The 455140-nt window shown below is 59.0% G+C and carries 430 protein-coding genes, 6 tRNA genes, 1 pseudogene and 2 riboswitches (2 of these 439 running past the window's edge); of the genes and pseudogenes, 226 read left to right on the forward strand and 211 right to left on the reverse strand.

What is annotated here, in order from left to right; all coding sequences use genetic code 11:
* From ACYBHZ_RS03115 to ACYBHZ_RS03135, 5 genes are all read right to left on the reverse strand, one after another.
* Positions 1-481, reverse strand: the 5' portion of a protein-coding gene (locus ACYBHZ_RS03115; protein WP_460272717.1) for a LysR family transcriptional regulator. The gene continues 425 nt to the left of window position 1, outside the view; the window shows 481 of its 906 coding nt (coding positions 1-481); its start codon is at positions 479-481; its stop codon lies beyond the left edge, outside the window.
* A gap of 196 nt (positions 482-677) precedes the next feature.
* A complete protein-coding gene (locus ACYBHZ_RS03120; RefSeq protein ID WP_460272718.1) occupies positions 678-2696 on the reverse strand; it encodes an oxidoreductase in 2019 nt (672 codons plus the stop codon).
* A gap of 111 nt (positions 2697-2807) precedes the next feature.
* A complete protein-coding gene (locus tag ACYBHZ_RS03125) occupies positions 2808-3194 on the reverse strand; it encodes a hypothetical protein (protein WP_460272719.1) in 387 nt (128 codons plus the stop codon).
* Positions 3195-3206: 12 nt separating this feature from the next.
* Positions 3207-3980, reverse strand: a complete 774-nt coding sequence (locus tag ACYBHZ_RS03130; RefSeq protein ID WP_460272720.1) for a DUF6478 family protein — start codon at positions 3978-3980, stop codon at positions 3207-3209.
* Positions 3981-4225: 245 nt separating this feature from the next.
* Positions 4226-4858, reverse strand: coding sequence for a hypothetical protein (locus ACYBHZ_RS03135; protein WP_460272721.1), 633 nt, complete (start codon positions 4856-4858; stop codon positions 4226-4228).
* 156 nt (positions 4859-5014) lie between these two features.
* On the opposite strand from ACYBHZ_RS03135, the gene ACYBHZ_RS03140 reads away from it, so the two are divergent.
* The 4 genes from ACYBHZ_RS03140 to ACYBHZ_RS03155 all read left to right on the forward strand — a co-directional run bounded on the left by ACYBHZ_RS03140 (position 5015) and on the right by ACYBHZ_RS03155 (position 9306).
* Positions 5015-5911, forward strand: coding sequence for a lysostaphin resistance A-like protein (locus ACYBHZ_RS03140; RefSeq protein ID WP_460272722.1), 897 nt, complete (start codon positions 5015-5017; stop codon positions 5909-5911).
* Between the two features lie 65 nt (positions 5912-5976).
* A complete protein-coding gene (gene accD, locus ACYBHZ_RS03145) occupies positions 5977-6918 on the forward strand; it encodes an acetyl-CoA carboxylase, carboxyltransferase subunit beta (protein ID WP_460272723.1) in 942 nt (313 codons plus the stop codon).
* Positions 6915-8189 (forward strand): bifunctional folylpolyglutamate synthase/dihydrofolate synthase, encoded by a 1275-nt coding sequence (locus ACYBHZ_RS03150; RefSeq protein ID WP_460272724.1) that lies wholly within the window; start codon positions 6915-6917, stop codon positions 8187-8189. Before accD ends, ACYBHZ_RS03150 begins: the two co-directional genes overlap by 4 nt.
* Before the next feature lie 88 nt (positions 8190-8277).
* Complete coding sequence (locus tag ACYBHZ_RS03155; RefSeq protein WP_460272725.1) at positions 8278-9306, forward strand: LLM class flavin-dependent oxidoreductase; 1029 nt, start codon at positions 8278-8280, stop codon at positions 9304-9306.
* Between the two features lie 73 nt (positions 9307-9379).
* Here ACYBHZ_RS03155 and zapE read toward each other — a convergent pair whose 3' ends face one another.
* Positions 9380-10462: a cell division protein ZapE gene (zapE, locus tag ACYBHZ_RS03160; protein ID WP_460272726.1), complete on the reverse strand. Its 1083-nt coding sequence runs from the start codon at positions 10460-10462 to the stop codon at positions 9380-9382.
* Positions 10463-10573: 111 nt separating this feature from the next.
* Between zapE and ACYBHZ_RS03165 the strand changes: the two genes are divergently transcribed.
* On the forward strand, positions 10574-11818 hold the full coding sequence (locus ACYBHZ_RS03165; RefSeq protein WP_460272727.1) for an MFS transporter: 1245 nt from the start codon (positions 10574-10576) through the stop codon (positions 11816-11818).
* On the opposite strand, the gene ACYBHZ_RS03170 is transcribed toward ACYBHZ_RS03165, so the two are convergent.
* Genes ACYBHZ_RS03170 through mbfA form a run of 3 tightly spaced genes read right to left on the reverse strand, consistent with a single transcriptional unit; the run spans position 11810 to position 13899 of the window.
* Entirely contained in the window at positions 11810-12433 is a 624-nt protein-coding gene (locus ACYBHZ_RS03170; RefSeq protein WP_460272728.1) for an HAD family hydrolase, read from the reverse strand. The genes ACYBHZ_RS03165 and ACYBHZ_RS03170 overlap by 9 nt on opposite strands.
* Positions 12430-12888 carry a YaiI/YqxD family protein gene (locus ACYBHZ_RS03175; protein ID WP_460272729.1) on the reverse strand — a complete coding sequence of 153 codons (459 nt, stop codon included), beginning with the start codon at positions 12886-12888 and terminating at the stop codon, positions 12430-12432. The genes ACYBHZ_RS03170 and ACYBHZ_RS03175 overlap by 4 nt, the downstream gene beginning before the upstream one ends.
* A gap of 33 nt (positions 12889-12921) precedes the next feature.
* Positions 12922-13899 carry an iron exporter MbfA gene (mbfA, locus tag ACYBHZ_RS03180; protein ID WP_460272730.1) on the reverse strand — a complete coding sequence of 326 codons (978 nt, stop codon included), beginning with the start codon at positions 13897-13899 and terminating at the stop codon, positions 12922-12924.
* A 261-nt stretch (positions 13900-14160) separates the two neighbouring features.
* Between mbfA and ACYBHZ_RS03185 the strand changes: the two genes are divergently transcribed.
* From ACYBHZ_RS03185 to ACYBHZ_RS03195, 3 genes are all read left to right on the forward strand, one after another.
* Positions 14161-14784 carry a TetR/AcrR family transcriptional regulator gene (locus tag ACYBHZ_RS03185; protein WP_460272731.1) on the forward strand — a complete coding sequence of 208 codons (624 nt, stop codon included), beginning with the start codon at positions 14161-14163 and terminating at the stop codon, positions 14782-14784.
* Positions 14781-15074 (forward strand): I78 family peptidase inhibitor, encoded by a 294-nt coding sequence (locus ACYBHZ_RS03190; protein WP_460272733.1) that lies wholly within the window; start codon positions 14781-14783, stop codon positions 15072-15074. Before ACYBHZ_RS03185 ends, ACYBHZ_RS03190 begins: the two co-directional genes overlap by 4 nt.
* 288 nt (positions 15075-15362) lie before the next feature.
* Complete coding sequence (locus ACYBHZ_RS03195; RefSeq protein ID WP_460272734.1) at positions 15363-15722, forward strand: DUF2794 domain-containing protein; 360 nt, start codon at positions 15363-15365, stop codon at positions 15720-15722.
* A gap of 12 nt (positions 15723-15734) precedes the next feature.
* Here the strand turns inward: ACYBHZ_RS03195 and ACYBHZ_RS03200 are convergent, their stop codons facing one another.
* From ACYBHZ_RS03200 to ACYBHZ_RS03210, 3 genes are all read right to left on the reverse strand, one after another.
* Entirely contained in the window at positions 15735-16547 is an 813-nt protein-coding gene (locus ACYBHZ_RS03200; protein ID WP_460272735.1) for a C40 family peptidase, read from the reverse strand.
* The gene (locus ACYBHZ_RS03205) at positions 16544-17926 is read right to left on the reverse strand and encodes a leucyl aminopeptidase family protein (RefSeq protein WP_460272736.1); all 1383 of its coding nucleotides are present in this window, start codon (positions 17924-17926) and stop codon (positions 16544-16546) included. Before ACYBHZ_RS03205 ends, ACYBHZ_RS03200 begins: the two co-directional genes overlap by 4 nt.
* 124 nt (positions 17927-18050) lie before the next feature.
* Positions 18051-18314: a hypothetical protein gene (locus ACYBHZ_RS03210; RefSeq protein ID WP_460272737.1), complete on the reverse strand. Its 264-nt coding sequence runs from the start codon at positions 18312-18314 to the stop codon at positions 18051-18053.
* A 281-nt stretch (positions 18315-18595) separates the two neighbouring features.
* On the opposite strand from ACYBHZ_RS03210, the gene ACYBHZ_RS03215 reads away from it, so the two are divergent.
* Positions 18596-19243 carry a carbonic anhydrase gene (locus tag ACYBHZ_RS03215; RefSeq protein ID WP_460272738.1) on the forward strand — a complete coding sequence of 216 codons (648 nt, stop codon included), beginning with the start codon at positions 18596-18598 and terminating at the stop codon, positions 19241-19243.
* Here ACYBHZ_RS03215 and ACYBHZ_RS03220 read toward each other — a convergent pair whose 3' ends face one another.
* From ACYBHZ_RS03220 to ACYBHZ_RS03300, 17 genes are all read right to left on the reverse strand, one after another.
* Positions 19244-19531, reverse strand: a complete 288-nt coding sequence (locus ACYBHZ_RS03220) for a hypothetical protein (protein WP_460272739.1) — start codon at positions 19529-19531, stop codon at positions 19244-19246.
* Positions 19532-19558: 27 nt separating this feature from the next.
* Positions 19559-19774 (reverse strand): hypothetical protein, encoded by a 216-nt coding sequence (locus ACYBHZ_RS03225; protein WP_460272740.1) that lies wholly within the window; start codon positions 19772-19774, stop codon positions 19559-19561.
* 354 nt (positions 19775-20128) lie between these two features.
* Positions 20129-21781: a mucoidy inhibitor MuiA family protein gene (locus tag ACYBHZ_RS03230; protein WP_460272741.1), complete on the reverse strand. Its 1653-nt coding sequence runs from the start codon at positions 21779-21781 to the stop codon at positions 20129-20131.
* Between the two features lie 123 nt (positions 21782-21904).
* Entirely contained in the window at positions 21905-22120 is a 216-nt protein-coding gene (locus ACYBHZ_RS03235) for a hypothetical protein (RefSeq protein WP_460272742.1), read from the reverse strand.
* A 342-nt stretch (positions 22121-22462) separates the two neighbouring features.
* The gene (locus ACYBHZ_RS03240; RefSeq protein ID WP_460272743.1) at positions 22463-23485 is read right to left on the reverse strand and encodes an aspartate-semialdehyde dehydrogenase; all 1023 of its coding nucleotides are present in this window, start codon (positions 23483-23485) and stop codon (positions 22463-22465) included.
* Positions 23486-23557: 72 nt separating this feature from the next.
* On the reverse strand, positions 23558-24697 hold the full coding sequence (locus ACYBHZ_RS03245; protein ID WP_460272745.1) for a capsular polysaccharide export protein, LipB/KpsS family: 1140 nt from the start codon (positions 24695-24697) through the stop codon (positions 23558-23560).
* An 83-nt stretch (positions 24698-24780) separates the two neighbouring features.
* Complete coding sequence (locus tag ACYBHZ_RS03250; protein ID WP_460272746.1) at positions 24781-25881, reverse strand: UDP-N-acetylglucosamine 4,6-dehydratase family protein; 1101 nt, start codon at positions 25879-25881, stop codon at positions 24781-24783.
* A gap of 169 nt (positions 25882-26050) precedes the next feature.
* Complete coding sequence (locus ACYBHZ_RS03255; protein WP_460272747.1) at positions 26051-26656, reverse strand: sugar transferase; 606 nt, start codon at positions 26654-26656, stop codon at positions 26051-26053.
* On the reverse strand, positions 26653-27534 hold the full coding sequence (locus tag ACYBHZ_RS03260; protein ID WP_460272748.1) for an NAD-dependent epimerase/dehydratase family protein: 882 nt from the start codon (positions 27532-27534) through the stop codon (positions 26653-26655). The genes ACYBHZ_RS03255 and ACYBHZ_RS03260 overlap by 4 nt, the downstream gene beginning before the upstream one ends.
* A gap of 70 nt (positions 27535-27604) precedes the next feature.
* The gene (locus ACYBHZ_RS03265) at positions 27605-28480 is read right to left on the reverse strand and encodes an energy transducer TonB family protein (RefSeq protein ID WP_460272749.1); all 876 of its coding nucleotides are present in this window, start codon (positions 28478-28480) and stop codon (positions 27605-27607) included.
* Entirely contained in the window at positions 28477-28905 is a 429-nt protein-coding gene (locus tag ACYBHZ_RS03270) for an ExbD/TolR family protein (RefSeq protein WP_460272750.1), read from the reverse strand. The genes ACYBHZ_RS03265 and ACYBHZ_RS03270 overlap by 4 nt, the downstream gene beginning before the upstream one ends.
* 3 nt (positions 28906-28908) lie before the next feature.
* Positions 28909-29289: an ExbD/TolR family protein gene (locus tag ACYBHZ_RS03275; RefSeq protein WP_460272751.1), complete on the reverse strand. Its 381-nt coding sequence runs from the start codon at positions 29287-29289 to the stop codon at positions 28909-28911.
* Positions 29290-29292: 3 nt separating this feature from the next.
* Positions 29293-29973, reverse strand: a complete 681-nt coding sequence (locus tag ACYBHZ_RS03280; RefSeq protein WP_460272752.1) for a MotA/TolQ/ExbB proton channel family protein — start codon at positions 29971-29973, stop codon at positions 29293-29295.
* 95 nt (positions 29974-30068) lie between these two features.
* Positions 30069-32015 (reverse strand): MacB family efflux pump subunit, encoded by a 1947-nt coding sequence (locus ACYBHZ_RS03285; RefSeq protein WP_460272753.1) that lies wholly within the window; start codon positions 32013-32015, stop codon positions 30069-30071.
* Positions 32016-32028: 13 nt separating this feature from the next.
* Positions 32029-33207 carry an efflux RND transporter periplasmic adaptor subunit gene (locus ACYBHZ_RS03290; RefSeq protein ID WP_460272755.1) on the reverse strand — a complete coding sequence of 393 codons (1179 nt, stop codon included), beginning with the start codon at positions 33205-33207 and terminating at the stop codon, positions 32029-32031.
* A gap of 150 nt (positions 33208-33357) precedes the next feature.
* On the reverse strand, positions 33358-35274 hold the full coding sequence (locus tag ACYBHZ_RS03295; protein WP_460272756.1) for an elongation factor G: 1917 nt from the start codon (positions 35272-35274) through the stop codon (positions 33358-33360).
* Between the two features lie 122 nt (positions 35275-35396).
* The gene (locus tag ACYBHZ_RS03300; RefSeq protein WP_460272757.1) at positions 35397-36293 is read right to left on the reverse strand and encodes a LysR family transcriptional regulator; all 897 of its coding nucleotides are present in this window, start codon (positions 36291-36293) and stop codon (positions 35397-35399) included.
* 163 nt (positions 36294-36456) lie between these two features.
* Between ACYBHZ_RS03300 and ACYBHZ_RS03305 the strand changes: the two genes are divergently transcribed.
* The 3 genes from ACYBHZ_RS03305 (at position 36457) to ACYBHZ_RS03315 (ending at position 38761) form a co-directional block, all read left to right on the forward strand.
* Complete coding sequence (locus tag ACYBHZ_RS03305; protein WP_460272758.1) at positions 36457-36891, forward strand: DoxX family protein; 435 nt, start codon at positions 36457-36459, stop codon at positions 36889-36891.
* Positions 36892-36969: 78 nt separating this feature from the next.
* Positions 36970-37788, forward strand: coding sequence for a 4,5-DOPA-extradiol-dioxygenase (ygiD, locus tag ACYBHZ_RS03310; RefSeq protein ID WP_460272760.1), 819 nt, complete (start codon positions 36970-36972; stop codon positions 37786-37788).
* Between the two features lie 10 nt (positions 37789-37798).
* Complete coding sequence (locus tag ACYBHZ_RS03315) at positions 37799-38761, forward strand: glutathione S-transferase family protein (protein ID WP_460272761.1); 963 nt, start codon at positions 37799-37801, stop codon at positions 38759-38761.
* Here the strand turns inward: ACYBHZ_RS03315 and ACYBHZ_RS03320 are convergent.
* The 5 genes from ACYBHZ_RS03320 to ACYBHZ_RS03340 form a co-directional block, all read right to left on the reverse strand.
* The gene (locus tag ACYBHZ_RS03320; RefSeq protein WP_460272762.1) at positions 38758-39648 is read right to left on the reverse strand and encodes a transglutaminase family protein; all 891 of its coding nucleotides are present in this window, start codon (positions 39646-39648) and stop codon (positions 38758-38760) included. The two genes, ACYBHZ_RS03315 and ACYBHZ_RS03320, sit on opposite strands and share 4 nt — an antisense overlap.
* A gap of 3 nt (positions 39649-39651) precedes the next feature.
* Positions 39652-42084 carry a circularly permuted type 2 ATP-grasp protein gene (locus ACYBHZ_RS03325; RefSeq protein ID WP_460272763.1) on the reverse strand — a complete coding sequence of 811 codons (2433 nt, stop codon included), beginning with the start codon at positions 42082-42084 and terminating at the stop codon, positions 39652-39654.
* Between the two features lie 29 nt (positions 42085-42113).
* Positions 42114-45569, reverse strand: coding sequence for a transglutaminase family protein (locus ACYBHZ_RS03330; RefSeq protein WP_460272764.1), 3456 nt, complete (start codon positions 45567-45569; stop codon positions 42114-42116).
* 141 nt (positions 45570-45710) lie between these two features.
* Positions 45711-47090, reverse strand: coding sequence for an MBL fold metallo-hydrolase (locus ACYBHZ_RS03335; RefSeq protein ID WP_460272765.1), 1380 nt, complete (start codon positions 47088-47090; stop codon positions 45711-45713).
* The gene (locus ACYBHZ_RS03340) at positions 47087-48058 is read right to left on the reverse strand and encodes an LOG family protein (protein WP_460272766.1); all 972 of its coding nucleotides are present in this window, start codon (positions 48056-48058) and stop codon (positions 47087-47089) included. The genes ACYBHZ_RS03335 and ACYBHZ_RS03340 overlap by 4 nt, the downstream gene beginning before the upstream one ends.
* Positions 48059-48255: 197 nt before the next feature.
* On the opposite strand from ACYBHZ_RS03340, the gene ppsA reads away from it, so the two are divergent.
* Positions 48256-50655, forward strand: a complete 2400-nt coding sequence (ppsA, locus tag ACYBHZ_RS03345; protein WP_460272767.1) for a phosphoenolpyruvate synthase — start codon at positions 48256-48258, stop codon at positions 50653-50655.
* 86 nt (positions 50656-50741) lie between these two features.
* On the opposite strand, the gene ACYBHZ_RS03350 is transcribed toward ppsA, so the two are convergent.
* From ACYBHZ_RS03350 to ACYBHZ_RS03395, 10 genes are all read right to left on the reverse strand, one after another.
* Positions 50742-53834 carry an efflux RND transporter permease subunit gene (locus tag ACYBHZ_RS03350; protein ID WP_460272768.1) on the reverse strand — a complete coding sequence of 1031 codons (3093 nt, stop codon included), beginning with the start codon at positions 53832-53834 and terminating at the stop codon, positions 50742-50744.
* A 3-nt stretch (positions 53835-53837) separates the two neighbouring features.
* Positions 53838-55061, reverse strand: a complete 1224-nt coding sequence (locus ACYBHZ_RS03355) for an efflux RND transporter periplasmic adaptor subunit (protein ID WP_460272769.1) — start codon at positions 55059-55061, stop codon at positions 53838-53840.
* 169 nt (positions 55062-55230) lie between these two features.
* The gene (locus tag ACYBHZ_RS03360; protein WP_460272770.1) at positions 55231-58020 is read right to left on the reverse strand and encodes a bifunctional aconitate hydratase 2/2-methylisocitrate dehydratase; all 2790 of its coding nucleotides are present in this window, start codon (positions 58018-58020) and stop codon (positions 55231-55233) included.
* A gap of 180 nt (positions 58021-58200) precedes the next feature.
* Positions 58201-59283, reverse strand: a complete 1083-nt coding sequence (locus tag ACYBHZ_RS03365; RefSeq protein ID WP_460272771.1) for a Fic family protein — start codon at positions 59281-59283, stop codon at positions 58201-58203.
* Positions 59284-59394: 111 nt separating this feature from the next.
* Positions 59395-59811: an alternative ribosome rescue aminoacyl-tRNA hydrolase ArfB gene (gene arfB / locus ACYBHZ_RS03370; protein WP_460272772.1), complete on the reverse strand. Its 417-nt coding sequence runs from the start codon at positions 59809-59811 to the stop codon at positions 59395-59397.
* A gap of 328 nt (positions 59812-60139) precedes the next feature.
* On the reverse strand, positions 60140-60781 hold the full coding sequence (locus ACYBHZ_RS03375; protein WP_460272773.1) for a queuosine precursor transporter: 642 nt from the start codon (positions 60779-60781) through the stop codon (positions 60140-60142).
* A gap of 92 nt (positions 60782-60873) precedes the next feature.
* A complete protein-coding gene (locus ACYBHZ_RS03380) occupies positions 60874-61755 on the reverse strand; it encodes an esterase-like activity of phytase family protein (RefSeq protein WP_460272774.1) in 882 nt (293 codons plus the stop codon).
* The gene (mepA, locus tag ACYBHZ_RS03385; protein WP_460272775.1) at positions 61728-62636 is read right to left on the reverse strand and encodes a penicillin-insensitive murein endopeptidase; all 909 of its coding nucleotides are present in this window, start codon (positions 62634-62636) and stop codon (positions 61728-61730) included. The genes ACYBHZ_RS03380 and mepA overlap by 28 nt, the downstream gene beginning before the upstream one ends.
* A complete protein-coding gene (locus tag ACYBHZ_RS03390; protein ID WP_460272776.1) occupies positions 62633-64009 on the reverse strand; it encodes an MFS transporter in 1377 nt (458 codons plus the stop codon). Before ACYBHZ_RS03390 ends, mepA begins: the two co-directional genes overlap by 4 nt.
* 74 nt (positions 64010-64083) lie before the next feature.
* Positions 64084-64617 (reverse strand): acyl-CoA thioesterase, encoded by a 534-nt coding sequence (locus ACYBHZ_RS03395; protein ID WP_460272777.1) that lies wholly within the window; start codon positions 64615-64617, stop codon positions 64084-64086.
* A gap of 155 nt (positions 64618-64772) precedes the next feature.
* On the opposite strand from ACYBHZ_RS03395, the gene ACYBHZ_RS03400 reads away from it, so the two are divergent.
* Entirely contained in the window at positions 64773-65060 is a 288-nt protein-coding gene (locus ACYBHZ_RS03400; protein WP_460272778.1) for a YggT family protein, read from the forward strand.
* 106 nt (positions 65061-65166) lie between these two features.
* On the forward strand, positions 65167-67206 hold the full coding sequence (gene recQ, locus ACYBHZ_RS03405) for a DNA helicase RecQ (protein ID WP_460272779.1): 2040 nt from the start codon (positions 65167-65169) through the stop codon (positions 67204-67206).
* Positions 67207-67212: 6 nt separating this feature from the next.
* Here the strand turns inward: recQ and ACYBHZ_RS03410 are convergent, their stop codons facing one another.
* From ACYBHZ_RS03410 to ACYBHZ_RS03440, 7 genes are all read right to left on the reverse strand, one after another.
* Positions 67213-69363: an ATP-binding protein gene (locus ACYBHZ_RS03410; protein ID WP_460272780.1), complete on the reverse strand. Its 2151-nt coding sequence runs from the start codon at positions 69361-69363 to the stop codon at positions 67213-67215.
* A 111-nt stretch (positions 69364-69474) separates the two neighbouring features.
* Entirely contained in the window at positions 69475-70650 is a 1176-nt protein-coding gene (locus ACYBHZ_RS03415) for an acetyl-CoA C-acyltransferase family protein (protein WP_460272781.1), read from the reverse strand.
* Positions 70651-70727: 77 nt separating this feature from the next.
* The gene (locus tag ACYBHZ_RS03420; protein WP_460272782.1) at positions 70728-71471 is read right to left on the reverse strand and encodes a metallophosphoesterase family protein; all 744 of its coding nucleotides are present in this window, start codon (positions 71469-71471) and stop codon (positions 70728-70730) included.
* A gap of 60 nt (positions 71472-71531) precedes the next feature.
* Positions 71532-72371, reverse strand: coding sequence for an S-formylglutathione hydrolase (gene fghA, locus ACYBHZ_RS03425; protein ID WP_460272784.1), 840 nt, complete (start codon positions 72369-72371; stop codon positions 71532-71534).
* Positions 72372-72380: 9 nt separating this feature from the next.
* Entirely contained in the window at positions 72381-73511 is a 1131-nt protein-coding gene (locus ACYBHZ_RS03430) for an S-(hydroxymethyl)glutathione dehydrogenase/class III alcohol dehydrogenase (protein ID WP_460272785.1), read from the reverse strand.
* A gap of 143 nt (positions 73512-73654) precedes the next feature.
* Positions 73655-75247: a phosphoglycerate dehydrogenase gene (serA, locus tag ACYBHZ_RS03435; RefSeq protein WP_460272786.1), complete on the reverse strand. Its 1593-nt coding sequence runs from the start codon at positions 75245-75247 to the stop codon at positions 73655-73657.
* A gap of 151 nt (positions 75248-75398) precedes the next feature.
* Entirely contained in the window at positions 75399-76541 is a 1143-nt protein-coding gene (locus tag ACYBHZ_RS03440; RefSeq protein WP_460272787.1) for a phosphoserine transaminase, read from the reverse strand.
* 225 nt (positions 76542-76766) lie between these two features.
* Between ACYBHZ_RS03440 and serB the strand changes: the two genes are divergently transcribed.
* The 6 genes from serB to ACYBHZ_RS03470 all read left to right on the forward strand — a co-directional run bounded on the left by serB (position 76767) and on the right by ACYBHZ_RS03470 (position 81196).
* A complete protein-coding gene (serB, locus tag ACYBHZ_RS03445) occupies positions 76767-77645 on the forward strand; it encodes a phosphoserine phosphatase SerB (protein ID WP_460272788.1) in 879 nt (292 codons plus the stop codon).
* A complete protein-coding gene (locus ACYBHZ_RS03450) occupies positions 77638-78396 on the forward strand; it encodes a TSUP family transporter (protein WP_460272789.1) in 759 nt (252 codons plus the stop codon). The genes serB and ACYBHZ_RS03450 overlap by 8 nt, the downstream gene beginning before the upstream one ends.
* 279 nt (positions 78397-78675) lie before the next feature.
* Positions 78676-79215 carry an invasion associated locus B family protein gene (locus ACYBHZ_RS03455; protein WP_460272790.1) on the forward strand — a complete coding sequence of 180 codons (540 nt, stop codon included), beginning with the start codon at positions 78676-78678 and terminating at the stop codon, positions 79213-79215.
* A gap of 125 nt (positions 79216-79340) precedes the next feature.
* Positions 79341-80528 carry a dual-specificity RNA methyltransferase RlmN gene (rlmN, locus tag ACYBHZ_RS03460; RefSeq protein ID WP_460272792.1) on the forward strand — a complete coding sequence of 396 codons (1188 nt, stop codon included), beginning with the start codon at positions 79341-79343 and terminating at the stop codon, positions 80526-80528.
* 35 nt (positions 80529-80563) lie between these two features.
* Complete coding sequence (locus ACYBHZ_RS03465) at positions 80564-80995, forward strand: hypothetical protein (protein ID WP_460272793.1); 432 nt, start codon at positions 80564-80566, stop codon at positions 80993-80995.
* A 12-nt stretch (positions 80996-81007) separates the two neighbouring features.
* Positions 81008-81196, forward strand: coding sequence for a hypothetical protein (locus tag ACYBHZ_RS03470; protein WP_460272794.1), 189 nt, complete (start codon positions 81008-81010; stop codon positions 81194-81196).
* Between the two features lie 3 nt (positions 81197-81199).
* Here ACYBHZ_RS03470 and ACYBHZ_RS03475 read toward each other — a convergent pair whose 3' ends face one another.
* Positions 81200-82048, reverse strand: coding sequence for an LOG family protein (locus tag ACYBHZ_RS03475; protein ID WP_460272795.1), 849 nt, complete (start codon positions 82046-82048; stop codon positions 81200-81202).
* Between the two features lie 126 nt (positions 82049-82174).
* Here ACYBHZ_RS03475 and dapD point away from each other — a divergent pair, with 126 nt between their 5' ends.
* Complete coding sequence (dapD, locus tag ACYBHZ_RS03480; protein ID WP_460272796.1) at positions 82175-83002, forward strand: 2,3,4,5-tetrahydropyridine-2,6-dicarboxylate N-succinyltransferase; 828 nt, start codon at positions 82175-82177, stop codon at positions 83000-83002.
* Positions 83003-83095: 93 nt separating this feature from the next.
* Entirely contained in the window at positions 83096-83338 is a 243-nt protein-coding gene (locus tag ACYBHZ_RS03485) for a GlsB/YeaQ/YmgE family stress response membrane protein (RefSeq protein ID WP_460272797.1), read from the forward strand.
* Positions 83339-83361: 23 nt separating this feature from the next.
* On the opposite strand, the gene ACYBHZ_RS03490 is transcribed toward ACYBHZ_RS03485, so the two are convergent.
* Both ACYBHZ_RS03490 and ACYBHZ_RS03495 read right to left on the reverse strand, forming a co-directional pair.
* Positions 83362-83631, reverse strand: a complete 270-nt coding sequence (locus ACYBHZ_RS03490; RefSeq protein WP_460272799.1) for a DUF6525 family protein — start codon at positions 83629-83631, stop codon at positions 83362-83364.
* The gene (locus ACYBHZ_RS03495) at positions 83628-84833 is read right to left on the reverse strand and encodes a GTP-binding protein (RefSeq protein ID WP_460272800.1); all 1206 of its coding nucleotides are present in this window, start codon (positions 84831-84833) and stop codon (positions 83628-83630) included. The genes ACYBHZ_RS03490 and ACYBHZ_RS03495 overlap by 4 nt, the downstream gene beginning before the upstream one ends.
* Positions 84834-84970: 137 nt before the next feature.
* On the opposite strand from ACYBHZ_RS03495, the gene ACYBHZ_RS03500 reads away from it, so the two are divergent.
* On the forward strand, positions 84971-85321 hold the full coding sequence (locus tag ACYBHZ_RS03500) for a hypothetical protein (protein ID WP_460272801.1): 351 nt from the start codon (positions 84971-84973) through the stop codon (positions 85319-85321).
* A gap of 24 nt (positions 85322-85345) precedes the next feature.
* Here the strand turns inward: ACYBHZ_RS03500 and ACYBHZ_RS03505 are convergent, their stop codons facing one another.
* Positions 85346-86398: a transporter substrate-binding domain-containing protein gene (locus tag ACYBHZ_RS03505; protein WP_460272802.1), complete on the reverse strand. Its 1053-nt coding sequence runs from the start codon at positions 86396-86398 to the stop codon at positions 85346-85348.
* Between the two features lie 217 nt (positions 86399-86615).
* Between ACYBHZ_RS03505 and dapE the strand changes: the two genes are divergently transcribed.
* The 5 genes from dapE (at position 86616) to ACYBHZ_RS03530 (ending at position 92445) form a co-directional block, all read left to right on the forward strand.
* Positions 86616-87761, forward strand: coding sequence for a succinyl-diaminopimelate desuccinylase (dapE, locus tag ACYBHZ_RS03510; RefSeq protein ID WP_460272803.1), 1146 nt, complete (start codon positions 86616-86618; stop codon positions 87759-87761).
* On the forward strand, positions 87758-88183 hold the full coding sequence (locus ACYBHZ_RS03515) for a GNAT family N-acetyltransferase (protein WP_460272804.1): 426 nt from the start codon (positions 87758-87760) through the stop codon (positions 88181-88183). Before dapE ends, ACYBHZ_RS03515 begins: the two co-directional genes overlap by 4 nt.
* Positions 88180-88770, forward strand: coding sequence for a TIGR04282 family arsenosugar biosynthesis glycosyltransferase (locus ACYBHZ_RS03520; RefSeq protein WP_460272805.1), 591 nt, complete (start codon positions 88180-88182; stop codon positions 88768-88770). The genes ACYBHZ_RS03515 and ACYBHZ_RS03520 overlap by 4 nt, the downstream gene beginning before the upstream one ends.
* Positions 88771-88832: 62 nt before the next feature.
* Positions 88833-91088, forward strand: coding sequence for a ribonuclease R (gene rnr / locus ACYBHZ_RS03525; RefSeq protein WP_460272806.1), 2256 nt, complete (start codon positions 88833-88835; stop codon positions 91086-91088).
* Between the two features lie 100 nt (positions 91089-91188).
* Positions 91189-92445 (forward strand): lytic murein transglycosylase, encoded by a 1257-nt coding sequence (locus ACYBHZ_RS03530; protein WP_460272807.1) that lies wholly within the window; start codon positions 91189-91191, stop codon positions 92443-92445.
* A gap of 17 nt (positions 92446-92462) precedes the next feature.
* Here the strand turns inward: ACYBHZ_RS03530 and ACYBHZ_RS03535 are convergent, their stop codons facing one another.
* The 7 genes from ACYBHZ_RS03535 to ACYBHZ_RS03565 all read right to left on the reverse strand — a co-directional run bounded on the left by ACYBHZ_RS03535 (position 92463) and on the right by ACYBHZ_RS03565 (position 99514).
* Positions 92463-92942: an RNA pyrophosphohydrolase gene (locus tag ACYBHZ_RS03535; protein ID WP_460272809.1), complete on the reverse strand. Its 480-nt coding sequence runs from the start codon at positions 92940-92942 to the stop codon at positions 92463-92465.
* 50 nt (positions 92943-92992) lie between these two features.
* The gene (locus tag ACYBHZ_RS03540; protein ID WP_460272810.1) at positions 92993-94321 is read right to left on the reverse strand and encodes a S41 family peptidase; all 1329 of its coding nucleotides are present in this window, start codon (positions 94319-94321) and stop codon (positions 92993-92995) included.
* Between the two features lie 45 nt (positions 94322-94366).
* Positions 94367-95500 (reverse strand): murein hydrolase activator EnvC family protein, encoded by a 1134-nt coding sequence (locus tag ACYBHZ_RS03545; RefSeq protein WP_460272811.1) that lies wholly within the window; start codon positions 95498-95500, stop codon positions 94367-94369.
* Positions 95497-97023 carry a 2,3-bisphosphoglycerate-independent phosphoglycerate mutase gene (gene gpmI / locus ACYBHZ_RS03550; protein ID WP_460272812.1) on the reverse strand — a complete coding sequence of 509 codons (1527 nt, stop codon included), beginning with the start codon at positions 97021-97023 and terminating at the stop codon, positions 95497-95499. Before gpmI ends, ACYBHZ_RS03545 begins: the two co-directional genes overlap by 4 nt.
* 102 nt (positions 97024-97125) lie before the next feature.
* On the reverse strand, positions 97126-97596 hold the full coding sequence (rlmH, locus tag ACYBHZ_RS03555) for a 23S rRNA (pseudouridine(1915)-N(3))-methyltransferase RlmH (protein WP_460272814.1): 471 nt from the start codon (positions 97594-97596) through the stop codon (positions 97126-97128).
* Positions 97597-97615: 19 nt separating this feature from the next.
* Positions 97616-98005: a ribosome silencing factor gene (rsfS, locus tag ACYBHZ_RS03560; protein ID WP_460272815.1), complete on the reverse strand. Its 390-nt coding sequence runs from the start codon at positions 98003-98005 to the stop codon at positions 97616-97618.
* A 153-nt stretch (positions 98006-98158) separates the two neighbouring features.
* Positions 98159-99514 (reverse strand): mechanosensitive ion channel family protein, encoded by a 1356-nt coding sequence (locus tag ACYBHZ_RS03565; protein ID WP_460273179.1) that lies wholly within the window; start codon positions 99512-99514, stop codon positions 98159-98161.
* A gap of 219 nt (positions 99515-99733) precedes the next feature.
* On the opposite strand from ACYBHZ_RS03565, the gene leuC reads away from it, so the two are divergent.
* The 6 genes from leuC (at position 99734) to leuB (ending at position 105857) form a co-directional block, all read left to right on the forward strand.
* Positions 99734-101161 (forward strand): 3-isopropylmalate dehydratase large subunit, encoded by a 1428-nt coding sequence (gene leuC / locus ACYBHZ_RS03570; RefSeq protein ID WP_460272816.1) that lies wholly within the window; start codon positions 99734-99736, stop codon positions 101159-101161.
* A gap of 12 nt (positions 101162-101173) precedes the next feature.
* Positions 101174-101779 carry a 3-isopropylmalate dehydratase small subunit gene (gene leuD / locus ACYBHZ_RS03575; RefSeq protein ID WP_460272817.1) on the forward strand — a complete coding sequence of 202 codons (606 nt, stop codon included), beginning with the start codon at positions 101174-101176 and terminating at the stop codon, positions 101777-101779.
* Positions 101780-101902: 123 nt separating this feature from the next.
* Entirely contained in the window at positions 101903-102418 is a 516-nt protein-coding gene (locus tag ACYBHZ_RS03580; RefSeq protein ID WP_460272818.1) for an HdeD family acid-resistance protein, read from the forward strand.
* A gap of 437 nt (positions 102419-102855) precedes the next feature.
* Complete coding sequence (locus tag ACYBHZ_RS03585; protein WP_460272819.1) at positions 102856-103656, forward strand: hypothetical protein; 801 nt, start codon at positions 102856-102858, stop codon at positions 103654-103656.
* A 23-nt stretch (positions 103657-103679) separates the two neighbouring features.
* Complete coding sequence (locus ACYBHZ_RS03590; protein WP_460272820.1) at positions 103680-104693, forward strand: endonuclease/exonuclease/phosphatase family protein; 1014 nt, start codon at positions 103680-103682, stop codon at positions 104691-104693.
* A gap of 60 nt (positions 104694-104753) precedes the next feature.
* Positions 104754-105857, forward strand: coding sequence for a 3-isopropylmalate dehydrogenase (gene leuB, locus ACYBHZ_RS03595; protein WP_460272821.1), 1104 nt, complete (start codon positions 104754-104756; stop codon positions 105855-105857).
* Positions 105858-105928: 71 nt separating this feature from the next.
* Here the strand turns inward: leuB and ACYBHZ_RS03600 are convergent, their stop codons facing one another.
* Positions 105929-106102: a hypothetical protein gene (locus ACYBHZ_RS03600; RefSeq protein WP_460272822.1), complete on the reverse strand. Its 174-nt coding sequence runs from the start codon at positions 106100-106102 to the stop codon at positions 105929-105931.
* Between the two features lie 228 nt (positions 106103-106330).
* Between ACYBHZ_RS03600 and ACYBHZ_RS03605 the strand changes: the two genes are divergently transcribed.
* Entirely contained in the window at positions 106331-107275 is a 945-nt protein-coding gene (locus tag ACYBHZ_RS03605; RefSeq protein WP_460272823.1) for a DMT family transporter, read from the forward strand.
* Between the two features lie 58 nt (positions 107276-107333).
* A tRNA-Pro gene (locus ACYBHZ_RS03610) sits at positions 107334-107410 on the forward strand.
* A gap of 398 nt (positions 107411-107808) precedes the next feature.
* On the opposite strand, the gene ACYBHZ_RS03615 is transcribed toward ACYBHZ_RS03610, so the two are convergent.
* The gene (locus ACYBHZ_RS03615; RefSeq protein WP_460272824.1) at positions 107809-109194 is read right to left on the reverse strand and encodes an IS1182 family transposase; all 1386 of its coding nucleotides are present in this window, start codon (positions 109192-109194) and stop codon (positions 107809-107811) included.
* 308 nt (positions 109195-109502) lie between these two features.
* Between ACYBHZ_RS03615 and ACYBHZ_RS03620 the strand changes: the two genes are divergently transcribed.
* On the forward strand, positions 109503-112052 hold the full coding sequence (locus ACYBHZ_RS03620) for a DEAD/DEAH box helicase family protein (RefSeq protein WP_460272825.1): 2550 nt from the start codon (positions 109503-109505) through the stop codon (positions 112050-112052).
* Between the two features lie 437 nt (positions 112053-112489).
* Positions 112490-113902 (forward strand): caspase family protein, encoded by a 1413-nt coding sequence (locus ACYBHZ_RS03625; RefSeq protein ID WP_460272826.1) that lies wholly within the window; start codon positions 112490-112492, stop codon positions 113900-113902.
* 130 nt (positions 113903-114032) lie between these two features.
* On the opposite strand, the gene ACYBHZ_RS03630 is transcribed toward ACYBHZ_RS03625, so the two are convergent.
* From ACYBHZ_RS03630 to ACYBHZ_RS03640, 3 genes are read right to left on the reverse strand one after another with little or no spacing between them, the layout of a single operon-like run.
* Positions 114033-117380 (reverse strand): error-prone DNA polymerase, encoded by a 3348-nt coding sequence (locus ACYBHZ_RS03630; RefSeq protein ID WP_460272828.1) that lies wholly within the window; start codon positions 117378-117380, stop codon positions 114033-114035.
* Entirely contained in the window at positions 117377-118831 is a 1455-nt protein-coding gene (locus ACYBHZ_RS03635) for a Y-family DNA polymerase (protein ID WP_460272829.1), read from the reverse strand. The genes ACYBHZ_RS03630 and ACYBHZ_RS03635 overlap by 4 nt, the downstream gene beginning before the upstream one ends.
* The gene (locus ACYBHZ_RS03640; protein ID WP_460272830.1) at positions 118746-119324 is read right to left on the reverse strand and encodes an ImuA family protein; all 579 of its coding nucleotides are present in this window, start codon (positions 119322-119324) and stop codon (positions 118746-118748) included. The genes ACYBHZ_RS03635 and ACYBHZ_RS03640 overlap by 86 nt, the downstream gene beginning before the upstream one ends.
* Before the next feature lie 205 nt (positions 119325-119529).
* Here ACYBHZ_RS03640 and ACYBHZ_RS03645 point away from each other — a divergent pair, with 205 nt between their 5' ends.
* The gene (locus ACYBHZ_RS03645; protein WP_460272832.1) at positions 119530-119814 is read left to right on the forward strand and encodes a hypothetical protein; all 285 of its coding nucleotides are present in this window, start codon (positions 119530-119532) and stop codon (positions 119812-119814) included.
* Positions 119815-119882: 68 nt separating this feature from the next.
* On the opposite strand, the gene ACYBHZ_RS03650 is transcribed toward ACYBHZ_RS03645, so the two are convergent.
* From ACYBHZ_RS03650 to ACYBHZ_RS03660, 3 genes are all read right to left on the reverse strand, one after another.
* Positions 119883-120767 (reverse strand): hypothetical protein, encoded by an 885-nt coding sequence (locus tag ACYBHZ_RS03650; protein WP_460272833.1) that lies wholly within the window; start codon positions 120765-120767, stop codon positions 119883-119885.
* Positions 120768-120839: 72 nt separating this feature from the next.
* The gene (locus tag ACYBHZ_RS03655) at positions 120840-121139 is read right to left on the reverse strand and encodes a nucleotidyltransferase family protein (protein WP_460272834.1); all 300 of its coding nucleotides are present in this window, start codon (positions 121137-121139) and stop codon (positions 120840-120842) included.
* 897 nt (positions 121140-122036) lie between these two features.
* On the reverse strand, positions 122037-123515 hold the full coding sequence (locus tag ACYBHZ_RS03660; RefSeq protein ID WP_460272835.1) for a DUF2971 domain-containing protein: 1479 nt from the start codon (positions 123513-123515) through the stop codon (positions 122037-122039).
* A 726-nt stretch (positions 123516-124241) separates the two neighbouring features.
* On the opposite strand from ACYBHZ_RS03660, the gene ACYBHZ_RS03665 reads away from it, so the two are divergent.
* From ACYBHZ_RS03665 to pcaD, 6 genes are all read left to right on the forward strand, one after another.
* Positions 124242-124928, forward strand: a complete 687-nt coding sequence (locus ACYBHZ_RS03665; protein WP_460272836.1) for a hypothetical protein — start codon at positions 124242-124244, stop codon at positions 124926-124928.
* The gene (locus tag ACYBHZ_RS03670) at positions 124925-127063 is read left to right on the forward strand and encodes a transposase (protein WP_460272837.1); all 2139 of its coding nucleotides are present in this window, start codon (positions 124925-124927) and stop codon (positions 127061-127063) included. The genes ACYBHZ_RS03665 and ACYBHZ_RS03670 overlap by 4 nt, the downstream gene beginning before the upstream one ends.
* A complete protein-coding gene (locus tag ACYBHZ_RS03675) occupies positions 127063-128043 on the forward strand; it encodes an ATP-binding protein (RefSeq protein WP_460272838.1) in 981 nt (326 codons plus the stop codon). The genes ACYBHZ_RS03670 and ACYBHZ_RS03675 overlap by 1 nt, the downstream gene beginning before the upstream one ends.
* Positions 128040-129884 (forward strand): TniQ family protein, encoded by a 1845-nt coding sequence (locus ACYBHZ_RS03680; RefSeq protein ID WP_460272839.1) that lies wholly within the window; start codon positions 128040-128042, stop codon positions 129882-129884. The genes ACYBHZ_RS03675 and ACYBHZ_RS03680 overlap by 4 nt, the downstream gene beginning before the upstream one ends.
* Before the next feature lie 772 nt (positions 129885-130656).
* Positions 130657-131553 (forward strand): LysR substrate-binding domain-containing protein, encoded by an 897-nt coding sequence (locus tag ACYBHZ_RS03685; protein ID WP_460272840.1) that lies wholly within the window; start codon positions 130657-130659, stop codon positions 131551-131553.
* 11 nt (positions 131554-131564) lie between these two features.
* Positions 131565-132344: a 3-oxoadipate enol-lactonase gene (gene pcaD, locus ACYBHZ_RS03690; protein ID WP_460272841.1), complete on the forward strand. Its 780-nt coding sequence runs from the start codon at positions 131565-131567 to the stop codon at positions 132342-132344.
* A 73-nt stretch (positions 132345-132417) separates the two neighbouring features.
* Here pcaD and ACYBHZ_RS03695 read toward each other — a convergent pair whose 3' ends face one another.
* Genes ACYBHZ_RS03695 through ACYBHZ_RS03710 form a run of 4 tightly spaced genes read right to left on the reverse strand, consistent with a single transcriptional unit; the run spans position 132418 to position 135129 of the window.
* On the reverse strand, positions 132418-133134 hold the full coding sequence (locus ACYBHZ_RS03695; protein WP_460272842.1) for an SDR family NAD(P)-dependent oxidoreductase: 717 nt from the start codon (positions 133132-133134) through the stop codon (positions 132418-132420).
* Complete coding sequence (gene catC, locus ACYBHZ_RS03700) at positions 133131-133421, reverse strand: muconolactone Delta-isomerase (RefSeq protein WP_460272843.1); 291 nt, start codon at positions 133419-133421, stop codon at positions 133131-133133. Before catC ends, ACYBHZ_RS03695 begins: the two co-directional genes overlap by 4 nt.
* Positions 133422-133727: a YciI family protein gene (locus ACYBHZ_RS03705; RefSeq protein WP_460272844.1), complete on the reverse strand. Its 306-nt coding sequence runs from the start codon at positions 133725-133727 to the stop codon at positions 133422-133424.
* 4 nt (positions 133728-133731) lie between these two features.
* Positions 133732-135129, reverse strand: a complete 1398-nt coding sequence (locus ACYBHZ_RS03710) for a short-chain fatty acid transporter (RefSeq protein WP_460272846.1) — start codon at positions 135127-135129, stop codon at positions 133732-133734.
* A 45-nt stretch (positions 135130-135174) separates the two neighbouring features.
* On the opposite strand from ACYBHZ_RS03710, the gene ACYBHZ_RS03715 reads away from it, so the two are divergent.
* Positions 135175-136092, forward strand: a complete 918-nt coding sequence (locus ACYBHZ_RS03715) for a 3-hydroxyacyl-CoA dehydrogenase NAD-binding domain-containing protein (protein WP_460272847.1) — start codon at positions 135175-135177, stop codon at positions 136090-136092.
* Between the two features lie 3 nt (positions 136093-136095).
* Positions 136096-137109, forward strand: a complete 1014-nt coding sequence (locus ACYBHZ_RS03720) for a cyclase family protein (RefSeq protein WP_460272849.1) — start codon at positions 136096-136098, stop codon at positions 137107-137109.
* Positions 137110-137869: 760 nt separating this feature from the next.
* Here the strand turns inward: ACYBHZ_RS03720 and ACYBHZ_RS03725 are convergent.
* From ACYBHZ_RS03725 to ACYBHZ_RS03770, 10 genes and pseudogenes are all read right to left on the reverse strand, one after another.
* Positions 137870-138766, reverse strand: a complete 897-nt coding sequence (locus tag ACYBHZ_RS03725; RefSeq protein WP_460272850.1) for a LysR family transcriptional regulator — start codon at positions 138764-138766, stop codon at positions 137870-137872.
* A 22-nt stretch (positions 138767-138788) separates the two neighbouring features.
* Entirely contained in the window at positions 138789-139637 is an 849-nt protein-coding gene (locus ACYBHZ_RS03730; protein WP_460272851.1) for an alpha/beta fold hydrolase, read from the reverse strand.
* Positions 139634-140023: a hypothetical protein gene (locus ACYBHZ_RS03735; RefSeq protein ID WP_460272852.1), complete on the reverse strand. Its 390-nt coding sequence runs from the start codon at positions 140021-140023 to the stop codon at positions 139634-139636. The genes ACYBHZ_RS03730 and ACYBHZ_RS03735 overlap by 4 nt, the downstream gene beginning before the upstream one ends.
* A 9-nt stretch (positions 140024-140032) precedes the next feature.
* Positions 140033-141214, reverse strand: a complete 1182-nt coding sequence (locus tag ACYBHZ_RS03740) for a muconate/chloromuconate family cycloisomerase (RefSeq protein WP_460272853.1) — start codon at positions 141212-141214, stop codon at positions 140033-140035.
* Positions 141215-141300: 86 nt separating this feature from the next.
* A complete protein-coding gene (locus tag ACYBHZ_RS03745; protein WP_460272855.1) occupies positions 141301-142170 on the reverse strand; it encodes a dioxygenase family protein in 870 nt (289 codons plus the stop codon).
* 263 nt (positions 142171-142433) lie between these two features.
* Positions 142434-143475, reverse strand: a pseudogene (locus ACYBHZ_RS03750) (IS3 family transposase).
* Positions 143476-143531: 56 nt separating this feature from the next.
* Positions 143532-144104, reverse strand: a complete 573-nt coding sequence (locus ACYBHZ_RS03755; protein ID WP_460272856.1) for a DoxX family protein — start codon at positions 144102-144104, stop codon at positions 143532-143534.
* 3 nt (positions 144105-144107) lie between these two features.
* Positions 144108-144833 carry an HvfC/BufC N-terminal domain-containing protein gene (locus ACYBHZ_RS03760; RefSeq protein ID WP_460272857.1) on the reverse strand — a complete coding sequence of 242 codons (726 nt, stop codon included), beginning with the start codon at positions 144831-144833 and terminating at the stop codon, positions 144108-144110.
* Positions 144830-145672 (reverse strand): MNIO family bufferin maturase, encoded by an 843-nt coding sequence (bufB, locus tag ACYBHZ_RS03765; RefSeq protein WP_460272858.1) that lies wholly within the window; start codon positions 145670-145672, stop codon positions 144830-144832. Before bufB ends, ACYBHZ_RS03760 begins: the two co-directional genes overlap by 4 nt.
* A 92-nt stretch (positions 145673-145764) precedes the next feature.
* The gene (locus ACYBHZ_RS03770; protein WP_460272859.1) at positions 145765-146070 is read right to left on the reverse strand and encodes a BufA1 family periplasmic bufferin-type metallophore; all 306 of its coding nucleotides are present in this window, start codon (positions 146068-146070) and stop codon (positions 145765-145767) included.
* Positions 146071-146235: 165 nt separating this feature from the next.
* Between ACYBHZ_RS03770 and ACYBHZ_RS03775 the strand changes: the two genes are divergently transcribed.
* Both ACYBHZ_RS03775 and ACYBHZ_RS03780 read left to right on the forward strand, forming a co-directional pair.
* Positions 146236-146793 carry a sigma-70 family RNA polymerase sigma factor gene (locus ACYBHZ_RS03775; RefSeq protein WP_460272860.1) on the forward strand — a complete coding sequence of 186 codons (558 nt, stop codon included), beginning with the start codon at positions 146236-146238 and terminating at the stop codon, positions 146791-146793.
* Positions 146775-147377 carry an NrsF family protein gene (locus tag ACYBHZ_RS03780; RefSeq protein WP_460272861.1) on the forward strand — a complete coding sequence of 201 codons (603 nt, stop codon included), beginning with the start codon at positions 146775-146777 and terminating at the stop codon, positions 147375-147377. Before ACYBHZ_RS03775 ends, ACYBHZ_RS03780 begins: the two co-directional genes overlap by 19 nt.
* Positions 147378-147460: 83 nt before the next feature.
* On the opposite strand, the gene ACYBHZ_RS03785 is transcribed toward ACYBHZ_RS03780, so the two are convergent.
* The 9 genes from ACYBHZ_RS03785 to ACYBHZ_RS03825 form a co-directional block, all read right to left on the reverse strand.
* Entirely contained in the window at positions 147461-147778 is a 318-nt protein-coding gene (locus ACYBHZ_RS03785) for a hypothetical protein (RefSeq protein WP_460272862.1), read from the reverse strand.
* A 15-nt stretch (positions 147779-147793) separates the two neighbouring features.
* Positions 147794-148504, reverse strand: a complete 711-nt coding sequence (locus ACYBHZ_RS03790) for an orotate phosphoribosyltransferase (protein WP_460272863.1) — start codon at positions 148502-148504, stop codon at positions 147794-147796.
* Positions 148501-149781 (reverse strand): hydantoinase/carbamoylase family amidase, encoded by a 1281-nt coding sequence (locus ACYBHZ_RS03795; RefSeq protein WP_460272864.1) that lies wholly within the window; start codon positions 149779-149781, stop codon positions 148501-148503. Before ACYBHZ_RS03795 ends, ACYBHZ_RS03790 begins: the two co-directional genes overlap by 4 nt.
* On the reverse strand, positions 149778-150716 hold the full coding sequence (locus tag ACYBHZ_RS03800) for a dihydroorotate dehydrogenase (protein WP_460272865.1): 939 nt from the start codon (positions 150714-150716) through the stop codon (positions 149778-149780). Before ACYBHZ_RS03800 ends, ACYBHZ_RS03795 begins: the two co-directional genes overlap by 4 nt.
* On the reverse strand, positions 150716-151558 hold the full coding sequence (locus ACYBHZ_RS03805) for a dihydroorotate dehydrogenase electron transfer subunit (protein WP_460272866.1): 843 nt from the start codon (positions 151556-151558) through the stop codon (positions 150716-150718). The genes ACYBHZ_RS03800 and ACYBHZ_RS03805 overlap by 1 nt, the downstream gene beginning before the upstream one ends.
* A 14-nt stretch (positions 151559-151572) precedes the next feature.
* On the reverse strand, positions 151573-152856 hold the full coding sequence (locus ACYBHZ_RS03810; protein ID WP_460272867.1) for a TRAP transporter large permease: 1284 nt from the start codon (positions 152854-152856) through the stop codon (positions 151573-151575).
* Positions 152853-153344, reverse strand: coding sequence for a TRAP transporter small permease (locus ACYBHZ_RS03815; protein WP_460272868.1), 492 nt, complete (start codon positions 153342-153344; stop codon positions 152853-152855). The genes ACYBHZ_RS03810 and ACYBHZ_RS03815 overlap by 4 nt, the downstream gene beginning before the upstream one ends.
* 104 nt (positions 153345-153448) lie before the next feature.
* The gene (locus tag ACYBHZ_RS03820) at positions 153449-154456 is read right to left on the reverse strand and encodes a TRAP transporter substrate-binding protein (protein WP_460272869.1); all 1008 of its coding nucleotides are present in this window, start codon (positions 154454-154456) and stop codon (positions 153449-153451) included.
* A 143-nt stretch (positions 154457-154599) separates the two neighbouring features.
* Positions 154600-155547, reverse strand: coding sequence for a helix-turn-helix domain-containing protein (locus tag ACYBHZ_RS03825; RefSeq protein WP_460272870.1), 948 nt, complete (start codon positions 155545-155547; stop codon positions 154600-154602).
* Positions 155548-155742: 195 nt separating this feature from the next.
* Here ACYBHZ_RS03825 and ACYBHZ_RS03830 point away from each other — a divergent pair, with 195 nt between their 5' ends.
* Together ACYBHZ_RS03830 and ACYBHZ_RS03835 are read left to right on the forward strand one after the other, a co-directional pair.
* Positions 155743-156582 carry a flagellar motor protein MotB gene (locus ACYBHZ_RS03830; protein WP_460272871.1) on the forward strand — a complete coding sequence of 280 codons (840 nt, stop codon included), beginning with the start codon at positions 155743-155745 and terminating at the stop codon, positions 156580-156582.
* 89 nt (positions 156583-156671) lie between these two features.
* Complete coding sequence (locus ACYBHZ_RS03835) at positions 156672-158066, forward strand: flagellar hook protein FlgE (RefSeq protein ID WP_460272872.1); 1395 nt, start codon at positions 156672-156674, stop codon at positions 158064-158066.
* A gap of 221 nt (positions 158067-158287) precedes the next feature.
* On the opposite strand, the gene ACYBHZ_RS03840 is transcribed toward ACYBHZ_RS03835, so the two are convergent.
* Positions 158288-158641, reverse strand: a complete 354-nt coding sequence (locus ACYBHZ_RS03840; protein WP_460272873.1) for a hypothetical protein — start codon at positions 158639-158641, stop codon at positions 158288-158290.
* A complete protein-coding gene (locus tag ACYBHZ_RS03845) occupies positions 158628-158927 on the reverse strand; it encodes a rod-binding protein (RefSeq protein WP_460272874.1) in 300 nt (99 codons plus the stop codon). The genes ACYBHZ_RS03840 and ACYBHZ_RS03845 overlap by 14 nt, the downstream gene beginning before the upstream one ends.
* 1131 nt (positions 158928-160058) lie before the next feature.
* Here ACYBHZ_RS03845 and ACYBHZ_RS03850 point away from each other — a divergent pair.
* The 3 genes from ACYBHZ_RS03850 (at position 160059) to ACYBHZ_RS03860 (ending at position 162457) form a co-directional block, all read left to right on the forward strand.
* Positions 160059-160847: a flagellar hook-length control protein FliK gene (locus ACYBHZ_RS03850; RefSeq protein WP_460272875.1), complete on the forward strand. Its 789-nt coding sequence runs from the start codon at positions 160059-160061 to the stop codon at positions 160845-160847.
* A gap of 12 nt (positions 160848-160859) precedes the next feature.
* A complete protein-coding gene (locus tag ACYBHZ_RS03855; RefSeq protein ID WP_460272876.1) occupies positions 160860-161525 on the forward strand; it encodes a flagellar hook capping FlgD N-terminal domain-containing protein in 666 nt (221 codons plus the stop codon).
* Positions 161526-161590: 65 nt separating this feature from the next.
* Entirely contained in the window at positions 161591-162457 is an 867-nt protein-coding gene (locus tag ACYBHZ_RS03860; protein ID WP_460272877.1) for a phosphotransferase, read from the forward strand.
* On the opposite strand, the gene ubiB is transcribed toward ACYBHZ_RS03860, so the two are convergent.
* Both ubiB and ubiE read right to left on the reverse strand, forming a co-directional pair.
* Positions 162446-163981: a 2-polyprenylphenol 6-hydroxylase gene (gene ubiB / locus ACYBHZ_RS03865; protein ID WP_460272878.1), complete on the reverse strand. Its 1536-nt coding sequence runs from the start codon at positions 163979-163981 to the stop codon at positions 162446-162448. The two genes, ACYBHZ_RS03860 and ubiB, sit on opposite strands and share 12 nt — an antisense overlap.
* The gene (gene ubiE, locus ACYBHZ_RS03870) at positions 163981-164730 is read right to left on the reverse strand and encodes a bifunctional demethylmenaquinone methyltransferase/2-methoxy-6-polyprenyl-1,4-benzoquinol methylase UbiE (protein WP_460272879.1); all 750 of its coding nucleotides are present in this window, start codon (positions 164728-164730) and stop codon (positions 163981-163983) included. The genes ubiB and ubiE overlap by 1 nt, the downstream gene beginning before the upstream one ends.
* A gap of 87 nt (positions 164731-164817) precedes the next feature.
* Between ubiE and mutM the strand changes: the two genes are divergently transcribed.
* The 8 genes from mutM (at position 164818) to gyrB (ending at position 174746) form a co-directional block, all read left to right on the forward strand.
* Positions 164818-165669 (forward strand): bifunctional DNA-formamidopyrimidine glycosylase/DNA-(apurinic or apyrimidinic site) lyase, encoded by an 852-nt coding sequence (mutM, locus tag ACYBHZ_RS03875; RefSeq protein ID WP_460272880.1) that lies wholly within the window; start codon positions 164818-164820, stop codon positions 165667-165669.
* Between the two features lie 59 nt (positions 165670-165728).
* Entirely contained in the window at positions 165729-166505 is a 777-nt protein-coding gene (locus ACYBHZ_RS03880; RefSeq protein ID WP_460272881.1) for an enoyl-CoA hydratase, read from the forward strand.
* A gap of 184 nt (positions 166506-166689) precedes the next feature.
* Complete coding sequence (gene rpsT, locus ACYBHZ_RS03885) at positions 166690-166953, forward strand: 30S ribosomal protein S20 (protein WP_460272882.1); 264 nt, start codon at positions 166690-166692, stop codon at positions 166951-166953.
* Between the two features lie 794 nt (positions 166954-167747).
* Positions 167748-169154 carry a chromosomal replication initiator protein DnaA gene (gene dnaA / locus ACYBHZ_RS03890; RefSeq protein WP_460272883.1) on the forward strand — a complete coding sequence of 469 codons (1407 nt, stop codon included), beginning with the start codon at positions 167748-167750 and terminating at the stop codon, positions 169152-169154.
* Between the two features lie 174 nt (positions 169155-169328).
* Entirely contained in the window at positions 169329-170447 is a 1119-nt protein-coding gene (gene dnaN, locus ACYBHZ_RS03895) for a DNA polymerase III subunit beta (protein WP_460272885.1), read from the forward strand.
* A 34-nt stretch (positions 170448-170481) separates the two neighbouring features.
* On the forward strand, positions 170482-171588 hold the full coding sequence (gene recF / locus ACYBHZ_RS03900) for a DNA replication/repair protein RecF (protein WP_460272886.1): 1107 nt from the start codon (positions 170482-170484) through the stop codon (positions 171586-171588).
* Positions 171589-172209 carry a LysE family translocator gene (locus ACYBHZ_RS03905; RefSeq protein WP_460272887.1) on the forward strand — a complete coding sequence of 207 codons (621 nt, stop codon included), beginning with the start codon at positions 171589-171591 and terminating at the stop codon, positions 172207-172209.
* A 101-nt stretch (positions 172210-172310) separates the two neighbouring features.
* On the forward strand, positions 172311-174746 hold the full coding sequence (gene gyrB / locus ACYBHZ_RS03910) for a DNA topoisomerase (ATP-hydrolyzing) subunit B (protein WP_460272888.1): 2436 nt from the start codon (positions 172311-172313) through the stop codon (positions 174744-174746).
* A 57-nt stretch (positions 174747-174803) separates the two neighbouring features.
* Here the strand turns inward: gyrB and ACYBHZ_RS03915 are convergent, their stop codons facing one another.
* From ACYBHZ_RS03915 to ACYBHZ_RS03940, 6 genes are read right to left on the reverse strand one after another with little or no spacing between them, the layout of a single operon-like run.
* Positions 174804-175679: a class I SAM-dependent methyltransferase gene (locus ACYBHZ_RS03915; protein WP_460272889.1), complete on the reverse strand. Its 876-nt coding sequence runs from the start codon at positions 175677-175679 to the stop codon at positions 174804-174806.
* Between the two features lie 42 nt (positions 175680-175721).
* Entirely contained in the window at positions 175722-176390 is a 669-nt protein-coding gene (locus ACYBHZ_RS03920; RefSeq protein WP_460272890.1) for an ABC transporter ATP-binding protein, read from the reverse strand.
* Between the two features lie 3 nt (positions 176391-176393).
* Positions 176394-177602 carry a sugar transporter gene (locus ACYBHZ_RS03925; RefSeq protein ID WP_460272891.1) on the reverse strand — a complete coding sequence of 403 codons (1209 nt, stop codon included), beginning with the start codon at positions 177600-177602 and terminating at the stop codon, positions 176394-176396.
* A gap of 25 nt (positions 177603-177627) precedes the next feature.
* A complete protein-coding gene (locus tag ACYBHZ_RS03930) occupies positions 177628-178632 on the reverse strand; it encodes a glycosyltransferase (RefSeq protein WP_460272892.1) in 1005 nt (334 codons plus the stop codon).
* Complete coding sequence (locus ACYBHZ_RS03935; RefSeq protein WP_460272893.1) at positions 178632-179795, reverse strand: UDP-galactopyranose/dTDP-fucopyranose mutase family protein; 1164 nt, start codon at positions 179793-179795, stop codon at positions 178632-178634. Before ACYBHZ_RS03935 ends, ACYBHZ_RS03930 begins: the two co-directional genes overlap by 1 nt.
* A gap of 18 nt (positions 179796-179813) precedes the next feature.
* Positions 179814-180929 (reverse strand): hypothetical protein, encoded by a 1116-nt coding sequence (locus tag ACYBHZ_RS03940; RefSeq protein ID WP_460272894.1) that lies wholly within the window; start codon positions 180927-180929, stop codon positions 179814-179816.
* A gap of 161 nt (positions 180930-181090) precedes the next feature.
* On the opposite strand from ACYBHZ_RS03940, the gene ACYBHZ_RS03945 reads away from it, so the two are divergent.
* The 5 genes from ACYBHZ_RS03945 (at position 181091) to ACYBHZ_RS03965 (ending at position 187372) form a co-directional block, all read left to right on the forward strand.
* Positions 181091-181876, forward strand: a complete 786-nt coding sequence (locus tag ACYBHZ_RS03945) for an ABC transporter permease (protein ID WP_460272895.1) — start codon at positions 181091-181093, stop codon at positions 181874-181876.
* Complete coding sequence (locus ACYBHZ_RS03950) at positions 181873-183549, forward strand: hypothetical protein (protein ID WP_460272896.1); 1677 nt, start codon at positions 181873-181875, stop codon at positions 183547-183549. The genes ACYBHZ_RS03945 and ACYBHZ_RS03950 overlap by 4 nt, the downstream gene beginning before the upstream one ends.
* Positions 183546-184118, forward strand: coding sequence for a hypothetical protein (locus ACYBHZ_RS03955; RefSeq protein WP_460272897.1), 573 nt, complete (start codon positions 183546-183548; stop codon positions 184116-184118). The genes ACYBHZ_RS03950 and ACYBHZ_RS03955 overlap by 4 nt, the downstream gene beginning before the upstream one ends.
* Positions 184115-184978 (forward strand): glycosyltransferase family 2 protein, encoded by an 864-nt coding sequence (locus ACYBHZ_RS03960; protein WP_460272898.1) that lies wholly within the window; start codon positions 184115-184117, stop codon positions 184976-184978. Before ACYBHZ_RS03955 ends, ACYBHZ_RS03960 begins: the two co-directional genes overlap by 4 nt.
* A 132-nt stretch (positions 184979-185110) precedes the next feature.
* Positions 185111-187372: a calcium-binding protein gene (locus tag ACYBHZ_RS03965; RefSeq protein WP_460272899.1), complete on the forward strand. Its 2262-nt coding sequence runs from the start codon at positions 185111-185113 to the stop codon at positions 187370-187372.
* Positions 187373-187381: 9 nt separating this feature from the next.
* Here the strand turns inward: ACYBHZ_RS03965 and ACYBHZ_RS03970 are convergent, their stop codons facing one another.
* The 7 genes from ACYBHZ_RS03970 to trhO all read right to left on the reverse strand — a co-directional run bounded on the left by ACYBHZ_RS03970 (position 187382) and on the right by trhO (position 195676).
* Positions 187382-189808, reverse strand: coding sequence for a glycosyltransferase family protein (locus ACYBHZ_RS03970; RefSeq protein WP_460272900.1), 2427 nt, complete (start codon positions 189806-189808; stop codon positions 187382-187384).
* A 13-nt stretch (positions 189809-189821) separates the two neighbouring features.
* On the reverse strand, positions 189822-190451 hold the full coding sequence (locus ACYBHZ_RS03975; RefSeq protein WP_460272901.1) for a class I SAM-dependent methyltransferase: 630 nt from the start codon (positions 190449-190451) through the stop codon (positions 189822-189824).
* Between the two features lie 11 nt (positions 190452-190462).
* The gene (locus ACYBHZ_RS03980) at positions 190463-190675 is read right to left on the reverse strand and encodes a hypothetical protein (RefSeq protein ID WP_460272902.1); all 213 of its coding nucleotides are present in this window, start codon (positions 190673-190675) and stop codon (positions 190463-190465) included.
* Positions 190662-192215, reverse strand: coding sequence for a glycosyltransferase family 4 protein (locus tag ACYBHZ_RS03985; protein ID WP_460272903.1), 1554 nt, complete (start codon positions 192213-192215; stop codon positions 190662-190664). Before ACYBHZ_RS03985 ends, ACYBHZ_RS03980 begins: the two co-directional genes overlap by 14 nt.
* Positions 192216-192229: 14 nt before the next feature.
* Positions 192230-193510: a UDP-N-acetyl-D-mannosamine dehydrogenase gene (gene wecC, locus ACYBHZ_RS03990; protein WP_460272905.1), complete on the reverse strand. Its 1281-nt coding sequence runs from the start codon at positions 193508-193510 to the stop codon at positions 192230-192232.
* On the reverse strand, positions 193491-194666 hold the full coding sequence (wecB, locus tag ACYBHZ_RS03995) for a non-hydrolyzing UDP-N-acetylglucosamine 2-epimerase (RefSeq protein WP_460272906.1): 1176 nt from the start codon (positions 194664-194666) through the stop codon (positions 193491-193493). The genes wecC and wecB overlap by 20 nt, the downstream gene beginning before the upstream one ends.
* 86 nt (positions 194667-194752) lie before the next feature.
* A complete protein-coding gene (gene trhO, locus ACYBHZ_RS04000) occupies positions 194753-195676 on the reverse strand; it encodes an oxygen-dependent tRNA uridine(34) hydroxylase TrhO (RefSeq protein ID WP_460272907.1) in 924 nt (307 codons plus the stop codon).
* Positions 195677-195777: 101 nt separating this feature from the next.
* On the opposite strand from trhO, the gene ACYBHZ_RS04005 reads away from it, so the two are divergent.
* The 6 genes from ACYBHZ_RS04005 to ACYBHZ_RS04030 all read left to right on the forward strand — a co-directional run bounded on the left by ACYBHZ_RS04005 (position 195778) and on the right by ACYBHZ_RS04030 (position 201594).
* A complete protein-coding gene (locus tag ACYBHZ_RS04005) occupies positions 195778-197172 on the forward strand; it encodes a Do family serine endopeptidase (RefSeq protein ID WP_460272908.1) in 1395 nt (464 codons plus the stop codon).
* A 146-nt stretch (positions 197173-197318) separates the two neighbouring features.
* Positions 197319-197918 carry a bifunctional nicotinamidase/pyrazinamidase gene (pncA, locus tag ACYBHZ_RS04010; RefSeq protein WP_460272909.1) on the forward strand — a complete coding sequence of 200 codons (600 nt, stop codon included), beginning with the start codon at positions 197319-197321 and terminating at the stop codon, positions 197916-197918.
* Positions 197919-197922: 4 nt separating this feature from the next.
* A complete protein-coding gene (locus tag ACYBHZ_RS04015) occupies positions 197923-199182 on the forward strand; it encodes a SulP family inorganic anion transporter (protein WP_460272910.1) in 1260 nt (419 codons plus the stop codon).
* A gap of 108 nt (positions 199183-199290) precedes the next feature.
* A complete protein-coding gene (gene pncB, locus ACYBHZ_RS04020) occupies positions 199291-200583 on the forward strand; it encodes a nicotinate phosphoribosyltransferase (RefSeq protein WP_460272911.1) in 1293 nt (430 codons plus the stop codon).
* A gap of 139 nt (positions 200584-200722) precedes the next feature.
* Positions 200723-201097 (forward strand): alpha/beta fold hydrolase, encoded by a 375-nt coding sequence (locus ACYBHZ_RS04025; protein WP_460272912.1) that lies wholly within the window; start codon positions 200723-200725, stop codon positions 201095-201097.
* Positions 201079-201594, forward strand: a complete 516-nt coding sequence (locus ACYBHZ_RS04030) for an alpha/beta hydrolase (RefSeq protein ID WP_460273180.1) — start codon at positions 201079-201081, stop codon at positions 201592-201594. The genes ACYBHZ_RS04025 and ACYBHZ_RS04030 overlap by 19 nt, the downstream gene beginning before the upstream one ends.
* A gap of 112 nt (positions 201595-201706) precedes the next feature.
* Here ACYBHZ_RS04030 and ACYBHZ_RS04035 read toward each other — a convergent pair.
* The 4 genes from ACYBHZ_RS04035 to ACYBHZ_RS04050 all read right to left on the reverse strand — a co-directional run bounded on the left by ACYBHZ_RS04035 (position 201707) and on the right by ACYBHZ_RS04050 (position 205304).
* A tRNA-Thr gene (locus ACYBHZ_RS04035) sits at positions 201707-201782 on the reverse strand.
* A gap of 79 nt (positions 201783-201861) precedes the next feature.
* The gene (locus tag ACYBHZ_RS04040) at positions 201862-203346 is read right to left on the reverse strand and encodes a heme biosynthesis HemY N-terminal domain-containing protein (RefSeq protein WP_460272913.1); all 1485 of its coding nucleotides are present in this window, start codon (positions 203344-203346) and stop codon (positions 201862-201864) included.
* Positions 203347-203358: 12 nt separating this feature from the next.
* Positions 203359-204537: a COG4223 family protein gene (locus ACYBHZ_RS04045; protein ID WP_460272914.1), complete on the reverse strand. Its 1179-nt coding sequence runs from the start codon at positions 204535-204537 to the stop codon at positions 203359-203361.
* A gap of 83 nt (positions 204538-204620) precedes the next feature.
* Positions 204621-205304: a uroporphyrinogen-III synthase gene (locus ACYBHZ_RS04050; RefSeq protein ID WP_460272915.1), complete on the reverse strand. Its 684-nt coding sequence runs from the start codon at positions 205302-205304 to the stop codon at positions 204621-204623.
* Positions 205305-205377: 73 nt separating this feature from the next.
* On the opposite strand from ACYBHZ_RS04050, the gene ACYBHZ_RS04055 reads away from it, so the two are divergent.
* Genes ACYBHZ_RS04055 through ACYBHZ_RS04065 form a run of 3 tightly spaced genes read left to right on the forward strand, consistent with a single transcriptional unit; the run spans position 205378 to position 207068 of the window.
* Positions 205378-206370 (forward strand): NAD(P)H-dependent glycerol-3-phosphate dehydrogenase, encoded by a 993-nt coding sequence (locus ACYBHZ_RS04055; protein ID WP_460272916.1) that lies wholly within the window; start codon positions 205378-205380, stop codon positions 206368-206370.
* A gap of 3 nt (positions 206371-206373) precedes the next feature.
* A complete protein-coding gene (locus ACYBHZ_RS04060; RefSeq protein ID WP_460272917.1) occupies positions 206374-206646 on the forward strand; it encodes a YciI family protein in 273 nt (90 codons plus the stop codon).
* The gene (locus ACYBHZ_RS04065) at positions 206646-207068 is read left to right on the forward strand and encodes an EVE domain-containing protein (protein ID WP_460272918.1); all 423 of its coding nucleotides are present in this window, start codon (positions 206646-206648) and stop codon (positions 207066-207068) included. The genes ACYBHZ_RS04060 and ACYBHZ_RS04065 overlap by 1 nt, the downstream gene beginning before the upstream one ends.
* A 295-nt stretch (positions 207069-207363) precedes the next feature.
* Here the strand turns inward: ACYBHZ_RS04065 and ACYBHZ_RS04070 are convergent, their stop codons facing one another.
* Complete coding sequence (locus tag ACYBHZ_RS04070) at positions 207364-207705, reverse strand: DUF2853 family protein (protein WP_460272919.1); 342 nt, start codon at positions 207703-207705, stop codon at positions 207364-207366.
* 160 nt (positions 207706-207865) lie between these two features.
* On the reverse strand, positions 207866-209254 hold the full coding sequence (gene ahcY / locus ACYBHZ_RS04075; protein WP_460272920.1) for an adenosylhomocysteinase: 1389 nt from the start codon (positions 209252-209254) through the stop codon (positions 207866-207868).
* A gap of 190 nt (positions 209255-209444) precedes the next feature.
* On the opposite strand from ahcY, the gene ACYBHZ_RS04080 reads away from it, so the two are divergent.
* Entirely contained in the window at positions 209445-210035 is a 591-nt protein-coding gene (locus tag ACYBHZ_RS04080; protein WP_460272921.1) for an HD domain-containing protein, read from the forward strand.
* A 303-nt stretch (positions 210036-210338) separates the two neighbouring features.
* Entirely contained in the window at positions 210339-211232 is an 894-nt protein-coding gene (locus ACYBHZ_RS04085; RefSeq protein WP_460272922.1) for a LysR family transcriptional regulator, read from the forward strand.
* 3 nt (positions 211233-211235) lie between these two features.
* On the opposite strand, the gene ACYBHZ_RS04090 is transcribed toward ACYBHZ_RS04085, so the two are convergent.
* Complete coding sequence (locus ACYBHZ_RS04090) at positions 211236-211790, reverse strand: ActR/PrrA/RegA family redox response regulator transcription factor (protein WP_460272923.1); 555 nt, start codon at positions 211788-211790, stop codon at positions 211236-211238.
* Between the two features lie 88 nt (positions 211791-211878).
* Complete coding sequence (locus ACYBHZ_RS04095) at positions 211879-212508, reverse strand: SCO family protein (RefSeq protein WP_460272924.1); 630 nt, start codon at positions 212506-212508, stop codon at positions 211879-211881.
* Between the two features lie 90 nt (positions 212509-212598).
* Between ACYBHZ_RS04095 and regB the strand changes: the two genes are divergently transcribed.
* From regB to hslU, 9 genes are all read left to right on the forward strand, one after another.
* On the forward strand, positions 212599-214029 hold the full coding sequence (gene regB / locus ACYBHZ_RS04100; protein WP_460272925.1) for a sensor histidine kinase RegB: 1431 nt from the start codon (positions 212599-212601) through the stop codon (positions 214027-214029).
* Positions 214030-214107: 78 nt separating this feature from the next.
* Positions 214108-215697, forward strand: a complete 1590-nt coding sequence (locus ACYBHZ_RS04105) for a PAS-domain containing protein (protein WP_460272926.1) — start codon at positions 214108-214110, stop codon at positions 215695-215697.
* Between the two features lie 74 nt (positions 215698-215771).
* Positions 215772-216806 (forward strand): aminoglycoside phosphotransferase family protein, encoded by a 1035-nt coding sequence (locus ACYBHZ_RS04110; protein ID WP_460272927.1) that lies wholly within the window; start codon positions 215772-215774, stop codon positions 216804-216806.
* A 26-nt stretch (positions 216807-216832) separates the two neighbouring features.
* A complete protein-coding gene (locus tag ACYBHZ_RS04115; protein WP_460272928.1) occupies positions 216833-217456 on the forward strand; it encodes a nucleotidyltransferase family protein in 624 nt (207 codons plus the stop codon).
* Positions 217456-220425 carry a double-strand break repair protein AddB gene (gene addB, locus ACYBHZ_RS04120; protein WP_460272929.1) on the forward strand — a complete coding sequence of 990 codons (2970 nt, stop codon included), beginning with the start codon at positions 217456-217458 and terminating at the stop codon, positions 220423-220425. The genes ACYBHZ_RS04115 and addB overlap by 1 nt, the downstream gene beginning before the upstream one ends.
* Positions 220422-223802: a double-strand break repair helicase AddA gene (gene addA, locus ACYBHZ_RS04125; protein ID WP_460272930.1), complete on the forward strand. Its 3381-nt coding sequence runs from the start codon at positions 220422-220424 to the stop codon at positions 223800-223802. Before addB ends, addA begins: the two co-directional genes overlap by 4 nt.
* 58 nt (positions 223803-223860) lie before the next feature.
* Positions 223861-224181 carry a thioredoxin gene (trxA, locus tag ACYBHZ_RS04130; protein ID WP_460272932.1) on the forward strand — a complete coding sequence of 107 codons (321 nt, stop codon included), beginning with the start codon at positions 223861-223863 and terminating at the stop codon, positions 224179-224181.
* A gap of 125 nt (positions 224182-224306) precedes the next feature.
* Positions 224307-224864 (forward strand): ATP-dependent protease subunit HslV, encoded by a 558-nt coding sequence (gene hslV / locus ACYBHZ_RS04135; protein ID WP_460272933.1) that lies wholly within the window; start codon positions 224307-224309, stop codon positions 224862-224864.
* A complete protein-coding gene (gene hslU, locus ACYBHZ_RS04140) occupies positions 224861-226162 on the forward strand; it encodes an ATP-dependent protease ATPase subunit HslU (RefSeq protein WP_460272934.1) in 1302 nt (433 codons plus the stop codon). The genes hslV and hslU overlap by 4 nt, the downstream gene beginning before the upstream one ends.
* A gap of 12 nt (positions 226163-226174) precedes the next feature.
* Here the strand turns inward: hslU and ACYBHZ_RS04145 are convergent, their stop codons facing one another.
* The 3 genes from ACYBHZ_RS04145 to ACYBHZ_RS04155 all read right to left on the reverse strand — a co-directional run bounded on the left by ACYBHZ_RS04145 (position 226175) and on the right by ACYBHZ_RS04155 (position 228476).
* Entirely contained in the window at positions 226175-226774 is a 600-nt protein-coding gene (locus ACYBHZ_RS04145) for a Smr/MutS family protein (protein WP_460272935.1), read from the reverse strand.
* Positions 226771-227733 (reverse strand): murein transglycosylase A, encoded by a 963-nt coding sequence (gene mltA / locus ACYBHZ_RS04150; protein ID WP_460272936.1) that lies wholly within the window; start codon positions 227731-227733, stop codon positions 226771-226773. The genes ACYBHZ_RS04145 and mltA overlap by 4 nt, the downstream gene beginning before the upstream one ends.
* 77 nt (positions 227734-227810) lie before the next feature.
* Positions 227811-228476: a Tim44/TimA family putative adaptor protein gene (locus ACYBHZ_RS04155; RefSeq protein ID WP_460272937.1), complete on the reverse strand. Its 666-nt coding sequence runs from the start codon at positions 228474-228476 to the stop codon at positions 227811-227813.
* 107 nt (positions 228477-228583) lie between these two features.
* Between ACYBHZ_RS04155 and ACYBHZ_RS04160 the strand changes: the two genes are divergently transcribed.
* The gene (locus tag ACYBHZ_RS04160) at positions 228584-229090 is read left to right on the forward strand and encodes an FxsA family protein (RefSeq protein ID WP_460272938.1); all 507 of its coding nucleotides are present in this window, start codon (positions 228584-228586) and stop codon (positions 229088-229090) included.
* 57 nt (positions 229091-229147) lie between these two features.
* Positions 229148-229657, forward strand: a complete 510-nt coding sequence (secB, locus tag ACYBHZ_RS04165; protein ID WP_460272939.1) for a protein-export chaperone SecB — start codon at positions 229148-229150, stop codon at positions 229655-229657.
* Positions 229658-229665: 8 nt separating this feature from the next.
* Here secB and dnaQ read toward each other — a convergent pair whose 3' ends face one another.
* From dnaQ to ACYBHZ_RS04185, 4 genes are read right to left on the reverse strand one after another with little or no spacing between them, the layout of a single operon-like run.
* On the reverse strand, positions 229666-230406 hold the full coding sequence (gene dnaQ / locus ACYBHZ_RS04170; protein ID WP_460272940.1) for a DNA polymerase III subunit epsilon: 741 nt from the start codon (positions 230404-230406) through the stop codon (positions 229666-229668).
* Entirely contained in the window at positions 230399-230998 is a 600-nt protein-coding gene (coaE, locus tag ACYBHZ_RS04175) for a dephospho-CoA kinase (protein ID WP_460272941.1), read from the reverse strand. The genes dnaQ and coaE overlap by 8 nt, the downstream gene beginning before the upstream one ends.
* The gene (locus ACYBHZ_RS04180) at positions 230995-231825 is read right to left on the reverse strand and encodes a shikimate dehydrogenase (protein ID WP_460272942.1); all 831 of its coding nucleotides are present in this window, start codon (positions 231823-231825) and stop codon (positions 230995-230997) included. The genes coaE and ACYBHZ_RS04180 overlap by 4 nt, the downstream gene beginning before the upstream one ends.
* Positions 231822-232427, reverse strand: coding sequence for a Maf family protein (locus tag ACYBHZ_RS04185; protein ID WP_460272943.1), 606 nt, complete (start codon positions 232425-232427; stop codon positions 231822-231824). Before ACYBHZ_RS04185 ends, ACYBHZ_RS04180 begins: the two co-directional genes overlap by 4 nt.
* 395 nt (positions 232428-232822) lie before the next feature.
* Between ACYBHZ_RS04185 and hemJ the strand changes: the two genes are divergently transcribed.
* The 7 genes from hemJ (at position 232823) to ACYBHZ_RS04220 (ending at position 240204) form a co-directional block, all read left to right on the forward strand.
* On the forward strand, positions 232823-233275 hold the full coding sequence (gene hemJ, locus ACYBHZ_RS04190; RefSeq protein WP_460272944.1) for a protoporphyrinogen oxidase HemJ: 453 nt from the start codon (positions 232823-232825) through the stop codon (positions 233273-233275).
* 127 nt (positions 233276-233402) lie between these two features.
* A complete protein-coding gene (gene rho, locus ACYBHZ_RS04195) occupies positions 233403-234674 on the forward strand; it encodes a transcription termination factor Rho (protein WP_460272945.1) in 1272 nt (423 codons plus the stop codon).
* 27 nt (positions 234675-234701) lie between these two features.
* Positions 234702-235997 (forward strand): tRNA uridine-5-carboxymethylaminomethyl(34) synthesis GTPase MnmE, encoded by a 1296-nt coding sequence (gene mnmE / locus ACYBHZ_RS04200; protein WP_460272946.1) that lies wholly within the window; start codon positions 234702-234704, stop codon positions 235995-235997.
* Between the two features lie 16 nt (positions 235998-236013).
* On the forward strand, positions 236014-237882 hold the full coding sequence (mnmG, locus tag ACYBHZ_RS04205; RefSeq protein ID WP_460272947.1) for a tRNA uridine-5-carboxymethylaminomethyl(34) synthesis enzyme MnmG: 1869 nt from the start codon (positions 236014-236016) through the stop codon (positions 237880-237882).
* Entirely contained in the window at positions 237882-238499 is a 618-nt protein-coding gene (gene rsmG, locus ACYBHZ_RS04210) for a 16S rRNA (guanine(527)-N(7))-methyltransferase RsmG (protein ID WP_460272948.1), read from the forward strand. The genes mnmG and rsmG overlap by 1 nt, the downstream gene beginning before the upstream one ends.
* Positions 238492-239292, forward strand: coding sequence for a ParA family protein (locus ACYBHZ_RS04215; RefSeq protein ID WP_460273181.1), 801 nt, complete (start codon positions 238492-238494; stop codon positions 239290-239292). Before rsmG ends, ACYBHZ_RS04215 begins: the two co-directional genes overlap by 8 nt.
* A gap of 3 nt (positions 239293-239295) precedes the next feature.
* Positions 239296-240204: a ParB/RepB/Spo0J family partition protein gene (locus ACYBHZ_RS04220; RefSeq protein ID WP_460272949.1), complete on the forward strand. Its 909-nt coding sequence runs from the start codon at positions 239296-239298 to the stop codon at positions 240202-240204.
* On the opposite strand, the gene hemW is transcribed toward ACYBHZ_RS04220, so the two are convergent.
* The 4 genes from hemW to rph are packed head-to-tail and all read right to left on the reverse strand — an operon-like array spanning position 240201 to position 243074.
* Positions 240201-241358 carry a radical SAM family heme chaperone HemW gene (gene hemW, locus ACYBHZ_RS04225; RefSeq protein WP_460273182.1) on the reverse strand — a complete coding sequence of 386 codons (1158 nt, stop codon included), beginning with the start codon at positions 241356-241358 and terminating at the stop codon, positions 240201-240203. The two genes, ACYBHZ_RS04220 and hemW, sit on opposite strands and share 4 nt — an antisense overlap.
* Positions 241359-241360: 2 nt before the next feature.
* Positions 241361-241744, reverse strand: a complete 384-nt coding sequence (locus ACYBHZ_RS04230; RefSeq protein ID WP_460272950.1) for a RidA family protein — start codon at positions 241742-241744, stop codon at positions 241361-241363.
* Positions 241741-242361, reverse strand: a complete 621-nt coding sequence (gene rdgB, locus ACYBHZ_RS04235) for an RdgB/HAM1 family non-canonical purine NTP pyrophosphatase (RefSeq protein ID WP_460272951.1) — start codon at positions 242359-242361, stop codon at positions 241741-241743. Before rdgB ends, ACYBHZ_RS04230 begins: the two co-directional genes overlap by 4 nt.
* Positions 242361-243074 (reverse strand): ribonuclease PH, encoded by a 714-nt coding sequence (gene rph, locus ACYBHZ_RS04240; protein ID WP_460272952.1) that lies wholly within the window; start codon positions 243072-243074, stop codon positions 242361-242363. The genes rdgB and rph overlap by 1 nt, the downstream gene beginning before the upstream one ends.
* Before the next feature lie 121 nt (positions 243075-243195).
* Here rph and hrcA point away from each other — a divergent pair, with 121 nt between their 5' ends.
* Together hrcA and ACYBHZ_RS04250 are read left to right on the forward strand one after the other, a co-directional pair.
* Positions 243196-244260 carry a heat-inducible transcriptional repressor HrcA gene (gene hrcA / locus ACYBHZ_RS04245; protein WP_460272953.1) on the forward strand — a complete coding sequence of 355 codons (1065 nt, stop codon included), beginning with the start codon at positions 243196-243198 and terminating at the stop codon, positions 244258-244260.
* A gap of 11 nt (positions 244261-244271) precedes the next feature.
* Positions 244272-244847: a nucleotide exchange factor GrpE gene (locus tag ACYBHZ_RS04250; RefSeq protein ID WP_460272954.1), complete on the forward strand. Its 576-nt coding sequence runs from the start codon at positions 244272-244274 to the stop codon at positions 244845-244847.
* Between the two features lie 70 nt (positions 244848-244917).
* On the opposite strand, the gene mutS is transcribed toward ACYBHZ_RS04250, so the two are convergent.
* Complete coding sequence (gene mutS, locus ACYBHZ_RS04255; protein WP_460273183.1) at positions 244918-247539, reverse strand: DNA mismatch repair protein MutS; 2622 nt, start codon at positions 247537-247539, stop codon at positions 244918-244920.
* 168 nt (positions 247540-247707) lie between these two features.
* Here mutS and ACYBHZ_RS04260 point away from each other — a divergent pair, with 168 nt between their 5' ends.
* Both ACYBHZ_RS04260 and ACYBHZ_RS04265 read left to right on the forward strand, forming a co-directional pair.
* A complete protein-coding gene (locus ACYBHZ_RS04260; protein WP_460272955.1) occupies positions 247708-249972 on the forward strand; it encodes an NADP-dependent malic enzyme in 2265 nt (754 codons plus the stop codon).
* 19 nt (positions 249973-249991) lie between these two features.
* Positions 249992-250867 (forward strand): ribokinase, encoded by an 876-nt coding sequence (locus ACYBHZ_RS04265; RefSeq protein ID WP_460272956.1) that lies wholly within the window; start codon positions 249992-249994, stop codon positions 250865-250867.
* 86 nt (positions 250868-250953) lie between these two features.
* Here the strand turns inward: ACYBHZ_RS04265 and ACYBHZ_RS04270 are convergent, their stop codons facing one another.
* Complete coding sequence (locus ACYBHZ_RS04270) at positions 250954-251475, reverse strand: CBS domain-containing protein (protein WP_460272958.1); 522 nt, start codon at positions 251473-251475, stop codon at positions 250954-250956.
* Between the two features lie 91 nt (positions 251476-251566).
* On the opposite strand from ACYBHZ_RS04270, the gene ACYBHZ_RS04275 reads away from it, so the two are divergent.
* Positions 251567-251746 carry a hypothetical protein gene (locus tag ACYBHZ_RS04275; protein ID WP_460273184.1) on the forward strand — a complete coding sequence of 60 codons (180 nt, stop codon included), beginning with the start codon at positions 251567-251569 and terminating at the stop codon, positions 251744-251746.
* A gap of 19 nt (positions 251747-251765) precedes the next feature.
* On the opposite strand, the gene nqrM is transcribed toward ACYBHZ_RS04275, so the two are convergent.
* On the reverse strand, positions 251766-252005 hold the full coding sequence (gene nqrM, locus ACYBHZ_RS04280) for a (Na+)-NQR maturation NqrM (RefSeq protein ID WP_460272959.1): 240 nt from the start codon (positions 252003-252005) through the stop codon (positions 251766-251768).
* Between the two features lie 37 nt (positions 252006-252042).
* Positions 252043-253074 (reverse strand): FAD:protein FMN transferase, encoded by a 1032-nt coding sequence (locus tag ACYBHZ_RS04285; RefSeq protein ID WP_460272960.1) that lies wholly within the window; start codon positions 253072-253074, stop codon positions 252043-252045.
* Positions 253075-253245: 171 nt separating this feature from the next.
* Between ACYBHZ_RS04285 and ACYBHZ_RS04290 the strand changes: the two genes are divergently transcribed.
* Genes ACYBHZ_RS04290 through nqrF form a run of 6 tightly spaced genes read left to right on the forward strand, consistent with a single transcriptional unit; the run spans position 253246 to position 259098 of the window.
* On the forward strand, positions 253246-254589 hold the full coding sequence (locus ACYBHZ_RS04290; RefSeq protein ID WP_460272962.1) for a Na(+)-translocating NADH-quinone reductase subunit A: 1344 nt from the start codon (positions 253246-253248) through the stop codon (positions 254587-254589).
* Positions 254590-254593: 4 nt separating this feature from the next.
* The gene (locus ACYBHZ_RS04295; RefSeq protein WP_460272963.1) at positions 254594-255793 is read left to right on the forward strand and encodes an NADH:ubiquinone reductase (Na(+)-transporting) subunit B; all 1200 of its coding nucleotides are present in this window, start codon (positions 254594-254596) and stop codon (positions 255791-255793) included.
* Positions 255786-256598, forward strand: coding sequence for a Na(+)-translocating NADH-quinone reductase subunit C (locus ACYBHZ_RS04300; RefSeq protein WP_460272964.1), 813 nt, complete (start codon positions 255786-255788; stop codon positions 256596-256598). Before ACYBHZ_RS04295 ends, ACYBHZ_RS04300 begins: the two co-directional genes overlap by 8 nt.
* On the forward strand, positions 256598-257251 hold the full coding sequence (locus ACYBHZ_RS04305) for an NADH:ubiquinone reductase (Na(+)-transporting) subunit D (protein WP_460272965.1): 654 nt from the start codon (positions 256598-256600) through the stop codon (positions 257249-257251). Before ACYBHZ_RS04300 ends, ACYBHZ_RS04305 begins: the two co-directional genes overlap by 1 nt.
* Positions 257251-257859 (forward strand): NADH:ubiquinone reductase (Na(+)-transporting) subunit E, encoded by a 609-nt coding sequence (nqrE, locus tag ACYBHZ_RS04310; protein ID WP_460272966.1) that lies wholly within the window; start codon positions 257251-257253, stop codon positions 257857-257859. The genes ACYBHZ_RS04305 and nqrE overlap by 1 nt, the downstream gene beginning before the upstream one ends.
* Positions 257860-257874: 15 nt before the next feature.
* Entirely contained in the window at positions 257875-259098 is a 1224-nt protein-coding gene (nqrF, locus tag ACYBHZ_RS04315) for an NADH:ubiquinone reductase (Na(+)-transporting) subunit F (protein WP_460272967.1), read from the forward strand.
* 78 nt (positions 259099-259176) lie between these two features.
* Here nqrF and ACYBHZ_RS04320 read toward each other — a convergent pair whose 3' ends face one another.
* Positions 259177-259758: a cupin domain-containing protein gene (locus ACYBHZ_RS04320; RefSeq protein WP_460272968.1), complete on the reverse strand. Its 582-nt coding sequence runs from the start codon at positions 259756-259758 to the stop codon at positions 259177-259179.
* Positions 259759-259906: 148 nt separating this feature from the next.
* On the opposite strand from ACYBHZ_RS04320, the gene ACYBHZ_RS04325 reads away from it, so the two are divergent.
* Both ACYBHZ_RS04325 and ACYBHZ_RS04330 read left to right on the forward strand, forming a co-directional pair.
* Positions 259907-261196: a 4-aminobutyrate--2-oxoglutarate transaminase gene (locus ACYBHZ_RS04325; protein WP_460272969.1), complete on the forward strand. Its 1290-nt coding sequence runs from the start codon at positions 259907-259909 to the stop codon at positions 261194-261196.
* A 1-nt stretch (position 261197) separates the two neighbouring features.
* Positions 261198-262652, forward strand: a complete 1455-nt coding sequence (locus ACYBHZ_RS04330) for an NAD-dependent succinate-semialdehyde dehydrogenase (RefSeq protein ID WP_460272970.1) — start codon at positions 261198-261200, stop codon at positions 262650-262652.
* A gap of 116 nt (positions 262653-262768) precedes the next feature.
* Here ACYBHZ_RS04330 and ACYBHZ_RS04335 read toward each other — a convergent pair whose 3' ends face one another.
* Positions 262769-263992, reverse strand: a complete 1224-nt coding sequence (locus tag ACYBHZ_RS04335; RefSeq protein ID WP_460272971.1) for an argininosuccinate synthase — start codon at positions 263990-263992, stop codon at positions 262769-262771.
* Positions 263993-264129: 137 nt separating this feature from the next.
* Here ACYBHZ_RS04335 and ACYBHZ_RS04340 point away from each other — a divergent pair, with 137 nt between their 5' ends.
* Positions 264130-264882 carry a hypothetical protein gene (locus tag ACYBHZ_RS04340; RefSeq protein ID WP_460272972.1) on the forward strand — a complete coding sequence of 251 codons (753 nt, stop codon included), beginning with the start codon at positions 264130-264132 and terminating at the stop codon, positions 264880-264882.
* Positions 264875-266125, forward strand: a complete 1251-nt coding sequence (gene ilvA / locus ACYBHZ_RS04345) for a threonine ammonia-lyase IlvA (protein WP_460272973.1) — start codon at positions 264875-264877, stop codon at positions 266123-266125. The genes ACYBHZ_RS04340 and ilvA overlap by 8 nt, the downstream gene beginning before the upstream one ends.
* Here the strand turns inward: ilvA and ACYBHZ_RS04350 are convergent, their stop codons facing one another.
* On the reverse strand, positions 266126-266455 hold the full coding sequence (locus ACYBHZ_RS04350) for an Hpt domain-containing protein (protein ID WP_460272974.1): 330 nt from the start codon (positions 266453-266455) through the stop codon (positions 266126-266128).
* Between the two features lie 157 nt (positions 266456-266612).
* Between ACYBHZ_RS04350 and ACYBHZ_RS04355 the strand changes: the two genes are divergently transcribed.
* On the forward strand, positions 266613-267884 hold the full coding sequence (locus ACYBHZ_RS04355; RefSeq protein ID WP_460273185.1) for a PP2C family protein-serine/threonine phosphatase: 1272 nt from the start codon (positions 266613-266615) through the stop codon (positions 267882-267884).
* Here ACYBHZ_RS04355 and ACYBHZ_RS04360 read toward each other — a convergent pair.
* Positions 267869-268300, reverse strand: coding sequence for an NUDIX hydrolase (locus ACYBHZ_RS04360; protein ID WP_460272975.1), 432 nt, complete (start codon positions 268298-268300; stop codon positions 267869-267871). The genes ACYBHZ_RS04355 and ACYBHZ_RS04360 overlap by 16 nt on opposite strands.
* Positions 268301-268379: 79 nt before the next feature.
* On the opposite strand from ACYBHZ_RS04360, the gene hslO reads away from it, so the two are divergent.
* The 5 genes from hslO to ACYBHZ_RS04385 all read left to right on the forward strand — a co-directional run bounded on the left by hslO (position 268380) and on the right by ACYBHZ_RS04385 (position 272914).
* Positions 268380-269387, forward strand: a complete 1008-nt coding sequence (gene hslO / locus ACYBHZ_RS04365) for an Hsp33 family molecular chaperone HslO (protein WP_460272976.1) — start codon at positions 268380-268382, stop codon at positions 269385-269387.
* Positions 269371-269976, forward strand: coding sequence for a CoA pyrophosphatase (locus ACYBHZ_RS04370; protein WP_460272977.1), 606 nt, complete (start codon positions 269371-269373; stop codon positions 269974-269976). The genes hslO and ACYBHZ_RS04370 overlap by 17 nt, the downstream gene beginning before the upstream one ends.
* Positions 269973-271124: a CCA tRNA nucleotidyltransferase gene (locus ACYBHZ_RS04375; RefSeq protein WP_460272978.1), complete on the forward strand. Its 1152-nt coding sequence runs from the start codon at positions 269973-269975 to the stop codon at positions 271122-271124. Before ACYBHZ_RS04370 ends, ACYBHZ_RS04375 begins: the two co-directional genes overlap by 4 nt.
* Positions 271124-272341 (forward strand): class I SAM-dependent RNA methyltransferase, encoded by a 1218-nt coding sequence (locus ACYBHZ_RS04380; protein WP_460272979.1) that lies wholly within the window; start codon positions 271124-271126, stop codon positions 272339-272341. The genes ACYBHZ_RS04375 and ACYBHZ_RS04380 overlap by 1 nt, the downstream gene beginning before the upstream one ends.
* Before the next feature lie 72 nt (positions 272342-272413).
* Entirely contained in the window at positions 272414-272914 is a 501-nt protein-coding gene (locus ACYBHZ_RS04385; RefSeq protein ID WP_460272980.1) for a L,D-transpeptidase family protein, read from the forward strand.
* 9 nt (positions 272915-272923) lie between these two features.
* Here ACYBHZ_RS04385 and dalA read toward each other — a convergent pair whose 3' ends face one another.
* Positions 272924-273466 carry a divisome-associated lipoprotein DalA gene (dalA, locus tag ACYBHZ_RS04390; RefSeq protein ID WP_460272981.1) on the reverse strand — a complete coding sequence of 181 codons (543 nt, stop codon included), beginning with the start codon at positions 273464-273466 and terminating at the stop codon, positions 272924-272926.
* 165 nt (positions 273467-273631) lie between these two features.
* Here dalA and ACYBHZ_RS04395 point away from each other — a divergent pair, with 165 nt between their 5' ends.
* A complete protein-coding gene (locus tag ACYBHZ_RS04395) occupies positions 273632-274225 on the forward strand; it encodes a L,D-transpeptidase (protein WP_460272982.1) in 594 nt (197 codons plus the stop codon).
* A gap of 123 nt (positions 274226-274348) precedes the next feature.
* Positions 274349-274534 (forward strand): hypothetical protein, encoded by a 186-nt coding sequence (locus ACYBHZ_RS04400; protein ID WP_460272983.1) that lies wholly within the window; start codon positions 274349-274351, stop codon positions 274532-274534.
* A 90-nt stretch (positions 274535-274624) separates the two neighbouring features.
* Here ACYBHZ_RS04400 and hemH read toward each other — a convergent pair whose 3' ends face one another.
* Both hemH and ACYBHZ_RS04410 read right to left on the reverse strand, forming a co-directional pair.
* Entirely contained in the window at positions 274625-275710 is a 1086-nt protein-coding gene (gene hemH, locus ACYBHZ_RS04405; RefSeq protein WP_460272984.1) for a ferrochelatase, read from the reverse strand.
* 60 nt (positions 275711-275770) lie between these two features.
* Positions 275771-276595, reverse strand: a complete 825-nt coding sequence (locus ACYBHZ_RS04410; RefSeq protein WP_460272985.1) for a methyltransferase domain-containing protein — start codon at positions 276593-276595, stop codon at positions 275771-275773.
* A gap of 53 nt (positions 276596-276648) precedes the next feature.
* Between ACYBHZ_RS04410 and ACYBHZ_RS04415 the strand changes: the two genes are divergently transcribed.
* The 4 genes from ACYBHZ_RS04415 to ACYBHZ_RS04430 are packed head-to-tail and all read left to right on the forward strand — an operon-like array spanning position 276649 to position 278940.
* Positions 276649-277362, forward strand: coding sequence for a double zinc ribbon domain-containing protein (locus ACYBHZ_RS04415; RefSeq protein ID WP_460272986.1), 714 nt, complete (start codon positions 276649-276651; stop codon positions 277360-277362).
* Between the two features lie 37 nt (positions 277363-277399).
* Positions 277400-277657 (forward strand): glutaredoxin 3, encoded by a 258-nt coding sequence (grxC, locus tag ACYBHZ_RS04420; RefSeq protein ID WP_460272987.1) that lies wholly within the window; start codon positions 277400-277402, stop codon positions 277655-277657.
* Positions 277658-277663: 6 nt separating this feature from the next.
* The gene (locus ACYBHZ_RS04425) at positions 277664-278497 is read left to right on the forward strand and encodes a carbon-nitrogen hydrolase family protein (protein WP_460273186.1); all 834 of its coding nucleotides are present in this window, start codon (positions 277664-277666) and stop codon (positions 278495-278497) included.
* The gene (locus ACYBHZ_RS04430) at positions 278494-278940 is read left to right on the forward strand and encodes a MarR family winged helix-turn-helix transcriptional regulator (protein WP_460272988.1); all 447 of its coding nucleotides are present in this window, start codon (positions 278494-278496) and stop codon (positions 278938-278940) included. The genes ACYBHZ_RS04425 and ACYBHZ_RS04430 overlap by 4 nt, the downstream gene beginning before the upstream one ends.
* Positions 278941-278985: 45 nt before the next feature.
* Here ACYBHZ_RS04430 and ubiG read toward each other — a convergent pair whose 3' ends face one another.
* Entirely contained in the window at positions 278986-279723 is a 738-nt protein-coding gene (gene ubiG / locus ACYBHZ_RS04435; RefSeq protein ID WP_460272989.1) for a bifunctional 2-polyprenyl-6-hydroxyphenol methylase/3-demethylubiquinol 3-O-methyltransferase UbiG, read from the reverse strand.
* Between the two features lie 69 nt (positions 279724-279792).
* On the opposite strand from ubiG, the gene pip reads away from it, so the two are divergent.
* The 5 genes from pip to infB all read left to right on the forward strand — a co-directional run bounded on the left by pip (position 279793) and on the right by infB (position 286343).
* Positions 279793-280761: a prolyl aminopeptidase gene (pip, locus tag ACYBHZ_RS04440; RefSeq protein WP_460272990.1), complete on the forward strand. Its 969-nt coding sequence runs from the start codon at positions 279793-279795 to the stop codon at positions 280759-280761.
* 171 nt (positions 280762-280932) lie between these two features.
* Positions 280933-281520 (forward strand): ribosome maturation factor RimP, encoded by a 588-nt coding sequence (gene rimP / locus ACYBHZ_RS04445; RefSeq protein ID WP_460272991.1) that lies wholly within the window; start codon positions 280933-280935, stop codon positions 281518-281520.
* Between the two features lie 14 nt (positions 281521-281534).
* On the forward strand, positions 281535-283148 hold the full coding sequence (nusA, locus tag ACYBHZ_RS04450; protein ID WP_460272992.1) for a transcription termination factor NusA: 1614 nt from the start codon (positions 281535-281537) through the stop codon (positions 283146-283148).
* 28 nt (positions 283149-283176) lie between these two features.
* Positions 283177-283809 carry an RNA-binding protein gene (locus ACYBHZ_RS04455; protein ID WP_460272993.1) on the forward strand — a complete coding sequence of 211 codons (633 nt, stop codon included), beginning with the start codon at positions 283177-283179 and terminating at the stop codon, positions 283807-283809.
* The gene (infB, locus tag ACYBHZ_RS04460; RefSeq protein WP_460272994.1) at positions 283806-286343 is read left to right on the forward strand and encodes a translation initiation factor IF-2; all 2538 of its coding nucleotides are present in this window, start codon (positions 283806-283808) and stop codon (positions 286341-286343) included. Before ACYBHZ_RS04455 ends, infB begins: the two co-directional genes overlap by 4 nt.
* Positions 286344-286421: 78 nt before the next feature.
* On the opposite strand, the gene ACYBHZ_RS04465 is transcribed toward infB, so the two are convergent.
* From ACYBHZ_RS04465 to ACYBHZ_RS04480, 4 genes are all read right to left on the reverse strand, one after another.
* Entirely contained in the window at positions 286422-286562 is a 141-nt protein-coding gene (locus ACYBHZ_RS04465; RefSeq protein WP_460272995.1) for a hypothetical protein, read from the reverse strand.
* Positions 286563-286720: 158 nt separating this feature from the next.
* The gene (mutT, locus tag ACYBHZ_RS04470) at positions 286721-287119 is read right to left on the reverse strand and encodes an 8-oxo-dGTP diphosphatase MutT (RefSeq protein ID WP_460272996.1); all 399 of its coding nucleotides are present in this window, start codon (positions 287117-287119) and stop codon (positions 286721-286723) included.
* The gene (gene argJ / locus ACYBHZ_RS04475; RefSeq protein ID WP_460272997.1) at positions 287116-288363 is read right to left on the reverse strand and encodes a bifunctional glutamate N-acetyltransferase/amino-acid acetyltransferase ArgJ; all 1248 of its coding nucleotides are present in this window, start codon (positions 288361-288363) and stop codon (positions 287116-287118) included. The genes mutT and argJ overlap by 4 nt, the downstream gene beginning before the upstream one ends.
* Positions 288364-288391: 28 nt before the next feature.
* Positions 288392-289234 carry a peptidylprolyl isomerase gene (locus ACYBHZ_RS04480; protein ID WP_460272998.1) on the reverse strand — a complete coding sequence of 281 codons (843 nt, stop codon included), beginning with the start codon at positions 289232-289234 and terminating at the stop codon, positions 288392-288394.
* Positions 289235-289413: 179 nt separating this feature from the next.
* On the opposite strand from ACYBHZ_RS04480, the gene secA reads away from it, so the two are divergent.
* Together secA and ACYBHZ_RS04490 are read left to right on the forward strand one after the other, a co-directional pair.
* On the forward strand, positions 289414-292116 hold the full coding sequence (gene secA / locus ACYBHZ_RS04485; protein ID WP_460272999.1) for a preprotein translocase subunit SecA: 2703 nt from the start codon (positions 289414-289416) through the stop codon (positions 292114-292116).
* 107 nt (positions 292117-292223) lie between these two features.
* Positions 292224-293795, forward strand: a complete 1572-nt coding sequence (locus tag ACYBHZ_RS04490) for a phosphate ABC transporter substrate-binding/OmpA family protein (RefSeq protein WP_460273000.1) — start codon at positions 292224-292226, stop codon at positions 293793-293795.
* On the opposite strand, the gene radC is transcribed toward ACYBHZ_RS04490, so the two are convergent.
* From radC to dnaK, 3 genes are all read right to left on the reverse strand, one after another.
* The gene (radC, locus tag ACYBHZ_RS04495) at positions 293786-294553 is read right to left on the reverse strand and encodes a RadC family protein (protein WP_460273001.1); all 768 of its coding nucleotides are present in this window, start codon (positions 294551-294553) and stop codon (positions 293786-293788) included. The two genes, ACYBHZ_RS04490 and radC, sit on opposite strands and share 10 nt — an antisense overlap.
* 94 nt (positions 294554-294647) lie before the next feature.
* Entirely contained in the window at positions 294648-295802 is a 1155-nt protein-coding gene (gene dnaJ, locus ACYBHZ_RS04500; RefSeq protein WP_460273002.1) for a molecular chaperone DnaJ, read from the reverse strand.
* A gap of 73 nt (positions 295803-295875) precedes the next feature.
* Positions 295876-297801 carry a molecular chaperone DnaK gene (dnaK, locus tag ACYBHZ_RS04505; RefSeq protein ID WP_460273003.1) on the reverse strand — a complete coding sequence of 642 codons (1926 nt, stop codon included), beginning with the start codon at positions 297799-297801 and terminating at the stop codon, positions 295876-295878.
* A 244-nt stretch (positions 297802-298045) separates the two neighbouring features.
* On the opposite strand from dnaK, the gene ACYBHZ_RS04510 reads away from it, so the two are divergent.
* Positions 298046-298624, forward strand: a complete 579-nt coding sequence (locus ACYBHZ_RS04510) for an alpha-ketoglutarate-dependent dioxygenase AlkB family protein (RefSeq protein ID WP_460273187.1) — start codon at positions 298046-298048, stop codon at positions 298622-298624.
* Positions 298625-298629: 5 nt separating this feature from the next.
* Here ACYBHZ_RS04510 and ACYBHZ_RS04515 read toward each other — a convergent pair whose 3' ends face one another.
* Entirely contained in the window at positions 298630-299445 is an 816-nt protein-coding gene (locus tag ACYBHZ_RS04515; RefSeq protein ID WP_460273004.1) for an ABC transporter permease, read from the reverse strand.
* Positions 299446-299574: 129 nt separating this feature from the next.
* Between ACYBHZ_RS04515 and cysQ the strand changes: the two genes are divergently transcribed.
* The 8 genes from cysQ to ACYBHZ_RS04555 all read left to right on the forward strand — a co-directional run bounded on the left by cysQ (position 299575) and on the right by ACYBHZ_RS04555 (position 308727).
* The gene (gene cysQ, locus ACYBHZ_RS04520) at positions 299575-300372 is read left to right on the forward strand and encodes a 3'(2'),5'-bisphosphate nucleotidase CysQ (protein ID WP_460273005.1); all 798 of its coding nucleotides are present in this window, start codon (positions 299575-299577) and stop codon (positions 300370-300372) included.
* Positions 300372-301172 carry a 3-deoxy-manno-octulosonate cytidylyltransferase gene (locus tag ACYBHZ_RS04525; RefSeq protein ID WP_460273006.1) on the forward strand — a complete coding sequence of 267 codons (801 nt, stop codon included), beginning with the start codon at positions 300372-300374 and terminating at the stop codon, positions 301170-301172. Before cysQ ends, ACYBHZ_RS04525 begins: the two co-directional genes overlap by 1 nt.
* Before the next feature lie 187 nt (positions 301173-301359).
* Positions 301360-302256, forward strand: coding sequence for a UTP--glucose-1-phosphate uridylyltransferase (locus ACYBHZ_RS04530; RefSeq protein WP_460273188.1), 897 nt, complete (start codon positions 301360-301362; stop codon positions 302254-302256).
* Between the two features lie 9 nt (positions 302257-302265).
* The gene (gene galE, locus ACYBHZ_RS04535) at positions 302266-303252 is read left to right on the forward strand and encodes a UDP-glucose 4-epimerase GalE (protein ID WP_460273007.1); all 987 of its coding nucleotides are present in this window, start codon (positions 302266-302268) and stop codon (positions 303250-303252) included.
* Positions 303253-303408: 156 nt separating this feature from the next.
* Positions 303409-304425, forward strand: coding sequence for a glycosyltransferase family 2 protein (locus ACYBHZ_RS04540; protein ID WP_460273008.1), 1017 nt, complete (start codon positions 303409-303411; stop codon positions 304423-304425).
* A gap of 179 nt (positions 304426-304604) precedes the next feature.
* Positions 304605-305591 (forward strand): glycosyltransferase family 2 protein, encoded by a 987-nt coding sequence (locus ACYBHZ_RS04545; protein WP_460273009.1) that lies wholly within the window; start codon positions 304605-304607, stop codon positions 305589-305591.
* A complete protein-coding gene (locus ACYBHZ_RS04550; protein WP_460273010.1) occupies positions 305588-307285 on the forward strand; it encodes a DUF5927 domain-containing protein in 1698 nt (565 codons plus the stop codon). Before ACYBHZ_RS04545 ends, ACYBHZ_RS04550 begins: the two co-directional genes overlap by 4 nt.
* Before the next feature lie 17 nt (positions 307286-307302).
* Positions 307303-308727 carry a nodulation protein NodH gene (locus tag ACYBHZ_RS04555; RefSeq protein ID WP_460273011.1) on the forward strand — a complete coding sequence of 475 codons (1425 nt, stop codon included), beginning with the start codon at positions 307303-307305 and terminating at the stop codon, positions 308725-308727.
* Positions 308728-308745: 18 nt separating this feature from the next.
* Here ACYBHZ_RS04555 and ACYBHZ_RS04560 read toward each other — a convergent pair whose 3' ends face one another.
* The 7 genes from ACYBHZ_RS04560 to ACYBHZ_RS04590 all read right to left on the reverse strand — a co-directional run bounded on the left by ACYBHZ_RS04560 (position 308746) and on the right by ACYBHZ_RS04590 (position 313524).
* The gene (locus ACYBHZ_RS04560; RefSeq protein WP_460273012.1) at positions 308746-309210 is read right to left on the reverse strand and encodes a PTS sugar transporter subunit IIA; all 465 of its coding nucleotides are present in this window, start codon (positions 309208-309210) and stop codon (positions 308746-308748) included.
* A gap of 42 nt (positions 309211-309252) precedes the next feature.
* Complete coding sequence (gene hpf / locus ACYBHZ_RS04565; protein WP_460273013.1) at positions 309253-309828, reverse strand: ribosome hibernation-promoting factor, HPF/YfiA family; 576 nt, start codon at positions 309826-309828, stop codon at positions 309253-309255.
* 245 nt (positions 309829-310073) lie between these two features.
* A complete protein-coding gene (lptB, locus tag ACYBHZ_RS04570; protein WP_460273014.1) occupies positions 310074-310805 on the reverse strand; it encodes an LPS export ABC transporter ATP-binding protein in 732 nt (243 codons plus the stop codon).
* Entirely contained in the window at positions 310802-311308 is a 507-nt protein-coding gene (gene lptA / locus ACYBHZ_RS04575) for a lipopolysaccharide transport periplasmic protein LptA (protein WP_460273015.1), read from the reverse strand. Before lptA ends, lptB begins: the two co-directional genes overlap by 4 nt.
* 17 nt (positions 311309-311325) lie before the next feature.
* Positions 311326-311925, reverse strand: coding sequence for an LPS export ABC transporter periplasmic protein LptC (lptC, locus tag ACYBHZ_RS04580; RefSeq protein ID WP_460273016.1), 600 nt, complete (start codon positions 311923-311925; stop codon positions 311326-311328).
* A 9-nt stretch (positions 311926-311934) separates the two neighbouring features.
* Entirely contained in the window at positions 311935-312897 is a 963-nt protein-coding gene (locus ACYBHZ_RS04585; protein ID WP_460273017.1) for a KpsF/GutQ family sugar-phosphate isomerase, read from the reverse strand.
* Positions 312898-312912: 15 nt separating this feature from the next.
* Entirely contained in the window at positions 312913-313524 is a 612-nt protein-coding gene (locus tag ACYBHZ_RS04590) for a ribonuclease D (RefSeq protein ID WP_460273018.1), read from the reverse strand.
* Positions 313525-313903: 379 nt separating this feature from the next.
* A riboswitch (cobalamin riboswitch) is annotated at positions 313904-314091 on the forward strand.
* Between the two features lie 88 nt (positions 314092-314179).
* Between ACYBHZ_RS04590 and nrdH the strand changes: the two genes are divergently transcribed.
* From nrdH to ACYBHZ_RS04645, 11 genes are all read left to right on the forward strand, one after another.
* Positions 314180-314401 (forward strand): glutaredoxin-like protein NrdH, encoded by a 222-nt coding sequence (gene nrdH, locus ACYBHZ_RS04595; RefSeq protein ID WP_460273019.1) that lies wholly within the window; start codon positions 314180-314182, stop codon positions 314399-314401.
* A 16-nt stretch (positions 314402-314417) separates the two neighbouring features.
* Positions 314418-314888, forward strand: coding sequence for a class Ib ribonucleoside-diphosphate reductase assembly flavoprotein NrdI (nrdI, locus tag ACYBHZ_RS04600; RefSeq protein WP_460273020.1), 471 nt, complete (start codon positions 314418-314420; stop codon positions 314886-314888).
* Positions 314870-316996: a class 1b ribonucleoside-diphosphate reductase subunit alpha gene (gene nrdE, locus ACYBHZ_RS04605; protein ID WP_460273021.1), complete on the forward strand. Its 2127-nt coding sequence runs from the start codon at positions 314870-314872 to the stop codon at positions 316994-316996. Before nrdI ends, nrdE begins: the two co-directional genes overlap by 19 nt.
* A 15-nt stretch (positions 316997-317011) precedes the next feature.
* Positions 317012-317983 (forward strand): class 1b ribonucleoside-diphosphate reductase subunit beta, encoded by a 972-nt coding sequence (nrdF, locus tag ACYBHZ_RS04610; protein ID WP_460273022.1) that lies wholly within the window; start codon positions 317012-317014, stop codon positions 317981-317983.
* Between the two features lie 126 nt (positions 317984-318109).
* Positions 318110-318670: a dTDP-4-dehydrorhamnose 3,5-epimerase gene (rfbC, locus tag ACYBHZ_RS04615; RefSeq protein WP_460273023.1), complete on the forward strand. Its 561-nt coding sequence runs from the start codon at positions 318110-318112 to the stop codon at positions 318668-318670.
* On the forward strand, positions 318667-319716 hold the full coding sequence (rfbB, locus tag ACYBHZ_RS04620; protein ID WP_460273024.1) for a dTDP-glucose 4,6-dehydratase: 1050 nt from the start codon (positions 318667-318669) through the stop codon (positions 319714-319716). Before rfbC ends, rfbB begins: the two co-directional genes overlap by 4 nt.
* Positions 319713-320564, forward strand: a complete 852-nt coding sequence (gene rfbD, locus ACYBHZ_RS04625; RefSeq protein ID WP_460273025.1) for a dTDP-4-dehydrorhamnose reductase — start codon at positions 319713-319715, stop codon at positions 320562-320564. The genes rfbB and rfbD overlap by 4 nt, the downstream gene beginning before the upstream one ends.
* On the forward strand, positions 320561-321457 hold the full coding sequence (gene rfbA / locus ACYBHZ_RS04630) for a glucose-1-phosphate thymidylyltransferase RfbA (RefSeq protein WP_460273026.1): 897 nt from the start codon (positions 320561-320563) through the stop codon (positions 321455-321457). Before rfbD ends, rfbA begins: the two co-directional genes overlap by 4 nt.
* Positions 321454-322746, forward strand: coding sequence for a lipopolysaccharide biosynthesis protein (locus ACYBHZ_RS04635; RefSeq protein ID WP_460273027.1), 1293 nt, complete (start codon positions 321454-321456; stop codon positions 322744-322746). Before rfbA ends, ACYBHZ_RS04635 begins: the two co-directional genes overlap by 4 nt.
* Entirely contained in the window at positions 322743-324017 is a 1275-nt protein-coding gene (locus tag ACYBHZ_RS04640; RefSeq protein WP_460273028.1) for an O-antigen polymerase, read from the forward strand. The genes ACYBHZ_RS04635 and ACYBHZ_RS04640 overlap by 4 nt, the downstream gene beginning before the upstream one ends.
* Positions 324014-324847, forward strand: a complete 834-nt coding sequence (locus tag ACYBHZ_RS04645; protein WP_460273029.1) for a glycosyltransferase family protein — start codon at positions 324014-324016, stop codon at positions 324845-324847. The genes ACYBHZ_RS04640 and ACYBHZ_RS04645 overlap by 4 nt, the downstream gene beginning before the upstream one ends.
* Before the next feature lie 5 nt (positions 324848-324852).
* Here ACYBHZ_RS04645 and ACYBHZ_RS04650 read toward each other — a convergent pair whose 3' ends face one another.
* Together ACYBHZ_RS04650 and ACYBHZ_RS04655 are read right to left on the reverse strand one after the other, a co-directional pair.
* A complete protein-coding gene (locus ACYBHZ_RS04650) occupies positions 324853-325776 on the reverse strand; it encodes a phage head spike fiber domain-containing protein (protein WP_460273030.1) in 924 nt (307 codons plus the stop codon).
* Between the two features lies 1 nt (position 325777).
* Entirely contained in the window at positions 325778-326041 is a 264-nt protein-coding gene (locus ACYBHZ_RS04655; RefSeq protein WP_460273031.1) for a spike base protein, RCAP_Rcc01079 family, read from the reverse strand.
* Between the two features lie 183 nt (positions 326042-326224).
* On the opposite strand from ACYBHZ_RS04655, the gene ACYBHZ_RS04660 reads away from it, so the two are divergent.
* Together ACYBHZ_RS04660 and ACYBHZ_RS04665 are read left to right on the forward strand one after the other, a co-directional pair.
* Positions 326225-327019: a glycosyltransferase family 2 protein gene (locus tag ACYBHZ_RS04660; RefSeq protein WP_460273032.1), complete on the forward strand. Its 795-nt coding sequence runs from the start codon at positions 326225-326227 to the stop codon at positions 327017-327019.
* Between the two features lie 268 nt (positions 327020-327287).
* Positions 327288-327728, forward strand: coding sequence for a hypothetical protein (locus tag ACYBHZ_RS04665; RefSeq protein ID WP_460273033.1), 441 nt, complete (start codon positions 327288-327290; stop codon positions 327726-327728).
* A 47-nt stretch (positions 327729-327775) separates the two neighbouring features.
* Here ACYBHZ_RS04665 and ACYBHZ_RS04670 read toward each other — a convergent pair whose 3' ends face one another.
* Positions 327776-328240: a hypothetical protein gene (locus tag ACYBHZ_RS04670; RefSeq protein WP_460273034.1), complete on the reverse strand. Its 465-nt coding sequence runs from the start codon at positions 328238-328240 to the stop codon at positions 327776-327778.
* 179 nt (positions 328241-328419) lie between these two features.
* On the opposite strand from ACYBHZ_RS04670, the gene ACYBHZ_RS04675 reads away from it, so the two are divergent.
* Genes ACYBHZ_RS04675 through ACYBHZ_RS04690 form a run of 4 tightly spaced genes read left to right on the forward strand, consistent with a single transcriptional unit; the run spans position 328420 to position 333509 of the window.
* Positions 328420-329091 (forward strand): hypothetical protein, encoded by a 672-nt coding sequence (locus ACYBHZ_RS04675; protein WP_460273035.1) that lies wholly within the window; start codon positions 328420-328422, stop codon positions 329089-329091.
* A gap of 5 nt (positions 329092-329096) precedes the next feature.
* The gene (locus ACYBHZ_RS04680) at positions 329097-330563 is read left to right on the forward strand and encodes an O-antigen ligase family protein (RefSeq protein WP_460273036.1); all 1467 of its coding nucleotides are present in this window, start codon (positions 329097-329099) and stop codon (positions 330561-330563) included.
* Positions 330560-331420 carry a metallophosphoesterase gene (locus ACYBHZ_RS04685; RefSeq protein WP_460273037.1) on the forward strand — a complete coding sequence of 287 codons (861 nt, stop codon included), beginning with the start codon at positions 330560-330562 and terminating at the stop codon, positions 331418-331420. The genes ACYBHZ_RS04680 and ACYBHZ_RS04685 overlap by 4 nt, the downstream gene beginning before the upstream one ends.
* The gene (locus ACYBHZ_RS04690; protein WP_460273038.1) at positions 331398-333509 is read left to right on the forward strand and encodes a GumC family protein; all 2112 of its coding nucleotides are present in this window, start codon (positions 331398-331400) and stop codon (positions 333507-333509) included. The genes ACYBHZ_RS04685 and ACYBHZ_RS04690 overlap by 23 nt, the downstream gene beginning before the upstream one ends.
* Positions 333510-333593: 84 nt before the next feature.
* Here ACYBHZ_RS04690 and ACYBHZ_RS04695 read toward each other — a convergent pair.
* Positions 333594-333680, reverse strand: a tRNA-Leu gene (locus ACYBHZ_RS04695).
* Positions 333681-333825: 145 nt separating this feature from the next.
* On the opposite strand from ACYBHZ_RS04695, the gene ACYBHZ_RS04700 reads away from it, so the two are divergent.
* Complete coding sequence (locus ACYBHZ_RS04700; RefSeq protein ID WP_460273039.1) at positions 333826-334812, forward strand: complex I NDUFA9 subunit family protein; 987 nt, start codon at positions 333826-333828, stop codon at positions 334810-334812.
* Positions 334813-334865: 53 nt separating this feature from the next.
* On the opposite strand, the gene ACYBHZ_RS04705 is transcribed toward ACYBHZ_RS04700, so the two are convergent.
* Positions 334866-335669 (reverse strand): undecaprenyl-diphosphate phosphatase, encoded by an 804-nt coding sequence (locus ACYBHZ_RS04705; protein ID WP_460273040.1) that lies wholly within the window; start codon positions 335667-335669, stop codon positions 334866-334868.
* 237 nt (positions 335670-335906) lie between these two features.
* Between ACYBHZ_RS04705 and ACYBHZ_RS04710 the strand changes: the two genes are divergently transcribed.
* From ACYBHZ_RS04710 to ACYBHZ_RS04735, 6 genes are all read left to right on the forward strand, one after another.
* Positions 335907-337340 (forward strand): NAD(P)-dependent oxidoreductase, encoded by a 1434-nt coding sequence (locus ACYBHZ_RS04710; RefSeq protein ID WP_460273041.1) that lies wholly within the window; start codon positions 335907-335909, stop codon positions 337338-337340.
* Between the two features lie 129 nt (positions 337341-337469).
* Entirely contained in the window at positions 337470-342005 is a 4536-nt protein-coding gene (gene gltB / locus ACYBHZ_RS04715) for a glutamate synthase large subunit (protein WP_460273042.1), read from the forward strand.
* A 105-nt stretch (positions 342006-342110) separates the two neighbouring features.
* The gene (mtgA, locus tag ACYBHZ_RS04720; RefSeq protein WP_460273043.1) at positions 342111-342830 is read left to right on the forward strand and encodes a monofunctional biosynthetic peptidoglycan transglycosylase; all 720 of its coding nucleotides are present in this window, start codon (positions 342111-342113) and stop codon (positions 342828-342830) included.
* Positions 342831-342879: 49 nt separating this feature from the next.
* Positions 342880-343545: an FtsZ-binding protein FzlA gene (gene fzlA, locus ACYBHZ_RS04725; protein WP_460273044.1), complete on the forward strand. Its 666-nt coding sequence runs from the start codon at positions 342880-342882 to the stop codon at positions 343543-343545.
* 84 nt (positions 343546-343629) lie between these two features.
* Positions 343630-344670 carry a tRNA epoxyqueuosine(34) reductase QueG gene (queG, locus tag ACYBHZ_RS04730; protein ID WP_460273045.1) on the forward strand — a complete coding sequence of 347 codons (1041 nt, stop codon included), beginning with the start codon at positions 343630-343632 and terminating at the stop codon, positions 344668-344670.
* A 36-nt stretch (positions 344671-344706) separates the two neighbouring features.
* Positions 344707-345624, forward strand: a complete 918-nt coding sequence (locus ACYBHZ_RS04735; protein WP_460273046.1) for a DMT family transporter — start codon at positions 344707-344709, stop codon at positions 345622-345624.
* Between the two features lie 11 nt (positions 345625-345635).
* On the opposite strand, the gene ACYBHZ_RS04740 is transcribed toward ACYBHZ_RS04735, so the two are convergent.
* A complete protein-coding gene (locus ACYBHZ_RS04740) occupies positions 345636-346136 on the reverse strand; it encodes a hypothetical protein (RefSeq protein WP_460273047.1) in 501 nt (166 codons plus the stop codon).
* A gap of 71 nt (positions 346137-346207) precedes the next feature.
* Positions 346208-347077 (reverse strand): branched-chain amino acid aminotransferase, encoded by an 870-nt coding sequence (locus tag ACYBHZ_RS04745; protein ID WP_460273048.1) that lies wholly within the window; start codon positions 347075-347077, stop codon positions 346208-346210.
* A gap of 164 nt (positions 347078-347241) precedes the next feature.
* On the opposite strand from ACYBHZ_RS04745, the gene ACYBHZ_RS04750 reads away from it, so the two are divergent.
* The 6 genes from ACYBHZ_RS04750 (at position 347242) to ACYBHZ_RS04775 (ending at position 352879) form a co-directional block, all read left to right on the forward strand.
* The gene (locus ACYBHZ_RS04750) at positions 347242-347754 is read left to right on the forward strand and encodes a MarR family winged helix-turn-helix transcriptional regulator (protein ID WP_460273049.1); all 513 of its coding nucleotides are present in this window, start codon (positions 347242-347244) and stop codon (positions 347752-347754) included.
* A 1-nt stretch (position 347755) separates the two neighbouring features.
* Positions 347756-348454: a response regulator gene (locus tag ACYBHZ_RS04755; RefSeq protein ID WP_460273050.1), complete on the forward strand. Its 699-nt coding sequence runs from the start codon at positions 347756-347758 to the stop codon at positions 348452-348454.
* A 72-nt stretch (positions 348455-348526) separates the two neighbouring features.
* A complete protein-coding gene (locus tag ACYBHZ_RS04760; RefSeq protein WP_460273051.1) occupies positions 348527-348769 on the forward strand; it encodes an exodeoxyribonuclease VII small subunit in 243 nt (80 codons plus the stop codon).
* Entirely contained in the window at positions 348769-349635 is an 867-nt protein-coding gene (locus ACYBHZ_RS04765; RefSeq protein WP_460273052.1) for a polyprenyl synthetase family protein, read from the forward strand. The genes ACYBHZ_RS04760 and ACYBHZ_RS04765 overlap by 1 nt, the downstream gene beginning before the upstream one ends.
* A 14-nt stretch (positions 349636-349649) precedes the next feature.
* Positions 349650-351578 carry a 1-deoxy-D-xylulose-5-phosphate synthase gene (gene dxs / locus ACYBHZ_RS04770; protein ID WP_460273053.1) on the forward strand — a complete coding sequence of 643 codons (1929 nt, stop codon included), beginning with the start codon at positions 349650-349652 and terminating at the stop codon, positions 351576-351578.
* Between the two features lie 113 nt (positions 351579-351691).
* Positions 351692-352879 (forward strand): MFS transporter, encoded by a 1188-nt coding sequence (locus ACYBHZ_RS04775; RefSeq protein WP_460273054.1) that lies wholly within the window; start codon positions 351692-351694, stop codon positions 352877-352879.
* Here the strand turns inward: ACYBHZ_RS04775 and ACYBHZ_RS04780 are convergent.
* Positions 352873-353739 (reverse strand): SDR family oxidoreductase, encoded by an 867-nt coding sequence (locus tag ACYBHZ_RS04780; RefSeq protein WP_460273055.1) that lies wholly within the window; start codon positions 353737-353739, stop codon positions 352873-352875. The genes ACYBHZ_RS04775 and ACYBHZ_RS04780 overlap by 7 nt on opposite strands.
* 113 nt (positions 353740-353852) lie before the next feature.
* On the opposite strand from ACYBHZ_RS04780, the gene ACYBHZ_RS04785 reads away from it, so the two are divergent.
* Both ACYBHZ_RS04785 and ACYBHZ_RS04790 read left to right on the forward strand, forming a co-directional pair.
* The gene (locus ACYBHZ_RS04785; protein ID WP_460273056.1) at positions 353853-355337 is read left to right on the forward strand and encodes an AMP nucleosidase; all 1485 of its coding nucleotides are present in this window, start codon (positions 353853-353855) and stop codon (positions 355335-355337) included.
* 135 nt (positions 355338-355472) lie between these two features.
* Positions 355473-355760, forward strand: a complete 288-nt coding sequence (locus ACYBHZ_RS04790; RefSeq protein ID WP_460273057.1) for an HU family DNA-binding protein — start codon at positions 355473-355475, stop codon at positions 355758-355760.
* Positions 355761-356150: 390 nt separating this feature from the next.
* On the opposite strand, the gene aroC is transcribed toward ACYBHZ_RS04790, so the two are convergent.
* Positions 356151-357251, reverse strand: a complete 1101-nt coding sequence (gene aroC / locus ACYBHZ_RS04795) for a chorismate synthase (RefSeq protein WP_460273058.1) — start codon at positions 357249-357251, stop codon at positions 356151-356153.
* A 94-nt stretch (positions 357252-357345) separates the two neighbouring features.
* Positions 357346-357450: riboswitch (TPP riboswitch) on the forward strand.
* A 39-nt stretch (positions 357451-357489) separates the two neighbouring features.
* Between aroC and thiB the strand changes: the two genes are divergently transcribed.
* The 3 genes from thiB to ACYBHZ_RS04810 are packed head-to-tail and all read left to right on the forward strand — an operon-like array spanning position 357490 to position 360672.
* Complete coding sequence (gene thiB, locus ACYBHZ_RS04800; RefSeq protein WP_460273059.1) at positions 357490-358464, forward strand: thiamine ABC transporter substrate binding subunit; 975 nt, start codon at positions 357490-357492, stop codon at positions 358462-358464.
* A complete protein-coding gene (locus ACYBHZ_RS04805; protein WP_460273060.1) occupies positions 358440-359984 on the forward strand; it encodes an ABC transporter permease family protein in 1545 nt (514 codons plus the stop codon). Before thiB ends, ACYBHZ_RS04805 begins: the two co-directional genes overlap by 25 nt.
* Positions 359977-360672 (forward strand): thiamine ABC transporter ATP-binding protein, encoded by a 696-nt coding sequence (locus ACYBHZ_RS04810; RefSeq protein ID WP_460273061.1) that lies wholly within the window; start codon positions 359977-359979, stop codon positions 360670-360672. The genes ACYBHZ_RS04805 and ACYBHZ_RS04810 overlap by 8 nt, the downstream gene beginning before the upstream one ends.
* Positions 360673-360719: 47 nt before the next feature.
* Here the strand turns inward: ACYBHZ_RS04810 and ACYBHZ_RS04815 are convergent, their stop codons facing one another.
* From ACYBHZ_RS04815 to dapF, 6 genes are all read right to left on the reverse strand, one after another.
* The gene (locus ACYBHZ_RS04815; RefSeq protein ID WP_460273062.1) at positions 360720-361538 is read right to left on the reverse strand and encodes a cytochrome c1; all 819 of its coding nucleotides are present in this window, start codon (positions 361536-361538) and stop codon (positions 360720-360722) included.
* 17 nt (positions 361539-361555) lie between these two features.
* Complete coding sequence (locus tag ACYBHZ_RS04820) at positions 361556-362962, reverse strand: cytochrome b (RefSeq protein WP_460273064.1); 1407 nt, start codon at positions 362960-362962, stop codon at positions 361556-361558.
* Between the two features lie 11 nt (positions 362963-362973).
* Positions 362974-363537 (reverse strand): ubiquinol-cytochrome c reductase iron-sulfur subunit, encoded by a 564-nt coding sequence (gene petA, locus ACYBHZ_RS04825; RefSeq protein WP_460273065.1) that lies wholly within the window; start codon positions 363535-363537, stop codon positions 362974-362976.
* Positions 363538-363754: 217 nt separating this feature from the next.
* Positions 363755-364387, reverse strand: coding sequence for a glutathione S-transferase (locus tag ACYBHZ_RS04830; RefSeq protein ID WP_460273066.1), 633 nt, complete (start codon positions 364385-364387; stop codon positions 363755-363757).
* Positions 364384-365643, reverse strand: coding sequence for a tRNA (N(6)-L-threonylcarbamoyladenosine(37)-C(2))-methylthiotransferase MtaB (gene mtaB, locus ACYBHZ_RS04835; RefSeq protein ID WP_460273068.1), 1260 nt, complete (start codon positions 365641-365643; stop codon positions 364384-364386). The genes ACYBHZ_RS04830 and mtaB overlap by 4 nt, the downstream gene beginning before the upstream one ends.
* Positions 365643-366479 carry a diaminopimelate epimerase gene (gene dapF, locus ACYBHZ_RS04840; protein ID WP_460273069.1) on the reverse strand — a complete coding sequence of 279 codons (837 nt, stop codon included), beginning with the start codon at positions 366477-366479 and terminating at the stop codon, positions 365643-365645. The genes mtaB and dapF overlap by 1 nt, the downstream gene beginning before the upstream one ends.
* 114 nt (positions 366480-366593) lie before the next feature.
* Here dapF and ACYBHZ_RS04845 point away from each other — a divergent pair.
* Both ACYBHZ_RS04845 and ACYBHZ_RS04850 read left to right on the forward strand, forming a co-directional pair.
* Positions 366594-366669 (forward strand) — tRNA-Lys (locus ACYBHZ_RS04845).
* Between the two features lie 125 nt (positions 366670-366794).
* A complete protein-coding gene (locus tag ACYBHZ_RS04850) occupies positions 366795-367706 on the forward strand; it encodes an META domain-containing protein (protein WP_460273070.1) in 912 nt (303 codons plus the stop codon).
* Positions 367707-367765: 59 nt separating this feature from the next.
* Here ACYBHZ_RS04850 and ilvD read toward each other — a convergent pair whose 3' ends face one another.
* Both ilvD and ACYBHZ_RS04860 read right to left on the reverse strand, forming a co-directional pair.
* On the reverse strand, positions 367766-369610 hold the full coding sequence (gene ilvD, locus ACYBHZ_RS04855; RefSeq protein WP_460273071.1) for a dihydroxy-acid dehydratase: 1845 nt from the start codon (positions 369608-369610) through the stop codon (positions 367766-367768).
* Positions 369611-369746: 136 nt separating this feature from the next.
* Complete coding sequence (locus ACYBHZ_RS04860) at positions 369747-370805, reverse strand: LacI family DNA-binding transcriptional regulator (protein ID WP_460273072.1); 1059 nt, start codon at positions 370803-370805, stop codon at positions 369747-369749.
* A 324-nt stretch (positions 370806-371129) separates the two neighbouring features.
* Between ACYBHZ_RS04860 and ACYBHZ_RS04865 the strand changes: the two genes are divergently transcribed.
* Positions 371130-371206, forward strand: a tRNA-Arg gene (locus tag ACYBHZ_RS04865).
* A gap of 45 nt (positions 371207-371251) precedes the next feature.
* Here the strand turns inward: ACYBHZ_RS04865 and ACYBHZ_RS04870 are convergent.
* On the reverse strand, positions 371252-371950 hold the full coding sequence (locus ACYBHZ_RS04870) for a winged helix-turn-helix domain-containing protein (RefSeq protein ID WP_460273074.1): 699 nt from the start codon (positions 371948-371950) through the stop codon (positions 371252-371254).
* Complete coding sequence (locus ACYBHZ_RS04875; RefSeq protein WP_460273075.1) at positions 371922-372212, reverse strand: hypothetical protein; 291 nt, start codon at positions 372210-372212, stop codon at positions 371922-371924. Before ACYBHZ_RS04875 ends, ACYBHZ_RS04870 begins: the two co-directional genes overlap by 29 nt.
* Before the next feature lie 180 nt (positions 372213-372392).
* On the opposite strand from ACYBHZ_RS04875, the gene ACYBHZ_RS04880 reads away from it, so the two are divergent.
* The 3 genes from ACYBHZ_RS04880 to ACYBHZ_RS04890 all read left to right on the forward strand — a co-directional run bounded on the left by ACYBHZ_RS04880 (position 372393) and on the right by ACYBHZ_RS04890 (position 374854).
* Positions 372393-372863, forward strand: a complete 471-nt coding sequence (locus tag ACYBHZ_RS04880; protein ID WP_460273076.1) for a hypothetical protein — start codon at positions 372393-372395, stop codon at positions 372861-372863.
* 137 nt (positions 372864-373000) lie between these two features.
* On the forward strand, positions 373001-373639 hold the full coding sequence (locus ACYBHZ_RS04885; protein WP_460273077.1) for a ribonuclease HII: 639 nt from the start codon (positions 373001-373003) through the stop codon (positions 373637-373639).
* A 114-nt stretch (positions 373640-373753) separates the two neighbouring features.
* Entirely contained in the window at positions 373754-374854 is a 1101-nt protein-coding gene (locus ACYBHZ_RS04890; protein WP_460273078.1) for a DNA methyltransferase, read from the forward strand.
* A gap of 304 nt (positions 374855-375158) precedes the next feature.
* Here the strand turns inward: ACYBHZ_RS04890 and ACYBHZ_RS04895 are convergent, their stop codons facing one another.
* The 3 genes from ACYBHZ_RS04895 to mutY all read right to left on the reverse strand — a co-directional run bounded on the left by ACYBHZ_RS04895 (position 375159) and on the right by mutY (position 377653).
* Positions 375159-375353 carry a hypothetical protein gene (locus ACYBHZ_RS04895; protein ID WP_460273079.1) on the reverse strand — a complete coding sequence of 65 codons (195 nt, stop codon included), beginning with the start codon at positions 375351-375353 and terminating at the stop codon, positions 375159-375161.
* Between the two features lie 76 nt (positions 375354-375429).
* Positions 375430-376569, reverse strand: coding sequence for an alkane 1-monooxygenase (locus tag ACYBHZ_RS04900; RefSeq protein WP_460273081.1), 1140 nt, complete (start codon positions 376567-376569; stop codon positions 375430-375432).
* Positions 376570-376603: 34 nt separating this feature from the next.
* Entirely contained in the window at positions 376604-377653 is a 1050-nt protein-coding gene (gene mutY / locus ACYBHZ_RS04905; RefSeq protein WP_460273189.1) for an A/G-specific adenine glycosylase, read from the reverse strand.
* A gap of 113 nt (positions 377654-377766) precedes the next feature.
* Here mutY and ACYBHZ_RS04910 point away from each other — a divergent pair, with 113 nt between their 5' ends.
* Complete coding sequence (locus tag ACYBHZ_RS04910) at positions 377767-378303, forward strand: DUF721 domain-containing protein (RefSeq protein WP_460273082.1); 537 nt, start codon at positions 377767-377769, stop codon at positions 378301-378303.
* Complete coding sequence (locus ACYBHZ_RS04915) at positions 378300-378935, forward strand: DsbA family protein (RefSeq protein WP_460273084.1); 636 nt, start codon at positions 378300-378302, stop codon at positions 378933-378935. The genes ACYBHZ_RS04910 and ACYBHZ_RS04915 overlap by 4 nt, the downstream gene beginning before the upstream one ends.
* A gap of 4 nt (positions 378936-378939) precedes the next feature.
* On the opposite strand, the gene lpxK is transcribed toward ACYBHZ_RS04915, so the two are convergent.
* The 3 genes from lpxK to ACYBHZ_RS04930 are packed head-to-tail and all read right to left on the reverse strand — an operon-like array spanning position 378940 to position 381483.
* Complete coding sequence (gene lpxK / locus ACYBHZ_RS04920) at positions 378940-379932, reverse strand: tetraacyldisaccharide 4'-kinase (RefSeq protein WP_460273085.1); 993 nt, start codon at positions 379930-379932, stop codon at positions 378940-378942.
* Positions 379929-381224: a 3-deoxy-D-manno-octulosonic acid transferase gene (locus ACYBHZ_RS04925; protein ID WP_460273086.1), complete on the reverse strand. Its 1296-nt coding sequence runs from the start codon at positions 381222-381224 to the stop codon at positions 379929-379931. The genes lpxK and ACYBHZ_RS04925 overlap by 4 nt, the downstream gene beginning before the upstream one ends.
* 13 nt (positions 381225-381237) lie before the next feature.
* Positions 381238-381483: a DUF4170 domain-containing protein gene (locus ACYBHZ_RS04930; RefSeq protein ID WP_460273087.1), complete on the reverse strand. Its 246-nt coding sequence runs from the start codon at positions 381481-381483 to the stop codon at positions 381238-381240.
* A gap of 161 nt (positions 381484-381644) precedes the next feature.
* On the opposite strand from ACYBHZ_RS04930, the gene ACYBHZ_RS04935 reads away from it, so the two are divergent.
* On the forward strand, positions 381645-382454 hold the full coding sequence (locus ACYBHZ_RS04935; protein WP_460273088.1) for an HAD-IIB family hydrolase: 810 nt from the start codon (positions 381645-381647) through the stop codon (positions 382452-382454).
* 3 nt (positions 382455-382457) lie between these two features.
* A complete protein-coding gene (locus ACYBHZ_RS04940) occupies positions 382458-383678 on the forward strand; it encodes a glycosyltransferase family protein (RefSeq protein WP_460273089.1) in 1221 nt (406 codons plus the stop codon).
* Positions 383679-383684: 6 nt separating this feature from the next.
* On the opposite strand, the gene ACYBHZ_RS04945 is transcribed toward ACYBHZ_RS04940, so the two are convergent.
* The 3 genes from ACYBHZ_RS04945 to ACYBHZ_RS04955 all read right to left on the reverse strand — a co-directional run bounded on the left by ACYBHZ_RS04945 (position 383685) and on the right by ACYBHZ_RS04955 (position 387428).
* Positions 383685-384461 carry a 3'(2'),5'-bisphosphate nucleotidase CysQ gene (locus ACYBHZ_RS04945; RefSeq protein WP_460273190.1) on the reverse strand — a complete coding sequence of 259 codons (777 nt, stop codon included), beginning with the start codon at positions 384459-384461 and terminating at the stop codon, positions 383685-383687.
* Positions 384451-385794 (reverse strand): TldD/PmbA family protein, encoded by a 1344-nt coding sequence (locus tag ACYBHZ_RS04950; RefSeq protein WP_460273090.1) that lies wholly within the window; start codon positions 385792-385794, stop codon positions 384451-384453. Before ACYBHZ_RS04950 ends, ACYBHZ_RS04945 begins: the two co-directional genes overlap by 11 nt.
* 98 nt (positions 385795-385892) lie before the next feature.
* Complete coding sequence (locus ACYBHZ_RS04955; protein WP_460273091.1) at positions 385893-387428, reverse strand: hypothetical protein; 1536 nt, start codon at positions 387426-387428, stop codon at positions 385893-385895.
* 115 nt (positions 387429-387543) lie between these two features.
* Here ACYBHZ_RS04955 and ACYBHZ_RS04960 point away from each other — a divergent pair, with 115 nt between their 5' ends.
* Genes ACYBHZ_RS04960 through ACYBHZ_RS04970 form a run of 3 tightly spaced genes read left to right on the forward strand, consistent with a single transcriptional unit; the run spans position 387544 to position 390085 of the window.
* A complete protein-coding gene (locus tag ACYBHZ_RS04960) occupies positions 387544-388299 on the forward strand; it encodes an SDR family oxidoreductase (protein ID WP_460273092.1) in 756 nt (251 codons plus the stop codon).
* Positions 388296-388904, forward strand: a complete 609-nt coding sequence (locus ACYBHZ_RS04965) for an enoyl-CoA hydratase/isomerase family protein (RefSeq protein ID WP_460273093.1) — start codon at positions 388296-388298, stop codon at positions 388902-388904. The genes ACYBHZ_RS04960 and ACYBHZ_RS04965 overlap by 4 nt, the downstream gene beginning before the upstream one ends.
* A gap of 2 nt (positions 388905-388906) precedes the next feature.
* A complete protein-coding gene (locus ACYBHZ_RS04970; RefSeq protein ID WP_460273094.1) occupies positions 388907-390085 on the forward strand; it encodes a TIGR03862 family flavoprotein in 1179 nt (392 codons plus the stop codon).
* On the opposite strand, the gene ACYBHZ_RS04975 is transcribed toward ACYBHZ_RS04970, so the two are convergent.
* The 6 genes from ACYBHZ_RS04975 to ACYBHZ_RS05000 form a co-directional block, all read right to left on the reverse strand.
* Positions 390069-391067 (reverse strand): LLM class flavin-dependent oxidoreductase, encoded by a 999-nt coding sequence (locus ACYBHZ_RS04975; protein ID WP_460273096.1) that lies wholly within the window; start codon positions 391065-391067, stop codon positions 390069-390071. The two genes, ACYBHZ_RS04970 and ACYBHZ_RS04975, sit on opposite strands and share 17 nt — an antisense overlap.
* 72 nt (positions 391068-391139) lie before the next feature.
* Positions 391140-392165 carry a DNA polymerase III subunit delta gene (holA, locus tag ACYBHZ_RS04980; protein ID WP_460273097.1) on the reverse strand — a complete coding sequence of 342 codons (1026 nt, stop codon included), beginning with the start codon at positions 392163-392165 and terminating at the stop codon, positions 391140-391142.
* A complete protein-coding gene (gene lptE, locus ACYBHZ_RS04985) occupies positions 392162-392653 on the reverse strand; it encodes an LPS assembly lipoprotein LptE (protein ID WP_460273098.1) in 492 nt (163 codons plus the stop codon). Before lptE ends, holA begins: the two co-directional genes overlap by 4 nt.
* The gene (gene leuS, locus ACYBHZ_RS04990) at positions 392640-395204 is read right to left on the reverse strand and encodes a leucine--tRNA ligase (protein ID WP_460273099.1); all 2565 of its coding nucleotides are present in this window, start codon (positions 395202-395204) and stop codon (positions 392640-392642) included. Before leuS ends, lptE begins: the two co-directional genes overlap by 14 nt.
* Positions 395205-395301: 97 nt before the next feature.
* Positions 395302-395871, reverse strand: coding sequence for a DUF3576 domain-containing protein (locus ACYBHZ_RS04995; RefSeq protein WP_460273100.1), 570 nt, complete (start codon positions 395869-395871; stop codon positions 395302-395304).
* A 157-nt stretch (positions 395872-396028) separates the two neighbouring features.
* Positions 396029-397249, reverse strand: a complete 1221-nt coding sequence (locus tag ACYBHZ_RS05000) for a porin (protein WP_460273101.1) — start codon at positions 397247-397249, stop codon at positions 396029-396031.
* Between the two features lie 216 nt (positions 397250-397465).
* Between ACYBHZ_RS05000 and ACYBHZ_RS05005 the strand changes: the two genes are divergently transcribed.
* Positions 397466-398119: a YggS family pyridoxal phosphate-dependent enzyme gene (locus ACYBHZ_RS05005; RefSeq protein ID WP_460273103.1), complete on the forward strand. Its 654-nt coding sequence runs from the start codon at positions 397466-397468 to the stop codon at positions 398117-398119.
* Positions 398120-398184: 65 nt separating this feature from the next.
* Here ACYBHZ_RS05005 and ACYBHZ_RS05010 read toward each other — a convergent pair whose 3' ends face one another.
* Positions 398185-398676, reverse strand: coding sequence for a L,D-transpeptidase family protein (locus tag ACYBHZ_RS05010; protein WP_460273104.1), 492 nt, complete (start codon positions 398674-398676; stop codon positions 398185-398187).
* Positions 398676-399764, reverse strand: coding sequence for a GTP cyclohydrolase II (ribA, locus tag ACYBHZ_RS05015; RefSeq protein ID WP_460273105.1), 1089 nt, complete (start codon positions 399762-399764; stop codon positions 398676-398678). The genes ACYBHZ_RS05010 and ribA overlap by 1 nt, the downstream gene beginning before the upstream one ends.
* Before the next feature lie 169 nt (positions 399765-399933).
* On the opposite strand from ribA, the gene ACYBHZ_RS05020 reads away from it, so the two are divergent.
* The 5 genes from ACYBHZ_RS05020 (at position 399934) to ACYBHZ_RS05040 (ending at position 403447) form a co-directional block, all read left to right on the forward strand.
* Positions 399934-400620, forward strand: coding sequence for a response regulator transcription factor (locus ACYBHZ_RS05020; RefSeq protein ID WP_460273106.1), 687 nt, complete (start codon positions 399934-399936; stop codon positions 400618-400620).
* Positions 400621-400840: 220 nt separating this feature from the next.
* Positions 400841-401629, forward strand: a complete 789-nt coding sequence (locus ACYBHZ_RS05025) for an exodeoxyribonuclease III (RefSeq protein ID WP_460273108.1) — start codon at positions 400841-400843, stop codon at positions 401627-401629.
* A 68-nt stretch (positions 401630-401697) separates the two neighbouring features.
* A complete protein-coding gene (locus ACYBHZ_RS05030; RefSeq protein ID WP_460273109.1) occupies positions 401698-402600 on the forward strand; it encodes a tetratricopeptide repeat protein in 903 nt (300 codons plus the stop codon).
* 26 nt (positions 402601-402626) lie between these two features.
* Entirely contained in the window at positions 402627-403262 is a 636-nt protein-coding gene (locus tag ACYBHZ_RS05035; RefSeq protein ID WP_460273110.1) for an LON peptidase substrate-binding domain-containing protein, read from the forward strand.
* Positions 403262-403447, forward strand: a complete 186-nt coding sequence (locus ACYBHZ_RS05040) for a Trm112 family protein (protein WP_460273111.1) — start codon at positions 403262-403264, stop codon at positions 403445-403447. The genes ACYBHZ_RS05035 and ACYBHZ_RS05040 overlap by 1 nt, the downstream gene beginning before the upstream one ends.
* Positions 403448-403610: 163 nt before the next feature.
* Here the strand turns inward: ACYBHZ_RS05040 and ACYBHZ_RS05045 are convergent, their stop codons facing one another.
* Complete coding sequence (locus tag ACYBHZ_RS05045) at positions 403611-404894, reverse strand: FAD-dependent monooxygenase (RefSeq protein ID WP_460273112.1); 1284 nt, start codon at positions 404892-404894, stop codon at positions 403611-403613.
* 48 nt (positions 404895-404942) lie between these two features.
* On the opposite strand from ACYBHZ_RS05045, the gene ACYBHZ_RS05050 reads away from it, so the two are divergent.
* The 4 genes from ACYBHZ_RS05050 to ACYBHZ_RS05065 all read left to right on the forward strand — a co-directional run bounded on the left by ACYBHZ_RS05050 (position 404943) and on the right by ACYBHZ_RS05065 (position 411313).
* On the forward strand, positions 404943-406271 hold the full coding sequence (locus ACYBHZ_RS05050; protein WP_460273113.1) for an amidase: 1329 nt from the start codon (positions 404943-404945) through the stop codon (positions 406269-406271).
* A gap of 129 nt (positions 406272-406400) precedes the next feature.
* The gene (locus ACYBHZ_RS05055) at positions 406401-407582 is read left to right on the forward strand and encodes an aminotransferase class I/II-fold pyridoxal phosphate-dependent enzyme (RefSeq protein ID WP_460273114.1); all 1182 of its coding nucleotides are present in this window, start codon (positions 406401-406403) and stop codon (positions 407580-407582) included.
* A gap of 14 nt (positions 407583-407596) precedes the next feature.
* Positions 407597-410617, forward strand: a complete 3021-nt coding sequence (locus tag ACYBHZ_RS05060) for a DNA translocase FtsK (RefSeq protein ID WP_460273115.1) — start codon at positions 407597-407599, stop codon at positions 410615-410617.
* A 72-nt stretch (positions 410618-410689) separates the two neighbouring features.
* Positions 410690-411313, forward strand: a complete 624-nt coding sequence (locus ACYBHZ_RS05065; RefSeq protein WP_460273116.1) for a LolA family protein — start codon at positions 410690-410692, stop codon at positions 411311-411313.
* A gap of 12 nt (positions 411314-411325) precedes the next feature.
* Here the strand turns inward: ACYBHZ_RS05065 and ACYBHZ_RS05070 are convergent, their stop codons facing one another.
* Positions 411326-411910 carry a transglycosylase SLT domain-containing protein gene (locus ACYBHZ_RS05070; protein WP_460273117.1) on the reverse strand — a complete coding sequence of 195 codons (585 nt, stop codon included), beginning with the start codon at positions 411908-411910 and terminating at the stop codon, positions 411326-411328.
* Between the two features lie 93 nt (positions 411911-412003).
* Positions 412004-412885 carry an AEC family transporter gene (locus ACYBHZ_RS05075; protein ID WP_460273118.1) on the reverse strand — a complete coding sequence of 294 codons (882 nt, stop codon included), beginning with the start codon at positions 412883-412885 and terminating at the stop codon, positions 412004-412006.
* A gap of 86 nt (positions 412886-412971) precedes the next feature.
* On the opposite strand from ACYBHZ_RS05075, the gene hspQ reads away from it, so the two are divergent.
* Positions 412972-413298 carry a heat shock protein HspQ gene (gene hspQ, locus ACYBHZ_RS05080; RefSeq protein WP_460273119.1) on the forward strand — a complete coding sequence of 109 codons (327 nt, stop codon included), beginning with the start codon at positions 412972-412974 and terminating at the stop codon, positions 413296-413298.
* 22 nt (positions 413299-413320) lie between these two features.
* Here the strand turns inward: hspQ and ACYBHZ_RS05085 are convergent, their stop codons facing one another.
* Together ACYBHZ_RS05085 and ACYBHZ_RS05090 are read right to left on the reverse strand one after the other, a co-directional pair.
* Entirely contained in the window at positions 413321-413743 is a 423-nt protein-coding gene (locus ACYBHZ_RS05085) for an ATP-binding protein (protein ID WP_460273120.1), read from the reverse strand.
* Positions 413744-413801: 58 nt separating this feature from the next.
* Positions 413802-414146: an STAS domain-containing protein gene (locus tag ACYBHZ_RS05090; RefSeq protein ID WP_460273121.1), complete on the reverse strand. Its 345-nt coding sequence runs from the start codon at positions 414144-414146 to the stop codon at positions 413802-413804.
* 87 nt (positions 414147-414233) lie between these two features.
* Here ACYBHZ_RS05090 and ACYBHZ_RS05095 point away from each other — a divergent pair, with 87 nt between their 5' ends.
* The 4 genes from ACYBHZ_RS05095 (at position 414234) to ACYBHZ_RS05110 (ending at position 417209) form a co-directional block, all read left to right on the forward strand.
* Complete coding sequence (locus ACYBHZ_RS05095) at positions 414234-414695, forward strand: GAF domain-containing protein (protein ID WP_460273123.1); 462 nt, start codon at positions 414234-414236, stop codon at positions 414693-414695.
* A gap of 27 nt (positions 414696-414722) precedes the next feature.
* On the forward strand, positions 414723-415370 hold the full coding sequence (locus tag ACYBHZ_RS05100; RefSeq protein WP_460273124.1) for an RluA family pseudouridine synthase: 648 nt from the start codon (positions 414723-414725) through the stop codon (positions 415368-415370).
* Positions 415371-415472: 102 nt separating this feature from the next.
* On the forward strand, positions 415473-416120 hold the full coding sequence (locus ACYBHZ_RS05105) for a peroxiredoxin (protein ID WP_460273125.1): 648 nt from the start codon (positions 415473-415475) through the stop codon (positions 416118-416120).
* A gap of 198 nt (positions 416121-416318) precedes the next feature.
* Positions 416319-417209 carry a glycosyltransferase family 92 protein gene (locus tag ACYBHZ_RS05110; protein WP_460273126.1) on the forward strand — a complete coding sequence of 297 codons (891 nt, stop codon included), beginning with the start codon at positions 416319-416321 and terminating at the stop codon, positions 417207-417209.
* Between the two features lie 123 nt (positions 417210-417332).
* Here ACYBHZ_RS05110 and ACYBHZ_RS05115 read toward each other — a convergent pair whose 3' ends face one another.
* From ACYBHZ_RS05115 to putP, 3 genes are all read right to left on the reverse strand, one after another.
* Entirely contained in the window at positions 417333-418250 is a 918-nt protein-coding gene (locus tag ACYBHZ_RS05115; protein ID WP_460273128.1) for a glycosyltransferase, read from the reverse strand.
* 298 nt (positions 418251-418548) lie between these two features.
* On the reverse strand, positions 418549-420681 hold the full coding sequence (gene pnp / locus ACYBHZ_RS05120; RefSeq protein WP_460273129.1) for a polyribonucleotide nucleotidyltransferase: 2133 nt from the start codon (positions 420679-420681) through the stop codon (positions 418549-418551).
* A gap of 242 nt (positions 420682-420923) precedes the next feature.
* Positions 420924-422399 carry a sodium/proline symporter PutP gene (gene putP / locus ACYBHZ_RS05125; protein WP_460273130.1) on the reverse strand — a complete coding sequence of 492 codons (1476 nt, stop codon included), beginning with the start codon at positions 422397-422399 and terminating at the stop codon, positions 420924-420926.
* Between the two features lie 281 nt (positions 422400-422680).
* Here putP and ACYBHZ_RS05130 point away from each other — a divergent pair, with 281 nt between their 5' ends.
* The gene (locus ACYBHZ_RS05130; RefSeq protein WP_460273131.1) at positions 422681-423442 is read left to right on the forward strand and encodes an SGNH/GDSL hydrolase family protein; all 762 of its coding nucleotides are present in this window, start codon (positions 422681-422683) and stop codon (positions 423440-423442) included.
* Between the two features lie 206 nt (positions 423443-423648).
* Here the strand turns inward: ACYBHZ_RS05130 and rpsO are convergent, their stop codons facing one another.
* Positions 423649-423918 (reverse strand): 30S ribosomal protein S15, encoded by a 270-nt coding sequence (gene rpsO, locus ACYBHZ_RS05135; RefSeq protein WP_460273132.1) that lies wholly within the window; start codon positions 423916-423918, stop codon positions 423649-423651.
* Positions 423919-424059: 141 nt separating this feature from the next.
* A complete protein-coding gene (locus tag ACYBHZ_RS05140; RefSeq protein ID WP_460273134.1) occupies positions 424060-424356 on the reverse strand; it encodes a DUF5665 domain-containing protein in 297 nt (98 codons plus the stop codon).
* 170 nt (positions 424357-424526) lie between these two features.
* Here ACYBHZ_RS05140 and ACYBHZ_RS05145 point away from each other — a divergent pair, with 170 nt between their 5' ends.
* On the forward strand, positions 424527-426041 hold the full coding sequence (locus tag ACYBHZ_RS05145) for a calcium-binding protein (RefSeq protein ID WP_460273135.1): 1515 nt from the start codon (positions 424527-424529) through the stop codon (positions 426039-426041).
* Here the strand turns inward: ACYBHZ_RS05145 and ACYBHZ_RS05150 are convergent, their stop codons facing one another.
* Genes ACYBHZ_RS05150 through rbfA form a run of 3 tightly spaced genes read right to left on the reverse strand, consistent with a single transcriptional unit; the run spans position 426042 to position 427949 of the window.
* Entirely contained in the window at positions 426042-426548 is a 507-nt protein-coding gene (locus ACYBHZ_RS05150) for a DUF1643 domain-containing protein (RefSeq protein ID WP_460273136.1), read from the reverse strand. It lies immediately after the preceding gene.
* 51 nt (positions 426549-426599) lie between these two features.
* Positions 426600-427508, reverse strand: a complete 909-nt coding sequence (gene truB / locus ACYBHZ_RS05155; protein ID WP_460273137.1) for a tRNA pseudouridine(55) synthase TruB — start codon at positions 427506-427508, stop codon at positions 426600-426602.
* A gap of 12 nt (positions 427509-427520) precedes the next feature.
* The gene (rbfA, locus tag ACYBHZ_RS05160) at positions 427521-427949 is read right to left on the reverse strand and encodes a 30S ribosome-binding factor RbfA (protein WP_460273138.1); all 429 of its coding nucleotides are present in this window, start codon (positions 427947-427949) and stop codon (positions 427521-427523) included.
* Positions 427950-428048: 99 nt separating this feature from the next.
* Between rbfA and dapB the strand changes: the two genes are divergently transcribed.
* On the forward strand, positions 428049-428858 hold the full coding sequence (gene dapB, locus ACYBHZ_RS05165; RefSeq protein ID WP_460273139.1) for a 4-hydroxy-tetrahydrodipicolinate reductase: 810 nt from the start codon (positions 428049-428051) through the stop codon (positions 428856-428858).
* A 59-nt stretch (positions 428859-428917) separates the two neighbouring features.
* Here dapB and ACYBHZ_RS05170 read toward each other — a convergent pair whose 3' ends face one another.
* Positions 428918-429115, reverse strand: a complete 198-nt coding sequence (locus ACYBHZ_RS05170) for a DUF1674 domain-containing protein (RefSeq protein ID WP_460273140.1) — start codon at positions 429113-429115, stop codon at positions 428918-428920.
* A gap of 58 nt (positions 429116-429173) precedes the next feature.
* Between ACYBHZ_RS05170 and ACYBHZ_RS05175 the strand changes: the two genes are divergently transcribed.
* From ACYBHZ_RS05175 to ACYBHZ_RS05230, 12 genes are all read left to right on the forward strand, one after another.
* Positions 429174-430454 carry an RsmB/NOP family class I SAM-dependent RNA methyltransferase gene (locus ACYBHZ_RS05175; RefSeq protein ID WP_460273141.1) on the forward strand — a complete coding sequence of 427 codons (1281 nt, stop codon included), beginning with the start codon at positions 429174-429176 and terminating at the stop codon, positions 430452-430454.
* An 87-nt stretch (positions 430455-430541) separates the two neighbouring features.
* Positions 430542-432281 (forward strand): heparinase II/III family protein, encoded by a 1740-nt coding sequence (locus ACYBHZ_RS05180; protein ID WP_460273142.1) that lies wholly within the window; start codon positions 430542-430544, stop codon positions 432279-432281.
* A gap of 34 nt (positions 432282-432315) precedes the next feature.
* The gene (gene purH / locus ACYBHZ_RS05185) at positions 432316-433905 is read left to right on the forward strand and encodes a bifunctional phosphoribosylaminoimidazolecarboxamide formyltransferase/IMP cyclohydrolase (protein ID WP_460273143.1); all 1590 of its coding nucleotides are present in this window, start codon (positions 432316-432318) and stop codon (positions 433903-433905) included.
* Positions 433906-433923: 18 nt separating this feature from the next.
* Entirely contained in the window at positions 433924-434397 is a 474-nt protein-coding gene (gene lspA / locus ACYBHZ_RS05190) for a signal peptidase II (protein WP_460273144.1), read from the forward strand.
* 95 nt (positions 434398-434492) lie between these two features.
* Positions 434493-434924, forward strand: a complete 432-nt coding sequence (locus ACYBHZ_RS05195; RefSeq protein WP_460273145.1) for a DUF3035 domain-containing protein — start codon at positions 434493-434495, stop codon at positions 434922-434924.
* A 125-nt stretch (positions 434925-435049) separates the two neighbouring features.
* Positions 435050-436384: a M16 family metallopeptidase gene (locus ACYBHZ_RS05200; protein WP_460273146.1), complete on the forward strand. Its 1335-nt coding sequence runs from the start codon at positions 435050-435052 to the stop codon at positions 436382-436384.
* Positions 436381-437688: a M16 family metallopeptidase gene (locus tag ACYBHZ_RS05205; protein WP_460273147.1), complete on the forward strand. Its 1308-nt coding sequence runs from the start codon at positions 436381-436383 to the stop codon at positions 437686-437688. The genes ACYBHZ_RS05200 and ACYBHZ_RS05205 overlap by 4 nt, the downstream gene beginning before the upstream one ends.
* 47 nt (positions 437689-437735) lie before the next feature.
* Positions 437736-439628 carry a DNA mismatch repair endonuclease MutL gene (gene mutL, locus ACYBHZ_RS05210; protein WP_460273148.1) on the forward strand — a complete coding sequence of 631 codons (1893 nt, stop codon included), beginning with the start codon at positions 437736-437738 and terminating at the stop codon, positions 439626-439628.
* Entirely contained in the window at positions 439625-440779 is a 1155-nt protein-coding gene (locus tag ACYBHZ_RS05215) for a DNA recombination protein RmuC (protein ID WP_460273149.1), read from the forward strand. The genes mutL and ACYBHZ_RS05215 overlap by 4 nt, the downstream gene beginning before the upstream one ends.
* A 92-nt stretch (positions 440780-440871) precedes the next feature.
* A complete protein-coding gene (locus ACYBHZ_RS05220) occupies positions 440872-441264 on the forward strand; it encodes a DUF3775 domain-containing protein (protein WP_460273150.1) in 393 nt (130 codons plus the stop codon).
* Positions 441265-441511: 247 nt separating this feature from the next.
* Complete coding sequence (locus tag ACYBHZ_RS05225; protein WP_460273151.1) at positions 441512-442585, forward strand: 2,3-butanediol dehydrogenase; 1074 nt, start codon at positions 441512-441514, stop codon at positions 442583-442585.
* A 265-nt stretch (positions 442586-442850) separates the two neighbouring features.
* Positions 442851-443993, forward strand: coding sequence for an MFS transporter (locus tag ACYBHZ_RS05230; protein WP_460273152.1), 1143 nt, complete (start codon positions 442851-442853; stop codon positions 443991-443993).
* A 72-nt stretch (positions 443994-444065) separates the two neighbouring features.
* On the opposite strand, the gene ykgO is transcribed toward ACYBHZ_RS05230, so the two are convergent.
* Together ykgO and ACYBHZ_RS05240 are read right to left on the reverse strand one after the other, a co-directional pair.
* Positions 444066-444191 carry a type B 50S ribosomal protein L36 gene (gene ykgO, locus ACYBHZ_RS05235; RefSeq protein WP_005850168.1) on the reverse strand — a complete coding sequence of 42 codons (126 nt, stop codon included), beginning with the start codon at positions 444189-444191 and terminating at the stop codon, positions 444066-444068.
* A 60-nt stretch (positions 444192-444251) separates the two neighbouring features.
* Positions 444252-444326: transfer RNA gene (locus ACYBHZ_RS05240), tRNA-Val, on the reverse strand.
* Between the two features lie 181 nt (positions 444327-444507).
* Here ACYBHZ_RS05240 and ACYBHZ_RS05245 point away from each other — a divergent pair.
* A complete protein-coding gene (locus ACYBHZ_RS05245) occupies positions 444508-445368 on the forward strand; it encodes an N-formylglutamate amidohydrolase (protein ID WP_460273154.1) in 861 nt (286 codons plus the stop codon).
* 11 nt (positions 445369-445379) lie between these two features.
* On the opposite strand, the gene ACYBHZ_RS05250 is transcribed toward ACYBHZ_RS05245, so the two are convergent.
* Entirely contained in the window at positions 445380-446633 is a 1254-nt protein-coding gene (locus tag ACYBHZ_RS05250) for a DNA polymerase IV (RefSeq protein ID WP_460273191.1), read from the reverse strand.
* A gap of 102 nt (positions 446634-446735) precedes the next feature.
* Between ACYBHZ_RS05250 and ACYBHZ_RS05255 the strand changes: the two genes are divergently transcribed.
* From ACYBHZ_RS05255 to ACYBHZ_RS05265, 3 genes are read left to right on the forward strand one after another with little or no spacing between them, the layout of a single operon-like run.
* Positions 446736-447629 (forward strand): SPFH domain-containing protein, encoded by an 894-nt coding sequence (locus tag ACYBHZ_RS05255; RefSeq protein WP_460273155.1) that lies wholly within the window; start codon positions 446736-446738, stop codon positions 447627-447629.
* Positions 447629-447916 (forward strand): NfeD family protein, encoded by a 288-nt coding sequence (locus ACYBHZ_RS05260; RefSeq protein WP_460273156.1) that lies wholly within the window; start codon positions 447629-447631, stop codon positions 447914-447916. Before ACYBHZ_RS05255 ends, ACYBHZ_RS05260 begins: the two co-directional genes overlap by 1 nt.
* The gene (locus ACYBHZ_RS05265; RefSeq protein ID WP_460273157.1) at positions 447909-448334 is read left to right on the forward strand and encodes an NUDIX domain-containing protein; all 426 of its coding nucleotides are present in this window, start codon (positions 447909-447911) and stop codon (positions 448332-448334) included. The genes ACYBHZ_RS05260 and ACYBHZ_RS05265 overlap by 8 nt, the downstream gene beginning before the upstream one ends.
* A gap of 9 nt (positions 448335-448343) precedes the next feature.
* On the opposite strand, the gene pyrF is transcribed toward ACYBHZ_RS05265, so the two are convergent.
* Complete coding sequence (gene pyrF / locus ACYBHZ_RS05270; protein WP_460273158.1) at positions 448344-449057, reverse strand: orotidine-5'-phosphate decarboxylase; 714 nt, start codon at positions 449055-449057, stop codon at positions 448344-448346.
* A gap of 58 nt (positions 449058-449115) precedes the next feature.
* Positions 449116-449382 carry a hypothetical protein gene (locus ACYBHZ_RS05275; protein ID WP_460273160.1) on the reverse strand — a complete coding sequence of 89 codons (267 nt, stop codon included), beginning with the start codon at positions 449380-449382 and terminating at the stop codon, positions 449116-449118.
* A gap of 221 nt (positions 449383-449603) precedes the next feature.
* Between ACYBHZ_RS05275 and clpB the strand changes: the two genes are divergently transcribed.
* From clpB to msrQ, 4 genes are all read left to right on the forward strand, one after another.
* Positions 449604-452225, forward strand: coding sequence for an ATP-dependent chaperone ClpB (gene clpB / locus ACYBHZ_RS05280; protein ID WP_460273161.1), 2622 nt, complete (start codon positions 449604-449606; stop codon positions 452223-452225).
* 146 nt (positions 452226-452371) lie between these two features.
* Complete coding sequence (locus ACYBHZ_RS05285; RefSeq protein WP_460273162.1) at positions 452372-453904, forward strand: FMN-binding glutamate synthase family protein; 1533 nt, start codon at positions 452372-452374, stop codon at positions 453902-453904.
* A gap of 66 nt (positions 453905-453970) precedes the next feature.
* On the forward strand, positions 453971-454897 hold the full coding sequence (gene msrP, locus ACYBHZ_RS05290; RefSeq protein ID WP_460273163.1) for a protein-methionine-sulfoxide reductase catalytic subunit MsrP: 927 nt from the start codon (positions 453971-453973) through the stop codon (positions 454895-454897).
* Positions 454897-455140: the 5' end (the start) of a protein-methionine-sulfoxide reductase heme-binding subunit MsrQ gene (gene msrQ, locus ACYBHZ_RS05295; protein WP_460273164.1), read on the forward strand. It continues 383 nt past the right edge of the window; 244 of the gene's 627 nt are visible here — the first part of the coding sequence; the start codon lies at positions 454897-454899; its stop codon lies beyond the right edge, outside the window. Before msrP ends, msrQ begins: the two co-directional genes overlap by 1 nt.

A 455140-nucleotide genomic window follows, 5' to 3' on the forward strand; every position in this document is an offset into this window, starting at 1 on the left:
TTTCGGTCAGCTTGCGGGCGCGCAGCGTGCTGTCTTCCAGCTCACCGATCCGAACGGCCATATCGAAGCCTTCGGAGATCAATTCGACATAGCGATTGTTCAGGACCATGTTGACCTGAATATCGGAGAACTCGGACAGGAACTCCCCGAGAACCGGAGAGAGATGATTCACCCCGAAATCTGTAGCAACTGAAATGCGCAGAAGCCCCGAAGGCGCGCTTTGCATAGAGGTCACGAGCGCATCAGCCTCCCCGGCATCGTTCAGAACACGGCGCGCGCGGTCGTAATACGCCAGACCGATCTCGGTCGGGGACACACGGCGGGTCGTACGGTTCAAGAGGCGGGCCCCAAGACGGGCTTCAAGCGCAGAGACATGTTTGGAAACGGCGGATTTTGAAATCCCCATTTTCTTGGCTGCATCCGTGAAACCACCCTGATCCACAACCGTGGCAAAGGCTTCCATTTCAGTCAGTCGATCCATTTCTCTTACCTACGTATCTTGGCCCCAATCACCTTATTGCGTCGAAATCGGGCAAGATTGGGGAATACGGGCGACAATAGCGTGGTCACCCGATGATCGTTTTTAGTCCGGAAACGGATTAACGGTTGCGCATGGCTGCGATTTTTCAGGCCACACACGCTGAAATCGAGAAATTTTATCCCGTGAAACAAGTGTCTTACAGCGTGGCAGCCAAACGCGCGCCTTGATCAATGGCCCGTTTGGCATCCAACTCGGCCGCCACATCCGCGCCACCAACAATGTGGCAGGCCTGACCTCGGTTTCCCAATCCATCGGCAAGAGAACGCTGCGAAAGCTGTCCGGCGCAAAGCACAATCGTGTCTGCTTCGATAAACCGCGCCTCTCCGTCCTTGGTGATCCAAAGCCCCTCCGAGGTGATCCGATCATAGGAAACGCCGCCCATCATCTTCACCCCTTTCATTTGCAGTGTCGCGCGATGGATCCAACCTGTCGTCTTTCCAAGACGTTTTCCCGGCTTTTCCGCCTTGCGCTGCAACAGCGTCACCTGACGAGTCGGCGCTTCGGGCACCGGTCCAGCAGATGAGAGCCCGCCCCGATCAAGGGTCGGATCGGTGATTCCCCATTCGCTTTTCCACTCGTCCAAATTGAGCGTCGGACTTTCGGACGTGGTCAGATATTCGGACACATCGAATCCGATGCCCCCGGCACCGATCACAACGACACGCGGCCCCGCCGTGACGCGGCCTTTGAGGATATCGATATAGGAGACGGTCTGCGGATGGCTGTCCTGCCCCGGAATCTCCGGATCGCGCGGCGTCACACCAGTGGCGAGGATCACCTCGTCAAAACCTTTAAGATCATCGGGAGAGACTTCGGTTCCGAGCTTCAGCACGACACCCGAACGGGCAATCATCGTCTTGAACCATTCAACAAGCCCCCAGAACTCCTCCTTGCCCGGCACCTGTTTCGCCATATTGAGCTGCCCACCAAGCTCGCCTGCCTTTTCAAACAAAGTCACCTTGTGCCCCCGTTGGCTGGCGACAATGGCGCTCATCATGCCGGCAGGCCCTGCACCAACGACAGCAACGGATTTCGCCGCTTGCGTCGGCGCATACTGCAATTCCGTCTCATGACAGGCCCGCGGATTCACGAGGCAAGACGTGAGCTTGCCGGAGAACGTATGATCGAGGCAGGCTTGGTTGCACGCGATACAGGGCGCGATCTCATCGGCGCGCCCCTCGGACGCCTTCACCACGAACTCCGGGTCGGCAAGGAACGGCCGCGCCATCGACACCATATCGGCACATCCGTCAGTCAAGACATCTTCGGCCACCTGCGGATGGTTGATGCGGTTCGACGTGATGATTGGGATCGACACCTCGCCCATCATGCGTTTCGTCACCTCAACGAACGCGGCACGGGGCACAGAGGTGGCAATCGTCGGCACCCGCGCCTCGTGCCAGCCGATCCCGGTATTGAGGATTGTCGCCCCGGCGGCTTCGATTCTCTTGGCGAGCTGGACGACTTCTTCCCAAGTCGAACCGTTGGGAATGAGGTCGATCATGGAGATACGGTAGATCACGATGAAATCGGGGCCAACAGCCTCCCGCACCCGTTTGACCACCTCAATCGGGAAGCGCATCCGGTTCTCATAAGACCCGCCCCAGTCGTCTTCGCGCCTGTTGGTATGCGTCACAAGGAACTGGTTGATGAGATAGCCCTCGGAGCCCATCACTTCGACACCATCATAACCCGCCTCTTTCGCGCGCGCGGCGGCGGTGGCGTAGTCGGCAATCTGTTTCTCAATCCCGGCCTCATCAAGTTCGGTCGGCTTGAACGGCGAAATCGGCGATTTGATCGGCGAGGGCGCGACGCAGTTCGGGCCATAGGCATAGCGCCCCGCATTGAGAATCTGCATCGCGATCTTGCCGCCCTCGGCATGAACGCGGTCCGTCACCTTGCGGTGGTTCGCAATGTCCTGATCCGTAAACAGACCCGCTGCACCCGGATAGACACCGCCTTCAACATTCGGCGCCATTCCACCGGTGACGATGATCCCCGCACCGCCGCGCGCGCGGGCGGCATAAAATTCGGCGACAGCCCCCCAATCGCCGCGCTCCTCCAGCCCGGTGTGCATCGACCCCATAAGGGTTCGGTTGCGCAAAGTGGTGAAGCCGAGATCAAGCGGCGCCAGAAGATGCGGATAGTGGGTCATGTGAAGTGCCTCCCTTGCGCGGCTAAAATGCGCAAGGGGCGGAAGCATGTCACGCAAGACGCCGCGTCAGATGCACGGATACCGTTAACGCCACCAGAGCTGACGGTCGGATCAGTTCGTGCCGGTCTCGCTACAATGACGCCGAAACGCACGTTTGAGCATATCAAGCTCCTGGCGCAGCAAATCCATCTCCGCGCGGATATCTTCGGCCAGAACGTCCCCGGCCATCAGGGTCAGTGAATTGAGCACCTGCCCGGTGCCCCGCACTGTGAAGACAAAAGTCTGCACCCCGTCACCGATCATTTCGGCAGGCACGGCAAAGCGGAAGAACCAAACGCCCGCCCGTTCCGGGTCTTCGCTGATCGTATGCCCCGGCACCGGCTGGTCGAGATAGGTCACCTCAATCTCGGGCAGTTCCAGAACCGTCTCGGGCACATGCAATTCGCCCTCCCAAATTCCGGCCTGAAGGCGCGTCTTGACCAGTGTCAGCTCATCCATCTTCGTACTCCGTCAAAGGTCCGCGCGCGGACGACGCGAACAGGTCAAGTCCCGCAAAACGATCTGATTCATTTCCGGGTCTTCAAAGATCAGATCGATCCAGAGCTTTTCCACCCGTTTCTCATTGAGCTTGGTATAGGCCAGATCGAACTCGACGAAGCCTTCGTCATTGTGCAGCGGCAATTCCCGCACCACCTGCTCCATATTCGGACCGTGTTTCACGTTCAGACGGGCAAAAATCTCGATGTCTTTTTCAAGCTCCACGGCATAATCGAGCCGCACCAGATGGCTCTTGTTCAGCCCCTGACAGGCCTCATCCGGCATTTCGACCGTCAGCGACAGGAACGAACCGTCATAGCGAAAGACTTCGAGGCGCAAACCGAAGGGGGCGAGATCCTCCTCCGAGGTGTTGCGCATCTGGCGATAGGTCAATTCGGAAATCTGGCAGTCGTGATAGAGCGTCGCCTCAGTTCCGATCAGTGTTTTGGTCGGCACAGCCGAGGCGCCTTTCACCGGGATCGGACCGCGCCAAAGCTCCGGACGGTAGGACCAATCGGTGTAAAGCGGCAGCTGCATCGCGTTCGAGCCGATCAACGGCAGAGCGAGCCGCCCATCAGCCACGAACAGGAACCGGTCGATCTCCCACCTGAGCGCCCGTGCCTGACCACGCAAACGGCGCAGAACCGGCAGGCTGAGACGTTCCGCCATATTGGCCCGCCGCGCCCAGCGCCGTGTGGCCAAGGCATTGACCCGCTTTTCAATCAACTGTTTGAACCGACGACGCATTGCGCAACCTTCTTCTATCTCTTCAAACCCTTACCCAAGCTCTACGCAATACGCCAGTGTCTCTCGCAGTTCACGGCAGCTCGCTTGCATCACGCGCGCATGTGAACACCCAATCACGCGATCCTTTTAAAACCTATGAAAATTACGGCTTTCGCAAAACGCTTTCTGACCGCTGATGCTAATCAAGCAGCAAACACGGGGAATTTTCCGTCTGGAGGTTCCTTTTGAGCAACAGCTCGCTTTGCTCAGGCCGGATTGCGCCGTTTGAATTCTGCCGTGAACCGATCAAGCAAGGCGCGCAGTCGATCCTCTGGCATCGGAGCTTCCGCAAATGGCGTGGCGGTCGCCGTCACAAGACGCCCCTGACGCATGAAAATCGCGCGCCAATATTCCTTGCCCTGCCCGCGCAACGTCATCGGCGCGCTGTCCCGCACATGGATCAACACCATATCGTCACGGGTTTCGCTTTCGATCAGCTGAACCGTGCGGGCCGAGCCTTGGCGCGACAAGGTCTTGCGCCCGGTCTCGGACGCGAAATATGCCTCAAGGCTGGGCGCATCGAACTCGTCCGTATCGGCCATCGGCGCGGAAATAGAGACGGTCAGCACGGCGGTCTTGCCCTTAAGCGCAGGGTTGTTATGCCCGTTCAGCCCGGAACAATTCCCCAAAAGCGCAAAACTGCCCTTGTCGCTGTCCCGAACAGAGGCCGGATCGACACAATATCCAGACGGCCCGGCAACGCTCATCCCGGTGGCTTGCAAGGCGACAGCGCGCACAGGACGATGGGCCGGATCGACAGTCGTGCCCGTCTCCATCTCACAGGCCGGCAAAAGCAGAGCCAAAACCAGCCACATTGCGCGTTTTACCGAAACCATCATTCTTCTCCCGCACCTAAAACAGAGCCGCCTATATCGCGCTCATCGCCGTCTTCCAAGCCGACCCCCATCACGGATCGGCGACTTCCCGCGCTTTTCCCTCTGGCCGCTGCGTGCTACCTCTCTCGACAATAGTCCTCACCGCGAGAATTCCCGCCCATGCGCCAGCAGATGCACCCCTACGCCCCGATCGTCGCCTCTGCGATGCGCCGTCCTGAACTTTGGCGTTTGGCGGTGGCAATCGTGGCCGCGCTGTTGATCAGCATCGTGGTGACCCCGCTCTTTTATCTCATCATTGGGCGGCTCGCGCCCAATCTGATGCCATTTCAACTTGGCCCGCGCGGGATGATGGTCGGTACCACCCCCGGCGGATTGTTTGTTATCCTATCTGGATTCATCATTTTGCTCTGGGGCGCGTTGCAGCTGGCCAAGCGCCTCCATGCCCGCAGCCTGCGCGAGATCACCGGCCCCGCCGCCCTCATGCGCGCGCAGTTTTTGGTGACGCTCAAATGGATCATCGCCTTCACCTTGCTAAGCTTTTTCCTGCCTTGGGATGGCCCGGCTGATCCGGTTGCGAACCTGCCGGGCGGCCTCTGGCTGTTCTGGCTGCCTTTCGCCATTCTGGGACTGATGGTTCAAGTCACCGCCGAAGAGGTCTTCTTCCGCGGCTACCTGCAAAGCCAATTCATCGGCGTGACCCGCTCCTACCCGCTCGGGGTCGCGGCCTCCGCCGTCATTTTCGGACTGGCGCACACCAGCGGGAGCGCAGAGGGAATCGCCGCGATCTTTCCCGTCGTCTGGGCCATCGGCTTTGGCGTCCTGGCCGGAGACCTGACCATGCGCGCGGGCACCATCGGGCCCGCCATCGCGCTGCATTTCGTCAACAACCTCTCCGCCATGGTTCTCGCGCCGCAGCAAGACATGATGTCGGGCTTTGGCCTTTTCGTTCAAACCGAGAGCGCCGAAACCCTCTATTCCGACCCGAAGGCCCTGATCTTCCAGAGCCTGCTTTTGCTGGTCAGTTGGCTCGTCGCCCGCCTCGCGATCAGGCGCTGATTGCAATTCGGCTCAGAGAGGCTTATCTGGACCCCCAAGTCACGCAACGTCCAAAGGCGCACACTATGAACTGGATCTCGAACTACGTCCGCCCGAAGATCAATTCGCTCTTCTCGAAACATGACACGCCGGACAATCTTTGGACGAAATGCCCGGAATGCGGCACCATGCTGTTTCACCGTGAGCTGGCCGAGAACCAGAACGTCTGCACCAATTGCGACCATCATATGCACATCACCCCGCGTGCGCGTTTCACCGCGATGTTCGACGGGGGGATTTTCTCCGAGGTCAAGGTTCCCGAACCGATTGAAGACCCGCTGAAATTCCGCGACCAGAAGAAATACCCTGACCGCATGCGCGCCGCTCAAAAGGTGACGGGCGAAAAAGAAGCGATGCTGGTCGCCGAGGGCGAAATCGGTCGCACCCCGGTCGTTGCCGCCGCTCAGGATTTCTCCTTCATGGCCGGCTCCATGGGCATGTATGTCGGCAACGCCTTCATCGCCGGTGTCGAGCGCGCGATCAAACTCAAACGCCCCTTCATCATGTTCTCCGCCGCTGGCGGCGCCCGGATGCAGGAAGGGATTCTCTCCTTGATGCAAATGCCGCGCACCACCGTGGCGATCGAGATGCTCAAGGAAGCCGGGCTTCCCTATATCGTCGTCCTGACCCACCCGACCACCGGCGGGGTGACGGCCTCCTACGCGATGCTAGGCGATGTCCAGATCGCCGAACCCAATGCGCTGATCTGTTTTGCGGGCCCGCGCGTGATCGAGCAAACGATCCGCGAAAAACTGCCCGAAGGCTTCCAGCGCGCCGAATACCTGCTCGATCACGGTATGCTCGACCGCGTGACCCATCGCATGAAGATGAAGGATGAGCTTGTGACCATCCTGCGCATGCTCGGCAACCTGCCGCCCGCCGTTGCAGGTGATCTCCCGGCCCCTACCCCTGAAGAGAAAAAGAAGGCACCTGACGCCACTTCTGCCGTCGAGGACGCGAAAAAGTGACCGCCCAGACTTCCGATGTCATCCTTGACCGGCTGATGTCCCTGCATCCCAAGGTCATCGACCTTGTTCTTGACCGTGTCTGGCGTCTGCTTGATGCCCTCGACCATCCGGAGCGCAAATTGCCGCCCGTGATCCATGTCGCGGGCACCAATGGCAAAGGCTCGACCCAAGCGATGATCCGCGCCGGGCTCGAAGCCGCTGGCAAAAAGGTTCACGCCTATACATCGCCGCATCTGGCGCGGTTTCATGAACGCATCCGTCTGGCGGGCGAGTTGATCGCCGAAGAAGACCTGATGGCCGTGCTCGAAGAATGCGAGACCGCCAATGGCGGTGAGCCGATCACCTATTTCGAGATCACCACCGTCGCGGGCCTCTTGGCCATGTCGCGCGTCCCTGCCGATTACACCTTGCTTGAGGTTGGCCTCGGCGGACGGCTGGACGCGACCAACGTGATTGATGTGCCCGAACTCACGATCATCACACCGATTTCCATCGACCACACGCAATTCCTTGGCGAAACGCTGCGCGAGATTGCGGGCGAAAAGGCCGGAATTATCAAACGGGGCGTGCCCTGTGTCGTCGGCCCGCAGCCCGATGAGGCACTTGAGGTCATAGAGGCCAAAGCCGCCAGCCTTGGCGCGCCGCTGCTCCGCTACGGGCAGGAATGGCATGTCTGGGAAGAGCGCGGGCGTCTGATTTTCCAAGATGAAAACGGCCTGTGCGATCTGCCCATGCCGCGCCTGATCGGACGCCATCAGGTCCATAACGCGGGCGCAGCCATCGCGGCGCTGCGCTACATGGGCTACGATGACACGGCTCTGGATGCGGCGATGGTCGACGCCGAATGGCCCGCTCGGATGCAGCGCCTCAAAACCGGCCCGCTGATCGACGCCGCCCCCGAGGCCGAACTTTGGCTCGACGGCGGCCACAACCCTGCGGCGGGCGAAGCTCTGGCAGAGGCGCTGGATCGTCTGCCGAAACGCCCGACCTACATGATCTGCGGCATGCTCAACACCAAGGACATCGCAGGCTACCTGCATCCGTTGCAGCGCCATGCCCAACGCCTCATCGCCGTCTCGATCCCGGACGCGCAGGCCACCCTGCCCGCTTCCGAGACCGCCGAAACCGCACGTGCCGAGGGCTTCTCCGCCATTGAGACCGATAGCGTTCTGACGGCGGTGCGCACCATCGTGGGCGATGCCCCTGAGGCGCGTATCCTGATTTGCGGATCGCTCTATCTCGCAGGACATGTGCTTCAGAGCAACGGCTGAGGCTTCCCGAACAGAGTCTGTGCGCCCGCGCGTGTTTGCGCAGGGCGGAGGTGCAGGTATTTAGGTCTCATAACAGGAGATCTATGACATGACCTTGGAATTCGGCATCGACACCTTTGGCGACGTCACTTGGGACGCAAACGGCACTGACCTCCCACAGGGGCAGGTCATTCGCAACGTGATCAAAGAAGGCATTCTCGCCGATCAGGTCGGGCTTGATGTCTACGGCGTTGGCGAACACCACCGCCCGGATTTCGCCGTCTCCGCGATCGAGCCGGTTCTGGCGGCCATCGCGGCGCAGACCTCAAAGATCAAATTGACCTCCGCCGTCACGGTGCTCTCCTCCGATGATCCGATCCGGGTCTTTCAACGCTTCTCGACGCTTCAGGCGATCTCCAATGGCCGGGCCGAGATCACGCTCGGGCGTGGCTCCTTCACCGAGAGCTTTCCGCTCTTCGGCTATGATCTGTCCGATTACGAAATGCTGTTCGAAGAGAAATTCGAACTCTTCAACCTGCTCGCAACGCAGGAGAAAGTCAGTTGGTCCGGTCGCCATCGCCCCGCCCTCAAACAGCAGACTGTCTATCCTCGCCCCGAAACCCCGATCCCGGTTTGGGTGGGAGTCGGTGGCAGCCCCGACTCGGTCGTGCGCGCGGCGACGAATGATATCTCCATGACCTTGGCGATCATCGGCGGAAGCCCCGCGCGGTTCAAACCCTATGCCGATCTCTATCGCGACGTGCGCCAAAAAATGGGCGCTGCGATGCTGCCCTTGGGCTGCCATTCGCCGGGTCACATCGCGGAGACGGACAAAGACGCGCGTGATCGCTATTTCGACGGCTACAGGATCATGCATGAGCGTATCGGGCGCAGCCGTGGCTGGCCACCGCTCACGCGGGAGGCTTTTGAACGCGAAGTGGATCACGGCGCACTTTTCGTCGGCTCCCCCGAGACAGTGGCGCAAAAGATCGCCGCAACGATTTCCGTGCTTGGCTTGAATCGCTTCGACTTGAAGATTTCGGCAGGTCCGGTCACGCACGAAGCACTTATGGACACCATCCGCCTCTACGGCGAAGAGGTCGCTCCGCGCGTGCGCGAGATTTTGGCGAAAGGCTGAGGCTCAGCCTTTCCGACCTCGGCGTACCCGAGGCTCCGCCCGCAGGGCGCTCGAAAGGTCCACCGGACCTTTCTTATTTCGCGTCCTCACCCCAATCCTTGTCCTGCATTTCCCGCAGGCGGGAGGCCGTGCGCTCGAACTCGAACGCGCCTGCGCCTTCGATATAAAGCCGCTCAGGTTCATCCACCGCAGAGCACACCGTCCGCACTTTCGCTTCATACAGCGCGTCGATCAGCGTCACGAAACGCTTTGCCTCGTTGAAGTTGTGGCGCGTCAGGCGCGGGATGTCTTCGAGAATCAAAAGCTTCACCGCCTCCGCGATCACGAGGTAATCCCCCGGCCCGAGCATCTGCCCGCACAGGTCCCAAAAGGTCGCCCGCGCGATGCCGTTGTGAAATTTCGGCAGGACCACATCCCGGCCTTTGATCTTGAGCGTCAGGCTTTCAGTCGCCCCGCCCGTCAGATCGTTCCAGATGTCGTTCATCGTGGTCTGCACATCCGGCGTCACCGGATGGAAATACACCGGCGTACCAGTGAGACGCCCTTGGCGGTAATCCACGGGCGAGTGCAGGTGATGCACTTCCAGCTTTTCTTTGATGAGTGCGATGAACGGCAGGAACAGCTGACGGTTCAGACCGTCCTTGTAGAGATCATCCGGCACCCGGTTCGAGGTCGTCACGATGGTCACGCCCCGCTCGAACAGCCCTTCGAACAGACGCCCCACGATCATCGCGTCTGCGATGTCGGTGATTTGCATCTCGTCAAAGCACAACAGTTTGATGTCGTGCGAAATTTTCTCAAACACAGGGGCCAGAGAATCCGGCGTGCCCGCACGGCGCGCGGCGTCGATCCCGGCCTGCACCTCCTGCATGAACGCGTGGAAGTGAACCCGGCGCGCAGGCACAGGCGCATGCTCATAGAACAGATCCATCAGCATGGATTTGCCACGCCCGACACCACCCCAAAGGTAGAGGCCGCGCACAGCTTCGGGCTTTTTGCGGCCACCGATCAGAGACAAAAGCCCCTTTTTCGTCGGTTGCTGTGCAAGCTCCACGCGCACGCGTTCCAACAAAGGCAGAACAGTCACCTGCGCCGGATCCGAGCGCAGGGTGCCATCGGCCACACGGGCCTCGTAGATTTCCATCAGCGTTTTCATGCTTCTCCCATACTGCGCCAGCTCACATAAGAAAAGATGATGCACACCATTACGATCATTCGATTGACCGCAGAGGGGGTGATCTTGGATGTTGAGGCAAAGGAGACAGATATGTCCGACACACGCACGCCCCTCTTCACGCCGGTTCTGCTCGCCGGATGTCTCGTCATTCTCGTGAGCTTCGCGATCCGCGCCTCTTTCGGCGTGTTTCAAATTCCGATTGCCGAGGAGTTCAACTGGCCCCGCGCCGAATTTTCTCTGGCAATCGCGATCCAGAACCTGTTCTGGGGTATCGGCCAACCGATCTTTGGCGCTCTGGCGGAGCGGATCGGGGATCGCAAGGCCATCGTGCTTGGCGCTGTGACCTATGCGGCGGGGCTGGTGCTGTCGTCCTTCGCGGTCTCGCCTCTGGCGCATCAGTTCTATGAAACCCTCGTGGGCTTCGGCATCGCGGGCACGGGCTTTGGCGTCATTCTGGCCGTTGTCGGACGCGCCTCTTCGAACGAAAACCGCTCCATGTCGCTGGCCATCGCCACGGCGGCAGGCTCTGCCGGACAAGTCTTCGGCGCGCCTCTGGCCGAGTGGCTCCTTGGCTTCATGTCATGGCAAAACGTCTTCCTGCTCTTCGCCGCAGCCGTCCTCGCCTCGCTTTTGGTCCTGCCGATGATGCGCAGCCCGGCAATGGCTTCAAAGGCCGAGTTGGAGGAAAGCCTCGGCGCAATCCTTGGCAAAGCCTTCCGCGATCCAAGCTATACTTTGATCTTCCTCGGCTTTTTCTCTTGCGGCTATCAGCTTGCTTTCATCACCGCGCATTTCCCGGCCTTGGTGACAGAAATGTGTGGCTCAATTGATCCTTCCGGCACCCTCGCCTCCCTCGGCGTGACCTCGACCTCTGCGCTCGGCGCCGTCTCGATTTCCCTCATCGGCCTGGCCAATATCGGCGGCACGCTTTTCGCAGGCTGGCTCGGCAATCGGTTCTCCAAGAAATACCTGCTCGCGGGCATTTATCTCGGACGAACTCTGGCCGCCGCGCTCTTTATCGCGCTCCCGATCACGCCCACATCCGTTCTGGTCTTCTCCGTCGTCATGGGCGCTTTGTGGCTTGCGACCGTGCCGCTGACCTCTGGTCTCGTCGCGCATATCTACGGGCTGCGCTACATGGGCACGCTCTACGGGATCGTGTTTTTCTCCCACCAACTCGGCGCGTTTCTGGGCGTCTGGCTGGGTGGGCGGCTTTACGATCTTTATGGAGATTACACCGCTGTCTGGTGGGTCGGCGTCGGCGTCGGCGCATTCTCCGCCATCGTGCATCTGCCCGTGAAGGAAATCCCCTTGGGCAAACGCGCCTTAGCGTAGCGCCTCGGTCGCGGACAGCAAACCCTCTTTCACCAAACGCTGCGCCCAGCCTTCCGGGCCTTCGAACAGATGGGTCTGCCATCCGCGCGCTTTGGCGGTGTCGATATTATCCTGTCGGTCATCCGTGAACAGCAGCTTCTCCGCCGGGATTTTGCAGTCCGCTTCGACCATTTCGTAAATCGTCGAATGCGGTTTGACGCAGCCCATCCGACCCGAGACATAACGCCGGTCGAAATCGGTCAGGAACGGGTATTGGGTTTCGGCGAATTCGAAACTCTCGATGCCGAAATTCGAGAGGGCAAAGACCGGCACGCCATTCTTGCGCAGCGCCCGCAGAAGTTTCACCGATCCCGGAATCGCCGGGGTCGCCATCTTGATCCAGTCGAAATACCACATGAGAATTTCGTTTTTGAATTCAGGATGTTGCTCCGCTGCGAACTCAACCGTCGTGCGAAAATCATAGCCCTGATCCACCAGATCGTTCATCGCGTGCAAATCGACGGTTTCGAACATGGCGATACGGCGGGATTCCCCGATGACAGCATCGTAATGCCGCTCCGGTTGCCATTCGATCAACACGTTGCCGATGTCGAAAATCACCGCTTCTACAGTCATGCCTTATCCCTTTTCGCGGCCTGAACGGCCCGTTCCAACGCGTCGAGAAAGCGCGAGCGATCCGCTTTTGTAAAGGGCTTGCCCCCGCCCTGCCGGAACGGGTCAGCCGCCCGAAGGTCATACATCAGATCGCGCATCGCCAAGGCGTTGCCGATATTTGCCGTGGTATAAGCTTCGCCGTCATGCTTGAGCACGCGCGCCCCCGCCTCGACCACTTTCGCGGCGAGCGGAATGTCTCCGGTCACAACGACATCCCCGACCCCGGCCCGCTCGGCGATCCATTTGTCCGCCTCGTCTGGCCCGTCGGGCACAATCACCAACTCCATGAAAGGGTTCTGCGACGGGCGCAGCCCGCCATTGCACACCAGAAGGCAGGGCAAACGGTGCCGCGCCGCAACCTTCTCTGCCTCAGCCTTCACCGGGCAAGCATCTGCATCCACATAGATTTTCGTCACAGCATCCGTCTTCGTCGCAAGTCCCGCGTGCGATCAGCCTCCGCCGATCAGCACCCCCGCAGCGAACACCAGCGCGCCGCCGAACACAACCTGAAAGGCGGCACGCAAGAAAGGCGTGTTCATATATTTCTTCTGAATCCAGGCGATTGCCCAAAGTTCAACAAACACCACCGCCATGGCGATGAAAGTCGCGGTCCAGAAATGCGGGATCAGATATGGAAGCGCGTGCCCAAGACCGCCAAGCGTTGTCATGACACCGGATGCCAGACCACGTTTAATCGGCGAACCGCGGCCCGACAACTCGCCATCATCAGAGGCCGCTTCGGTGAAGCCCATGGAAATCCCGGCCCCGACCGAGGCCGCAAGACCGACAAGAAAGGTCGTATGCGTGTTTTGCGTCGCGAACGCCGTCGCAAAGATCGGCGCGAGCGTCGAAACAGAACCGTCCATCAACCCCGCAAGCCCCGGCTGCACCCATGTCAGCACGAACTGACGATGCGCCGTTTTCTCTTCTTCTGAGCGCGCATGATCGTCGAGATGTTCTTCCTCTAGCTCGCTCGCACGCTGGTCATGCCCGGCCTCAGCCGCCGCCAACCGGCCCAACAAGGCCCGCGTGTCGGCGTCTTGCGTGTACTTTGCCGCAGTGCGGTAGAAAGCTTCCGCGCTTTGCTCCATCGCATGGGCTTCTTCGCGAATCCGGTCGAGACCAAGGTTCTCGATCAGCCAAACGGGATTGCGCGTGTAATAGCCCGAAATATGTTCGCGCCGCACCAATGGGATGACGTTGCCAAAGCGACGTTTGTGAAGCGAAATCAATGCCTCGCGATGGCCATCCTCTTCTTCCGCCATGCCGTCGAAAATCTTGGCGCTATCGGGATAGTCAGCACGGAGGAGTTCGGCATATTGACGATAGATACGCGCATCGTCTTCCTCGGAGGAAATGGCGAGTGCGATAATTTCCTGCTCCGACAGTTCTGAAAATCGTCTGCGGTTGGCGAGTACCGGGATCATGTGGAACCTCAATTTAGAATAATTCTAAAATAGCGCCTGTCTGGCGTTCTGCAAGCCCATAATACGCCGCCCAAACACCATGTCTTTTAGCGAATCCCTTGTCGATCTGAACTAAACGGTTTAGATATGGTCTGAGCCGCGTGTCGTGTGCGGCCAATCGACAACATCCCTGTCGAGCACTGAGGCAGGCCAGTGGCCTGCCTTTTTTCTTTCGTTGGCGCAGCGGCCAGAGCGCATTAAACTCGGGCCATCGGGGGAACCATGACCAAGACACATCCAGCTATCCGAAAAGGGCGCAAATACGCCCAAGTGATCGAAGGCGCGCGAACCGTGTTTCTCAGAGACGGGTTCGAAGGCGCCTCGGTCGATGACATCGCCCGCGAAGCCGCCGTGTCAAAAGCGACGCTCTATAGTTATTTCCCGGACAAACGTGTCTTGTTTCTCGAAATCGCAGCGCTGGAAACCACCCGCCAGGCCGATGCCTTCACCGATCGGATGGACGAAAACCAGCCCCCGCAAGACTTGCTGCCTTCGGCCGGACGCAAAATTCTCGATTTTCTGCTCTCGGATTTCGGCACGGCGGTGTATCGCATCGCGGTCGCCGAAAGCCTGCGCTTTCCCGAGATCGGCCAGAAATTCTATGAAAGTGGTCCGGGACTCGTCAAAGAGCGCCTCTCACAATATCTCGCCGCCGCCGCCGCACGCGGCGAGTTGGCCATCGACGACACAGACCTCGCTGCCGAGCAATTTGCCGAATTGTGCAAAGTCCGGTTGGTGCCGATGCGCACGTTTCAGATGAGCTGCAATATCAACGACGCGAGCAAACAAGAAATCGTCGACAGCGCCGTCGCCATGTTTCTCGCGCGCTATGGAGTAGAACGATGACCCGACTTGCCGTTGCTCTTATCCTCACGGGCCTCACCTTGAGTGCCTGTCAGGAAGACGACAAGACCGCCACAAACGACACCCCCGCCGTGTCCGACGAGGCGCGCTGCGCTATTGAGTCGATCACACCTTTGATCGGCGAATCTCAATCCGCGCTTGAGGGGCTCGACATCCCGGAGCCGTTCCGAATCGTGCTTCCGGGCATGGCTCTGACCATGGATCACAACCCAAAGCGCACCAACATCGACATTGACGATGCCGGGCAAATCAAGCGCGTTTGGTGCGGCTGAGGCGTCATCTGTCCCCTCTCAACAGGAAAAGCCGAGACAGTTCACCTGCCTCGGCCTAATGAGTTGGTTCGAGCGAGATCCCCGGTGCCGCGAACTGGGTGGGGGCTGTTGAACCGCGACCCCGGGGTAAAGCGTTCTCGCTCTACCCCCCGTTATCGCCAATGAAGCGGGCCAAATGAGGTGGCGATCAAGGAAATCTCCGGGCGATTTTCGGCTCGAAATAAGGCACGTACCCGATGTGGGGCGAGTTTTCTTGATTTGCACAACAAAACGGCCCAGTCTTAAGGGATGAACGTACAAACGCCGACGCCCTTTCCCGGCCCTTCGCAAAACGGTCCGCAACAACCTGACAAGGTCGCTTTCGACCGCCATGAGCTTGGGGCCATTCTTGGTCTCTACGGACGCATGGTCGCCGCTGGCGAATGGCGCGACTACGGCATGTCTTTCCTCAAGGATGTGGCCGTCTTCTCCGTGTTCCGCCGCACAGCCGAACATCCGATCTACCGCATTGAGAAACGCCCGAAGCTCCGTGGCAAACAAGGCATGTACGCCGTGATCGGCATGGATGGTCAGATTCTCAAACGCGGGGCCGAGCTACGCACGGTTCTGCGCGTGCTCGATCGCAAACTGATCCGCTCCGTGGACTGATCCCCAACAGTTTTACAGCCTGCGATGCCCCGTCACCGGCCCGTCGCCTTGCGCCTCGATCCGCGACATCGCCCGCGCGATCGGCTCATAGGCCACCGCCATGTGATGCGCATTGGCGTGAATCAAAACCTCGGAATCAACACAGATCGCGACATGGCCTTTCCAGAACAGCAAATCGCCACGTTGATATCCATCTGAGACCGGCGCGCCGAGGCTCATCTGCATATCGCTATCGCCGGGACAGGCGATCCCGCAGGCCATAAGCCCGGCCTGCACCACACCGGAACAATCAATCCCGAAAGCTGAGTTGCCGCCCCAAAGATAGGGTGTGCCGAAAAACAACTGCGCGATGGTCACGGGGTCGGAAAAAGGCCGATCAACCGGGCGCACATGGGCTTTCGGGACGAACAATCCGCCCTCGATCTCCATGAATTTCCGGCGCTCATCGACAACCTTGATCCGTGACCCGAATGACAGGCTGGTCGCAGCTTCCGATTTGAAGTCATCTCGGGGGTAAAGATGCGTGGCCCGCGCGGAAATGAGATGCGTCGGAACCAGCTCCGGCTCCAACTGCGTGTCCGCGATGTAGCCGACATACCCGTCGCGCCGCGCAATGCCGAAGGCCCAGCCGTCACGCATTTCCAGCACCTCAAACGCATCGCCCCAAAGAAGCTGTCGTTCCCGTCTCCCTTCCGGGGCCGCCCGCAGATCAGCCACGGGCTGCGACACCGTATAAGAGGTCGGGCTCACCTCAATCTGGCCGGATGTGGCGTGCCCCGTCAGGGCAACGCGTTCATTTGCGGGGGTCAAACGACGATCCATCACAGGTCCAAGAGCTCTGGAAGTGCCGCGAGAATCGCTCTGGCGCCTTGGCCAACACCGCCTTTGGGACGCGCCGGAAGCGGGGACGGGCACCAACCGTAGATATCGAAATGCATATAGCGCGGAGTTTCGGTCACGAATCGGCGCAGGAACAGCGCAGCGGTGATCGCCCCCGCCATACCGCCCGACGGCGCATTGTCGAGATCGGCAATTCCCGGCTCGATCATCGTTTCATAAGCCTCCCAATAGGGCAGCTGCCAAAGCGGATCGGCGGCCTTGATGGAAGCTTTAGAAAGAAGAGCCGCATCGCTGGACTGGGTCGCAAAGAAGGGCGGCACATCCGGGCCAAGCGCCACACGCGCGGCCCCCGTGAGGGTCGCCATGGAGATGATCAGATCGGTCGGAGTTTCATCCGCCAGCGCCAAGGCATCGGCCAGAACCAGACGCCCTTCCGCATCCGTATTGTTGATCTCGACCGTCAACCCTTTGCGCGATGTCAGGATATCCTGCGGCCGGAAGGCGGAGCCATCCACCGCGTTCTCGACCGCCGGGATCAGCACACGCAACTGCAGCGGAAGGCCTAGTGCCATGATCATTTTGGCGAGGCCGAGAACGGTCGCCGCGCCGCCCATGTCCTTTTTCATCAGCCCCATCGAAGAGCCCGGTTTGAGGTTCAGCCCGCCGGTGTCGAAACAGACCCCTTTGCCGACGAGTGTCAGCTTCGGGCCAGCCGTGCCCCATGTCATATCGATCAACCGGGGCGCCCGAGGAGACGCGCGACCGACGGCGTGAATCATCGGATAGTTGTCCTCCAGAAGCGCCTCACCCGTGGTCACAGAAATCTCTGCGCCATGATCCTGCGCCAAGGAGCGCGCCGCGAATTCAAGCTCTGCGGGGCCCATGTCATTGGCGGGTGTGTTGATCAGATCGCGGGTGAGCGCCTCGCCCAATGCGATGGCCTCAAGCCGTGCCGCATCCGCCCCTTCGGGCGCGATCAGTTCCGCTTCTGGAACCGATTTTTTCGAATAAACATCATAGACATAGCCAGACAACAGCCATCCAAGAAGCTGTTCATCCAGCGCATCTCCCGCCACATCCGTGACAAGGTGATATGTGCCTTTGGGCAGCTTGGGACGCACGGCCCCCAAGATGAATCTCTGACGCGCGCGGTCTTTCTCTGTGCCGAGCCCGGCCAAGGCGCCCACGCCCCCATCGTCTCCCGGCAAGATGCAAACCGCACCTGCACCGCCTTTGAAACCTTGCGCCTTCACCCAGCTGACTTGAGACGGCTCAAGCTTTGCAGTGACGGTCTCAAGAGTGTCCGGCGTGACCAAATAGAGAGGGATGGAAGATGCGCCAGATTTGGCGAAGGAAAGTGGCATCGGAGAGGGCCTTTCTTGACGATTGCGTCAAGCTTAACTCATCCAATTCCACCTGCAAGGTGAAGAGGAACGCAACCTCACGACCGAGAGTCCGTTGGCCTCTTTGCCAAACCACTCAATCGGGTCAGAGCGACGCGTCTTGCAACGTCCAAACTGCCAGCAAGGAATTCTCTCCGATCCGCATCAAGCGCTCGACACAAGCCGCAAGCGCCGCCGCATCCTCGGAAAGGGACAAAGCATTCACATCGGCCGCAACGCGAGAAAACGTGACCATGCCGATCTGCTCTGCAATGGCAATCATCGACCGGGCGGCCCGTTGCAGTTCCTTGAACTCGCTTTTCTTGAAACAGCTCTCAACCTTGGCCAAACGGATGGCCAATTCCTCCATCGCGCGGCACACGACTCCATCCGCTGCAGACGTCCCCAATTGACTATACAATTGGTCTAGTCTTTTCTGATCCAATTCGACCGATCCGTCCGGCCGCAACTTCGACACCATCATGTCTGAACCCCAAATTTTCGTGCGCCCCCACGCATTATGCAGAAACTTTGCAATAAGAGCTTCAATAAAAGGTTTAATGCAAAGCCGATTCTCACTCGAATTCCCCGAAAACTCTCATTACATTCGCGACAATTGGCAGCTGACGTCTGAAAGGAAGGTTTCACCCGATGAAATACGCACGCCCCCTCCCCAATTACATGGTCCAACGCTACCACGGCTGGAAAGCCACCACGTTCAGTGACAACCGAACCTGGTACAAGAAGCTTGCGGAAGAGGGCCAACGCCCCCGCGCCTTCATCATTGCGTGCTGCGACTCCCGTGTCCACGTCACCTCCATCTTCGGCGCAGATCAGGGTGAATTCTTCATTCACCGTAATATCGCCAACCTTGTACCGCCCTTCACGGACGACGGCGACCACCACGGCACGTCGGCTGCGGTGGAATATGCCGTCACGGCGCTCAAGGTAGCTCATATTGTGATTCTTGGACACTCCAACTGTGGCGGCGTCCAAGGCTGCTTCGATATGTGCTCGGGCCACGCGCCGGAACTTGAGGAAAAATCCTCCTTCGTCGGCCGCTGGATGGACATCCTGCGCCCGGGTTACGAACGTGTACTCGATGTGCCTGAAGACCAGCGCAAAAGCGCTCTGGAAAAGGAATCCGTTCTGGTTTCTCTCGAAAACCTGATGACCTTCCCCTTCGTCCGCGACGCCGTCGAGAAGGGCAATCTGACCCTTCACGGCCTCTGGACGGACATTGGGGACGGCGATCTGTTGCAATACGATCCCGAGACCAAAACCTTTATCCAGGTCTGATCAGGCCACCAGACGTAGAACGTCCTCGACAGCGTGCTCTTCGGTCAACACGAAGGGCGCGTTGGCAACCTCTTCAGGCTCCGGCGTTTTGATCGCGGCTTGCGCGTGCATCGACGCAGAGCGCACGAACATCGGTTTGCGCATCTGCGTCATCACATGACGATTGGCCGGTCTCTCGACCGCTGCGCTCTCACTCATCTCCTCCGGAAAGAACATGACCGTGCCGCTTTGGCACATGTTCAAGGCAATGACGCGGCCCGCGCGGGCTTTGGCGATATAGTCAGTCATGAGTTTGTCCTCTCTGAAAATCTGATGTCAGGCGGCCAGCGGCATGCGCGCGCCGAGATCGGGTCGGTAATCCGGGTCCGTGCGCCCCCCGCCGAGCAGGATCACGTTCGAATGCCGTGCCGCGCGGGTCAGGTTGTGATTGGCGGGCCGCCACGCGATCTCAAGAACAAGCACGTCCCAGTCGAAAAGGATCGCATCTTTGGCCTTCACGGCACCACCTGCGGTCTTCATCAGCTTGATCATGTTTCCATCCTTTCGGTCCGTGCCCCCGGAACCCTTGACGCCATGGGAGCACAGCGACTGCGTCCACGGAATCCAAGCATGAAAACAATTTGAGACAACTGCCGAACCTAGACGGTCCGGCAAATCAAATATGACGCAAAATCAGAACACTAAATGCTTTTGAAATCCGACGTTCCAAAAGTTAAAATTCACCTCATCCCGTTCAGGATGGTTAATTTCTGTTAGCACCTGTGACGACCAACTGGCGTGCCAATGGCAGCATTCGGGCCACTTTGTGACCCTGTCCTTTCGCGCCTCAAAAGCACCGAATCACGTCCTCTCGGGCCAGAGATCCGCGCGCCGCTCATCTTCCTGTCATCGCAGCTCCTTCCCCTCCGGCCAGCGCAGACTTTCGCTCAAGGTGATCTCTTGTTTGGCCCCCGCATCGAGATCGAAATGCCATGCCAGCACACCGCGCTTGTCATCAAGCCCCTCGACATCCGGCTCCGGCTGAGCGCTCCACTCGACCCGCAACTCCTCTTGTTCAGACACGGACACACGATCCACGACCTCCACCGGCCATTGCCGCGCCGTGTGGTTCTCCACGCTGATGCGCCATTCGCTCGCCGCCTCATTGGATTTGGAGATCACCCCCCTGTCGCTCTCATTGCGCGTCACCAGCACACGCTCCACCGCGATCCCATCCACCGCGCCAAAGGCCAGCTCCGTCTCCGCCCCGTTCACCACCGTAGCAAGCGGCACGGTGCCAAGGCTCACGCCGTCGCGGATCAGGCTCACCTGCCCCGGAACAAGCATCTCCCCCGTGTCATTCGTGAACGTCGCCATGAGATAGCCGGTCGTCTCGTAGAGCGGCACGGCCCGGACCACGATCTCCGGCGACAGCGGAACCGAGGCCAGCATGAATTCCCGCCCTTCCGTCCCGGAATAAAGCGTTGCGGGGGCGGGGGCGTCATAGGTCTGGCTCAACCCAGAAAGATTGACCTGCATCTTCGCCATAGGCGCGGCTTCCATCACCGGCTCGGCATAGCCGCCAAGCTCCATCGCATCACTCGCAGTCGCCCGCATCAACGGCTCAACGGGGCGCGGCTCGGAAACGCGCCGCACATATTCGTAGACCTCATTCGGCGCAGGCTTCCGGTTCGGATTGTCAGTGGCAAACCGCAGCGCCACATCGAACCACGGTTCTCGGGTCGATTGTTCGGCAAAGACAGAGCGGACAAGCTCCATCGTGCCTGCCTCTGTGTCCAGCCGCGCAATGTAGCGCGGTTGCCATGACGCATCTTCGGACATGTAGGTGAAGCGCACTTGCACCTCGCCCGCCTCCGCCACGGACACCGGCAGCGTGATCGAAATGCGATCCTCATCGGTCGGCACCAAAAGATCGAGCGCGATCTTGGCCTCCGTCAGCGCGGCTTCGAGATCTTCAAGCGCCTTCTCTGCGGCCTCGACCCGGCGCGCGGCCTCCAGACTTGCCAAACGCGCGGCAAGAGATTCCTCCCGGATCATCCGGACCGTCGCCGCCGTTTGCTCTGCATCTTCTCCGACCGTCAGACGTTCGAGATAGGCCAGAGCATCCTGCGCGGCATCCTCTTCCAGACTGATCTTCATGATCTCATTGCGACGCTCTCCGATGTCCGTCTCCAACGCATCGACCCGCGCCTTCGCCGCTTTCTCCGCCTCAGAGCGGAACAGAAGCGCCTCTGAGATCGGGGCCACACCATAGGCAACCGGGCCAAGCTCGGCACCCTCAACTTCGATCTGCAAAGACTGTTGAATGTCCAATGGGTTGTAACCCACGGGAATGTCGGCGAACACGATCTCATGCTGCCCCTCGGGCAAAGACACCGTCGCCGTCCGAGTGATCATCGCGCCCTGCGGATAGAGCGTCGCAGCGCTCACAAGGCTCCGCGCCTCAAACCGTTCGGCAAAACCGGGGGCCGCGATCAGCGCACTTCCGGCGAGGCAAGAGAAGGCCAGAACTGATTTAAAATGAAATTTCGGCAACATGGTTTCCTCCTTATCGGTCGGAGGAAAGGTCCAACGCGCCGCCCCTTTGCGCAAGGATTATTCGCCCCATCTCTCAGACGCGTCCCCGGCATGGCGAAACCCCGCCGATGCCCCGGAACCGGATCAGGTGACGGGTTTTCCACTGCGGTTGCACCCGTCATGGAACTTCTCGTGGAAGGTCTGACACAGATCTTCCTTGGTGAGATGCGGATGCGGCTTGGCCAATTCCTCCGCCCAGTCTCCCAGACGATCCTGCGCCCCTGCACCGACCTCCTTTATCTCGGTCTTTGTGATTTCGTGATGGCGCATGGCGCCAAGGTCAATCTTCACACGAAACATCACCCTACCCCCTTGTTGCATGGCTCTGTTGTCAGGCCGACAGAAGCATATCAGTGCCACAATTTCGCCGCGCGTATGAATAAAGTTTAAAGTTAATGCAGACAGGACCATGAAAAATGGGAAAATTTGTCCACATTTCAAAGGGTTGTTTGTATAAAAATCGTGGCATTTTGCGCCCGGTCTCCCATGCATGTACCAGCGCCACGCCGCTGCATTCAGCGTCTCTTTGAATTGTCCGGCAGCACTCCCCGCTTTCTTCGAATCGGAGCCGCACAGCGGACAGCAAAAAGGGCGCCCGAGAGCGCCCTTTCGTTACGTCTTTGCGAACCGCCTTGGACAGGCTCAGCCTTTTTTGAGAACCCGGCGGCCCAGCAGTTCGGCGATCTGAACCGCGTTCAGAGCCGCGCCCTTGCGCAGGTTGTCAGACACGCACCAGAGGTTCAGACCATTCTCGATGGTCACGTCCTGACGGATGCGGGAGATGAAAGTCGCGAAGTCGCCAACGCATTCCACCGGGGTCACGTAACCGCCGTCTTCGCGTTTATCGACCACCAAAATCCCCGGCGCGGTGCGCAGGATTTCGCGGGCTTCATCCTCGTCGAGGAAATCCTCGGTCTCAATGTTGATGCTCTCGGAGTGGCCAACGAACACCGGCACGCGCACACAGGTCGCGGTGACCTTGATCGACGGATCGACGATTTTCTTCGTCTCCGCGATCATTTTCCATTCTTCTTTCGTGTCGCCCGAGTCCATGAAGACATCGATATGCGGGATCACGTTGAAGGCGATCTGTTTGGTGAATTTCGACGGAGCCACTTCCTGACCCGGCACATACATGCCCTTGGTCTGGTCCCAAAGCTCATCGATGCCTTCTTTGCCGGCACCGGACACGGATTGGTAGGTGGACACCACAACGCGTTTGATCTTCGCGCGGTCATGCAACGGCTTGAGCGCCACGACCATCTGCGCGGTGGAACAGTTCGGGTTCGCGATGATGTTCTTGTTGGAATACATCTCGATCGCGTCCGGGTTCACTTCCGGCACGATCAGCGGAATTTCCGGATCGTAACGGTAGAGGGACGAGTTATCGATCACGACACAGCCCGCCGCGGCCGCTTTCGGCGCGTATTTTTTCGTGGCCTCGGAACCCACAGCGAAAAGCGCCATGTCCCAGCCAGAGAAATCGAACGTATCGAGATCCTTGGTGGTGAGGGTCTTGTCGCCAAAGCTCACTTCGGTGCCGAGAGATTTGCGCGATGCAAGTGCCGCGATCTCATCAACAGGAAACTCGCGCTCGGCGAGGATGTTCAGCATTTCGCGGCCCACATTGCCCGTGGCGCCCGCGACGACGACTTTATAGCCCATTTGGCACTCCTCATTGGTCCAGGGTGACTGGCGCGCAGGGTTACTCGAAAGGAGGCGTAGAGGAAAGGGGGTTTAGCGCCGTGCCGCGGTCTTCGCCGCCTCAATTTTCCGCTTTGCGGCCTTTTCGTCGATCACAACCCCGGCAATCGGGTCATTCGATACGGATGGGAAATGGACTTGATCAAGATAGTTCATGAAAGCCGCACGCAGCACCGGGTCGAAAGACAGTGATTCCGCCTGATACAGAGCGCCGCTCAGCGCTTCTGCGGTGTCGGCGACCTGCACCAGACCCGGCATGGCGAAGAAGGCTTTGCCCAGGACGATCACCGGTTTGTCGTAGAAAAACGCCTGAAGCCCGACGGAGGAATTGATGGTGATCACGCCCCGGCTGGCACGCACCTGCTCGAACGTGTCGGTCTGGTTGTCGATGACAATCCGGCCCTTCGCGGCATCAACGGCACTGGCCAAAGGCCAGGACAGCGAGGTCTTGGCGGAGGGGTGTTCCTTGACCCGGATATGCCATCCCTCGGGCAAGCTCGCCGCCGCCTCACCCAGAGCCGCAAGCATCTTTGGCACCGTGCCGACCCAGCCAGAGAACATCGTGATCTGGCTATCGTTCGGCACTTGCAGCGGCACAAAAAGAAAGTTTTCACCCGACAGATCCGCGCCCGTGGCCTGCCCGACATCGGCGCGGCGCGACTCGCGCGCCGTCAGGTTGGCGCCAAGCTTGCGCCAGTCTTCGCTCCGGCGCTCGGGACGCCCTTCGGACCAGGCCATGTAAAACCGCGGATCGCGCGGCAGGGAGCCAAGGGCGTTCACCCCGGTGTGATCAAGCTGCATGCGACCGGGAAAAGGCGCAAGCTCGGCGAAAAGCGTCGGCACGCCGGCATCCCGCGCGCCCTCCATAAAGACCCGGCGCGAACCGGTGATGCCGTTCCAGCACATGGCGATGGTATCGGGATGGCGAGAGAAATAGCGCCGTGCGCCGTTGTATTGCAGCCGAATCAAAAGCCGTTTGAGCGCTCGGCCAACGGGGCCTTTCGGCTGCCGTTTCGCAACACTGAGCGCCGCATCGACCCGGCTGGCGGTCTCCGGGAAATTGCGCAGCGACAGGGGGATCATCGGCAGGACATGCGCCCCTCCGTCGGCAGCCGCCACGGAGGCCATGAAACTGTCTTTCTTCTTCGCGAAACCTTTGAGATACGTGATCATCGCACCCGCCTTTCCCCTTCTTCCTAATGCGTCGCGCCAGCAACGTGAAGCAGAAGATCGAACGAGAAACGGGAGCAAAAACATCAGGCCTCCCGTCGTTCGCGAAAACGTCGCCTGCCCTCCAAGCGCTCCAAAAGGAGCCTGCGCAGCCGTTCCGTATCGTCCATCTCAATCGCGGCCTGAACATCCCGAAGCAATCGAACCATTTCGATCTGGCTCAGCCTCGGTTCGTCCGCCCGCAGGATTTTGGCATGAGCCGTCCTGCGCAACGTGTTCACATTGACAAACAGCTCTTCGCAAAGCTTCTCTCCGGGGCGCAGACCAATGATTTCGATCGCAACACCGCCCTGCGCCGGTTCGGTCTTAAGCGGCCGCCCGGAGCGATGTATCAGACTGCGCGCCAAATCCATGATCTTCTGCGGCCTGCCCATGTCGAGCACGAAAACGTCGCCTCCTTCGGCATAGGCCCCGGCCAACAGGACCAGACGCGTGGCCTCAGACACCGTCATGAAATAGCGCCGCATCTGCGGATGCGTGACCGTCACCGGCCCGCCGCGCGCGATCTGGGATTGGAACAGCGGCAGCACGGAGCCCGAAGAGCCAAGGACATTGCCAAAGCGCACCATCGCGAATTTGGTTTCCGGCGCGCGGCTTTGAAGGTCTTGCAGGATCAGTTCGGACAGCCGCTTCGTCGCGCCCATGATGCTGGTCGGACGCACGGCTTTGTCGGAGGAGACGAGGATGAACCGCTCCACCCCTTCCTGCACCGCCACATCGGCGAGGGTTTTCGTGCCGAACACATTGTTGCGCGCGCCCTCAGCCTCGTTCAACTCGACAAGAGGCACATGCTTATATGCGGCAGCATGGAGGACGATCTCGACACTTTCGCGACGCATGGCCTGCGTCACACGCGCCGCGTCGGTCACCGAGCCGAGATAGGGCATCACCGCAATTCCGCGCGCCTCGGCGTGGGGCCGAAGGTCGAGATCGAGCGCATAGAGATTATATTCATTCTGATCGAACAGGACGATCTTCGCCGGATGACAGTTCAACAGTTGACGGCACAGTTCCGAACCGATGGAGCCGCCCGCCCCCGTGATCATGACAACCTTCCCGGCATAGGTTTGCGCCACTTCGGGCCTGTCCAGATCGACCGGGTCACGGCCAAGCAGGTCCTCCGGCAACACTGTGTCGGGGCGCAATGACCGAGAGCGCTCAAAGCGCGTTAAAACACGCGAAAACAGAGAGGATGGACGGGACCCCAGCCCGTTGGTCAAAATTGTCAGAAACACAGGAACCCTCGCCTCAAAGTGAGTATTCGCCCCAGTATTTCCGAAATTCGTCAAAGCAAACTTAACGCAGCGCCCGCCATAGAGTCATAACAAGGATTTTCACGTCAATGCAGAGGCTTGCGTGATCCTGATAGATCAAATCCAAGCGTGCTTTTCGTGGCACGCAACGCTGCGAATACACGGCGTCGGTCTCTTCGGATGTCTTGCAAGATGCAAGCAGCCGCGCCTCATGGGCATGAAATGTGAGCGTCGCCAGCCCCGTTACCCCCGGTCGATTGCGCAGCACCTTGCGATAAAGCTCCGAATGCCGCTCGACATAGAGACGCAGGGGTGGGCGCGGGCCGACGAAGGACATGTCGCCTTTGAGAATATTCCAAAGCTGCGGCAGTTCATCGAGCCGGGTGCGGCGCAAGACCCGCCCCGTCCGCGTGATCCGCCCCTGTTTGTCGCCCCCGGACACGCCGCTGTCCGACACGCTTGGGGTCATTGTACGAAACTTGATCAGTTGGAACCCGCGCTCAGGTGTCTTCATCCGCTCGGACAGGAAGAAGACGGGGCGGCCCTCCCGGATCAGTATGGTGAGAGCCAAAAGCACGATGAGGGGAGACAGCAGCACCCCAAGGCAGAACGCCAACAGAATATCGAAGAGGCGCTTGGCGAGGGTCATGAGATGGCCCTCACCGCTTGCCATTCTTCGACGATGTGCTTGGCATCGCCTCCGAGGTCCACACTCGGGCACAGAGCCGCCAGCCGCGTGGTTTCCAATGTGATGTTTTGGTGTCCTGTGTCCTCTCTGGCGCATCCGATCCACGGCACATTCGCAGCGTCCAAAAGGTCGGACATGGCTACGGGAGGCGTGCCCGCGAGATTGAGCGCTGGCGGAAGGTCTTCCCGTGTCAAAACAAGGCAACGCAGGACGGACAAAAGGGTGATCGGCCCGATGTAGGACCGCTCAGGCTCACGCCCATTGGGGAAGATATCGAGAGGCAGAGGCGAGTCTGTTCTGGCCGCCGCATTGGTCAAAAGCATGTCCGCGCCCGCGACATTGCCGATCCGCAGAGCGCAAATTTCTATCCCCTCGGTTTTCGCGCGCCGGGCACAGAGATCTTCCATCTCGACCTTGGCACAGCCATAGGCATCAACCGGCGCGCGGGTATCCTCTTCGCGAAATGGATGCCCCCGCCCGGTCCCGTAGACGGCAGAGGAGGACGCGACAAAGACGCGCGGGATGCCCGCCCGGACCGCAGCCGTCAGCGCATGATCGACATGTGTGACATGGGCCTGCATCGCCTTCGGGTCGTCCTTTGCGCCAGACGCGCCGGAGAAGATCACGAGGGTCTCGACGCCATGTGTTTGCTGCGCCAACACAAGAGGCTGAGGGGCGCTGAAATCCGGCCACAGGAATGCGTTCTCATCAAAAGGTCGCTCCGCACGGTATTGCCACTGGAAGCACACACCCTCACAGGGCGCAAGCCGCTCCGCCGCGCGCAGGAGGCGTCCGATCCGACCGGACGCGCCGAGAAAAACTGCGCGGTGATCTGGCATTGAAAAGGGCTTCCTCAGAAAGTGACCTTTTCATGCTAGACGCTTATTCCCCTTCGGGCCAAGCCTTGGCTTACCCCGAAAAGCGGATCGGCAATGTGAAATCATAGCGCGCCTGATCAAGGCCTTTCGGTGCCGCCGGGAAACGTCCGGCGCGCTGCACGGCCTGAACCGCCGCCGCATCAAGCTCTGCATTGCCGGAGCTCGACGCCACGCGCACCCCCAGAAGGGAGCCGCTGTTGGCCACGGAAATGGACAGGGTCACAGTCCCGCTTCCGGCACTGCGCGGCGCGCGTTTGCGACGCTCCACACGGGAGCGGATCGTCGCGCCCCACCGGGACATGGCGGATTGCTGTGCGGATTTCGACAGGCCTGCGCCTTGCGCCGCCATAGCTTCCCCGGCGTGTTGACCGCCCCCGCTGCCTGCGGCGCGGGTTTTCTGACTGGAGTGATCTCCGCCCGGAACCGCTTGCTGCGATTTCTGCGATTGCGCCTGCTGTGTCGCGGGCTTCGGCTGCGGTTTGGGCTCGGGTTTCGGCTGCGGTTTGGGCTCGGGTTTTGGTTCCGGTTTCGGAGGCTCCGGGGCTTTCGGGGCCTTGGGGGCCTCGAAGGCTTCGGTCTGTTGCACAGGCTGCATCGGCACCGGCAGGGCCATGGCATTGGGCGGAGTTTCCAGCTCCGGGATGTCCAACGCCGTTTCCACCGGAGGGGTCGGCGTCGGCTCCTGTGGCGCATCGGAAAGCTCAGGCGTGACCTCTGGCACCTCTTCCCAGCGCGCGACCATCGCGGCCACCGCCACATTGGAGGCCTGAAGCGACAAAAGCTCTTCGCCGCCCTCGCCCGTGGCTGAGGTGCCTACAGAGTGATCCATCAGGGCAATCGCCGCAGCGGCGAGATGCACGCCGAGCGCCAAGGAGACGAACAGAGCGCCCGTGAGAACACGGTTCATGACCCGTCCTCCGTGCGTGTGACCAGTTCCACTTTGGGAAAGCCGAGTGCGGCGAGTTTCGGCAGAAGGGCCGCCAAAACCTTGGCCGGGACGTCGCGGTCTGCGCTCATGGCGATGGATGGGCCTTCTGAGCCAGTGCAGCCGCCATCGGCACAAAGCGCGATCCGCTCAAGTTCCAGCGCATGCAGCACAGCGTCCTCGCCCTGCACCTCCCGGAACGCCAAGACCCCGTCCTTACCAAGATAAAGCGACAGGGGTGCATTGACCTCGGCCTCGCTTCCGGCTTCGGGCAGATCGACATCAATCGGGTCGGGCGGCGCGATTTGCGCCGTCATCAAGAAGAAGATCAGCAACAGGAACACGACGTTGATCATCGGAACAACGCTTTCGGTAGCTTGTGGGCGGGGGGTATCCGTAAAATCCATCACTCACTCCACCAGCACGAGATTGGTCATGCCCGCCTCGCCCAGCCATTCCATCACTGCGATCAACCGCTGCAACGGCACCTCTTCATCATCGGGACGCAGCACCACGATATCTTCGGGGCTGTCCATCAACTCTTGCAGATGCGCCAGTAGCGCGTCTTCACCCTCAACAGTGCCGTTGAGTTTCAAGTCCTCCGCGCCGACGCGCAGCAGTCGTGGCGGGCCGGAATAACTTTGTGACGCGCCCCCCCCCAAAGTCAGCGACAGTTGCGCTGGGGTGCCGAAACGCGAGGCCAGCATGAAGAACACCAAAAGCAGAAACACGACGTCGATCATAGGGGTGAGCGACATGCGGTGTTTGCGGCGGGGCGCACCGAAGTCCATGGTTCACTCCGCCGCTTGCGCCATTTTTACAGCTGTATCAGCATCATCACGAGGAAGCAGGAAGACGCGGGTTGCCATGTCTTCGAACTCGTGCCGCAGACGGTCCGCAACGGCCTCAAACCCGGTAAAGGCGATAGAGGCCGGGATCGCGACAGCCATACCGGCTGCCGTCGTCAGCAGCGCCTCCCAAATCCCGCCTGCGAGCATGGCCGGATCCGCTTTCGCCCCCGCTTCCTGCAGGGTCTGGAACGCCGAAATCATCCCCAGCACGGTGCCCAGAAGACCAAGAAGCGGCGCGATGGTCGCGATCAGTTCCAGCGGACGCAGGCTGGAACGGGCGCGGGCGAGAAAGCTCCGCGCGATCCGTGTCGTTTCCGCCTCTGCGCCAGCATCGTCATATTGCGGGGTGTCATGTGCTGCGATGGCTGCACGCAGAAACCGCGAACGCAAGCCCCGTCGTGCAGAAATGATGCGCGCGGCACCCTCTTTGTCGCCTTGCGCCCAGCAGCTCAAGGCCTTCTCGACAGGGGCGCGACTGCGCCATGCTCCAAGATAAGCCAAATCCCAAAGCTTCCACAAAATCACCGCAAGAGTGATCACCGACAGGGCCGTGATCGCCCAAATCGAGGGCCCGCCTTTGACGAGGAAATCAAAAAGAGAAGCGAATAGGGCCGAATCGTCCATGTCAGTCACCATGTTTTGTGCGTATCTGGCTGATATTTTCAGCCGACGTTGGGACCCGGATAAATTATCCTAGTTTTTTAGTCAAGATATCGAAATCATTCCCTAGAGAGGGCCACCACCGGATCAAGCCGCGCCGCATTGCGTGCCGGAAGAAAACCGAAAGTGATACCGATCAACGTCGAGGACAGGAACGCAACAATGATCGCGGTCGAGGAAAAGCTGAGACGGACATCCGAGGCCAGCTTCTCGATGAGATACCCCCCAGTCAAAGCTCCGAGGATGCCAAGCACGCCGCCGACGAGACAGACCATGACCGCTTCGATCAGGAACTGGCTGACGATATCAGAGCGCCGCGCCCCGATGGCGATGCGCACACCGATTTCCTTGGTCCGTTCGGTCACGGAGACGAGCATGATGTTCATCACCCCGATACCGCCGACGACCAGAGAGATGACCGCGATCATCGCCACCAGATAGGTCAGCGTTTGGGTCGTGGAGGTGATGGTTTCGCGGATAGTGTCGGAGTTGGAGAGAAAGAAGTCTTCGGTCCCGTGCCGCGTCGTCAGGAGCGCTGTAATCTCGGCTTCGGCCTGATCCATATCGTAATCATCCGCGACGCGCACCCCGATACTGTCGAGGAAATCCTGTCCGGAAATCCGCGCCATGGACGTGGTGTAAGGCACCCAGACATTGAGCGAGGACGGCCCGAAGGTCGCGCCAGACGAGCGCACGACACCGATCACGCGCACCGGAACGCTGCCGAGGAAGATCACCTGTCCGAGCGGATCGGTGCCATCTTCAAAGAACGTCTCCTGCGTGTCCTCGTCAATCACAGCCGCCTGCGCGTAGCTGTCAACATCGTCCGAGGTGAAGACAGACCCCGAGACGGTTTCATAAGCATGCACCTGAAAGTAATCCCCGGACACGCCATTGATCGTCGCGGAGGCTTCCGTGCTGCGATAACGGACGGTTGCGGAGGACGACACGGCGGGAGACACGCTGTCGGACAGCTCCATCAGCGCCAAGGAGTCGGCATCGGATGGCACAAGCGTTTCGATCCGCCCCGCGCCCCTTGCCCCGAACCCCGAACCGGCGCGCACCGTAATCGTGTTGGTCCCCAAGGACGAAATGTTTTCCAACACCTTTTCCTGAGACCCGTTGCCGAGCGCGACGACCAGAACGACGGAGGCAATCCCGATGATGATGCCGAGCATCGTCAAGAAAGAGCGCGTCCGATGGGCCAGCATCGCCTTGAGCGAGATGTTGAACGCCTCTGTCAGTCGGCGGAAAGACGCGCCAAGACCTGCGCGCAGTTTCACCGGGCGTTCGATTTTAGCGGGCGACGCCTTGCTCTCATCCTTGCGCGTGTCGGAAATGATCCGACCGTCACTGATCTCTACGATCCGATGGGCATGGTCCGCCACATTCGGATCGTGGGTCACCATGACGATGGTGTGCCCTTTGGCGTTCAACTCCCGCAGCAGGGCAATCAGGTCTTCCCCGCTTTTGCTATCGAGCGCGCCCGTGGGTTCGTCGGCGAGAATGACTTCGCCGCCGTTCATCAGCGCGCGGGCCACCGAGACGCGCTGTTGCTGGCCGCCGGACAATTCAGACGGCCGGTGATCGAACCGGGTGTCGAGGCCCAATTGCGTCAGCAAGTCTTTCGCATGCTCGCGCCGCGCCGTCCGTGTCGCCCCGGCATAGATCGCGGGCACTTCCACATTGCCGACTGCATCGAGATCGGAAAGCAGCTGATAGCGTTGAAAAATGAACCCGAAATGCTCGCGCCGGAGCTGCGCCAACTCGTCGGGCTCCAGGTCGCTGACATCCTTGCCGTCAAAGCTGTAGCTGCCGGAACTGGCCCGATCGAGACAGCCGAGAATGTTCATAAGCGTCGATTTGCCGGACCCGGAGGCACCGATGATGGCCACCATTTCACCCGGATAAATGTCGATATCGACATCTCTCAACACGGTGATGGTTTCATCGCCTGCCTGAAACGAGCGGCTGATGCCACGCGCGGAAATGAGAGGCTCTGTCATGTCACCCCCCCCCTCAGAACATGCCCGGAGGACCGCCCGGACGGCCACCGCGATCATCGCTTGAGGCTGGCGGGGCCGACATGGTTTCGCCCGTCACGATCAAATCGCCCTCAGAAAGGCCCGAAACGATCTCCGCCGTGACCTTGTTGTTCAAGCCGATTTCGACGGGTTGTGGGTGGCGGTTTCCGGTTTCCGGATCATAGACCTGAACCATGTAGCCACCCGGCCCGCTGTTGAGCGCGGAGGAGGAGACGGTCAGCACATCGACCGCCTCGTCGAGCACGATGGAGACCTCGGTCGTCATGCCGATGCGCAATTTATGATCGGGGTTATCGACCTCAAGGCGGCCGTTGTAATAGATCGCCTCATCGGTATCGATCGTGTCGCTGTCCTCGATCTCGGAAGGCGCAGGTTCCACGTCACGGACCACGGCCTCAAAAGCGTTGTCGGGCTCGCCAAGGATGGTGAAGCTCACCTTTTGACCGGCTTCGACATGCACCACATCCGCCTCCGAAATCTCCGCCTTGACGATCATCTTGTCGAGATTGGCGAGTTTCACGATGGTCGGCGCATCCGTGCTGGCGTTTACCGTCTGGCCCTCATCGACCACGACAGCCACCACAGTGCCCGCCATCGGAGCCGTCACCTTGGTCCGCTCCAGCGCGATCTCCGCCGTGGAAACCGTCACAACGGCACTGGATTTCTGGGCGTTGAGCGCATCGAGCTCGGCCTGATAGACCTCCACATCTGCCTCAGCCGCTTCGACATCTTCCTGTGAAGCGTAGTTTTGCGTGTGCAGGCTCGTGACACGGGTCAGGGTCAGTTCCGCTTGCTTGATATTGGCTTTCTTCGCGGCGATCTGCGCTTCGATATTCGCGAGATCGGCCTGCGCCTGCAATAAATCGTTCTTCTGATCTTCATCGTCGATCTGCGCGATCAGATCGCCCGCGGCCACCGTGTCGCCCAAAGCCACGGCCAGTTCTTCGATCTGCCCGGACGTTCGCGCGCCCACGCTCACAAGCTGGCTCGCTTCGATCACGCCGGAGGCCAGAACGGTTTCTTCCACGCTGCCGCGTGTCACCTTCGCGGTTTGCGGCGGGGTGGTCTCCCCGTCTCCTTTGTACCAGTTCCATCCGAAATATCCGGCCAGAACGACACAAACGACAACCAAGAGGCGTATCAGGAGTTTCATAGGAAACCTCTCACAAAGGACAAGAACCGGGTGCAGAGACCCGCAGTTACTTCATGATACGCAGGTAGCCGTTCACTCCGTCGTTTCCAGTGACAAAAACCGCCGGACCTTCCGAATCCGGCGGTTCTGTTTCATGCCTTCGCGTCACCTTCAGCCAGCGGGCACCAGCTGCGCAACGGGTTCATAGGTTTCCTCATAGTGATCAAGCTCCGCCTCGAACCAAGCCGTCCCACGGGTCGCGCCGCCCAGAGATTTGAACAACTCACCATCGGCCATCGCAGGCAGAAGCGCGTTGAAGACGTCCCAGCCGGCAGCGGTCGGGTGCGCTTCAAAGCCAAGCACTTGCCCTTTGAGGCTGGTCACCATCGGCATCAGACCACCGGAGTAGATGCTCGGCACATGGATCGCGATCTTGTCGATCGGCTGCAACACCACGGGTTTGCACGCGGCCAGAGCTTCGCGAACCGCCGCTTTCGCTGCCGTGCGGAAGGCGAAATCGGAGCTGTCCACGGCGTGATGTTTGCCGTCCGTGAGCGTGACTTTCACGTCAACGACGGGCAGACCGTTCGGCCCTTCTTCCAAAGCATCGCGCACCCCGGCCTCCACGGCGGACATGTAGTTGCGCGGCACAGCCCCGCCTTTCACGACCTCATCGAAGACAAAGCCTTCGCCGCGACCAAGGGGCGCGACCTCGATCACCACATCGGCAAACTGCCCGGCCCCGCCGGATTGTTTGCGGTGACGATAATGTGTGCCGCCCGGTTTCGAGATGGTTTCGCGAAGTGCGGGGGGAATCGGCTGTGTCTCGACCGAAATCCCAAAGACCTCAGCCAGTTTGTCGATCACGCGCCGCTGATGCAGCACGCCTTGCGTGGCCAAGATCGCCTTGCCGCTCTGCCCGTCCTGTTCGACAGCCAGACCGGGATCGATATCCGCAAGCTTGCCAAGGGCTGCCGACAAACGGGCCTCGTCGCGTTCGTTCTGCGGCACGACGAGCACGCGGTTTTTCGGTTTGTGCGGCACGGCCCAATCGGGGGTATCGATGGCCTCGGATGCTCCGTAAATCGGTGCGCGCAAGGCAAGGTGATCGGTTTTCACCGTCAGGCCAATCGCCCCCGGCGCCAATTCGGAAAGCGCGGTTTTCGTGTCGATGTCCACAAGGGAGCCGATCACACCACCCATCAGCTCCGCGCCGGGTTTGAGCGCCTGACCGACGGCGCGGATCAGCACGGTTTTGCCAAGATGTTTGATCTGATCGGCAAAGATACCGACGGCCACAGGCGTTTCGCCGAACCGTTCGGGAAGCGCGGAAACCTCCGGCACCTCATGGCGCAGGCTCTTCATGAGACGCGTCAGCCCGTTGGCCCCGGTCGCGGAGCCAAGGAAGGCCGGGATCAGGTCGTGCTGTTGCAGCACTTTCGTGGCGACCTCATACAGCTCGTCCGACATGGGTTTCTGATCTTCGATCAGCTCTTCCAGCAGGTGGTCGTCAAAATCGGCGAGATGTTCCAAAAGCTCGGCGCGGGCCTCTTCTTCGCGGGCACGGGTCGAAGCAGGCATTTCCACAAGGGCGGAACGCTCGCCTTCCTTGAAGGCCCAAGCGCGTTCGGAAATCAGATCGACCATGCCGGTGATCTCGCCGCCCTCACGGATCGGCACTTCGCGCAGAACGATCCCATGGGCGGAATAGGTTTGAAGCGCGGCGACGATCGCCGCTGTTCGATCGACGGCGGCATCGACCTTGTTGATGAAAATCAGGGTGGGAAGGCCGGATGCTTCCAGAAGGCGCAGGTAGGGCGCGGCCAGAACGGCGGCATCGGCCTCGGCAGACACACAGAGTACGGCGGCATCGCTCACCGCCAAAGCGGAACCGGATTGCGCCAGACCTTCGGCCCCACCGGGGCAATCGAGCAGCGCCCAATCCTCATCGAGATAGCGAAACAGGGAAACCGCGGTCTCGCCGAACAGGCTGAGCGAGCGCGCTTTGCCCGCATCCAGCCCGGCAAGCGCCGCGGCCAATGCTGATTTGCCGGATTGTGACGGTCCTAGGATAGTGACGGTTTTCATAGCTATGTCTCCCCAGCTGTCTCGGAGGCCCCGAATGGGCCATGTCGGCTGCCACGCTACAGGATCGCCATGCCGTCTGACCTTGGCTCAGGTCAAGTTTCGTCGGTTTCTGGCATGGTTTCCTATTTGGATTTCGTCTTTCGGTAGTCCGCCAAGGCAAAATCGATCAAAGCGCGCACCTTGCGCGGCAGCGTGCGACCTTCGAGATAGACGACGCTCACCGGGTGCTGCGCCCCTGCAATCTCCGGCATCAGCTCAACAAGCCGCCCGGCCTCGATATCGTCGCCAAGGACAAAGGGCGGGCAAAAGGCGATGCCATAGCCCGCCACCGCGAGATCGCGGGCCACACGGGCACTGTTCACCATGAACCGCCCCGGCACCTGCACGAAGACCTCCTGTCCTTCCGTCCCGAACAGCCAACGCGTCGGATTGCGGCGATTGGTGTCGAGGATGCATTGATGCTCGACGAGGTCTTCGGGCCTCTGCGGCGTGCCATGCGTTTCAAGATAGGACGGCGCGGCCACAAGGACGGAGCGGAAATCGCCAAGCTTGCGGCGTTTGAGAGAGGACACGTCGGAGGTGCCGATCCGGAAGGCCAGATCGATCCCACCTGATGCAAGATCGACATAGGCGTCGTTCAGGCGCAGGTCGATGACCAAATCCGGGTGCGGGGCAGCGAAGCGGGCCAGAAGGTCTTTAACATAGACCTCCCCAAAGGTGACCGGCGCGGAGATGCGCAGCGTGCCGGAAAACCCGCGCGTGTCCTCACTGACCTCACCCAGCATGGCATCGAGATCATCTAAAAGCGCGGGCGCGCGGGCCAGAAGCTCTTCGCCCGAGGACGTCAATCCGACCCGCCGCGTGGTACGTTGCAGCAGTCGAACCCCAAGCCGCTCTTCCAGTTCAGCGACATATTTCGACGTCAGCCGGTTCGAGATGCCAAGCCGCTCCGCCGCGCCGGTGAACGATCCGGTCTCTGCCGTCGCGACAAAGGCTTTCAATCCGTCGATCAGATCCATCACAGCCTCATTCGGAACAAAATGGTAAAAGTCATTCCATATCTTCTCCATATCATTCAGGGGGAAGAAGGTCCATCTTCCTCTCATCGAAAGACAACAGCGCGTCAGCAACTGCGACAGATCGCCGGGACGCTTCAATCTACGCCAGATAAGGACCAAAACCATGATCGACCAAAAATCTGCACCTTATGCCGCCCTGCTTCTTCGCCTCACCACGGGCGGGCTTTTCCTCACCCACGGGCTGACGAAATACTTCGTTTTCACCCCTGCGGGCACCATGGGCTTCTTTGAAAGCCTCGGCCTTCCGGGCTGGCTCGGCCTCCTGACCATGATCGCCGAAATCGCCGGCGGCCTCGCCCTGATCCTCGGCGTTGCCACCCGTCTGGTCTCCGCCGCGCTGGTCTTCCCGCTTGTCGGTGCCGTAATCTTTGCCCACTGGGGCAACGGCTTCAGCTTTTCCAACGCCAGCGGCGGCTGGGAATATCCGGCAATGTGGGCTGTGATCCAAGCTTCGCTCGCCCTGCTCGGGGATGGCGCTTACGCCCTGCTTCCGATGTCCAAACTGCCGTCGCGCGCTCACGCTGCCGCTGCGGAATAAGACCCCCCATACCTTCGAACCACACGCGCCACGCCCTTTCTGCGTGGCGCAGCTGTTATTCTGAGAAAGGAGACGACCATGAGCATCGTGCAACAACTTCATCAGTTGAAAGACAACCTGAAAGCCTCCGATCGTATGCCGGTCGTTTTCCTCGGCCACGGCAGCCCGATGAACGCCATCGAGGACAATGCCTATTCCCGCAGCTGGTCTGCGCTCGGCAATGCCCTGCCCCATCCGCAGGCGATCCTCGTGGTCTCCGCGCACTGGATGACCCGTGGCTCCACGCTGGTGAACATCTCGAAGATGCCGAAAACGATCCATGACTTCTACGGCTTCCCCGATGAACTCTTCGCGCAACAGTACCCGGCTCCCGGCGATCCGGAGATGGCGAAAGAGGTGGTCAGCCTTCTGGCCAGCCACCATGCTGAGGGCGATGACACTTGGGGCCTCGATCACGGCGCATGGTCGGTGCTGAAGTTCCTCTATCCGGGGGCCGATGTGCCGGTGTTCCAGCTGTCCATCGACATGACCAAGGACCTGCCGCATCACGTCGAAATTGGCGAAGCGCTCAAAGACCTGCGAAATCGTGGCGTGCTGATCCTCGGTTCGGGCAATATCGTGCACAACCTGCGCGCCATGCGCTGGGGCGGCAAGGCCTATGACTGGGCGGAAGAGTTCGACGATCTCTTCGCCGATCGCCTGCAAATGCGCGATCACGCCCTACTCAGCGACCGCAAACGCCTCGGCAACCTGCTGAAAATGGCGCACCCGTCGCTCGATCACTATCTGCCAGCACTGACCATCGCAGGCGCGTCGGATGAAAACGACCACCTGATGTTCATGAACGACACGATCGACATCGCGTCCGTCTCCATGCGCAGCTTCGTCTATTACTAAGGAGAAACCGATGCTTGTTGACGGAACATGGACCAAGAACTGGACCCCGGTGCAGAAAGCCGACAAGAAAGGCCGTTTCGTGCGGCAAGTGTCGAGCTTTCGCAACTGGATCACCCCGGACGGGCTGAAAGGTCCCACCGGGGAAGGCTGGTTCAAGGCGGAAGCCGGGCGGTACCGGCTTTACGTCGCCTATATCTGCCCCTGGGCATCGCGCACCCTGATGGCGCGGAGCCTCAAAGGCCTCGAAGACATCATCCCCGTGACGGTGGTCAATCCGACTCTCACCGACGAAGGTTGGCAATTCGGCGGCTATCCGGGCGCGGATGAAGACCCGCTCTTTGCCTCTGGCTACATGCACGAGCTTTACACCCGCGCCGATCCGCATGTGTCAGGCCGCGCCACGGTGCCGGTGCTTTGGGACATGAAACAGAACACCATCGTGAACAACGAAAGCGCCGATATCGTGCGCATGTTCGACACGGCGTTCGAGCATCTCATTCCCTCGGACATCCGGCTTTATCCCGAAGAGCTGGCCCATGAGATCGACGCGCTCAATCCGAAAATCTACGACATGCTCAACAACGGCGTTTACAAGGCCGGTTTCGCCTCCAGCCAATTGGCCTATGACGAAGCCGTGGAAGGCGTGTTCGAGATGCTGGACATGTTGGAAGACCGTCTGACCGGCGATTATCTCTTTGGAGATCGTCTGACGGAAACCGATATCCGCACCTTTGTGACACTGATCCGGTTCGATGCGGCCTATCACGGCATCTTCAAATGCAACCGCAAACAGATCGCGGATTACCCGCGCCTGTCGGCCTACATGGAACGCATCCTGCGTCTGCCAGGCATCCGCGCGACCGTGAACATGGATCACATCATGCGGGGCTATTACTCGATCAAGGCACTCAACCCCACGGGCATCCGCCCCACCGGCCCCGCCCATATCGAGGCCCTCTTGGCGTCGGTTTAAGCCGACGCCTCTTCGATCGGGAGCACATCGACGGCCTGAGAGCTTTCGTGACCGCCCGCCGAGCGCAGCGCACCGCGCACCGGGGCTACGTCGCCGTAATCGCGGCCATAGCCAATGGTAATGTAATCCGTCCCGGCGAACTGATCGTTCGTCGGGTCGAATTCGATCCAACCCGCTTCTTTCCCGACCCAAGCCCGCACCCAAGCATGCATCGCGTCCGCCCCTTCAAGGCGCGGTTGGCCGGGCGGCGGGAAAGTCCGCAGAAATCCTGAGACATAGCCCGCCGGAATACCGATCCCGCGGAGGGCGGCGATCATCACATGGGCGAAGTCCTGACAGACCCCGTGACGGTTCTCGAAAGCCTCTTCAGGCGGCGTGTCCACATCGGTGGCTTCCGGGTCAAACGCCATGTCCCGATTGAGCGCCCGCCCCACGGCCTCGACCGCGCCCAGAGCCGTCATCCCTTCGGCGAGGCAGCTGCGCGCATACTCCGTGATCGCGGGGGACAAGGCGACGCGCGGCGAAGCGCCAATGAAATGATGCGGCGCATCCGAGCCCAGAGAGGCCACCATGCTCCGTTCCTGACGCAGTTCATTGAGCGGTGGCGACAGATCGAACAGGGAGGGCGGCTCGAACCTTTCGATACGGGCGCTCAGTTGCAGCTTGAGCGCATCAATCGGACGGTGCCACGCCACCATGCTGATTTCGTTGTTGAAGAAATCCCACCCGTCCCGGCGCTCTTGCGGGCGCGGGAAAATCGTCAGCATCCGTTGCCGCACGGTCTGCACCCCGGCGATGTCCGAGGGCAAAAGGCGCAGGATATTGCGGGTCCGGTCGGAGGCCGCGTCATAGCTGTAATCAATGGTCAGGCTGACGTCATACAACATGGGTCACCTCAGATAGGTTGAGGCAAGAAGATCGGAGATTTGCGCCAGCTCACCACGGATCGCAGAGAACCGCCCAACCGTCATCTCTTCGGTGCGAGCACAGGCAATCCCCGCCTCAAGCGGCAGAATGGCCCGCAACAGCTCTGACGGTCGGCCATGCAGCTGCGCATTGGGCATCGCTTCCGCATGTTTGCGCAGCTCGCGCACGAGGAACAACAGCCCGCGCGGGTTGTCAGCATCGAGCGCCAACAGATCGACCACCGTGTCGCGGTTGCTCTCCACCCGGTAGCGGCGTTGATGGGTGATGATCGAATCCCCCACCTCGACCGCAAGATCGAGCGAGCCTTCCGGCGCGCGCGGGTCAGAGAAGGACTCCAGCAAAGCCGCCATCGCGTCGGCACGCTCCAGCGCCCGGCCAAAGCTCAGGAACCGCCATCCCGCGAAACGGTACATATTCTCATGGACGAGGCCGGTGATCCCGGCAATCTTGCGCACCAAAACAGACATGGCACGGGCCGCATCATCACCCGGCTGCACCGTTGCCGTCATCCGCGACGCGGTTTTCAACAGATCGCTCAGAGCAGACATGCCGTCGGTGGAGAACCGGTCACGCACCCGCATCGCGCAACTCCGCGCTGCGGCAATCCGGGAGACCAGAGCCTCCGGCATAGGTTGTGTCACATCAATGCCGAACCCGGCGAGATAATCCCGCAGCATCTTCAGCCGTGGATCGTTCCGATTGTCCGTCGCCGCCAGCCGCAGATGATAGGCCCGCACCAGACGCGCGGCATCTTCGGTCCGCTCCATGTAACGGCCGAGCCAATAAAGGTTATCGGCCGCCCTTGCCGGGAGCACGCCGGGGCTGACCCGTCGATAATTGCCCTCAAGCTTGCGTTTCGGGCTTTCTTTCTTTTCACCCTTCGACAGAGGCCGATCAGAAACAACCCACACGTCCGCGACGGAACCGCCGCGCTGCATTGCCAGCGCCGTGGCGTCCTCGGTCCGCCCGATCCGCGCATATCCGCCCTTCATGAACTGCCAGCCCGTCGCCGTGCGCGCGGCAAACACCCGCACCGTCATCGGACGCGGCACCACATTTCCGGTCTCGCCATCATCGATCCAAGCCGGTGTGGTCGAGAGCGTCACCGCTTCCTGCCCCACCAACCGGTCGCCTTCGCGTTCCAACCACTCGGCAATCGAGCCCACCGCCGTGCCGCGGAATTCACCGCCCAGCGCTGTGGTGGCGCCAAGATCGAAGGGAAGATCCACGGCATCCGCCGGGCCGATCAACATATTCTGAGCATTGTCGCGGACATAATTGCGCTCATTCGCGCCGCCGCACCACCATGTCGCGATGTTCGGCAGCATGAGCGTTTCGTCCAAAAGCACTTCGCTGATCCGGGGCAAAAAGGCCATCATCGCACGCATTTCCAGCACCCCGGAGCCAAGCGCATTGGCCATTGCCAAATGCCCCGTGCGCACCGCGTCCATCAGACCGGGCGTGCCGATCTGAGAGGCCGGGTTGAATTCGAGCGGATCGGCGAAACTCGCATCGATCCGCCGCCAGAGCATCCCGAGCGGTTGCAGGCCTTCGATGGTGCGCACCATGGCTTCGCCATTCTCGACGACGATGTCCTCGCCTTCGAGCAGCATCGTCCCGAGATAGCGCGCGATATAGGTATGCTCGTAATAAGTGTCGTTCGACGGCCCCGGCGTCAGAATGCCGTAGACACGCGGGTTCTTGTAGGACGGCGAGGCCAGCTCTTCCATCTGGTCGCGGAAAGCGCTGAAGAAACCCGCCAGCTTGTGGATATGCGCACGTGGGAAGCGTTCGGGGAAAATCCGCCCGGTCGCCATGCGGTTCTCAAGGGCGAAGCCCGCCCCCGAGGGGGCCTGCGTCCGGTCGCCCAAGACGAACCAAGAGCCGTCCGGGGAACGTCCGATCTCGAAGGCGATGAAATGCAGGTAATGTCCGCCCCGCGGCTGAACCCCCACCATCGGACGCAGCCATTGCGGCGAACGCGCGACCAGTTCGGCGGGCAGATGCCCGTCGCTCACAAGATTGGCCGGGCCATAGAGATCGGCCATCACCTGTTCCAGAAGATCGGCCCGCTGGGTCAGACCCGCGCAGATATGCTCCCATTCCTGCTCATGCAGGATCACCGGGATATGGCTCAGCGGCCAAGCCCGCTCGGTCAGCGGATCATTGGAATATTGCCGATAAAACACCCCCGCATCGCGCAGATACTGATCGCCCCGCTCGAACCGCCCCCGGACATCCTCCGGCGACAAGCGCGAAAAACGATCGACAAAACGGCGCCAGACGGGCCGCATCTGGCCCGTGGCGTCAAACAGCTCATCGGCCACGCCGGGGGTTTGCTCATAAGAGGCAAACAGATCCGACTGGGCGGAGACCCGTTTCGGAATTTGCGTCATCGCGGTGTCCGGTGTCTTGCTCAGTTAACTCAGATGAGTCCAATGGGCCGTCTGAGGTCAAGGGTCAAGGGGAACTCGGGATGTGGCACCTCTGTCGCAGGGGTATAGCTACCCGGCGTGTGACCATAGGGTTCGAACCGCGCCAGACGCCGCGCTTCGGCCTCGTTGCCGTTGACCGGGAAAGTGTCGTAGTTGCGCCCGCCCGGATGCGCGACGTGATAGGTACACCCTGCAATCGGCCGTCCCGTCCAATCATCATAGATGTCGAAATGCAGCGGCGCGTTGACCGGCAAAACCGGGTGCAACGCCTCAGGCGGTTGCCATGCTTTGAACCGCACACCTGCAACTGAGACGCCAGAGGTCTGCGTCCGGGCCAGCGGCATGGGACGACGGTTGCACATGACGCGGTAGCGATCCTGATGCAGTGTCGTCATCTTGACCTGAAGCCGTTCGACAGAGCTATCCGTGTAGCGCACCGTGCCGCCAATCGCGCCGGTTTCGCCCAACACATGCCAAGGCTCGAGCGCTTGGCGCACTTCGAGGTGCACGCCCTCCGCCTCGATCTGACCACAGAAGGGAAAACGGAATTCCGCCTGCGCCTTGAACCACTCGGGGGCCATATCGAACCCGTGGTGTTTGAGATCGGCCAGCAGCGACAGAAGGTCTTCCCACAGGTAATGCGGCAGCATGAACCGGTCATGCAGCACGGTTCCCCAGCGCACCGGCTTGCCTTCGACAGGCGCGTTCCAGCAGCGCGCGATGATGGCGCGCAGGAGGAGCTGTTGCGCCAAAGACATGCGCGGGTCCGGCGGCATCTCAAAACCGCGGAATTCGACAAGGCCAAGGCGGCCCGTCGGCCCATCAGGGGAGAACAGTTTGTCGATGCAAATCTCCGCCCGGTGGGTGTTGCCAGTCACGTCGGTCAGCATGTTGCGCAGGAGCCGGTCAACCAGCCAAGCCGGCGGCACGGCGGCCTCGGACGGGGGCTTGATCTGCGAAAGCGCGATCTCCAGTTCGTAAAGCGTATCGTGCCGTGCCTCATCGATGCGCGGCGCCTGCGAGGTCGGCCCGATGAAGAGGCCGGAGAACAGGTAGGACAGCGACGGGTGCCGCTGCCAGATCAGGATCAGAGATTTGAGCAAGTCAGGGCGACGCAGAAAAGGCGAATCCGATGGCGTCGCACCGCCGACCACAACGTGGTTGCCGCCGCCTGTACCGGTATGGCGACCATCGATCATGAACTTGTCCGCACCAAGCCGCGACTGGCGCGCCTCTTCATAGATCGCCTCCGTGGTGGCGACACAATCGTCCCAGCTGTGCGCCGGGTGGATGTTCACCTCGATCACGCCCGGATCGGGCGCGACACGGATCACGTTCAGGCGCGGGTCTTCCGGCGGGGAATAGCCCTCTACATGGATCGGAAGACCAAGCTCCGTCGCTGTTTCTTCCGCCGTCGTGAGCAGATCGAGATAGTCCTCAAGCGTCTCACAAGGCGGCATGAACAAGCACAGTCGGCCATCGCGCGGCTCGATGGCAATGGCCGTGCGCACCTGACTGGTCGAGGGATCGATGCCTTGCCCGATCAGCGCCTGACGCTCCGTGTCATCATGCTGCGCCTCAGATACCGGCTGGGTGTGCCCCTCCGTTGTCTTCGGCAAAAGCGCGGCTTTTTCCTTGGCTTCCTGTGCAGCGGCGGCCTCTTCCTCTGCGGTCAATTTGGCGATCTCCGCCTCGATCCGTTTGCGGCGCTCGGACACTGCGGCATGGAAATCCGGCAAAGGCGCATGGTCGATCATCGGATCGGCCGGGTAGGAATACGGATAAGACGCAGGCGGAATATGCGGCAAAGCACCCAGCGGAAGACGGAAGCCCACCGGGCTGTCGCCGGGGATCAGGAACAAATGCCCCCGCCGTGTTTTCCAGACCTCGGAGAGCCAGCTTGATCCCGCTTTCGACTGCCAACGCTGAATCGGCAAAATATAGCCGGACGGATCGTTCAAACCGCGTTCGAACACACGGGCGTAGCGTGCCCGATCCTCGGGGTTCTTAAGCTTGCTGTTTTCCGGCGAGACATTCGGCGGCAGCAGAGATTCCTTCAAAATCCATTCGCCCGGATCTTCATAGGCCGGCTGAGCACAGATCGGATCAACCCCCAGATTCTTGGCAAAGCGGGTCATGAACTCGCCCGCCTCTTTCGCCCCTGCCGGGCTGGGCGTGTCCTCTTTGGCGATCAGTTCCGGGTTCTTCCACACCGGTTTGCCGTCGCGCCGCCAATAGAGCGAAAACGTCCAGCGCGGCAGGCTTTCACCCGGATACCATTTCCCTTGCCCGTAATGCAGGAAGCCCCCCGGTGCGAAACGATCCCGCAGACGGCGGATCAGCTTGTCGGCCAGCCCGCGCTTTTGCGGCCCGACAGCAGCGGTGTTCCACTCGTCGCTTTCAAAGTCATCAATCGACACAAAGGTCGGCTCGCCGCCCATCGTCAGGCGCACATCGCCCTCTTTGAGCGCCTCGTCCACCTTGTGACCCAATGCGTTGAGCTTGTCCCAGCTTTCTTCCGAGAAGGGCTTGGTGATCCGGGGATGTTCGGCGACACGCTTGACCTGCATGTCGAAATCAAAGGTGACCTCGGGCGTGCCAACAGAGGAAAAGCCCCCGGCAATCGGCGCGGCGTTGCGATAATGCGGCGTGGCGGCCAGCGGGATGTGGCTTTCCCCTGTCAGAAGCCCGGAGGTCGGATCAAGGCCAATCCAGCCCGCACCGGGCAGGAACACCTCGCACCACGCGTGCAGGTCGGTGAAATCGTGATCGGTGCCCGACGGGCCGTCGAGCGCCTCAAGATCGGGCTTGAGCTGGACGAGATAGCCGGAGACGAAACGCGCGGCGAAACCGAGATGGCGCAGCACCTGCACCAACAGCCAAGAGCTGTCACGGCACGACCCGGATTTGCAAGAGAGCGTCTCGTCCGGTGACTGCACCCCCGGCTCCATGCGGATGGTGTAATCGACGTAATCAGAGATTTTCGCGTTCAGACCGACAAGGAAATCGACCGTGCGTTCCTTCTCGCCCTGTTTGGGGAAATTGATCGTTCCCATGAACTGCGCCAGAAGCGGGCCTTCCGGCTCCGGCGTGCGGTAGATCACAAGATCGTCCTTGAGATCGTCCGGGTATTCGAACGGCCAATGCTCCGCGCTTTCCTCGACGAAGAAATCGAACGGGTTGTAGACCGTCATATCCGCGACGAGATCGACCTCGATCTTGAACTCGCGCACCGGCTCCGGGAAAACGAAGCGGGACTGCCAGTTGCCGTAGGGGTCTTGTTGGTGATTCACGAAATGCTCGGCAGGCGTCACCTTGAGCGCATGCGAGATCACCCGTGTCCTCGAATGCGGCGCGGGGCGCAGGCGGATGATCTGGGGGCCAAGCTCGACATTGCGATCATACTTGTAATGGGTGACGTGATGAATGGATGCGTAAATCGCCATCGTCCTGATTTCGCCCTTTCGCGGTCTCGTTTGGATTCAGATTAGAAGCGGCTCCCAAAGGCTTCACGGCGAAAACGCAACGCTCTGGAGGAATGGCGTCACATTAAGACAGGGCGCACAATTTTTCATCGCGCATTTTTCTCAGAGATCGAAACTCTGGCCAGCAGACGGCATCTCGATCACTGGTCCCTCTAACGTCTCGGCAAAAGCCTTCATGGCCCGGGTCTCTCCATGGACAAGGAACACGCGCTCCGGCGTGCCGGTCTGTGCCAGCCAATGCCGAAGATTGTCTGCATCTGCATGGGCGGAGAAACCGTTGATGGTATGGATTTTCGCCCGCACCGAAATCATGTCGCCAAACAGTTTCACCTCTTTCGCGCCATCGATGATAATCCGGGCCAGCGTACCCTCTGCGGCGTAGCCCACGAAAATCACGGAACAATCCGATTGTGACAGGTTATGGCGCAAGTGGTGGCGCACCCGCCCGCCGGTACACATGCCAGACCCCGCCATGATCACCGCGCCGGAGCGAATGCGGTTCAACGCCATCGAATCCTGCGCTTCTCGGGTGAAGTGCAGCTCCGGCAGATCGAACGGGTCTTTGCCTTGTCGGAACAGATCGCGCAACTCGGAGCGCATTGCGCTTTCATGTCGTTTGAAAATCCGCGTGGCGGAGATCGCCATGGGCGAGTCGAGGAACACCGCCATCGAGCGCCGGATACGGCCCTTCGCCATACCCTCCCGCAAGAACCACAAAAGCTCCTGCGCCCGTTCCATCGCAAAAGTCGGGATGATCACATTGCCGCCCCGTTGATCCGCGGCACTGACCGCGTCGTAGAATTCCTCCACCGAAGCCTCCAGACTGCGGTGATCGCGATCGCCGTAGGTGGTTTCCATAATCACAACATCCACGTCGCTCGGCGGCACAGGGTTGTTCAAGAGCGGTCGCTCCTGCGGACCGAGGTCACCGGAGAACAACACCTTCTTCTTCCGTCCTCCCTCCGTCAATTCCAGCTGAATCGACGCGGAACCGAGGATATGACCCGCATCGAAATAGGTCGCAGTGATGCCCGGGAACAAATGGATTGGTTGGCGATAGACCGCGTTGCGTCCGAACAGATCCACCGCATCGAGCGCATCCATCGTGTCGTACAGCGGTTCGTTATGTCCGCCGCGCTCGCCATGGCGATGATGTCGCCGCGCCTCTTCTTCATGCAGATGCGCCGAATCCATCATCACCAACCGCGCCAGATCGCGAGTTGCGGGCGTGGTGATGATCTCGCCTTTGAATCCGCGTTTCACGAGCAACGGCAAGCGACCACAGTGATCGAGATGGGCATGGGTCAACAACACAACGTCGACATCTCTAGGCTCGAAACCAAAAGCGGCGGCATTGTCGTCATGCAACTCATGCCCGCCCTGAAACAGGCCGCAATCGATCAGGATCTTTTTACCGCCACACTCTACGAGGTGACAGGAGCCCGTTACTTGCCGGGCCGCCCCAAAGAAAGAAATTTTCATTCCGGCTTCCTTTCAAGCGGATCGACGAGATCGCGCCCTTTGCGTTCATACCAGAGTAGGATGTTGTCCCAGATTTCCTGCGCCTCTTCCGCGAACCAAAACAGATCGCGGTCTTCCGGGTCGATCACGCCTTCCTCCATGAGGAAATCGGCATCGAACACCTGACGCCAATAAGCCTCCCCGACCAAGATCACCGGCACCGGGTGAATTTTCCGCGTCTGGATCAGGGTCAGCGTTTCGAACAGCTCGTCGAGTGTGCCATAACCACCGGGAAACACCACGAGCGCCCTTGCACGCAGCAGGAAATGCATTTTGCGCAGAGCGAAATAGCGGAAGCGGAAACACAGGCCGGGCGTGATATAGGGGTTCGGGAACTGCTCGCGCGGCAGGTTGATGTTGAGACCCACTGTGCGCGACCCGGCATCGCTTGCGCCCCGGTTCGCCGCCTCCATCATCCCCGGTCCGCCGCCCGTCACCACGACAAGCCGGTTGCCATGCGGCCCTTCCTGCGCCCCGACGATGCGTCCGAATGCACGGGCCACGTCGTAATAGCGGCTTTTCTCCGCGACGCGCTCGGCAATCGCGAGTTTCTGTTTCAAACCCGCCTCCTCTGGGCATGTCGCGCAGTCCGCCTTGAGAGCCTCCACCCGCGCCCGCGCCACAGATGGTTCGGGGATACGCGTGCCGCCAAAGACGACAATGGAATGAGCGATGCCCTCTTTCTGCAAAAGCGTCTCCGCCTTTTGGTAATCAAGCATAAGCCGCGTTCCGCGCATCTCGTCTTCATTGAGAAAATCGGTATCCTCATCGGGCAGACGATAATTCGGGCTTTCCATGATCTGACGTAGCAAATGCGGGGCCTGTACGTCCTCGCGGCCCGATTTCGGCACACATTCCGGCAACTCGACCTCGCGCGCCTCTTCGCTGACGTGCAAGGGCTTACTCGTGTTCTTATTGATGTGGCCCATTCGCGCCTCCTCCTCAGGGTTCGAGGCTTGCGCCGCTTCGCGCCACAACCTCTCCTATCTTCCGCCTGCCATGCTCTTTGCCCCGAGATTGAGCGAAAATAGATTAACGCAAACAGGATGCTCCTCACTTGACGCGCATCATACCTCGAAAACCGAGACACTGGTAGAATTTCATCTGGCAAAAGGGAGGAAGTATCATGACCTACACCGATGTGAAATCGACCAGTGACACGCTCATATGGCTTGAACATCTCAAACGTGGCGATGTCGCCAAAGTGGGCGGAAAGAACTCCTCTCTGGGGGAAATGCTGCAATCCCTGAGCGCTGCGGACATCCGTGTGCCGCCGGGGTTCGCGACCACCGCAGACGCCTATCGCATGTTCCTCGGGGCCAATAATTTCGGGGACAAGCTGGAGCACGAGCTTGGCAAACTGGCCGACGGGCGCGCAACCTTGGCCGAAGCCGGGAGCGCGATCAGGGCGATCATCCGCTCCGGGTCATGGCCGAAACAAATCGAGATGGACATCCGCGAAGCTTACCGCGAATTGGGTCGCCGCGTCGGGCGCGACACCCCCTCGGTCGCGGTGCGCTCCTCCGCCACGGCTGAGGATTTGCCGGACGCCAGTTTTGCAGGACAACAGGAAACCTTCCTCAATGTCGTCGGCGAAGAAGAGCTTCTGAGCGCCTGTCGTCGTTGCTACGCCTCGCTCTTCACCGACCGGGCAATCACCTATCGTGAACTCAAGGGCTTTGACCATCTTGACGTCGCGCTCTCCATCGGCGTGCAGCTCATGGTGCGCTCCGATATCGGCGGCTCGGGCGTGATGTTCTCGCTTGATACCGAAAGCGGCTTCGACAAGGTGGCTTTGATCACCGCCGCTTGGGGGCTTGGCGAGAACGTGGTGCAAGGGGCTGTCAGCCCGGACGAGTATCAGGTCTACAAGCCTTTCCTCGACAAGAAAGGCACCACGCCGATCATCCACAAGGCGCTCGGCGCGAAAGAGATCAAGATGATCTACGGCAGCGGCAAAAACGCCGCGACGCGCAACGTGCCGACCTCACTGGCTGAACGGGAAAGCTTTGTTCTGAACGACAAGGAAATCCTCGACCTCGCCCGTATGGCGACGACGATCGAAGACCATTACGGCTGTCCGATGGACATGGAATGGGCCCGCGACGGCGAAGACGGCACGCTTTACATCGTGCAGGCACGGCCTGAAACCGTGCAGTCCCATGCCGAAGCGGACGCGATGAAATCCTACAAGATCGGCGCGCATGGCAAGGTGTTGGCCAAAGGCCTTAGCGTCGGTGAAGCCGTCGCTTCCGGCGAGGTCTGCATCATCAAAAGCGCCGAGCATATCGACCGGTTCGTCGATGGGGCAGTGCTTGTGACCTCCACGACCGACCCAGATTGGGTGCCGATCATGAAACGCGCCTCCGCCATTGTGACAGATCACGGCGGGCGGACCTCCCACGCTGCGATCATCAGCCGCGAGCTGGGCGTTCCCGCCATTGTCGGCACAGGCGACGCGACCCGCGTGTTGCATGACAACCAGATGATCACCGTCTCCTGCGCCGAGGGCGAGGATGGTGTGATCTATGAGGGCAAGGCCGAGGTCTCCGTCAGCGAAATTCGTCTCGACGATGTGCCCGACACGAAAACCCGCGTCATGCTCAACCTCGCCAACCCGTCTGCCGCGATGCGGTGGTGGCGTTTGCCGGCCGAAGGCGTGGGCCTCGCGCGGATGGAATTCGTGATCAACAACGAGGTGAAGGTCCACCCGCTCGCATTGACGCGCTACGACCAACTGCCGACCCAAGAAGTCAAAGCCGCGATCGACGCGCTCACCCGCGGCTACACGGACCGGACCGAGTATTTCGTCGACAAGCTCGCCATGGGCCTCTCGCGGATCGCCGCCGTTTACTATCCGACGCCGACCATCATCCGCATGAGCGACTTCAAGACCAACGAATATGCCGACCTTCTCGGCGGCGCGACGTTCGAGCCGAAGGAAAGCAACCCGATGATCGGGTTCCGGGGCGCATCGCGGTATTATTCGGAGGCTTACAAGGACGGCTTCGCGCTTGAGTGCAAAGCGATCAAGAAACTGCGCGACGACATGGGCTTCGACAATGTGATCGTGATGATCCCGTTCTGCCGGACGCTCGACGAGGCCGACAAGGTACTCGCCGTCATGGAAGAAAACGGGCTGAAACGCGGGGAAAACGGGCTTCAGGTCTATGTGATGTGCGAGATCCCCTCGAACGTCATCAGTGCCGATGCCTTTGCCGACCGGTTCGACGGGTTCTCTATCGGCTCGAACGACCTGACCCAGCTCACGCTTGGCATCGACCGCGACTCGGAAGCGCTTGCCGATCAGTTCGACGAACGTGATCCGGCAGTGCTTTGGATGATCCGCACGGTGATCGAGAGAGCCCATGCGAAAGGGCGCAAAGTTGGTCTCTGCGGGCAAGCGCCAAGCAACGATCCGGGCTTTGCGCGGCTTTTGGTCGAAGCGGGGATCGACACGATTTCCGTCACGCCCGACAGCTTCCTCTCGGTGAAAGCCAATGTGAAAGCGGCGGAAGAAACCTGACGCGGCTCAGCTCTCAAAACGCAAAAGAGGCGCCCTTGGGCGCCTCTTTTCATTCATAAATCGACCGAAAGATCAGGCGTTTCAGATCAGGCATTCCGGTCCGTCAGCTTGCGCACGATCACGTAGAAGGACGGCACCATGAAGATCCCGATGAAGGTGGCCGCCGACATCCCGCCCAGCACGCCGAAACCGATGGCGTTCTGCGCCGAAGCCCCGGCCCCGGAGGCTTTCGCCAAAGGCAGCACGCCGAGCATGAACGCCAGAGAGGTCATCAGGATCGGGCGCAGACGCATCTTGGCCGCTTCGACCGCAGCCTCCACCGCTTTCATCCCCTTCTCTTCTAGCCCGCGTGCGAATTCGACAATCAGGATCGCGTTCTTCGCCGCCAAACCGATGGTCGTGAGAATGCCGACTTTGAAATAGACGTCATTCGACTGATCAAAGAGCCACGCAAACAGCAGCGCACCAAAGACCCCCACCGGAACGGAGAGCATCACCGAGAGCGGAATCGACCAGCTCTCGTACAATGCCGCGAGACAGAGGAACACGACCAGCACGGACAGCGCGTAGAGATAAGGCGCTTGGCTGCCGGATTGCTGTTCCTGATAGGACAGCCCGGTCCAGGCCACGCCGTAGCCGCCATCGAGCGACAGGGCCAGTTCCTCGATCACATCCATCGCCTCGCCGGAACTGACGCCATCCGCCGGAGAGCCGGACACTTCGATCGAGCTGATCGCATCCATGCTGTAGAGCGAGGGGGCGACGGAGACCCATTCGGTCGTCACGAAAGAGGCGAAGGAAACCATCTCCCCGTCGGAGTTCTGGGCATACCAGCCTTCGATATCCTCCGGCTGCATCCGGTATTGCGCATCGGCCATGACAATCACCGGGCGCAGAGAGCCGTTGAAGTCGAAATCGTTGACCGTGGAGCCCGCGAAGATCGTCGAGAGGATCGAGTTCACATCGCTGACCGACACGCCAAAGCTTTCGGCTTTCCGCTGATCGATCTCAAGTTTCAGAACCGCCTCGGAATCGACCCCCGACACGTCCACGTTCTGCAACCGCCCGTCTTGGTTGGCCAAGGTCTCAAGTTCAGTCGCCGCCGCACGCAGCGCCTCGGAACCGGTGTTGCCGTAATCGACCAGCTCCATCGAGAAACCGGAGGTGTTGCCCAGCCCCGGAATCGCCGGAGGTTGCATGAACATCACCTGCCCGGCGCGCAGACCTGCGAAATGCATGGTCGCCCGGCTGGCCACGGCGGAAGCGCTGAGCTCATCGCCTTCACGCTCATCGAAATCACGCAGCTTCACAAAGATCATTGCGGTGTTCTGGCCAGAGCCACCAAAGCCGAAGCCGAGCGTCGCGAAAGTGGTTTCCACCGCATCGCTTTCCTCGTTCAGAAGGTAATCCTCGACCTGCGCCACCACATCTTCGGTCTGGGGCGTCGTAGAGCCTTCGGACAGGTTGACCATCACCATGAGCACGCCCTGATCTTCCTGCGGCAGGAAGGACGACGGCAGACGGTTGTAGATGCCCCAAGCCCCGGCGAGGAAAGCCGCCAACACGAGGATCATGAGGAAGGGCTTCTTGAGAATGCGCGCCACCGTGCCCGAATAGGCCCCGTTCGCGCGATCAAAATTGCGGTTGAACCAGCGCGCGGGCGCAATGCCGTCGCCATGTTTCGCAGGCTTGAGAAGCGTCGCACAAAGCGCCGGGGTCAGAATCAGAGCCACAGCCGCCGACAGCACCATCGCGGTGATGATCGTCACCGAGAACTGGCGATAGATCACCCCCGTCGAGCCCCCGAAAAACGCCATCGGCAGGAACACAGCCGAAAGCACAAGCGCGATCCCGACGAGCGCGCCGGTGATCTGCCCCATGCTCTTCTCGGTCGCGGGCATCGGTGCGAGCCCTTCATCCTCGATGGTCCGCTCGACGTTCTCCACCACGACGATTGCGTCATCGACCAAAAGACCGATGGCCAAAACCATGGCGAACATCGTCAGCGTGTTGATCGAATAGCCCAGCGCCGCAAGCACCGCGAAAGTGCCCGCGAGCACCACAGGCACGGCGATGATCGGGATCAGCGTCGCGCGCCATTTCTGCAGGAAGACGAGGATCACGAGGAACACCAGAACGATGGCCTCGATCAACGTGTGATACACTTTCTCGATGGACAGTTTGACAAAGGGCGAGGTGTCATAGGCATATTCGATGGTGACGCCCGCAGGCAGAGAATCTTCGAGGTCCGCAAGCGTTGCGCGCACCGCGTTGGCAGTGTCCACGGCATTCGCGCCAGTGGCGAGGTTCACACCAAAGCCCGAGGCATTGCCGCCGTTAAAACGCGCGTCCGAGCCGTATTCTTCCTGACCGATCTCGATGGTGGCGACATCGCCCAGAAGGACGGAGCTGCCATCCTCTTCGGTGGTCAGCAGAATGTTTTCGAACTCTTCAACCGAGGTCAATTGGCTCTGCGCCGTGATCGTGGCGGTGAACTGTTGCCCCGTCACAACGGGCAATTCGCCGAGAGAGCCCACGGAGACCGTGGTGTTCTGCGCCTCTACCGCGCTTGTCACATCGGCCGGCGTCAGGCTGTATTTGGCAAGCGCCAGAGGATCGAGCCAGATCCGCATCGCATAACCGGAGCCAAAGCTGTTGATGCCGCCGACCCCTTCGGTCCGCTGCACAGGGCCGGACACTTGGTTGTCCAGAATATCACCCAACTGCACCGTCGAGTAGCTGCCGTCTTCCGACACGATTGCCCCGATCATCAGGATCGAGGAGGAGGAGCGGGAGACGGTCACGCCAGAATCCTGCACCGCATCGGGCAGCTGGCTTTCAACCTGCGAGATTTTCGACTGCACTTCGTTCTGCGCGTCGACCGGATCGACGCTTTCGTCGAAGACCAGAGAAATCGAAGACGAGCCTTCGCTGGAGGTGCTCTGCATGTAGAGCACCCCGTCGATCCCGGTCAGCGCATCTTCGAGCACCGAGGTCACGGAATTGTCGACCGCATCCGCCGTGGCGCCGGAATAGCTGGCGGAGATCCGCACCGTACTCGGCGCGATATCCGGGTATTGCGACACGGAAAGCTGTGTATAGGCAAACATCCCCGCGAGCATCGTGACGATCGCGAGAACCCATGCAAAGACGGGGCGGTGTATGAAAAAACGCACCATGGCTTATTCGGCCTCTGCGGCAGCGTCAGTGTCGGTGCCGGTATCGGAGCCTGTGTCAGAAGACGCATCATCCGTCACCGCATCCTCAACCACGCCCGCGTCGTTGATCGTCACCGGAACCGTGGTGATCTCGGCCCCATCCGTCAGATTGGTCAGACCATCGAGAATGATCTCTTCCCCGACGTCTACACCGTCCGTCACGATCCAAGAATTGTTCGCCGTACCGCTATAGGTCAACGTCACCTGATGCGCCGTGCCGTCTTGGGCGATGAAAGCCGTCAGCGTGCCGTCCGACTGACGCGTCGTTGCGCGCTGCGGCACCAGAATGGCCTTGGTCGTACCAAGCGTCACTTCCGTGCGCAGGAACTGTCCCGGAAGGATCAGTCGCTTCGGGTTGTCGAATTCGAAGCGCATGTCGATAGAACCCGTGGTGGTCGAGACCGTCACACCGGGGCTGATCAGCGTGCCTTTGCCATCGTAAATTTCGCCGTTCTCAAGCGTCAACGTCACATCAAGTTCCTTGCCCGGCGACAGGGTGCCGTCTTCGAGCTGTTCGCGAATGCGCATCAGACGCGCGGAGCTTTCGGTCACGTCGATATAGATCGGGTCAAGCCGCGTGACGGTGGTCAGCGCATCGCTCTGGTTCGCGGTCACCAACGAGCCGACGGAGAATTCCGGCACTGCGGGGATGCCGTTGATCGGGCTCCGGATTTCGACGCGATCAAGATCAAGTTGCGCCTGTTGCAGATCGGCTTCGGCGCTTTTCACGCTCGCCTTGGCCGCAGCCAAATCAGCGCGCGCAGTTTCCAGATCAGAGGTCGAGGCACCGACGCCTTCAAGTTTGGTATAGCGATCATACGCCGCCTGTGCCGTGGTCAGCGTTGCCTCGGCGCTGTCCCTGGCCGCCTCGGCGGAGGCAAGCGCCGCCTCGTAGGTTTCTGCATCGAGCCGGAACAACACATCCCCGGCCTGAACCCTGCGGCCCGCCGTGTAGACGATCTCTTCGATCACGCCCTCAACGCGCGGGCGGATTTCGGTTTGCTCCTTGGCCACGGCCCGACCGGGCAGTGTCGTGGAAAACGGCACCTCGGTTTCCTCAAGCGTGAGAACCCCGACTTCCGTCACCTGCGAGCCCCCACCGGGCGCCCCTTGCGCGAAGGCGGAGACAGGAGAGGCCAAACACAACAGGACAACGGCAGCACGCACCGCCCGCGGATGAAAAAGCATGGAATTTCCTTCTGACTGACGCTTCTTTAAACGACACCGTTTTTATACGGATAGAAAGGCTTTTTCTGTCTCGGGAATTTTCGGGCAATGCTTTGCGTCTGTAATGCAAAAGGGCCGCGCCATTGACTGGCACGGCCCCTTTCTAATTTTCTTCAGTCAGAGACTGATCTCAGAAGTGCACCGAACGGCTGTCCAGCGGCGTCTGTTTGGACGGCGAGAACTTGGTCAGGTCGATGCCTTCCACCGCGTGCTTGTACTCGTCGAGCGTCGGCGTGCGGCCGAGGATTGCGGAGAGCACGACCACCGGGGTCGAAGCGAGCAGCGACTCGCCTTTCTTCTCGGCGCTGTCTTCCACAACGCGGCCTTGGAACAGGCGGGTCGAGGTGGCCAGAACGGTGTCACCTTTCTCCGCTTTCTCCTGGTTGCCCATGCAGAGGTTACAGCCCGGACGTTCGAGATAGAGAGTGTTCTCATACTCGGTCCGTGCGTTGGCTTTCGGGAACATGTCGTCGAACTCGAAGCCGGAGTATTTTTGCAGCACTTCCCAGTCACCTTCGGCTTTCAGCTCGTCGATGATGTTGTAGGTCGGTGCGGCCACCACGAGCGGCGCTTTGAATTCGACCTTGCCGGTCTCTTTCTCAAGGTTCTTGAGCATCTGAGCGACGATTTTCATGTCGCCTTTGTGCACCATGCAGGAGCCCACGAAGCCCAGATCGACCTTTTTCTCCGCGCCGTAGTAGGACACCGGACGGATGGTGTCGTGGGTGTAGCGCTTGGACACGTCGATGTTGTTCACATCCGGGTCGGCGATCATCGGCTCGTCGATCTCGTCGAGATCCACAACAACCTCTGCGAAATATTTCGCGTTGGCGTCCGGGGTCAGCGCCGGTTTCTCGCCGGATTTGATCTCTTCGATCCGCTTGTCGGCTTTGTCGATCAGGCCCTGAAGCGTTTGGGCTTCGTTGTCCATGCCCTTGTCGATCATCACCTGAATACGGGATTTCGCCAGTTCCAGCGAGCCGATCAGCGTGTCGTCGTTGGAGATACAGATGGAGGCCTTCGCCTTCATCTCAGCGGTCCAGTCGGTGAAGGTGAAGGCTTGGTCGGCCAGCAGCGTGCCGATGTGCACTTCGATCACGCGGCCTTGGAAGACGTTGTCACCGCACTGTTTGAGCATCTGGGCTTGGGTGGCGTGCACGACGTCACGGAAGTCCATGTAGCTCTTCATGGTGCCTTTGAAGGTCACTTTCACCGATTCCGGGATCGGCATGGTGGCTTCACCGGTCGCCAGAGCCAGAGCCACGGTGCCGGAGTCAGCGCCAAAAGCGACGCCTTTGGACATACGGGTGTGGCTGTCGCCGCCGACGATGATGTCCCAGTCGCTCACGGTGATGTCGTTGAGCACTTTGTGGATCACGTCCGTCATGGCGTGGTAGTGGTCTTTCGGGTCACGCGCGGTGATCAGACCGAACTTGTTCATGAAGGACATGAGGCGCGGGATGTTGGCCTGAGCCTTTTTGTCCCACACGGACGCGGTGTGACAACCGGACTGATAGGCGCCGTCCACGGAGGGCGAAATCACGGTCGCGGCCATGGCTTCCAGTTCCTGCGAGGTCATCAGACCCGTGGTGTCCTGAGAGCCAACGATGTTCACTTTGACGCGCACGTCGGAGCCTGCCAGAAGCGGCGCTTTCGCAGCGACGCCGACAGCGTTCTTGTTGAAGATTTTCTCAACAGCGGTGAGGCCCTGACCTTCGCTGGTGATCTCTTTCGCCGGCGCGAACACCAGCGGCGCTTCGACGCCGAGGGTTTCAGCGGCGATGGTCTGGAGTTTCTTACCGAAGACGACGGCGTAGGAGCCACCGGCTTTCATGAACTCGACTTTCTGCGGGGTGAAGGCAGAGGACACGTCGGACAGCTCGGTGCCGTCGGCGTCATAGAGTTTCTTCTCTTTGGTGATGATGGTCAGCACCTTGCCGGTCTCGACGGAGTATTTCTGCTCCAGAACCGGATCGCCATTCTCGTCGAGCACCGGCTTGCCGTTCTCGTCGAGTTTTTTGACCCAGTTTTTCAGATCGAGGCCGATGCCGCCGGTCACGCCAACGGTGGTCAGGAAGATCGGCGAAATGCCGTTGGTCCCGGCCACGACCGGCGCGATGTTCACGAAGGGCACATAGGGAGAAGCTTGCTTACCGGTCCAGAGCGCCACGTTGTTCACGCCGGACATACGGGACGAGCCCACGCCCATGGTGCCTTTTTCAGCGATCAGCATCACGCGGGCTTCCGGGTGCTTCTTCTGAAGCTCCTGAATTTCAGCCTGTGCTTCCGGGGTGATCATGCATTTGCCGTGCAGCTCACGGTCGGAACGGGAGTGCGCTTGGTTGCCCGGGGACAGAAGGTCGGTGGAGATATCGCCTTCCGCGGCGATGTAGGTCACGACCTTGATCTCTTCTTCAACTTCCGGAAGCTTGGTGAAGAACTCGGCCTTCGCGTAGCTTTCGAGGATCTCTTTCGACACCGCGTTGCCAGCCTCGAAAGCGGCTTTCAGGCGGTCGGTGTCGGCCTCATAGAGGAAGACCTGCGTCTTCAGAACGTCCGCCGCCTGCTGCGCCAGCGCCGCGTCGTCGCCCAGCGCGATGTCGAGCAGCACTTCGACGGACGGGCCGCCTTTCATGTGGGACAGAAGCTCAAAGGCGAAACTCGGGGTGATCTCGGCCACGGTGGCCTCGCCCAGAATGATCTTCTTGAGGAACTTCGCTTTCACCTCTGCAGCCGGCGTGGTGCCCGGCAGGGTGTTGTAGATGAAGAAGTTCAGCGCGTCATCGCGGTGCTCGCTGCCCGCGTCTTCAATCAGGGAAATAAGCTCTGCAACCAGAGCGCCATCGTCGATCGGCTTGGGGTGCAGCCCCTCACCTTTCCGCGTTTCAATTTCGTTTAGGTAGTCGGTGTACAAGCTCATGACGATCCCTACGAGTCAGTGTTGATTCAGATTGAAAGACCCGGTCGCGGACTCAAACAGCGCGCGGCGCGGTGTAGTTGTATGCGGCAGTATACCAAGAACGGTTCCATCGCAAGAGGTTCAACACCAGCGTATAGGGGGAATTGTCGTGGGGTGGGAGTGCTGAATGAGGATGAGCGTTCAAGCGCCATCAATATCATACGACATGTTGGGACGGTTAAAGAACAGGTCAACAAGTCTTGAATTAATATAGTAATTTGTGCGACCACGCTTTTCTTTAAAAACCAAACCAGCGTCCGAAAGCTCATCTAAATGCCGCGCGGCGGCTTGGCGTCCAATACCCGTTTCTTTCACGACGTATTCAATCCTCGTATATGGGTGGCGGAATAAAGTGTTCAAAAGCTCATGTGAATAAATGCGACCGTGATTTTCACGCATCTCACTTTTAAAATCACGCAAAAGTTCATTGATACCTTCAAGTAAAACGGTCGTTTCTATAGCTGTTTCTTGCACACCCTTGAGCATGTATAAAATCCAGTCCTCCCATACCCCTTTATCTCTAACATCTTGTAAAAGCTGATAGTATTTTGATTTTGTTACGGTAATAAAACGGCTCAAATATAAAACGGGAATATCAAGTAGGCCCTGTTGAACCAGATACAAGACATTCAAAATACGACCCACACGACCATTTCCATCCGGAAATGGGTGAATGCTTTCAAATTGATGATGTATGATTGCCATTTTAACCAACGGGTCCCAATCGCACAGATCGGTATCGTTTATGAAACTCTCGAGAGCATCCATATGCTTTTGTATTTCAGCATGTGTTTGAGGCGGCACGTATACGATGTCTTTCGTGAACTCATTCGCAAGCGTTGTCCCCGGTGTCTTTCTAAAACCACCGGTATTTTTCTTAAGAGTTTGAAAGACGGAGATGAGGGTGTTGTTCGTAATCAAGCCTTCTTGATTTATCAATCCTGTGTGCCCGACCCACAGGGAATCCCGATAATTTGCGACTTCTTTTTGTCTGGGATCTAGGTTCGGGGATGAAATCGGTCCTATCTGAAAGACTTCATCCTGGGTGGTCACGATATTTTCGATTTCTGTCGAAGCCTGAGCTTCTTGAAGCGAGAGGGTGTCAATTAATATCCCTTGATTGGGCACCTTCGCAGCTTGCCTGCGCAAGTTGGAAAGGGCCCTATATGCCGCGTTTGTGGCTTTCAGGACTCTCTTTGTCTCAACATCAATATCTAGTGGCAAAGCGGGTATTTAGTATGTGCATTGGACCACGTGAGTGTATCCTGATTCAGAAAACTAAGATTTGCGACACGTTCCGAAAACGTGTCGCATTTCCTCGAATAATGCAACACTTTACTCAACCTTCCCCCGCAGCTTCTTCACCTCCGACCGTTCCTTCTTCGCCTTGATCCGGCGCTCGACCGAGCCTTTCGTCGGGCGTGTTTTGATCCGGCGTTTCGGTTTTTCCGTCGCCTTGCGCACAAGCTCCGCCAGCCGCTCCCGCGCGATCTCTCTATTGCGTGCCTGCGACCGGGTCTCTTCGACCTGAATCACAATCGCCCCGTCCTTGGTCCAACGCCGCCCCGCCAGACGGCGCAGGCGGTTCTTCACGGGCTCGGGCAGGTTCGGAGAGCGGGCCGCTTCGAAGCGCAATTCGACCGCCGTGGAGACTTTGTTGACGTTTTGCCCGCCGGGGCCCGACGAGCGGACGAATTGCTCGGTGAGTTCCCAATCCGCGATTTCGATCTGCTCTGTGACGGTGAGGGGCATGAGAAGGTCCGGGAAAGTTCGGGGAATACCTGACGGAAAAGGATGACATACGGAAAGCCGACGCAAGGCCGACGTATATCCGACAGGGATCAAAAGGGCAAAAACGGAAAAGGGCTGCCAGATAGAGCAGCCCTCCGAGATCTCAGGAGATGGGGTCAGTTAGGACACCCAATCAGGAGTGTTTCACACTAGATTTTTCCTCTAGGTGGCGGCCCCCCCGACTGTCTTGACCTCGCTCTCCAACATCACTCTAGACACTGGACCACCTCCTTTCGATGAATTGCCGATAAGATGATGGTGGCACAGATTTGGTATATAGCAAGTAAATTTATACCATACGTGCCGTGAGGCGCCCAACAATTAGGCGGAAAGGCACGAGAGCGATCAAAGCGAGGGCGAGTTTGACTCCCCAATCGGCAACTGCGAGCGAAATCCAGAGCGGCACCGGCTGACCGACGAGCAGGAAAGGCACAGCCTCCCAAGCCCAGGAGATTTCCATATCGGCGTTTTCACCGAAGACGACGATATGTTGCGAGAAGGCGATGGTGAAGAAGATCGAGGTGTCCAGCGCGGACCCGATGATCGAAGACGCAAACGGCGCTTTCCACCAAGTGCCTTTGCGCAGCTTGTCGAACACAAACACGTCCGTGAGTTGAGCGACAAGGAAGCCAATCGCGGAGCCGATCGCGACGCGGAACGCCACGGCCTGATAGGTGAAACCATCGCCCTGCAAGGTGATCTGCGTGCCGATGAGGCTACAGATGATCCCGGTGACGAACCCGGCGAAGATGACTTTGCGCGCGGATTGCACGCCATAGACGCGGTTCATCACATCGGTGACGAGGAAGGCGAAGGGGTAGGTGAAAGCGCCCCATGTCAGAAGCCCATCCGCGATGAGGAACTGAACGAGGATATTGGAGGCCACGACAATGGCGGCCATGGCAAGAATGCCAGGAAGGATACGATTCATGATATGACCCGTTTTTTATCGAAGGTGACGGCAACTCGGCCCCGTTTGGAGCGACGCGGCGGTCTAACCTTGGGTTCAAAACAAATCAAGTCTTATTCTTTTACCTGATAATCGACGAATTCGGTGCGCTGGAAGAATTTGAAATTGTTGTCCGAAATCATCGTGACCCGAACGTCCTCCGGCGTGCCCCAAACCGCGATCCCTTCGAGATTGTCATGAGTCCCGGTCAAAGTGCGGAGCAGAATCTCCTCGTTGGTCGGCCCATCGGGCCCGAAATCGAAGCGCCGCACACGGGTCGCGAAGCCCAGCCCGGTGAACCAGCGTTCCAGAACATAGAGCTTTCCATCCGGCCCGATATCGAGACCGACGGGCAGGAAGTCCGTGTTGCCATCGCGCGGAATGGACCACGGGCGGTCCCAACCCTGCCCCACCGTGTAGCGGTAGAGCGGAAACGGCCGCGTCATCTCGCCCGAGCGTTCCGGCAGAGTATAGAGATGCCCCGCCTGATCCGCGGCGAGCCCTTCGAGCGAGGAATTGTTCTGCATCCCCGCGAAATCCGGGTGGCGCGGCAGGTCGGTCAACCAGCCGGTTTCCGGGTCCATCTCCGCCACGCGGTGATTGCCTTCGAAGGACAAGAAAATCTTGCCGTCATCCGTCACCGCGAGTCCCTCGCTGTCATCGGAATAGCGGGGGAGCGGCTTGCCTTCAGAGGTCAGAAACCCTTGCGCGGTTTTGACATAAGCCCCCGCGACCACGCCTTTGTCGTCACGCTTGAGATCGCCGTGAAACAGCATCGCGCGGTCGGACAAGGCCCAGAAGGACAGACCGTCCTGAGACAATTCCAGACCGGACAGACCACCGACCCGAGCATCCGCCGAGACCCATGTGTACGACCCGAGATAGCTCAACTCCGCAGCATGAGACAGGGTTGGCAGAGCGCTCGCGATCAGCGCGAGGAGAGTACGGATGAACATTGAGCGGGCAGTGTCGCAAGCGTGATGGGAGGTTTGGGTTTTGCGGGTTTGGCGTTCGGATCGGGCGGCGGCGGGTTCAGGATGTTGTTCACCCATTCCTGCGCATCATCACAGCCATCGCCGGGCGGCGGCGGCGCTTGATCGACACAGGTCTTGTCGCCCTTGGGACAATTCAGCCGAACGTGGAAATGGTAGTGATGCCCCCACCACGGGCGGATTTTCCGAAGCCAGCTTTTATCGCCCGTCTCATCCTTGCACATCTGCACCTTCGCACCGGGGAACACGAAAATCCGCGCCACACGCGGATCGGACGCGGCGGCCTTGAGAAGCTCGTGATGGGCGCGGGTCCAATTCTCATTGGTGTAAGCCCCCGCCGAGCGGCGCATCGAGATCGACGACAGGCTTTCCCGTTCAGCACGGGTAAGATCAAGGCGCGTCGCAGGCAGCATCCAGATATCGGCATCGAGACCGATCTGGTGGCTGGCATGGCCCGAGGACATCGGCCCGCCACGCGGCTGGCTCATGTCACCGACATAGATGCCGTTCCAACCGGGCAGCTTCGCGGCCTTGCGCGACAGGTCTTCGAGGAAATCAACGAGGATCGGCTGGCCCCAGTTGCGGTTCCGCGACAGGCGCATCGCCTGCCATGTCGGCCCGGTTTCCGGAAGGGCCACAGCCCCGGCCAGACAACCTTTGGAATAACTGCCAAAAGACTCAGGGGTTTGAGACGATGGCAAAGCCACCGGCCCGAACAATTCCTTGGCCGGACGGTGATCCGACGAGGAGACGCTGACCTTCGGCGTCGGGACAACATCACTCTCGCCGCCCACACAGGCGGCCAGTGTCGTGAACAGCGCGACGCTCAACCATTTACGCATCATTCAGAGGCCTTTGTTCCTTCCGGATGCACCCACGCTAACAGCACCAGCCCGAGAATGAAAAGGGCGATAAGCGGAGTGATGCCGAGACGCTGGGAATTGGTCACGTCGGACACCACGGCGATCAAGGCAGGCGCAAGAAAAGTGGTCGCTTTGCCCGACAGCGCAAAAAGGCCGAAGGCTTCGGTCATGCGCTCCGGATCGGCTTGACGCACCATCATCGTGCGCGAGGCGGATTGGATGACACCAGCGACAGCGCCGAGAATCGCGCCGCAGATATAGAAGGCCACATCCGGCGATTTGCTACCGGCCTCGACCGCCATGAACAGCACACTTTCGCGGGTGATGGTCAGGATCACGAGACAGACCGCAACGAGCACCACGATGGAGAAGATAATCACCGGTTTCGGGCCGAATTTCTGATCCGCGATCCCACCGAAATAGGTGAACACCGCCCCGGTGAAAGCCGCGAGAATACCGAAGACGCCAATCTGCACCACGCTCCATTCCAGCGCGCCGAGCGCGTAAATGCCACCAAAGGTAAACACCCCGTTGAGAGCATCGCGGTAGAACATCGACGCGCCAAGGAAAGCAAAGAGCGAGCGCCGTTTCGGCAGGCTTCGGAGGGTTTTCATCAGATCATGCACGCCGCGGCGCACGGCCCCGGTCATCGGGCGGGCATCGCTTTTTGGCTCACGCACCCAAAGAAAGAAGGGGATCATCGAAATCACGAACCACAGCGCCACGAAGGGTCCGACGAAGCGCGTGCCCTGACGCGTCTCCGGGTCCAGCCCGAAAAGCGGCGCGCTGCCCAACAGCGTCACCCCCGCCGCATTCTCCGCGAACAGCAACAGCATGATCACCAGCGCGACGATCCCGCCGACATAGCCCCAGGCCCAGCCATTGCCGGAGATTTTGCCGATCTCTTCGCGCGCTCCAAGATCGGGCAAAAGCGCGTTGGTGAAAATCGTGGTGAATTCGACCCCAATCAGGCCCAGTCCGAAGAAAAGGAGCACCAGAAGCGTCGGGAAATTCTCTGGTGACGCGAGCCAAAGCCCAGCCGATCCGACGACATAGAGCGCCGAAAACAACCAAATCCACGGCATCCGTCGTTTGCTTTCATCGGCGATGGCCCCGAGAACCGGGGCGGAAAAGGCGATCAGCAGCCCCGCCACCGTCAGCCCGTAGCCCCAGATCGATTGTGCTTCCGCCTTGGCATGGGCCGCATCCATGCCGCCCGCCGTCAGATAGGCGATCACCTGTTCGGCGAAATACGGACCGAAGATGAAGGTGAGGACCAGCGTATGAAACGGCTGCGTCGCCCAGTCATACATCATCCAGCCCCAGATACGTTTGCGGTGGGTTGGCTCTGTCATGAAATCTGCCCTTCTCCCTCAACTGAGGCGATAGAACAGCCAAAGCGCTTAGCGCGCAACGATTATCATGTAGGTCAACGGGTTGGCGGCCAAGGCCGTGTGTTATCTGCCGCAATCCAGTTGCGAACCCACTCCGGCAGTTCCGGGCTTTCGACACCAGGTTCCAGACGCTCCAAAAGCTCTTTCGGAGCCACCATCTTGCGCTTTTTGATCACCGCACCGCGCAGAAGGATATGGTTGCAGCACTCGCCCTTCTGGTCCCACATCGATTGCTCGATATAGAGAAACTTGTCGTCAAACCCGATCGGCGTCGTCACCATGTCCACGGTCTGAAACGTCGTCACCCTCCGGCGATAGCGCACCGAGGCCCCCGCGACCGCCATGCCGTACCCGCCCTCTTTCGCGGCCTTCGCCGTGCCGTTGCGGATCGACATCGGCACCCGGCCAAGGTCAAAGATTGTTAAGGTTCTGCCGTTATTGAGTTCAAGCCACAGATCAATGTCCCAAGGCATACAGATATGCCGGGAATAATGTGGCTCGAAGAGGCCAAGCTTGGGCGCGTTTCTGACTTTCCACGCCTGATAGAACATGCGGACAAAAGGATACATGGCGCCACTCTCTTTCTGCGGGCGCAAAGGTCAAGTCGGACGTTGCGGCACAGGTTCTCGGCAGGCACCATCGACAGCCGCCCTTGTGCGAACGCGGCAGAGACCTTAGGTGAGAGAACAACCTTAGAAATACAGGCAAATCGGGAACCTGAACTATGCTGTCTTTGATGCAAATCCTGCTGATGATCCTCGGCGTCGTAAAATTCGTCATGATCGTTCAGATCATCATGAGCTGGCTGATCAATTTTCAGGTGCTCAACGTGCGCCAACCGCTGGTCTATCAGATCTGGAGCGGCCTCTCCCGCCTGCTGGAACCTATCTACACCCCGATCCGCAAAATCCTGCCCCCGATGAACGGTCTCGATCTCGCGCCGCTGGTTGCCTTCATCGCGATCTATGCGATTGAGCGGATCATCTACAACAACATGGGCATGTTCTATTAAGCCCGTTCGCGTCCTGTGGCCCGGTTTTAAAGAAACACCTTAATCCCCGCTTGAGCCTTCTGTGTTCACATGCGATTCTGTAGGCACAGAACAAGAGCAGGCAGATATGGAACAGGCGCAGGCGCTTCTTTCCTCCGTTTTCGGATTTGACGATTTCCGCCCCGGTCAGGCGGAGATCGTGGAGGCCGTTGTGGCGGGGCGCGATGTGCTGGCCATCATGCCCACGGGCGGCGGCAAATCGCTCTGCTACCAACTCCCCGCTTTGGTGCGCGACGGCCTGACCGTCGTCATCTCTCCGCTCATTGCCCTGATGCGCGATCAGGTGCAAGGGCTCCAGGCCGCCGGCGTCGCGGCGGGTGCGCTGACCTCCGGCAACACCGAGGAAGAGAACGATGCGGTGTTTGCCGCGCTGTCCCGTGGTGAGCTGAAACTTCTCTACATGGCGCCCGAGCGCCTCGCTTCCGGCGGCACTCTACCGATGCTCCGCCGCTCGAACGTGGCGCTGATTGCCGTCGATGAAGCCCATTGTGTGAGCCAATGGGGCCATGATTTCCGCCCCGATTATCTCCGCATCGGCGATCTCAAACGCGCGCTCGGCGTGCCGCTCGCCGCCTTCACCGCCACCGCCGACGAGGAAACGCAGGCGGAGATCGTCACCCGCCTGTTCGACGGCACCCAACCCGAAAGCTTCCTGCGCGGGTTCGACCGTCCGAACATTCACCTCGCCTTCGCCGTCAAGGACAGCCCGCGCCGCCAAATCCTCGATTTCGCCGCCGCGCGCAAAGGCCAGTCCGGCATCGTCTATTGCGGGACACGCGCCAAGACCGAAAGCCTCGCCAAAGCGCTCTCCGACGCCGGACATCTGGCCCTCGCCTACCACGGCGGCATGGAACCGGACCGTCGCCGCGAGGTCGAGCGGCGCTTCCAACAAGAAGATGAGCTGATCGTCGTTGCCACCATCGCTTTCGGCATGGGGATCGACAAACCGGATATCCGCTGGGTGGCGCATGCCGATCTGCCGAAATCCGTCGAGGGCTATTATCAGGAAATCGGGCGCGCCGGTCGTGACGGTGCGCCTGCGGAGACGCTCACGCTCTTTGGTCCCGACGACATCCGCTTTCGGCGGACCCAGATCGACGAAAGCCTCGCGCCCCCCGAACGCCGCGCCGCCGATCACGCACGGCTCAACGCGCTTTTGGGATTGGCTGAGGCGCAGGTCTGTCGTCGCCAGACCCTTTTGAAATTCTTCGGCGAAGAGGCGCAGCCCTGTGGCAATTGCGATCTTTGCGACACCCCGCCGGAACTGTTCGACGGCACCACGGCGGTGCGCAAGGCGCTTTCTGCCGTGCTGCGCTGTGATCAGGGATTTGGCGCGGGGCATCTTATCGACGTGCTGACCGGCAAGATGACCGACAAGGTGCGCCAGTGGAACCATGACCAGCTGTCCGTGTTCGGCATCGGCAAAGCCTATGACAAACGCCAATGGAACGCGATTTTCCGGCAGATGATGGGCGCGGACCTGCTGCGCCCCGACCCGGAGCGCCACGGTGCGCTCTACATGACCGAACCGGCGATGCCGATCCTCAAGGGCGAGGCGGAGATCATGCTTCGCAAAGACACGCTTGCCAAAGCCCGCAAAGGCCCGATCGCCAAGGCACTGGTCTCCGAGGAGGACGCCCCGCTTTTGTCCGCGCTCAAGGCGAAACGCCGCGCGCTGGCCGAAGAGGCCCGCGTGCCCGCCTATGTGGTCTTTGCCGACAGGACCCTGATCGAGATGGCCGAAAAACGTCCGCAAACGCTCGATGAAATGGGGCGGATCGGCGGGGTCGGCGCGAAAAAGCTCGAACGCTACGGTGATCTGTTTCTCTCTGTGATCCTCGGCGCGCCGGTGCCGGAGATGCACCCGGCGCGGCGCAAGCTGGCCAGTTCCGGCGGCGGCGATCTGTTCGACCGGTTGCAAGTGATCCACAACGACCTGTCGCGCGGCGATTGCGGCACGCTCAAACCGATGAGCCTCACGGCCTCTCAGATCACCAAACTCGTCAAAATGCGCCCCGGCGACCTTGCCAGTTTCGCCCGTATCGTCGGAGAGAAACCCGCCGAGCGCTTTGGCCCCGCAATGATCGAAGCGATCCAAGCCGCCTGACCCGGATCACGCGCCAGCCATGGCCTCCGGCACCTCTTCCGGCAGGATGGGATAACATTCTTCTGGCAGCGCCTTAAGAATACGGTCGATGATCGCCGCCTTGCGCAGGGGTTTCGTCATGTAATGATCCAGCCCCGCCGCCAAAATCTCCTGCTCATCTCCGGCCATGGCGTGTGCCGTCAGCGCGATGATCGGGGTATGCACATCGGTGTCGAGTTCCAGCGTCCGGATTTGCCTTGTGGCCTCTTTGCCATCAACCTCCGGCATGGAAATATCCATGAACACCAGATCGGGCTGGAATTCCTGATATAGCTCCACCGCCTCGCGCCCGTTGCCCGCAAAGCGCAACTCGATGTCGAGTGCCTTGAGCATCTTACCGAACACCAGTTGGTTGGTCTTGTTGTCCTCCGCCGCCAGCACCCGCATCCGTCGCCCCGGCGCCCGCGCAACAGGGACAAGATCAGAGAGCGCCCGCCACAGATCGGCCCGGAGCAGCGGTTTTTGCAGGGTCTTGGCTCCCTCAATGTCAAAACTCCCCGCCGCAATCGGGCCGGAGGTCATCAGTAAGACAGGTGCCGTCACGCCGCGCGCGCGCAGTGCGCTGATCAGCTCGGCGATATCCACCCCAGGCAGTTGGCTGTCGATGAGATAGACCTGCCCCTCCGGGGGCGCGGCGAGCAGCGCTTCCGCCGTCTCGACCGGAAAGACCTCAAACCCAAGCGCGGTCAGTTGTTTTTCGAGGATCAAGGAATTCGCGTTGATATGATCGACCAGAACCGCCTTGTGCATCCATGACGGCAAACTCAGGGTCTGGCTTTCCTCGACCACATCCATCGTGATGTGAAAGCCAAAGCACGAGCCGATCCCCTCCTCGCTATCGAGCCAAATCTCGCCGCCCATGAGCTGAACGAGTTGTCGGGTGATCGCGAGACCAAGTCCCGTGCCTTCGAACTTGCGATTGCGCGCGTCCTCGACCTGATTGAACTCGCCGAAAATATGCTCGATCATCTCCGGCGCGATGCCGATACCGCTGTCCTCGACAGACACATGCACCCGCTGGCGCGTGCCGCCGTCTTCGGGCAATCCCACAACGCGCACAATCACATGGCCCTCATGAGTGAACTTCACCGCATTGCCGATCAGGTTGGTCAAAACCTGCCGCACGCGCCCCGGATCGCCCATGAAATGGGTCGGCATAAACATGTCGTAATCAATGATCAGATCGACGCCCTTCTGCGTCGCCGGGGGTTGCAAAAGCACCATCACGTCCTGAATACAGCGTTCAAGATCAAAGACTTCCGGGTGGAGGGAGAGTTTCGAGGCCTCGATTTTAGAGTAATCCAACACATCGTTGATCAGACTCAAAAGCGCCTCGCCTGAGGATTTGATCGTTTCGACATAGAGCGTCTGTTCTTCGTTCAGCTCCGTATCCGAGAGAAGATCGGCCATGCCGACCATGCCATTCATCGGCGTGCGAATCTCGTGGCTCATATTGGCGAGGAAGGCGGATTTCGCGCGGTTGGCAGCCTCTGCCTTGCTCCGCGCGCGTTTGAGCCGTTCCTCGTAGCGGATCGTCGAAGTGATGTTCAGCCCGAGAGAGACCATGTCCCCGTCAGACGAGCGGCGGTCCACCAGTTTGACGAACTGGTTGTTCCAAAGTCGCACCGTCTGCGGCTCCCGCACCGGCGCCCGCCAGCGCGCGACGGCCTGATCGATAAAGGCCTCCCGCGTCAGATCGCCGATGTCAAGAATGCCCTCCTCAACCGCGAGGCGCACGATCTCCGGGTAGGTGATGCCGGGTTTGACGTCCTCCAGCCCGTCGAAAATCCGCAAATAGGCGGGGTTGGCGGCGATCATCATCTCGGACGGGTCAAAAACGGCGAACCCGTCCTGAATGGTTTCAATCGAATCCCAAAGGCGGCGTTCCGCGATATGCACGGCGACATTGGCCTTTTCCAAATCCTCCCGCGTGCGCAGGTTCTCGTCGCGCAGAACCTCCGTCTCCTCGCGTTTGACGATGATCTCATCCGAGAGGTGCCGTGCGTGCCGGGACAGTTTGCGATTGGCCTCGAACAGCTCCGCCTGTTTCAATTCCAACAGACGCTCCGCAGCCAACCGGGCGCGGCGTTCTTGGGACAGTGTTTCCGACAGTGACATTCCGAACCTCTTTGCACCTTGCCGGACAGGACCATCCGACTTTTGCAGCAGGATGGTCCAAACAGGGTGAAAAGAGTCTTAACTGGTTGCCGAAAATTCGAGCTGTCCGGCTCAGAGACGCTCAATCGCGACGGCAATGCCTTGCCCACCGCCGATGCACATGGTGATCAGCCCGCGTTTGCCACCGGTCCGCTCAAGCTCGTACATGGTCTTCACCACGAGGATCGCGCCCGTCGCCCCGACCGGATGGCCGAGCGCAATCGCGCCGCCGTTCGGGTTCACCTTGGCGGGATCAAGCCCGAGCGCCCGGTTCACCGCAATCGCTTGTGCGGCGAAGGCCTCGTTGCTCTCGATCACATCGAAATCGCCGACGCTCAGCCCGGTACGTTTGCACAGGCTTTCCACCGCAGGGATCGGACCGATGCCCATCACCTCCGGGCGCACGCCGGAATGGGCATAGCCAAGGATGCGGAATTTCGGGGGCAGCCCCGCCGCTTCAGCCGCCTCTCTCCGGGCCAGCACCAGAGCCGCCGCGCCGTCATTGAGGCCTGAGGCATTGCCCGCCGTCACCGTGCCGTCTTTCTCAAAGGCCGGGCGCAGTTTGGCGAGGCCTTCGAGCGTTGTGGGCTTCGGATGCTCGTCCGTGTCAAACGCCACCAGATCACGTTTCACTTTGACCTCGACGGGGATGATCTCGTCCTTGAACCGCCCCTCCGCGATGGCCTTCGCCGCGCGCATTTGGCTCTCCAGTGCAAAGGCATCCTGATCCTCGCGCGACACGCCATGTTCGCGGGCGACATTCTCCGCCGTCACACCCATATGGCCCGTGCCGAAAGGACAGGTCAGCGCACCGAGCATCATATCCTGCGCCGCGACATCGCCCATCTTCTGCCCCCAACGCGCGGCGGGGAGGATATAGGGCGAGCGGCTCATAACCTCGGTCCCGCCCGCCACGGCGAAGTCGGCATCGCCCAGCATGAGCGATTGCGCAGCGGACACCACCGCCTGCGCGCCGGAACCGCAGAGGCGGTTGACGTTCATTGCAGGCGTGGTCTCCGGAATGCCCGCGCCCATAGCGGCGAGGCGAGAGACATACATGTCCTTGGGTTCGGTGTTGATGATATGGCCAAAGACGACATGGCCGATCTGACCGCCTTCGACGCCGGCGCGTTCCAGCGCAGCTTTGGTCACAAGACTTCCAAGCTCTGCGGGACGCATCCCGGCCAAAGCGCCGCCAAAGGTGCCGATGGCGGTGCGTGTTCCGCCGAGGATAACGATATCAGACATGCGGTTCCTCCCTTTCCGTTGCCTGCGACTTTAGCCGGAGATCGGAAAGGGGGAAGTGAAACGCTGCGTCCTGCGGCTTAGCCGGGTTCGGCGTGGGTCAGAGGCGCGCGACCGGTTTCGGTGACGACTTCCTCGACACCGTTCTCGATCACCATCGTGGTCAACGGACGGCCATAGCCCGCGCCGCTGTCGATATCGATCCGGTAGCCGAAATGAGTCGGCGTATCGAGCGCCGTGTGACCGTGCACCACCGTGTAGGGCAGCGCGCCGCGGTAATCGAGCCAGCCTTCGCGGATCCAGATCAGATCGTCTTCGGTCTGATGCTCCACCGGCACATGCGGGCGAATGCCTGCGTGGACGAACAAGTAATCGCCCCAAGCGTAAGTCAGAGGCGCGTTCTCGATGAAATCGATGTGGGATTGCGGCACGGCTTTGGCGGCACGCATATAGGCCAGCTCAAACTCGCCATCCACCGCTTCGACCCCGTAAGAGGCCAGTGTGGTCGGGCCGCCCAGAGCCGGGTGCAGCCAGCTTTTGCCGGATTTGATGTGATCGTCATGGGCAATGCCGTGGCGCACGAACCGGGTGAACATCCGGTCATGGTTGCCGCGAATGGCCCGCCACGGCTTGCCTGCGGCGATGCCGTCGATCAGGTATTGAATGACCCCTGCGCTGTCCGGCCCGCGATCCACATAGTCGCCAAGGTGGATGATCCGCGCATCCGGGTCATCGACCCGCGCCTTATCCGCCTCGATCCGCGCATGCGCGGCTTTGAGCATGTCGAGTTGACCGTGAATGTCGCCGATGGCGTAGATGCGCAAGGTTGCCTCCCAAGATGGGTCACGCGCCGGAGGAGCGGCTCTGCCCCGACGCGAAACGGGTCAGGACTTCATGCGGATCGCATGCCACTCCAGATGGTCGCGCATGAAGCTGGAGATGAAGTAGTAGCTATGGTCATAGCCCTCTTGCATCCGAAGTGTTAGAGGCTGGCCGCTCTTTTCACAAATCTGTGTCAAAAGTTCCGGCTTGAGCTGCCCTTCGAGGAAATTGTCCGCCGTGCCCTGATCCACAAGGATTTCCGGCACACGTGCACCGTCCTCAATGAGCGCACAGGCATCGTATTCCCGCCAAGCCGCCTTATCCGCGCCGATGTAACCGGTCAGCGCCTTCTCGCCCCACGGGCAATTGAGCGGGCTGACGATAGGGGCAAAGGCGGAGACGGATTTATAGGCCGACGGATTGCGCAGCGCGATGGTCAGCGCGCCGTGGCCGCCCATCGAGTGCCCCATGATGCCAACGCGGGTCATATCCGCCGGGAACTGAGCACCGATGAGGGCAGGCAGTTCCGTCTCGATATACTCGCGCATCCGGTAGTTCTTCGCAAAAGGCTCCTCGGTGGCGTTCACATAGAAGCCCGCGCCCAGACCGAAATCATACGCGCCGTCCGCGTCGTCCGACACACCCTCGCCACGCGGCGAGGTGTCGGGGGCGACAAAGATCAGGCCGAGCTCCGCACAAGCCTCGCGAAACTCGCCCTTCTCAGTGACATTGGCCTGTGTGCAGGTCAGACCCGACAGGTAGACCACCACGGGAAGCTTTTCGCCCTCCTCATGATCGGGCACGAAGACGGAAAATTCCATCTCCGTTCCGGTCGCTTTGGAACTGTGGGTGTAAACACCCTGCATGCCGCCGTGGCTGCGGTTTGTGGATTTAACCTGCATCACTCACCCTCAGTATTCGATCACAGCGCGGATCGATTTGCCTTCGTGCATCAGGTCGAACCCGTGGTTGATCTCTTCAAGCTTGAGCTTGTGGGTGATCATCGGGTCGATCTCGATCTTGCCGTCCATGTACCAATCGACGAATTTCGGCACATCGGTGCGGCCTTTCGCGCCGCCGAACGCGGTGCCTTTCCAAACGCGGCCGGTCACGAGCTGGAACGGACGGGTGGAAATCTCGGCACCTGCTGCGGCCACGCCGATGATCACGGAGACGCCCCAACCACGGTGCGAACATTCCAGCGCGTCGCGCATGACTTTGACGTTGCCGGTCGCGTCAAACGAATAGTCCACGCCGCCGATCTGATCCGCGCCCTTCTTGGTCAGGTTGACAATTTCCTCGACAACCGTGCCTTCGATCTTGGACGGGTTCACAAAGTGGGTCATACCGAACTTGCGGGCCATTTCCTCTTTGTCGTCGTTCAGATCGACACCGATGATCATGTCAGCACCCGCCATACGCAGACCCTGAATCACGTTGAGGCCGATACCGCCGAGACCGAACACCGCAGCCGTGGAACCAATCTCGACGCCCGCCGTGTTGATCACCGCGCCGATGCCGGTGGTCACGCCGCAGCCGATGTAGCAGATTTTGTCGAACGGGGCGTCTTCACGAACTTTTGCCAGCGCGATTTCCGGCATGACCGTGTGGTTCGCGAAAGTGGAGCAGCCCATGTAGTGATAGATCGGCGTGCCATCGAGCATGGAGAAGCGCGTCGTGCCATCGGGCATGAGGCCTTGGCCTTGGGTGTTGCGGATCGCGGTGCAGAGGTTGGTCTTGCCGGACAAGCAAGACGGGCACTCGCGGCACTCGGGCGTGTAGAGCGGGATCACGTGATCGCCGGGTTTCAGCGTGGTCACGCCTTCGCCAACCTCCAACACGACACCCGCGCCTTCGTGGCCGAGGATACAGGGGAAGATGCCTTCCGGGTCAGCGCCGGACCGGGTGAATTCGTCGGTGTGGCACAGGCCGGTGGCCTTCACCTCGATCAGAACCTCACCCTTTTTCGGACCCTCAAGGTTCACTTCCATAATCTCAAGTGGCTTACCGGCCTCAAGGGCCACTGCGGCTTTCGTTCTCATAGGGGCTTTCTCCCGTTGCGGTGCGAGCATTGGCTCTACGTTATAACTTTTGCCAGCTGACGTAAAAAGAAAGGCCGCTGGTTTGTCCAGCGGCCCATCATGATAGTTTTCCAAAAGGTGCCTGTGCAATCAGGCCAAAGCGCTTACGCTTTGAAGTGCAGCGGGATCACACGCTGGAACAGACCGGAGTCTTTCAGCGCTTTCACGGTTTCCGCTTTCACCGGCGTGTCGAGGAAAGTCATAGCGATCGCGTCGCCACCAGCCTCGGTGCGGCCCAGCGTGAAGTTCGCGATGTTCTCGTCATGCTCGGACAGCAGGGTGCCGAGTTTACCGATGATGCCCGGAACGTCTTTGTTGGTGGTGTAGAGCATGTGCTCACCAACTTCGGAGTCGATGTTGATGCCTTTGATCTGGATGAAACGCGGCTTGCCATCGGAGAACACGGTCCCGGCGATGGTGCGGTATTTCTCGACGGTTTGAATGTCGAGTTTGATGTACCCTTCAAAAGACCCCGACGCATCCTGCGTGGTTTTCGAAAGCTGGATGCCGCGCTCTTTCGCGATCAGCGGTGCGGACACCATGTTCACGTCCGGGTTCACCGCCTGCATGATACCGGCGACGACAGCAGCTTCGAGCGCTTTGAGGTTCATCTCGGAAGCGACCCCATCATAGGTGATGTTGATCGTCTCGATGGCTTCCTCGGTGACCTGACCGATGAAGGACCCAAGAGCTTCGGCCACTTTCACCCACGGGCCCATGACCTTGGCTTCTTCGGCGCTCATCGACGGCATGTTCAGCGCGTTTTCAACGGCGCCGTCCAGCAGGTAGTTGGACATTTGCTCGGCGACTTGCAGAGCCACGTTTTCCTGAGCTTCCGTGGTGGACGCGCCAAGGTGCGGGGTGCAGACGACGTTCGGCAGGCCAAAGAGCACGTTCTCTTTCGCCGGCTCTTCCGAGTACACGTCGAAAGCTGCGCCAGCGACATGGCCGGATTTGATCAGCTCAGCAAGGGCAACTTCGTCCACGAGACCACCGCGGGCACAGTTGATGATGCGCACGCCTTTCTTGGTTTTCTCAAGGTTCTCTTTCGAGAGAATGTTGCGCGTGCTGTCGGTCAGCGGAACGTGCAGCGTGATGAAGTCGGCACGTTTCAGAAGCTCGTCCAGTTCCACTTTCTCAACGCCGATTTCCGCAGCGCGTTCTTCGGACAGGAACGGATCGTAAGCGACCACTTTCATCTTCAGACCAAGCGCGCGGCTGCAGACGATGCCACCGATGTTCCCGGCCCCAATGACGCCGAGGGTTTTCGCGGTCAGCTCGACACCCATGAATTTGGATTTTTCCCATTTGCCAGCCTGCGTGGAGGCATCCGCAGCGGGGATTTGGCGGGCGACGGAGAACATCAGCGCGATAGCGTGTTCTGCGGTGGTGATCATGTTGCCGAACGGCGTGTTCATGACGATCACACCTTTTTTCGACGCGGCTTCTTTGTCGACGTTATCGGTCCCGATCCCGGCGCGGCCAACCACTTTCAGGTTGGTGGCATGCTCAAGCAGCGATGGGGTGACTTTGGTCGCGGAACGGATCGCGAGACCGTCGTATTTGCCGATCACTTCGGCAAGCTTGTCTTTGTCTTTGCCGAGCTCGGGCATGAAGTCGACTTCGATGCCGCGGTCGCGAAAAATCTGAACGGCGGTTTCCGAGAGTTTGTCGGAGACGAGAACTTTAGGGGCCATGTCGGGCACTCCTCAGAAATATGTTGGGATAGGGAGCCGGGCGAGAACGCCCGGGACTTTGATCCAGTGCTGTGATCCAGAAATCTGGTTGAGGGTCCGACGAAAGTCCGACAGAAGTCCGACGCTTTGCCGACCCTCAAAAATCAGCAGATTATTGCTCGGCGATGCACTCTTCGAAGGCCCATTTGATCCAGAGGGTCAGGGCTTCGATATCGGAGGACTCGACAGTGGCACCACACCACACGCGCAGACCGGCGGGAGCGTCACGGTAGGCACCCACGTCGTAAGCGGCATTGTAGTCTTCGAGTTTCTTCGCAACGGCTTTCGCGAAAGCGGCGCCGTCTTTGATGCGATCATCGGTGAATTTCAGGCAGACCGAAGTGTTGGAGCGAGTGGCCTCATCTTCGGCGAGGTTGGCGATCCAGTCGTTGCGGTCACAGAAGTCCCAGAGCACTTTCGCGTTCGCGGTGGAGCGCTCGATAAGGCCTTGGAGACCGCCAACTTTCTGCGCCCAATCCAGAGCGACGAGGTAGTCCTCAACGGCCAGCATGGAGGGTGTGTTGATCGTTGCGCCGGTGAAGATACCGTCGATCAGCTTGCCGCCTTTGGTCATGCGGAAGATTTTCGGCAGCGGCCAAGCCGGGGTGTAGCTTTCCAGACGCTCGACAGCGCGCGGCGACAGGATGATCATCCCGTGTGCAGCTTCACCGCCCATGACTTTCTGCCAGGAGAAGGTGGTCACATCGAGCTTGTCCCACGGCAGGTCCATCGCGAACGCGGCGGAGGTCGCGTCGCAGATGGTCAGACCTTCGCGGTCGGCCGGGATTTTGTCGCCATTGGCAACGCGCACACCAGATGTGGTGCCGTTCCATGTGAACACGACGTCGGTGTTGAAGTCGACATCGGCGAATTCAACGATCTGACCGTAGTCAGCGGTTTTCACTTCGGCGTCGATTTTGAGCTGTTTGACAACATCGGTGACCCAGCCGGAGCCAAAGGATTCCCAAGCGCACATGGTCGCTTTGCGGGCGCCCAGAAGCGACCAGAGCGCCATTTCAACGGCGCCGGTATCAGAGGCGGGTACGATCCCGATTTTGTAGTCGGCAGGGATGCCGAGAATGTCACGGGTGGTCTCGATGGCGGCTTTCAGCTTGTCCTTGCCAACTTTGGCACGGTGCGAACGGCCCAGCGGGGCGTCAGCCAGCATTTCGAGAGAGTAATGGGGGATTTTGGCGCAGGGGCCAGAGGAGAAACGCGGGTTCGCGGGGCGCGACTGCGGGTGCTTGGTAGCCATGATGTGCTATCCTTCCAGATAAATGCCTCTCGTTGGGGAGAGGTGTCCCGCCGCTGCATCTATGCCCTTTCGAGGCGTCTGGCAATTCCCATTTTCGTGTGCGCTGCAAAATTCGTCTCAGACCGGGCCTCACCCCGGCATGACAGGTTAAGACTGGAAAGCCCGCGCCCCGCGCGCTATCAGGCGAACGAAATTTGCCCTCCACATGACCTTTCGGAGCCCGCCATGTACGCCGTCACGCTTCTGACCAACCCCGCCTCCCCCGCTCTCGATCTGACCACTGCCGATGCCCTGCGTTCGGCTTGGTGCGGTGGCGATCTGAAGTGGCTCGCCCTTGGCGAAGCGGCGGAATTCACCGTCGAGACCGTGCCGTCGAACCAATGGGATGTTTGGCAGGGGCTTCAAGGCCAAGTCATTGATATGGTTGTTCTTCCCATCGAAGGGCGCCGCAAGAAAATGCTGCTTGCAGACATGGATTCGACGATGATCCAGCAAGAGTGCATCGACGAGCTGGCCGATGTCGCAGGCGTCGGCGAGCGGGTCAAAGAAATCACCGCCAAAGCGATGAACGGCGAGCTGGATTTCGAAGGCGCGCTGACCGAACGCGTTGGCCTTTTGAAAGGTCTGCCAGAGAGCGTCATCCAACAAGTGATCGAAGACCGCATCACCTTCATGCCCGGCGGCAAAGAGCTTATCGCAACGATGAAACGCGATGGCGCCTATTGCGCATTGGTCTCCGGCGGCTTCACCGCATTCACCGGTTACGTCGCAGACACGCTCGGCTTTGACGAGAACCGCGCCAACACGCTTTTGGTGGAAAACGGCGAACTGGTCGGCAAGCCCGGCCTGCCGATTCTCGGCCGCGCCGCCAAGGTGCAGGCGCTCGAAGAGATCACCGAACGCCTCGGCATCGCGCATTCCGACGTCATCGCCGTGGGCGACGGCGCAAACGATCTCGGCATGCTGAAACTGGCGGGGTCCGGCGTTGCGCTTCACGCGAAACCGTCGGTCGCCGCCGAATGCGACATTCGGATCAACCACGGCGACCTGACCGCGCTGCTCTACGTCCAAGGCTACGCCAAATCCGACTTCGCCGATGTTTGAGGTCTCGCTCGACCTCCTGTTTATTCTGATCGCAGCCGGGTTCGTTGCGGGCTTCGTCGACTCGATTGCCGGCGGCGGGGGGTTGATCACCATCCCCGTGCTGCTTCTGGCCGGCATCCCACCCGTGCAGGCACTTGCCACGAATAAGGTACAGGGCCTTTTCGGCGCGGGCATGGCCGCGATCAACTATGCCCGCGCGGGGCATGTGGACCTGCGCAAACAGATCGGCCCGGCGCTTTTGTCCTTTGCCGGAGCGATTCTCGGTGCTCTTTTGGCCAGCTCGCTTCCGACTGACGTGATCCGCCTCGGCCTTCCCGTCCTGCTGATCGCAATCGCCCTTTTCTTTGCCTTGAAACCCGGCCTCAACGATATGGACCGGACCCAACGCATCACGCCTCTGCTCTTCGCCACGACCTTCGTGCCGTTCATCGGGTTTTACGATGGGCTGCTTGGACCGGGCACGGGGGCGTTCTTCATGCTCGGCTTCGTCAGCCTTGCGGGGTACGGCATTCTCAAGGCCACGGCGCATACGAAACTTCTTAACTTCGCCTCCAACGTCGGCGGGCTTGTCGGCTTTGTGCTTGTGGCGAAGCCGCTCTGGATGATTGGCCTCGCCATGGGCATGGCCCAGATTGCGGGGGCATATGTCGGCTCGACGCTGGCGACAAAAGTCGGGGCCAAGCTGATCAAGCCGGTGCTGGTGACCGCTTCAACCGCCCTCGCGCTAAAACTCATTTCCGAGTGGTTTTGAGTATTTTCGCAGCAAAGGAAACCGAGGCGGCACGTTCGCAGAGTACCCCCTGAAGCAAAGCCTCCCCGGCGCACGGTAATCAGGCCGATTTCAACCGAGATTTCAGTGTTTTCACGTTTCAGCGAATTTCTGCCAAGGGCCTTTCCCATATCGGCGGAATTACGTTACTGTGCCGTGAAGAGTATAGAAATGGCCTGACCCCGGCGCAAAACCGCAGCTATAGACAGCGGAGGACGTGGTCAAAACACGGCCGGATGAACAAGAGGCAGCGAGAGATCGATGAATTTTTTCGTGAGACAAACCCTGTTTGCGGCGGCACTGGTCGGGCTGGCCGCCCCTGTTGTCGCACAGGAAAGCACCAATCAGGTCGGCTCCAACACCGACTGGTATGTGTATGAGGAAAGCAACCCGAGCAAGACCTGCTGGGCCGTATCCATTCCCAAGGAAACCCTGAACACCGACAGCTCGGGCCGTCCGAAATCGGTAACCCGCTCCGACATCCTTCTGTTCGTGACCTATGCCCCCGGCAATGGCGTCAACGGACAGGTGTCCTTCCTCGGCGGCTACCCGTTCGAACCGGGGTCTGAAGTGACCATGGACATTGGCGGCACGGGCTTCACGCTGTTCACCAATTCCGATGACGAGACCGCTTGGGCCGTCACCCCGGAGGACGATGCCAAGATCATCGCGGCGATGAAACGCGGCGCAACGGCGACGCTGACGGGCCGCTCTTCGCGCGGCACGATCACCAAAGACACTTTCTCTCTTCTGGGCTTCACCGCCTCGGTCGAAGAAGCTGCCAAGCGCTGCGGAAAGTAACACCGCCCGAAAGCGCCGAACAAGATGTGATCACGGCCCTGCATCCGCGGGGCCTTTTCATATGGCTTTCTGATGGGGAATCCTGTAAGGGAGCCGCTTAATCACCGCTATCGACGAGACCCACCATGGAACCCAGCGCACCGATTACGCAGGATGTGATGACTTTTCCGCGCAAGGAAACGCCCTCCGACAAGATCAATCTTGTCGGATTGCCGCGTGATGCGCTGCGTCAGGTCTTGATCGAAAACGGCACGCCGGAGAAACAGGCAAAGATGCGGACCGGGCAGATCTGGCAATGGATCTACCAATGGGGCGTGCGCGATTTTGCCGAGATGACCAACCTCGCCAAAGACTACCGCGCCATGCTTGCCGAAAAATTCGAAGTGCGTGTGCCGGAGGTCGTGTCCAAGCAGGTTTCCGAGGATGGCACCCGCAAATATCTCGTCCGCATCAATGGCGGGCATGAGGTCGAGGTGGTCTATATCCCCGAAGACGGGCGCGGCACGCTGTGTGTGTCGTCGCAGGTGGGCTGCACCCTGACCTGTTCCTTCTGCCACACCGGCACCCAGAAACTCGTCCGCAACCTGACAGCCGCCGAGATTGTCGGTCAGGTGATGATGGCGCGCGATGATTTGGACGAATGGCCGGAAAAAGGCGCGCCGAAGGACGAAACGCGGCTGTTGTCCAACATCGTGTTGATGGGCATGGGCGAGCCGCTTTATAATTTCGAGAACGTCCGCGACGCGATGAAGATCGTGATGGATGGTGAAGGCATCGCCCTTGGCCGTCGCCGCATCACCCTATCGACCTCGGGCGTTGTGCCGGAAATTCACCGCACTGCGCAGGAAATCGGCTGCCTTCTCGCCGTGTCCTTCCACGCAACGACCAATGAAACGCGCGACGTGCTGGTTCCGATCAACAAGAAATGGAACATCGAGAAGCTCTTGGACGCGCTGCGCGAATATCCCAAAGCGACCAATTCCGAGCGGATCACCTTTGAGTATGTCATGCTCAAAGGCGTGAACGATACCGACGAGGATGCGCACCGTCTGGTCAAACTGCTCGACGGCATCCCGGCCAAGGTGAACCTCATCCCGTTCAACGAATGGCCCGGCTCTCCCTATGAGCGCAGCTCGAACAACCGCATCCGGGCCTTTGCGACGATCCTGATGCAGGCGGGCTATGCCTCGCCGATCCGCACCCCGCGCGGCGAAGACATCATGGCGGCCTGTGGCCAACTTAAATCCGCGACCGAGCGTGCCCGCAAATCCCGGCGCGAGATCGAGGCCGAAGCCGGGCTGTCGGCTCAGTAACCTCGTTTTAACCATGCCCGACGCAGACTTCGGGCATGGATTGGATACAGATCAGATTCGATGATGAGCTTGGCGACCGCCTGAAACGGGCGGCCGGTCAGGCCGGACAACCGCTCGGCGCTTTTATTCGGGAACGGCTGGATGCGGCGGTGCCTCCGCCCGAAGGCGCGTTCGGTTACAAAGGCCCGCGCAAACCCCATGCTCTCTCCGCCTATCTGGCCCATGATTTCGCCTATGCGACGGATTGGGGTGATTTGCAGGATGTCTTGCGCGCGAAAGGCTATGAGCTTGCGGAACGGGGCGGCGGATTGATCCTGCAAACCGTCGAGGGGGAGCGGCTCTGCAAAGCCTCCGAGATCGGCCATCCCTATTCCAAACTCATGAAACGATTTGGCGCGCCCTTCCCCGGTCACGCGCATCGGCACCTTGAAACCCGCCATCTCGGGCAAAAGCCCCTCCCCTTCTGACAGGATGCATCTATGGAAAAACTCACCCTTCTCCTGCCCGCAAATACCGTCCATATGCTGCATCTTCTCGCCCGTGACAGCGGTCATACGATGGGGCACATCGTTCAGGACATGGCCTTTGAACGCTATATGACCCATCTGATGGGGCTGACTGAGGCCAAGGCTGATCTGCCGGAACCTTCGCGTCGGCTCGAAGGCTAGGCCTTACCGCCCATTGAGGCGATCACGCGGGCCAACATCCGGCCAGTCATCAAGCGCCTTCACCGCTTCCTCAGCAGTTTCGACGAATTTGAACAGTTCAAGATCCTCGCGCGCGATGGTGCCTGCGTCGGCCAAAGCCTCCCAGTTGATGATCTTTTCCCAGAACTCTTTGCCGAACAACAGGAACGGGATGCGGTTCATGCGCCCGGTCTGAATGAGCGTCAGGCTCTCGAACATCTCATCAAGCGTCCCGAACCCGCCGGGGAACACCACGACGGCCTTCGCGCGCATCAGGAAATGCATCTTGCGAATGGCAAAATAGTGGAAGTTGAAACAAAGCTCGGGCGTCACATATTCATTCGGGGCCTGTTCATGCGGCAACACGATGTTGAGCCCAATGGACAATCCGCCCGCCTCCTTGGCACCAAGATTTCCGGCCTCCATCACGCCGGGACCGCCACCCGTGACGATGACATTTTCCTTATGCCCGTTGTTGCGGGCTGTCATGATCCGGGCAAAATCGCGCGCCTCGTCATAGTATTTCGACAGCTCTGCGAGTGTCTCCGTCCTTGCCGAATCCTTGTTCGCGGGGGCCGGGATACGCGCCCCACCGAACATCACAATCGTGCTTTCGACCCCGAACTCCTGCATCAACAGGTCCGGCTTCAACAGCTCAAGCTGCAAACGCACCGAACGCAGATCGTCGCGCAGCATGAATTCGTCATCGGTAAAGGCGAGCCGATAAGACGGGGAGCGTGTTTGCGGCGTATCCGGAATTTGGCGTGCGGTTTCCTGATCCACGCGACTGTCGCGAAGGGGATGGCGGCGATTGATCTTTGTTTGGTCGGTCATCTGCGTGCCTCTATGTCATTTTGTCGTTTTGTCTCGTCACCTGTGCTGTCTCGCGCGTTGCGCGAGAAGGCCTGAACGACTATAGCCTGCGGGAACGAATATTCCACGACGACCTCGGAGACCAATATGTCGAATGCACAGCTCGAAGCCGCCATCGAAGCCGCGTGGGACGCGCGCGATGGTATTACCCCCGCAACCGGCGGCGAAACCCGTGAAGCGATTGAAACCACGCTGAACGCTCTCGACAAGGGTGAGCTTCGCGTTGCCGAGAAGCAGGAGGACGGCAACTGGCACGTCAACCAATGGGCCAAGAAGGCCGTGCTGCTGGGGTTCCGCATCAAGGATATGGAACTGCATGACGGCGGCCCGCAAGGCTCCGGCTGGTGGGACAAGGTCGACAGCAAATTCAAAGGCTGGGGCACTGCCGAGTTCAAAGAGGCTGGCTTCCGCGCTGTGCCGAATGCTGTGGTCCGCAAATCCGCGTATATCGCGCCGGGCGTCGTGCTGATGCCGTCCTTCGTGAACCTTGGCGCTTATGTCGACAGCGGCACCATGGTCGACACCTGGGCCACCGTTGGCTCCTGCGCGCAGATCGGTAAAAACGTGCACCTCTCGGGCGGCGCTGGCATCGGCGGTGTGCTTGAGCCGCTGCAAGCCGGTCCGGTGATCATCGAAGACAACTGCTTCATCGGCGCCCGCGCCGAGGTGGCCGAAGGCGTGATCGTCCGCGAAGGCTCCGTGCTGGGCATGGGCGTTTACCTCGGTCAGTCCACCAAAATCGTCGACCGCGAAACCGGCGAAGTGATGTACGGCGAAGTGCCGCCCTACTCCGTCGTCGTCGCCGGTACCATGCCGTCGAAAAACGGCGTGAACCTCTATTGTGCGGTGATCGTGAAGCGCGTGGACGCCAAGACCCGCTCCAAAACCGGGATCAACGAGTTGCTTCGCGACTGATCGACACTATCTAAAGTAACAAGGACGGGCGCGGAGAGGGCAACCCTCACGCGCCCGTCGTCTTTTGGTGACGTAGACATTGAGGAGTTACACATGGGACTTGGACTTATCGCTTCGATCATCGTCGGCGGTCTCGCAGGCTGGATCGCCAGCCGTATGATGGCCGCGAACACCGGTCTACTGGCGAATATCCTGCTCGGGATCGTCGGAGCCTTTGTGCTGAACCTGATCCTGTCGTTGCTCGGCATCTATGCCGCAAACAGTTGGCTCCCGCAGCTTGTCGTCGGGATTTTCGGCGCGATTCTGTTGATCTGGGTGGCCCGGCGCGTGCGCTGAGCGCCGCTCCGGACCTGATCAGATCACGACTGAGGAAACGCCGCGCCCCATATTCGGGGCGCGTCGCTTTCGAGGCGTTTTGTCTCGATCTCTGACAGCTGCGCGAGGGCGCGGTCTTCGCACCCCGCATTCTGGCGCAGTGCCTTGGACCAGAGCCGCCGCACCGAGCGCGGCGACCAAGGCAAAGCCGCCTGCGCCAGCCAGAGCCGCAAAGCTTTCGGCAGATGGTCGAACTCCCGCATCGGATCACTCGCCCGCCGCCGCTTGCGCAAACTGGTGTTCAGATTGCTCATGCCGCCGCACGCCCCCATTGCGGAAACGGATCTTTCAACGTTTTCGCCAAATCAGGGTCAAGGCGATCCTCCGGCCCGATCAGAGCCGAATCCAGCCTCGCACGGATGAGAGCCTCATCCATACCCGAACCGATGAACACGATCTCCTGACGCCGGTCGCCGAACCCATCGACCCAAACCTCCGCAATTTGCGCGCGACCTTCCGGGTGATCCGGCCAATATTGCTTCGGCACAGCCGCCCACCATTGGCCCAGCGGTTTGATCGTGCTGAGAGCCCCCGCCATTGAGAACTCGGCGGCCCATTCCGGGCGGGTGGCGAGCCAGAAATGGCCTTTCGCACGGATCACGCCGGGCAGATCGCCGTTAAGCACGGTCTCAATCGCGGACGGATCGAAGGGACGACGCGCCCGGTAGACGAAAGAGCCCACATCATACTCATCGGTTTCCGGAACGTGATCGGCAAAACCGTACAGCTCCTTTGCCCAGAGCGGGTGCTCATGCGCGTGATCGAAGTCGAACAAACCGGTCCCGAGCACCTCTTCCGTCGCAATCTCGGAGAAATCCGTTTCGATCACCTTGGCATCAGGATTGAGCGCCGCCACGATTTTGCGCGCGGCCAGCACCTTGTCCGGGCCAGCATCACTCACCTTGTTCAGCACGATGACATCGGCGAATTCGATCTGATCGACCAGCAGGTCAACGATACGACGCGTGTCGCCCTCACCGGCCACCTCACCGCGATCTTCCAGGAAGTCGTGGCTGGAATAGTCGTTGAGCATATTCACCGTATCAACGACGGTCACCATGGTATCGAGCCGCGCGATATCGTCGAGACATTCCCCATATTCGTCGCGGAAAGCGAAGGTGGCCGCCACGGGCAAAGGTTCCGCGATGCCGGTCGATTCGATCAGCAGGTAGTCGTATTTCCCCGCCTCCGCGAGGCGACGCACCTCGGTCAGCAGATCGTCGCGCAGTGTACAACAGATACAGCCGTTGCTCATCTCGACCAACGTCTCTTCGGTCCGCGACAGGTCGGCCCCGCCTTGGCGCACAAGATCCGCGTCGATATTCACCTCAGACATGTCATTGACGATGACAGCAACCCGCAGACCAGCGCGGTTGTTAAGCAGTCGATTGAGGAGCGTGGTTTTACCAGAGCCAAGAAAACCGGACAAAACGGTGACGGGCAAACGATCAGACATGTGCGTATTCCTTCGTGGAGAGACGAGGGCGCAATTTAGATATGTAATAACATAACGTCAAGACATGCTCTGACGGACAATCACCGACACATCAGAGCTCGCTTGACTTTCCGCCGCGCAATTCGCAAAGGAGGAGCATGTCGAAAGCTTCAAAACCCTCCCGTCAAAAAGTCTACACCCTTCTGGTCGAAGTCGGCCGCAAGGAGGGAGACGGCCTGCCGAAAGACGCCACGGGTGGCGCTCTGATGATCTATGCCTCGGGCGTGGATGAGGCCGAAGCGGTCCGGGAAACCGTCGCGATCCTGAAACAGGCGGATCTCGCGCCTTTGGACGTCACCGGCTACGGCACATTGGAGGAACGGCTTGCCGAAGGGCATGACATTTCAGACGACGAGAAAGAGCTCATGCAGCGCGCTCTGGAAGAGAATTCCGTGATCGTCGCCCAAATGACGCCGTTCTACGACGGTGACGACGGAACCCGCCACTAAGGGCCGTTTCCGCCGGATCAGGGTCTATTTGACCCCGAACCATTTGCGATAAATCTTCTCATAGGTGCCGTTTTCCCGCAGCTTCAAAAGGCTGTGGTTGATTTGGTCGGCATAGGGAGAATTCGTCGGCAAAGCGATGCCATAGTTTTCCGGCAGGAAGATCGGCCCGACCAGACGGGCTTTGCCTTTGCCCTCATGGGCCACGTAATAGGCCAGTATCGGCGCATCGAACACAACCGTTTCAATCTCATTCGCCTCGAATGCGGCAATCAACTCGGTCGGATTGGCGTAGTCGGTAAAGCGCAAATCGCGCCGCTCAAGGAAATCTGCAGCGGTCGAGGCCTCAACGGTACCAATGGATTTGCCGTAGAGATCGCCGATCCCCGACACGTTAGACTGGATCGCGTCCACAGTAAGCACGGCAGTGATCCGCGCCACGAAAATAGAGACCAGAAACAGAGACGAAATCACCAGAAAGACACCGAACAGGCGACCAAAGGGCGAGCGCGGCTGACGTTCCTCAAACCCGCCATTCACGACGAGATTGAGCGCCCACCAAAAGGCAGGGAACATCGCTTTGCGCGCGGGGAGATCGAAATATTCCTGATGGTGCTTTTCGAAATACCACATGAGCATCCCGCCACCGAACAGAAGCGCAAACGCTCCGGCAATGGCGATCATCATGTCTTTGGACAGGATCGCGGTCCAAATGGAGACGCTTCCCCCATCGGCCTGCGTCATGATCTGGAGTCCAGCCTCAAAGATCGGCTGGGTGAAATCCATCACCAATTCACGGTTCGCAGTGATCGAGATATTGGCGATGGCCGCATCCGCATCTCCGGTTTCGATCGCTCCGAGCATCTCCGGGAAGCTGTCCACACGGGACACGTCGTACTCCCAACCGAGATCGGCCGCCAGAGCCTCCCAAAGCTCCATGGAAAAGCCCGTCTGCGCGCCATCTTCTTCCATCGAAAACGGCACGCGGGTCACGGTCATAATCTTATGGCTTTCGGCCCAGGCCATCACCGGGCTGAGCAACAGGAACAGCGCCGCTACGATGCGAAAAGCATGTGTCATTTCATCCCCTCATCTGACGTCGCATATGGCACATGGGGCACTCAGCTTTCAATCACAGATCAAAGATAACACTCCGGCAAAAGGACAATTGCCTCAAGTCGCTGCACAGTTGCCGCAGTACGCCCGTCCCGAGGCGCAACTTTGTGACGTCTCTGCCGGCTCCACGCATTGCCCATTGTGAACGGGATCGGTAATCCTTCGAAAAAAGGAGACTAAGATGCCGCTCGATCCCGTTGACCTGACCGCTGCCCTGATCCGCTGCCCCAGCGTGACGCCCGAAGAGGCCGGTGCCCTGAGCCTGCTTCAGACCGTCTTGGAAGATGCGGGGTTCAGCTGTGTTCGGGTCGATCGCAACGGCACACCAAACCTCTTTGCCCGCTGGGGCGAAAAAGGCGCCACGCGCACTCTGGGCTTTAACGGTCACACCGATGTGGTCCCGGTCGGCGATGCCGCCGCATGGACTCACCCGCCGTTCGGCGCGGAAATCACAGACGGCACGCTTTGGGGGCGCGGCGCGACCGATATGAAATCCGGCGTCGCCGCTTTCGCAGCGGCAGCCTGCGATTATGCGACCCAAAACAAGGCCAAAGACAGTGCCATCATTCTCACCATCACCGGCGACGAGGAAGGCGATGCCACCGATGGCACGACCGCTTTGCTCGACTACATGGACGAGGCAGGCGAGAAAATGAGCGATTGTATCGTCGGCGAGCCGACCTGCCCCAACACTATGGGCGAGATGATGAAAATCGGACGTCGCGGCTCGATCACCGGCTATTTCACCGCTCGTGGCACGCAGGGGCATGTCGCCTATCCGCACCAGACCCTGAACCCGGTGCCCGCACTGGCGCGCCTGATGGCGGACCTTTCGGCCCATAGCCTCGATCAGGGCACCGAGCATTTCGACCCGAGCAATCTTGAAGTCACCACCTTCGATGTCGGCAACCCCGCAACCAATGTCGTTCCGGCGCAAGCGAAAGCAACCGTCAACATCCGCTTCAACGACGCCCATACCGGCGCGTCCTTAAGCAAGTGGATGGAGGCCAAAGCCGCAAAAATGGCCGAAGAGACCGGCGTGGAGATCGACGTCACGTTCCAGATTTCCGGCGAAAGCTTTCTCACCCCTCCGGGAGCGTTCGTAGACCTCGTCGCCAAATCTGTGAAAGAGGTGACCGGCCATGACCCGATCCTCTCGACGACGGGCGGCACATCGGACGCACGGTTCATCAAAAACCATTGCCCCGTGGTCGAATTTGGCCTCGTTGGAAAGACCTTGCACAAGGTCGATGAGAATGTCGAAGTCGCCCATATTGAAGATCTGAAAAACGTCTATTCCTGCCTGATTAGAGACTATTTCGCATGACAGTGACCATCGCCCCGACCGAGGATTTCAAAGCCTGTCTCGCCCTACGCCTTGAGGTGTTCGTCGAAGAGCAAAAGGTGCCGCTGGAAGAAGAGCTTGATGATCTCGACGAGGTCTCCACGCATTTTCTGGCGGTAGACGAGGCGGGTATTCCGGTTGGCACGGCTCGGGTCTATGAACAGGGCGAGATTGGCAAGATTGGCCGGGTTTGTGTCTCTAGATCCCAGCGCGGCACGGGTCTCGGAGCGCGATTGATCGAGACTTGTCTCGACGAGCTGCGCACCCGTCCGCATCTGACCAAGGCCAAACTCGGCGCGCAAAACCATGCCATCGGGTTTTACGAACGCTTCGGTTTCAAAGTCATCGGCGAAGAATACATGGACGGCGGCATCCCGCATCACGACATGGTTCTGGAGCTTTGAAACCGACCCTGATCGTCATGATCAAAGAACCACGTTTGGGACGGGTCAAAACCCGTCTTGGGCAGGATTTGGGTCTTGTTGAGGCGACGTGGTGGTATCGGCATCAGGTCTCGCGCACCTTGCGGGACCTCTCTGACCCGCGTTGGCAGATCGTGCTGGCCGTCACACCGGATCAGCCCTCGCGCATGACGCGCCCGCTTCCCGGCACGTTCCCTTGCATCCCGCAGGGCCCCGGCGATCTTGGGGCACGCATGGCGCGCGCACTGGCCAGCATTCCGGTCGGCCCTGCCTGTCTGATCGGGTCCGACATTCCCACCATTCGCAACCCCCATATTGCGGCTTCTTTTGCTGGATTAGGGTCGAATTCAGCCATGATCGGCCCTGCAACAGATGGCGGTTATTGGTTGATCGGGTTGCGGCATCCGGCACGTCAACCGCGCGGGTTCCTTCAACATGTTCGATGGTCCACCGAACACGCGCGCGCCGACACGCTCGCCTCCGCGCCATCGCTCAACTGGGGCACGGCGGCGACCCTGTCCGATATTGATACCGGCGCGGATCTCGAACGGCATCTTCGCAGCACATGAATTCCTGACGACAGCACGCTTTGCCAGTGGTGGGGCGATCCGGGCCGTGGTAGCCTTGATCCATGAGCAGCATTCCGACGAAGGCTGAAATCCTGCAGTGGATTTCGGACCACCCGACCCAGACCGCAAAGCGTGACATTGCCAAGGCTTTTGGCATCAAGGGCGCAGCGCGTATTGATCTCAAACGTGTGCTCAAGGAGCTTGAGGACGAAGGTCACCTGCGCAAACGGCGCAAGACCTATCGCGACCCGGAAAAGCTCCCGCCGGTCAGCGTACTCTCAGTCCTTGCCCCGGATCAGGACGGCGATCTTTTCGCCAAGCCGCTCGAATGGGCCGGCGAAGGGCCGGAGCCGCGCGTCTTGCTCTCGCTCAGAGAAAGCGATCCGGCGCTTGGCGAAGGCGAACGCATCCTTGCCAAGCTGCAAGAAGTGAAGGGCGAGGATCATCAGTATCTGGCGCGGCTCATTCGAAAAATAGGGTCTAATCCACGCAAAATCCTCGGCATCTATCGCAAAGATGCTGAAGGCGGCCGCGTGGTGCCGATCGATAAGGGCAATGAGAAAGACTACCTCGTGCGCTCCGGCAACGACTATGGCGCGCAGGATGGCGAGTTGGTCGAGGCGGAACAGGCCGGGCCGAAGAACCGCATGGGGCTACCGAACGCCCGGATCATCACCCGCTTGGGCGATCCCTCTGCGCCAAAGGCCGTCTCTCTGATCGCTATCCACCAACATGGTATCCCCGACGATTTCCCGGACGATGTGATTGCAGAGGCCGACAAGGCGAAACCTGCGGGCCTCAAAGACCGCGAAGACCTCCGTGATCTGCCTTTGGTCACCATCGACCCGGCAGATGCCCGCGATCACGATGACGCAGTTTGGGCCGAATTAGACCCTGATCCGAAGAACGAAGGCGGTTTCATTCTCTGGGTCGCGATTGCGGATGTGGCCTATTATGTGACGCCCGGCTCAGCGCTGGATCGCGAGGCTTGGAAACGCGGCAACTCGACCTATTTCCCGGATCGCGTGGTGCCGATGTTGCCGGACCGGCTGTCTGGTGATCTCTGCTCACTGCATGAAGACGTGCCGCGGGCCTGTCTCGCTGTGCGGATGGTCATCGACGCCGATGGCAAGAAACTGTCGCACCGCTTCCTGCGCGGGATGATGCGCTCTGCCGCGTCCCTGAACTACGCCGAAGTGCAAGCCGCACGCGATGGTCAGGTGAACGACAAATGCGGTCCGCTGATGGACAGCGTGATCACACCGCTCTACGGCGCGTATGAGGCTCTGACACGGGCACGCAAAGCCCGTCAGCCGCTGGATTTGGATCTTCCTGAGCGCAAAATCGTACTTGGCGACGACGGGCGGGTGACATCCGTGGCGCTCGCAGAACGCTATGATGCGCATAAGCTGATCGAAGAATTCATGGTGTTGGCCAACGTGGCCGCCGCCGAGGAGTTGTTCCATCGCAATCGGCCGCTTTTGTATCGCGTACACGAGGAACCGTCGGACGAAAAACTCGATGCTCTCAGGGAGGTCGCGCAGGCCTCAGGCTTCGTTCTGGCGAAGGGGCAGGTGATCCACACCTCGCACCTCAACAAGCTTTTGGCACAGGCCGAAGGCACGGATCACGACGAGCTGATCAACATCTCCACCCTGCGGTCGATGACGCAGGCCTATTACCATCCGGAGAACTACGGCCACTTCGGTCTGGCGCTGCGGTCCTACGCGCATTTCACCTCGCCGATCCGGCGCTATGCCGACCTGATCGTCCACCGCGGGCTGATTTCGGCACATGGTTGGGGCAAGGACGGGTTGTCTGATGAGGACATTGAAAGGCTCGAATCCACCGCAAAACATATCTCGGAGACCGAGCGTCGATCGATGACGGCGGAGCGTGACACGAATGACCGCTATCTCGCCGCCTATCTCAGCGAGCGGGTCGGCAATGAGATGACCGGGCATATTTCCGGCATCCAGAAATTCGGCGCTTTCATCAAACTCGACGAGACCGGCGCGGACGGGCTTGTGCCGGTGCGGAGCATGGGGGCGGAGTTCTTCCACTTCGACCCGCAGGAACAGACCCTGATGGGCGCGGATACCGGCATGGTGATCTCCATCGGCCAAAAGGTCGTCGTGCGCATTGCCGAGGCGGTGCCCGTGACCGGCGGGCTCGAACTTGAGCTTTTGTCGATTGACGGGGCCAGCCTGCCGCGTGGACCACGTCGGCATAAAGGGCGTACCGTCTCGCGCAAGTACAACAAAGGCAAAGCGAAAAAAGATAAGATCCGCAAAAAGGTGGAACGCCGCAGGCGGTGAGCCAACGCAGAAAGCGGAAACTTGCCGTGCCCGATTTGAGATGTTCAGGATCGGCTTGGATTCGGGTTAGGCTGATAAAAAAATACATGGAGCAGTCATCATGCGTTCGCTTGTAATCAGTGCCGTGAGTGTTGCCGTCGGCCTCGGCATCACCCCTTCTTTCGCACAAACAAAAGCGCCTCTGGCGCAGCACGTGCCGCAACTTCCGGGAGCAGAATTGGTGCAGACGGTGGCCTCTCAGGCAGGTTTCGAGACTTGGATCGAAAATTTCAAAACTCGCGCGCGGCGTGAGGGAATATCGGAAACGACCCTCAAGCAGGCCTTTCGCGGTGTGCGCTACAACGCGGATGTGATTGCAAAGGATCGCAAGCAATCCGAGTTCACAAAGCAGATTTGGGATTACCTCGACAGCGCCGCCTCTCCCACCCGCGTCTCGAACGGGCAAAAGGCGATGCGCCAGCACGCCAAGACGCTCGATGCGATCGAACGGCGGTTCGGGGTCGATAAATATGTGGTCGCCGCGATCTGGGGGCTTGAGAGCGCCTATGGCGAGCATCGCGGCGATATCAATGTGATCGAGGCGATGGCGACGCTGGCCTATGACGGGCGACGTGGGAAGTTTTTCGAAGCGCAGCTGATTGCCGCGCTGAAAATCATCCAGAAAGGCGACACCCACGCGCGCAATATGAAGGGCAGCTGGGCCGGTGCGATGGGCCACACGCAATTCATCCCGACCTCGTTCGAAGCCTTTGCAGTCGATGGTGACGGCGACGGAAAGCGTGACATCTGGTCGAATGATCCGACCGATGCGCTCGCCTCCACCGCTGCCTATCTGGCGCGGCATGGCTGGAACAAAGGGCAGCCTTGGGGCGTGGAAGTGCATCTTCCCCGTGGGTTCGACTATACATCCGCGCGCCGCGACAACATGCGTGCGCCTTCGGATTGGGCCGCTTTGGGCGTGATTGGGGTCGATGGCAAGCCCGTGCCGAACTATGGCCGTGCCTCGATCCTGCTTCCCGCCGGAGCGCAGGGGGCGGCCTTCATGATCTTCGACAATTTCGCCGTACTCGAACGCTACAACAAGGCGGACGCCTATGTGATTGGCGTCGGACATCTGTCGGACCGTCTCAAGGGCGGCCCGGAAATTCAGGCCTCATGGCCGCGCGGCTATGCGCCTTTGTCCTTCAAGGAAAAGGAACAGATGCAGCGCATTCTGAAGCGCAAAGGCTTTCTGGATGACAAGGTGGACGGCATTGTCGGCCCGAACACGATCAATGCGATCCGGGCCTATCAGGTCTCTGTCGGCGTCACGCCGGACGGTTACCCGTCGCAGGCGCTTATGAAACTTCTGCGCTGACGCTCAGGGTCGGGAAGCTAGGCGAGGTGGCTGGAGAATTCGGCCACCAAAGCCTCATAGATGTCGCGTTTGAACGGCACGATATCAGACACCAATCCAGCAGAATCCGTCCATTTCCATTGGCTGAATTCGGGATGATCCGTCTCGATCACTATGTCCTTTTCAGAGCCGTTGAACCGCAACAGGAACCAAAGCTGTTTCTGGCCGCGGTATTTTCCCTTCCACACCTTCCCGAGAAGATGATCCGGCAGATCATAGGTCAGCCAGTCCGCAGTATGGCCAAGAACCTCGACCTTCTCTGAGGTTACGCCAATCTCTTCCCAAAGCTCACGGATGGCCGCTTCCTGCGGTTCTTCCCCGTCATCAATCCCGCCTTGCGGCATTTGCCAAGCGCCGGGCGTGTCGATTCTCTCGCCGACGAAGATCTTGCCCTCCGCGTTGATCAACATGATGCCCGCACAGGGACGATACGGAAGGGTGGAGAAATCTTTGCTCATGGGAAGGTGCCTCAGATAGTAAGAGGGGCGCCAGAGCGCCCCTCGTATGATTACTCGTTGCCGATTTTCGACAGACCTTTGAGAAGGTCGATCGCGTAAGCCAGCTGGAAGTCTTCGTCGCGCAGTTTCGCGGCCTCTTCGGCGGCGGCCCGCTCTTCCTCGATCTTGGCGCGTTCGTCCTCGGTCAGGCTGTCATTGTCCAAAGCCCCACGCAGATCGGCCTCGGAACGGAACTGCGGCGTATCCTCGGTCTCTTCCGCCTCCGGTTGGCGTGGCGGCTGGTCGACAACGATATCCGGCGAAATGCCAAGCGCCTGAATGGAGCGGCCCGACGGCGTGTAATAGCGCGCAGTGGTCAGACGCATTGCCCCATCGGAGCGCAGCGGCATGACGGTTTGCACGGAGCCTTTGCCGAAGGACTTGGTCCCGACGACAACCGCGCGGTGGTGATCCTGAAGCGCACCGGAGACAATTTCGGACGCGGAGGCAGAGCCACCGTTGATCAGCACAACGATCGGTTTGCCTTCAGCCAAATCACCGTCAGTCGCGTTGACGCGGGTGCTGTCTTCCGGGTTGCGGCCACGGGTGGAGACGATCTCGCCCTCATTGAGGAAAGCATCAGACACCTTGATCGCCTGATCGAGCAGACCGCCGGGGTTGTTGCGCAGATCGACAACGATCCCATCAACATTGTCGATGCCGCCAAGTTCTTCGATCCCGTCTTTGAGACCTTGCTCAAGGTTCGGATAGGTCTGATCGTTGAAGGTCGTCACGCGCAGCACGATGGAGTTGCCTTCGACACGGGAGCGCACGGCGGTGAGTTTGATCGTGTCGCGGATGATCGACACGTCGAACGGATCGTCCACGCCTTCGCGCACCACGGTGACCACGATTTCGGAGCCGACCGGGCCACGCATCAGATCCACAGCTTCATCAAGCGTCATGCCCATGATGCTTTTGCCATCGACGGCGGTGATATAATCCCCGGCTTCGATCCCGGCGATATCCGCGGGCGTGCCATCCATAGGCGCGACGACTTTGATGAAGCCTTCTTCTTGCGTGACCTCGATGCCAAGCCCCCCGAAGGAGCCGGACGTCTGCACGCGCATGTCGGCGGCGTCTTTCGGCGAGAGATAAGAGGAGTGCGGATCCAGAGACGACAGCATGCCGTCGATCGCGGCCTCGATCAGGTCTTCGGGATCGACTTCCTCGACATATTGCGCACGGATGCGTTCGAACACGTCGCCGAACAGATCGAGCTGTTCATAGACATTCGTCGTCTTTTCTGCCTCCTGAGCCAAAAGCGGTCCGGCGAATTGCGTCGAGATCAGCGTGCCTGCAAGGATGCCAGCAACACCGGCCATCATGTATTTTTTCATCTCTTTCCTCTCTCCGACCCGCAAGACGCGCGGCCCTTGATCGTCTCAAAGCGGGGCGCCAACGAACCAATGTTCGGGGTTCACAGGCTGCCCCCCCTCTCTCACTTCTATATAAAGCGTCTCCGAGAGACCCGCGCCAGTGCCTTGCGTGGCATTTTCGACAAAGGCGTCAAGATCGGGAGCAGCACCGCCCATCAGGCCCACGGCCGTTCCGGCGGGCAAAACCGCGCCAACGTCTCCATAGACCTCATCGAGTCCCGCCAAAACGAGCAATACGTCATTTGCGGGCTCAAGAATGATCACGTTTCCGTAGTCGAGGAACGGCCCCTTGTATCGCACGGTTGCGGGCCAAGGCGTCGTGACCAGAGACAGGGCACGCGTAGCCCAAAGCCAGCCGGGTCGTTTCACCCCGGCGGCATCAGCCTCATTATAGTTTCGCAGCAGCTTGCCCGGCACCGGCATCGGCCAATTGCCCCGGCGGCTGTCCGGGTCCGTGATCGGCGGTACTCCGTCCACCACATCCATGATCGCAAGCCCCGAGGCAAAGGATTCGAGTGTCTCGGAACTGTCGATCAGAGCCTGCATGCGTTCAGGATCGGCGGTAAAGCGACGCGGCAGGTCGGTGCGATCCGACATCGCCTGCGACAGGTCCGTCCGCGCTTTCTGGACGTCTTGGAGCCCTTGCGACAGGCTCGCCATCGACTCGGTTTGCAGCTCGCGCAGAATTTTCACCTCTTCGAGGCGCACGCGCATCTCTTCAACCTCGGCCTGCATGGACGGGGTCACGGCGGACACCAACATGCCAGCCCGCGCCTGTCCGAGAGGGCCGTTGGGATGCACCAAGGCCTCGGGCGAGGCGTCCGGCTTCATGCCGATCAACACGCCCAGAACCTGAGCGAACCGTCCGCTCTCATCGGAAAATTCGCGCGACAGTTCCGCCTCGCGCAGCGACAACTGACGAAGCCCGGCACGCATGGCGTCCAGACCATCCTCATAGGCCTGCACGACACCGGTCAGGGCCTTCACCCGATCCGTCGATGATTCGGCCGCCTCCAACCCGCGATGCGCCGCGTCGAATTGCGCCAACGCATCCTCAGCGAGGGCGGCAGGACTGTCCTCCTGCGCCAGCGCCGGGCCGGAAAGGCTCAAACAGAGCGCAGCTACGCCGATCAGTCTCATTTGACGATAAGGCTCACACCGGTCATTTCTTTGGGCTGCGGCAGTTGCATCAGCTCAAGAATGGTCGGAGCCACATCCGCGAGCCGCCCGCCGTCGCGCAGTTTGACACCTTCGGGACCGCCGAACAGGATGACCGGAACGGGGTTCGTGGTGTGCGCCGTGTGTGGGCCACCCGTGACGGGATCGACCATGGTTTCACAGTTGCCGTGGTCGGCGATCACCAACATCGCACCGCCGACTTTCTCAAGCTCGGCGATCACCTTGCCCAGACCGTCGTCCACCGCTTCACAAGCGGCCATCGCGGCTTCGAGAATGCCGGTGTGACCCACCATGTCCGGGTTCGCGAAGTTCGTGACGATCAGGTCATAGCCCTCATCAATCGCCCAGACGAATTTCTCTGCGACTTCCGGCTCGCTCATCTCCGGCTGGAGATCATAGGTCGCGACCTTTGGCGATTTCGGCATGAAGCGATCTTCGCCCTCTTCCGGCACTTCCTTGCCGCCGTTGAGGAAGAAGGTCACATGCGGATATTTCTCGGTCTCGGCCAGACGGAACTGTTTCAGCCCGTGTTTGGCAACCCATTCACCCAGCGTGTTCTTGATGTCGCGCGGCGGATAGGCGGTTTGCATATAGGCGTTGTGGCCGGTGGAATATTCCACCATGCCCAAAAGTTCGGAATATGTCGGGCGCGGGCCCGTGTCGAAATCCTCGAACTCCGGCTCACCAATGGCGCGCAGAATTTCGCGGGCACGGTCGGCGCGGAAGTTGTTGCAGAAGAACCCGTCGCCATCGACGATCCCGTCATAATCGCCAATCACCGTGGCTTTGACGAACTCATCCGTATCGCCGCGCTCATAGGAATTGGTCACCGCCTCAAGCGCCGTCGCTGCACGCTCGATACCGACCCCTTTGACAATGGCGTCATAGGCCTGCGACACGCGTTCCCAACGGTTGTCGCGATCCATCGCGTAATAGCGCCCGATCACGGTGCCGATGGTGGCAAACTCGGGAAGGCGCTTTTCGAAATCAGCGATGAAATCCGCTGCGGATTTCGGAGCCACGTCCCGCCCGTCGGTGATCGCGTGGATCACCACCGGCACACCAAGATCAGTGATCGCGCGGGTGGCGGCCAGAGTGTGCTCAATATGGCCGTGCACACCGCCGTCGGAGATCACGCCCATCAGATGCGCCGTGCCGCCCGCCTCTTTGACGTTATTGGCGAAGCGAATGATTGCTTCGTTCTTGAAGAAAGACCCATCCTCAATGGCCAGATCGATCTGACCCAGGTCCATCGCAACGACGCGGCCAGCGCCGATATTGGTGTGGCCCACTTCGGAGTTGCCCATCTGACCGGTCGGCAGGCCCACATCGGGCCCGAAGGTGATCAGAGTGTTGTTGGGGCATTCCGCCATAAGCCGATCAAAATTCGGCGTATTTGCCTGCACCGGCGCGTTCGCTTCCGGCGTCGGGCCGATGCCCCAACCATCGAGAATGCAGAGAACAACAGGTTTCGGCGCGGCCATGGCGGGCTCCTTTCAATGCAGAGCGAAAATTCACCCTCTATCTAACGCGCCACCTCGCGCGTTTGAACCGCTTTGCTTGCCCTCAAGGCAAAAAATAGGCGGTCACACCCGATGATAGGGCGCGCCGGCCAAAATGGAGGCAGCGCGATAGAGCTGTTCGGTGAGCATGGCGCGGGCCAGCATATGCGGCCAGACCATCTTTCCTAAGGAAATCGAGAAATCCGCCTGCGCCCGCAAGCTTGGATCAATTCCGTCCGCACCGCCAATCACGAAGGCCACGTCTGAGCGACCGGAATCACGCCAGCCTGCGAGTTTGTCGGCAAATTCCGGAGAGGTCAGAAGTTTCCCGCGCTCATCCAGCGTGACTATGACCGCGCCCTTCGGCAGGGCGCGTTCAAGAAGGGCCGCTTCAGCAGACATGCCGCCGCCCTTCTTGTCCTCAACCTCAGAGATCGTCAGAGGGCCGAGCCCCAGAGCGCGCCCGGTGCGGTCGAACCGGGTGGTATAATCATCGATCAGAGCGGCTTCGGGCCCTTTGCGCAAGCGCCCGACCGCACAGATTTGTACCTTCATAAGCGTCTCAGCTTGCTGGTCAGCTTGCGGTGGATTTTTCCGCCAGTGCGGCCTTCGCCTCTTCCGGCGACATCCACATTTTTTCGAGCTGATAGAACTCGCGCACTTCCGGACGGAAGATGTGGACGATCACGTCACCCGCATCGATCAGAACCCAGTCGCCTTGTTCCTTGCCCTCGACGCGGGAGAAAATGCCGTGCTGCTGCTTGAGCGTATCGGACAGTTTCTCAGCCAGAGCGCTGACCTGACGGGTCGAGCGGCCCGAGCAGATCACCATGTAATCCGCGACCTCCGACTTGCCATGCAGGTCGATGGACACGATGTCTTCGGCTTTATCCTGATCAAGGAAATTGGTTACGAAATCGAGCAGTTGCTCGCCTCCGATTTGTTCCGGCATCGCTCCAGTCATGGGCGTCTCCGGCTGTGCGGCACCGTCTGCCGCGCTTTGTACGTGAGACAGGACATAGTCCTCCTGAGGTTAAACGCCGTTCTGCCCCGGCGCCGGGCACGGATCAAATGTAACATCGACATGTGGAAATCTCAATGTTTTGGACCGGAAAGTTCAACCGAGTGCCTTTGTGGCCAGAGTGGACCCGTCCAGCACCCGCACTTCGCGCTGCGGGAAGGGGATGGAAATATCGTTTTCTTTGAACGCGTCCCAAAGCGCGAGATAGACATTTCCCCGCACATTGGTGAGCCCGCCCGTCGGATCGGTGATCCAGAATCGCAGGATGTAATCCACCGAAGAATCACCGAATCCGACGATATGACAGACCGGCGGCTTGCTCGTGAGCACCCGGTCCACCGTCTGCGCCGCCGCAATGGCGACCTTGCGCACGAGATGCGGATCATCGCCGTAAGCGGTTCCGAAATAGATATCGAGCCGGACGAAATCATTGGTGTGGGACCAGTTCACCACCTGACCGGTGATCAGGTCTTCGTTCGGGATCAGGTATTCCTTGCCGTCCCGCGTGGTGATGGAGGCATAGCGCGCCCCCAGCGTGTTGATCCAACCGAACGTGTCGCCAAGTGAGATCACATCGCCGGGTTTGATCGACTTGTCCAACAGGATGATCACCCCGGAGACGAGGTTCGAGACGACCTTTTGCAAGCCAAAGCCCAAACCGACACCAATCGCGCCCGAAAGCACCGCAAGCCCGGTGAGATCAAAGCCCACGGCTTTCAGCCCGATGAAGAAGGCAGCGCCATAGAGGACGAGTTGAACCACCTTGATGATCAGCTCCCGCATCGACGGCGAAATATCCTCGTTCCGCCGGATTTGGGTCGATGTTTGACCTGAAATGAGTCGCGCGAAGGTGAAGAGGAGCCCTGTGACCACCAGCGCCTTGAGCACAGTCAGAGCAGAGAGACGGAAGCTGCCGAAAGTGATTGCGATCTCGTCAAGGAAGTCCGCCGCGCCGTCAATGCCGCCGAAGAAATACAACGTCACATAGGCCCAAAGCCCCCAGCGCGACAATCGCCGAACCGCGCGGTTGCGGATCAATTGGACAACAAGCTCAACCGCCACCCATGCGGTGACGATCTTGGCGAGAATCGCGATCAAATAGGAGCGCGACGGCCACGTGATCTCATGCATCACAAGAAAAGTGCCCCAAAGCAAAAGCGCCCAGACGATCAGGGTCAGGCGCTTTTCAATCGCCAGAAGCCAGCGCAATTGCCATTTCGGGCGACCTTCGAGACCGCGCATCCAATCGCGCATCCGGGACCGCAAGGCGCGTCCGACCACGACCGCGAGAACCAATGCAACAAGCGAAATCCCGATCTGATACAGGTTCCAGCGCCGCAGAAGTCCTTGAAGAAAGGACAGCACATCGCCGCCTGTCTCTCCCAGCAGGTTCGAAATCTGTGTCGGATCCACGCGCGCCCTCCCTTTTTTCAAAGCTTGGCACGAGCTCATGTGATCGGGCAAGCGCAACTCTCTTGCGAGACTCGCCGACAGGTTATATGTGGTGCCCTATGAAGCGAATGTTTGAGATCACAGACCGGGCCTGGTTGCCCTGGCGGTTCTTCGGAGCGATGAACTCCGTCCTAGCCCGACTTTGAAGCGGGCCTTTTGGCGTGTCTGACACGCCCCTGACATCTATTCATATTCCAAGAACATCCACGGGAGAGCGAAATGACCGCCCCGAAGACACTCTATGATAAAATCTGGGACGCCCATGTGGCCCATGAGCAAGAGGATGGCACCTGCCTGCTCTATATCGACCGCCACCTCGTCCACGAAGTGACGTCCCCGCAGGCCTTTGAAGGTCTGCGCATGGCGGGTCGCAAAGTGCGCGCGCCGGAAAAAACCATTGCCGTGCCGGATCACAACGTGCCGACCACTCTGGACCGCGTGTCCGGTGTGATCGCCAACGAAGAGAGCCGCATTCAGGTCGAGGCCCTCGACAAGAACGCGAAGGATTTCGGCGTAAACTACTACCCGGTCTCTGACATTCGTCAGGGCATCGTCCACATCGTCGGTCCGGAACAGGGCTGGACGCTGCCGGGCATGACCGTTGTCTGTGGCGATAGCCACACCGCGACTCACGGCGCATTCGGTGCGCTGGCCCACGGCATCGGCACCTCCGAGGTGGAGCACGTTCTGGCGACGCAAACGCTGATCCAGAAGAAGTCCAAGAACATGAAGGTGGAGATCACCGGCAAGCTGCGTCCCGGCGTGACCGCCAAGGACATCACCCTTGCCGTCATCGGCGCAACCGGCACCGCCGGCGGCACCGGCTACGTGATTGAGTATTGCGGTGAAGCGATCCGTGATCTGTCGATGGAAGGTCGTATGACCGTCTGTAACATGGCGATCGAAGGCGGCGCGCGCGCCGGTCTCATCGCGCCGGACGAAACCACCTTTGAATATGTCAAAGGCCGCCCGCATGCCCCGAAAGGCGCGCAGTTCGAGGCCGCTCTGACGTGGTGGAAGACGCTTTACACCGACGAAGGCGCGCATTTCGACAAGGTCGTGACGCTGAAAGGCGAAGAGATCGAGCCGGTTGTGACCTGGGGCACCTCGCCCGAGGACGTCCTGCCGATTTCCGCTGTTGTGCCCGCACCCGAGTCGTTCAAAGGCGGCAAGGTGGACGCGGCGAAACGTGCCATCGAATACATGGGGCTCGAAGTGGGTCAGAAACTGACCGACATCCAGATCGACACCGTGTTCATCGGCTCCTGCACCAACGGCCGGATCGAGGATCTGCGCGCTGCGGCTGCAATCCTCAAAGGCAAGAAGATCAAGGACGGCATGCGGGCCATGGTCGTTCCCGGCTCCGGCCTCGTTCGTGCTCAGGCTGAAGAAGAAGGTCTCGCTGACATCTTCAAAGAGGCCGGGTTTGAATGGCGTCTGGCCGGGTGCTCCATGTGCCTCGCGATGAACCCCGACCAGCTGGCCGAGGGTGAGCGCTGCGCCTCCACCTCGAACCGCAATTTCGAAGGCCGTCAGGGCTACAAGGGCCGCACGCACCTCGTGTCCCCCGCCATGGCCGCCGCCGCCGCCGTCACCGGACACCTGACCGATGTACGTGAGCTGATGAACGAAACCGAGACCGCTTAAGGAGCCGCACAGATGGAAAAGTTCGAAAAACTGACCGGCATCGCGGCCCCCATGCCGCTGGTGAACATCGACACGGATATGATCATCCCGAAAGTGTTCCTGAAAACTATCAAGCGCTCCGGCCTTGGCGTGAACCTCTTCGACGAGATGCGCTATGATCGTCAGGGCAACGAGATCGAGGATTTCGTTCTGAACAAACCGCAATATCGCGACACGCAGATTCTCGTGGCGGGCGACAACTTCGGTTGTGGCTCCTCCCGCGAACACGCACCGTGGGCGATTGCGGATTTCGGCATCAAATGCGTGATCTCCACGTCTTTCGCCGACATTTTCTACAACAACTGCTTCAAAAACGGCATCCTGCCGATCGTGATGCCACAAGACGTTGTGGACGTGTTGATGAAGGACGCCGAGAAAGGCTCGAACGCCCGTATGACCGTCGATCTCGAAGCTCAAACCGTCACGACCTCCGACGGCGAAAGCTTCCCGTTCGAAGTGGACGCGTTCAAGAAGCACTGCCTGCTCGAAGGTCTCGACGACATCGGCCTGACGATGGCGCATGTCAAAGACATCGACACCTATGAGGCCAAAATGGCCCAGGAACGTCCTTGGGTCTAAGCCTCCCTGAGGCCTAAGAGTTCCGGTCACGGAAATCGTGAAGCGGCAGCCTTCGGGTTGCCGTTTTATTTTGTGCGCCAACACTTATATCTGTTTGATAGCACTCAACACATGGAGGGTGTCATGACGAATTGGAAAATCTGGGTCGGGATCGGCGTTCTAAGCTTTCTCTTTGGCCTTCTGGCGCTTGGAAACGCGGTGGCCGCCTCGCTCGCGATCACCATTATGCTCGGTACGCTCTTTGCAATTGCAGGGGCAGCGCAGCTTTGGGCCGGTTTCTCAGGCGTGGCACATGACAATCGTGGCTTCTCCATACTCTGGGGGCTTCTAAGCTTGATGATCGGCGTCAGCTTCATCGCCAACCCGGCAGAAGGCACCGTGTCTTTGACCATCATCGTGACGGCCTTCCTGTTCGCGTCAGGTCTGATCCGGTTGCTGATGGCGTGGCGTATGCGTGAAAGCCGCCTGTTCTGGACGCTTCTGCTGTCCGGTGCCGTGACCGTGTTCCTTGCGGTCTACATCATGGCAGATTTCGCGACGATCTCACTGTCGCTACTTGGCATTTTGCTTGGGATTGAATTGCTGGTTGACGGTGCCGGGCTGATTGGCTTCGGCCTGTTTCTGCGCGCGCACCGTTGAAGAACGGCGGCCCCGAATGGTCCTCGGAGCCGCCGTTTCATAATCATCGCACCATATTCAGCCTCTGAAATCGACAATCGACCCGCTCATTGGGACAAGAGAATGTCATTCAAGGCGGTTCAAGGTTTTGGCTCCAAGTCAGAGCCCCCTAAAATCAAACCATATCTTGCGATCCGATCATCTCGCACACACAAGTGCGAATGAGAATGATGCAAAATCGCACCGCTTTAACCACGAAACCGCCCCATTTCCCCGGTTAACCTTAACCATCCCTTGCTGGCAGATATGAAAGAAGGCAAAATTTGGGCAAGAATGAGGCAATCCGTCATATTTGGCGGGATCAAAATGGAAAAAGGGGGCGGCATCGCATCGCTCTCAGCCAGTTTGAGGGGAAATGGGCAGTGGTTAATCGTGTCTTGGGAGCGTTTTTGCGCGCCGTGTTGGTTGTCATCCTGATCGCCACGCCTTCCATTCTTTTGCCAAACGTCTCCGCAGATTCTGCACAGGTCGTCGCTCTGGTCGCCTTTTTCGGCGCCGCCCTGACCTTCTTCGAATATGTCTCTGCCTACCCCGGACTGGTCGAGTTCCGTGACGCCCCCCCCTTCAACCGCGTGCGTTTCGGTTCCTTGTTCATCACGGTCATTCTCCTGAGCCTGATCGTGCGTGGCGTCACCGCACCCACCGACGTCACAAATTTCGTAACAGCCATCGGAGCCCTGATAGGTTACGTACTCGACTTCCCGTACTCGCCTGTGCGCCTGATGATCTTGGCCATGCCCGAAGCAAGCTCCCTCAGAGAAGTTGAACTGGTGCGCGAAGCGACCGGCATGAGCTATCTGATTTCGCTCGTCGCGCTTTCGGTTTTCATGATCGTCCTGCGCATCGGCCATTGGCCGTCGAAATCCGGTTCTTTCAACGTCTGGATCAACCTGCCGACGTTTGACCCGACCGCCGGCGGCGATGTGGTCGAACGGTTGAAACGCGATGCGCGCGTCAATACGATCATCGGCTTTTCCTTGCCGTTCATCATTCCCGCCGTGCTAAGCTCCGCTTCGAACCTGTTTGGTGATCTGAGCGTCACCAATGACCAATCGATGATCTGGGCCGTTGCTGCATGGGCTTTCCTGCCGTCTTCACTCTTCATGCGTGGCATCGCCATGGGCCGGGTCGCCTCGATGATCGAGGAAAAGCGCCGCCAGACCTACGCGCAGGCCGCGCTCGACCACGCAGCGGTGTAATCTCCGCACTCCTCTCTTTGCTTATGATATTGCCCCTCTCCGCTTCGGCGGAGGGTCTGCGCATTGCCGCATGGACGGTCGAATTGTCCCGCAAAGGGCCGGGCCTCTTGCTCCAAGACATTATAGGCGGCAATGATCCGCAAGTACTCACGGCCCAGAACCACATCCGCGCCCTATCCCCAGACATCCTGCTTTTGACCGGCTTCGACACGGATCTCGACGGGCATGCCCTCCGCGCGTTCTCTGATGCGTTGGACTATCCCTATCTCTTCACGAAGCCCGGCAATTCAGGTCGCCCCACCGGACGTGATCTCGATAAAGACGGTCGGCTCGGAGAACCTGAAGACGCGCACTCCTATGGCGCTTTCACAGGTCAGGGCGGCATGGCGCTCTTGTCGCGGCTTCCGATCCTCTCGGAAGATATCCGCGATTTCTCCGAGATGCTCTGGCGCGATCTGCCGGGAGCAGACCTGCCCGACGGTTATTTCGATAGTGATGATCTTGCCGTTCTCCGCCTCTCTTCGCACGCGCATTGGGACATCCCAATACTGTGGCAAGACACTGAGCTGCATCTTTTCGCCTATGCCGCGACTTCCCCTGTTTTCGATGGGCCAGAGGACCGCAACGGGCGGCGCAATGCGGATGAGACGCGGTTCTGGTCGCTTTATCTCGACGGGGCACTGCCGTATCCGCCCCCAGATGCACCCTTCGTGATTCTCGGGGACAGCAATCTCGATCCGGCAGATGGCGACGGGAGACGCGCGGCGATGCAGTCCTTGCTGGATGATCCGCGCCTGATCGACCCGATGCCGCGCTCAGAACACGGGGCGCTGATGGCCAACCCGGATCACCTCGGCGACCCCGCCCTTGATACCGTGGATTGGTCCGATCCGACGCCCGGCAACCTGCGGGTCGACTATGTCCTCCCCTCCTCCAATCTGCGCGTGACGGATGCGGGCCTCGCATGGGTTGCCCCCACAGGGGAAACTGCCTTTCGCCATGCGCTTGTCTGGGTCGATATCGCCGGGTTTCCTTGACGCAAAGACCGCCAACCGTTACCCCATGCCAACCTTAGAAAAACAAGGACTCGACGCGATATGAGCACGCCTTCTCTTCTTATTCTCCCTGGTGATGGTATCGGCCCCGAAGTGATGGCCGAAGTGGTCAAGATCATCGACTGGTACGGCGAAAAACGCGACCTGAAATTCGATGTCACGATGGACCTCGTTGGCGGCGCAGCCTACGATAAATACGGCGTGCCGCTGGCCGATGAAACCATGGCGAAAGCCCAGGAAGTGGACGCTGTGCTTCTCGGCGCCGTTGGTGGCCCGAAATACGACGTGCTCGATTTCTCCGTGAAGCCGGAACGCGGCCTCCTGCGCCTGCGCAAAGAGATGGACCTCTTCGCGAACCTGCGCCCGGCGCAGTGTTTTGACGCTCTGGCCGACTTCTCCTCACTGAAAAAAGACGTGGTCGCCGGTCTCGACATCATGATCGTGCGCGAGCTGACCTCCGGCATCTACTTTGGCGAGCCGCGCGGCATCATCACCGAAGGCAATGAGCGCGTGGGCATCAACACCCAGCGCTACACCGAGTCCGAGATTCGCCGCGTCGCGATTGCCGCTTTCGAGCTGGCCATGAAACGTAACAAGAAGCTCACCTCGATGGAAAAGGCCAACGTGATGGAATCCGGTATCCTCTGGCGCGATGTCGTCAACGAGGTTGCCGCGGATTACCCCGAGGTCGAAGTGGGCCACATGTATGCCGACAACGGCGCCATGCAGCTGGTGCGCGCGCCGAAACAGTTCGACGTGATCGTGACCGACAACCTGTTCGGCGACATCCTGTCCGACTGCGCCGCAATGCTCACCGGCTCGCTCGGCATGCTGCCCTCCGCCTCCCTCGGCGCTCCGATGGCGAACGGTCGCCCGAAAGCCATGTACGAACCGGTGCACGGCTCCGCGCCGGACATCGCGGGTGAAGGCAAAGCGAACCCGATCGCCTGTATCCTCTCCTTCGCCATGGCGCTGCGCTACTCCTTCAACGAGGGCGAAGAAGCCACGCGTCTGGAGAAAGCCATCGAGAAAGTGCTCGCCGACGGCGTCCGCACCGGCGATCTTCTGGCCGACGAAGGTGTGACCCCGGTCTCCACCTCCGGCATGGGCGATGCGATCATCGCGGCGCTCGACGCCTCGCTGTAAGCTGAGAACACAAGTCATGCGAAAGGGCGTCCCACGGGGGCGCCCTTTTCATGTCAGCCAGTCAAAGCGCATCAATCGAACAGATCGAAAATATCCTCTGCCACATCAAACAGACGATGCGCCGTAGATTTGCGCTTCTTCTTTTTCTTCTTCGGCTTGTCCGGCTTTGAGCGATAGGCGGATTTTGCCTTCTTCCCTTTCGCCAGACTGCCATCCTCTCCGTGATCCACACGCAAAGATTTCATGCGCGACAGCGGCGCACCACAGCTGGAACATTTCAATTCGTGGCGGGCTTCGTCGAGCGACAAAATAGCCTTGCTGCCACAATAACAACAGGTTGCGGATTTCCGAGTGCGATACATGAGGTACAGATGGGGGCATTCTTGCCGTAAGACAAGATGATCGGGGTGCCCCCCGTTGAAAGCTTCTCGATGCGTGATAGCGTGATGCCGTCAGCAAACGGAGCTCACCACATGAACATCACCGGAGCCTTCTACGCGCTCGCCGCCTTCGCGGTCTTTTCGACACATGACGTCGTGATCAAGTTTCTGGGCAGTCATTACACCCCGTTCCAGATCATCTTTTTCTCCACGCTGTTCTCCTTTCCGCTCGTGATGTTCATGCTGATCCGCGACCGCAACCCCGGCCATTTGCGCCCCGTGCATCCGTGGTGGACCCTGTTTCGCACCCTTGCTGCGATGACCAACACTGTGTCCGCCTTCTATGCCTTCTCCGTTCTTCCGCTGGCTCAGGTCTATGCCCTGATCTTCGCCACCCCTCTGGTGATCACGATAATGTCGATCCCCATGCTCGGCGAACGTGTCGGCTTTCACCGCTGGGCCGCCGTCTTGCTTGGTCTTGTCGGCGTGATGATCGTTCTCCGCCCCGGCGGCACGGAATTGACACTTGGCCATGCGGCGGCGCTGTCCTGTGCCTTCTTCGGAGCCTTCGCCTCCGTCGTCGTCCGTAAAATTGGCCGCGAGGAACGCACGGAAGTACTCATGCTCTATCCGCTCATCGCGAATTTCTTCGTCATGGGGCTGGCGATGACCTTCTTTTACAAACCTCTGCCGATTCTCGATCTCGGCGGAGTCGCGACCGTCTCTCTGCTCGGCTTCACCGGCGGGGTGATCCTGATCCTCGCCTATCGCGCCTCCGAGGCCGCCATCGTCGCCCCCATGCAATATTCCCAGATCATCTGGGCCACGATCTTTGGCTATTTCATCTTCGGGGAAACCGTGGACAAAGCGACCGTGATCGGCGCAGGAATCATCATCTTGTCCGGCCTCTACATCGTCTTCCGCGAGTCTCGCGGCGGCCATTCCGAGAACACGCCAGTACTCAGAACACGCTCGCGCGCCTCTTCGGCAATGTCCTTCCGGATCGCCCCTTTCGTGCGCCGTGCAAAACTCCGCTAAAACGCATCAATTCGCTCTTGCAAAACCTTTCCGCGCCCTATATTCCGCCCGTCACGGTCGGAGCGTAGCTCAGCCTGGTAGAGCACTGTCTTCGGGAGGCAGGGGCCGGAGGTTCGAATCCTCTCGCTCCGACCAATTAAATCATGTAGAGTTCACTGAACTCTGCCTTTATGGCACTGAATCTTTCCTTTCTTTACAAGTATTCGCCTCCCGCACGTCTCTATGACGTCTAAGGGTGGACGGAAAGCGGCGCGCAAACGCGCCTGCTGTGAACAGCTCAGTGTACGTGGTGAAAGCGAACTGTCGATTGCCACTCGATTTTTCGGGACAAGAGTTCGGGAATGCGTCGATCTCATACACTTCGCTAGTTGGATATTATCGCTAGGATTGGCTGGCTTCTTCGATTTGGGCGGATACTGTTGAAAAAGTCGGTTTGTTTTGTGGGATTTTCACGCTGCTGGAGACATAGCAGCCGTTTGGTCCCGGCTTTCGCCAGTTGGTTTGCCGGAGACCGGCTATTTTGACCTTTCAGGTCATACGCTGACCTCCTTTTGGACGCACCGCGGGCGAAGCTTTGCGAGTTTTCGGAGGTTCTGGGCGATAGCGGCGAGAAGGAATTCGTCCTTTGCGCCGTTCGGTCCTCGAAGCCTGAGCCGCGTGAGGTTCAGGATGCGCTTCAGGTGAGCGAATAGCATCTCGACCTTTTTCCTTTTGTCCCGTGAGATCTTGTAGGCTTTGGTCTTGCGGTATGCACGGGCGAACTCGCGTGCTTCCTCGTGCGGCTCGCGGGTCACGTATCGCGCATCGGCTTTCGGACAGCAGATGTCCTTGGATGGGCAGGTCTGACAGGTGGCCTTCAGAGCGCGGTATTTCTTTCTTCCACCGGTAGCCTTACCTCGGTTTGGATCGGAATAGTTGCGTCTGAATTGTTTCAGCGCCTGGCCCTCGGGACAGATGTACTGGTCATTCTTTTCGTCCCATTCGAAGTCGGATCTGGAGAAGGTGCCATCGGTGCGCTCCGACTTATCGATGACAGGGATGAACGGAATGATGCTGCGCCTTTCGACCAGCCAGCCGAGGTTCTCGGCATTGCCGTAAGCTGTGTCAGCAGCCAACCACTCCGGCCGAATGCCGAACCGTTTCTCGGTCCGATCAAGCATCGTGCGCGATGCACCCACCTCGGCTTGCCGAATGGCGCGCGTGGCTTCAACATCCATGATCACCGAGCTTTTGGTGTCGATCAGGTAGTTGGTGGCATAGGCGAAATAGGGACGGCTTTCATCTGCGCGGGTCCATTGCGCCGCAGGATCGGACTTGGCGACGAACTTCGGCTGGACTGGGGAGGCAGCTCCGAAGGCAGCGTTATCGAGGGTTTCGAGATATTCTTGCGCTGCCCTGTTGCCTGCTTTGCGCGCGACATCTGCGTTCCAATCGCTTGCAGCAATCGACCGGGTCTTATTCGCGTCCGCCGGGATCAGGCTGGCATCGACGGCAAAGCCCTCGCCCGACACCAGGTCCTCCCTCAGACACCGCTCAACCGTGGCTTCGAACACCTGTCGCAGCAGATTGCTTTCGCGAAACTTGCCATGGCGATACCGCGAGAACGTCGAGTGATCCGGGACCTTCCCCTCCAAGCCCAGCCGACAGAACCACCGATAGGCGAGGTTCAGATGGACCTCGTCGCAGAGCCGCCGCTCCGACCGGATCCCGAAGCAATAGCCGACCAGAAGCATCCGGATCAGCAGCTCCGGGTCGATCGAGGGACGCCCAAGGGAGCTGTAGAAGGGACGCAGTGCCTCGCGCAGAGTGTCACCATTCAGGAACAGGTCGATCTCGCGGAGCATGTGGCCCGCAGGCACGTGCCGCTCCAGATCGAAATCATAAAACAACTGCGCCGGTGCGTCCTGAGTGCCCATCATGACGAAATCCTCCAATCCCCTCATATTCGAGTGAATCAAAGGACTTGCCGCGCTGCAACAGAGACTTTTTCAACAGCATCGGCGGGAAGCGGTAGTTCGCCGCGCCTTGGATGAACGACGGCTAAGGTCACGTGGCGGTCCTCGTCACTGATGCTTCTTTGCACTGATTGGTACTGTTCGATCACGCCTGATCAAGAGGCGGCGTCTTCAACAGACTGCCGACACCAAAAGCTGGGAAAACATTGAACTCAATTCCACATTGGGGTGTAGTGCGGGTGTGATTACTCAGGCGAAAGCAGCTTTAAACCATGGTAGATTTTTCAAAACTGTCTCGGCCAAAGTCGAAGTCAGCACCAACCGACCCCATTGATATATTTAAGAAAACACCAAATACAGGCGGTGCTCCCAATGATCTTTGGAAGGGCCAGGCGGACGCCCTTGCGGCATGGAATGAAGCGCGCAAAGAAAAGGACAATCTGATAATTCTCAACACGGGCGCGGGTAAGTCCATTGTGGGGTTAATGGCAGCCCAGAGTCTGGTCAATGAAGGCGTGGAGAACGTTCTCTTTGTTTGCAGTACGATTGACCTCGTCGAACAGACTGCGCGCGAAGCTGAGAAGCTCGGCCTAAGCTATACTACAAGGACTGGTGGCAGTTATTCCAACGATGGATTCGAAACAGGTAAATCATTCTGCATAACGACCTACCAAGCGCTCTTTCTATCGACTTCCCCCTTTAAGAAATTCCAACTTGGTGGGATAGTTTTTGATGATGCTCACGTATCGGAAAGACTGATCCGAGATAGCCTCACTGTGTCCGTTTCGGCTGCCGATCATGAAGACTTATACAGCCGACTAGTCGAAATCGTCCGGCCAGAGTTCGAGAATATTAAGAAGGGGGACCATCTAAAGTTTGTTGTCGACGAGGCATCCGGCGGGACTACGCTATGCCCCCCTATGACAGCAGCAAGAAATTCTGCTGCAATCATCGAGGCCTTCAAAGCCTACGATTATCGGAAGCACAAAGATCTTCTGTTCCCGATGATTCAACTTTACGAGCACATTGCTTGCTGCGCAGTCTATGTGTCCTCCCGTGAGGTTGAGATTTGCCCACCATTCATTCCGAATGCTCACTTTGAGCATGTCGTGAGCTGCCCAAGGAGAATCTATCTGTCTGCAACGTTGGACTATCCAACTGACTTCATAAGAGCATTCGGAACCTCCAAAGTTAACAGAATCGAGCCCAACAATGATGCTGGCAACGGTGAACGGGTTATCATACTTGGCTCTCTGCTCGAGGACCCTGACGGAAAAATAGATTTGGCCAACCGCCTGAAGGTGGAATCGAAAGTCCTCGTTTCTGTACCCAGCTATAGAAAGGCGGGGGTATGGAAAGAAGTGTGCAAGCCGCCTTTGGTGGACGACTTCTCAGAAGCTCTGAATGATTTCCGCAATAGTGAAACAGGTGCATTCTGTTTGGTGTCTCGGGTCGACGGAATAGACCTTCCACAAAATACTTGTAGAATTATGATCATCGATGGGAGCCCAAGTGGCTCCAACTCTCAAGAACGCTATCAAGTTGAGGCTCTGCAAATGTTGAGCCAAAACGCTACAAAAACGTCAACTCGTCTGACGCAGCTTCTGGGCAGAATTAACCGTGGACGAAGTGACTACGGGGCGTTCATTATATACGGCCACGACCTGAATACGTGGTGCAAGAATGATAGAAATATCGCTCTACTCCCGGCGTTGATTCGAAAACAGTTCCTGTTGGGAGCAAGTTTGCAAGACCAGATAGGTGAGAAAAGCAACGAGCAACTGGTTGAGCTGTTGAATGACATCCTTGGAAAGGGTGAAAGTAAGGTTCGCGACAAAGCTTGGCTGGATTTTTATGGTGAAACTATCGATGGCTTAGAGGTTAGTGAAGACTCAATAAACTTGGTACGAGAGCGAGAGGACAAGCTGGCAACTGGCGCGTCGGCGGAAAGTGAGTTCATGAGCTACCTTTGGCATGGGGATAGTCAAAGGGCTAGACAATCTCTCATGTCAGTTGTCGACAATATTGCACCCGTCGACTCAAAGCTCGCAGGTTGGTATGATCTCTGGCTTGGTATGACCTACGAAATGGATGGAGATTTGGGGTCCGCCTCGACGCACTACTCACGGGCCAGATCAAGGCTTACGCCAAGGCTCAATGTTCCTCTCATTAGTAAGTTCGACACCGAGCAGGGAGAACTGGACGCCGAGAACCCTGTGCAACGGAAGTTGGCGGACTTGAACATGAAGGCCGGGAACCCGTTCTCGAATTACGCGGCCTCACTTAGACGTAATATCTCAATCGTAGGAAATCGATCAAAGTCGTCCAATGAAAGGGAAGAAGCTTGCCGCGTCATTGGTGAACTCCTCGGCTTTGAAACGGCTAGACCTGACAATGTTTTCAAGAAGGGGCCAGACGTCGTCTGGAGCTCGGAAGAGACCAAGGAGCTTATCGCGTTCGAGCTAAAGACCCAAAAAAAAGAATGTGATACGACATACAAGAAAGACGCAGTTGGGCAATCTCTTAATCATATTGAATGGCTGCAAGAGCATTATGATGGATACGACTTCAGCGGAGTGATCGTGCTGGGCCCTCTGGGTGTCGTGAGCGGCAACGCCTCTCCGGGCGATCATCTGTTCCTAGCCGAACCAGATGAGTTCTGTGAGGTATGCAACGGCTTTGTGGCGCGTATCGACGATCTGGTTGGCAGGACGCAGCTTGAACGTTGGCACATGCTGAAGGAGCTCGGCATGCTTCCAGAGTATCAGATTGGCGGTTTGTCGGCTGCGTTCTCGCGCAGACTACTCAAGTCTTTTATGTGAAAATCTAGTCGATGTAGTTGGCAAAAGGTGAAGGACCATATTTTAGAGGTCCTTCACAGTCCGGTCTCCGCAGCTCAGTCCGCGCCGCTGTTCTTTGCCTGCCGATCAATGCTGCACGATGCTATAAATGACCGCTTCGGGATGCAGCACCATCGCGACGGGTGACGCGTCGAACGGCAGGTCTGGGCCGATATGCGACCATCCGTCATTTTGGACGGGAAGCGGAAGTTCGCTGCAGTTGTTCGTATCAAGTATCAGAAGGTCAGAAGTAGCCGTTCAGCGACCGAAAACATCCAACCACTCTTGCTGCGCTATTCAACCGAGGGCAGGATTGTGCGGTCGTGCTGGTCAAGCGAAACATTTCATCCAGCCATTGTTTCGCTGCAAGGCAGCTCTTAAACATAACATTGAAGCGCAAGCAGAGTGTCGAGGAGCCTATGGGGCAAAGTATTGCAATTTTAATTGGAAACACTCTGTACAAAGAGTTGTCCAACCTGGCTTGCTGCTCGAACGACGTAGCAAAAATGCGTGAAATCCTAACGGCAACTCAAAAGTTCAGCCAAATTGTCGATTTCGTAGACCAACCAATTTCGCAAGTTAAAGATAGAATACGTCAGTTAGCTGATCAGGAAGAAGCAATCGAAGAGGTTTTCTTCTATTTTACTGGGCACGGCCTGTCGAATTCCGATGATTTCTATATGTGTTTTGAGGGGTTTAAGGAGACTTCGCCAAACTTAACCGCGCTGTCCCGGACAGATGCACATGAGATTATTCGACAATTCAACGCTGAGCTTTCGGTTTTTGTAATTGACGCCTGTGAGGCGGGGCGTAACCTGATAAAAAATGACTTACGGGTGCTCACTTCTGAGCTGAAGACGGGGTTTTCGAACTTCGTCCAATTTTCCTCCTGCACCGAAACCCAGTTTTCGCTCGCGGGGGACAAAATCAGCCTTTTCACAGATCAGTTTATTAAGGCCTGCCTGCAAAAGGAAGAAGGCATCATATACTACTCGGATGTAGAAAACGCGTTGAGAGACGCGTTCTTGCACCAAGACGGGCAAACTCCTCACTTTATTCGCCAAGGCACGTCACAGGAGAAGTTTTGCAACGATGCGAGCCGACTCGATGAGCTTCGAGAGATGCTTTCTGATAGACTTGGAACTCAACAAGAAGTATCCGCGCCCCCTGTGGCAGTTCTTGATCTCGCCAAAGCTGCAATCCAGAGGATAGAGGCCCAAGTGCCTACAAAAGAGAAAGCGCAGGCATTTATCAACGGCGTTTTTGACGAGACCTTGGGGGATTCCAACCTCACGCCGGAAGTGACTGAATTCTTCGAAATTCGAACTGTCAAGCACGATGATTTTGATTATGTGCAGAACAAGCGAACAGTCGTAGGCTTGCTGGAACGTCGAGGGGGCTCTGACTCATTCGTTGAAAGCGACGTGGAAAGAAAGAAAAAGCGACAACCATTCAGCGGACTTGGCTTCAATGCACTCGCAGCGCTTGGCATGCCTGACGACTACGATGAGACCTATAACTTGTTCAATCGCTGCGGGCTGGAAGCAGTCCACGTTGGCATTTACTTCGAACCTAAATTTATGGCCCTTAGTCGGGTGTTTTCAGAGATTGTTTTTTTACCACGCCTGACGGAGTGTTTGATACTGACGTGCAATTCCAAAGAACGCCGATCCGGCTGGGGTTCTTTCAACGAGTACGAAGGTACCAAGAAGTGGAAGTGGTCTCACCATGCTTGGTCGGATGATCCAGCTGATGTTGCTCAGAGGTACGTGTCAGACCCATTCGAATACACCAAAGAATACATTCACTCATTTGGGACAAGTGAGAGTTGAATGGGATGTGCTCTTGCCACTCGAACTCCGAATGTTCTGCGCGATGAACGAATGGCCGCAATAAGTGTACAGTGGCGCGGTATCCGTCGATCATTGAGCGTCAGCTTTGGGCCGCTTTCCCCATCCCCCCTCAATGGAAATCTCGGCTTGGAAACAATCGCTTAGCCTGCTCCCTCGGATGACGGGCACGGGGCGGGTAGCGCGGCGGTCGTGGCGCGTCGTCGGCTTGGGGCTGTGTGACGCCGATGGCATCGTCGAGCGGATGGCCCAGCTCCGAGAGCTTGTGCGACAGGTCTTCGATGTGATCGGCGATGAGGTGAACAACAATACCCTCGCGCTCCAACCGCCCTGTAACGCGCAACAGCCGCCCGCCCATGACGGTGCGGCGGAAACGCTCGTAGACCTTGGGCCAGACCACCACATTTGAGACGCCGGTTTCGTCTTCGAGCGTCAGGAAGATCACGCCCGAGGCTGTGCCGGGGCGTTGCCGGGTGATGACGAGACCGCAGACGGTGGTGCGGATGAGCGGCGCCATTGGCAGGCGGTCGTGCGGCGTCAGGCCGGGGAGTGACGGACGCAGAAGCTCCATTGGATGGGCGCGCAGCGTCAGGCGCAGCGCGACGTAATCCTCCACCACTTCCTCGCCCAAATGCATGTTGGGCAGGCTCACTTCGGGTTCACGAATGCCCTCACCATCGAGCGGGTCGGAGAACAGCGGTAGCGGCTTCGGGGCGCGAATGGCGCGGACCTGCCACAACGCATCGCGACGGGTCAGCCCCATGCCGATGAAGGCGTCGGCCTCGGCCAGTCGTTCAAGCACGGAGGGCGCGACACCGGCGCGGAGCCAGACGCTTTCCGGGTCTTGATAGCCGTTGCCACGCGCCGCTGTGATCCAGCCTGCATCCTCTTCGCGAAAGCCTTTGATTTGACGAAATCCAAGCCGAAGCGCCAGTGCCCCGTCGGCGCGGCGCTCCAACTGATTGTCCCAGTCGGAATGGTTGACGCAAACGGGCCTTACCTCGACACCATGGTCCCGCACATCGCGCACGATCTGCGCCGGGGCATAGAACCCCATCGGTTGGGAGTTTAGCAAGGCACAGGCGAAGACCGCCGGGTGGTGGCATTTGAGCCAAGACGACACATAGGTCAGCATGGCAAAGGCCGCCGCGTGGCTTTCGGGAAATCCGTAATCGGCGAAGCCTTCGATCTGCCCAAAACAGGCCTCCGCGATCTCTTGGCTGTAGCCATTCCCCATCATGCCGCGCACGAAACGGTCGCGGTGTTCGCCGATGGTGCCCATGCGCCGGAAGGAGGCGAGAGAACGTCGGAGTTTGTCGGCTTCTTCGGCGGTGTAGCCCGCGCCGACGACGGCGATCTGCATCGCCTGTTCTTGGAAGAGCGGCACGCCGAGGGTCTTGCGCGTGACCTCTGCGAGCGCAGGGCCAAAGGGTTCGGGTGCCTCCAATCCCTGACGCCGTCGAATGTAGGGTTTGACCATGCCGCCTTGAATGGGGCCGGGGCGCACAATCGCGACCTCGATCACCAGATCGTAAAACGTGGCGGGTTTCATGCGTGGCAGAAAGTTCATCTGCGCCCGACTTTCGACCTGAAACACCCCCACCGCATCGGCGCGTTGCAGCATCTCATAGGTCGTGCGGTCCTCTTGCGGCACCGTTTCGAGGGTCAGGCGGGTCTTTTCATGCGCGTCTAACAGATCAAAACTCTTACGCAGACAGGTGAGCATCCCGAGACTGAGAATATCGACCTTGAGAATGCCAAGCGCGTCGATGTCGTCCTTGTCCCATTCGATGCAGGTGCGGTTTTCCATCGCTGCGTTCTCGATGGGGCAAAGCTCGTCGAGACGCCCGCGCGTGATGATGAACCCACCGACATGCTGGCTCAGGTGGCGCGGAAAGCCGATGATCTCGCCGATGAGTTCAATCGTTTGCGCCAACCGCCGGTCTTTGGGATTGAGGCCCAGTTCTTTCGCCCGCTCCATATCCGCGCCGGAATTGGTCAGCCCCCAGATGTCGCCCGAGAGCCGCGCGGTGAGGTCTTGGGAAAGGCCCATGACCTTGCCCACTTCGCGGATCGCGGCGCGGGTGCGGAAATGGATGACGGTGGCACAAAGCCCCGCGCGGTGGCGGCCGTATTTCTCATAGATCCACTGGATCACCTCCTCGCGGCGCTCGTGTTCGAAATCCACGTCAATGTCGGGCGGCTCGCCACGATGACGGGAGATAAAGCGTTCGAACACCATACCGATCATGTCAGGCGACACGTCTGTGATGCCCAGAAGGTAGCAGAGGATCGAATTGGCCGCCGAGCCGCGCCCTTGGCAAAGAATGCCGCGAGCACGGGCCTCCCCAACGATGTCATGGACGGTGAGAAAATAGGGTGCGTAACCCAACTCGCCGACGAGGCTCAGTTCTTTTTCCATCAGATCATGCACACGTTGTGACGCGCCATGAGGATAGCGGCTTTTGATCCCCTCGCGCGCCAATCGGTCGAGCCGGGTCTGAGGTGCCTCGCCCTTCGACATCTCGTCGGGATATTCATAACTCAGTTCCGAGAGATCAAACCCGCAGCGTGCGTCGATCTCCAAGGTTCGTTTGAGCGCGGCTGGGTGATTGCGATAGAGCCGTGCCATATCAGAGGCACCTTTAAGACGGCGTTCCGCATTGGGCAGGGCGCGCGTGCCGATCCGATCGATGGTCAGCCCTTCACGCAGACAGGTCAGCACATCGGCGAGCCTGCGCCGCCGCCCGTGATGCATGAGCACATCGCCAACCGCCACCATCGGGGTCGAACACCTGAGTGCCAGCGCGGCGCAGGCATCGAACCACGCCTGATCGGAGCCGTCATAGCGCGGCGCTGCCCCGAGAAAGACGTGACTTGGGTAACGGCGTTGCAAGCGCTGAAGGGCCGGTTGAGCATGGGATAGGTCTTTTGGTGGCAGGGCAATGAGGATCATCCCCTGACATCCGACCTCTAGATCGCGCAGATCGAGATGACACTCGGCCTTTTCCGCTCGCCGCTTGCCCAAGGTCAAAAGCCGCGACAGACGATGATAGGCGGCGCGGTCCGTGGGCAGCGCCAGCCATTCGACGGAACTGTCGCGCAGCACAAGTCGGCTGCCGACGATGAGCTTCGGCAGCTTTGGAGTTAGCGGGATGGGGAGGTCTTGCGGCGCCCCAATCTCTTGTCGTGAACAGGGATCGACCTGATGGGAGGAGCGCACGCGAAGCTGTGCGGCGACCTCTTCGCGGAGTGTCTTGAGCGCCGAATAGGCCCGCACAACGCCCGCGAGCGTGTTGCGGTCGGTGATGGCCACGGCCTCTAACCCCAGCTCTGCGGCGCGCAGCATGAACTCCTCAGGATGCGAAGCGCCTGTGAGAAAGGTGAAGTTCGAGGTGACGCACAGCTCGGCATAAGAGGCGGGCTGGGGATGAGTATTTGGGGCATAAAGGAAACTCATGCGAATTCCCCCTGCACGAACCAGCCGGGGTTTTGCGGCGTGTGATAGAGCCAGAGGCGGCGTCCTTCGCGGGTCTCGATCCGCCAGTAATCCCGCACACCGGAGCGCCACGCGTCATCCGGCAGCCACCATTCCGGCGCGATGCGCTCGGGGCCGATGGCGCGCCCGGTGGTCAGCGACATGCGGCGCCAGCGGAACCGTGCGGGCGGCTCTGCACCGTATCCTGCTATCGGTTCGGGCGGGAACAGGCGGATAGGGCGTGGGCGCAGGCAGGACCATGCGCTGTCAGGCGCGCTGAAGGCGGCGGGCGCGATGGAAAAGCTGCGCTCGAGGATATGGCTGTCGGCGGGGAGGAAGCGTTGGATGTTTTCCAGCCCGATGCGCGTGCCGATGCGGGTGACCAGGTCGTTGAGCTGATCGGGGGACGTTTGCGCGCTGCCGATATGTTGCACGGAGAGCGGTTCGACCTGTGTGGCTTCCAGCCGGATCTGATCGATGCCAAAGCCCGCGTCCACCTCGCTCACCCCGCGCTCGAACAAAGGCAAAATCCGATGCGGGTCGCGCATCGGCGCGGCGAGGCGCAGCTCGACTTGTTGGTTGCCCTGATCGACGCGGCGCAGGGTGAGTGTCAGGCGGCGCGCGCCCATTTCATAGCGGTTGAGCTTGTCACAGAGCGGGGTCAGAAGCCGCGCGGTGAGGCCCATCACGTCTTCGGTCAGGCCGATGGGCTCCGGCAGGCTCATGCGGGTCGCGAAGCGCGGCGGCTCGGTCTCGGGCATGACGGGTTCGGGGATGTGGCCCATGGCTTGGTCGAGGCGCAGCAGCAGGTCAGGGCCAAAGCGACGGGTCAGCGGGGCACGGGCCGCTTCCGCCAGATCGCCAATGCTGCGCAGGCCGAGGCGTTGTAGGGCTGTGACCATTGCTTCGTCCAGACGCAGCGCGGCCACCGGCAGATCGGTGAGGGCTTCCTCTCCCGTCCCGTAATGCGCAAGGGCCCAAGCCGCGCCTCGGGTCTCGGCGCATCCCAAGCGAAGCGTCAGCCCGGCCCGCATCGCACGGGCTTGAATATCCGCGAGCATCTCCGCCTCGCCGCCCCAAAGATGGGTCGATCCGGTGACATCCAGCACCAGCCCGTCCACCCCATCGCGCCCCACCCAAGGGCAATAGCGCGTCGCCCATCGACGCAGCATGGCGAGAAACCGGGCATCGAGATCGGGGCGCGCGGGCTGGCTGATCAGGTCGGGGCAAAAGGCGCGGGCGTCAGCAAAGCTCATACCGCGCGTCAGGCCAAGCCGTTCAGCGGTCTCATTGAGGCAATAAATCCGCTCGGTGTTGTTCGACTTGAGCGTGATCACGAAGGGGCCATCAACTGGTCGCGCGCGCAGAACCCGGTCGCTCGCCAACCGGGGAAACCACATGCACACGACGCGTTTTTTGATCCCATCGAACATTCCATGCCCCAAGCGTTCCTGATTTGTTCTTTTTAATTTCCCATCGCATCAGAGTCGAGGCTTCGCTGTGTGTGTCAAAGATCGGCGCGGCATGCCAACGGGTCTCGGCGGCATTCGACCCCATGCCTTCGGGGATCAGGCAAAGCCCCGTGGCGCCGCCCGCCTTGGCCGCGAGTTGCAACCGCCGTCCCTCGCGCAGATTGAGAGGGCGGGTGATCTCAATAACGACAAAGGGCAGCGCGCCGTCTTTGAGGGCCTCTTCGGCCACGGCGAGCGCATCGGTCTGATCCTTGGGGCGGGCCAGCAGCAGGCGCGCCGGGTCGAAGATCGGCAAAAGCCCCTGCGGGGTGAGCGTGTCAGAGAGCCAACTTTCACGGATCCACAAGCACGCCCCCGCAGTAGCCATGGCGGCAAAGCTCATGGAACCGGGGCCATAGACCTCATGCACCCGCGCACGGCGCAGTGGAAAGACGGTGTGAATATCGACTCGCATGAATGGAACGTAATGGGAACATCCGCATTCGGCAATTGGGCCTAAATTGGGAGGCGATGTCCAACATGACGCTCAGCGCCAAACAGGGCTGACACATCCCAGAACACATGGTACGCAGACCTATGACTTAGATTTTCCATCTCGCTCGCACGCCAACACGGACTTCTCCGTGACCGGTGTCGTGCGCCGATGAAAGGAAAAATCTATGGATCGCTCTAAACTCCTGCCACTCCAAGGCCGTCGTTTCGACGTTGAGACACTGCAATACGACGCGTTGAAATTGGCGCAACAGGCCGACAAGGGACCGACATTTTTGCGTCATCATGGCAGGATTGCCTATGTCGTTATGACAGAAGACATCTTCGATCAACTCTGGCCCGATCCGCGCAGAGCATGGAGCGTTGATGAAATGCCGCTGCACATTCTCCAGCTCTTGGAACAGAGCTTGCAGGACGCGTTGTCCTCGACAGGGGAAGATTCAGATACTTAAGAAACATATCAATGAGGCGCTGGCTGTGGATCGTCAGCGCCTCAATGCCTCGCGCCTACAGGGAGCATTCAGACCTGTTTGCATCGCTCCTCTTCAGCGGAAATATGCCGTTCTTGCTCAAGAAGCGGGCCTGCGCCTCGGATATGTGGGTTCCGCCAACTGATGCCACCCGCCCGGTTGCGCATAAGATGTCCCTGTACCCAATGTGCTCTGCGTTTGGAGCGTTCCCCTTCGTTTGCTTTGCTCTCACTGTCAGTCGCTTCAAGCTGACGTTTTCCTAGCTCGCCCAGACCGACCTTGATAATGGATTTATTGGGCAGTGCTCGACCTGACTTTTGTGCCCTTCGCCTTTCTGCGCGCGGATAGGCTGGCACTTCCTCTTTTTCCAGCATGGCCTTGTGCTCGAACAGGATTGACATGCCAACAGCCATTGCCAAGAAGCCAAAGCAGAGACGCTTTTCCTGTTTAATGGCAGCTTCTTCGGTAACGTCATCCCCATTCGCCTGAGCCAGAGCAAATGTCGGCGAATGCAAGATATCTACCGACGCTCCTCGTGATCTGAAGATCAGCAGGTTTGGAAATAAGCCATTTTTGTTTACATGATAAATTTGAGTGTAAAGCGTATCCTCATCTTGGGTGATCAGCGCGGCAGGCCAATCCCCCACTTTCGGTTCTGGCACGGTCAGCAACATCGCCGGAAACGGCAGACGCACGGAGCTGAACATGCTGTCGAGACCGTCCCTTTGCATTTGAGCCGAAAGGTTGCCCAGCATCATCTCGGCGCTTTCATCAATCTGGTAGACCTGCGCAATATCGAAAATCTCACGTTGTCTCTGCCCATGAAATTCAAGGGATTCGAGTAAATCGGGAGCGAGTGAAGCCCGATCAATGCTTTTTAAGTGGAGCAGAATATTCGGATATAGATCATAGAAATGAAGCAAGTTGGCGAGCATTTTTCGGACCTTCAAGTTTAATCAGTCAACCCTATGACCTTAAATTGCACCGTTTCAAGCTCATCGCCGAATTCAAATTCGTTGCGCTTGGCGCAAAACATCGTCTCTGATGTGTTCAGGCAAGTCGCGGGGCGTTTTAACATCAACCCTTATGGCAAGGGCCTCTTCCAGAGCTTCCTGCAAACCTCCCAGATCGAATAGAGTGGTGCCCGGCAACGGGTCCACCAAAACATCAAGGTCGCTTTGCATGGTGTCTTTTCCCGTAAGCGCAGAGCCATAGATGCGAGGATTTGTGACGCGATACTGTGCCACCAGAAGACGTATGATTTCCCGTTTCTGCCTGAAAACCTGTGAGGGTCTTGTTTGGGTCATAGCGCTTTCCTCAACCTCTTTAGGTCACCGACAGCCGAGCACGATCATGGTAAATTATGAAACCTCCATCCTCTTTGTCTCAATGACGCTGGTTTTCTGAATTTTGCAAATGGACGACGTCATGCAGTCCTGACCCAAACGGGCCCTTGGATTCGATAGGGGGCGAAGTCTGGTTAGCGGGACACTCCCCCTGTTTAATGCGACTTGATGCTGGGCGGCGCAACTGCGCCGTCAAGCTGTTCACCAATAATACCTGTGTGGCTTACGCCCGTCTGGCCAATTCATGTCCTCTGAGTCAGCACCTTTGACGACGCATGCTGCCAGCTCTTTTGTCCGACGCCTTGTCGGCCTCGTGTGATAAAGTTTGTCATGCCAGCGCGGCCAATTTTTCAGCCAAAGGATGCTGTTTGGATTTGTCGCAAGCCGACGTTCTAACGCATGTGAGGAATACCCTTTCCTCATAGCCATGCGCGACCGCTTGCATTTGTAGTGGGCCATTATTGTAGCCTTTCATGTAGTTTCGTTACTACATGGCACCCTCCATTGGTTTATTGGTTTCTCGCCACAGCCGACCCGATTGATCAGAAAGGCAGTCGGCCTTGTTAGCGGAAAGGGCTTTCAAAAGCAATGGGTAAGAAGGCTTCTGGGCTGGACCTCACCAACCGGCGACGGCCAACCCGCTCAATCTAAGGCGATTAACATAACACCCCTTCAGCGACGTCGTGCTTTGTTACAGTATCGCCAATCACCCGGTGGTTGCGAAACCTGCCGTTCGAGACGCGGTTCGGTGACGACCGCTAAGCGGGACGGAGCGGACTTTTGCTGCACCTGCGCCAATGTCCACTTTTGAAAAATCATAAGCGGTGTCTGATGCCGCCTAACACCACTTACCAAAATCTAGCAACTAGGTAGGGTCGACGCGCCGGTTATGAGGTGCAACTCGAAGCATTCCATCTTGCCCGTGCGAGAATTGTACCGCGCTTGATAAAGCTTGAATGGACGGTCCGAAGATCGATTGACCAATTTCGGTTCAATTATCTGAAGAGCTTTGACCTGGTCGGACATCTTTACGTTCATACCGAAGATTATTCCTTCGAGAGTGTCAAAGTCATACGTGAAAGTGCGATCTTCAGGTTTATCGTGTATGCCTAAGTTGTCATGCAGTACGACGCGGCGCTCTTCTTCATGCCGCCAATCTGGATGTTTGCTAAGGAGTGGAGGCAAGAAACGATCCCAGTGCTCACCACGCCATTTTTCTGTAGCAGTTGGGTCCGTGAGATGACTTGAAAGTGCTGATACCTTTCCATCGTCATCGGTGAACCAGCTATCCATCGCATCTTTTTGTGAAATTCGTCCAAGGTTCGAGAAAAACTCTAACTGAGGGTGCTCAGAAGTGTAATTCACAGATCGGAGTGCTAGGTCCTGTCGTTCTCGAAAAACTCTACTCTGTTCGCCTCGGCTCGCTTGGAAACCTCTCGCACCATTCAACCGTAGGGTCTGTTGATCCGGATCGCCCAGCTTTCTAAAAATCAGACAGCAACCATTGTGCTCGTTTGCGTAGTAGCTCCACATTGCAACGTTGTCGTGACGCTCAGAAAAGCAAGCTACGTACCAAGACGGATAAACCAGTTTCAATAGGCATCTGAGATACTCAGAAGGGAAGTCGAATATCAGGCTTTGTTTTTTATGCGAAGCAGTTTCAGCGTTGTTGAAAGCGGTATGAAGACCGATGCCTGCACTGGCCCTCTCTTGTACTTCGAAAACGGCTTCCAACACAGCCTCACCATGATCCTCTGCCAATTTTGGAAGAAGGTCTTGCATCGCGCGAAGATTGGCAGCCATACCTGCTTCATCGAATTCCAAGCTATTTCTGGCTTCCATAAAGCCTTGGTCAGACATGGCCTTCTGAATTATCTGTAGCCAGTGAAAATGCACGAAGCGCAAATGCTGCTTTAACTCAGTGAACGAGATATCACGCTCTGCGCCCGCTAGGAAATCCAGCAATGTAGCGTGCAGTTCGGTCTGCTCGACGGACTGGATGCATTGCTTCAGAAAGTCTCGCATTTGAGGCGTTGGAACGTTGTCTAGGGTTTGGAAAACACTGATCGCATTCGGGTCCAGTGTCTCATTATCCCTATGTAGCAATGCTTGGGTGATGCGGTTTTCCAAACAGATTACGTAGTTACGAAGAAGATTTCGCCATGTAACGCGATCCCCACGCCAAACAACTCTACGCAATCCTTCCATTGGATCGTTCAAGCTTTCGGCGGGCGCGAAATAGATACTTTGATTTTTGAGTTCAGCACGCTCGCCGAGTAGTGAATTAATTGAGCGGTATCTAAATATGTTCCGGTCAAAATCAGGCTTTGATGTCATAGTTCAATTCTTACACAAAAAATCGCGATCTGAAGTCGCTATCGGCTCATGCGAGGCGCAAGCAGTTTGAGCTGACAACGCGCAGGCAAAACAGTTTAACGATATCGCTGCTGATTAGTATCTCCATACACGAATTTCACCACTGTACGATATCCGCGACATCTCTAAGTAGACATTGAGCCGCCTTAAAGCATCGGTCGAAACGGGCTCGCTCCCGTCCTTCGCTGCGACCCCCGCGAAGGTCCGGTTTCCAATATTCGATCAGCTTCGAACCTTCATGACACGGACAGCTATATCGCTGAAATTACACCCTGAAGTTCGTTTCCACGGTGATTTTTATTCATATTATCAATGTGTTGATAATTCTCCCGGCGCGCTTTTCTCTTTATTTTCGAATCTGATTCGCGCAAGGTGATTCGGCAGCAGATCAATATCTGCGATACTTGAGTGCCCCATAAACCAGACATGGTGGACGGCACTAATCAAACTAAGCACCGAAACGAAACAAGGAGGATATCTAGGGAGAAGAAAAAGGCTGGAAGGTCCAAGTTCCAGCCTTTCTAATCTCGGAAAAGCCGATGTCAGAGCCGACTTTGTAACCCGAGCATTATCTCCCACGCAGACTGAGTCAAGACAAAACCGCCCTTGAGGCGGCTCAATTCGCTCACCCTTACGAAACTTCAACCGCTCGACTGCGCGTCTTGCGGACCGAGGAGATATATTCAAATGAACAACAACGACTATTTTCGCGCGCCTTTGCCGTCGCGCGCGACGCGTAATGCCCCGAAAAGATCCAGAGTCGCGAACCGGTCAATATTGGTCGCTCGACTGCCAGCCCACGACAGGCCGATTAAAATCGTCGCGCACTCGCGGCTGGAACTTGGCTGCGCCCACTCACTGTTGGCGCGTCGAGATACATATGACCTAGTGGATCAACCGCCTGCCATCCGGTTTCGGCGCCCCGACGGGCGTTGGTCTACGCACACCTATGACTATTGGCACCATGGTGCGGACGGAACGACCACCGCGATCATCGTGAAACCGTTTGCAAAAACAGTGAAGCCGGGCTTTCGGGAGCTGTGCGAAGCGATCAAAGCCGCGACTCCACTGAGTTTTGCAGACCGTGTCGTACTGGTCACCGAGCGCAAGCTTCCCAGAGAATCCGTGTGGAATGCTGCGCGGTTCCACGACTATCAGCGCTGTGCTGACCCCGCGCTCGATTGTGAAGTTTTGGACATATTCCGCCGGGTGGGCCACGCCGTGACAATCTCGGAGCTGCAAGCGCAGTGTTCTCTGGCGGGAAGGCTCTATCAGGCAGCAATACGGCTTATTTTCAGAGGGCAGTTGATGTGTCTCGATCCGGGACGCATCCTTCCTAGTTCTCGTGTTGAGTTCGTGGGAGCAGGGTCATGACGATAAGATATACCCCTGATTTCACAACCGTCTTGGAAATCTCCGGCGTTGCCTATGCGCTTTTGACGCAAGATTCAGAAACTCTGACATATGCGCGTCTCGATCTGCCGGATGACAAAAGGGTATTTACTCACGTCGAATTCAGCGAACTTTTGAAACGTCTGGATGTTCGCTTACGCCCGCTCGAAATGACGACAGGCCGCAAAGCGGCTCTGGCGCGCACCGGCACAAGATATGCACACACCCTGCCCCCTCGCGCGCGCGAAAAACTATTGTGGAAAGAGGCTTGGGCAATAGCTGGGCTGGCCGCAATCGAAGCGGGAAAGGCGAACTGGACCGAAGCTTCGCTGACCAAAATCATCCCAGAGCTTTTTGCAGAAATAGAGGTGAGGCAAGCACGTCGGACCAAAGAAAAGCGAGCTGGACAATTGCGCCCACGTAGCTTCGAGCCCCCGTGCGCAAGATCGCTTCTGCAATGGATGCGGGATTACCGCAATTCAGGGCGCTCAGCCCTCGCGCTTGCGAGGAAAAAGGGATCAGGCCGGTTCGGATCCCGTTTCTGCGCAGAGACCAATCGGGTTTTGAACGACTGCATCAACAACTCAGTCAACATACAGCGCCTCAAAATTACCGAAGCATATAAAAACTGCCGGGACACTTTTGCTGAGATCAACGCGGAACGATCCTCGGCCAACCTCCCGCCGCTGCACCTCCCGAGCAAATCGACATTTCGACGGCGTGTCGCGAAAATGAGCGGCCACGAGCGCTATGTTCGCTATCATGGTCGAGAAGCCGCCCGGCGTCATTTTAGGTTTTATGAAAACGGCCTGAACGCCCTGACAATTGGTGAGCGGGTCGAGATTGATAGCTATCGGATCGACTTGTTCACAGTTTTGAGTTGGATGCAAAAGGCGCCCGTGTCGCCCGACGAGGTTCAGAAACTCGAAGCCATCCGTCTCTGGATCATCGTCGCTATAGATTGTGCGACCCGATGTATCGTCGGTTTCAAACTGTCGCTCACACCTACCACTGAAGCCGCGATTCAGGTCCTTTCGCAGATTGGTCGAGACAAAACTTCGATAGCCGCCTCTGCCGGTTGCCAGTCTGCGTGGAACCAATTCACGGGTGTCTCGGAAATTGCCGCCGACAATGGTGCAGAATTCATCTCGCCCGCGTTTCAACTGGCAGTCACCGATCTGTGCTGGACCATGACAAATACCATCGCCGCGATGCCTGAGCTGCGCGGGATCATCGAACGTCTGTTCCGCACGGTCGGGTCAAAGCTTTTGGCTCATCTCTCTGGCCGAGCCTTCAGCAATGTCGTGGAGCGCGGCGACTATTCGAGCCAAGCTCTCGCGGCTCTGGACGAAGATGAATTGGCGCAGGTTTTCCTGCTTTTCTTCGTGGATATTTATCACAACGAGCCGCACGAAGGACTGAACGGTGAGACGCCCGCCAATGCGTGGCGTCGAGTGATGCAAAATACCGGTAAATTGCCGGAGCCGGATCCAGTCACGGCACTGGCCGTCTTTGGCGTTCCCCTCGTGCGAAACTTAGGTCGCGGAGGCGTGGTTTTCTCAAGCATTCGGTATGTGAATGACGTCTTGCGCGAAAAGCTTTTGGACAGTGGAGGGCAGATTGCGATCCGCGTTGATCCTCAGGATTTGGGGTGGATCGCGGTCTTCGTGGGCGAGGAATGGCACCCCGCGTTTGCGACCAATGCCGCCGTGCGAGGCATGGATTATCTGACCTGGCGAACTCTGGTGTTGGAAGAGCGGGCGCGGAACCGAAAAGCGGCGTCGTTAAGTGAAAATACGATTATCGCCGCTCGGAAGAGGATTCGAAACATCAACGGAGCTGCGATGGAGCGCACTGGAGTGGCGTTGCCCATCGTGACTTCCGAGCTGCTACAGCAGGATCAACAGCAGCTGTTTATTGGTCTGAGCATCAGAGACAGCGTGGAAACACCGCCCATCACTGCGGTGACAGATGATGATCTGTTCTCCGACGAAATTGATGCAGGCGATGAGATTTCACGGCCTCTGCCCGATGAAGCTGATCAACCCGACGACGCGGATAGTTCGAACAATCAACACAGCGGAAGCTATCTCTGGCCCGAAGAGGGGGGTGAATAATGCGGATAAAAGACGAAGACGAAATCCGAAACTGCGTTCAGAAGTTGCAGAAGATTACAATTAACACGCCTGAATATTTCGCGATCAAAACGGCATTTGAGCGCCTTTTGCATCAATGCAGAGCCGGAAACACCGCTCGCCGCGTGGACGAAGTATATGGTTTGGCAATTCTAGGCCAGTCCGGGTCAGGAAAAACCAGCACCTTGCGCCGGGTCCGCCAGCAAGCCGAAAAAACGTTAGACCTCAAGCCGCATGAAGTCGTCAGCTTTGCTGTTCAATCGCCAGCGTCTATCAAGGGTGTCGGAGCGGCAGCTTTAGATGCTCTTGGCTACCCGCTTCGTGCAAACCGGACCGCCTTTGCAATCTGGCAGAAAGTGCGAGATTTGTTACGGGAAAATCGCACGTTGGTCTTGGTCGTGGACGAGGCCCAGGACATCATTCGCAACCAGTCGACGCGCGAGATGCAGGACGTGGTAAGCACTCTGAAAACTCTCATGCAAATCGAGGGGTGGCCGGTCAGCATCATCCTCATGGGAGTGCCGCATCTTCCGAACGGACCGGGCTTGCTGGACCTGCTGCACTATGACCGACAATTGGCTCGACGCCTCCGGCCTATCGAGTTCTCGTCTCTATCTTTGGAGACTTTCGCACAAGATGCGCCTGTCTTGATCAGCAAATACGCTGCACTGGCTGAGGTCCCGATCTCAAACAGTTTGTACGCGGACCAATTCGTCGAACGTTTGATATATGCTGGTCACCGACAGCTTGGGGTGACGCTGGAGCTCATCATCGAAGCTCTTGGATTTGCGATGCGCAATGGCAAACCCCTGTGCCGAGAGCATTTTCGCGAAGCCTATCGGCATCGCACAGGCGCAGTCGATGCGCTGAACCCATTCGTCACCGATAACTTCCGCCGTGTCGATCCCTCTAAACTTCTGGACGCCCCGGAACATCCTGATGGAGGGGGGACTTCTAAATGACACTTTCGCTGACCGTACCCCTGACTGATATGGAGCCCGTCACTTCGTTCCTGTCCCGCGTCGCGATGCGCAACCTGTGCGAGCGAGCGTCTTCGTTTTGCGCAGACGTCGGGCTTAGCTTCCGTGCAATCCTCCAAGGTGACGAGGATCAGATCAAGATGCTCGCAGACCTTGCCGGTGCCGACTATCAGATGCTGCTCCGTTATTCCGTTAAAAAGCAAGACCGCTACAAGGTCGCTGTCGCGGGTGAAACATTCGGAAAGAGGGCCTTTCAACGATCTGTTGTGCGGGTCTGTCCCACATGCGTAAAGGAGGGGCTGGATGTCGCACCTTGGATGCCTGCGCGACATCTCTCGTGGAAGCTTCCATCGGTTCACAGCTGCCTGAGGCATCAGCATCGTTTAATCCAGCTTCCTCCCACACAATTCACGGTCGACGCCTACGACTTTGCACGCAGGATTGGCCACAATCGGGATCTTATATTGGCCGAGGCAGCCTCGCCAACCGACAGCATACCGTCAGAATTTGAAAGATGGATCATTGAAAGATTGCGCAGCGGTCCACGAGAAACATGGATCGACTCTCTGCCGCTTGGGGTCGCGATGCGGACCTGCGAAATACTCGGCACGCTTTTGAGGTTTGGGTCAGAAACGCGGCTTTCTGCAGTGGATCCAGCCGAAAAGCAGGCGGCGGGACAAGCAGGGTTCAACGTTCTGCGGGACGGGAAAGCCGCGCTTAAAGATGTGCTGCTCGGTATGGTGCCTCCTGAGAATGGAGCACGTCAGAATTACTCAAAAATCTATGGTCCCTTTTACGAATGGCTCTCAGACCAAGACGGCGACGCAGGCTTTTCTCCGATCATGGATATTATGCGCGATGTAATCACGGACAATTACGTTGTTCGACCCGGCATGACTATTTTGGGAACGGTCATCGAAGAGCAGGCCAAATTTTCGCTCCATGGGATCAAGGGAAACTTTAAGCTCGGCACGAAGCGCATGCGAGACGAGTTACTGGCACGCGGATTAGCGCGAGAAGACCCCAGATGGCCTGACAACGTCATTCTGGACAGACCTCTTGATCGCGCACTCATCGACGAAATCAGTCGCAGCATCGAAGAGAATATCAATCTTCAAGAGGCTGCGCAGCGCCTCGGTCTCAGCGAAGAGCTGTTTCGCAAACTGGTTTACGACGGGCTGATACCTCGCCGGGGCTACCGCCAACTCAGAAACCACCAGTATGATCCCATATTTTTAGACCGATTTTTGGCAACGGTCACGCAGGGCGCCGAGATCATTGACAGCATCCCGGAAGATCATGTTTTGGCCTTGCAAGCAGGCCAGATCGTCCGTGCACGAAGTTCCGAAATCCTGCATCTTTTGGCGACACGGAAGGTGCCATGCGCAGGGTTGCTACACGGCAAGACAGGATTGGCGGGGGCGATTGTTCACCTCGACACACTTAAAAATGCGGTGCAGACGATCTCATTCTCCGGGCTGACCTATCGGGAGATGTATCAAAAATTACGCGTCTCAAGTCCGACGCTGCGCTATCTGCTCGCGCAGGGATTTCTGACGACCTACACAGGCAAAAATCCGGCGACACTCATGGAGACCGAGATCATCCCTCAGGTTTCGATAGATGCGTTTTTGCAGCAATATGTGACCCTCGGCATGCTTGCGGAGGCATGCGGGCAAAACGCGAATTCCGTGCGGTTCCATCTGCTCGACGCTGGCGTTGAGAAAATCCCGATCAAACATGGGCTCGGCGCGATTTATCGGCGCAAAGAAGCTGAGGCGGTGCTGATCGAGCTGGGGCTTTTGCCGTCGCGATCAGTTTGAACCTATCTGTTTGCACGGTACAAAAAAAGGGCGGCCAATGGCCGCCCTTTTTAGTTGCTTACATTCATCTCTGCGCTTCTTGAGAGACTAAGTTTCAAAAGGAAATATTGACTGGCACAAGAGGAAGATTTCTTGACACGAGTAATTTTTCTCCATTTGTTTTCAGTGTCATAGAATGCCACCAAAGGCAGAATTCTATGACACGCTACAAATCATGGGGTACGCCCCATAGTTTTACCACTTTGCCCCCCATAGTTCTGCCTCTGGCTCATAAAGTAGGCACCTTGCCTCGTCAGATGATTTCGGGGGTCGAGCATCTTATAAGCTCGATCTCTTGTGAAGCTTTTTTGTAAGTATGGGCGGGGATCCTACTTTCGCTGCATTAGCAAAGAGTTAGACCTCGTGACGATAAAGCACCCTAGGTCGTGTGGACATTCTTTTGAAGAGTTTATTGTTTCGTGCGCGTCATGCATTACGTTTTTCACGCCCCTCAAACTGTTCATCGCGCTTGTTGCGTCTGCGGCACTCTTGCTGAAATGGAAGAACCTGATGCCGCATGCTTTCGACCCGGCACGGGCCTCCGGCCAGCCTGTCAAGCTGTTGCATTACAGGCTTTTGACCGCGATATTCATTGCGCCATCACCTATAAAACACAAAAGGCGAAACGCAGCTCGGCTTCGCATTGCGCTTTGCCCTATTGCGCGTTTGGGATGGCTTCCCCTACCGTAATAGCATATCATTTAAACAAATAAGACAGGGCTAGTTATTGGCAATGCTATTGCTTCGACATTATGAGCTGCTGGTTATACTGGCCGAAGAGTTACACTTCGGCCGGGCCGCAGAAAGACTTAATATTTCTCAGCCCCAGCTGACTCAGCAGCTTAAGCAGATGGAAGAGACGATCGGTACGCTCCTGTTCGAGCGCAACCGGCGCAAGGTGAGTGTCGCTCCCGCCGGGCGCATTCTTTTGCCGGAGGCCCGCGCCGTGCTGCGTCAGGCCGCGCGGGCGGAAAAGATTGCGATGCAGACCGGTCAGGGGATGATCGGTGAGCTTGCTTTGGGCTATATCGGGGCCTCACCCTACAACGGGGTTCTAACCCGCCTGTTGCGCTTGTTCCGGGAGAAAGCCCCGGACACGCGGCTCAGCCTCGCCCTTATGGACCTTGATCAGCAAATCCCCGAGGTGGCCGCAGGCAATCTCGATGTCGGCGTTGTCCGTCTGCCTTATCCCGACATGCCCGCCAATGTCGTCTCTCGCACGCTGTGCGAAGAAACGCTTTGGGCGGCTTTGCCGCTCGATCATCCATTGGCAAACCCGGGACTTCCCGTAAAGCTGACCGATCTGAAAGACGAGGCCTTCATCGCTACCCACCTGCCGCCCAACACTGGGTTTGCGGCGGCATTGCATCAGGCCTGTGCACAGGCCGGAATCTCCCCCGATATCGTCTATCGTTCACCACAATTCGCCTCGATCGTCAGCCTTGTGGCGGCGGGACTTGGGGTGGCCGTTGTGCCCGCTTCGATCCAGAACGTCCATATCCCCAATGTCATCTACAAACCGCTCGAAGATGTCGATGTGAAGGCGAACATATCGCTTGTGTACCGGGAGTCTCATGACAGTCCTGCTCTCGATCTTTTCCTCTCATGTCTCGACGAAACGCTACGCTGAAGGAGCCCTTCTTGACCTACGAACATTTCACCTCATACACCGGGATCTATCACGGCTACCGTGCCGCATCCGAAGGGTCGCCGACCTTGGTTTTCGCCAATTCCCTAGGCACGGACCTTCGGGTCTGGGACCGCGTTGTCGCGCTTTTGCCCGAGACATGGGGCATCCTGCGGCAAGACAAGCGCGGGCATGGCCTCAGTGACGCGCGGGATGTGTTGAGCGTTGAAACCATGGCGGATGATGTCGAGACTCTGCTGGATCACTATGGCATTACGTCCTTCACTGGCATCGGTCTGTCCGTCGGGGGGCTGATCATGCAGCGACTCGCCCTGCGGCGCAGCACGGGCATGACACATCTGGTCCTGTCCGACACGGCCGCAAAGATCGGCTCCCCGGAGCTTTGGAACCCGCGCATCGAGACCGTGCTGTCCGAGGGGATTGCAGCGATTGGCGAAACGATCCTGTCCCGCTGGTTTGCCCCGAGCTACCAGAAGACCGGGGATTTCTCGATGTGGAAAGCAATGCTGGAACGCACCCCGGCGGAAGGCTATGCGCAGGTTTGCGGCGCGCTGCGGGATGCCGATTTCCGGGAGGACCTTGCCCGCATCGCACAACCAACTCTCGTCATCGCCGGTGCGCAGGACAGTTCGACCCCGCCCGCGTTGGTCAAAGAAACCGCCGCCGGGATCAAACACGCGAGCTTCCATGAGATCGACAATGCAGGGCATTTGCCCTGCGTCGAACAGCCGGAGGCATTCGTCGCTCTGCTGCGCGCGCATCTGGGCGCTTGATCCCGAGACCGCACATGAGAAAGGCCGCCCCGAAAAGCGGCCTTTTTCTGTTTCACATCGAATACCTTCCGGGTCAGCCGACCGTGACACCGCCACAGACGTATAGGGTTTGACCGGTGACAAACCCCGCCTCGGGCGCGCAGAAGAATGACACCGCATTGGCAACATCATCCCCCGTCCCGAGACGTTTCACAGGAATGTTTTCAATGATTTCCTTGGTCCGGGGGGCCTCCGGTGGATTGTTGTTCCAGAACGCCTCCGTCGCAATCGGCCCTGGCGCCACGCAATTGACGGTTATGCCATATGGACCAAGCTCCAGCGCCCATGTCCGAGCCATGGACTGCGCTGCGCCCTTGGTCGCCGAATAGAGGGTGCGCAGGGTCTTGCCCTTGGTCACACGGCTTGTGTTCATCACGATCCGCCCACCACCCTGAGCTTTCATGGCGGGCATGAACGCCTGTGCACAGAGCAGGGAGGGGCGCAGATTGAGATGCATCAGCCGGTCGAAATCGGCGATCTCGACCTCCTCAAGCAAGGCCGGTTTTACGATCCCGACATTATTGACGAGACAATTGACCTCTTCTTCGGCGGCAATCTCATCACAGAGCGCCTTGGCGGCCTCTGCATCGCTGAGATCGACCTCGTGAAACTCGTCCGGTTCGGTCGTCGGTTTGGCAATATCAAGAACGATAGTGCGGAAACCATCAGCTTTCAGGCGCGCCGTGATCCGCGCGCCGATACCGCAACTGCCGCCAGTTATGACGGCCGTGCGGCGGACGTATGAGATCATGTATCGTCTCCACGCACGGACGACGGATGGCGGCACAGCGGCAGGACGCTGATGTCCATATAGGGATAAAGCGGCAGCCCCATCAGGACGTCATGCAGATGGGCATGGTCCCGACAATCAAAAATGCTGACATTTTCATATAGGCCAGCAATCCGCCAGATATGACGCCAGATGCCTTGCTGCTGAAGATCCTGAGAATAGGCTTTTTCGCGGGCCTTGATCTCTGCAGCAACGCTGGGATCCATATCGACCGGCAAATTGACGGTCATCGAAACATGATAGAGCATTTAGTCCTCGTTTAGCGTGTTTAATCCGTTCAGATAGGCTTTGCGCCATTGCGTGACGAAAACCCTCTCGAACAGATCTCCTTGGAAAAAGGGGTCCTGCTCGATGAACGCTTGTGCGTCCTTCCGGCTTTCGAGATCGAGCAGGTACACCCCGCCACTGGCCAGCTCTCCAGCGTCGTCGAGCTTGGCACCACAGGCCAGCAACAGAGACTTATTGGCCTCCAGAAACGCGAGATGGGCCGGGCGAAGCTGGATGCGCAGGTCTGCGCATCCGGGTTTGTCATAGGTTTCCACCATCCAGGGCATGTGCTTATGCCCCTGCCGTCATGAAACCCCAGATCGTGATGGTCCCGAGGAACACGATCGCGAGGTAGAACAGCACCATGACCATATAGCCCATCAGGTGTTTGAGCTTCAGGCCGGAGATTGCCAGAGCCGGCAGCAACCAGAAGGGCTGAACCATGTTGGTCCACTGATCGCCGATCTGCACAGCCAATGCCGTCGCCGGAATGGAAGCACCCAGTTTCTGCGCCGCATCCATCATCACCGGACCTTGGATAACCCACTGACCGCCGCCCGAAGGCACGAACAGGTTGATCAGGCCCGCCGAGAAGAAGGACGAGATCGGCAGGGTCTCGGCGCTTGAGATCGACACGAACCAGTTCGAAAAGGTCACGATCAAACCGGAACCCGCGAGAATTGCCAGAATACCAGCGTAGAACGGGTATTGGATGATGATGCCGCTGACGACTTTCACACCTTCGTTCAGGGCTGCCAGAAAACGGCTCGGGGTCATGAACAGGGTGATGCCGAGGAACAGGAACAACAGGTTGATGAAGTTCAGCGTCACGCTACCGCCCTTGGCCAGATACAGCACAACGTAAAGCAGACCGAAAAGCCCCATGCCGATCCCGAGAATCTTTGAGTGGTTCAGGCGTTCGGCCAGGGTCAGCTCTTTGATATTCGGTTCCGCCACCGGCAGTTCCGGTTCAGGATGCGCTTCAAGAACATCTTCCGGGTTCTTCGGGTGCAGCATGGCATTGAAGAACGGCAGGGTCACCAGAATGATCAGGTTCATGATGATGATATAGGGAGAGAAGATCGTCTCTTTGAGCGGCACCAAACCGATGATATCTTCCAGGAAATGGCCCGGCGTGTTCAGCAAAAGCGGCACGGAACCAGAGAGGCCGACACCGTAGACCGCAAAGCCTGAATAGCCTGCTGCGATCACCAGCGGATAGTGCAGCCCCGGCACCTTGCGCCCCAGTTTTTGTGCGATCAGCGTGCCAAGCACGAGGCCGAACCCCCAGTTCAGCCAGCTTCCGATCCCCCCAACCATCGTCGCAACGACCACCGCCACACGCGGCGAATTGATGCCTTTGACAAGGAAATCCATCAACTTATCGACCGCAGGTGTGCGCGCAAGAATATAGCCCGCCAGCAGAATGATCGTCATCTGCATCGTGAAGGCCAGCAGGTTCCAGAACCCATCCCCCCAATAGGTCGTCACCTCAAAGAAGCCCGCTCCCTGCGACACCATGGCAAAAATGACCGTCAGAGCAGTCAGAATGATCGCCACGACCAGCGGGTCGGGCATGTAGCGACTCACGATTTTCGTGAAAAAATTAGCGATTGAATTCAAGGTTTCCTCCCTCTGAGCGGGGTTATGCCCCAGCAAAATCCCCCATTGATATGAATTGCAAATCACAAAACTTTATTTATATTGTCAACAAATTTATTGCGAGGAGGGCGCATGAAACGCGTTGCGATCATCGGAGCGGGCATTATGGGAGTGCGCATTTGCAGGCACTTCGCACAACATGGAATTCCGGTTTCTCTAATCGACCCATCATCGGAAGCCCTTCAAAAAGCACAAGAAATCCTAAAGGACATATCACCTACGCCGCTCCTTGCGCAGGGCCTGCAAAACCTTCCCGAAGACTGGCGCTCTGCTGAGATTGTGTTCGAGGTCGTACCCGAAAGCCTCGCCCTGAAACGCCGTGTCCTGGCGGATATCGAAGCGTTCTTCGATGTTTCTACCGTCATCACGTCCAACACATCGGGGCTGAGAACCTCGGAGCTGACAGCCGGAATGGCGCATCCCGAACGCTTTCTGATTGCGCATTTTTTCAATCCGGCGGATGTGATCCCGGCCGTTGAAATCGTGCCCGGCGCAGAGACGACGGAATCCGCACTTCAGCAGGTGATCCGCCTGCTGCAAGACACTGGCAAAAAGCCCGCTCGACTTCAGGCCGACATTCCGGGCTTTATCGCCAATCGCCTGCAACATGCGCTTTTGCGTGAATGTTTCTACTTGATGGAAGCGGGCGTTGCGGATGCAGAAACCATTGATCTGATCACGCGCTATTCACTGGGCGTTCGTCTCGCCCTGATCGGCCCGCTTTTGCAAAGGGATCTGAACGGGCTGGACACACATCTGAACATCGCGGGCTATCTCTACCCGAATCTCGATGCGCGCCAGACACCCTCTGAGACCCTGTCGGACAAGGTGGCTTCAGGCGATCTCGGACGAAAATCGGGACAGGGCTTTTACAACTGGGATTCCGAGCAAAATGCCCGCATGGAACACATCGAGGCTTTGCTGCCGGAGGTAATCGCCCTATCCGCACAGACAGACACAGCCATACAGCACATGACGAAGGAGGAGTAAGACATGCCGCGTTGGGTGAACCGCCCTGAGGGGAGCAACTGGGGGGATTTTGGCCCCGATGATCAGCTTGGGACATTGAATTACATCGGCGATGCCGAACGTCTGGCCGCCGTGCAGGAAATTCAGCAGGGCCGCGCCTTCGGTCTCTCCCTGCCCTTGAACCTGCCCCATAACATGTCGCTCAACCCCCGCCGAAAACCGCCGCGGCTTGCGCCGACCTGTCTCGGCGAAACGCCTTACATCAACTACGCTCTGAACAACGTCGACCCCATGCTGCACGATGTGCTGAGCGACGATCAGGTGCTGTTATCGACCCAGTTCTCAACACAATGGGATTCTCTCGCCCATGTCGGTGCCCTGTTCGATGCCGATGGCGATGGGGTCGCCGAGCGGTGTTATTATAATGGCTTTCGTGCCGAAACCGACGTTGTCGGCGCAGGTGTGGAGGGCGGTCATGCTTCCTATGCCCGCAAGCTCTCGGTCAGCGAAATGGCGAAATCTCCCATTCAGGGCCGTGGCGTACTGATCGATTTTGTCCGGGCGTTCGGCATGGAGCGGGTCATTGTCGACCGCGCCTTGCTGGAAAAAGTCATTGCCGAGCAGAACATCGCCCTGCGCCGTGGCGATATTCTTGTGTTGCGTACCGGCTATGCGGAGGCGATCTGGGACATGAAAGACGCGCCCGACCCGGATGGGCTAGAGCGGACCGGGGCAGTTCTGGATGGCACGGACACCGCCTTGCACAGATGGATCACCGAAAGTCAGATTTCGGCCATTGCCGCAGACAATTACGCGGTCGAAAATCCGCACAGCGATCCCGCGGCCACCGGGTTCCGCTTGCCCTTGCACCATCTTTGCCTGTTCAAACTGGGGCTGCCTCTGGCCGAGCTTTGGTATCTGCGCGATTTGGCAAAAGCGCTTGCGGACGCACAGCGCAGCAGCTTCTTCCTGACCGCGCCGCCGCTTTATCTGCCAGGCGCGATCGGATCGCCGGTCACTCCTGTGGCAACCCTTTAAACTACGTTCTTAAAAACCTAGCGTGATCGGACCTGCCCTACTCCTAAAGCGTTTCTACTTAAACCTGAATCAGGGTTTGAGCAGAAACGCGGAGCAACGTCCAAGCGGAGCGGGCGTTCCGACTTTATGTGATAGATCAAGTTAAAGTCGAAACGCTTTAGTGGATTGATCGAGACAAATGGCTCTTTCTGTGGGCGAGTGGACCATGACCATGAGAATCCCTCTTACGCCCGCCGATTGCGCATCCGGCCACGCCGTAGAAGCATGTCTGGCGGTGTAAGGCATGTTTTCTGGGCGAAGACATTGATGGGCTGCTGCGGGAAAAGCCCCGTCCGCCCGACACTGACGCAGTCCGCGCTGTGGGCACAAAAATAAAAGCTTGCCGGTTCATTCTGGCAAGCTTTTGTTTTCGCATAGATTTGTGAGCCAGTTTGATCCGATAGATTTCAGACTTGCGTAGAAATTTCTACGTAAAAAACTGAAACCTCGGACTTTAGTCCGGGAAGAAGTCACCCAGCCACCTTATCGGCCTTTTCGAATACGTGAGGCGCGCGCTACCTTGAACTGCGACTTCTATTAGAAACCAATGGGTTATCTAATAAGGAGATTGTGCCATGAGTGGCTCCTACAAGCAATTGTACATCGAAGAACGGCGTGAAATCTCCCTTCCGGAGCTTCATTGCGCTGGTTTTTAGGTAGTTATTGAGACGGTCATGGCCGCATCTGGTCGCGGGTGCGGGTAAATCCAGCTCGTGGTGGGTTACGATGCCCGCCGCGTGAACTTTTGCAGCAGGGAAAAGAAATTCAGCACCTGAGGCTTGCGATTGTCGAGACGCGCGTGGGCCGTGAGGCTGGTGCCGGGATTGTGGCCTTCGTAGGGGCGATAGGTGACGCCGGAGCGCGGCGAATGCGACACGCTTTCGGGCACCACGGCCAAACCGACGCCGACGGCCACGAGAGAGATCGCGGTCTGATAATCCTGTGCGAAAATCTGGTCTTTTGGCGAAAAACCTTCCTCGGCGCAGGTGCGCAGGATGAAATCGGCAAACGACGGGCGCGGTCGGCGTGGGTAGAGCACAAAGGTCTCGTCTTTCAACGTGTGGAGCTGCACGGGCTTGGTGCTTCGGGCATGGGTGGAGCCATCGGGTAGCGCCAGAATGAGCGGTTCGCAAAACAGTTGTGCGGAGCGCAGCTCTTCGGCGCCGAACAGATGCGGGCGGGCGACCGCGATGTCGATGTCGCGTTGGATCAACGCGCGCTCAAGCTCGGCATTGTTCATGGACGACAGCGACAGATCGACATTCGGGTAATGCGAGCGAAAGGATTTGATCAGCGTCGGCAGTGGGCCGTGGGTCGCGGAGCCGACAAAGGCAATTCTGAGCCGCCCGGCGCCGCCTTGCCCGATCTGGGTGGCTTCGCGGTAGGCGCTGTCGAGATTGGCGAGAATGTCGCGGGCGCGATCCAAAAGCACCTCGCCCGCGTCGGTCAGACGCACCTGATTGCGGCTGCGGTCAAAGAGTTTGACGCCCAGCTGATCTTCGAGTGCGGCCACCTGACGCGACAGCGGCGGCTGCGCCATGCCGAGGCGCGTGGCTGCGCGGCCGAAGTGCAATTCTTCGGCCACGGCGATGAAGTATTTCAGACGTTTAAAGTCCAAGAGAGGCCCTCTGGCGGCCCCTTCAGCCCATTTTCGCGAGCGCTTCGACGAAATGCGGACGGAAGGTGGCGGGGTTTTCACTCATCGGAAAATGCCCGATCCCGTCCATCACGGCAAGGGTGGCGCCGGGGATCTGATCCGCGGTGCGTTTGGCATCTTCGGGCGTGCAGGTCATGTCGTAGGTGCCGACCATGATGTGCAGGGGTTTCTCGGTGGTGTCGATGCCGCCCAGTTTGCCGACGAGGCTGTCGTCCTTGGTGTAGAAATTCAGATCACCCCGGAACACGCCCGGTCCCGATTGCATGAACATCCATTGGGTGTTCCAGCGTTCGGCTTTCGGCCCCTGCGGCGCGATATTGGCGGACACCAAAGCGGCTCCCATTTCGCCACCATGGGCATCGGGGCGGTGGAACCAGTCGATGTCATACCACGCAGGCTGGAAATCCGAGGCCTCGATGGCGATGAAGCCCTTGAACGGCTCGGGATTGTTGAGCGCGAGTTGCAGTGCGATGCGCCCGCCCATGGAACAGCCCGCGTAGATCGGATTTTCCAGCGCCAGCGCCTCGACCAGTTTCAACACGGTCTCGACATAGACCTCGGTCGTCAAAAGATATTCCTCTTCCTCGAACCCTTCTGGCGGCAGGCTTTTGCCGTGCCACGGCATGTCAGGCGCGATGAAGCGGTAATTGGCGGTCAGTTCCGCATCGTTCATGATGTGACGCCACTGGCGGCTGTCGGCACCGGCGGTGTGAAAACAGATCACCGGTTGGCCTTGGCCCGCCTCCTCGACAAAAACGCGGTAGCTGCGGCCTTGGACCTCGATGGTCACATAGCGGCCGATGATCGGTTCATATGCAGGTTGCGCGCTCATGCTGTGGCCTCCTCTGGGCGACCAAGCGCCATGAATTCTTTGAAGAAACGCAGGTTTTTCACCAGCACGAGAATGTCGCCTTCGATCCGGCCACGCCCGGTTTTGACAAAGCCGAAGATGTCATGGAACGACGGCTCCGGGATCGGTTGCCAGAATTTGTCGAGTGCTTCGCCATCGGTGCGGATCGCAAACCGCCAGGGCGTCTGGCGGCTCGGCCCTTCGGTCACGTGCTCCAGCGCGCCACGGTGAAAGGCGAGGTAATATTCGTTGCCGTCGATCTCGATCAGGACGGTTTCGGAAAACAGCGCGCCGAGCCGCTTGAGATGCGGTTTCTCGGCCAGTTTCCGGCCCATGTCCTCAAAGCGGACACGCAGATCATGTGTCATGTTTGGTCCTCAGTCTTTGCGAGCGTATTTTTCGATCAAGTCGAGATCGGGCGTCACGCCCAGCCCCGGACCGTCCGGCAAATGCACCTCGAAATTCTCGTATTTGAGCGCGTTGCGGCAGAGATCTTCGATCAGGATTTTCGGCCCGAAATGTTCCGTGCCCCATTCGAGCGCGGGAAGCGTGGCAAAGGCATGCAAATGCGCCGCCGCCCCGACCGAGCTTTCCAACAGACAGCCCCCGTAGAGCTGTACGCCTGCCGCCTGCGCGATGCCTGCGACTTGTTTGAGCTGATGCACGCCACCGTGTTTGCACAGTTTCAGCGACAGGACGGAGCCCGCCGCGCGGGCGCAGCCGTCGAGCGCCTCTTCCAGCGTGAAGACGCCCTCATCCATCATGATCGGGATCGGTGAGCGCTCGGAAATCCGTGCCATGGCGGCCATTTGACCGGCGGGCAGGGGTTGTTCCACCAAGCTCACGCCAAGATCCGCGAGACGCGGCAGGTAGCGGATGAAATCGGCCTCGGACCAGCCTTGGTTCACATCGGCGATGATGTCCGTACCGGTCGGCAGGGCCTTTTGCAGCGCCGCCAAACGGTCCAGATCGGTTTGCGGATCGGCAAAACCCAGCTTGATCTTAAAGCGGTTGAACCAACCTTTTTCGATCATGCCCTGCGCTTCGTCGACCTCTTGGGCCGCGTCACCCGAGGCCAGCGCCCAGATGGCGGAAAAGGACGTGCGCCGCGCGCCGCCAAGAAGCACATGTGCGGGCACGCCAAGGGTTTTTCCGGTGGCATCCAAAAGCGCGGTGTCGAGCGCGGATTTTGCGGCGTAATTGCGTTTGCAGGCCCGGGCCATGTCTCCGGCGGCAGCTTCCAGCAAGCAGGCCGGTTTGCCGATCAGCGCGGGCGCCAGATAGGTGTCGATATTGGCTTTGATTGCCTCGACGCTTTCCTCGGACCAGCGCGGACCACCCAGCGTGGAGGCCTCGCCAAAGCCCTCGACGCCGTTGTCCAATGTGACGCGGACGAAAACATAGCCCTGATAGCTGATGGAGGTGTTCGACAGCTTGTGCTTGCGCCGGGTCGGGGCCTCAATGATCCAAGAGGTGACGGCGCGAATGCGCGTCGCCTCCATCAAGTCTCCAATGTGGGGCTGGCCGGTGAGTGGTTGTGCGGAAAGGGGGGTGTTCATGGCAAATCCCGGGTGCGCATTGGGGGAGAGGCACGATCTGTGCCGCTCCATTGATAGGAGGGGCCGAAACCCCAGGTGGTCTCAGATCACTCGGCGGCGACGCTTTCGATGAGCGCGTTGTCGCGGATCACGAAATCGAAGGTCATCACGAGATCTGTGTCGGCGCCCTCGGGGGCTTTGACCATCTCGCCGATGAGGTCCTCTTTCACGGCAAACACGCTGTCGTTGTCGAGATACTCGGTCGTGCTGTCATAAATCTGCGAAATCAGGGTTTTGTAGCCATCCTTCATGATCATGAAGTGTACGTGACCGGGACGCATCGGGTGGTGCCCCATGTATTTCAAAAGCTCACCGGCGGCGCCGTCATAGGGGATCGGGTAGGGCACCGGACGGATGGCGACGAATTCATATGCGCCATTCTCGTCGGTGATAAAGCGACCCCGCAGATTGAAGTCCGGCTGATCCGGGTCCTGTTGTTCGTAGAGGCCATTGGGTGCATCTTCCCAGACGTCCATGGTCACGCCCGGCACCGGGTTGCCATCGGTGTCGCGGATCGTGCCGGAGACGCGGACGGTTTCTTGGCCTTCGAAATCCTTCTGGATGATCGAGGCACCTTTCGGAAGCACCGGCGGGTTCTCGCGGTAGAACGGCCCGAGTACGGTCGAGATGGTCTCGTTATGGGTCGGTTTCTTATCGAGCATATCGGCCAGAACCTCGACTCCGATGATGTCGGATATCAGGATGAATTCGTTGCGCGCTTCGCTGGAAATATCGCCGGCGCGGCGCATCCACTCCATGGCTTCCAGCCATTCGTCATAGGTCAGATTGACCTCTTTCATGAACTCATGAACATGCTTGAGCGCGGCTTTCATGATTTCCATGTTGCGCGCCGGGATGTCCGTATCCATGGATTTGATAACGGCATCGGTGATGTTGTCGATCGTGATATTGCGCATAGTGACTCCTCCCGTCAGTAAAGCTGGCAGGGAATCTGACGGTGATCCCTCTCTTTCTCAATGCCTTGCGGGATATGTCGCAATACCTATTGGGTATTGCGATCCTTAGAAGTAAATCTCTTGGGTAAGGCAATGTGCCGCAGCCGGACGCTCAACTCTGCCGAGAGATTGGACATAAGCGGTCGGGAGCTATCGTGGAAAAGAGAGCTGGCCCCACTTTTGACCAATTTGCAGCCTGATTTTAGGTGGATCTTGGTTTCGTTTCAGACTGCCATTTTCTCAGGTTCGATCTTGGTCTCATAGACCTCTTTCGGGGTCAAGATGCCGTGGGTTGAGTGAGGCCGTTCAGCGTTATAGTAGGCCAGCCATTTCCCGATGCACGCTCTTGCCTCTGAGCTGGTTTCAAATGCGTTCAGGTAGACGCATTCGTAATTCAGCGACCGCCAAAGCCGTTCGATCATCCGGTTGTCGATCCAGCGACCCCGACCATCCATCGAGATTTTCACCCCGGCCTCGGTCAACGCGTTGGTCCATTCAAAGCCGGTGAACTGGCTGCCCTGATCGCCATTCATGATCTCTGGCGGGCCGTATTTGGCCAAAGCCTCTTTCAAGGCCTCAACACAGAAGTCTGCCTCCATGCTGTTCGACAACCGCCAGGCCAGGACCTTGCGGCTGTACCAATCCATGATGGCGACGAGACACAGGCCCCCACGCCGCCTCTTGCGCAGTAAGGAGGATCAGAAAACAGTCCGGGGGACTGTTTTCCCGACGTACACGGCGTACCCTGTGGCGGCCACACTTTTGCCCCTGCCGCTGCATGTATCGCGCCATCTGCCGCGATCCGTACCACGGCGTTTACAGGAACTGCTTGCCCCCTCTCGGCAGAGTTGTTGCACAAATCGCCTGCCGGGCAATGGATGAGGTCCATGAACCGCAGATGAACGGCGCTTCCGCCGACTGGCCGGTCATACAGACCCGACCGCGCACCCGCAGCAGCGCGCATTGCCGCCTCTGGCTCAACTCATGATCCGCGCTTACCATTTTTTGCACCAAAGATTTTGGGCGTCCCGAGCAGTTGACGCGAGGCGCTCGCCAAAAAAAACCGTTCCACGACCAACTGCCCGATCTTCGAATGCAGCTTCTCGATTTCGGCCTCAGATGGCGGACCTCATCGGATTTTCCGCGTTCAAAGGTCTGCGCCAGATTGGCAACCGCCGCGCGTTTCCAGCCGCTGATCATGTTCGGGTGAACGCCGTACTTCTTCGACAGCTCCGCGAGCCTCAGTTCCTCGCGGATCGCTTCCATTGCGACCTTCGCCTTGAAATCAGGCGAGTAGTTCTTTCTCTTTGCGACAGTACCGATCAGGCGCGATCCGCCAGACGTTTCTCAAGCACCCGATCAACGGAAAGATATCCGCCTCCGTTGAGCGCCAAGACAACGAGCAACCAAATCCACATCAAACGCTGATCCGCGATGATGGCGTCTTGGAAGCGATCAAAGGGGAGGCCGATGGCTTCTGCCCCGACGCCGTGCCCGATGATGTCGGTCAGGGTCATCACGATCACGAAGCCAATCATCGCCAAAGACGACAGCCGTGTGAAAAAGCCGATGACAATCAAGAGCGGCAGGATAAATTCGGCGAGCGTCCCAGCCCCGACGACAAGATGCGCGAAAAGCCCGAGGGCGGAGGCGTCATAGCCGACCGCTTCCATTTGCCGGGGAAAGATCTGGGCATAGGCGTTGAGGGACAGGGAAAATCCGTCGAGTTTGGTGAGGGCCGAAGACCAGAAGTAGTGCAGCAACACGGATGCGAACACGGCGCGGCCCGAGAGACCGACAAGCTCAGGAGCAATCGAAATCCGCGCGGTCTCAACACGGCGCAAAAGCGTCCAAAGCCGGTTCATGGCGGGATGCGGAGCAGAGGTGTCAGTCATGGATCAAATCTCCTTTGGAATGAGCGCGCCCACTGAGAAGAGACACGCGAATATGGCCGGGGCGTCGATTTTCGGAGGAAAGGCGCGGCCGAGCGGGACGCCTTTGCCCAGCGCGGACAGGACCTCCGCCGTGCCCATCGGGGCCGCGCAGATGCGCAACTCCAATGCGGGCCGGGCGATCAAGACCTCGCCAGTTGGAGCCTCCACCAAATCCGCCGCGCCAACATTGCGCGCCCAGATCGACAAAGCGGGATGGATCGTATGGATCACCCGGACCGCCGGATGCGGCAAGAGTTGCAACGCGTCCAAGGCCTCCGGGGAAAGACCGCTCAGGCTTTGCGGATCGAGTGGTGTGGCATCCTTGGCGTGATAGGCCTCCCGGCGCGCATATTCGAGACGCGCGACCTCCGGCAGATAGGGCAAGGCGGAGACGGGCGGGAAGTCTTGCAGCCATGCCGCAAACTCCGCGCCATAGAAGGTCATCAGCGGAGAGCTGGGCGGATGGTCGCGAATGAACTCCCGCGCCATGGCCGTGAAAAATTGCTCCCCCACCAGCTGGGCGATGACCGGAAAGCCCTCCGCCAGAGCCTCCGTCAACGAGACGGTGACATTGTTGCGGTAGACATCGAAACGCACCCCAACTGGGCCACCGCCCGGTGCAGAGGTCGCCTGCGGCGCGGGGCGCTCGGGCGTGAAAAGCGCCTCGGCAAATGCCGCCTGCCGGGTCATGCCGCCCTCCGCAGATCAAGAACCGTTCGCGCCCGCGCCGCTTCTCGCTCCAGCGTGGCGAAACCGGGGACGTCATTGTCCCATTCGATTAATGTCGGTCGCGGCCCAATCCGCGCGATGGTCCGCGCGTAAAGCGCCCAAACCGGGTCCGCGACGGGGGCTCCGTGGCTGTCGATCAAAAGCGGCGCGCCGGTCTCCGTGCTTTGCTCGTCATATCCTGCGAGGTGAATTTCACCCACATGCTCAACAGGATAGGCGTCGAGATAGGCCTCCGCCGATAGGCCGAGATTGGTCGCGGAAATAAAGACATTGTTGATGTCCAACAGCATCCCACAGCCGGTCCGCCGCGCCACTTCATGAAGGAAATCCGTCTCCGACATCGTGCTCTCGGCAAAGGCGAGATAGCTCGACGGGTTTTCCAAAAGCATCTGCCGTCCCAGAGCATTCTGCACCTCATCGACATGGGCACAGACGGTTTCGAGCGTGCGCTCAGTGTAGGGCAGCGGCAGAAGGTCGTTGTAATAGGCCCCGCCATGCGACGACCATGCAAGATGCTCGGAAAACTGCACCGGGTTGAGCCAGTCCATCAGGCTGCGCAGGCGTTTGAGATGTGCGGGATCGAGCGCGCCTTCGCCGCCGATTGAGAGGCCAACCCCATGCGCGGAAATCGGGAACCGTGCGGCAAGATCGGCCAGCATGGCGCGGCGGGGGCCACCCTCCAGCATGTAATTCTCCGCATGCACTTCGAGCCATGTGACGGCACCGGGATCTTTGAGATCATCATAATGAACGGGTTTGAAACCGATCCCTGCGGTGCAGGGCAAAGCGGGCGTATCCATAGCGGCCTCCTGTGAGGGCATTCCAATGAGGGAATTGGGCGCGCGGCGGTCAATCGCGCCGCGCGCCTGATGTGTGCAGCAACCCTGTCGGATCAGGACTTCGGCAGGTCGCGGTCGAGCGCTTCGAGGGAGCCCATGCGCGGGGAGCCGTCCATCATTGCGGGAAGTTCGATCTCTTCGCAGGTGCCAGCCGGGACAAGGGTCCATGCGTTGCCTTGGTAATCGACCTTGGACGTCCCTGCGCAAGTGGTGCCGGGACCGGCCGCGCAACCGTTTTCACCGGCCATGGCAACGCCGAAGCATTTTTCCTGCTCCGCGGCCTGTGCCGGCAGGGTCATGTGGGCCAGCCCAGCAGCAACGGCACCGGCGAGAGCGAGGGATTTGTGGTGTGCGGTCATATCTTCAATCTCCATGTAAGACGCAGATCTCATCGTCTGCACAGGAGTATTCGGAGCGCCGCCCCGCTTTGTTACGTCGCTCGCATCAGCGTGATCACTCGTGAAAGGACTGAAATATTTTCGACCCGCTGTAACACCGGGCCGCGCGCCTGCGTATACTGAGGTATGACAACGCAGGATCGCGAGATTGAAGAGTTGATGCGGCAGGGGCTTTCGGGGGACCGAAAAGCCTATGCGCAATGTTTGACGCGTCTCGCACCGCGCATGCGAGCGATGGCGCGCCGTGACCTGCCCGTCGCGCAGGCGCATGTGGTGGAGGACGTGGTGCAGGAAGCACTTCTGTCGATCCATCTCAAGCGCGGCAGCTGGGATCAAACCCGCCCGCTCCTGCCGTGGGTAAGGGTGATCATCCGGCATAAGGCGATTGATATGATGCGCTCCGTGCGGAGCAGCGCGCCCCATGAGCCGATCGAAGATCACGCGCATCTTGATGCGCCGTCGGTCGATCCTCTGGCGGGCCTGCATCTCGAACAGGCGCTCGCGCGTCTCTCGGATCGCGATGCGGCCCTTGTGCGCGGTCATGCGGTGGACGGTCTGGACGCACAGACCCTTTCCACGACATTTGATTTGGCCCCCGGCGCCCTGCGGGTCGCGCTTCACCGCGCGCTCCGACGGTTGGCGGAGGTGGCACGAAAGGACGAAGAATGGAAACCGATGAGCTGATTGCGGCCTTGGCTGCCGATGACATCCCCCCGAAACGCCCGCATCTTGCGCTGCGCGTGCTGGCGGGCGCTGTGCTGGCCTTTGCCTTGATGCTTGCGACGCTGGGCCTGCGCCCGGATTGGGCCGTGGCGGTCCAGTCCCTTCCGGTGCTGGCAAAACAGCTTGTGCCTTTGGCTCTGGCGTTTGTCGCGGGCGGATTGCTTTTCGCCAAACCATCGGAGCGGGTTCTGCCGCTGTGGCCCTTTGTGGCCTTTGGTCTGATCGTGGCCCTTGTCTGGGCGGCGATGGCGCTGTCGGGGCAAGACATCATGGGACAAACAGCATTCGCCTGCCTTGTCTCCATCCCGCTTCTCGCATTGCCCTTGGGCGCGGCTCTGTTTGCCGGGCTACGTCATCGGGTCGAACCCTTTCCGGCTCGCCACGGGTTGATTGCGGGGCTCTTTGCCGGGGCCGTCGCCACGACGATCTACGCCTTGCATTGCGACGAGGACAGCCCGGCCTTTTTCCTGCTGTGGTACAGTCTCGGCATCCTCATTTGCGGCGCGGTTGGCCGTTACGCCGGGCAGCGCTTTCTGGGCGTGTGACGTGGCTTGCAGCAGGCGGCCCATTGCAGCCACCACTAACCGACATGAGAACACCCCACCCGATGACGGATGGGGCGATACGCTTAGCGCGAATGTTTGATCTGAGCGGTCACGATCTCGTTGAGCACGGCCAAACGCTTGGCCTCCGGCTCCTGAGCGGCGGCATCCAGTGCTTCGATATCCGCTTTGAACGCATCAAAGTTCTGATCAAGCTCTTCGCCGGAAAGCGGCTGGCGTTCATGCCGATCAACAAAATTCTCGGCGCTGGTCGCGAGAAAGTAAAACGCGGCGGCGTGATCGGGTTCCGTCAACGCGCGCTCGAAGGCGGCTTTCGAGGCGGCGACATAGGCGTGAATGCCTTTGCCTTTTTCGGTGATGAGATCGAGGAGGAAGGTAAACATGAGAGTCTCCTTAAGTTAGAAAGTGAGGTGGCTGGCGCCGCCATGGGCTGCGGACCATGCCAGCGGGTCATTGAGAAACGCCGCGATTTCTTCGCGGGCGGCGAGCGTGAAGCGATCATGCGCCTCGGCGACGCTCAGGATGTCTTTCCACGTGGCCAGCGCATGCAGCCGGACGCCGGAACGCTCCATCGCGGCGCGGGTCTCGGGGAAGATGTCGTATTGAAAGAGCATGAAGACATCGCTGATTTCGAGGCCCGCAGCGCGCAAGGCTTCGCAAAACCGCAGTTTCGAGGCCCCGTCCGTGGTCAGGTCTTCGACCAGAAGCACCCGTTGCCCCGGCGCGGTCACCCCTTCGATATGAGCTTCCGGTCCAAAGCCCTGCGCGCGCTTGCGCACATATTGCATGGGAAGGCCGGTTTCGGCGGCAATCCACGCGGCGAACGGAATACCCGCCGTTTCCGCGCCCGCGATGGCGTCGATCTTGTCACGTCCGATCTCCGCGTCGATCACTTCGGTCGCGAAACGCATGAGCTTTTCACGCACCGCCGGGAAGGAGATCACCTTGCGGACATTGATATAGACCGGGCTGGCGACGCCGGATGACAGGATGAAAGGCCGCTCCCCGGCCACCTCCACCGCATGGATGTCCAACAGCGCGAGCGCTGTGCGGCGGGCGAAATCGGCGCGCGTTTCGGGGTTGAGCGGCATGGTCAGAGGCTCCTTCATGATGCGGCCTCCATATAGGTGGATAGGATGTCCACGCCTACCATGAAATCTTTGATTTCCATGGCCTCGTCCGGGTTGTGTGAGCCGTTGCGGTTGCGCACGAAGACCATGCCGGCGGGCACGCCCACTTGCGCAAAAATCGCCGCATCATGGCCGCCGCCCGAAGCCATTGAGAAGGCCTCGCCCGTGACTTGCTCCATCGCGTATTCAAGCCCTGCAACAAGGCCCGCGTCCATCAGCGCGGGGGCAACGGGCACTTCCGCCCCCATCTCAAACCGCACACCGCGCGAACGGGCGATGTCAGCCATCTCGCCTTTGAGATAGCTGCGCATCTGATCCAGCGTGTCGGCATCCTGCGAGCGGATGTCGAGGGAGAACGCGATTTCATCGGGGATGCGGGCAATGGCGTGGCGTGTCGGGTCGGTGCCAACGACGCCCGAGGTCAGGACAAGATCCTTGCCCGTATGCAGAAGGTGCTGCCATGTCCCGTCGAGCCGATGCATCAGCTCGGCAAAGGCCAGAACCGGGTCATGACGATAGGCACGCGGCACAGCACCGGAGTGACCGGCCTGACCGATGCAATGAATATCGCGATAGCGGAAATTGCCGCGAATGCCTGTGACGACGGCGGCGGGAATGTTGCGCTCCACAAGAAGCGGGCCTTGTTCGATGTGCAATTCAAGATAGGCCTCGATCCGGTCCAGATCACAGATCGGCTCTTGCGCCTTGATCGGCGTGGTGTCGATGCCAAGCGCTTCGAGATGCGCGCTGAGCGGTCGTCCGTCGCCTTTATGCGCCGCGTTAAACTCGCCCTCAGGCAAGCTGCCCGTCAGCATTTTCGAGCCAAGATAACAGGCCCCGAACCAAGCGCTTTCTTCGCCGCGCATGGCCAGAACTTTAACCGGGCGCGACAGCTCGCGCAGACCCCGGCGGGCGGCGATCAGGACCATCAGCCCCGCGATGACACCCGCAAGCCCGTCGTAATTGCCCCCCATCGGCACGGAATCGACATGGCTGCCGATCACGGTAAACCGATCCGCATCCTCATGTGCGGGCAAGCAGAACAAGAGGTTCCGGCCCGCATCCTCAGTGACGCAAAGCCCCTCAGCGCGGGCACGTTCGGCGAGATAAGCCAGCGTTTCGGTCTCGATCTCCGAAAACGCCGGACGGCTCACCCCCGCCGCATCTTTCGAAAGGGCGCGAATGTCTTCAAACATCTCGGCGGCCAGATCGGCGAGTTCTTCGGCCCCGATCTTCTCTGAGCGATGATGTTTCATTCGAACACCCCGGCCTCGGGCGCTTTTATACTGCCGATGATCTCATCGAGAGAGGCAATGCCCTGTGCGGTCATCCAACCCTCAAGCTCGGCAATCAGCCGCGCCATGACGGTGGGGGATTGGAAGGTGGCCGTGCCGACCTGTACCGCACGCGCCCCCGCGATCAGAAATTCCAACACATCGTCGAGCGTAGAAATCCCGCCACAGCCGATCACCGGAATGTCGCAGGCGCGGGCGCATTGATAGGTCATACGCAGCGCGATGGGTTTGATCGCCGGGCCGGACATACCACCCATGACATTCCCAAGGCGCGGACGACGGCTGCTAATGTCGATGGACATGCCGAGCATGGTGTTGGCCGTCACAAGCGCATCCGCCCCGGCATCTTCTGCGGCGCGCGCCACTTCGACAGGCTCGCCCGTGTTCGGCGTCAGCTTGGCCCAGAGCGGCAAATCGGTTGCGGCGCGCAGACGGGTCACGACCTCATGCGTCGTATCAGGTCGCATGGCGAAAGCGTTGCCGTCCGCTTCGATATTGGGACAGGAGATATTCGCCTCGATGGCGGTCACACCCGGCAGGCTGACCTCAGCACAGAGACGGGCGAATTCGTCCATCGAATGCGCGGAGATCGACACCACAAGAGGGGCTTTGAACCCGGCCCAATAGGGCAGCATCTCGTCGCGGAAATAGTCGACCCCCTTGGACGGAATGCCGATCGCGTTGATCATCCCGGATTGCATGTCACAGACCCGCGGCGTCGGATTGCCCGCGCGGGTGCCGTGCATGATGGTCTTGAGCACATGCGCGCCCAGCACATCGAGATCGAAGACATCGGCGAGGTCTTCCGAGAAGGTGCCGGACGCAGGCATGATCGGGTTCTTGAGCGTCAGCCCACCGATGCGAGCGCTCAGATCGGCTGTTTGCAGGTCTTTCATCACATCGCCTCCGAAATCGGGAACACCGGGCCTTCGCGGCACACGCGGCGTTGAATGATGCGGTCGCCGACCCGGAAACTGCGCACGCAGGCCTGACACATGCCAAGGCCACAGGCCATTTGTTGCTCCATCGCAATCTCGCCGGGGATGCCGTGGGTGTCGCCAAGGTCTTGCAGCATGCGCAGCAGACGAGAGGAGCCACAGGTGTAGAAGGCATCCACTTCGCCCTTCGCGATCCGCGCCTCGATCAGCGGACGCAGCGCCTCAGGCGTGGAGCTTCCGTCTTCATCGTGGACGACGATCACCTCCGCGCCGTAGCTCTCGAAGAGATCGACCGACATGGCCAGATCGGGGCGACGGGCGGAACAGATCGCGGTGAGCTTGCGGCCCTTTTCCTGCGCCATGCGCGCAAGAGGCGCGAGGGTGGCAAGGCCGACGCCACGCGCCACCAGCATGAGGTTCTGCCAGGTATCCGGCATCGAGAACCCCTGCCCCAACGGGCCGAGCACATTGAACGCATCGCCGGGGGTGAGCGTTGCAAGACCACGCGTACCAGCGCCCGCGATCTTATAAAGAAACTCCAGCCGTCCGGCGGCTTTGTCATAACCATAGATGCTCATCGGGCGGCGCAGGAAAGGATGTTCGCTCTCCGGCGCGGGGCAGAGCAGTTGAAAGAACTGGCCCGGCTGGCAGTCGAGAATCGCCTCGGGCGCGTCCAGAGTGAGCAGGCGATATTCGCCATTCACAGGGGTATTTGAGACCACGCGACAGGTGGCTTCGGAACAGCGGGGCCGTAGCCCCTGCGGAACAGGGACGGACACAACGGTCGGAATGTGGGTCATTTGTCTGCCTCGGATTAGCCGTAGATCAGCTTGGGAATGAAGAGGGAGATTTGCGGAATATAGGTGACCAGCAGAAGCACGATCAGGTTCACCAGCACGAAGGGCCAGACCCCTCGGATGATATCCGCAACGGGTTTATTGAGCGTTGAGGACGCAACGAAGATGTCGAGACCGAAGGGCGGCGTGATCATCCCGAGGCTGACGTTGAGCGTCACCAGCATCCCGAAATGCACCGGATCGATGCCGAAACTCATGGCCACCGGATAGAGCGGCGGCACCAGCACCAGAAGCGTCGAGTTCGGGTCGATGAACATGCCCGCCACGAAGAACAGCACGTTGACGGCGATCAGGAAGGAGATCTTGCCCGCGCCGGAGGCCTCCAGAAATCCGATGATCTCATTCGGCACCTGCGCGAGTGTGACGAAGAAGGAGATCAGCCCGCCCATCGCCAGCAGCACGAAGATGATCGAGGTGTTCACAGCACTGTCTTCGGTGATCTTGGCGAGGCCTTTGAGATCGAGCGCGCGGAACACGAACATCTCGACGAGGATCGCGTAAACCACGCTGACGGCGGCGGCCTCTGTGGGGGTGATGATACCGGAATAGATGCCGCCGAGAATGATCACCGGCATGCCAAGTGCCCATTTGGCCTCCCAGATGGCCTTGAATCGGTCCGCCCAGGGCAGGCGCGCATCATGGGTGACACCGTCGCGCGCGGCCTGAATGCGGACATAAACCGCAAAGGCGAGACCGAGGACGAGGCCAACGGCCAAACCGCCCGCGAAGAGTTTCGAGATCGAAGTGCCAGTGATCCAGCCATAGACGATCAACGTGATCGACGGCGGGATCAAAAGCGCGGTTTCCGCCGAAGAGACCAGAAGTCCAAGGCTGAATTTGTCGGAATAGCCCGCACGGCGCAGTTCCGGGTAGACCATGCGGCCCATGGCGGCCACCGTGGCAGGCGCGGAACCGGAGACCGCACCGAACGCCATGCTGCCGCCGACGACAACGTGCCCCATACCACCCTTGGTGTGACCAACAAGGGCTTTGACAACGCCAATGAGTTGGCGCGCAATCTGGCCCGACCCCATGAGGTTCGCGGCAAAGATGAAGAACGGGATCGCCAAAAGCGTCGAGTGGTCGATGCCGCCAACGATCTTCTGCACCACCGCCGCATCGGGGAGGCGGGCGTAGAACGCCTCTTTATAGGCCAAGGCCGGGATGCCCAGAACGAGCAGCATTTCGAACCCGGCCACCAGAAGGACGATGGCCAGAAGGATGATAAGTGCGAAGATCATTCGGAGACCTCCTGATAGCGGTCGATGAGGCCCAGAAGGCTCAGCCCATAGCGCAGGCCCAACAGAAGAAAGCCAGCAACGGGCGCGAGATAGATAACGCCCATAGGGACGCCAAGGGTCGGGGATTTTTGCCCGGACTTGAGCACGAATTGCACCAAATCCAGAGCCAGCCACGCCACGTAAAGGCTCATGCACAGGCCAACGAGATCAATGACTTTCAAAAGCACGGCGAGCACGGGTGCGGGCAGGCGCTCGCGCATATTGGTGATGCCCACATGCTTGCCCCGCTCCAGAGCCAGTCCGAGCGCCAGAAAGACCAGAAACAGGTTCATGATCCGCACCGCTTCCTCGATCCAGGCGAACCGGCTTGCGAATGTGCCGCCGATTTCACGGGTCACGACCGAGCCGGTGTAGAGAAACACCATGATCAGGAATAGCGCGATGAGAACGGTTCTTTCGACCGTTCGGAGCAGATTTAGGGCTTTCATGAGTGGGGCTTTCGATCACCGTGAAAAGAGAGGGCTCCGCGTCTCGGCCTGAAACCAAAACTGCGGAGCGGACGGACCCGGAGGGGAACCGGGTCCATCGGAGTTTAGAGCTTGTCGTAGGCTTCCGTGTAGATGTCGAGCAGTTTCTGACCTGCTTCGCCGGTTTTGGCGACATAGGCGTCGGAGGCCGGGCCAAACATCACATCACGAAACTCGCCGCGCTCAGCTTCACCGGCGACGCGCACGTTGGTGCCGGCTTCCTTGATGGTTTCAAGCGCAGCTTCGACAGCGGCGGCTTTGTGTGCGGTCAGCTCGGGGATCACTTCGGCGAAAGCCTCTTTGATGATCGTCTGATAGTTCTCCGGCAGGCTGTCCCAGAACATCGGGTTGAAGAGGATCACATCCTCCATCGCGCCGTGATCAGAGACCACGAGGTTCTTTTGCACCTCGTAGAATTTCATCGCCTTGATCGTGTCGAGCGGGTTTTCCTCGCCGTCCACAACGCCGGTTTGCAGCGAAGTGTAAAGCTCGCCGAACGGCAGCGCGATCGCGGAAGCGCCGAGGGCGTTGAACTGTTCGATCAGGATCGAGCTGTCCATCACGCGGAATTTCTGACCGGCGAAATCGGCAATCGAGTCGAGCGGCTCGTTGGAGGTGAACTGTTTCTTACCGTTCGGCCAGAGATCAATCGCCACCATGCCTTTATCAGAGAAGCTGTCGAGCAGCGCCTGACCGAAAGGACCGTCACGCAGAGCTGCGGCTTTATCGGCGTCTTCCGGGATCAGGTAGGGAATGTCGAGGATCGACACCAGCGGGTTGAAACCGCCGAGGAACGCTGCGGGAGCGACGGTGGCCTCAAGCGTGCCAAGCTGGACGCCTTCGTTCATCTGACGCTGATTGCCAAGCTGACCCTGCGGGAAAATCTGGAACTCGACCTCGCCGTCGGTGCGCTCGGACACAAGCTCGGCCACTTTCTCAAGATGAATGTGGCGGCTTTGCTGCGTGCTTTCGAGGTGGCCGATACGGGCCACATACTCTTGCGCGAGCACAGGGCTGGCCATAGTGATCCCCGCGAGCAGAACAGCGGAGAGGAGAGATTTGGTTTGAGGCATGAAACGCTCCCGGTTGTCAGGTTTCTTTATAAAAAGCATAAACTCCCGAAAGCGAACCCTAGGTCAATAAAAAAGTCTAAAAAATGAGACGAAATCTAAATTTGACCAAATGATTTTATTTTTTGATGAATATTTGAGCAAATTTATTCGGCTTTAAAACCTTCGCGCGCGATCAATTCCTGGACATGGTCGGCCGCCTCCCGCCCTTTCAGAGAGGTCTCCCAGAGTCGCTCGGCAATCCCTTCATGCAGCTCCAAAGCCTCAGGCGCAGAGGTGATGAGCCCCACACCAATACGAATGTTCGGATTATGCCCAAGGCGGAAAGGGCTGATCGTCAGGATCGAACGCCCGGCCTGTCGCATAATTTGGAAAGAGGTCGAGGGGATCGGCTCCCGCGCCACGCCGATTTGCACGCCAATATCGGGAGAGCGCAGCATTTCAACGATATGCTGCACTTCCGCGAGCGCCATCTGACGCCGCTGATCACGCACCTCCGACGCAAGCTCCAGATTGCCCTCAAGCCCGTCACGCAGGAATTTCCGGATATCCGCATCCGAAATGATCGAGGCGAGAAGCGGCCTGCGCTGCGCAAAGCGTTGTTTTCTTTTCGCCAAAATATCCAAAATTTTCGCCACGTCCTGACGCTCTGTGTCTTGCACGGATTCATTGAGAACGTCTTCCAGCACCGTATCATATCGGGCCGTTGTCACCAGATATGAGATCGGGCTGAACAAGCCGATGATCTGCTCGCAATCCTCTTCAATCTGCCGCATCCGCTCAAAAAAGCTCACGGCATTGTCGACATATTCAATACCGACCCCGAGCAGGCTGGGCAAAGAGACCTGCAGCTCATTGGAAATCGCGGAGAGCATGTCGATCTTGGATATCCCGCCCTTTTCAGCGCGGTACAAAGCCGCCCGCGAAATATTCAGCCGGGCTGCGAGATCTTCCGGAGACAGGTTGCGCCCAAGCCGGTGAGCTTTCAGCCGCGCCCCAATGTCTTGAAAACTGAATTTGGTCTCTTCCACAACACGCTCTTTCGAAACTACGGCACGTACCGCCACATAGGTCTTAAAATATGTGCACGCCACGATATTATCTCAATTATGAGACAATCATGCTTTTTAATATGTCGCAATAGGGGATGCAGACCAGAGATGGTTAATTTTGCGCCATCGCCGACACCAAGCTGGGCAATTCAAAAAAGTCTCTTCTCAATTTTAGAGATTAAGCTGGCATTCACTTCCCTCTGATATCCCCACGACGGGTGAATATGAGGTGGTGACATGAGCGGCAAAGGGAACGCTCCGATTATCATCAAGAAGAAAAAGGTCATTCAAGGCGGCGGCCACCACGGCGGCGCTTGGAAGGTTGCCTATGCCGATTTCGTGACGGCGATGATGGCGTTCTTTCTCTTGATGTGGTTGCTCAATGCAACAACGGAAAAACAACGCAAAGGGTTGGCGGATTACTTCAACCCGACCATCCCGGTGAACCGTATTTCCGGCGGCGGCGATGGCACCTTCGGGGGCGATTCCGTCTTCACCGAAGAAACCCTGTCGCAAAACGGCACCGGGGCCTCAAACGCGGATGCGAGCAACAAGACCTCCCCTCAGCCGACGCCGGAGACCGAACTGCAGGACGCCTTGGATGCCAAAGCCTTCGCAGAGGTGCAGGAATTGCTCACGGCCTTCAGCGGCGAAAGCATGGCGGCGGACGAGGCCATGCGCCACATCGTGACCCGCGTCACCGATGAAGGCCTGATCATCGAGCTTTACGATCTGGATGGGGAGCCGCTTTTTGCGGAACACTCCGCTGAGCCGGGCCCCGTCATGGTCCTCTTGCTCGGCATGCTGTCCGAGGTTTTCAAAATCGTGCGCAACGACATTGCCCTAAGCGGCCATGTTCGGTCTGTGCCTCTCGTCGTCGCAAACAACCCGGTGTGGGATCTGTCGACACAGCGGGCCGACAGAGTCCGTATGATGCTGGAACAAGAAGGCACGCCCACCAACCGCATGCAGCGCGTGACAGGTTATGCCGACCGCAAACCCGCCGTCGACAATCCGATGGCCCCCCGCAACAACCGCGTCGAGATCGTGTTGCTGCGCCATCAGGTCAGAAAATAGATCGCATTTTAGACGTTAGGCCGTCGTTAAGCTCACGTTGGCATACTGAAGCCAATTCTCTGGGTCCAGCAGCAGAAAGGCGCTCCCCCATGTCTATTTCTTCCTCGCTCAATGCCGGTGTGGCAGGCCTCTCTGCCAACGCCACCCGTCTCGCGACGATTTCCGACAATATCGCGAACTCTGCGACCTACGGCTACAAACGCGCTGAAACCGAATTCGAATCCTTCGTGATCAGCAACTCGGCCAATTCCGGCACTTACTCCGCGGGCGGCGTTCGGGCGAGCAGTTCACGTCTGATCGGGGAACAGGGCGCTCTGGTCTCGACCTCGAACGCCACGGACATCGCCGTCTCCGGCAATGGTTTCATCCCCGTCACGACCGAAGTCTCTCTCGACGGCACGATGGGGGACCAGCCCCTGATGATGACCACCACCGGCTCCTTCTACACCGACGCCGACGGCATCCTCAAAACCGACTCGGGCCTTGTCCTACTGGGCTGGCCCGCCGAGGCGGACGGCTCCATCGCCACCTACGCACGCGACACGATGACCGGGCTAGAACCTGTGGTCATCAACTCGAACCAAACGGCGGGCGACCCAACCACAGAGATCAACCTTGGCGTCAACCTTCCCGCAGAGGATGCGACCGACGCCCTGCCCTTGTCGGTCGAGTATTTCGGCAACCTCGGGACCTCCGAATCCCTCGACATCACCTTCACACCGGACACCTTGACGGAAAACACCTGGACCATGACGATCACCGATTCCGCCTCAAGCGGCGCGATCATCGGGGAATATACGCTGGTGTTCGACGACTCGCGCGGCTCCGGCGGCACATTGGCCTCCGTCACCGCCACCGCAAACAACCCGGTCGGGGCGGATTACGATTCCGCCGACGGGACATTGTCTCTCACCGTAGATGGCGGGCCGATCGAGATGACCATTGGCAAACCCGGTGATACCAATGGCCTGACCCAGCTCTCCGACAGTTTCGCTCCGACCTCGATCACCAAAGACGGCTCCCCCGTCGGCAATCTGACCTCGGTCGAAATCGATGATGGCGGCTATATCACCGCGACCTATGACACGGGCTTTACCCGCGTGATCTATCAAATTCCGCTGGTGGATGTCCCGAATGCGAACGGCCTCACCTCTCTCGGCAATCAGACCTATCAGGTCTCGCCTGACTCGGGCTCCTTCTTCCTATGGGATGCCGGTGATGGCCCGACCGGCACGATCGAGGGCTATGCCCGCGAAAGTTCCACCACCGATGTCGCCGCCGAGTTGACCGACCTGATCCAGACCCAGCGGGCCTATTCGTCGAACGCAAAGGTCATCCAAACGGTCGAATTGTCCTTCGCGGCGGCAACATCCTTGCCCGTGGAGATCATGCTCTGGGTCTTGTCGAGGGCCGAGTTGATGGAGTTCAGGGTTTGCAGCGCCACCATGGCGCCGTTGTTCGTCAAAATGCTGGACATCGCATAAGTTCCTTTCGTCTTGAGACGCATTTTGCGCCGCATGAGTTTTGAGACCCGCCCCCACGGGCGGTTTCAGGATCATCATTCTGACTGATTACGGATGACCGCTTCCGGTCGACCGTGCCACCCCCTCGGGATGCACTCTGATCTATGGAGCTAAAAGGATAAGAGTTTCCTAAGCTGCCTTCGTTTCTTGCTTTTAATTTGAGGCAAAAATTGGACAGGCGCTCAAGCTTTTCTCTTCATGGTTAATGGCTTACGTTCAATCTCCGTCGAAGTTCCCGCCGGACCGTAGGCGGTGAACCCCTGCGACGACTTGCGCAAAGCAAGGAGACGTTCACGCGCCATACGGACGCCTTTCGCGGAGGCGGAAAGCAGGCGTTTGTTGTGCTCCGCCCGCTTTTGCAGGTCTTGCAACACCTCCGGCGAAGCTGTCGTTTTCGCGAACAAAGGCAACAACGTCTCCTTGGATTTCAAAAGGCTTTCCAAGGCAGAGAAGTCGTTTTTCAAGATGGCGGCTTTCTCCTTGTCCAAAAGTTCGGACATGGCCGCGACCGGGCGAAACGCATCAAGAAATGCCATCATTCGTCTCCTTCAACGCATTGAAAATCTGTTCGGACAGGCCGATTCCCCCCGCTTCGACGATTTTTTCGGCCTGGGCCTGAACCAGAAAGGAGGCAAACTGATCCTCGCCCGCCCCTCCGCCAAACGCCTCCGGAGTTTTGCCAAAGCCCGCCGCTTTCAGCATCTCCGCCAGAAACGTCGCCTCCAGCTTCTCGGACACATCGCGGAGTTTTTCATCTTGCGACGATTGCATCCGCATGGATGACACCGACGACACGGCCAGCGGCGAGACAGAGAGGGGCATGATCACTCCAATTCGAACCATTTTTCGAGTCATACGCGCGATCAGGTAAAGAACTGGTAACTCTCTGCATGGATAGTTGCATCACGGCGAAAGAACTCCCGGATGCGCGACATGCAATTTCAGACTTTTGAACTTTTAAACACGGCACAGGTGGGCACGACACAGGTGAGCACGACACAGGTGAGCACAACACTTGGCAAGACGAAGGCATCGGCCCCTCAGGCGCCGGGCTCCGCGTCTGTGGCCCTTGGCCTTGCTGCGCCAATGTCAGGGAGCGTCGACACCTTCGCTTCTATGGTGCAATCCCTCGCAACGGATGATCTCACCGGGGGGCAGGCAACGACAGAGGCGGACACACGATCCTTTCCTATCAAGTCCTTCGGGGCGGCGAATCTGACATTAGAGCAGGGCGTGCCTGTGCATGGTCTGAAACGAGAGCCGGGAGAGGTGTTCGAGACTGCGTCATCGCCGGATATTGATCCCCCGTCTGGCGAGGAGGACACGTTCATCGCGGACATGCCGCACTCCGGTATCCTTCCGGTTTTCACGCCCCTGTCCCCTGAGCAAGATGCACAGCCGGACAAGACCCCCGGTATTTCGGCAGCGCCACGCATGACGGAGGACATCATGGCTATTGAGACGACATCAGAAAGCGTAACTCCGAATCCGACGGCGCAAACTGCCGATTTTGTCGATGTCACGACAGTTGGCCTTACTGTGGAGAGTGCCAAAGAACCCTCCTTCGACACGCATGCTCTGAGCGGCAAAAAACAGATCTCTACGCAGCTGTTCCCCCTAGGCATGGCGGACCCGTTGACGCCGTCTCAAGGCGGTCAGAACAACCCACCCCTTCCCGCATCGCCACGAACGGAAATAGGGTTAACGCAGGTGTCGACAACAGAGAGCGATGCCCCTCTATTCCCAGAGAACAAAATCGCGAAGTTCCAAGCCACTTCGACAGTAGGCTTTGAACTTCCTGAAACGTCTACGCAATCAGATCACCCGGCCACGCGTTCCCCCCAAACACGCGAGTCACAGGCTGACGGTGGTGGAATTAAGGTCACGATCTCAACTGAAATGGCTCAACCGGTTGCGAGCCGGGACGCCCCTCCCGCACGTCGGCAGCTGGACATGACCGATACAAGTGTCACTCCCGAACAGGATACCAAAGCGCATCAGCTGCACAGTCCGATCCCTCCCGCCGACACGGTCTCAATCAAGCATATGACAGAAGCCGAATCCGTTACGTCCTTCGATGTCACGTCGCGCCCTGATGAGGCATCAAAGGTCGCGGGGAATGCACCAACCGTTGACACAGCTGAGCCTTTAGCACCAACGAAAACCGAGGTCGGTTCCGCCAACCTTCCGATCATGGGAAGCGCCGCCAGTATGATACCTGAGGCGGGGGACGACTGGCGAAACCTTCCCGAAGACCTGCCGGGCATTCCCTCCCTGACCTCCGAACACACCGCCCACCGCGACGCCGCTTCGTTGAGCATGCCCACGCGCCTCGAATGGTCGCCGCGTCTCGCCGCGCAGATTGCCGAGGCGGCGCGGCAGATACCGGATCGCCCGGTCGAGATCACCCTGTCGCCAGAAGAACTCGGCAAGGTCAGGCTGTCCTTTCACCTCTCGGAAAACGGTGCGATGCAGGTGGTGATTGCCGCAGAGCGCGCCGACACGCTCGACCTGCTCCGCCGCAATGTCGAGAGCCTGAGCGGAGAATTCCGCGATCTCGGCTATTCCGACAGCGGTTTTACATTTCAGAATTTCGATCAGGGCGCGGGGCAGCAGGCCGCCACCTTTGAAGAGGTCCAGTCCTCCGCCGCCCTCCCGTCCGACCTGATCGACACAATGCCCCTCCAAACGCCCGTGCGCCTGTCGCTCGGGTCGTCCTCCGGCATGGATTTGAGGCTGTAAAAGGAACGCAAAATGGTTAACACGATCACCCCCGCAGCAACGACCACGACAAGCACAAGTGCGAGCAGTGACTCCGCTGCGACGCTCAGTTCGGATTTCGACACTTTCCTGAAAATGCTTACCGTCCAGATGCAAAATCAGGATCCGCTCAACCCCATCGAATCGACCGATTACGCGGTACAGCTCGCGACCTTTTCGCAGGTCGAGCAATCCGTGATCACCAACGATCTGCTCGAAGGCCTCTCGGCGCAGCTTGGCCTCATGGGGTTCTCGGAATTGTCCGGCTGGGTCGGCATGGACGCCCGCAGCGAGGCCGCAGCCTATTTCGATGGCAGCACGCCGATCACCCTCAGCGCGGGTTTCGCCACTTCCGCCGACACAGGGCTTCTGATCGTGCGCGATTCGGACGGAACCGTCGTGCAACAAATGAGCGTCACTCCAACCGAAGAGGCCTTCGACTGGACCGGGGTCGATGAGAATGGCGCGACCGTAGACGCCGGGCTCTACAGCTTTGAAATCGAAAGCTATTACAACGGCGACTATCTCTCCACCTCGACGGTCGAAAGCTATTCCCGAATCGTTGAGGCCCGCTCCGACGACGGGGATGTGGTTCTTGTGCTGGCCGGAGGCAACGAGATCGGTTCGGATGACGTCACCGCCTTGCGCGATCCGTCCTGATCCGCTTGCGGAGCAGGTCTGGCCCTCGCTAAACTCTGACGGTCCGCAACCTTGGAGCGCCCGCCATGACCTGTGCCTCAGACCATCCCTCGGGGGAGATTCAGGCCTTTGTTGCACGGCGCACGACCGGGCCGCTTCACTGGGCGCATCTTCCCGGCGGTCGGACAAACCAAAGCTGGCGCGTGACGGGCCCCGCCTGTGATTGGGTGGTCAAAAGATTTGAGCCCAGCCGCGCCAATGCCCTGTTTCCCAATGACCCGGAGGCCGAAAGCGACGCGCTGCGCCACTTGGCTGGGACGGGTCTCGCGCCGGAGTTCATCGCGCGGTTCGAGACACCAGAGGGCGTGTGCCTCGTGTATCAATTCTTTACCGGCACATTATCGGCGCGCACCGACGCGCTTACGCTTGGCGCGTTGCACCGGTTGCATGTTGTGACGCCTTGGCCCGGATTGCGCCGGGTCGATACGCGACCGGTCGCGCTTTTGGCGCAAGGTCTGTCTTTTCTGAACACTCTTGAGACCGCACTGGCGCGCAGACTGAAAGCTGACCGCCCGCAGCCCATCGAGCTGCCCGATGCAAAAGACGTTGTGCTTCACGGCGATCCGGTGCCGACAAATGTTCTGATCCGAGGCCGAGAGCTAAGGTTCATCGATTGGCAATGTCCCGCGATGGGCGATGCAACAGTGGATCTCGCCATCGCGCTCTCACCCGCGATGCATCACGTTTACGGGCGGGGGCCATTTTCCGAACAGGATCGCGAGGCCACGCTTGCGGCCTACCCCGATGCGCAAACCGTCGAGCGGTATCGGCAGCTCGAACCGTTCTACCGCTGGCGCATGGCGGCCTATTGCGCATGGAAAGCGGCCCAAGGGGAAGAGGTTTATGAAAAAGCCGCAGAGGCGGAACTCTGCGGCGTGTCCTTAACCAAATAGCACCATCGCGGCCGCGCCAAGACCGGCGGAAACCACACCGCCCGCGATCAGCCAGAGCACCTGCCAGCGGCTTGATGTCTTGGCCGGTTCTTCTTCCTGTTTGCTTTGCGCAATCAGAAGGGCTTCGGCGAGTTGCGGCAGGCGCGGGCCGAAACGGGCCAGCACCGACGCCGTATGCACCAGATCGCGCGCGAGGGCGCGGGGGCCGATGTTGGCTTTGATATATTGCTCGACCACCGGCTTGGAGACTTCCCAAATGTTGATATGCGGGTCGAGCGAGCGGGACACACCCTCCACCACAACCATGGTCCGTTGCAGCAAGATCAGCTCCGTCCGTGTCTGCATCCCGAAACGCTCAGTCACCTCGAAAAGATAGGACAACAGCCGCGCCATGGAGATGCGCGTCGCGTCCATGCCGAAAATCGGATCACCAACGGCGCGCAGCGCACGGGCGAATTCATCGACGTCGCGATCAGCAGGCACATAGCCCGCTTCGAAATGGACCTCCGCCACGCGTTTGTAGTCTTTTTTGATAAATCCGTACAAAATCTCGGCGTAAACACGTCGTGTATATTCATCGAGCATCCCCATGATGCCGAAATCCAACGCAATGATCTCGCCGTTCGGGGCGATCTTGAGATTGCCCTGATGCATGTCCGCGTGGAAGAACCCGTCGCGCAGGGCGTGGGTCAGGAACATCTGCAACACGCGGGGGCCGAGCACCGTGCGGTCATGGCCCGCCGAGATGATTTCGTCGATGTCGGAAGCGGTGATGCCATCGACCCATTCGAGCGTCATCACCCGTTTCGAGGAGAGACCCCAATCGACGGCGGGCACGGAGAAGCCCTCGTCATTGGCGGTGTTGGAGGCGTATTGAGAGGCCGAAGCGCTCTCCAGACGCAGGTCCAGCTCGCCCTGCACCACGCCTTCGAAATGCGCGATCACGTCGGTGGGGCGCAAACGGCGAGACGCCGGAGAGAGTTTTTCAATCACCGAAGCGATGAAATAGAACGCATCGATATCGGTGCGGAAGGCTTTTTCAATGCCGGGACGCAGCACTTTGACGGCAACCGCCTGGCCCGTGTCGGCACGCACGGCCTTGTGGACCTGCGCGATGGAGGCGGCGGCGACGGGTTCCGAGAATTCGGAAAAAAGCTCAGAGAGCGGGGCCTGAAGTTCGGCCTCAACGGACTTGACCGCCGCGTCACGCGGGAAGGGCGGCATCCGGTCCTGAAGCACCTGCAACTGCTTGGCCAGATCGGCACCCACGACATCGGGGCGGGTCGAAAGGATTTGTCCGAATTTGATATAGGCCGGGCCGAGTGCGGTGATGGCCCGCGTCACGGGCGGCAGCTCCGGATCGCCCTTGTAGCCAAGCCAGCGGAAGGGCCAAACAAGAGTGCGCGCCAGAACCCGGAAGGCTTTGGGCGCGTCGAGCGCATCCATCGCCTGCCTCATGGCCCCGGTGCGCTCCATGGTCGCGCCGGTGCGGATAAGTCGCCAAATGTTGTGAGGTCCGCGCATTAGAGTTTCCACCCGGAATGCAGCGCCGCGATGCCCATCGTCAAATTACGATACTTTACATTGGCAAAACCTGCGGTCTTGATCATTTGCGCAAATGTTTCCTGATCCGGGAATTTGCGGATGCTTTCGACGAGATACTGGTAGCTGTCATAGTCGCCCGCGATCGCCTGCCCCATGCGGGGGATGACGTTGAAGGAATAAAGGTCATAGGCCTTCTGCATCATCGGGTTCGGCAGCTGCGAGAATTCCAGCACCATGAGACGGCCACCGGGTTTGAGAACGCGGTAGGCCTCGGACAGCGCATCGGGGATGCGGGTCACGTTCCGGATGCCAAAGGAGATGGTGTAAACGTCGAACTGGTTGTCCTCGAAGGGCAGTTTCATCGCGTCACCAGTGACCCATTGCAGGCTGTCGGCCATCTGCTCGGCCTCGGCGCGTTTGCGGCCTTCGACCAGCATCAACTCGGTCATGTCGAGCACGACGGAGGTGGCGCCGGGGGCGCGCTTGAGGAAGCGAAAAGAAATATCGCCGGTGCCGCCCGCAACATCGAGAAGGTGTTGATCGGGGCGCGGCGCGAGCCAATCCATCATCGCGTCTTTCCAGACCCGGTGAATGCCCATCGACATGACATCGTTCATGATGTCGTATTTCGAGGCGACGGAGGTGAACACCCCATGCACCATCCCGGCTTTCTGATCCTCAGCCACATCCTTGAAACCGAAATGGGTGGTTTTGCCGTTCTCGCTCATCGCTCTTGAACCTTTCTCGAAACTTACCCTTCTTATAGGGCTCACGCCGGGCGTGACAATCGCATGTCGCCATAGCCGAGGATCAAAATGCCGGAATTGCCAGAGGTCGAGACGGTTCGTCGCGGGCTGGAGCCCTCGATGACGGGGGTCAAAATCATAAAGGCGGATGTAAACCGCCCGGATTTGCGCTGGCCCTTCCCGGAGCGGATGGCCGAGAGGCTCACCGGCGCGACGGTTTTGCAGCTGCGTCGGCGGTCGAAATACATCCTCGCCGATCTCGACAGCGCGGAAACATTGCTGATCCACCTCGGCATGTCGGGGCGGATGACGGTCTCCGGCGATCCGCTCGGGCAGTTCGTGCATGAGCACCCGGCGCAGGCAAAGCATGACCATGTGGTCTTTCACATGGAAAACGGCGCGCGGGTGACATTCAACGACCCGCGGCGATTTGGCGCGATGGACCTGATGACGACCGGCTCGGAGGAAACGCATCCGCTTTTGGCAAAGCTCGGGCCGGAACCCTTGGGCAATGCCTTCAGCGAGGATCATCTCATCAATGCTTTGAAGGGCAAGAACACCCCGATCAAATCGGCCCTGCTCGATCAGCATGTGGTGGCGGGTCTTGGCAATATCTACGTCTGCGAAGTGCTGTTTCGCGCGGGCATTCACCCGGCGCGCAAACTGTCCCGCATCTCGGAGCAGCGCATCGCCTCGCTGGTTCCGATCATCCGCGAGGTGCTTTTGGAAGCCATCGCGGCGGGCGGTTCCTCGCTCAAGGATTTCCGGCAAGCCGACGGGGAGCTTGGATATTTCCAGCACAACTTCCGCGTGTACGGATGCGAAGGGGAGTCCTGTGTGACGCAGGATTGTGCGTCAAAGATCAAAAGAATTACACAATCGGGGCGTTCCAGCTTCTTTTGCCCCAGCTGCCAAAGATGACTTGATCCCTTTTGAGCAAATGTTAGGACTCCACGAAACCACAGAACCGGAGGGCTTTCATGGCCTACAAGACGCTTCTTATTGAGACCAAGGATAATGTCGAGCTGATCCGCCTGAACCGGCCGGAGGCGCTCAACGCGCTGAATTCTGAATTGTTGGGTGAGCTGGCCGATGCACTGTGCAAGGCCGATCAGGACCCGAAAGTGCGCGCCATCGTTGTCACCGGCTCGGAGAAGGCTTTCGCGGCGGGCGCCGACATCAAGGAGATGTCGGAAAAGAGCTATGCCGATATGGCCAGCGAACGTCTGTTTGCCGATGACGCCGACCGGATCACCGCGACCCGCAAACCTGTGATCGCGGCCGTGGCCGGCTATGCGCTTGGTGGCGGCTGTGAACTGGCGATGATGTGCGATTTCATTCTCGCGGCCGACAACGCCAAATTCGGGCAACCGGAGATCAATCTGGGCATCATTCCGGGCATTGGCGGCACCCAGCGCCTGACCCGCTTCGTCGGCAAGTCCAAAGCGATGGAAATGATTCTGACCGGGCGTTTCATGGAAGCCGAAGAGGCGGAACGCGCTGGCCTCGTGTCCCGCATCGTGCCCGCCAAGAAGCTCATCGAGGAAGCGCTTTCGACCGCAGGCAAGATCGCCGAGAAAAGCGCCATCTCCGTTGCGGCGGCGAAAGAGACCGTCAAACGCTCCTATGAAATGACCCTCTGCGAAGGCATCCGGTTCGAGCGCACCAGCTTCCAAAGCCTGTTCGCCACGGAAGACCAGAAAGAGGGCATGGCCGCTTTCCTTGAAAAACGTGCGCCGCAGTTCCGCGACAAGTAAGCCTGTACAGGCTCTTATAGCCGGAGATTTGAAATACGGGCTTCCCTTTTCGGTGATTCTCGCCTAAAGGGACGCCTTACATGCGCGTGGAGCCCGCTTTAGGCTATGATATTCCTCCCCGAAAGGGTGGCGAGGCCGTGCGCGCAACCGAAATTGAAACACGACCTCCAAGAGGAAAAAGATCATGGCAAATACGCCCCAGTCCAAAAAACGCGCCCGTCAGGCCGTCCGCCGCAACGACGTCAACAAAGCCCGTCGTTCCCGCATCCGCACCTACCTGCGCAAAGTTGAAGAAGCCATCGCTTCCGGCGATCAGGCTGCTGCTCAGGCTGCTCTGAAAGCGGCTCAGCCGGAACTGATGCGCGGCGTTACCAAAGGTGTGGTTCACAAGAACACCGCATCGCGCAAAATGTCCCGTCTGTCTTCCCGCGTCAAAGCGCTGGCCTAAGTCAGACCTTATAAGATGACTAAGAAACGCGCCTTTCGGGCGCGTTTTTTTATGTCCAAATTTCCGATCTGCCGACAATTTCAGCACAACCAGAGAACGAATCTGCAAGGGGCGCGGCGCATAGCAAGCTTGGTGCAGAGCTGCCAATGCTCTCGCCCAATTTTTTCTCGAAGAGACGCGATCTGAGGCAAATACGCCACGTCATCTGCCACGCTTATTGAGCTTTTTGGATTCGGTTTCGGGAAAGGCAGAGTCAAGCGCGAAGATCGATTGCGCCGCCTCCAGCGGGATTGCTAGCTTGCCCATGCGATTCACGTCGTCTTGGGGGGACATTCAGGATCGTGTCGTTGATGACAAATTGATTTTAGCCGGAGAGAAACAGCTTCTTTCCGACAGGTTCTTTTTGTCTCTGCGCATGGTTGTGAAGCCTGTTTCGGATAGGGGTATCCGGTCTCAGGTGTCTGTATTTCATCCGCGCGAAAGCGTCGGAGGCGGTCCAGTCTGTCCAAACTATACCCGTACCGCTGTTTGCGGGCTTGTATCTCCGGGGGGTGAGGTCCCCGGTGCTGAAAGGCCCGAAAAACGGCTGGTACTTCAACATGTGGCCGGGCCGGCCAAAACCGCAGCGTTGTGAGGGTGTTGCGGGGTCGGTGAATTATTGGCTGCATGAGAGAAAAGACGACCTGAGGCGCAAGAGCCGTGGGATTTGCGGAATTTCCGCAGGGCCCCAATGCCGGAGCCATAAGAAGCCACATCCGGTATGGATAAAAACGATAATGGGTCGAAAAGAGACAATGAAAAACGATACGTGGGGACGTGTTAAGGAACAACTTCTTGAATCTGTAGGGCGCAGCAATTTCGCGAACTGGATCGAGCCGCTTGAACTGAGAACATTTGACGACGGCGTGGCGGTTTTTTCCGTCCCGACGAGCTTCATGGCAAACTGGGTCTCCCGCAATTTTGCAGATACGATCCTGTCGCACTTGAAAGCTGCGAACGCTCCGGCGTCGCGCGTTGAATTCAAGGTCGAGACGCATCAGAGCCAGCCCGCTGCCGCGCCTGTCGCAGCCGGGGAACCCAAGCTCAGCCACGCAGCTGCCGCACCGGAGCCGCACAGCCCGGCGCCTGTAGCCGCTCCGGCCGAGACGCCCGCTGCCGATCTGCCCGGCGCGCCGCTCGACCCGCGCTTCACCTTTGACAATTTCGTCGTCGGCAAGCCGAACGAACTGGCCCATGCCGCCGCGCGCCGCGTCGCCGAAGGCGGTCCGGTGACCTTTAACCCGCTGTTCCTTTACGGTGGCGTTGGCCTCGGGAAGACCCACCTGATGCACGCCATCGCGCATGAGATTCGTGTGCGCGATCCGAAAGCGCGTGTGCTCTATCTCTCCGCCGAACAGTTCATGTATCGCTTCGTTCAGGCGCTGCGCGACCGTCAGATGATCGACTTCAAACAAATCTTCCGCTCAGTGGATGTGCTCATGGTCGATGACGTTCAGTTCATCGCGGGCAAAGACAGCACGCAGGAAGAATTCTTCCACACGTTCAACGCGCTCGTGGACCAGAACAAACAGATCATCATCTCCGCCGACCGTGCGCCGGGCGAGATTCAGGGGCTGGAAGACCGGATCAAATCGCGTCTGCAATGCGGCCTCGTCGTCGACCTGCACCCGACCGATTATGAACTGCGCCTCGGCATTCTTCAGACCAAGGCGGAGGGCTACCGCGCCCAGTACCCCGACCTGAAATTCGCCGATGGCGTGCTCGAATTCCTCGCGCATCGCATCTCGACCAACGTGCGTGTGCTGGAAGGTGCTTTGATGCGTCTTTTCGCCTTCGCCTCCCTCGTTGGCCGCGAAATCACGCTGGACCTGACGCAGGAATGTCTGGCCGATATCCTGAAAGCCTCCGAGCGCAAGGTCACGGTGGAAGAGATTCAGCGGAAGGTTTCCGAGCATTACGCGATCCGCCTCTCCGACATGATCGGTCCGAAACGCGTGCGCTCCATCGCTCGCCCGCGTCAGGTCGCCATGTATCTGGCGAAACACATGACCACGCGCTCCCTGCCCGAGATCGGGCGTCGCTTTGGTGGCCGTGACCACACCACGGTCATGCACGGGGTGCGCCGGATCGAGGAACTCAAGACGACGGACAGCCAGATCGCAGACGATCTCGAAATGCTGCGCCGGACGCTCGAGGCCTGAGACCGGAAAATCTGAGTCAAATGCGCTGCACCGCCGTGACAATCGTCTCCGGCGGTGCCTGCGTCTCTTGACCTTCGGAACGCGACACAACACAGTCCCCATAAACAAACTATTGCGCCCGGCGGTGGATCGTTTACCTTCATCGCCCCGGGCTTTGAAACACGCGAGGATGGTATGAAAATCAGCATCGAACGCGGCACGCTTTTGAAAGCGGTCGGTCAGGCGCAATCGGTTGTCGAGCGTCGCAACACGATCCCGATCCTTGCCAACGTCCTGATCGAGGCCGAAGGCGACAGCGTTTCCTTCCGCGCCACCGATCTCGACATCGAAGTGGTGGACAAATGCGCCGCCATGGTCGAGCGCGCCGGGGCGACCACGGTCTCCGCCGTGACGCTGCACGAAATTGTTCGCAAACTGCCGGACGGCGCGATGGTTCAGCTCACCGACGACACCACCACGGGGCGTCTGACAGTTGAAGCGGGCCGCTCGAACTTCTCTCTCGCGACATTGCCGAAAGAGGACTTCCCGGTGATGGCTTCCGCCGAGTATGACAGCAATTTCGCCGTGCCCGCGCCGGTGCTGCGTCGCCTGTTCGACAAGTCGAAATTCGCGATCTCGACCGAGGAAACCCGCTATTACCTGAACGGCGTCTACATGCATGTCGCGGACAGCGAGAACGGCAAGGCCCTGCGCTGTGTTGCGACCGATGGCCACCGCCTCGCCCGCATCGACGCGCCGCTGCCGCCGGAAGCTGCGACCATGCCCGGCGTGATCGTGCCGCGCAAAACCGTGGGTGAGCTGCGCAAGCTTCTCGACGATGACGAGATGACGATCGCTGTCTCCGTTTCTGAGGCGAAAGTGCGTTTCGCGACCCCGGAAATCACCCTGACCTCCAAGGTCATCGACGGCACTTTCCCGGATTACTCCCGCGTGATCCCGGTGGGCAACACCCGCCAGCTCGAAGTGGATGCCGCCGAGTTTGCCAAGGCCGTTGACCGTGTGGCCACCGTGTCCTCGGAACGCTCCCGCGCTGTCAAACTGACGCTGGAAGACGACAAGCTGACGCTTTCCGTGAACGCGCCCGACAGCGGTGCCGCTGAGGAAGAACTGGCCGTCGCCTATAATGACGAACGTCTGGAGATCGGCTTCAACGCGAAATACCTTCTGGAGATTGCCTCTCAGGTGGACCGCGAGAATGCCGTGTTCCTGTTCAACTCCTCGGGCGATCCGACCCTGATGCGCGAAGGCAATGACACCTCCGCCGTCTACGTCGTCATGCCGATGCGGGTGTGAGTATTTTCCCAGCAAAGGAAACGAGTGAGGCGCGATGGGCGGCCTGTTCATAGAAGAGCTGAGCCTGTCGCATTTCCGCTCCCACAGGGCCGCGCGTCTCGAACTGGACGGGCGGCCTGTCGCCATTTGGGGGCCGAATGGCGCGGGCAAGACGAACATTCTCGAAGCCGTGTCTTTGCTTTCTCCCGGTCGTGGTTTGCGCAGGGCCAGCCCCGACGAGATCAGCCGCAAGCCCGAGGGGCTTGGCTGGAAAATTCGCGCCGATCTGCACTCCCTGCATCAGTTTCACGAGGTCGAAACCTGGGCCGAACCCGGCACTTCGCGCAATGTCCGGATTGACGGCAAGACCGCGCCGCAGGTGGCTTTGGGCCGCATCGCGCGGGTGGTCTGGCTCATCCCGGCGATGGACCGGCTCTGGATCGAAGGCGCGGAAGGGCGGCGGCGGTTTCTCGACCGCATGGTGATGTCGTTTGAGCCCCGCCATGCCGAGGCCGTGCTGGCCTATGAAAAAGCCATGCGAGAACGCAATCGCCTTCTGAAGGACATGGTGCGCGATGCCCATTGGTACGCCGCGTTAGAGACGCAAATGGCCGAACATGGCGCCGCGATCATGGCGCATCGCCTCTCCGCTCTGACCCGTCTGGCGGAGGCTCAGGACGGCGCGGAAACCGCTTTTCCTGCGGCGGAACTGTCGCTGAAAGCTTCTGATGATATGGATCTACCAGCACGCGAAGACGATCTTCTGTCCGCGTTTCGGGATGGTCGCCCGCGTGATCTGGCGGCTGGACGTACCTTGATCGGTCCCCACCGCGCTGATTTGGGCGCGATCTACACGGTCAAGGGCGTGCCCGCCGATCAATGCTCCACGGGTGAGCAAAAAGCGCTTCTGATCTCGCTCATCCTTGCCAATGGCCGCGCTTTGGCGGAAGACTTCGGCGCTGCGCCGATCTTTTTGCTCGATGAGGTCGCGGCCCATCTCGATGCCTCCCGCCGCGCCGCGCTCTATGACGAGATCTGCGCTTTGGGAGCACAGGCTTTCATGACCGGGACGGGCCCCGAACTTTTCGCGGAATTGGGCGCACGCGCAGCGCAGTTCGAAGTGACCGACGATGCCGGCACCTCTCATGTGAAAGAGATCTGAATGACCATCACCGCTGGCGATCTTGGGCTCTACGCCTTCGCACTTCTGATCCTGTTCCTGACCCCCGGGCCGGTCTGGCTCGCCATGCTGGCGCGGGCGCTTTCGGGTGGGTTTCACGCCGCTTGGCCGCTGGCGCTCGGCGTGGTGATCGGGGATTTCCTCTGGTCGCTTCTTGCCATTCTCGGCGTCAGTTGGATCATCGCCGAATTCTCGGGCTTCCTGACCGTCATGCGCTGGATCGCCGTGGTGATGTTCATCGGCATGGGCCTCTTGCTCATCCGCCACGCCGACAAACAGATCGCCGCCGACAGCCGCCTGACGCGTCCGGGCATGTGGGCCGGGTTCGTCGCCGGGCTGATCTGCATCCTCGGCAATCCGAAAGCGATCCTGTTCTACATGGGCTTTCTGCCGGGCTTCTTTGACCTGTCCAACCTGACCGCCTCCGACATCGCCGCGATCTGCACGATCTCCGCCGTCATCCCGCTTGTCGGCAACCTGATCCTCGGCGCCTCGGTCGGCGCGGTGCGCAAGATCATGACCTCGCCAAAAGCGCTCAGACGCATGAATATCAGCGCCGGAAGCCTGTTGATTTTCGTCGGGCTGATCCTGCCCTTCGTCTGAACGCGAAAACCCGCCATTTTCGCCAGCTTTTCCATGTCATTTGCGTGACAACCGAGACCCGCTCGCGTATAAAATAAGCAGGAAATAACAAGGATTTTCGAATGTCCGACGACACGCAGCAGCCCTCCGAATACGGTGCAGATTCCATCAAGGTTCTCAAAGGCTTGGAGGCCGTCCGCAAACGTCCCGGTATGTATATCGGCGACACGGATGACGGCTCCGGCCTGCACCACATGGTCTATGAGGTCGTGGACAACGGCATCGACGAGGCGCTGGCCGGTCATGCCGATTTCGTTTCGGTGAAAATCCACAAGGACAGCTCGATTTCCGTGCGCGACAACGGGCGGGGTATTCCGACCGATCTGCACCAGGAAGAGGGCGTCTCCGCCGCCGAGGTCATCATGACCCAGCTGCACGCGGGCGGTAAATTCGACAGCAACTCATACAAGGTCTCCGGCGGTCTGCACGGCGTGGGTGTGTCGGTTGTGAACGCGCTCTCCGAATGGCTTGAGCTCAAAATCTGGCGCAAGGGCAAAATTCACCAAGCGCGGTTCGTCAAAGGTGAAACCGACGAACATCTCAAGGTGATCGGCGATGCGGGCGATGAGACCGGCACCGAGGTGCGCTTTCTCGCATCGGCCAAAACCAACGACCCGGACGGCACATTCTCCAACCTCGAATATTCGTTTGAGACACTGGAAAAGCGCCTGCGCGAACTTGCCTTCCTGAACTCCGGTGTGCGGATCATCCTCGAAGACGAGCGCCCGGCGGAACCGCTGCGCACGGAGCTGCATTACGACGGCGGCGTCAAGGAATTCGTCAAATATCTCGACCGCTCCAAAACCGCGATGATCCCCGAGCCGATTTTCGTGACCGGTGAGCGTGACGATATCGGCGTCGAAGTCGCGATGTGGTGGAACGACAGCTATCACGAGAACGTCCTGCCCTTCACCAACAACATCCCGCAACGCGATGGCGGCACCCACCTTGCGGGGTTCCGTGGTGCGCTGACCCGCACCCTGACGAAATATGCGCAGGAAAGCGGGATCGCGAAGAAGGAAAAGATCAACTTCACCGGCGATGACGCGCGCGAAGGCCTGACCTGCGTGCTCTCCGTGAAAGTGCCCGATCCGAAATTCTCCTCGCAGACCAAAGACAAGCTTGTGTCCTCCGAGGTGCGCCCGGCGGTCGAGAACCTTGTCGGCGAAAAGCTCACCGAATGGTTCGACGAGAACCCGGCAGAAGCCAAGATGATCGTCAGCAAGATTCTAGAGGCGGCGATGGCCCGTGAGGCCGCGCGCAAAGCCCGCGAGCTGACCCGCCGCAAATCCGCTCTGGACGTCAACTTCCTCTCCGGCAAGCTCAAGGATTGCTCTGAAAAAGACCCGTCCCTGACCGAAGTCTTCCTCGTCGAGGGTGACTCCGCTGGCGGTTCCGCTCAGACGGGCCGGGATCGTCGGACGCAGGCCATTCTGCCGCTGCGCGGTAAAATCCTCAACGTCGAGCGCGCGCGTTTTGACCGGATGCTGTCTTCGCAGGAGATCGGCAACCTCGTGATGGCGCTCGGCACCGGGATCGGCCGCGACGAGTTCAATCTCGACAAGCTGCGCTACCACAAGATCGTCATCATGACCGATGCTGACGTCGACGGCGCGCACATCCGGACGCTGCTTCTGACATTCTTCTTCCGCCAGATGCCGCAACTGATCGAAGCCGGGCACCTCTTCATTGCCCAGCCGCCGCTCTACAAAGTGTCGCGCGGCAAGTCCGAGGTCTATCTGAAAGACCAAGCGGCGCTTGAAGATCACCTGATCCACCAAGGCGTCGACGGCGCGGTTCTGCGTCTGAAATCCGGCGAGGAAATCGCGGGCGCCGATCTTGAACGTGTGGTCGAAGCCGCGCGGAGCTTCAAACGTGTGCTGGAAATTTTCCCGACCCATTACCCGCGCCACATCCTCGAACAAGCCGCGCTTGCCGGGGCATTCGAACCGGGCCGCGTTGACAGCGACCTGCCGGGCACGGCGGAAACCGTGGCGCAGCGTCTCGACATGATCGCGCTGGAATATGAGCGCGGCTGGACCGGTCGCCCGACCCAGGATGTCGGCATTCGTCTGACCCGCGTTCTGCGCGGGGTCGAAGAGGTCCGCACACTCGATGGCGCAATCCTGCGCGGCGGCGAAGCGCGCCGCATCCATCAGGAAGTCGCCGCCACCGATGGCCGCTACAAAGATCCGTCCAAACTTGTCCGCAAGGACCGCGAGACGATGATCCACGGGCCGATCGACCTGTTGAACGCCATTCTCGAAGAGGGCGAAAAAGGCCTGTCGCTGCAGCGCTACAAAGGTCTGGGCGAAATGAACCCAGATCAGCTCTGGGAAACCACGCTCGACCCGGAAGCCCGCACACTGTTGCAGGTGAAGATCGAGGATTTCCAGGAAGCCGACGATATTTTCACCAAGCTTATGGGCGATGTCGTCGAACCGCGCCGCGAGTTCATCCAAGACAACGCCCTCAACGTCGAAAACCTCGACGCTTGATCTCGGGCTGGATCGCAAAAGGGGTGCCGCCGTGCGCCCCTTTTTCACATCCGGCGACTACTGCGCAACCAGCACAACTGTGATCGCGTTGACGGCGAGTTCATCCAAATCGTGATGAACGCTCAGCTCCGGCATGGCTTTCAAAAGGCCAAACCCAACCCCCGTCAGATGTTCCCGGTAATAGGCCAGCCGAAACCCGTTCTCCGCGAAAAAAATGTCGCGGTAGAGGGCCAGCGGATGACGGTTCACCGTGCAATAGGCCTCCTCCCGTTCGACAAATTCCGCCACCACCTCTTCGCGGAACAGGTGGTGCATGAAGGGCAGGTTGATCTGCCGCGTCAGATGTGGACCGTTGGCGGCGTTGAACTGCGGACCGAAGGTCGTACAGAAAACACCACCGGGTTTGAGCACTCGGATGATGTCCGAGATGGCTTTTTCCGGCGAGGAGACATGCTCCAGCACATTGAAACTACATGAGAAATCGAACGTATCGTTTTCAAATGGCATGTCTTCGACATTGGCCTTTACCAATGTCATGCCCTCTTCCCGCTCGGGAAAATGCTGATCATCCAGATCAATGCCCGTATAGGCCCGCATCCCGGCGTTCCGGATCGGCCCAAAATTCTCCGCACGGGCACAGCCGACATCGAGTGCAGCCGTGAATTCCGTCTCGGCATGGGTTTCGGCCAAAGATATGGCCCGCTCTATCCGGCGTTCCGAGCGCCTTCGCAAGGTCTCCGCATCGTATTTGAGCCCCCCACGCGGCGGCAGGATCGCATGGATTTGCCGCAAAGTGTCGAGATCGCGCCCGCGCTGCAAAAGCCGGACGATTTTCTCTTCCTCTTCCGTGAGCGTGATCTGCTCTAAACTCCGCCGAACGACATCGGGGATCGAATGGACACGGGGATCGAGTTTTCGCGGTTTTTCAAACATGGTGTGTGGCCCCCGAGGAACCTGCGCCGCAATGGGATAAGTTCATTCGTCCTCCTGTGAACCAAGAATGTCGTGATGCATCGCGATGGCGTCTTCGAGATCATCGAAATAATGCAATTTCCCGTCATGCAGCACCGCGCCCGCCTGGCAAAACAGGCGCATTTGGGACACGGAATGGGTGACGACAATCGCGCCTGACTGTTTCATCCGCTCCTGAAAATAGTGGCGACTCTTCACTTTGAAGGCCGCATCACCGACGGCGGTCACCTCATCGACCAGATAGGTGTCGAAGGGAATGCCGATGGAGATGGCGAAGGCCAATCGCGAGCGCATACCCGAGGAATAGTGCCGCACGGGGACATGGAAATGCCCGCCAAGCTCGGAAAATTCTTCGGTGAAATGCAGGAGGGATTTCGTATCGACACCATAGACACGGGCCACGAAACAGGTGTTTTGCGCCCCGGTCAGATTGCGGTGGAACGAGCCGGAAAAGCCGACGGGCCAAGACACGCTTCCGGTCGTGTGGATCGCGCCGCTGTCGGGACTGGTTTTCCCGCCGATCATCCGCAGCAAGGTCGATTTACCGACACCATTCCGGCCCAAAAGCCCGATGGAGGTGTTCCCGGGCAGCGCCACGGTGATATTCTCCGCGATGACCTTGGCCCCGTCCGGTGTCTGAAACGATTTACTGAGATCAACCAGTTCAATCATGGCTCAGCGCCGATCTCTCAGGGAATAGTAGATCAAAAGAAGGATCGCCCAGAGCAGCACCAGAAACAGCGCGATCAGCGCAAGATTGGTGCCGCGCGCCGGGTACATGGCGCGCTCCGCCAAGGTCGGCGTGATAAAGGTCGCGAGATAGCGGGTGGTGCGCCGCGCCTCTCCAAGCGCGACGTCATGGGCGCTCCGCGCCGCCGTATAGGCCAGTTGCGCGAATTCATAATCGACGGAAAGCCGCTCGAATTCCGACACGGTGGCGGCATAGCTTTCGCCCTCGGCGCCAGCCCCGGAAAACTTGCCCCGTTCGGCGGCGATGCGCTGGCGCGTCACGTCAATGCGCCTGCGCGCCTGTTCCAACCGCGGATCGCTGCTTTGTGCCGTGGTGGCGAGGAGATCGTGGTCGATCATCGCCTTTGCAAGCTGCCGTTGCAGATTGTTCAAAAGGCCCATCTGGCCTTCGATATCTTTGGTCGGATCGACGATCTGATTCTGGATCCGGAACTCCATAAGCGCCTGCCGCGCGAGGCGCAGACGGGTTTCGGCACGTTCGAGGTCTTCTTCCGTGTAGCGCGTGGCATCGGCGCGGGCGGTGGCGGAAATGTCGTTAATGACGGACTGGCTCTCCTCCAGAATCGCCTTCGCAATCTGCTGAGCCTCTTCCGCGCGAAAGGCATTCACGCGGATCACCATCAACCCGGAACCGCCATCGTAAGAGATATGCAGCATCCGTTTCCAATATTCCGTCAAATCCTCGATCGTGCCACCGGGATCGAAGGAATAGAACGGATCGCTGTTCAAATGGACCGAATAGATCGCGCGCAGGTCGATACGATCATCGATGGTCTGAACGATGTCCTGACTTTGAATAAATTCGTAGAGAATATCGCTGTCATGCCCTGCGGAGCTTCCCAAAGAGCGGGACAGGCCGCCGAGGAAATCCGTGGCGCTGCTTTGTTCCTCACTGCGCACTGTGAAGGCGACGGTCGAGGCGTATTGGTCCACCGCGAAGGAGAACAAATAGACCGCGCTGAGGATCAGGGGCATGACCACGCAGGAGATAAATGTGTAGAGGACGATCCTGTGCCGTCGTTTCGGGCGCGCCGGTTTTGCATGGGGCAAAACAGGTGTCGCCGGTTGCGTTTGACCGGCGGATTGCACCCCGTTTGAGGCGGGTACGGAAGGGATATCTCGGGCGAATGTCATCGAGAAGCACCCTAGGCAAAATTGGTTAAAGCCTCATAAATCGAGCGCGCGATTTTCGCGCCCGCGCGCGACTGTCATGCAGATCATGGATCGCGTCGCAGCGTCCCCGTTTGCCGCAGAGACCATCACGCAGCCCGCGCCACATGAGGCGATAATAAAGCCGACGCTCCACTCCCCGACAGGCCATTCCACGCCGCGCCCAGATCAGGGCGTAATAGAGCAAGGCGAAGGGGAAAACGACGCGCCCGGCGGCTTGCCGCGCGACCTCCACACCGTTGCGGCAATGGTAATAGACCTTCCAAAGCGGCCTGTAGACGAAATCATCACGGAAGGTTTCGATGTCATGGACGAAGCGCAGGGAAGGCTCGACCGAAATGCGCCAGCCGCGTCTGCGCAGTTTGAGACTATAGAGCACATCATCGCCATAGATGAAGAGCCCCGCCTCCGGTGGACCGATCTCCTCCGCCGCAGAACGGCGCAGGAAGAAGCCGACAAAAGAATTGAAATCAACGTCGATTGCGCTGGATTTGGGTCTTAAATCTGCATTCTGCAAATGAAACCCCTCGCGATTTCCCCGGATCAACGCGCGCAGAAACACCCCGAGATGCCAGAACGGATTCACCCCCTGGCGGTTCATTTCACAGATGTCGCCGGACGGGGTCTCCACCACCGCCCCCACCGCGCCGACATTCTCCGGCAGGTGTTCTGCAATCACCTTGAACTTCGCCACCGCGCCCTCGGCGGGCCAGGCGTCATCATCGAACAGGCAGAACCAGTCACAAAGGCTGTCCCCCCTCTCAAGCCCCGCCATGACACCCCGGCTGAATCCCCCCGCGCCGCCGGTGTTTTCCTCCAGATGGATCACAGACAATTTCGGATCGTCGAGCGCATCCAAATACGCTCGCGTGTCATCGGTTGAAGCGTTGTTGACGACGATCACCTGATCGAAGGATTCGAGACCAATCCGGCCTAAAACATGCATCAGGCTGGCGCGACGGTTGTATGTCGTGATGATCGCAGCGACCCGCATCACAACTGCCAATTCGCAAAGGCCGGAAGCGGTATGGCTTGCCGGAAAGTCTGAAGATACTGATCCGCCGCGTCCATCGCCTCGCGCACCGAGACGTCCATGTCGAGATAGCGATAGGTGCCCAAACGGCCAAGAAAGGTCACACCCTCCAGCGCTTCGGCGCGCTCGATATATTGGCGCAAAAGATCTTTCTCGCGGGCCAGCCGGATCGGATAGAAGGGAATATCCTCCGGCCCCGCCGCACGCGAATATTCGCGGAACAAGACACTCTCTTCATGGCTCTCCCACGGCGCGAAATGTTTGTGTTCGGTGATCCGGGTCCAAGGCACCTCCGCCCCGCAATAATTCATCACCGCGCAGCCTTGCATATCGCCCGTGCCATAGATGCGTTCGAAATCGAGCGTGCGATAGCCGAGCCGTCCGAGGGAGCAGTCGAAATAACCGTCGAGCGGCCCGGTCCAGAACAGATGATCCCAAGCGCCACGGCTCTCCGCCGTGAGTTCCGTGTTGAGCAGGAGGCGAATGTTCGGGTGATCGAGCATGGATTCGATCAGCGCCGTATACCCGTCCCGCGGCATACCCTCATGGCAGTGTGAGAAATAGCGGGTGTCGTAATTGAACCGAAGCGGCAGACGTTTGAGCAGGCTGGCGGGCAGTTCTGTCGGCGCGCATCCCCATTGCTTGCGCGTGTACTCCTTAAAGAACACGGCGTAGATGTCTTCGCCGACCATAGAGAGCGCTTGTTCTTCGAAATTCTGCGGATTGAGGTGGATTAGAGACTGTTTTTGGAGAAAATCCTTGGCCTGCTTTGGTGTAAAATCACGTTTGAAAAGTTGATTGATCGTCCCGAGATTGATGGGCAAGGCATAGATATGCCCTCCCGTGTTGGCCATGACGCTATGCCGATAAGGTTCAAACGTCGCAAACCGGTTGACGAAGTTCCAAACCGCCGTGTCATCCGTGTGGAAGATATGCGGCCCATATTCATGAACCATAACGCCGGTGCGCGCGTCCCGCGCCGTGTGACAATTGCCAGCCACATGATTGCGGCGCTCGAACACCGTGACCGCGCATCCCTCCTCTGCCAGCCGGCGCGCGAGGGTTGCACCGGAGAACCCGGCCCCGGCGATCGCCACATGGCTGTTCAGTCGCGTATGCATCATTGGCTTTCTCGGCTCTCGTTAGGGGGTGAAATGCGGGGACAGGGCGATGTCTTTGGCAAAGGTCGAAAGACCGGGATGGTCTCGGATCGCGGGAAGGCTCAAAAGCCGCCTTCGCACCTCCGCCCAAGTGTCATGCTCCGGGACAGTTCGGCATTGGCCGAGCCTATGCACATCCGGGAAAAACGCGTCGCGCCCGGTGATCTTGGAAAGCCAGTCCTGTTGCGGCTCAAACAGGCGGAGCATGTTCGCCCGCGCCAAAGGGCCGAACATTTCAATCTCATCTCTCGGGGTAAGCCCGGCCGCCAGATCCGGCCCCGCCGCGATGTCGCGAAACTGCCGTGCGTCAGGGGGCGAGAGCGTGATGTTGGCCCGTCTGATGAATTCGATCAGCGCGGGGTGCACACTCTTGTTGATCTTTTGGCCCAACCGCAGCGGTGCTCGTAGCCCGGTCTGTTTGAAAAAGTTCCGAACACTGCCGCCCTGCGCCAAAACTTCCGCATAGGTCTGGATCGTGAACCGCGCTTCGGGCAGCACCTCCCTCCACGGCTCCAGCATGAGGCGGTAATTGAAATGCACGCCCTTGAGATAATGACGCGGGACCGTTGCGGAGAGCGGTTTGAGAATGGTGCCGAATTTCAGCCTCTGCCCGTACCACGACACCAAATAGTCATCGACCGGGCGCAGCGTGGCGATCACATGGACCGTGTCGAACCTTGGCAAGGCACTCAGCAATTCGCGGATCAGCCCCGTCCCCTTCGCCCCGAAATTGGAGAACACCTCCGCCGCCAGAATCACGGTATGGGGCCGAAAGGCGTCGATCTGCGCCGTGATCGTGCGGAACATCTCCGCTTTGTCGGGTAAGGGCTGGTGAAACTCGGGCACACCTTTCGGTGACCACATCCGAAAGGCCAGAGCGTTGTGACCTTCGCGGTAGTTCAACGGAATGGGATAGCTCAGACGCGCCCGCAGCCCGATGCGGCCGGAGGCAAACCCCGCAAGCATCGCAAGACCCGCGCTCTCGACCGCCGGGTAGAGCACACCACGCCGCAAAAGCGCCCGGCAGTCCCGCGCCAGAGCGGCCTGCAAGGAGGTCGAGCCAACTTTGTGATGGCCTATGAAGAGGATCAGTTTCATCTGTCGGTGTCACCGGGCGTTCGCATTGCGGTTCACAGCCCGGCCTCGCCGGAAATATCACCGCCCGGTGCAACCTATCCCCTTCGTGCTTAAGAACTTCTTAAAGCGATGATGCTCAAATCTCCCGCGAGATTGACCCAAACATCGCCGGGGAAGGCCCTTTGGACAGAACGATTCAACATCTGCGGTTCCAATCCCTCAGGAACATCTTCGCGCTTATCATGCGTGAAATGTCCTCGACTTTTGGGCGCTCACCCGGCGGCTATTTCTGGGCCATCGCCGAACCCGTTGGCATCATCGTCATGCTGGCCATCGGGTTTTCTCTGGTGATCAGAGCCCCGGCCCTCGGAAATAATTTCATCCTGTTCTACGCCACTGGCTATCTGCCCTATGCGCTTTTCGCCACCTTGGCGCGGGTGATCATGCACGGGCTGGGCTATTCGCGGCCCCTGCTCGCCTATCCACGGGTCTCATGGATCGAGGCACTCTTTGCCCGCCTCATCCTCCACAGCCTGACGCATTTCGCCGTCGCCTTTCTCGTGCTTGCCACCATCTTGCTGTTCGAGCGCGCGATGTTTGATCTTGATTTCATCCCGATCCTGAACGGCTTTGCGATGCTGGTGGTGACGGGCTTTTCCGTCGGCATGATCAACTGTTTCCTGATCGGGCTTTTCCCGGTCTGGGAAAATCTCTGGACCATCCTCAACCGTCCGCTGTTTCTGGCCTCCGGTATCTTTTTCATTTTTGATGACCTGCCCAGCGCGGCTCAGTCGATCCTTTGGTTCAATCCGGTGATCCATGCCATCGGGGAGGTGCGCCGCGGGTTCTATTCCACCTATGACCCGGCCTATATCAGCCAGACCTATGTCTATGCTGTCGCCCTCACCGGGCTGGCCTTCGCGCTGATGCTTCTCAAACGCCATTACAAATGGATTTTGGAAGAATGAATGAGGCCTCGCTGATCTTTCCGCTTCGGGTCGGAGACGGCGCGGGGCTTGAGAAGCCCATCCGGTTCGACCGTTGGGAAGACCTGTTCAACATCGGGGTTTGGAACAAGGCGACCACCTCGGAAAACATATGTTTCCGGATCGACGGTTCCGGGCGCGCTTTGGTTCAGCTTTGGCATAAGACCGGAGGGGCGCCCGCCGCTCCGCTTTTTTCCGGCGAGGTCGATCTGCCTTGGTCTTTTCCGTTGGCGTCAAACCTATCCACCGGTGTGATCTGGCCAGAGATCACACCCCTGAAACCGACCCAAATTCCCGGCCTCGGCTGGTGGGCCGACCCTCCAAGGACACCAGCGCGACTGGCCATCGTCATCACGACGTTTCAACGTGACGACGCCATTAAAAGCTCCGCCGAAAAGATCACAGCCACGCTTCAAGCCGCCTTCCCGCCCGATGCCGCGCATCTCTTCGTCATCGACAACGGGCGGAGCGTGGACCTTCGCCCTAATCCGCGAATGACCTCTGTGGCAAACCCCAATCTTGGCGGCGCGGGCGGGTTTGCGCGCGGCCTCGCCTTGGCGCAGGACGCGGGGTTCACCCATTGCCTGTTCATGGATGACGACGCGTCGACCACGCCAGAGGCGCTGATCCGGACCTATGCCTTCCTGTCTCGCGCCCGCTCCCCCGACACTGCCGTGGCGGGTGCCATGCTGACGGACACGGTCCCGCCGCATCTCTTCGAATACGGGGCCAAATTCGATGGTCTGTGCCGACCGCTCTGTCATGGCCTCGACCCGAACGACCCGAAGGCGGCCCTAGCCATCGAACAAGACAACACCGGGGCTTTGCCCGCCCAGCATTACGGCGGCTGGTGGTTCTTCGCCTTCCCGCTCGCGCATCTGCGCCATTGGCCCTTCCCCTTCTTCGTGCGCGGCGACGATTCCTCCTTTGCCTTGGCCAACCGATTTGAGATCTGGCGCTTGTCGGGCGTCGCCTCGCGGCAAGAGGGGTTCGATGTCAAATCCAGCCCCCTCACCCGCTATCTCGATTTCCGCTATCATCTGGTGCACGGGCTGGTGTTCGATGACCTGACCCTTTCCCGCTGGAGAGGGCTGGCCGTCGCCCTACGCCTGATCCTCCGCAATATCCTGACGCTGCACTATGACAGTGCCGAGGCCGAGCTTATGGCTTGGCGCGATGTGCTCTCCGGGCCGACCCGTTTTACAAGCGATCCCGGTGCGGTTCAGGCCCGACAGGACATTGCGCGTTTGGTGGGGACCGAGTGTTGGACGGTTTCGAAGTTGTCCCACACCCCACCTCCTGAACTTTTGGAAAACCCATGGCACCGGCGCATCGTGAAACTGACCCTAAACGGTCATCTCGTCCCGTTCTGGGGAAAGATCGCACAAAAGCGCCGCATCCCGCGTGACATGCGCGGCGACATGCGCGCTTATGTCTTTGCCCGGCACGTCACGGTCGAGGATCATGCCTCCGGGCGGGTGATGGTTTTACGGCACGATAAGGGTCGGGCATTCCGAATCCTGCTCAAATCCGCCGCGCTTTCAACCCGCTGGCTCCTCCGCCACACAGGGCTGCAGAGGGATTACAAACAGGGCTATGCCACCTGCACAACGCGCGGCTATTGGGAGCAACAGTTTCGGAAGGGCGCGGCATGAGAGCGCTCCTGTCGAAAGCGCCAAACTGGTTGCCCCCCCGGCGCTCAACGCTCGCCAAGCCCCTCCCGTTACGGCATAGCCTCGACCTTTTACCACGCCGCGATGCGACAGGTCAGATCGGCAAGCTCCCTCTCGGCACTGGGCTGCGATTTCACTTTGGGCCGTCTGGAACTGTCGAAGGCCTATGGAGCAGCGAGGCGGGTCAGAGATTTCATGTCCGGGCGATTCCGTGCGGTGCTCTGGACTGGTTCGCGCTGCATATCGATCTGCCGGATTTCGAAAGCCTCGCCGAACTGTCGCAAATCGCCGTTCTGATGCGCGCCGCCTCCGCGCAACCTCTCTCGCTGTCTTTGGCCATCCGCAGCTATCGAAGCGACGGATTTCAGGACAGTTTTCTCCACAGTTCAATCGCACTTAGGCCCGCTGGCGATAACGTCTGCTGCGCCCTGTCTCTGGCTCAAGCCCCCGATTTTCCACGCATGGCCGCAAAGCGGGAATTGGTGTTTTTCCTGCCGACCAAAGGACCGGCGGAATTCGCCATCGACATGCTGAAAGTGCTGTCGCTATGAGCCTCGACATCGCCCTCGTCATCCCGGTGCACAATGACCCCGACGGTCTGATGCGGCTCATCGGTGAGGCGAAATCTCTGGCGCTGTTTCGGCAGATCATCGTCATCGACGATGCCTCTACCGCGCCCGTTCTGCCCCTCTCCGGCGTTCAGATTTATCGCCATACAGACAACCGTGGCGCAGGCACCGCGCGCAATACCGGGCTCGATAGGGTCGACAGCAAATACGTTCTGTTTTTCGACGCGGACGACAGCCTTCTGCCTGCCCTGACCTTGCTCTTGAGCGACCTTGCACAGCTGCCAGATTTCGACATCTGCCAGTTCAAATATGCCGCCTCAGAAGACCTTCGCCACGCGCATTGGGGGCAACCCGAGTATGATGAGCGGTTCTGGGCGGAGGCTGGGATTAGCCTTTCCCGGCGCCAAATCCTGACGCCAATACAAACGCGCCTGATCGCCCAGACCGCCAATTATCCTTGGAATAAAATCTGCCGCACCGACTTTTTGCGTCGGGAGACTATTCGGTTCATGGACCTCCCCGTGCACAACGATCTCGCCTTTCATTGGCGCGCTTTTAGCCGGGCCGAGACCGTCGTCACCTCCGATCGGATGTGCGCCTATCACCGGATGGGCACATCGAATGCGCAGCTCAGCCATCGCATGGGACCGGAGAGGCTTGCGCTCTTCCAAGCGCTTGGCACCGTGGCAGATGAGCTTTCCCTAGAGGACCCGGCATGGACCTGCGCGTTCAAACGCTTTGCCCTACCCCTCATCGCATGGGCCCGCGCGCGGATCGATCCAGGATTGATCGCGGAATTTGATCTCAAGGCGCAACGCTTTCGCGACACCATCGGCGCGTGAGGCCTAGACCCGACACAGCCAGAAAGTTCATTCAAATTGAACGCGAAGACCCCAGTTTCGCCGCTTTTCGGAAGATGAAGTGAAACCCATTTCATTCATCTTAAACGCCGGGGATTTCAAAGGGTGTGAACCGTGGCTGTCATTGAGAACATCTCGACTCATCATGTCGATCTGGAAACCTATTTTTCGCATATCTCCGACATCGAGGTCGTCACCCTAGATGGCCGAGTATTCGTTCTGACCGTGGGCCAATACGATAGCGCGGCGCAGGCTTGGGAATTGCAATCGGGCAGTCTTGTTCAAACCGACAGCCTGTCGCTTTCAACGGGTGTCACGGCGGGGGCCGAAGGCGATTTGCTCCTCTTGAGCACGGACACGCAGGACTACATTTTCACCGGCGGCGGAGCTTCGGGTGCATTCAAATTGGTGCAGGCCGATGGCACAAATGTTTACGGCAGCACCGCATCCCTCGGCACTGCTTTCTCCGGCGATCTCTACGGCACACAAGCGGTACAGCTCGACACGGGTGATATCCTTGTCCTCGGCGCACTCGCGGATCAGGCGCAGATCGGCATGGTCGAAATCGATGCCGCAAGTGGGACCATCACCAACACCTCCACACTTTCCTACGACAGCAACGCCGCAAATGACGCCATTGGTGCGGCCGTCATCACCGAGGTTGGCGCGCACACCTATTACGTCGCGGCGCTTCAGAACAGCAATGAGCTGCGTGTCTGGGACATTGACCGCGCGACCGGCGCCCTGACCGCCCGCGCGACGCTGGCGGACACTGATCTTTTCTGGGGCACCACCCCGTCGGCCATGGCCTCGATGGACGTTGCTGGCACGCGCTATCTCGCCGTGGGGGCCTACACCTCCTCCTCGATCCACATGATCCGCATCGACGATGACGGCACCCTGAGCATGGTGGATCAGGTGGTGTCCGATAGCATCAGCCATGTCGGAAATGTCACCGCACTCGCCACTGTCGCGTTCGAAGGCGAGACATATATGGCGGTCGGCGGCAATCAGGGCGGGCTGGCGCTCTATCTGGTTTTGCACGACGGCACGCTCAGTTTTATGTCTCATATTTATGATAATGCGGACATGGCGCTCCAAAACATTTCCGATATTGATCTCTACGCAGATGCAGAGGGGATCGATATTTTCGTAAGCTCGTCGAGCGAATATGGCCTCACACATCTCTACGTCGATATGACAAATGAGGCCGGATTGATTTCCGGCACCGCAAGTTCGGAGACGCTGACAGGCACCTCGCTCAACGACATTTTCTACGATGGCGCGGGCAGCGATGTGCTTCAGGGCGGGGCCGGGGCCGATGTCTTCGTCTTTGCCGAGGACGGCGAGAGTGATACGATCTCTGATTTCAAACTCGGCACGGACCGGATCGATCTGTCCCATTGGAGCGGCCTGAACGGGTTGGATCAGCTCGGCTTTATCACCATTTCATCCGGCATCCGCATTCATTACGGCAGCGAGGTTCTGACGGTCTATTCCGATGACGGCTATGATCTTTTCGCAGCAGATTTTTCCTATGAAGACCTGTTCTCTCTGGATCGCGTTGACCTGATCTCGGCAGAGAACCAAGCCGCCGGGCAACTCCTTGGCACGGTCGGAAACGATGTGCTCCACGGCACTTCGGATGCGGATTTCATCTACGCCGACGACGGCAATGACAGCGTCTATAGCTATGAGGGCGACGATGAGATCAATTCCGGGGCCGGAGACGACTTTGTCGACGCGGGCGCGGGAGACGACATCGTTTCCGGCGAAGACGGCGCGGACGAGATTTACGGCGGCGAAGGTCGCGATACGATCGACGGCGGTCCGGGCGATGATATCCTCGACGGTGGCCGCGAACGGGATGTGATCACCGGGGGCGATGGGGACGATACGATCTACGGTTTCACCTCCCATGACCGGCTGTATGGCGAGCTTGGCAATGACAAGCTCTACGGCTCCAACGGCTCTGATTACATGAAGGGCGGCGAGGGCAGTGATTACCTCGCGGGCGGGCGCGACGCGGACTCCCTCTTTGGCGGGCCGGGCAACGATCAGCTGCGCGGCGGGTCCGAGGATGATGCCCTGCGAGGGGAAGCCGGCAACGATATGCTCTTTGGTCAGGACGGAACGGATCGGTTCATCTTCTCGGATGATTTCGGTCGGGACACGATCTATGACTTTGACCTCGCCGCTGGTGAACTCATCGATTTGAGTGATGTGTCGGAGATCACCTCTTGGTCCGATCTCGTTGCAAATCACCTCACCGAGACGGCGGGCGGTTCGGCCCAGATTTATGTCGATGCCGACAATATCATCACCCTCTCGGGCATTGCCGCCGCCGATCTGGATGCCGATTTCTTTGTGTTCTGAGCGCGCACCTCAGACGAACACCCGCGCGTCAGGCCGCCCTTGGTGCATGAGGATCGTCTTTCCCTCAAGATAAGCGTCGTCCCGGATTTTCCATGTGTGCTGCTCCAGATTGGCATAGCGCATGTGGACGAAATTGAATTGATTGGTCGATAAGATCTGCCGCCCCTGCGCCTGCAATGCCTGCAAAAACGCCGTGTCGGTGCCTTGCCGTTGAATCGGAAACTTCAATCCCTCCGCCGATTTCCGATCCCAGATCAGGGTGCCGCCATGCACCAGATTGGTCAGTTGATTGTCCTTGCCCGGAAAGCGCAGATAGGTCGCATCGCGCGATTGCAGATAGGTGAAATAGCTGTTCTTGCCGATCACCGTGGCCTGCGGCGCGTAGTCAAATGCAAGCAGAGAATCGAGGAGGTAATTGGGGCCGTAGAGATCGTCGTCATCCCATTTCGCGAAGGTGTCTCCCTCGGCAATCTGCATCGCTTCATTGAGCGCATGGGCGAGAAACCTATCCTCCGCCATGCGGATGATTTTCAAGTTCCTGACACCGTGCAACGCGCGCTCGACCTGATCCTCGGTCATATCATCGCGGTGCATCACGAAAATCATCTCACTTTCCGCATAGGTCTGCGCCCGGATTAGACGCCCCACATCGGGGAGAAACTCTGGCCGTTTCGAACTGCACAAGATCGACACTTTGCGCGCGGGTTTGGCGACAAAGGGTGTGCCGATGATCGCAGACATCTCCTGAAGACGATGCCGATAGGTGTGCCTGCTGTGGATCAGCCGCACGCCGCGGGTCGCGAGTGAGGCGCGGTAGAGATCGTCGCCGAGGAGCTTGTCGAATACCTCTCCGGTCTCCTGTTCCGTCCGGGGCATCAGGACCAGATCGCCAAACTGCTTTTCCATCGCGGGCGAATAGGAGGACACCACGGGCGCGCCGCAGCCCATGATCTCGAACACCCGCCGGGCGAGCATCGTGTCGGAGCTCTCCACTGAGTTCACGTTCACGAAGGCATCGTATGTTTTGTAAACGCTCTGCACCAAGTCGCCATAGGCCAGCGCACCGCGCAGGGCCGGTTGAAACCTCTGCGGAAAGATCAGATCGGGGTTTTCTTTTTCATCGGCAAAACGGTCGTAAATATCAAGCACGCCGCGTTCCATCGCCGGGGTCAGCAACAGCTCCAGCCATTCCGCCCGTTTGGGATATTTGAGACCGCGCCAGCTTCCCGTGAAGGCCACCCGGTTCTGCCGCGCGCCCTGTCGGATCGGATTGTGCAGCGCGGGTTGCGCGGCGAACATCATGACATGGGCGTGCCCTTTGCCCACATGCGCCTCATAGGCCGGAACACAATCCGCGTCCGTGGTAAAGACATGGTCAAACTGGCGCGCCGTCTCGATGAACGTGTCGAAATTGACCGGGTCTTCCTTGTTCCAGAACAGCGTCGGGATGTCCTTATCCTTGCACGCAGTGATCAGATCAGAGAGTTCCCGCCCCCATTTTTCCGGTTTCGTCATAGCGTAGTTCCAGGACTCATCATTGCCCCGCCAAGCCGATTCCGCGAAGAACGCCACGGCATTCTCATGCGCATGAAACTCCGCGTCCCAATCTGTCTTTTTGATCCGAATACTGCGCGTATCGGGGGCCAGACACTCGGCGGTGAACTGATCCGTCACCGTGATCAGTTTTGGCAGGGCCTCTCGCTCCGCCTCGCTCAGATGCGCATGGGCGGCGCCCAGTTCGGTTTCGCCCAGCGCGAGAAGCCCATGCGGCGACACAAGACGATCACTATCGCGGCGCGTCTCAATTCGCGCAAATCCGTTGCGCAACTGCCAGCCTTTGAGGCCGATCCGCAATCGGATCGCGCCGTCCGGGACGATCAGCCCGAGCGCAAATGAGTAGGATGGCTCCTGCCGGATGATATAGCCCTGCGCGATCTGTTTTTGGGGCAGCCACGTGAGAGAGGACCCCGGATCGAATGTCTGCGCCGCGCCGGATTTACTTACGAATTGCCCGGAGAAAAGCGCGGTTTTTCGCGCTGCCGGGTTGGGAGTTTTGAACCACAGGCTGCCTTCGATGGACACCCGCTCGCCGGGTTTGACCGGCAGTTCGATCCAATCTGTGTCACCGCCAAGGTTAACGTAATTGACGGGCGAGGACGAATAACGCGGCCGCGAAGCTGGTGCACTGCGGTCCTTCTTCCGAAGTTTGTAAATATCCCGAGCCTCTCGGGCCAACCGGACAGGAAGGCCGAGAACTCCGCGCAGGCTCTTGAAAGAGAGCGCCAGAACATGCCCGAGCCGAAACGAGGCCGATTGAGAAATGTCGTGATACGCCCGCTCCCAATCCGCACGCTTTTGCTGTTCCTTCGCCAACTGTTTGACGAGTTCTTTCAGGTCACTGCCCTTGGCGGCGGTCTCGGGAAACGTCTTGCTCATCGTCACCGCCCATTTACCGATCGGAAGCGGGGAAAGTTTCGATGGCAATCGCCCAAGGCCAGCCCTTCCGGCGTGGGCGCTGGAGCAATCGGATGTCTGCACCCGCGAAAACCTCTTCGAGACGCGCGTCATCGAAATGCTGATGATGATAGGATGGCAGCGGGCGCGGTTCGTCATATGGCACCGACACGATCAACTGCCGCCGCGCGACCCGACGCAGTTCGGACAGGGCCTGCATCATGGCCTCGCCCGGAATATGTTCGAGCACTTCCATACAGATAACGGTGTCGAAACTCTTGTCCACGAACCCCAGATTGGTCGCATCCATCACGCGAAAATCGGTCTGTTCATCGACGAGAATTTGCTTTGAGTAGCGCCGGAGATCGATCCCGGTCACACGTTCGAACCGCTTCCCAAGTTGCAGATAATTCAACAGCGCGGAGGGCCCGACGCCCACGTCGAGAACGGTTTGGCTTTCTGGGTCGATCAGGTCGATGCCATATTGAATGCGCCGCCAATCGTGCTGGGTGTAGAAGCCCTTGCCGGAATTGCGGCCGTGCTCGTCGATATATTTGTAACCATAATATTCGCGCAAAAGCTTCAACAGTGGGTCGGTGACCGGCGGCAAAGGGATGTCCGTCATCTTCATGTGTTTCACAGTGACCTCGCGATTTTTATGAGAACGCGCGACAGGGAGCGCAGGGGCGCGGTGACCCGCCACGACAGGCTTGTGCGCATGGCCTGAAGTTCCGCCTCCGCACCAGTCTCAGACGCCTGCGCGCGGCATGCTGAAAGCTCCGCCTCAAGCGCATCGAGCCGCTCCGCCATGAGCGCGAGCGCTTCCAACCTGTTTTCAGACGGGGGCATCGGCATCCTCCCGCATGAGGTTGGACAGTGAGGTGACATAATCGGCGCATATCGAGGACCAACGATACTTCTGTGCCGCCACAGCTCGCGCGTTTTGACCGAGTTTTCGCCGCAGCTCGCCTTCCTCAAGGAGCCGCCGCAAACTTGAGGTGAGCGCATCGACATCTCCGGCCGGAAAGCGCAGGGCAGTTTCCCCATGCCGCAACAGCGCGTCAAATCCGCCGACATCCGAGGCGACGATTGCCTTGCCGGCCATCATGGCCTCAATCGGTTTGAGCGGGGTCACCAAATCTGTGACGCGGGACCGGTGTCTGGGGAATACAGCGATGTCGAGCTGATCCAAGGCCTCGCGCGCCGCGTCTGGCGAGACCCGGCCGGGCGCATGGGTCCAATCGCTTAGGCCTTCGGACGCGACCATATCCAGTAAGGTCTGGAAGGAGGCACAGTCCGACGCCCCCGTACCTTTGTCATCTCCAACCAAGGACAAACGGAATTCCATGCCGTCGCGCCGCAAACGGCCACAGGCCGCGATCAAAAGCTCAAGCCCTTCATGGGTCGTGACGCTTCCGACATATCCAATGACCGGAACGCCCGTCGTCGTGGTCGGCAAAGCCCGTTCAACGGCGCCGTTTGGGACAATTCCGATCCGCGCCGGGGTCACGCCACGCGCCACCAGTTCGCGTTTCATCGCCGCGCCAAGCGTCACCACGACATCCGCACTGCGGGCCACCTCGCTGTCCCAATGCCGCTCCAAAAGATACTGACGGCTTCCCGCAAAATCGGGCTCCCGCGCGGCGCGGCTGTCCTCCCAAAACCCGCGCACTTCGTTGACGAAGGGAAGACCGAGACGCCGCGCGGCAAGCAAGGCGGGCATGGCGCAGGCATGGTTGCTTGCCCCGATCACGAGCGCGGGGCGCAGACGCCGCAAGACCGCTTCAAGCGCATCGGTGGCGCGGCGGATATAGTTGGCATGGTTGTTCCACGTGAAATACCCCGGCGTCTTGATCCGATGATATGGAACGCCGCCGATGATGTCCGGTGTGGCTTTCCGTGGCGCGGGTCTGTCCAAAGCATCCGGGGCCTCGTCCCATGGATAGCCCGGTCGGGTAATGACATGGAGATCAAGCCCCTGTTCACGCAGCCCCCGCGCCAGAAACTGCGTCCGGTTCGTGTAGCCGGTCGATTGATACGGCAGGCTGCTATAGCTGATGTAGGCGACACGGTTTTTCACCGGGACAACGGCTCGGGTGCGTGCCTGCGAAATGCTCTCCATAAGACACAGGCTCTCCGCCGCCACGCGCCGGAGCATCCGCAACGGTCCCGCCGACGTCCCCAGATCAACCAACCGTGCCAAGGCTTTGGAAAAGACCTCCGGGCGGCTCAGTTCCAAGGCTTGGGACGCGACGGGCAGGACGTCCTGTTCGTGCGCCGCGAGATCTAGCGCCTCGGACAAAAGCGCATCCACATCGAAAGCAGGATTTTGTATGGCCAGATGACGCGCCCCGGACAAGACCCCGCGCAAAAGTCGCTCTCTGCTCAAGCCCCCCTCATCGATCATTGGAGCGCCCCGACCGGTTGGCCCCGCCACATGCCGCGCGTGTCGATCACTGGTTTCCCGAGCGGCACTGTCAGCACCTTGAACGGGCTGTGATCGACCAGGAGGACGATGATATCGGCCACTTTAATGGCAGCGGTGGCCTCCGTCAGTTGGGCTTTCCCGACGAGAGAAGACGGCAGTGCGGAGATATTTGGCTCGCTCACCCAAAGCTCAAAGGCATCCGACGCGCATAGCGTTTCGACGATCCCCAAAGCAGGGCTTTCACGCAGGTCATCAATATCGGGTTTGAAGGCCAGTCCCAGACAGGCAACGCGTGGTTTACGGTCCTTCAAAGCGAGGGTTTCAGAGGCTTTGCGGATTTGATCGATGACCCAAACGGGCTTGCTATCATTCACGTCGCGGGCGGTGCGGATCAGGCGGGCGGTGTCCGGTGCGGAGGACACGATGAACCACGGATCGACCGCGATACAGTGTCCCCCGACGCCCGGCCCCGGCTGGAGAATATTGACGCGGGGATGACGGTTCGCGAGCGCGATCAATTCCCAAACATCGACCCCGAGCTGCGCACAGATCAGCGACAGTTCATTGGCGAACGCGATGTTGGTGTCGCGATAGCTGTTCTCGGCAAGCTTGGTAAATTCCGCCGTCCGCGCATGGGTCGGGATGCACTGTCCCGTCACGAATATCCGGTAAAGTTCGGTCGCGCGGCGGGCGCAGCGAGCTGTCATGCCACCGATGATCCGATCATTTTCGATCAATTCGCGCATCACATGCCCCGGCAACACACGTTCGGGGCAATAGGCGATCATGACATCCGCCGCCTCGCCCGCCTGTTGCGGAAAGCTGAGATCCGGGCGCTCCTCTGCCAGCCATTGCGCCATCTGGTCGGTGGTGCCGATGGGAGAGGTGGATTCGAGGACGATCAGATTGCCCTTCGCCAGATGGGGCGCGATGGATTTCGCCGCCGCCCGGACATAGGACAGATCGGCTTTTAGCCCCTCTTTGAGGAACGGCGTCGGAACCGCGATCAGAAAGGCGTCCGCGGCGGAGGGGGTGGTGGCCGCTTTGAGCGAGCCGTCCCGCACCGTGGCCCGCACCACGTGATCAAGGTCCGGCTCGACAATATGCACATCGCCCGCGTTGATCGTCTCCACGGTCTGCGGATTGATCTCCACACCATGCACCGCAACCCCGGATGAGGCGAAAATCGCCGCCGTCGGGAGGCCGATATAACCAAGCCCGATGATGTTGATCTTTTTAAACGGCGGATGCGACACGCAGACCTCCCCGCCCGAGGTTCTGTTGTCCCCAGGTCTGGATCGCCGCAACGATGCGGTCCGAGGCCTTGCCATCGCCGTAAGGATTATGCGCCTTGCTCATCCGGGCATAGGCGAGCGGATCATCCAAAAGCCGCGATACCTGTGTGACGATCTTGTCCTTATCCGTCCCGACCAGCATCACCGTCCCGGCATCCACCGCTTCGGGCCGTTCCGTCGTGTCGCGCATGACCAACACCGGCTTGCCGAGCGACGGGGCCTCTTCCTGAATGCCGCCGCTGTCCGTCAGAACAATATCCGCGCGGCTCATCAGGAAGATGAACGGATAATAGTCGAGCGGCTCGATCAGGGTGATGTTTTCCAGATTGCCGAGAAGGCGTTGCACAGGTTCTCGAACATTGGGGTTCATGTGAACGGGATAAATGATCTGCACATCGTCACGGCGCGACAGCTCCCGCAAAGCTTCGCAAATCTGCTCCAACCCGCTGCCAAAACTTTCGCGCCTGTGCCCGGTGACGAGGATGATGCGCTTGTCCGGTTTGATCCGGGTCCTCGCCTTGAAATCCTCATGCAAATCCGTGTTTTGATCGATGCGGTTGACCACGGTGATCAGGGCGTCGATCACCGTGTTTCCGGTGACATGGATTTCCGAGGCCGCGATATTCTCCGAGAGAAGATTGTTGCGAGAGGTCTCCGTCGGTGCGAAATGCAGCGAGCTGATCGCCCCGGCCAGCTTGCGGTTCACCTCTTCCGGCCAGGGCGAATAGATATTTCCGGTCCGCAGCCCCGCCTCGACATGACCGATGGCACATTTGTTGTAATAGGCCGCCAGCGAGGTCATCGCCGTGGTGGCCGTATCGCCATGCACAAGCACAAGATCGGGCCGCGCGTGGTCCAGAACCTCTTTCAACTTGGTCAGGATCGCGGCGGAGAGATCATGCAGCCCCTGCCCCGCGCGCATGAGATTGAGATCGTAATCCGGCGTGATGTCGAACAGGTCCAAAACCTGATCCAGCATTTCCCGGTGCTGCGCCGTGACGCAAACCTCGGAGATGATCCCCTCCGCCTTGTTCAGCATGGAAATGACGGGAGCCATCTTGATGGCTTCGGGACGCGTCCCGAACACCGACAAAACTTTGAGTGCGCGATCTGTCATAGGAACCCCTACAGTGGGCCAGTTGTTTCACTGTAGGAGTTGTAGCCAGATATTAGTTAATGCCGCGTTATGCTGCCGCGCTATCCTCACTCGACGGTGGTGATGTTGCTTCTGATATGGCTTTCGCCGCGCGCTTTCGCCAAGGCAATCTGCTTTTGGCGCTCACGGAACCGCTCTTTGCGCGCCTCGTCCGTCTCGTCGAAACACTGATGACAGGACACGCCTTCCTCGTACTCAGGGCGTTTCTTGTCTTCGGGCAGAATCGGTCGGCGACAGGCGTGGCACAGCTCATGCGGACCCTCGGTCAGCCCATGACCGATCGACACGCGCTGATCGAAGACAAAGCATTCCCCTTCCCAGAGGCTCTCTTCCTGCGGCATCTCTTCGAGGTATTTCAGAATACCGCCCTTAAGGTGGTAGACCTCGTCGATCCCCTGCCCGAGAAGGAAGTTCGTCGATTTCTCGCAACGAATGCCGCCGGTGCAGAACATCGCGATTCGCTTGTTGTGGAAGCGATCCTTGTTCTCTTCCCACCATTGCGGGAACTCGCGGAAGGTCTTGGTGTGCGGATCAATCGCATCCTTGAACGTGCCGATCTGCACCTCGTAATCGTTGCGCGTATCAATCACCGCCACATCCGGCGCGGAGATCAGCTCGTTCCATTCCTCGGGCGTACAGTAATGACCGACCCGTGCTTTCGGATCGACATCGGGCTGGCCCATCGTAACGATCTCTTTTTTCAGCCGAACTTTCATCCGGTTGAACGGCTGCTCTTCGGCGGTCGACAGCTTGTATTCGAAATCCGCGCAGCCGGGCATGGTGCGGATATGTGCGACCAGCTTGTCGATGGCGGCGGGCGTCGGACCGGCGACCGTGCCGTTTATCCCTTCCTTGGCCAGCAGCAAAGAGCCGGAGATGCCTTCGGAGAGACACAGGTCAAGAAGCGGCCCACGCAAAGCAGCGAGGTCATCGAAGCGGGTGAAGTGATAGAGAGCGCAGACGGTAAACATGATGTGTTCGATACGCCGCAAGGCGTGATCAGGCAAGAGGTTGCAAAACCAACATAGCCTGCGTCATCTAAACGCATCCAGAACAGACACGAGGCCCCGCGATGAAACGAAGCGCCCTATTTGCCGCTTTTTTGGTTCTATCTGTCTCTAACTCGGCTCAACTTGCCTTTGCCGAAAGCCCACAGGTGCCCGCAAGCCGCACTGAGATCCAACTGTCCTTCTCGCCCATCGTGAAAGAAACCTCTCCCTCGGTGGTCAATATCTACGCCTCGCGCGTGGTCGAGGAGAGCCTGTCCCCCTTCGCGGGCGATCCGTTCTTTTCACAATTCTTCCGCTCCGGCCCAGCGCGGCAACGCGTTCAACGCTCGCTGGGCTCCGGGGTGATCGTCTCGAAAGACGGTCTCGTCGTCTCGAATTATCACGTCGTCGGAGAAGCCTCCGACATTCGCGTCGTCCTGTCCGATAAGCGCGAATACAAGGGCGAGGTGATCCTCGCGGACAAAGACGCCGACGTCGCCGTGCTGCGCCTTGAAGGAGCTTCTGATCTCCCGGCCCTGCCCGTCGCGGACAGTGACGCGCTTGAAGTCGGCGATCTTGTCCTCGCCATCGGCAATCCGTTCGGGGTCGGCCAAACCGTGTCTTCGGGCATCGTGTCCGGTCTCGCACGCTCCGGCTCCGCCATTCCGGGCGGCGCGGGGTCGTATATCCAGACCGATGCGGCGATCAATCCCGGCAACTCCGGCGGCGCTCTGGTCGATATGTCTGGCCGTCTCGTGGGGATCAACACCTCGATCCTTTCGCGCTCCGGCGGCTCGAACGGGATCGGCTTTGCCATCCCTTCGAACCTCGTCCGCGAATTCACCCGTCAGGCTGAAGCCGGACAAACCAAGTTCATCCATCCGTGGTCCGGCGTGACGACACAGGCCGTTGACGACTCTGTCGCCGAGGCGCTTGGCCTCGACCGTCCCGAGGGCGTCGTGATCGCTGAGCTTCACCCGGAGTCTCCCTTTGCCAAGGCCGGGCTGACTGCGGGCGATGTTCTCATGGCGCTGGATGATCAACCGATCCTCTCTCCGTCGGACCTCGAATATCGGCTCTCGATCCTTCCGGTCGGGTCCTCCGTCAAACTCTCTGCCGTGCAGGCGGGTGACCCGGTTGAGCTGGATTTGTCTCTGATTTCGGCCCCCGGCTCGGACAAGACCGACACGGTGGACATCACCTCTCCCGGTCCGCTGGACGGGATGGTCGTGGCCGATCTGACGCCTGCGCTCATCGACGACTATGGCCTTGCGCTCTCCGCCAAAGGGGTTGTCGTGATGGCGTCGAAAGGTGCCTCCGCGCGCCTCGGCCTTCAATCGGGAGACCGCATCGTTGAAGTGAACAACACGGAGATCACCTCCGCCAAGGATTTGGAAAAGGTCGCGCGGCAAAAGATCGGGCGTTGGCTGATCACCTTTGATCGCGGCGGGCAAATGCTTCGGATGCGGATTCAATAAGGCTCTCATCCAGCCTAAAATGTCATCTTAGGGCGCATTCTTGGATGCGCCCTTTGCTTTATCCGCTTTGGTCCGATGACACATGGCGACGGCGCACTTGCCCGGTGCGCCTGTGCGCGCTACCAATTCGCCAAAGGAGACCTCCCATGCGCGCATCGAACGAAGCCCTTATCGTCATCGACATCCAAAACGATTTTTGCCCCGGCGGTGCCCTCGCCGTTGCAGGTGGCGATGAGATCGTGCCCGGTGTAAATGCGCTCATGAAGGAATTTCCCTCCGTCATTCTGACGCAAGACTGGCACCCGGCGGGGCATAGCTCTTTCGCAAGCACGCACGGTGCGGCCCCCTACTCCGTGACCGAAATGCCCTATGGCACACAGGTGCTTTGGCCCGATCACTGTATCCAAGGCACCGAGGGCGCGGCCTTTCACAAGGATCTCGTCACCTCCGGCGATCTGATTATTCGCAAGGGCTACAACCCCGCCATCGACAGCTATTCCGCCTTCTTTGAGAATGATCACACCACGCCGACGGGTCTTGAAGGCTATCTGCGCACGCGCGGTATCGACACTGTGACGATGGTCGGGCTGGCGCTCGATTTCTGTGTGAACTTCTCGGCCGTGGACGCCGCCAAGCTTGGCTTCAAGGTTTCCGTGCGCACCGATCTGTGCCGTGCCATCGACATGGACGGCTCCCTCGCCGCCGCGATTGACGGGATGAAAGCCGCCGGGGTCGAGGTCCTTTGAGGCCATGACGCCCAAGCTTCTCACCACGCTCAAAACCTACAATCGGGCCGAGTTCGGCTCTGATCTCTTCGCAGGCGTCACGGTGGCGCTTGTCGCCCTGCCCCTCTCGATCGCCATCGCCATTGCCTCCGGCGCAGCACCGGCCGCCGGGTTCATCACCGCGATTGTTGCGGGCTTTCTGATCTCCGCTTTGGGCGGGAGCCGGGTGCAAATTGGCGGCCCGACCGGTGCGTTCATCGTCGTTGTGGCCGGTGTGATCGCGACTCATGGCTATTATGGCCTCGTTGCGGCCACCTTCCTTGCAGGCATCATCCTTATTATCGCCGGTCTATTCCGCGCCGGACAGTTGGTGCGGCACGTTCCCGAAGCGGTGATCAACGGGTTCACAATCGGCATTGCGGTGATCATTGCCACAAGCCAAATCCCCGATCTCTTTGGCCTTGCCGGTCCATTCCCCGCAGATTTCCTTGAGAAAATCCCGGCTCTGATCGCCGCCCTGTCCGGTCTGAACCCCGCCGCGCTTGGCGTCGGGCTTACCACAATGGTGCTGATCACCATCTTGCGGAAAGCCTTTCCCCGTTTGCCCGGCCTGATTGTCGCCGTCGCCCTGACCTCCGCCGTGGTCGCTCTGTTCGATCTTCCGGTCGAAACCATCCGCTCCCGTTTCGGCGAGCTGCCGCAAAGCCTTCCGGTGCCATCTCTGCCGGATTTGAGCCTGTCTTCACTGCGTGAGTTGCTGCCTTCCGCCCTGATCATTGCCTTTTTGGCCGGGGTCGAATCCCTCCTGTCCGCCATGGTTGCGGACCGGATGATCGGGGGCAAACACCGCTCCAATGCCGAGCTTATGGCGCAAGGCTGGGCCAATATCGGCTCGTCCCTGTTCGGCGGTCTGCCCGCCACCGGCGCGATTGCCCGGACCGCCACGAATGTGCGCGCAGGCGGCAAGACGCCCGTGGCCGGGATCGTGCATGCGCTGACGCTTCTCGCGATCATGATGCTCGCCGCACCGCTTGCCGGCTACCTCGCCCTGCCCGCGCTCTCCGGGCTTTTGCTTTTGACGGCTTGGAACATGTCCGAACCCCACCGCTGGGGCGCTTATCTGCGTGACCGCAAGTCCGATGTCGCGCTTTTGTTGATCACCCTCGTCCTGACTGTGATCACAGACCTGACTGTCGCCATCGGGACCGGCATCGCATTGGGCCTTGCGATGCGTTTGTCACGGCGTGGCGCGGATGATCCGGATTGGACGCCACGGGAGAAATAAGGCGTGCGGGGCATTGTGATCACAAATGCGCTTTATCCTGCCTTTTCCTTGCCAAACACATATTCGTCCTGCTTTAACAAGGCCGTTACATGAAAAGGGGCCTCACCGATGGTCGATATTGCAACCCGCGTCTACAATCACAAATGGAAGATCGACCCGATCGTCCGTTCCCTGATCGACACGGATTTCTATAAGCTCCTCATGTGCCAATCCGTGTTCCGCAACAAACGGGACACGCAGGTCACGTTCTCGCTCATCAACCGCTCGAAGGACATCCGCCTCGCGGAAATGATCGACGAGGGCGAATTGCGGGAACAGCTCGATCATGTGCGCTCGCTCTCGCTCAAACGCGGCGAGTCGACCTGGATGCGCGGCAACACGTTCTACGGCAAGCGCCAGATGTTCCGTTCTGACTTCATGGAATGGTTCGAGAACCTGCGGCTTCCGGCCTATCATCTTGAAAAGCACGACGGGCAATATGAGCTGACCTTTGAAGGCTCCTGGCCCGAAGTCATGCTCTGGGAAATCCCGGCGCTTGCGATCCTCATGGAGCTGCGCTCCCGCGCCGTGCTCGGCCCGATGAAGAAATTCGAGCTTCAGGTGCTTTATGCCCGAGGCATGACAAAGCTCTGGGAAAAGATCAAACAGCTCCAGCCCCTCGACACCCTCAAGATCGCCGATTTCGGCACCCGCCGCCGCCATTCCTATCTGTGGCAGGACTGGTGCGTGCAGGCGATGGTCGAAGGCCTGGGCGACAAGTTCATCGGCACCTCGAACTGCCATATCGCGATGACCCGCGACCTTGAAGCGGTCGGCACCAACGCGCATGAATTGCCGATGGTCTATTCCGCCTTGGCGAAAACCGACGCCGAACTGGCCGCCGCGCCGTTCGACGTTTTGAAAGACTGGCAGGAAGAGCATGAAGGCAACCTGCGGATCATTCTTCCCGACACTTACGGGACCAAAGGCTTCCTCGACCGCGCGCCCGATTGGCTCGCAGGATGGACCGGCATCCGGATCGACAGCGGTGACCCTGCCACGGGAGCGGAAACCGCAATCGACTGGTGGAAATCGCGCGGCGAAGACCCGACCAAGAAGCTTGTGATCTTCTCGGATGGGCTCGACACGGACAAGATCATCGAACTTTATCACCAATTCTCCGGCCGTGTTCGCACCTCTTTCGGCTGGGGCACATTGCTCACGAACGACTTCCGTGGCCTAAGCGAGGACAACGCCTTGGCCCCCTTCTCTCTCGTGTGTAAAGCCGTGTCCGCAAACGGAAATCCGACGGTGAAACTGTCCGACAATCCGAATAAGGCGATGGGACCGAAAGACGAGGTTGAGCGCTACAAACGCGTGTTCGGCGTAGGCGAGCAAAAGGCGATGGACGTCGTCGTCTGACGAAACGCCCAATCCGGCGACAGCCGCATAAATTTCGCCCAAAGCGGTCTGCGGCGCACAGCACACTGTAGGCTTTGCTTGTGCCACCGCCAGAATTGAGCCTGAATTTGCCCAATTGGACAATTTTCAGGACCATACAATGACACGCATTTTCCCTGCGTTTATCGCGTCTTCTCTATGCCTTACCGCCCCCGCCTTTGCGACTGAAACCCTGGTCACCGTCCCGGCTGAGGCTGGCAAAGTGATTGGAACCTATAACGATGCCGATGGCACACCGGACACGCCCGTGGTCCTTTTCCTCCACGGGTTCACCGGATCACGCGATGAGCTGCCGGTCGCAGGCACAGAGGAAGGCGTGTTCTCCCGCTCTGCGCGCGTTCTGGCCGAAGCCGGTTATCCGTCTTTGCGGATCGACTTTATCGGATCGGGCGAGTCCACGGACAAAACCTGGGAAGAGACCACGTTTTCCGGGCAGATCGCGACGGTCTCTCCGCACTGGCCTGGCTTGACGTAAAACTGCCGCACCGTCCCAAAGTCGTTCTCGGCTGGTCTCAGGGCGGGCTTGTGGCCTCACATCTGGCAGAGGCGGCTGATCCGGAAGGCCTCATTCTCTGGGCTCCGGTTGCCGATCCTCTGCCGACCTATTCCGGTCTTCTTGGCGCCGAGGACGTGGCAAATGCCATCGCCTCCGACGACGCGTCAGAGACATTCACCTTCACCCTGCCGTGGGGGTCGACAACATCGCTCAATGCCCCGTTCTTCGATGAATTGGTCACCACCGACCCGGTCGCCGCAGTCGCGGGTTACGAGGGACCGATGCTCTTGATGGTGGGCCTCAATGACACGATCGTCGGGCCGCAGCCCCAGATGGGAGAGCGTTTCGCCAATTATCATCCCGGCGACACGGTCATGAAAACCTATCCGATGGATCATAGTTTCAATGTCTTCACGGATTCCAGCACGCTCGACGAGATGTTGGCTGACACGCTTCTCTGGTTGGGCGAGATGTAAACATCCCCCCCAGCTGTGCGATCTAACACCAGTCGGGGGGCGAACAGCTCAGCATCGTCTTTGTTTGAGAACACAAACGATCAACAATGATGGGGATTGGTTTGAAGAAGAGTGGTGCCGCTGAAGGGACTCGAACCCCCGACCCCATCATTACGAATGACGTGCTCTACCAGCTGAGCTACAGCGGCACTCTTCTCTGTCGAAAGCTCTCGCTTCCGACGTGAACGGGTCTTTATCACCCTCTTTCAAGGGTGTGTAGCCCTAATTTTAAACCTTGTCTTTTTCCTTCGCCTCATCGGGCGTGACGTCCACCATGGAGGGCGTTTCTTCGACCTCCGCGTCCATGGTTTCCGCAACTTCGACGTCCGGCTCCGGCGCAGCGCCCACGATCATCGGAAGCATTTCGGTGCCAGCGGGCATCGCCACCTCGGAATGCGTCGGTTTACGCCAACTCAGCGTGTCAAACCCGCCGCAATTCTCGCAAACCGGGGCCCAGCCGGTGTGGATGGTCTGGCATTTATCGCAAACCCATTGCGGCCCGCGCGGCGCCGTCAAGGCGCGGGTCAACCAACCGCGGACCACGACATCTTCCGCCCCTTCGCCGCGCTCGATGGCGGCAAGGATCGTCAGGCTGCGTGCGGTCGGGTTCATCTCCGCCAGATCGCCCAAGGCACGTCGAGCGGCCGGGAAATCCTCTGCGGCGATATAGAGCTCGGCGAGGAGCATTTTCGTCTCCGAATCTTCGGGCTTCACCTTGGTCAAAGCGCCAAAGCGTTTGAGACGCTGCTCCGGCGTTTCCTTTGGCTCGATCCGCGCGAACGCGGCGGCGAGATCGGGGTGCGGCTGTGCCTCCCAAGCCTTCTTGAGCACGCGCGCAGCCTGCCGGCCCTTGCCTTCCGCAACATATTCGTCGGCGGCCATGACCGCTGCCGGGATCAGGTCCGGCGATTTCTTGTTGGCCTCGATCGCGGCTTCCCGTGCTTCGATGCTTGCGCCTGTCTCGAAGACGCCCTTGGCCTGCGACAAGGCCAGAACGGCGTCGCGACGTTTGTGCACGTCGCGCGGAATGGCGCCGTGTTTCAGCTTGGCGGACAACGTGCCCCGCGCGGCGGACCAGTCGCCTTTCTCCGCTTGCAGACGCAACAGAATATCCTGCGTCTCAACATGTTTCGGTTTCAGCGCAAAGGCCTTTTCCGCGAGTTTCAGCGCCGTGTCCGTGTCACCGTCCTCAAGCTTCTGCTTCATGATTCCCTGCACACCGACGAACCGGGTGCGCTCATCGGCCACGAGCTGTTTGAAGGCACGCTCCGCCGTCAGCTTATCGCCGTTCATCACCGCCGCCTGCGCTTTCAGGAGATTGGTAAGTTCCGGTTTCTGAAGGTATTTCTCAGCCTTTGCCGCCTTGGCCATGGCTTGGCGACCGTCGCCGGAGGCCAAAGCCATCATGCCATCGGTGATCGCTTCAATGCCTTTTTTCTCACGGTTGCGGTCGAAATATCGGGAAATCGCGGTTTCATCGCCCAGCAGGAATTTCAACACCGCCAGCAACAAGCCAATAAGCTTGATCGCGACATAGATCACCACCACAAGCGCGATCAGCGCGAGGACGACTTTCAACGGCGTCAGGCTGATCTCGAAAGAGCCGAAAGCGATCTGAGCGCCGCCTTCCATATCCATCAACACCATGCCGCCATAAGCGAGCGCGGCCACGATCAAGACGAAAAGAACGATTTTGACGAGGGACCAGAGCATGTTCAACCTCCCTTACTGACCAAGAACTTCATCAAGGGCAGTCATTGCATCCACCCGTTTTTGTGCATCTGCAATCCACGACTGCATCTCCGCTCGACCGGCCTCCGGCAAGGCATTGAGCGTGTCGATCGCCTCAGCAAACAGACCATCGCGCACCGATTGCTCGGCCCGTGACAGGATCGCATCCGCATCGTCGCCCTCTTTGGGTTTGGTGGACCTCAACCCGATTTGAGTGCGCAGAACGGTTTGGAACCAGCTTTCCTCCCCGGCCTCATAGGACGCGCGTGACGCAGCGACGAGGGCTTTGCGCGCCGCCTCTGCATAGCTTTCCTGAAGACCGCTCACACTCGGAATGCCGGTTTGCGCCGCCTCTTTCAACGCCGGCGGGATGTCTCCACCGACGAGCGCCAAGGCATCGGCAAATGGTTCGCCAGCATCGACCAAGGTCTGCAACCGTGCCTTCGCCGTGGCCTCACGCGCCGCCGTTTCTTCTGCGATGGCCTGATCCTTGGCCTCTTCCAGACGGCCGATTTCGCTGTTGAGCAAATCCTGCATCTGCGCCAGTTGCCGCTCGTAAGCCGCCGTGGCTTCCGGCGACACAATCGCCTCCGCGACCGGGCGCGCCTCAATCTCCGTGAGGCGATCCTCAAAGGCTTTCAACTGATCGGACAGGGTTGCCACCGCCGCGTTCGCATCCATTCCGGCGATTTTCGCTTCGAGCGATGTGCGCAGCTCGTCTTGCGATGCCGTCATCGAAGCGGACTGCGTTTTCGCCGCGCTGTCCATATCGGCGATCTGAGCTTTCAGCACCGCCAATTCCTGTGTCAGCTCTTCGGTATTCGCACCGGGGAACGGCCAACCATTCGGTTTCACGAAATTCGCCGCGCCATAGCCGAGCGCGACACAAACGATCCCGCCAAGAACCGTCGGCACAAATCCACCGCGTTTGACGACAACCGGGGCAGGGGCGGCGCTCTGCTCTTCCGCTGGCTGTTCGATCACAGGCGGCTCTTCGACATTCTGTTCTTCCGACTCGTAGGTCTTCTCTTCGACCGTGTCCTCGTCCTCAACGGACGGCTCTTCTACCGCCTCAACGGGAGTCGCCTCGACATCAGTCACAAGCTCTTGATCCTGAACCTTTTTCTCTTCGTCTTTCGCGGTATCCAGCGGGGTTTCTTTATCACCTGGCATGAGACTACCCTTTCGATTCCAGAACCATTTTTTTATATCACATAAGAAACTTAGACCCTGCAGCCCAGGCTCTCAAGCAAGGATCAGGCAAGCTGTGACGCAATCGCGCGTTTCATCGACTCACCATCCGGATGTTCCGCAACAATAATGCTATGTGCTGTCGGCCCCGACCAAGCGTCCCTGCACGCATCAGAAATCGCAACAAGCCGCAATTCCCCTTCGAAAGCATCCAGTTTTCCCGACAGAAGCTTCGCAGACCGGGGTGAATAAAGGGGAATCACCAAGCACGGTTGCGCAAAAATCTTTTTCCGTTCCTCCGAGGTCCAATCTCGCGCAACCTGATCGTAGACGACACAGTCTTTCGTCTCTAATCCAGCGGAACTCAGCCGTTCTGCGACATTTCCACGGGTATGCCGCCCATGGAGATGAAGCGCCTTTTGTCCCGCCCGATCCGCCAAGCCGCGCACAAGATCATCCGCTGCTGGATACACGCCTTGCACCGTGAGCCCGGATTGTTCCGCTTTCCGAGCCGTCGCCGCGCCAACGCAAACGACAGGCACATCGCCGCATTCCAAAGCGGCCGGAATCGCATGTTGCGAGCTGATCACCACGAAATCGACCGGGTTTTCCGGGAGCATATAGGGTAGGGCGTGAATATCCATCACCGGCGCCACGATCACCGAAAGTCCCGGTACAAGCACGCGCAAATCCTTTGCGAGCCGTTCGGCGTCTTGGGACGGTCGTGTGATCAGAAGGGATGACTGCAAATCGGTCTCGGGATTGTCTGGTCTCTCTCTCGGTGATACCTCCCAAAGGACGGTTAAACAATCGTGCAGACGGATGAGCCAAAGGGAGAGACAGGTCGTGAATGAGATTTCCGTCCTCGGCGCAGGTGCTTTCGGAACGGCGCTTGCCATTTCTCTGGCGCGCTCAGACCGCAAGATCACCCTTTGGGCGCGGTCGCCTGAGGGCGCCGAGGCCATGCAAGCGCGCCGTGAGAATGCATCGCGTCTCCCCGGAAAATCCTTGCCCGACAGCCTCACAGCGACATCCGATCTGGAACAAGCTTGTGAAGCCTCCGTGCTCTTGCTAGCGGTTCCGATGCAGCAACTCGCCGGGTTTTGTGAGACAAATAAGGCTCTAATCCAGCGCAAAACGCTTGTTTGCTGTTGCAAGGGTGTCGATCTGAAATCCGAGCGCGGACCTTTGGCCGTGCTCGAAGAAATCGTCCCGGAGGCCGAGATCGCCATCCTCTCCGGACCGTCGTTTGCGGTCGATATCGCCGACGGATTGCCCACAGCGCTCACGCTGGCCGGGCGTCTGCAAGACACTGTGGACCGTCTGCAAGCCCTGCTCACCACGGATAACATCCGCCTCTATTCAAGCCTCGATCCGCTCGGCGTCGAATTTGGCGGGGCGCTCAAGAATGTCATCGCCATCGCCTGTGGCCTCGCCATCGGGGCAGGGCTTGGCGAAAGCGCCCGTGCGGCCCTGATGACCCGCGGTTTTGCGGAGATGCAGCGTCTCGCGCTTCGCCTCGGCGCGGACCCGGCGACGCTTTCGGGGCTGTCTGGTTTCGGCGATCTCGTGCTGACCTGTACCTCTGAGAAATCCCGCAACTATTCACATGGCATCAAACTCGGCTCCGGCGCGACCATCGACCCGAACGTAACGGTCGAAGGTGTCGCAACGGCGAAAGCGGTTGCGCATTTGTCTCAGGGGCTCGGGATTGATATGCCAATCACGACGGCTGTGACGCAAATACTGAACGGCCAGATTTCCATATCCGAGGCGGCGGAAATCCTGCTCGCCCGCCCATTGAAAAGGGAGTAATCCATGAAATACGCGGTCATTTCCACCGACAAACCCGGCGGGCTTCAAATCCGCCTCGACACCCGCCCGGATCATGTCGAATACCTGAAAACCTGTGGCGTGGTCGAACGCGCGGGTCCGTTTCTTGATGCAGACGGCAACATGTGTGGCTCCCTCGTGATCATCGAGGTCGAAGACCGCGCCGCCGCAGAAGACTGGGCTGCAAATGATCCTTACGCCAAGGCAGGGCTCTTCTCCGATGTCCGTATCGAAGCATGGAAACAGGTGATTGGCTGATGGCACACTGGCTTTTTAAATCCGAAGCGGAAGTCTGGTCCTGGGATCAACAGGTCGCGAAAGGCGAGGTTGGCGAGGAATGGGACGGCGTGCGCAACTACCAAGCGCGCAACAACATGCGCGCCATGAAGCTTGGTGAGCGCGGGTTCTTTTATCATTCGCGCAAGGAAACGGAGATCGTCGGGATCGTCGAAGTCTGTGCCGAAGCGCATCCGGACAGCAAGGCGGATGATCTTCGCTGGGAATGCGTGGACATCAAGGCCGTGCGCCCGTTCACCAAACCGGTGACGCTGGCCATGTGCAAAGAAGATCCGCGTCTCAAGGATATGGTGTTGGTGAACAACAGCCGTCTTTCGGTTCAGCCGGTCACGGACGAAGAATGGAAGATTGTCTGCGAACTCGGTGAAACCGATCCATCGTAAGCCTGCGATGTCATGAGCGTGATGTCATAAACGCGATGTCATGAAAAAGGAGGGTTCCGACCCCCGGAACCCTCCACCACCCCACGTGCTCCCTAGCACCACACGTGTTCGAATTTGAAAGGGTTCGGGCCATCCTGGTCCGTGTTTTCAACCTAGGGAATTTGCCGATTCCCTGCAAATCCGAAGTGTTTAGAGTTGCGCCGAATTTCGAAACTCTTGCTTAACACACGCAAGCGTCAGACATGAAAAAGCCGCCCCGAAACTGGAGGCGGCGTTTTCTTAATGTTTTGAAATATCAGCCGTAAATGGCTTCTTTTCCAAAATGCTTAACCAAGAGGTAGTAGAACACGGCGCGGTATTTGTTACGCTCGGACTGCCCATAGGTTTCGATCGCCGCGTTGATCGCATCCATCAGTTCCGGGCCATCGGCGAGGCCGAGTTTCTTGATGAGGAAGTTGGTCTTGACGGTCTCAAGCTCGCTTTCTTGCGAAGCAGCAACGGTGGAGGCATCGTCATTGTAGATCGCCGGACCACAGCCGATGGTCACTTTCGTCAAAAGATCCATATCCGGCTCGATACCGCATTTGGACTTAAGATCTTCGGCATATTTCGCGATCAGGTCGTCACGTTTTCCCATGTTTATTCTCCCACCATGAAAGAGTTTAAGGCTGATAAAACAAGCCAATGAAGGCTCAAGAGGGAGCGTAGTGGCTAGCCCGGCCAATACAAAGGGAAATTTTCATGAAAAAGGCCCCCTCACGAGATCGCGAGAGGGCCCCAATTCGGAAAGTACCGGATCAGTAGCGATAGTGTTCCGGCTTAAACGGACCTTCTTGGGTCACGCCGATGTAATCCGCTTGCTCTTTCGACAGTTGGCTGAGCTTCACGCCGATCCGCGCAAGGTGCAGACGCGCCACTTTCTCGTCGAGGTGTTTCGGCAGGATATAGACGTCGTTGTCGTAGCTGTCGCCATTGGTCCAAAGCTCCATCTGAGCCAGCACCTGGTTGGTGAAGGACGCGGACATCACGAAGGACGGGTGACCCGTCGCGTTGCCGAGGTTCAGAAGACGGCCTTCGGAGAGAAGGATGATCTTGTTGCCCGAGGGCATCTCGATCATATCGACCTGATCCTTGATGTTGGTCCATTTGTGGTTTTTCAGCGCAGCGACCTGAATTTCATTGTCGAAGTGGCCGATGTTGCCGACGATGGCCATGTTCTTCATCTCGCGCATATGCTCGATGCGGACCACATCCTTGTTGCCGGTGGTGGTGATGAAGATATCCGCGTCTTTCACGACATCTTCCAGCAGAACCACTTCGAACCCGTCCATCGCAGCCTGAAGCGCACAGATCGGATCGACTTCGGTCACTTTCACACGCGCGCCAGCGCCGCGCAGCGAGGCCGCGGAGCCTTTGCCCACATCACCATAACCACAAACGACGGCCACTTTGCCCGCCATCATAACGTCCGTCGCGCGGCGGATACCGTCCACGAGGCTCTCTTTACAGCCGTATTTGTTGTCGAACTTCGATTTGGTGACCGAGTCGTTCACGTTGATCGCCGGGAAGGGCAGGAGGCCTTTCTTCACCAGATCGTACAGGCGGTGCACGCCGGTGGTGGTTTCCTCAGAGACCCCTTTGATTTGGTCGCGCATCTTGGTGAACCAACCGGGGGTCTCCGCCATGCGTTTCTTGATCTGCGCCTTGATCACCGCCTCTTCTTCAGAGGTCGGCACAGCGATCACATCCTCGCCCGCTTCGGCACGCGCGCCGAGCAGAACATAGAGCGTCGCATCGCCGCCATCGTCGAGGATCATGTTCGGGCCATCGGCGAACTGGAAGGATTTGTCGAGATAATCCCAATGTTCTTCAAGGCTTTGCCCCTTAATGGCAAAGACCGGAACGCCCGCCGCCGCGATGGCCGCAGCCGCGTGATCTTGGGTCGAGAAGATGTTGCAGGACGCCCAGCGCACATCCGCGCCGAGTGCGACAAGCGTCTCAATCAGCACAGCGGTTTGGATCGTCATGTGCAAAGAGCCGACAATCCGCGCGCCTTTGAGAGGCTTGCTCTCGCCATATTCCTCACGCAGGGCCATCAGGCCGGGCATTTCGGTTTCCGCAATATCGAGTTCTTTGCGTCCGAACTCAGCGAGAGAGATATCTTTGACGATATAGTCGGTGCCCATGTTCGGCTCCTGCTTGCGATGATCAATTTAAGCGCTGGTTACCAGCTTCAACCTCTCCTTACAACGCAGAGCCGTTGATTTAAGGTTAAAGCCACGCGCGCATACTGGCCCAAATGAGATGGTGCGATGGAAAACCATGGAAACCTTTCCCGTGCAGGGCTACCTAGACGGAAAGCACAAAGAGGGTGACATGGCGCAATCACGAGCTTGGCAAAGGATGCTGTCGGGACGCAGGCTTGATCTTCTGGATCCGACCCCGATGGATATCGAGATTGAAGACATCGCGCATGGTCTCGCCTTTGTGGCGCGCTGGAACGGTCAGACACACGGCGATTTCGCCTATTCCGTTGCCGAGCATTCCGTTCTGGTCGAAGAGATTTTTCGCCGTCTCTACCCAAAAGAGCCTGTGAAATGGCAACTGGCCGCGCTTTTGCATGACGCACCGGAATATGTGATCGGTGACATGATTTCGCCGGTGAAGGCGGCCATCGGGCCCGATTACGGGGATTTGGACGAACGGCTGACCGCCGCGATCCATATTCGCTTTGGCCTGCCCGCGAAAATTCCGGTGACGATCAAGAAGAAAATCAAAAAGGCGGACAAGGTGTCCGCCTGGTTGGAAGCCACTCAGATTGCCGGTTTCTCAGAAGCGGAAAGCAACAAACTCTTTGGCCGTATGAATCCCGATCTCATCCGCGATCTGCGCATCCAACTGCGCCCGCCGGTCGAGACGCGCAACGCCTTCACACAGCGGCATGCGGAGTTGATGGCTGCGCTTTAATCTTGCGAGGCGCCACGTGGTCGGCGGAAAAAAGGCCGAGCTTTCCGGGAAAAGCCAGAAGCTTTTGAACCCATGCGGCGCGGGTGGAATTGCCTGTCTCCCGCCGGCTCTCCCGACGGCGCGCCAGAATCTCGCGGCGATGCTGCACCTCCGGGGAGGTCATATCCGGCCCGCGCATCATCTCGTTTGCGATTATCTGTAACATGGTGTTACTCCCGAAAAGCTCGACATGCGCTTCATCTATTAATTATAGTGAACACATTCCACTCAGGGATTTTTTCAAATTGTAAGTAGAACTTACATATGATCGATATCGACTGGCGCCATATGCCCTCCCTTTCGACGCTCCGCGCCTTTGAGGCGACGGCCCGTCTCGGCTCCTTCACCGCCGCAGGCCGTGCTTTGAACGTCACCCATGCGGCGATCACCCAACAGGTGCGGGCGCTTGAAAAGGATCTTGGCCTGACCTTGTTGCAGCGCGAGGGCAGGGGGATGGCGCTCACGGATGCGGGACGGCAATTGGCGGACACGCTGTCCGAAGGGTTTTCCACGATTTCCGAAGGCATAACGCGCGCCCGCAATGGGCCAAGATCGCGCGGGCTTCGGGTCACCTGCACCCCTGCGCTCTCCTACGCTTTCATCATTCCCCGGCTTGGGCAGTTCTGGGACGATCACCCGGAAATTCCGGTCTCTCTGACGCCTTCGGGCTCGGTGGATGATTTGAAACGTCGGCAATTCGATCTCGGCATTCGGACCGGCAGCGGCAACTGGCCCGGTGTCGATGTTGAGCCGCTCTGGACCACACGCGTCATTCTTGTCGCCAGCCCGATCCTCATTGAAAAGCACGGTGGTGATGTGAATGCCCTGCCGCTGCAATCCATGCCGTGGATCAGATCACAGGATCACCCCGATGATCTCGCCCTGATGCGGCAATGCGGGGTCGATGGCGAGAAGGTCTCCGCGATTTTCATCGAAGGTCAGTCGGAAAGCGTTCAGGCCGTTGTGCGCGGTGTCGGGATGACATTCGTCTCCGAAATCGCGGTCAGCGACGATCTGACAAACGGCGCTCTGGTCCGTTTGCCTTATGATTTCTCGCAAGAATTCACCTATTTTGCCGCAACCCCCAAAGGGGTTGAGCGCGCCTCGACCCGTCTGTTCATCGACTGGCTCAAGACGCTGGCCCCCGAGGCGCGGTAACGATCAGCGCGGCGAGCGTTTCGCCAGAATGCGCTGCAACGTGCGGCGGTGCATGTTCAGACGTCGCGCCGTTTCCGACACGTTGCGATCGCAGAGCTCGTAAACGCGCTGGATATGTTCCCAACGTACACGATCCGCCGACATCGGGTTTTCCGGCGGCGGTGGAAGCTCGTCGCCAGTGGCCAGAAGGGCGTGCACAATGTCATTGGCATCCGCAGGTTTGGACAGGTAATCCGTCGCGCCGATTTTCACCGCAGCCACAGCCGTCGCAATCGCACCATAGCCTGTCAGAACGACGATGCGGCTGTCCGGGCGCTTTTCTCGCAGAAGTTCGACCACATCCAGACCGCTGCCATCTTCGAGACGCAGATCAACCACGGCATAGGCCGGCGGGCGGGCCGTCGCGATGGCTTTCCCGGCGGTGACGGAACCAGCCATTTCGACCTCAAAGCCACGTTTTTCCATGGCGCGCGCGAGACGGCGCAGGAACGCTTCGTCATCATCGACCAAGAGAAGCGACTTGTCCTCGCCCAGTTCCAGTTTCTCGTCCGCGTCCATATCGGACCCTCCTGCCATCGGCATTTTTCTTATGAAATCGGTCTAGTTTTAGAACGCCTCTAAGGGAGGGTCAATTTTTACTCTACTTTTACCCTGCGGCATCCATAAAACAGGCCACCCGATCCGCCATTTGTTCCGGAGTGACGTCGCGTTTGAAGAAATCAACGAAGCCAATCTCAGGGAAAACCAGATAGGCAAAGGTGGAGTGATCGACCAGATAATACTCCGGATCGCCATCTTCCTGTTTCTTGTAATAGGTCTTGTAGGCCATGGAGGCCGCTTTGACCTGTTCCGGCGTGCCCGTCAGACCGATCATGTTGTCATGAAAAAGGCTGGTGAATTCCTTGACCACTTCGGGCGTGTCGCGTTCCGGATCAATCGAGATAAACGCAGCCTGCGCGTCATATCCGCGCTCATCGAGAATGCGCAGAGCATCCGCGTTGCGCATATTGTCGAGCGGGCAGACATCCGGGCAGAAGGTATAACCGAAATAGAGGATCGTCGGTTTGGTAAAGACATCCTGATCGGTCACCGTGACGCCATCTTCGTTCACAAGCTCGAACGGCCCGCCGATTGCGGCGGCACCGCCGCTCACTGCGGACTCGCGGCATTGCGCAAAAGCGTCCTCCTCTGCCGGGCGGGTCGCATACCAAACGGTCGCCCCAACCCCGATTGCAACGACGGCGACAGCCGCAATGGCGATAGATTTCGTGGACATCTTAATTCTCCTCTCGTTGCTGCGCATTGATCGGGGCAAACGCAGGTACTAACAAGGGATTTAATGACGCATCAGGGTAATTTCACGTCAATGATTGAAAATGGAAATGGCTTCCTCACGGGGGAGAGACGGTCTGACTGGGTCCGGCTGCGCACTTTGGTCGCGGTGCGTTGGATCGCGATTGCGGGACAAATCGGCACAATTCTCATCGCAGAACTCATTTTGAACCTGCGCTTTGAATATGGCGCCTTTGCCATGGCGATCGGGGCCTCGATCATCCTGAACGTCATTTCGAGTTTCATTTACCCGGAGAACACGCGCCTGAGCGAACGCGGCGCGACGTTGATGCTGCTGTTCGATATCCTGCAACTCTCGGCCCTGTTGTATTTCGCGGGCGGTTTGAACAACCCGTTTTCGATGCTCATCCTCGCCCCGGTGTCCATCTCCGCTTCGGCGCTGCGTCCCAAATCCTCGATCCTCATCGGTGCGGCAGCCATCGCCTTGGTCAGCGTCCTCGCGCTCTACTACGTGCCGCTGCAAACGCAGGAGGAGCAAATCCTCACGATGCCCGATATGTTCCTCTTTGGCACTTGGGCCGGGATCGTCATCGGCGTCGTGTTTCTCGGCGTGTTCTCTTGGAAAGTCGCCTCCGAGATTCACTCCATGTCCGAAGCGCTTCTGGCGACCCAAATGGCCCTGACCCGTGAACAAAAGCTGACGGACATCGGCGGTGTCGTCGCCGCTGCCGCCCATGAGCTTGGAACGCCTCTGGCCACGATCAAACTGGTGTCGAGCGAACTGCTCGATGATCTGAAGGAGAACGAAAATCTCCGCGATGACGCCCTCCTGATCAACGAACAGGCGGATCGGTGCCGCGATATTCTTCAGTCGATGGGGCAGGTGGCCAAAGACGATCTTCACATGCGGTTCGCGCCGCTTCAGGCCGTCGTCGAGGAAGCCGGTCAGCCCCATATGACCCGTGGGAAAACCGTGAAACTCGAAGTGCTTGGCGCCGAGGACGGCTCCGCGCAGCCCTTTGTCTACAGACGCCCTGAGATCATCCATGGGCTGCGAAACCTGATCCAGAACGCCGTGGATTTTTGCGAAACCACGGTGTGGATCGACGTGACGTGGAGCGCCTCCGATATTCAACTGCGCATCATCGATGATGGCGCCGGTTTCCCCAGCTCCGTCATCGGGCGGATCGGGGATCCTTTCATGCATGGGCGGCGTGGTGATCGCGGGAGTGATCGGGGGGGCGACAGAGGAAGCGACCGGGAGTTGGATAAGCGTCCCGGTTACAAGGGCATGGGGCTCGGGCTCTTTATTGCCAAAACCCTGCTGGAACGCACCGGGGCGGAGATCACCTTTGCGAACGGCTCTGCGCCGCATGATCTGCACCTTCATGCCGGTCGGCGCTCCGGCGCGATTGTCGAATTGAATTGGCAAAGAGAGCTGATCAGCGTTCCCGAAGGCGAACAGAACAAAGCGCTCGGTGACAACATCCCGCTGATGCCCTGACCGTTGACTTAACTATGCGTTAACCATCCTTGCGCAAACTGGCGACATCTCGAATGCGCAGCGCAAGATGGGAATCACATGTCGCCGAATAGCCTGTTCACCTTTGTCTCTTTGATCGCGGGAAGTCTCTCGGTCGCCTTCCTCGCGCTTTACGCCCTGTCATGGCTTGCGGCGCGCAAGGAACGCATCGATACGATCGCGCTCGCCTCGCAGGACCATGACATCGTGTTCTTGTTCGACGACGAGAAACTGGTGAACGCAACGCCCGCGGCCAAAAGCGTTCTCGCGACCGCCGCAGAGGTCGGGTCCGATTGGTCTCGGCTTCTCTCGATCATGATTTCGAAATTCCCGGACATGCAGCAGGAAGTCTCCCATCTGGCGGAACGAGAGAGCATCGCGATTGAATCCCGCGATGGCAGAGCCGTTCTCAAATGCGAATGGCGCAACGGTCTGGCGCGCATCACCCTGTTTGACCGCGAAACCGAGCAGGCCCATATCGAAATGGATCGTCATTCTCTCATGGCGATGGAACAGGAGCTGGACACCCTGCGCTCGACGACGGAAAACATCCCGTTCCTTGTGTGGCGCGAGCTTGAAAACGGCGCAATCAGCTGGGCCAACAGCGCCTATATCGCGCTGTCCGAGACCCTCTCTGAGCAGGATGAACATACGAGCTGGCCACCCGCCGCCCTCTTCGACACCCAGCTACTGGCACAGGCGGGGCCGAACGAAATCCGCCGTCTCAGTCTGAATGACAAAACGGGGCAACGTCTTTGGTTCGACGTGAACCGTTTCAAACTCGGCAATGACACGCTCTACACCGCAGCATCTGCGGATCGGACGGTGAAGGCAGAGGAATCGCTGCGTGAATTCACGCAAACGCTCACGAAAACCTTTTCTCATCTGACCATCGGCCTCGCCGTGTTCGACCGCAAACGTCGCCTTGCGCTCTTTAATCCTGCGTTGACGGACCTGACCTCTTTGCCCCCGGATTTCCTGATCACCCGACCCGCGCTCACCTCGTTCCTTGATCGTTTGCGGGACAATCAGATGATGCCGGAACCCAAGGATTACAAATCCTGGCGACAGGAAATGACCGCGCTTGAAACCGCTGCCGAAGACGGCACTTACGAGGAAGTCTGGACCCTGCCCAGTGGCCTGACCTACCGCATTTCCGGGCGGCCCCATCCCGACGGTGCCATCGCCTTTCTGTTCGAGGATATTTCAGCCGAAATGTCGCTCACCCGCCGGTTCCGCGCGGAAATCGAAACCGCGCAGGCCGTGATCGACAGTCTGCCCGAAGCCATCGCCGTGTTTTCCGGCGAAGGCATGCTCGTCATGGCCAATTCCACCTACACAACCCTCTGGGGGCATGAGCAAATGGAAGGCCTCTCGGAAACAAGCCTTACCGATGCCACGCGCATCTGGCACGCCAAATGCGCCCCCTCTTCGCTTTGGCGGGAATTTCGCGACTTTGCGACCCAACCCGGCGATCGCACGAACTGGACCGGACAAACCCGCCTCTGGGATGGCCGCCGCCTAAAATGCCGTTTTGTGCCCTTGGCCTCAGGCCAAACCCTCGTCGGATTTACACCAGAGTCTCGCGCCAGCGCATTGCGCCCGGCCGTGCGATCCAAGATCGAAGAAAAGCATTTCATCGGGATGTGACGGCAAGCCCTTGTCTCCAACGGTGCGAAGCCTAAAGTCGGACGACACACGTCAGACGCAAAAGGCTCCCTCCCGTGACCACATCCACTGATCGCAAAGACTGTCTAGATACGTTTTTGCAAAACAGCGACTGGGCCACCGCCCGTACAATCGCATTGGCCGGAGATGCCTCCCGTCGTCGTTATCATCGGCTGATTGATCCGGTTTCCGGGCAACAGGCCATTCTGATGGATGCCCCGCCAGAAGCGGGCGAAGATGTCCGGCCCTTCCTCAAAGTTGCTGACTATTTGCGGGGTCTCGGCCTTTCAGCGCCCGAGATTTTTGATGCGGATGAGGAGCAAGGCTTTCTGATCCTCGAAGATTTTGGCGAAGACCTCTATGACCAAGTCTGCGCCCGTACACCGGAGATGGAACCCGCGCTCTATGATGCTGCGGTCGATGTGCTGATCGACATTTGTTCCGCACCTCCCATGACGGGTCTCTCGGATTACAGCGCCCAAATGAGCGAGCTCGCCCTCTCTTGTTTCCGCTGGTACGCCGAACCGATCCTTGGGCGCGATCTTTCCGCCGAACGTGCGGCGACGGCTTCGGCCCTTGCGCCCCTGATCGACGATCTCGGCCCCGGTCGGGTGACCATTTTGCGCGATTATCACGCACAGAACCTGCTGTGGCTGCCGGAGCGCTCGGGCGCTGCACGGGTTGGCCTCCTCGATTTTCAGGACGCCATGCTGGGCCATCCGGCCTATGATCTGATCTCCCTCACGACAGATGCCCGCCGCGATGTTCCTCCCGACATTCAAACCCGCTGTTTGGATCGGTTTAGCGTCGGATTCGGCCTGAATCGGATCGATTTTATGCGACAAGCCGCCATTTGTTCCGTGCAGCGTAACCTGCGAATCCTCATGGTGTTTGGCCGCATGTCCCTCCATTTCGGCCGCCCTCATTACGTCGATCTCATCCCCCGCGTCTGGCAGCATCTGCAAAACGATCTCAATCATCCCGACCTCGCGGAGCTCGCGAAAGTCCTTCGCGCGGCCCTCCCTGAACCCGACGAAAACGCCCTCAAAACACTGAAAGCGAAATGCGGCACCATCCCAACTCTGCAATGATCTTTTGCGCGGGGCGTGGCACCCGCATGAAAGAGCTCACCATAGACCGCCCCAAGCCCTTGATCGAAGTGGCGGGGCGACCGCTTGTGGATCACGCGATTGAACAGCTCGAAGGGATCGAACACCGCGTCGCGAACCTGCATTACCTGCCGGAAAAGCTTGAACAGCACCTGACATCTGTGGGCGTCGAAACGATCTTTGAGAACGATCTTCTGGAGACCGGAGGCGGTTTGAAAAACGCGCTGCCTCTTTTCAAAGAAGATGCGATTTTCACGATGAACACCGATGCCGTCTGGAAAGGTCCGCGCGCGGCAGATGTTCTCGCGGCGCATTGGCAGCCGGACAAGATGGATGCGCTGTTGCTCGTGGTCCCGAAAACGCGGGCGCATGGTCATCTGGGCCGCGGAGATTTCGATATCTCTGAAAGCGGCCAACTGAAACGCGGCACCGAGACCGTTTACACGGGCGTTCAGATTTTGAAGACTGATCCTGTCGCGAAGGTCGAGCAGTCACATTTTTCCCTAAACCTCGTTTGGGAAAAACTTTTCGCAGCCGGCCGCATTTACGGTGTGGAATATGAGGGGCATTGGTGCGATGTCGGCCATCCGGACGGTATTGCGATCGCCGAAGAAATTTTGAAAGGAAAGTGATGTTCAGCGACGAGGGAAAGCCAGGTCTCTTTGGTGTAGCCTGCGGCGCGAACTATCCACTTGCGGTGAAGACCGGCCTTTTGGCGCGGCTAAATGACCAGCCGCCAGAGGTTTTGGCCCGCACCGAAATCTTCGTAAACACCTCGCGCATGCGCAAGGATATTCAGGCGGCCTTCGATGATGGATCGACCCGATTCCTGCCCAAAATACGTCTTTTGTCCGAATTGGGCACCGATCATGCTTTCATGGATCTGCCCATCCCCGTCAGCAGCCTGCGCCGACGTCTGGAACTGTCCCAACTCGTCGCCCACTTCCTCCGGCAAGAACCAAAATTCGCGACCCGCGCCTCCGTGTTCGATCTCGCCGACAGTCTCGCGCAGCTTTTGTCAGAGATGCAGGACGAAGCCGTCCATCCCGACGACATTCGTGGCCTCAAGGTTCAGGATTCCTCCGGGCATTGGCAAAAATCGCTGCAATTCCTGTCGATCATTTTCGACTTTTTCGGCCCCGAAGCCGCCCGCGATCCCGGATTGGAAGATCGATTGAGGTTGGTGGTTGACCGGCTTGAGGCGCAATGGCGCGCAACGCCGCCGGATCATCCGATCCTTGTGGCCGGTTCAACAGGTTCGCGCGGCACCACCGCGCGTTTCATGTCCCTTGTCGCGTCTTTGCCGAACGGTGCCGTTATTCTTCCCGGCGTCGATTTCGAAATGCCCACGTCGGTTTGGTCGCAAATTCGCAACGAGGAACGCGCGGCGGAAGAGCATCCGCAAGAACGCACCGCGCGCATGGCCGAACGGCTTGGCATGCACCCTGGAAAAATTCCCGTCTGGGACACGACACCACCTGCAAATGCGACCCGAAACAAGCTCATTTCCCTCGCTTTGCGTCCGGCTCCCGTGACCGATCAATGGATGGAAGAGGGCCCGAAATTCGAGAATGTGGCACAGGCGACAGGGGCGATGACGCTGGTCGAAGCGCCGGACATGCGCATCGAAACCAATGCGATTGCGCTCATGCTGCGAGAAGCGGCGGAGCAGGACAAAACCGTTGCCCTCGTGACGCCCGACCGCGATTTGGCGCGGCGCGTTTCGGCCCTTTTGGATCGCTGGGACATCGTCGCGGATGACAGCGCCGGTATCCCGCTCAACCAAACCCCGCCGGGCCGATTGTTGCGTCATATCGTCGGTTTCATGGGGCGCACATTGTCAGCAGAAGATTTCCTTGTGCTGCTCAAACACCCGCTTTGCGCGCGTGGTTCCGAGGGAGAGGAGGGGCGTGGTTACCACCTCCTGTGGACGCGCGAATTGGAAGTGCATCTGCGCCGCAAAGGTCCGGCCTTTCCGACACGCGAAGATTTCATGAAATGGGCCGTAGAGTCCGGAAAAGATAAGGCTGACAAGGACGGTCGCAAACATTGGGCGCACTGGCTGTCGGATATGCAGGAGCAAATGTTCGTTGCGCCCGAAAGGCCGCTTTCGGACCATCTCGAACAGCTTGTTGCGCTGAGTTCGGCTCTGGTTAAAGGGCCGACGGGCGAGGACGACAGCGAGCTTTGGGCTCAGAATGCAGGCCGCGAAGCGCGGCGCGTTGTCGAAGGATTGCAGCGCGAAGCGGAGTATGGCGGGACTTTGAGCATCGAGGAATTCGCCGATCTGTTCCGAGCGATTTTGGGACGTGCAATGGCGCGCGATCCTTCTCCGAAACATCCGAAAGTGATGGTTTGGGGGACGCTTGAGGCGCGCGCTTTGCAGGCCGATAAGGTGATCCTCGCCGGTCTCAACGAAACCATCTGGCCACAATCTGTCGGGCAAGATCCGTGGTTCAGCCGCGACATGCGGCGGCAGGCCGGACTTGTCTCGCCGGAACAATCCATCGGCCTCTCCGCCCATGATTTTCAACAGGCCATCGGCGCGCCCGAGGTCGTTCTGACCCGAGCAAAGCGGGATGCCGAAGCCGAGACTGTGCCGTCTCGCTGGCTCATTCGCCTGACGAACCTGATGGCCGGGATGTCGGAAGAAGGGCGCAGCGCGCTTCAAACGATGCGGGATCGCGGAGCGGAATGGATGGCCTTGGCCGAAGCGCTCGATGTGCCGGACGAAACCGTGTCGCCCGCACGTCGCCCGAGCCCGCGTCCCCCCGTGGACGCCCGGCCCCGGCAGCTTTCCGTCACGCGCATCGAGACCTTGATCCGCGATCCTTACGAGATTTACGCCAGCCGCATTTTGCGCCTGAGCAAGCTCGACCCTCTGTCACGAGATCCGGATGTCCGCGAGCGCGGCACCGCGCTTCACGCAATTATGGAAACCTACCTCAAACAGATCGGTGAGGAGAGTTTCGAAGCCGCTCTCGCACGGTTCCAAATGATTGCGGAAGACGTTTTGGAACAAGAGGTTGCATGGCCCTCCGCGCGCCGGGTCTGGCTTGGGCGTGTGCGGCGGATTGCGGAACAGCTGGTGCGCGACGAGCAAGACAGGTTCGCCAAAGGCAGCCCCATCGGCGTTGAGACGAAAGGCGCGATGCACCTGTCGGACGTTGATTTTTCTCTGACCTGCAAAGCCGACCGTATCGACCGGAAAGAAGACGACACGTTCGTCATCTATGACTATAAATCCGGCTCGCCGCCGAGCGAGAAGCAGACCAAGAAATTCAGCATTCAGCTCCTGCTGGAAGCCATGATGCTGGAGGCAGGAAAATTCGATGGGCTGCCGGAGGGCAGGGTGTCGGAGGTGGCCTATCTTGGGTTGAACGCCGCTTTGAAACAAACCGTTCTGCCGTTGGAGCCGCATGAGATTGCAAAGGTGCGCGAACGGTTGGAGGAGTTGATCAAGGCCTATGACGATCCGCAGCTTGGCTATACCTCGCGGCGTATGATGGAGACCGTGCAATATAGCACCGATTTCGAACATCTCGCGCGGTTTGGTGAGTGGTCCATTTCGGATACGCCCGTGCCGGAGGACCTCGAATGACCGAAATGAACGAGGCCACACGCCGCCAGATCATGGCCGCCGCGCCCGACATGTCGACCTGGCTCTCCGCCAACGCCGGGTCGGGGAAAACCAAGGTGCTCACAGACCGGGTGGCGCGGTTGTTGCTCGACGGCACGCCGCCGCAGCACATTCTCTGTCTCACCTATACGAAAGCCGCCGCGGCGGAGATGCAGAACCGTCTGTTCAAGCGTCTCGGCGATTGGGCCATGCTGCCCGATCCGGAGTTGATTTCACAGCTACGGGCGCTGGCACCGGAAAAAGAGTTGAACTCCGACATCCTGCGCCATGCGCGGACCTTGTTCGCCCGCGCGATTGAGACGCCGGGTGGTTTGAAAATCCAGACGATCCACTCTTTTTGTAGTGCGCTTTTGAGACGATTCCCGCTTGAAGCGGGTGTGTCGCCGCAATTCAAAGAGATGGACGAACGGCAATCTCGCCGGATGATTGTCGATATTCTGGAGGACATGGCCTCCGGCTCCGGTCGCGATGTGATCGACGCCGTCGCCCTCTATGTCAGCGATCTCGATCTCACCGATCTCGCCATGAAGGTCGTCGCCAAACGCGAAGGCTTCTTGCCGGAAAAAAGCCCTGCTGAAATTTGGTCTTGGTTCGATCTTCCGAAAGGCTACGGAGAGGCAGAGCTGCTTTCTGACGTGTTTCTCGGTGGTGAAAAAGAGGTGCTTTCAGATTGCGCCGCACTCATGGAAGGATCGAGTGCCGCAGATCAGAAAGTCGCACCTTTTTTCCGGATTTGGGCTGGATTAGAGCCGAGTTTGGATTTGGTAGAGCAGTTTTGTGGCAAGTTTCTCTCTGGGGAAAAATCGAAAAATCCGCTGCAATCGAAGTTCTACGCGCAGCATTCCAGCCTTCCGACCCGCAAGCTTATTGATGCCCATCCCGGTGCCTTTGATCGGCTTGAATCCTTGATGAAACGCGTAGAAGCGGTGCGGCCGCGTCTTTATGCCCTGCGCGATGCCAAACGCACGCTGGCGCTCCATCGCTTCGCGCAAAACATTCTGCCGCCCTATCTTGAGCGCAAATCCCAGCTTGGCTTGCTCGACTTTGACGACATGATCCGCCGGGCGCGTGATTTGTTGTCGATTTCCAACGTGTCGCAATGGGTGCTCTACCGGCTCGATGGCGGGATCGACCATATCCTTGTGGACGAGGCGCAGGACACCAGCCCAGATCAATGGCGTGTTGTGCAGCTTCTGGCGGGCGAATTTACGGCGGGCGAGGGCGCCCGCGCCGATGTGACCCGCACGATTTTCGTCGTGGGCGATCACAAACAATCGATCTACTCTTTCCAAGGCGCAGCGCCGGAAGCGTTTGACAAAATGAAAGCGCATTTCGGCGAGCGTCTTCAGGCCGTGGGGCAGCCGCTTCAAGATCTCGCGCTGCAATATTCCTTCCGCTCATCGCCCGCGATCCTATCTGCGACCGACGCGGTTTTTGCGGCCAGCGGCGGCGAGGGGGTTGGCGGCATTCCGGAGCATATCGCCTTCTTCGAAGACATCCCCGGACGGGTTGATCTTTGGTCACTGGAAGAGCCGGAAAAAGCCGATGAGGAGGATGAAAACTGGGAAGATCCCATCGACATCATCCGCCCCGAACATCACAACGCCCGCCTCGCGCAGAGGGTTGCGGATTTCGTCGCAGAGCTTCTCGAATCCGGCTCAATTCCCGACAAAGATGGCAAAGGCCGCGCAGTGCAGCCGGGCGATATCATGATCCTCGTGCGCAGCCGCTCGGAACTTTTCGGGCGTATGCTCAGAACGCTGAAATCTCACCCGGCTGGCATTCCGGTCGCGGGCGCGGACCGCATGACACTTGGCGATGAGATGGCCGTAAAGGATATGCGGTCTCTGTTGGCTTTCCTGTCCCTGCAGGACGACGATTTGGCGCTGGCGGAGGTGTTGAAATCGCCGCTGTTCAATTGGTCGGAGCGCGATCTCTATAAATTGGCGCATGGGCGGACGACGATCACGCTTTGGCGGCAACTTTACGAGCGCCGCGCGGAATGGCCCGAGACCTTCGCCATTCTCGAAGACCTTCGACAGGTCTCGGACTTTCTGCGGCCTTACGATCTGATCGAACGTGTGCTCATCCGCCATGATGGTCGGCGCAAATTCATTGCCCGGCTCGGCAAAGAGGCTGAAGACGGGTTGGATGCCCTGCTGCATCAGGCGAGAAGCTATGAGGCGGCGGAAACGCCCAGTCTTACGGGCTTCATCGCATGGCTGGAATCTCAGGATATTCAGCTCAAACGCGTGCTGGATGAAAACTCCAACCTCGTTCGCGTGATGACGGCACACGGGTCCAAAGGCCTTGAAGCGCCGATTGTGATCCTTCCGGACACGCTCAAAGCCCTGCGCGAACCGCGGGATGAATTTATTGAGCCCGTGAAAGATCAACTGGTCTGGAAAGGGCCGGCAGATCAGCGCTCTGATCAGATCAAACAGACCCTAACCCAGCTCAAACAGGCCGATTTGGAGGAAGATCGTCGCCTGCTTTATGTGGCGATGACGCGGGCGGAAAAATGGCTTGTTGTCTGTGGGGCTGGCGAGGAAAAGCCGGACACATGGTATGAACTCGTCAAACGCGGGCTGTCCTCTCTGCCGACGCAGACATGCGAATTGGCCGGAAGCCTTGGGCAGCGCTACGCGCATGGGGATTGGCCCGCTTTGGACAAAAGCGAAAGCCCCGAGGTCAAGCTGACGCTTGCGCTTCCCGACTGGGCGCGCAGCTCAGCAAAGGCTCCGGCAGCAAAATCCTCTGTCATTTCCCCCTCTGATCTTGGCGGTGCAAAGGCCTTGCTCGGCGAAGATGGGCTTTTCGACAAGGAAACGGCGATGCGGCGCGGCAGTCAGTTGCACCAATTGATCGAGGTTCTGCCGGATATCGCGCCAGACAAACGCGAGACGGTCGCGCGGTTTGTTCTTTCCTCTGGAGAGGATGCGGCGCTCGATACGGAAATTGCGGAGTTGATGGAAGAAGCCATTCATGTGCTGGAAGGCCGCTATGAGTGGGACATTTTCGGGCCAAATTCGCTGGCCGAGGTGCCCTATACCGGAAAGATGGGCGATCAGATCATTCACGGCATCATCGACCGGCTGATCGTCACGCCGGACCGTGTCCAGATCGTCGATTACAAATCCAACGCCGTGGTCCCGGAGCGCGTGAGCGACATTCCGGAGGGGCTTTTGCGCCAACTTGGCGCCTATGCCGAGGCCATCGGGGAGATCTATCCGGGTCGCGAAATCGAAGTGGCGCTTTTGTGGACAAAGACTGCGACGCTCCAGCCTGTGCCTCTCGATATCGTGATGGAAGCCCTGCAGCGCACCGCCACATCTTGACCCCGCGGGGGGCAAGACATAGATTTTTTCTCAAGTTTAAGCATTCAGGAGAAGCCCAATGGCTACTGTAAAAGTCAGCGACGACACCTTCGCATCCGAAGTCCTCGAATCCGACATCCCCGTGGTTGTCGACTTCTGGGCGGAATGGTGTGGCCCGTGCAAACAAATCGGCCCGTCCCTTGAGGAACTGTCCGACGAGCTCGACGGTAAAGTCAAAATCGTCAAAGTGAACGTCGACGAAAACCCGAACTCCCCGGCTCAGTTCGGCGTGCGTTCGATCCCGGCGCTGTTCATGTTCAAAGGCGGCGAAGTGGCTTCGGCCAAAATCGGCGCAGCTCCGAAAGCGGCGCTCGCCAACTGGATTTCCGAAGAGTCCTGATATTCACGGATATGATCTGAATTCGGGCGCCCATTGCGGCGCCCTTTTTCATGTCCGATTTGCGGGTATGGTTGCACCGCGTCGGTCACGGCCACATATAGAGCACCAAGCGAAAGGAAATCCGAATGTCGAAAGAAGAATTCCCCGGTTGGCATGGCACGACGATCATTGGCGTGCGGCGCGGTGGTGAAGTGGTTGTGGCTGGTGACGGGCAAGTGAGCCTTGGCCAAACCGTGATCAAAGGCACTGCGCGCAAAGTGCGGCGGCTTAAGCCCGGCGGTCATGATGTTGTCTGCGGTTTTGCCGGTTCCACGGCAGACGCCTTCACGCTTTTGGAGCGGCTGGAAAGCAAGCTTGAAGCCACGCCGGGACAATTGGCTCGCGCCTGTGTCGAACTTGCGAAAGACTGGCGCACCGACAAATACCTTTCGAAACTCGAAGCGATGCTGATCGTGACCGATGGCGACACGCTTTTGGTGGTGACCGGGGCGGGTGACGTGCTTGAACCCGAGCATGACATTGCGGCCATCGGATCGGGCGGGAACTTTGCTCTCGCCGCCGCGCGTGGCCTGATGGAAACCGAACATGACGCCGAAACCGTCGCCCGCAAAGCGATGAAGATCGCTTCCGATATCTGCGTTTACACCAATGGCAACCTGACCGTTGAGAAGATTACCAAATGACTGATTTGACACCCCGCGAGATCGTCTCCGAACTGGACCGCTACATCATCGGCCAGAACGACGCCAAACGTGCCGTTGCTGTGGCGCTGCGCAACCGCTGGCGGCGTAAGCAGCTTTCCGATGATCTGCGCGAAGAAGTCTACCCGAAGAATATCCTGATGATCGGACCGACCGGCGTCGGTAAGACGGAGATTTCCCGCCGCCTTGCAAAGCTTGCGAAAGCGCCCTTTGTGAAGGTCGAGGCCACGAAATTCACCGAAGTGGGCTATGTCGGCCGCGATGTTGAGCAAATCGTGCGCGATCTGGTGGATGCGGCGATTTCCCAGACCCGCGACCAGATGCGCGATGACGTGAAAGCCAAGGCGCAGGGCGCAGCCGAAGATCGTGTGATCGAGGCGATCGCCGGCACCGATGCGCGCGAGCAAACCCGTGAAATGTTCCGCAAGAAACTGCGGTCGGGTGAGCTGGACAACACCGAGATCGAGCTTGAGCTTCAAGACAGCGGCACGCCGATGGGGATGTTCGAAGTTCCCGGTCAGCCGCAAATGGGCGGCATGATGAACCTTGGCGATCTGCTCAAGGGCTTTGGCGGGCGCACCGTCAAAAAGCGCCTGACGGTTGCCGAAAGCTATGACGTTCTCATCAGCGAAGAGGCCGACAAGCTTCTGGACGACGAGACGGTGACCCGTGTGGCGCTCGAAGCCGTGCAGGAAAACGGCATCGTGTTCATTGACGAGATCGACAAGGTCTGTGCCCGTTCTGACGCGCGTGGCGGGGATGTGTCCCGCGAAGGTGTGCAGCGCGATTTGCTGCCGCTGATCGAGGGCACGACGGTCTCCACGAAACATGGGCCCGTGAAAACCGATCATATCCTGTTCATCGCCTCTGGCGCCTTCCATATCGCCAAGCCTTCGGATTTGTTGCCGGAATTGCAGGGGCGTTTGCCGATCCGGGTGGAGCTTCGCGCCTTGGAAGAGGGCGATTTCGTCCGCATTCTGACGGAAACCGACAACGCATTGACGCTGCAATACAAGGCGCTGATGGACACCGAGGAGGTCGAGGTGACCTTTACCGAGGATGGGATCGCCGCCATCGCCAAGCTTGCTGCGGACGTGAACAGCACCGTGGAAAACATCGGTGCACGTCGGCTTTATACGATCATGGAGCGAGTGTTTGAGGAGCTGTCTTTCGTCGCGCCCGACAAACCCGGCGAAAAGATCACGGTCGATGCCGCCTATGTCCATGCGCATGTCGATGAGATGGCCAAGGTCGCGGATGTCAGCCGCTATATGCTCTGATCAAAGCGTTTCTTACTTCGGGCGGCGCAGGTAGACGTAATACGCGCCTGTGCCGCCATGTTTCAAATGGGCTTCCGTGACCTGCAAAACTGCCTCGCGCAAAGGCGATGAATGCAGCCAATGCGGCACCTGATGTTTCAACACGCCCCGACGTATCGGGATTGGCCCGTCTTCGTCCCGGTGTTTGCCTTTTCCGGTGATCACCAGAACGAGCCTGCGCTCCATCGCCCAAGAATTCAGGATGAAACGCATCAGTGCCGGGTGAGCTTGAGCCAAGGTCATGCCGTGAAGGTCGATGCGGCCTTCGGGGACCATCTTGCCCTTGCGCATCTTGCCGAATTTCTTGCGGTCCATCCGCAAAGGCACCTGCGAGAGGCTATCAGAAATCGTGGGCGCGAGATCATGACCCAGCGCGGTTTTCGCAGCGTTTTTGCCGATCTCGATGTCAAAACTGTCCATACCGCGCGGCGCTTTCGGCGCGGAGGCCTTTGGCGCGGTTGGACGGGGCAGGGGATCCGGCGCGCGTTCCACGTGAAGCGGCGTCGCGGTTTTGCGCACCGCGTTCCAGAGGGACTTGTCCTCTTCCGTGAGGGATTTCTTGCGGCGGCTCACCCTTCGGCCCTCTCTTGCAGGCCATAGGCGGTCTGGATCGGCAAAAGCACGATCATGCGGCCCGGATCGCGAATTTTTCCGGCCTCTTCCCCCGCCGCATTGCCGGTGCCGAAGAAGATATCGGCACGCTGCGCACCTTTGATGGCGGAGCCGGTGTCCTGCGCGATCATAAGACGATGGAGCGGAACGTCGCCTTCTTTCTCGATCCAAACCGGCGCGCCGAGCGGCACGAATTTCGGATCGACGGCGATGGAGCGCATCTTGGTGATCGAGCGATGCATCGCGCCGATCGGCCCCTTGTCAGCGGGCAGGCGCGGCAATTCACGGAAGAACACATAGGACGGGTTGAAGTTCAAAAGCTCCATGCCCGCGTCCGGATTGCGGCGCACCCAGTTTTGAATGACCTTGGCGGAGACCTGATGCGCATCATAGACACCGCGCCGGATCAACTCCTGTCCGATGGATCGATAATCACGCCCGTTATGTCCCGCATAGCCGATCCGGATCATGGCGCCGTTTTCGAGGCGGATGCGCCCAGACCCCTGAACCTGAAGGAAAAACAGTTCCACCGGATCATCGACCCAAGCGATCTCAAGCCCGCGCCCATCCAAAGCGCCGCCGGAAATGTCACGACGCGACAGATAGGGCGCGCCAGAGACGATATCGGGGGGCAAGCGATAGACGGGGTATTGATAGCGGGCTGATTTGTGACGCGAACCGTGGAGTTCCGGCTCAAAATACCCGGTGAACAAAGGTTCTGCGCCGTCTTCGATCAGCACCGGGCGGAAGAACAATTCGAAAAAGGCGCGCGCGTCGGTGACACGTTCCGCCAACTCGCAAAGCTGCGGCCATTCCGGCCCGTCGATCAGATTGCAAGTATTCCGAAAAACCGAAAGGGCCGCGGCGTGATCGTCGTCGGCCCATTGGGAAAGCTCATCAAAGCTCAAGACATGCGGCATGACATCATCCGCAGATGACGCTGGCCCGCTGAGCGCGAGCCATGCCGCGAAGGCAGCCTGCGCCACCCTCGCCCACATCAGGCGCCAGTCGCGACAAGTTGCCAGTTCGGATCGTCGCTGCCGAGATGGCGCGCAAAGGTCCAGGTATCTTTCTGGCGTTTAACCGCCTTGGCATCACCCTCAACCACATCGCCCTCGGCATTGCGCACGATAGAGGTGCTTTCACCAACAAAGCGGATTTGAATCTCGGCTTCATCCGTGCCGCGGTCGAGATCGGCATCGACGATTTGGATCTCACGCACACCAATAAATTCACTCTCGACGCTCAAACCCTTCGCTTGGCGATCCGCGACGACGGAGGCGAAGGCCTCGTAAACGTCTTCGGACAGGAAAGGTTTGATGCTGTCGAGATCATCATGCTCGAACGCCATGAGGATCATCTCATAGGCCCCGCGTGCGCCGGACAGGAACTCGGAAACGCTGAACGACGGCTCAACGCGCTTGATCGCGGCGAGGTTTTCAGCCGCGCGCGACCCGGCGGGGACGTTGTCGATGATGTCGTGATCCACACCACCTTCGATCACTTCGAAATCACGTTTGACGCGGGAGCTCTCCTCCGCTCCAGGGAATTCGGCGCGGGGTTTTTCAAATCCCTCCCGTGTGCCCAGAACGCTGCGCAGGCGCAGGATCAGGAAAATGGCAATGCCCGCAAGGACAAGAATGGAAAGCAGGGAATTCCCCATCGGCGTTCGATCTCCGTTCAAACGTGGAAAAAGCAGTGTTCCGACATTATGTAGGTGACGCACCCCGCCAAGTCTACCTGCGGGGCGGAGAATAGAGAGGTGTTTCCATGTGGCTTTTCGCGCTTTTTGTCGCTGTTCCGATCATTGAGATCGCGCTGTTCATACAGGTCGGCGGTCTGATCGGCCTGTGGCCCACGCTTTTGATCGTCATCGTGACGGCCATTTTGGGCACCGCCATGGTACGACAACAGGGCGCTCTGGCCATGTCGCAACTGCGCCAATCTTTTGCTGAACTGAACGATCCGGCGGAACCTTTGGCCAATGGGGCCATGATCCTTTTGTCCGGCGCGCTTTTGCTGACCCCCGGTTTTTTCACCGACACCATCGGCTTTCTGCTCTTGATCCCAGCCTTTCGTAAGCTGGTGCTCACAGAGCTGCGCAAACGGGTGAAAATGCAGAGCTTTGTCATGGGGCAGCAGGCGGGATTTCAGAACAGCCGGACGTCTTCTTATCGTGAAAATCCGCGTGATCCCGGTGTGATTGACGGCGAATGGGAAGAACTCGACGGCGAAAGCTCGAAAAATCAGGGCCCATCAGGTTGGACACGCCATTGAGGCGTGGATCGCAACCTGATACAAATCCGCGAATTTCATTTTTCGAGGACGAAAACCATGGCCGATACTGGCAACACCGCTCCGACACCTGAGGCTGGCGCTCAGTCCAGCCCCGTCAAAATGCAAATCCTGGGCCAGTTCATCCGGGATATGTCGTTCGAGAACATCCTCGCTCAAAAAGGCCTGAAGGTCGAAGGTCGTCCGGCGATCTCCGTTCAGGTCGCTCTTGATGCGAAAAAGCGGGAAGAAGAGCACCAGTTCGAAGTCGCCACAAAGGTGAAAGTCGAATCCAAGACCGAGAGCGGCGATCAGACGCTGTTCATCCTCGAACTCGACTACGCCGGTGTCTTCCACATCGAAAACGTGCCGGACGAGCAAATGCACCCGTTCCTGATGATCGAATGCCCGCGCATGCTCTTCCCGTTCCTGCGCCGCGTGACCCATGACATCACCCGCGACGGTGGCTTCCCGCCGCTGAACCTCGACAACATCGATTTCGTTCAGCTCTACCGTCAGGACATGCAGCGCCGCGCCGCCGCGCAACAAGCGGCCGCTCCGGTCAACTGATTTAAAGATCAGTCAAATTTCTTCCAAAGCGCGCCGTCGCCCAACTGCTCAACGAAAGCAGCATGGGCGGCGGCTTCTTCGTCTGTGATCCTCGGCGGAAGCGGGGCGGGACGTTTTGTCGGGCGCCAGGCTTCTTGCGACGCGGCATCGACTTTATCCGATCTTTTCCCGGCAGGTGCCAAAACAAGATCGGGCTGACGACCACCGATCAGCTCAAGATACACCTCGGCCAAAATTTCGGAATCGAGCAAAGCGCCGTGCAGGGTCCGCGACGAGTTGTCGATCCCGAAGCGCCGACACAAAGCATCCAGCGTCGCTGGCGCCCCCGGAAATTTCCGGCGCGCCATGGGCAGCGTATCGATGGCCCGCTCATAAGGAATTTCCGGCAGACCGATCCATTTCAGCTCGGCATTCAGGAATTTCATATCGAAGGCCGCATTGTGAATGATCAGCTTCGAATCCGTGCCGATAAAATCGAGAAACGCCTGCCCGACCTCTTTGAAAAACGGCTTATCCTTGAGGATCACTTCGCCGTCTTTTGGCGGGCGCGGAGAGCGCAGAAGGTCCGGGCCGATCCCGTGCACACCGAAAGCCTCGTCGGGCATGTCGCGATCCGGGTGGATATACTGGTGATAGGTCCGCCCGGACGGCATGTGGTTCTCAAGCTCAATCGCCCCGATTTCCACGAGACGATCCCCGCTGAACGGGTCAAAACCGGTGGTTTCGGTATCGAGTACGATCTCACGCATGGGGCAATCTGGTCCTGATTTGGGAGAGCACATCCTGCACCTGCGCGCGGGCGGCTTCAAGACTTGTCGTCTCGATCACGAAATCGGCGCGGCCGCGCTTTTCCGCGTCGGGCATCTGTTTCGACAGGATGGTTTTAAAATGCGCCTCGGTCATACCGAGGCGGGTCAGAACACGTTCGGCCTGTGTCTTTGGGTCAACGGAAACGACGACCACGGCATCCATAGTCTTGTCCGTCCCGGTTTCAAAGAGAAGAGGAACATCAACGAGAAGGATAGGGACCTCTGAGGTGGTAATGAACGCCTCCCGATCCGCCGCGACAAGCGGATGCACGATGCGCTCAATCGTCTTCAGAGCCTCCGGATCTTTGGCAATGATCGTTTTCAGGCGCTCTTTCGAGACCGCGCCATCGATCAGAACATCGGGAAAGGCCTCCGACAAAGGGTAAACTGCTGCGCCGCCCTTGCCATAAAGTCGCGCGACCGCCGCATCCGCATCCCAAACTGGCACGCCTTCCTCGGCAAACATCTGCGCCGTGGTGCTTTTCCCCATCCCGATCGAGCCGGTGAGACCGATGAGAAACGGACGTGTCATGTCAATAGAATGAAATTGCGCGTGTCTTCGTCGACTTCCGGGCGATGACCGAACCAGCGCTCAAACCCCGGAGCCGCCTGATAGAGCAACATGCCGAGACCATCGACCGTCTGGCAGCCTTTTTGCGCCGCCTGCTCCAGAAACGCCGTGCGCAGAGGGGTATAAACGATATCGGTCACAACTGCGTCCGAACTGATGAGATCAAGCGGCACCTTCAGCTCTGGCTGCCCTTCCATCCCCAGAGACGTCGTGTTTACGACAGTGGCCGCGCCTTGCATCATGTCGCCAGCGTTGACCCATTCGACAACAGAGATTTTCGCACCAAATTCCGTTTTCAGAGCATCGGCGCGGGCGCGTGTGCGGTTGGACAGCCGGATTTCCGGCACACCAACCTCAAGAAGCGACGCAATCACAGCGCGCGCAGCCCCCCCGGCCCCGAGAACAACCGCAGGCCCGGATTTCGGTTCCCAGTTCGCGTTCATCCGCAGGTTTTCGACAAACCCATAGCCATCGGTGTTGTCCGCATGCAGCTTGCCATCGGCCCGGAAAATCAACGTATTCGCCGCCCCGATCAGCGCTGCCCGGTCGGTGACGATATCGGCGATCGCCAGCACATGCTCTTTATGAGGAATGGTAACATTGGCGCCGACGAAGCCCATTTTGGGCATCACGCGCAAAACCTCTTCGAGATCGGCCTGCTCCACATGCAAATGCACATAATGGCCGGCAATCCCGTATCGTTTGAGCCAATAGCTATGCAGGGCCGGGGATTTGCTGTGACCTACAGGCGCTCCGATCACGCCCGCCATCGGTATCTTGTCGCTCATGATGCAATCATTCCTCTTTGAGACAGATATGCCAGAAGCGGCAGCAGCGGCAAACCCAGGACCGTGAAGTAATCGCCATCTATCTTAGAAAAGAGACGCACGCCTTCGGCCTCCAACATATAGGAGCCAACGCAGTGGCGGACTTGCTCCCAGTTTCGCTCCAAATACCCATCAAGGTAGTCATCCGAGAACTGGTTCATCTCAAGGCGAACTTCGCCGACATGGCGCCATTTGGGTTCGCCATTTTCATAGATCACCGCGGCGGAAAGCAATTTGTGGCGCTCTCCGCGCATCTGGCGCAACTGATTGCGGGCCTCTTCCTTGCTCCCGGCCTTGGAAACCAGATGCCCTTTGAAAGACAGCGTCTGATCGCAGCCGATCACCATCGCCTCGGGGTGTTTCATTGAAACCTTGCGGGCTTTGCCCTCCGCCAAAGCATCGGCAATATCTCGCGGCGTTGCGCCTTCATTTATAAGCGCCTCTTTCACCGCGTCTTCATCGATACGCCCCACGATCACCTCGAAAGGCACGCCCGCATTGCGCAGGAGCGTCTGACGAATTTCGGATCCAGAGGCGAGGATGAGAGTTTCCGGGCTGTTCATAATCCTGTTGAAAACTCCTGTGTCACTAGGTTGATCATTCTGCTGATATCTCGCCGCCTGTTTTTCCCGGGGATAAAACCCGAGGCAAGACCTGTTTCGTCCGCATCTTATCTTCGTGGGTAAGAGAAATCCCCTCTCGATGAAAAACTTGTTTGCCCACGCTGCAAAGCGGCATTATCCCCGGATGTGTTCTTTTATCATTCCATCAAATTTCTGAAATCATTGTATATTTCAAAAAATATCCGCATCTGTGGATAAGAAATATCTGGGTTGTGAACCTCTGGAAGAGTGTGGGGATAAAGCAATAATCCAGACTATCCACAGGCCCTACTAAATCATCATCTTTTTTTTTTCTTTTATTATTTTATTTAGGGGGAAACATCGAAAGGCCGGTCATGGGCGATTTTCTCGCAAGCATTTATCCCTGGACGAAATCTCTTCACGTGATTTCCATCATCGCCTGGATGGCAGGGATTTTTTATCTTCCCCGGCTTTACGTGCGTCACACTGAGAGCGTCGTACAAGGAACCGAAACCGACCGGCTCTTTCAGGATATGGAATTGAAACTCCTGAAAATGATCATGAACCCTGCGATGATCTCCAGCTGGTTCTTCGGTCTGTGCCTTGTCCTGACCCCCGGCATCATCGTTTGGTCCGACGGCTGGCCCTGGGTGAAAGCGGTCTGCATCCTTGCGATGACCTGGTTCCACATGTGGCTCGCCGTGCGCCGCAAGGAATTTCTGGCGGGCACAAACACTCGTTCAGGGCGCCATTACCGCATGATGAACGAGCTCCCGACGCTTCTGATGATCGTCATCGTGATCATGATCATCGCCAAGCCTTTCTGAGAAAGATTGACTCAAACTCTTTCTGCTCGTACTTAGGCGCAAATCCCGGCCGTCCGGCCAAGAGGATTCTCCTGTTACATTTCTGAGAAAAGACCTGCGCAGTATGCGTCGGTCGTGATGGATTTCCATGACTGAAGAAAAATTGAATCTGGCCGATCTGAAAGCGCAAAGCCCGAAAGCGCTGCTCGCCATGGCCGAGGAACTTGAGATCGAAAACGCCTCGACCATGCGGAAAGGCGAGATCATGTTCCAAATTCTGCGCGAACGCGCGGATGAGGGCTGGGAAATCTCCGGTGACGGCGTGCTCGAAGTTTTGCAGGATGGTTTCGGCTTTCTGCGCTCTCCTGAAGCGAACTACCTTCCGGGTCCCGATGACATCTACGTCTCGCCCGATGTGATCCGTCAGCACGGTCTGCGCACGGGTGACACCGTTGAGGGTGTCATGCAGGCTCCCAGCGAGACTGAGCGCTATTTCGCGATCACCAAAGTGACGATGATCAACTTTGAAGCACCTGAAAAAGCGCGTCACAAGATCGCCTTCGACAACCTGACGCCGCTCTACCCGGATGAGCGCCTGAAAATGGAGATCGAAGATCCGACGATCAAAGATCGTTCCGCCCGGATCATCGACCTCGTCGCGCCGATCGGGAAAGGCCAGCGTGCTTTGATTGTGGCGCCGCCGCGCACCGGTAAGACCGTTTTGCTGCAAAACATCGCGCATTCGATCGAAACCAACCACCCTGAGTGCTATCTCATCGTGCTTCTGATCGACGAACGCCCCGAAGAGGTGACGGACATGCAGCGGTCCGTGAAAGGGGAGGTTGTGTCCTCCACCTTTGACGAACCTGCGACCCGTCACGTTGCCGTCTCCGAGATGGTCATCGAGAAAGCCAAACGCCTCGTCGAGCATAAGCGCGACGTTGTCATCTTGCTCGACTCAATCACCCGTCTGGGCCGCGCCTTCAACACCGTTGTCCCGTCGTCCGGCAAGGTTTTGACCGGTGGTGTGGATGCCAACGCTCTGCAGCGCCCGAAGCGCTTCTTCGGTGCTGCACGGAACATCGAAGAAGGTGGCTCGCTCACCATCATCGCAACCGCTCTGATCGACACCGGTTCGCGTATGGACGAGGTCATTTTCGAAGAATTCAAAGGGACGGGTAACTCCGAGATCGTTCTGGATCGCAAAGTCGCCGACAAACGCGTCTTCCCGGCCATGGACATCCTCAAATCCGGCACCCGGAAAGAAGATCTTCTGGTGGATGCGAAAGATCTCCAGAAAACCTACGTTCTGCGCCGCATCCTGAACCCGATGGGCACCACCGATGCAATCGAGTTCTTGATTTCCAAGCTCAAGCAGACCAAAACAAATGGCGAGTTCTTCGACTCGATGAACGCTTAAATATAAGGATATCAATAGGTTACGCCTATGGATACGATTTACGCGCTGGCAACAGCCCGTGGCAAAGCGGGTGTCGCAGTGGTCCGGATTTCCGGGCCGCTTGCGTTTTGGGCTGTCGAAATGCTGGCTGGAGACGTGCCTGCGCCGCGCCGGACTGCGCTGCGGCAGCTCAAAGATCGCGACGGTGTCGTCCTTGATGAAGTTCTGGTGATTTGCTTTGAAGAAGGGGCGTCCTTTACCGGTGAGCAAAGCGCGGAATTGCAGCTTCACGGCTCCGTCGCCATCGTGAATGCCGTTCTGAAATCTCTGTCTGAGATCGATGGAATGCGTCTTGCCGAGGCAGGCGAGTTCACACGTCGCGCCCTTGAAAACGAGCGGCTCGATTTGGCGCAGGTCGAAGGCCTTGCCGATCTGATCGAAGCGGAAACCGAAGCCCAGCGTCGTCAGGCTTTGAAGGTCTTTTCCGGCGCGCTCGGTGATAAAACCGCACGTTGGCGCGCCGCGCTTTTGCGCTCTGCGGCGCTTTTGGAAGCCACGATTGATTTCGCGGATGAAGAGGTACCGACGGATGTGTCGCCTGAGGTTCTGGTTCTGATCGCCGAAGTCATGATCGAGCTGGAAGCCGAAGTCGAAGGCGCGAAAATGGCGGAGCGTATTCGCGACGGCTTCGAGGTTGCTATCGTCGGTCCTCCGAATGCGGGCAAATCGACCTTGCTGAACATGCTCGCTGGGCGCGAAGCGGCGATCACCTCCGAGGTTGCGGGTACGACGCGCGATGTGATCGAGGTTCGGATGGAACTCAAAGGTCTACCCGTAACCTTGCTTGATACGGCCGGTCTCCGTGAAACCGAAGATGTCGTTGAAGCCATTGGCATTGAGCGTGCTCGTGAACGGGCAAAACACGCTGATTTGCGCGTGATCTTGATCCCGACGCCTGACGCGACACCAGAGATTGATCCCGAGGAGGGTGATCTTGTCGTGATCGGCAAAGATGATACCGGTGAACTGGCGGGCAAATCTCTGTCCATTTCCGGGAAAACCGGGCAGGGCGTTGATGTTATGGTGGCTGGGATCGCCGAAACCCTAAGCGCGCGGGCGAGCTCTGCGTCTACTGCAATCCGGGAACGACATCGTGTAGCGATGAAAGCTGCGCTGGCCTCTATGGAATCAGCGCGAAATGAGGTATTGAACGGGCCTGACCGGACCGAGCTTGCCGCCGAAGAGTTGCGGCGCGCGATCCATGCGCTGGATTGCCTGGTCGGACGCATTGATGTGGAAAGCGTTCTGGGGGAAATTTTCTCCAGTTTCTGCATTGGGAAATGAGCAAGGAGTGTTTCACGTGAAACATACCGACTTCGATGTTGTCGTCGTAGGTGGCGGCCATGCAGGATGTGATGCGGCAGCGGCAGCGGCCCGGGCAGGTGCGCGCACCGCTCTGGTCACGCTCAAGCGGGAGAATATCGGTGTGATGTCCTGCAACCCGGCCATTGGTGGCTTGGGAAAAGGGCACCTTGTCCGCGAAGTCGATGCGCTTGACGGGGTCATGGGGCGGATCGCCGATAAGGCGGGGATTCAATTCCGTCTTTTGAACCGTCGCAAAGGGCCGGCTGTGCAAGGGCCACGTGCGCAGGCTGATCGCAAGATCTATCGCACGGAAATGCTCGCTGAACTCGAAGCGACGCCGAATCTGACGATCATCGAATCTGAGGTCACCGATCTCCTTATGACGGGCGATGCCGTTTCCGGTGTCGTTCTTGGTGATGGATCAGAGGTCAAATCTGGTGCTGTTGTGATGACAACAGGCACTTTCCTCAATGGTCTGATCCATATTGGCGACCTCAAACGTCCGGGCGGTCGAATCGGCGATAAGCCATCCGTCGCTTTGGCGGAACGTCTTTATGGTTTCGATCTTCCGATTGGGCGCCTGAAAACCGGCACGCCGCCGCGTCTGAACGGCAAAACGATCAACTGGGATATTCTCGAAGAGCAGCCCGGCGATGAAGATCCTGTCGTCTTTTCCTTCTTGAATCGCAAGCCGTCCGCGCCTCAGGTGTCCTGCGGGATCACGCATACGAATGAGAAAACCCATGACATCATCCGGGAAAATCTCTCCCGGTCCGCGATGTATGGTGGCCATATCGAAGGGGTAGGGCCGCGCTATTGCCCGTCGATCGAAGATAAGATCGTGCGTTTCGCCGATAAATCATCGCATCAAATCTTCCTTGAACCCGAAGGTGTTGATGACGACACGGTCTATCCGAACGGCATTTCCACATCTCTCCCTGTTGATGTGCAGGAGGCCTATGTCCGGTCGATTCGCGGGTTGGAGCAGGTCGAAATCCTCCAGCCGGGCTATGCCATCGAATACGATTACGTTGATCCGCGCGCTCTGCGTCTGACGCTTGAATTGCGCGATGTGCCTGGCCTTTTCCTTGCCGGCCAGATCAACGGGACGACGGGCTATGAAGAGGCCGCGGCACAAGGCCTTGTGGCTGGGATGAACGCTGCCCGTAAATCTATGGGGCTGGAGGGCGCGACTTTTACTCGTTCTGATAGCTATATCGGCGTGATGATTGATGATCTGGTGACCCGTGGCGTGAGCGAACCTTACCGGATGTTCACCTCTCGCGCCGAGTTCCGTCTGTCTTTACGCGCTGATAACGCGGACCAACGACTGACCCCGCTGGGCATCGAACTCGGACTGGTTGCTGAAAACCGTAAGACGCAGTTCTCTGAAAAGATGACTGCTTTGGAAGAAGGCCGCGCTGCACTCGAAGAAACCAGTTATACGCCGAAAGAGTTGAGCGGGGCAGGGATCATGGTCAGCTCCGATGGTGCGCGTCGAAACGCGTATCAGGTTCTGGCTTTCCCGGATGTGACCTTTGAAAATGTCCTTCAGCTCAATCCTGAATTTGAAAATATAGCGCCTGAAATTCAGGAGCAGCTGTCTCGCGATGCGCTTTACGCCAATTATATCGAACGGCAGAAGCGCGACGTTGAGGCGCTGAAGCGCGATGAACAGCAGTTGATCCCGGATGATTTTGATTATGGCGCCTTGAGCGGTCTGTCGAATGAGCTGCGGACCAAACTTATGGCCGCGCGTCCGCAAACCATTGCCCAAGCTGGGAGGGTAGAGGGGATGACCCCGGCGGCTGTGACGTTGATCCTTGCTCGTCTGCGTCAGGCTCAAAAGAAAAAGGCGTCCTGATGGTGTCGGAAAATTTGGCTGGGCTTGATGTTTCACGTGAAACAATGGAGCGACTGGAAACCTATCTGGCGCTTTTGAACAAATGGAATCCGGCGATCAATCTCGTTGCGAAGTCGACGTTGCAACACGCTTGGGACCGGCATTTTCTAGATTCAGCACAAGTTTTCTGTGTTGCCCCTAAATATGCCACGCATTGGAGCGATCTTGGCAGTGGTGGCGGATTTCCCGGTCTGGTTTGTGCAACACTGGCGAAAGAGCTTTTACCCGAAACGCGGTTCACGCTCGTCGAATCCGATCAGCGTAAGGCGACATTCCTCCGCACAGTGGCCCGCGAACTCGATCTAGCGGTCGAGGTTTTGTCAAAACGGATCGAACAGATTGATCCTTTGCAGTCAGACATCGTTTCCGCGCGCGCTTTGGCCAGTTTGCCGAAGCTTTTGGAGTTTTCGGAACGCCATATGCGGCAAGGCGGACACGCCCTTTTCATGAAGGGTGCTTCTTTCAGGGAGGAGATCACCGAATCTCTTGAAAGCTGGAAGTTCACCTACGAAGAATACCCGAGCACAACGGACCCCGAATCCGTCATCCTTCTTATCGGAGATATTGAACGTGTCTGACCTTTCCAGTCCCAATCACCCGAAAATCATCGCGATTGCGAACCAGAAGGGGGGGGTTGGAAAGACGACAACCTCGATCAACCTTGCGGCGGCCCTTGTCAAAAACGGGTGCCGGGTTTTGGTTGTGGACCTCGATCCGCAGGGAAACGCGTCCACGGGCCTCGGAATTGATCCTGAAAACCGCAATTATACGACCTATGATTTGGTTTTGGGGGATGTCGACCTTCATGACGTCATTCAGACGACGGAGTTCGAAGGCCTTTGGATTTCTCCGGCAACGGTTGATCTCAGCTCTGCGGATATCGAAATGGTGTCCAATGAAAAGCGGAGCTATCTTCTGCATGATGCGCTGCGTCAGCCGGCGATTGATGACTTTAAGTTCGATTTCATCCTGATCGACTGTCCGCCGTCGCTGAGTCTTTTGACGGTGAACGCGATGGTTGCGTCTGATTCCGTGTTGGTTCCGCTGCAAAGTGAATTCTTTGCTCTGGAAGGTCTGTCCCAGCTTATGCTGACCGTCCGCGAAGTGCGGCAAACCGCCAATTCGAAATTAAGAATCGAAGGTGTTGTGTTGACTATGTATGATCAACGCAACAACTTGTCTCGGCAGGTGGAGCAGGATGCGCGTGATAACCTTGGCGATCTGGTGTTCAAAACGGTGATTCCACGCAATGTGCGGATCAGTGAAGCGCCATCTTTCGCGCTGCCGGTCTTGGATTATGATCCCAACTCGAAGGGAAGTCAGGCGTATCAGGCATTGGCACTCGAAGTTCTGACCAAAAAAGGACGATAAAATATGGCGCAATCGGGCAAATCGAAGAATAGGGGTCTTGGGCGTGGTCTGTCTGCTTTGATGGCGGATGTGACCCATGAGCCTGACACCACAGAAACGGGGTCTGAGCCGCGCCGGGCCGACATGTTGGTACCGATTGAAAAGATTGCACCAAATCCTGATCAGCCGCGCCGGACCTTTGATCAATCTGCTTTGGATGAGCTGGCCGAATCCATCCGTGAAAAAGGTGTGATTCAGCCGCTGATCGTGCGTGAAAATCCGCGCAAAGCCGGGGATTATGAGATTGTCGCCGGTGAACGCCGCTGGCGTGCCTCTCAAATTGCGCGTTTGCATGAGCTCCCGGTTCTTGTGCGCGATTATTCCGACACGGAAGTGCTCGAAGTCGCGATTATCGAGAACATCCAGCGCTCTGATCTCAACGCGATCGAGGAAGCGGCGGGTTACAAACAGCTTATGGAGCGGTTTGGTCATACGCAGGAAAAACTTTCTGATGCTTTGGGGAAAAGCCGGAGCCACATTGCGAATCTGATGCGTTTGCTGCAACTGCCCGAGGATGTGCAGCAATATGTCATTAGCGGTCAGCTGTCTGCCGGTCACGCGCGGGCTCTCGTGACGGCGGAAAACCCGTACGAACTTGCGCAAAAGATCATTGAGAATGGGCTTTCGGTCCGCGAAACGGAAAAGCTTGTGAAGGGAGAAAAGACCCCAACACAGCCAAAACCGCAGAAATCGAGCTATTCTCCAGAGAAAGACGCAGATACGCGGGCTTTGGAAGGCGATCTTTCTGCCGCGATCCGTATGAAGGTCAATATCGCGCATAAGGACGGCACGGAGCAGGGCACCGTGACGATTTCTTATGACAGTCTCGATGAGTTGGATAGCCTCTGCGGAATCTTGTCGCGCGGAGCTTAAGCGTCAGGGATCAAATCGCGAATAATCGCATTCAGAACAGGTCTGCCTTTTTCCGTTACGAAAAGGCGGGCCTGTTCTTTATTTAGAAAACCTTCGTCGATTAAATAATTGTTTTCGATGTTAAATTCTTGACCCATGAGCGATGAAACGCGGTCCAGATCAATGCCCTCAGAGATGCGCAATCCCATCATGAGATACTCGACGGCCTGATCATATCCGCTGAGAGCCTCGCGTGGGTTCTCTCCGTGGCCCTTCTGGTCAACAGAGGCGAGCCACAATGTCGGGGAGAGCGGTGTATCGATGGCATATTTCTGGCCGCCGAGGGTGAGACGGGCATGGGCGCCCGGACCAATGCCCGCATAGTCGCCATAGCGCCAATAAATCAGGTTGTGACGGCTTTCTAAGCCCTTTTTCGCATGGTTAGACACTTCATAGGCAGGCATTCCGGCCTTTTCACACTCTTCCTGAGTGATGAAATACATGTCCGCAGCCGTGTCATCGGACGGGAGATCACGCAGAAGTCCGCGATTGTAGCGATCGCCGAAGGCTGTCCCTTGTTCGATGGTGAGCTGATAGAGCGAGAGATGGTCGACCGCCATGGACAGCGCCTCACGCAATTCTTGGCGCCAGGCGTCTTTTGTTTGTTCCTGACGGGCATAAATCAGGTCGAAACTCACGCGATCAAAGGTGTTACGCGCGATATCGAAGGCCTTTCGCGCTTCTGAGACGGAATGAAGCCGTCCAAGACGTTTTAGGTCTTCGTCATGGAGCGATTGAATCCCCATGGAGACACGATTGACGCCTGCGTCGTGATAGCCTTGAAACCGTCCCGCTTCGACGGATGTCGGGTTGGCTTCGAGGGTGATTTCAATATCGTTTGAAAGCGTCCAACAGTCTCGAACCTTGCCTAAAATGGCATTTACAAGCTCAGGATCCATCAGGGACGGGGTGCCCCCGCCGAAAAAGACCGTGTTCAAGACCCGGCCGGATGTTTCCCGTGAAACACGTTCAATCTCGGAAAGATAGGCGCGTTCCCAGGCCGACTGATCAATCGTCGCGGCGACATGGGAATTGAAATCGCAATAGGGGCATTTCGACTGGCAAAACGGCCAATGAATGTAGAGGCCGAAACCGCCATTTTGCCAGTCTTCCATCATCAGCCTTTGAACGCCGTGATTTCGATTTCGATCTTCATCTCGGGTTTGATGAGATCGGCAACGACCATGGTGGCAGCAGGGCGAATGTCGGAGAGGAATTCACCGAGTGCCGGAACAACTTCGTCCACCAGCGCGGCGTCGGTGATGGTGTATTGCACACGTACCGCGTCTTTGAGCGAGAAACCTTCGCCTTCGAGAACGCCCGAGATGGTTTTGAAGCAGTTGCGCGCCTGATCGGCGATGCTGTCCGGCATGGTCATCGTGGAGTAATCGTAGCCGGTCGTGCCGGAGACGAAACACCAGTCGCCTTGCACGACTGCGCGGGAATAGCCCATGACTTTCTCAAAGTCAGAACCGGAAGAGATCAGTTTGCGGGTACTCATTTTGCGAGATCCTTGAAGGGTCCGGAGACCAGTTTGTGAAACGCGTCGGCACGGTGGCTCATGGCCTGTTTCCGAGCGTGATCCATTTCCCCGAAAGTTTCGGTTTCGCCGTCGGGGAGGAACATCGGGTCGTAGCCGAACCCATGAGGCCCACGCGCGGGCCAGACGATGCGGCCTTCGACGGTGCCTTCGAAAATCTCGTCATGACCATCCGGCCAAGCGAGACACAGGGTGCAGCAGAATCGAGCCGTGCGGGGTTCGGCTGCATTTGTCTCTTCGAGACGGTCCCAAACCTTTTGCATCGCCATCGGGAAATCGCGGCCGTTGGGCGTTTCGGCCCAATCGGCGGAATAGACACCCGGCGCGCCGTCCAGACTATCGACGGCGAGGCCGCTGTCATCGGACAGGGCGGGCAGGCCGCTGGATTTGGCAGCAAAATGCGCCTTGATCCGGGCATTTCCGGCAAAGGTATCCTCGGTTTCTTCCGGTTCTTCGAACCCGAGATCGCCGGCGGAGACCACTTCGATTCCGAAAGGCTCCAAAAGCTCCGCGATTTCGCGAAGCTTGCCTTTGTTATGGGAGGCGAGAACGAGCTTATCGCCGTCGAACGCGCGCATCACGCCGCCGCCGCGTTTTGCGCCGCAACGAGTTCCGCGACGCCTTTTTCGGCGAGGTCGAGAAGCTCGTTCATCTGAGCGCGGGAGTAGGTGGCGCCCTCAGCGCTCATCTGGGTTTCGATCAGCTGACCGTTGGCCATCATGATGAAGTTCCCGTCAACGCCAGCTTCCGAGTCTTCCGGATAATCAAGGTCGAGCACCGGTTGACCGGCATAAATCCCACAGGACACGGCGGCGACGTTGGAAATCAGCGGATCGGAGACAAGATCGCCAGCTTTCAAAAGCTTGTTCACCGCGAGGCGAAGCGCAACCCAGCCGCCCGTGATGGAGGCGCAACGGGTGCCGCCATCGGCCTGGATCACATCACAGTCCACGGTGATCTGACGTTCGCCAAGAGCCACACGATCGACGCCAGCACGCAGCGAGCGGCCGATCAGGCGTTGAATTTCGACGGTACGACCGCCTTGTTTGCCCTGAGTGGCCTCGCGGCGCATCCGCGATGAGGTCGAGCGCGGCAACATTCCGTATTCGGCGGTGACCCAGCCCTGACCAGAATTGCGCATGAACGGCGGCACACGTTCTTCGATGGTGGCGGTGCAGAGCACATGCGTGTCGCCGCAACGGATCAAACAAGACCCTTCAGCATGTTTTGTCACACCGGTCTCGATTGAAATCGACCGCATTTCATCTAAATTTCTACCCGAGGGGCGCATGTTTTTTCCTTCCGCATTTGTCGTCGCAGACATAGCGAAGAGGGGCGTAAAGGCGCAAGCCTCATTGACCCTCGGCCCGTATGTCTTTTAATTGCAAAGGGTCTCGCAAGACGCAGGAACAATGACCGAACGTGCCAATCTCATCGCTGAAATGAATGACCGCTCTCGGGAGGTGTTTCGGCGCGTGGTCGAGGGCTATCTCGACAGCGGTGGACCCGTGGGGTCGCGGACGCTTACCCGGACCATGAGCGAAAAGGTTTCCGCCGCGACGATCCGCAACGTGATGCAGGATCTCGAATATCTCGGGTTGTTGGATAGTCCGCATGTATCTGCGGGGCGCGTGCCCACGCAGCTTGGTTTGCGCCTTTTCGTGGACGGTTTGCTCGAGGTTGGCACCGTGACGGACGATGTGCGGGCAAAAATGGAGCTCAGCGTCCGCAATGAACATACCGATGTTGGTGGGATGCTGGATCGCGTTGGATCGGCTCTGTCCGGTTTGACACAGGGGGCGAGCCTTGTTTTGGCACCGAAGCACGAAGCGCCTGTGAAACATGTGGAATTTGTCAGCCTCGCGCCGGATCGTGCTCTGGTCATTCTGGTTTTTGCCGATGGTCAGGTGGAAAACCGCGTCTTCACGCCGCCCGTTGGACAAACACCGTCCTCGCTGCGCGAAGCTGCCAATTTCCTCAATGCTTTGGTCGAGGGGAAAACCCTTTCTGAGTTGCGTCAGGTGGTCGAGCGCGAGATCAAATTGCGTCGTCAGGAACTCGACAGTCTTGCGGCAGACCTGATCGAGAATGGCTCGGCTTTCTGGGAAGGCGAGGAAACGAGCTATGAGCGTCTGATCGTGCGCGGTCGGGCGAACTTGCTTGGGGAAAGCTCCGAGGCCGAAGAGCTGGACCGGATCAGAACCCTGTTCGACGATCTGGAGAAAAAGCGCGACATCGCCGAATTCCTCGAATTGACTGAAGATGGCGAGGGTGTGCGCATTTTCATCGGCTCTGAGAATAAACTTTTCTCTCTTTCGGGTTCCTCTTTGGTGGTTTCTCCATATATGAACGCTGAACGAAAAATTATCGGTGCCGTGGGTGTCATCGGACCGACTCGCCTCAATTATGGGCGGATCGTCCCGATCGTCGATTACACGGCCCAGCTTGTGGGGCGGATTTTGTCCGGCAAGGCGTGAAAAGGTGCAACATGACGGATCCTAAGAAAGACATGTCTGAAGAGATCGAAACCGAGATCGACGAGATCATCGATATCACCTCCGAAGAGGCCCTCGAAGACCCGACCGATGAAACTCTGTCGGAAGAGCTTGAGGCGCTTCGCGCAGAGCGTGATGAATTCCGCGAACGCTTTATGCGGGCGGTGGCCGATGCGGAAAACTCCCGCAAACGTGCCGATCGTGATCGCAAAGAGGCCGAAAACTACGGCGGCTCCAAACTGGCGCGCGACATGCTGCCGGTGTTCGACAATATGAAACGTGCGGTGGATGCCATCACCGAAGAACAACGCGAACAGCAAGCTGCGCTGATCGAGGGCATCGAACTGACCATGCGTGAGCTGCTGAATGTTTTCGGCAAGCACGGCATCCAGATCGTGTCTCCGGAAGTTGGTGAAAAATTCGATCCGAACCATCACGAAGCCATGTTCGAGGCCCCGGTTCCGGGCACGAAAGCGGGCGATATCATTCAGGTGATGAACGTCGGATTCATGATCCACGACCGTCTTCTGCGCCCGGCACAGGTTGGCGTGTCTTCCACGCCTGCGTAAGTCGCTCGAATTTGAATTAGAAAAGCCCCCGTATTTTGCGGGGGCTTTTTTTATGGCTTAGATTTTTGGCTTAGCCGAGCTTCGCTTTCAAATCATAAAGCACCTGAAGCGCCTCCCGCGGGCTTAGGTCGTCCGGCAAAATACCTGCGAGAGCTTTCTCGACTTCGCTTTCTTTCGGAGCTGCGGGCGGGGGCGCTGGGGGAATGGCTGCGAAGAGGGGAAGGTCATCGATGATTGCCTTCGGATTGGCGGCATTTTCCGCCTGACCTTGTTCCAAGGCCTCCAAGACCGATTTCGCACGGCTGACCACGGAATCGGGAAGCCCGGCGAGGCGCGCGACTTGGACACCATAAGAACGATCCGCTTTGCCCTTGATGACTTCGTGGAGGAAGATCACCTCTCCCTCCCATTCTTTGACGGCGACCGTGGCGTTATCTGCGCCGGTAAGCTTATCGGAGAGCGCGGTCATTTCGTGGTAGTGTGTGGCAAACAGCGCGCGGCATTTGTTCACATCATGCAGATGTTCCAAGGTCGCCCAGGCAATCGACAAGCCGTCATAGGTCGCCGTGCCGCGTCCGATCTCGTCGAGAATGACTAGGGCGCGGTCATCCGCCTGATTGAGAATTGCGGCGGTTTCCACCATTTCGACCATGAAGGTCGAGCGGCCACGTGCCAAATCATCAGATGCGCCGACGCGGGAGAATAGCTGTGAGACAACGCCGATATGGGCGCTCTCAGCAGGCACGTAAGAACCGGCCTGCGCGATCAACGCGATCAGAGCGTTTTGGCGTAGGAAGGTCGATTTACCGGCCATGTTCGGACCGGTCAAAAGCCAGATCGCAGCACCGTCATGCCCGTCCGAGAGGGCGCAGTCATTGGCGACGAATTTCTCGCCGCCTTGCTTGCGCAAAGCGCGCTCGACAACCGGGTGACGACCACCCTTGATGTCGAATTCTCGACCCAAATCCACCTCAGGACGGGTCCAACCCTCGCTTTGTGCGAGATCGGAGAGCGCGGTGATCAGATCGAGCTCTGCCAAAGCGCCTGAGGCATCGTTGATCGCGGGTGCGCGCTCCAGAATGGCCATGCGCAGAACTTCGAACAGACGTTTTTCGATCTCTAGCGCCCGGCCGCCCGCATTGTGGATTTTCGTCTCAAGTTCAGAGAGTTCCAGCGTGGTGAAGCGGACCTGATTGGCCGTGGTCTGACGGTGGATGAAGGTTTCCGACAGCGGGGCGGAGAGCATTTTCTCCGCATGGGTCGATGTCGTCTCAATAAAATAGCCTAACACGTTGTTATGTTTGACTTTAAGAGATTGAACCCCGGTCATTTCGGCGTATTTCTTTTGCAGGGAAGCAATCACCCCACGCCCCTCATCGCGCAACGTCCGGCATTCATCCAGCTCCTCTTCGTAAGCGGGGGCGATGAAGCCGCCGTCGCGGGCAAGGAGAGGGGGCTCAGCGACAAGCGCGGCATCCAGCAAGTCTAACAACTCCGAATGGCCGGTCAAAAAGTCCATTTTCTGCTGGATTAGGCTCGAAACGGGTGCTTCCATAAGGATGTCGCGAATGCTCTCCGCTTGGGTCAGACCGTTGCGAATGGCCGCGAGATCACGTGGTCCACCCCGGTCAAGACCGAGCCGGGAGAGTGAGCGCTCCATGTCGGGGACTTTGCGAAGCGCGTCACGGAGCGCTTGGGCCGTGCGGTTGTTCTCGATTGCAAATGTGATCGCGTCGAGCCGGTCGGTGATGATCGGGACATCGCGGGACGGGCTTGCGAGGCGACGCTCCAAAAGACGACCACCGGCGGCGGTGACGGTCCGGTCCATTGTGGAAATCAACGAGCCGTCGCGAGATCCCGACAAGGAATGCGAAATTTCGAGGTTTCGGCGGGTCGAGGCGTCGATCTGCATCGCGCCGCGCAGGGATTCCCGCACCGGACGCCGCACCAGCGGCAGTTTGCCTTTCTGGGTGATGTCCAGATAGTCGATGATCGCGCCCATGGCGGAAATCTCGGGCAGGGTGAATTGCCCGAACGCATCCATTGAGGAGACTTTGAAGAGTTCCGTCAGCCGCGTTTGCGCTGAGGTGCTGTCAAAAGACGAGCGCGACAGATCGGTCATGCGATCATAGAAATCAGGCACAAATTCAGCCCAATTCGCCTCATGCGCTTCGGACACGACAATTTCCGACGGGTTCAGCCGGGCCAGTTCCGGGCCAAGACCGACCAGCGGGCAGGGCATGACATGAAAGTCGCCGGTGGAAATATCGACCCAAGCCAGCGCGCCGTCTTCACGGATTTCCGCATAGGCGGCGAGAAAGTTGTGGCGCCGTGCGTCGAGCAGACTGTCTTCGGTCAGGGTGCCGGGCGTCACAAGCCGCACCACATCGCGTTTCACGACGGATTTTGAACCGCGCTTTTTCGCCTCGCTCGGATCTTCGAGCTGTTCACAGACCGCGACTTTGAAGCCTTTGCGAATGAGGTTGAGCAAATAGGTTTCCGCCGCATGCACGGGCACGCCGCACATCGGAATGTCGTCGCCAGCATGCTTGCCGCGCTTTGTCAGCGCAATATCGAGCGCTTCTGAGGCGGCAATCGCGTCGTCGAAAAACATCTCATAGAAATCGCCCATCCGGTAGAACAGGAGCGCGTCGCGGTGGCGCGACTTGATTTCGAGATATTGCGCCATCATCGGCGTGGCGGCGGGGGCTGTTGTGGTCACTGTCGGCTTCCAGATTTGATTTCGCACCAACTTATCGCCCCAAAAGGGGAGGTAAAGGCCCAGATCGTGTTCTTTTAGTTGAGCATCGCCAAGGCTGTCGGTAAGTAAAGCCGACCGACGACGAGGAGGCACGGCAGTATGTCCAAGACGAAACAAACCCGCGAAGAAGCACTGGCATTTCACATGGAGCCCTATCCGGGCAAATTCGATGTGACGCCGAGCGTGCCGATGTCGACTCAGCGCGATCTGTCGCTGGCCTATTCTCCGGGTGTGGCCGTGCCGTGCGAAGCCATCGCCGAGATGCCGGAAACCGCCTATGACTATACGAACAAAGGCAACCTCGTTGCAGTGATCTCGAACGGCACTGCCGTTTTGGGCCTTGGTAATCTGGGCGCATTGGCTTCCAAACCGGTGATGGAAGGGAAAGCGGTTCTCTTCAAACGTTTCGCCGATGTGAACTCCATCGACATCGAACTGGACACGGAAGATCCCGAAGAGATCATCCGCGCTGTACGCCTGATGGGGCCGACCTTTGGCGGTATCAACCTCGAAGACATCAAAGCGCCCGAGTGTTTCATCATCGAGCAGAAGCTCAAGGAAGAGATGGACATTCCTGTCTTCCACGATGACCAACACGGGACGGCCGTGATCTGTGCCGCCGGTCTGATCAATGCGCTGCATATTTCGGGCAAGAAAATCGAGGACTGTAAGATCGTTCTCAACGGCGCCGGCGCGGCGGGGATCGCCTGTCTCGAACTGATCAAACGCATGGGCGCGACGCATGACAATTGCATCATGTGCGACACCAAAGGCGTGATTTATCAGGGTCGTACCGAAGGCATGAACCAATGGAAATCGGCCCATGCCGCCAACACCGACGCCCGCACGCTGGCCGAGGCGATGGACGGGGCGGACGTGTTCCTCGGGGTTTCCGCAAAAGGTGCCGTGACGCAGGATATGGTGAAATCCATGGCGCCGAACGCCGTGATTTTCGCGATGGCCAACCCGGATCCGGAGATCACCCCGGAAGACGCCCATGCCGTGCGCGACGACGTGATCGTCGCCACCGGCCGTTCCGATTACCCGAACCAGGTGAACAACGTGCTTGGTTTCCCGTACCTGTTCCGAGGTGCGCTCGACATCCATGCCCGCGCGATCAATGATGAGATGAAAATCGCCTGCGCCGAAGCCCTTGCGCAACTCGCGCGCGAAGATGTGCCGGACGAGGTGGCGCTGGCCTATGGTCAGAAACTGTCTTTCGGGCGCGACTACATCATTCCGACGCCATTCGATCCGCGCTTGATCTACACCATCCCGCCCGCCGTGGCGAAAGCTGGCATGGACACCGGGGTTGCCCGTCGTCCGATCATCGACATGGAAGGCTATGCGCAGGATCTTCAGGCCCGTATGGACCCGACCGCGCATATGCTTCAGCGGCTCTACGCCCGTGCGCGTCAAGCGCAGGCGACCATGGTCTTCGCAGAGGGCGACGACTCCCGCGTGCTTCGCGCCGCTGTGGCCTATCGCCGTGGTGGCTTTGGTCGCGCTTTGGTTGTTGGTCGCGAGGAAGAAGTGCTGGCCAAACTGCAATCAGAAGGGCTTGGCGAAGCCATTTCGGAACTAGAAATCGTCAACGCGGCCAACACGCCGCATTTGGACGATTACAAAGATTTCCTCTATCGCCGTCTGCAGCGTTCCGGTTTCGACCAGAAGGACATTCACCGTCTTGCCGCGCGTGACCGTCATGCTTTCTCTGCTCTGATGCTGGCCCACGGTCATGCCGATGGTCTCGTAACCGGCGCGACCCGCAAATCGGCGCATGTGCTCGATCGGATCAATTCCGTGTTCGACGCTTCCGCGAAAGACGGCGCCGTCGGTGTGACCGCGCTTCTGCATAAGGGGCGGATCATCTTCATCGCCGATACGCTGGTGCATGAATGGCCGGTTGAAGAAGATCTCGCAGACATCGCCATTGCAGCGGCCCGTGTGGCGCGTGCGATGGGGATCGAACCGCGTGTGGCCTTCGCCTCCTTCTCGACCTTCGGCTACCCGGTGTCCGAACGGGCGCATAAGATGCACGTCGCCTCCGAAGTGCTCGACGCGCGCGGAGCTGATTTCGAATACGATGGCGAAATGACCGTCGATGTGGCGCTGAACCCGGATGTTATGGCGTCTTATCCGTTCTGTCGTCTTTCCGGCCCGGCGAATATTCTCGTCGTTCCGGCCCGTCACTCGGCCTCCATTTCCGTCAAACTGATGCAGGAAATGGCGGGTGCAACGGTGATCGGTCCGATCTTGACCGGTGTCGACAAACCGATTCAGATTTGTTCCACCGTTTCGACGGTCAACGACATTCTGAACATGGCCGTTCTTGCAGCCTGTAAGGTGGGCCAAACGAAATAAGCATTGAGGGAGTGTATAAATGGCGATTTTCAATCTCGGATCTGTCAATATCGACCGATTTTATACACTGCCGCGTTTTCCTGAGCCCGGCGAGACGCTGAGCGCCACGGGGCACAAGATCGGATTGGGAGGCAAAGGCGCCAACCAATCCGTTGCGGCAGCGAAAGCCGGGGCGGAAGTGTACCACATTGGTGCGATCGGCAAGGCGGACCCCTGGGTCCGTCAGCGGATCGAAAGCTATGGTGCGAGCTGCAAATATTTGCGCGAAGTCGAGGAACCGACCGGCCACGCCGTGATCTATGTCGGTCCCGATGGCGAGAACATGATCGTCATCGATCCGGGCGCGAACGTCGCGCAGGATCGGGATTTCGTCACGCAATCCATCGACTGGGCCCGTGCTGGCGATACGCTTTTGCTGCAAAACGAAACGAATCTTCAGGCCGAAGCTGCCGCTTTCGCCCTCGCGAAAGGCATGCGCGTGATCTATTCCGCCGCGCCGTTTTCCATCGAGGCGGTGCGCAACGTGACGCGCCATAGCTCGATGTTGGTGATGAACGCGATTGAGGCCTCGCAGCTGTGTTCCGCGCTCGGTCTGTCGCTGGAACAAATTCCGGCACCGGAAATCCTTGTGACTTTGGGCGCAAAAGGCGCGATGTGGCGGTCCAATGAGACCGGCGACGTGATCGAAGTGACCGCTCCGAAAGTCAGCTCGGTGGACAGCACCGGGGCAGGGGATACGTTCATTGGCTATGTGGCCGCCGGGCTCGATTTCGGCATGCCGATCCGTACTGCGATGGAATGGGCCGTGCAGGCTGCCGCGCTGAAAGTGACCCGTCCGGGCACCGCGGATGCGATCCCGTCGGCTGCGGATGTGAAAGCCGCTTTCCGGATCTGATCCGCCCGCCAGTGGCGGATTTAGGGCATCAAGGACGCCGAAAATGGCGTCCTTGGAACATCTTAAAATTATTGAAAATGAGTGCGTTAGCCGACAATCAATTGTTTGAGCTGCAACGCTTCATATTCCAGCGCCGCCAGACGGTAGTTGACGACATCGCCGATGGAAATCAGCCCGATCAGCGCCTCGCCATCGAACACGGGCATATGGCGGAAGCGCCCGTCGGTCATCCGGCGCAGCACCGATACGAGTGATTCATCCGGCGTCGCGGTTTCCACCTTTTGCGTCATCAGATCCGCCACGATCTGCGGCAGGGTTTTGCCCGGCGTGTTGGCGAGTTGGCGCACGATATCGCGTTCCGACAGAATGCCGACGAGCGCGCCTTGCGCATCTTTGACCAAAACAACGCCGATCCGTTTGTCGCGCATCATCTGGACGGCATGGCTCACGGTATCCTGTGGGCGGATCGAGAAAATCTCGACACCTTTCTGCGCGAGCACATCGGCGACGGTGGCTTGGGTGGCGGACATGTTGGTTTCCACGGTTTGACTATGGCTGTGCTCATGCGCCATGGCCCCCCGCGTCTTAGGTGTATATGAAGCTGGCATGTGGTGGTTCCTCCCTAGAACACCTTCTAGGGTAGAGAAATTCGCGCTTTAGTAAACTTTTTCCGACGGGAGACCTGTCTCGATGCAAAATCTGACCGGCATGACGCTGTCGCCGCTGAGCGCGACGATCCTTTTCGTGATCGCTTGTTTTGCGGGATATCGCTATCGCAACGTCTGGAAAGCGGAAGGGCCGCGGTATCAGCTCTGGATTTACGGGCTGATCGCGGCGGTGATTTTGTTGACGCTTGGATTGGTGCCCGTCAGGGCCTGATCGACGAAAGAACGCGGCCTTAGCTGGCTTGTTCTTCCATGTCATCGACCATTTTGCGTGCGCGCGGGCAGGCGAGGCGGTCGCGCAGCGGGCTGTTCGGGTCGATCTCTTTCTTGCAGACCAGACAATGATCCGCGCCGTCGATGGCGTTCAACCCGCCGCAGCTTCCTTTGATCGTGCGGCCGCTGAAGATGACGCCAAGCGCCATACCAACCATCACAATCAAGAGAAGCCCGAAGGCGAGAATGAACGTCGACATGGATCGACCCCTAGCAGTTTAAAATAATCGTTTCAGATCAAGCGGTCAGCGAAACGAACTTGTCGGAGGCATAGCTTGCGTGGCTATGTTCACCGTCTTTCATGGTGTGGTCAATGAAGAGCACGGCCATATCACGTTCATTTGCGATCTCGAGACCGCGTTCACGACCCAGAACCAGAAGCGCGGTGGCCCAGGCATCGGCCAGCATGGCGTTCTCGGTCATCACGGTGACAGAAGCTGTGTCATGGGTGACCGGGCGACCGGTGGTGGCGTCGATGATGTGGGAGTAACGCGTGCCGTCGTAATCGAAGAAGTTGCGATAATCGCCGGAGGTTGCAACGCCCATGTCGGACACGGCGACGATTTGCGCCACGCCGCGATCAAATGCTTCCGGGGTTTCGATCCCGATCTGCCACGGTTTGCCATCCGGGTTGCGGCCGGCGGTGTAGAGATCGCCACCGATTTCAACCATGTAATCGGTGATGCCAAAGCTCTTGAGCGTGCGGGCGACCTGATCGACGCCGAAGCCTTTGCCGATGGCGGAGAGGTAAACTTCTGCACCCGGGTTCAGCTTTTTCAGCGCGCCGTTCTCGACTTTCAGGGAACGGGACTGACCACAGCAGGCCATCGCATCGGCGATTTGTGCATCGTTCGGCGTGTCGGCGCGGGTGCCGGTGGCGCCAAAGCCCCAGAGATCGATGAGCGGGCCAACGGTGACGTCGAAACGACCGTCGGTTGCGTCATGCACATGTTCTGCGGCGAGCATCACATGCTCAAGCTCCGGAGAAACCGTCAGCTTGTCGCCTGCGGCGGCAGCGTTAAAGCGGGAAATCTCGGAGGAGCTGTCCCAGTTCGACATCTGGGTGTTGACCTTGGCAAGCGCCACATCGACGGCTTTTTGCAGCTCGGTCTTGTTCACGTCTTTGGTGTGATCGACGGCGACGATGGAATAGCTCGTGCCCATGGTCAGGCCAGTGAGTTCCAGTACGGACCACCCTTTCTTGCAGGCGGCCAGACAAATTGGCATGACCAGAAAGCTACGGCGAGAAAGGAGAAGAGAGTTGGACAAGGGCCTGCTCCACATTAGCTACGATGTTTCAATCTTGCGGTATTCTGCATGCTTCTGCGGCAGAATGGGCTTGGGTTCAACACTAAAGTAAAAGAACTGTATACGGAAGTCTTCCAAACCGTGTCTCATTATCGCATAAGGTAGCCGGAAAATGGACAGGACTTTATAGACGTGCAGCAACATGTGTTGAAGAAAGGTCTGGACGTTCCGGTGCTGGGGGCACCTGACGCCAAGATCGTAGATGCAGCAGCGATCCAAACCGTCGCCATACTTGGGCAGGACTATCTTGGTCTGAAACCGCGCCTTGCGGTTCAGGAGGGGGATGTCATTGCCGCGGGCGCACCGGTTCTGGCGCATAAGGATACGCCAGAGGTTCAGGTGACCGCGCCGGTTTCCGGGCGAATCAAAGCAATCAACCGCGGCGCGCGCCGGGTTCTGATCTCTATCGAGATCGAGGTGGATCCTTCTGCCGCCGAGCCGGTTGACTTTTCGCAAGTCGGCGATGAGGCCACCATGGAAGGTGTGATCGAACGTCTTTGCGCCTCCGGGCTTTGGACTTCGTTCCGCACGCGCCCCTATTCCAAGGTGCCGGCGCCGGATACGAAACCCGCCGCGATCTACGTCACCGCCATGGACAGCGAACCGCTGTCGGGCGATGCTACGCTGATCATTCAGGAAGATGCGGAAGCATTCGCGCGCGGCCTCGCGGCTGTGGCAATGCTGACCGAAGGCAAAACCTATCTCTGTCAGGAAATCGGGGCCGACATTCCCGGCGCTGACGTTGAAGGCATCACCGCCGTTGGCTTCTCCGGTCCGCACCCGGCGGGTCTCGCCGGGACGCATATGCACTTCCTGGAGCCGCCCTCGTCCTCGAAAACCGTTTGGACCATCGGCTATCATGACGTGATCACCATCGGGAAACTGATGCTGACCGGCAAACTTGATTCGAGCCGAATCATCGCGCTTTCCGGTCCGATGTGTTCCGAACCGCGCCTTGTGCGCACGGTGGCGGGCGCGTCGATGGAAGACCTCTGCGCTGACGATCTGAAAACCGACACCCCGATCCGCGTGATCTCCGGCTCGATCCTGAGCGGTCGTGCGGGCGAAGGGCAGACGGCTTATCTCGGTCGCTACGCGCGTCAGATCACCCTGATCGAAGAGGATCATAAACAGATCCCGATGGGGTGGATTCGTCCGATGTCCTCGAAATACGCGTTCCAGCCGGTGCTGGGTTCGGCTTTTGCCAAAAAACTCTATGCACTGACGTCCAACCTGAATGGTGGTCGCCGCGCTATGGTGCCGCTCGGCACTTTTGAAGAGCTGATGCCGCAGGATTTCCTGCCGACCCAGCTTCTGCGTGCGCTTCTCGTGATGGATACCGACCAGGCGCAGGCGCTTGGCGTTATGGAACTGGACGAGGAAGACCTCGGGCTGTGCGGCTTTGCCTGCCCGGCCAAATATGAATACGGCCTCGCGCTTCGCGACAGCCTCAGCAAGATCGAGAAGGAGGGGTAAGGCTTTGGGTCTTCGCAATTTCTTCGACCGGATCGAGCCGCATTTCGTTAAAGGCGGCAAGTATGAGAAGTATTTCTCCATCTACGAGATGGTGGAAAGCTTTATTTATACGCCGAAAACGGTCACCACCGTCGCGCCCCACGCGCGGTCTTACATCGATATGAAGCGGATCATGACCTATGTGGTCATCGCGACGATCCCCGCGATCCTTTTCGCGCTTTATAACACCGGCCTTCAGACCAACCTCGCGATTGCCGAATACGGTCCGTCGGGCTGGCGCGCAGCGATCATCGAGGGGCTGGGCATCGGGTTCAATCCGAACAACGTGCTGGCGAATATGCTGCACGGGCTTTTGTACTTCCTGCCGATTTACATCGTGACACTCGTCGCGGGCGGGATTTTCGAAGTGCTCTTCGCCGTGGTTCGTGGTCACGAGGTGAACGAGGGTTTCCTCGTGACCTCCATGCTCTACACTCTGATCATGCCCGCATCGACGCCGCTCTGGCAGGTCGCGTTGGGCATCATCTTCGGTGTCGTGATCGGCAAAGAAGTGTTCGGCGGTACCGGTAAGAACTTCCTCAACCCGGCGCTGGTCGGGCGGGCGTTCCTCTATTTCGCCTATCCGGCTTACATGTCGGGTGATTCGGTCTGGACCCCGGTTGACGGGTTCTCCGGCGCAACCGCCCTGTCCATCGGCGCCTCCCAAGGCGTTGGCGCCTTTGCGGAACATGGCATCAGCTGGATGGACGCCTTCGTCGGCACCATCCAAGGCTCGCTCGGGGAAACCTCGACCATCGCCTGTATGATCGGTCTCGCCTTCCTGCTTTTGACCAAGATCGCCAACTATCGTCTGGTGCTCGGCTGTCTGGCCGGGATGATCGCCTTCTCCAGCCTGTTGAACTGGATCGGTTCTGATACCAACCCGATGTTCGCCATGCCGTGGTACTGGCACCTCGTGACCGGCGGTTTTGCTTTCGGTCTCGCCTTCATGGTGACCGAGCCTGTGTCCGGCGCGCATACCAACACGGGGCGCTACATCTACGGTGCATTGATCGGCTTCATGGTCGTCATGATCCGTGTGGTGAACCCGGCTTTCCCCGAAGGCATGATGCTCGCCATCCTCTTCGGCAACGTCTTTGCGCCGCTGATCGATTACTTCGTCGTGCAGGCCAACATCAAACGGAGGGCCAAGCGCAATGCCTGAGGGAACTGAAAACAAAGGCCTGATCCGCCGTTTTCTGGATGCGCCGGCTGATGGCGTAGGCAAAACGGTCTTCGTGGCCGTCGTGCTCTGTCTCATCGCCTCCATGATCGTGTCGGCGGCTGCGGTCGCGCTGCGTCCGGTTCAGGAAGAAAACAAACTGCGTGACAAGCGCATCAACATTCTTCAGGTCGCGGGCGTCTATGACGAGAACGTGGCGGTGAACGAGGCTTTCGCCGATTTCGAACCGCATGTTCTGGACCTGTCCACTGGTGAGTTCACCGACAAATACGATGTCGCCACGTTCGAAGAACTGGTGGCCGCGGGCGATCCGTCGATCATGAAATCGCTGGACGAAGACCCTGCTGGTCTCGGTGGCCAGATGCAGACCTATCGTCTGGTCTATCTGCTGCGTGACGACAGCGGTGCGCTCGACAAAGTTGTGCTGCCGATCGAAGGCTACGGCCTCTGGTCCACGCTCTACGGTTTCATCGCGCTCGAAGAGAACGGCAACGATATCTTCGGCCTTCAATTCTACCAGCAAGGTGAAACCCCCGGCCTTGGCGCCGAGGTGGACAACCCGCGCTGGCGTGCGCTCTGGAACGGCAAGAAGCTCTTCACCGAAGATGGCGATCTGGCCATCACGGTTGCAAAAGCGCCGCCGCCCGCAGGAACCGACTACTATGTGGACGCACTTGCCGGGGCGACGCTGACCTCGCGCGGTGTGGACAACCTGGTCCGCTTCTGGATGGGCAAAGCCGGGTACGGCAGCTTCCTTGAACATCTGCAAGAAGGAGAGGTGAACTGATGGCACAGACCTATCGTTCTCAACTGATCGACCCGTTGGTCGACAACAACCCGATCACCTTGCAGGTCTTGGGCATCTGCTCGGCGCTTGCTGTGACCTCCTCGATGCAGGTGGCGTTCGTTATGTCGCTGGCCGTGACGCTCGTGACCGCATTCTCGTCGCTGTTCATCTCGATGCTGCGCAACCAGATCCCGAGCTCGATCCGGATCATCGTGCAGATGGTGATCATCGCCTCGCTGGTGATCCTCGTGGATCAGGTGCTCAAGGCCTACGCCTATGAAATCTCGAAAACGCTTTCGGTCTTCGTCGGCCTGATCATCACCAACTGTATCGTCATGGGCCGCGCCGAAGCCTTCGCGATGAAGAACCCGCCGGTGGCGAGCTTCATCGACGGCATCGGCAACGGTCTCGGCTACGGCCTTCTTCTGATGGTCGTCGGTGTGATCCGCGAACTGTTCGGCTCCGGCTCACTCTTCGGCATCACCATCCTGAAAACCGTGAACAACGGTGGTTGGTATGTGCCGAACGGTCTTCTGCTTCTGCCGCCCTCGGCCTTCTTTGTGATCGGTCTGATCATCTGGGCCGTGCGCACGTGGAAACCGGAACAGGTGGAAGAGCGTGAATATAAAATCCAGACGGTGGAGGGCCACTGATGGAAGGTCTCATTTCACTGGCGGTGAAAGCCGTCTTCATTGAAAACCTCGCGCTGTCGTTCTTCCTCGGCATGTGTACCTTTCTCGCCGTGTCGAAGAAAATTTCGACGGCGATGGGGCTCGGGATTTCCGTGATGGTGGTGCAGGCGCTGACCGTGCCTGCCAACAACCTGATCCTGAGCAAACTGCTCGCGCCCGGTGCTTTGGCTTGGGCCGGTTTCCCGGATGTCGATCTGACCTTCCTTGGTCTGATTTCCTACATCGGGGTTATCGCCGCCATCGTGCAAATCCTTGAGATGGTGCTCGATAAGTATTTCCCGCCGCTCTACAACGCGCTCGGGATTTACCTGCCGCTGATCACCGTGAACTGCGCCATTCTCGGCGGCTCCCTGTTCATGGTGGAACGGAGCTACAACTTCGCTGAATCCGCAACTTACGGTATCTCCTCCGGCTTTGGCTGGGCGCTGGCGATCACCGCGATGGCCGGTGTGCGCGAAAAGCTGAAATACTCTGACATCCCCGACGGGCTTCAGGGTCTCGGGATCACCTTCATCACCGCGGGTCTGATGGCCATGGCCTTCATGTCCTTCTCCGGCGTGAAACTGTAAGGGAGGGCAAAGATCATGATGACATTCAGTCTGGGCGTTGTCCTTTTCACCCTGATCGTGATTGCCCTTGTGGCACTCATTCTGGTGGCGCGCTCGAAACTCGTCAGCTCCGGCAACGTCAACATCACCATCAACGGTGAGAAGACGATTTCCGTTCCGGCTGGTGGCAAGTTGCTCCAGACCCTCGCGGGGCAAAAGCTGTTCGTGCCGTCTGCCTGTGGCGGCGGCGGCACCTGTGCGCAGTGTCGTGTGCGGATCCATTCGGGCGGCGGGTCGATCCTGCCGACGGAAGAGAGCCACATCACCAAGCGTGAGGCTGCTTGCGGCGACCGCCTGTCCTGTCAGGTGTCCGTGAAGCAGGACATGGAGATCGAAGTTCCGGAAGAGGTCTTCGGCGTCAAGAAGTGGGAGTGCACCGTGCGCTCGAACCACAACGTGGCGACCTTCATCAAGGCTCTGGTTCTTGAACTGCCGGAAGGCGAGGATGTGAACTTCCGCGCTGGTGGCTATATCCAGATCGAGGCGCCTGCCCACAAACTGTCCTACAAAGATTTCGATGTTGAAGAAGAATATCGGGAAGACTGGGACAAGTTTAACCTTTGGCAATATGAATCGACGGTGAGCGAGCCGATCGAACGCGCCTACTCGATGGCGAACTACCCGGAGGAAAAGGGCATCATCATGCTCAACGTCCGTGTCGCTTCGCCGCCGCCGCGGTCCGAAGGCATCCCGCCGGGTCAGATGTCCTCCTACATCTTCAACCTCAAACCCGGTGACAAGGTCACGATTTCCGGTCCGTTTGGCGAATTCTTCGCCCGCGACACCAAGAAGGAAATGGTCTTCATCGGGGGTGGTGCCGGTATGGCGCCGATGCGCTCGCATATCTTCGACCAGCTCAAACGTCTTGAGAACCGCGACCGGAAGATTTCCTTCTGGTACGGTGCGCGCTCGAAGCGCGAGATGTTCTTCGTCGAGGACTTCGACCAGCTTGCGGAAGAGTTCGACAATTTCGAATGGCATGTGGCGCTCTCGGATGCGCTGCCGGACGACAACTGGGGCGGGTACACCGGCTTCATTCACAACGTGCTCTTTGAGGAATACCTCAAGAACCACCCGGCGCCCGAAGATTGCGAATATTACATGTGTGGCCCGCCCATCATGAACCAGTCCGTGATCAACATGCTGCTTGATCTGGGCGTGGATCGCGAAGACATCATGCTCGATGACTTTGGTGGCTGAGCCAGACAAGAGAACATTGAGAAGGGGGCCTCGGCCCCCTTTTTCATGTCTATGTGTTCCGTCCCGGACGTGATGATCTCAGAACGTCGGAGGGGTACAGGCGGAGAATAGCGAGCAGGGCTCCGGCCCGACCTGCCGGAACCGATGCGGCAGGCGGCTGTCGAAGTAATAGGCATCTCCCGGCCCAAGGATCTTGCGTTCTTCCCCGACGGTGATCTCAATCCGGCCTGAGATCACGATGCCGCCTTCTTCCCCCTCATGCCCGTAGAGCACACGTCCCGTGTCCGCGCCCGGTTCGTAGGTTTCCTTCAGAAGCATCATCGCGCGCCCGAACAGCGTGTTGCCCACCTGTTTGAGCGAGACCTTCCCCTTGCCGATCTCCACAAGCTCCTCGGCGGCATAGAAAATCTGCCGCTCGGGATCGGGCTCGAACGCGAAAAACTCCGACAGGCTGACGGGAATACCGTCCAAAATCTTACGCAAAGACCCCACCGAAGGGTTGGTTTTGCCGGATTCGATCAGCGAAATCGTGGAGTTCGGAACGCCGACTTTCTTCGCGAGCGCACGCTGAGAAATCCCGCTGCGTTCTCGAATCACCCGCAAACGCTGACCCAGCTTGCGATCCTCATGTGAGGTGTCATTTGTGTTGCTAGTGTTCATTTTAATTAAACCCTAAATCATCCACTTCAATTATTACAATGAGTTAGTGAAATAAAGAAACAGACTTTTTGAAAATTTCAAACCCTGACACTCTTATCCTCAGTCAAACCGACAGGGTGCCCGGGCAGGGCTACGGATAGGATCAGAGATGCTCAAATCGACCAATAACAAGGAATACGACGCACGACGCAAATCGGCACTGGCCCGCGGTGTCGGCGTTCTCACGGATCACTTCGCCGTCAAAGCGGAGAACTCGGAAATCTGGGACGCTGATGGCAACCGCCTCATCGACTTCGCCTCCGGGATCGCCGTTTTGAACACAGGTCACCGCCACCCGAAGGTGATCGAAGCCGTCAAAGCCCAGCTCGACGCCTTTACCCACACCTGCCATCAGGTCGTGCCCTACGAGAACTATGTCACCCTCGCCGAGCGTCTGAACGCTTTGGCTCCGGGCGATTTCGAAAAGAAATCCCTCTTCGTGACCACCGGCGCCGAAGCGCTGGAAAACGCCGTGAAGATCGCTCGTGCCGCCACCGGACGCTCCGCCGTCATCACCTTCAACGGTGGCTTCCACGGCCGGACCTTCATGACCATGTCCATGACCGGCAAGGTTGCGCCCTACAAAATCGGCTTCGGCGCGATGCTGCCCGACGTGTTCCACGCGCCTTACCCGAACGCGCTGCACGGTATTTCCGTGGACGACAGCTTTGATGCCATCGAGCATCTGTTCAAAGCCGATGTCGATCCGTCGCGCGTCGCCGCGATCGTGTTCGAACCGGTGCAGGGCGAAGGCGGCTTCAACCCGGCGCCTGCCGAGTTTGTCACACGTCTGCGCGCGCTTTGCGACAAACATGGGATCGTCATGGTCGCCGACGAGGTCCAGACCGGCTTTGCCCGCACCGGCAATGTCTTCGCGATGGACGCCTATGCAGAAGCCCCGGACCTGACCACCATGGCGAAAAGCCTCGGCGGCGGTTTCCCGATCTCTGCTGTGGTCGGGAAAGTAGAGATCATGGATGCGGCCAGTCCGGGCGGCCTCGGCGGTACCTATGGCGGCAACCCGCTCGCCATCGCCGCCGCCAACGCGGTTCTCGACGTGATCGAAGAGGAGAAACTCTGCGAACGTGCCGTGACCCTCGGTGATGCGCTCAAAATCCGTCTCACTAAGATGAAAGCGGACTTCCTGCCGGAGATCGCTGAAATCCGTGGTCCGGGCTTCATGGTCGCTGCTGAATTCTACGGTGATGATGGCAAGCCGTCTGCGGAACTCGCGAACGCCATTCGTCTTGAGGCGCTGGACCGTGGCCTGCTTCTCCTGACCTGCGGCGTCTATGGCAACGTGATCCGTTTCCTCGCTCCGATCACCATTCAGGACGAGGTATTTGCAGAAGCGCTCGATATCCTTGAAAACGCAGCGAAAGCCGCAAAAGGACTCTGAGATGCGTGACCTGAAAGACAAAAGCCTGCTGGAAACCCGCGCCTATGTGAATGGCGTGTGGCTCGAAGGCAAAAAAACTTTTCCGGTGGAAAATCCCGCCACCGGGGAGGTCATCGCTCACGTGGCGGATCTGACCGCCGAAGACGTCGCGATGGCGATTGATGGGGCCTATGACGCGAAAAAAGCATGGGCCAGCATGGGCGTGAAGGATCGGTCTGCGATCCTGCGCAAGCTGTTCGATCTTTTGGTCGAGAATGCCGACGATCTGGCGACGATCCTGACCGCCGAGATGGGCAAGCCCTGGGCCGAGGCCCGTGGTGAGATCCTCTATGGTGCCTCCTACGTCGAATGGTTCGCCGAGGAAGCCAAGCGCAACTATGGTGACATGATCCCCGGCCCGTCGAATGACAAGCGCATGGTGATCGTCAAGCAGCCTGTGGGCGTTGTCGGGGCCATCACGCCCTGGAACTTCCCGAACGCTATGCTGGCGCGCAAAATGGCGCCGGCTCTGGCGGCGGGCTGCACTATGGTGGCGCGTCCTTCCGAGTTCACGCCGCTGTCCTCCATCGCGCTGGCCGTTCTGGCCGAGCGTGCGGGCGTGCCTGCCGGTGTGTTCAACGTGCTGACCGGTCTCGATGCCGCTGGCATGGGGCAGGAAATGTGCGCCAACGACAAGGTCGCCAAGATCACCTTCACCGGCTCGACCCGTGTGGGGAAAATCCTGCTCGCGCAAGGTGCCGACACCGTCAAGAAAATGTCCATGGAACTGGGCGGCAACGCGCCCTTCGTGGTGTTTGACGATGCCGACATTGATGCGGCGGTCGAGGGCTGCATGATCGCGAAATTCCGCAACAACGGTCAGACCTGTGTCTGCGCCAACCGCATCTATGTGCAGGCAGGCATTTATGACGCGTTTGCGGAGAAACTGGCGAAAGCGCTCGAAGCTCTGACCCTCGGGGACGGCTTTGCAGAGGGCGTCAACACCGGCCCGCTGATCAACGCGGCCGCTGTCGCCAAGGTCGAAAGCCACATCGCCGATGCTGTGGAGCTTGGGGCCGAAGTGGTTACCGGCGGCAATCGTTCGAACCTTGGCCAGACCTTCTTCGAGCCGACGCTCCTCAAAGGTGTGACGCAGAAGATGAAAGTGGCGCGCGAAGAGACCTTTGGTCCGCTTGCTCCGCTGGTCAAGTTCGAAACGGAAGAAGAGGCGCTCTCCTACGCCAACGCGACCGAGTTCGGTCTGGCCTCCTATTTCTACACCGCTGATCTCAACCGCGCATGGCGTGTCGGTGAGGCGATGGAAAGCGGCATGGTCGGTATCAACACCGGCGCGATATCGACAGAGATGGCGCCTTTCGGTGGTGTCAAACAATCCGGCATGGGCCGCGAAGGTTCCAAATACGGCATGGACGACTATCTTGAGATCAAGAACCTCTGCTTCGGCGGTCTGTCCTAAGCACAGCCCCTATCAGAACACAGCAAAAAGGGCGCCTCTTGGGCGCCCTTTCTTCATGTCTGTTTGTCTGATGTGCCCGACGGAAGTCCGACACATGTCCGACGCTTTGCCGACCGTTATTTCAGGCGGCGATTGCGCGCGGCCAGAAGTTTGAGACGCAGGGCGTTGAGCTGGATGAAGCCCGCCGCGTCTTTCTGGTCGTAAGCGCCAGCATCGTCTTCAAACGTAACGTGTTTCTCGGAATAGAGCGACGCCTCGGACCAACGGCCAACGGTGTGCGCTGCGCCTTTGTAGAGTTTCAGGCGTACAGTACCGGAGACGTGTTCTTGCGACTTGTCGATGGCGGCTTGCAGCATCTCGCGCTCCGGGGAGAACCAGAAACCGTTGTAGATCAGCTCCGCATAGCGCGGCATCAGGCTGTCTTTGAGGTGGCCAGCGCCGCTGTCGAGCGTGATCTGTTCGATGCCACGGTGCGCTTGCAGCAGGATGGTGCCGCCCGGCGTTTCATAGATGCCGCGGGACTTCATACCAACGAAGCGGTTTTCCACCAGATCGAGAACACCGATCCCGTGTTTGCCGCCCATTTCGTTGAGTTTCGTCAACAAGGTCGCCGGGGACATTGCTTCGCCGTTGATGGCAATCGCATCGCCTTTTTCAAAGGTGATCTCGATGTATTCCGGCTCGTTCGGAGCCTGTTCCATCGGCACGGTGCGCTGCAGAACATAGTCCGGCGCTTGCTCTGCCGGGTTCTCAAGAACGCGACCCTCAGAGGAGGTGTGCAGCAGGTTGGCGTCGACGGAGAACGGTGCTTCGCCACGTTTGTTTTTCGCGATCGGAATCTGGTTCTTTTCGGCGAAATCAATGAGTTTCGTGCGCGACGACAGATCCCAAATCCGCCAAGGTGCGATCACCTTGATGTCGGGGTTCAGCGCGTAAGCGGACAGCTCGAAACGCACCTGATCGTTGCCTTTGCCGGTTGCGCCATGGGCGATGGCATCGGCACCGGTTTCTTCGGCGATCTCAACAAGACGCTTGGAGATCAGCGGACGGGCAATCGAGGTGCCGAGCAGGTATTCACCTTCGTAGAGCGCATTGGCGCGGAACATCGGGAAGACGAAATCACGCACGAACTCTTCGCGTACGTCTTCGATGTAGATGTTTTCCGGTTTGATGCCGAGCATCTCAGCCTTTTTTCGCGCCGGATCCAGTTCCTCGCCCTGACCGAGATCGGCGGTAAAGGTCACAACTTCACAACCGTATTCGGTCTGAAGCCATTTCAGGATGATGGAGGTATCGAGGCCGCCGGAGTAGGCGAGAACCACTTTTTTAGGCGCAGACATGGGACATTCCTTTTTCGGAGTTCGCAGGCGCGATTATCGGGTTTTCGAGCCAAGAGCAAGGTTTGGAGCTGAAGATTGCTTTAGCTTCCCCGTCAAAACCTCTAAACCTGCGGCAAGAAGCATTGAAAAGGGTCATCATGACGGGTTTCATTCTGTTCCAGAACGCGGTTCTGCGTGTCATTCGTAATCTCGACGAGGCTTTGGCCGTGTCCGGCCTGATCTGGATTGCCATCCTGATCGTGCAGATTTTCGCCTTTGGGGCGCTGGATGTGGAGACGCTGGCCAGCGGCGACCCGCAGGTGGTTTCCGGCAAAACGCTCTGGGTGCTTTTGCTGACGAATGTTGTCATGGCGGTGGGGTCCTGCTGGATTGCGGTGGAATGGCACCGCTACGTGCTGGAGGGCAAGCGCCCGACCTCGGCCTTTCCGTCCTGGAGCGGTGGGCGCGTCTGGGGTTATCTGATGCTCTCGATCGTCATCGGCATCATGGTCGGTTTGGCGGTCGTCGTCTTCGCCACGGTTTTGCTTTCCCTGTTCGGCAGCATCCTGACACAGACTTTTGGCGGTCTTTTCGTGATCGTCCTGATCGGTTTGCCGGCGGTCTTCCTGTTCTTCCGGATTTCGCCGGTCCTGCCCGCCGTGGCTCTGGGGCAAAAGCTTTCCATCGGCGAAGCGTGGCAAGCGACCAAAGCACATTCCGCCGTCATCTTTCAGGCGGTCATTCTCGCGATTGCCCTTTTGATCGTGTTCCAGTTCATCGCCCCAGTGTTCGGCGGCGGTATTCTGGCGTTGCTTTACGAATTGCTGGCGGGCTGGTTCCTGTTGATGGTCAACGTGAGCCTGCTGTCTTCGATCTATGAATTGGCGATGCGGGGAAAACTCGATGACTGAGCAAAGCACATTCACCGAACATGCTCGCGCGGCGGAGGTTTTGGTCCGTCGTCTGTTCGAACCGACGCCCTGTCTGCGCAACGATCATTTATCGAAAGCCTATGACTGCGATGTCTGGCTGAAGCGCGAAGACCTTACGCCGGTGCGCTCCTACAAGCTGCGCGGGGCGTGGAATGCGATGGTGAAAGCCCGCGCGAAAGACCCCAATATCGGGCTTTTCGTGTGCGCCTCGGCTGGCAACCATGCGCAGGGCGTGGCCTTTGCCTGTCGACAGTTCGGGGTGAAAGGCGTGATTTTCATGCCCGTGACGACCCCGCAGCAAAAGATCGACAAGACCAAGGTCTTTGGCGGTGAGAATATCGAAATCCGTCTGGTCGGCGACTATTTCGACAACACGCTCGAAGCCGCGCAGAGCTATTGCGCGGAGCAGGGCGGGCATTTCCTTGCACCTTTCGACGACATGGATGTGATCGAGGGGCAAGCGACGGTTGCCGTCGAATTCATGTCCCAGATGGTTCCCGATGTCGTGGTTCTTCCCGTGGGCGGCGGTGGGCTTTCCGCCGGTGTGGTGTCTTATCTCAAAGACGTTGCGCCCAAGGCCGAGGTCTATTTCGTTGAACCGAAAGGCGGCCGCTCGCTTGAGGCGGCGGTCACCGCTGGCGAGCCCGTGACCTTGAGCGATGTGGACAGTTTCGTTGATGGTGCGGCCGTGGCTCGGATCGGCGCGCTTCCGTTTGAGGTGCTAAAGGACACGCCGCTTGATCGTATTTTGGCTTGCCCGGAAGATCGCATCTGTTCCACCATGCTGGAAATGCTGAACGTCGAGGGGGTCGTGCTCGAACCCGCTGGCGCGCTGTCGATCGACGCGCTTCAGGACATTCGGGACGAGATCCGCGGCAAACGCGTGGTCTGCGTTACTTCCGGCGGCAACTTTGATTTCGAGCGTCTGCCAGAGGTCAAAGAGCGCGCGCAGCGGTTCCGCGAGCTGAAGAAATACTTCATCCTACGTATGCCGCAGCGTCCCGGCGCCTTGCGCGATTTCCTCGATATGCTTGGCCCGAACGATGACGTCGCTCGCTTTGAGTATCTGAAAAAATCGGCGCGCAACTTCGGGTCGGTCCTGATCGGGATCGAAACCGATGATCCGGCCAATTTCGCGCATCTGTTCGACAAGATGAACGCGGCGGGCCTGGTCTATCGTGACATCACCAATGATCAGGATTTGGCCGAATTCGTCTTGTGATCAAGGCGGGTCTTCGGGCGTTTTGCTCAGAAACTCCGCGCGGGATTGTGCGTAGCTGTTAAAAATGGCGGTCAGGTTGATCCTGTCGGCCTGACCCTTTCTTGCGGCAATTTCTCCGTCCCGGCAGAGGGCGGAGAAGGCCGCAAAGCCGAGATTGAGAGAGCTACCCTTCAGGAAATGCAAATCCTGCTCTAAACGCGCGGGGTTTGGAGCGGTTTTCATCCGCTCAATCGCATCATCGACCTCTTCGAGAAACAGGTCCACGACCTCTCGAAAATCGTCTGGGCCAACCTCATTGCGCAAATCCGCGACCCGGTTCCAATCAATCATGGCATTCTCCCGCTTCCTAGAAATATGACCGCATCAAGGTTACGGAAGCGTTAGCATATCTCTGAATTTCGGAAAAATTTTAGGTTTAAGGCGACATTAAACCGAGCGCGGCAGGGTGGGGACACCAAGCCACGGACAGGAATCGTTTGCGTTGCTCATCGCGGAAACCCAAAACTATCTACAGGCCGTGCCGGAACGCGGTGTCGTGAACAGCGTATTGATCGTGGACGATTCACGGGCGCAACGTCGCATCCTGTCCTCCTATCTCGGACGGTGGGGTTACACGGTTTTCGAGGCGGCGTCCGGCGAGGAGGCGATGACGATCTGTCAGCAGGAGCCGATTGATCTCGTGGTGTCCGACTGGATGATGCCTGGCATGAATGGCCTGGAATTCTGTCAGGCCTTTCGTCAACTCGACCGCGCGCATTACGGCTATTTTATTCTTCTGACCTCGAAATCCGACAAGGCGGAAGTGGCGCAGGGGCTTGATGTCGGGGCGGATGATTTTCTGACAAAACCCGTGGCGGGTGATGAGCTTTTGGCGCGCATACGGGCGGGGGAGCGTATTCTTCGGATGGAGCGGGAATTGACGGAGAAGAACCGTCTGGTCAGCTCAACTCTCTCTGAGATTTCCGCGCTCTATGATTCACTCGACCGCGACCTGATCGAAGCCCGCAAGATGCAGCAGTCCCTCGTCCGTGAACGGTTTCGCGACTTTGGCAGCGCGCAGATATCCCTACTTTTGCGCCCGTGTGGCCATGTCGGCGGCGATTTGGTCGGCTTTTTCCCGATCAACGACCGCCATTTTGGTGTTTTCGCGCTAGATGTGTCCGGGCACGGGATTGCCTCGGCGTTGATGACCGCGCGGCTTGCGGCCTATCTCACCGGCTCGACGCCGGAACAAAATCTGGCGATTCGCTTGGATGAGGCCGGGAACTCTCAGCCTTGCTCCCCCTCGGAGGTGGCGAGGGCGCTGAACCGGCTGATGTTGGAGGAGATGGAAACCGATCTCTATTTCACCATGATCTTGGGGCATTTTGATCGGCTTGAGGGTGTGTTCGTGATGACCCAATGCGGGCATCCAAGCCCCGTGTTCCAGTTAAAAACCGGGGAGGTCACATTCTTCGGAGATGGCGGGCTTCCCGTCGGACTGATCCCGGATGCGACATATGAAGATGTGCGTCTGTCCCTCTCCCCCGGTGAGAGGATTTTAGTCTTCTCTGACGGGGTGACGGAATGCCCCGATGGCGGTGATGGCATGTTGGGAGAGGAGGGGCTGGCCGAGCTCTGCGCCAAAGTTGCGGCGGAGCGTGGAAGCGCCTTCTTCGATACGTTTCTCTGGGATTTGAATGACTTCAATAAGGATCAGGATTTCCCCGACGATATCTCCGCCATCCTCTTGGAATATTCCGGTCAGAACAGCCTTTGAAGAAACGCCCTGTCTCCGGGGTTGCCGACGCTGACCACAGCCTGTTCCGGGGAGGCCCAATGCACGGAATGGTCGACCTCTGGCGGTTCGGCCAATTTGCGGACGGGGCGCGCCTGATAGATATGGCAAATCTTTTCGGCCCAGAGGTCGTATTCGGGCATGAACACAAAGCGTCGGAACGCGCCCAGAAGACGCGGCTGTGCGATGCGCCAACCGGTTTCCTCGAACACTTCGCGGTGCAGCGCCGTGACCGGGCTTTCTCCGGGATCAATGCCACCGCCGGGAAGTTGAAACTCGTGATGGATGCCCGCTTGATAGGTCAAAAGCACCTGCCCATCTCTCGGCAGAATGGCATATGCGCCCGGTCGTGCCCGATATAATTGTCCCTGAAGTCTGGGTTCCCCGTAACGCCGCATACCTGCCTTGCCTTCCTTCGGTGGTTGTTCCGCCTATATGAACAGGATATTCCAGCGCCGAACGTCAGGGGAAGCACAAATGCTCGGATCGAAAATTGCATGGGACGACACCGTCCTGCCATTCCAATTGGATGCCTCGGATATCCGCGGACGCGTGGCGCGTCTGGACGGGGTGCTGAACAGCATCCTGTCGCAGCACGCTTACCCGCCGGAAATCGAGTCTTTGGTTGCGGAGATGGCTCTGCTGACTGCGATGATCGGTCAGACGATGAAACTGCGCTGGAAATTGTCCTTGCAGGTGCGCGGGGAAGGTGCGGCGCGTTTGATCGCAACCGATTACTATGCGCCCACCGCAGAAGGGGAGCCGGCCCGCATTCGTGCCTATGCCTCCTATGACGCGAACCGCTTGGTGCCGCGCGTTGATCCGTTTTCTCAGATCGGCAAAGGCTATTTCGCGATCCTGATCGATCAGGGCAAAGGCATGGTGCCGTATCAAGGGATCACCCCCATCGCGGGCGGGTCTCTGTCGGCCTGTGCCGAAACCTATTTTGCCCAATCGGAGCAATTACCGACTCGTTTTTCCACGACTTTCGGGACCACACGTCTGTCGGGTGGCGGTGATGAGCATTGGCGCGCTGGTGGCGTGATGCTTCAAAAAATGCCGAAAGCGTCTCCTTTTGCCGCTCAAAATGAAGGCGACAGCGAAGGCGAGGGCCTTCTGCAAGCCGCCGACATGCTGAATGATGATGATTTCGAAGACTGGAACCGGGTGAATATCCTGCTCGATACGGTTGAGGAGATGGAACTCATCGGCCCGCGTGTACAGCCGACCGACCTGCTCGTGCGCCTGTTCCACGAGGAACGGCCGCGTGTTTTTGATCCGCAACCGGTGCATTTCGGGTGTAATTGTTCCGAGGAGAAAGTGCGTCAGAGCCTATCGATCTATTCGGCCAAGGACATTGCGCATATGACGACCGATGAAGGCGTCGTCACGGCGGACTGTCAGTTCTGCGGTGCGCATTATGTGCTCGACCCGAAATCGGTCGGGTTCGACGCGGAGGAAAACCGAGATGGTGATGCCGATTGAGCGAGATGATTTCGCGACCCTTTTGCGGTCTCCGGGGGAGCCGTCGTCAGACTTCGATCTGAACCGCGGTCTGCGCCCTGAGGACCGGGCCACGCTGCGCCCGGCGGGCGTGCTTGTCCCGATCCGGGAGACGGCTCAAGGCTTGCGTTTGATCCTGACCAAACGGTCCTCCGCGCTCAAACATCATCCGGGCCAGATTGCCTTTCCGGGCGGGCGTGTCGAGGAGACGGATCGCGATCCGATTGCCGCAGCGCTCCGTGAGGCTGAGGAAGAGATCGGATTGCCGCCGTCCTCCGTCGATGTGCTTGGCAGCCTGCCGACGCATGAGACGGTTTCCCAGTTCGAAATGTTTCCGGTTTTAGGCTGGATTAGAGACGATTTTGTCCTGAGAGCCGAAGAAGGTGAGGTTTCAGAAGTGTTCGACGTGCCTCTGTCGCATGTTTTGAACCCTGAGAATTTCGCCATCCAATCCCGCCGTTGGCGTGGCCACACACGATCCTTTTATACGGTGCCTTACGGACCCTATTACATCTGGGGCGCCACGGCGCGGATTTTGCGTGTTTTGGCGGATCGGGTGAGCGGATCATGAAACTGTCTGTGGACTGGCTCCAAAGCGCCCCGGCACAAGCGATCATGGCGATGTTTTCTGATGCCGGGGAGAGCGCCTATTTCGTCGGAGGCTGTGTGCGCAACAGCCTTTTGGGCGTACCGGTCAGCGATCTCGACATTTCGACGAATGTGCGTCCTGAACGCACGATGGAGCTCGCGAAAGCTTGTGGGTTCAAGGCTATTCCGACAGGGATTGAGCACGGCACGATCACGGTGGTGATTGAGGGCGAACCGTTTGAAATCACGACCTTCCGCAAAGACGTTGAAACCGATGGGCGCCGCGCGGTTGTGGCTTTTGCCGACACCTTGGACGAGGATGCGCATAGGCGCGATTTCACGATGAACGCGCTTTATGCCAAGGCGGACGGGACCATTGTCGATCCGCTCGGTGGATTGATCGACCTTGAGGCCCGGCGGGTGCGGTTTATCGACGACCCGGTTCAGCGGATTCAGGAAGATTATCTACGAATCCTGCGTTTTTTCCGCTTTCACGCTTGGTACGGCGATGATGACGCCGGGTTAGATCCCGAGGGGCTTGCGGCCTGTGCCAGCCACCTTGAGGGGCTTGGGCGGTTGTCCCGAGAGCGGATCGGCCATGAGATGATCAAGCTTTTGTCCGCGAAAGCACCGGAACGGGCGCTGGGCGCGATGGATCAGACGGGCGTCTTGAATGCGCTCCTGCCGGGGGCCTCGACAAAGGCGTTTTTCGTGCTGACCTCTTTGGAGGAGGTGCCTGATCCGATCCTGCGTCTCGCCGCTTTGGGGCAGTTCGATGTGGCAGAGCTTTTGCGCCTCTCAAAGACCCAAATCCGGCAGTATGAGGCGCTGCGCTTTGCGGCTCTGGGTATGCAGTCGGCGGCTGAGATTGCCTATCGCGAGGGGGGGGAGATCGCCCGGTTCGGGATGGCTTTGCGATCCGCGTTTCTGGAGCAGCCTATGCCTGCGACGCTTGAGGCGGAGATCAGGACAGGCGCAGCGGCGCGTTTCCCGATCGCGGCGCAGGATTTGATGCCGAGATTGAGCGGGCGGGCGCTGGGCGAGACGTTGAAACATCTCGAACAGGACTGGATCGATAGTAAATTTCAGCTCACGAAAGAAGAGCTCATGCAGCGTGCGGATAAGGGCTGATGGAGACGTTTGAAATTCAGCGTTTGGGTCACAAGGGCGATGGCATCACCGCGGACGGGACGTTTGTCGCCGGGGCTTTGCCCGGTGAGTTGGTCGAGGGCGTCGCGGAAAACGGACGTGTTGTCGGAGGCAAGATTGTTACGCCCGCGCCGGACCGCGTGAAGCCCGCCTGTCGCCATGCCAAGGCTTGTGGTGGTTGCTCATTGCAGCACGCATCGGATGATTTCGTGGCTCAGTGGAAGACTGATTTTGTGGCGTCCGCCCTCAAGAATCAGGGCATTTTAGCCGAGTTAGAGCCTATTTTGACCTCTCCCGAGAAGAGCCGCCGACGCGCGGTGTTTCATGGGAGACGGACGAAAAAAGGTGTGATGCTTGGTCTGCATGCGCGCGCCTCCGACAGCCTTGTGCCCGTACCGGATTGCATCCTCATGGTGCCCGAGATCATGGAGCGCTACGCCGCTCTCGAACGGTTGGTCGAACTGGGTGGTTCGCGCCGTGGGGAGATGGACATCACCGTGATCTCGTCAGACAGCGGGCTTGATATCTCCGTTCAGAACGGTAAGCCGCTCGATCTGGATATGCGGATCGATTTGGGCCGTTTTGTGCAGGATTTGGGTCTATCGCGCCTGTCTTGGAACGGCGAAGATTTGGCGGGTGAGGCGCTTCCGTTTCTCACTTTTGGCAAAGCCCGCGTGCTGCCTCCGCCCGGCGCATTTCTTCAGGCCACGGCAGAGGGGCAGGCCGCTCTGGTCGCCTTGATGCGCCGTGCTGTTGGCGACGTCGACAAGGTCATCGATCTTTTCGCAGGCTGCGGGACGTTTTCCTTGCCCTTGGCGGAAGGGGCGGAGGTGCATGCCGTAGAAGGCGTGTCCGATATGCTTGAGGCTCTGATGAAAGGGTGGCGGCAATCGGAAGGGCTCAAGCGTGTTTCGGTCGAGACCCGCGATCTGTTCCGCCAACCCGTGCGCAGCGATGAATTGAACCGCTTTGATGCGGCGGTGATCGATCCCCCGCGGGCCGGAGCGGCGGCGCAATGCGATGAGATCGCCAAAAGCGATCTGAAGTGGGTGGGCTTTGTTTCCTGTAATGCGATCACCTTCGCGCGAGATGCAAAACACCTGATCGAGGCGGGGTTTGAGCTTGAATGGATCGTCCCCGTGGACCAGTTCCGCTGGTCGCCCCATGTCGAGATTGCCGCGAGTTTCCGCCGGGCCTGACTGTCAAAATGATTTGGCCTGTTTCGACGATTCGATGTATGACACCTAAAAAACAAAGATCGGGTAGTGATCATGGATCGGCGGGTATTTCTCGTTTCTGCGGCAGCTATGTTGCCGTTTTCAAAGGCGGCGTTTGCGCGTGAATTGAAGCCCTATACGGGGCCGGAAATCACCCGTGTGGTGATTTATAAAGAGCGCCGGAGGCTCTATCTCTTGCATGGCACGGATGTGGTGGAAGAGTTCAAGATCGGTCTTGGCGGAAACCCGACCGGTCCGAAGCAGTTTGAGGGTGACGGCAAAACGCCGGAAGGCAGCTACATCATCAATCGCCGCAATCCGAATTCCGCCTATCACCTGTCTCTTGGTATTTCCTATCCGAACTCAGAAGACGCCGCTTATGCACAGGCATTGGGGCGGCGTCCCGGTGGGGATATCTTCATCCATGGCCGTGCCGGGGAAAACCGCGGTAAGGGCAAGGATTGGACGGCGGGCTGTATCGCCGTCAAAGATCGCCAGATCGAGAAAATCTACATGATGGTGCAGAACGGCACTCAGGTAGATATTTTTCCGTAAGAGCTTTGCTTACTGAAGGGCGGCGAGCGTTTGGTCCGCCGTCTTTCCCCCGGCCAGAAAGGTCCACCAGAGCTTGCCCGAATCTTCCTGATACCAGGCAAAACCGATATCGGTGGCACGGTTGTCGAGGATGACATCGCGCGTGTCGGATTGCTCCATCCAAGCGGACAGGGTCTCAAGCTCGGTCTCATAGGTTTCCGAGATATTTTCACCCAACATCAGGCCGGAATACCCGGAGCGTCTCACGCGATCGAGCGGCGAGGAGCCGTCGGAGCCGAAATGCCATGGCCGGTTCTGAACATGCATGTCGCGCGAATGGGTCGCCGCGGCGGCGTTCAGGTTTGCGTTGAGCTGTACAGGAGCTACCCCAGCAGCGGACCGCAACGCGTTGATCGAATCGAGCATGCGATATTGGATCGTCGCCTCATCCTTGGTGGAGATGCGATAGACGCGAGGCAAAGGTTTGCCATCGGGGCCGAGACGTTCGGTCGGTGTTTCACAAGCGGTCAGACCGATCAGGGCCAACATGAGGATGGCGACGATGCGCGACATTCCAGATACTCCATGACTTTCATCGGTGCAGAATTAAACGCTTTGATCGGAAGGATCAAATCATGTTCGCGCGTTTCCGCCTGTGGGTATTGTTTGATTTGCGGGGGAAGGCTTCTGGTCATATAAGGCCGAATGTCCAGATCTCATATAAATGGCTGAGTTGCGATGAATAAGTCCAACATCTTCAAGTATTCCCGACGCAGTTTCCTCGCCGGCACCGCCGCAGTTTTGAGCGCGCCTGCGTTCGCGCAGACGGAGGGGACGACGGAGATGGAGAACGATCTTTCCACCGTTGTGCGCCGCAATATCTCCAGTTTCCGCTCGCTGAACTGGCAACCGTATTTCAGCAACCTGCACAATGGGGCGATTCTCGTGGATACGACGTCGCGGGCTTTGCATTTCTGGAGCGAGGATGAGAGCGTCTATAAGCTCTACCCGACCTCCGTTCCTCTGAGCGAAGATCTGACACGCCGGGGGCGGACCGAAGTGATCCGCAAGGTGGAGGGGCCGAGCTGGGCGCCGACGCCGTCGATGAAAGAGCGCAACCCCGAATGGCCGGATTTCGTTGGTCCGGGCCCGAATAACCCGTTGGGAACGCACGCGCTTTATCTGAGCTGGCAATATTACCGCATTCACGGCACGCATGACACGCGCAAGATCGGTCGTCGGTCTTCGAATGGCTGTATCGGTTTGTACAATGAACACATCGCAGAGTTGTTCTCGCTCGCCAAAGTTGGCACGCAAGTGTTGCTAATTTGACGACAAAGTCGCGGAAAACTACAATGGAAGCATGGAGTAATTGATTTTGCCTGCTTTTGCTTCATATAGGTTTTTGTGTGAAACAAACCTGCCCTCTGTCGTGGGGTTCAAGGAGGATTGACTATGAAAAAACTCGCTGTTGCTGCTGCTTTCGCTCTGGCTGGCACCGCTTCTTTCGCTGGCGGCTACTCTGAGCCGGTTATCGAAGCTCCGGTTGTTGTTGAAGAAACCTCTTCTTCTTCCGCTGGTGGCTACGTTGTGCCGCTTCTGATCCTGGCTCTCGTGGCTGCTGCTGTTGCTGCTGACTAATCGTCGCCAGACAGTACAGAATTGAAAGGGCGGCTCTCTGAGCCGCCCTTTTCATTTGATTCGTTTGTTATTCCGTTTGAGCCGGTGGGTTTAAACCCAACCGGCAAGGTTCTTGCGGATCTGACCGACCAAGGCCTCGATATGCAGAGGATCTGCATTGAGGCAGGGGATATAGAGAAAATCTTCCCCCCCGGCGTGCTCAAAGCTCTCTTTGATCTCTTCGTTGATCTCTTCGAGCGTTTCGATGCAATCGGCGGAAAAGGCGGGGGCACAGACGGCGATGCTCCTGTTGCCCTTCTCGGCCTGACGCGCGACTTCTTCGACAGTGTAGGGCTGAAGCCACTCCTCGGGTCCGAATTTCGACTGGAACGTCGTCATGATCTGGGTGTCGTCCCAACCGAGTCGTTCTTTCAGGAGCCGAGTCGTTTTCTGACACTGACAATGATAGGGATCGCCGCCTTCCTTCAGGTAGCGTTCCGGCAAGCCGTGATAGGAACATATCAGGATATCCGGTTTGCGCGGGGCACTGGCGTAGGCGCGTTCGACGGAGTGCGCGAGGGCTTCGATATAGGCCGGATCATCGAAATAGGGCGCGACGGTGCGTGAGGCGGGCTGCCAGTTTTCTTCCATCAGCGCACGGAAGAACTGATCGTTCGCGGTGGCCGTCGTGGCGCCCGCATATTGCGGGTAGAGCGGGAAGAACACGATTTTGGTGCAGCCGTCCGCCACGAGTTTTTCGACCTTGGATTTCGTCGACGGATTGCCGTAGCGCATACAAAATTCGACCATGACCTGATCGCCGTATTCCGCCTGCAAAGCGCTTTTGATCGCGGCAGTTTGGTCTTTGGTGATTGTCATCAACGGGCTTTCATCGGCCTCGTTGTTCCAGATCGACTTATACGCCGCACCGGATTTCGACGGGCGGAAAGTCAGGACGATGCCCTGCAAAATCGGCTGCCATTTCCAGGATGGGTAATCGATCACGCGCTTGTCCGACAGGAACTCGTTCAGGTAGCGCCGCATCGACCAGTAATCCGTATTGTCCGGTGTTCCGAGATTGGCGAGCAGAATGCCGACCTTTTCCTTCGGTACTTTCGGGTGGTCTTTCGGGGCATGCATCGGGCAGGTGGCGTCCGGTGCATTGGTGTTGAGCCGTGACGGCTTCATGAGTCCCATTTGATCTTCCTGATTATTGTTTGTTTTAGGGTTAGGTCGGTGCGGGTTCAGGTCAAGAACTCAACTTTGCGGAAGTTTGAATTCTTCGGTTTTAAGCGCCTCTGCCAGTCGCATCTTTGCGGAGCCGGGCATGAGGGGTTTCGGTTGATTTGCATCCGGCGCCCAGCCGGTGAGGAACACCAGATCGAAGGTGGCGACGATGCGTTCGTCTTCGGAGAAGTGATCTTTGTAGAGGCGTTCGGTCGCCTCGAAAAGTTGGGCGGGGCTGTGGGTTTTGATGCGCCCGGACAAGGCATTGCCTTCCCCCATCGCGCGGAGATCTTCGACCATCCGTGTGAGCGACGGGTAGGAGACCTTGCGCACGGTCTTGTCCGCGACAGGCAGGGCAAAGGAGGCGCGTTGCAAAAGCGCTCCGAGATCGCGGAGCTCTCCCATCGGCAGGACACGCGGGGAAAGGCCGCCGCTGACCATGGTTTCCGCTTGGCCGAGGCAGGACCGCAATTCATTCAGGGTCTGATCCCCGAAAAACGCGGCGATCATCAGCCCGTCCGGTTTGAGCGCACGGTTGCACTGGATGAGCTGGCCGACCGGATCATTCGCCCAATGCAGGCTCATCGCGTGGATCACCAGATCATGCGCACCTTCCTCCAAGGCAAGGATGTCGTCATCGGGAACGACCTTGGCGTCGGGGAAGTATTTTGACCACAGTTCCGGAAATCCCGTGACCACGGCCGGAGCCGTAAAGGATTTGTTAACCATGTCGACCCGATCCTCGATTTCGAAACGGGCTTCTTCGTGGAGAAAGAAATCCCCCCCTTTGCGCATCGCGCGATGCCGATTTCGGGAAAGCTGTTCCCGATCCACGAGGAGGGAGGGCTGAGACATGGTTTCGTCCTGACTTAAGTCTGCGCGGCACAATCTAGGTAGTTGAACGGGAAATGCAAAGGCTGGCCAAACTGATCTACCCGCCACAATGCCTCACCTGCGACGAATTGATCGAGGTGGAACGCGGCCTGTGTCCGAAATGCTGGTCGGAGACGCCGTTCATCGTGGATCATCCCTGCGAGTGTTGCGGACGCCCCCTCGTTGGCGCGGCGGAAGCGGGCGATCTTTGTGATGATTGTCGACTCCAGCCAAAACCATGGAATCGTGGACGGGCGGTGATGCTCTATGGCGGCAACGCCCGCGCTATGGTGTTGCGGTTCAAACATGGAGATCGGACGGATCTGGCGCATCCGATGGGAGATTGGCTTTCCGATGCCGCGGCCCCGCTGATCGTGCCAGAGACCGTGGTTGCCCCTGTGCCCTTGCATTGGGGTCGGCTGCTTTACCGCCGTTACAATCAAGCCGCCCTGTTGGCCCGCCGTGTTGCGCGGCTCAATGGGCTCGACTATCTCCCCGACCTGCTCAAACGCTCCTCTGCGACGCGAAAACTGGACGGCATGACCGCAGAGCAGCGCCGGGATACCGTGGCGGGGGCCATACGGATCAACAGAGCGCAGGAGGGGCGGATAAAGGGCCGAGCTGTTCTCTTGATCGACGATGTCATGACGACCGGGGCGACATTGGGTGAATGCGCACAGGCCTGTCTCAAGGCCGGAGCGATATCGATCAGCGTTGCAGTGCTGGCGCGCGTGGACAGGGATGCTTAAATCCTTATAGTCGCCGAAAGACATAAGGACCTCCTCAATGCAACCTGTCACGCTCTACACGACCCCAATCTGCCCCTATTGCATCGCGGCCAAGCGGTTGCTCGACAGCAAAGGCGTCAACTATACCGATATCGACGTCATGGCCGATCCTTCCCGCCGTCAGGAAATGATGCAGCGCGCCTCCGGCCGCCACACCGTGCCCCAGATTTTCATCGGGGACACTCATGTTGGTGGTTGTGATGAGCTGCACGCGCTTGAACATGCGGGCAAGCTCGATCCGCTGCTGGCGGCCTGAGACATGCTGCGCATCGGTCTTGTCACCCTCAATTCGAGCGATGATCCGCTTGCCAATCTTCCTGTGACGCTGGGCTATGTGAATGCCGCAGCCGATGCGGGGGCGCAGATCGTGATGACGCCCGAGGTCACCAATTGCGTGTCCTCATCGCGGGCGCATCAGCAAGAGGTGCTGTGCCATGAGGCGGATGACCCGACGCTGGCGGCTTTGCGGGACACTGCGAAAACCCGCGGGATTTGGGTCTTGATCGGCTCTTTGGGTCTCAAAACCGACGATCCGGATGGGCGTTTCGCCAATCGCTCTTTCCTGATTTCACCGGAGGGAGAGATCGCGGCGCGCTATGACAAAATCCACATGTTCGATGTGGATGTGAGCGCCACGGAGCGGTATCGCGAATCCGATGGCTATCGTCCGGGGGAAAAGGCGGTCGTCGCGACGACGCCTTTCGCGAAGATCGGCATGACCATCTGTTACGATCTGCGGTTTCCGCATTTGCACCGCAGTCTGGCCAAGGCCGGGGCGCAGATCATCACGCAGCCCGCGGCCTTCACGGCTGTCACGGGTGAGGCGCATTGGCATAGCCTGCTCCGCGCCCGCGCCATTGAGACCGGCTGTTTCGTCTTGGCACCCGCTCAGACCGGGCATCATCAGGAGAAGGTTGACGTGAACCGTCGGACCTATGGGCATTCTCTGGCGGTTTCCCCTTGGGGCGAAGTTCTCTTCGATGGCGGAGTTGAGCCGGGTTGGGGTCTAGTTGAGATCGACTTGGCCGAGGTCGAGAAAGCCCGCAAACGTATTCCGGCGCTGTCGCATGACCGCAGCTACGAGGTCGATGTATGAGCGGAAACTCAAAGCATGACGCCTTGTCGGTCGCGCTGTTCTCGGAAATTTTCATGGCCGATCAGCTGGCGCGCAACCGTCTGACCAAGGCGCTGCCGAAGGGGATGGAGATCAGTCACTTCTCCATGCTGAACCACCTTGCGCGGCTTGGCGATGAACGCTCCCCGGCGCAGCTGGCGCGTGCCTTTCATGTGACGCGCGGCGCGATGACCAACACGCTCAACAAGCTGGAATGGGCGGGGTACATCCATGTGCGCCCCGATTGGGATGACGCACGGCGCAAATTCGTCTCGATTTCTCCGGCGGGCCGGGCGGCGCGGGATGCAGCCCTTGCCGCCATCGCTCCGATCCTGTCGGATATTGTCGAAGCGATCGGGGCCGACAAGGTGAAAGCCGCCCTGCCGGTGCTGCGCGAAATGCGCATTCGTTTGGAAAATGACTGATCGCTGAACGGCGGAGCCTGCCGAGGCCCACTCCGCCAGAGCTGATTATTCCGGTTTGATCGACGCGGTGACGTAGTTCACCGACAGGTCCCGTGCGGAGATCGACCATTTCCAGAGGATCGGATTGAAGACATAGCCCTTGCGATCAACCGGGTTGAGGCCCGCTTTGGTGATCAGGTCGAACAGCTCGTCGGGCGTGATGAATTTTTTCCACTCATGTGTGCCTTTCGGCAGCCAGCGCATCACGACCTCCGCCCCGAAGATTGCCATCGCGTAGCTTTTCGGGTTCCGGTTTAGGGTCGAACACAGCATCAAACCGCCCGGTTTGAGCAGGGTTTGGCAAGCGGTGAGATAGGCGAGCGGGTCGGCAACGTGCTCCACCACTTCCATGTTCAGGACCACATCGAACTGCTCTCCGGCTTCGGCAAGCGCTTCGGCGGTGGTGTTGCGATAATCGATCTCAAGCCCGGATTGTTCGGCATGGACCTGCGCCACGGGAATGTTGCGTTCGGCGGCGTCGGCCCCGATCACGGTGGCGCCAAGACGTGCCATCGGTTCGGACAAAAGCCCGCCGCCGCAGCCGATGTCGAGAATGCGAATGCCTTCAAACGGTTTGTCAGCGGACAAGTCCCGCCCGAATTCAGCGGCGATTTGCGCGGTGATATAGTCGAGGCGCACCGGGTTCATCATGTGCAAAGGCTTGAACTTGCCGGTCGGATCCCACCATTCGGCGGCCATAGCCTCGAATTTTGCCACCTCATCGGGGTCAATGGTGGTTTGCATGATCGTCTCCTTCATGTTCAACTCGCTTCGCCGGGACATCCGCTTTCTCCCGCTCTATATAGGACACCCATGGACAAGGTCTCAGGCCAAAAGAGCGCATATAGCTATCTCTATCCCCAAATCGCGGTCTATGACCACCGCATGCTGGATGTGGGCGATGGGCACAAGCTCTATGTCGAGCAAAGCGGAAATCCGACGGGAATTCCGGTCGTTGTGTTGCATGGCGGGCCGGGGGGCGGGTGCAGCCCCTATATGCGCCGCTATTTCGACCCGTCGATCTATCGCATTATCCTGTTTGATCAACGCGGCTGCGGAAAATCGCGCCCGTTTGCTTCTGTCGAGGCCAATACGACATGGCATCTCGTGGCAGATATCGAGCTGATCCGGGAGACGCTCGGGATCGAGCGCTGGATGGTGTTCGGCGGAAGCTGGGGGGCGACCTTGGGGGTTGCCTATGCGGAAAGTCATCCCGACCGGGTGATGCATCTGATTTTGCGCGGAGTCTTTCTTGCGCGCAAAGGCGAACTTGATTGGTTCTATGCGGGCGGGGCCGGGCGCTTCTGGCCCGCGCATTGGGCCGAATTCCGTGACGCAATTCCCGTGGAAGAACAGGGCGATCTCATAAGGGCCTATCACCAAAGATTGTTCAGCGGTGATCATCGCGAGGAAATCACCTATGGCCGAATCTGGTCGCGCTGGGAAAATGCTTTGGCGTCTCTCGGCTCCGACGGTGTGGTCGGCGATCCCGCGCCGGAATATGCGCGCACCTTTGCCCGGATCGAGAACCATTACTTCAAAAACGCCGCGTTTCTGTCCCATGACGAGCAGCTTTTGGCCAATGCCGGAAAACTGGCGGATGTGCCCGGAACCATTGTTCAGGGCCGCTTTGATATGATCTGCCCGCCGGAAACCGCCTATGAGCTGAATAAAGTCTGGCCGGGGTCGCGGCTGATCATGGTGGGGCAAGCCGGGCATGCTTTGTCCGAGCCGGGTATCACCGAAGCCTTGGTGATGACCATGGATCGTTTGGGCCGGTAAGCGATAGGGCTTGCAGATTCGGGATCGTAAGCGTATAGACCCCTCCAACAGCGGCGCTGTCGGGAGTTCCCGAAGCTCCACCGGGAAAGATCGACGGGCCGCGCGCCCGTTTTTTTGTGCCCTCACTGTGAGTTTTCTCATGGGGGCTTTGCCAGTTTCGAAAGGCAAGACATGTCCGAACTTATTGCCAAAACCGCGATCGATCGCCGGATGGCTGAAATCGTCGGCCCCGTCATCGAAGGGATGGGGTTCGAGCTTGTGCGCGTGCGTCTGATGTCCTCGACCAAGTCGAAGACGCTTCAGATCATGGCCGAACGTCCCGAAGGCGGTATCGAGGTCGATGAATGCGCCGAGATTTCGACGGCGGTTTCTGCTATTCTCGACGTCGAAGACCCGATTGAAGATGAATATACGCTCGAAGTGTCGAGCCCCGGGATCGACCGCCCGCTGACCCGTTTGAAGGATTTTGCGACCTTCGAAGGGTACGAAGCCAAGATTGAGACGACCGAGATGATCGACGGCCGCCGCCGCTTCAAAGGAATGCTGGCCGGTGTTGAAGGCGACGAAGTGCTGCTGACCCTTGATGAACAAGGCGAAGAGGTCACCGTCGGTCTCAATTTCGATTGGCTGTCGGACGCGAAGCTTGTGCTGACCGATGAGTTGATCCGAGAAATGCTGCGTCAACGCAAAGCGAATGGCGCAATCGACGAAACACAATTTGACGAAATCCAGACCGACGACGGGTCTTCAGAGGATTGAGAGAGGACTGAGTAATGGCAATCACCTCTGCAAACCAGCTTGAGCTGTTGCAAACCGCCGAGGCCGTGGCCCGCGAGAAGATGATCGACCCGAATCTCGTGGTCGAAGCGATGGAAGAATCCCTCGCCCGTGCCGCGAAGTCGCGCTACGGCTCCGAGATGGACATCCGCGTCCACATCGACCGCAAGACCGGCCGCGCCACCTTCACCCGTGTGCGCACGGTTGTGGAAGACGAAGAGCTGGAGAACTATCAGGCCGAGCTGACCATCGAACAGGCGAAGCAATACATGGCTGACCCGCAAATCGGCGACGAGATCAAGGACGAGGTTCCGCCGGTGGAGCTGGGTCGGATCGCTGCTCAGTCCGCGAAACAGGTTATCCTGCAGAAAGTGCGCGAAGCCGAGCGTGATCGTCAGTACGACGAATTCAAAGACCGCGTCGGCACCATCATCAACGGTGTGGTGAAACGCGAAGAATACGGCAACGTGATCGTCGATATCGGCCGTGGCGAAGGCATCTTGCGCCGCAACGAGAAAATCGGCCGCGAAACCTACCGCCCGAACGACCGTATCCGCTGCTACATCAAAGATGTGCGCCGCGAAGTGCGCGGTCCGCAGGTCTTCCTGTCCCGCACCGCTCCGGAATTCATGGCCGAGCTGTTCAAAATGGAAGTGCCGGAAATCTACGATGGCATCATCGAGATCAAAGCTGTGGCCCGTGATCCGGGGTCGCGCGCGAAGATCGCCGTCATTTCCTTCGACAACTCCATTGACCCGGTTGGCGCCTGTGTCGGTATGCGCGGTTCGCGCGTGCAGGCCGTGGTGAACGAGCTTCAGGGCGAGAAAATCGACATCATTCCGTGGAATGACGATCAGCCGACTTTCCTCGTGAACGCGCTGCAACCGGCCGAAGTGACGAAAGTTGTGCTCGACGAGGACGCTGGCAAAATCGAAGTCGTGGTACCGGATGAGCAACTGTCGCTCGCCATCGGTCGTCGCGGTCAGAACGTGCGTCTGGCAAGCCAGCTCACGGGGCTCGACATCGACATCCTGACCGAAGCCGAAGAATCTGAGCGTCGTCAGAAAGAGTTCGCGGCCCGCACGCAGCTCTTCATGGATGCGCTCGATCTCGACGAATTCTTCGCCCAGCTGCTGGTGTCCGAAGGCTTCACCAACCTCGAAGAAGTCGCCTATGTCGACGTTGACGAGCTTTTGGTGATCGATGGTGTGGACGAAGACACGGCGAACGAGCTTCAGGCCCGTGCCCGTGACGTTCTCGAAGAAGCCAACCGTAAGGCGATGGAACATGCCCGCGAGCTGGGTGTGGAAGACAGCCTGGTTGACTTTGAGGGTCTGACACCCCAGATGATTGAAGCGTTGGCCGAAGACGGCGTGAAATCTCTCGAAGATTTCGCGACCTGTGCCGACTGGGAGCTGGCCGGTGGTTGGACCACGGTAAACGGCGAACGCGTGAAGGACGACGGCGTCCTCGAAAAGTTCGATGTCTCCCTCGAAGAAGCTCAGAACCTCGTGATGACCGCACGCATTCAGCTTGGCTGGGTGGATCCGGCTGATCTCGAGACGGCTGAGGAAGAAGTTGAAGAAACCGAAGAGGAGAACGAGGCCTGATCGGGCCTCGTTGCTAAGAAGGTGAGCGATGAGCAGAGGCGGACAGACGAAAGTCAGGGATGAGGCGGAACGGCGCTGCATCGTCACGCGCGAGGCAGAGCCGCGTCGTGGTCTTATCCGGTTCGTGGTTGCGCCCGATGGGCTCATCGTTCCCGATCTGGCTGAAAAACTGCCGGGCCGCGGGATCTGGGTGAGCGCGGACCGCGCCGCTCTGGATGAGGCGGTGAAGAAGAAACTCTTTGCCAAGGCTGCACGGCAACCCGTGACCGTCCCCGAGGACTTCGTCAATTTGATCGAAGCCGGTTTGGCGGATCGCGTGGTGCATTTGATTTCTCTGACACGCAAAGCGGGTCAGGCGGTCTGTGGCTTTGAAAAGGTTAAGAGCTGGCTGGCGGACGGGCATGCGAAAGTGCTGCTTCAGGCGTCTGACGGCTCGGAACGCGGAAAAGGCAAACTCTGGACCCCTGAAGGGGGACGTTGGTTCGGGCACATGACCAGTGCTGAATTGGGTTTGGCTTTTGGCCGCGAAAGTGTGATACATGGCGCGCTCGCAGGTGGCGGACTCTCAAAACGTGTTGTAGAGGATGCCAACCGCCTGATGGGCGTGCGCGAGACAATCGGTGGAGAGGGCTCCGCCGGGAAGGGTAAGACGACGAAATGAGCGATACAGACGGCAAGAAAACCCTCGGCCTTCGTGGTGGTTCCGGTTCGGTGAAGCAAAGCTTCTCCCACGGGCGCACGAAGAATGTCGTGGTGGAAACCAAACGCAAACGTGTTGTGGTGCCGAAGCCGGGTGGTGCGAAGTCGTCTTCCGGCGGCAAAGCTGCGCTGGGCGATCCGTCCAAGCGCCCCGCTGGCATTTCCGATGCGGAGATGGAACGCCGGATGAAGGCACTCGCTGCTGCGAAAGCGGCGGAGGCCGAAGAGGCGAAAAAACGCGAGCAAGAAGAGAAAGCCCGCGAGGAAGAGCGCGAGCGCCGTCGTCGTGAGGCCGAAGAAAAGGCCCGCGAAGAGGCGGAGCGCGAAGCTGCTCTGAAAGCCAAAGAAGAAGAAGACGCCCGTGCGGCGCGTGAGGCTGAAGAAGCCAAGAAACGCGAAGCTGCGGCGAAATCTGCTGCGAAAAAACAAGCGGCGGCTCCCGCTGCTGCCGCTGCTGCGAAGACCGACGATCCGGCTGCTGCCCAAGCGGCGATGCAGAAGCAGGAACGTGGCGGTCGTGTTGCAACTCCGGCCCGTGGCCGTGAAACGCGCGACAACGATGACCGCGGCGGACGCAACAAAGGTGGCGACAACCGTCGTTCCGGCAAGCTGACCGTGAATCAGGCGCTGACAGGCGGCGAAGGCGGGCGTCAACGCTCGATGGCCGCGATGAAGCGCAAACAAGAACGCATGCGCCAAAAGGCGATGGGTGGCAATGAATCGCGCGAGAAGATTGTACGTGATGTGCAGGTGCCGGAAACCATCGTGGTCTCCGAACTTGCGAACCGTATGGCCGAACGTGTGGCTGATGTTGTGAAATCGCTCATGAAAATGGGCATGATGGTCACGCAGAACCAATCGATCGATGCCGATACCGCCGAACTGATCGTCGAAGAATTTGGCCACCGGATCCAGCGTGTGTCCGATGCTGACGTCGAAGACGTGATCTCGCAGGTTGATGATGCGCCTGAGACGTTGAAAGCACGTCCGCCGGTGATCACCATCATGGGCCACGTTGACCATGGTAAAACCTCGCTGCTCGACGCGATCCGCAATGCCAATGTGACCTCCGGTGAGGCTGGCGGGATCACCCAGCACATCGGTGCCTATCAGGTGAAAACGGAATCCGGTGCGGTTCTGTCCTTCCTCGATACGCCCGGCCACGCCGCCTTTACCTCCATGCGTTCCCGCGGTGCGCAGGTGACGGATATCGTGGTTCTGGTTGTCGCGGCTGACGACTCGGTTATGCCGCAGACGGTCGAAGCCATCGCACACGCCAAAGCGGCAGGTGTTCCGATGATCGTCGCGATCAACAAATGCGACAAACCGGGCGCTGATCCGATGAAAGTGCGCACCGAACTTCTCCAGCACGAGGTTATCGTGGAGGAAATGTCCGGTGAGGTTCAGGATGTGGAAGTTTCCGCGAAAACTGGACAGGGTCTCGACAACCTCCTCGAAGCCATCGCGCTTCAGGCTGAAATTCTCGAACTCAAAGCGAACCCGGATCGGGCCGCTGAGGGTGCCGTGATCGAAGCCCAGCTCGATGTGGGCCGTGGTCCGGTCGCGACCGTTCTGGTTCAGAAGGGCACGCTGAAACGCGGTGACATCTTCGTCGTTGGTGAGCAGTGGGGTAAAGTCCGTGCGCTCGTGAACGACAAGGGCGACCGTGTTGACGAAGCTGGTCCGTCCGTGCCGGTCGAGGTTCTCGGCCTCAACGGCACCCCGGAAGCCGGTGACGTTCTCAACGTGGTTGATACCGAGGCACAGGCTCGCGAGATCGCTGAATATCGCGAACAAGCCGCCAAGGACAAACGCGCTGCCGCCGGTGCTGCGACGACCCTTGATCAGCTTCTGGCGAAAGCCAAAGCCGACGAGAATGTCGCCGAGCTGCCGATTCTGGTGAAAGCCGACGTGCAGGGCTCTGCCGAAGCCATCGTTCAGGCGATGGAAAAAATCGGCAACGACGAGGTCCGCGTGCGCGTGCTGCACTATGGTGTGGGCGCGATCACCGAAACCGACATCGGTCTGGCGGAAGCCTCCGGTGCCCCGGTTATCGGCTTCAACGTCCGTGCCAACGCGCCTGCGCGCAACGCCGCGAACCAGAAGGGCGTGGAAATCCGCTACTATTCCGTGATCTACGACCTTGTGGATGACGTGAAAGCGGCGGCCTCCGGTCTTCTGTCGGCTGAGATCCGCGAGAACTTCATCGGTTACGCGAAGATCATGGAGGTCTTCAAGGTCTCTGGCGTCGGCAAGGTTGCTGGCTGTCTCGTCACCGAAGGTGTGGCGCGTCGTTCCGCCGGTGTCCGCCTGCTGCGCGACGATGTTGTGATCCACGAAGGCACGCTGAAAACGCTCAAGCGCTTCAAGGACGAAGTCAAAGAGGTCATTTCCGGTCAGGAATGTGGTATGGCCTTCGAGAATTACGATGATATCCGTCCGAACGATGTCATCGAGATTTTCGAACGCGAAGAAGTGGAACGGAATCTCGACTGAGTTTCCTGACCCTTTCGGGACAAAGCAAAAGGCGCGCCGGTCGGCGCGCCTTTTTCATGAAGTCTGAACTGTCGTTGTTCAGGCGGCTTTGGCGTAGGACACCGGCGTCCCGACAAAGGTTTTGTCGCCTACACGCACCTGAATTTTCCCGTTGTCGGCGTCACCTACATAGTGACCCTGCACGGAAATATATTTCCCAAGAGTGATGGACCGCATCATCGCCTTATCCCCAATTTCAATGATATCGGGCAGGGTTTTACACGCAAAAGCGTTAAAACCGATATCCAAATTTAAGACAATTGGCCGCTTTTAGCACAAATGTTATGCAAGTGGAAAAAACACAGTCCTGACGCCCGCAGTTTGTCCGTATCGCGGGATTACAGCAGGTCGCGCAGGATCGGGATCAAGGGAATGTCGGCGGGCGGCATCGGATAGTCGCGCAGCTCTTTGGCCTTCGCCCATTTCAGCACCTGACCTTCACGCGGCTGGGGAATGCCATTCCATTTACGGCAGGCAAAGAGCGGCATCATCAGGTGGAAATCGTCATAGCTGTGCGAGGCGAAGGTGAGCGGGGCGAGGCAGGAGTTCCATGTCTCGATGCCAAGCTCTTCATGCAGTTCACGCACAAGGGCCGCTTCGGGCGTCTCCCCGGCCTCAATCTTGCCGCCGGGAAATTCCCAGAGACCTGCCATGGATTTGCCTTCGGGGCGTTGGGCGAGAAGCACGCGGCCCTCAACATCGATGAGGGCCACGGCGGAGACGAGAACAATCTTCACGAGCGATAATCCGCGTTGATCGTGATGTAGCCATGGGTCAGATCACAGGTCCAAACCGTGGCCGTGCCATTGTCGAGGCCGAGATCGACACGGATCACGATCTCATCGTTCTTCATGTAGGCGGCACCGGCCTCTTCCGAATAGGTCGGGGAGACCCAGCCGTTTTCAGCCACGAGAATATCGCCGAACCAGATGGTGAGACGGTCGCGCTCAGCGCGCTCACCGGCCTTGCCAACGGCCATGACGATACGTCCCCAGTTCGGGTCTTCGCCAGCCACGGCGGTTTTCACCAGCGGGGAGTTCGCAATGGCCATGGCGACACGGTGCGCCGGGCCGCTGGCATTGGCGCCGGTGACCTGCACTTCGATCAGCTTGGTGGCACCTTCGCCGTCACGAGCGATCTGGATCGCGAGATCCTTCATCACCGCATGCAGCGCTTCGCGGAACGGGGGGACGCGAGGGTCGGCGAAATCGGTGATCGGCTCCATGTCGGCCTTGCCCGTCGCGGCCACGAGGACCGTGTCGGAGGTCGAGGTGTCGCTGTCGACTGTGATGCAGTTGAAGGTCTTGGCGTTGTCGAGCCAGAGGCATTGCTGAAGCACCTCCCGGGAGATCGCCGTATCGGTGAAGATATAGCAGAGCATCGTCGCCATATCCGGGGCAATCATGCCGGAGCCTTTCGCGAAGCCGGAGATTTTCACCTCGGTCTCGCCAAGCGTCGCGCTTTGCGTCGATCCTTTCGGAAACGTGTCCGTGGTCATGATCGCACGGGCGGCCATTTCCAACGCGTCGCTGTCGAGGGCAGCGTTCAACTCACCGATTTTGGCGGTGATGCGCTCCCATTTCATCGGTTCGCCGATGACACCGGTCGAGGAGGTGAAGACGCGGTTCCGGTCGATCCCCATTTCCTCAGCCACGGCGCTGGTGATTTTCTCCACCGACTCGAAGCCGCTTTTGCCGGTGAAGGCATTGGAGTTGCCGGAGTTGACCAAAATCGCGGCCTTGCCCGGAAGATCGAGGCCGATCTTGTCCTGACAGTCGATGACCGCGGCAGAGCGGGTCGTCGAGCGCGTGAAGACACCGGCAATCGCGGTGCCTTCACAGAGTTCGGCCAACATCACATCGGTTCGTCCCGCATAGCGCACCCCGGCTTCGAGGGCGGCAAATCGCACCCCCTCGATCACAGGCAATTCGGGAAAGCCCTCTTTCGGGGCGAGGGGAGAAACGTGGTCAATCTTGGCCATCTTTGGCGTCCTTCGTTAGGCGCAGTACTCAGTTTGCGAGCAGATCGTCCATCCGCAGAGCGGCGGCGTCAATCCCTTCCACCATCTCAACATCGCCATCGGCTTCAAGAGAGTCGAGTTTGGCGCGAATGGCTTGATCCTGAATGTCGGCGGACAGCTCATCTTTCACCTCGTCAAGGGACGGGGTTTCGGCCAAACGGGTTTCCATGAGCTTGATGACATGCCAGCCGAACTGGGTCTGAACCGGCTCGGAAATCGCGCCTTCTTCCATGTCCACGACGGCAGTTTCGAAGGACTCAACCATCATGCCTTTGCCGAACCAGCCGAGATCGCCTCCGTTCGGGCCGGAGGGGCCGGTGGATTTTTCTTTCGCAAGCTCGGCGAAGTCGGCACCGTCGTTCAGCTCGGCGATGATTTCTTTCGCTTCGTCTTCGCTGTCCACGAGGATGTGGGCGGCGTGATATTCACGGCCCGGTTCGAAATCGGCGAACTTGGCGTCATAGGCGGCTTGGAGCGCCTCGTCGGTCACCGCGTCAGCCGCGATGGTTTCGAGCGCATGACCCGCGATCAGCACGCGCTCTTCGTTGGCGAGTTGGTATTTCAGCGTGTCTTTGGTGTCGCCCGCAGATTGTTTGAGCAGCTCTTGCTGAACGATCTGGTTCACGATGCCATCAAAAAGCTGTGCATCGGGCAGGGCTTGGTACTGATCCGGAAGGGATTGGCGTGCTGCGATGACGTTGCCGAGCGTGATTTCGACGCCGTTGACACGTGCAACCACCGTATCGGCGGTCATATCTTCGGCGAAAGAGGGCGCAGCTGTCACCAGCGCCAGAGAAAGCAGCGCAGCAGCAGAAGAAAAGCGATATTTCATGGGAATTCCCTTCCTGTCGGCGCCATTCAGGGGCGCGACGTTGACACTCATGATATGGCCCCTTACATCGCGTTAGGTCACTGCAGAGGAGCCGTCGCGCCTGTTTCTATGGGTTGTGGGGCAACGGGGCAATCCCTCCTCTAACACGATCCTGTCAGGACGCATTGAGCGGAGAGAATATGCTGGGCATTGGTACACTCGCGAAAAAGGTTTTCGGAACCCCTAATGACCGCAAGGTCAAGGCAACCCGACCTCTCGTGGCCAAGATCAACGCGCTGGAACCCGAGTTCGAGAAACTCGATGACGCCGGCCTGATCGCCAAGACGGAAGAATTCAAAAAACGGGTCGCGGATGGCGAAAGCCTCGACGCACTCCTGCCGGAAGCCTTTGCGAACTGTCGCGAAGCTGCGCGCCGCGCTCTCGGTCTGCGGGCCTTTGACACGCAGCTCATGGGCGGCATTTTCCTGCATCAGGGCAACATCGCCGAAATGAAAACCGGTGAGGGTAAAACCCTCGTTGCGACCTTCCCGTCCTATCTGAACGCCCTGACCGGCAAGGGCGTCCACGTGGTGACGGTCAACGAATACCTCGCCACGCGCGATGCCGAGTGGATGGCGAAAGTCTTCGAGGCTCTTGGGATGACCTGTGCGTCGATCTACAGCCAGCAGCCCGAGGACGAAAAGCGTGCGGCCTATGCCAGCGACGTGACCTACGCGACGAACAACGAGCTGGGCTTTGACTACCTCCGCGACAACATGAAATCCGAGCTCAAGGATCTTGTGCAGCGCGGGCATCACTTCGCCATCGTGGACGAGGTCGACTCGATCCTGATCGACGAAGCGCGGACCCCGCTGATCATTTCCGGCCCCTCCGATGACCGCTCCGAGCTCTATATCGCAATCGACAAGCTGATCCCGGAACTGACCGACGAGCATTTCGAACTCGACGAAAAGACCCGTCAGGTGACCTTTACCGAGGAAGGCAACGAGTTCCTCGAAAAACGCCTGCACGAGGCTGGGTTCCTACCGGAAGGTCAGACGCTTTACGATCCGGAAAGCACGACCATCGTGCACCACGTCAACCAAGGCCTGCGCGCGCACAAGCTGTTCCAGAACGGTGTGCATTACATCGTGCGCAACGGCGAGGCGATGCTGATCGACGAATTCACCGGCCGGATGATGTCGGGCCGCCGTCTGTCCGACGGTTTGCACCAGGCGATTGAAGCCAAGGAAGGTTTGGAGATCAAACCTGAGAACATCACCATGGCTTCGGTGACCTTCCAGAACTACTTCCGCCTCTATGACAAGCTGTCCGGTATGACCGGTACGGCCGCGACCGAGGCCGAAGAGTTCATGGAAATTTACAAGCTGGGCGTGGTCGAAGTGCCGACCAACCGTCCGATCCAGCGTATTGACGAACATGACCGTGTCTACCGCACCGAAGCGGAGAAACTTGCGGCTGTGGTCGAGTCGATCCGCAAAGCGCATGAAAAAGGTCAGCCAGTTCTTGTTGGTACGACCTCGATCGAGAAATCCGAAGAGCTGTCGCAGTTCCTGACCCGTGAAGGTGTGACGCATAACGTGCTGAACGCTCGTCACCACGAGCAAGAAGCGCAGATCGTTGCGGATGCCGGTAAATACGGCGCTGTAACCATCGCCACGAACATGGCTGGCCGCGGCACCGACATCAAACTCGGCGGCAACGTCGAAATGTCCGTGATGGAAGCCATCGCTGCGAACCCTGAGGCCGAACCCGACGAAATTCGCGCGAAGATCGAAGCGGAACATGCCGAGGAAGAGAAACGCGTGCTTGAGGCCGGTGGTCTCTACGTGCTCGCCACCGAGCGGCACGAATCGCGCCGTATCGACAACCAGCTGCGCGGTCGTTCCGGCCGTCAGGGCGATCCGGGCCGTTCGCTGTTCTTCCTGTCTCTCGATGACGATCTCATGCGGATTTTCGGCTCCGAACGTCTCGACAAGATGCTGTCGTCTCTGGGGATGAAAGAGGGCGAGGCCATTGTTCACCCTTGGGTCAACAAGTCGCTCGAAAAAGCGCAGGCGAAGGTCGAAGGGCGTAACTTCGACATTCGTAAACAGCTTTTGAAATTCGACGACGTGATGAACGACCAGCGGAAAGTGGTCTTCTCCCAGCGTCGCGACATTATGGAATCGGAAAACGTCAACGAGATCGTCGAGGACATGCGGCACGAGGTCATCGAAGATCTGGTCGATGCCGCGATCCCGCCGAAATCCTATCCCGATCAATGGGACGTCGAGCGTCTGCACAACAGCCTCGTCGACATGCTGAACATGGATTTGCCGGTCAAGGACTGGACGGATGAGGAAGGCGTCGATGATGAAATCATCACCGACCGTATTTCTGAGGCCTCCGACAAGATGATGGCTGAGAAGGAAGAGGCTTTCGGCTCTGAGCAAATGCGCCAGATCGAAAAGCAATTCCTGCTCAACACGATCGACAGCAAATGGCGTGAGCACCTTTTGACGCTGGAGCATCTGCGCTCTGTGGTTGGTTTCCGGGGCTATGCGCAGCGTGATCCGCTCAACGAGTATAAAAACGAGAGCTTCCAGCTGTTTGAGACCATGCTTGACAGCCTGCGCACGGAAGTGACGCAAAAGCTCTCCCGCGTGCGTCCGATGACCGAGGACGAGCGCAGCGCCATGATGCAGCAGCTCATGGAGCAACAGGCAGCCATGACCGCCGGGGCGCAGCCGCAGCCGGTGGATGAGCCGGAAGAAGGCCATCCGAACGCTGTGCCGGGATTTGACGAAAACGATCCGTCAACCTGGGGCAATCCGGGGCGCAACGATCTGTGTCCCTGTGGCTCCGGCAAGAAATTCAAACATTGCCACGGGGCGGTGTGATTTCGATCTCTTGGGCCCGCGCGAAAGTGCGGGCCTTTTCCATTGCCTGTCGCCCCTATGGGCGCGCGCCTTTTGGCTCCGTTTCCAAGACGCAGAGACTTACTGCCATGCTGAAATTTTCCTTGCGCGGTATCGCCGCGTGTCTGGTGCTTTTGCTGCCCTTTGCGAGTTTTGCGCAGGACGTGAATCTATTGTCCCGCGACGGGAGTATTTCGATCAACGGTACGTTTCTGAGTTTTGACGGGGAATTCTACCGGGTCGATACCGACCTTGGCGTGTTGACCGTTGATAGCTCCGGTGTGCGCTGTGAGGGGCCGGGCTGTCCAGATCTTGAAGGCTATTACGCACAGGTGCGTCTGTCCGGCGATGCGGAGGCGACGGGTACGCTTCTCCCCGCGCTGATTTCCGCTTTTGCGATGCGCAACGGCTACACGGTTGCGACCAGCACGCCGGAAGAAGGCCTGCAGTCTATGGTTTTGGCAGATGCGGAAAACGATCTGACGGTTGGGGAGTTTTTGCTGTCGGAAACCTCCAGCGCCGAGGGCTTCGCGGACCTTGTGGCCGAGAACACAGACATGGTTCTGTCGCTGCGCAAGATTGCGCCGGAGGAAAGAGCCTTGGCGCTTGAGGCTGGGCTTGGGGATTTGTCCGACCCGCTGCGCGCCCGTGTTGTTGCGCTGGATGCGCTGATCCCCGTCGTCTCTCGCTCGAACCTCATTGAGCGGCTGTCTCTGTCGGATTTGGCGGCTCTCTATACGGGCCAGATTACGAATTGGCAGGAGCTGGGCGGCGCCGACGCCCCGGTCGTCCTTCACCTGATGCGTGACGATCTGCGCGAGGGGAGCGAATTTCGTCGCATGATCTTGGGGCGCGGTGTCCTGCCGCCAGAGGGGCTTGTGACGCTGCATGACAGCTACGCGGACCTTGTCGCGGCTGTGGAGGCCGACCCCTATGCAATCGGGCTTGGGCGCGTGTCCGAGGGCGGTGCGGTCAAGCCTCTGGGGCTGAGCGGCGCTTGTGGGTTTGAAGCCGAGGCGATGCCCTCCGACATCAAGACCGAAGACTACCCGCTGACCCGTCCCGTGTTCCTCTACACGCCCGCGCGGCGTCTGCCGGTGCTGGCGCGTGAATTTCTGTCCTTCGTGCGCTCCCCTGCGGCGCAGACGGTGGTCGCGCGCACGCATTTCGTGGATCAGGGCGTCGAGGCCCTGAGCTTCCGCGATCAGGGGCAGCGTTTCGCGAATGCGATCACCCATGCGGGCGAGGAGATTTCTCTCGAAGATCTGCAATCTGTGACCGCCGCCTTCCAAGGCGCGAAACGGCTCACGCTTGGCTTCCGGTTCGAAGGCGGCTCTACCGTGCTGGACGCGCAATCGCGCTCGAACGTGCATCTTCTGGCGGAGCTTTTGGAAGCGGGTGTTTTCGATGGTCACGCCCTGATCTTTGCCGGGTTCTCTGATGGGCAGGGGCCAGCCTCCGTGAACAAGGGTCTCTCGAAGCGACGGGCCGATACGGTGCTGCGCTCTGTGCGTCAGGCTATGGGGGAGGCGTTTGATGAGGACTATGTGTCTCTTACGGCTGAAGGCTTCGGAGAGGCCATGCCACTCGCTTGTGACGATATCGCCTGGGGCCGCTCTCTCAATCGCCGTGTCGAGGTCTGGGTCCGCGATCAGAGATAACCCGAGCCGCGGAAGCTGAGTTCCACGGATTTGCCGATGATCAGATGATCATGAAGCTGAATATCCATCGTCTCGGCGGCGTCCCGGATTTGGTTCGTCATGTTGATGTCCGCCTGTGACGGTGTCGGATCGCCAGAGGGGTGATTGTGCACCAAGATCAGCGCGGAAGCGTTCAGTTCCAGCGCGCGTTTCATCACCTCGCGGGGATAGACGGGCACATGATCAACCGTGCCTTTGGCTTGTTCCTCATCGGCAATGAGGATGTTTTTGCAATCCAGATAGAGGATGCGAAACTGTTCGGTCTCGCGATGGGCCATCGTGGTGTGGCAATAGTCGAGCACCGCCTCCCAGCTTGAGATGACCGGCCGCTGCATGATCCGGGCGCGCGCGAGCCTGTGGGCGGCGGCTTCGACGATCTTGAGCTCCTGAGCGACCGCGAGATCGACGCCTTCAACCTCGGTCAGGCGTGGGATCGGGGCGGAGATAACGCGGTTATAGTCCCCGAACGTCTCAATGAGCGCGGTGGCAATCGGTTTCACATCGGCGCGTGGCAGGGCGCGGTAGAGCAGAAGTTCCAGCAATTCGTAATCCGGCATCGCCTGTGCGCCGCCGTCGAACAATCTTTCCTGCAAATGCTTGCTGTGATTGCGCAGGTAGCTTGGCGGGCGAGAGGGAAGCGCAACCGGGCGGGCCTCGTCGAGATCGAAGAGCCAGTCGGGCATTTCCCGAAATGCGGAGGGGGTTGCGGGCGTGGTCATATGGGGAACCGTGGCCCGATTCGCTGAAAAAGTAGTTAACAGCTCTTAAGACCCGCCATGAAGAAAGGGCGCCGAAGCGCCCTGACTTATGATCTTAGCTGGTCATATCATCCCAGAAATTCTTCACCTTCTTAAAGAAGGAGGAGCTTTCCGGGTTGTTGTCCTCGGCGAGCTTTTCGAACTCCTGAAGCAGTTCTTTCTGCTTCGAGGTGAGGTTCACAGGCGTTTCCACCGCGAGCTCGATGAACATGTCACCTTGCCCGCCGCCGCGCAGGGCTGGCATCCCTTTGCTGCGCAGGCGCATCTGGCGACCGGACTGGCTACCGGCGGGGATTTTCACCCGCGAGCGACCGCCATCAATGGTCGGAACCTCGATGTCGCCGCCAAGCGCCGCCGTGGCCATGGAGACCGGAACGGTGCAGTGCAGGTTGACGCCATCACGTTCGAAGATCGGATGCGGACGCACCTCGATGAAGATGTAGAGATCGCCCGTCGGACCGCCCCGCAGCCCCGCTTCGCCTTCGCCGGCGAGACGGATACGCGTTCCGGTTTCGACACCTGCCGGGATGTTGACCGACAGCGAGCGTTCTTTCTCCACACGACCTGCGCCGTGACAATCGGGGCAAGGATCCTTGATCGTTTGCCCAAGACCGCCACAGGCCGGACAGGTGCGTTCGACCGTGAAGAAGCCTTGCTGCGCACGGACTTTGCCCATCCCGCCACAGGTCGGACAGGTTTGCGGCTCAGCCCCGTTTGCAGCCCCGGTGCCGTCACAGCTTGTGCAGCCCACGGAGGTCGGGACGTTGATGGTTTTCTGTACGCCTTTATACGCGTCTTCGAGTGTGACCCGCATGTCGTAGCGCAGATCGGAGCCACGCTGAGCGCGCGGCCGACCACCGCCACCGCGTTGACCGCCCATGAAGTCGCCGAACAAGTCGTCGAACACATCGGAGAAGGCCGAGGAGAAATCGCCCTGACCGCCGCCGAACCCGCCACCGTGACGTCCGCCGCCCATGCCACCCTGTTCGAAGGCAGCATGACCGAAGCGGTCGTAAGCGGCTTTCTTATCGGGATCCTTGAGCGTGTCGTAAGCCTCGTTCACTTCCTTGAACTTGGCTTCCGCATCGGGGTTGTCCTTGTTGCGGTCGGGGTGAAATGCCATCGCCTTTTTGCGATAGGCTTTCTTCAACTCGCCCGCGTCCGCGCTTTTATCGACGCCGAGCACCTCGTAATAATCGCGTTTTGCCATGGAGTTTACTCCTTTTGGAACGCGATGACCGGCCCGGATGCCCGGACCGGTCGATCGTGTCCGCGATTACGGTTTACGAACGTTTGTCGTTGTCGAGATCTTCGAAATCGGCATCGACAATATCGTCATCGACAGAAGACGGGCCTTGGTCGGCGTCGTCCATGTCAGGCTCAGCCGCGCCGGATTTCTCCTGCTCGGCCTTATAGATGGCCTCGCCGAGTTTCATGGCCGCGTCGGTCACGTTCTGGATGCCGGAGCGGATTTTGTCCGGGTCTTCGGTTTCCAGCTGATCTTTGAGCGCTGCGATGGCCAGTTCGATCGCCTCGATGGTGGTCGGGTCGACCTTGTCGCCATGCTCTTCCATCGACTTTTCGGTCGAGTGGATGAGGCTCTCGGCCTGGTTTTTCGCCTCGACGAGATCCTTGCGTTTCTTGTCGGCTTCGGCGTTTTCCTCGGCGTCCTTGACCATCTGTTCGATGTCGTCGTCCGACAGACCACCGGAGGCTTGGATTGTGATCCGTTGCTCTTTGCCGGTGCCTTTGTCTTTGGCGCCCACTTCAACGATACCGTCGGCGTTGATGTCGAAGGTCACCTCGATCTGCGGCATGCCGCGCGGTGCCGGCGGGATACCTTCGAGGTTGAACTGACCGAGCATCTTGTTGTCGGCAGCCATCTCGCGCTCACCTTGGAAGACGCGCAGGGTCACAGCGGACTGGTTGTCTTCGGCGGTGGAGAAGATCTGCGACTTCTTGGTCGGGATCGTGGTGTTACGGTCGATCAGACGGGTGAAAACACCGCCCAGCGTCTCGATACCCAGCGACAGCGGGGTCACGTCGAGCAGCAGAACGTCTTTCACGTCGCCCTGAAGCACACCGGCCTGAATGGCGGCGCCCATGGCGACCACTTCGTCCGGGTTCACGCCTTTATGCGGCTCTTTGCCGAAGAATTTCGTCACCTCAGCGATGACTTTCGGCATACGGGTCATACCACCGACGAGAACGACTTCGTCGATGTCGGAGGTGCTCAGGCCAGCGTCTTTCAGAGCGGCTTTACACGGATCCATCGAGCGCTTGATCAGGTCGGACACGAGGCTTTCCAGTTTTGCACGGGTCAGTTTGACCACGAGGTGAAGCGGGGTGCCGGTGGACGGGTCCATCGAGATGAACGGTTGGTTGATCTCGGTCTGCGACGAAGAGGACAGCTCGATTTTTGCTTTTTCTGCTGCTTCTTTCAGACGCTGCAGCGCCATTTTGTCTTTGGTCAGATCGACGCCATGCTCTTTTTTGAACTCATCCGCGAGGTAGCTCACGATGCGCATGTCGAAGTCTTCACCACCGAGGAAGGTGTCACCGTTGGTGGCCTGCACTTCAAACACGCCGTCGCCCAGTTCGAGCACGGTCACGTCGAAGGTGCCGCCGCCGAGGTCATACACGGCGATGGTTTTGGTGTCTTCTTTGTCGAGGCCGTAGGCCAACGCAGCCGCGGTCGGCTCGTTGATGATGCGGAGCACTTCGAGGCCCGCGATTTTACCTGCGTCCTTGGTGGCCTGACGCTGAGCGTCGTTGAAGTAGGCCGGAACGGTGATGACGGCTTGCGTCACTTCTTCACCGAGGTAGGACTCGGCGGTTTCTTTCATTTTGCCAAGGATGAAAGCGGAGATTTGCGACGGGGAATATTTGTCGCCGCGCACTTCCACCCAAGCGTCGCCGTTGCCGCCATCGACGATGGCGTAAGGGACAAGCTGCTTGTCCTTCTCTACAGCTGCGTCGCCGATGCGACGGCCGATCAGACGTTTAACGGCGAAAATGGTGTTGTCGGGGTTGGTGACAGCCTGACGTTTGGCTGCCTGACCCACGAGGCGTTCACTGTCGGTGAAACCGACGATGGAGGGCGTGGTACGCGCCCCTTCGGAGTTCTCGATGACACGCGGCTGCGAACCATCCATGATGGCAACGCAGGAGTTGGTGGTCCCGAGGTCGATACCGATGACTTTGGCCATGCTCAAAATCCTCTCTAAGGCGATGTTATGACGTTGGACCCATTGCGGCGTCCGCCGTCGATCCCAGTGATTTCAACCGGGCTGATACTCAGTCCGATCAAAGCTTCTCGGGGTATATAAGGATGGGTTTTGGTGCCTGCAAGTTGTGCAAGGGGGGTCAGGTGTGGAAAAATCGAGTCATTGCCACGAGAAGAGCGAAACTGAACGCCACATGTTAAAACAACAGCCGTTTGATATCCGGGGGATGAAACTGTTCCGGGGCATGATCGTGCCGGAGGAGCAGCGTGTTTTGGTGGAAACCTTACGCGACGTTCTGCGCGAAGCGCCGCTGTTTCGCCCGGTCACCCCGTCGGGAAAAGCGATGTCCGTGCGCATGACGTCTGCGGGGCGGTTCGGCTGGGTGTCGGATCGGCGGGGCTACCGTTATAGCGAGACACATCCCACGGGCGTGAGTTGGCCGGCTATTCCGAAGATTGTCCGAGATGTCTGGAGGGAGGTTTCGCAGACGGAGAGAGAGCCGGAATGCTGTCTGATCAATTTCTACGATGAGAGCGCGAAGATGGGGATGCATCAGGACCGGGACGAGGCGGATTTCGATCAGCCCGTGGTGTCGATCTCGCTTGGGGACGATGCTTTGTTTCGGGTCGGCAACCTGACGCGAGGCGGCAAGACGGAGAGCGTGTGGCTGTCTTCGGGCGATGTTCTGGTGATGACGGGAGAATCCCGCCTGCTTTATCACGGGATTGACCGGCTCAAGAGCGGGAGCAGTCGGCTGCTCGCCAAAGGCGGGCGCATCAATCTGACCTTGCGGGTGGTCACCTGAACGCTCTAGCGCCCCCAGCTGAGCGAGACGCGCTTGCGGGTGAAGAATTCCGCCAGAAGTCCGATTGTCAGGAAGATCAGCGTGAAAACGACCGGATAGACGATGGAACTTTTGTGCGGGTTGTAGTTGACGAAGATGAACCCGCGCGCTTGGTCGATGGTGTGAAACAGCGGGTTCCAGGAGAACATGGCGATCATATATGCGGGCGTCTGGTTCGCCACGAACATTTTGCCAGAGGTGATCATGTTCGCGCGAGTGTAAATCTGTTGCACAAGCTGGGTTAAGCCCGGTGCCCAGGGTTTGGCGGCGAGGAAAACCATACCGATTGATGCGCCGGAGGCCCAAGCCAGAAGCAGCATGCCGAAAGCGCCAGTCAAGTTCTGGAAGGTCACAGTGCCCCATCCTAGAGAATATCCGCATAGAATGGCGCTGATCGAGAGAACTTGGATATAAAGAGAGCTCAATGCCGCGGAAACAATGGCAATCGCGGTGTTCATTGGCGCGTGCTGCATCATGGGCGAGGTCGCACTTTCGGACCCGGCGACGGCGATGAGAGCCTTGTTATGTGTCAGGAACAGAAAAATCCCGGACATGATATAGAGTAGAAAATCTCCCCGGATCGATACGTTTTTGACGCCGAAGATCGTGTACATGAAGACGAACACGACCACCATGACCAGAGCCTGAGAGATGCTGAGAAGTAAGCCGACCAAAGGGTTGCCGTTTGTTTTACGGACATGGCGAACGGTATTCACAAAAATCAGGCGCAGAATGGTCAGAGCTGCGTAGAAGCCGCTTTGACTTCTGGAAGAGTGAAACATCTACTGGGTCCTGTGTTTGAATCATGCCCGTGTCGCAGGGACTTCTTGCCGTTCCCATAAGCTCATAGCATAAGGTTGTTGCTGTTTTCTTTCAATGAAAACGAGTGTGACGTCAGACAGGAGCAGGATATGGATTTTGACAAGCTCATCCCGGTGATGCGCAAGCTTGCCATTGAGGCAGGGGACAAGATCATGGAGATCTACAATTCGGACGATTTCGAGGTCAAAACCAAATCCGATGCCAGTCCGGTGACTGAAGCCGACGAAGCGGCGGACGCGTTGATTTCGGCCGGTTTGCGCGCGGCATTTCCGGATGTGACCCTGATCACCGAAGAGCAGGCCGCTTCGCATGATCTGAAAGCAGACACGTTCCTGATCGTCGATCCGCTCGACGGCACCAAAGAATTCATCAAACGCCGGGGCGACTTTACGGTGAACATCGCCTATGTCGAAAAGGGCGTGCCGCTGCGCGGTGTGGTCTATGCGCCAGCGCGCGATCGTCTGTTCATCACGGATGCGTCCGGCCAGTCCTACGAGGAAATCGGTCCCTTCTCCGCAGATGTGCAGGGTGAGATGAAAAAAATCTCCGTGTCCACGCCGGACAATGAGGCGCTGATGATCGTCGCCTCGAAATCCCACCGCGATCAGGCGACCGAAGATTACCTTGCCAAATACAAGGCCAAGGACAGCAAATCTGCGGGCTCGTCTTTGAAATTCTGTCTCGTGGCCACTGGCGAAGCCGATCTCTATCCGCGCGTCGGGCGCACGATGGAGTGGGACACCGCCGCAGGCCATGCCGTTTTGCTGGGCGCAGGTGGAGATGTCGTGCGTTTCGACAATCATGCGCCGCTGACCTATGGCAAAGCCGATTACGCCAACCCGTTCTTTATCGCCTATGCCCCAGGCGTTGACTTGAAAGACGCCTGATGTCCGTTCTCATCGTTATCCCCGCGCGTTTTGCCTCCACCCGCTATCCGGGCAAGCCTCTTGTCGAATTGACGGGGGCCACCGGAGAGAAAAAGTCTCTCATCCAGCGCAGCTGGGAAGCGGCTGTTGCGGCCAAGGGTGTCGACCGTGTCTTTGTGGCGACGGATGATGCGCGCATTCGTGAGGCTTCGGAGGCGTTCGGCGCGGAGGTTGTGATGACCTCTGAGACTTGCGCCAACGGGACGGAGCGTTGTGCGGAGGCTTTGGAAAATCTCGGCGGCGGCTACGATATCATCGTCAATCTTCAGGGCGACGCGCCCCTGACCCCCGCTTGGTTCGTCGAAGATCTGGTTGCGGGCCTGCGCGCGCATCCGACGGCCGAAGTGGCGACACCTGTGCTCCGATGCGATGGGCGTGCGCTCAACGGGTTCCTTGAGGACCGTCGCGCGGGTCGTGTCGGCGGCACCACGGCTGTTTTCGGGTCCGATCACAAGGCGCTCTATTTCTCGAAGGAAGTGATTCCCTACACCTCGGCCACCTATGCGGATGGCGATGAAACGCCGGTGTTCCACCATGTGGGCGTCTATGCCTATCGGCCCTCAGCGCTGGGCGCCTATCCGAAATGGCCGATGGGGCCGTTGGAAGGTCTCGAAGGATTGGAGCAACTTCGTTTTCTCGAACAGGAGCGCCCGGTGCTCTGTGTCGAGGTTGAGGCGCGTGGACGACAGTTTTGGGAGCTGAACAACCCCGAAGATGTGCCGCGAATTGAGGCGATGTTGGCCGAAATGGACGTCGCATAAGCGGATTTCAGCGATAATTTGCTCAAATTTTCATCGTCTGCCTGTGTGAAGCAGGCAGGGTTGCATATTTGTAGAATTCCTGTGTGAATGCTGGGGCGCGGTACTGAAAATCCGTGCCGCAGCCTTTAAGGTCAGCTCGGACCTAAGAAATTTGAATGGCTCATGAGTGAGAGCCGAAGGAGACATGATGAAACGGAAAGTGACCAAAGCGATTTTCCCGGTGGCTGGTCTTGGAACGCGTTTTTTGCCTGCGACCAAATCTATCCCGAAGGAAATCATGACCTTGGTCGATCGCCCCCTGATTCAATACGCCATCGACGAAGCGCGTGCGGCAGGGATCAAGGAATTCATCTTCGTCACCTCGCGCGGCAAAGGCGCGCTTGAGGATTACTTCGATCATTCGCCTGTGCTGGAACAGGAGCTTCGCAAGAAGGGCAAGGACAAGCTGCTTGAGGTGTTGGAAAACACCAATATGGACAGCGGTGCCATCGCCTATATCCGCCAGCATAAAGCGCTGGGTCTCGGCCATGCTGTGTGGTGTGCGCGCCGCCTGCTCGATCCGAACGAACCCTTCGCGGTTATTCTTCCGGATGACGTGATCGCGGCAGAAAAACCCTGTCTGCAGCAGATGGTCGAAGCTTACGAAGATCTCGGCGGCTCGATGGTCGCGGCGATGGAAGTCCCCGCAGACAAGGTGTCCGCTTACGGTGTGCTCGACGTGAAAGAGGACATGGGCAATGCCGTGTCTGTCAAAGGCATGGTCGAGAAACCCGCGCCGGGCACTGAACCGTCGAACCTCGCTGTGATCGGTCGCTACATTCTCGATCCGGCGGTGATGACCAACCTGAACCAGATGAAATCGGGTGCGGGCGGTGAGATCCAATTGACCGATGCAATCGCCGATGAAATCGGAACGGATCGCGGCGTCTACGGTTACCGGTTCGCCGGTCAGCGCTTTGACTGTGGTTCCAAAGCCGGTTTCTTGCAGGCGACGATTTCCTTCGGTCTGTCGCGCGATGATCTGCACGATGAGCTTCAGGAATATCTCGACGAACTCTCCGCCCTACGCTCGGCGGCGGAGTAAGGCACGAAGATGGCCAAGTCTGTTATCGTAACTGGCGGGGCCGGTTATATCGGCTCACACGCTTGCAAAGCGTTGCGGGCCGCTGGCTATCTTCCCGTCACCTTCGACAACCTGTCCACAGGTTGGGAGGATGCCGTGAAATTCGGACCTTTCGAGCAGGGCGATCTTCTGGATCGCGCGCGGCTCGATGAGGTCTTCGCCAAGTATCAACCCGTCGCCGTGATGCATTTCGCCGCCTTCTCGCAGGTGGGCGAAAGCATGAAGGATCCGGGAAAATACTGGCGCAACAATGTCATCGGGTCGCTCACCTTGATCGAGGCGGCGGTGGCGGCGGGCTGCATGAATGTGGTCTTTTCCTCGACCTGTGCGACCTATGGTGATCAGGACAATGTGGTTCTGGACGAAGACTCGGTTCAGATGCCGATCAACTCCTACGGTGCCTCGAAACGCGCGATCGAGGACATTCTCGAAAACTTCGAACAGGCCTTTGGTCTGAACGCGGTGATCTTCCGCTATTTCAACGTGGCGGGCTGTGATCCGGAGGCGGAGGTGGGCGAATTCCACCAGCCCGAGACGCATCTCATCCCGCTGATGCTGGATGCGATTTCCGGCAAACGGGCGGCTCTGACCATTTTTGGCACGGATTACGACACGCCCGACGGCACCTGTATCCGCGACTATGTGCATGTCTGCGATCTTGTCGATGCGCATGTTTTGGGTCTGAAATGGCTTGAGGACGGGAAGGGAAGCCGTGTCTTCAACCTTGGCTCCGGCAAAGGCTTTTCGGTGCGCGAAGTGATCGATCATTCCCGCGCTGTCACCAACAAAGAGGTGCCTTACGTGGAAGGGGAGCGCCGTGCCGGCGATTGCACGAAGCTCGTCTCCGGCTCAGAGCGCGCGGTTACGGAGCTTGGATGGCAACCGGACCGGTCGAATTTGTCGCAGATGATCGGGGATGCCTGGCGTTGGCATCAAACGGGCCACTATGACAAATGATCGAACTCATCTAACTTGCTTCTGAGCTAAAGCGTTTCTCAAGAACTTGAGACACTCAATTTTTGAGAAACGCAGCAATATCAATGTGGTGTGATAACGTCTTTCGCTCAATCTGAGTCAGATGAAACGAAAAATGTTTTGGCGGAAGGAACAGGTTTGAGCCGGGTTTGGCAGAGGTACAAGCTGCGTGTGTTGAGACGGCATTTGTTGTGGCGCGCCTTTCGGGCGCGGCATGCGCTTAAGCTTGTCTCAGACCGGACTGCCTCGATCACGCCGGATGCGATCCTCTGTGTTTCTGTGGTGCGCAATGAGGCGCTGCGACTGCCCTATTTCCTTGAGCATCACCGTCGCCTCGGGGTGACGCAGTTTCTCTTTATCGACAATAACAGCACCGACGGCACGCAGGCGCTTCTTGCCGCGCAGCCCGACGTTTCTCTCTGGTCCACGGGGGCGAGCTATAAGGCGTCGCGCTTTGGTCTCGATTGGAGCACCTGGCTGCAGATGAAATACGCGCGCGGTAAATGGTGCCTGACGCTCGATGCCGATGAGCTTTTGATTTACCCCTTCCATGAGACCCGAACCCTGCAGGATTTGACCCTTTTTCTCGATCAGCAGGGGGCGGATGCGATGGGCGCGATGATGCTTGATCTCTACCCCAAGGGGCCGATCAACGAAGAGACTTATGCAAGCGGTCAGAGCCCTTGCGAAGTGCTGACGCATTTCGATGCGGGGCCATACAGGGCCACACGGCAAGAGCCGAAAGAGAATCTCTGGGTTCAGGGCGGCGTGCGCGAGAGGGTGTTTTTCGCGGATGATCCGAAACGCGGTCCGACGCTCAACAAACTGCCTCTGGTGAAATGGAATCTGCGCTACGCCTATAGCAATTCGACCCATGCGATCCTGCCGAGCCGCTTCAATCACGCCTATGACGGCCCCGGTGAGACGCGTCTGTGTGGTGTGTTGCTGCACAGTAAATTTCTTCCTGTGGCGGTGGAAAAATCCGTCGAGGAAAAGACCCGCAAACAACATTTCGCCGAGCCGGACCAGTTCGGTGCCTATTACGATGCGCTCATCGCGGGGCCGACGCTGTGGGATGAGGCGTCTGTTGCTTTCGTGAATTGGCAACAACTTGAGGCTCTTGGACTGATGAGCCGCGGGGCTTGGTCCGCCTGAGAAGCGCGGGCCACAAGGCGCGTCAGACTGTTTTGCCATTACATATGAAATGTTTACGTTTTACGCTTAAAGCCGTAAATTGATCCGCAAAGCATAAGGACATCATGTCGAACCGAATACAGGCGTATTCGCAGCTTGGGGAATAAGGTCAACCGGTGAGCAGGCTGAGGCAATACAGAATGCGGCTCAGGCGCAAACAGGCGCTCTGGCGCGCCTTCCGGGCGCGGCGGGATTTGACACTTATTCAGAACAACACCTCTCGCATCCGTCCTGACGATGTCATCCTCGTGAGCACGCTGCGCAACGAACGCATTCGTCTGCCCTATTTCCTCAAATATTACAGGGATATGGGTGTAAGCCACTTCCTGTTCGTCGACAACGACAGCGATGATGGCTCGCGCGAGTTTCTGGTGGGGCAGGAGGACGTTTCGATCTGGCACACGATCGCCAGCTATCGCGAGTCCCTGTTCGGCGTGCATTGGATGAACTGGCTTGCCCGCAAATATTGTCATGGGCATTGGACGCTGACCGTCGATGTGGACGAGTTCTTGGTTTTTCCCTTTTGCGACACACGCCCGATCCCGGCGCTCACCGACTGGCTCGACAATTCCGGCATCCGTAGTTTTTCGGCCATGTTGATCGACATGTACCCGAAAGGCCCGATTGACGCGCAACCCTATCGCGACGGGCAGAACCCGTTCGAAATTGCGGAGTGGTTCGACAGCGGGAACTACATGATTTCGACCAATCCGGACTATTACAATCTTTGGATTCAGGGTGGGCCACGGGCGCGGTTGTTCTTCCATGACGACCCTGAGAATGCACCCTCTCTGAACAAAATTCCCTTGGTCAAATGGGAGCGGCATTACGCCTATATGCATTCGACCCATATGCTTTTGCCGCGCGGTTTGAATTTCGTCTACGAGACGAAGGGCGGAGAAAAGGCGTCCGGCGCGCTGTTGCATGCAAAGTTTCTCAACACCTTTGTCGAGAAGACCGAAGAGGAATTGCATCGGCGTCAACACTATGCCGGATCGCGGGAATATCTGGCCTATCACAGCCGGATTCATGACGACCCTGAACTGTGGTGCAACTGGTCCGAGAAATACATCAACTGGCGGCAGTTGGAAATTCTGGGGCTGATGTCCAAAGGGAACTGGGCATGACGGTCGGGTTCGTGATGCTGGTCCACACCGCCCTGCACCGGGCCGAGCAGGTGGCGCGCCATTGGGCGACGCATGACTGCCCCGTGGTGATCCACGTCGATCGTCGTGTGCCGAAAGATGTGTACCAACCTTTCGTCGATAGCCTGTCCGATCTCGACAATGTGCTGTTCTCGAAACGCCATGCTTGCGACTGGGGCACATGGTCTCTGGTGGCCGCCTCTCAGGATGCCTCGGAACTGATGCTGTCACGCTTCCCCGAGGCGCGGCATGTCTATCTCTCCTCCGGCGCGTGCCTGCCGCTGCGGCCGGTCGAGGATTTGAAAAGCTATCTTGCCGCGCGTCCGATGACGAATTTCATCGAAAGCGTTACGACCGAGGACGTGTCCTGGACCGTTGGCGGGTTGGATACGGAGCGTTTCACGCTGCGTTTCCCGTTCTCTTGGAAAAAGCATCGCCGCTTGTTCGACCGCTATGTCCGCTTCCAACGCAAGATCGGGTACAAGCGTAAAATCCCGGACAATCTGGTGCCGCATCTCGGTTCGCAATGGTGGTGCCTGACCCGCCAGACCTTGTCCGCCATTCTCGAAGACCCGGATCGCAAGCTCTACGATGGCTATTTCAAAAGGGTCTGGATTCCCGACGAGAGCTATTATCAGACGCTCGTGCGGCTCTATTCGAACAACATCGAGAGCCGGTCGCTGACCCTGTCGAAGTTCGATTATCAGGGCAAGCCGCATATCTTCTACGACGATCACCTACAGCTTCTGCGCCGCTCCGACTGTTTTGTTGCGCGCAAAATCTGGCCAAAGGCGGATCGTCTCTATGAGACCTTCCTCAACTCGGACAGCAATCCGATGAAAGGAACAGAGCCGAATCCGGGCAAAATCGACCGGATTTTCTCCAAGGCCGTGGAGCGGCGCGTCACAGGGCGCGCAGGACTTTACATGCAGAGCCGGATGCCGGGACGCGGCAAGGGGCATGGCAAGACAAGCGGACCCTACTCGGTTTTCGAAGGGTTTTCCGATCTCTTCGAGGATTTCGATGAATGGCTGACCCGTGCCGTGGGGGGGCGTGTTCACGGGCACCTCTTCGCGCCCGATGAGGTGGAATTCGCGGGCGGGCAGAAGGTGTTCTCCGGAGCTCTCTCCAATCATGCGGCGCTGCGTGATTACAGCCCTTTGGGCTTTTTGACTTCCCTGATCTGGAACACACGCGGCGAGCGGCAATGTTTCATGTTCGGGCCGCGGGACAATCAGGCGATCAGCTGGCTGATTGCGACGGATCAAAATGCGCAGATTTCGGTGATTTCCGGCGCTTGGGCCGTGACCTTGTTCCGCTCGAATATGAGTTTTTCCGAAATCCGGCGCGAGGCCGCGCGGCTGCAACGGATCGAGGCGCATCATCTTGAGATTTTGCGGTCCCCGCATATCAAAGCGCGGGTCAGAATTTGGACGATGGCGGATTTCATCGAAAGCCAGATGGAGCCCTTGCAGGCCATTATTGACGAGATCGGCCCCCGTAATCCCCGCCGTTTGGCCGAGGCGCCGAAAATGCGGGATTTGACGGGATTCGGGCAATTCCTGCAAAATCTCAAAAATCAGGGGATGAAGCCGCATCTGATGGGGGATTTCCCCATGGATCGAGATCCGCACACCCGGCCGGGCGAGCGTAAACGGCCCTATCTTGTAAAATAACATTGGTATCAAAGCTTATGGTCAAGCCTTTCGACTATTTCGTGATTTTCGCCGAGATGCGGACCGGGTCCAACTTTTTGGAGGAAAACGTCAATTCCTATCCGGGATTGAAATGTTGGGGCGAGGCCTTCAACCCCGCCTTCATCGGGAAGTCGAACCAAAAGGACCTGCTTGGTGTCAGCATGATGCAACGCGAGGCGGAGCCTGTCGTTTTGCTGGACAAGATACGCGCCGAGACGGAGGGGCTCGCCGGGTTTCGGTTCTTCCACGATCACGATCCGCGCATTTTGCACCACGTGCTGAAAGACCCGCGCTGTGCCAAGATCATCCTCACCCGGAACCCGTTGGAGAGCTATGTCTCGCGCAAGATTGCCGGGGCGACGGGGCAGTGGCGGCTGGGCGACCTGAAGGACGCGAAATCGGCCAAGGTACGGTTTGAGCGGCGTGAGTTTCAGGGCATGCTTGATGAGCTCAAAGGGTTTCAGATGTATCTGCAACGGGAATTGCAGACCTCCGGGCAGACTGCCTTTTACATCAATTACGAGGACATTCAGGACATCGAGGTTCTGAACGGCTTGGCGCATTTCCTTGGCGTGACCGAGGAGCGCAACAAGACCACCCAGAAGACAAAGGTCCAAAACCCCGCCCGTCTTGAGGACAAGGTGGTGAACTATGCGGAGATGGTCTCAGACCTATCGAACATCGACCACTTCAACCTGTCGAACACGCCGAACTTCGAGCCGCGCCGGCACCCGGCGGTGCCGACCTATCTCGCGGGGCAGGAGGTGCCTGTGCTTTATATGCCGGTACGTGGCGGGCCGGAGATCGTCGTGCAAAACTGGATCGCGGCGCTCGATAGGGTCTCGCCAGAGGATCTGACACAGGGCTTTACCCAGAAATCCTTGCGACAGTGGAAGCGCAAGAACAAAGGGCATCGCAGCTTCACAGTGATCTCGCATCCGGTACAGCGTCTGCACCGCGTCTTTTGCCAGTATATCCTGAATGTCGGCGGTCAGACCTATGGCGACATTCGCGAGACGCTGCGGGCGACCTACAAGCTGCCGCTGCCGATCAGCGGGCCGGATGAGGGCTACAGCCGCGATCAGCATCGCGAAGCCTTCGTGAAATTTGCGGAATTCGTGCGTGGCAACCTGAATGGTCAGACCTCAATCCGCATCGACGGCACTTGGGCGTCGCAGTCAGAGGTCATCAAAGGGTTCGCTGATTTCTCGCTGCCCGATATGGTTCTGCGCGAAGAGAGCTTGGCCGAAGATCTGGCGCATCTCGGCGCTGCAATCGGCAAGGTGTCTCCGCTGATCTCCGAGGAGCCGGAGGACACGCCGTTTACCCTTGCCGACATCTACGACGGGACAGTCGAAGAGGCCGTGCGCGGCGCGTATCAGCGCGATTACATGATGTTTGGGTTCAAGCCCTGGGGCTGAGACGGTCTGAGGGGCTGATCAGGCGGCTTTGATGGCCGGACCTTCGGTCAGAATGGCGTGCAGCGTTGCCGGATCGTTGTTGGACCGCAGCTTGGCGCAAATATCGCTGTCGCGCATGGTGCGGGACACGAGAGCCAGTGCCTTGAGGTGATCGACGCCGGATTCCGCCGGGGCGAACAGGGCAAAGACCAGATCGACGGGCTGACGATCCACCGCGTCAAAATCCATCGGGCTTTCCAAACGCATAAAGGCACCGACAACGCGGTCCAGACCTTCAATGCGTGCATGGGGAAGCGCGACGCCATGGCCCACACCAGTTGGGCCAAGGCTTTCGCGGGCTTGCAGCGCATCAATCGTGTCATTTTCCGACAGACCGTATGCGCCTGCGGCGATCTCTCCGAGATCCTGGAACAGACGTTTTTTGCTCGTCATTTTGCCCACAACCTTTACAGACTGCGGCGCCAAGATCTTCGAGATATCCATACGAAACTACCCGCCCCGACCCGTCGAGGCGGGCCGGTTTCATTATTTCACGTTGTCAGGGTCAACCCAGCCGATGTTGCCATCAGCACGACGGTAAACCACGTTGACGCCGTCTTTGCCTTCTTTGTGGAACACAAGAACGGGGGCCCCGGCAAGCTCCATCTGCATCACCGCTTCGCCAACCGTCAGAGTCGGAATTTTGGTTTCCATCTCTGCGATGATCATCGGTTGCAGGGTTTCGGGTTCCTGGTCGTCTTCGTATTCCGACGCGGCGAGGATATACTGGGAAGCGCCGAAAAGTTCAACAGGCTCGCTGCGTTCCTTGTGGTGATCTTTCAGGCGGCGTTTGTAACGACGCAGCTGTTTGTCCATTTTCTCTGCGCACGCATCGAAAGCACCATAGATTTCATGTGCCTTTGCGCTGGCTTGTGCGTTCAGCCCGGAGGACAGGTGCACCACGGACTCGCAAACATATTCCGCCCCAGATTTGGAAAACACGACGTTCGCGTCGGTCGGGCGTTGCCCGTATTTATCCAGCACCGCGCCAAGCTCGGTTTTCACATGCGTCTGAAGCGATTCACCGATGTCGATTTGTTTTCCGCTGATTTGGTACCGCATAGATACCTCCTTCTTAGTTCGATCTGCACTTCGACGCCAAATCGGGCGTCCCTGCGAGATCCTGGGTTTTTGTTGAAAGCGGGAATCCAATGCATGCGACGGGAAGGGAACCCAGACAATGTGTCCCGGTGTTTTCTGGCGCCCAGTGGCCCTGTCGTGCCATGGCGCAGGCTGTCATTCTCACGTCACGCATTGGATAATTATAAGGCGTCAGAAATGGGGGAAATGTCAATGGAAACCCGTCTTCAGATGCGGAAATTGTCGCCCAGATAAACCCGGCGGACGGTTTCATCTGCGACGATATCTTCCTTGGTCCCGGACATCAGGACATGGCCGTCGTGAAGAATATAGGCGCGGTCAATAATTCCCAATGTTTCCTGTACGTTATGGTCCGTGATCAGGACGCCGATGCCACGGGTCTTAAGGTCAGACACCAGTCCGCGAATTTCTGCCACTGCAATGGGATCGACCCCTGCGAACGGCTCGTCGAGCAGGACGTAGGACGGATCAGACGCCAGACAGCGCGCGATTTCGACTCGGCGCCGCTCGCCACCCGAAAGAGACAGGGCCGGCGCGCGCCGCAGATGAGCGATGGAGAACTCAGAGAGCAGGTCTTCAAGCTTTTCGCGGCGCAGCAGCGGATCGCTTTCGGAGACTTCGAGGATGGCGAGAATGTTGTCCTCGACACAGAGGCCGCGGAACACCGAGGCCTCCTGCGGGAGATAGCCGATGCCAAGCTTGGCGCGGCGATACATCGGCAAAAGTGTGATGTCGCGGCCATCCACCGTCACCTCACCGCCCTCGGGCATGACGAGCCCTGCGATGGAGTAGAAACAGGTGGTCTTGCCGGAGCCGTTCGGCCCCAAAAGCGCAACCACCTCCCCTCGATGCAGGTCGAGGGAGATGTCACGGATCACGGTCCGTTTGCGGTAGCCTTTGCGCAGGTTGCGGACTTTCAGCCCGGAGGTGTCGCTCATTGATCCTTCCCGGATTGCAGGATGGTTTTGACCCGTCCGTCCATACGGCCCGTCCCGGTGTTCAGGTCGATCACCATCCGGTTGCCGGACAATACAGAGTTTTCCTGCGTCAAAATCACATTGCCCGTCAGGGTGACGGTGCCTGATTCGAGGTCATATTCCGCATTCTGCGCTTCGGCCGCTTCGCCCGCATTGGTGATCGTGACGCCGCCAGAGGCCAAAAGCTTGGCGATGTCGCTGCTTTCCGTTGCGTAGATCACTTCGACGGTGCTGGCCGCGAGCCGCATCGGCCCCTGTCCGATCACCACATCGCCGGTGAAGAGCGCCTTGCCGGTGTTCTGATCGACGCTCAGTTGGTCGGAGGTGATCTCGACCGGAAGCGAGCTGTCGTGTTTGAGGCCGCCAAAGGCGATTTCAGCGCCCTGCGCCAGCGCGGGCAGGCTTGAAACGGAAAGCGCCAGAGACAAAGCGCAGCGGATCGAAAGGGACCGGATGGTGGGCACGTGTAATTCCTCGAAAATCAGGGCTGATATATCAGCTTCACCCCGTTCTTGAAAACCAGAAGGTAGGCATCGGTCTCCGGATCTTGTGAAATTTCCATCGAACCGGCTGTTAAATCACCTGCGGGCCCTTCCGCCTCGACGGTTCCAGGGCTTTCGATCTTGGACACATCCAAAAGCGTGGCGATCCGCTCGGACGTAATCGTGTAGCCCGTGGAGGTCACGATCTCCACATCGCCGGACAGTTCGGCGATCTTGGTCGGGCCGTCGATCACGCCGTCATTGGCTTTCATCGTGACCGTTCCATTGCCGGGGATCCTGAGCGCGCCGTGAATGACGGTCGAATTGACCACGTCCGGCGTGGACAGGTCCGGGCGGACGGCGTCAGCGGAAATTTCAAGCTCGGACCCGTCGCGTGTCACCGTCGCAAAGGACGGTTTATCGACACGCTGTTCGCGGGCGAGCGTTTCCAAATCCACATCCGCATAGGGGATCGATACGCCGATCTCCTTGCCGCGGGCAAACAGGAACAGCGTCGCCAAGACCGCCAGACTTGCCAGCGGCAGGGCGATCTTCGCGAAGGCCACGAATTTGGAATAGGGGTTGTCGTACCGCGCCATAAGGACGTCTTACACGACACCGGCGCGAAGACAGTCCTGAATTTTCAGAATCCCGCAAGGACGCCCGTCATCGGCAGTTTCCCGCACAAAGAGGCAGGTGATCGCACGCTCATCCATCCGCGCAACGGCCTTTTCGGCCAGAGCGTCGGCGGTGATGGTCATCGGCCCTTTGGTCATGATCTCACCGGCGGTCTTGTCCAGAAGCCCGTCGATATGGCGACGCAGGTCACCGTCGGTGATGATCCCGGTCAGCTGGCCGTCCGCTTCCACGACACCCACCACGCCGAAGCCCTTTTCGGAGATGACGGACAGGGCGTCGCGCATCGGGGTGTCGGCGCGCACCAAAGGCATGTCGGTGTGCATCAGCGCCCGCACTTTCGTGAGACGTGCGCCAAGCTTGCCGCCCGGATGCAGAACGCGGAAATTATCGGCGGTGAACGCGTGATGTTCCATCAACGCAATCGCGATGGCATCGCCAAGCGCCAGCGTCATCGTGGTCGAGGTGGTCGGCACGATCCCGTGCCCGCAGGCCTCAGCCGCTTTCGGCAGAACGAGCGCGACATCACAGGCCCGGATCAGCGAGCTGTCGGGTTTCGAAGCAACGCCGATCATCGGGATTTTAAAGCGCCGGGTGTAGGCGATCACATCGGCAAGCTCCGGCGTTTCCCCGGAGTTCGACAGGACGAGACACACATCGCCGTCGCCGATCATGCCGAGATCGCCGTGGCTGGCCTCAGCCGGATGAACGAAATGCGCGGGGGTGCCGGTGGAGGCCAGGGTCGCCGCGATCTTGCGCGCGATATGGCCGGATTTTCCCATGCCGGTGACGATGGTGCGGCCCTTGGCGGCGAGGATCGTCTCAACGGCTGCGGTAAATTCCGCGCCGAGGCTCTCAGCGAGCAGGCCGAGCGCATCTGCCTCCTGCCGGATCACACGGCGGGCGGTCTCAAGAAAAGGGACGGGCTGTGTCATGTCGCTCGGCTCCGGTCAGTGAGAGAAAATGTCGATCTCGGGCCAGCCCTCAAGATCGAGCTTGGCACGGGTCGGCAGGAAGTCGAAACAGGATTGCGCGATTTCCATACGGCCTTCGCGTTCCAGCATGGTGTTCAGCTTGTCGCGCAGTTGATGCAGATACAAAACGTCGGAGGCGGCGTAATCGAGCTGCGCATTGGTCAGGTCTTCCGCGCCCCAATCGCTCATTTGCTGATACTTGGAAATGTCGACTTTCAACAGTTGGTCCAAGAGGTTCTTGAGCCCGTGACGGTCGGTGAAAGTGCGCACGAGTTTCGAGGCGATCTTGGTGCAATAGACCGGTTCGGCGAGCGTGCCGAAGGTGTGATACATCGCGGCGATGTCGAAGCGGCCGAAATGGAAGAGTTTGAGCACATTCGGATCGGCGAGCATTTTGCACAGGTTCGGCGCTTCGGTCTGGCCGCGCGCGACCTGCACCAGATGCGCATTGCCGTCGCCGCCGGACATCTGGACGAGGCACAGCCGGTCGCGGTGCGGATTGAGCCCCATGGTCTCGCAATCAATGGCGACAACTGGCCCGAGGTCGAGATCGTCCGGAAGGTCGTTTTTATACAGAAAATTCGCCATGGCTCTGACCCTTTGTTCTGAAATCCGACGCTGTGTCGGTGTTGGGTCTGTGCATAAGGCTTCCGTTGGTCTGGGGCAAGGGAGCGTCGCTGCTCTGGGCCTGCGTAGGGCGGGGTGCTTTTATCGTCGAAACGCGGTGTGACGAAATATGTGTCTGAGGGTGGGGATGCTAAATCTAGTGGCGCGCGCAAAACGCCGGAGAAGGCGCAAAATGGGCCTTAAAGGGCGCCCTTTGGGGCGAAATGCGCCTCAATTCGGCTTTTCCGGCGCGTTGGGCGGTTTTTGGTCTTCTGATCAAAATATGCTATTTGTGGTGTGGATAAAAATTTTTCCTACTGTATCTGGTGTATTCCAGATTGACACCATGAGCTCACGGCTGCAAATGTGGGGACATTCTGGTGCTGGCCGTTGAGTCGGTTGGCGAACAGGGAAGACGGTTGAAATCCGCACTGCCCCCGCAACTGTAAGCGGCAAATCGATGTCCAAAATCCACTGGCTTTTGCCGGGAAGGTGGGCGGAGGTGTTTGAGCTGCAAGTCAGGATATCTGCCAGAATGAAGAATGACCACGAACGGAGGGTTCGCGGGCGTGTGAAGCGGCGTGTCGCCGTGCTCGCGTCCAGAACTCACATTAAAAACGAGCTTGAGGACAGAGAGATGAGCATCACCGTTTATTCCAAACCCGCCTGTGTGCAATGTACGGCTACCACCCGCGCGCTCGACGCGAAGGGCGTGGATTACGATGTGATCGACCTGACCCAAGACGATGACGCCATGACCCATGTGACCGGTCTCGGCTATCGTCAGGCCCCCGTCGTTGTCGCGGGTGAGGACCACTGGTCCGGTTTCCGTCCTGACATGATCGCACGTCTGGTCTGAGCCGATGGGGAATCCGATGCCGGCGGCGCCACGTCCGCATTGCATTCCGGATGTCGTCTACTATTCCTCCACATCGGAGAACACGGTGCGTTTCGTGGATCGGCTCGGGCTTCCCGCCAAACGCATTCCGATCTCTCCGAAGGAGTCAGGGCCGGTGATCGACCGGCCTTTTGTTCTGATCTGTCCGACTTACGCAGATGGTGAGGGGCGTGGCGCGGTTCCCAAACAGGTCATTCGCCTGTTGAACGATCCCGAAGTTCGCGCGCTTCTCAAAGGCGTCATCGGCAGCGGAAACAGAAATTTCGGCACTTTGTTTGCCAGTTCGGGCGATGTGATCGCCCGCAAATGCAATGTCCCGCTGCTCTACAAGTTCGAGTTGGCGGGATTCGACACTGATATTGCCCGGGTTCGCGCCGGGTTGGAGAAAATGGGCCAGAAACTGGGCCTCACACACACGGGGGATGCGCCATGCTCGACGATGGCCTGAACGGAACGACGGACTATCACGCGCTCAACGCCATGCTCAATCTCTACGACGAGAAGGGGCATATCCGCTTTGAGGCCGACCGCATGGCCGCGCGGCAATATTTCCTGCAGCATGTGAACCAGAACACGGTGTTCTTTCACTCGCTCGACGAGAAACTCGGCTATCTGGTCGATGAAGGCTATTACGAGGCCGAAGTTCTCGATCAGTATTCCAAGAACTTCATGCGCAAGATCTGGGACGAGGCCTATGCCAAGAAGTTCCGTTTCCCGACCTTCCTCGGTGCGTTCAAATATTACACCTCCTACACGCTGAAAACGCGTGACGGGCAGCGCTTTCTCGAACGCTATGAAGACCGTGTCGTGATGACTGCTCTGGCACTTGCGCGCGGCGACGAAGCGCTTGCGATGGCCTTCATGGACGAAATGCTGTCGGGCCGGTTCCAACCCGCAACGCCGACCTTCCTGAACGCTGGCAAGAAATCCCGTGGTGAGTTGATCTCCTGCTTCCTCCTGCGTCTCGAAGACAACATGGAAAGCATCGGTCGCGGCATCAACTCTGCGCTGCAACTGTCGAAACGCGGTGGCGGGGTGGCTCTGCTCCTGACCAACATCCGCGAACACGGCGCGCCGATCAAAGGCATCGAGAACCAGTCCTCCGGTGTGATCCCGGTGATGAAGCTTCTCGAAGACAGCTTCTCCTACGCCAACCAGCTTGGGGCACGTCAGGGCGCGGGTGCGGTTTACCTGAACGCGCACCACCCGGACATCCTGCGTTTCCTCGACACGAAACGCGAGAACGCCGACGAGAAAATCCGCATCAAGACCCTGTCTCTGGGCGTCGTGATCCCGGACGTGACCTTTGAGCTCGCCAAGAAAAACGCAGATATGTACCTGTTCTCGCCGCATGACGTCGAGAAAGTCTATGGCGTGCCGTTCTCTGAAATCTCGGTCACCGAGAAATACGAAGAGATGGTGGACGACAAACGTATCCGCAAGAAAAAGATCAACGCCCGTGCGTTCTTCCAGACGCTCGCGGAGATTCAATTCGAATCCGGTTATCCCTACATCATGTTCGAAGACACGGTGAATCGGATGAACCCGATCGAGGGTCGGATCAACATGTCGAACCTGTGCTCGGAAATCCTTCAGGTGAACGAAGCCTCCGAGTTCAACGACGACCTGAGCTATTCGCATCTCGGCACCGATATCTCCTGTAACCTCGGCTCGCTCAACATTGCGAAAACGATGGACGGCAAAGACCTTGGCCAGACGGTCGGCACGGCTGTGCGCGCCCTGACCGCTGTGTCCGAAATGTCGGCGATTGACTCTGTGCCGTCGATCCGTCGCGGCAATGACGAAAGCCACGCCATCGGCCTCGGCCAGATGAACCTGCACGGCTTTTTGGCCCGCGAGCACATCCATTACGGTTCCCCGGAAGGCGTCGAATTCACCTCGGTCTATTTCGCCGCTGTTGCCTATCACGCGATCCGGGAAAGCAACGCTTTGGCGCGCGATCACGGTGAGAGCTTCAAAGGTTTTGAGACCTCCGATTACGCCAACGGTTCCTTTTTTGATAAATACACCGACCGCGACTGGCTGCCGGAAAGCGAGACGGTGAAGGCTCTGTTCGACGGGATGGACCTGCCAACCCGTGCGGATTGGGCGGCTCTGAAAGAGGCTGTGATGAAGGACGGGCTGTATAACCGCAACCTTCAGGCCGTGCCGCCGACCGGTTCGATCAGCTACATCAACAACTCGACCTCCTCGATCCACCCGATCGTGTCGAAAATCGAGATCCGCAAAGAGGGCAAGATCGGCCGTGTCTATTACCCGGCCGCCTTCATGGACAACGAGAATCTCGAATATTATCGCGATGCTTATGAGATCGGGCCGGAAGCCTTGATCGACACCTATGCCGCGGCCACCGAACACGTCGATCAGGGTCTGTCCCTGACGCTGTTCTTCCCCGCCGAGGCCACCACGCGCGACATCAACAAAGCGCAGATCTATGCGTGGAAAAAAGGCATCAAGACCATCTACTACATCCGTCTGCGCCAGGCCGCCCTTGAGGGCACCGAGGTTCAGGGCTGCGTGTCCTGCACGCTGTAAGGAGAGCCAAGAGTTATGAAAGATATGACCGATATCCGCATCCCGCGTGCGATCAACTGGAACCGGGTTCAGGACGACAAGGACCTTGAGGTCTGGAACCGTCTGACCGTGAACTTCTGGCTGCCGGAAAAAGTGCCGCTGTCGAACGACATCCCGAGCTGGTCTACCCTGACCGAAGAGGAGCAGCGCCTGACCATCCGTGTGTTCACGGGGCTCACGCTTCTGGACACGATCCAGAACACCGTCGGCGCGCCGGCTCTGATGCCCGATGCGGTGACGCCGCATGAGGAAGCCGTGCTCACCAACGTCGCCTTCATGGAAGCCGTGCATGCGCGCTCTTATTCCTCAATTTTCTCGACGCTTTGCTCGATGAAAGAGGTGGATGAGGCGTTCCGTTGGTCCGAAGAAAACCCGCATCTTCAGGCCAAGGCGAAAGCCATTCTGGAAACCTACGCGCCGGGCAACGATCCGCTGAAACGCAAGATCGCCTCGGTGTTCCTCGAAAGCTTCCTGTTCTACTCTGGCTTCTATCTGCCGATGTACTGGTCTTCGCGCGCGAAACTGACCAACACCGCCGACCTGATCCGTCTGATCATCCGCGACGAGGCGGTGCATGGTTATTACATCGGCTACAAATTCCAGCGCGGCATCGAAAAACTGCCGGAAGCGGAACAACAGGCGCTGAAAGACTATGCCTATGGTCTGCTGTTCGAGCTTTACGAGATCGAGAACCAGTATACCGAAGAGCTTTACGACGGGATCGGGCTGACGGAAGACGTCAAAGTCTTCCTGCATTACAACGCCAACAAAGCCTTGCAAAACCTCGGTTTTGAGGCGCTTTTCCCGCCGGAAGTGTCCGAAGTGAACCCCGCCATCCTCGCGGCCCTGTCGCCCGATAGCGAAAACCATGACTTCTTCTCCGGCTCCGGTTCTTCCTACGTGATCGGCAAGGCGGTCGCGACGGAAGACGAAGACTGGGATTTCTAAAATTTTATGTGGCGTCCGTGTAAAGCGGGCGCCACATGCGCGCTTTTCCCGAGGGAAATGTTGCGGCTACCGTCGGAATTCTGCACTTATGTCGGAGAGTAATCCGGACAAGTAAGACAGGTAGATATGATTTCTTCGACAGCGTTAGACGGCGTTTATTTTATCTCGCCCCCGCGTTTTGGCGATCATCGGGGATTTTTCTCGGAAAGCTGGAACAAGAAAAAACTCGAAGAGGCCGGGCTTGATCTGCCTGAGTTCGTTCAGGACAATCATTCGCTGTCGCGCGAGGTTGGCACGGTGCGGGGCCTGCATTTTCAAAGTCCGCCCCATGCGCAGGGCAAATTGGTGCGCTGCGGCAAGGGTCGGATTTTCGACGTCGCGGTCGATGTGCGCGAGGGGTCCGAGACCTACGGCCAATGGGTCGGCGCGGAGCTTTCCTTTGAGAATGGCAAACAGCTTTGGATCCCCGCCGGGTTCCTGCACGGGTTCATGACTTTGGAGCCGGACAGCGAAATCATCTACAAATGCACCGACTATTACGCGCCCGAGTGCGACGGTGCCGTGAAATGGGACAGCTGCGGCATCGGCTGGCCGCTTGAAGGCATCACGCCGATCATTTCCGAGAAAGACGAGAAAGCCCAGAGCTTCGCGGATTTCAAAACGCCTTTCACAAAGGACAGCCTATGAAACTTCTGGTGACAGGCGGCGCAGGGTTCATTGGCTCTGCCGTGGTGCGTCTCGCGGTGTCGCGCGGGCATGAGGTGGTGAATGTCGATGCGCTGACCTATGCGGCCTGCCTCGACAATGTGGCCTCTGTCGCGGAGAGCCCGCTCTATGCGTTCGAACAGGTCGATATTCGTGATCGGGCCGGATTAGACACTGTTTTTTCCAAGCATCGCCCTGATGTGGTGATGCATCTGGCGGCGGAAAGCCATGTGGACCGTTCCATCGACGGGCCGGGGGATTTCATCGAGACCAACATCACCGGCACGTTCAACATGCTGGAAGCGGCACGCAAATATTGGGTGGAAAGCGGCAAGCCGGAGAGCTTCCGGTTCCACCACATCTCGACCGATGAGGTGTTCGGCTCGCTCCCCAATGACCCGGCGATCAAGTTCACGGAAGACACGCCTTACGACCCGCGCTCGCCCTATTCCGCGTCGAAAGCCAGCTCCGACCATCTGGTGCGCGCTTGGCATGAGACCTACGGGTTGCCGGTCGTTCTGACGAATTGCTCCAACAATTACGGCCCCTTCCATTTCCCCGAAAAACTGATCCCGGTGATCATTCTCAATGCTTTGGCGGGCAAACCCCTGCCGATCTATGGCGATGGTTCGAACATTCGCGATTGGCTCTATGTCGAGGATCATGCGGACGCCTTATTGCTTGTGGCGGAAAAAGGCGCGCTGGGGCGTAGCTACAATGTCGGTGGCGAAAATGAGCTTTCCAACCTTGAACTGGTGGAGATGCTCTGCGCCATTCTGGATGAAAAAAGACCCAAATCCAGCGGAAATTATGCGGATCAGATCACCTTCGTCACGGATCGTCCGGGGCACGACGCGCGCTATGCGATCAACCCGTCGCGTATCCGCGATGAGCTGGGATGGAGCCCTTCGGTGACGGTCGAAGAGGGTTTGGAGAAAACCGTGGCGTGGTATCTGGACAACGAGACCTGGTGGCGCGCGTTACAGGATCGGCACGGTGTGGGTGAGCGTTTGGGAGTAAAGGCATGATCCTCGTCTTTGGAAAAACCGGTCAGGTCGCGAGCGAGCTTCGCTCTCTGTTGCCGGAGGCCCGCTTTCTCGGGCGCGATGAGGCCGATTTGACCGACCCGCTGGTCTGTGGCCGGATCATCCGCGCGCTGAAACCGGAGGCCGTGATCAACGCGGCGGCTTACACGGCGGTGGACAAGGCCGAGGAAGATGGCTTGGCGGCCACATTGGTCAATGCCGCGGCCCCGACCGAGATGGCGGAATGCTGCGCTGATCTCGACATTCCCTTTGTTCATATCTCCACGGATTACGTGTTCGATGGCGCCGGGGAGACTCCTTTCACCCCCGACGCTCCCACCGGACCGCTGGGCGTCTATGGCGAGACCAAGCTTGAAGGCGAAAACGGCGTGCGCGAAGCGGGTGGGCGGTTCGTGATCCTGCGGACGAGCTGGGTGTTCTCCGCCCATGGCGGGAATTTCGTCAAGACCATGCTGCGACTGGCTCAGAGCCGGGACAAGCTGACCGTGGTGTCCGACCAGATCGGCGGCCCCACGGCGGCGCGCGATATTGCGAAAGCCTGTGTCGAGATCGCCAAGCAACTCGAAATCGACCCGAACAAGGCCGGAACCTACCATTTCTCCGGCGCGCCCGATGTCAGCTGGGCCGCGTTTGCACGCGAGATTTTTGCGCAATCCGGCGACGCCATGACCGTCGAGGACATCCCGGCCTCGGAGTATCCGATGCCCGCCGAACGCCCCTACAACAGCCGTCTGGATTGCAGTGCGACAGAGGCGACATTCGGGATCAAGCGCCCCGACTGGAAAACCAGCCTCGCCGAGGTTTTGAAAGAACTGGAGCCCACAGCATGACCGAGCGCAAAGGCATCATTCTCGCCGGTGGCTCCGGCACGCGGCTTTACCCTCTGACCATGGCGGTCTCGAAACAGCTCATGCCGATCTATGACAAGCCGATGATTTATTATCCGGTGTCTGTGCTGATGCTGAGCGGCATTCGCGAGATCGCGGTGATCACGACACCGGACGATCAGGCCCAGTTCAAACGCCTTCTGGGTGATGGTTCGCAATGGGGCCTGTCGCTGACCTACATCGTTCAGCCTTCGCCGGACGGTCTGGCGCAGGCCTATCTTTTGGCAGAAGACTTTCTCGACGGCGCGCCCTCGGCGATGGTGCTGGGCGACAACATCTTCTTTGGTCACGGCCTGCCGGAAATGCTTGCTGCGGCCGATGCCAAATCCGTGGGCGGTACAGTCTTCGGCTACCATGTCGCCGATCCGGAACGCTATGGCGTCGTGCGGTTCGACCCGGATGGAACGGTGGAAGAGATCATCGAGAAACCCGAGGTTCCGCCGTCGAACTACGCCGTGACGGGGCTCTATTTCCTCGATGGCGAAGCCCCGGCGCGCGCCAAAGAGGTCAAACCTTCGGCGCGCGGCGAGCTTGAGATCGTCACCCTTTTGGAAAGCTACCTCAAAGATGGTACACTGTCCGTTGAACGAATGGGGCGTGGCTATGCTTGGCTTGATACCGGCACGCATGGCTCTTTGCTCGACGCCGGGAATTTCGTGCGTACCCTGTCGATGCGACAAGGCATGCAATCGGGCTGCCCCGAAGAGATCGCCTATAGCCAAGGCTGGATTGACGAGGCCAAAATGCAGGAACATGCGGAGACGTTTAAAAAGACTGATTACGGGCGCTACCTGCAAAGCCTGATCCAAGCGAAGAGGACATCCCCGCCTTCATGAAGATCGCCGCCACAAGCATTCTGCTTCGCTATATTTCCATCGGCATCCAGTTCGCCGTTGTCCTTGCTGTGGCGCAAAATCTTCCTCTTTCTCTGGCCGGTCAGTATTTCTCCGTCTTCGGGATCATTGCCGTCGCTTTCACCCTGTCGGGTCTCGGCATTCCCGACGGATGTGTGAAAGCGATGAACGAGGCGCGCGCCTCCGGGGACATCTCCCGCCTTCGCGCGCTGCTGCGCGGGGCGCTTCCCGTAACCTTGCTTGTCAATGTTGGGATCGCTTCCGTGATCGGGGTGATCGGAGTCGAAGTCGCGCGTTTGCCGGACGGCTTCAGGCCTGTGATCGCCCTTTGGTGGTTCGGCTCTGCGGGAACTTTTTTATTCGCGCAGGTTCTCGTGGGGGCGGGCCGCCCCGTGCTCGCGACGTTTTATGCCTATTCCTCGATCAACATCATGTATGCTCTCACCTTGGTCCCCGCGCTGGTGTTCATGGACGCCCCAAGCCTGATGACCGTGATGTCATTTGCCGCCGGGGCGGCGAATGCGGCTTTGCTTTTCGCTGGCGTGATTGCACTTCGAACGGGATGGCGCTTGAGCGAGGAGTCCCCCGAGATCGCACGGGCCGATCTTTTCACCGAGCTATCAGACGTGATGCGTTCCGGCATGCCGATGATGATGTCGCGGCTCATGCAGGCGTCATTGCCTTGGATTCCGGTCTGGCTTCTGGGCTACTTCCAATCCCCCGACTCCGCCGCGATCTATGCCGCCGCCTCGCGCTTGACCGTGGCCGTGACATCGGTCGTCGCGTCGCTGCGGTTTTCGATGCGGGGGGAGATCGTTGCAGCCAATTCCGCCGGGCGGTTCGAGGATATCGCCGCCCTCAATCGCGCTGTGTCCAAACTGTCCGCGCTGCCGCCCGTGGCGGGATTGGTCTTTCTTTTGACACTCGGAAGCACCGTCGTGCCCTTCTTGCTCGGCGCGCAATATGAGGCGGCGGTTCCGGTTCTGATCGTCTTGATGTTCGGCACCCTGGGCGAAGCTTTCGGCGGCCTCAGCGATGAAATCCTCAAGATGACCGGGCGCAACCGCATTGTCATTTTTTCGCTCAGTGCCGCCATCTTGTGCCAGCTTCTCTGCGGTGCGCTCCTGTTCAAATATGGGCCGATCTATATCGCGGTTGGCACGGTGCTCGCTTTTGCGCTTCAATATACTTGGCAGGTCGTCTGGCTTTCGCGCAACACGCAGATCGTCATCTTGCCCTTTCTTGCGGCACGGCGAGGTACTGAGGAATGATCCTTTTTCTCTGGACCCTGACAGCCCTTTTCGCCCGGCTCATTGAGCGGAGCTGGTGGTCCCCCGGTGCTTTGCTGGCCTTGAGCATGTGGATCTCCGCCTTTGGTACGCTCACCATGGCGCCGGACTATTACATGTCGCTACAGGCCAATATCTATCTGGTCATCATGACGCTTTTGGTGAGCTTCGGGACAGTGTTCGGGACCATGCTTGGGGAGGGGGCCTCCGCGAACGCGTTCGACGTCCAATTGGTCCGGCCCAAATTCCTTTTCTATTTCGGCCTGATCTTCTCCATCTTTTCCTTTGCCGTGACGCTCAAGGTCATCGGTGTGCGGCTCCCCGATCTTGCCTCTCCGATCGGGATCATGCGTGCGGCGCAGGCCGCGACCTATGAGCGGTACACGACGGGGCTGCGTTTTCCGATTGTTTACAACGTCTCGAATGCGCTGTTTCTGGCCTATGCGATGGCCGTGTCGCTCTATTTCGTCGATCAGCGTAAGATCGTGATCCGCTATTTGATCCCCATCGCGATTTTCATCGCTGCGAATATGCTGATCACGACCCGCGCGCCGATCCTGTTCATGATCCTGCTGATGATTTTCCCGGTTGTCTATGCGCTCTATCTGCGGAGCGGGGACAACCGTCTGCCCGACATGTTCACGCCGCAGATGCTCACATATGCCGTGTTGGGCGTCCTGAGTGTCGCGGTCATGTTCTTTCTCTTTCAGGTTCTGCGATTTGGCGAGGAGTCTAACCGCAGCGCGTCCGAGGTCTGGTCGCATCTGCGGCGCTGGCCTTGGGGCAGCCTGCCGGGGTTTTCGCTCTGGTTCGATGATCCGAGCGGCGACATCTGGGACCGTGTGCCAGGCTCCTACACATGGATGGGGATTTTCGATCAGCTCGGGATCGAGAAACGGGTCGTTGGCGGTTATGGAGAGTACCACAATCTGACCTCTTCGGAGGCCGCGAATATCTTCACCGTGTTCCGGGGGCTCTATCTCGATTTCGGCTGGATCGGGTCCGGTGTGTTCATGTTTGTCCTCGGCGTTTTGGGAGGGCTGTCGCTCAAGGCCTTGCGCCGGATTGGACCTTTTTTCGCCATGTCCGCCTATGTCGCGATCATGGGCTTCATGGCCTTCGCTTTCGTCGTGAGTTTTTGGGCGTTTACCGCGAATATCGTCGCGCTTCTCGTCTTCCCGATCTTGGTCAAATGCTGTTTCGGCAGCGCGCCCGATGCCATGTCTGTGAAAAGCGGGGAGGGTGTGGTTTGACGCCTCCGACGCCCCCCTCTTTTGCGATCATTTTCGTGCTCTACCATGCCTATGACGCGATGAAGGCGTTTCTGGCCACGCAGAGTGCGGAGGGGCCGGAGGGGCTGCGCTTCATTATCGTGGACAACACGCCCCATGCGCAGACAGATCACGCGGCTTTAGCTGCGTTCGAGACGCATCCTAATGTCACGACCTTGATCGCGGAACCGGAAAACCTCGGCTACGCCGGTGCCGCGCATTTCGCGATGCGCTCTCTGCTGGGGTTGAAGGACTGCGACTACATCGCGATTTCAAACACCGATCTGCACTATGATGCGGCGGAGCTTCTGGCGGTGCTGAGCGCCTTGCGAACTGAACATGACGGTGTCGGTGCAATTGCGCCGCGCTTGACCCATCCGGACGGTGCGATGAAAGCGCAGCTTCACTACGTCAAAGCGCCCAGCCGCGCGAAATACAGCAGGTTGGTGACGATCTTCTCGTCCTATCCCTTGGCGCTTACCCATCGTCTCGGGGCGGATCTCAAGCGGATGTTGGGATTTTCGCGTGGCGTGACGGAGGTCCCGCATGCGATTTTTGCCCCGCATGGCGCACTCATGATCCTGACGCGCGCGTATTTCGAAAAAACCACAGGGTTCGAGCACCCCGCCTTTCTCTTTTGCGAGGAGATCACCGTCGGCGCGAACTGCCGCGACGCCGGGTTGAAAGTTATTTACGAGCCGCGCCTGAGCTATGCCCATGACAATCACGGCGCGATGGGCGCGATCCCATCGCGGCGCATTGTCCGCTATCTCCATGAGGCGCATAAAGCCGTCCTGCCGCGTTTGCGCTAGGCCGGTCACACAGCCTTCAGGGTGAGGGATTTCAGCGTGTTCTGCGAGAGAGGCGGCCAATATCCCTCCGCGACGGATTGCGCGAGGAAGCTTTCCGATGTGTCATCGCCATAGCGCGCTGTGATGTCATAACTATCCGCGAGACCGGTGAGCGCCACGCTGTCCGCGGTGCGGGTCCCGGGCGTGCCATCGCTCAAGATCAGAGACGTTTCCGCGCCTTCCTCCAACTGCGCCCCGAGTAAGATGATGGTCTCTCCCACCGTCGCGCTGTCCGGTCCGATCCCGATGGATAGGGTGCCTGTGAAGGATGGCGTGAAACTCAGGCTCAATTTGCGGGTGACGCCATCGAAAAGCAAGGTGTCGTCATCGATGGTCATGCCGCCCGCCGCCGAACTTGAAACGCCGATGCTGTCGCCGATTTCCCCGGCGAAACGGGTCTCGTCGCCTGCGGAGCTTCGGAAAATGCCTCGAATGCGGCCGCTGGTTCCGCTGCGATACAACAGCGTGAAGCTATAGAGCGTGCCGCTTGTCACTGCGGGCTGCGCACTGTGCAGAAGGCGCGCCCAGCCAGCTCCCTCGGTCGCCACGCTCACCCCGTCAAACTGACCGAGGGCCGCGAGGGCAAGGGACGTGGAACTGGTGCCACCTTCACTCCAGCCATTGGCGAGATCGGTGCGGGCGTGGGTCAAAAGGTTGCCGGTCGTATCCTCGATCAACAGCCCGCGCAGCGCGCCGGTGCTCGGGTCATGGGTGATCCGGGGCACATCTTGAGCGGCGATGGTGAGCGCGCCTGAGGCATCGAACCGGCTCGCCTCGCTGCCACGGGAAAAGGCGATCCATGGCGGAAGGTTTTCGCTCAGAAACTCGAAGGAAAGCTGCGGTTTGGGACGCATTGCGGTTTGAACGAGGGAGACACCGGAGCCGATCATGTCAATCGACCAACATATGAATGCCGGAGGCGGTCGTGCCGGTGGCAAGAACGCGGTTGGCGCCGACTGGCAGAATGGCGAAGTCCGGCACTTTCAAAGAGCGCGTTTGCCCCGCCGCAGAGATGAACGCCAGATCGCCGCCCGTTTCAATGTAGAGGGCGACGGCGGTTTTGCTCAGGTCTGTGTTGTCGTCGGGTGTCACGGGCATGATGTCGCGCTTCGGATCGCTCAATGCAGTGGCGCGGCTGTTGAATGGTGAGGTCATCCCCAACTCCTTGCTCTCGATTTGAAACAGGTGCGGATTCGCGGGACATGCGAAAATCCACGGACAGTATTCGCCCATGACCTCGGAAATTTTGGTTAACCTATCGGTGTGTGCGTTAAGGGTTCGTTCATGATTTGCATGGCATCCCTAGAATGCGGCCCTCAAAACGCGGGATGATGCCCCATGTCTGATTTCAAGTCTGATCTTGTGTCTGATCTCGTGTCGGTCATTATTCCGACCTTCAATTCCGCCCCCTATATCAAGGAGACCCTGCGCTCGGCCTGTGAGCAAACCTATCCGTCGCTTGAAATCATCGTGGTCGATGATGGCTCGACGGATCACACGGTTTCCATCGTCAATGCGCTCGACGATCCAAGAGTGCGCTTGATCGAACAGCCGGAGAACGGCGGGGCGGGGGCCGCGCGAAATGTGGGCATCTCCGCCGCGACGGGGCGGTTCATCGCCTTTCTCGACAGTGACGATCTCTGGTTCCCGACCAAGATCGAGAGACAGATCGCCTTCATGAAGGAAAGGGGACTCGCGAGCTGTTACACGCGATATTCTCTGATCGACGAGGCCGGGAAAGTTTTCGGCGACTGCGGCGAGATCGCAAAATCACTGAGCTACAAACAGCTCTTGCCCCAAAATCAGATCCGAACGTCGAGCTATGTCTTTGATGTCAGCCAGCTTGGGAAACTCTACTTTCCGCTCATTCGGAAGCGGCAGGATTTTGGTCTGTTTCTTGAGGCGACGAAACGCGCTGGGCGCTCCTATCTTTTTGATGAGATCACCAACGCCTATCGCGTACGCTCGGATTCGATTTCGGGGAACAAGTTCGGGAATATCTCCTACCAATGGCAGTTTTACCGCGAGTGCCTCGGCATGAACGCCGTGACCGCGTCGCGCTATCTGACGCAATGGTTCCTGCGCGCGGGGATGGTTCAGATGCGTCGTCGTCTTCAGAAACGCATGTCCTGACGGGCCTTCTTGAAATCATGAAAGCCGAAGAAGTGCGGAAGCACCATTCGGGATATCGCTCTATGTCGAGTTAAATGCGAATGATTTTCGTCGTTGCAACGCACGCTCAGGCAACATCTTCTTAGCGTTTCTACCCTTTCATTCACATGTGGTGAGGTGGGCTTGCCCGTCTGGCGAAGGCCAGTTCAGAACATGAGTGGGTGACATAATGCGACTGTGTCGAAAGAACCGGTCGGGAAAAGGCTTTGGGCTTTTTCCCGCAGGAAAAATGCGTCTATGGGTCGTTTTGGCGGCATTGCTCATGGGGCAAGGTGCGTTCGCGGGGCAAACGTCTCGCGTCATTGAGGTGCGCAACGATCCCGGCGGAGTATTGGCGGAGAGGGTGCGAGAGATCGAACGCATGCGCGCATCCGGTTTGCAGGTTCGGATCGTCGATGGATACTGCAACTCGGCCTGCACCATGTATCTCGGCGTGCCGAACAGCTGCATAAGCAAAAACGTCTCTTTCGGCTTTCATGGACCGATGAGCCAGTTCTACGGCATGGCCCTGCCGCCCGATGATTTTGAATATTGGTCCGGGGTGATGGCATCCTATTATCCCCGCGCGATCCAAGATTGGTTTCTAAAAGAGGCCCGTTTCACGACGGTTGGATTGATCAAGGTCTCCGGGCGCGAGTTGATCAAACTTGGGGTTCGGGAGTGTCGGTGAACGGCCAAAACGCCCCGCATGATCATGTCGTTTCGGGACGGAAAAGGTCAGGTCGGGGAGGCCGCTGTTCCGGAGGTGTCCGGCGTGTCCGTTGGCTCGGACAGGCCCACGGCGGTCGCGGGGGTGGAGGCCGCTGCGCCACGCGATACCGTTGCCGCCGCTTGTTGCAGGCCGGAGGTCACGCTGGGGCTGGTGGCATGAGATGCCGCCACTTCGATGGCCGCAGCGAGACTTGTGTGAACAGATGGCGGGGCCGTTTGTGCGACGCTGTAAACTTGCGACGCGATTAGACCGAGCGCGGCATCAAGTTCGACCCCGGTCAGGCCAGCGGCGAGCAGGGCATCGATTTGGCCCTGTACAAGCGCGGCACAGCTTTCCGCATTCGCACTGCATTCTGCGGCAATATCAACCGATTGAGCCAAGAGGGGTGTCGCCGAAAGCGTGAACACCGTTGCCGTGATTGCAGCGAGCGCCGCATGAGAAATGCCGTTCTTCATGACGTTGTTGTCCAATCTTTGAGCCGTTTAAAGCCGTGACGGTTAAGCCTGCATATGCGCCAATGTGATGGAAAATGGTTAACAAGTGGTTCACGCGGACTGTGCCAGAGGGCGTTGTCCTGCTTGGTATTAACAGTGTGTTAACCATTTTCTGTGAGCGTCATCCACGCGGCATAAGCGCGGAGGGAGTACGCTTGAACCTGTTGAAAGATGTACGTTTTGCGGTGCTTTTGGGGGCCGTTCTCACGGGCGGTATTTCCGCGAAAGTGGTCGCGGATGAGTATGCAAGCTTTCGCAATCTTCGGGCGTCAGGCGACGATGCTTTTCTGTACCTGCGGCAAAATGAGAGCCTGACGTTTTCACCTTGGGCGCTCCGGACGCAGACGCAGGTTTTGGAGATGTGCAATGAGGCGCTGATCGCGCCGATGTCCGCCGTTGTTTCCCAAGAGTCCTATCATCGGGTGGCCGCGCAATGCCTTGGCTATGCGACAGAGATCGCGGAGCAAGTGCCGGTCTGGGGGCTGGGGCAGTTTTCCATTGCCCGTGCGGCTTTTGCGAGCGGGGACTTGGACGGTGCGCGCGCGGCTCTGAGCCTGTCTGCCGAATTGTCGTCCTATGAGGGCTGGATCGCGCGCAAACGTGTCCTTTTGGCCTTTGATCCGCGTTGGGAAATGGCGCCTGAGACCCTTGGGGATGATCTGGTATTGCTTCTGCACGAGACCGAGGGTCAGGGCTGGTTGGCACGGCTTTTCCTGTCCAGACCTGAGACGCGGGAGGTGATTTTGGCTGTCGCAGAGACCCTGCCGATGGCGGCGCAACGCGGTTTTCTCAACGCGGTTCGCAAGGCCCGGTTGGACGGGGCGTGAGGCGTATGGATTTCGACAGGCTTCACCCCGTGCGCATGCGCAAAAATGAGACCAATCCGGCTCAAGATGTGTCTCGGGAGGTGTTGCACTTTGATGAGACTTTCATCCCGGAAACGCGCAAGACTGCGATGGGGCCGAATGCGACGAACGCGGTTTACCTGCGTTTGGTGGCTGTGCTGGTGTTGGTGATCCCCATTCCGTTCGGGTCCAACCGCCCCGTGCTCTGGGCGCTTTGGGGGGCGATCATTGCGATTTTGGTGTCGGCTTTTCTACTGCGGTTGATCCTTTGGGAAACGGAGCGAAAGCTGCAAATTGGGCGCGTGTCTGATGTGCTGTTTCTCGCGATGATCATGCCGCTGGCGGCGCTTGTGCAGATGCTGCCGATCGGCCTGCCTGTCGCGGGCGCAATGCCGCCGGAGAGGGTACTGGGCACGATATCCATCGCGCCACGGGCAACAGCGCTCGGGATGCTTCGGCTGATGAGCTATGCGGGCATTTTCCTCCTCGCGTTCGAAGTGATGACCCGGCCCAAACGGGTGCGTCAAATGGCGAATATCCTGTTCTATGGGCTGACGTTGCATGCGGTCTTGGCGATGGTGTTCCTGACAGTGCTTGGAGACACGGTCTTCGGGATCGAGAAGACGGCCTATCACGGCTGGGCCACGGGGACTTTCGTCAATCGGAACTCTTTCGCAAGCTTCATGGGGCTTGGGATCGTGATCGGAATGGCGCTCTTTTTTCAGCATCTCAATGAACAGGGAAAGACGACGCGCTCCCCTCGCGCGGGCGGGCTGGGGCAAGACGTGCTTGAGGCGGTTTGGCTCTTGATCTGTGTGGCGATCCTCTTGACGGCTTTGCTTTCTTCCGGGTCACGCATGGGGCTTTTCGCGACGGGTTTGGGCGTGTTTGCGACGCTGGTTATGATGTCGAGGGGGCGGGTCTTAAGGGGGCGGTCTCTGGGGTTTGCGCTGATCGTCATTGTCTTGGCCGTGGGCACAGTTTTGTTTCAAGACACCGGAGCGCGGGTGATTTGGGCCGGTTTTGACATTGAGACCCGGCTCGATCTCTATCGCAATGTCTGGGGGCTGATCCTGACGCGACCTTGGACCGGCTATGGTCTCGACACGTTTCAGATCGCCTTTCCGCTGGTGCATGACGCGCGTGTGTCGTCGCAGCTTGTCTGGGACCTGTCGCACAATTCTTACCTGATGCTTTGGGCCGAACTTGGCCTTGTTGCCGGTTCGGCGATCTTGCTGGCTTTGTTGATGGCGAGCATTCGGATGGTGCGCTTTGCGCGCCGTCAGGCGCAGCGGCCTTTGGGGCCTGCCATTGGCATCGGAGCGCTGACGCTTGCCGCAGTGCATTCCACGTTGGATTTCAGTTTTGAAATGGAAGCGAACGCAGTGCTTCTACTGGTGCTGGTCGCCATGGGGCTTAGCCAAATCCGCGATGCGTCGAGGATGCCGCAATGATGTGGTGGAGACGCATGTTGATCGGAGGGAGTGCTTCGCCACAGGCGACACTACCGCTGCGCAAACTGTCTCTGTCATCCACGCCAGCGGCCACCTACGCGGTTGGCGACATTCATGGTCACTTCGAACTCTATAAAGCGCTTGAGGCGAAAATCCTTGAGGATGCCGCGGGCTGTGATGGGCCGGTTCTTCTTGTCCTGCTGGGCGATCTGATTGATCGCGGGCCGAACTCTGCGGAACTGATCGATTATCTGCTTGGACCGCCTCCGCCGGGTGTGACCCGCGTCACCCTGCGCGGCAACCATGAGGACATGTTTCTTCAGGTGCTGCACAACCCTCTCATGGCGCGGGACTGGGTGTCTTGGGGCGGGGCGCAAACTTTGGCGTCTTACGGCATCCATCCGGGCGGCAACGGCACCTATGATTTTGGGTCGAGCGCATTCCGCCGAGCCCTCGCGGCCAAGGTGCCGGAAAGTCACCGGGCTTTTCTGGAAGAGACCCCGATATGCTTGAACCTGCCCGACTGGTTCTTGTCCCATGCCGGGGTGAACGCCGCGAAAGCTTTCGAGGGCCAGAGCAAGGAGGATTTGCTCTGGGGCGATCCGCGCGGTTTGCAGGGGAAAAGCCTGTCGAAATGCGTCATCCACGGGCATGTGCCGGTGCCTCATGTGGAGCTGTCGAATGCCGCGATCAATGTTGATACGGGGGCCTATCGGACCGGTTGCCTTTCGGCGGTTCGGCTTGTGGCGGGGGAGGCGCCTGTCGTCCTACAGGTCTCTCGGCCCGAGACGATGAAAGGAGCCGTGACGCAGGATTGCGAGGGGAGGAGGGCGCATGACACATATGGATACGCTTGATCTGCGCGCGCTGGTGACGATGGTGCGGCGGCAGCTTCGGCTGCTCTTGCTGAGCGTTGCGATCGTTTTGGCTCTGGCGCTGCTTTATCTCTTCAACGCCACGCCGAGCTATACCGCCTCGGCGCTGATCTATGTGGACCCGTCGGAAAAGGATTTGCTGACCACGGACCCGTTTCAATCCCTGTCCGGGGCGTCCGAGGCTTTGAAAGTCGAGAGTGAGGTTGAAATTCTGCGCTCTGACCGGGTGCTTTATGATGTTATGCAGCGTCTTGATTTGATGCAGGACGCGGAATTCGGCCCGCGGTTGTCGCGGCTCGATCAGATCAAGGTTCTGCTCGGGCTGGGCGATAAGATCGGCCATGATCCGCAGGCGGGCGTGGCCTCGACCTATGAGAAGCTGAGCGAGGCCGTTTCAATCCGGCGGCGGGGGCAGACCTTTGTGATTGCCGTGTCGGTTCAGTCCGAATCCCCTGAGAGAGCCGCGAGGATCGCCAATGAGATCGCGCAGGCCTATATCGATCAGCAGATCGCCTCGAAAAGCGCGGTGGTCTTGGCCTCGCGCGATTTGCTTCAGGGGCAGATCGATACGGCGCGCACCCGTTTGGCCGAGGGTGAGGCGCGGTTCACGTCCTTCATTACGGATAATCTTTCCCGCCTCTCTGTGGAGGTCGGGACGGAGCGTTTCAAGGCGTTGCAAAGGGAGTTCAAAGAGCTGCGGCAAGGCGCGCAAGTGGGCGATGCGCAGGTATCGCGGGCGCGTGCGGCGCTTGAGGGGAACAATTGGGAGGAGGTGATTTCGTCTCTCTCAGACGACGGGTTGAGCGCACTTAACGCGCAGCGTCAGACCTTGGAGCGGCGGCGACAGGGCGTCGCGCAAGGGTCGGGCGAAGATTTGAACCTGCGGGCCGGTCTCATTGAGATCGAGACGCGGTTTCAACAAAGGGCGGAGGCAGCCCTCAGGTCTCTGGAAACTGCAGTGTCGGAGAAACGCGATGCGCTGGACGAGCTTCAAGAGGATTTGCGGTCGGAAGTTCTAAAGAGTGAGCTTTCGCCCGAAACGCTCGCGGATATTTTCGAGCTTCAGCAAGAGGCGGATATTGCCCAGCGTCAGTATTCCAACCTGCTGTCGCGGCTGCGCGATCTTGAGGCCCAGGCCTTGGTACAGGTCGCCGACAGTCGCATCGTGTCACAGGCCTTGCCACCCAACCGTCCGAGCGCGCCGAATGGCAAGCTGATCCTGATTCTGGCGTTGCTGGTCGGTCTGGCCGCCGGGGTGTCGCTCGCGGTGGTCAATGAGTTCTTCATCGGCGGCGTCACCGCGTTGAGCCAGCTGCGCAATCTGGTGACCGGGCCGGTGATCGGTGCCATTCCGAGCGTGAGCCTGTCTGACGCGCAGATCACAGTGGCTGATCTGGTCATAGATGAACCGATGTCATTTTTCAGCGAGGCGATCCGCCGGCTGCGGGCGAATGTTGATATTGGCCTGCGCGGCAAGGGGTTGAACTCCACGGTGATCATGGTCTCTTCGGCCAATTCGAAAGAGGGGAAATCCTCTGCCTCCCTCGCCTTGGCCCGCACCTATGCGGAGGCCGGGAAGTCTGTCTTGTTGATCGACGCGGATCTGCGCAGCCCGGCGCAACATAAACAGATCGGCTATGAGCCGGATGCGGGCTTCATGGAATATCTCCGCAATCCCACGCAAGAGCTCGATCTGGCACGCGGATTTTATGTCGCCGACCCGAAATCCCGGACGGGAATCATCCTTGGGCGCAGCCGGGCGGATGTGCCGACGGATCAATTGCTCCAGAGCGCGGCGTTTTCCGAGCTGCTTGAAAGCGCTCGTCAGTCGATGGATGTGGTGATCATCGACACCCCGCCGGTCCTGCCTGTGGTGGACGCGCGCTACATCGCGCCGCTGGTCGATGCGATCGTGCTGATCGTCAAATACGGCAGCACATCTCAGGGCGATGTCAGAGATACCTTCACGCAGCTCGATGATGTGAAAGAGGAGGGGACGCCGATCCTGACGGTGCTCAATTTCGATGAGACCAAGCTGCGCAAATCTTCCTATTATTCTTACTATAGCTGAGCTGTCGGGAAGAGACTGGCAGACAAAGACCATTACACCCGGTAAATTCAAGCTAAGTCTAGAGCATTGATTTTAGGGGTATAATGGTGCCCAGAAGAGGACTCGAACCTCCACGTCCATACGGACACCAGCACCTGAAGCTGGCGCGTCTACCAATTCCGCCATCTGGGCACAGATGTCGTGAGGACGCGATTTAAAGATAGTCGGAGGGGGTGTCAACGGACATTTTGAAGGTTTTTCATCAAAGCATTGCTCTCTTGTTCATTTCCCCATGAAAAGCTAAACCGGACGCGACAATTTGGCATTGGAGATGCAGATGACGAAACTTGTCACCATCTATGGCGGCGCTGGCTTTGTCGGGCGTTATATCGCTCGTCGCATGGCAAAGGAGGGCTGGCGTGTCCGCGTTGCCGTACGTCGCCCCAACGAATCGCTTCACGTCAAACCCTATGGTGCGGTCGGTCAGGTCGAGCCGGTGTTTTGCAACATTCGCGACGACGCCTCTGTGCGCGCGGCGATGGCGGGGGCTGACGCGGTTGTGAACTGTGTGGGCGTTCTGACCGAGCGCGGCAAGAATTCCTTCGCTGCCGTTCAGGAAGAGGGCGCTGGCCGGATCGCACGGATCGCGGCGGAAGAGGGCATTGGCCAACTCGTTCAGCTGTCCGCTTTGGGCGCCGATGCGAAGTCCGCGTCGAAATATTCCCGCACCAAAGCCGCTGGCGAAGCGAAGGTGCTTGAGGCTTTCCCGAACGCGATCATTCTGCGCCCCTCGGTGATCTTCGGGACGGAAGATCAGTTCTTCAATCGCTTCGGGAAGATGGCGGAGAAGAATGCGGTGCTGCCCCTTGTGGGCGGAAACACCAAATTCCAGCCGGTCTATGTCGATGACGTGGCGCAGGCGGCGGTGAAAGGCGTCCTTGGGGAAGCCGAGCCGGGTATCTACGAGCTGGGCGGGCCAGATGTGGACACGCTCAAAGGTCTTATGGGCGATATGCTCAAGGTCATTCATCGCAACCGTCCGATTGTGAACCTGCCGTTCTGGGTTGGCTCCCTGATGGCGACGGGGTTCTCTGTGCTGCAGGGCGTGACGCTTGGTCTGTTCCACAACGGCGTTCTGACCCGTGATCAGGTCGCGAATCTGAAAGTGGACAATGTCGTATCGGATGATGCGAAAAGCTTTGCGGATCTGGGTATCAAGCCGACGGCGCTTCAGGCGGTGCTGCCTGATTACATGTGGGTGTACCGTGATGGCGGTCAATACAATGAGATGCGCGAAAGCGGAAAGAACCTGCGCGAGATTTAAGGCTCGCTCAAAAGCTGAGAAGAAAGCGCGCCCTTGCGGGGCGCGTTTTTGTTTTAGCTGTAAGAGATGACCAAGAGCACGACGCCGAGGATCACGCGGTAGATCACGTAGGGCGTAAAGCTCACGGATTTCAAAAGTCGCATCATCAGGCTGAGCGCCAGAATGGCTGCACCAAAAGCGAAGACGGCGCCGATCGCGGCGTATTTCAGTATTGTCCAATCGGCCTCGCCCACCACTTCCGCGCCCAGCAAGATGCCCGAGGCGAGGATTGACGGGATCGACATGAGCATGGCGATCTTTGCGGCGTCGTGGCGGGTGTAGCCCATCGCGCGTGCGCCGGTGATGGTGATGCCGGAGCGGGAGGTGCCGGGGATCAGGGCGATGGCTTGCCAGAGACCAAGTTTGACCGCGTCTTTGAAGTTCCAGTCGCTTTCGACTTTGTCCGAGACGCTCTTTTGGTCGAACCAGTACAGCACGAGGCCGAAGATCAACATGGTCCAGCCGATCACGACGGGGGAGCGCATGGCATCCGACAGGCCGGTGACATTCAGGACCAATCCGATGACGATCATCGGGATCGTTGCGACGATCAGAAGGAAGGCAAGTTTGGAGCCGGGGGTGTCGGTTTTGCCGGTCATCAATCGGGGGAGCCCGGCCAGCCCGACTTTCACATCCGACCAGAAATAGAAGATCACCGCGCCGAGCGTTCCGACGTGAACGGCGACGTCAATGGCCTGTCCCTGGTCTTGCGTGTCCATGACGAGCGGGAGGAGAATCAGGTGTCCGGAGGAGGAAATCGGGAGGAACTCGGTGATACCCTGCACGATGGCGACGATGAGAAGATAAAAAAGGCTCATTGGCTTTCCAGTGCGATCATTTTTTCAGTGAGCATAAACTCATTTGAAATCAATAAGAAGTTCGTTAATAGGTAGTATATTATGACCTATTATCGGATGTTCTTCTCGAAGCTTGCATGTGCATTGGTCTCAAAAAAGAAAAATAAGTAAGTAGTTCTGACTTTTCTTTTTCTTGCAGACCCTATAGTGAAGCGCTCACTCTATATAACTATTACCAACCTTCGGAGATGTGGTGTCATGGCGAAAGAGCCGATGCTCAAATTCGTGACCGTAGGCAGGGACATGCCAACAAAGCGGGACGCGGAAGATCGTAAAGACGATTTTCTGGAAATCTACGGCGAGTTTGCGGAAGCAAAGGCCGAGGAGCAGGCATCGCGCTGTTCCCAGTGTGGCGTGCCTTATTGCCACTCCCACTGCCCGCTGCACAACAACATCCCCGATTGGCTGCGTCTCACCGCGACCGGGCGCCTGAAGGAAGCCTATGAGATTTCTCAGGCCACCAACGCCTTCCCGGAAATCTGTGGCCGCATCTGCCCGCAGGACCGTCTCTGCGAAGGCAATTGTGTGATCGAACAATCCGGTCACGGCACGGTGACCATCGGCTCCGTCGAGAAATACATCACCGACACCGCTTGGGAAGAAGGCTGGGTTGAGCTGATCAAACCGGCTGTCGAGCGCGAGGAAAGCGTTGGCATCATCGGCTCCGGTCCGGGTGGTCTGGCCGCTGCCGACCGTTTGCGCCGTGCGGGCCTGAAGGTCACTGTTTATGAGCGTTCTGACCGTGCTGGCGGCTTGATGATGTACGGTATTCCGGGCTTCAAGCTTGAGAAGGACATCGTGCTGCGCCGGGTCAAACAGCTCGAAGAGTCGGGCGTGGAATTCGTGCTCAACTGCAACGTCGGCGAGGACATTTCCTTCGACGCGATCCGTGGCAAACATGATGCCGTGCTGATCGCCACCGGCGTCTATAAATCCCGTGATCTCAAAGGGCCGGGCTCCGGTGCTGCCGGGATCGTGCGCGCTATCGATTATCTCACCGCGTCGAACAAACTCTCCTTTGGCGACGAGGTTGAAGAGTATGAAAGCGGCGAGCTGAATGCGGCTGGCAAGAAAGTCGTCGTGATCGGCGGCGGTGACACGGCGATGGACTGCCTGCGCACCGCGATCCGTCAGGGTGCGACCTCTGTGAAATGTCTCTATCGTCGCGACCGCGCCAACATGCCGGGCTCGCAGCGTGAGACTCAGAACGCAGAGGAAGAAGGTGTCGAATTCGTCTGGCTCTCCGCGCCGAAAGGGTTTGCCGGCGATCCGGTGACCGGTGTGATGGTGCAGAAGATGCGCCTCGGCGCGCCGGATGCGTCCGGTCGTCAGTCTCCCGAAGTGATCGAAGGCGCCGACTATGTCGAAGAGGCCGATCTCGTGATCAAGGCGCTCGGCTTTGAGCCGGAAGACCTGCCGAACCTTTGGGGTGTCGAAGAGCTTGAGACCACCCGTTGGGGCACGGTCATGGCGGACTTCACCACCCACGCGACCAACCTCGAAGGTGTCTACGCCTGTGGCGACATCCAGCGCGGTGCCTCGCTTGTGGTTTGGGCGATCCGAGATGGTCGCGAAGCCGCCGATGCGATGGTCGCCTATCTCGATCAGAGCGCCGCGGTGGCCGCCGAGTGAGATCATAGGGAGCGTCGGCATCCTGTCGGACTTGTGTCGGACACCTGTCGGGCAACATAGCCGCCGCTCCGAAAGGCAAGAGTTCTAAAAGGACAGCAGTCCTGACCCACCAGATGAAGGGTTCATACGATGACGAAATTTGATGCAAGCTGGGCCGCACGCGAAGAGGCCAAACGCCAGTGGATGACGGAGCATTCTCTCTTCCGTGAGGACGACGAGCACTCCTCCTGCGGTGTGGGTCTCGTGGTCTCCGTCGACGGGTCGAAGTCCCGCAAGGTGGTCGAGAACGGCATTTCCGCTCTGAAAGCGATCTGGCACCGTGGTGCTGTGGACGCTGACGGCAAAACCGGCGATGGCGCGGGCATTCACGTTCAGATCCCGCACCACTTCTTCGGCGACCAGATTCGCCGCACCGGCCACGAATCGCGTCACGGCGAACTTCTCGCCGTGGGTCAGGTCTTCCTGCCGCGCACCGATTTCGGCGCTCAGGAAACCTGCCGCACGATCGTGGAAACCGAAGTGCTGCGCATGGGCTACTACATCTACGGCTGGCGCCACGTTCCGGTGAACACCACGGTTCTCGGTGACAAAGCCAACGCGACGCGCCCGGAGATCGAGCAGATCCTTCTGTCGAACTCGAAAGGCGTGGACGAAGAGACGTTCGAGCGCGAGCTGTACGTCATCCGCCGCCGCATCGAGAAAGCGGCGCAGGCGGCTGGCATTCGCGATCTGTACCTGTGTTCGCTGTCTTGCCGTTCGATCATCTACAAAGGCATGATGCTGGCCGAGCAGGTTGCGGAATTCTATCCGGACCTGAAAGACGAGCGTTTCGAATCCGCCTTCGCGATCTATCACCAGCGCTATTCCACCAACACTTTCCCGCAGTGGTGGCTGGCTCAGCCGTTCCGCATGCTGGCGCATAACGGTGAGATCAACACGATCAAAGGCAACACCAACTGGATGAAGTCGCACGAGATCCGCATGGCCTCGTCGACCTTCGGCGACATGGCCGAGGACATCAAACCGATCATCCCGCAAGGCTCCTCCGACTCCGCTGCGCTCGATTCCGTGTTCGAGGTGCTGGTGCGTGCCGGTCGTTCCGCTCCGATGGCGAAAACCATGCTGGTGCCGGAAGCTTGGTCCAAGAATGCCGAGGAACTGCCGCAGGCGTGGCGTGACATGTATTCCTACGTGAACTCCGTGATGGAGCCGTGGGACGGCCCGGCCGCTCTGGCGATGACCGATGGCCGCTGGGTCTGTGCCGGTCTCGACCGGAACGGTCTGCGCCCGATGCGCTATGTCGTGACGGGCGACGGTCTCGTGATCGCGGGGTCCGAAGTGGGCATGGTGCCGACCGATGAGGCGACCGTGGTGGAAAAAGGCGCGCTTGGTCCGGGGCAAATCCTTGCCGTCGATATGGCCGAGGGCAAGCTCTACCATGACACCGAAATCAAGGACCGTCTGGCGAATGCTCAGCCGTTTGGCGAATGGGTTGGCAAGATTGTCGATCTCGAAGCAGAGCTGGCGGGGTTGAATGAAGCGCCGATCTATGAAGGCGCCGAGCTGAAGAAACGTCAGATCGCCGCCGGCTACACGATTGAGGAACTGGAACAGATTCTCGCGCCGATGGCCGAGGATGGCAAAGAGGCGCTGGCCTCGATGGGTGACGATACGCCGTCCGCCGTGCTGTCGGAGAAGTACCGTCCGCTGAGCCACTTCTTCCGTCAGAACTTCTCTCAGGTGACCAACCCGCCGATCGACTCTCTGCGTGAATACCGCGTGATGAGCCTCAAGACGCGCTTCGGCAACCTCAAGAACGTGCTCGATGAGGACAGCTCCCAGACCGAGATTCTCGTGCTGGAAAGCCCCTTCGTCGGCAACGCTCAATTCGAAGCGCTCAAAGGCCATTTCAACGCGCCGATGACCGAGATCGATTGTACCTTCCCGGTGGATGGTGGGCCGAACGCGCTGCGTGAGGGGCTGGATCGTATCCGCGCCGAGGCCGAAGAGGCCGTGCGTTCCGGCGGTGGTCACATCATCCTGAGCGACAAGAAGCAGAACGAAGAAAAGATCGCGATGCCGATGATCCTTGCGACCTCGGCTGTGCACAGCTGGCTGACGCGCAAAGGTCTGCGGACCTTCTGTTCGCTGGGTGTGCGTTCCGCTGAATGTATCGACCCGCATTATTTCGCGGTTCTGATCGGCTGCGGCGCGACCATCGTGAACGCTTACCTTGCCGAAGATTCGCTGGCGGATCGGATCGAGCGCGGTCTTCTCGACTGCACCCTGACCGAAGCCGTGGCGCGTTACCGCAAGGCGATTGACGCGGGTCTTCTGAAGATCATGGCGAAGATGGGGATTTCGGTGATTTCCTCCTATCGCGGTGGTTTGAACTTCGAGGCCGTGGGCCTGTCCCGCGCGATGGTGAACGAGTTCTTCCCGGGTATGCACTCGCGGATTTCCGGCATCGGTGTCGGCGGCATCCAGCACAAGCTCGAAGCCGTCCACAAACAGGGCTGGCTTGGCGGGAACACGCTGCCGATCGGCGGGTTCTACAAGGCGCGCAAAACCGGCGAGACCCACGCTTGGGGGGCGCAGTCGATGCACATGCTGCAATCGGCCTGTGATCGCGCGTCCTATGAGATGTGGAAACAGTATTCGGCGAAGATGCAGTCGATGCCGCCGATCCACCTGCGTGACCTTCTGGACCTCAAGCCGCTTGGCAAACCGGTTCCGATCGAAGAAGTCGAATCGATCACCTCGATCCGCAAACGCTTCGTGACGCCGGGCATGTCCCTTGGCGCTCTGTCGCCGGAGGCACACCGCACGCTGTCCATCGCGATGAACCGTATCGGCGCGAAGTCCGATTCGGGCGAAGGTGGCGAATCTCCGGACGATTTCACGCCGGAACCCAATGGCGACAACGCCTCGGCGAAGATCAAACAGGTGGCCTCTGGCCGTTTCGGTGTCACCGCCGAATACCTGCTGCATTGTGAAGAGCTTGAGATCAAAGTCGCTCAGGGTGCGAAACCGGGCGAGGGTGGTCAGCTTCCGGGGATGAAGGTCACGGACCTGATCGCCAAGCTGCGTCACTCGACGAAAGGTGTGACGCTGATCTCGCCGCCGCCGCACCACGACATCTACTCGATCGAAGACCTTGCACAGCTGATCTACGATCTGAAGCAGATCAACCCGAAAGCCAAAGTCACGGTGAAACTCGTGGCCTCTTCCGGCGTCGGCACGATTGCGGCCGGTGTGGCAAAGGCGAAAGCGGATATCATCCTGATCTCCGGTCACAACGGTGGCACGGGCGCGTCTCCGGCGACCTCGATCAAATTCGCGGGTCTGCCGTGGGAGATGGGTCTAACCGAAGCGCACCAAGTGCTCGCCATGAACAACCTGCGGGATCGTGTGACGCTCCGCACGGATGGTGGTCTGCGCACGGGTCGCGACATCGTTATGGCTGCGATGATGGGGGCCGAGGAATACGGCATCGGCACCGCCGCTCTGATCGCGATGGGCTGTATCATGGTGCGTCAGTGTCAGTCGAACACCTGCCCGGTGGGCGTCTGTACCCAAGACGAGCATCTGCGTGAGAAGTTCTCCGGCAATGCCGACAAGGTCGTGAACCTGATCACCTTCTATGCGCAGGAAGTGCGTGAACTGCTCGCGTCTCTGGGCGCACGGTCTCTGGACGAAGTCATCGGCCGGGCCGATCTTCTGACCCAGACTTCGCGTGGCTCTGCACATCTCGACGATCTCGATCTGAACCCGCTTCTGATCTCCGTTGATGGCTCCGATCGGATCGTCTACGACCGCTCCAAGCCGCGCAACGCGGTGCCGGATACGCTGGACGCTCAAATCGTTTCGGATGCGGCACGCTTCCTCAACGATGGTGAGAAGATGCAGCTCTCCTACGCGGTGCAGAACACGCTGCGGACCATCGGGACGCGCACCTCGTCGCATATCGTGTCGAAATTCGGCATGCGCAACAATCTTCAGCCTGACCACCTGACCGTGAAACTCACGGGCTCCGCAGGTCAGTCGCTTGGCGCCTTTGCGGCTCCGGGTCTGAAGATCGAAGTCTCGGGTGACGCGAACGACTATGTGGCGAAAGGCCTGTCTGGCGGCACCGTTGTGGTGCGTCCGCCGATGCACTCGCCGCTCGTGGCCGATCAGAACACGATCATCGGCAACACCGTGCTCTACGGCGCAACCGACGGTTATCTCTTTGCCGCTGGCCGCGCGGGCGAACGCTTCGGCGTCCGGAACTCCGGCGCGACCGTGGTGATCGAGGGCTGTGGCTCCAACGGTTGTGAGTACATGACCGGCGGGATCGCCGTGATCCTTGGCTCCATCGGTGCCAACTTCGGTGCGGGGATGACGGGCGGTATGGCTTATCTCTACGATCCGAAAGGTGAGGCGCTTGATCTGATGAACCTTGAGACCCTCGTGACCTGCCCGGTCACCGTGGACCACTGGGAGAGCCAGCTCAAAGAACTGATCGAACGTCACGCCAAAGAGACGCACTCGATCAAGGCGAAGGAAATTCTCGACCATTGGGACGAGGAGAAAGGCAACTTCCTCCAGGTCTGCCCGAAAGAGATGCTCATTCACCTGCCGGTGCCGCTCACCTTGGAGCAGGGTGCTATCTTGGCCGAGTGATTTCGATCCAAATACAGCAAAAAGCCCCCGAATGTCGGGGGCTTTTTCTTTTTCAGAACCCGCCAAGACTTGACCTAAGCATCGTCCTCATGGTTCCTCACCGACATGGCAAAAACGCGTAAGACGAAGACGAAATCGAGCAAGACGACCGGGTTTTTCCGGCGTTTGAAACGGCGTGTGCTGCGCGGGGTGATGGTCCTTTGTGCGCTCGTCGTGCTTTGGATTCTTGCCTATTCGGTGATCCCCGTGCCCGGTACATTTTACATGCTGGCGGAAAGCGCGCGCCAAGGCGAGGCGGTCGATTACCAATGGACCCCGATGGAGCGCATGTCTCCGGCCCTCGCGCGCTCGGTCGTTGCCGCCGAGGACGCCAATTTCTGCAATCACTGGGGCTTTGATCTGTCGGCGATTCGGTCCGCCATTGAGGAGGGCAGCCGCCGTGGCGCGTCCACGATCAGCCAGCAGACCGTGAAGAATGCCTTCCTTTGGCATGGCCGCAGCTGGCCGCGCAAAGCGCTGGAAGCTCTGCTGACGCCGGTGGTGGAGCTGACTTGGAGCAAACGGCGGATTTTGGAAGTCTACCTCAATATCGCCGAGTTCGACACGGGGGTCTTCGGGGCCGAAGCCGCCGCCCGGCATTACTTTGGGGTCGGACCGGAGGAGCTTACCGATGTGCAGGCGGCGCGCTTGGCGGCGATCCTGCCCGCGCCGAAACCGCGTGATGCGGGCCATCCCGGTCCCTTTGTTCGGCAAAGAGCCGCGCAGATCGTTGATGGGGCGGCCACAATCGCGCGAGATGGGCGCGCATCCTGTTTCGAGGATTGAACTGCCTCTGGGCATGCGGCAAGTAAGAAGAAAACCGCGAGTAGATATCATGATCCGCCTATACCACGTTCCTCTTTCTCCCTTTTGCCGCAAGGTGCGCCTGTGTCTGGCGGAAAAGAAGCTTGAGGTCGAACTTGTCGAGGAGCGCTATTGGGAGCAGGATGCCGATTTCCTGCGCCGCAATCCGGCGGGCAAGGTGCCGGTGCTGAGGATCGACGAGATGCACCTCGCGGAGAGCACGCCGATCTGTGAATATCTAGAAGAGCGCTACCCCACACCCGCGCTGATGCCGAAGGATCCGGAAGGGCGCTATGAGGTGCGGCGTCTGGTGGCCTGGTTCGATGACAAGTTCCACAATGAAGTCACCTCGAAGCTTTTGTACGAGCGGGTGAACCGCAAGCTGATGAAGACCGGCTACCCGGTGGCGGCGAATGTCAAATCCGGCTCGAAAGCGATCAAATATCACCTCGATTACATGGCCTGGCTTTTGGATCGGCGGCGCTGGCTTGCCGGGGATGCGATGACGCTGGCGGATTTCACGGCGGCGGCGCATTTGTCCTCGCTCGATTATATTTCGGACGTGGACTGGAACCGGCATGATGTGGTGAAGGATTGGTACGCCAAGATCAAATCGCGCCCGGCCTTCCGCTCGCTTCTCGCGGACCAGCTGTCGGGCTTCCCGCCGCCGGCGCATTACACCGATCTCGATTTTTGAGTGTGATCCTGGGGGCTGTCTGCCCCCCTTGCCCTTTGGGCAATTCCCCCCGAGGATATTTCCGGACAAAAGAAAGGGCTTCGTTTGGCCGGGTTGGATAAGGAAACCGTGCGCGCGCGGGCTTTGGAGGAAGGCTTCTCCAAGGCCGGGTTCGGCCGTCCGGACATCCCTGAAGCGATGGCGCGTCTAAAGGCTTTCGTGGCCGAAGGGCGGCATGGGCAGATGGGTTGGATGGAAGAGCGCATGCATTGGCGGGGCGATCCCGGTGCGCTCTGGCCCGAGGCGAAATCGGTGATCATGTTGGCGGAGGCCTATACGCCGGACGATGATCCGATGGAGGCCATAAACAGACCCGAATCCGGCGCGATTTCTGTCTATGCTCGCAATCGGGACTACCATGACATCGTCAAAAAGCGGCTCAAACGGTTTGGGCGCTGGCTGATCGAACAGGCGGGTGAGGGGACGGAGATCAAGGTCTTCGTCGATACCGCGCCTGTGATGGAAAAGCCTTTGGCGGCGAAAGCCGGGCTTGGCTGGCAGGGCAAACACACCAACCTTCTGTCGCGCGATCTGGGCAATTGGTTCTTTCTCGGGGCGATCTTTACGACCCATGATTTCGACCCTGATCCAGCGGAAAATGAGCATTGCGGCTCGTGTCGGTCTTGTCTTGATGCCTGTCCGACGGGGGCGTTTCCGGCACCGTTCCAGATCGATGCGCGGCGCTGCATTTCCTATCTGACGATCGAACACCACGGCCCGGTGGAGGAAGAGCTGCGCGCCCGGATGGGGAACCGCATTTACGGGTGCGACGATTGTCTGGCGGCCTGTCCTTGGAACAAATTCGCGGTGGAAGCGACAGAGCTGCGCTTTGCGGCGCGGGAGGATCTGATTTCGCCGCCATTGGCCGAGCTGGCGCGGTTGGACGATGCGGGCTTCCGGGAAAAGTTTTCCGGTTCCCCGATCAAGCGGATCGGGCGGGACCGGTTCGTGCGCAATGTGCTCTATGCGATTGGCAATTCCGGCTCTGCTGAACTTCGGGACGTGGCGGCCGGGCTGTGCGAGGATGCCGACCCCACCGTGCGAGACGCGGCCCGATGGGCAGTTGCGCGACTCCGATCGGAATGAGACACAGGGGAAAGCCCACCAGTCAGGAGAGAAGCCATGCAGCCGTTTCGCGGCATCGGTCTCAAGGTCGCATCTGTGATCTGTTTCGTCATTATGGCGTCTTTTGTCAAAGCCGCGAGTGCAGAGGTTCCGGCGGGTGAAGCGGTGTTCTTCCGTTCCTTCTTTGCGTTGCCGATCATCTTCATCTGGCTGGCAAAGCGCGGGGAATTCCGGGGGGGGCTTCGGGTTAAATCGCCGATGGGCCATATGTGGCGAGGTCTGATTGGGGCGAGCGCGATGATCCTGAACTTTTCGGCGCTGGCGCTCTTGCCGCTGCCGGAGGCAACGGTGATCGGCTATGCCTCTCCGCTTCTGCTGGTGATCTTTGCGGCCATGTTTGCGGGTGAGGACGTGAGGCTTTTCCGGTTTTCGGCTGTCCTCGCCGGGCTCTTGGGGGTGACGATTGTGCTTGCGCCGCGCATGACGGTGCTCAACGGCATCCCCGACCCGAAAGAGCAGCTTGGGGCGACCATGGCGCTCGGCGGGGCGTGTTTGGCGGCGATTGTGCAGCTCCATGTGAGGAACATGGTGCGCACGGAAAGCACGACCTCGATTGTTTTCTGGTTCTCCATGTCCTGTACTGTTGCGGGCCTCGGTACGATCTTTTTCACGCCATGGGTCATGCCAAGCGGCATGGTCTTGGTCTATCTGATTCTCGGCGGGCTGATCGGTGGTGTGGCGCAGGTTTTCCTGACCTCTTGCTACCGCTATGCCGATGCCTCGCTTTTGGCGCCTTTCGAATATGCGTCGATGCTTGTGGCGCTGATGATCGGCTATGTGTTCTTCGACGAGGTGCCGACGGGGGCGATGCTGCTTGGCGCGTTCATCGTGATTGCGGCAGGTATTGTGATCATCCTGCGGGAACGCGCGCTTGGGGTTAGTGCCGCGAAGCGGAAGAAAGCGGACGCGCTTTAAACCTCCAAGCTTCACTCCATGACATGACGCCAAAAGCCGCTGCGCTCGTTTTGGGCGCGGCGTTCCTGTTCCTTGGCGGCGGCTTTGCGTTGGGTCACCACCATGCGTTCCGCTTCCGTGGCGGCCAGAACGCCGTCGGCGGCGCGGGTGATGGGGAAGGGGCCGATCTGGCTCTCTCCGACGAGATAGGTCACGTTGACCTTGTCGCTGCCGGGGATGGTCCGGAATTTGACCTGAACCTCGGTCTCCATGCGGGCGAAGGCGGTTTCCAGCGCGGTTTTGTATTGCTCTCGGGTCGAAGTTGCCCGCGCCTCAGCGCCGATGTCGACGACGGCGATGATCAGACTTTTGTTGTCGATCTGACCGGCCGCGGTCAGCCGTTTGACGGTGATGCCAAGCGGGCGCAGGGACGGGTTTTTCGTGATGAAATAGGCGCTCAGGGCCAGAACGGCGGGCGTGACCGTGAACATCGTAATGAGAGTGATGACAATAGTGTCTTTTTTCGAAACCACGAAAGCCTCCTGCCAAACTGACGGGGTCAGTCTGGCAGAAAGCTCTTAGTTCAAGGTTAAGAGATGCGCGATCAGCTGCGGACCAGTTTCTCATAGGCTTCGGCGGTCTCGCGGGTGAGGGCACCGACTTCAAACGTATAGTCACCGATCTGGCCCACGGGGGTCACTTCGGCGGCGGTGCCGGTGAGGAAGCATTGCTCGAAATCGGCAAGCTCTTCGGGCTGGATGCGGCGCTCATGCACCGTGACGCCCTTGTCTTTGAGCATGGCGATCACCGTCTGGCGGGTGATGCCGTTGAGGATCGCATCGGGGATCGGGGTGTGCACTTCACCGTCTTTCACGAAGAAGATGTTCGCGCCGGTCGCCTCGGCCACATAACCGCGATAATCCATGAACAGAGCATCGGAACAGCCCTTTGCCTCGGCAGCATGTTTCGACATGGTGCAGATCATGTAGAGGCCAGCGGCTTTCGCGGCGGTCGGGATGGTTTCCGGGGAGGGGCGTTTCCATTTCGCGATGTCGAGCTTGGCGCCCTTCATTTTCGCGTCACCGTAATAGGCACCCCATTCCCAAGCGGCGACGGCCATGCGCACGGGGTTCTTGTTGGCGGCGACACCCATGTCTTCGCCAGCCCCACGCCACGCGAGCACACGCACATAGGCGTTGTCCCAGCCATTGGCTTTGAGCACATCGTATTTCGCCTTTTCGATCTCTTCGACCGTATAGGGGATCGGCATGTCGAGCGCTTTGCCGGATGCCAGAAGACGTTCGGAATGTTCGACGGATTTGAAGATTTTACCGTTGTAGCAACGTTCGCCCTCGAAAACGGAGGAGGCGTAGTGCATGGCGTGGGTGAGAATATGGACCTTCGCGTCGCGCCAGTCGACGAGCTTGCCGTCCATCCAGATATAGCCGTCGCGGTCTTCGTAGCTGCCAGCCATGGGGCTCTCCTTCTTCTCCCATCTTTCATGAAGTTGCGCTTTTGCGCGACAAATGGGACGATTGTTGCGTGAAATCCCGGTTTCGCTATCAATTCAATCTTGGAATGTCAACAACACTGACTTAAAGTGAGTGCAATTTACGCAGAAGTGGAATGAGGCAGGATATGGCAGACGGCAAGGCTGGCGGAACCAAGAGTGGGGAAGCGCTGCTTTTTCTGACGGACGAGCAACTGCGCAAAGGCATCGAGGCGATGTTTTTTGCCTATCGTGGGTTTACCGCTGATCCGGACCGCATTCTCGAAAAACACGGCTACGGCCGGGCGCACCACCGGGCGCTGCATTTCATCGCGCGCGCGCCGGGCACCAATGTGAACAATCTTCTGGGCATTCTCGGCGTGACCAAACAATCGCTCAACCGCGTGCTGCGGTCGCTGATCGAAGATGGTCTGGTGGAGAGCCGGGTTGGGGTGAAGGACAAGCGCGAGCGTCATCTCTATTTGACGGAGACGGGTAAAGTGCTTGAAGGTGAGATCGCCGAGGTGCAGCGCGCCCGGATGCGGGCGGCGTATCGGGAAGCGGGGCACGAGGCCGTGTCGGGCTTCCGGCAGGTGCTTGAGGCGATGATGGACCCGGATCAGACGGCGTTCTTTAACGCGTTGTCCGGGAAGGAGGACTGAGTTGGGCGGGGAAATTCACCTTCTGATCGTTGATGACGATGAGCGGATCAGGGGGCTGTTGCAGAAATTTCTGATCCGGCACGGGTTTTGTGTGACCGCAGCCCGCGATGCAGCTCATGCGCGCCGGCTTCTGGCGGGGTTGGAATTCGATCTCATCGTGCTGGATGTGATGATGCCGGGCGAAGATGGGATCACCCTGACCCGCGATCTGCGCAAGACCATGTCCACGCCGATCATGCTTTTGACCGCGAAGGGCGAGACGGAGGATCGGATCGCCGGGCTTGAGGCCGGGGCGGATGATTACCTGCCGAAACCTTTCGAGCCGAAGGAGTTTTTGCTGCGGATCAACGCGGTGCTGCGCCGGATGCCGCAGATTGAGGAGACGGAATCCGGGCCGAAATATCTGCATCTCGGACGGTTCCGTTACGATGTCGAGCGCGGCGAGCTTTGGGAAGGCGATCAGATCGTGCGCCTGACCGGCACCGAAGCGCAGCTCATGAAGATCTTCGTGTCCTCCGCCGGGGAGCCGGTGACACGCAGTGAGTTGGTCGAGCGTCTGGGCCGGGATGGCGATCAGGCACAGGAACGTGCTGTGGATGTCCAGATCACCCGCCTGCGCCGCAAGCTCGAAGACGACCCGCGCCAGCCGCGTTACCTGCAAACCGTGCGGGGCGCGGGTTATATGCTGACACCGGAGTAATCCGGCAAAGTCAAACTGGCCTTTCCCGCAGGTTTTCCTATATGCAGAGAACAAAGCATTTTGGAGAGTCAGATGAGCGATACGCCGGTCAGCGAAATGTCCTTTGAAACCGCCATGGCGGAACTCAACGAGGTTGTCAGCAAGCTCGAACGCGGCGATGTGGCGCTTGAGGACAGCATCGCGCTTTATGAACGCGGCGCATTGCTCAAGGCGCATTGCGAGGCCAAGCTCAAGGACGCTGAAGAGAAGGTCGAAAAGATCACTGTCGGCCCCGATGGTCAGGCCAAGGGCGTGAGCAAGGCCGAAGGTGTCTGATGCAAGACGGATTGGCTCGTTGCAAAGCGGCGGTTTGCGCCTGTTTTGACACTGTTCTGGCCCCGCTCGGCACCATGCCGGTGGAAGAGGGCATGCGTTATGCGCTGGGCGGCGGCAAGCATCTGCGCGCCTTTCTGGTGATGGAGGGCGCGGCCCTTCACGGCATTCCCGAAGCGCAATCTGTCTGGGCCGCTGCTGCGATCGAGGCGCTGCATGCTTATAGCCTTGTGCATGACGATCTGCCCTGCATGGATGACGACGACCTGCGCCGGGGCCAGCCGACCGTGCACAAGCGTTGGGATGAGGCGACGGCCGTGCTCGTGGGCGATGCGCTTCAGACCCTTGCTTTCGAACTTCTGACACGTCCCGAATTGGGCGTTTCCGGCCAGATTAGGGTCGAATTGATCGCCTCTCTTGCCAAATCCTCCGGGGTGCGCGGCATGGTTTTGGGGCAGGCGCAGGACATCGCCGCCGAGACCTCCGAGACGCCGCTGACGCTTGAGGAAATCACCGAGCTGCAGGGCAACAAGACCGGTGCGCTGATCGAATGGTCCGCACGTGCGGGCGCGATCCTTGCGGGGGCCGATCCGGTGCCGCTTGGGGATTATGCCAAGGCTCTGGGGCTCGCCTTCCAAATCCAAGATGACATCCTCGATGTCGAAGGCGATGTAGAGAAGACCGGCAAGGCCGTGGGCAAGGATGCGGATGCGGGCAAAGCCACGTTCGTGTCGCTGCTCGGCCTTGACGCTGCGAAGGCGCGGGCCGAGGCGCTGGTCGATGAGGCCTGTGCGGCATTGAGCCCCTATGGAACACGGGCCGAACCCTTGCGAGACGTGGCCCGTTTCGTTATTTCGCGGGAAACCTGAGAAAGCGAGACGCCATGTCCGACCGTCCAGCCACCCCGACCCTTGATCGCGTCAATGTCCCCGCCGATATGAAGGCGCTGTCGGATGTTGAGCTCAAGCGTCTTGCCACGGAATTGCGCCAAGAGGTGATTTCCGCCGTTTCCGAGACGGGTGGGCACCTTGGGGCCGGGCTTGGTGTGGTGGAACTGACGGTCGCTCTCCACGCCGTGTTTGACACACCGAAAGATCGTTTGATCTGGGATGTGTCGCACCAAAGCTATCCGCATAAAATCCTGACCGGTCGCCGGGACCGGATGCGCACTTTGCGTCAGGAAAAGGGCCTTTCCGGTTTCACCAAACGCTCGGAAAGCCCTTATGACCCCTTTGGGGCGGGCCACAGCTCCACCTCGATCTCCGCCGCGCTGGGCTTTGCTGTGGCGCGCGATCTTGGCGGCGCTCCGGATTACGGTCTGGGCGATGCGATTGCGGTGATCGGGGACGGGTCGATGTCCGCCGGTATGGCCTTCGAGGCGATGAACAACGCGGGCCATTTGGGCAAGCGTCTGATCGTCATCTTGAACGACAATGAAATGTCCATCGCGCCGCCGACCGGTGCGCTGTCTTCTTATCTCACGCGTCTTTATGCCGGAGCGCCGTTCCAAGAGCTGAAAGCGGCCGCAAAGGGCGCGGTGTCGCTTTTGCCGCATCCGTTCCAGGAAGGGGCGAAGCGCGCCAAGGAAATGCTCAAGGGCATGACCGTGGGGGGCACGCTGTTTGAAGAGCTTGGTTTCTCCTATGTTGGTCCTGTTGACGGGCATGATATGGACCAGCTTTTGAGCGTGCTGCGGACTGTCAAAACGCGCGCCACCGGGCCGATCCTGATCCATGCGATCACGCAGAAGGGCAAAGGCTATGCCCCCGCTGAGAGCCGGGCCGACAAGGGCCACGCGACGGCGAAATTCAATGTGCAGACCGGTGAGCAGACAAAGGCGAAATCCAACGCGCCGTCCTATACCAAGGTGTTCGCCGAAGCGCTCATTCAAGAGGGTGAGCAGGACGACAAGATCGTCGCTGTGACCGCCGCCATGCCGGATGGCACGGGGCTGGACCTGTTCGCCGAACGCTTCCCGACCCGCTGTTTCGACGTGGGGATTGCGGAGCAACATGGCGTGACCTTCTCCGCCGGTCTCGCCGCGGGCGGGATGAAGCCGTTCTGTGCGATGTATTCGACCTTCCTTCAGCGCGGGTATGATCAGGTTGTGCATGACGTGGCGATCCAACGCCTTCCCGTGCGCTTTGCCATCGACCGCGCCGGGCTTGTCGGCGCTGATGGGGCGACTCACGCGGGCGCGTTCGATATCTCGTTTATGGCGAACCTGCCGGGCATGGTTGTGATGGCCGCCGCCGATGAAGCCGAGCTTAAACACATGGTCGCGACCGCTGCCGCTCATAACGAGGGGCCGATTGCCTTCCGTTATCCGCGCGGAGAGGGCGTTGGCGTGCAGATGCCCGAACGCGGCGAAGTGCTGGAGATCGGCAAGGGCCGGATCATGCGCGAAGGCACGCGGGTGGCGCTTTTGTCTTTTGGCACGCGTCTCGAACCGGCCTTGAAAGCCGCCGAGAACCTCGCGGCGAAGGGCATTTCCTGCACCGTGGCGGATGCGCGTTTCGCCAAGCCTCTGGATCACGATTTGATCCGCGATCTAGCCGCGAACCACGAAGCGCTGATCACGCTCGAAGAGGGCTCTGTCGGTGGATTCGGCTCGCATGTGGCGGATTTCCTCGCCAATGAGGGCGTTTTTGACCAAGGCCTGAAATTCCGCTCCATGACCCTGCCGGATACGTTCATCGATCACGCGAGCCCCGCGTCCATGTATGCGACCGCCGGGCTGAATACGCCGGATATCGAAGCCAAGGTGCTGTCCGTTCTGGGCGTGACAGACATTGCGAGCAAACGCGCCTGATTGCGGTTTTCGCATGACGGGTTTGCTGTTAGCGCTGTAGCCCCTGTGTTGATCCTATTGGATGAATAGTCCAAGGATTGAGTTTCGCACAGACTTCCAATTTAGGATCCAAAATGGCCGTTGTTTCCACTGCCTCCCCCGGCACCCGTCCGGGCATTGTTCTTTTCGCGCTTGCCATGGGGGGCTTTGCGATCGGGACGGCAGAATTCGCGACCATGTCGCTTTTGCCTTACATTGCAAACGGGTTGGAGATCGGCGAGGCCAAGGCCAGCCATCTCGTGTCCGCCTACGCGCTTGGCGTTGTGGCAGGGGCGCCGTTGATCGCCATTGCCGCGGCGCGGATCGAGCGGCGGCGGTTGTTGATCGGTCTTATGATGATGTTCTGTGTCACCCATATCATTTCTGCTGTTGCGCCGACCTATGCGCTGATGTGGGTGGCGCGCTTTCTGAGCGGGATGCCGCATGGCGCTTATTTCGGAGTTGCAGCTCTGCTCGCGGCCTCACTCGCCGGACCGGGCCAACGCGGTAAGGCGGTGGCGAAGCTGATGCTTGGGCTGACCATTGCGACCGTGATCGGTGTGCCGATGGCGAACGTCCTCGGCCAGACCGTGGGCTGGCGTTGGGCTTTTGCGCTGGTCGGAGCTCTGGCGGCGCTGACAGCGATTTTGATTACGATCTTCGCGCCGAAGTCGGAAAGTGGCTCTGGCTCGCATGCGCTGCGTGAACTTGGCGCGCTGCGCAATCGTCAGGTGCTTTTGACCTTGCTGAGCGGGTCCATTGGCTTTGGGGGCTTCTTTGCCTTCTATACCTATATGACCTCCAGCCTGTTGGAGGTGACGCAGGTGCGCGAAAGCACCGTGCCCTATTTCTTGATGTTGATCGGGGTTGGCATGACGCTCGGCACGCTGATCGCCGGTTGGGCTGCGGACAAAGCGCTGAATTTGGCTGTGTTCGTGACGCTTTTCGTCAATATCGCACTGTTCATGATCTACCCGCTTGTCGCAGGACAGCAGGCCCCGATGATCGCAATCGTGCTGTCCATTGGCCTCGCAAATGGCTTGCCGATCATGTTGCAGACCCGTCTGATGGATGTGGCGCGTGATGCGCAGGCGCTGGCCGCTGCGCTCCACCATGCGGCGTTCAACGTCGCCAATGCGCTCGGGCCGTTCATTGCGTCGATCTTCATCGCAAAGGGCTACGGGTTTACCTCCTCCGGCTACGTCGGGGCGGCGCTCACCCTTGGCGGGGTGATCCTCTATGCGATCACGCTTTGGGACTATCGGCGGAACTGGCGTTACTGACCTTCGGCCAGCAGCGCTTTGAGGCCGGATTTGTAGTCAGGATAGATCAGCTTCACGCCAAGTTCCTGTTTCATCCGGTCGTTCCGCACCTTTTTGCTTTCGGCATAAAAGCTGCGCGCCATGGGCGTCATTTCTGCCGTCTCGAAGTCTTCTTCGGGCGGCAAGGGCAGTCCGAGAAGATCGGCGGCATAGCCGATCACCTCTTGCGGTGGGACAGCGAGATCGTCGCAAACATTATAAATTCCGCTGGATTCGGGTCTATTTATCGAGGCTTCAACCACCTGTGCGATGTCTTCGACATGGATGCGGGAGAAGACCTGTCCCGGTTTGACGATCCTCCGCGCGGTGCCTGACCGCACCTTGGCAAAGGGGCCACGCCCCGGCCCGTAGATGCCCGCGAGGCGAAAGATCGACAGGTTGAGACCCAAGTCCTGCGCAATCTCCTGCCATGCGGCTTCGGCCTTCATCCGCGCGATGCCGCGTTTGGTGGCGGGGGTGAGCGGCGTGTCCTCATCGACCCAGCCGCCGACATGATCGCCATAGACGCCTGTGGTGGAGAGATAGCCGACCCATTTCAGGTTCGGCGCCGCTTGGATCAGCTCGTCGCGAAAACTGCGCAGGAAAGGATCGCCCTCCGCATCCGGACCCGCTGAGATCAGGAGATGGGTTGCGCCGCCAAGGGCGGGGGGCAGGTCATCTTTTCCAAGCAGAACGGGCGTCACGCCGGTTTTGTCAAATTCCCGTGCCTTTTCGGCGTTACGGGTGGTGCCAACGACCTCCCAGCCTTTCGGTAGGAGGCGGCGGGCCAGCGCTTGAGCGCTATAGCCATGGCCAAAGGAAAACAGCCTGTATCCTGTCATGTCTTACTCCTGCCCGCCGGGCTCTTGCGTCCGTGCCGGACATGGTCTCAACTGACACAAACGGCTCGCGTCCGAAAGGCCGTGCGCCGAGTGCTGATAAAAGGAATATAAGAATGGACAGCCGTTTGACGAGCCTGATGCTTGAAACCCCGCCGGAACAGGACGCTCGGAGTTTTTCCGACCCGGCGGCTGCGGTCAGCTATCTTGAAGAGCTCTATACGGAAGCCTGCACCTTCCTCGCCGAGAAATTCTCCATGATTGCACAAGGGGGCAAACCCACGGCGCGCTATCGGGCCTATTACCCGGAGATTCGCGTGGTCACGACGTCGCACGCCACGATGGACAGTCGCTTGTCCTTTGGCCATGTGGCCGGGCCGGGGGAGTATTCGACGACGATCACGCGGCCGGACCTGTTTCGCAATTACCTCAAGCAACAGATCACCCAGATCGTGCGCAACCACGGGGTGCAGGTGCAGATCGGGATTTCGGAAACCCCGATGCCGGTGCATTTCGCGGTGGCCAATGACGAAAACATCACGGTGCCACAGGAGGGCGCGATGGCCTTTCCGCTGCGCGACGTGTTCGACGTGCCCGATCTGAGCACGACCCATGATGATATCGTGAATGGCTTTGGCTATCTGCATGGGGACGGCTCCTCGGCCCTGGCCCCGTTCACGGCGCAGCGGATCGATTATTCGCTGGCCCGCCTGTCGCATTACACCGCGACAGACGCCTGTCATTTCCAGAACCATGTGTTGTTCACCAACTACCAGTTCTATGTCTCTGAGTTCGAGGCCTATGCCCGCAAGATGCTGGCCGACCCAGACAGCGGGTATACGAGCTTCGTGTCCACCGGGAATGTCGAGATCACCGACGTAGATACGGTCATCCCGCCCACCGCGAAGACACCGCAGATGCCGACCTATCACCTCAAACGCGCCGATGGGGCGGGGATCACTTTGGTCAATATCGGGGTGGGGCCGTCGAACGCGAAAACCGCGACGGATCACATCGCGGTGCTGCGCCCGCATGCCTGGATCATGGTCGGGCATTGCGCTGGCCTGCGCAATTCCCAGCGGCTCGGCGATTTCGTTCTGGCGCATGCTTACCTGCGCGAAGATCACGTGCTGGATGACGATCTGCCGGTCTGGGTGCCGATCCCGGCACTGGCGGAGATTCAAACCTCGCTCGAAGATGCGGTGGAGCAGGTCACCGAACTTGAAGGCTATGAGCTTAAACGGATCATGCGGACGGGGACGGTGGCGACCATCGACAACCGCAACTGGGAGCTTCGGGACCAATCCGGCCCGGTGCAGCGGCTCAGCCAATCGCGGGCCATCGGCCTCGACATGGAAAGCGCCACCATCGCGGCGAACGGCTTCCGGTTCCGAGTGCCTTATGGGACGCTTTTGTGCGTGTCCGACAAGCCGCTTCATGGGGAGTTGAAATTGCCGGGGATGGCCTCGGAGTTCTATAAATCGCAGGTGTCGCGGCATTTGCTGATCGGGATCCGGGCGATGGAACTGCTGCGCGAAATGCCGATTGAACGCATCCATAGCCGGAAATTGCGCTCCTTTGAGGAGACAGCCTTCCTCTGATTCAGTCTTTTTCGACCAAAATGCGCGAAAAACCCCAGTATAGTTACACTAGCCGTTGTACGCCCCCGCAATATTCGCTTAGAAATGCGCAATAACCCCCTAATCCAAGGGGGGCGTACGAGGAGTATACAGACAATGACGAAGCCGATGACCAAGACCCAGCTGGTGGCTGCTCTGGCCGAAGAAATGGGCACCGACAAGAAATCCGCGGCGACCGCTCTGGAAGCGATCACCGGGATCATCACCAAGGAAGTTTCCGCTGGTGGTGCCGTGACCCTGCCGGGCGTTGGCAAAATCTACTGCCGTGAACGTCCGGAGCGTATGGTCCGCAACCCGCAGACCGGCGACCAGATGAAGAAAGAAGCCGACAAGGTCGTGAAAATGACCATCGCCAAAGCGCTGAAAGACAGCGTGAACGGCTGAACCGGCTTTCAGGTTTCGGAAAAAGGGTCGCTTTTGCGGCCCTTTTTTCATGTTTGAAGAATGGTTTCAGACCACGAGAAACAGCACGATGTTGAGTGTGCTGAACGCCCCCAGCGTGTTGATCAGGAGGAGAGAGACGTCAGCGCGCCGCGCCCGACTTCTTGCGGGCCTAAAGCGTTTCTACTTAAACCTGAATCAGGGTTTGAGCAGAAACGCGGAGCAACGTCCAAGCGGAGCGGGCGTTTCGACTTTATGTGATAGATCAAGTTAAAGTCGAAACGCTTTAGGGCGGCGATGGCCATGGTCGGAAGCACGCCTTTGGTCACTGTCACGTATCCGATGGCGACCATGGCTAAGATCGGAAAGATGATTCCGAAAATGGTGAGGACGTCAGCCAATTTTACCGCGAAGCCCGTCGCCGATTTGCCCACGATGCAGCAGCAGGTGATCGAGCAGGACACAGGCCATCATGGCCTCGCCCACGGGAACGGCGCGGATGCCGACACAGGGATCATGGCGGCCTTTGGTGATCAGGTCGGTATCTTCACCGGCTTTCGTGACGGTTTTGCGCGGGGTGAGGATCGAAGAGGTCGGTTTCACGGCGAAACGCACGACCACATCCTGCCCGGTGGAAATCCCGCCAAGGATGCCACCGGCATGGTTCGAGCCGTATTCGGGTCCATTTGGCCCCATCCGCATCTCGTCGGCATTCTCTTCGCCGGTGAGGCAGGCCGCGTTCATGCCCTCGCCGATCTCAACGCCTTTCACGGCGTTGATCGACATCATCGCAGCGGCCAAATCAGTGTCTAACTTGGCGTAAATCGGTGCACCAAGCCCGGCGGGCAGGCCTTTGGCGACCACTTCCACCACGGCGCCGACCGAAGAGCCATTCTTGCGAATGTCTCCGAGATAGTCGGCCCATTTGTCAGCGGTCTCTGCCGAGGGCACCCAGAACGGGTTGTTGTCGATCTCCGCCATATCGCGCGGACCTTCGATGCCGTGCGGGCCGATCTGGGTCATGTAACCTTTGATCTCCAGACCCGGCACCAAATCGGCCAGAACCGCGCGGGCAATGCCGCCCGCCGCGACCCGTGCCGCTGTTTCCCGCGCAGAAGAACGTCCGCCACCACGATAATCACGGATGCCGTATTTCTGGTAATAGGTGATATCGGCGTGTCCGGGGCGGAACGCCTGCGCGATCTCGCCGTAATCTTTCGAGCGTTGATCCGTGTTGCGGATCATCAGCTGGATCGGTGTGCCGGTGGTCTTGCCCTCGAACACGCCAGACAGAATTTCCACCTGATCCGGCTCGCGCCGCTGGGTGGTGAATTTCGATGTGCCCGGCTTGCGCTTGTCGAGCCAGACCTGAAGCATGTCTTCATTGATTTCGATGCCCGGCGGACAGCCGTCCACGGTCGCGCCAAGAGCGGGCCCGTGGCTTTCGCCCCAGGTCGTGAAACGGAACAGATGTCCAAAGGTGTTCATGCTCATGTGCGGCGTCTCCTTAGATCGCATTGAGGTTTAACGCCTTCGGAGAGGTTCGAAAAGAGCGGGTCTTGTGTCTTTCTGAATTCACGCTAAGTTGGGCGCCACCTCGGGGTGCCCGTGCTTGTCACGGCTGAGATGCGACAGCGAACCCGTTGAACCTGAACCGGCTAACACCGGCGGAGGGAAGGTATCAGCGCTCAGAGCTGCCCTTTTTCTTCGCCCATATTGTATGGAGCGAACCATGAAACATGGTCTGACCCTTGCGGCAATCCTTGCCGCATCCGCTGCTTCGGCAGAGCCATTCACCATCTATGCCCCCGATTATTTCGCTTCTGAATGGGGGCCGGGCCCTGCGATCAAAGAGGCTTTCGAGGCGGAATGTGAGTGCGAGATTGAATATGTCACCGGCGATCTGCTGCCCCGGCTGATGCTTGAGGGGGAGCGGACCAAGGCGGATGTCGCCATCGGTTTCAATTCCGACGTGACCAAGAAGGCACGCGAAACCGGGCTTTTTGCGCCTCATGGGCTGGATTTGTCTCCTTTGACCCTGCCGATCGACTGGACGGATGACACGTTCCTGCCGTTCAACTGGTCCTACACGGCCTTCATCTATGACAACACGAAGATCGAGAACCCGCCGCAGTCCTTTCATGAGCTGGTGAACTCCGACGAGGATTGGAGCATCGCCATTCAAGACCCGCGCACCTCGATCTCGGGTCTCGCGCTGGTGCTTTGGGGCAAGGAAGTCTTTGGGGATGACGCGCCAGAAGCATGGGCCAAGCTCGCGCCGAAAGTCACCACCGTGACCAAGGGTTGGTCGGAGGCGTATGGTCTCTTCACCGATGGCGAAGTGGACATGGTTCTGTCCTACACGACCTCGCCCGCCTATCACATCATCGCTGAAGACGATGACACGAAATCGGCGGCGCTGTTCGATGAGGGCCACTATTTCATGGTCGAATCCGCCGCAAAACTGAAAACCACGGATCAGCCGGAGCTCGCAGACGAATTCATGGCCTTCATCCTGTCGCCGACCTTCCAAAATATCATTCCGACCGCAAACTGGTCCTATCCGGCGGCCCTGCCGAAAGATCAGTGGCCGGAGGTCATGGCCGATCTGAACTATCCGGAAAAGGCGATTTTCCTGAACGAGGACGAGGCCGACGCGCTTCGTGATGAGGCCATCGCCGAATGGCGCACCGCGTTTTCTCAATAACGCTCTGGCCGGGGCTCATTGCGGCGGCTTTGGTCGCAGCGTTGAGCTTTGGCACATTGGGGGCCGTCGCGGTCCGGGCGGAGAGTTTCTCCGCCCTGTCCCATTTCGACTGGCTCGCGGTGCGGTTCACCGTCGTGCAGGCGCTCCTGTCCGCGCTGCTCTCCGTGCTCTTCGCCATTCCCGCCGCCCGCGCCCTTGCGCGCCGCAGCTTTCCGGGGCGGGGGCTTTTGATCACGCTTCTGGGTGCGCCTTTTATCCTCCCGACCATTGTGGCGATCCTTGGCCTCACGGCTGTGTTCGGCAAGTCGGGTTTCGTCTCTATTATGCTGATTTGGGCTGGATTAGAGCCTATTTCGATCTACGGCTTTCACGGTGTCGTGCTGGCCCATGTGTTCTTCAACCTGCCTTTGGCGACCCGACTTTTGTTGCAAGGTTGGGGCGCGATTCCGGCGGAGCGGTTTCGCTTGGCGAGCTCTTTGCACTTCGCCCCCAAGGATGTGTTTCGCCATATCGAAGCACCGATGCTGCGCGAGATTATCCCCGGTGCTTTCACGGTGATCTTTCTGATCTGCACCACCTCCTTCGCGGTGGCCCTGACATTTGGCGGCGGACCGAAAGCGACCACGGTGGAGCTCGCGATATACGAGGCGTTTCGCTACGATTTCAACCTTGGCAAAGCCTCGCTTCTTGCGCTTATCCAAGTGCTGATCTGCGCGCTGGCCGTCGCCGCCTCGCTCAAGTTTCGCGTGCCGCAAATGGGCTCGGGGGGGCTGAATCGTGTCGTTCAGCGCTTTGATGCGCGAACTCTGCCGGCCCGTACCCTCGATCTCTTTTGGATCCTTGTCGTCAGTCTGTTCCTCTTGGCCCCGCTTCTGGCCATCGCTCTGCGCGGGGCGGCGGGGATTACTGATCTGCCTGCCTCGGTCTGGCAAGCAGCGCTGCGGTCGCTGATCACTGCGCTTGGCTCTGCCGCTCTGGCGATCCTCATGTCGCTCGCGCTGGCACTCTCCGCGCTGCGCTGGCGGGGGCTGGAGATCATCGGCATGTCCTCCATCGCCGCCTCTCCGCTGGTGATGGGGACGGGGCTTTATATCGTGCTTTTTGCCTTGACCGATCCCGCCGACTGGGCTTTGCCGATCACAGCTTTGGTCAATGCGGTGATGTCGATGCCCTTCATCTTGCGCGCCTTGGGGCCCGCGCTGGCGGGGGCCGAGCGAGACTATGGGCGATTGTCCAATAGTCTTGGAATGACCGGATTGAGCCGGATTAGGCTCGTATTCCTCCCGCGTTTGCGCGTGGCAATGGGGTTTTCTGCCGGTCTCGCCGCGGCTCTCTCGATGGGCGATCTGGGGGTGATCACCTTGTTCGCGCGTCCGGATGCCGCCACATTGCCGTTGCAGATTTATCGCCTCATGGGGTCATACCGTATGGATCAGGCTATGGGGGCGGCTTTGCTGCTTTTGGGGCTGAGCTTGGCTCTGTTTTATATCTTTGATCTCTGGGGGAAGCGCCGTGCTTGAGCTTCAATCCATTCGTCTCACACAGGGGGATTTCACCCTGTCCGCCGACTTCGTGATCCCGAAAGGGGCGCGCGTTGCGGTGATCGGACCGTCGGGGGCTGGCAAGTCGACGCTTTTGTCGTTGATTGGCGGCTTCGAGGTCCCGGATGAAGGGCGGCTGCTTTGGGCGGGCAAAGACCTGACCAAGGCCTTGCCGCATGCCCGTCCGATCTCGCATTTGTTTCAGGACAACAATCTGTTTGCCCATATGACGGCGGCGGAGAATGTCGGGCTGGGAATACGGACCAACCTGCGCCTGAGCAAAGCGGAGCGGTCTCGTGTCACTGAAGCGCTGAAGGCCGTGGGCCTGTCCGGGATGGACGCGCGGCGTCCTGCGGAGCTGTCAGGGGGCCAGCAGAGCCGGGTGGCGCTGGCGCGGGTGCTGGTGCAGGAAAAGCCTCTGATCCTGCTGGACGAGCCGTTTTCGGCGCTTGGACCGGCGATGCGGGGCGAGATGATCGGTTTGGCGAAGGATGTGAGCGACAGGCTCGGTGCAACCATGTTGATGGTCACCCATGACATCGCCGATGTGGACCGCTTCGCCGATCTGGTGATCTGGGTAGAGGAGGGGGCCTGTCAGCCGCCGCAGAGTTGGGCGGAGATGAAGGCGGACCCGCCGCAAGGTCTCAAAGATTACATCGGCACATGAAAAAGCGCCCCGAAATGGGGCGCTTTCTTTTTGGAGCGGGGCGAAGGTCAGAGATTGACCTTTTTGCCTTTATGCGGCGCCCAGAGCTTTTTGTTCGACAGGAACAGAAGCGAGGTCAGGACCACGAGGAAGCCAACGGCAAGGAAGCCGGCTTTCTTGCGGGCCATCATCTTCGGTTCCGCTGCCCACATCAGGAAGGCGGCGACGTCTTCGGCCTCATGGTGCAGCTCGTTGGAGTGACCGTCGGCAAATTCGACGTCCTCACCGTAGAGCGGCGGGGCCATGGCGATCCAACCGGTCGAGAAGGCGGTGTTCTCGTAATAGGTGGTGCCCGCTTCGACTTTCTCCTCGCCGGTGTAGCCGGTGAGAATGGCGACGATGTATTCCGGGCCACCGATCCCTTTGAGGAATTGGTTGATCCCGGTGCCTGCCGGACCGTGGAAGCCCGCACGGGCCTTCGCCATGAGCGAGAGGTCCGGTGCGTTTTGAGATTCGTTGGCCGGGAAGTGGTCGTTCTCGGTCAGCGGACGCGCAGCGCCTTCGTCATAGTCGAAGAGATGCATGTTCGCGGCTTCGTCATTCACCGGGTACTCGGCCGCATAGGCGCGGACCTGATCCTCGGGGAGCTGCGGGCCGCCTTCATCCGCGAGGGTGCGGATCGGCACGAATTTCATGCCGTGGCACGCGGTGCAGACTTCGGTGAAAACCTGCAGACCGCGCTGAAGCTGCATCTGGTCGTATTTGCCGAAGGGGCCTTCAAACGAGAAGTCCACATCGTGGATGTGCCCACCGCCACCTGCGGCCATGGCGGCCGAGGCGGAGAGACCCAGAGCGGTGAGGGCGGAGAGGGTGAGGTTCTTGATCATTGTCCCTGTTTCCTTTCTCACTCGGCCGGCTCTTTGGCGGCGGACGGGTAGTGAGCGATGAAGTCGTCTTCAATCGTCGCCGGCATCGGCAGCGGTTTCTCGATCACACCGAGCAGCGGCAAGATCACGAAGAAATAGCCGAACCAGTAGGCGGAGCCGATCAGAGCGAAGCCCGGAGCGGACATGCCGATGGTGTTGTCGAAATCGGCGCCGGAGAGCGCGTGCATGAAGACCGGATGGCCATCGAGCACGCCGATCATGATCAGGTCAGTGCCTTGCGCCCCGGCCCAAGTCAGGCCGAAGAAGAAAAACACCAGAAGCCAATAGGCGACCTTGAACATCGGGCGGTACTTGCCGGAGCGCACCGAGGAGGTGTCGGTCCAAGGCACCAGAGCCATGGCGATGATCGCGCCGAACATGGCGAGCACGCCGAAGAACTTCGCATCGACGATGCCGCCGGTGATGAAGCTGACGACCTGAACGAGCCAGACATCTGCGGTGAAGGCCCGCAGGATTGCGTAGAACGGCAGGAAGTACCATTCAGGCACGATGTGCGCCGGGGTCGAGAGCGGGTTTGCTTCGATGTAGTTGTCCGGGTGGCCAAGGTAGTTCGGCATAAAGCCGACGATGGCGAAGAAGGCGATCAGGACGACGCCGAGGGCGAAGAGATCCTTGATCACGAAATACGGCCAGAACGGCAGCGTGTCTTTCTCGGCTTCGGCTTTCGAGCCTTTGCGCACATCGATACCCGCCGGGTTGTTGTTGCCGGTGTGGTGGAAGGCCCAGATGTGGACGATCACCAGACCTGCGATCACGAAGGGCAGGAGATAGTGCAGCGAGAAGAAGCGGTTCAGCGTGGCGTTGTCCACGGCCGGTCCGCCCAGAAGCCAGGTCTGGATCGGTTCGCCGATCCACGGGATCGCACCGAACAGGCCGGTGATCACGGTCGCGCCCCAGAAGGACATCTGACCCCAAGGCAGAACATAGCCCATGAAGCCTGTGGCCATCATCAGGAGGTAGATGATCATGCCGATGATCCATGTGATCTCGCGCGGGGCTTTATAGGAGCCATAGTAGAGGCCGCGGAAGATGTGCAGATACACAGCAAAGAAGAACAGCGATGCGCCGTTGGCGTGCAGGTAGCGGAGCATATGCCCGCCGTTCACGTCACGCATGATATGTTCGACGGAGGCGAAGGCCAGATCGACATGCGGCGTGTAATGCATCACCAAAACGATGCCGGTGACGATTTGAAGCCCGAGGCAGAAGGCGAGGACGATGCCCCAAATCCACATCCAGTTCAGGTTCTTTGGGGTGGGAATCATCAGTGTGTCGTAGATGAGGCCGATGATCGGAAGGCGGTTGTTGATCGCCTTTTCAATCCCGGTTTTCGGCTCATAGTGGTCGTGCGGAATACCAGACATAAGTTCCTCCCTTAGCCCAGAATGATCTCGGTTTCGCCGTCAAACGCGGCGATCGGAACCGGAAGGTTTCTGGGAGCCGGTCCTTTGCGGATGCGTCCGGCAGTGTCGTAGTGCGAGCCGTGGCACGGGCAGAACCAGCCGCCGAAGTCCCCGGCGCCATCGCCCAGCGGCACACAGCCGAGGTGGGTACAAACGCCCATCATGACGAGCCATTCGCCCGCTTCGTCCAGCGTGCGGTTCTCGTCGGACGCGTCGGCGTCCGGAGCGATGTTTTCGTTTTCCGCGTTCGGATCCACGAGTTCATCCATGGTCACCGCTCGGCCTGCGTCGATCTCTTCCTGCGTACGGCGACGGATAAATACCGGCTTGCCGCGCCATTTCACGGTGAGCTGGGTCCCGACTTCGACGCCGCTGATGTCAACGCGGATCGAGGAAAGAGCTTTAACGTCGGCGGACGGATTCATCTGGTTGACCAGAGGCCAGACTGCTGCACCTGCGGCAACTGCACCTGCGCCACCCGTGGCGTAGTACAGGAAATCGCGACGGGTGCCTTCGTGTTCTTCTACGTGGGACACTGCAATTCTCCAATTTCTCAAGCCGGTCCTCCCGGCCTATGCTTGAGAGGCGGCAGTTTCCTGCCGCCCTCTGCAGGCTCGTTTTTAACGAGCGGAGATGCATGCGTCTAGCATTCAATGAATTGTGAACGCGGGCGATCTGTCGCGGCTATGGTCATTCTGAGGTGTCTAAGATATATCTCTGAATCACCTATATCCGCTCGCGATGTGGATAATGTCACTCAGCGGGAAAAATGACAGGCGCCTCCGTGGCTTGCCATTTCGGGTGTTTTTCCATGATCGAGGTGAAGCGCACTGAGGCCAGGAAGGCTTCGAGCCAGCGTTGCACGCCGGGCCAGTCTTCGGCATCGAACCAGTCTTTGTCCACCATCGCGAACTGCCGCACGAAGGTCAGGGTCGCGAGATCGGCCAAACTCGGGCGCTCCCCATAGAGCCACGCGCTGCGCTGCAATGTCGCATCAACGGGTCGCAGGATTGCGGCGGCTTTTTCGCGCTCGTGGCTCGGATCGGCCTCCGGGAAGCGGGTGTCGTATTTGTAGCGGTCCAGCGCGGTTTTGAACGGCCCTTCGATCTGGGCGATCCAGTCCTCCCCCTCAGGCGGCATATCAAGCAAGCCTTCGGGGTCATTTTGCGCCAAGGCCCAGTCCATGATCTCCCGGCTTTCCTCGATCACGTCGGTCTCTGTGATCAACACCGGTACCGTGCCTTTCGGCGAGGCGGTCAGCATCTCTTGCGGTTTGTCCCGCAGCACCACTTCGCGCAACTCAACGGTCAGACCCGCCGAGGCAATCGCCAGCCGCGCCCGCATTGCATAGGGGCAGCGGCGGAAAGAATAGAGAATAGGCCTCATGCTGTAAGCTGCGTGCCCTTCATGCCGGTGATCACAGCTTTCAGAATCGCACCTTCGTCTTGCGCGGTCTCAAAACTCACCTCGGTGAATTGCTCTGTCCGGCCCATATGCGGGTTTTCCATCAGAATCATGTGCTCCCGCCCGACCTGCGCTTGCAGATGCTTTTGCACCTGCAGGTCGCCAATCGCGCGCAGCCGTGCGGCGCGCTCGCGGATCACCTTGCCATTGACCTGACGCGGGATTTTCGCGGCGGGGGTGCCTTCGCGTTTCGAATAGGGGAAGACATGCAGCCATGTCAGGTTGCAATCCGTCACAAGTTTCAGAGAATTCTCGAACTGCGCCTCGGTCTCCGTCGGGAAGCCCGCAATAATGTCAGCGCCAAAGGTCATCTCTGGCCGCAGCTTGCGCGCCTCTTCACAGAACCGGATCGCATCGTCGCGCAGGTGCCGCCGTGCCATGCGCTTCAGGATCAGGTCATCGCCATGCTGCAAGGACAGGTGCAGATGCGGCATGAGACGCGGCTCCGTCGCGATCGCCTGCATCAGCATCTCGTCGGCTTCGATGGAATCAATCGAGGAGATTCGCAGGCGGGGCAGGTCCGGCACAAGTTTCAGGATGCGCATCACCAGATCACCAAGACGCGGCGTGGCCGGAAGGTCGGCCCCCCAGCTCGTCAGGTCCACCCCGGTGAGCACGACCTCGTTGAAGCCCTTGTCCACAAGCCGCTTGATCTGATCGACCACGACACCGGCGGGCACGGAGCGCGAATTGCCCCGGCCATAAGGAATAATGCAGAAGGTGCAGCGGTGATCACAGCCGTTCTGGACCTGCACATAGGCGCGGTGCCGTCCGAAGCCATCAATGAGATGCCCGGCGGTTTCCGTCACGGACATGATGTCGTTGACCTGCACGCGCTCCGTGTCGCCGATGAAATTCGGCCCCATGCTTTGCCAAGTTTCGGGCTGCATCTTTTCCGTGTTGCCGATCACAAGATCGACTTCGCTCATCGTGGCGAAGGTTTCCGGCTCGGTCTGGGCCGCACATCCGGTGACGATAATCTTTGCTTCCGGGTTCTCGCGGCGCAGTTTGCGAATCTCTTGCCGAGCCTTGCGCACAGCCTCCGCCGTCACCGCACAGGTGTTCACGACCACAGCGTTCTCGACCCCGTTGGCTTCGGCCAGTTCCTTCATCGCCTCTGTTTCATAGGCGTTGAGGCGACAGCCGAGCGTCGCAAAAATCGGTGGATTGGCGGACATCAGACGCGCTCCAGAAAAGACGTGTCGAAATCCGCCTGAAATACGAGTTGCGTCGGCCCGGTCATCCAGACGCCGTCGTCACGCCAATCCAGCGTGAGCCAGCCGCCATCGACTTCCATCCTGACTTTTTTGTCCGTCAGGCCGCGCACAGAGGCCGCCACTGCCGTTGCACAAGCGCCGGAGCCGCAAGCCAGAGTGATTCCCGTGCCGCGTTCCCAGACCCGCATGCGGATCTCGTCGCGTGACCGCACTTCAGCGAATTCGACATTGGTGCGTTTCGGGAAAAGCGGGTCATACTCCACCTGTTTGCCCCAGCCCGCGACGTCTACCCCCTTGATGTCATCGACAAAAAACACCGCATGAGGATTACCCATGCCCACCGCGACGGGCGTGCCGTCGAGCGGCAGGAAATCTGTATCGACCGGATGCGACAATGGCACCTCGTCCCACATGCGCTGCGGGTGGCCCATATTGACGGAGACCTCTTCGCCCGCGCGCCGCGCGATCAGAACCCCGCGTTCGGTGCGAATGGTCACTTCGTCTTTGCCGGTCTCGTCCAGCATCAACCGCCCGACACAGCGTGTGGCATTGCCGCAAGCGCCCGCGCGCGAGCCGTCCGAGTTCCAGAAGTCCAGATCAATATCGGCCGCGTCCGAACTGCGGATCTCCGCGAGCTGATCGAACCCTACGCCGCGATGACGGTCCCCGACCGCGCGTGCAAGTTCCGGCGTGACGATTGCGTCGCGCCCCCGTGAATCGATGATCACGAAGTCATTGCCCAGCCCATGCATTTTCAGAAAGGGCAGGCGGGAAGAAGTGTCTGAATCCTGTCGCATGGCGGGCATATAAACCTTGTGAGAACCTTTTCCAAGAAAATCTCAGTTTTCTGCTTGACGCTCCTGACCCACACCAGTAAACCCCGCCGCACAGCCGATGAGGCTGAAGAGAGTGGGCCGTTAGCTCAGTTGGTAGAGCAACTGACTTTTAATCAGTGGGTCGCAGGTTCGAATCCTGCACGGCTCACCACTTTCACCGAAACATGCGTTTTGTCGGAGTTTGGCAATCTGCCATTTCGCGGCTTTCCGCTTGCGTTGATGGACGCCTTTCCGCGCGCGGCGTATGCTTTGCGTGTGTTGTTTGGAGAGAGTGCCATGTTCCTCAGAGAATCAGTTTTCCTTTGCGCTTTGCTATCGGCGCTTCCTGTTTTTGCCGGGGAGACGCCGTTCGGGTTTTCGACTGAGCTACGTTGCGACGATGTCAGTGGCCATGTCGGATTCGCGGAGGGCGCAGCGATTCTCCAGGTTGGCTCGGAAGTCTCCCTTTTGCATCAAGCCCCAGCGGCCTCCGGTGCGCGTTATGAGAGCGAGGCCGGGGATCTCGTCTTTTGGATCAAGGGCGATGAGGCGCTTTTTTCCTCCGATGAGGGCGAGCAGACCTGCGCATTGATCTCTGATCCGTCCACATGGACCGCACGCGGCAATGAGCCGGGCTGGCGGATCGACGTCGAGGATGGAAAGCTTGCCGCATCGCTCGACTATGGCGAGATCGCCCTTGAGAAAAACCTGCCCGATGCGCGGTTGTTCGATGGGGCTTTGTGGTATGATTGGCCGGATTTGTCTCTGTTTCTGCGGCCAAGCCTGTGCCGCGATGACATGACGGGAATGACCTACCCAGAGAGTGTGACGCTGAAATACGGTGGCAAGATGCTGCGCGGCTGCGCGGGTGATGCGCTGGATGTTCTGAGTGGCCCGGAGTGGCACATCGAAGACATTGAGGGCGCCGGGATCATTGATGCGAGCCGTGTGACGCTGGCGATCTCTAAGGAGGCGCGTGTCTCAGGTTCGGCCAGTTGCAATCGCTACATGGGCGCGCTGGAGCTTGGTCCTGAGGGGTTGTCGTTCGGTTCGTTGGCCTCGACAAAGATGATGTGCCCGGAGGCGCTTATGACGCAGGAAGGGCGCTATCTCGCGGCGCTCGCCTCAGTTGACTGGTTCGAGATCGATGAGACTGGCGCGCTCGTTCTTTACGCCTCTGGCGCTCCCGTGATCACGGCGCGCCGTTAATGAAAAAAAACGCCGCCCCGGATGGAGCGGCATTCTTTGATTTTGGCTGGATTCGTCTCTTATTTTTCGCTGTCCGGCAGGATGCGCACCCCGCCTTTGTCGGCGGAAGAGGCGAACATCGCATAGGCTTTGAGCGCGGTGGAGACGGCGCGCGGGCGCGGTGCGGCGGGTTTCCACGGCAGCGGGCCTTTCGCTTCGCGGCGCGTGGCCAGAGTGGCGTCGTCCACAGCCAGATTGATCGTCCGGTTCGGGATGTCGATTTCGACCGTATCGCCGGTTTCCACCAGACCGATCAAGCCACCTTCAGCCGCCTCGGGAGAGGCGTGGCCGATGGAGAGGCCCGAGGTGCCGCCAGAGAACCGCCCATCGGTCAGAAGGGCGCATTTCTTACCCAGACCTTTGGATTTCAAATAGGACGTCGGGTAGAGCATTTCCTGCATCCCCGGACCGCCTTGCGGGCCTTCATAGCGGATGATGACGACCTCACCGGCCTGCACTTCGCGGGTCAGAACGCCGTTCACCGCATCGTCTTGGGATTCGTACACCCGCGCCGTGCCGGTGAATTTCAGGATGCTTTCATCCACACCCGCGGTTTTCACGATACAGCCACGCTCGGCGATGTTGCCGAACAGAACCGCCAGACCGCCGTCTTTCGAGAAGGCATGTTCGACAGAGCGGATCACGCCGTTCTCACGGTCGGTGTCCAGCTCTTTGTAACGGTTCTCGGTGGAGAACGCCTGCGTCGTGCGCACGCCGCCGGGGGCCGCTTTGAACAGACTTTCGGCTTCGGGGTTGTTTGCGACTTTGATGTCCCATTTGGCGATCGCTGCGCCCATGGTGTCGCTGTGCACGGTGCGCGCATCGCCGTGGAGCAGGCCGCCACGTTGCATTTCGCCGAGAATGGAGAAGATGCCGCCAGCGCGGTGAACGTCTTCCATATGGACGTTGTGAATGTTCGGCGCGACCTTGCAGAGGCAGGGCACTTTGCGCGACAGGCGGTCGATGTCCGTCATGGTGAAATCCACCTCGCCCTCATGGGCAATCGCCAGAAGGTGCAGCACCGTGTTGGTCGACCCGCCCATGGCGATGTCGAGGGACATGGCGTTCTCGAATGCCTCAAACGTCGCGATCTCGCGCGGGAGGTAGCCCGGAAGCTCCTCTTCGTAGTGTTTCTTGGTGATCTCGACGATCTTGCGACCTGCTTCGAGGAAGAGGTTCTTGCGATCCGCGTGGGTCGCCAGCGTCGAGCCGTTGCCCGGCAGCGCCAGACCCAGCGCTTCCGCCAGACAGTTCATCGAGTTTGCGGTGAACATACCGGAGCAGGAGCCACAGGTCGGACAGGCGTTCTGTTCAAACGCGTCCACCTGTGCGTCGGTGTATTGATCATCGGCAGCTGCGACCATCGCGTCCACGAGGTCCACAGCGCGTTCCAGATCGTCGATCTTCACCTTACCGGCTTCCATCGGACCGCCGGAGACGAAGATCACCGGAATGTTGAGGCGCATCGCGGCCATCATCATGCCGGGGGTGATCTTGTCGCAGTTGGAGATGCAGACCATGGCGTCGGCGCAATGTGCGTTGACCATGTATTCCACAGAGTCCGCAATCACTTCGCGCGAGGGCAGGGAATAGAGCATCCCGTCATGGCCCATGGCGATGCCGTCATCCACGGCGATGGTGTTGAACTCTTTCGCCACACCACCGGCTTTCTCGATCTCGCGCGCGACCATCTGGCCAAGGTCCTTGAGGTGGACGTGGCCGGGCACGAATTGGGTGAAGGAGTTCACCACGGCGATGATCGGCTTGCCGAAGTCGCCATCTTTCATGCCGGTTGCGCGCCAAAGGCCGCGGGCACCGGCCATGTTGCGACCATGGGTGGAGCGACGGGATCTGTAATGTGGCATTTTGCTTTCTTTCCGCTACGTCTGGCTGCCCGCAAAGACGGGCTTTGACGCTCCTTAAATCTTTCGGAGCGTCATTTCCAGTCACGATGGGATGTGCGAACTTGAATAAAGTTGCTGAAAAGCGCCCCGAGAGGCGTCAGATCAGCTTTTTCTTTCGCTTCAGAGTGTCGCCATAGGCGATGGACGGCTCCAGCGTGATGACCTCACCGCCGGGGGCGTCCGGATTTTCGACTCGTTTGGCGATGATCTCCGCCGCAGCGCGCCCGATTTCGGCACGGCAGGCGTCCATCGTGGCGAGTTGGCGTGGCAGGCCGTCGAGGAATTCGATACCGTTGAAGCCCGCGAGCCCAACCTGACCGGGGACGTCGATGTTATTGTCGAGACAATAGAACAGCCCGCCAGCTCCGATCATGTCGTTGGAATAGTAGAGGAAATCCAGCGGGTCTTCCTCATTGCGTTTGAGGATCGCTTCGGTCATCTCGCGGCCTTTCTTGAGCGCGGAGCCGCCGGAATAGAATTCACTGTCGGCAATTTCGAGCTTGGCCTTGGCCAGCACCTCGGTAAAGCCTTCGAACCGTTTGCGGGCGCGGTGGTCGAGGGGCATCTTGGTGCCGAGGAAACCGATCCGCTTGTACCCAGCGTCCACAATGGCCTGCGCCATTTTACGACCGGCGCGGCGATGGGAAATGCCGACGGCGGAATCGATCGGCTCGCCGTCCGTGTCCATGATCTCGACAATCGGAATGCCCGCAGCGCCCAGCATTGCTTTCGCGGCTTCGGTGTGCTCAAGCCCGGCAATGATCACGCCTGAGGGGCGCCAGGACAGCATTTGATAGAGCACGGCCTCTTCGCGTTCGGGTTTGTAATTTGTGATGCCGACGACCGGCTGAAGCTCCGTGCCTTCGAGAACATCGTTGATGCCGGTCATGACTTCGGGGAAGACCATGTTCGACATTGAGGGGATGATCACCGCGACGAGGTTGACGCGAGAAGAGGCCAGAGCGCCCGCGATCTTGTTCGGCACATAGCCAAGTTCGCGCGCCGCTTCGAGCACTTTGGCGCGGGTGGTCTCTGACACGTCTCCGCGATTGCGGAGCACACGGCTGACCGTCATCTCCGAGACGCCGGAAGCTTCGGACACGTCGCGCAAAGTTAAAGGCCGCTTGGAAGGTGTATTCCCGGAACCCTGCGACATGACGTGACCCTCCTGAATGTCTTGAATAATTCCCTTCAGTCTACAGCATAAAACAGCCTTGTCTACGCGTTGTGAAGAGATTATGTTAACGCTAACAAATTTGTTGTGCGTAATGTCGAAGAGTCGCGCTCATTAAGACGTTCAATCGTGCAAAAATCCGCGCGCTCTGGCAGGGTCGTCGATCTTTGACCGGAATGCGGATCGTAAAAGGGGGAGTGGTGGGCCAAAGTCGCTCCCCCTTTTTGGTTTCATCGCTTTATGGCAGGCGCTGACAGCGCTCGCCTCTTGTGTCCAAGCCCCGGCCCCGGCTATGAGAGGGCGCGTGGCCCCGTGGCTCAACTGGATAGAGCAGCCCCCTCCTAAGGGGCAGGTTGCAGGTTCGAATCCCGCCGGGGTCACCATTTGAATATCTTGCGGTGTGAGCGCCAGATTGGTCTGAGCTGGGCTCAGACCATCTTGATCACATCACGGGGGCACGAAAGCATATAGCCCTTCCGTGCAATGTTCTTGACCAGAAGCTCACTCACCATCTGATTGCCAAGCGTGTCGCGCAGACGTTTGATCCGCGTTGCGCCGGCCGCCTCTTCGCAATCTGTCGCGCTGCGGCCCGAGATCACGGCCTCGATCTCCGCACCCGACAGAACATCGTCATCGAGCCGCGCTTCGGCCAGAACCGACAAGGTTTCAATCGCCGCCGGGGTGAGTTTGAATTCCATGTTGTTCAGATAGACGGTGTTCTCCGCGCGCGAAATCAGTAGCGAGGACACTTCGATCCCGCGCTTTTCAATCTCGCTCATGCGTTTGTTCAGGGCAATGATCACCACGAGGAACACCAGCGCCGCGATCAGCAGGGCGGTGGAGAAGACCAACAAGACGAAAATCACCATCCGATAGGAGTTGAGCACTGCGGAAAACGAGCTGCCTGATTGTGCTAGGATTTCCAGAAGCTTGATTTCCGCCTGAGTCGTCAGATCGTTCTCAACGAATATCCGCTCGACCCGCGCATTGAACGCATTCGCATCCGGCAGGTTCACGAACAAAAGCACCGCAGCCACGAACAGAATCGCGACGATGGCCGCGATGCCGTAGATCGCAACGCGGGAGACCTTCCGGCTGTCAGTATCGGAGGAAATATTTGCCAGCATCGGCCTTCACCTCGCCCAGTTTCTCTTCCGGGATCATCGCGACGATGGAGAGAAGGTGCCAGCCCTCTTTTTCCAGACGCGGCGCCAAAGCCTTGGCCGCCGCCGATTTCGAGCACTGATTGTCGCTGACCTCGGCCACGCCGAAATGCAGCTTGAGCGGGTTGTCACGCTTGGCTTTATAGCTCGCGTAACAGTCGGCTCTGGCCAATCCCGGCAGGGTGGCGAGCACGACGAGGAGAGGGAGAAGAAGATGCTTTTTCATGCTCGCGATCCTGTGAGCAAGCACGATGTTATTCAATAGCAAAGCCACTTTTGGCTGCTGTTATCCAATGACACTTCGCTGTTATTGAGCGATTTTCCCGAAACAGGTCATCACCGTCCCATCACCTCGCAAGCCCGCCTCCAACACCATGGCGGGGCCCAGGATCTGAAAGGACGACCGATGAAACTCACGAAATTTACCGCTGGCCTCTTGGCGCTTTCCATCGCAACCGCCGGTTTCGCCGCCGCCCCTGCAAAAGCTGACAATAATGACGCCGCCTTGGCGCTCGGCGGGCTCGTGACGCTCTTCGTGCTCGGCAAGGCGCTGGAGGATCAGAACAAGGACAAGAACCGCGTTGTGGTCCATGATCAGCGTTATCAACAGCAGTCTTGGCAGAATCGCGACCGCGACCGTGATCGTTCCCGCGAGCGCAATATTCCGAACCAATGTGTGTTCAGCGCCAAAACGGGTGGCAAGCAACGCCTCGTCGCGATGGAGAACTGCATCGAGCGGAACAACCGGGCTCAGGTTCGTTTACCGCGCGCCTGCGAAACCCGCGTGAAAACACGTCAGGGCAAAAAGGACGCATATGATGTCAGCTGCCTGACCAATTTCGGCTACCGCGTCGAGCGCACCCGCGCGTCTCGTTAAGGAACGCCCCCCCCCCCTATCGAGCAGATACGTGGCTTGATGGTCCTCATAATTGCCACGGGTCACGTCACTTGGCGGGTGAGTTTTCTCACCCGCTTTTTTCTTGCGCCGCTGTTCTGCATGGGCTTCACAGGGGTATGGTAAAAACGATCCCCGATTACAGTTTCGAAGAGGCCGCAACGCGTCGCGGCTATGCCCGTATCGTTGGCGTGGATGAGGTCGGACGCGGTCCTTTGGCCGGACCCGTGGTGGCCGCCGCCGTTTGGCTCGACCCGGAGGCGATCCCAATGGGCCTCAACGATTCGAAAGCCCTGACCGCGAAACGTCGCGAAGCGCTTTATGACGAGATATTCGCCAAGGCTGATGTCTCCATTGCGTCCTGCTCGGTCGAAGAGATTGACGAGATCAACATCTTGCAAGCTTCGCTTCGGGCGATGGAGCGCGCGGTGGCGGGGCTGAAGCTCAAAGCCGATTACGTGCTGGTCGACGGCAACAAGGTGCCCCCGGCCTTTGGCCTCGACGCCGAGGCCATCGTCAAGGGCGATGCTCGTTCGGTTTCGATTTCAGCGGCCTCGATTGTCGCGAAAATCTGGCGTGATCGGCTGATGGTGGATTTGGCGCAACAGTACCCCGGCTACGGCTGGGAGAAAAACGCGGGTTACGGGACCAAAATCCACATGGAGGGGCTCCGAGATTTGGGGGTGACACCACATCATAGGCGTTCGTTCAAGCCCGTACACAATATCTTGTATCAAGATAAAAACGTAAGTGACTGATTCGAAAAAGAAATTGACGCGGAATCCCGGATGACTCATCTTAAGAGCCATAAATGACGCCAAAAATGGCGCGTTAAAACGACGTCCCTTAAGGGGCGCGATATGAGGCAGAACATGACGAACACCATCCGCAAGGGGGCGAACTCGCTCCCGATCAATGAGATATTGTCTGGTGATTGCATCGAGGTGATGAACGCTCTTCCCGAGGAAAGCGTTGACCTGATTTTCGCAGACCCGCCCTATAACCTGCAACTGCGGGGCGATTTGCATCGTCCGGACAACTCCAAGGTGGATGCGGTCGATGATGAATGGGACCAATTCGACAGTTTCAAAGTTTACGACGACTTCACCCGTGAGTGGCTCAAAGCCGCCCGCCGCATTCTCAAGCCGAATGGCGCGATCTGGGTGATCGGATCCTACCACAACGTGTTCCGCCTTGGCGCGGAGTTGCAGAATCAGGGCTACTGGATTCTGAACGACGTGGTGTGGCGCAAATCCAACCCGATGCCGAACTTCCGTGGCAAACGCCTGACCAACGCCCATGAGACCCTGATCTGGGCGTCCAAGGGCGAAGCCGCGAAATACACTTTCAACTACGAAGCGCTCAAATCCCTGAACGAAGGTATCCAGATGCGTTCTGATTGGGTTCTGCCGATCTGCAACGGCGGCGAGCGCCTCAAGGACGACAATGGCGAGAAGGCCCACCCGACGCAAAAGCCGGAGAGCCTTCTACACCGTGTAATCGTCGGCACGACCAATCCGGGCGACGTGATCCTCGATCCGTTCTTCGGCACCGGCACCACCGGCGCTGTGGCCAAGATGCTCGGCCGCGAGTTCATCGGCATCGAACGCGAAGAGAAATACCGCGAGGTCGCTGAGAAGCGTATCGCCTCTGTCCGCAAATACGACAAGGATGCGCTGCGCGTCTCCACCTCCAAACGCGCTGAACCGCGTGTGCCCTTCGGTCAGCTCGTGGAGCGCGGCATGCTGCGTCCGGGCGAGGAGCTCTATTCGTTGAACGGGCGTCAAAAGGCCAAGGTGCGCGCCGATGGCACGCTGGTCGCTGACGAAGTGAAAGGGTCGATCCATCAGGTTGGCGCACGTCTTGAAGGCGCACCGTCCTGCAACGGTTGGACCTACTGGACCTTCAAACGCGATGGCAAGACGGTCCCGATCGACGTGTTGCGCCAACAGATTCGCGCGGAGATGCAGTAACGCGACATGAGATTTGCGAGGATACGTGCCCGACGAAAGTCCGACATGTGTCCGACGCAAATCCGACAGGGCAAATTCCCGAGATTTAAAAGTTAAAGCCTGGTGCCTGCGGCCTGACTACGCGGCACAACCTTGGCCCCGCTGTGTTTATCGGCGGGGCTTTTTTGTGCCTGTGCCTGTGTCGGTGGCCTTAAAGCGTTTCGACTTTAACTTGATCTATCACATAAAGTCGAAACGCCCGCTCCGCTTGGACGTTGCTCCGCCTTTCTGCTCAAACCCTGATTCAGGTTTAAGTAGAAACGCTTTAGTGCGGGTGCTGTGTGGCTGGAATGGTCTGGAAATAGAACTTGGCCCAGTCGGCGGAGACCCCTTTGGGCAGCGGGTCAGAGATGCTTTCCTCCGGTCGAAACCGCGGAGAGGAAAAGTCGAACCCCTTGAGCATCCGAAACAAGAATTTGCGCCGTAAGGCGATTTCTTCTCGTGCGAAAGACTCCTCCATTTTCCCCTCCGATACTCGTGACGCATCCCAAGTATGGCGGCTGGCTGAGGCTTTTCTTTAACGGAAACGGGGTCTCTTAAAGGCGCGGAAGCGGGTTCGTGCCATTTTTATAAGGTTCCCAATCCTCGAAGGTGGCGAGGTCCGGGTAATATTGCTTACGCCATTGTTTAATCTTGGGATTCATCATCCGGCGCCAGAGCGGAGGCACCATCGCGACAACGCCCATAACGGTGTAACCATAGGGCAATTGTGGCGCTTCGCTCTCGTCGTAATTCTGCAAAAGCGGGAAGCGACGGTCGGGTTTGTAATGATGGTCGGAGTGGCGTTGCAGGTTGATCAACAGCCAGTTGGTCGCCATATGCGCGGCGTTCCAGCTGTGATGCGGTTTGACATGCTCATAGCGCCCGTCGCCAAGATGGCGGCGCGTCAGCCCGTAATGTTCGACATAGTTCGTCAGCTCCAGCTGCCAGACCGCGACGAGCGCTTGCCATGCAAAGAGGAAGAACCCGGCCACCCCGCCGAGCAATGTGGCGAGGATCAGCATCATGAGCTGTAGGGTCCAATAGCGGAAATGCGGGTTGCGCGGGTTCCAGACAGACAGCCTCTTGCGCGCGAGCAGGGCCTTTTCGGCCTCCCAAGCGGATTGCGGACATTCCCGCAAAACACGCAGGAAATAGTGGTGAAACCCTTCGTTATAAAGCGCCGTCACCGCATCCCGTCGCGTCCCGACATGCTTGTGATGGACCAAGAGATGTTCGGTCCGGAAATGCGAGTAGAGCACGGAGGCCAAAAGCAAATCCCCGAGCCAGCGTTCAAGGTTGTTGCGCTGGTGCAAAAGCTCATGGGCATAGACCATCCCGGTCGTCCCGGAAGAGACCCCGAGGCCAAAGAACAGCACAATGATCTCAAGCGTGGATAGGTGATCCGTATGGGTGACGAACCAGATCAGCGCGAAGATGTTCACGAATTGCACTGGGAACCAGATGATGGTGATCGCGCGATACCAGAAAAGCTCGTTTTCCGGCGTGTTCGGGTCTGCATTATCGCTGTTCAGTCCAAGAATCCCGTCGAGGAATCCGAACATGTACCACGCGTAAAGCGGCACGATGATCACGGTCCAGCCGCCGATAAAAGCGCCGAGCCAAATGAAGGGGATAAGGGTGAGCGAAAGCCAAAAGGGGATCGCGTTCCGGAAACTGATTTGGGCCATATTCATCGGGGAATCTCCCTTGGCTGCCCGCGTTTTGAGTTCAAGTTTCTAGCTTGGTGCTGGCAAGGTCAAATGCCTTTCGCATCACGGTCGGAAGATCGGATGCGCGAAAGGCGTTATTGCCTTTGAGCGTGCAGGTTTCGGGCGGATTTGTCACATGATCGGCGGCGTGAACGGTGAGGATCAGATGGAAATGGGTGAAGGTATGGCGCACCTCCCCAAGTTCGACCCAGTCTCCGGGGTAGGGGGGCGTGGTCGGGTGCTCTTGCTGCCATTCGGTGCCGGGCCACCCGAGCATACCGCCGAGCAACCCTTTCTCCGGGCGCGTTTCCAACACCCATTCGCCAGCTTTCGTGCGCCCGACATAGGCGTGACCATGCCGGGTGGGTTTCGGCTTTTTGGGCAATTTGAGCGGGAATCGAGCCTGATCTGCGTGCTCGCGTGCAACGCAGGCCATCGTTAGAGGGCAGATGCCACAGGCCGGAGATTTCGGGGTGCAGATCGTCGCGCCGAGATCCATCATCGCCTGCGCATAGTCGCCGGGGCGCTGTTCAGGCGTCAGGGTTTCGGCCAATTCCGTGAGTTCCGGTTTCGCTGTCGGCAGCGGGGTTTCAACGCGGAACAGCCGGGAGATCACCCGTTCGACATTGCCGTCTACGACGGTCTCGGAAAGATCGAACGCGATGGAGGCAATGGCGGCGGACGTGTAGGGGCCGACGCCAGGAAGGGACTGCAATTCGACCCGAGTCTTGGGGAAAACGCCGCCAAACTCATCCCGGATCACCCGCGCGCATTTCAATAGATTGCGGGCGCGGGCGTAATAGCCTAGCCCGGCCCATTCGCCCATGACGCGCTCGTCCTCGGCATTGGCGAGGTCTACGACAGTGGGCCAGAGCGCGGTGAAGCGTTCGAAATAGGATTTGACGGCGGCGACCGTGGTCTGTTGCAACATGATCTCCGACATCCAGACCCGGTAGGGATCGGGCGTCACGCCTATCGCGCGGTCCGCTGGCGAGACACGCCACGGCAGGCTGCGCGCATGGGCGTCGTACCAATCAAGAAGCGCCTCAGCGACACCGTCGTGTTTCATTCCGTCACGCAATCTTTAGGTCCTGTCATCCGCTTTCTTCTGGCACCTTACGCAGGCACCTCTAAAATAAACGGAAGATGGGCAGACACCAGCCCGGTATGCAACAGGACGCTATGACGGATACGCAGACAGAAGGAAAAAGACGCAAGCGGGGGTTTGAACGAACCTCCGGTCTTTTGCAGACGCGCATTCGTGAGGCGTCCGAGGCGCGGGGATTTTCCGAATCCCGCCTGCTGACCCACTGGGAGGAGATCGTCGGGGAAACCACGGCAAATATGTCGCGGCCCGTGAAGGTCTCTTATGCCAAGGGCGGCTTTGGGGCCACGCTGACGCTTTTGACCACCGGGGCCTTTGCGCCGATGCTTCAGGCAGAGGTGCCGAAAATCCGGGATCGGGTGAATGCTGTGTATGGCTACAACGCGATCAGCCGCATTCATGTCACCCAAACCGCACCGACGGGATTTGCCGAGGGGCGTGTCGCCTTTCACAGCCCGAAACCTAAATCGACACTAGACGTTACGCCGGAAACCAAAGCCGAGGCACACGCTCTTTCTGAGGGCGTTCATGACGAGGCGTTGCGTCAGGCGCTTGAGACATTCGCCGGAACATTCCTCACCCGGCAACACACCAAATCGAAGGAAGACAAATGAACCGCCGCACATTCATGATCACAACCGCATTGGGGGCCATCGGCGCCGCTGTTACGAACTTCTTCGTGACGCCTGCTCAGGCTCAGGACGCGCCGGACACGTCTGATATCTTTGATCTGGTTCTCGGTGATGCCGATGCGCCGATCGAGTTGATCGAATATGCCTCTTACACCTGTCCGCACTGCGCGCATTTCCATTCAGAAGTGTTTGAGAAGCTGAAGAAGGATTACATCGACACCGGCAAAGTCCGCTTCGTCTATCGTGAAGTGTATTTCGACAAGTTCGGCCTCTGGGCCTCCATGGTCGCGCGCTGCGGCGGTGAAATGCGTTATTTCGGCGTGCAGAAGATGCTCTACGATGAGCAGGCCGATTGGCTCGCTGGCGGCAAAGATACGATGCAGATCGTCGAGAACCTCCGCAAAATCGGCAAACGCGCTGGCCTGACCGACGAGAATCTCGATGCTTGTCTGAACGACGGCGATATGGCCGAGAAGCTCTATGCGAAATTCACCAAGGAAATCGCAGAATACGACATCAACGCGACACCGTCTCTGGTGATCGACGGCGAAAAGCATTCCAACATGAGCTACGACGATCTGAAAGACATTCTCGACGCGAAACTCGCGGAATAAGGCTCTAACTCAGACCAATTCTGCTTAGATGGGCGTCTATCGGGGACCAGTCGGTCACATCGAGACGCACCGGAAGAGTAACAACCTTCATGCGAAAGGCGCGGGGCAAACGCACCGCGTCTTTTTCTGTTGTGACCATCTGAGCGTCGAGCGCCATGGCTTCGACTTCGAGCCGTTTCATCAGCGGGACGGAGAGAGGTTGGTGGTCTTTCAACGCTTCGGTGCGCAGGAGGTTGGCCCCGAGCTGCTCCAAGGTGCGGAAGAATTTGTCGGGGTGACCGATGCCCGCGAAGGCCATGACGTTGAGCCCTTGCCAATCCAGCCCGGTCGGAAGCGGTTTCAATTCTGCTTTCACATTGGGAATCGAGACCAATCCAGCCCAATTTACATCAAACCGATCCTGCGCTTTCGTATCCCCGATGGAGAGCACAACATCTCCGCGCACCATTCCTGCGGCAATGGGCTCACGCAGAGGACCGCCCGGAATGACACGTCCATTGCCGAACCCGCGCCAAGCATCGACCACGATGAGCGTCAGATCTTTCTCGACGGAAGGATTCTGCATGCCATCGTCGAGCAGGATGACATCCGCCCCCGCCGCCTCCGCTTCGCGAACGCCTGCGGCGCGGTCCTTGGCGACCCAGACTGTCGTAAAGGCGGCGATCAGGAGAGGTTCGTCGCCGACCTGATCGGCACTGTGCTGCCGCTCGTCCACACGCACCGGTCCCTGAAGTTCTCCGCCATAACCTCGCGAGACCACGTGCGGGCTGTATCCCCGCTCGATCAGGCGTTGCACGAGGGCGATGGTCGTCGGGGTCTTGCCGGTGCCGCCCGCGTTGATATTGCCGATGCAAATCACCGGAACGCTGGCCTTGTAGCCTCCGTTTGCGACGCGCCGGGCGGTGGCCTTGGCGTACAGTGCGGAGAGGGGGGCGAGAAGCCGGGCTTGCCAGCCGGGCTTTTGGGCCGGGTTCGACCAGAAAAGCGGTTCTTTCATCGATCGAGCCTCTCTCTCAGGTCGAGGATGTCCTGCACCAGATCAGAGACGCGGTCTGTGACCTCTGCCCCCGTCGATGCGATTTCCCAAGCCGCCGCCGCCATCAGGGCGGTTTTGTCCGGGGACATCAATTCGCAGAGCTGAGCGCCAAGCTCATGGCCGTCATTGGCCTGCCGTGTGGCATTGCCTGCGGCGAGGCGGGCGTAAGCCGTGGCGAAATGATCGACATGCGGCCCGTGCAGAATCGCCGAGCCCATGGCTGCTGACGGATAGGGGTCTATGCCGCCGAAGGGGCCAAGGGATTTGCCGAGAAAGCTCACGGGCGAAATCCGATGCCAAAGCCCGTCCTGCTGGGCGGGGCTTTCCGTGAGAACGGCAATTTGCAGCGCTTCTGAAATACAGTCATCTGGTCCGAGTGCCGCTGCATTCAGGCCAGTATCCTCGCATTGCTTGAGCACGCTGTCACGGCACGTCGGATCAGCCAGAGACATCACCAGCAAAAGCCGGTGCGCCCGGCGCAACGCGCTTTTATGGGCGCGGATGATATTGCTCAATTCGGAGAGCTCAATTTGCGCGGCGAACCAACTGGGCCGCGTGCCGATCTCAGCGGTGCGGCGGTTCAAGTCTTCATCATCGACGACGGGGGCGATGCCGCCCTCTTCCAGATAGCCGAGCTGTTCGATCTGCCCCGGTTCAAGTCCGGCGCGGCGCCAGAGCGCAAGGCTGTCAGCGGACGCCGTGATGGCCTGATCAAAGCACCCAAGCACAGAGTTCCGCAATCCCGGAACCGGCGCGGGGGGATCGAGGTTGGTCGGGCTTTTGGGGGCGTCAATCGAGAGGGCGGAGAGGCCCGCGTTCCGAATGGCTTGCAAAAGTTTCGGGCGGAACCGTCCGCCGATCCAGATCAGCCCGTCGGGCTGCCAGTGGTTCAGAAAGCGGCGGATGATGGTCTTTTCTTCTTCCGGTGCGTCGAGAAAGAAAGCGCCCGGCACGTCTATGGCGAGGGGCGGATTTACCCCTGCGCTCAGCGTGATCACGGCGCTTAAATCCGGTCGGTCGTCTGCGATTCGTGTGAAGAGCTCGATTGCGGGGCGAAGCGCGAATTGAGTCGCGGCATGGAGCCACAACACCTCGCCCTCCGGGCGCGGTGGCTGATCGAGCGCCAGCCGTGCGTTACGCGACTGGGTCGCCAGAGTGCCTTCGCGCACCAAGCGATCCAGACGTTCGATATGACGTTGCTCTGACCGACCGTTCAGGCCGGAATAGAGCAGAAAGGGAAGAGTCTTGGCCATTCTGGCCTAGGCCTCACGCTCCGAGTTCTTCTGTGGAGGACGCAACCTGTTCCTCGTCCCGCAGGCGGTGCAGATGCGCGATGAAGTAGCGCATATGCGCATTGTCGACGGTGCGCTGCGCTTCGGCTTTCCAGGCGGAGTGCGCGGTCTCGTAGTTCGGAAAAATCCCGACGATGTGAATGTCATCGACGTTGCGGAATACGGTTTTGGACGGATCGGCAAGTTCGCCGCCGAACACGAGGTGCAGTCTTTGCGCCATGGAACATCTCCTGGAAGTGATGGAGCGCACATTAGTCCAATCCGAGGAGAGTTCAAGCGCCCCGGGGGCACTGCTCAATTCTTGGGCGCTTTGCTGCGGCAAATCGGATTATTTGCGGTTCGACTGTTTTCCTCCCGCGTTTCAGCGGTCATCATGATGCCATGACGACGGATCCAATCGCACCCCGCTTGATCGTTTTTTCCGATCTGGACGGCACGCTGCTCGATCATGGCAGCTACTCCTGGGCCCCCGCGAAGCCGGCTTTGGACCGGATGCGCGCATTGGGTGTCCCGCTCGTTCTGGCAAGCTCCAAAACGGCATCGGAAATCGCTGAATTGCGCGCGGAAATGGGCTTCGAGGCCTGTCCGGCGATTGTCGAAAACGGTGCCGGGGTTCTGGAGCCCGGCACTGCGGCGTTGCATGACAGAAGCGCGCATGAGGCCTTGCGTGCAGCGCTGGCGGAGTTGCCCGCCGATCTGCGCGAGAATTTCACAGGCTTCTCCGACTGGAGCGTCGCGGAGGTGGCCGAAAACACCGGTTTGCCCTTGGCGCAGGCTGCGCTGGCCGCGCAGCGCCAGTTTTCCGAACCGGGGCTTTGGAGTGGCACCCCATCCGGTCAGGCGGCGTTCGAGGCGGCTTTGAAAGACAAAGGCATTCTCGCGCGGCAGGGTGGGCGCTATCTCACCCTCTCGTTCGGCGCGACAAAGGCCGACCGGATGGCCGAGATTGTCGCACGGTATAGCCCGAAACCCACGACCATGGCCTTGGGCGACGCGCCGAATGATGTCGAGATGATCGAGACCGCCGACCATGGCGTTGTCGTTGAAAATTCACACGGGCCGGGTATCCCGCGCCTTGATGGAGAGGCGAAGGGCCGGATCACGCGCGCAGTTGCGCCGGGCCCCGAAGGTTGGAACATTGCGGTGCAGGAGCGCATCGCACAAGAATACAAAAATACTGAGAAAGGCTAAGACATGGCGGATTTTCATCAGGGCGGACATGTGGCGACGCTGCATAACCTGCGTATCAATTCCGAAGAAGACCTGAGCCGTGAGCTCAACGCCTTTGCCTCGTCCCGCAAGATCACGCTGATCCTGCCGTCGCTGTTTTCCGAGCTGGAAGGCGAAGCGCTCCCGAATATCATCGAAGAGCTGAACAAGGTGGACTTCATCCACCGCATCGTCATCGGCCTCGACCGCGCCACCGAAGAACAATATCGCTACGCGCGCAAATTCTTCTCCAAACTCAAAGCTGATCACGTTGTTCTGTGGAACGACGGGCCGCGTCTTCAGGCCGTGGACAAGCGGTTGAAAGAGCTTGATCTGTCGCCCTCCGAGCCGGGCAAGGGTCGCAATGTCTGGTTCTGTATCGGCTACACGATTTCCCGCGCCGACAGCGCCGTGGTCGCCGTGCATGACTGTGACGTGGTGACCTATTCCTCGGATATGCTGGCGCGCCTGATCTATCCGGTCGCGAACCCGACCTTCCCCTACCAGATGTCCAAAGGCTTCTACCCGCGTGTGGCCGATGGCAAGCTGAACGGGCGCGTGACCCGGTTGCTGGTCACCCCGATGATCCATGCCCTGTCCAAAGTGCTTGGGCCGCGGGACTTCCTCGATTTCCTTGCCGATTTCCGCTATCCGCTCGCTGGAGAATTCGCCATGCGGACCTCGATCCTGCCGGATATGCGCATTCCGTCCGACTGGGGGCTTGAGATTGGTCTTCTCTCAGAAGCCTGGCGCAACCTCAGCCCGCGCGCGGTTTGTCAGGTCGAAGTGTCCGACCGCTACGACCACAAGCACCAGGACCTGTCGCAGGAAGATGCGACCAAGGGCCTGTCGCGCATGTCGGTCGATATCTGCAAGGCGCTGTACCGTAAGCTTGCGGCGGATGGCACGGTCTTCTCCGAAGAGATTTTCCGCTCCATCAAAGCCACCTACTATCGCGGCGCGCTCGATCTGATCGAGACCTATTTCAACGACGCCCGCATGAACGGCCTGCACGTGGATCGCCATGTCGAAGAACAGGCGGTGGAACTGTTCGCCAACAATATCATTCAGGCGGGCAACGTGTTCTTGGAAAACCCGATGGAAACGCCGTTCATTCCGAACTGGTCGCGCGTCCATGCCGCCGACCCGGATATCATCGCTGCGATGACCCGTGCCGTGGCAGAGGATATGGAAGACTATAAATAAGGCGCTCTATTTGAGCCGTGCGAGGATGCCCTGCGCCAGTTGCGGGCATCCCGCCACCATACCGTCAAGTTGCGGCACTTCCTGATTGAACACGGGTGGTACGCCGTTCAAATCGGTCACTTGCCCGCCAGCTTCGGACAGGATCAACGTGCCGGCAGCGACATCCCATTCCCAGGTCTTGCGAAACGTGAACATCGCGTCGTAGCGCCCCTGCGCCACAAGCGTCAGCCGGTAGGCAAGAGAGGGGCGGTATTTGGGAATGAACTTCGGTGCGCCGCCGTGCCAGTGTTCATCGCCCAGATGTTGGCGCGGGGCCAAGACTGTCGCCCCGTCCAGATCGCATCGTTTTCCGGTCATGAGCGGGGTCTCGTTCAAAAACGCGCCGCCGCCTTTGATGGCGCAGAACAAACGATCCCGCAGCGGCAAGTAGACCACGGCGGCGATCACCTCGCCCTCTTCGGTGATGGCGAGCGAATGCGCCCAGTTGTGATCACCATGGATAAAGCTGCGGGTGCCGTCGATCGGATCCACGATGAAGACGCGCTCCTTGCCGAGCCGTTCCGAGGTGGTGTCGACGGTTTCTTCCGACAGCCAGCCATACTCCGGGCGCTCGGAGAGCAGATATTCATGCAGCATCCGGTCCACGGCCAGATCGGCCTCGGTCACCGGGCCTTGTCCGCCGCCCTTGTCCCAAACCTCTGGGTCCGCCTGCCAATAGGGTCTGGCGATCTCACCCGCGTTGCGTGCGGCTTCGATCAGAAGCTCCAGATCGTCAGTCGCCAGCAAGGGTCATCCCTTCCACCAGAAGAGAGGGCACAACCCGGCTCAGGTGGAGACGGGCGTCATTGGCGGGCGTCAGCGTCATCAGCATCTCGCGCAGATTGCCCGCGATGGTGCATTCATTGACCGGATAGGCGATCTCGCCATTCTCGATCCAGAAGCCGTTCGCGCCGCGCGAATAATCGCCCGTGGTCGGGTTGATCGACGCGCCGATCATGCCGGTGACCAGAAGTCCGGTCCCCATCTCGCGGATCAACTCTTCGCGGCTTTTGTCGCCCTGCGTCAGCGCCATATTGCCTGCGGAGGGTGAGGGCGGGGAGGAGACGCCGCGCGCCGCATTCCCGGTGCTTTCGAGCCCAAGCTTGCGGGCGGTGGCAAGATCGAGCACCCAGCTTTGCAGCACGCCGTTCTCCACGATCATGCGCTGTTGGGTCGCCAGACCTTCGGCATCGAACAATTTGGAGCCGGAGGTGCGTGGGCGGTGCGGATCTTCGATCAGCGAGAGGCCTTTCGGCAAGACATCCGTCCCCATCGCGTCGCGCAGCCAGCTTGCCCCGCGTGCAATCGCGGTGCCGTTGATCGCGCCCAGAAGGTGCCCGACCAGAGACGAAGAAATCCGCTCGTCAAACAGGATCGGGTAGGCGCCGGTCTTCGGCTTTTTCGCACCCATCCGCGCCAGCGTCCGTTCGGCCGCCTTTTGCCCGACCTCTTCCGGGCTGGGCAAATCCGCGCCAAAAATCCGGCTGTCGCCATAATAGTCACGTTCCATGCCAGTGCCTTCGCCCGCGATGGTCATGGTGGAAATCATGCGGTCCGTGCGGGTGTAGCCGCCGGAGAACCCGTTGGTGGCGCTCAGATGAATGCGGCGTTTGCCATAGGCGGCGGAGCTTTCGGTCTTGGTGATGCCCGCGATGGCCAAGGCTGCGGCCTCGGCACGCAGGGCATCGTCTTTGAGCGCATCGGGAGAGGGTTCCGCGGAGGGATCAAACATCTCCAGCGCGCTGATGTCGGTGCGGTCGGTGATCTGGCTCGGATCGGCAAGCCCGACGGTCGGGTCTTCGGGCGCGAGCCGCGCCATGGTCACCGCGCGTTCCGCCATGGTGGCGAGTGTTTCGGGGCGGGTGTCGGAGGCGGACACGCAGGCCTGACGTTTCCCGATCAGAACGCGCAGGCCGATATCGACGCCTTCTGAGCGTTCGGCCTGTTCCAGCGCGCCTTCGCGGACGCTGATCGACAGGGACGTGCCATCAATGGCCAAAGCGTCGGCAGCATCGGCCCCCGCCTTTTTCGCCGCATCAAGCAACGCCTCGGTCAGTTCTGAAAGATGTTCTGCCATGGCGTGCCTCCGGGGTGTGTCTGTCTGCATCTCATTGAGATGGAATTAGGCCGCCCACGCGTTCTGCGCAAGCGGCCCGATGGTTTTAGAGCGATGCTTTAGAACGGCAGCGGCATGCCATTGGCGAGGATGGAACCGTCTTCGGTCATCTCGATTTCCGACACCAACTCGCCCGGTTCCGCGCCGGGGCGGGCAAAGAGGCCAAGCATCATCTGTGCCGACATGGCGGTTTCCGGCGGCATGAGGCCCGAATTCGACAGTTTGTCGATCAGGTCGGTCACGCCGTTCAGTGTCAGGTTCAGTTTGCCCGCGAAGGGCGGCATGCCGCCGGGCACGGCAGGGGCGGCGTCGAGGAAATGACCTGCGCCGTTGCCGGACACGGTCGCGCCGGCAAGCGCGAGGTAGAGATCGGGCAGAGCGAGGGTTTTGATGTCAAACGGCATCTCTTCCGCGCCAGCCTCTTCAAGCGCCATCAGGGCATCGAAGTCGAAGAGATCAATATCGCTTTTCAGCGTGCCTTCGAAGGCAAGGCGAAGGCTTGCCGGATCATGCGGCAATTGCCCTTGCGGGTCGGCGATCATCCAAGCGATTTCCGGCAGCACAAGATCTTTGAGGCCGATCTTGGCGCTGAAAGGTTGCACCTCGTCAGAGGCGGCCAGCGGGAAAAGAAATCCGCCGGAATATTCGCTCATCGTGATGGCGATCTGACCGCCCGGAATTTGTGCCCCAGCGACGGTCGTTGCGAAATCCGCAGCCGCGACGTCATAGCCGAAGGTGCCATTTTTGAGCGTCATATCGAGCGAGGAGGTTCCGGTTTTGGCAAGGATATCCATTGCTCCGCTCGGGTCAGCGCCGTTGAGTTTGACGGAGGTGGCGCTGTTTTCTGCGCTCAATGTGACGTCCATGTCACTGCCGCCGATGAGGGCCGCCAAGACATTTTCATGCTGCATTTGCGGCATGAGCATGCGGCCATCGATCGCGAGGGAATTGGCGACAAACCCCATCTCTACGGTCGTCCCATCGGTGTCTTCGATTGGATCAATGGTATAAGACAAGCTGGCTGCGGTCATATCAATGTCCGAAGACAGTGTGTCTTTGTCCTGCGTGAGCGTCGAGGTACCGGAGATGCCCGCCAGTTTCCCGGTAACGCCCGGCTGCACGGTCATGCCGTCGACCTCGACCGGTTCGGAGATCATCGTCATCGCCGCATTTTCAACGGTGTAAAGCATATCGTCGGGTGTGCCGGAAACGATTGCTTCGCCTTCATAGCTGATCGAAGAGCGCGTCTCGATGGTTTCGTCGTCGGCGTCGAGAGGGGCGATCATGACCGAACTGATCGGCTCCGGGAACCACATCGCAACCTTGCCGCCCGGACGTTCCTGAAAGCGGATTTCCGGGGCAATGGTGCTATCGGAGATTTGCGCCTCACCCATCTCGATGTTCATGCTGTAGACCATGTTGCGCACGACCAGAGTGTCGCCCTCGCGGCTGGTCTCGGCCTCGGAGGTCATGCCCATGCTGGCCATCATGTTTTGATAGGAGGTCCAGACATCCTCCGGCGTGACATCGGCGAAAACGGGACCGGCTGTCAGGCAGGTCGTGGTGAGAGCGGTGGCCCAAAACATGGAACGCATGAATAATCTCCTTGAACATTTGCGCGCACAGTTTCGTGCTTTGCGCGGAGGGTCAAGACTGGAAACCACGCGGTTCACGGCATAAACTCTCCGGAGTTTTACGGGAGGCCCGCTCATGTCGCAGCTCAATGGAAAGACCGCTCTGATCACCGGGGCAAGCCGGGGCATCGGGGAGGCCACGGCGCGGCTGTTCGCCGCAGAGGGCGCGAAAGTCGCCCTGATCGCCAGAAGTGCCAAAGAAATTGAGCGTATTGCAGGCGAAATAGGGTCTCAAGCCCTGGCCGTGCCTTGCGATATTTCCTCTTACGCAGAGATGGATCAGGCTGTGTCGAAGGTCGAAGCGCAGCTCGGTCCTATCGATATTCTGGTCAACAACGCCGGGGTGATCGATCCGATTGGCGCGCTTTCGGAGGTGGACCCGGACGAATGGTCGCGGCTCATCGACATCAATGTCAAAGGCGTTTTCTATGCCATGCGCCGGATCGTTCCGGGGATGGTGGCGCGCGGGGGCGGGACGGTGTTGACCGTATCCTCCGGGGCGGGGCATCGTCCGGTCGAAGGCTGGAGCGCCTATTGCAGTTCGAAAGCCGGGGCCGCGATGTTGACCTCTATGCTTGATCTTGAAGACCGCGGACATGGCATTCGCGCGATGGGCCTGTCTCCGGGAACGGTTGCGACCCAAATGCAGCGGGAGATCAAAGCGTCGGGCATCAATGCGGTGAGCAAGCTTGAGTGGTCCGATCACATTCCGCCCGAATGGCCGGCTCAAGCGCTTTTGTGGATGTGCGGGGCGGAGGCCGACGCCCATCTGGGTGAGGAGTTGCAACTGCGCGACGAGGCGTTCCGCCGCGAGCTGGGGTTGATCGCATGATCGAGGTGAACCGCGACGACGCGCTTTGGACTGTGACCCTGAACCGGCCCGAGAAGGCCAATTCTCTGACCTCGGCCATGCTCTCAGACCTGATTTCCATTGCCGGAGAGGCGGCGGAGAGCGCGAAGGTGCTGGTCCTGACCGGGCGCGGAAAGGTGTTTTCTGCGGGAGCCGATCTCGATGAGGCGCGGGCGGGGCTTGCGACCTCGCCGCTTTGGGAAGAGCTGTCCGCTGCGATTGCCAACCTGCCTTGCCTGACCATTGCGGCGATGAACGGCACATTGGCGGGGGGCGCTTTCGGGATGGCCTTGGCCTGTGATCTGCGGCTCGCCGATCCGGGGGCGAAATTCTTCTACCCGGTGATGAAGCTGGGCTTTCTGCCGCAACCGTCTGATCCCAAACGCATGGCAGCGCTGATCGGACCGGCGCGGGCCAAGATGATCTTGATGTCCGGGCAAAAGATCACGGCGGAGGACGCTTTGTCTTGGGGGCTTGTTGACCGTCTGGTGCCTGCTGCTGAGCAGGCTGCGGTGATTGCCGAGTTGGCGGAAGCGCCTTTGGCTGCTGCGGCTGAGCATGTCGCTGCGATCAAGGCGATGATCTGATTGTGCGTGACAAGGTCGAACAGATTGACGTGTTGATCGTCGGGGCGGGGCCAGCCGGTTTGATGGCGGCGGAGGTGATTTCCGCTCAGGGCCATTCGGTTTTGGTCGCGGAGGGGAAACCCTCGCCCGCGCGCAAATTTCTTATGGCGGGGAAGTCGGGGCTGAACCTGACCAAGGATGACCCCTTGGACCGTTTCCTGACGGCTTATGCCCCGCTGCATCCGGTGTTGCAGAGCGCCCTTGAGGCTTTCGGGCCGCAAGAGACGATTTCTTGGGCCGAAGGGCTTGGGCAGGAGATGTTCACCGGCTCGTCGGGACGTGTGTTTCCGAAGGTCATGAAAGCCTCTCCCTTGTTGCGCGCCTGGCTTGCGCGCCTTGAAGATCAAGGCGTGATGCTGCGGCGGAATTGGCGGATGACGGGGCTTGGTGACACTGTGGTTTTCGAGACGCCGGAAGGTCGTCGCGAGATCAAGCCCAAAGCCGTCATTCTCGCGTTGGGTGGGGCCAGTTGGGCCAGATTAGGCTCGAAAGGTGATTGGCTTGACATGGTCGCCCCCTATGTCGAAATCGCCCCTTTCGCGCCCTCGAACGTCGGCCTACTGCTCGATTGGACGCCGCATATGGAGCGGCATTTCGGGAATCCGGTCAAAGGTGTGAAGCTCACTGCCGGAGCCTATGAAAGCCGGGGGGAGTTTGTGATCTCACAGCGCGGCCTTGAAGGCGGCGGGATTTACAGCGTCACACGGGGGCTGCGCGACGGTGCGCAGTTGACCGTCGATCTCCTGCCGGATTGGAATGTTGAAAAGCTTCAAAAGACCCTAATCCAGCGCAAATCGAAAGAAACGCTGACGAAATTCCTGAAACGCGCACTGCGGCTGTCCCCCGAAAAGATCGCGCTTGTGATGGAGTTTGCAGGGCCGCAGCCGGATGATCTGCTCGGAGCTTTGAAGGCCTTGGAAATGACCGGAGCCCGGATGCGCCCGATGGATGAGGCCATTTCGACTGCGGGCGGGGTCATGTTTGACAGTCTCATGGAAAGGCTCGAATCCCGCACAAAGCCGGGTCTTTTCTGTGCGGGAGAGATGCTCGATTGGGATGCCCCGACAGGCGGCTATCTTTTGACCGCCTGTCTGGCCACCGGGCGTCTGGCCGGGCAGGGCGCGCTCAGAGCGATTTCATAACGTCCGCGGCAATCTCGAAAGAGCGCAGCCGTTTGCCGTGATCGTGAATATTGGCCGCGAAGATGACTTCCTGCGGTTGATACCGTTCAATCAGCGCGCCGATCTTATCCTTGACCATCGCCGGGGTGCCGGTGGCAGACACCGCGAAAATCGCGTCGAGCGAGGGCAGGAAGCGCGCGGGCACGACCGAGGAAATATCCTCGACCGGACGCGGCAGCTTGCCGGGACGGCCCATCCGCAGATTGGCGAAGGTCTGCATCATCGAAGAGCGCAGGTAGATTGCCTCAGCTTCCGTCTCAGCGGCAAAGACATTGGTCGCCAGCATGAAATAGGGCGCATCAAGATATTCAGACGGGCGGAACATGTCGCGGTAGATCTGCACCGCCTGATCGAGTGCTGCCGGAGCGAAATGCGAAGCGAAGGCGTAGGGCAGGCCCAAAAGTGCAGCGAGTTCGGCGCCATAAGTTGAGGAGCCGAGCATCCAGATCGGCACATGGGAGCCTGTTCCGGGGAAAGCGCGAACCGGCGCGTCGTCGGGCATGTCACCCAGATAGGCCATCAACTCCTGCACATCCTGCGGGAAGGTTTCGCCATTGGCGTGTCCGGGCATGAGATTGCGGCGCAGCGCCCGCGCGGTCGGCATATCGGTCCCCGGTGCGCGCCCGAGGCCAAGATCAATGCGGTCGCCGTAAAGTTCGCGCAGGGTGCCGAAGGCCTCCGCCACCTGCAACGGTGCGTGGTTCGGCAACATGATCCCGCCGGAGCCGATCCGCATGCGGGAGGTATGCCCGGCGATATGCCCGATCACCACGGCCGTGGCCGCAGACGCGATCCCCGGCATGTTGTGATGTTCGGCCAGCCAGTAGCGGTTAAAGCCCCAGGTTTCGGCGTGCTGGGACAGATCGACAGAGTTTTTCAGCGCCTGTACGGTGGAAACGCCGTCGGGAACGGGGGAAAGATCAAGAAGGGAATAAGGGATCATGTGCGGCTCCTTTTCGCCCAATCTGGGGTGATCTCGCCGCAAGACAATCCCTGTCGCCCGCGCGATTTCCGATCAGCGGCGTTGCGCCAACATGGCAAGCCGGAGCAGCGTGCGTTCCATCACTGCCATTGTCGGCGCGCGCGACGAGGAACGCAGCGTCAGATCGGTGTCGGTCAGAATGCCGAGGGCGGTCTCAAGTTTGAACATGCCCCAGTTCGAGGCCTGCCGGGTCATGCGGTCACGGCGCGGGCCGAAAATCGGCGGGCGGGCGGCGGCGATGCCGGCAGAGGCGCCACTCGGGTGCGAGGCGGCGGCGTGCAGGCTTCGGAAATGGCGCATGGTGAAGATCGAGAGGGCGACCGGATCAATCCCTTGCCCCGCAATTTTAACCATCAGCGGCCCCAACTCATTGGCGCGCCCTTCGGCGACCACGTTGAGTACGTCGTCCACCTCTGCTTCGGTCGTGGCGGGGGCGCAATTCTGGATGTCTTCGCTGGTGACGGGGCTGTCATCCTCGAACTTGTAGAGCGACAGCTTGTCGAGGGTCTGGCGAAAATCGCCGGGATCGAGCACGCGGGCCAGCGCCTCGATGTCGGTCATTGCCTCGCGGGAGATATTCTTAACCCCGGCCTTGTTCAGCGTCGCCTCGATCTCCGCCCGTGACGGCGGGTCGGCATAGATCGCGATGGCATAGGCGGAGGGATGGCCCTCGAACAGTTTGCGTAGTTTCGAGGAGGCCTTGAGGCTGCCCGCCGTGACAACGATCTGCGCGTCCCCCTCGCGCCAGTCGAACAGCGCGTCTTTGACCGTCTCAGAAACCTGATCAGTAGCATCTTCGACAAAGGCGACGCGAGGACCGGGGAAAAACCCCTGTTCCTTAATGGCGTCGAGCAGAAGCGTCTTGTCCTTGCGAAGCTCGCCGCCCGCGATGCGGGTGAGGCGCATTTCCTCTTCGCCTTGCTTGCCGATCAACCCTTCGATCACCTCTTGGCGACGCAGCGCGATCCGCATGGCGTCAGGGCCGTAGAGCAGCACGCCAGCCTTGCCCGGATCGGGTTTCGCGAAATAGGAGATGGCGTCTCGGGCGGCGAGTTTCATTCGGCTGGCGAGGGCGTTGCCGTGGCAAGGATCTGGCTCACCATCTGGTCTGCGAGGATCACCATCAACCGGTCATAGGCCGCGCGCGACGCGGAGAGCGTATCGACCGAGGAGCCCGTCGCCGAATAGGCGGTAAAGGATTTTACGGTATCCTTTGCCAGAACCCGCCCGGAGGACAGATCGCTCAGGGTATAAGAGACCCGTCCGGTGATGTGATACCGGGTGATATCCTGATCGCGGGTGATGCCGATGGGCTCTTTGCTGGTGTTGATCGTGTAGTTCAACCGATAGAGCGGCGTCTCAACGGGTCCGAATTGATCGATCAAACGGTTGGAGAGCGCGTAGCTTGCGCGGTTGCTCGGAGCTTTGATCTCAACCTTGCCACGCAGGGCAGCGCCCGTGCCCCCCGGTCCGTAAACCGGGGTGAAGCCGCAGCCCGTGAGGGCTGCGAGCGAGATCAGGAAAGTTCTGCGATCAAATGACGACATTGACGATGCGGCCCGGTACGACGATGAGTTTCTTCGGCGACCCGCCATCGAGCGCCTTTTTCACAGCATCGTTTTCCAGCACCAGCTTTTCAACCTCTTCCTTCGGCATATCCTTGGGAACAGAGATTTCGTCGCGGCGTTTGCCGTTGATCTGGATCGGCAGCGTCACGGTGTCCTCGACCAGCATCGCTTCCTCCGGGACAGGCCAAGGTGCTTTGGCAATCAGGCCTTCGCCGCCGAGCAGGGACCACATTTCTTCCGCGAGGTGCGGGGTCATCGGGGACATCAGCTGCGCCAGCGTTTTGAGGGCAAAGCGTTTTGCCTCACGGCCTGCCGTGGACTTCGCGATGGTGTTGGTGAAGCCGTAGAGCTTCGCGATAGAGGCGTTGAAGCCAAAGCTTTCGATGCCTTGCGTGACCTCGAACATGGCTTTGTGCGTGGCGCGGAGAAGCTCCTCATCGCCCTTGCCGGTTTCCGGAGCGCCGTCCAGTTCGGCGGCCAGACGCCAGACACGGCCAAGATGCTTGCTGGCGGCTTCGGCGCCGGAGGCGGTCCATTCCACATCACGTTCGGGCGGGGAGTCAGAGAGTACAAACCAACGCGCAGTGTCTGCGCCGAATTGTTTGATGATCTCGACCGGGTCCACCACGTTGTTCTTGGATTTGGACATCTTGGCGGAGGGCACGATTTCAACTTCCGTACCGTCGTTCAAGTAGCCCTTGCCGTCGCGCAGCTCGACCTCTTCCGGGTAGTGATACTTCGGACGTCCATCCGCACCCACCGTCCTGTAGATCGCGTGGGTCACCATGCCCTGCGTGAACAGCGCATCGAACGGTTCGCGCGCGCTGTCGGGCAGATGCCCGGTCTCGTTCATCGCACGGGCGAAGAAGCGGGAATACAAGAGGTGCAGAATCGCGTGTTCGATGCCGCCGATATATTGATCGACGTTCATCCAATACTCGGCGTCTTCCTTCACGGTCGGTGTCGTGGCATGCGGCGCGGTGAAGCGCGCGTAGTACCAAGAGCTGTCGACAAACGTGTCCATCGTGTCGGTCTCTCGCAGAGCTGCGCCGCCGCAGTTCGGACAGGTCGTGTTGCGCCAGGACGGGTGACGGTCCAGCGGGTTGCCGGGGATCGAGAAATCAATCGCCTTGCCGTCCTCGTCGAACGGCAGCTCGATCGGCAGGTTCTCTTTCTTCTCCGGCACCACGCCGCAGCTTTCGCAATGGACGACAGGGATCGGGCAGCCCCAATAGCGCTGACGGGACAGACCCCAGTCGCGCAGGCGGAACTTGGTCACGCCATGGCCGACGCCGTTGCTTTCGCAGAAGTCGACGGCGGTGTTGACGCCTTCTTCACCGGTCTGGATCTCTGCTCCCGCAAAGCCACGGATGTATTTGACGGTTTCGGCTTTCGTCGGAACAAAGGCCTCACTCTCGTTCAGCTCCCCTTCGGTGGGCGCAAAGACATAGTTGATCGGCAGGCCATATTTGGTCGCGAAATCAAAGTCGCGCTGGTCATGCGCCGGGCAGCCAAAGATCGCGCCGGTGCCGTAATCCATCAGGATGAAGTTGGCGATATAGACCGGCAGTTCCCAAGAGGTGTCGAACGGGTGGCGCACGGTCAGCCCGGTGTTGAGGCCCAGTTTTTCGGCCTTCTCGATGGCTTCCTCGGTGGTCCCGCCTTTGCGGCACTCCTCACAGAAGGCGGCGATCTCCGGGTTCTGCTCTGCCAGTTCCTTGGCCAGCGGGTGATCGGCGGAGATGCCCACGAAAGACGCGCCCATCAGCGTGTCGGGACGGGTGGTGTAAACCTCGATCCGGTCGTGATGTGCGGTCGGTTCGGTGACGGAGAAGGCAAACTGAAGACCGCGCGATTTGCCGATCCAGTTCTTTTGCATGGTTTTGACCTTGTCCGGCCAGTTGTCGAGATGGTCGATGGCTTCCAGAAGGTCTTCGGAATAGTCGGAGATCTTAAAGAACCACTGGGTGAGTTCCTTGCGCTCCACCGGCGCGCCGGAACGCCAGCCGCAGCCGTCGATCACCTGTTCGTTCGCCAGAACCGTCATATCGACCGGGTCCCAGTTCACGGTCGCGTTCTTGCGATAGACCAGACCCTTTTTCAGCATGTCGAGGAACATCGCCTGTTGCTGGCCGTAATACTCCGTGTCGCAGGTCGCGAACATCCGGGTCCAGTCAATCGAAAGCCCCAAAGGCTTCATCTGATCGACCATCGTGTCGATGTTGTTGTAGGTCCAGGTTTTCGGATGCCCGCCGGAGGCCATCGCGGCGTTTTCCGCAGGCATCCCGAAGGCGTCAAAGCCCATCGGGTGCAAGACGTTGAACCCGGTCGAGGATTTGTAGCGCGCGACCACGTCGCCCATGGTGTAGTTCCGGACGTGACCGATGTGGATGCGGCCCGACGGGTAGGGGAACATCTCAAGCACGTAATACTTCGGCTTGCTCTCGTCCCGTTTGGCGAGAAACGCTTCCGCGTCACTCCAGGCAGACTGCCATTTCGGTTCGATCTCGCTGGGCGCGTAGCGGCTCATGGTTGCATCCTTCGTCTCAGACAAACGCCGGGCTTTTGACAGGCCCGGCGTGGTCATAAATCCTTGGCTCTCCGGGGTCCAGAGGCCTTGTTTGCGCTTATTTACCGGTGCGCAGCTGTCGTGCGCGGGTGAGGATCGCATCCTCGACGGCTTGAATGGTCTCTTGGCTCACCGCGCCGCCCTTGGTGTAGAGCGAAATGTTGAGCGCACGGGCGTCCAGAGCCGGGTCGGTGACATGGACCACCGCACGATAGGCACGGCCACCCCCCGGAGGCGTGCCATACCCGGTGATGATGACGCCTGTGAACGGATCGGCTTCCTGAACCGGCAGGAAGGAGAGCACGTCAAGCGCGGCGTTCCAGATGTATTTGTTGACCTGCACCGCATCAGAGACGGAGCCACGGCCACCGCCAAAAATCGTGCGGCGGTTCGGTTGTTCAATCACGATGGTCTCGCCATTCGGAATCTCGACGACCTGTCCGGTGGATTTCGTGTCGACCGTCTCGGTCGTGCCGTCCGCGGTGACCACGGTTTCCTTTTTGCCGCCCGAAAACGGCAGGGAGCCAAAGCTGTCCCCGACAGAGCCAACGGAATCAAAGGCGCCACAGCCCGAAAGCGTCAGCATCGCGGCCAGCGAGGTGGCCAGTATATGGGTTGGGCGAAACATCAAGCGCTCCCTCTCAAGATATTGGGGCAACCGTATCGCCCGAGCCGCGAAGGGACAAGGCCTCAAGTGCGCTGAGTTGCGGGGAAGATTCGCCGAAAACAGAAAAGGGCCGCCCCGAAGGACGGCCCAATCTTTTGTTCTTCTGAACTTCTAAGAATTAGAAGGAGAAGGACAGAGCCAGCGTGGCGCCGGAGTACAGCTCGTAGCCGCCGATGCCGGTGTCGATGTCGTCGGTGGATTCAGCAGCATCCGAGTTCGCATCAGCGTAGGATGCGAGGAAGGAAGCGCCGCCGCCGAGGTCGTATTCAGCAACGATGTAGGAGGCGAAGTCGTCGTCTGCAACATCGTCGTCGCCGTCGATGTAACCAGCGGTCACAACCAGACCGAAGCCGAAGTCGTAAGCACCTTCAACAGCGTATTCAGCTTCGCCGAGGATTTCTTCGTAGTAAGCAGCAACGGTGATCGGGCCGTCGGAGTAGTCCACGGACACGCCGTATGCGTCATCTTCGGTGGCAGATGCGTCGTCGAAGTCATAGGAGACGTAATAAGCGCCGAGGGTCACCGGACCGATCGGGTAGGACACATCAAGACCAACACCGGTCACGCCAGCATCGTAATCCATGTAGGACAGGTTGAAGTCAGCGCCGCCGAAGGATGCGCCGAGGTTCAGAACGATCATGTCGTCTTCACCGACATCGGACAGGCCGAAGTCTTCAACGCCGGAAAGATCGAACAGTACGTCTTCTGCATAGAGCAGGCCGGCGTCGAACATGCCGAAGTCGTAAGACAGAGCGACTTGGGAGTATTTGAGCTCGCCGTTGGTTTTGTCACCTTCGCCGGTGTCGCCCGCGTCGCCTGCAGTGGTGCCGTCTGCGAACGTGAAATCTTCGTCGACGAGGATCGAGGATGCCGCGATGGACAGGCCAGCGTATTCTGCAGTCACGAGGATGCCGCCGGTGGCGTTGTTGTCGTCAGCGAGGTAGTCTTCGTAGTCGTCAGCGGCGTCGGCCGGAGCGAACAGGTCGTTGTCGTACAGAGCGCCAACGCCGGAGAAGGACGCGTAAGCGGTGTCAACGTCGCCGAAGGACAGGCCGAACATGTCGTTGGAGATGGACAGAACCCAGTCAGAGGAGTCAACGGTGCCCATGGAGAAGGTGTCGTCCTCGTCGGACTCGAGGTCGATATCGAGAGACGCGGACGCGGTCCAGCCGTTGTTCAGCTCTTGGGAGAGGTTCACGTAGAGGCCGGCGTCGTAGTAGAAGCCGCCTTCGAAGTCGTCGTTGTAGCCGATCTCAGCGTCGCCGGACCAGGTTACTTCTGCGGAAGCTGCGCCTGCGAGCAGGACGATAGCTGCGGAAGAAAGAAGGATATTTTTCATCGTTTCCCTCGTGGATTTTGAATATCAGGCATGCCGGCTTACCCGACACATGGCGAGAGAAATGCGCCGAACTGCGCTTTGGGTCAAGAAAACGCGAGGTCAGCGACATAGCTCTCTGGAAAATGATGCAAAGACGCCACACACCTGTTGCATGGGATGTGCCGGGCGGCATAAGAAATCCAAGGAATGTAGGGCGCACCGCCAAAGGAGGCAGATATGGGGCTTGCTGAGATCAAGAGCCGTGTGGCGAAAGAGGTAGAACGTGTCGGGCGGGCATCGGACAGTGTGACTTTGATTGCCGTTTCCAAGGTTCAGCCCAATGAACGGGTGGAAGCTGTGCTTGAAGAGGGCCAGCGCGTGTTCGGGGAAAACAAGGTGCAGGAGGCGGCTGGGAAGTGGCCGGCCTTCAAGGAGCGCTTCGACGGTGTGGAGCTTCATCTGATCGGACCGCTTCAGACCAACAAAGCGCGGCAGGCGATGGAGCTTTTTGATGTGATTCACACGGTGGATCGCCCGAAGCTCGCCAAAACCATTGCGCGCCTCTCCGAGGAGTTGGGCCACTGCCCGCGTCTCTTTATACAGGTGAACACAGGCGAAGAGCCGCAAAAGGCTGGCATTTTGCCTGCGGATGCGGATGGTTTCATTCAGGAATGCCGCGATCTGGGGCTCGCGATCGAAGGTCTGATGTGCATTCCGCCCGCTGAGGAAGAGCCATCGCTTCACTTTGCGCTTCTGAAAAAGATCGCGGAGCGGAATCAGCTCTCGGGGCTCTCGATGGGCATGTCCGGCGATTTCGAAACCGCGATTGCGCAGGGTGCGACTCATGTTCGTGTCGGCTCCGCGATCTTCGGCGAGCGAGCTTATTCCTGACGAATCGCACTGTCGGCAAAGCGTCGGACTTTTGTCGGACTTCCGTCGGACCTTGAACGTACCGACTATCGGATCACCAGCCGAGTAGCGGGGGTGATCCGGTCCGCGATCCAGCGCAGGTGATCGGCGCGGAAGGCGACGCAGCCTTCGGTCGGGTGACGCGGTTTGCGCCAGCGATGGACAAAAATGGCGGAGCCTTTGCCGGGCGTGGCATCGGGCCAGTTCCAATCGGTGATGATCACCAGATCGTAAAGCCGATCTGCGCGGCGCATGTTTTCATGGCTGGCTTTGAAAGGCGCGCGCACGAGGTGGTTGTAGGCGGGATGATCGCCCGCATCGCACCAGAGATCGCCGGGCCTGATTTTTGTGCCGTTTAGGGCGGGAATGCGATCGGCCCTATAATAAAGCGCGGGCATGGTGTGACTGCCGCGCGGGCTGGCGCCGTCGCCTTCACGTTTGCTGTCCGAGATCCCGCCCTTGCCGATGGAGCAGGGGAAGCGCCGCCCGAGAAACCGCGCGCCCCAACGGGTGACGACGATGTCGGTGGCTTTGAACATCACAACAGATGTCCCGATTTGCGGGCCTTGGTGGCGAGATAGGCTTCGTTGAAGCGATTCTCCCCGACCTTGAGCGGCACGCGTTCGGTGACGGTGATGCCCTGATCTTCCATCCGGGCGATCTTCTTCGGGTTGTTGGTCAGAAGGCGCACGGCACCAAAGCCCAACTCCTTGAGAATCGCCGCGCCGATGCGGAAATCGCGTTCATCGTCTTCAAAGCCGAGCCGGTGGTTGGCCTCCACCGTGTCGAAGCCCTGATCCTGAAGTGAGTAGGCGCGCATCTTGTTGGCGTGGCCGATGCCGCGGCCCTCTTGGTTCAGGTAAAGAAGAATGCCTTCACCTTCCTCGCCCATTTGGGAGAGGGCGGCGTGAAGCTGCGGGCCGCAGTCGCATTTCAGCGAGCCAAAGATATCGCCGGTGAAACAGGCGGAATGGAGGCGCGCCAGCACGGGCTTGCTGCGATCCGGGCGGCCAACCTCGACAACGTAATGTTCCTCGCCGCCATCATCGGGGCGAAAAACATGGACGCGGCTTTTCTCGGCGGCGATCAAAGGCACGCGGGCATGGACCATGTCATGCAGCGGCGCGAGATCGGCCATCAGGGGCAGGGCGGTTTCGACCGGGAGGACGGTCAGCCCGTTGGCGCTTGCGATATCATAGCCATTCTCGACATCGACCATGATGGTGGCGGGCAGAAGGCGCGCGGATTTTGCCAGTGCAATCGCGGCGCGGGCGCAGATCGCATTGCCGCCGCGAAGCGAGCGGAACGGGCCTTTCATCGGATGGGTCAGATCGTCCGCCGGATCGGCCACGGCGGCGATCCATTCGACATCGGCATCTGAGGGCAGAATGAGACGGGCGAGATCACTGTCATAGGCGCGGGCGGAGAGGGTTTCCGCGCGCCGGGATGTGATCGCCATATAGACGTCGCCCAGCTCGCGAAGATCTCTGAGACGTTCGGAAGAAATGTCTTCGGCGGCGACGGCGAGCGCATGTCCGGCCTCGGAGCGGAGCACCACTGGCACGCCCATACGCATGTCCGCGCGGGCGCGGGCGATGATTTCAGAAAGGTTCGGCGCAAGGCTCATGAAGGTGTTCCGTCGTCATGTCAGGCCCTTCATGTAGCGATCTTTGTCATAAAGTGAAACATTTCCGGCCTCTTTGACACGCTTGCGTGAGACTATTGTTGCAAATCTTGTTCTTTCGCCTCGTCACGCGCAGATCACAGTCAAGGCACAACAAAAGGAGGTCAAAGTGATGGCCACTCTAAAGAAAATCCTGCTCGTCGACGATGATGACGATCTGCGCGAGGCACTGAGCGAACAATTGGTCATGACCGAAGACTTCGACGTCTTCGAAGCCGACAGCGGCGCGTCCGGCATCGAGAAGTCGAAAGAAGGCCATTACGACCTGATCATTCTCGATGTGGGCCTGCCCGACACGGACGGTCGTGAACTATGCAAACGTCTCCGTAAAACCGGCGTAAAATGTCCCATTTTGATGCTGACCGGTCATGACACGGACGCGGACACCATTCTGGGGCTCGACAGCGGTGCCAATGACTACGTCACCAAACCGTTCAAATTTCCGGTGCTTCTGGCCCGTATCCGCGCCCAGCTCCGGACCCATGAGCAATCGGAAGCGGCTGTCTTCCAGCTTGGACCGTACACGTTCAAACCGGCGCAGAAGATGCTGGTCACGGAAGACGACAAGAAAATCCGTCTGACCGAGAAAGAGACCAATATCCTCAAGTTCCTCTATCGCTCGACCGAAGGCGTGGTGCCGCGCGACGTGTTGCTGCATGAGGTCTGGGGCTACAATGCCGGAGTGACGACGCACACGCTTGAGACGCATATCTACCGCCTGCGCCAGAAAATCGAACCCGATCCCTCGAACGCGCGGCTTCTCGTGACGGAGGCGGGCGGCTATCGCCTCGCGTCCTGATCGAAAAAAACGGACTTACGCAGGAACCTTTCGGTTTGTCGTGAGTTGATATCAGGAAGACCCCTCGCACATCGGGGCAATGATGTGCAGTCCCTCGTTCCCTCTTATGCCCGGCCTTCGTGCCGGGCGTTTTTTTGTCTGCGGGTGTGCGCGGCTTTCGGGTGGTGTCACCGCGCCGGGGCGGATAGGCTCTGGCGCAAATCTGATCAGAGGACGTGTCATGCCCTTCACTCTTGCCACCTGGAACATCAACTCCGTGCGTCTGCGCGAGCCCATCGTCTGCAAGCTTCTCGAAGAGGAGGGGCCAGATGTCTTGTGTCTGCAGGAGTGCAAATCTCCGGTGGAAAAAATCCCGATGGAGCGGTTTCAGGCGCTTGGCTACACTCACATCGTTGCGCGGGGGCAGAAGGGCTACAACGGTGTTGCGATCCTTTCGAAATTGCCGCTCGAAGATGCGGGTTCCGTGGATTACGCGAACCTCGGCCATGCGCGCCATGTCGCAGCGCGTCTGGAGAACGGCGTGACGATCCACAACTTCTATGTGCCGGCGGGTGGCGACAAACCGGATCGCGAGATCAACGAGAAATTCGGGCAAAAGCTCGATTACCTCACCGAGATGCGTGACGCTTTCCATACTGACAAGCCGGAGAAATCCATTCTCGTGGGCGACTTGAACATCGCTCCGCGCGAGGACGACGTCTGGAACCACAAACAGCTTTTGAAAATCGTGTCCCACACGCCGATCGAGGTCGAGCATCTCGGCGCGGCGCAGGATGCGGGCAATTGGGTCGATGTCACGCGGCAGGATATTCCGGAGGGGCTGCTTTATAGCTGGTGGTCGTACCGGGCGAAGGATTGGGATGCTGCGGACAAGGGGCGGCGTCTCGATCACATCTGGGCGACGTCTGATATTTCGAATGCCGCACACGGCAGCCGCGTTCTGCGCGATGCGCGCGGTTGGGAGCAACCGTCGGATCACGCACCGGTCTTCGCCACTTTCGATCTTTGAGCCACCCGGCTTTAAAATTCATGCAACAGGGCGCATATATAGCCCAAGCAGATAAGGGAGAACCGACAATGGATCTCGGACAAGCCAATGGCGCCGCGCATGGCGCATATGTGAAAGACGTTTCCGAAGCCGACTTCATGGCGGAGGTGATCGAAGCCTCGCAGGAAACCCCTGTGATCGTTGACTTCTGGGCCCCGTGGTGCGGCCCCTGCCGTCAGCTCGGCCCGGCTCTCGAAGCCGAGGTTGAAGCCGCCGGTGGCGCGGTCAAGATGGCCAAGGTGAACGTCGATGAGAACCAAGGCATCGCGGGGCAGCTGCGCGTGCAGTCCATCCCGACCGTTTACGCCTTTTTCAAAGGCCAACCGGTTGACGGCTTCCAAGGCGCGTTGCCGCCGTCTCAGATCAAGGAATTCGTGGCCAAGATCGTTGCGCTGAACGTCGACGAAAGCCTCGCCGATGCGGTCGCGGCTGCGGATGAAATGTTCGAAGCCGGTGAGATCGACGATGCGGCACAGACCTACGCCGCGATCATCGAAGAGGATGACAAATTGGCGGCGGCCTATGCCGGTCTGGCAAAATGCCACCTGTCGAAAGGCGAAGTGGATGAGGCCGAAGCCGTGCTGAACGGCGTGCCTGCTGACGTCTCGCATGATGCGTCGATTGAAGCGGTTCATGCCCAGATTGCTCTGGCGCGCGAGGCGGAAAATGCGGGTCCGGTGGCTGAGCTGGCCGCCAAGGTTGAGGCCGATCCGACCGACATGCAGGCGCGTTTCGATCTTGCGGTGGCGCAACATGCTGCCGGTCAGGTTGAAGAGGCCGTCGAAACGCTTTTGGCCGCGTTCAAGCAGGACCGTGAATGGAACGATGGCGCGATCAAGGAGCAGCTGTTCAAGATTTTCGACAGCCTTAAGCCCAATGATCCGATTGTTTTGAACGGTCGCCGCAAATTGTCCTCGATGCTATTTGCCTGATCGCGCGCGCGTTCTAACTTTAGCACATGTTGAGCGCAGCCGATCTTCCAGAGACGATCCCCGTCTTTCCGCTTCCCGGGGCCCTGCTTTTGCCTCGGGCGCGTTTGCCCTTGCACATCTTCGAGCCCCGCTATCTGCAGATGCTCGAAGATTGCATGAAAACGCCCGCACGCCTGATTGGTATGGTCCAGCCCCGGAGCGGGGCAGGGGCGGGTAAGTTGAACAGCATCGGCTGTGCCGGTCGCCTGACCGCTTTCTCCGAGACCGAAGACGGGCGCTACATGATCACGCTCACCGGCGTGTCGCGCTTTCGTCTCATGGCGGAGACGACGGGGTTCAGCCCGTATCGGAAATTCAGCGTGAACTGGGCCGATTTCGCAGCCGATCTCGGCGCGCCGGAACATGATCCGGGCCTGTGCCGCGCGCCGTTCATGGCGTTGCTGAAACGCTATTTCTGCGAAGAAGAGCTCCAGACCGATTGGGACAGCCTTGGACAAGCCGAGGACGAGCTTCTGATCAACTCTCTGTCGATGCTCTGTCCGTTCGGTTCGGAAGATAAACAGGCGCTCTTGGAGGCTCCCTCTCTTTCCACCCGCCGCGAAACGCTTATAACGCTCATGGAATTCGCGCTGCATGGCGGCTCTGACGAGGATATGATGTGATGGACACCCAACCGATTTTTGATCGCCGTATGCTTGAGGCTCTGGTTTGTCCGCAAACCCATGCGGTTCTGAGCTATGATGCCGAGGCGCAGGAGTTGATCTCCAAGACGGCGGGGCTGGCCTATCCGATCCGCAATGGCATTCCGATCATGCTGGTGTCCGAGGCACGCAAGCTGGACGACTAAGGTCGTCGAGACAGCAAGCCAGACGAATGAAGAGGGGCGTATCGCCCCTTTTTTGCTGCGTTAAGCATAATCTTATTAACCTTAACGCGGGGTAGGGGAGGGGGCCTAACGGGCCAAAACTGACCGACCAAAGCTGGTCGGTCATAGCGACATACTCAGCCCTTCAAAGGGCGACGCCGCGCAGCAGTTTCGGAATGTCGCCATTCACGCCCGCCGCCTCACGGATCGCGGCACGGCGCAGGCCGCTCATCGAATTTACAACGCCCATACCAATGTCCCGCGCCACGCGCAGGAAGGGATTGTCGTTGGAAAACAGCTTGTTGAAACTGTCGGTCATGAGGGCCATCGTCGCCACATCGAACCGCCGCCACTGGGCGTAACGTGCCAGTACATCTTCGCGCCCAATGTCTTCGCCGCGGCGATGCGCATCGACGAGCACTTCTGTCAAAGCGCCAACATCCTTGAGACCTGCGTTGAGGCCCTGACCGGAGATTGGGTGCATCCCATGCGCCGCATCACCGACAAGCGCCACGCGCGGGGCGGTTAAGGCGTTCGCCAGTGTGATGTTCAGCGGATAGGTAAACCGTTTTCCGGCGAGGGAAATCTCCCCGAGGAAATCGCCGAAACGCGGACGCAGAACGGCGAGGTAATCTTCGTCGGAGAGCGCCTGAATATCGGCGGCGAGCTTGTCTTTTTCGGTCCAGACGATGGAGCTTTGATTGCCCGGCAGCGGCAGGATCGCCAGAGGGCCGGAGGGCAGGAAATATTGATGCGCCGCGCCATTGTGAGGCAGCTCATGCGAGATCGCGCAGACCAGAGCGGTCTGGCCATAGCCCCACCCGGTGCGCTTGATCCCGGCACGCTCGGCCGTGCCGCTTTTACGCCCGTCGCACCCAACGATCAGCTTGCCTGCAATCTCTGTTCCGTCGCTGAGCACGACCTTCGCGCCATGCAAATCGACCGACTGGGCGACGACCTGACCTTCGATCTGGGTGATCTTCGGCTGGGCGTCGAGCGCGTCGAGGAAGGCTTTGCGCAGGTAACGGTCCTCGACCATGTATCCCATCGGGCTTTCGTCGATCTCGCCGTCGCGAAATTCCAGCATGAAAGGCGCGGGGCCTTCGCCGGGTTTGCCGTCTGTGACTTTGACGTCGAGGATCGGTTGGGCATGACCCGAGACCGTGTCCCAAATGCCAATCGCTTTCATCAGCTTGTAAGAGCCGAGCGAGAGCGCATAGCCGCGCCCGTCGAACGTGTCGCTGGTGCGCATGTCTTTCGGCAGGCTGTCGATCAGCGTCACGGTCAGCCCGGCATTCGCCGAAGCCAGCGCCAAAGCCGGGCCATTAAGCCCGCCGCCGACGATGATGAGATCGCTTTTGGGAGTGGTGTCTTGGGTCATGAGGGCCTCCATTGCGCCAAATATGACGCGCGCGGCGGGATTGTCCATGCGCTCCTACGCCGCTAACGTGCCGGGGCAACAGAACAGGGGTGCGAAATGGTCGAATATACGGAAGCAAGCATGTGTGATCTTGGTCGGGCCATCGGCTCTGGCGATGTCGATCCGCGTGATCTTGCGGCGGCTTTTCTGGATATGGCGAAGGCGCACCCGCTGCGTGACCGGATTTACACCTGTCTCATGGAAGATCGCGCCATGGCGGAGGCCGAAGCCGCCTGTGTCCGCGCCAACAATGGCGTGCGGCGCGGGATTTTGGACGGTGTGCCGGTGTCATGGAAAGACCTGTTCGATACGGCGGGCGTGGCGACGGAAGCGGGCTCCGCGCTGCTCAAGGATCGCATCCCGACGAAAGATGCCGAAGTGTTGCGGCGCGCATCGAATGCTGGCCTCGTGGCGCTGGGCAAGACGCATATGTCGGAGCTGGCGTTCTCCGGTCTTGGGCTGAACCCGATGACGGCGACGACGCCCTGTGTGAACGATCTCGATGCCGTTTCGGGGGGCTCCTCCTCCGGCGCGGCTGGTTCTGTCGCCTTTGGTCTGGCGCCGGGTGCGATCGGCTCAGACACAGGCGGTTCGGTGCGTATCCCTTCGGCTTGGAACGATCTTGTGGGCCTGAAAACCACGGCGGGGCGTATCCCGCTTGATGGCGTCGTGCCTCTGGCTGCGGCTTTTGACACGGTCGGGCCGCTGGTGAAAACGGTGGAGGATGCCGCAGAGGTGTTCGCCATTCTCGACGGCTCGCCCGCGCCGGACCTGAAGGGCGCGACACTGAAAGGCAAGCGGCTTCTCGTGCTTGAAAACGTGGTGTTCGACGACATTCGCGACGCGCCTCTGGATGCGTTCGAGGCCGCTGTACAGAAATTCCGCGATGCCGGGGCGGAGGTGGTGCGCGCGCCGGTGCAGGCCGTGACGGACGCGATGGATCTTGCTGGCGTTCTGTTCACGACGGAGGCCTATGCCGAATGGCGCGACGTGATCGAGGCCGCGCCGGATTTGATGTTTCCGCGTATTCTGGACCGGTTCCGCTCCGGCGGGGCCTTCATGGGGGTGGATTATGTTGCGGCATGGAAAAAGCTGACGGCTTTGCGCGCCGAGTATCTCAAGGCAACTGCGGGCTTTGATGCGGTGATCTTGCCGTCTGCGCCGAACCTGCCGCCGAAAGCGGATCGGTTGATGACGGATGCGGAGTATTACGTCACGGAGAATCTCCTGACGCTGCGCAACACCCGTGTCGGCAATCTGATGGGGTTGGCCGCGCTGACTTTGCCGACGGGGATTCCGTCCTGCGGCGTCATCTTGCAAACCCCGCCGATGAGCGAGGCGCGTCTTTTGCGTCTGGGTAAGGCCGCAGAGGCCGCGCTGGCCTAAAAGTCACAACCTCAACGCGAGGCGTTCGGGCCGATCCGTCTTTTTCTGGACCAATCGGCCCGGCACGGTTATCTTGACCTCAAACACCCGGGCGAAAAGATCCGGAAATACAGAGGCAGTAGCAGTTTCATGATGTTCCCTGAGCGGTTTTCAAACCTGCCGGAATATGCGTTTCCGCGTTTGCGGAGCCTTCTCGACGCGCATGCGCCGGGTGGCGAAGTGATGCATATGACCATCGGCGAACCCCGGCACGCCATGCCGCCCTTCGTGGGCGAGGTTCTGGCGGAAAATCTGGCCGGATTCGCGACATATCCGAATAACAACGGCACGGACGAGCTTTTGGGCGCGATCGCCGGATGGCTGAAACGCCGTTTTGGCGTCACGGTTGAGCCGTCAACCGACATCATGGCGCTCAACGGCACGCGCGAGGGGCTGATGAACGCCTGTATCGCGCTTTGCCCGGAGACGAAGAAGGGCAAGCAGCCGGTCGTGTTGACGCCCAACCCGTTTTATCAGGTCTATGCCGTCGCCGCGACGACCATCGGGGCCGAACCTGTGTTCGTGCCCTCGACCCGTGAGACCGGGTTCCTGCCGGATTATGCAGGCCTGCCGACCGAGGTTCTGGACCGCACGGCGATTGCCTATATCTGTAGCCCTTCGAACCCGCAGGGGGCGATTGCTTCGCGGGAATATTTGCGCGATTTGATTTCTCTGGCGGAAAAACACGATTTCAAAGTGTTCTCTGACGAATGCTATTCCGAGATTTACCGCGATGAGGTGCCTGTCAGTGCCCTCGAAGTGGCGCGTGAGATGGGGGCTGACCCTGAGCGCGTGGTGATCTTCCATTCGCTGTCGAAACGCTCGAACCTTCCGGGGCTGCGCTCCGGGTTTGTGGCGTCCGGCCCTGAAAACATGCTCCGCATCCGGCGGCTGCGTTCCTATTCCGGCGCGCCTTTGCCCGGTCCGATTCAGGCGGTCTCCGCCCGTGTTTGGGCGGATGAGGAACACGTCATCGCGTCGCGCAAGCTATACGTCGAAAAATTCAACATGGCCGACGAAGTGTTTTCGGGCATCCAAGGTGCGGAGGCCCCACAGGCGGGGTTCTTCCTCTGGCTGCCGGTGAATGACGGCGAAGAAGCGGCGATGAAACTGTGGACGGAAACCGGCATTCGGGTCTTGCCCGGTGCGTATCTGTCCCGTGAGGTGAACGGGGAAAACCCCGGCAAGCATTACATCCGGGTCGCCTTGGTGGCCCCAAAAGAAGAAACGCAGCGCGGGCTGATCAAGCTCCGCGACTGTTTGTACGGTTAAAGTAAGAGGCAGGTATGGCATCCTATCAGGCACGTGGTCGCGATCCGCTTTTCGACAAAAAGACACAGATCCTTCTGGAACGCCGAGGGCGTGAATTGATCGGTCTCGGCCTTCTGGTGGTCGGGTTGATCTTTGCGCTTTTGCTGGGAAGCTATACGCCGGAAGACCCGAGCTGGCTCTCCGCCACCGAGGCCCCGGTGAACAACGTGTTGGGCCGATTTGGTGCCTCGATTGCCTCGCCTCTGATGATCATCGTGGGCGTGGCCTCCTGGGGCTTTGCTCTGGGCTTTATCGCCTGGGGGCTGCGCTACATGCTGCATCGTGGGGCTGAACGGGCGTTGACGCGGGCGGTCTTCGTGCCAATCGCCATCGCGGTCGCCTCGATCTATGCCTCCACCCATGCCTCCACCGCGCCGCAAAGCTTTGGCGGGTTGTTCGGTGATACCGTTCTGGCGGCGCTGATCCAAATCGTGCCGCTTGGCGCTGGCTTTAGCCTGAAGGTGCTGGCCTTGGTGTCCTTCTTCGGAGCGGTCTGGCTCGCTTTGTTCGCCTTCGGATTTACCCGGTCCGAGATGCTCGACATCGGGCGCTATCTGCTTTGGGGGCTGGTGTCGCTCTATGCCGTTGTGCTGAACCTGATGGGGCGCGGGGCGCGCGGGTCGGTGACTTTGGGACAGCGCATGGCGGAAAAAGCCGCCGCGCGTCGTGAAGAGCGCCGACTTCTGGCCGAGGAACAAGCGGCCTTCGGGGCTCAGATGCAGCAGGGTTATCAGGCTCAATCGCAGCCGCATGCGCATAGCGCGCGGGTGATCCGGGCCGATATGCCGGTGCAAGAGCCCGTCGTCTATGAGGACGAGGCCAAGCCGTCGCTGTTCTCCAAGATGCCGACGCTTTTGAAGCGCCCCCCTGTCGATGATCCTGAACCCGAATTGATCGAACCCGATCTGGCCCCCGATGTGGAGTGGCGACCGGAGCAGGATGATCGTATCCGCTCCAAAATCGCCAATGTGATCAATGCCCGCGCCCGGTCCGGGTCGCGCGCGGTTGCGCCGGGGGCGACCCGTGTCGAGCCGCCGATGACGGCGGCGCAAAAGGCGGTCGCGAAATACAAGAAGGGGCCGAAGCCGATGATCTTCGATGCTGGCTCCGCTCAAGCGACTGCGCCCGCTCCGATGGCCGCCCCGATGACTGAGGCACATGAGATGCCGGTCGCCGATGCCTATGAGGATGCTTACGACATGGGCTATGAGGCCTATGAGGTTGCGCAGGCGCCTTATGAAGATATGCAGCCCTACGAACAGGCTTACGAGGCGGATTTCGATCCGTCCTATGAACAAGCGTATGAACCGGTGGAAACGCCGGACTATATCGCGCCGCAATCCCCGCGCTACACGCCCGAACAGCCCGCCGCGCCGGAAGCCAAACGCGTGGTGCAGCACCCGGTGCGCAAACCCGTTGTGCCGTCCCGCCAAGCGCAGGCAGAGGCGCAGCCCAGCCTGAAATTCGACCCGAAAGAGGCCGAATACGAGGTGCCGCCGCTGTCTTTGCTTGAGAACCCGGTCAACATCGTGCGGCACACGCTGTCCGACGAGGCGCTCGAAGAGAATGCCCGGATGCTGGAGAATGTGCTCGACGATTATGGCGTGAAGGGCGAGATCGTGTCGGTCCGTCCGGGGCCGGTCGTGACCATGTATGAGCTCGAACCCGCGCCGGGTCTCAAGGCCAGCCGCGTGATCGGCTTGGCGGACGATATTGCGCGCTCCATGTCGGCGCTGTCGGCCCGTGTGTCGACCGTGCCGGGGCGCTCCGTGATCGGGATCGAATTGCCGAACGAGCATCGCGAGATGGTGTCCTTCCGCGAAATCCTTTCGGGCCGCGATTATGGTGATGGCAAACATTCCCTGCCGTTGGCGCTCGGCAAAGACATTGGCGGCGACGCGGTGGTGACGAATCTCGCGAAGATGCCGCACCTTCTGATCGCAGGGACCACCGGGTCCGGTAAGTCCGTGGCGATCAACACGATGATCCTGTCGCTCCTCTATAAGCTGACGCCGGAAGACTGCCGGATGATCATGATCGACCCGAAGATGCTCGAACTGTCCGTTTATGACGGCATTCCGCACCTTTTGAGCCCGGTTGTGACCGACCCGAAAAAGGCGGTCGTGGCGCTCAAATGGGTCGTGGCGGAGATGGAAGATCGCTACCGCAAAATGTCCAAAATGGGCGTGCGGAACATCGACGGTTACAACGGTCGCGTCAAAGAAGCTCTGTCGAAAGGCGAGCTGTTCTCCCGCACGGTGCAGACCGGGTTTGACGAGGAGACCGGCGATCCGATCTTCGAGACCGAAGAATTCCAGCCGGAAAAACTGCCTTTCATCGTGGTGATCGTCGATGAGATGGCCGACCTGATGATGGTTGCGGGCAAAGAGATCGAAGCTTGTATCCAGCGTCTGGCACAGATGGCGCGGGCCTCCGGCATCCACCTGATCATGGCGACGCAACGTCCCTCCGTGGACGTCATCACCGGGACGATCAAGGCCAACTTCCCGACCCGGATTTCCTTCCAGGTGACCTCGAAAATCGACAGCCGCACCATTTTGGGTGAGCAGGGCGCCGAACAGCTTCTGGGCATGGGCGACATGCTTTACATGGCGGGCGGCGGTAAAATCCAACGCTGCCACGCGCCGTTCGTCTCCGACGAAGAGGTCGAAAAGGTCGTGTCCTATCTCAAGGCCTATGGTCCGCCCGATTACGTCGGCGGCGTGGTCGAGGGACCGGATGATGAAAAATCTGCGGATATTGACGCTGTTCTGGGCCTCAACACAGGTGGCAACACCAATGGCGAGGATGCGCTTTACGATCAGGCCGTGGCCATCGTGATCAAGGATCGCAAATGCTCGACCTCCTACATCCAGCGCAAACTGGCGATCGGCTATAACAAAGCCGCGCGTCTGGTGGAGCAGATGGAGGATGAGGGCATCGTGTCCTCGGCGAACCATGTCGGCAAGCGCGAGATTTTGGTGCCGGAACAGTAATCACGGGAAATTCCGTGAGCTGTGATCTGATGAGAGGTGCAAGGGCTGCGCGAAGGCCCTATATCTGAGCGCATGAAACAGTTCCTGATTGCCCCTCTCAAGGCCCTCGCGCCTGCCCTGATCGCCCTCTCCGCCGCCGCGCCTGCGATGGCGGAGAAACTGCCGCTTTCTGAGCTTTCGGCCTATCTCAACGGTCTTTCGACGGTCGAGGCGGATTTCACCCAGACCAATGATGACGGCTCCAAATCGGATGGGTCCGTGACGATCAAACGTCCGGGACGGATGCGGCTCGACTATGGTGGAGCGAATGAAGCGCTGGTGCTCGTGAGCGGCGGACAGGTGGCGGTTTTCGATCCCGGCTCAAATGAGCCGCCGCAACGCTTTCCCCTTTCAAAGACCCCGCTGTCGCTGATGCTGGCTCGCAATGTCGATCTGAGCAAAGCGAAAATGGTGGTGTCCCATACGGAACAGAATGGCGACACCGTGGTACGGGCGCAGGATCCCGATCACCCGGAATACGGCTCCATTGACCTGATCTTCAGCGCGACGCCTGTGCTCAAGGCCTGGGTCATCCATGATGACACTGGCGGCTCCACCACGGTGCAGCTCACCAAGATGAAACTTGGTGGCTCCGTGTCGGATCGTGAGTTCAACATTCGCTCCGAGGCCGATCGGCGCGGGACGCCGCTCGACTGACGGGAGCGCGGATCAGGATTTACCGCAGGCGATGAGTTGCTGGCGGTATTTCTCTGCGCGGGTGGCGACAGAGTTGGCGACATTCATGAGCCACGCTTTGGAGCGATAGCTGCCACGGGCATAGCCTGCGCGGCCTTCGTGATAGGCGAGATACTGCGCCCGCGCGTCGTATTTGGAGATGCCGAGACGTTCCGAGGATTCGGCCATGTACCAGCCCATGAAATCGGTCGCGTCCTGAATGCGAGTGCGTTTCGCGCCCAAGCCGCCTTCTTCCCGGCGGTATTCGTCCCATGTCGCATCGAGCGCCTGAGCATAGCCGTAAGCCGAGCTTTGCCGTCCCATCGGGATCACATCCAGCACGAACTGATAGGGCGTACGGGCGTCGCCGTCGAACTTGCTCTCCTGATAGAAGGTCGCCATTTGCACATGCACGGGGATGCCCCATTTGCGCTCGCTCTTTTTCATCGCCCGCAGATAGCTGGGGCGCTCATCCAGAATGGCACATGCGTTGTCGAGGTTTCTGGGCGCACTGTTATAGCCCCCGCCGCATGCAGCCAGCAGGAGAAATAGGGAAAGTGCGCGAAGACGTCTGCTCATACCTGCCTCTCGCGTTTGATTTTGCCACAGCATAGCGAATTTGACAGATGTGTGAAATGGCAATCCCGTGAGCAGTTTCCCCGCAAAACCGGATTAAATCAGCAGGGCGAGCAGGATCGGGAGGTAGATCACCGACATGAGCGTGGAGGAGACGACGAGGGCGGCAACGGCATCCGAGGCGGCGCCGTATTTCTCCGCCAGCATGTAGGAGGTCACGGCAACCGGCGTGGCGATTTGGACGACGAGTACGGCCAGCGGGACCGGATCGAGGCCGAACCAGAGCCCTGCCCCGGTGGCGATCCCGGAGCAGAGGATGACTTTGCCCAAAGACATGAGCGTCGCGCGGCCCAACCCGTGCGGATGCAGCCGCGCAACGGCTACGCCGAGCGTGATGAGCATGAGGGGAATGGCGATCTGCCCCAAAAGCGAGAGCGTGTTCATGGCGAAGGGGGGCAGTGTCCAGCCCTGCCAGAGAAACAACGCGCCGAAGGCTGTGGCCCAGACCAAAGGTTCTTTGAAGGCCTTGCCGAGAGAACCGCCGCCCGCCGTGACATAGACGCCGAATGTGAAGGACCAAAGCGCCATGACGGCGAAGACCACGACAGCATAGCTCAGCCCCGCCTCGCCAAAGGCGAAGAGCGCCAGCGGCAGGCCAAGGTTGCCGGTGTTGCCGAAAATCAGCGGCGCGAGATAGGTGCGACTGTCATAGCCCAGCAGTTTCACCACGCCCCAAGCGGCAATCGTGACGCCGCCGTAAGCGACGATGGAGGCCAGTGAAAGGGCGGAGAGAGCCGCGGGTTCGATGTCGGCTTTGACCAGTGCGGTGAAAATCAGTGCGGGGACAGAGAGGGTCATCGTGAGCTTGGTCACGAACTCCAATCGGTATTCATGACCGGTTTTGACCCAAGTGAAGCCGATCAACGCCAGAAGAAATACCGGCGCGACGATTTCGAGCACTGTCAAAACAAGGTTCACAGACTGTTTCCCATTTCCCGGGCCGCCCCCCGTGGACATAGACCGTCCAAAAGGTCTACTAACCTAGTGTAGAGGTTGCAAATCTTATGTTGTCCACGCGTGCCAAATATCATCTGGGACAGGTTGTCCGTCACCGCAAGCATAGCTTCCGCGGAGTGGTGTTTGATGTCGATGCGATGTTTTCCAACACGGACGAATGGTACGCAGCGATCCCGGTCGATGCGCGTCCCGACAAGGATCAGCCGTTTTACCATCTGCTTGCGGAAAACAGCGACGATTACTACGTTGCCTATGTGTCGGAGCAGAACTTGGTCGCGGATTACTCCGGTGAACCTGTGGAACACCCCGATCTTGAAGACCTGTTCGGACCGTTCGAAGACGGGTCTTACCCGCTGCATTTCCAGTTGAACTGATCCCGAAACTTATCCCTGACGCTCAGGCCGTCTGACCAATCGACATGCGAAAGCGCAGGCGGTTGTGATCCCCTTCGCGCTCGTATTCAAGTTCGTGGGCCAGCTCCCGGATCAGAAACCATCCGAACCCCCCTTCGGGCAGGTCGGCGATATCGCAATTGAGATCGATCTGCCGCCCGAGAGGCGGCTTGCCGTCAGGCATCATGTGACCGTTGTCGAGAATGGTGCACCACAGGCCGTTTGCCGTCGGCGTGAGATGAATTTCGATCACACCCCCCATGTGCGCGACATAGGCGTGTTCCACGATGTTGTTCAAAGCCTCGGCCAGAACAATCTCAAGGCTGGCAAGCTCATCCTGAGAATACCCGGACGGCCTTAACCCGGATTTGATGCTTTCCAATCCGCGCCGCACAGCGGCTTCTGTTGCCGGAATGATCAGTCTCAAGATGCTCTCTCTCGGATGCGGTGGGACCGCGCGGGGCCGCTGTTGTTTGAGATTGCCCTCAGGACGCATTTGCAATTCCTGCGATGGCGTCGGCGACATTGGCGTGGATGGTGAAGACCGTGTCCATCCGGGTGAGGCGGAACACCCGTTGCACGGTCGGGTGCAGCGCGGCGAGTTCGAGGCGCTGGCCATGCCGCACCGCCTTGAGCGCCGCAACCACGGCGCCAAGCCCGGAACTGTCGAGGAATTCGACCTGGCCGAGATCAAGAATGATACGCGCCGGGCCGCTGTCGCTTAACGCGCGCATTTTATCCTTGAACTGAATGGCGCAGGCCGCATCGATGCGGTTTTCGACGACGGTCACGATGCGCACGTCCTCAAAATCCTGATGGGTCAGTTTCATATGCCGTCCCTTTGTGTCTGTATCGGGCTTGATCCTAGGACGAAAATCTTACCAATGGGTTTGCACGCCGCAGGAAAGGAAAAACACATGGCCGATTATGACGGATTGTCTGCTCGGGTTGCTGCACTTTGCGATGGGGAAACCGACGAGATCGCTTTGATGGCGACGCTGGCTTGTGAGGTGCATCAATCGGATGACCGGTTTCATTGGACGGGGTTCTATCGCACCGTCTCCGAAGACCTGTTGAAGATCGGGCCGTATCAGGGGGGGCATGGTTGTCTCGTCATCCCGTTTTCACGCGGTGTCTGCGGCGCCTGTGCCCGCACCCGCGCAGTGCAGCTTGTCCCCGACGTCGAGGCGTTCGAAGGGCATATCGCCTGCGCCTCCTCGACGCGTTCCGAATTGGTCCTGCCGGTGCAGACTGCGCAAGGTGAGCTTCTGGGTGTCTTTGATATCGACAGCGATTTCCCGGATGCTTTCACGCAGGAGGACGCGGACCGGCTGAGTGAGATCCTCGACAGCGTCTTTGCCAATGTGACTCGTGCGTGATACTGCGCGGGGATGAAAGAGACCCTGATGAGTGACAATTACAATCCGCCGCAAGAGCCGCTGAACATCCTGCATATGGATCATGAGATTCTCGTGGTGGACAAGCCATCGGGACTTTTGTCCGTGCCGGGCAAGGGCGAGCATCTCGCCGATTGTCTGATGTCCCGCATTCAGGCGGCGTTTCCCGAGGCGCTTTTGATCCACCGGCTGGATCGGGATACGTCGGGGGTGATGGTCTTCGCCCTGACGCCCCATGCGCAGCGTCATATCGGGCTCCAGTTCGAAAAGCGGCAGACGAAGAAAACCTATGTCGCCTGGGTGCATGGTCATCTCGCTGAGAAGACCGGGACGGTCGATCTGCCGTTGATCGTCGATTGGCCGAACCGCCCGAAGCAGATGGTCTGCCATGACACCGGCAAGCCCGCCGTCACCGATTGGCGGGTGGTGCGGTACCAGGACAATCAAACGCGGGTGCGGTTGATGCCCAAGACTGGCCGTTCGCACCAGCTGCGGGTGCATATGCTGACGCTTGGGCATCCGATCATGGGCGATCCGTTTTATGCGACGGGCGAGGCGCGGGACGCTCCGCGCTTGATGTTGCACGCAGAACAGCTACGGTTCCGTCACCCGGATGGCGGCGCGGGGCTGTCTTTCACAGCGAAATGTCCGTTCTGAATAACCCGAGTAAATGTGTCGCGGTTTCCATATCCGGGGTGGAAATTACAACATTAGAATGTATCTAAGTTTGTGAACCACGCACTTATAGAGGAGATGACCATGGGTCTTCGTATTAACGACATCGTTCCGAACTTTACCGCCATGACCGATCAGGGTGAGATCACCTTCCACGACTGGATTGGTGACAGCTGGGCGATCCTGTTCTCCCACCCGAAAGACTTTACCCCCGTTTGCACCACCGAATTCGGTGCCGTGGCTCAGCTTTCCGAAGAATGGGAAAAGCGCGGCACGAAAGTGATCGGTCTCTCTGTTGATGGTGCAGATGAGCACGTGCAGTGGAAATCTGACATCGAAGGTTTCTCGAAGGCCAAAGCAGGTTTCCCGATCATCGCCGACACCGATCTGGCTGTCTCGAAAGCTTTCGATATGCTGCCGGCCGATGCTTACCTGCCGGATGGCCGCACCGCCGCAGACTCCGCCTCCGTGCGCTCTGTGTTTATCATCTCCCCGGACAAAAAAGTTCAGCTCATCATGACTTACCCGATGTCCGTGGGCCGAAACTTTGCCGAGGTGCTTCGCGCGCTCGACGGTCTGCAGAAAACCTACGGTGTGCCGCTGGCCACCCCGGCAAACTGGACCACGGGTCAGGACGTGATCGCGGCTCTGTCGCTCACCGATGAGCAGGCTGCCGAGAAATTCGGTGAGGTGGACATCAAGCTCCCCTACCTGCGTTTCGTGAAAGCCTAAAGCGTTTCTACTTAAACCTGAAACAGGGTTTGAGCAGAAACGCGGTGCAACGTCCAAGCGGAGCGGGCGTTTCGACTTTATGTGATAGATCAAGTTAAAGTCGAAACGCTTTAAACGCGCCGGCTTGAAGGCCGTGTAAAATCGCCCCTGTTCGCCTGTGCCGATCTTTCTTATGGTGCTCGTGAACAGGGGTTTTTTATGTTTTCAGCACTGCGCCGCACAAAATCCATCTCTCGGATCAAGCTTAATCCGCCCGCGCCTATGGCGGACCGTCATGGTCTCGCGATTGTCCTGATCGTGCGCAACGAGGAGCGCCATATCGGCGAATGGGGGCGCTTCCACGCCAAGGCGGGCGTGCGGCATTTCTACGTCTATGACAATGGCTCGACGGACGGGACGCTGGTGCAGCTTGTGGCCGCCGTCGGGGTGCAGAACGTGACGGTGATCCCTTGGAACCAAAAGCTATCTGATGCGGCCAGCGGGGCGGAAATTCACAATCAGGTTTTGGCCTACGCCCATGCGGTGGCGAATTTCGGGGATCAGTTTCGCTGGATGTCGTTTATCGACGTGGACGAATTTTTGGTGCCGAGATCGGCTGAGACGCTGCTCGAATGTCTGGCGGATCTGGACGATGAGGTGAATATTTCCCTGCCGTGGCACATGTTTGGCCGCAATGGATTTGAGGAGGCGCCTGAGGGCGGGATCGTGCCGAATTATACCCGCCGTCACCCGGACCCGATGAGCCCCTTAAAAGGCATGTGCAATTTCAAGATGATCGTGGACCCGTGCCATGTGACGGCGATCAAGGTGCATTCTATTGAGACGGACGGATCGAGCGACAGCGTGAACGACGCAGGTCAACGGGCCTCCGCAAATGACCGCAAAAAGCCGGGCTTCTATTCCGCCGATCATATCCAGCTCAATCACTATTACACACGCTCGAACAGCGAGCTTCAGGCCAAGATCAAACGCGGCTCGAACATGACCCAGAACGAGGCAGATCACCTCCGCCGCGTGATGCGCAAGGTCGATCAGATCGAAGCGGAAAGCGTCGAGGATTTGTGCGCGAAACGGTGGTTTGGGGCGTAACCTTAGCGTTTAAAGCGTCCGGCCTTTAACTTGAGACATCAGATACAGGCTGGGCGCGTGCGACGTTCATATGTTGCACGGCGTTCGGCCAAAAGCCGTGTTTCAGGTTTTTGGTCGAACGCTTTAGTGACCCGTGGTCGTTGTGTAATGTTTCGAGCGCCTTCCCAACGCGGCACTGACTTTTCCCCAATAGCCTCCGGCAATTCGGGCCAGTTTCAACGGTGCGCTTTTTCTGCGGAATGGGAGGGTCAATAGCACCGTGAGGAACTGGAGCAGCTTGGCGGGGAGTCTTAGGAAAATCTTGTACCGCCGGCTCGGGCGCTCCGCGATTTTACCGTGGAAGCCGTTATTGGCCTGATCGCAGGCCCGGCGACATTGATACCTCAGGCTGAGACGTGCGACGGGCACGGTTTCATATGTGATGGCCTCTTTGACCCAGCCGACGGTGAAGCCGCGGGCCTTCACATCTTCCAGAAACTTGGTGTCCTCTCCACCGGAATAGCGCAGCTTGGGGTCGAACCAAATGCCTTCGTCGCGAAATAGACGTGTCTCGGCGATCCAGTTACCAGTGCCAATGACCGCACGTCCGGGCGTGTTCAAAGTCGCGGTTTCTGCCGTGCGCTGTTCGAGCTTTTGCTGAGCAAGGAACAGATTTTCATACATGAGCGACTGGAAGGCGCTGAGTGCCTCTGGGGGGGGAGATGTGCGAACAGGGGCACCTAATAACACGGCCTCGCTCTGCCTGTAGCCCTCAATCAGGCGAACCAGCCAGTCCCGCGTCACGGTTTCATCGTCATCGACGAACACCAGCAAATCGTCCCCATGCGACAGCGCATTTTGCGCCGCTCGGTTGCGTGCGAAAGGGATGCCGATTTCTGTCTCCAAAGCATAGTCAAGCGTTAGGCCGTTTTGCAAAGTCGGGCGCGCGGCGACAATCGATCGGGTATGCGGCTGATCGTCATTTTCGACAATTAGACAGCGGATTTGACAGTTCTCAGGCAAGTCCATCTGCCCCCAAGAGGCGATCAATGCCTGAACCATAAGGGGGCGTCTGCGGGTCAGAGACGCGACGGCGATGCGAAGGTGATGTTGACGACGGTGGGGCATGGCTTTGGGGGCGTTATAATTAGAATATGAAGAGTGCAGGCTACTATCCAGCACGTGCCGGATAGGCGCTTGCGATTCGGGTCGCCGACAAGATTCAGAGAAATTTCTCCGATCAGCTTAAGGGCGAACCTGGAAGGTATGTGTGAATATTTGTCACGTTGTTTGTATGACTTGGCAAACAAAAAAGCCCCGCAAAAACGGGGCTTTTCTATTTCGAGAAGGAAAAGTCCGATTACTCGGCTTCTTCCTCTTTCTTAACTTCTTCGCCAGTTTCCTGATCGACCATTTTCATGCCGAGACGGACTTTGCCACGGTCGTCGAAGCCGAGAAGTTTCACGTAAACTTCCTGACCTTCTTTGAGAACGTCGGACGGGTGGTTCAAGCGGCGGTTTTCGATTTGCGAGACGTGCACGAGGCCGTCACGCTTGCCGAAGAAGTTCACGAACGCGCCGAAATCGACGAGTTTCACGACTTTGCCTTTGTAGATCACGCCTTCTTCCGGCTCGGCCACGATCGAATAGATCATGTCGTAGGCTTTCTTGATGGCGTCGCCGTTGGCGGACGCGATCTTGATGATGCCTTCGTCGTTGATGTCGACTTTCGCGCCGGAGGTTTCCACGATCTCGCGGATGACCTTGCCGCCGGAACCGATCACTTCACGGATCTTGTCGGTCGGGATCTGCATGGTTTCGATGCGCGGGGCGTGAGCGGAGAATTCACCCGCGCCGGACAGCGCTTTGTTCATCTCGCCGAGGATGTGCATGCGGCCTTCTTTCGCTTGAGCGAGAGCTTGCTTCATGATCTCCGGGGTGATGCCCTGCACTTTGATGTCCATCTGCAGCGAGGTGATGCCGTTCTCAGTGCCAGCCACTTTGAAGTCCATGTCGCCGAGGTGATCTTCGTCGCCGAGGATGTCGGTCAGAACTGCGAACTCACCGTCGTCTTCGAGCACGAGGCCCATGGCCACACCAGCCACAGCGGCTTTAAGCGGCACACCAGCGTCCATCATCGACAGGGAGCCACCACAGACGGAAGCCATCGAGGAGGAGCCGTTCGACTCGGTGATCTCGGAGACCACGCGGATCGTGTAGGGGAAGTCGGTGGCGGCAGGCAGAACGGCCTGAAGGGCGCGCCATGCCAGTTTGCCGTGACCGATTTCACGACGACCCGGGGAACCGACACGGCCCACTTCACCAACCGAGTACGGCGGGAAGTTGTAGTGCAGCAGGAAGTTGGAGCGGAAGTTGCCATGCAGAGCGTCGATGATTTGCTCATCGTCGCCGGTGCCGAGCGTGGTCACGACGAGGCCCTGAGTTTCACCACGGGTGAACAGAGCGGAGCCGTGGGTGCGCGGCAGAATTCCGGTTTCGCAGGTGATCGAGCGCACCTGATCCAGAGCACGACCGTCGATGCGTTTGCCTTCTTTCACAACGGAAGACCGCAGCACGGTGGATTCGAGCTTTTTCAGCGCGGAGCCGAGGTTCGAGTCTTCGAGTTGTTCTTCAGAAAGACCGGCTTTGATCTCTTCCTTCACGGCGGAGACTGCAGCGACACGTTCCTGTTTGTCGAGGATCGCGTAAGCGGCTTTCATTTTGTCTTCGCCAGCAGCTTTCACCACTTCGTAGAGCGCGGAGTAATCCGGGGACTGGAAGTCGAAGGGTTCTTTGGCGGACTCTTCGGCGAGATCGATGATGCAGTCGATGACCGGCTGGATTTGCTCATGAGCAAAGGTCACGGCACCGAGCATTTCTTCTTCGGTCAGCTCGTAAGCTTCCGATTCCACCATCATCACGGCGTCTTTGGTGCCTGCCACGACGAGGTCGAGGCGCTGATCCGGGTTGGAGCGCAGGTCCTGCATGTCGTCGACGGTCGGGTTCAGGATGTATTCGCCATCTTCGAAGCCCACGCGGCAGCCAGCGATCGGGCCCATGAACGGAGCGCCGGAGATGGTCAGCGCAGCGGAGGCGGCGATCATCGCGACGACATCCGGGTCGTTGACCAGATCGTGCGACAGCACGGTGCACATCACGAGAACTTCGTTTTTGAAGCCGGATGCGAAAAGCGGGCGGATCGGACGGTCGATCAGACGCGCGGTGAGCGTTTCTTTCTCGGTCGGACGCGCTTCGCGTTTGAAGAAGCCACCCGGGATTTTACCGGCGGCGTAGTATTTCTCTTGGTAGTGAACAGTGAGGGGGAAGAAGTCCTGACCCTCTTTCTGTTGTTTGGCGAAGGTGACGTTGGCCATCACCGAGGTTTCGCCAAGGGTGGCGATGACGGTGCCATCGGCCTGACGGGCAATCTTGCCCGTTTCCAGCGTGAGGGTTTCTTCGCCCCACTGGATCGATTTTTTCACTTCGTTGAACATCAAGTGTATCCTACTTGGGAGCACTCCCGAGCCCTCTCGGGTCTCCCGTTTATCTGGCGGCCCCATTGCCGCCGACCCCATATCTTCTCTTCACAACGCCGGGGTCTGTTGCGTTACGTCTCAGATGGTCAAGGCGCATACAGCAAAATGCGCTCTGCGCCAAGTCGCGAGTTAGGGCTGAAACATAGGAAAACGGGCGACACATGGCCGCCCGTTCGCATTTTCGTAGATTTTAGGTCCGATCACTCGGCAGGCGTTTCCACCGCGCGGAACTCGCCTTTGTCTTTGGTCAGGAGGCTGACCACGACGATGGCGATGGCGGAGACGATGAAGCCCGGGATGATTTCATAGAGGCCTTCGCCCATGAAGGACTTGTTCAGGCCGGTCATGATCCAGACAGCCACGGTGCCGGCACCGAAGATGAGACCCGCGACCGCACCTGCGCCGGTCATGCGTTTCCATGTCAGCGACAGGATCATCAGCGGGCCGAAGGCGGCGCCGAAGCCTGCCCATGCATTGGACACGAGACCCAGCACGTTGGAGGTCGGGTCAGAGGCGATCAGGATCGCGGCCACACCGACGAGCGCTACGCAAAGCCGTCCGACGTTCACCAACTCCTGATCGGAGGCTTTGCGGCGGAAGAACACTTTGTAGAAGTCTTCGGTCAGGGACGAAGAGGACACCAGAAGCTGCGAGGAGACGGTGGACATGATCGCGGCCAGAAGGGCGGCGAAGAGGAAGCCGGTCACCAGCGGATTAAACAGCAGCTCGGCAAGCACGATGAAGATCGTTTCCGGATCGTCCAGCGTCAGGCCGTTGCGCTCCATATAGGTGCGGCCGAATACGCCAACGCCGATGGCGCCGATCAGCGAGATCGCCATCCAAAGCATCGCGATGTTGCGTGCGGTGCCGACTTCCTTGACGGAGCGGACGGCCATGAAGCGCACGATGATGTGTGGCTGGCCGAAGTAGCCAAGGCCCCATGCGACGGTGGAGAGGAAGCCGACCACGGTGAGCCCGTGGGTCATCGAAAGGTAGTTCGGGTCCACTTCGGTCGCGAGACGTTCTGCGGCCTGTTCGACGCCGTTGCCCTGACCGGTGGTGAGGATCACGATCGGCATGATGATCAGTGCGAACATCATGATGCAGCCTTGCACGAAGTCGGTGAGCGACACGGCGAGGAAGCCGCCGAAGACGGTGTAGATGAGCACCACGCCGAGGGTGAGGATCACGCCGGTCATGTAGGAGCCGTTAAAAGCGGAAGCGAACAACTTGCCGCCGCCGACGAGGCCGGAAGCCGTGTAGACAGCGAAGAACACGACGATGATCAGGGCGGAGACAACGCGCAGAGTGATTGCTGCGGTCGGGAAGCGGTTCGACAGGAATTCCGGAATGGTCAGGCTGTTGTCGTAACGCTGGGTTTGTTCGCGCAGACGCGGGGCGACGACGATCCAGTTGATCAGCGCGCCGACAAACAGGCCGATGCCGATCCATGCGTTGATCAGGCCGGAGGCGTAAAGCGCGCCGGGCAGACCGAGCAGAAGCCAGCCGCTCATGTCGGAGGCGCCTGCCGAGAGGGCCGCCACGGCCGGGTGAAGGTTGCGCCCGCCCAGAACATAGCCTTCGGCCGTGTCTGTGGACTTGCGCCACGCGTAAAAGCCGATGGCGAGCATCAGCGCAAAATAAAGGATCAGGCTGATCCAGACTCCCAATTCCATAATATTTTCCCCTTGTTGGAATTTTGTGGGGAGAATGCAGATGTCACCCCTTGAAACAAGGAAAGACTATGGTGTCGGTGAAATAAGGTGAAAACGGATGTTTTGGCTGTTATTTGCGGGGAAAATTAAGGTACAAATGGAGAACATTGGTAAAATTAACTATTTTGGGTCCGGCGGGAATTTTTTATTCCCTTATAGGTTGAGTCTGTGGCATTTCTGATTGAACAGGCTGGGTGGGCCAACGAATCTTTTTTGTGTCGCCGGATCGAAAAGCGCTACCAATGTTGCATGCCCAAATGAAAACTCTCCTGACAATTCTGTTCTTTACCGTTGCCGCGAGTGGAAGCGCAAGCGCCAATGGTAACGCAATTGCCTCCAGAGCCGCACCGGCCGGAAGTGTCACTCCGATCGAAACCGCTGAGGACGACCCTCGTATTCTCGCTCTCGGGGATTCCATGATGGCCTGGCATCTCGTGTCGCGCAGTTCCATCAGTGATGCGATGGAAAGGGCGCTGGGGGAGGAAGTCGAGAACCGCGCTGTTGGCGGGGCCCGTATTCTCTATGCTTTGCCGATCACCGGAGCGATGGGGCTGAATATCACCAAACAGTATCGCAATGACGCTGTGGACTGGGTGGTGATCAACGGCGGCGGCAATGACCTTATGCTGGGGTGTGGGTGCAACAAATGTGATCGCAAGATGTCCCGCATGATTTCGCCGAACGGGCAGCTCGGGGTCATCCCGGATTTGGTGGGCAAGATCAGGAGCCATGGCGCGCGCGTGATCTATGTTGGTTATCTGCGCAGCCCGGGTGTCGACAGCGCAATTGATTCCTGCCGCCCGCTTGGCGATGCCTTTGAGGCGCGGATCTCGAACATGGTGCGTGCGATGGATGGGGTCTATTTCCTCGATGTTTCAGACCTTGTTCCCAATGGCGATCGCTCCTTTCACGGTATGGATATGATCCACCCGTCGAAAAAGGGCTCACAAGTCATCGGGCAGAAGCTTGCCGCTATGATCCGCAAACTGGACAAGACGCGCTAATGGTATCTGAGGCACGCTGCCTCTGCATCCCGGTCAATCAATTGAAATTCGATAGGCGCGACCACTGAAAAGGTTCACGGCACAAAAAAAAGACCCCCCGGTTCCCCGGAGGATCTGAAAGATCACATCAGCAATGCCACCCGTTTGGATCAACGCCGCGGGGGCCGAAAAATCGGACTGCGGGGACGTAAGGTGGCCGTGCTGGCTTAGCGACGCAGGCCCAGACGTTCGATGATGGACTGGTAGCGGGCTTCGTCTTTGCCTTTCACGTAGTCGAGCAGCTTGCGGCGCTGAGCAACGAGTTTGAGCAGGCCACGACGACCGTGGTTGTCTTTCTTGTGGGTTTTGAAGTGCTCGGTGAGCGTCGCGATACGCGAGGACAGGATAGCGATCTGCACTTCGGGGGAACCGGTGTCGCCCTCTTTGGTGCCGAATTCCTTGATCAGGCGTGCTTTTTCTTCAACAGTGATCGACATCGGGGTCTCCTTTCGAAAACAAAGGGTTATGGCGCAAGCCGGGATGTCGTCCAGCAGGGCCCTTGGAGAATCTTCCCGACGCAGAGGTCCGGGAATGCGCGCGTTTAACCGGATTCTTCTGAAAAAGAAAGAGTTTTCGGCTTATTGTCCGGTCTCGACCCGTTGCGTCTCGCTCATGATTTCGCTGGCCAGTTGCTTGGCCCAGTCGCCGATGATCGGCACAACTTCCATTTGGTTCAGCATGAAGCCGACGATAGACACCACAATGGAGGCGCCCACAACGGAGCCGAAGCCGAAGGCCAGCCCGCGCAAGAATTGAAACCACATCATGCGCAGTTTGGAGTTATGAATGCGGATGAACTTATGTCCGTTCAGGCGATCCAGCTCTTCTGTCAGCGCTTTGATATCCTTGCTCAGGTCGGTGTCCTGTTCTGCCATGTTATGCCTCAAATGCACGGGTTTCTCCCTCCTCTTTAAACACATTTGAAAGCAAATGAAAATTAACCTTTGTTAACAGCTGTTTAGATTAAATTTTCTAGACTTTTTTCTTTCATTTCAAAGGGCCGAATGTAATCTGGGGCCGGGTGGATTTTGTGAGGTGTGGGCACATGTTATGGGCTCTGGCGATGTTGGGACTGGCGCCTGCGGCGTTTGCTTTGACGGAAATGGCCTTTCTCAAGGACGCAGATGATGAGGCGGCTGATGAGGCGCTTGGAGGGCAATCCGAAGCGCCCGATACGGCCGCGCCTCAGGAGGGGGCAGGGACGGGTGATTTGCTTGATGCGATTCCCGGAGATGATGGCGATGTCTCGCAAGAAACCGTTGAGGCCGTGTCTGAGGAGGAGGCGACAGATGCGCAGTCTTCTGTCGAGAGTGAAGTGGAGGCGGCCTCTCCCGATGAGCTCGATGAGCGCGAGATATCGCAAGATATGTCCGGCGATGACATATCAGGCGAGGACTACGAGGTGTCCAAAGGTTCGGGGGAGACGTTCTTCGCTGATTTTACTGAGGGCGAGGATCACGTCACGCTGACGGTTGGCGATGGGCTGACCGGCGATTTCATTGTTGAATCTCTGACCGACGAGGCGGGCAATGCGCTTGGGATCAGCTTGTCCTATGCGACTGAAGAGGATGAAACCATCCTGTCTTTCCTTGGGGCTGATACGCTTCCTGTTGCCGATATTTCGGTCGAGAGTATCGATCCTGAGAACGGAGAAAGCGCGGTTTATGAGTTAAGCGAGCTGGGGGATTTCGGCGCGACTGCGCCGAATGATCCGGAGGAACCAGACGCGCCGGGGCCGGAAGGTAGCTCTGATGAAGTGGTGATCACGGTGAACGATCCGGAGAGACCCGATGAGGCTGGCCCGGTGGGAGATGCGGAGGGCGAAGCGATCACCCCCAATGAGGACACTGAGACCGCGAGTGGAACGCCGACCGGAGAGGTGGTGGAGTATGTTTTGGGTGATGAAGGCGAAACCCTTATCTTGGCCGATGACGCGATGCAGGGCGGCACCGATGCCTCTCTGACCCGTGACGAGGATGGAGCTTGGACGGTGGAGACCAAAGGGACGCTGAATCTTGTGGTCGGCGGTGACGGGGATGACGTGATCGCGACGGGTGATGATGCTGCAATCGTCGACGGCGGTGCAGGCAATGACACGATTTACGGCGGCGATGGCATGGCGATCCTGTCCGGTGGCGATGGGAATGATGAAATCCACGCGGGCAATGACACCGGATCGGCATATGTCTTATCCGGGGATGCCGGGGCCGACAGGCTTTATGGCGGCGACGGGGAGGATACGCTTGTGATGGATGCGGAGGACACAGTGACGGGCGGCGCGGGGGCCGATGTGTTCTGGCTGTCTTACGATGCTAACTTGGACGACAACTATGCCAAGATCACCGATTTCGCGGTCGGCGAAGACATTTTGCATGTGACGCTCGACCCGGATGCGTCCTCTGATGGAGCGATGAATGTCGAAGTACGCGAGACGGAAGACGGGCTATCCAGTCAGGTGCTCGTCAACGGAGAATTGGTTGCCCTGCTTGAGGGGGCGCCGGGGGCCACGGTCGACGATATTGTGGTCGAGATCAGTCCGACGGCCTTGTCCGCCGCTTGATCAGCCCCAAAGCTCCGGCTGCTGCGTGTAAGCGATATAGAGCGGGTGTTTCGGATGCCCCGCTTTCGACAGGCCCAAGTGATAGAGGTCACGGCCCGTGCCGCGCAAAAGCCGTTCGACCTTCGCGCCGCGGTCCAGATGCGCGCCATGGGTGCCCCAGGCACAGACGATCTGATCCGCCCAAAGCGCCCAGTCGTGAATGGCCGCGTCATTTTCCGGTCCGACCGGATCGCTTGCAGCGCGCATTTTCTTTGGATCGGTGTCGCGCCAAGCAAAGATATTCGTCACGCAAAACGCCCCGAACCCAAGCGTCCGCGCCCGCCGTTCGCAGCGTTCCACCGTGGGATCGTTCTGCACTTCCGTGGCGGTCGAGGGGTTGAGCATGACGAAGAGCGCTTTACGCCCCTCCGGCTCCCACGTCCGCACAAGAGAATAACGGTAGCGTTCGCAATCGGAATAAACGGCGGTGGAGGGCGCGTCGCCCTTGGTGTGGGTGCGTGTGATCATGGGCTCTGAATGGCGGTTTCGGACTGCTAAGGCAAGCGATCAGGTCGATGCTCAGAGGTTGAACACGCGCGACGGGTGCAATTCGCCCGATTTGTAACGTCCGACGGCGACAGGTTTGCCTTCGAAAGAAGCCCAGACCTCATCGCCATACTCAACGCCATCGGCGGGATAGACCATGCCGGGATTGCCGTTGCGCAGGCGCGTGGCCCCTTCCGGCGTGCACATCACCTCATCGAGATCGGCAAGCCCTTCTTCGATCGGGCGCAGATAGGCGTCGAGCGCTTCGGTCTTCGCCATTTCGTCGATCTCGGTGATGGAAATGCCCTCTTCGGCATCCCAAGGCCCGGACCATTCGCGGCGCAGCCATTCGACATGACCGTGACAGCCGAGCGCCTCACCGAGATCACGGGCAATCGCACGCACATAGCCGCCTTTGCCGCAGGTCATCTCGAACAGCGCGTGATCGGCATCAACACGTTCGATGAATTTCAGCTCTTCGACATAGAGCGGGCGGGCGGCAATTTCGAAGTCCTCGTCGTCGCGCGCCAGTTTATAGGCCCGTTCCCCGTCGATTTTCACGGCGGAGAATTTCGGCGGCACCTGCATGATGTCGCCTTCGAACTGCGGCAGGGCGTCGAGAATCTGATCGTCGGTCGGACGCGCATCGCTCTCTTTGATCACCTCGCCCTCGGCATCGTCAGTATTCGTTGCCTGACCGAACCGCACGGAGAAACGATAGCATTTCAGCGCTTCGGTGATGAACGGGACGGTTTTCGTCGCCTCGCCCAAAGCCACGGCCAAAACGCCGGTTGCATCCGGATCGAGCGTGCCCGCATGGCCCGCTTTCTGGGCGTCAAACGCCCAGCGCACCTTGTTGACGACGGAGGTCGAGGTCATGCCAGCGGGCTTGTCCACGATCAGCCAACCGTGAACTGCGCGCCCCTTCTTGCGTCGGGCCATTGCGTTTCCTTGTTATTCTTCTTCGTCTTGGTCGCCGTCGCGATCATCGTGATGAATGTCGCGCTGGACGCGTTCATCGGAGAACATTTTGCGCGTGGCGTCCATCCGGTCGAACGTGTCGTCGAACTCGAATTTCAGTTCCGGCGTGTGCTTGATGCCAAGCGTCTTGCCGATCTGATGACGAATCTCGCCCTTGTTGCGGCGCAGCGCTTCGAGAGCGGTGCCAGCCGATTTGCCGCCGAGCGGCAGGATATAGGCGGTCGCGATGCGCAGATCGGAGGTCACACGGACTTCGCCCACCGTGATCGACATCGCGGTGAGGTCTGGATCATGAATTTCGCCACGGGTCAGAATCTCCGATAGACGTCGCCGGATAGCTTCACCAACGCGAAGGGTGCGATGCGAACCCGAGGGTCCGCCGGAATGAGATCGTTTTGCCATGATCGCGAGATAGTCTCGATTGCTCTTTCATGCAAGCGGGCTTTGCCAAAGCCGGTTGCACACGCTAAACCTCGCGCGACTGAGAGATGGAGTAAAAACATGAGCGAGCTTCCCGGCATTGTCATCACCGGCGCGTCCGGCCGGATGGGCCAGATGTTGATCAAAACCGTCGTGGCCTCGGACAAATGCAAACTCGTGGGTGCTGTCGAGCGCGCGGGCAGCGATTGGATCGGCCGCGATGTGGGCGAGGCGCTGGGCGGTGCCGCGCTGGGCGTGAGTGTCACCGACGATGCGCTTGAGGCCTTCGCCCATGCGCAGGCGGTGATCGACTTTACTGCCCCCGCCGCGACCGTCGAATTCGCCGGGCTCGCCGCGCAGGCGCGTTGCGTGCATGTCATCGGCACGACCGGTATGACCGAGGAAGATCTCGGCAAGATCGCCGCTGCAGGGCGTCACGCCACGATCATACGCGCGGGCAATATGTCGCTTGGGGTCAACCTTTTGACCAAGCTGACGAAAATGGTCTCCGCCGCTTTGGATGCGGATTACGACATCGAGATCATCGAAGCGCACCACAACCGCAAGGTGGACGCGCCCTCGGGGACGGCTTTGATGCTGGGCGAGGCCGCTGCCGAAGGACGCGGTGTCAAGCTTGAGGACGTGCGCGATTCGGGCCGCGATGGCATCACCGGCGCACGCAAAAAAGGGGATATTGGGTTCTCCGCCATTCGCGGTGGCGACATTGTTGGCGAGCATGACGTGATGTTCGCGGGCGAGGGCGAGCGCATCATCCTGCGCCATGTCGCTTCTGATCGGTCGCTGTTCGCCAAGGGCGCTTTGAAAGCCGCGCTTTGGGGGCAGGGGCAGAAGCCGGGCGAATACGATATGCTCGACGTGTTGGGCCTCTGAGCTTCCTCGAAGCCCAAATACCCAAAACAAAACCCGCGGAGTTCCGCGGGTTTTTTCTTTTAGAAATCGATGGCGAGGCCTTTTTTCTCCCAGTCGCCATAGCGCACCGGTTCCGGGCCGTCGCGCCCGCCAAGTTCCGTGGGCATGGCTTTGACGGCCTCTTCCCGTGCCTTGCGCCGTTCTTCGGCTTCAGCCAGCGCGCGCTGGGCGGCGGGCGGCAGGTGGGAGATGTCACGGTCTGGCGTTTGGTCGCTCATGGGGAAGTCCTTCGGATGATCTTGTCCGGCTTGCCCTTGTGATATACGGGGTTGGACCATGAAAACAAGATCGTCTGATGTCGCGGGGCTTGCCGCCCGCCGGGCCGCTTTGGCCCTTCTGGATGCCGTGCTCGTAGAGAAACGGCTTCTGTCCGAAGTGTTGTTGCAACGGACCAAGGATCTCACGCCCGAAGATCGCGCCCGCTCCCAGAGGATCGTGACCGAGGCTCTGCGCGTGATTGATCGCTGCGACCGGATGCTTGGCCCGCACCTCACGAAACGTCCCGCGCCGCATGTGATGAATGCACTGCGCCTTGGTGTGTTCGAGATTTGTGCGGCGGGGGAGGCCGCACATGGTGTGGTCAACGCTTATGTGGCTCTTATGCAGGAGCGCCCGAAATCCAGCCATTTCAAAGGGCTGGTCAACGCGGTGCTGCGCAAGATTGATGCGGAGAAGGCGAAATGGGACAGCCTGCCCGCTCCGATGCTGCCGAAATGGCTGCGCAAACCTTTGGTGGCGGATTTCGGTAAAGCGACCGTCAGCGCGATGGAGGCGGTGCAGGTGCAGGGTGCGCCGCTTGATCTGACGGTCAAGGCCGACGCCGACGCTTGGGCTGAAAAGCTGGGTGGTGAGGTTCTTCCGACCGGGGCCGTGCGTTTGAACGGTGCTGTTCAGGTCACCAAACTCGATGGGTTCGAGGCCGGGGACTGGTGGGTGCAAGACGCTGCTGCCAGCCTGCCCGCGCGAATCCTTGCGCCTGAGGCGGGCGCTCGGGTGCTCGATATGTGCGCCGCGCCGGGCGGCAAGACCATGCAGCTCGCGCAAATGGGCGCCAATGTCACGGCGCTCGATATTTCCGAATCGCGGATGAGCCGGGTGCAGGAAAACCTGTCGCGCTGCGGCCTGTCGGCGGAAATCGCCGTTGGCGATGCGTTGGAGTACGAAGGGGCGGATTTCGATGCGATTCTGCTCGATGCGCCTTGCACCGCGACGGGGACGATCCGGCGTCACCCGGACTTGCCGCATGTGAAGGACGGCTCGGATTTTCCGGGTCTGTTTGAGCTGCAGGAACATCTGATCGACCGGGCTCTGGGCATGCTCAAACCCGGCGGAAAACTGGTCTATTGCACGTGTTCCCTGCTCATTGACGAGGGTGAGGAACAGGTCCGCGACGCGATGGTCCGCCACCCTGATCTCAAGCTCGATCTTGAGGCGCTCAACATCCCCGGTGTCGATCCGGAATGGATCGGCGAGGAAGGCTTGCGCACCCGTCCGGATTACTGGGCGGAGCGCGGCGGGATGGATGGTTTCTTCATCACGGTGTTGCGACGAGGGTGACAGGCGGGGATTTCCCGATGACATCCCGAGACGTCGCCGTTATCTTCCGTAGGCAAACGAAAATGAACCGACAGGCTGGGGCAGGCAATGTCGCAAAGCGAGGATTGGCGCGCGAAGAACGTCCGCCGCATGAACAGGTTTCATGCGTGGCGTGCAGCGCGTGCAAAACCCGCAATGGGATTCGTTTCCCAGCCTGAACCCAAATCCATCGGTTCCTTCGCGCGTGGTCGCCAGCTGATCGGCGGCAATTTCCTGTTTGCAGGCTATCTGGTCGAGGCGCCGAATGCTTCGATCTGGGATATCGAAGCGCCCGCGTCGGGCTTTGTGGAAGAAATCCACGGCTTTGCCTGGCTCGACGATCTGGCCGCCGTTGGCGATTACAATGCGCGGCACCGGGCGCAGGATTGGATCAAGGACTGGATGGAGCGCTATGCGCGCGGCAAGGGGCCGGGATGGACGCCGGACCTGACCGGGCGGCGTCTCATCCGTTGGATTCACCACGCGCTGTTTTTCCTCTCCGGTCAGGAAACCAGCGTTTCAAACGCGTTCTACCAAACCCTTGGCCAACAAACGATTTTCCTGTCCCGCCGGTGGCAGACGGCCAGCCCCGGCTTGCCCCGGTTCGAGGCGCTCACCGGTTTGATCTATGCGGGCCTGTCGCTTGTGGGCATGGAGGAGCACGTCGCGCCTGCGGTGAAGGCTTTGGCGAAGGAGTGTGAGACGGAGATTGACGCGGAGGGCGGTATTCCGACGCGCAATCCAGAAGACTTGCTGGATGTTTTCACGCTGTTGACCTGGGCCGCTGCGGCGCTTTCAGAAGCTGGTAAGATTGCTGATGAGGCGCATCTGGCCGCGATTGAACGAATTGCGCCGACGCTGCGGGCGTTGCGCCATTCCGATGGTGGCTTAGCACGGTTCCATGGCGGCGGGCGCGGGGCCGAGGGGCGGCTCGATCATGCGCTGGCCTCTTCCGGCAACAAGACCCCTCCGGGGCAGGGGCTCCACATGGGTTTCCTGCGCCTTGCGGCTGGCCGGACCTCGATCATCGTCGATGTCGCGCCGCCGCCGAGAGTGGAGGCCTCGTTTAATGCGCATGCTTCGACCTTGGCGTTCGAACTGACCTCCGGGCGCAGACCTGTGATCGTCAACTGCGGCGCGGGTGGCAGTTTCGGGCCGGAATGGCGTCGGGCCGGGCGGGCGACGCCCTCGCATTCGACGCTTGGGATCGAAGGGTTCTCCTCCTCCCGCCTCGGGGCAAAGCGGATGGTCGGTGGCCATATGCGCGAGCTGCTTGTGGATGTGCCCGATGATGTGCGGCTTGAACTGCGCGCCAGCGAAGATGGCGGCGGATTTGTTGCCGGGCATAATGGCTACGGTAAAACGCATGGGCTGACGCATATCCGGCAGATCGAGCTGTCGAAAGACGGGCGCGGGATCGCGGGCGAGGACACGCTGGCGACAATCACCGAGGCAGACGAACGTCAATTCGACCGGATGATGGACAAGCTCAAGCTCCAAGGCATCCCGTTTCAGGTCCGGTTTCACCTTCACCCGGACGTGGATGCGGAGATTGATATGGGCGGCACGGCTGTGTCTCTGGCGCTCAAATCCGGGGAGATTTGGGTGTTCCGCCATGATGGTCGCGCGAAATTGAGCTTGGAAAGGTCGGTTTACCTCGAAAAAAACCGCTTAAAGCCCCGTGCAGCGAAACAAGTGGTTCTATCTGCGGCGGCAATGGATTATGCGACCCGTGTCCGTTGGACATTGGCCAAGGCGCAGGAGACGCCAACGACGCTCCGCGATCTTGAGATGGACGACGAGACCTAAGCTGATCTGACCGCCTTAAAGATGGACTGCCACCATGACCGACCTCTATCCCGTGAAGCGCGCGCTTCTTTCCGTATCCGACAAAACTGGCCTCGTTGATCTGGGCAAGGCGCTGTCTGCCAAGGGGGTCGAACTTCTGTCCACCGGCGGTTCCGCCAAGACGCTGCGCGATGCGGGCCTCGACGTCAAAGACGTCTCCGAGGTGACCGGCTTCCCGGAAATGATGGATGGCCGCGTGAAAACGCTGCACCCGCGTGTGCATGGTGGCCTTCTGGCGCTGCGTGACAATGCCGAGCATGTCTCCGCGATGGAAGAACACGGCATCGGCGGCATCGATCTTCTGATCGTGAACCTCTATCCGTTCGAGGCCGCTCTGGCCCGTGGCGCCGAGTATGACGAAATGATCGAGAACATCGACATTGGCGGTCCGGCGATGATCCGTGCAGCGGCGAAAAACCACGGGTTTGTGACCACCGTTGTCGATGTCGAAGATTACGACGCTCTGATCGCAGAGCTGGACGCCAACGACGGCCAGACCTCCTACGCCTTCCGTCAGAAAATGGCACAGATCGCCTATGCCCGCACCGGCGCTTATGACGCCGCCGTGTCCAACTGGATGGCCGATGCGATTGGCGAAGCTGCACCGCGTCGCCGCGTGGTTGCCGGTCAGATCAAACAGACCCTGCGCTATGGTGAAAACCCGCACCAGTCTGCGGCTTTCTATGTCGATGGTTCCGAGCGTCCGGGTGTTGCGACGGCTGTTCAGCATCAGGGCAAAGAGCTGTCCTATAACAACATCAACGACACCGACGCGGCGTTTGAACTTGTGGCCGAATTTGACCCGGCGGAAACGCCTGCCGTGGCGATCATCAAACACGCCAACCCGTGCGGTGTGGCCAAAGGCGCGACCCTTCTCGACGCTTACAACAATGCGTTCGATTGTGACCGCACCTCGGCTTTCGGCGGCATCGTCGCACTGAACAAGGCGCTGGATGCGGAGACCGCCAAGGCGATCACCGAGATTTTCACCGAAGTTGTCATCGCGCCGGGCGCGTCGGATGAAGCGAAAGAGATTTTCGCCGCCAAGAAGAACCTGCGCCTTCTGACCACCGAAGGTCTGCCGAACGTCCTGGCCAAACCGAACACCATTCGTCAGGTCGTAGGTGGCTACCTGTTCCAAGACAAGGATGCCGGTTTCGTTGGTATGGACGATCTGAAGGTCGTGACCGAGAAAGCCCCGACCCCGGAGCAGATGAAAGACCTGCTGTTCGCTTGGAAAGTTGCGAAACACGTGAAGTCCAACGCGATTGTCTACGTCAAAGATCAGGCCACCGTGGGCGTGGGTGCAGGGCAAATGTCCCGTCTCGATTCCGCGCTGATCGCCGCGAAGAAAGCCGAGCGCATGGCCGAAGCCATGGGCCTGCCGGAACCGCTGACCAAAGGCTCCGCCGTGGCGTCCGACGCGTTCTTCCCCTTCGCTGACGGTCTTCTCGAAGCGGCTGCTGCGGGTGCCTCCTGCGTGATCCAGCCGGGTGGCTCCATGCGTGACCAAGAAGTGATCGACGCCGCCAACGAAGCCGGGCTTGCCATGGTGCTCACCGGCATGCGTCACTTCCGTCACTAAGACGCAATCGAGGTAAATATGCGGACCACTGCCCTGACAGCACTGATCACCTTCGTGATCGACCAGCTCTCGAAATGGGCCGTGGTCCAATACCTTAATCTCAAGGCGGTGGGGCAGATCGATGTCCTGCCGCCTTATCTCGTTTTCCACATGGCGTGGAATCGGGGCGCCAATTTTGGGCTTTTGTCCGGGCATGGCGATCTTCTGCGCTGGGGCTGGGTGGCCTTGGCGGTGGTGATCTCGATCTGGGTTCTGTTCTGGGTGCGGCGCGAGCGCTTCACCAATCTGGCCCAGATCTCAGCAGGGTTGTTGGTTGGCGGCGCTTTGGGCAATGCGATTGATCGTATCGTTTACGGCGCTGTTGCCGACTTTTTGAATATGTCCTGCTGCGGGTTCTCTAACCCTTATTCCTTCAATGTTGCGGATATCGCAATCTTTGCGGGAGCCTTCGGTCTTATCCTTTTCACGGGTGAGACGAAAAACCGGGCGTGACCTTGCCGCGCCCATCGTCTACACATGCTCTGACGCGATTTGGCGGAGGAAGGTTTTTCATGGTCTCGAATATGCTCCGGACGGGTTTGTGCCTTATGGCTCTGACCACGCTAGTGGCCTGTGGTCAAAATCGAGAGCGTGTGCCGAATCAGGTGAAGACCGGCCCCGATGAGTTTGCGATCTCGACCCATAAGCCTCTCCAAGATCCGGCGAACTATTCCGATCTGCCCACCCCGACACCGGGTGGAAGCAATCTGACGGATCAGACGCCGAATGCCGATGCCATTGTTGCGCTCGGTGGCCGTGTGCCGACCGGCGGCGTCGATGGCGGAATCGTGACTTATGCGTCCCGCTATGGTGTGGACCCGACGATCCGGGCCGAACTTTCTGAAGCGGATGCAAAGAAACGTACGGGCCGCGGCAGCTATGAGCGCGCGTACAAACGCTTTGCGCTTGATGCCTATGAAGAATGGCTGCGCCTGCGCGCCCTCGGGATCGCAGTGCCGAGCGCCCCGCCGCAAGACTAAGCACGCCGCCAGCTTTAAGCCAGTTTCAAACCTGATCGTTTCGCTTCACATCCGCGTCAGGCCCTGTTGTCCTGCCTGCGCTTTGGCGCGACAGTAGGTCAATTCTGACGCACAAGGGTGTTTTCATGAAATACGCTTTGACATCGGCGCTGATCGCGCTGAGTTCCCCGGCTTTTGCGGCCGAGGTGAGCCATTACGAGCTCGACAACGGCATGGAGGTCGTTGTGCTCGAAGACCACCGTGCGCCCGTGGTGGCGCATACCGTGTGGTACAAGATCGGGGCTGCTGACGAGCCACAAGGCAAAAGCGGTATCGCGCATTTTCTCGAACACCTGATGTTCAAGGGGACGGATGATCTCAAGGCCGGGGAGCTGTCGGAAACGGTGACCCGCAACGGCGGGTCTGACAATGCCTTCACCTCTTGGGATTATACCGCTTATTATCAACGCGTCGCGGCGGACCGTCTGGGTCTCATGATGCAGATGGAAGCCGACCGGATGCGCGATCTCGAAATGACTGAGGACGATGTCACGACCGAACGGCAGGTGATTCTGGAAGAGCGCAACCAGCGCACGGACAATGATCCCGGCGCGCTGTTCCGCGAACAAACCCGCGCGGCGCAATATCTCAATCATCCCTACGGCATCCCGATCATCGGCTGGCGTCAGGAGATGGAGCAGTTGTCGCGCGACGATGCGTTCAATTTCTATCACCGCTACTACGCGCCGAATAACGCGATTCTCGTGGTCGCTGGCGATGTCGATCCCGAAGAGGTCCATCAGCTAGCGGAAAAATGGTACGGTCCGTTGGAGCCGACGCCCGGATTGGGCGAACGCGCCCGCCCGCAGGAGCCGCCGCAACTGGCCGAGCGCCGGTTGACCATGTCGGACCCGCGGGTGTCGCAACCGACCGTGATGCGCAGTTACCTTGCCCCGGAACGTGATCCCGGCGATCAGACCAAGGCGGCGGCACTTGAAATTCTGGCTTCCCTGCTGGGTGGTAATTCCACGACCTCCTATCTGGCCCGCAAACTGACGTTCGAGGATCAGAAGGCGATCTATGTCGGGGCCTATTACGATGGGGCCAGCATGGATGACACGACCTTCAGCTTCGCGCTCGTGCCAACGCCGGGAGAGTCGATGGAAGATGCGGAGGCCGCGCTTGATGGTGCTCTCGCGCAGTTCATGACCGATGGCATCGATATGGATCAATTCGAGCGGCTCAAAACCCAACTGCGCGCGAGCCAAATCTATGCCGAAGACAATGTCGAAGGCATGGCGCGCCGCTATGGCGAGGAGCTGGCGATTGGTCTGTCGCTGGATGATATCGAAGCTTGGCCCGACATTTTGCAGGCTGTGACGCCGGAGGATGTGATGGCCGCCGCAAAAGAGGTGCTCGACCGTCGCCACGCCGTGACCGGCTGGCTGATGCCTGAAACCAATGAAGGAGCCGACGGATGAAACGCTTTGTAGCAGCTCTTGTAGCGCTGATCTGGTTCACCCTGCCGGTGCAGGCCGCCGTCGATGTGCAAACGGTCGAGACCCCCGGCGGGATCAAGGCGTGGCTCGTCGAGGAACATTCGATTCCGTTCACCGCGCTGGAGATTCGGTTCCGGGGTGGCACGGCGCTGGACCGCGAGGGCAAACGCGGCGAAGTGAACCTGATGATGGCGACGCTCGAAGAGGGCGCGGGGAATATGGACGCGCAGGGCTTTGCCGAGGCGCGCGACGATCTGGCGGCCAGCTTCAATTTCAACGCGGGCATGGACACTGTGAGCATTTCCGCGCGCTTTCTGACCGAAAACCGCGATCAGACTTTGGCGCTTCTGCGTCAGGCGATCATGGAACCGCGCTTTGACCCGTCCGCCGTGGACCGGGTCAAAGGGCAGGTCATGTCGATCCTGAAAACGAATGCGACCGATCCGAGCGAAATTGCGTCCAGCACGTTCTACAAGGCCGCCTTCGGGGATCACCCCTATGGCAGCGATGACAATGGTACGGTGGAAAGCGTGTCCGGTCTGACCCGCGAGGACATGTTCGCCGCCAAAGACCGTGTGATGACCCGTGACCGGCTTTATGTCGGGGCCGTGGGCGACATTTCCGCCGATGAGCTGTCTGCGCTGCTCGATGATCTGCTTGGTGATTTGCCCGCGACGGGGCCGGAGCTGCCGGAGAATGTCGAGCCCGCTTTGCATGGCGGCATGACCGTTGTGCCCTTTGAGACTCCGCAATCGGTGGTCCTTTTCGGGCAAAAGGGCATCACCCGCGACGATCCGGATTTCATTCCGGCCTATATCGCCAACGAAGTGTTGGGCGGCCATGGAGATTCGCGGCTGATGGAAGAGGTGCGCGAAAAACGCGGTCTGACCTATGGCGTCGGCTCCTACCTCGTGCCTTTCGATCATGCGGAGCTGATCATGGGGCAGTTCTCCTCCGGCAATGGCGTTGTTGCCAAGGCGGTGGACGTGGTGAAGGACGAATGGGCGAAATTCGCTGAAACCGGTCTCACCCAAGAAGAGCTGGACATGACCAAAACCTATCTCACCGGGGCCTACCCGTTGCGGTTTGACGGCAATGGCACCATCGCACGCATTCTTGTCGGCATGCAAATGGACGGCATGTCGCCGGACTATATCAAGACCCGCAACGACTTGGTGAACGCGGTGACCTTGGATGAGGTGAATGCGGTGATCAAACGCATTTATGATCCGCAGAACCTGACCTTTGTCGTGGTCGGCGCGCCCGAGGGGCTTCAGACCAACTGAGATTTCCTCATGGTCGAATCGGGAGAGAGCATGCTACTTCTGGTGTCATGAACTCTCCCGCACGCAACATAAGCCAAGATCAGCCACGCCCCGTCATTCGTCAGCTTGATGAGGGTGCAATCAACCGTATTGCGGCCGGGGAGGTCGTGGAACGGCCCGCCTCTGCGGTAAAAGAACTGGTGGAAAACGCTGTCGATGCGGGCGCGACCCGGATCGAAGTGGACTATGCCGATGGCGGCAAAACCCTCATCCGGGTGAGCGACGATGGCTGCGGCATGAGCGCCGATGATCTGCCTCTCGCGCTCTCGCGCCATGCGACGTCGAAAATTGACGGTTCGGACCTGCTCGATATTCACACCTTTGGGTTTCGTGGCGAAGCCCTGCCGTCGCTCGGTGCGGTCGGGCGTCTAAAACTCACCTCGCGGGTGCAAGGCGGCGAAGGCGTCACCATGTCTGTGTCGGGCGGCAAGATGGACCCTGTGAAACCGGCGGCCGCCTCCCGCGGCACCGTGGTTGAGCTGCGTGATCTCTTCTACGCCACGCCCGCGCGTCTCAAATTCCTCCGCACGGATCGGGCCGAAGCACAGGCGATCTCCGATGTGATCAAGCGTCTGGCGATGGCCGAACCCTATGTCGGCTTTACTCTGCGCGATGTGTCTGGTGGCGGCGAAGGACGGGTGACCTTCCGGGCCGATCCCGAGAGCGGCGACATGTTCGATGCGCTTCACGGACGGCTCGCGACGGTTCTGGGCAAGGAGTTTGCAGAAAACGCTTTGGCGATTGATGCCGAGCGCGAGGGGCTGACGCTGACCGGGTATGCCGCGCTGCCGACCTATTCGCGCGGGTCCGCTGTTGCGCAGTATCTTTTTGTGAACGGTCGTCCGGTGCGCGACAAGCTTTTGGTCGGTGCGCTGCGCGGGGCCTATTTCGATTTCCTGTCGCGGGATCGCCATCCGGCGGCCTGTCTTTTCATCGACTGCGATCCGCATCTGGTGGACGTCAACGTGCACCCGGCGAAATCCGAGGTGCGGTTTCGTGAGCCGGGGATCGCGCGCGGCCTGATTGTCTCGGCGCTGCGTCACGCCTTGGCCGAAGCGGGGCATCGCGCCTCGACCACGGTGGCGAGCGCGACCTTGGGGGCGATGCGCCCGGAACAGACCGAGCAGCCCCGCACCTACCAAATGGACCGTCCGTCGCAGGGCTATACCGCGCCTTATCGCCCGTCGTCCGAGATGGTGGAGCAAAGCTACAACTGGCAAGCGCCCGAGCGCACTGAGCCAATGACGACGCCGGGGTTTTCCGAGATGTCCGTCCCGTCGGCGCGGATGGAAGAGGTGGAGGCCGCACCTGCGGTGGAGGCTTTGCCGCTTGGCGCAGCGCGGGCGCAGGTGCATGAGAATTACATCATCGCCCAGACCGAACGCGGCATCGTGATCGTCGATCAGCACGCCGCGCATGAACGCTTGGTTTATGAGAAACTCAAACATCAGATGGCCGAACACGGCGTCAAAGCGCAGGCGCTTTTGATCCCGGAGATCGTCGATCTCTCCGCCAATGATGCGCAGATGCTTTTGGATATGGCGGACGATCTCGCCAAGCTGGGCCTTGTGATCGAACCCTTCGGTGGCGGCGCGATCGCGGTGCGCGAAACGCCGGCGATCCTTGGCCGGGTTGAGGCGAAGGCGATGATCGAGGATATTCTCGACGAGCTGTCCGATCTCGGCGACAGCTACACGGTTCAGGCCCGGATCGAAGCCGTGCTGTCGCGTGTGGCTTGCCATGGCTCGATCCGCTCGGGCCGCCGGATGCATGCCGAGGAAATGAATGCTCTTTTGCGCGAGATGGAGGCGACACCGCACTCCGGGCAGTGCAACCACGGACGGCCCACCTATGTGGAGCTGAAACTTTCCGACATCGAACGACTTTTCGGACGCACATGACACTTGATTTCAACGATCCCCTGACACTCGTCGCCCTGTTTGGCGGCGCGGTGTTTCTTGTCTTTTTCATCCTTCTGATCGTGGTGCTGAAGCGCTCCGGCGAGGCGGCGAAGATGGCGCTTCCGATTGCGCAGCAGATGAACCAGCTCGGTCAGCGGGTGCAGATGCTTTCCGACGGGCAGCAACAGCTCGCGGGCGGTCTCACTCATGTTTCTGAGGCGCAAGTCGCATCTCAGGCGCGGATGCTCGAACTGATGGAAAAGCGTCTTGCGTTGGTGACGGAGACGATGAACGTCAACCTACAGGGCTCGGCGCAGCGCACGGCAAAATCGCTCGGCGCTTTGCATGAACGATTAGAAACTATCGACAAGGCGCAGGCGAATATCGAGAAGCTGTCGGGCAACGTATTGTCGCTTCAGGACATCCTGTCGAACAAACAAACGCGCGGGGCGTTCGGGGAGATTCAGCTCAATGACATTGTCGGCAAGGCGCTCCCGAAAGACAGCTATACCTTGCAGGCGACGCTTTCGAACGGGCGGCGGGCGGATTGTCTTATCCACCTTCCGAATCCGCCGGGGCCGATTGCGATCGACAGTAAGTTTCCGTTGGAGGCCTATGAGGCCCTGCGGCGCGCCGACACGCAATGGGAACTGAACGAGGCCGCGAAACTGATGCGGCAGGCCGTCAAAAAGCACATCTCTGATATCTCGGACAAATATATTCTCGAAGGCGAAACGGCAGATGGCGCGCTGATGTTCCTGCCGTCCGAGGCGGTTTATGCCGAGCTGCACGCCAACTTCCCGGAGCTTGTTCGGGAGGGGTTTGAGAAGCGTGTTTGGATCGTTTCGCCGACAACCTGCATGGCGACGCTCAACACGATGCGGGCGATTCTCAAGGATGCGCGGATGCGCGAACAGGCCGGTGCGATCCGCAAAGAGCTGTCGATGCTCTATGCGGATGTCGAGCGTCTGGGCACGCGCGTCGGCAATCTCGACAGGCACTTTGGACAGGCCGCGAAAGACCTCGAAGACATCAAGATTTCCGCTGAAAAAGCAGGTAAGCGGGCGCACCGTCTCGATAATTTCGATTTCGAGGAATTGGCTGCAGACGCTCCCGCTACGTCACCTGCGACGCTTGTGCAAAAATCCTGACGCGCTCTTCTCAAACCGGATTGTTTGACTTAGGTCATGTGCTCGAAATCATGTAAGATGCACACTCAGTCAGATGATTGGAGGACCCCGTCATGGATATCAGCCCGCACAAAGTCGCCTTTGTTATCGTGCGTGCGCGCGAGCTTGGGGCAAAAGTTGGTCGTTGGGATACGCCCTCGGATGATGCCGATGGTGACACGATCTTGGAAGCTCGGCCGTCCGATGGGACGGGACGCGAGTTGCAAAGTTTCATCCGCGGCCTGAACGAAGATGAGAAAGCCGCTCTGGTGGCTGTCATGTGGATCGGACGTGAAACCTTCGATGAATATGACGAAGCTTTCGAGACCGCGAAACAAGAGGCCATTGGTCCGACCGAGACATATCTCCTCGGTATCCCGCTTTTGGCGGATTACCTTGAAGATGGTTTGGAAAGCCTTGGTGTCGATACGTCCGAACTTGAGGATGAGATTTATCGTAAGGTCTGAGTTGACCGTCTCATAAGTATGATCAACGCCGCGCATTGCGCGGCGTTTTTTGTTAAGGTGAGTGCGAAATATCTTTTTAATCAAAGTGATACACAGCACGGTGCGCAATGGTGCACATTTCCTTTTGGGGGTGCTGACCCTAGGTAAGTCGTATCGGTTGTCCGTGTTGAATTTTGAGGCTGCCGATCATCTGCGCGTGCGGGATATCGCCACGTAGTGCCTGTTAGATTTCCAAAGGAGACTTCACATGAAAGCCCTGAGATTCCATGCCGCGAAAGATTTGCGGATCGAAGAAATTGACGAAATCCCCCAACCGGGTCCGGGTCAGGTTGCGATTAAGAACAAATACGCCGGTATTTGCGGCACCGACCTGCATGAATATGTCGCCGGTCCGATCTTTGTGCCGGTTGAGCCGCACCCTTTCACCAAAGCCAGCGGCCCGCAGGTTCTGGGCCACGAATATAGCGGCGAAGTGATCGCCGTCGGTGAGGGTGTGACCCATGTGAAGTCGGGCGACCGCGTCTCCGTGCAGCCGCTGGTGATGCCGCGCTCCGGGGATTACTTCTCCGACCGTGGTCTGTTCCACCTGAGCGAAGATCTCGCCCTCGTTGGTCTGAGCTGGATGTCCGGCGGTTTTGCCGAAGCCTCCATCGTCAACGACTACAACGCGGTGAAAATTCCCGATGGCATGAGCTGGGAAGAAGGCGCGCTGGTCGAGCCGACCGCCGTGGCCGTTTACGCCTGTGAACGCGGTGAAGTGACCGCCGGTGAGTCCGTGCTGGTGTCCGGTGCTGGTCCGATCGGCATGCTGTCGATGCTCTCCGCCAAAGCTTACGGCGCGACGAAAATCTTCCTTTCTGATGTGAATGAAACCCGCCTGAAGCTCGCCAAAGAGATCATGCCGGAAGTCATCACTCTGAACCCGATGAAAGTCGATGTGGTGGCCGAAGTGCGCGCTCAGACCGAAGGCGGCGTGGGCTGTGACAAGGTGATCGAAGCTTCGGGTAACGAAGCCGCTTTGAACACCGGTCTGCAAGCGGTCCGCAAACAGGGCACGATTGTTCAAGTTGGTTTGCACACCAAAGACAGCAAACTGCATTGGCATGACGTGACCTTCAAAGACGTCGATGTCCGCGGTGCCTGGGCTTATCCGACCCATTACTGGCCGAAAGTGGTTGATCTGATTGCCTCCGGCGCGATCCCGGCGGAAAAAGTTGTGACCAAGAAAATCGTTCTCGATGAGGCTGTGACCGAAGGGTTCGACGCGCTGCTCGATCCGGCTGGCGCTCATGTCAAAATCCTGATCGACGTTGCGAAGTAACGCTGAGAAGATTTGAACCCTCTGAGGCGCGTCCGGTTTCGGGCGCGCCTTTTTGTTTGGGGCGAGGCCTATGGATTGGGAGCACCTGACAGATTGGCGGCAGAAGATGGATTATGTGTGATGGCGCTAACGGGTGCCTGTGCGAATTTGAGGATTGAGTTCATATTTTCCAATGCTATTCGCTTAAAGCGTTTCTCCTTAAACCTGAATCAGGGTTTGAGCAGAAACGCTTTAGAGCATGAAGGATAATGATATAACTGTACGTTTGACCATTTTGTTCCTTTGGGTCAGCGGCATTCTGGCCGCCGGACAATTTGCAAAGGTGGCTGTCACCTTCCCGCTGTTTCGCGAGATTTACCCTGGGCTTGGGCCCAAGCTCGGTTTTCTGGTTTCGGCGGTCAGTGCGATGGGCCTGCTCTTTGGATTGTTCGCGGGGATGATTTTGTCGCGCTACGGGTTTCGCAGGCTTCTGATCTGGGCGTTGATGCTGGGCGGTGCGTTGTCCCTGTTGCAGAGCGTAGGTCTCAGTTTTCCGGTCATGTTGGCGACGCGTTTTCTGGAAGGGGCTTCGCATCTCGTGATCGTGGTGGCGGCCCCGACATTGATCGGTCAAATCGCACCTGTTGCGATCCGAAACGCATCTATGGCGCTCTGGGGCACCGTGTTTGCCGTGGCATTTGCACTGTTCTCATGGCTCGGACTTCCTTTCGCTCAGAGGTTCGGAGTTTACGCGCTGTTGGATGTCCACGGTTTTCTGCTTTGGTCTATGGCGCTGATTCTTGCGCGTATTTTGCCCGTGTCCGACAGAAGGACGGACCATATTTCTTTGGGGTTGCGTGACATCATTTCCCGCCATGTCGCAGCCTATTCTTCGCCATATGTTGCGGCCCCTGCGATGGGCTGGCTGTTTTACGCGATGTCTTTCATGGCGATCATCACGGTTTTTCCGGATTTCCTGCCGATGGAGCAGCGCGGGGTGATTTCGGGCGTGATGCCGCTGGCGGCGCTCTCTGTGTCGATGGTTCTCGGCGTCAGCCTGTTGCGCTTTCTTCCACCCGTTTCGGTTGTGATCACAGGGTTTTCCATTGCTGCGCTGATGGCCTTGAGTCTGAGTTTGGGTGTGGCACAGCGCGAGGTCGCGATTGTTATGATCGCCTCGCTCGGTCTTGTGCAGGCTGGGAGTTTTTCGGCCATTCCTGTTCTCAACTCCAAGGTTGAGGATCAGTCGCTCGCCAATGGTGCGCTGGCCCAGACCGGAAATATCGGAAGTCTGATCGGCACGCCACTTTTGCTTTGGCTCGTGCAGCATCTGGGGATGGCCGGATTGATCGGCTTTGCTTTGGTGGCTTTCTGCGGGGGTGCGTCTGTCCATCTCTGGCTGATGGCATTGCGCCGCAGGGCGTTGTGATTTTCCTGAGATTGAACACAAAAAAACCGCCCGTGAAACACGAGCGGCTTTTTTTGGTGATCGCTGCTGATCTCAGCCCTGACGGGCTTTGAAACGGCGCTGCGTCTTGTTGATCACGTACACGCGGCCTTTACGGCGCACGACGCGGCAGTCGCGGTGCCGGTTTTTCAGCGAGCGGAGGGAATTGCGAACTTTCATGTTCTTCTCCTTTTCGCGGCGCCTGCCTGCGCCAGTTAAAACCAGTCGACTGAGGAAGAATGGTGGGCGTAACAAGGTTCGAACTTGTGACCCCTTCGATGTCAACGAAGTGCTCTACCACTGAGCTATACGCCCATTCCTCCTCGGGAAATTGCGCCTTGCCCTCTAACGCTTTGAAGCGGAAAGAACAAGACGCGGGGCATTTCCCGCGTCAGTCCGCTGGCGTATAAAAGGAGTCGGATAATTGTTCAAGGGCTTTTGGCAGAGAATTTCCATGTCTATAGTTTTTGAGTGAAAGGATTGCCAAGGATTGCCCATGCGTGATGTGCCTTATCTGTTGCAAAGACCGGAAAAGCACAGCTCGCCTGTGGTTTTTGCCTCGCCGCACAGTGGGCGCCTCTATCCGAAAGAGATGGTGGAGCGGACGGTTCTTGATCCCTCACTGCTGCGATCTTCCGAGGATGCGCATGTCGATCGTCTCTATGCAGAGGTGCCGGAGTTCGGGGCGGTGCTGTTGTCAGCGCTTTATCCCCGCGCCTGGGTTGATCTCAACCGCAGGGCCGATGAGCTGGACCCCGCCTTGATCGAAGGCATCACACGAAGCGGTCTCAATCCCCGTATATCCTCGGGTCTTGGCGTGATCCCGCGTGTGGTCGCCGGGGGACGCAATATTTACCGTGGAAAAATCAGCCAAGACGAGGCGCAGGATCGGATCAATGCGGTGTGGACGCCGTACCATGCCCAGCTCAAAGCGGTGCTCGACGAATCGCGGGCGCTTTTCGGGCAGGCGATTCTCATCGATTGCCATTCGATGCCGCGTGAGGCTCTGAAATCGATTCGGACGGCGCGGGGCAAACGGCCGGAGATTGTGATCGGGGACCGCTACGGCGTGTCGGCCTCTCCGGGCATCGTCGCCACAGTGGAGGAGGCGTTTCGGGTCCAAGGCTTCATCGTCTCGCGCAACGTGCCTTTTGCCGGAGCTTATGTCGCCCAGCAATACGGTCGCCCGTCCCGGCAGTGTCACGCCCTCCAGGTCGAGATCGACCGCTCGCTGTATATGAATGAGCGCACCTTGGCGCTGCACTCTGATTTCCCGGAACTGCGGGCGCGGATCAGCGCTGCGGCCAAGACGATTGCGGAGATCGGGGCGGAGGGCTTGCCGCTCGCCGCCGAATAAGCGAATGCGCCTTAACGCAACGCGCGGCCTTTCAAGATTGCATCTTTCCCGAACCGCCGTCTGATTTCATCGCTGGCACGCTCTGCCTGCGCCCGTTTGCTGGCGTCGGGATCCAGAAGGTCGGGGGAGAGATCGGCCTTATCTGCCGACACGAGATCGGCGAGGCCGATGCCGATCAGTCGGAAAGGACCGTTCTCCACCGCATGATCCAACAGCTCGCGGGCGGTGCGGTACATGCGGTCCGCGATGTTCGTCGGATCGGAGAGCGTCAGGCGCCGTGTCAGCGTGGCGTGATTGGCGCGTTTGAGTTTGAGCGTGACGACTCGGCCCGCGAGATCCTTGGCCTTGGCGCGGTCTGAGACTTTCTGCGCCAAGCGCCACAGATGCCCGTCCAAAAGATCAAGCGCGCCGATGTCCTCCGAAAAGGTCGTCTCATTGGAGATCGACTTCACTGGCCTATGCGCGGACACACGTCGGTTGTCCTGCCCGCGCGCAAGGTGCCAGAGACGGTCGCCCATCGACCCGAATCTGGCGTGAAGGTCTTCTTTCTCCCAGCGCCGCAGATCGGTAAAGGTGCGAATTCCGGCCTTGTCGAGCGCGCCCTGTGTCGCGCGGCCCACGCCCCAGATCAGGCTCACGGGCTTATTCGCGAGAAACTCCATCGTCTCGGCTTCACCAATGATGGAAAACCCGCGGGGCTTGTCGAGATCGGAGGCGATCTTGGCGAGGAACTTGTTGTGCGACAGCCCGATGGAGCCGGTGAGGTGCAACTCTTCGCGCATCCGTTTCACCAAACGGGCGAGCATGACGGCGGGGGGATGGCCGTGAAGCTTTGTCGTGCCGGTGAGGTCCAGAAAAGCCTCATCAAGGGAGAGCGGTTCCACATCCGGGGTCAGCTCGTTCATCATGTCGCGAATCTCGCGGGAGGCGGCGACATAGGCCTCCATCCTCGGCTTCACCACGACGGCTTCCGGGCAAAGCGCCAGTGCCTTGAACATCGGCATGGCGGAGCGCACCCCCTTGATCCGGGCGATGTAACAGGCGGTGGTCACGACCCCGCGCTTGCCGCCGCCGACGATCACCGGCTTGTCACGCAGCTCGGGATTGTCGCGTTTTTCGACCGAGGCATAAAACGCATCGCAATCCATATGCGCGATGGACAGGCTGAAAAGTTCCGGATGCGACAGCACCCTTGGCCGCCCGCATTTGGGGCAGCGCGAACCAGCTTCGAAGGTGGTGAGGCAATCGCGACACAGACAGGACATGGCGGGAGCAGGCATCATTTGCTTTCTTGATACGTCGCTATCCTATACCCATCTCATCAGGGGGGCTATGCCCCGACATCATCAGTTTGGGGAAGGTTACTCATGAATTCCATTGATACGGTGCAGTTTCTCACGGGCGGCAATATCGTCGTCCTCGCGCTGGCCGCTTTTGTCGTCCTTCTTGTCCTCAAGGGCGTGCGGATCGTGCCGCAGTCCGAGAAATTCGTGGTCGAACGCTTCGGGCGGTTGCGCACTGTGCTCGGGCCGGGGATCAACTTCATCGTGCCGCTGATCGACGTTGTGGCGCATAAAATCTCGATTCTTGAACGCCAGCTGCCAAATGCTTTGCAGGACGCCATCACCTCCGACAACGTCTTGGTAAAGGTCGAGACCTCCGTCTTTTACCGCATCATCGAGCCTGAAAAGACCGTGTATCGTATCCGCGATGTCGATGCGGCGATTGCGACCACCGTGGCCGGGATCGTGCGGGCTGAGATCGGTAAGATGGAACTCGACGAGGTACAGTCGAACCGCTCGCAACTGATCGCGACAATCAAGGTGGCGGTCGAGGACGCGGTCGACAATTGGGGGATCGAGGTGACGCGCGCCGAGGTGCTGGACGTCAATCTCGACGAGGCGACCCGTGCCGCGATGTTGCAGCAGCTGAATGCCGAACGTGCCCGCCGGGCGACCGTGATGGAAGCGGAAGGCGAAAAACGCTCCGTCGAACTCGCTGCCGATGCGGAGCTTTACTCCGCCGAGCAAAAGGCCAAGGCGCGCCGGATTCAGGCTGATGCCGAAGCCTATGCGACAAGCGTTGTGGCCGAGGCGATTGCCAAGAATGGCATTGAGGCGGCGCAGTATCAGGTTGCGCTGAAACAGGTCGAAGCACTGACTGCGCTGGGTGAGGGGACTGGAAAACAGACCATCGTCCTGCCGTCGGCCGCGCTTGAGGCCTTTGGCGATGCGTTTAATCTTTTGAAAGGTAAAGCGTGATGGACCAGATCGTGCTTGTGCTCGAATGGTGGTTCTGGGGCCTTGCCGCTGTGGTGCTTATGGCGCTTGAAGTGATGGTCGCGGGCTTCATCTTCCTTGGCTTCGCGGTCGGCGCGGCGATCGTGGCGCTCTTGCTGTTTCTCGGCTGGTTTGGGACGAATATCGCGGTTCTGGCTCTGGTCTTTGCCGTGCTCTCCCTGATCGCATGGTTCGCCATGCGGCAGATATTCGGGGTGCGCAAAGGGCAGGTGAAAGTCTGGGATAAGGACATTAACGACGATGTCTGAGGAGGGCGGTGACTTCGTCGGGGCGAAGATCACCATCCTGACGCAAGGTGCCGTCCTCACGCTTTTGCGCGATGATATCCCGGCGATTTCCTATCCGAACATGTGGGATTTGCCCGGCGGAGGGCGTGAAGGCAATGAAAGTGCGCTCACCTGTGTTCTGCGGGAAACGCGGGAAGAGTTCGGGATCGATCTCGCGCCGGAACGGATCGGCTATCGGCGTTTCTATCGCTATCCGGGACACACCGGCGGTTGGCATTTCGGGGCGATCTGGGATGAGTTGAGCGCTGAGATGATCCGCTTTGGTGATGAGGGCCAATATTGGCAGTTCATGCCTGTTGATGCGTTCCTATCACATGAAAATGCCGTGCCCTTTCTGAAAGATCGGACACGGCATTATATTGAAACTTTGTCGCTTTAATCAGCCGTCTCAACTCATCGCATTGGCGATCTCGTGCTGGATGCTGAGGGCTGCTTCTCGCGGGTCTTTTGCTTGCCACACAGGACGCCCGACGACGATGTGATCAACCCCATCGCGAATGGCCTGTGCCGGGGTTGCGACCCGTTTCTGATCGCCAAGCGCCGCGCCCATCGGACGAACACCGGGGGTGACGATCAGTTTGCCTTCGGCTTCGGGCAGCGCACGGATCAACGCGGCTTCCTGCGGCGAAGCGATGACGCCATCGGCACCGGCGAGGAAGGCTTTGCCCGCGCGTTCCTGCACCAAATCGCGAATCTCACCGTCCTTGATCAATGCGCCGTCGAGATCGGTGCGGTCGAGGGAGGTCAGGATGGTGACCGCGAGGATTTTCATGTCCGAGCCGGAGGCGCCCTCTTTCGCGGCTTTCACCACGTAAGGATCGCCATGCACGGTCAGGAAATCCATGTCATGCTGCGCCACACCGCGCACGGCGTTTTCCACGGTCGCGCCGATGTCGAAGAATTTCATGTCGAGGAAGATTTTCTTGCCCTGTTCCTGCTTGAGCTCATTGGCCAGCGCAAAGCCGCCGCCGGTCAGCATGCCGAGGCCGATTTTGTAGAAGGACACCGCATCGCCAATGCGATTGGCAAGATCGAGACCTTGCACGACATTGGGAACATCAAGGGCAACGATCAGGCGGTCATCGGCGGTCTGGGCAGTCATGGGCACATCCTCTCTGGTTTGCCCCTCCTTGCGCAGACCGCTCTTCGGGTCAAGAGGTTCAGGTGTTCAAATGCCCCTGACGGGCTGCGATTTGTGCCACATCTTTCAGCCGGGACACGTTCGCGCCCCGTTTGCGATTGCGCAGCGCGCGGGCGCGCAGAGCAAGGCCGCGGCTGACTGTGGCATAGTCGGCGCTGATCGGTGCGGTGAATTCGACGGGGAAGGTGATGCGTTCGCCTGCTTCATGAAAGACGACGCGGGCCTGATATGTCTGCTCTGCGGCATTATATGTGAGGCCCTGAATTTCTGCTCCATAACTTTGCATGTCCGGTCTCCGTGCATGAGTCCCAAAGATCATTTTTTGCTGCGTTCTGATGACGCTTTGAGTAAGAACGCCTTGTCGACGAATTTGTTCCAAATTTGCAACAGGTACTCTTGTGTGATGGGCCCGCGATCCCCATCTAGGAGTGGAAGGCCCCGACCCTCATGCGTGCCGCAAAGCGGGCGCGGAAATTCATCCGGGGCGCTTGGAAGAGGAGAGACGGTATGAACATGGAGAAGTTCACCGAACGGTCGCGTGGTTTCCTTCAGGCTGCGCAAACAATCGCGATGCGGGAGAGCCATCAGGCTCTGAAACCTGAGCATCTTCTGAAGGCTTTGCTCGATGACGAAGAAGGCTTTGCCGCCAACCTGATCAACAATGCGGGTGGCGATGCGAAGGCCGTGATGGCCGCCAATGAGGTCGCTGTTAATAAACTGACGAAGGTCTCCGGCGATGCCGGGCAGACCTATATGGATCAACAGACCGCGAAAGTCCTCGATGAGGCCGAAAAGCTTGCCAAGAAAGCGGGCGACAGTTTCGTGCCGGTCGAACGGCTTCTGACCGCTCTTGCGATCACCAAATCCGCCGCGAAAGACGCGCTGGATGCTGGTGGCGTGACGGCGCAGAAACTCAATGCCGCGATCAATGACATTCGCAAAGGCCGCACCGCTGACAGTGCCTCTGCCGAAGATGGCTACGAGGCTCTGAAGAAATATGCGCGTGACCTGACCGAGGCCGCCGAGGAAGGCAAGATTGACCCGATCATCGGCCGTGACGAAGAAATTCGCCGCTCGATGCAGGTGCTGTCGCGTCGGACCAAAAACAACCCGATCCTGATCGGTGAGCCGGGCGTGGGTAAAACCGCGATTGCCGAGGGTCTTGCCCTGCGGATCGTCAACGGCGACGTGCCGGAGTCCCTGCGCAACAAGAAACTCCTTGCGCTCGACATGGGCGCGCTGATTGCTGGTGCTAAATACCGCGGTGAGTTTGAGGAACGTCTGAAATCCATCCTGAAAGAGATCGAGGCCGCTGCAGGCGAAATCATTCTCTTCATCGATGAGATCCACACCCTTGTGGGGGCGGGCAAAACCGATGGTGCGATGGATGCGGCGAACCTGATCAAACCGGCGCTTGCGCGGGGTGAGTTGCACTGTGTCGGTGCGACCACTCTGGACGAGTACCGCAAATACGTCGAGAAAGACGCCGCTCTGGCCCGCCGGTTCCAACCGGTCGTGGTCGAGGAGCCGACGGTGGAAGACACCGTGTCGATCCTGCGCGGTATCAAAGAGAAATACGAGCTTCACCACGGGGTTCGGATTTCCGACTCTGCGCTCGTTTCTGCGGCCACGTTGAGCCATCGCTACATCACCGACCGGTTCCTGCCGGATAAGGCCATCGACCTTGTCGACGAGGCGGCCAGCCGTCTGCGGATGGAAGTGGACAGCAAACCCGAGGAACTCGATGCGCTCGATCGTCAGATCCTTCAGCTTCAAATCGAAGCCGAAGCTCTGAAGAAAGAGGATGACGAGGCGTCCAAACATCGTCTTGCGAAGCTCGAACAGGAGCTGGCTGATCTCATGGATCGGTCTGATGCGATGACCGCGAAATGGGAAGCTGAGCGGCAGAAACTCGAAGGCACGCGCGATCTGAAAGAGAAACTCGACCAGGCCCGCGCCGCTTTGGAAATCGCCAAACGCGAAGGCAATCTGGCGAAAGCCGGGGAGCTGTCCTACGGCATCATTCCGCAGCTTGAAAAACAGCTCGCGGAAGCCGGAGAGATCGAAGCTGAGGGTGATCTCATGGTCGAAGAGGCCGTGCGCCCCGAGCAGATCGCAGAGGTGGTCGAACGCTGGACGGGTATTCCGACGTCGAAAATGCTCGAAGGTGAGCGGGAGAAACTCCTGCGGATGGAAGATGGCTTGCACAAACGGGTCATCGGTCAGGAAGCCGCCGTTCACGCCGTCGCCAATGCGGTGCGTCGTGCTCGGGCGGGTCTCAATGACGAAAACCGTCCGCTGGGTTCCTTCCTCTTCCTCGGGCCGACCGGGGTCGGGAAAACCGAGCTGACGAAAGCGGTCGCAGAGTTCCTGTTCGACGACGACAATGCGATGGTCCGCATCGACATGTCCGAGTTCATGGAGAAACACGCGGTCGCCCGTTTGATCGGTGCGCCTCCGGGCTATGTCGGCTACGATGAGGGTGGTGTCCTGACCGAAGCCGTGCGGCGTCGGCCTTATCAGGTCGTGTTGTTCGATGAGGTTGAGAAAGCCCACCCGGACGTGTTCAACGTGCTGTTGCAGGTTCTCGATGATGGTGTGCTGACCGATGGTCAGGGCCGGACCGTGGACTTTAAACAGACGCTGATCATCCTGACGTCGAACCTCGGGTCGCAGGCCCTGAGCCAGTTGCCGGAAGGCGCCGACAGCTCGGTTGCCAAACGTGATGTGATGGACGCGGTGCGGGCGCATTTCCGCCCCGAGTTCCTCAACCGTCTGGACGAGACGATCATCTTTGACCGTCTGGGGCGTGGCGATATGGGCGGGATTGTTGAGATCCAGCTTGCGCGTCTCGAAAAACGTCTGGCGAAACGCAACATCTCGCTGGCGATTGATGATGCCGCGAAACAGTGGCTGGCTGATGAAGGCTATGATCCGGTTTTCGGTGCACGTCCGCTGAAACGTGTGATCCAGCGTGCGATGCAAGACCCGCTGGCCGAGCTTTTGCTCGCGGGTGACGTGAAGGATGGGGACGTTATTCCGGTGAGTGCCGGGATTGATGGGCTCATCCTTGGCGAACGCAAAGGCGCATCGAACAAGCCCGCTCCGGATGACGCCGTGGTGCACTGAGCTAAGCTGAAAACGGCCCTTCGGGGCCGTTTTTCGTATGCAAAAGAATACCGATTTTTAACGCTAACAGTGCTACCTTTGGAGTTGTCTTCTGCCGCCTATCTGTCAGGTTCAGGAAAAAGATACCTGTAAGAAAGAGACGTTTTATGGCCTTCTGGCATTGGGCGATGATGGCGCTGCAAATTCTGGCGCTGGTGTTTGTGGTCGTAATCGGGGCGATGGCCCTCATTGCCTTTGCGCTTTACGTGCTCGACAAGCGACAGACGCGGGATGCGATCCTGCGCAACTATCCGGTGATCGGACATTTCCGACACTGGTTCTCGACGTTGGGCGAATTCTTTCGCCAGTACTTCTTTGCGATGGACCGCGAAGAGATGCCCTTCAACCGGGCGCAGCGCGACTGGATTTATCGGGCTGCCGATGGCAAGGGCAACACGGTTGCGTTCGGGTCCACCCGTTCCCTGTCCATTCCCGGCACGCCGATCTTCATGAATGCGGCCTTCCCGCCGTTGGATGATCAGTTCGCGGTGACTGAGCCGATAGTGATCGGCCAGTATTGCCGTGTGCCCTATACGGCCAAGTCGATTTTCAACATTTCCGGGATGTCTTACGGCGCGATCTCCAAACCCGCCGTTTTGGCACTGTCAAAAGGCGCGAAAGAGGCTGGGATTTGGCTCAACACCGGGGAAGGTGGTCTGTCTCCGTTCCACCTCCAGGGCGGTGCGGACCTTGTGTATCAGATCGGCACGGCGAAATACGGCATTCGCGATGACGACGGCAACCTCGATGACGATAAGCTGCGCGCGATGGCGGCGAATGAAACAGTGCGGATGTTCGAGATCAAGCTGTCTCAAGGCGCGAAGCCCGGCAAAGGCGGCATTCTGCCCGCCGCAAAAATCACGCCCGAGATTGCGGCCATTCGCGGCTTGAAACCCGGCGAAGACGGCATTTCTCCGAACCGTCACCGGGAGGTGGATGACTTCAGCGATCTGCTCGACTTCATCAACCATATCCGCGACGTCACCGGCAAACCCGTTGGTTTTAAGTTCGTTGTGGGGTCCTCGCGCCCGTGGGAAGAGTTCTTTGCTCTGATCCAGGAACGCGGTGAAGAGAGCGCCCCGGACTTCATCACCATCGATGGCGGTGAGGGCGGCACGGGTGCGGCGCCGATGCCTCTGATCGATCTGGTCGGCATGCCTATCAAGGAAGCGCTCATTCGTATCGTTGATCTGCGTGACAAATACGGGCTGCATGATCGCATCCGCATTGTCGCTGCCGGCAAGCTCGTGAACCCGGCCGATGTGGCTTGGGCCATCTGTGCCGGTGCGGATTTCGTGACCTCCGCGCGCGGCTTTATGTTCTCGCTCGGCTGTATTCAGGCACTTAAGTGTAACAAGAACACCTGCCCGACCGGCATCACCACCCATGACCCGCATCTTCAAGGCGGGCTTGTGGTGCAGGACAAGTATAAAAAGGTTGCGGCCTATGCCACGGCGACGATCCATGAACTTGAGATGATCGCGCACTCTGTCGGGGTTTTGGAGCCGCGCCAGATGCGTCGCCGTCATGTGCGGATCGTGCAGGCGGATGGGACATCGACCCCGCTGGATCGGCTGGTCCCAAGCTATCATCATGACCAGTACGCGTCGGAAAGTTACAAAAAGCCAACGCATCTGTGAGATAAGTTTGGTTTGAGCATTGGGCCGCCCGGGCTAGTTTTTTAGAAAGCAGCTCGGGAGGGTCCAATGTCACACAAGTTAAATCTGCCATATTCTGAGGTCACGCCTGAGCGGACCTATTTGAACCGCCGCATGATCATGGCGGGCATGGCTGGTGCGGGCCTTTTGGCCGCGACGGGCGCAAAAGCCCAAGAGGCGCCGGAGTTCGAGATCAAAGGTTTCGACACGACCGAGACACCGAACACCTATGAAGAGATCACCAATTACAACAATTTCTACGAGTTCGGCACGGGCAAGGAAGACCCCGCCCGCTACGCTGGCAGCCTGACCACCGATCCGTGGTCCGTCGAGATCGACGGCATGGTGGAACGCCCCGGCAGCTATGGGTTGGGCGATATTCTGGCCAGGGTCGATATCGACGAACGCATCTATCGGTTTCGTTGTGTCGAGGCCTGGTCCATGGTCATCCCTTGGAGCGGGTTCGAGCTGAACCAGCTGCTCAATCTGGCGGGGGTTGCGCCCTCTGCCAAATATGTGCGTTTTGAGACACTCTTCCGCCCGGATGAAATGCCGGGGCAGCGACGCCCCATTCTCGACTGGCCCTATGTAGAGGGACTGCGTCTCGATGAGGCGATGCATCCGCTGACGATCATGGCGACGGGGCTCTATGGCAAAGAGCTTCCCAATCAAAACGGAGCCCCGCTTCGTTTGGTGGTGCCGTGGAAATACGGGTTCAAGTCGATCAAATCCGTGGTGAAGATCACGCTGCAGGAAGAGCAGCCGGTGAACACTTGGAAAGCCACGAACCATCGCGAGTATGGCTTCTATTCCAATGTGAACCCGGAGGTGAGCCACCCGCGCTGGTCTCAGGCGAGTGAGCGGCGCATCGGCGGCGGTATCTTCGCCTCCCGCATCGCGACGGTGAAGTTCAACGGTTACGAAGAGCAGGTCGGCTCCCTCTATCAGGGCATGGACCTGAGCAAGGAGTATTGATGGTCGATCATATCAACCGTCTTGCGCGGCGTATCCCGACATGGCCGCTCTATTTCGGCGCTCTGATCCCGCCTGCGTGGTATTTCTATGCCGGGGTAAGCGGACAGCTCGGCGTCGATCCGGTCAAGGCGATGGAGCACAAGATCGGCCTTCTTGGTCTTCAGGTGCTGATTGCCTCGCTCTGTATCACGCCCTTGCGGCGCTATGTTGGTGTAAACCTGATCAAGTTCCGCCGCGCGCTCG

The sequence above is a fragment of the Celeribacter sp. ULVN23_4 genome (assembly GCF_054788345.1).

Bases quoted from the DNA above. Each gene is read 5' to 3' on its own strand.
- ACYBHZ_RS03120 (WP_460272718.1), bottom strand. From the start codon at position 2,696: ATGACCCACTATCCGCATCTTCTGGCGCCGCTTGATCTCGGCTTCACC.
- ACYBHZ_RS03125 (WP_460272719.1), bottom strand. From the start codon at position 3,194: ATGGATGAGCTGACACTGGTCAAGACGCGCCTTCAGGCCGGAATTTGG.
- ACYBHZ_RS03130 (WP_460272720.1), bottom strand. From the start codon at position 3,980: ATGCGTCGTCGGTTCAAACAGTTGATTGAAAAGCGGGTCAATGCCTTG.
- ACYBHZ_RS03135 (WP_460272721.1), bottom strand. From the start codon at position 4,858: ATGATGGTTTCGGTAAAACGCGCAATGTGGCTGGTTTTGGCTCTGCTT.
- ACYBHZ_RS03140 (WP_460272722.1), top strand. From the start codon at position 5,015: ATGCGCCAGCAGATGCACCCCTACGCCCCGATCGTCGCCTCTGCGATG.
- accD (WP_460272723.1), top strand. From the start codon at position 5,977: ATGAACTGGATCTCGAACTACGTCCGCCCGAAGATCAATTCGCTCTTC.
- ACYBHZ_RS03155 (WP_460272725.1), top strand. From the start codon at position 8,278: ATGACCTTGGAATTCGGCATCGACACCTTTGGCGACGTCACTTGGGAC.
- zapE (WP_460272726.1), bottom strand. From the start codon at position 10,462: ATGAAAACGCTGATGGAAATCTACGAGGCCCGTGTGGCCGATGGCACC.
- ACYBHZ_RS03165 (WP_460272727.1), top strand. From the start codon at position 10,574: ATGTCCGACACACGCACGCCCCTCTTCACGCCGGTTCTGCTCGCCGGA.
- ACYBHZ_RS03170 (WP_460272728.1), bottom strand. From the start codon at position 12,433: ATGACTGTAGAAGCGGTGATTTTCGACATCGGCAACGTGTTGATCGAA.
- mbfA (WP_460272730.1), bottom strand. From the start codon at position 13,899: ATGATCCCGGTACTCGCCAACCGCAGACGATTTTCAGAACTGTCGGAG.
- ACYBHZ_RS03185 (WP_460272731.1), top strand. From the start codon at position 14,161: ATGACCAAGACACATCCAGCTATCCGAAAAGGGCGCAAATACGCCCAA.
- ACYBHZ_RS03190 (WP_460272733.1), top strand. From the start codon at position 14,781: ATGACCCGACTTGCCGTTGCTCTTATCCTCACGGGCCTCACCTTGAGT.
- ACYBHZ_RS03195 (WP_460272734.1), top strand. From the start codon at position 15,363: ATGAACGTACAAACGCCGACGCCCTTTCCCGGCCCTTCGCAAAACGGT.
- ACYBHZ_RS03205 (WP_460272736.1), bottom strand. From the start codon at position 17,926: ATGCCACTTTCCTTCGCCAAATCTGGCGCATCTTCCATCCCTCTCTAT.
- ACYBHZ_RS03210 (WP_460272737.1), bottom strand. From the start codon at position 18,314: ATGGAGGAATTGGCCATCCGTTTGGCCAAGGTTGAGAGCTGTTTCAAG.
- ACYBHZ_RS03215 (WP_460272738.1), top strand. From the start codon at position 18,596: ATGAAATACGCACGCCCCCTCCCCAATTACATGGTCCAACGCTACCAC.
- ACYBHZ_RS03220 (WP_460272739.1), bottom strand. From the start codon at position 19,531: ATGACTGACTATATCGCCAAAGCCCGCGCGGGCCGCGTCATTGCCTTG.
- ACYBHZ_RS03225 (WP_460272740.1), bottom strand. From the start codon at position 19,774: ATGATCAAGCTGATGAAGACCGCAGGTGGTGCCGTGAAGGCCAAAGAT.
- ACYBHZ_RS03230 (WP_460272741.1), bottom strand. From the start codon at position 21,781: ATGTTGCCGAAATTTCATTTTAAATCAGTTCTGGCCTTCTCTTGCCTC.
- ACYBHZ_RS03235 (WP_460272742.1), bottom strand. From the start codon at position 22,120: ATGTTTCGTGTGAAGATTGACCTTGGCGCCATGCGCCATCACGAAATC.
- ACYBHZ_RS03240 (WP_460272743.1), bottom strand. From the start codon at position 23,485: ATGGGCTATAAAGTCGTCGTCGCGGGCGCCACGGGCAATGTGGGCCGC.
- ACYBHZ_RS03245 (WP_460272745.1), bottom strand. From the start codon at position 24,697: ATGATCACGTATCTCAAAGGTTTCGCGAAGAAGAAAGACAGTTTCATG.
- ACYBHZ_RS03255 (WP_460272747.1), bottom strand. From the start codon at position 26,656: ATGACCCTCGCCAAGCGCCTCTTCGATATTCTGTTGGCGTTCTGCCTT.
- ACYBHZ_RS03260 (WP_460272748.1), bottom strand. From the start codon at position 27,534: ATGCCAGATCACCGCGCAGTTTTTCTCGGCGCGTCCGGTCGGATCGGA.
- ACYBHZ_RS03265 (WP_460272749.1), bottom strand. From the start codon at position 28,480: ATGAACCGTGTTCTCACGGGCGCTCTGTTCGTCTCCTTGGCGCTCGGC.
- ACYBHZ_RS03270 (WP_460272750.1), bottom strand. From the start codon at position 28,905: ATGGATTTTACGGATACCCCCCGCCCACAAGCTACCGAAAGCGTTGTT.
- ACYBHZ_RS03275 (WP_460272751.1), bottom strand. From the start codon at position 29,289: ATGGACTTCGGTGCGCCCCGCCGCAAACACCGCATGTCGCTCACCCCT.
- ACYBHZ_RS03280 (WP_460272752.1), bottom strand. From the start codon at position 29,973: ATGGACGATTCGGCCCTATTCGCTTCTCTTTTTGATTTCCTCGTCAAA.
- ACYBHZ_RS03285 (WP_460272753.1), bottom strand. From the start codon at position 32,015: ATGACAGAGCCTCTCATTTCCGCGCGTGGCATCAGCCGCTCGTTTCAG.
- ACYBHZ_RS03290 (WP_460272755.1), bottom strand. From the start codon at position 33,207: ATGAAACTCCTGATACGCCTCTTGGTTGTCGTTTGTGTCGTTCTGGCC.
- ACYBHZ_RS03295 (WP_460272756.1), bottom strand. From the start codon at position 35,274: ATGAAAACCGTCACTATCCTAGGACCGTCACAATCCGGCAAATCAGCA.
- ACYBHZ_RS03300 (WP_460272757.1), bottom strand. From the start codon at position 36,293: ATGGATCTGATCGACGGATTGAAAGCCTTTGTCGCGACGGCAGAGACC.
- ACYBHZ_RS03305 (WP_460272758.1), top strand. From the start codon at position 36,457: ATGATCGACCAAAAATCTGCACCTTATGCCGCCCTGCTTCTTCGCCTC.
- ygiD (WP_460272760.1), top strand. From the start codon at position 36,970: ATGAGCATCGTGCAACAACTTCATCAGTTGAAAGACAACCTGAAAGCC.
- ACYBHZ_RS03315 (WP_460272761.1), top strand. From the start codon at position 37,799: ATGCTTGTTGACGGAACATGGACCAAGAACTGGACCCCGGTGCAGAAA.
- ACYBHZ_RS03320 (WP_460272762.1), bottom strand. From the start codon at position 39,648: ATGTTGTATGACGTCAGCCTGACCATTGATTACAGCTATGACGCGGCC.
- ACYBHZ_RS03325 (WP_460272763.1), bottom strand. From the start codon at position 42,084: ATGACGCAAATTCCGAAACGGGTCTCCGCCCAGTCGGATCTGTTTGCC.
- ACYBHZ_RS03330 (WP_460272764.1), bottom strand. From the start codon at position 45,569: ATGGCGATTTACGCATCCATTCATCACGTCACCCATTACAAGTATGAT.
- ACYBHZ_RS03335 (WP_460272765.1), bottom strand. From the start codon at position 47,090: ATGAAAATTTCTTTCTTTGGGGCGGCCCGGCAAGTAACGGGCTCCTGT.
- ACYBHZ_RS03340 (WP_460272766.1), bottom strand. From the start codon at position 48,058: ATGGGCCACATCAATAAGAACACGAGTAAGCCCTTGCACGTCAGCGAA.
- ppsA (WP_460272767.1), top strand. From the start codon at position 48,256: ATGACCTACACCGATGTGAAATCGACCAGTGACACGCTCATATGGCTT.
- ACYBHZ_RS03350 (WP_460272768.1), bottom strand. From the start codon at position 53,834: ATGGTGCGTTTTTTCATACACCGCCCCGTCTTTGCATGGGTTCTCGCG.
- ACYBHZ_RS03355 (WP_460272769.1), bottom strand. From the start codon at position 55,061: ATGCTTTTTCATCCGCGGGCGGTGCGTGCTGCCGTTGTCCTGTTGTGT.
- ACYBHZ_RS03360 (WP_460272770.1), bottom strand. From the start codon at position 58,020: ATGAGCTTGTACACCGACTACCTAAACGAAATTGAAACGCGGAAAGGT.
- arfB (WP_460272772.1), bottom strand. From the start codon at position 59,811: ATGCCCCTCACCGTCACAGAGCAGATCGAAATCGCGGATTGGGAACTC.
- ACYBHZ_RS03375 (WP_460272773.1), bottom strand. From the start codon at position 60,781: ATGAATCGTATCCTTCCTGGCATTCTTGCCATGGCCGCCATTGTCGTG.
- ACYBHZ_RS03380 (WP_460272774.1), bottom strand. From the start codon at position 61,755: ATGTTCATCCGTACTCTCCTCGCGCTGATCGCGAGCGCTCTGCCAACC.
- mepA (WP_460272775.1), bottom strand. From the start codon at position 62,636: ATGATGCGTAAATGGTTGAGCGTCGCGCTGTTCACGACACTGGCCGCC.
- ACYBHZ_RS03390 (WP_460272776.1), bottom strand. From the start codon at position 64,009: ATGACAGAGCCAACCCACCGCAAACGTATCTGGGGCTGGATGATGTAT.
- ACYBHZ_RS03395 (WP_460272777.1), bottom strand. From the start codon at position 64,617: ATGTATCCTTTTGTCCGCATGTTCTATCAGGCGTGGAAAGTCAGAAAC.
- ACYBHZ_RS03400 (WP_460272778.1), top strand. From the start codon at position 64,773: ATGCTGTCTTTGATGCAAATCCTGCTGATGATCCTCGGCGTCGTAAAA.
- recQ (WP_460272779.1), top strand. From the start codon at position 65,167: ATGGAACAGGCGCAGGCGCTTCTTTCCTCCGTTTTCGGATTTGACGAT.
- ACYBHZ_RS03410 (WP_460272780.1), bottom strand. From the start codon at position 69,363: ATGTCACTGTCGGAAACACTGTCCCAAGAACGCCGCGCCCGGTTGGCT.
- ACYBHZ_RS03415 (WP_460272781.1), bottom strand. From the start codon at position 70,650: ATGTCTGATATCGTTATCCTCGGCGGAACACGCACCGCCATCGGCACC.
- fghA (WP_460272784.1), bottom strand. From the start codon at position 72,371: ATGCAGGTTAAATCCACAAACCGCAGCCACGGCGGCATGCAGGGTGTT.
- ACYBHZ_RS03430 (WP_460272785.1), bottom strand. From the start codon at position 73,511: ATGAGAACGAAAGCCGCAGTGGCCCTTGAGGCCGGTAAGCCACTTGAG.
- serA (WP_460272786.1), bottom strand. From the start codon at position 75,247: ATGGCCCCTAAAGTTCTCGTCTCCGACAAACTCTCGGAAACCGCCGTT.
- ACYBHZ_RS03440 (WP_460272787.1), bottom strand. From the start codon at position 76,541: ATGGCTACCAAGCACCCGCAGTCGCGCCCCGCGAACCCGCGTTTCTCC.
- serB (WP_460272788.1), top strand. From the start codon at position 76,767: ATGTACGCCGTCACGCTTCTGACCAACCCCGCCTCCCCCGCTCTCGAT.
- ACYBHZ_RS03450 (WP_460272789.1), top strand. From the start codon at position 77,638: ATGTTTGAGGTCTCGCTCGACCTCCTGTTTATTCTGATCGCAGCCGGG.
- ACYBHZ_RS03455 (WP_460272790.1), top strand. From the start codon at position 78,676: ATGAATTTTTTCGTGAGACAAACCCTGTTTGCGGCGGCACTGGTCGGG.
- rlmN (WP_460272792.1), top strand. From the start codon at position 79,341: ATGGAACCCAGCGCACCGATTACGCAGGATGTGATGACTTTTCCGCGC.
- ACYBHZ_RS03465 (WP_460272793.1), top strand. From the start codon at position 80,564: ATGGATTGGATACAGATCAGATTCGATGATGAGCTTGGCGACCGCCTG.
- ACYBHZ_RS03470 (WP_460272794.1), top strand. From the start codon at position 81,008: ATGGAAAAACTCACCCTTCTCCTGCCCGCAAATACCGTCCATATGCTG.
- ACYBHZ_RS03475 (WP_460272795.1), bottom strand. From the start codon at position 82,048: ATGACCGACCAAACAAAGATCAATCGCCGCCATCCCCTTCGCGACAGT.
- dapD (WP_460272796.1), top strand. From the start codon at position 82,175: ATGTCGAATGCACAGCTCGAAGCCGCCATCGAAGCCGCGTGGGACGCG.
- ACYBHZ_RS03485 (WP_460272797.1), top strand. From the start codon at position 83,096: ATGGGACTTGGACTTATCGCTTCGATCATCGTCGGCGGTCTCGCAGGC.
- ACYBHZ_RS03490 (WP_460272799.1), bottom strand. From the start codon at position 83,631: ATGAGCAATCTGAACACCAGTTTGCGCAAGCGGCGGCGGGCGAGTGAT.
- ACYBHZ_RS03495 (WP_460272800.1), bottom strand. From the start codon at position 84,833: ATGTCTGATCGTTTGCCCGTCACCGTTTTGTCCGGTTTTCTTGGCTCT.
- ACYBHZ_RS03500 (WP_460272801.1), top strand. From the start codon at position 84,971: ATGTCGAAAGCTTCAAAACCCTCCCGTCAAAAAGTCTACACCCTTCTG.
- ACYBHZ_RS03505 (WP_460272802.1), bottom strand. From the start codon at position 86,398: ATGACACATGCTTTTCGCATCGTAGCGGCGCTGTTCCTGTTGCTCAGC.
- dapE (WP_460272803.1), top strand. From the start codon at position 86,616: ATGCCGCTCGATCCCGTTGACCTGACCGCTGCCCTGATCCGCTGCCCC.
- ACYBHZ_RS03515 (WP_460272804.1), top strand. From the start codon at position 87,758: ATGACAGTGACCATCGCCCCGACCGAGGATTTCAAAGCCTGTCTCGCC.
- rnr (WP_460272806.1), top strand. From the start codon at position 88,833: ATGAGCAGCATTCCGACGAAGGCTGAAATCCTGCAGTGGATTTCGGAC.
- ACYBHZ_RS03530 (WP_460272807.1), top strand. From the start codon at position 91,189: ATGCGTTCGCTTGTAATCAGTGCCGTGAGTGTTGCCGTCGGCCTCGGC.
- ACYBHZ_RS03535 (WP_460272809.1), bottom strand. From the start codon at position 92,942: ATGAGCAAAGATTTCTCCACCCTTCCGTATCGTCCCTGTGCGGGCATC.
- ACYBHZ_RS03540 (WP_460272810.1), bottom strand. From the start codon at position 94,321: ATGAAAAAATACATGATGGCCGGTGTTGCTGGCATCCTTGCAGGCACG.
- ACYBHZ_RS03545 (WP_460272811.1), bottom strand. From the start codon at position 95,500: ATGAGACTGATCGGCGTAGCTGCGCTCTGTTTGAGCCTTTCCGGCCCG.
- gpmI (WP_460272812.1), bottom strand. From the start codon at position 97,023: ATGGCCGCGCCGAAACCTGTTGTTCTCTGCATTCTCGATGGTTGGGGC.
- rlmH (WP_460272814.1), bottom strand. From the start codon at position 97,596: ATGAAGGTACAAATCTGTGCGGTCGGGCGCTTGCGCAAAGGGCCCGAA.
- rsfS (WP_460272815.1), bottom strand. From the start codon at position 98,005: ATGACTGGAGCGATGCCGGAACAAATCGGAGGCGAGCAACTGCTCGAT.
- ACYBHZ_RS03565 (WP_460273179.1), bottom strand. From the start codon at position 99,514: ATGAGCTCGTGCCAAGCTTTGAAAAAAGGGAGGGCGCGCGTGGATCCG.
- leuC (WP_460272816.1), top strand. From the start codon at position 99,734: ATGACCGCCCCGAAGACACTCTATGATAAAATCTGGGACGCCCATGTG.
- leuD (WP_460272817.1), top strand. From the start codon at position 101,174: ATGGAAAAGTTCGAAAAACTGACCGGCATCGCGGCCCCCATGCCGCTG.
- ACYBHZ_RS03580 (WP_460272818.1), top strand. From the start codon at position 101,903: ATGACGAATTGGAAAATCTGGGTCGGGATCGGCGTTCTAAGCTTTCTC.
- ACYBHZ_RS03590 (WP_460272820.1), top strand. From the start codon at position 103,680: ATGATATTGCCCCTCTCCGCTTCGGCGGAGGGTCTGCGCATTGCCGCA.
- leuB (WP_460272821.1), top strand. From the start codon at position 104,754: ATGAGCACGCCTTCTCTTCTTATTCTCCCTGGTGATGGTATCGGCCCC.
- ACYBHZ_RS03600 (WP_460272822.1), bottom strand. From the start codon at position 106,102: ATGAAATCTTTGCGTGTGGATCACGGAGAGGATGGCAGTCTGGCGAAA.
- ACYBHZ_RS03605 (WP_460272823.1), top strand. From the start codon at position 106,331: ATGAACATCACCGGAGCCTTCTACGCGCTCGCCGCCTTCGCGGTCTTT.
- ACYBHZ_RS03615 (WP_460272824.1), bottom strand. From the start codon at position 109,194: ATGATGGGCACTCAGGACGCACCGGCGCAGTTGTTTTATGATTTCGAT.
- ACYBHZ_RS03620 (WP_460272825.1), top strand. From the start codon at position 109,503: ATGGTAGATTTTTCAAAACTGTCTCGGCCAAAGTCGAAGTCAGCACCA.
- ACYBHZ_RS03625 (WP_460272826.1), top strand. From the start codon at position 112,490: ATGGGGCAAAGTATTGCAATTTTAATTGGAAACACTCTGTACAAAGAG.
- ACYBHZ_RS03630 (WP_460272828.1), bottom strand. From the start codon at position 117,380: ATGAGTTTCCTTTATGCCCCAAATACTCATCCCCAGCCCGCCTCTTAT.
- ACYBHZ_RS03635 (WP_460272829.1), bottom strand. From the start codon at position 118,831: ATGTTCGATGGGATCAAAAAACGCGTCGTGTGCATGTGGTTTCCCCGG.
- ACYBHZ_RS03640 (WP_460272830.1), bottom strand. From the start codon at position 119,324: ATGCGAGTCGATATTCACACCGTCTTTCCACTGCGCCGTGCGCGGGTG.
- ACYBHZ_RS03645 (WP_460272832.1), top strand. From the start codon at position 119,530: ATGGATCGCTCTAAACTCCTGCCACTCCAAGGCCGTCGTTTCGACGTT.
- ACYBHZ_RS03650 (WP_460272833.1), bottom strand. From the start codon at position 120,767: ATGCTCGCCAACTTGCTTCATTTCTATGATCTATATCCGAATATTCTG.
- ACYBHZ_RS03655 (WP_460272834.1), bottom strand. From the start codon at position 121,139: ATGACCCAAACAAGACCCTCACAGGTTTTCAGGCAGAAACGGGAAATC.
- ACYBHZ_RS03660 (WP_460272835.1), bottom strand. From the start codon at position 123,515: ATGACATCAAAGCCTGATTTTGACCGGAACATATTTAGATACCGCTCA.
- ACYBHZ_RS03665 (WP_460272836.1), top strand. From the start codon at position 124,242: ATGAACAACAACGACTATTTTCGCGCGCCTTTGCCGTCGCGCGCGACG.
- ACYBHZ_RS03670 (WP_460272837.1), top strand. From the start codon at position 124,925: ATGACGATAAGATATACCCCTGATTTCACAACCGTCTTGGAAATCTCC.
- ACYBHZ_RS03675 (WP_460272838.1), top strand. From the start codon at position 127,063: ATGCGGATAAAAGACGAAGACGAAATCCGAAACTGCGTTCAGAAGTTG.
- ACYBHZ_RS03680 (WP_460272839.1), top strand. From the start codon at position 128,040: ATGACACTTTCGCTGACCGTACCCCTGACTGATATGGAGCCCGTCACT.
- ACYBHZ_RS03685 (WP_460272840.1), top strand. From the start codon at position 130,657: ATGCTATTGCTTCGACATTATGAGCTGCTGGTTATACTGGCCGAAGAG.
- ACYBHZ_RS03695 (WP_460272842.1), bottom strand. From the start codon at position 133,134: ATGATCTCATACGTCCGCCGCACGGCCGTCATAACTGGCGGCAGTTGC.
- catC (WP_460272843.1), bottom strand. From the start codon at position 133,421: ATGCTCTATCATGTTTCGATGACCGTCAATTTGCCGGTCGATATGGAT.
- ACYBHZ_RS03705 (WP_460272844.1), bottom strand. From the start codon at position 133,727: ATGCCCTGGATGGTGGAAACCTATGACAAACCCGGATGCGCAGACCTG.
- ACYBHZ_RS03715 (WP_460272847.1), top strand. From the start codon at position 135,175: ATGAAACGCGTTGCGATCATCGGAGCGGGCATTATGGGAGTGCGCATT.
- ACYBHZ_RS03720 (WP_460272849.1), top strand. From the start codon at position 136,096: ATGCCGCGTTGGGTGAACCGCCCTGAGGGGAGCAACTGGGGGGATTTT.
- ACYBHZ_RS03730 (WP_460272851.1), bottom strand. From the start codon at position 139,637: ATGAGCGCGCAACCTGCATATGAACCGATCATCGGCCGCTATGTGACC.
- ACYBHZ_RS03735 (WP_460272852.1), bottom strand. From the start codon at position 140,023: ATGACACATGATCTGCGTGTCCGCTTTGAGGACATGGGCCGGAAACTG.
- ACYBHZ_RS03740 (WP_460272853.1), bottom strand. From the start codon at position 141,214: ATGAACACCCCCCTTTCCGCACAACCACTCACCGGCCAGCCCCACATT.
- ACYBHZ_RS03745 (WP_460272855.1), bottom strand. From the start codon at position 142,170: ATGCGCAATATCACGATCGACAACATCACCGATGCCGTTATCAAATCC.
- ACYBHZ_RS03755 (WP_460272856.1), bottom strand. From the start codon at position 144,104: ATGACTGACACCTCTGCTCCGCATCCCGCCATGAACCGGCTTTGGACG.
- ACYBHZ_RS03760 (WP_460272857.1), bottom strand. From the start codon at position 144,833: ATGACCCGGCAGGCGGCATTTGCCGAGGCGCTTTTCACGCCCGAGCGC.
- bufB (WP_460272858.1), bottom strand. From the start codon at position 145,672: ATGGATACGCCCGCTTTGCCCTGCACCGCAGGGATCGGTTTCAAACCC.
- ACYBHZ_RS03770 (WP_460272859.1), bottom strand. From the start codon at position 146,070: ATGACCGCACACCACAAATCCCTCGCTCTCGCCGGTGCCGTTGCTGCT.
- ACYBHZ_RS03775 (WP_460272860.1), top strand. From the start codon at position 146,236: ATGACAACGCAGGATCGCGAGATTGAAGAGTTGATGCGGCAGGGGCTT.
- ACYBHZ_RS03780 (WP_460272861.1), top strand. From the start codon at position 146,775: ATGGAAACCGATGAGCTGATTGCGGCCTTGGCTGCCGATGACATCCCC.
- ACYBHZ_RS03785 (WP_460272862.1), bottom strand. From the start codon at position 147,778: ATGTTTACCTTCCTCCTCGATCTCATCACCGAAAAAGGCAAAGGCATT.
- ACYBHZ_RS03790 (WP_460272863.1), bottom strand. From the start codon at position 148,504: ATGAAGGAGCCTCTGACCATGCCGCTCAACCCCGAAACGCGCGCCGAT.
- ACYBHZ_RS03795 (WP_460272864.1), bottom strand. From the start codon at position 149,781: ATGAAACATCATCGCTCAGAGAAGATCGGGGCCGAAGAACTCGCCGAT.
- ACYBHZ_RS03800 (WP_460272865.1), bottom strand. From the start codon at position 150,716: ATGAAAGACCTGCAAACAGCCGATCTGAGCGCTCGCATCGGTGGGCTG.
- ACYBHZ_RS03805 (WP_460272866.1), bottom strand. From the start codon at position 151,558: ATGACCCACATTCCGACCGTTGTGTCCGTCCCTGTTCCGCAGGGGCTA.
- ACYBHZ_RS03810 (WP_460272867.1), bottom strand. From the start codon at position 152,856: ATGATCTTCGCACTTATCATCCTTCTGGCCATCGTCCTTCTGGTGGCC.
- ACYBHZ_RS03815 (WP_460272868.1), bottom strand. From the start codon at position 153,344: ATGAAAGCCCTAAATCTGCTCCGAACGGTCGAAAGAACCGTTCTCATC.
- ACYBHZ_RS03820 (WP_460272869.1), bottom strand. From the start codon at position 154,456: ATGCCTCAAACCAAATCTCTCCTCTCCGCTGTTCTGCTCGCGGGGATC.
- ACYBHZ_RS03830 (WP_460272871.1), top strand. From the start codon at position 155,743: ATGAGCGGCAAAGGGAACGCTCCGATTATCATCAAGAAGAAAAAGGTC.
- ACYBHZ_RS03835 (WP_460272872.1), top strand. From the start codon at position 156,672: ATGTCTATTTCTTCCTCGCTCAATGCCGGTGTGGCAGGCCTCTCTGCC.
- ACYBHZ_RS03840 (WP_460272873.1), bottom strand. From the start codon at position 158,641: ATGGCATTTCTTGATGCGTTTCGCCCGGTCGCGGCCATGTCCGAACTT.
- ACYBHZ_RS03845 (WP_460272874.1), bottom strand. From the start codon at position 158,927: ATGCCCCTCTCTGTCTCGCCGCTGGCCGTGTCGTCGGTGTCATCCATG.
- ACYBHZ_RS03850 (WP_460272875.1), top strand. From the start codon at position 160,059: ATGACCGATACAAGTGTCACTCCCGAACAGGATACCAAAGCGCATCAG.
- ACYBHZ_RS03855 (WP_460272876.1), top strand. From the start codon at position 160,860: ATGGTTAACACGATCACCCCCGCAGCAACGACCACGACAAGCACAAGT.
- ACYBHZ_RS03860 (WP_460272877.1), top strand. From the start codon at position 161,591: ATGACCTGTGCCTCAGACCATCCCTCGGGGGAGATTCAGGCCTTTGTT.
- ubiB (WP_460272878.1), bottom strand. From the start codon at position 163,981: ATGCGCGGACCTCACAACATTTGGCGACTTATCCGCACCGGCGCGACC.
- ubiE (WP_460272879.1), bottom strand. From the start codon at position 164,730: ATGAGCGAGAACGGCAAAACCACCCATTTCGGTTTCAAGGATGTGGCT.
- mutM (WP_460272880.1), top strand. From the start codon at position 164,818: ATGCCGGAATTGCCAGAGGTCGAGACGGTTCGTCGCGGGCTGGAGCCC.
- ACYBHZ_RS03880 (WP_460272881.1), top strand. From the start codon at position 165,729: ATGGCCTACAAGACGCTTCTTATTGAGACCAAGGATAATGTCGAGCTG.
- rpsT (WP_460272882.1), top strand. From the start codon at position 166,690: ATGGCAAATACGCCCCAGTCCAAAAAACGCGCCCGTCAGGCCGTCCGC.
- dnaA (WP_460272883.1), top strand. From the start codon at position 167,748: ATGAAAAACGATACGTGGGGACGTGTTAAGGAACAACTTCTTGAATCT.
- dnaN (WP_460272885.1), top strand. From the start codon at position 169,329: ATGAAAATCAGCATCGAACGCGGCACGCTTTTGAAAGCGGTCGGTCAG.
- recF (WP_460272886.1), top strand. From the start codon at position 170,482: ATGGGCGGCCTGTTCATAGAAGAGCTGAGCCTGTCGCATTTCCGCTCC.
- ACYBHZ_RS03905 (WP_460272887.1), top strand. From the start codon at position 171,589: ATGACCATCACCGCTGGCGATCTTGGGCTCTACGCCTTCGCACTTCTG.
- gyrB (WP_460272888.1), top strand. From the start codon at position 172,311: ATGTCCGACGACACGCAGCAGCCCTCCGAATACGGTGCAGATTCCATC.
- ACYBHZ_RS03915 (WP_460272889.1), bottom strand. From the start codon at position 175,679: ATGTTTGAAAAACCGCGAAAACTCGATCCCCGTGTCCATTCGATCCCC.
- ACYBHZ_RS03920 (WP_460272890.1), bottom strand. From the start codon at position 176,390: ATGATTGAACTGGTTGATCTCAGTAAATCGTTTCAGACACCGGACGGG.
- ACYBHZ_RS03925 (WP_460272891.1), bottom strand. From the start codon at position 177,602: ATGACATTCGCCCGAGATATCCCTTCCGTACCCGCCTCAAACGGGGTG.
- ACYBHZ_RS03930 (WP_460272892.1), bottom strand. From the start codon at position 178,632: ATGCGGGTCGCTGCGATCATCACGACATACAACCGTCGCGCCAGCCTG.
- ACYBHZ_RS03935 (WP_460272893.1), bottom strand. From the start codon at position 179,795: ATGATGCATACGCGACTGAACAGCCATGTGGCGATCGCCGGGGCCGGG.
- ACYBHZ_RS03940 (WP_460272894.1), bottom strand. From the start codon at position 180,929: ATGAAACTGATCCTCTTCATAGGCCATCACAAAGTTGGCTCGACCTCC.
- ACYBHZ_RS03950 (WP_460272896.1), top strand. From the start codon at position 181,873: ATGAATGAGGCCTCGCTGATCTTTCCGCTTCGGGTCGGAGACGGCGCG.
- ACYBHZ_RS03955 (WP_460272897.1), top strand. From the start codon at position 183,546: ATGAGAGCGCTCCTGTCGAAAGCGCCAAACTGGTTGCCCCCCCGGCGC.
- ACYBHZ_RS03960 (WP_460272898.1), top strand. From the start codon at position 184,115: ATGAGCCTCGACATCGCCCTCGTCATCCCGGTGCACAATGACCCCGAC.
- ACYBHZ_RS03970 (WP_460272900.1), bottom strand. From the start codon at position 189,808: ATGAGCAAGACGTTTCCCGAGACCGCCGCCAAGGGCAGTGACCTGAAA.
- ACYBHZ_RS03975 (WP_460272901.1), bottom strand. From the start codon at position 190,451: ATGACGGACATCCCTTTGCCGCCGGTCACCGACCCACTGTTGAAGCTT.
- ACYBHZ_RS03980 (WP_460272902.1), bottom strand. From the start codon at position 190,675: ATGCCCCCGTCTGAAAACAGGTTGGAAGCGCTCGCGCTCATGGCGGAG.
- wecB (WP_460272906.1), bottom strand. From the start codon at position 194,666: ATGACAGATCGCGCACTCAAAGTTTTGTCGGTGTTCGGGACGCGTCCC.
- trhO (WP_460272907.1), bottom strand. From the start codon at position 195,676: ATGTTTACCGTCTGCGCTCTCTATCACTTCACCCGCTTCGATGACCTC.
- ACYBHZ_RS04005 (WP_460272908.1), top strand. From the start codon at position 195,778: ATGAAACGAAGCGCCCTATTTGCCGCTTTTTTGGTTCTATCTGTCTCT.
- pncA (WP_460272909.1), top strand. From the start codon at position 197,319: ATGCGCGCATCGAACGAAGCCCTTATCGTCATCGACATCCAAAACGAT.
- ACYBHZ_RS04015 (WP_460272910.1), top strand. From the start codon at position 197,923: ATGACGCCCAAGCTTCTCACCACGCTCAAAACCTACAATCGGGCCGAG.
- pncB (WP_460272911.1), top strand. From the start codon at position 199,291: ATGGTCGATATTGCAACCCGCGTCTACAATCACAAATGGAAGATCGAC.
- ACYBHZ_RS04025 (WP_460272912.1), top strand. From the start codon at position 200,723: ATGACACGCATTTTCCCTGCGTTTATCGCGTCTTCTCTATGCCTTACC.
- ACYBHZ_RS04040 (WP_460272913.1), bottom strand. From the start codon at position 203,346: ATGCTCTGGTCCCTCGTCAAAATCGTTCTTTTCGTCTTGATCGTGGCC.
- ACYBHZ_RS04045 (WP_460272914.1), bottom strand. From the start codon at position 204,537: ATGCCAGGTGATAAAGAAACCCCGCTGGATACCGCGAAAGACGAAGAG.
- ACYBHZ_RS04055 (WP_460272916.1), top strand. From the start codon at position 205,378: ATGAGCCAAAGGGAGAGACAGGTCGTGAATGAGATTTCCGTCCTCGGC.
- ACYBHZ_RS04060 (WP_460272917.1), top strand. From the start codon at position 206,374: ATGAAATACGCGGTCATTTCCACCGACAAACCCGGCGGGCTTCAAATC.
- ACYBHZ_RS04065 (WP_460272918.1), top strand. From the start codon at position 206,646: ATGGCACACTGGCTTTTTAAATCCGAAGCGGAAGTCTGGTCCTGGGAT.
- ACYBHZ_RS04070 (WP_460272919.1), bottom strand. From the start codon at position 207,705: ATGGGAAAACGTGACGACCTGATCGCGAAATATGCCGAAGATCTTAAG.
- ahcY (WP_460272920.1), bottom strand. From the start codon at position 209,254: ATGGGCACCGACTATATCGTCAAAGATATCTCTCTCGCTGAGTTCGGA.
- ACYBHZ_RS04080 (WP_460272921.1), top strand. From the start codon at position 209,445: ATGGCGCAATCACGAGCTTGGCAAAGGATGCTGTCGGGACGCAGGCTT.
- ACYBHZ_RS04085 (WP_460272922.1), top strand. From the start codon at position 210,339: ATGATCGATATCGACTGGCGCCATATGCCCTCCCTTTCGACGCTCCGC.
- ACYBHZ_RS04090 (WP_460272923.1), bottom strand. From the start codon at position 211,790: ATGGACGCGGACGAGAAACTGGAACTGGGCGAGGACAAGTCGCTTCTC.
- ACYBHZ_RS04095 (WP_460272924.1), bottom strand. From the start codon at position 212,508: ATGTCCACGAAATCTATCGCCATTGCGGCTGTCGCCGTCGTTGCAATC.
- regB (WP_460272925.1), top strand. From the start codon at position 212,599: ATGATTGAAAATGGAAATGGCTTCCTCACGGGGGAGAGACGGTCTGAC.
- ACYBHZ_RS04105 (WP_460272926.1), top strand. From the start codon at position 214,108: ATGTCGCCGAATAGCCTGTTCACCTTTGTCTCTTTGATCGCGGGAAGT.
- ACYBHZ_RS04115 (WP_460272928.1), top strand. From the start codon at position 216,833: ATGAAAGAGCTCACCATAGACCGCCCCAAGCCCTTGATCGAAGTGGCG.
- addB (WP_460272929.1), top strand. From the start codon at position 217,456: ATGTTCAGCGACGAGGGAAAGCCAGGTCTCTTTGGTGTAGCCTGCGGC.
- addA (WP_460272930.1), top strand. From the start codon at position 220,422: ATGACCGAAATGAACGAGGCCACACGCCGCCAGATCATGGCCGCCGCG.
- trxA (WP_460272932.1), top strand. From the start codon at position 223,861: ATGGCTACTGTAAAAGTCAGCGACGACACCTTCGCATCCGAAGTCCTC.
- hslV (WP_460272933.1), top strand. From the start codon at position 224,307: ATGTCGAAAGAAGAATTCCCCGGTTGGCATGGCACGACGATCATTGGC.
- hslU (WP_460272934.1), top strand. From the start codon at position 224,861: ATGACTGATTTGACACCCCGCGAGATCGTCTCCGAACTGGACCGCTAC.
- mltA (WP_460272936.1), bottom strand. From the start codon at position 227,733: ATGCCGCATGTCTTGAGCTTTGATGAGCTTTCCCAATGGGCCGACGAC.
- ACYBHZ_RS04155 (WP_460272937.1), bottom strand. From the start codon at position 228,476: ATGGGGAATTCCCTGCTTTCCATTCTTGTCCTTGCGGGCATTGCCATT.
- ACYBHZ_RS04160 (WP_460272938.1), top strand. From the start codon at position 228,584: ATGTGGCTTTTCGCGCTTTTTGTCGCTGTTCCGATCATTGAGATCGCG.
- secB (WP_460272939.1), top strand. From the start codon at position 229,148: ATGGCCGATACTGGCAACACCGCTCCGACACCTGAGGCTGGCGCTCAG.
- dnaQ (WP_460272940.1), bottom strand. From the start codon at position 230,406: ATGCGTGAGATCGTACTCGATACCGAAACCACCGGTTTTGACCCGTTC.
- coaE (WP_460272941.1), bottom strand. From the start codon at position 230,998: ATGACACGTCCGTTTCTCATCGGTCTCACCGGCTCGATCGGGATGGGG.
- ACYBHZ_RS04180 (WP_460272942.1), bottom strand. From the start codon at position 231,825: ATGAGCGACAAGATACCGATGGCGGGCGTGATCGGAGCGCCTGTAGGT.
- ACYBHZ_RS04185 (WP_460272943.1), bottom strand. From the start codon at position 232,427: ATGAACAGCCCGGAAACTCTCATCCTCGCCTCTGGATCCGAAATTCGT.
- hemJ (WP_460272944.1), top strand. From the start codon at position 232,823: ATGGGCGATTTTCTCGCAAGCATTTATCCCTGGACGAAATCTCTTCAC.
- rho (WP_460272945.1), top strand. From the start codon at position 233,403: ATGACTGAAGAAAAATTGAATCTGGCCGATCTGAAAGCGCAAAGCCCG.
- mnmE (WP_460272946.1), top strand. From the start codon at position 234,702: ATGGATACGATTTACGCGCTGGCAACAGCCCGTGGCAAAGCGGGTGTC.
- rsmG (WP_460272948.1), top strand. From the start codon at position 237,882: ATGGTGTCGGAAAATTTGGCTGGGCTTGATGTTTCACGTGAAACAATG.
- ACYBHZ_RS04220 (WP_460272949.1), top strand. From the start codon at position 239,296: ATGGCGCAATCGGGCAAATCGAAGAATAGGGGTCTTGGGCGTGGTCTG.
- hemW (WP_460273182.1), bottom strand. From the start codon at position 241,358: ATGGAAGACTGGCAAAATGGCGGTTTCGGCCTCTACATTCATTGGCCG.
- ACYBHZ_RS04230 (WP_460272950.1), bottom strand. From the start codon at position 241,744: ATGAGTACCCGCAAACTGATCTCTTCCGGTTCTGACTTTGAGAAAGTC.
- rdgB (WP_460272951.1), bottom strand. From the start codon at position 242,361: ATGCGCGCGTTCGACGGCGATAAGCTCGTTCTCGCCTCCCATAACAAA.
- rph (WP_460272952.1), bottom strand. From the start codon at position 243,074: ATGCGCCCCTCGGGTAGAAATTTAGATGAAATGCGGTCGATTTCAATC.
- hrcA (WP_460272953.1), top strand. From the start codon at position 243,196: ATGACCGAACGTGCCAATCTCATCGCTGAAATGAATGACCGCTCTCGG.
- ACYBHZ_RS04250 (WP_460272954.1), top strand. From the start codon at position 244,272: ATGACGGATCCTAAGAAAGACATGTCTGAAGAGATCGAAACCGAGATC.
- mutS (WP_460273183.1), bottom strand. From the start codon at position 247,539: ATGATGGCGCAATATCTCGAAATCAAGTCGCGCCACCGCGACGCGCTC.
- ACYBHZ_RS04260 (WP_460272955.1), top strand. From the start codon at position 247,708: ATGTCCAAGACGAAACAAACCCGCGAAGAAGCACTGGCATTTCACATG.
- ACYBHZ_RS04265 (WP_460272956.1), top strand. From the start codon at position 249,992: ATGGCGATTTTCAATCTCGGATCTGTCAATATCGACCGATTTTATACA.
- ACYBHZ_RS04270 (WP_460272958.1), bottom strand. From the start codon at position 251,475: ATGCCAGCTTCATATACACCTAAGACGCGGGGGGCCATGGCGCATGAG.
- nqrM (WP_460272959.1), bottom strand. From the start codon at position 252,005: ATGTCGACGTTCATTCTCGCCTTCGGGCTTCTCTTGATTGTGATGGTT.
- ACYBHZ_RS04300 (WP_460272964.1), top strand. From the start codon at position 255,786: ATGCCTGAGGGAACTGAAAACAAAGGCCTGATCCGCCGTTTTCTGGAT.
- ACYBHZ_RS04305 (WP_460272965.1), top strand. From the start codon at position 256,598: ATGGCACAGACCTATCGTTCTCAACTGATCGACCCGTTGGTCGACAAC.
- nqrE (WP_460272966.1), top strand. From the start codon at position 257,251: ATGGAAGGTCTCATTTCACTGGCGGTGAAAGCCGTCTTCATTGAAAAC.
- nqrF (WP_460272967.1), top strand. From the start codon at position 257,875: ATGATGACATTCAGTCTGGGCGTTGTCCTTTTCACCCTGATCGTGATT.
- ACYBHZ_RS04320 (WP_460272968.1), bottom strand. From the start codon at position 259,758: ATGAACACTAGCAACACAAATGACACCTCACATGAGGATCGCAAGCTG.
- ACYBHZ_RS04325 (WP_460272969.1), top strand. From the start codon at position 259,907: ATGCTCAAATCGACCAATAACAAGGAATACGACGCACGACGCAAATCG.
- ACYBHZ_RS04330 (WP_460272970.1), top strand. From the start codon at position 261,198: ATGCGTGACCTGAAAGACAAAAGCCTGCTGGAAACCCGCGCCTATGTG.
- ACYBHZ_RS04335 (WP_460272971.1), bottom strand. From the start codon at position 263,992: ATGTCTGCGCCTAAAAAAGTGGTTCTCGCCTACTCCGGCGGCCTCGAT.
- ACYBHZ_RS04340 (WP_460272972.1), top strand. From the start codon at position 264,130: ATGACGGGTTTCATTCTGTTCCAGAACGCGGTTCTGCGTGTCATTCGT.
- ilvA (WP_460272973.1), top strand. From the start codon at position 264,875: ATGACTGAGCAAAGCACATTCACCGAACATGCTCGCGCGGCGGAGGTT.
- ACYBHZ_RS04350 (WP_460272974.1), bottom strand. From the start codon at position 266,455: ATGATTGATTGGAACCGGGTCGCGGATTTGCGCAATGAGGTTGGCCCA.
- ACYBHZ_RS04360 (WP_460272975.1), bottom strand. From the start codon at position 268,300: ATGCGGCGTTACGGGGAACCCAGACTTCAGGGACAATTATATCGGGCA.
- hslO (WP_460272976.1), top strand. From the start codon at position 268,380: ATGCTCGGATCGAAAATTGCATGGGACGACACCGTCCTGCCATTCCAA.
- ACYBHZ_RS04370 (WP_460272977.1), top strand. From the start codon at position 269,371: ATGGTGATGCCGATTGAGCGAGATGATTTCGCGACCCTTTTGCGGTCT.
- ACYBHZ_RS04375 (WP_460272978.1), top strand. From the start codon at position 269,973: ATGAAACTGTCTGTGGACTGGCTCCAAAGCGCCCCGGCACAAGCGATC.
- ACYBHZ_RS04380 (WP_460272979.1), top strand. From the start codon at position 271,124: ATGGAGACGTTTGAAATTCAGCGTTTGGGTCACAAGGGCGATGGCATC.
- ACYBHZ_RS04385 (WP_460272980.1), top strand. From the start codon at position 272,414: ATGGATCGGCGGGTATTTCTCGTTTCTGCGGCAGCTATGTTGCCGTTT.
- dalA (WP_460272981.1), bottom strand. From the start codon at position 273,466: ATGTCGCGCATCGTCGCCATCCTCATGTTGGCCCTGATCGGTCTGACC.
- ACYBHZ_RS04395 (WP_460272982.1), top strand. From the start codon at position 273,632: ATGAATAAGTCCAACATCTTCAAGTATTCCCGACGCAGTTTCCTCGCC.
- ACYBHZ_RS04400 (WP_460272983.1), top strand. From the start codon at position 274,349: ATGAAAAAACTCGCTGTTGCTGCTGCTTTCGCTCTGGCTGGCACCGCT.
- hemH (WP_460272984.1), bottom strand. From the start codon at position 275,710: ATGGGACTCATGAAGCCGTCACGGCTCAACACCAATGCACCGGACGCC.
- ACYBHZ_RS04410 (WP_460272985.1), bottom strand. From the start codon at position 276,595: ATGTCTCAGCCCTCCCTCCTCGTGGATCGGGAACAGCTTTCCCGAAAT.
- ACYBHZ_RS04415 (WP_460272986.1), top strand. From the start codon at position 276,649: ATGCAAAGGCTGGCCAAACTGATCTACCCGCCACAATGCCTCACCTGC.
- grxC (WP_460272987.1), top strand. From the start codon at position 277,400: ATGCAACCTGTCACGCTCTACACGACCCCAATCTGCCCCTATTGCATC.
- ACYBHZ_RS04430 (WP_460272988.1), top strand. From the start codon at position 278,494: ATGAGCGGAAACTCAAAGCATGACGCCTTGTCGGTCGCGCTGTTCTCG.
- ubiG (WP_460272989.1), bottom strand. From the start codon at position 279,723: ATGCAAACCACCATTGACCCCGATGAGGTGGCAAAATTCGAGGCTATG.
- pip (WP_460272990.1), top strand. From the start codon at position 279,793: ATGGACAAGGTCTCAGGCCAAAAGAGCGCATATAGCTATCTCTATCCC.
- rimP (WP_460272991.1), top strand. From the start codon at position 280,933: ATGTCCGAACTTATTGCCAAAACCGCGATCGATCGCCGGATGGCTGAA.
- nusA (WP_460272992.1), top strand. From the start codon at position 281,535: ATGGCAATCACCTCTGCAAACCAGCTTGAGCTGTTGCAAACCGCCGAG.
- ACYBHZ_RS04455 (WP_460272993.1), top strand. From the start codon at position 283,177: ATGAGCAGAGGCGGACAGACGAAAGTCAGGGATGAGGCGGAACGGCGC.
- infB (WP_460272994.1), top strand. From the start codon at position 283,806: ATGAGCGATACAGACGGCAAGAAAACCCTCGGCCTTCGTGGTGGTTCC.
- ACYBHZ_RS04465 (WP_460272995.1), bottom strand. From the start codon at position 286,562: ATGATGCGGTCCATCACTCTTGGGAAATATATTTCCGTGCAGGGTCAC.
- argJ (WP_460272997.1), bottom strand. From the start codon at position 288,363: ATGGCCAAGATTGACCACGTTTCTCCCCTCGCCCCGAAAGAGGGCTTT.
- ACYBHZ_RS04480 (WP_460272998.1), bottom strand. From the start codon at position 289,234: ATGAAATATCGCTTTTCTTCTGCTGCTGCGCTGCTTTCTCTGGCGCTG.
- secA (WP_460272999.1), top strand. From the start codon at position 289,414: ATGCTGGGCATTGGTACACTCGCGAAAAAGGTTTTCGGAACCCCTAAT.
- ACYBHZ_RS04490 (WP_460273000.1), top strand. From the start codon at position 292,224: ATGCTGAAATTTTCCTTGCGCGGTATCGCCGCGTGTCTGGTGCTTTTG.
- radC (WP_460273001.1), bottom strand. From the start codon at position 294,553: ATGACCACGCCCGCAACCCCCTCCGCATTTCGGGAAATGCCCGACTGG.
- dnaJ (WP_460273002.1), bottom strand. From the start codon at position 295,802: ATGGCAAAACGCGATTATTACGAGGTGCTCGGCGTCGATAAAAGCGCG.
- dnaK (WP_460273003.1), bottom strand. From the start codon at position 297,801: ATGGCCAAAGTCATCGGTATCGACCTCGGGACCACCAACTCCTGCGTT.
- ACYBHZ_RS04510 (WP_460273187.1), top strand. From the start codon at position 298,046: ATGAAACTGTTCCGGGGCATGATCGTGCCGGAGGAGCAGCGTGTTTTG.
- ACYBHZ_RS04515 (WP_460273004.1), bottom strand. From the start codon at position 299,445: ATGTTTCACTCTTCCAGAAGTCAAAGCGGCTTCTACGCAGCTCTGACC.
- cysQ (WP_460273005.1), top strand. From the start codon at position 299,575: ATGGATTTTGACAAGCTCATCCCGGTGATGCGCAAGCTTGCCATTGAG.
- ACYBHZ_RS04525 (WP_460273006.1), top strand. From the start codon at position 300,372: ATGTCCGTTCTCATCGTTATCCCCGCGCGTTTTGCCTCCACCCGCTAT.
- ACYBHZ_RS04530 (WP_460273188.1), top strand. From the start codon at position 301,360: ATGAAACGGAAAGTGACCAAAGCGATTTTCCCGGTGGCTGGTCTTGGA.
- galE (WP_460273007.1), top strand. From the start codon at position 302,266: ATGGCCAAGTCTGTTATCGTAACTGGCGGGGCCGGTTATATCGGCTCA.
- ACYBHZ_RS04545 (WP_460273009.1), top strand. From the start codon at position 304,605: ATGCGGCTCAGGCGCAAACAGGCGCTCTGGCGCGCCTTCCGGGCGCGG.
- ACYBHZ_RS04550 (WP_460273010.1), top strand. From the start codon at position 305,588: ATGACGGTCGGGTTCGTGATGCTGGTCCACACCGCCCTGCACCGGGCC.
- ACYBHZ_RS04555 (WP_460273011.1), top strand. From the start codon at position 307,303: ATGGTCAAGCCTTTCGACTATTTCGTGATTTTCGCCGAGATGCGGACC.
- ACYBHZ_RS04560 (WP_460273012.1), bottom strand. From the start codon at position 309,210: ATGGATATCTCGAAGATCTTGGCGCCGCAGTCTGTAAAGGTTGTGGGC.
- hpf (WP_460273013.1), bottom strand. From the start codon at position 309,828: ATGCGGTACCAAATCAGCGGAAAACAAATCGACATCGGTGAATCGCTT.
- lptB (WP_460273014.1), bottom strand. From the start codon at position 310,805: ATGAGCGACACCTCCGGGCTGAAAGTCCGCAACCTGCGCAAAGGCTAC.
- lptC (WP_460273016.1), bottom strand. From the start codon at position 311,925: ATGGCGCGGTACGACAACCCCTATTCCAAATTCGTGGCCTTCGCGAAG.
- ACYBHZ_RS04585 (WP_460273017.1), bottom strand. From the start codon at position 312,897: ATGACACAGCCCGTCCCTTTTCTTGAGACCGCCCGCCGTGTGATCCGG.
- ACYBHZ_RS04590 (WP_460273018.1), bottom strand. From the start codon at position 313,524: ATGGCGAATTTTCTGTATAAAAACGACCTTCCGGACGATCTCGACCTC.
- nrdH (WP_460273019.1), top strand. From the start codon at position 314,180: ATGAGCATCACCGTTTATTCCAAACCCGCCTGTGTGCAATGTACGGCT.
- nrdI (WP_460273020.1), top strand. From the start codon at position 314,418: ATGCCGGCGGCGCCACGTCCGCATTGCATTCCGGATGTCGTCTACTAT.
- nrdE (WP_460273021.1), top strand. From the start codon at position 314,870: ATGCTCGACGATGGCCTGAACGGAACGACGGACTATCACGCGCTCAAC.
- nrdF (WP_460273022.1), top strand. From the start codon at position 317,012: ATGAAAGATATGACCGATATCCGCATCCCGCGTGCGATCAACTGGAAC.
- rfbC (WP_460273023.1), top strand. From the start codon at position 318,110: ATGATTTCTTCGACAGCGTTAGACGGCGTTTATTTTATCTCGCCCCCG.
- rfbB (WP_460273024.1), top strand. From the start codon at position 318,667: ATGAAACTTCTGGTGACAGGCGGCGCAGGGTTCATTGGCTCTGCCGTG.
- rfbD (WP_460273025.1), top strand. From the start codon at position 319,713: ATGATCCTCGTCTTTGGAAAAACCGGTCAGGTCGCGAGCGAGCTTCGC.
- rfbA (WP_460273026.1), top strand. From the start codon at position 320,561: ATGACCGAGCGCAAAGGCATCATTCTCGCCGGTGGCTCCGGCACGCGG.
- ACYBHZ_RS04635 (WP_460273027.1), top strand. From the start codon at position 321,454: ATGAAGATCGCCGCCACAAGCATTCTGCTTCGCTATATTTCCATCGGC.
- ACYBHZ_RS04640 (WP_460273028.1), top strand. From the start codon at position 322,743: ATGATCCTTTTTCTCTGGACCCTGACAGCCCTTTTCGCCCGGCTCATT.
- ACYBHZ_RS04650 (WP_460273030.1), bottom strand. From the start codon at position 325,776: ATGATCGGCTCCGGTGTCTCCCTCGTTCAAACCGCAATGCGTCCCAAA.
- ACYBHZ_RS04655 (WP_460273031.1), bottom strand. From the start codon at position 326,041: ATGACCTCACCATTCAACAGCCGCGCCACTGCATTGAGCGATCCGAAG.
- ACYBHZ_RS04660 (WP_460273032.1), top strand. From the start codon at position 326,225: ATGTCTGATTTCAAGTCTGATCTTGTGTCTGATCTCGTGTCGGTCATT.
- ACYBHZ_RS04665 (WP_460273033.1), top strand. From the start codon at position 327,288: ATGCGTCTATGGGTCGTTTTGGCGGCATTGCTCATGGGGCAAGGTGCG.
- ACYBHZ_RS04680 (WP_460273036.1), top strand. From the start codon at position 329,097: ATGGATTTCGACAGGCTTCACCCCGTGCGCATGCGCAAAAATGAGACC.
- ACYBHZ_RS04685 (WP_460273037.1), top strand. From the start codon at position 330,560: ATGATGTGGTGGAGACGCATGTTGATCGGAGGGAGTGCTTCGCCACAG.
- ACYBHZ_RS04690 (WP_460273038.1), top strand. From the start codon at position 331,398: ATGACACATATGGATACGCTTGATCTGCGCGCGCTGGTGACGATGGTG.
- ACYBHZ_RS04700 (WP_460273039.1), top strand. From the start codon at position 333,826: ATGACGAAACTTGTCACCATCTATGGCGGCGCTGGCTTTGTCGGGCGT.
- ACYBHZ_RS04705 (WP_460273040.1), bottom strand. From the start codon at position 335,669: ATGAGCCTTTTTTATCTTCTCATCGTCGCCATCGTGCAGGGTATCACC.
- ACYBHZ_RS04710 (WP_460273041.1), top strand. From the start codon at position 335,907: ATGGCGAAAGAGCCGATGCTCAAATTCGTGACCGTAGGCAGGGACATG.
- gltB (WP_460273042.1), top strand. From the start codon at position 337,470: ATGACGAAATTTGATGCAAGCTGGGCCGCACGCGAAGAGGCCAAACGC.
- mtgA (WP_460273043.1), top strand. From the start codon at position 342,111: ATGGCAAAAACGCGTAAGACGAAGACGAAATCGAGCAAGACGACCGGG.
- fzlA (WP_460273044.1), top strand. From the start codon at position 342,880: ATGATCCGCCTATACCACGTTCCTCTTTCTCCCTTTTGCCGCAAGGTG.
- ACYBHZ_RS04735 (WP_460273046.1), top strand. From the start codon at position 344,707: ATGCAGCCGTTTCGCGGCATCGGTCTCAAGGTCGCATCTGTGATCTGT.
- ACYBHZ_RS04745 (WP_460273048.1), bottom strand. From the start codon at position 347,077: ATGGCTGGCAGCTACGAAGACCGCGACGGCTATATCTGGATGGACGGC.
- ACYBHZ_RS04750 (WP_460273049.1), top strand. From the start codon at position 347,242: ATGGCAGACGGCAAGGCTGGCGGAACCAAGAGTGGGGAAGCGCTGCTT.
- ACYBHZ_RS04760 (WP_460273051.1), top strand. From the start codon at position 348,527: ATGAGCGATACGCCGGTCAGCGAAATGTCCTTTGAAACCGCCATGGCG.
- ACYBHZ_RS04765 (WP_460273052.1), top strand. From the start codon at position 348,769: ATGCAAGACGGATTGGCTCGTTGCAAAGCGGCGGTTTGCGCCTGTTTT.
- dxs (WP_460273053.1), top strand. From the start codon at position 349,650: ATGTCCGACCGTCCAGCCACCCCGACCCTTGATCGCGTCAATGTCCCC.
- ACYBHZ_RS04775 (WP_460273054.1), top strand. From the start codon at position 351,692: ATGGCCGTTGTTTCCACTGCCTCCCCCGGCACCCGTCCGGGCATTGTT.
- ACYBHZ_RS04780 (WP_460273055.1), bottom strand. From the start codon at position 353,739: ATGACAGGATACAGGCTGTTTTCCTTTGGCCATGGCTATAGCGCTCAA.
- ACYBHZ_RS04785 (WP_460273056.1), top strand. From the start codon at position 353,853: ATGGACAGCCGTTTGACGAGCCTGATGCTTGAAACCCCGCCGGAACAG.
- ACYBHZ_RS04790 (WP_460273057.1), top strand. From the start codon at position 355,473: ATGACGAAGCCGATGACCAAGACCCAGCTGGTGGCTGCTCTGGCCGAA.
- aroC (WP_460273058.1), bottom strand. From the start codon at position 357,251: ATGAGCATGAACACCTTTGGACATCTGTTCCGTTTCACGACCTGGGGC.
- thiB (WP_460273059.1), top strand. From the start codon at position 357,490: ATGAAACATGGTCTGACCCTTGCGGCAATCCTTGCCGCATCCGCTGCT.
- ACYBHZ_RS04805 (WP_460273060.1), top strand. From the start codon at position 358,440: ATGGCGCACCGCGTTTTCTCAATAACGCTCTGGCCGGGGCTCATTGCG.
- ACYBHZ_RS04815 (WP_460273062.1), bottom strand. From the start codon at position 361,538: ATGATCAAGAACCTCACCCTCTCCGCCCTCACCGCTCTGGGTCTCTCC.
- ACYBHZ_RS04820 (WP_460273064.1), bottom strand. From the start codon at position 362,962: ATGTCTGGTATTCCGCACGACCACTATGAGCCGAAAACCGGGATTGAA.
- ACYBHZ_RS04830 (WP_460273066.1), bottom strand. From the start codon at position 364,387: ATGAGGCCTATTCTCTATTCTTTCCGCCGCTGCCCCTATGCAATGCGG.
- mtaB (WP_460273068.1), bottom strand. From the start codon at position 365,643: ATGTCCGCCAATCCACCGATTTTTGCGACGCTCGGCTGTCGCCTCAAC.
- dapF (WP_460273069.1), bottom strand. From the start codon at position 366,479: ATGCGACAGGATTCAGACACTTCTTCCCGCCTGCCCTTTCTGAAAATG.
- ACYBHZ_RS04850 (WP_460273070.1), top strand. From the start codon at position 366,795: ATGTTCCTCAGAGAATCAGTTTTCCTTTGCGCTTTGCTATCGGCGCTT.
- ilvD (WP_460273071.1), bottom strand. From the start codon at position 369,610: ATGCCACATTACAGATCCCGTCGCTCCACCCATGGTCGCAACATGGCC.
- ACYBHZ_RS04860 (WP_460273072.1), bottom strand. From the start codon at position 370,805: ATGTCGCAGGGTTCCGGGAATACACCTTCCAAGCGGCCTTTAACTTTG.
- ACYBHZ_RS04870 (WP_460273074.1), bottom strand. From the start codon at position 371,950: ATGCTGGCAAATATTTCCTCCGATACTGACAGCCGGAAGGTCTCCCGC.
- ACYBHZ_RS04875 (WP_460273075.1), bottom strand. From the start codon at position 372,212: ATGAAAAAGCATCTTCTTCTCCCTCTCCTCGTCGTGCTCGCCACCCTG.
- ACYBHZ_RS04880 (WP_460273076.1), top strand. From the start codon at position 372,393: ATGAAACTCACGAAATTTACCGCTGGCCTCTTGGCGCTTTCCATCGCA.
- ACYBHZ_RS04885 (WP_460273077.1), top strand. From the start codon at position 373,001: ATGGTAAAAACGATCCCCGATTACAGTTTCGAAGAGGCCGCAACGCGT.
- ACYBHZ_RS04890 (WP_460273078.1), top strand. From the start codon at position 373,754: ATGACGAACACCATCCGCAAGGGGGCGAACTCGCTCCCGATCAATGAG.
- ACYBHZ_RS04895 (WP_460273079.1), bottom strand. From the start codon at position 375,353: ATGGAGGAGTCTTTCGCACGAGAAGAAATCGCCTTACGGCGCAAATTC.
- ACYBHZ_RS04900 (WP_460273081.1), bottom strand. From the start codon at position 376,569: ATGAATATGGCCCAAATCAGTTTCCGGAACGCGATCCCCTTTTGGCTT.
- mutY (WP_460273189.1), bottom strand. From the start codon at position 377,653: ATGAAACACGACGGTGTCGCTGAGGCGCTTCTTGATTGGTACGACGCC.
- ACYBHZ_RS04910 (WP_460273082.1), top strand. From the start codon at position 377,767: ATGACGGATACGCAGACAGAAGGAAAAAGACGCAAGCGGGGGTTTGAA.
- ACYBHZ_RS04915 (WP_460273084.1), top strand. From the start codon at position 378,300: ATGAACCGCCGCACATTCATGATCACAACCGCATTGGGGGCCATCGGC.
- lpxK (WP_460273085.1), bottom strand. From the start codon at position 379,932: ATGAAAGAACCGCTTTTCTGGTCGAACCCGGCCCAAAAGCCCGGCTGG.
- ACYBHZ_RS04925 (WP_460273086.1), bottom strand. From the start codon at position 381,224: ATGGCCAAGACTCTTCCCTTTCTGCTCTATTCCGGCCTGAACGGTCGG.
- ACYBHZ_RS04930 (WP_460273087.1), bottom strand. From the start codon at position 381,483: ATGGCGCAAAGACTGCACCTCGTGTTCGGCGGCGAACTTGCCGATCCG.
- ACYBHZ_RS04935 (WP_460273088.1), top strand. From the start codon at position 381,645: ATGACGACGGATCCAATCGCACCCCGCTTGATCGTTTTTTCCGATCTG.
- ACYBHZ_RS04940 (WP_460273089.1), top strand. From the start codon at position 382,458: ATGGCGGATTTTCATCAGGGCGGACATGTGGCGACGCTGCATAACCTG.
- ACYBHZ_RS04950 (WP_460273090.1), bottom strand. From the start codon at position 385,794: ATGGCAGAACATCTTTCAGAACTGACCGAGGCGTTGCTTGATGCGGCG.
- ACYBHZ_RS04955 (WP_460273091.1), bottom strand. From the start codon at position 387,428: ATGCGTTCCATGTTTTGGGCCACCGCTCTCACCACGACCTGCCTGACA.
- ACYBHZ_RS04960 (WP_460273092.1), top strand. From the start codon at position 387,544: ATGTCGCAGCTCAATGGAAAGACCGCTCTGATCACCGGGGCAAGCCGG.
- ACYBHZ_RS04965 (WP_460273093.1), top strand. From the start codon at position 388,296: ATGATCGAGGTGAACCGCGACGACGCGCTTTGGACTGTGACCCTGAAC.
- ACYBHZ_RS04975 (WP_460273096.1), bottom strand. From the start codon at position 391,067: ATGATCCCTTATTCCCTTCTTGATCTTTCCCCCGTTCCCGACGGCGTT.
- holA (WP_460273097.1), bottom strand. From the start codon at position 392,165: ATGAAACTCGCCGCCCGAGACGCCATCTCCTATTTCGCGAAACCCGAT.
- lptE (WP_460273098.1), bottom strand. From the start codon at position 392,653: ATGTCGTCATTTGATCGCAGAACTTTCCTGATCTCGCTCGCAGCCCTC.
- leuS (WP_460273099.1), bottom strand. From the start codon at position 395,204: ATGAGCCGCTACGCGCCCAGCGAGATCGAACCGAAATGGCAGTCTGCC.
- ACYBHZ_RS04995 (WP_460273100.1), bottom strand. From the start codon at position 395,871: ATGTTTCGCCCAACCCATATACTGGCCACCTCGCTGGCCGCGATGCTG.
- ACYBHZ_RS05000 (WP_460273101.1), bottom strand. From the start codon at position 397,249: ATGAAAAATATCCTTCTTTCTTCCGCAGCTATCGTCCTGCTCGCAGGC.
- ACYBHZ_RS05005 (WP_460273103.1), top strand. From the start codon at position 397,466: ATGGGGCTTGCTGAGATCAAGAGCCGTGTGGCGAAAGAGGTAGAACGT.
- ACYBHZ_RS05010 (WP_460273104.1), bottom strand. From the start codon at position 398,676: ATGTTCAAAGCCACCGACATCGTCGTCACCCGTTGGGGCGCGCGGTTT.
- ribA (WP_460273105.1), bottom strand. From the start codon at position 399,764: ATGAGCCTTGCGCCGAACCTTTCTGAAATCATCGCCCGCGCCCGCGCG.
- ACYBHZ_RS05020 (WP_460273106.1), top strand. From the start codon at position 399,934: ATGGCCACTCTAAAGAAAATCCTGCTCGTCGACGATGATGACGATCTG.
- ACYBHZ_RS05025 (WP_460273108.1), top strand. From the start codon at position 400,841: ATGCCCTTCACTCTTGCCACCTGGAACATCAACTCCGTGCGTCTGCGC.
- ACYBHZ_RS05030 (WP_460273109.1), top strand. From the start codon at position 401,698: ATGGATCTCGGACAAGCCAATGGCGCCGCGCATGGCGCATATGTGAAA.
- ACYBHZ_RS05035 (WP_460273110.1), top strand. From the start codon at position 402,627: ATGTTGAGCGCAGCCGATCTTCCAGAGACGATCCCCGTCTTTCCGCTT.
- ACYBHZ_RS05040 (WP_460273111.1), top strand. From the start codon at position 403,262: ATGGACACCCAACCGATTTTTGATCGCCGTATGCTTGAGGCTCTGGTT.
- ACYBHZ_RS05045 (WP_460273112.1), bottom strand. From the start codon at position 404,894: ATGGACAATCCCGCCGCGCGCGTCATATTTGGCGCAATGGAGGCCCTC.
- ACYBHZ_RS05050 (WP_460273113.1), top strand. From the start codon at position 404,943: ATGGTCGAATATACGGAAGCAAGCATGTGTGATCTTGGTCGGGCCATC.
- ACYBHZ_RS05055 (WP_460273114.1), top strand. From the start codon at position 406,401: ATGATGTTCCCTGAGCGGTTTTCAAACCTGCCGGAATATGCGTTTCCG.
- ACYBHZ_RS05060 (WP_460273115.1), top strand. From the start codon at position 407,597: ATGGCATCCTATCAGGCACGTGGTCGCGATCCGCTTTTCGACAAAAAG.
- ACYBHZ_RS05065 (WP_460273116.1), top strand. From the start codon at position 410,690: ATGAAACAGTTCCTGATTGCCCCTCTCAAGGCCCTCGCGCCTGCCCTG.
- ACYBHZ_RS05070 (WP_460273117.1), bottom strand. From the start codon at position 411,910: ATGAGCAGACGTCTTCGCGCACTTTCCCTATTTCTCCTGCTGGCTGCA.
- hspQ (WP_460273119.1), top strand. From the start codon at position 412,972: ATGTTGTCCACGCGTGCCAAATATCATCTGGGACAGGTTGTCCGTCAC.
- ACYBHZ_RS05090 (WP_460273121.1), bottom strand. From the start codon at position 414,146: ATGAAACTGACCCATCAGGATTTTGAGGACGTGCGCATCGTGACCGTC.
- ACYBHZ_RS05095 (WP_460273123.1), top strand. From the start codon at position 414,234: ATGGCCGATTATGACGGATTGTCTGCTCGGGTTGCTGCACTTTGCGAT.
- ACYBHZ_RS05100 (WP_460273124.1), top strand. From the start codon at position 414,723: ATGAGTGACAATTACAATCCGCCGCAAGAGCCGCTGAACATCCTGCAT.
- ACYBHZ_RS05105 (WP_460273125.1), top strand. From the start codon at position 415,473: ATGGGTCTTCGTATTAACGACATCGTTCCGAACTTTACCGCCATGACC.
- ACYBHZ_RS05110 (WP_460273126.1), top strand. From the start codon at position 416,319: ATGTTTTCAGCACTGCGCCGCACAAAATCCATCTCTCGGATCAAGCTT.
- ACYBHZ_RS05115 (WP_460273128.1), bottom strand. From the start codon at position 418,250: ATGGTTCAGGCATTGATCGCCTCTTGGGGGCAGATGGACTTGCCTGAG.
- pnp (WP_460273129.1), bottom strand. From the start codon at position 420,681: ATGTTCAACGAAGTGAAAAAATCGATCCAGTGGGGCGAAGAAACCCTC.
- putP (WP_460273130.1), bottom strand. From the start codon at position 422,399: ATGGAATTGGGAGTCTGGATCAGCCTGATCCTTTATTTTGCGCTGATG.
- ACYBHZ_RS05130 (WP_460273131.1), top strand. From the start codon at position 422,681: ATGTTGCATGCCCAAATGAAAACTCTCCTGACAATTCTGTTCTTTACC.
- rpsO (WP_460273132.1), bottom strand. From the start codon at position 423,918: ATGTCGATCACTGTTGAAGAAAAAGCACGCCTGATCAAGGAATTCGGC.
- ACYBHZ_RS05140 (WP_460273134.1), bottom strand. From the start codon at position 424,356: ATGGCAGAACAGGACACCGACCTGAGCAAGGATATCAAAGCGCTGACA.
- ACYBHZ_RS05145 (WP_460273135.1), top strand. From the start codon at position 424,527: ATGTTATGGGCTCTGGCGATGTTGGGACTGGCGCCTGCGGCGTTTGCT.
- ACYBHZ_RS05150 (WP_460273136.1), bottom strand. From the start codon at position 426,548: ATGATCACACGCACCCACACCAAGGGCGACGCGCCCTCCACCGCCGTT.
- truB (WP_460273137.1), bottom strand. From the start codon at position 427,508: ATGGCCCGACGCAAGAAGGGGCGCGCAGTTCACGGTTGGCTGATCGTG.
- rbfA (WP_460273138.1), bottom strand. From the start codon at position 427,949: ATGGCAAAACGATCTCATTCCGGCGGACCCTCGGGTTCGCATCGCACC.
- dapB (WP_460273139.1), top strand. From the start codon at position 428,049: ATGAGCGAGCTTCCCGGCATTGTCATCACCGGCGCGTCCGGCCGGATG.
- ACYBHZ_RS05170 (WP_460273140.1), bottom strand. From the start codon at position 429,115: ATGAGCGACCAAACGCCAGACCGTGACATCTCCCACCTGCCGCCCGCC.
- ACYBHZ_RS05175 (WP_460273141.1), top strand. From the start codon at position 429,174: ATGAAAACAAGATCGTCTGATGTCGCGGGGCTTGCCGCCCGCCGGGCC.
- ACYBHZ_RS05180 (WP_460273142.1), top strand. From the start codon at position 430,542: ATGTCGCAAAGCGAGGATTGGCGCGCGAAGAACGTCCGCCGCATGAAC.
- purH (WP_460273143.1), top strand. From the start codon at position 432,316: ATGACCGACCTCTATCCCGTGAAGCGCGCGCTTCTTTCCGTATCCGAC.
- lspA (WP_460273144.1), top strand. From the start codon at position 433,924: ATGCGGACCACTGCCCTGACAGCACTGATCACCTTCGTGATCGACCAG.
- ACYBHZ_RS05195 (WP_460273145.1), top strand. From the start codon at position 434,493: ATGGCTCTGACCACGCTAGTGGCCTGTGGTCAAAATCGAGAGCGTGTG.
- ACYBHZ_RS05200 (WP_460273146.1), top strand. From the start codon at position 435,050: ATGAAATACGCTTTGACATCGGCGCTGATCGCGCTGAGTTCCCCGGCT.
- ACYBHZ_RS05205 (WP_460273147.1), top strand. From the start codon at position 436,381: ATGAAACGCTTTGTAGCAGCTCTTGTAGCGCTGATCTGGTTCACCCTG.
- mutL (WP_460273148.1), top strand. From the start codon at position 437,736: ATGAACTCTCCCGCACGCAACATAAGCCAAGATCAGCCACGCCCCGTC.
- ACYBHZ_RS05215 (WP_460273149.1), top strand. From the start codon at position 439,625: ATGACACTTGATTTCAACGATCCCCTGACACTCGTCGCCCTGTTTGGC.
- ACYBHZ_RS05220 (WP_460273150.1), top strand. From the start codon at position 440,872: ATGGATATCAGCCCGCACAAAGTCGCCTTTGTTATCGTGCGTGCGCGC.
- ACYBHZ_RS05225 (WP_460273151.1), top strand. From the start codon at position 441,512: ATGAAAGCCCTGAGATTCCATGCCGCGAAAGATTTGCGGATCGAAGAA.
- ykgO (WP_005850168.1), bottom strand. From the start codon at position 444,191: ATGAAAGTTCGCAATTCCCTCCGCTCGCTGAAAAACCGGCACCGCGAC.
- ACYBHZ_RS05245 (WP_460273154.1), top strand. From the start codon at position 444,508: ATGCGTGATGTGCCTTATCTGTTGCAAAGACCGGAAAAGCACAGCTCG.
- ACYBHZ_RS05250 (WP_460273191.1), bottom strand. From the start codon at position 446,633: ATGTCCTGTCTGTGTCGCGATTGCCTCACCACCTTCGAAGCTGGTTCG.
- ACYBHZ_RS05255 (WP_460273155.1), top strand. From the start codon at position 446,736: ATGAATTCCATTGATACGGTGCAGTTTCTCACGGGCGGCAATATCGTC.
- ACYBHZ_RS05260 (WP_460273156.1), top strand. From the start codon at position 447,629: ATGGACCAGATCGTGCTTGTGCTCGAATGGTGGTTCTGGGGCCTTGCC.
- ACYBHZ_RS05265 (WP_460273157.1), top strand. From the start codon at position 447,909: ATGTCTGAGGAGGGCGGTGACTTCGTCGGGGCGAAGATCACCATCCTG.
- pyrF (WP_460273158.1), bottom strand. From the start codon at position 449,057: ATGACTGCCCAGACCGCCGATGACCGCCTGATCGTTGCCCTTGATGTT.
- ACYBHZ_RS05275 (WP_460273160.1), bottom strand. From the start codon at position 449,382: ATGCAAAGTTATGGAGCAGAAATTCAGGGCCTCACATATAATGCCGCA.
- clpB (WP_460273161.1), top strand. From the start codon at position 449,604: ATGAACATGGAGAAGTTCACCGAACGGTCGCGTGGTTTCCTTCAGGCT.
- ACYBHZ_RS05285 (WP_460273162.1), top strand. From the start codon at position 452,372: ATGGCCTTCTGGCATTGGGCGATGATGGCGCTGCAAATTCTGGCGCTG.
- msrP (WP_460273163.1), top strand. From the start codon at position 453,971: ATGTCACACAAGTTAAATCTGCCATATTCTGAGGTCACGCCTGAGCGG.